Raw genomic sequence first — 343,105 nt, forward strand, 5'->3', positions numbered from 1 at the left:
CGCACCCGCCGTCAGGCCGCGCCATGGCCCTCAATCGCTCTGGTCGGCTACACGAACGCGGGCAAATCCACCCTGTTCAACCGGCTGACCGCGGCCGGCGTGCTGGCCAAGGACATGCCCTTTGCCACGCTGGACCCGACCGTACGCGGCGTGCGCCTGCCATCGGGCCGGCGCGTGCTCGTGTCGGATACGGTGGGCTTCATCACCGATCTGCCGACCGAGCTGATCGCGGCCTTCCGTGCGACTCTGGAAGAGGTGAGGGAGGCCGACATCCTCGTCCATGTGCGCGATCTGTCGGACCCCGACCATGAGGGGCGCAAGGCGGACGTTGAAAGCGTGCTGACCGCGCTCGATTGCGGCCCGGCCCATGGTCAGCCCCTGATCGAGGCCTGGAACAAGATTGACCGGCTGGACGCCGAGGCGCGCGATGACGCCGTCTGGGCGGCGCGCATGGCGGCCAGCAAGTCCCGCGCATCCGTACACCCGGTGTCGGCCGTGACGGGCGAGGGGGTGTCTGCGCTTCTGGAGGCGGTGGACGCCGCGTTGGGCCGTGATGATGAGCGTATCTCGCTCGACCTTGAGCCCGGACAGGCCGAAATCGCTGCCTGGCTTCATGAGCATGGCGAGGTCGTCAGTGACCGGCGTGACGCCAAGACCGGGCAGATCCGGATCGAAGCGCGGCTCGCCGGACCTGACGCAGGCCGGTTCCGGGCGAAGTTCGCAGCCCTGCTGAACGATCAGGCGGAGGCGTAACAGCTAGCGCGCGCAGCGTTCGTCCTCCTTCACCCGGCCCCATTCGGCTTCCATCTCGTCAAGGCTGGCTGACGCAACCGGATTTCCACCTGCGTCCATACGGGTCTCTACCGCGCGGAAGCGGCGTTCAAACTTCGCGTTAGCCGCGCGCAAAGCCTCTTCCGGGTCAACATCAAGTTTCCGCGCCAGATTGGCGCAGACAAACAATAAATCGCCAACTTCTTCCTTGATGTTCGCGGTGTCTCTGGCTGCGATGGCCTCGCGCAGCTCACGCGCTTCCTCCTCGAACTTGTCGAGCACGCGTTCCGCATCCGGCCAGTCAAACCCCACACGTGCCGCGCGTTTGGTGAGCTTCAGCGCCCGCAGCAGCGCGGGTAGGGCAAGCGGGATGTCTGCGAGGGCGGAGCTGTCCGGACTTCGCGCCGCGCGCTCTTCGGCCTTTTGCGCCTCCCAGGCGATTGTCTGGCCTTGCGCGTCGCGCGTATCGCCATCGCCGAATACGTGCGGGTGGCGGCGCTCCATCTTTTCCGCGATGGCTTCAGCGACATCGTCAAACGCGAAGTGCCCGGCCTCGGATGCCATCTGGCTGTGAAAGACCACCTGAAACAGCAAATCGCCCAGCTCGGACTTCAGATCCGCCATGTCGCCGCGCGCGATGGCGTCGGCAACTTCATACGCCTCTTCAATCGTGTACGGCGCGATGGAGGCAAAATCCTGCTCCACATCCCACGGACAGCCCGTTTGCGGGTCGCGCAGGCGCGCCATGATGGTAAGAAGGCGTTCCATTGCTGGTTCGGTGTCGTGGTGCTGGCCGGGGGCGGCATTCTGGGGCGTGTCGGGCATTTACTTCACCGTGCTGTCAGGGCTGCCTCGCAAGAGAATGAGGGCAACGACTCGCCGGCCATGCTGGGCCGTTTCACCTGCGCTGTGAACCGGGATCATGCGCTGCAATGGCGTTGATGATCGGGCAGTCTGGCCGGTCGTCGCCATCACACGCTCCGGCGAGCGTTTCCAGCGCCCCGATCATCGCGTTCATCTCCGCCACGTGGGCGCGCAATTGCCTAGTATGCCCGTCTGTCAGGCGTTTGACATCCGCGCTAGAGCGTGAGCTGTCCTGCCACAGGAAGAGCAGAGCCTTCACATCGGGTATAGGAAAACCCAGCCTCCGGGCCGCCCCGATAAAGCGCAGCGTGTGGATGTCCTGCCGTGCGTAGACGCGATAGCCATTGGCCGTGCGCCCCGGCTGGAGGAGGGCGATCTCCTCATAATAGCGGATCATCTTGCGCGAAATGCCCGAGGCTTTCGCCGCTTCGCCGATATTCATCTACATCACGCCATACATGCGCAGCGGCATCCAGATCGCCATGGCGATCATGATCAGGTTTTCGGTCAGCGAGATGAAGCCCAGTGGCACTCGGCTATCGCCGCCCATGCAGGCGCATTTGAGCTCGCGCCGGTCGATATAAACCGCCTTGAAGACCGAAACGGCCCCAATGGTACCGATGAAGAGCGCAACCGGCGAGGCAAGCCAGATCAGCGAGCCGGCCAGCATGAGAGCGCCCGCGCCAGCCTCGGCAAATGGATAGATGCGCCCATAGGGCACCCACCGCTTCGCCAGCAGGTCGTAGTTGAGGAACATCGTCGAGAAGGACTCGATATTGGTCAGCTTCTGCAGGCCCAGCAATACCATGGCGATGGCGATGAAGTACTCCACCGTGTTGAGATGGAGGAGGGGGCCACCCAACTGCCACGCTACCGCCAGCGCCAGCAGGGCTGCGACCGAGAACAGCGCGATGACGGGGGTGTAGCTGGTGCCTTTGCCAGTGGAGAGGCCGAAATGCTCGCGCAGCGCCTCGTACCCGCCAATGCGTTTTCCATCGATGAAGGTCTGCGGGGTGGTCTTCACGCCGTGCTCCGCCTTGAAGGCGTCGGTTTCCTCGCGGCTGGTGAGCAAATGGTCCTCTACCGTGAAGCCCTTGCTGCGCAGGAGGTGGCGGCTTTTTAGCCCGTAGGGGCAGGTATGGTCCGGCATATCCATGCGGTAGAGAACGGCCGTTTTTCCAGTCATCACAGTGTCCTTTCCGTGAAGGGGGATTGGCGCGCACCCTCGACCTTACCATCATGGGAAGGTCAACGCGAAAGGCGGGACAAGTTCAGATCCAGCGGCGCACACGGGCGCAATAGGCAGTGAACCCATCACCGAAAAGGGCCTGCAGGGCACGCTCCTCGGGCCGTATCTGGAAGTGGTTGATATAAGCAACGAAGAAAGCAATGCCCACCAGCCCGCTTGGATGACCCAGAATGATCGTCCAGCCGAGCAGCATGGCGGCCATGCCCAGATACATCGGATTGCGGGTATAATTGTAGATGCCCGTCACGACGAGAGTGCTGGCCGCGCGGGGATCGATCGGGCTGACTGTTGTGCGCGCTTTCTGAAAGGCTAGAATGCCGGCGGCGGCTATTGCCACGCCCAGTGCAGCTACCAGCAAGCCAAACGCGGCCTGACCGGGAAAGCCCATGCTCAGGCCCGGCGTCAGGGCCATGAGACCCCAGCCCAGCGCGCCGCTGACCAGTACGACGAGAGGGGGCGGAATTCGGGTTTCAAGCCATCTCATTGCGGATACGCCTTTTCGTGCGGTGAGCCGTGGGAGAGGGCAGCTCGGTACGCTCTCACCCGACGGCGCCAGTCTAGGCAAGGTTGAAACTTTAGCTAGAGTGCGAACACAATGGCATCGCTCGCTCACCATCCGTCGTCCCGACGGCCTGCCCGGCCGCGATGGTGGGCGCGCACGAAAATGGCGGCTGTGCTGGCTGCCTTGGCCCTGCACGTGGTTCTGGTGGCCGGGCTTGCTGGTGTGTGGCACAGCTCCACGCTGGAGACGATGCCTGCTCCGCAGATTGTCTTGTTGAGTCTGGTTTCGCCGCCTGTGGAGCCGGAATCCGTGTTCTTCCCGACCCCGGAAGCCATGCCTGAGCCGGTGCCCGAGGTCGAGGCGGACTCTGTCCAGGCGCGACCGGCCCCGGTTCCGGCTGCCCCAGCGGGGGCGGGGGATGTGGCGGAGGCGGCGGACATTCTCACGGCTGATGGGGGGCAGGCGGGGTTTGCGCCGGATGCGTCGCGCCAGGGGGCCGCCGCGCGCAGCGTGGCGTGCGCAGTGGCTTCGGGCCAGCTACGAGAGGCGATGGGGTGCGATGGCACCCGTGATGGTGCGTTTGAGAGTTTCACGGCGCACGCCGACGCCGATACCGTTGCCCGGATTGATCGGGCCTTTGTCATGGCGGAGGAGGAGCCGGCCATTCGGGTCCCCACAGCAAACCTCGCCCCGATGGCGTTACCGGGCCAGACATTCAGCCAGCATTCTCATTATGTGAGCGGCGCGCATTCCGCGTTTGGCCGGTTGCCGGTTTCGGATAGAACCCGCGATCCGGGGTTCGGGGACTAGGGGCGGCCGGAGACTGGCGGCCTTGCAAGCGCGTGATTCCCGCATGCATATTTGTCGCATAATAAATATTATGAGAAATATTATATGGTGTGACCTAGCGTTTGCGGCTAGACGGAGTCTGCGGCAAGAATCTCGCCCGTAATCTCGTTCAACACGAGTTTCAGCCCGTCATAGCCCGGACGGACACCATCGGGGCACCGTGAGAGCACGGTACGGTAATCCATGTCGATATGCATGTTGGTGAGCACGGTATTGCAAACGCCCACGCGCTTCACCCAGCCGAGCGTCTGGCCCAGATGCGAGTGTGACGGATGGGGCTTCTCGCGCAAAGCGTCAGCTATCCAGAGACTTATGCCGGAAATTGCATCAAAGGCATTGTCTGGCATTTCCTTTACATCTGGCGTGTATGCGACAGGACCGATGCGCACACCGCTGCATGGCACAGACCCGTGATCGACGGTAAACAAGCGCCCTTCTATGCGCCCGCCTGCCCCGTCTACCGAGAATGCGCCATCTCGCGGCAGAACCACGGGCTCCAACAGGGGTGGATAGCCGGAACCCGCTGGCGTCTCGAAGATATAGCCAAAGCGTGCAAACAGCGCTTCATATGTAAAATCAGCCATATAGGCCAAGAGCCTCGCGCGGCGCCGATAGACGATGGCGCGCAAATCATCAATACCATGGGACTGGTCAGCATGGTCGTGGGTGAAGGCCACGCCATCAAGATCAGACACGCGCTCGCGCAGCATCTGAAACCGGAAATCTGGCGATGTATCAATGACAAGCCGGGTAATCTGCGTGCTGTCGGCCAACGCAGACAGACTTGCCGCGCGTTCGACCAGCAAGGAGCAGCGTGTGCGGTGATTCTTCGGCTCCGCCGGATCGCAATCGCCCCAGTCGCCATCAACACGCGGCACACCGCCCGATGAGCCGCAGCCCAGCAATGTGATGCGCAGGAGACCGCTCATGGCGAGACCTTGATACGGTCAAACAGGGCGAGGCAATTCGCGGTCGTGCGCTGCGCGGTTTCTTCCACCGTCCAGCCCCGGATTTCTGCCAGTTTCTCAGCGACATGCGGGAGAAAGCTCGGCTCGTTTCTCTGCCCGCGATGCGGCACAGGTGCCAGATACGGGCAGTCGGTTTCGATGATAACGCGGTCGGCCGGGATGATATCGCGGAAGATCGCACGGACATCGTCGGCCTTCTTGAATGTGATGATGCCGGAAGCAGAGAACCACAGACCCAGAGCGCTTGCGCGACGCGCCAGCTCTTCGCCGCCCGTGTAGCAATGCAACAGGGCCTTGAAAGCCCCCTTCCCCATTTCCTCCTCCAGCAGGTCAGCCATCTGCTGATCGGCCTCACGGCAATGCAGGATGACGGGAAGCCCGGTACGCCGTGCCGCCTCGATATGGGCGCGCAGACTCGCCATCTGCTGGTCGAGCGGGCTGTAGTTGTAGTGCAGGTCGAGGCCCGTCTCGCCAAACGCCACGAGTTTTGGATGGCCACCAGCCATGGAGATCAGCTCGTCAGCGCTGATATCCGGCCGGTCCTTGGCGTGATGCGGGTGCGCGCCCAGCGTACACCAGACATCCGGCTGCGCTTCGGCAATAGCCTTGACCTGATCGAATTCGCCCAGACGGCAGCAGATCGCGATGATGGGCGATACCCCAGCCGCGCGCGCGCGCTCCAGCACCGCGTCCAGGTCATCGCTGTAGGTCTCGCCGTGCAGATTGGCGTGTGAATCGATGAGCATGGGTGAAAGTCCCGTCCTACGTCAGGCGGCAGACTGCCGGGCGGCATCTTCCAGCAATGAAAATGCGGCCAGCAGGCTTTGCCGCGGGTCGAGATAGAGCGTTTCAGCCTCCCGGGCGAGGCTGGTAATGCGCCGCGAGGCATCAGCCCACTGCCCGGCCTGCGCCGAATCGCCCTTGCTGGCCGCGTCTCTTGCCCGCCGTGCGGATTCCCCGGCCATCATGTCGAACAGGACAGCGCGGGCCTGATGGCTGTCCGTGCCGGTCGCTTTACTGATGAGCCGTTCGGCGCCGCTCTGGTCGATCCGGCCTGACGGACTGAAGGCCGCTGTCAGGTCGCGCTGCATGCCAGCCAGGCCGCTGACATGGAAGGCAAGCGCCCTGCCCGGCGCGCCTTTGGCAAGTCTTGCCAGCAAGGCGGCTTCCTCGCCGGGTACAGAATGCCGGTCTTCAAGCCAGTCGGCGCAGTGTGCTTCTGGTCCCGCGCGCAGATGCAGGCGGCGGCAGCGGGAGCGTACGGTGGTCGGCAGACGGCCGGGTGATGTGACCACCAGAAGAAGGATTCCCCGCTCAGGTGGCTCTTCAAGACTTTTCAGCAAGCCGTTGGCAGCATTGCGGTTCATCTCATCCGCGCTGTCGATGATGGCCACGCGCCAGCCGCCCTCTGCCGCACGGCGGGAGAAGAAGGCGGGAATCCGGCGGGCTTCCTCGATAGTGATCTCGCCCTTCAGCCGTTTGCGCTGTTCATCATACGGGCGGCGCACCAGCAACAGATCAGGATGGGACAGTGCCTCCATACGCTGGTTCACCGGATCTCCCGGCGCATGAGCCAGAGGCGCGGATGGGTCAGGTTTCACGCCCAGCAGCCGCCGCGCCATGCGCCAGGCCAGTGTTGCCTTCCCAACGCCCTTGGGGCCGGTGATCATCCAGGCATGATGCATCCGGCCAGAGCGGATGGCAGAGGCGGCGGCCTCCTCCGCGTGTTCATGCCCGAGAAGGCTGTGGACATGGCGTGGATGCGGCAGGCCGGGCTCTGCGTCAGCTTCCGGGAGGGCATCATCGCTCATTGCGGCCATCCCAGACGCTGCTGGATGATGGTCAGCGCCGCAGCGAGCACCTCTGCCGGCGGCTGGCCCGCATCGATAACGGCGCACCGCTCCGGTTCCGTCGATGCGATGTCCAGAAAGCCCTCCCGCAGCCGCTGGTGGAAGGCCAGCCCCTTGCCTTCAAAGCGCTGTTCGCTATCGCCTCGTGAACCGGCGCGGCGCAAACCGGCCTCCGGATCGAGATCGAGCACCAGCGTCAGGTCGGGCGCGAAATCGGCGAGCGTCAGGCGGCGCAGCGGGTCCAGCGTGGCGCGGTCAATGCCGCCCGCGGCGCCCTGATAGGCGGTTGTGGAGTCGAAAAAACGGTCAGATATGACCCATCTTCCGGCCGCCAGCGCGGGTTTGATACGGCGCTCCACATGATCATAGCGCGCGGCGTAAAGCAGCAGCGCCTCACTCATGGCATGCCATCGGTCAGACGCGCCTTCAACCAGTAGCCTGCGGATTTCCTCGGCCCCCGGCGTGCCACCCGGCTCGCGGGTGCGTTCTACACTGATACCGCGCAGGACGAGGGCCGCTTCCAGCCCGGCGGCGAGCGTGGATTTGCCCGTCCCCTCCCCGCCTTCGAGCGTGATGAACCGTCCCGGCTTCATGCCTCGCGTCAGCCGGCAACCAGATTGACCAGGGCGCTCATCGCGCGGGAGACCATGCCCTGCCGGCGCACTTCGCTGGCGGCTTCCAGCGGGTATTCGCGCGTGCGGCCATCGGGCATGGTGATGACAAGGCGCGCCACTTCATCGCCTTCAGAAACTGGCGCGGTCAGCGGGCCGTCATAGACGATCTCGGCGCGCATCCGGTCGCGCTCACGCCGGTGCATCGCCGCGCGAATGGGCGCAGTAGTGCGCAAGGAGACGTTGCGCGCCGTGCCCATATAAACGTCTGCCGCACCGATCTCTGCGCCCGCCTCAGCAAGGTCGACCATCACGAAGTCAGAGAAAGCAGCCCGCATCAGGCGTTCGGCCTCGTTGGCGCGATCACGCATGGACTGGGCCCCGTTGAACACGATGATGCGGCGCTCCCCGCTACGCTGTGCTGACGCAGTCAGGCCATAACCAGCCTGGCTGGTATGGCCTGTTTTCAGGCCGTCGGCCCCTTCAAAAACGCCCAGCAGCGGATTGCGGTTCGCCTGCCTTATACCATTATAGGTGAAGGTCGTTTCGCTATATAAAGCATAGTATTGTGGGTGGTTCCTGATTATGTGGGCCGCCAGACGGGCCAGGTCTTCTGCCGAGATGACGTGGCCGTCTGCCGGCAGGCCGGTCGAGTTGCGGAAGCTGGCCGTTTCCAGACCGATTTCGCGCGCACGGCGCGTCATCATGTCGGCAAAGGCCTCCTCGCTGCCGCCAATCGCTTCGGCGACCACGATGCAGGCATCATTGCCCGACTGGACGATGATGCCGCGCAGCAGGTCGTCCACGCGTGCTCGGCTATTGACCTCCAGAAACATGGTGGAGCCCCCCGACGCCGCCCCGCCCTCGCGCCAGGCGCGTACGCTGACAGGCAGTTCGTCGTCGAGCGAGAGCGTGCCGGCTTCGAGCGCCTCGAACACCATGAGCGCTGTCATCAGCTTGCTCATTGAGGAGGGCGGCATGGGTTCGCTGCCGTCTTTCGAGAACAGGACTTCTCCGGTCTCATAATCCATGATGACGGCGTGGCTGGCCGATGTCTGGAAGACAGGCTCCTGCGCGGCAGCAACACCGCCAAAAACGAGAAACAGACCGGCAAGTGCGGTAGCGAGACGGACCATCGCGGCTCTCCAGCATCAGCAGCTAAATAGGGGCAACCCATAAAACCGTGCGCCGGGCCTGCCGTCCAGACGGGCGCACAGGTTCAAGAGGCGGTTCAGTTGACGGCGCCGCGCGCGCTGGCGGTGTTGCGCCGGGGCAGAAAGCCTGAAACGGCGGCCCGGTCGCGCGGATCGGCGGGTCCGAACGCTTCCACCCTCACCTCCGCCAGACCATCTTCGATAAGGCCGAGTAGCCGGGCGGCGGCCCGGCTGAGATCCACGATCCGTCCCTCGACAAAGGGGCCGCGATCATTGATGCGGACCACCACGCTCTGGCCGGTATCAATGCGGGTTACGCGGGCAAGGCTGCGCAGGGGCAATTCTGGGTGCGCCGCCGTCAGCGCATGCATGTCATACACCTCGCCGCTGGCCGTCAGGCGCCCGTGAAAGCGTTCGCCATACCAGGACGCCAGCCCCGTTTCGCTGTGACGTGCCGGCTGGGTAAAGGGGTCAGGCGCAGGGCTGCCGGCAACCGCCACTACGTGGACCGGGCTGGCCGCAGGCAAGACGTTGGCTGACGCTCCGAGCGTGTCAGCGGTCTGCGAACACGCTGTCACCATCAGACCCGCAATAGCGGCCATTACGCCTGTGAAGAGATTGCGCGTTGACAAGATCATCGGCCATCCTTGCGCCCTGCCCGCCTGGAGGCACTGTCACTAGCAGGGACAGCGCAGCCCGGCAATCGGCCAGATGACCGGATCTGCCCCGGATGGCATCAGGCCGCAGTGCCCGCGGCCTGCTCCTTGGCCTGCCGCTTTTCTTGGCCAGAAAATTCGAGATCCTTGTGGCGGCGGCGGTCTGGTCCGGTGAAGCTCTTCGAGCGCACGAAGGGACGCGGCGCGTTGATGACTTCGGCGATCCGGTTCCAAAGGTCACGCGCCGTCACCGGCTTGACGCAAACCTCGGTCACGCCCGCATCACGCGCCGCGATGACACGCGAACGTTCGGTAAAGCCGGTAATCATGATGATAGGGATCATCTGCTGGTTATGGTCGCGCCCGGTGCGCACCAGGCGCGTGAACTCTATCCCGTCGAGAATGGGCATGTTGTAGTCCAGCAGCACGAAGTCATACGGACGCGTCCGGATAAGCTCCAGTGCCTCTACGGCGCCACGCACCTCGTCCACATGGCGTATGCCGAAACTGTTGAGGACGGTCCGCAGGATCGAGGCCATGTGCGTGTTGTCGTCCACAACAAGGACACGCAACACTTCCAGCCTTCTGCGCTCTCCCGCACTATTTTCCGGCAACGCCCCACACTCCGGTCGATCTTCAGCCAACCTAGGCGGGCATTGCTGAATAAACGGTTGCAGAACTGGCCAGCTCGCATTTGCGTCCGGAGGCTGAATGCGCCCATGATGGCGGCTAAACTTGGAAAGGACGCGACATGAGACGGTTTGCCTTGCTTGCGGGCGCTGGAATGACCCTGGGGCTGGCCGCTCCGGCAGCAGCTGGGGATGGGTTCTGGGACCGGCTGAACGCGCTGTGCGGACAGGCCTTTGAGGGCGAATTGGTGCGCGCGCCTGAGGGCGATACCAGCTTTGAGGCCCAGGCCCTGTTCATGCATGTGCGCGCCTGCGAGGAGAACCGTATCCGCATCCCGTTCGTAGTGGGTGATGATTTGTCGCGCACCTGGGTGCTGACGCGCCATGATGATGGCCGTATCGAGCTGCGCCACGATCATCGCCATGATGATGGCAGCGATGATGATGTGACCATGTATGGCGGCTTTTCGCCCAGCGAAGGCGGGCCGCACGGGCGCATCTTCCCGGCCGATGACCAGACCATTGGCGTCATCCCCGGCTCCTGGCCGAATGTGTGGATGATGGAGGTCCATCCCGGCGAGCGCTTTGTCTATTTCGTCCAGCGCCTCGGCACCGAGCGCGCCTTCCGGGTGGAGTTCGACCTGTCAGAAGCGGTGGATGCGCCCCCTGCGCCGTGGGGCTGGGAGGACTAGGCATCCGCCCCTGCCCTGCCGCCCGGCGGCGGGGCAGATGCGGCGGCAGGACCGCAGCGGGCAATTGCGCTTGCGGCACGGCGCGGTAAGCGGCTAAACGATGCGCGCCGCCGGAGGGGTGGCCGAGTGGTTTAAGGCACCGGTCTTGAAAACCGGCGTGCGGGAAACCGTACCGTGGGTTCGAATCCCACCCCCTCCGCCATTTTTGCGTTTTGAAAACGCAGGCTACTTCTCGGCACAATAGAAGAAGGCCGCGCCCCCGTAGGTACGCGGCCTCCTCATCAACCCGTGTTCATTAGTTTTCGTATTTAGGCATCGCCTTGAGCTGGTCTTCGGTGGCGTTCAGATAAACCCGCACATCCGAGCCATCCTTTTCGCGCAATACGACAAGGCTGCTGAACGGGACCGCAACGGGGTGCGTGCCCATGCCCAGAAAACCGCCGACATCAATAACGGCATGGGTCAGCTTGCCGTCCGGCCCGAGCTTCAGGGAGCTGATCGAGCCAACCGAATCGTCATCGCGGCCGTAGACTTTGGCACCGTCCACATCATCGGTGCTCAGATCATGAACATGCGCGGACAGATATCCCTGCCGGGAGAATGTGTGGGTGTCAGCGCCAGGCGTGTGGTGCGGCCGTTCGGAGGCGTGGGTCATTGTGATCTCCTTGATCCGGGTTAAGGGTGCTCCAGAACAGCGCCAGGCGCGCAATGTTCCCTTGAGCCCTTCCTTAATTACAGCGGGCGGGTGGATTGGGGCCCGAACCGAACCAAAAGCAGCTCCCGACCGCGACTTCATGGGCTTGCGGCGCGGTCATGCGCTATACACATGGGTGAAGGCCATTCTCCCTCGAACCAATGCAAGGAAAGACTGAATGCTCCACGTCGATCTCCCTACCCGCGCCGACATCGCCAGGCTCAATGGCGTTCGCAGTGATGCCTGCGTGTCGATCTATCTTGAGACCACACCGCTGACGCAGGACAGCGGCGCATCGCTCATCAAACTCGGCAATCTGGCGAAGAAGGCACGCGATCAGCTGGAGACAGCCGGGTTCGACAAGCGGCGTCTGGCGGCGCTGATGGAGCAGATCGAAGCGGTGGAAGCCGATGAGGAGTTCTGGCGCCTGCAGGCCAACAGCCTTGCCATTCTGGCCACGCCCGACCAGCTGCAGACCTTCCGGCTGGCAAGCCATCTGACCTCCATGGTGGAGGTATCTGACCGGTTTCATCTCAAGCCCTTGCTGCGCGCGGTCACCTTCCCCCATTCGGCATATATCCTGGCGTTGTCGGAGAATGCGGTGCGTCTGGTGGAGGTGCATGCCGACCTGCCGCCAGCAACGATCAAAATCGATAATTTGCCGAAGGACGCGGCGAGCTCTGCGGGCAAGTCCACGCTCAATGACCGCTCGGCCAGCGGACGCATTCACGGCTCAGAGGGGCAGAATGTCCGATTCCAGCAATACGCCCGCAAGGTAGACGCCGCGCTGCGCCCCTTCCTTTCGGGGCGTGAAACGCCGCTGATCCTGGCCGCGACCGGACGGCTGGCGTCTGTATTCCGCTCTGTGTGCAGCTATCCCCACCTGCTTCCCGACGGCATTGAGGACAGCCCCGACCGCATCACGGATGGCGAGCTTGCGCAGTCGGCACGCAGCGTCCTGGACGCCGAATATGCGCGGGAGATCAAGCAGATCAAAGCGCTCTATGACAAGCGCGCCGGGGATGGCCGGGCGACGGCAGATGTGTCGGATGCCGCCCGCGCGGCCACGTTTGGTGCAATTCACACGCTGCTGGTCGATATCGATTCCGTCATTGCCGGCACCGTTGATGACGAGACCGGCGCAGTGAGCTTTGCCAAAGAGGCAAGCACGCAGACCTACGGCGTTGTCGACGAGATTGCCGGACGGGCGCTGGCCAGCGGCGCACGGGTTCTGGGTGTCCGCAGGAGCGATCTGCCCGGTGGCGGCGACATGGCGGCGATATTGCGCTTCGCCGTGTAATCTGCTGCGGGCTGATCGCAACCCCAAAAAAAGGCCTGCACGGCGACGTGCAGGCCTTTTTCCGTTCTGCCTTGACCCGAAGGGGAACAGGTCAGTTCAGGAACAAGCCGTTTGAGAACCGGCGCTTTGGGTCCGTCGGGATGGGCGCCGGCCGCAAACGGCTTGTTGCCAGACGGCAGGACCAGCCTTGCAGCCAGCCCTGCCCCCTGATTACGCGCGCATTCTAGAAATCGTAGCTGAGGCCGAGATAGTAGTAGCCGCCACTGGTTCCGAATACGGAGTGGTTGTCATAGATCATGCCCATCATATCCAGGGCTGCCGAACGGCCGGGCGGGTAGGTGTTACCCAGATTGCGCCCGCCAAGCGTGACCGTGACGTTTTCAAAGCCGCGATAGCGCACTTCGGCGTCGTAGAGCACTTCAGCATCACGCGGCAGGAAGTTCGTCGCGCCATCCAGGCGGCGCCACGTGCCGTAATACACCGCACGGCCCATCAGCTCGAAGTCCGCCACGGTGTGGGTGAGCGTGATATTGGAGCGCCAGCGCGGCGTGCCACGTTCAAACTCCTGCACTTTCGCCGGTGAGAACACACCCGCCGGGTCTGAACGCAGGCTCTGCTCGTTATAGTTGGTCGCCAGGCTCAGATTGGTTGTCTGGCCGTTGTTCCAGTCGAACAGGTAGGACGCGACGAGGTCAAAGCCGCGCACCCGCGTGTCCAGACGGTTCTGGAAGTAGCGCACGGTCTGCACGCTGCCGCCATTGGGGTAACCCAGAGCGGCCAGCTGGGCACGCTGGGTTGCATTGGTGGTGATGGAGTCGTTCAGCAGGAGGCGGTCATCCACGTCGATCTGGTAGAAGTCGAGCGTGGCGGACAGCGCGCCGGCCGTCATGACAAAGCCGCCGGAAATGCTGGTGGAGGTTTCCGGAACCAGCGGGGTGGAGCCGAAGATCTGGGCTTCAGCCGAACCCGGCACCAGAACGGCGTCGAGTACGAAATCACCCATGTTCAGCTGCGAGGTCTGGCTCTGGCCGAAGAGCTGGCCGGCAGCCGGAGCCCGGAAGCCCGTGCTGACCGCGCCGCGAATGGCGAAATTGTCGGTCAGGTCGTAACGGGTCGCCAGTTTGTAGCTGAGATTGTCACCGAACGCTTCATAGTCTTCAAAGCGCAGTGCAGCCGCAAAGCTCCAGCGGTTCGTGATATCGGCTTCCACCTCCAGATAGGCGGCGATGGAGTCGGTCTCGAACTCACCGGCAGCGTCCGGGCTGAAGCCCTGGAAGCCGTTGGCGCCCACGGGAAGATCGCGAAGCGGCCCGATACGGTAGGACGCCGGATCGCCCACGCCGATCGTGTAGGCCTCGTTGCGGTAGCTCAGACCGCCAAAGAAGAACAGATCGCTGGCAAAGGCCGCAACGCCGAAGGATTTGTAGAAGTCCGCATTCAGCTGGTATTCGCGCTGACGCAGGCTGCCCGGACGGAAGCTGGTCGGCGAATCCACGCCCATGGAGGCGTTGATGGTGTTGGAGATGCGGTAATCGATCTCGTTCTGACCCCAGCGGGCCGAGACATCCCAGCCGAAGCTGTCAGACTCTTCACGGCGCACACCGATCACGGTCGAGAAATCGGTCTGCTCACCGCCGAACATCGGCACGTAGCCGCCCGGATAGATCGCGGCGAGGTCAAAAGCTTCCGGGTGGGCCGGCGTGCCCTGGAAGGCCGACGGCGCATAGGTGGCGTGACGGCCAAGGCCGCCCGCAGCCTGGGACTGGCGGTAAACGAAGCCGACTTCACTGTCCGTGAACGCCGCGTTGCCGAACAGATAGGCGTCCATGCCATTGCCCAGATCCAGACCGGCATTCCACGATGTCTTGATCGCGCTGTAGGCCGGGTCGCCCAGATTGATGGGGTGCAGCGGGACGTTCTGTACGCCCTGCGCGCGCAGCGCCTCGGCACCGGCGTGCGGACCGTGACGATAGGTGCCACTTTCCTCAGTCACCTGGAAGGACAGGTTGATGAAGCCATTGGCTGTCAGCGGCAGACCGATATTGCCCTGCAGGTCCAGCACGTCGCCGCCATCATAGAACCGGCCGGCATGGGCGCTGATCGTCGCGCCCTCATTGCTGTCACGCAGATTCATGTTGATGACGCCGGCGATGGCGTCCGAGCCATATTGTGCCGAGGCGCCGTCACGCAGCACCTCAATCGAGCCCAGCGCGATCGGCGGGATCATGTTGAAGTCCTGCCCTTGCGAGCCGGACGTGGTAGCGTGGCCGGTACCGATCTGTACCACCGACGAGCGGTGACGGCGCTGGCCGTTCAGCAGAAGCAGAACGTGGTCAGCCGGCGATGCACGCAGCGTGGCCGGACGTACGAAGGACGAACCATCGTTCAGCGGCAGGCGCTGGACGTTAAAGGCCGGAACGGACGTGCGCAGCGCGTCGTTGACGTCGACATAACCCGTCGAGACAAGCTCGTCCGGCGAGATGACGTCGATTGGCACAAGGCTCTGGGTGTCGGTGCGGCCCTGACGGCGGGTACCCGTCGTCACGGTGATGACTTCGACCTGTGAGCGTGCAGATGCGTCGTTGGGCGCCTGGGCCATGACGGCCGGAGCCAGCCCTGTAACGCTCGCGGTGGCCAGCGCCACCATCCCCGCCTGGGCGAGCAATGTTTTTTTCATGATATTCCCCGATTCATTCATCGACAGTGATGTCGGATGAGTTGTCAGCCGATCATCTAAAAAATTTCCTATCGTAAATATTTTAGATGATCAAGCCCGGTGTCATCAAATCGTCAATCAGCCGATGACATCGCGATAAAGGCGCAACAGATTTGCGCCCATGATCTTGTCGGCGTCGCCCTGGCTATAGCCTCGCGCCACCAGCCCGTCCCGGATCACATTCATGCGTGCCGGCCCGTTGAGCTGGTCGATGAATAGCGGCCAGTCGGCATCATTGAAGGCCGCGCCCATCTCCCGGCGCAGCGATTCGAGATACTCCTCGCTCATCTCGATAACGCGGTGATCGCGGTCGCTGCCAATGGCTACATGCTCGATGCCGCATACATTCACGGCATGGTCGATATGAGCGAAGTAGGCCTCTAGCGCGCCTTCGCGCCGGTCGGTGAGGAACGGGCGGATCTGGCAGATTCCCGTTACACCACCGCGCTCGGCCACGGCCCGCAGATTCTCGTCGGTTGTGCTACGGATATGCGGGTGAACAGACCGGCAAGACGCGTGAGAGTTGATGATCGGCACCGCTGAAGCCGCCACCGTTTCGGCCAGGGTCCGCATGCCCGCATGGGATACATCGATCAGCATGCCAACTTCGTTCATGCGCTCGACGAGCGCATGGCCAAACAGACTCAGGCCGCCATCATTAGGCTCCCAGCATCCTGAACCGGCCCAGTTCTGGTCGTTATAGGTCATCTGTGCAGAGCGGACGCCCCGCGCATAAAAGGCATTGACCCTGTCGAGGTCGCGGCCGAACTGCGTGGTGTTCTGGAACAGGTAGAACACCGCGATACGGCCGTCACGGTGGGCTTGCAGGGCGTCGTCCGCCCGTGTCGCCTTGATGAACCAGTGCGGATTCTCGGCGATGTGGGCATCGTATTCGTCCAACGCCTGAAGGGCGTCCTGATAGGCGTCCTCTTCGTATTTGCGTGGATCGCCCAGCGTGACCGTAATCGCCGAAAGGCCGCTTGAGCGCATCGCAGTGAGCAGGTCATCGCCATATTCCAGACGAAGCTCGCCCATCGCATCGAACGCAAATGGCGCACTGGCAGAACCAGAAGCGCTGACCGCACCCCAAGCGGCCGAGCCCGCCACCATTCCGGTCAGACCGGCGGGCAGCGTTGCAGCGAGGAAACCGCGTCGAGAAAATTCCATGATATTGCCCCATAATATTTTCGCATCGGAAATATTATGGGTTGGCGAATGGGGCGCTGGCAAGTCCCCTGCCCGCGATTCGGGCTACACTGCCGGACGTCGGAGCAATGGAAAGTGCCCTCGCGCGGGGGCAATTTGCGGCTTGTCAGGCCGTGTTTATCCACAGAACAACCGCATCCTGCTCGCTGATCGACACGCAGGCATGCCGCATATTGCTGTCGATATAGATGCTGTCGCCTGCGCGGAGGTGTTCGGGCGCATAATGCTCGGTGTGAAACAGCACCTCGCCTTCCAGAACGTAGAGAAACTCCTCGCCCTGGTGCCCCCGCCAATCGAGAAACTCATCGATGGCCCGCGCCTTGATAACGGAGCGGAACGGCAAAATCCGTTTGTTCATAAGATCTGAAGCCAGCAGCCGGTGGGCGTACACGGCCGTTTCCATCAGCTTGCCATCCCCGGCACGCGTGACCGAGCGGCGCCCCGACGCTTCCAGACTGGTTTCGGCATTGAACAGCCGCGTGATGTCAATCTCGAAGCCGTCGGCCAGCTTCTGTACCACATCGAATGTCGGCGACATGTGGTCGTTCTCGATCTTCGATAGCGTCGAGGCGGCAAGGCCGGTGCGCTGCGCTGCCTCTTCCAGCGTCCAGTTCTTGCTTTTGCGCAACTGGCGAACCTGCTTGCCAAGCGCCATGGCGCCTGCCCTGCGCCTTGCGGGTGGCTGAACGCGATTGGACTCGATGATGTTTTGATAGTCTTGCGTATTGCTCATGTTTGCCCCGTCGCGTGCCTGCGCCCTGTCCAGCCGTATTACCGATGTGTAGCGCGTCAAAACTATACCGCAAGGCCGATGCGCCAAGTCCATTCTCTTACGCATTTGACGCACAGAAAACTTTCCGATAGGAAAAGTTGTATGACACTGACGTTTGCGGCGGGCTCACGGGTCACGGCCCGGGCCACCAGCTGGCAAACGCAATGAACCACACTAGCCAGAATTGGGGCGGGCTGTATGCCTGATACACTAAGTCACTTTGCCGCTGATGATGCGGTGATTGCGCGCGGCCCTGCCGTGTTGGCGCGCGAGGCCTTCTCGGCCATGGGTCTGGACTTTCCGTTGACACGCAACGGGGAGCTGACTGTCCACACGCCGGTGGACGGCTCGCAAATTGGCACGATGAGCCCGGAAACGGCCGCATCAACCGATACGGCCATCGAGAATGCGGTGTCGGCGTTCCATCAGTGGCGCGCCGTGCCTGCGCCGCTCCGGGGCGAGCTGATTCGGCGATTCGGCAATCTCTGCCGCGAACACAAGGAAGCACTCTCCTGCCTCGTCACGCTCGACTGCGGCAAGACGCTGGATGAAGCACGCGGCGAGGTTCAGGAAGTCATCGACATTTGCGACTTTGCCGTTGGCCTGTCGCGCCAGCTGCATGGCCTGAGTATCGCCACCGAGCGCCCCAACCACCGCATGGCCGAAACCTGGCACCCGCTGGGTGTGTTCGCGCAGATCAGCGCATTCAACTTCCCGGTCGCCGTGTGGTCCTGGGGCACGATGATCGCCCTGACTTGCGGGAATGCAGCGATCTGGAAGCCATCAGAAAAGTCTCTTCTGTCGGCATCGGCCTGCGCCGGACTGCTGGCACGCGCCTGCGCAGATTTCCCCCAGGCGCCAAAGTATCTCCATCAGATGCTGGTCGGTGGCGGCGATGTCGGCGCGCAGCTCGCAGCCGATCCGCGCGTCTCGCTCATCAGCGCCACTGGTAGCACGAAGATGGGGCGCAGCGTGTCGAGCACGGTCGCCGCGCGCCTTGGCCGTTCGATCCTTGAGCTCGGCGGCAATAATGCCGCCATCATCACGCCGTCTGCCAATCGCGATCTCGTGCTTCGCGGCGTGACATTCTCGGCAGCGGGCACGTCCGGCCAGCGCTGTACCTCCATGCGCCGTCTGATCGTGCACGAAAGCGTGCATGACGAACTGGTGGCCCAGCTCAAGCGGGCCTTCGGCCAGCTGCGTGTCGGCAACCCTCTGGAACCTGGCGTGCATGCCGGTCCGCTGATCGATCTTCCGGCGATGGACATGTTCAACGCGGCGCTCGATCAGGCACGGGCCGAAGGCGGTGTGGTGCATGGCGGACAGCGCCTGCTGGCAGAGGAATACCCGGACGCGGCCTACATGGCTCCCGCCCTGGTCGAAATGCCGTCACAGACACCCATCGTACATACCGAAACCTTCGGTCCGATTCTCTATGTCATGCGCTATCGCGACATCGAGGAAGCCATCGCGATGAATAATGCCGTGCCGCAGGGCCTCTCGTCGGCGATCTTCACCGACAATATGCGCGAGGCGGAGCTGTTCACCTCCAGCCTCGGCAGTGATTGCGGTATCGCGAACGTCAATATCGGCACCAGTGGCGCAGAGATTGGCGGCGCGTTCGGCGGCGAGAAGGAAACCGGCGGTGGCCGCGCCTCCGGTTCGGACACGTGGAAGGCCTATATGCGCCGCGCCACCAACACCATCAACTACTCAACCGACCTTCCCCTGGCCCAGGGCGTGCGTTTCGACGCGGCCTGAGCTGACATTCGACTTACCAACCCGAAGAAAGGGCAGACCATGACTTTCAAGACCCTGCTTATCACCGGCGCGGCCGCCCTGGCCCTCGCCGGTACTGCAGCCAGCGCGCAGGAAATTCCGCAAGGTACCAGCTACCAGACGGAGTCGCTTCTGGGTGAACGCCTGTACACCCGTTCGGCCGAGACGATGAATCTGGCAGATCCCAGCGCATTTGAACGCGCCACGATTGAAGCCCATGCGGCCTATGTCGCCGACATGAACCCGGACACGGCCACCTGGTACGGCCGGATGCTGTCCTATCAGGGCTATTTCCGTGAAGCGATCGAAGTCTATGACGCGGCGATCGAGCGCTTCCCCGAAAACGCCAAGCTGCGCCGCCACCGCGCGCACCGCTATTTCACGCTACGCGATTTTGACGCTTCTATCGCGGAAGGCCTTCGCGCCGCTGAACTCTACGAGAACATGCCGCTTGAGCGCGAGCTGCTCGGCCCGGACTACTTCCCGTCCACGCCGGACGTGGTCCAGTTCTACCTGTATTACCATCTGGGCCAGGCCTATTTTGCGGCGAACCAGTACCGTGAAGCGGCGCGCTGGTTTAACCGCTCGCACGAGGTAGCCGTGGGCGTAGATGATGCCGTGAGCATCACTGCAGCGGTCTATTGGGAATACATCTCGCTGGCCCGTGCGGGCGACTTCTTCGCCGCCCGTGAGCTGCTGGACAGCTACACCTTCACCCTCGAAGACCTGAGCGAGAACATCGAAAGCAATTTCTATTTCGATGGCATCCAGCTCTTCAAGGGCGAGCGCGACTTCGACACCTTCTTCAGCGATGAAGATACTGGCATGGCGTTCTCCAACGCGTCGGCGGCGGCCTCGTCCACGGCCTTCACCCTTGCCAACTATCTGCTGCTGCAAGGCCATCGTGACGAGGCGAAGGAATGGTATCGCCGCTCGATCAATGTCGATGGCTGGTCGTTCTTCGCCCGCATCCAGGCGGAAGCCGACTGGGCGACGCTCTTCCCGGGCGAGACTCCCTAAACCCCTGCCCGGGGCCCTGTGCCGCCTTCCACGGCGGCGCAGGGCATTTCTTTGCCTGACTACTCACTGAAAGGTGCTGGCCATGCCGATCCGAATGTCTACTGCCGTCGCTGCTATGCTACTGCTGGCAGCAGGTCCCCTGGAAGCCCAGATTGCCGACCGCGACGCCGCCCTCGCCCCTGCAGGAGAAGCCCTGCGTGAGGGCCAGACGCTGATTGGCACCCCTTTGAGCGAGCCGGGCTTCAGCCCCGAACTGCGCGCCGAGCTGGAGCTTGATCTGGCGATTGCGCGGGCCACGCTGGAACTCGCGCCGCACCGTGAAGATTCCTACATCTGGCTTGGCCGCCGCCTCGGTTATCTCGGCCGCTTCGAGGATGCGGTAGATGCCTTCACGCAAGGTCTTGAGCTGTTTCCTGACAGCTACAAGCTTTTGCGCTTCCGCGGGCGCCATCTGGCGCGCAGCCGTCAGTTTGAGGCTGCGATAGCCGACTACACGCGTGCGCTGGAACTGATGGAAGGCGTGCAGGACAGTTTCGAGCCGGACGGTATCGCCAACGCCTATAACCTGCCGCTCGGCACCTTCCGCTCCAACCTTCACTATTACCGCGCCCAGACCAGCTTCGCCGTTGGCGATTTCGAGACGCTGGTGGCCGGCATGCAGGCTGCGCTGGATGAGCCTCTGCTGATCGATCCGACCGGCGATATGGGCGTTGCCATCGCCTACTGGCTCTATATCGGTCACAGCCTTCTGGGCGATGACGCGGCTGCGCGCGCGGCGCTTGTGCCGGTCCACGCTGACTTGCCGCTGATCGAGAACGCCAACTATCTGCGCGGCGCGCTCTTCTTCAAGGGCGAGATCGCCCGCGAGGAGATGGAAGCCTTCCCCGGGGCCATCGAGCAGTTCGCCATCGCCATGGCGGACCGTCTGGCGGGTGATAACGAGGCTGCCGAAGCGCGCATGGAAGCGATTGTCCGCGCTGGCGCGTCCGGCTTCTGGCCGGCCGAGACGGAAATCCTGCGGATCCGGGCGGAGCGCTAAACGCCAGGTGCCGGCGCGGTAAAAACCCCTCGCCGGCACTTATTCCTTGGCGTCTTCGGCCTTTTCCGGCGTTACTTCGGCGTCGGCTTTCTCGCGCTTTTTGCGGCGATCAAATACGTCACGCATGTGGCGCTCATCGTCCTTGGACAACAGCTTGGCAAATTCGGGAAAATGATCGTCTTCTTCTTCATCGATGTGGTGAAGATAATCATGTTCGAGCGTCTTGAATTTCTGAAGCCATGCGCCTGATGCCATGTCTGTCGCGGCCAGATCGTTCAGGGCCTCGTCAATGTCGTGATGTTCGGCAACCGAGTGGCGGGTTTCATCGGTTGCGGCGGGCTTGCGCATCATCGTTGAATAGAGCGCCTGCTCTTCCGCAGCGGCGTGCGCCTTCACCTCCCGGGTAAACTCTTCAAACAGAGCACGGCGCTCGCGCGTGTCACCGCTGGTTTTGCCGATTTTTTCCAGCAGGTCACGGTGACGGTCATGGTCGTCCTTGAGGCGCGCAAAAATGGCGGCACTATCAGCCATCGCAGAGTTCTCCCAATTCATGCCAAGGGTTTAGCAACCCTCTAGCTGAGAGAATGGTTCCCCGCGCGACAGCGTTCCTGCGCCGTTATTCCCTTACCGCAATAATCCGCCCCTCGCCAAGACTGAGCGTGCCGTCGGTATCAATGCTGGCAGGCAGCGAACCCTGGATAATGCCAAGGAAGGTCGTTTCCAGCGCCATCAGATCGCCTGCACAGGCCATGCGCGTGGACACGCCCTGCCCCAGCACGATGCCCTCACCAGTCATCTGGTAGCTGGCCGAATAGCGATTGCAGGGCGCCTGACCCGACAGGCGGCCCTGGCCATCGAACTCCATCGTAACGGCGCGCGGGCCGGGCACTTCCTCGCCTGCGATATGCGTAACGCGCCATACCTCTCCGGCCAGCAGGCTCTCTGCATCGCCGCCGCAGCCGGAATAGGTCTCCATATTCCCAAGCGTGATGGTTACGGTGTCGGGATAGGACAGACCGGCCATCGAATCCTGACAGATCGTGTGGGTAATCTGGATCGTAAACAGCTCACCGTCATCGCCAGAAACGGTGAGCACGTTCGTTTCCTCGTCCAGCGCACCCCGCCCGGTCACGCGCCCGGAAAGACGTGTTTCACCGTAATCGCCCAGATACTCCGCTTCACCGCCCGAGAGCCGCAAAATCCAGCCCGGCTCGTTGCCGCGTGCGGTGTAGACAGCCGGCGCAGGCTCCGGTTGTTCCACGTCAGATTCTGATTCTTCCGGCAGATAGGCACTCGACTGACACTGCACCCACTCGCCATCCGCCTCGAAGCGGACCAGTGCGCCTTCGCCCCTGCTCCAGAACGCCCGCGGCCCTTCATCGCTGCCAGCCTCGAAGCGGGCGCCCGACGCGGCAGGCACCGAGCTGAGTATATAGGCGGCGTCGCCCATGGTGAGCGTGATGTCCGGCGCGTGATAGCGGGCGCTGAACGACTGTCCGTCATCGCACATGTAGGCCGTGTCGTCCGAAGCGGAGTGATTGCTTCTGACCAGCATGATGACGCCGAGATCGGCCGCCGGGTTCCCCGCAGGGAATCGGGCGTCTTCGGGCGTAATCCAGACCTGGGCGCTGTCGGGATCGAGGATCCGGCCGCTCACCGCAAGCTCGCGATCAGTGGCCACGGCCTCGGGGTCGTAGGTGAGGGTCAGGTCGATGGGCACCTGACGTCCGTTGAACGGTTCGCGCGCCTCCGATACCAGCTCGGGGCGGTCGCTGCCGGGCTCGAACGCCAGCAATTGCGCTTCCACAATCGCGTTGTCTCCAAGGGCAATCCGCTCCCGGTACGCGACGGCAAAGGTCACGCTGGCCGTTCCGGCTGCAGAGCCAGTGCCGTCATCCTGCACCGCCTGCCCGTTTTGGCCACAGCCAGCGGTCAGCAGAAGGGCGGCAGTTGCGAACGGAAAAAACGCGTAGGCCGGTCTCACAAAGAGGCGCAAATGGGATACTCCCTGCTGTGTCAGTCCGCATGATTACACTTACCAGCCCAGTGCGGAAAGCAGAACCGCACTGCCTGCCGGCAGAACGCCTTGCCGCTGTCCCTGCCCGCCTGTAGACCGGACACATGAGCGAACATTTTCCCACTTCAGTGAACCTCGAAGGCGAAGACATTCACTGGTCTCCGGAAGGCGGGCTAAGCTATGGCCGCTATCTCGGCCTTGACCGGATTCTTGGCGCGCAATCCCCGCTGACCGAAGAGCATGACGAGATGATGTTCATCATCATCCATCAGGCCAGCGAGCTGTGGCTGAAACTGTGCCTGCACGAGCTGGAGGCGGCGATCGCCCATGTGCAGGCTGACGAGGTCCGCCCGGCCATGAAAATGCTGGCACGCATTGCCCGCATCCAGGAGCAGCTGACCCAGTCATGGGCGGTGCTCTCCACGATGACGCCGTCCGACTATCTGAAATTCCGCGACCAGCTGGGCCAAAGTTCAGGCTTCCAGTCAGCCCAGTACCGCACGCTGGAATACCGGCTCGGCAACAAGAATGCGGCGCTGGCCAAGGTGCATGCCTCCGATGAGGAGGCGCACAAGCTGGTCAGCAAAGCTCTTGAGCTGCCAAGCCTTTACGATGAAACGTTGAGGTTTGCTGCCAGATCCGGCCTGACTGTCCCCTCCAGCGCTATCGAGCGTGACTGGTCCCAGCCCTATCAGCCCGACGACGCCGTAGAGGCGATGTGGCGCGAGGTGTATCTCGACACCGCGAAGTGGTGGGAAGTGTATGAATTTGCCGAGAAACTTGTCGATCTGGAGCAGAAGTTCCAGCAATGGCGTTTCAACCACATGAAAACGGTGGAGCGTATTATCGGTTTCCGGCGCGGCACAGGCGGGTCCGGCGGGGTGTCCTATCTTGTCAAGGCGTTGAACTTGCGTCTGTTCCCCGAACTCTGGACCGTGCGCACCACACTCTAGTCAGGCAGGTACAATCCCGATGCGGCAGTTTTACATCTTCATCAAATGCGAGCTGGGCAAGACCTATGACGTCGCTTCGGCTCTGGTCGATACTCTGGAAGAGACCCGCCAGGTGCATTCGGTTTCGGGCGCTTTCGACCTTCTGGCCCAGTTCGCCGTGGACTCCGAAGCCGATATCGGCCGTTTCGTGAACCAGCGGGTGCAGACGATTACCGGGGTAAAGGATACGCAGACGATTATCTGCTTCAACGCCTTCACCCGTGACCGCGGCCTTGGTGACTGATGCATTTCGGCGTTTTCGACCTTTTCAAGATCGGTATCGGCCCGTCCAGCTCCCACACCGTGGGGCCGATGAAGGCTGCGCGTCTGTTTCTTGAGCGCGTCGATGCCGAGCACGGGCTGGGGGCCATCACCCGCGTCAAGGCTGAAGCCTATGGCTCGCTGGCTCTGACGGGTTCCGGCCACGCCACCGACAAGGCGCTGATCTGGGGGCTGGCGGGCGAACATCCCGAAACCGCCAATCCCGACGCCCTGCCCGGCATTATCGAAGAGGTGGAGAATTCCGGCACGATCCGTCTGCTGGGGCAGCACCAGATCGGCTTTGACCGCGATACCGACCTGCTCCTCGACGGCAAGGTACGCCTGCCCTTTCATTCCAACGCGATGAAATTCACCGCGTTTGATGCGAACGGGGAAACGCTGTCGGAACAGCTCTGGTACTCCATTGGCGGCGGCTTCGTGATTGACGAGGCCGAGGCCGGGCGCAATTCCGCCGCTGAAGCCCCTGAAGGCGAGCCCTACCCGTTCGATAATTGCAATACGCTGATCGAGATTGGCGACCGCGAAGGGCTTTCCATCCCCGAAGTGATGATGGCCAACGAGACGGCCTTCCGCGGCGAGGCAGAGGTCCGCGAGCGCATCGCCGTCATCTGGCAGGCCATGGAAGACTGCATAGACCGCGGCGTCGCGGGCGACGGCGTTCTGCCCGGAGGGCTGAAGGTAAAGCGCCGCGCACCGGCCATGCAGCGCCGCCTGGAGGAAGACCCGGAGCGCGCCACCCGCGATCCGCTATCGGCCATGGAGTGGGTCAATCTGTGGGCGATGGCGGTCAATGAGGAAAACGCCGCCGGTGGCCGGGTCGTCACCGCGCCGACCAATGGCGCGGCCGGGATTATCCCGGCTGTCGCGCGCTATTTCGACCGGCATTGCAAAAAGCCCGGCGACGAGGACGCGATGGTGCGCTTCTTCCTCACGGCTTCGGCCATTGGCGCGCTCTACAAGCTCAACGCCTCGATTTCGGGCGCAGAAGCCGGCTGTCAGGGCGAGGTGGGCGTTGCCTGCTCTATGGCCGCTGGCGGGCTGGCAGCCGCGCTTGGCGGCTCAAACCGGCAGATCGAGAACGCGGCCGAGATCGGCATGGAGCACAATCTGGGCCTGACCTGTGATCCGGTGGGCGGGCTTGTCCAGATCCCCTGCATCGAGCGCAACGCCATCGGCGCGATCAAGGCGATCAATGCCGCCCGCCTCGCCATGCTGGGCAATGCCGAATACAAGGTGCGCCTCGATCAGGTGATCGAGACCATGCGCCAGACCGGGCTCGACATGGCCGACAAGTACAAGGAAACCTCCGAAGGCGGCCTCGCGGTCAACGTGCCTGTGTGTTGAGGTAGCGCCCTCGCGCAGATAGTTGAAACCCCGGACGCGATGCGTTTTCCTCCCCCGTTTACGGGGGAGGTGTCAGCGAAGCTGACAGAGGGGGGAGCTTTTTGAGATAATCCCCCCTCGGTCCTTCGGACCACTCCCCCCGTAAACGGGGGGAGAAAAGGACCGGCGCTCCTGTATTCGGATATTCCAGTGCAAATCACCCCGCAGACACCAGCGCCTCGGCGACGGCGCATTCGGCGCGGGTCTCGTGGCGGCAGGTGGCAAGTGAGGTTTCCAGCTGCGCCTCAATAGCGCGAAGGTCCGCGATCTTGGCTCTCACCTCTTTCAGGTGCTGTTCGGCCAGCGCATCAATATCGCTGCAGGTGGCGTCACGGTCTTCGAGAAGGTCCAGAAGACCTGAGATCGCCGCCAGCGGAAAGCCAAGGCTGCGCCCGCGCTTGATGAAGTCCAGCCGACGCAGATGGGCGGGCGTGTAGGCGCGGTGACCACCGGCCGTGCGGGCCGGTTCGGGTAAGAGGCCCACCTGTTCGTAATAGCGGATGGTGACGACCTGACAGCCGGTGCGGCGGGCCAGTTCTCCGATTGCATATATTTCCTGCATGACGGGCTTGAACCTATAGCGACTATAGCTCGCAGCATGCATGCCGATGTGATTCCGGCAAGTCCGGGATCAGTCCGAAAAAGGATAAACGGCATGACAATCTTCTCCCCTCTCTCCCTCCCGCTGAAGCGTGCCTTCGGTCTTTCGGCCAGCCTCGCCGCACTGGCGCTGGGCGCAGGCATCAGCCCGCTCCCGCTCCTGGCCGCTGAGGCCCATGCCGATGAGCCGGAGACCATCATTGTCTCGGCGACGCGCACGCGCAGGCGCGTGCAGGACGAACCCATCCGCGTGGAGCTGATCGACCGCGAAGAGATAGAGGAAAAGATCATCATGTCGCCGGGCAATATCTCGATATTGCTGGCCGAGACGGGCGGGCTTTGGGTGCAGGCAAGCTCCGCCGCACTTGGCTCTGCCGGTATCCGCGTGCAGGGGATGAGCGAGCGCTACACCCTGCTGCTGGCTGACGGCTTGCCGCTCTACGGACAGACAGGCTCCATCGGCCTGTTGCAGATACCGCCGACCGATCTGGGGCGGGTGGAGGTGATCAAGGGCGCCGCGTCCTCGCTCTACGGCGCTTCGGCGCTGGGCGGCATGATCAATCTGGTCTCGCGTCGGCCCTCGGACGAATTTGAGGGCGAAGTCCTCACCAATATCACCAGCCAGCGCGGACAGGATGTGACGGGCTACGCATCCGGGCCGTTGTCAGAAGACTGGAGCTTCTCGCTGACCGGCGGCGGTCACTGGCAGGAGCGGCGCGATCTGGATGGTACTGGCTGGGCCGACATACCCGCCTATCAGCGCTATACGCTGCGCCCGCGCCTGTTCTGGCAGGGCGCCTCGGGCGCCGAGGCGCTGGTGACGTTCGGCGCGATGACCGAGCGCCGCCGGGGTGGCACGATGCCCGGCCGTACCGTGCCGGGCGGCAGCAGTTTCGTGCAGGGTCTGAATACGCAGCGCTTTGATGCCGGTCTCAATCTCGACCTGCCGCTGCATGACGGGCTGACGCTGGGCGTGCGCGCTTCGGCCATGGAAACGCAGCACACGCATCTGTTCGGCACGCAGATTGAAGACGACCGCCACCGCACGGGCTTTGCCGAAATCTCCCTCACCCGCAGCGCAGGCATCCACACGCTCGTCGGCGGGGCTGCCGTGGAGGTCAATGACTACGCGTCTGACGATTTTGCGGCGTTCAACTGTCGCTACACCGTGCCCGGCGTGTTCTTCCAGTACGATATCGAGCTGACGCCGGACCTCACACTATCCGCTAGCGTCCGTGCTGATCACCACAGCGAATATGGCGGTTTTGTCAGCCCGCGTATCGCCGCGCTCTACCGGCCGGGCGCGTGGACGGTCAGGGCGTCCGCGGCGCAGGGCTATTTCGCGCCGGCGCCATTTATCGGCGCGATAGAGGAAACCGGCCTTTCCCGGCTGGAACCGCTTGCCGGGCTTCAGGCCGAACGCGCTGACACGCTGTCGTTCGATGTGGGACGGCGTTTCGGTCCGGTGGAAGCCAATGTGATCCTCTTCCAGTCGCGTGTACGCCACGAGACGGCGCTGGTGCCTACGGGTGTCTCGCTGCCGGACGGCACCAGCCAGATGCAGATCATCAACACGCCGGGAACCTCGCAGACACAAGGCGCAGAATGGCTCCTTCGTTACCGCTATGACCACATTACGGTAACGGCGAGCTATATGTTCACCGATGCCGTGTCGTCTGATCCGGTGACCGGCATGCGGCGCACCACGCCGCTCACCCCGCGCCACTCGGCCGGATTCGTGGCGATGTGGGAGGACCATGATCGTGGGCGTGTCGGGTTCGAGGCCTACTATACCGGCTCGCAGGAACTGGACGATAATCCCTATCGCACCCGTTCAAAGCCGTTTGTGATGATGGGCATTCTCGGCGAGATCAATCTCGGCCGGGTCAGTCTGTTCCTCAATGCCGAAAACCTGCTGGACATCCGCCAGAGCCGGTATGATCCGCTGGTGCGCCCTTCCCGCGCGGGCGATGGCCGCTGGAGTGTCGATGCATGGAGCCATACGGACGGCTTTGTCGTCAATGGCGGGATGCGGATGCGCTTTGGCGGCGGGCATCATGGTCATTGAGTGTTAGATATTGGATCAAACAGGCCGACACCCCGGTCGCGTCAGCGATCCGGGGCAAACCTTTCTCCCCCTGCTTGCGGGGGGAGTGGCCCGAAGGGCCGAGGGGGGGATAACCAAACAAGCTCCCCCTCCGTCAGCTGCGCTGACACCTCCCCCCGCAACCGGGGAGGGAATCGCGTCGCGCTTCCGGGCTTTCAGGTCCTTGAAATTTAAGCCGCCAGCTTTGCCGCGACCCGGTACTTCGCCTCAGTCGACTTGGCGATGTCGTCCAGCGTGATGCCGTCTGCCAGCTCGATCAGCTCAAGCCCGTCTTCCACCACGTCGAACACGCCATAGGTGGTGATGACGCGGTCAACGCAACCCTTGCCGGTCAGCGGCAGGGCGCATTCCTTCAGGAGCTTGGGCGAGCCGTCCTTGGCGGTGTGCTCCATGATGACCACGACGCGCTGGACGCCGGCGACGAGATCCATCGCCCCGCCCATGCCCTTGACCATCTTGCCGGGGATCATCCAGTTGGCGATATCGCCCTTTTCAGAGACTTCCATCGCGCCGAGGATGGACAGGTTGATATGCCCGCCGCGGATCATGCCGAAGCTGTCGGCCGAGCTGAAATAGCTGGTGCGTTTCAGCTCGGTGATGGTCTGCTTGCCGGCATTGATGAGGTCAGGGTCCACCTGGTCCTCGGTCGGGAACGGGCCCATGCCCAGCATGCCATTTTCCGACTGCAGGGTAACGTCCATATCCTCGGGGATGTAGTTGGCCACGAGCGTCGGGATGCCGATGCCCAGATTGACGTAGAAGCCGTCCTCAAGTTCCTTGGCGGCGCGTTCGGCGAGCTGGTCGCGGGTCCATGCCATGATCTGTCTCTCCCTTAAGCCGCGCGCACGGTGCGCTGTTCGATGCGTTTCTCGTGGCTGCCCTTGATGATGCGCTGAACGAAAATGCCCGGCGTGTGGATATGGTCGGGATCGAGGCTGCCGACGGGGACGATCTCTTCCACTTCGGCAATCGTCACCTTCCCGGCCGTTGCCATCATCGGATTGAAGTTGCGGGCCGTCTTGCGGAAGACCAGATTGCCTTCGCTATCGCCCTTCCACGCCTTGATGATGGAGAGGTCCGCCTTCAGGCCGGTTTCCATCACATAGGTCTCGCCGTCGAAATCCTTGTGTTCCTTGCCTTCGGCGACCAGCGTGCCGACGCCCGTCTTGGTGTAGAAGGCGGGAATGCCTGCTCCCCCTGCCCGGATGCGTTCGGCCAGCGTGCCTTGCGGGTTGAATTCCAGCTCCAGCTCACCGGAGAGATACTGCTTCTCGAAGGTCTTGTTCTCGCCGACATAGGACGAAACCATCTTCTTGATCTGGCGGGTGTGCAGCAGCAGGCCCAGCCCGAAATCATCCACCCCGGCATTGTTGGAAATGACGGTCAGGTCCTTCGCGCCGCTATCGCGCAGGGCCAGGATCAGATTCTCCGGTATGCCGCACAGACCGAACCCGCCAGCCATCACGGTCATGCCGTCAAAGGTCAGGCCGTCGAGCGCAGATTTCGCATCAGCAAAGACTTTTTTCACCTTGGATGTCCTCCGGGCATAAATTCAACGTGCGTTGTATAATTGCCGGGCGCGCATCCGCCAAGCGGGAGTTGCGTCCATCAGCTGTGCCGGTGGGGATAGCGTATCACTGGGCCGGGGTCCATCGCCCGCGCGGGGCCGGACTGCAGCCGGAAAAGGAAACGCCGGACTGGAGGTTTGCCTCCAATCCGGCGCAGGTTGAGGAAACACTAGCCTCATGAAGCCCGGAACCGGCGAGGGACTGGGAACACATGGCCCAAGCTTCGGGGGATATAACGCCACAGCGCGCCTGAACCGGCGCTGAACGGCCGGCACCTGCATTCAGTCTGGGGACCGTCGGAAATACTGCCGGTCGGATTCGACGGCCACCGCCCCGCCCAGAAACAGTATGTAGGCCGCCCAATAGATCCACAGAAGGAAGATGATGACCGCCCCCAGAGACCCGTAGAGCGATATGCTCACCACCGTGGCCACATAGGTGTTGAACCCGGCTGACAGCGCCAGCCAGAGCGCGGTCGACACACCCGCGCCCAGGGCGCAGCCGGCCCAGGACGTCTCCCCTGCGCGCTGCATCACATAGCGATAAAGCAGCATCAGCGCCGCCATCATGGCCAGGACCGATACGGTCCACGGGTTGATGACCGCGCTGACGGCATCACCGCCCAGCCCGAGAGGCTCCAGCACGAAGCTGATAATCGAGGGCACGATCATCACGGTCAGATTGGCCGCGAACAGCAGGCCGATACCGGCAAGTACCGCCAGCATGGCGATCAGGTTGAACTTCACCAGCGAGCGGAGACCATCGCGCCCGGCGATATGGTTCAGTCCGGTAATGATCGCCTTGGTACCGCGCGAAGCCGCGAACAGGGCAATCGCCAGCGCAACGAAGCCCTGAAGTGTCAGCAGCGTGGGCGACGTTGTGGCCAGCCGTGTCAGCTGGCTCATCACCAAGTCTGCCACGTCGCCCGGCAGGACGCGAGCTATCCGGCTGACCTGCTGCACCGCATCGGCCTGATCCTGAACCAGACCGTAGATCGACGCGATGACTGCGATTGCGGGGAAAATTGACAGCAGTGCGAAGAACGATGCGCCGCCAGCATAAAGCATCACTTCACGCTGGAGGACACGGGTGATGGAGCGGACAATAATCGCAATCGGGCCGAAGCCGGCAACGGCCCGGATTCGCGTTCTGGCCGCTTCAATTCGCTGTTTCAAAACACTCCGCCTTCCAGGCCCGCTATTGCGCGCGCTGATATACCCAACGCGCCAGCGCCAAGGCCGTTCAGCCCTTGCTGCCAAAGGCGCCCGCGCTGCGCAGCGCTGCGATGGAATTTCTGTCAAAACCCCAGTCGGACAGAACGCTGTCGGTGTCTGCTCCGGGCGCTGGCGCAGGCCCCTGAATGGCGCCAGGCGTCTTTGAAAAGCGCGGAGCTGGCGCTGCCTGGCGCACACCAGCCACATCTGTGAACACGCCGCGCTCGACCATATGAGGGTGGCTGGCCGCCTCCTCGGTTGTGAGCACGGGAGCAAAGCAGGCATCGCTCCCCTCCAGCATCGCGCACCATTCATCGCGTGTCCTTGAGGCGAATGCCGCTTCCAGCTTGCCGCGCTGGGCGCCCCACTGACTGGCGTCATAGGGGTTGGCCATTACCGGGTCGTCTTTCAGCGACAGCTTGTCCAGAAGCAGCGCGTAAAATTCCGGCTCCAGCGGGCCGATGGAGACATGCTTGCCGTCGGAACATTTATAGGCGCCATAGAAGGCCGCCCCGCCATCCAGCAGGTTCTCGGCCCTGCCCCGGCTCCACATGCCCATGGCCTGCAACTGGTGGATGGCGCCCATCAGGGATGCTGCACCGTCGACAATGGCCGCATCGACCACCTGCCCCTCGCCGGTTGTCCGGGCGTGGGTCAGGGCCGCCAGCACACCGAAGGCCAGATAAAGCGAGCCGCCACCGAAATCACCGACGAGATTGAGCGGAATGGCCGGGCTCTCCGGTGTGCCCATCGCATCCAGCGCGCCGGTCAGCGAGATATAGTTGATGTCATGACCTGCCGCGTGCGCCAGCGGGCCATGCTGTCCCCAGCCTGTCATGCGCCCATAGACCAGTGCCGGATTGCGCTTGAGGGCAATATCGGGCCCCAGTCCCAGCCGCTCCATCACACCGGGGCGGTAGCCCTCCAGCAGGATGTCGGCGCGGCTGATCAGATCGAGGCACGCTTCGACGGCTGCCGGGTTCTTCAGGTCAAACGCGGCAGAACGCCGCCCGCGCGCCAGGATTTCCGCCGGGCCGCCGCCATGGGCGCCCGGCCGGTCGATGCGCACCACGTCCGCGCCCATGTCAGAAAGCAGCATCGCCGCAAAAGGTGCCGGCCCCAGCCCAACAAATTCAATCACTTTAACGCCACGCAAAGGGCCTTGTGCGTTCATGGAGGTGCTCCGGGTAGCGAAATAATGATGCGTTTGAAGGAATTCGGGTTGTGACACTGAAATTACATCGACACAATGCCAGCTCTGTCAGGCCCGGGGGACCGATGGGGCGTGCCGTCACATTACTCGTTTGCGGAAACGCAGAAGCGGCCGGAGAGCTCGCCGGAGAGCTTGGCGCTCTGGGCTTTTCAGCGCGGGCCGCAAGCGCCTGCAGCGCGGCGCCTGCCCTGCAGGCAGACCCGGCCGATGCGATCATAGCGCTGGAGCCGCTGGAGGGCGCGGCAAACCTGCAAGCACGCGCAATCATTTCGCTGGCCGGCATGTTTGATGGCGCAAGCGCTGTTGTCGTACCGCCCGCTCATCCCATCCAGATTGCCGCGCGGGTACGCTCACTCCTGCGCCTCGGCGTGCTGGAGGAGACAGCCAGCTTGCGATTGGCTGACCTCGGAGATGCAGGCCATCTGCTTCACAAGCCCGAACAGAAAGGCGGCCCCATCTCGGTTCTTTATGCCGGCCCGCCTGATCCGGCCTATCTGCGGCTGGAGCATGCGCTGGAACGCGCTGACGCCCAGGCCGTAGCAGCGTTTTCGACATTCAACGCATTCGACTATCTTCACGAACGCGCGTTTGACGCAGTGGTGCTGAATACGCGCCCGAAGCCGGACATTGCCCACACGGTGTGTTCGGCCATGCGGCGCAATACGCGCCTTTATCACACCCCGACAGTGCTCCTCAGCCATGATGAGGTGTATCGGGCGGCAGATGAAGCGTTTGCCCGCGGCGCATCAGACATTCTTCCGGCATCGCTGGATGCGGATGATCTGGCTGCGCGCATTCTGGCGCTGGCTCATGAACGTAGGCGCAGACGCCTGTCGAAAGGGCTACTGGAATCTTGCCGGGTGCCGGCTGTGCTTGATGGCGAGACAGATCTCTTCAACGAGACGTTTGGACGGCGCCACCTTTCCAGCCTGACGGACCTTGCACAGAAGCAGGGACTGCCGCTGGCCCTGATCGGCCTCAAGGCGTCAGTTCCCGGTGCTGCAGGACCGGCAGAAGGGCGCCATGCTTCGGGTGCGCTGAACCAGTTTGCCTCCATGCTGCGCCATTGCGTGCGGGCAGAGGATCTCGCCGTGCGTCTTTCAGCCGACACCTTCTATCTCGCTTTGCCCGGCACCAGCGCTGCTGACGCGCAAGTGGTCGCCGCACGCGTCGCCGCCATCGCCGAATGCACGGCCTACGAGGGCGAGGACCCGCAAACGCCGTTCCGCATCGTGTTGCGCCACGAGGTGACGGATGCCGGGGCTGGCGACAAGGCCCAGACCCTCGTCGCCCGCGCACTGGCCGGCCTGCAACAGGAGCGCGTCGCCGTCGCAGCCGTCTAGGCGGCTGCCTTCCCGCGGGATGCGGCATCAGCAATCGGAGCGATCAGACGTTGCACGCCCTTGAGGCGCTCGCCCACGTCCGGGAAGTCACCACGCAGCACCATCGAATTGTCGGGGCGCAGCTTGTAGTCGGCGGGCCGCTTGTTCATCAGCTCGATCAGCGCCATCGGGTCAGCAAAGGCATGATCGCGGAAGGTCGCGACCGCGCCCTTGGGCCCGGCATCGAGCTTGGCGATGCCAGCGCGCTTGCACAGGGCCTTGATGGCGACGACCTGTAAAAGGCTCTCCACCTCGTCCGGCAGAGGCCCGAAACGGTCGATCAGCTCGGCGGCGAAGGCTTCGCGCTCCTGCTTCGTGTCCAGCTTTGACAAACGCCGGTAAAGCCCCATGCGCACATCAAGATCAGGAACGTAGTAGTCCGGTATCAGCACGGCCGCGCCGGTATTGATCTGCGGTGACCAGTCGCCCTCGTCCAGCGCCGGACCGTCCGTTTTCAGCGAGGCAACCGCCTCCTCCAGCATGGCCTGATAGAGCTCAACGCCGACATCGCGGATATGCCCCGATTGCTCCTCGCCCAAGAGATTGCCGCCGCCGCGCAAATCCAGATCGTGGCTGGCGAGGGTAAAGCCCGCGCCAAGGCTATCGAGCGATTGCAGCACTTTCAGCCGCTTCTCCGCCCCTTCGGTGATCTTCTCACGCGCAGGGGTGGTGAGGTAGGCATAGGCGCGCGCCTTGGAGCGGCCCACCCGCCCGCGCAGCTGGTAAAGCTGGGCCAGCCCGAAACGGTCGGCGCGGTGAACCACCAGCGTATTCGCCGTCGGCACGTCAATGCCCGATTCCACGATCGTGGTGGATAGCAGAACATCGAACCGGCCCTCGTAGAAGGCGGTCATGATGTCTTCGAGCGCCGTGGCCGCCATCTGGCCGTGGGCTATCTCGAAGCTGACCTCCGGCACGGCTTCCCGCAGGAATTCGGCCGTGTCTTCCAGATCGGAAATACGCGGCACCACGAAGAAGCTCTGCCCGCCCCGGTATTTCTCGCGCAGCAGCGCCTCGCGCGCGGTTACCGGATCAAACGGCGCGACATAGGTGCGCACCGCCAGACGATCCACGGGCGGCGTCGCGATGATGGAGAGATCGCGGATGCCGCTCATCGCCAGTTGCAGGGTGCGGGGGATTGGTGTGGCGGTGAGGGTCAGCACGTGCACATCGGTGCGCAGCTCTTTCAGGCGCTCCTTGTGCTTCACGCCGAAATGCTGCTCCTCGTCGATCACCAGCAGGCCGAGATCGGAGAAAGTGATCGTCTTGGCCAGCAGGGCGTGGGTACCGACCACGATCTCGCAGCGCCCCTCCTCCAGCTCCTTGCGGGTCTCGGCGGCTTCCTTCGCACCGACCAGCCGGGAGAGCTGGCGCACCTTCACCGGCCAGCCCTTGAAGCGCTCCACGAAGGTATTGAAGTGCTGGCGGGCTAGCAGCGTAGTCGGCGCCACCACCGCCACCTGCTTGCCGCTCATCGCGGTGATGAAGGCCGCGCGCAAGGCCACTTCGGTCTTGCCAAAGCCAACATCGCCGCAGATCAGCCGGTCCATCGGCCGGCCACGGGCGAGATCCTCGAACACATCCTCGATGGCCGAAAGCTGGTCTTCGGTCTCGGCAAAGGGGAAGCGGGCGGCAAACTCGTCATAAATGCCCGCTGGCGGCTCGATGACCGTGCCTTCGCGGGCATTGCGCTCTGCGGCGATGCGTATCAGCTCGTCGGCCATATCGCGCAGGCGCTTCTTGGCCTTCGCCTTGCGCGCCTGCCAGGCGACACCGCCCAGCTTGTCCAGCTGCGCCGTCTCGCTGTCATTGCCGTAGCGCGATAGCAGCTCGATATTTTCTACGGGCAGGAAGAGCTTGGCCGCGCCGGCATATTCCAGCTCCAGACAATCGTGCGGCGCGTCCTGCACGGTCAGCGTTTTGAGGCCCAGATAGCGCCCCAGCCCGTGATCGGAATGGACCACCAGATCACCCGCCGAAAGGCTGCCCGCCTCGGTGATGAAGTCGGCATTCTTGCGCTTGCGCACCCGGCGGGCCAGCCGGTCGCCCAGAATGTCCTGCTCGGCGACGACCGCCAGCGTATCGGTCTCGAACCCCTGCTCCAGCGGCAGGACGACGCGGGCAATCGCGCTTTTGGGCAGGCCCTGCACCGCGTTCCAGTCGCGCGCGATGGCAATGGGAGCAAGCCCGTGTTCACCCAGCACGCTGGCCAGACGGTCAGACGCGCCCTCGGTCCAGCCTGCCACCATCACGCGCTTGCCGGACTGGCGAAGCTGGACGATGTGCTGGCGCGCGGCGTCAAACACGTTGTGTCCGGCCTGACGTTCGGCGGCGAAGCTGCGCCCGATCCGCCCCGGCAGGGTGACGACATGCTCGCCCGGCTCGTGCAGCGCGGTGAGGCGGCGCGTGGCGCGTGTGCTCAGCATCGCCTCCCACTCATCGCCGGTGAGATAGAGCGCCTCTGGCTCCAGCGCGCGGTAGACCGGCGCGGAGAACGCGCCCTTGCCGGTGCTCGCCTGCGCGGCGTCCTGGCGGGCCTGATAATAGTCGGTGATCTGTTCGAGGCGCTCGGTAACCGCATCGCTGCTCAGCGGATCCAGCGCGGTGATGCCACTCGTTCCGAGATAATCGAACACCGTCTCCATGCGCTCATGGAAGAGCGGCAGCCAGTGTTCGGCCCCTTGCGGGCGCGCGCCTGCGCTGACCGAATCGTAGACCGGATCACCAGAGACCGCGCCGCCAAAGCGTTTGAGGAAACCCGAACGGAAGCGCGAGATCGCCGCCTCATCGATCAGCACCTCGCTGACCGGCGTGAACTCCACGCCTTTCAGCTGGCGGGTGGTGCGCTGCGTCTCCACGTCAAAGGCCCGCACCGATTCCAGCGTATCGCCGAAGAAATCGAGCCGTACCGGCTCCTCCGCGCTCGCCGGGAACACATCGATCACCCCGCCGCGCACGGCAAAGTCACCGCGCTCCGACAAAGTGGCCGAGCGCGTATAGCCATTGGCGGCGAAATAGGCCGTCAGGCGTTCGACCTCGACCACACCGCCCTGCTTGGCGCTGATCCCCGCCGCCTGCATGACACTGCGCGGCGCGACGCGCTGCAGCACGCCGTTCACCGTGGCGATGACGATCAGCGTGCCGTCCTTGCTGGCATCCCAGTTGGCGAGGCGATGGAGCGCCCCTGCCCGGCGCGCCGCCGTGCGCGGGCTGGGGCTGATCCGGTCATAGGGCTGGCAGTCCCAGGCCGGCAGGCGCAGGCGGGCAATGTCCGGGCAGAAGAAGGCGCAAGCCTCAGCAAACGCCAGCGCGCGCGCCTCGTCCGACGCGATGAAGAGATTGATTCCGCCCCGAAGGCGCGCCGCATCGCAGAAAACCAGCGCGTCATAGCCTTCCGGCACACCGCTAATGGTGAGGGTTTCCGGCGCGGTGGCGATACGGTTCAGATCGGTCATCTCTTCACATCCATCAATGCGGTATCGCCCGCATGGGCGTTTTCGCGGCCCGTGCGGGTTTGGTTCTTCTACCTGCGTTTTCCCGGCGAACGCCGGTGAAACGCGTGTTAGTTGCCGCCCGGACCGTCGCTCACGATGGCCTCATGGCGGAAGCCTTTAAGCGCATCCAGCACCGGGCCGTCATAATTGGCCGGCGTCTCCGCCCGGCCCGTGATCCACGCATAGACCTCGGTGTCCGGCGCGTCGAGCAGGCGCTCAAACTCGTCCAGCTCGGCCGGGCTCAGACCCTCAAGGCGCGCCTCGGCAAACCGGCCCATGATCAGGTCGGCCTCCTTGAAGCCGCGCCGCCAGGCCCGGAAGGTCAGGCGCTTCTTGCGGTCGGTGTCGTTGATGGACGGGTTCGGATCGGAAAACGGATCATCACTCATGGCGCGGGATATAGCGGGCGACGGGGGAGAGGCAAAGGGTGGTTTCATCTCTCCGACGCGTTTCACCGGCGAAAGCCGGTGCCCAGTCCCTTTCTTAGTTCCGCAACGCATCCGCGTTGCGATGTTCCGCGAAAAGTCGCGGGCGCGCAGTCGCGCTTGCGGCGCTTCGCGCCGGGGAGCCAGTCCGGCCCCGTCAGGACGAGGGCTTTGTCTCACCTTCTCCTCGTCATGCCCGCGCATGCGGGCATCCAGAGATCGTAGAGCGAAGTCCATGCAAACGGCTCTGGGTTCCCGCCTGCGCGGGAACGACGAAAGAGAAGAGCAAAGGCGATGATGCGGCATCCACCCTTCCCTCAGCCCCCGCCCCGCGCGAAACTGCCCCCATGCGCCCTGAGTCCCTCTTTCCCCTGTTTGCTGATCTGACGAGCCTTTCCGGTGTCGGGCCGAAGCTGGCTGCGCTGCTGGAGAAGGTGTTTGGCGGCGGGCGGGTGAAGGACGCCGTCTTCACCCTGCCCACCGGGATTATTGACCGTTCGCGGCGGGTGACTATTGCCGAGTGCGGTCAGGGCGGCGCGTCCGGCCTTGTCACGCTGGACGTGATGATCGAGGCGCATGTGCCGGGCGCAACCCTGAGACAGCCCTACAAGGTGCGTGCGAGCGATGAGAGCGGCTTCCTCCATCTCGTTTTCTTCCACGCCCGCAAGGACTATCTGATGCGCACTTTGCCGCCCGGTGAGCGGCGCATCGTGTCGGGCAAGGCGGAGCGGTTCGGCTCTGAAATCCAGATCGTCCATCCGGACCTCGTGGCAAAGCCCGGCGAAATCAGCACGGATGACCTCATCCAGCCCGTCTACCCGCTTACCGCAGGGCTGACCGCCAACACCGCCAGAAAGGCCGTCAGGGCCGCGCTAGAGCGCGTTCCTGACCTGCCGGAGTGGTGCGGGGCCGAAATGCCCGAAGCCGCATCCTGGCCCCTCTGGAAGGCCGCTATCGAGGCCGTGCATGCGCCGCGCTCCGCCGCTGATCTGGAACCGGGCAGTATTGCCCGCACCCGCCTCGCGTTTGATGAGCTATTGGCCCATCAACTCGCCCTGAAGCTGGCCCGCGCCAGCCGCCGCGCCCGCAAGGGCCGCGCGCTCACCGGATCTGGTCAGAAGGTGCAGGGCGTCATCGCCGCTGCCCCCTTCACGCCGACGGGCGCGCAGATGCGGGCGTTCGAGGCCGCAAAGACCGACATGGAAGCGGCGACGCGCATGATGCGCCTCGTCCACGGTGATGTGGGCTCGGGCAAGACCTTCGTCGCGGCCCTGTGCGCCGCCCATGCGGCAGAGGCGGGCGTGCAGACAGCGCTGATGGCGCCCACCGAAATCCTCGCCCGCCAGCATGCCGCCGTGCTGACGCCCCTGCTGGCGGCGGCGGGCATTCGCACAGTCACGCTGACCGGCCGGGACAAGGGCCGCGCGCGGGCCGACATCGCCGGAGCAATCGCGGACGGGTCTGCTCATGTGGTGTGCGGCACCCATGCCCTCTTCCAGGAGGCGGTGGAGTTTCATGATCTGGGCCTCGTCGTGATTGACGAGCAGCACCGCTTTGGCGTGTCAGACCGTAAGCGCCTCGCCGAAAAGGGCCTCGCCCCCGACACGCTGGTGATGAGCGCGACGCCCATCCCGCGCACGCTGACCCTCGCCGTTTATGGCGATCTGGATGTCTCGCGCCTCGATGAGAAGCCCGCCGGGCGCATCCCGCCAACCACGCGCGTTATTCCCGGCGAACGGCTGGACGACGTGATCGAAGGTCTGGGCCGGGCGGTAGCCAAGGGCGAGCGCGCCTACTGGGTCTGCCCGCTGGTGGAGGAGAGCGATGTCTCCGACCTCGCAGCGGCAGAGGAGCGCTACCACCTGCTCTCCAACTCGCTTCGCGCCCGCATCGGCCTCCTGCATGGGCGGATGCCAGCGCGCGACAAGGAGCGCATCGCGAATGCCTTCCGGAATGGCGAGATCGATATACTGGTCGCTACCACGGTGATCGAGGTGGGCGTCGATGCGCCGGACGCCACCATCATGGTGATCGAGCATGCCGAGCGCTTCGGCCTTGCCCAGCTGCACCAGCTGCGCGGCCGCGTGGGGCGCGGCGACAAGCCCTCCTCCTGCCTCCTGATCTATCACGGCAAGCTTGGAGAGACCGCGCAGCGCCGCCTTGAGGTGATGCGCGAGAGCGATGACGGCTTCTTTATCGCCGAGGAGGACTGGAAGCTGCGCGGGTCTGGCGATCCGCTGGGCCTGCGCCAGTCCGGCCTGCCGGACTACCGCTTTGCCGACCTTGCCGCCCATGCGGGCCTGCTCCCCATGGCGAGCGATTACGCCAAGCTCATCGCCGCGCGCGAAAACCCGTTTGAGGGCGAGAAGGGCGAAGCGCTGCGCACCCTCCTGTACCTGTTTGAGCGCGATGAGGGCGTGAAGCTTATGCGGTCGGCCTGAGATAGCTTTCTCCCCCGCCTGCGGGCGGGGTGAGACGCGAAGCTTCGAACGCCCGAAGGACCGAGGGGGGATTTTGAAGGGAAAAGATTCCCCCCCTCCGTCAGCTGCGCTGCCGTTCGACGCTTCGCGTCTCACCCCGCCGTGAACGGGGGAGGAAAACGAGTGCCTAGTCGCTCTGGCGGGGCGGTTCGCCTGCCGCCTCGCGGGCTCTGGCTTCGGCCTCGGCCTGATCCAGCGTCTCGCCTGCCGGCATGGCGCCTTCAGGCAATCTGTCCGGCGTCACAAGCCCGAAAGAGATAATGAGCTTGGCGGCTTCCTCAATCGTGATGTCGAGCGAAATCGCCTTTGAGCGCGGGATGAACAGCAGGAAGCCGGAGGTGGGGTTGGGGGTCGTCGGCACGAACACCCCGATCACCTCCTCTTTGCCTTTGCCGACATGGTGGCGGATAGCACCCTTGCCGTGGGAGGCCACAAAGGCCACGGCATAGCTGCCCGACATGGGGTATTCGACCAGCACCACCTCCTTGAAGGCGTTGTTCTGGGCGCCCAGCACCGTCTCGACCAGCTGTTTCAGCGCGCCGTATATATTACGCACCAACGGCATCGTGTTGACGATGCGTTCGCCGATAGCCAGCAGGCTTCGCCCGAAAATATTGGCCGCAAGCGCACCCAGAAGCGTCAGTCCCAGAACGGCGATGATGAGCCCCATGCCCGGCAGCGCGAAGGGAAGGTAAGTCTCTGGATTATAGCGCTCCGGGATCAGCGGCTTGATCGTGGAATCGACAAAGCTGATGAAGATGTAGATCAGCCAGATGGTGACGGTCACGGGCGTTGCGACCACGATGCCCGTGAGAAAACTGTTGCGAAGCCAGCGCAGCACTAGATCCGTCTCCTGTCACAAAAAGGGGTTACCCCGCCCGGCGCGATGATGGCAAACTTGTAACGGGACTGCCAGCGCGCCTGGCGGTAAGCACAGGCAAAAAGGGTATGTACTGATCCATGCTGAACTTGCGCGCGCCTGCCCGTCCCCTCACATGGCTTCTGGCCCTTACGGGAACGGGGATGTTTTTGCTGCTACTCGCGGCCAGCTGGCTCATGCGCGATCAGATTTACCAGACCTTCCTTGATCCCGGCGTGCCCTTCCAGACTTATGAGCCGCCGCCCGCCCCAGATTACGCGCAAGGCGAAAGCTGGGCTGTGCGGCCGATGCTGGCGGCGATGGATGAGGATGAGCCAGCGGTGTTCTTCGTACACCCTACCCTGCATACGGGCGGCGATCACTGGAATGCGGCTCTCGACCGGCGCAGCCACCGGGAGCGGCTCGAGCGCTTCTACCTGCCAAACTATGCCGGTCCGTTTGCGGAAACAGGCGCGGTGTTCGCGCCGCGCTACCGGCATGCTGCCCTCTATGCCTACATGAATAACCGGGAGGATTCCCTGCAGGCCCGTCTTCTTGCCTATGAGGATGTGCGCGCCGCCTTCACGCAATTCCTCGCCGATGCAGGTGATGAGCGTCCCATCATCCTTGCGGGCGCCGGACAGGGCGCAGGTCATGTAACCGGCCTGCTGCTGGACATTGTGTCGCGCGACGAGGACCTCGTTGCACGGCTGGTGGCCGCCTACATCATTGAAGCCCCTGTTGCCGCCGATCTGTTTGACGGTCCGTTACGAGACATTCCGCTCTGCGCCGCACCGGACGCAGTCCGCTGTGTTATCACCTACTCTGCCGTCCGCGCTGATGAAGCGGCGCGCATAGACGCGATCACTGAGCGCAGCTCGCTATGGATTGACCGCGGGCGGCTGGGACAGACGCCGGGCCGGGAGCTCGCCTGCGTAAACCCGCTATTGTGGAACACCTCGGAGGACTATGCGCCTGCCCGCCTGCATCGCGGCGGCGCGGCAGCCGAGGGGCTGGAACTGGGCGAACGCCCCTCCCCGCTGGCCAGCCAGACCGGCGCGCAGTGCCAGAACGGGCTTTTGTTCGTGGATCAGCCACGGTCGCGGACGCTGCGCCGGCCATCGAGGCTGGCGGAAACGCGGCGCGTGCCGCCCTTCAACCTGTTTTATGCTGATCTGGAGGCTGATGTGACGCGCCGCGCGGCCATCCTGGCTGCGACGCTGGCAGAAGAACGCCGCTGGGCACCGGAACTACCAGAGGCCGAAGAAATCGGGTCCGTGCCGGTGCGCCCGATCGACTAGCGGGTCTTGCCGGCTTTCATCTTTTCGACGAGCGCGGTCGTGGAGAAACCCGCCTGCAGCGGGGCGATCACGACCTCGCCGCCGCGCGATCTGATGAAATCGGCTCCGGGCAGGTCGTCGGGTTTGTAGTCAGCTCCCTTCACCAGCACATCGGGCGCAATCGCGCGGATCAGTGCTTCGGGTGTGTCTTCCTCGAACACCACCACACGGTCTACGCTCTCCAGCGCTGCGAGCATCGCTGCGCGGTGAGCCGCCGGATTTACGGGCCGCCCTTCGCCCTTCAGACGCGTCACGGACGCGTCGCTGTTCAGCCCCACCACCAGCCGGTCACACACCGAGCGCGCATGACGCAGCGAGGCGAGATGACCGGGGTGGAGAATATCGAAACACCCATTGGTGAAGCCGACCTTCAGCCCGTCGCGATGCCAGGACTGAACGGTCGCAGCAGCCTGTGGCCGCGACAGCACCCGCCAATCGACATCCCCTGCGCCGGGTATCGCGCTGTCGAGCAATTCTTCGGGAGACACGGTCGCCGTACCTGTCTTGCCGACGGCTGTACCGGCCGCCAGGTCTGCCAGAGCGATCGTGTCCGCGAGCGGCAGACGCGCCGCTACGCCCAGCGAGAGGGCTGCCAGAGCGGTGTCGCCAGCGCCTGACACATCATAGACGGAGCGCGGGCGGGCGCGATGGTGATGGACCTCGCCGTTTTCGATAAAGCTCATGCCCTTGGCGCCGCGGGTCACGACAACCGCCGGGGTTGAGCCAAGCCGGGCCTTCAGTGCCGCAAGCGCCGCCTCAACTTCGGCATCCGAACCAACGGGCATGGCAACTTCGCCAGCGAGTTCCTGCGCGTTCGGCTTGATAAGGTAAGCGCCGTCATAGCGGGTATAGTCATCACCGCGCGGATCCACACAGACCGGCTTGCCAGCCGCTTTTGCCAGCCTGATGACTTCAGCGCACACCGCGCGCGTCAGCATCCCCCGGCCGTAATCAGACAGGATCACGACGTCTGCGCGGTCCAGAGCACCAGTGACGGCTGCGATGACAGCCTTGGCCGTATCGGCACTGATGGCCGCGCCGGGATCAAAATCCACGCAGAACATCTGCTGGCTGCCAGACACGTATCGGGTTTTGGTTGGTGTGCTCCGGCCGGGCTGGCGGATCAGGGTGCAGCCATGCGTTCCGCAATCGGTCAGAAGCCCTTCAACCGCGTCGCCCTGCGGATCATTTCCGGCGACGCTGATAACGCTTGCCTCACCGCCCAGACTGATGAGATTGCGCACAAGATTGCCCGCGCCGCCGAGCATCATTTCCCGGCGGGTTTCCGACAGGATAGGCACTGGGGCCTCGCGAGAAATGCGCTTCACCTCGCCATAGACGAAGGAATCCAGAAGCACGTCACCAATAACGAGCGCGCGTTTTTCGGCTATGGAGCCCAGAAGGAGTGAAGCGGCCTGACGCTGCATGACGCGCCCTAAAGTGCCATCACAGGGCTGGCTTTGGCCATGCGGTCAAACTCCAGCAAATCAGCTGCAATCGCCTCGAAATGCTTCAGCGGTATCATGTTGGGCCCATCAGACGGCGCATTGTCCGGATCGGGGTGGGTTTCCATGAACACGGCGGCAACGCCGATGGAAACGGCGGCACGCGCGAGATACGGCACGAACTCGCGCTGGCCGCCAGACGACGCGCCCTGCCCGCCGGGCTGTTGCACCGAATGCGTCGCATCGAAAACAACAGGGCAGCCTATTTGTGCCATGATCGGCAGAGCGCGCATGTCAGAGACCAGCGTGTTATAGCCAAAGCTCGCCCCGCGTTCGCAGGCCAGCACGTTCGGATTGCCTGCCCCGGTAATCTTGGCGACCACGTTCTTCATGTCCCAGGGAGCCAGAAACTGGCCCTTCTTTACATTGATCGCCTTGCCGGTCTGCGCGGCCGCGATCAGCAGATCGGTCTGTCGGCAGAGGAATGCCGGTATCTGCAGCACATCGACGGCCTGGGCCGCGATGGCGCATTGCTCTGCGGTGTGGATGTCGGTCAGGACAGGCAGGCCGGTGGTCTCGCGGATTTCCGCAAATATCGGCAGAGAGTCTTCAAGGCCGATCCCGCGCTGGGCGTTCGCGCTGGTGCGGTTGGCCTTGTCGAACGAGGTCTTGTAGATGATCTGGCAGCCCAGCCGCTCGCCGATTTCCTTCAGCATGGCCGACACTTCCAGCCCGTGCTGGCGGCTTTCCAGCTGGCACGGTCCGGCGATGAAGGTTAGCGGACGGGCATTGCCGATCTCGAAAGCCGGGAGGGTGCCGCGAGCGAGTGTGACAACGGCGTTGGGAGCAGTCATTAGCGGTCTGTCTTTCCTTGCAGGTGCAGCGCGACCGGATTTTCGCTGATCCGCGCGCCGGTTGCCTTCGTAATAGCTGACATAGGTATTCCCGTCATCCTTGCACTGCGGCTTTCATTATCGTGTCCACCTCAAGTCATTCTGCTGGTTCTCCCGTCATCTGCTGGTTCCGTCAGGATCTCAGACTTGCTGATAACCCCGCCCTGCTTGCCGCCACGCAGAGTAGCGCGCCGGTCATCTGTCTGTACGTGCTTGATGACAAGACACCCGGAAAATGGGCCAGAGGCGGCGCATCTCGCTGGTGGCTGCATCACAGCCTCGCCGCACTCTCTGCCAGCCTTGAAGAGCTTGGCGCACGCCTCGTGCTGCGCCGGGGCGACGCCTTTGATATTGTCACCGGCCTAGCCAGCGAGCTTGGCGCACAGAGAGTTTTCTGGAATCGCTGTTACGAGCCGTTCGCCCGTGAACGGGACGCCGGCATCAAGACCCAGCTCAAGCAGGCTGGCTGCGAAGTGGAGACTTTCAACGGCGCCCTCCTGATCGAGCCCTGGAATCTGAAGACGAAGGATGGCGGACCGTTCCGCGTCTACTCGCCCTATTTCCGGGCGCTGGCTCCGCATTGTGACGACATCGCCCCCCTGCCTGCACCGTCTTCAGTTACCGACGGGTCGCAGGGCGTGCACTCCGACGCGCTTTCAAGCTGGACTCTGCTGCCCTCATCGCCGGACTGGGCCACAGGGTTCGGCCCTGTCTGGACACCGGGCGAAGGCGGCGCGCGGGCGAGGCTCGAAACTTTCTGCGAAGATGCGGCGCGAGACTATGCCGATGCCCGCAATCTCCCCGGAACAGAAGGCACGTCGCGCCTCTCGCCTCATTTGCATTTTGGTGAAATCTCCCCCCGCCAGATATGGCATCATGCGGTCAGCCATGTGCCCGCAGGAAAAGGCCGCGAGACCTTTCTGAAAGAAATCGGCTGGCGCGAGTTTTCCTACAATCTTCTCTTTCACTTCGATGATCTGCCGGAATCGAATTATCAGCCCAAGTTCAACGGCTTTCCGTGGAACTTTGATGAAACGGTTTTCCAATACTGGGCCCGCGGACAGACAGGTTATCCGATTGTCGATGCGGGCATGCGCCAGCTATGGCAGACTGGCTGGATGCACAACCGCGTGCGCATGATCGTTGCCTCCTTCCTGACCAAGCATTTGCTGATCGACTGGCGCCGGGGCGAGGAATGGTTCTGGGACACGCTGGTGGACGCAGACCTCGCCAACAACGCCGCCAGCTGGCAGTGGGTCGCCGGATCGGGCGCCGACGCCGCGCCCTATTTCCGTATCTTCAATCCGGTGACCCAGGGCGAGAAGTTTGACGAAGCCGGCCACTATGTCCGCGAATGGGTGCCAGAACTGACGAACCTGCCGGACAAGTATATCCACGCGCCATGGACGGCTCCGTCAGAGGTCCTGGCGCGCGTCGGAATAGCGCTTGGCCGTGACTACCCCAAACCGATAGTCGATCATGCGCTGGCTCGCGAACGCGCACTGGCCGCTTTTTCCAGCCTCAAGGATGCCGCATGAGCTCGATTGACCCGATATTGATGCGTCCCTCCCGGATTGCCGTGATTGGCGCCGGTGTGGCTGGCCTCGGCGCGGCCTGGGCGCTGCGTGGCCTGCATCAGGTTGTGCTTTACGAGAAGGAAAACCGTCTTGGCGGCCATGCCAATACGGCTCATGTCGATCACGCCGGGCAGAAAACGGCCGTTGATACCGGTTTCATCGTCTTCAACCGGCTAAACTACCCCAACCTGACGGCGCTGTTCACGCATCTGGGCATTGAAACCCACCACACCGACATGAGCTTCGGGTTCAGCCTGGACGGTGCGCGCGAGTGGTCATCGAACGGGCTGGGCGGGCTGTTTGCGCAGCCCTCCAACCTGATGCGTCCGTCCTTCATCCGCATGCTGCGTGATGTGTTGCGCTTTAATGCGCGGGCAGTGGAAGATCTGGAGGGCGGAATTCTGACCGGCCTGTCTCTCGGCCAGTATCTCGACCTCTATGAGTTCAGCCCTGGCTTCCGGGAACAGTATCTCCTGCCCATGGGCGCCGCGATCTGGTCGGCCAGTGAAAGCGACATGGCCGCCTACCCGGCGGAGGCCTTTGTCCGCTTCTTCAGGAACCATCGCCTGGTCAACGCGAAACGCCCCAAATGGGAAACGGTGGCGGGCGGCAGCCAGACCTATGTCGACGCACTGTGGCGCGACATGGAAGCCTCTGGTGTGCAACGCCGGACTGGCGCAGTCAGTGTCACCCGGCTGCGCACGGGCGGGGTACGCATTGTTGATGCGGATGGCCATGCAGAGCGGTTCGACGAGGTGATCCTGGCCTGCCACACCAATGAAGCACTGGACCTGCTGAGCGACGCTGATGCGGACGAGCGCGAAATGCTCGGCGCCATACCCTATTCGTCCAACACGGCCGTACTGCACCGCGATGAAAGCTTCCTGCCCCGGCGCAAAGGCGCGCGCGCCGCATGGTGCTATATGCGCGATCTGGAAACGGGCAATGCTGCAGTGACTTATGACATGAACCGGCTGCAGCATATCAATCCGGCGCAGCCCATGCTGGTGACGCTGAACCCCGTGCGTGAGCCAGACCCGGCCAAGGTGCTGGGACGCTATAGCTACGACCATCCGCAATTCACACCCGCCGGCCTGGCCGCGCAGAGAATATTTAACCGCGTTCAGGGCGTGCGCCACACATGGTTCGCGGGCGCCTGGCTGGGATATGGCTTCCACGAGGACGGGCTGCGTTCCGGCCTGCGGGTGGCCTTGCGTCTGGGCGGTGCCATCCCGTGGGCATTTGCCGACGGGGACGTAAATGGCGGAGAATGGGGTGAGCGGCCGGGCATCGCCCTGCCCGATGTTCATGCCCTGCCCGCGGAGTGATGATGACGCCGCCTGCCCGGCTTTTCCTCGGACATACCGTACACGAGCGCACCCAGCCCTTCGTGCATCGCTTCCGCTATTCCATCGCCATGATGATGCTGGACCTAGACCAGCTGGAGGCAGCGGGGCGCCTTTCGCGCCTGTTTTCGGTTGAGCGCTTCAACCTGTTCAGCTTCCGCCAGCGTGACCATGGCCCGCGCGATGGGTCATCGCTTAAGGAGTGGGCCGTGTCACGGCTAGCCGCTGCGGGTGTGAACTGTGCCGTGTCGCGCGTGCGGCTTTTATGTTCACCGCGTGTGCTGGGCTACGTCTTCAACCCGATTTCGCTTTATCTGGCGGACGATGCGGACGGAAACACGCTCGCGGTGATCTACCAGGTGCATAATACGTTCGGTGATGCTCACGCTTATGTGGCACCGCTCACCGGCGGCATGCCCGAAAAGCACAGCGCACAGAAGCGGTTCCACGTTTCGCCCTTCTTCCCGGTGTCGGGACGCTATGACTTCACCTTGCGCGATGGCGACGATCAGCTCTCGCTTGTGGTCAGCAAGGTTGAGGCATCCGGCAAGGACTTCCTCGCCACCATGCAGCTAACGGCGCGCCCGATAACATCGGGAAATCTCCTCAAGCTCTTTGCGCTGCAGCCTTTTTCGACCTTGAAAACGATCTCCGCCATCCACTGGGAAGCGCTACGGCTTCTGGTGAAAGGCGCGCGCTATCACCGCCGCCCTCCGCCGCCTGCCGGCGATACAATTATCGACCGATCAGAGGCATCCAACCGGACAGTTTGAGCGTAAGCACAAATAGGCGTAGAATTGGACCGGCAGTCAGCCGGAAGGTATCTCCGAATGACCGATGCAGCTCTTTCCAGTTTCGACGCGTCACGCCCGCTTCAGGCGTGCCGGGACACGATTGCCCGGCTGCAGGGCGTACCGCGCCTGTTCAAGGCGGGCCTTGCCCTGCTTTTGAAGTTTGGCACCGGATCGTTGACCGTCGTGCTTCCAGATGGCCGCAGCCTGCGCTTTCAGGGCAAAGCGCCGGGCGCTGATGCGGTAATGGAGGTACGGGACTACGCCATGGTCCGCCGCGTGTTTGCAGGCGGCGATGTCGGCTTTGCCGAATCCTACATGGCGGGCCAATGGACAACGCCAGACCTTGCAGCAGTGCTGGAAGTGTTCTCCGCAAACCTCGATAAAATAAACAATATCGAGAAAGGCGGCCCCCTCACCCGCATGGCGCACTGGATCTGGCACCGCCTGCGCGCCAACACCAAGGCGCAGGCCCGCAAGAATATCGAGGCGCACTACGATCTCGGCAATGCCTTCTATGAGCTGTGGCTAGACCCGTCCATGACCTATTCGGCCGCGCGCTTTACCGCGCCGGATCTGGGGCTGGAGGCCGCGCAGAAGGAGAAGTATGCCAACCTTGCCCGCCTGATCGGGCTGGAGCCCGGCATGCATGTGCTGGAAATCGGCTGCGGCTGGGGCGGGTTTGCCGAGTATGCCGCTGGTGAGATCGGCGCGCGTGTGACCTGCCTCACCCTCTCGCCCTCCCAGCGCGACTACGCCCTTGAACGCATGGAACGCGCGGGCCTGTCAGACAGGGTGGAGATCAAGCTGCAGGACTATCGCGACGAGACCGGCCGCTATGACGCCGTAGCGTCCATCGAGATGTTCGAGGCGGTCGGCGAAGAATATTGGCCGTCCTACTTTGCCAAGGTGCGCGAGTGCCTCCAGCCCGGCGGCAAGGCGGGGCTGCAGATCATCACCATCCGCGACGACCTGTTTGACAGCTACCGCAAGCGGACGGACTTCATTCAGCGCTATATCTTTCCCGGCGGCATCTTGCCAAGCGTGGAGCGCCTGAATGGCGAGTTCGCCAAGGCAGAGCTGAACTCCGTTACGGCTGAGATGTTCGGCGTGGACTATGCCGATACGCTCGCCCACTGGATGGAGCGTTTCCAGGCTGCGTGGCCGCAGATCGAGCCGATGGGCTTTGATCTGCGCTTCCGGCGCATGTGGGAGTTTTATCTCGCCTATTGCGAGGCGGGCTTCCGCACCGGCCGCATTGATGTCGGCCAGTTCGTGCTGGAGCGCTAATCCACCGGCTTGTCCCAGCCGGTCTGCTTCCTCACCAGCCCCAGAGACCAGCTGTATGGCAGCGCGTAGATGGCTTTCAGCGCCCACGTAAAGCGGCGCGGGAAGGTGATCTCGAAACGCTTGCTTTTCAGGCCCGATGCGATGCGCTTTGCCGCCGCCTCCGCACTGACCATGAAGGGTTTGGGGAAGGCGTTGGCGTCCTGTGCGGGCGTCTCCACAAAGCCCGGCGTGATGACCTGACATAGCACGCCATAGCGGTGCAGCTCGATGCGCAGGCATGCGGCCATATTTACCAGCGCAGCCTTGCTGGCCCCGTAGGCGGATGAGGTCGGCATGCCGCCGAAGGACGTCGCCGAAGATACTATGGCGATCTGCCCTGCCCGCCGTTCCGTCATGCGCGGGGTCAGCGCGCACAGGCACGCCGCCGTGCCCGACAGATTCACATCAAACGTTTTCTTGTAGTCCTCAAAAGACGGGTTTTCGGCGTTGATGGAGAGGTAGATTCCCGCGTTCAGGACGGCCAGCGCGATTGGTCCGTGCGCCGCTTCAATGGCCTTCACCGCGTCTTCCACGCCTTCAGCGTCGGTCAGGTCGACCGCGTGAGCGATGATGCGGCCCTTGCCGGAATGCTCTGCGGCGATCGTCTCCAGCTTGTCGGCGCTTCTGGAAGAGATAATGACCGTCCAGCCCTGGCTGGCCAGGCGCTTCGCCAGCGCCGCGCCAATGCCTGAACTGCCGCCCGTTACCCAGGCGATGCCGTCTGACGGTTTCATGGCGCGCGGTGTCATGAGGCTTTCCTTTGTGTGCGGGCGATGCCGATGGATTCGAAGAAACGGACGGCGTCGCCGCGTATCTCCTCGCGGCGGGCGTCGCTGAACCGGTTGAGGTTTGAGAGGATGGGTCCGAGGCGGCGATTGCCCTTCAGCCTTGCCTCATTCTCCATCATGAAATTCCAGTATAGATAATTGAACGGACAGGCTTTTTCGCCGGTTTTGGCTTTCACCTCATAGCGGCACTTGCCGCAGTGATCGCTCATCCGGTCGATATAGGCGCCGCTCGCCGCATAGGGCTTTGTGGCCATGACACCGCCATCGGCGTAAAGCGCCATGCCGTGCGTGTTGGGTGCTTCCACCCACTCATAGGCATCGGCATAGACGGCCAGATACCATTCATTGACGGCCTTGGGATCAATACCGGCCAGAAGCGCGAAATTGCCGGTGACCATCAGGCGTTGGATATGGTGGGCGTAGGCGTGCTTGCGCGTGGTGTTCACCACATCGGCGATGCAGGCCATATCCGTTTCGGCGGTCCAGTAAAACGCCGGCAAGGGCCGGTGCGCGTTCAGCGCGTTGCGCTCCAGATATTCCGGCATGAAGTGCCAGTAGATGCCGCGCACATATTCGCGCCAACCAATTATCTGCCGGATGAAGCCCTCAACAGCGTTCAGCGGTGCCTTGCCGTCCTGCCACGCGCCTTCCGCCTTGCGGCACACCTCCAGAGGGTCCAGCAGGCCGCAATTGAGGTAGAGCGACAAGACGGAATGGTAGAGGAAGGCCTCTCCATCCTTCAACGCATCCTGATAATCACCGAAATCCGGCAAGGCATTCTCGATGAACCAGCCCAGCTGTTCCAGCGCACCTTCGCGCGTCACCGCATAGCCAAAGGGCTCGATATCGCCAAATCCGTCCGGGAAACGCTCTTCGACGAAAGTCATGACTTCCCGGGTGATCGCGTCGGGCTCGATCCATGGGCGGCGGGGCAGTTTGGTGTCCGCCGGCAGAGCCTTGCGGTTCTCCGCATCATAGTTCCACTGCCCGCCTTCAGGCTGCTCTCCATCCATCAGCAGGCCGGTCTCCCGGCGCATCTCCCGGTAGAAATACTCCATGGTCAGGCGCTGCTTGCCGCTGGCCCAGCGAGCGAAGCGCTCATGCGAGCAGATGAAACGGTCGTCGGCGCGCATTTCGACCGGGACATCGAACCTGTCCGGCCATTCGCGCATGATCTCCATGAGCCGGTACTCACCGGGCTCGGTATGGACAATACGCTGCAGACCCTTCTCGTCGGCCAGTGCGCGCGCCACCTCGCCTTCAAGGCTATGGGAGTTGTTGGGGTCATCAAGGCGCACATAGCGGACGCTCAGCCCCTCCTCTTGAAGGCTCTGCGCGAAATGGCGCATGGCCGAGAACAGGAAGGTGATCTTCTTGCGATGATGCGGGACGTATGACGCCTCGTCATTGACCTCGGCCATCAGGATCAGATCGTCAGGCTGAACGCCCCGCAAGGCAGACAAATCGCGCGTCAGCTGATCGCCGAGGACAAGCCGCAAGGTGCGCATCAGGCGACCGGATTGGCCTGCCGGACATAGCGGATGCGCTGGCCGCGCGCCTCGAACTCGCACCCCGCCCAGAAACCGTTCTCGTCATACCACAGGTCGACGGTGAGCGTGCCTTCCAGGCGGATGCGGCGGGCCTGAATGGTGCCGCCATCAGCTTCGATCTCTTCCATCCCCATATCAGTGATGGAGACCTCCATCGCGTCGCCATGTTCGGTGTTGAGAATCCGGCGCAAATCTTCCTCGTAGCCGCGCCAGTGCGAGGACGGGATGATGTCGCCCGGGAGTTCAGCGGTGTGCTGCTCCCCCTCCGGCAGGACACCCTCGCTCACAATGCCTGCGCCATTGCGCACGGCCTCGACAGGGAAGCGGCTGCCGTCTTTCAGCGTCTCGCCTTCCAGCGCTACCAGCTGCCCGTCGCGCCAGCGCTCTACCGAGTCGTGCTCATAGCGGAACACCGTCACCGGCCCGAAGCCCGCACGCAGCCGAACCGACACTTCTGCGATCAGCTCGTCGCCGTTGCGTTGAAAGCGGACCTCGTGCGTGCCGAAACTGGAATTGCCGCGATAGACATTGAACTGGATCGTCTCGCCGCCAGCCGGATCAGCGGGAATGGCCGCATAGGCAGCCGGCAACGAGAACGACAAGGCGATGGTCGAAACAAGGATCGCAAGCGGTTTCATCAGGCGGGCTCCCGGTTGTTGGGCAAACTTGGACAATACGGCAATCAGTTCCGGCGGCGCAGGGAGCGGTTCAGCCTGTTCAGCCAGCCATAAAGCGGGTTGGCCGGTTTCCACTCACCCAAGCTTACCGTCAGGCAGATGCAGGGCGTGGCCCCATGCACCTCCGGCCGGTGGCGCAAGCCCGGCGTAGCGCGGCACAGATCACCTGCCCGGTACAACGCGTGGCCATCATGAAAGGCTCCCGTCAGCACCAAAGTCAGCTCCTCACCTCCATGGTCGTGATGGGGAATGCCGCCACCGGGCATCAGCCGCACAAGATTGGCTTCCACATTCGCGTCGCTGGCATCGGCAAGATGAATTTCCTGAACGCCGCCAAGTTGCCGCGACCAGTCCAGCTCACCACCCGGCATCTCCAGAAATGGCGTCAGAGCGCGCGGCAGGCCGGTTTCCGTATCTATCGCTGAGGGCTGTTCAGATGATGTGATTGGGGTTCCTGCATGCTCCAGCACATGATCGAGGGCATTTTCGGACATGGCGGCGGGCGGCAACTGGCTGAGCAGGCAGCCAAATCCCGCTTCAGCGACACTCACGCGTATCGCCGCTTGCGGGTTCAGCGCCGCCTGACATTCCGCCAGAAGGCGGATGGCGGCAGGGCCTGTACCAGCGGCATAATCGAACAGATGCGCGTCTTCTCTGGCAGGCACGAGGCAAAGCTCCATCTGGTGTTTCGGAAATCTATACGCGGTGGCCCCTTGACCGGATCAGCCAGACCGCTAGCCAGAACATGAAAAGCCGCTGAAGGATGTTGGCCATGACGCAATATCGCCCTGCCCGCTCTGTGATCGACCTGATCGGCAACACGCCGCTGGTCCGCCTGAACGCTGCCAGTGAAGCGACGGGCTGCGAAATCCTTGGCAAGGCCGAGTTTCTCAATCCTGGCGGCTCGGTAAAGGACCGCGCGGCGCTCGGTATTGTGCGCGCAGCCGAAAAAAGCGGCGCGCTGAAACCCGGCGGCACGATTGTCGAAGGCACGGCCGGCAATACCGGCATCGGGCTTGCCATGGTGGCTTCGGCGCTGGGATACCGCACGGTGATCGTGTTTCCGCGTACCCAGTCGAAGGAAAAGCGCGACGCGATCCTGCTGGCGGGCGCCGAGCTGATCGAGGTGGATGCCGTCCCTTACGCCAATCCCAATCATTATGCGCGCTATTCCGGTACGCTGGCCGAAGAGTTGAACGCCAGCGAGCCCAACGGTGCCATCTGGGCCAACCAGTTCGACAATGTAGCTAACCGGCAAGCGCATTTCGACACAACAGGCCCCGAAATCTGGGAGCAGACCGGCGGCAAGGTCGACGGCTTTGTCGCTGCGGTGGGTTCCGGCGGCACGCTGGCCGGCGTCGGCATGTATCTCAAATCAAAGAGTGACAAGGTGCAGATCGCGCTGGCAGACCCCGGCGGCGCGGCGCTTTACGGCTATTACGCGCATGGAGAGCTGAAAGCCGAAGGCAATTCCATCACCGAAGGCATCGGCCAGAGCCGCATCACCGCCAATCTGGAAGGCGCGCCGGTCGATCATGCCTTCCGCATCCCGGACGAGGAAGCGCTGGAAATCCTCTACGCGCTGATCCAGCACGAGGGGCTATGCCTTGGCGGCTCTGCCGGAATCAATATCGCCGGTGCTATCCGCCTCGCCCGCAAGCTGGGGCCGGGCCACACCATCGTGACAATTCTGTGCGATCACGGCGCGCGCTATCAGTCCAAGCTCTACAACCCGGAATTTCTGAAAGAAAAAGGCCTGCCAGTGCCGCCCTGGGTGAAGAATTAGTCCGCCTTGGTAGCAAACCAGATAGTCGCCCCGCCGCAGCTCTGGTCATTCGCCACGCACTCGATACCGGCAAAGCCGTTGCTCTCCAGCAGGTCTTGATACTCCTCCGGGGCAAGGCTGGCATGATATAGCGGCTCGCCGCGCCATTCTCCTATCGAGACATCGCGAGCCGATCCGCTGGTAAACTTTAGCGGCGCACCTGGCGCGAGGTGCCGGGCGAACACCGGAAACATCGCCGCCTGATCGTCCGGGGGCAGATGAAACAGGCTGTGCCATGCCAAGATCGCATCGAAACGGCGGCCAAGGGCAAGCTGGCGCATGTCGGCCACGATCCACTCATGATCCGCAAAGCGCTCGATACAAAGCGCAATAAGCGCCGCCGACGCGTCTACGCCGGTCACCCGCAGTCCGCCAGCCACGAGGTCGCGCGCCACCGGCTCGCCGGAGCCGCACCCCAGATCAAGCACCTCTCCGCCGGGGCGGACGGCACTCACGAACCGGGCGATCCAGCCGGCTTCGCCCGGCGGGCGGGCGTGCCGCCGGTCCTGGTCCCAGCCCGGCGCGTGGCGCTCATAAAGCCCGATTACGCTTCTCGCAGCTTTCGAGGCGTCACCCAATATCACCACCTACCGGAACGGCGGGGCATACATCAGCCCGCCCTGATTCCACTGTGCGTTAAGGCCCCGGCGCAAATTCAGGCCGGACGCCGTGCCGAGATGACGCTCGAACAATTCGCCATAATTGCCGCCTGCCTCAATCGCGCGCAAAGCGAACTCCGCATCGAGGAACAGGCCCTCGGCGAGCGGACCTTCAGCGCCCAGAAGACGGCGTATTTCAGCATTGCTGCCATTATCGGCCATTTCGGCCGCATTGGCAGCCGTCACGCCATACTCCTCCGCCGCGATGAGGGCATGGAGCACCCAGCGAACGGCATCCGCGAACTTCTGGTCGCGTGAGGCGACGACGGCGCTCAGAGGCTCCTTGGAGATCACATCGGGCAGGATCAGGTGGGCGTCGGGTTCAGACAGCGTCATGCGCATGCCGGCAAGGCCGGACAGGTCATTACTGAGCGCATCGCACTGGCCGCGCCCATAGGCGGTTATCCCGGCGCGGACCGTCGCCACTTCCACCAGCTGGAAGGTCAGCTCATGGGTCTGCGCGTAATCAACGAGGTTCAGCGCCGTGGTGGTGTTGCGCAAAACGCAGATGCGCGCGCCGTCCAGCTCCCGCGCACTGGTGACACCAAGATCGCGCGGCACCAGAAAGCCCTGCCCGTCATAATAATAGACGCCTGCGAACGAGAAATTCTCCTGCGCATCGCGGCTCAGCGTCCAGGTCGTATTGCGCAGTAGGATATCGACATCCCCCGCCGACAGCGCGTCCAGCCTCTCCTGTGTGGTCAGCGGCACAAGCTGCATACGCTCCGGGCTGCCGAGGAAGGCGGCCGCATAGGCGCGGCACAGGTCGACCTCGAAACCGTTCCAGTTGCCCTCTTCATCCTGCCGGGCAAAACCCTGAAGCCCGGTATCGACCCCGCACCGCACGGTGCCGCGTTCACGCAGCTCGTACATCTGCGTGCCAAGCTCGGCGGTCTGGCTTTGCGATACGGTAAAGCCGAGCGCAAACGCGGTGGCAGCGCGCGCGAGGCGGCGCGGCATGAGAAAGTCGAAGAAAGCTGTTGGCGTCATGGTGCGGTCCGCCCTAAAGGCTGACAGACTATGGGTTTAGCGAAGAGGAGCGTCGGCGTCGATATGAAACGCGATACGCGCATCATCCATTCCGGGCGCAGCGATGAGGGTGACGGTCTCGTCAATCCGGCAATCAAGCGCGCCTCCACGGTCCTGGCTCCTTCAACGTCAGAGCTCTATGAACCCACAGGCACGCGGCGGCATTATGGCCGTGGCGGCATCGCTCCCAACAGAGAACTTCGTGACGCGATTCGCGGCCTTTATGATGCGGACCACTGCGCGCTGGCCCCGTCCGGTCTGGCGTCTGTCGTGTTGGCCATACGCACAGCTCTCAAAGGTCCGGGAGAGGCCCTGATAAGCGACGGTGCGTACGGGCCTGTGCGCCGGTTCTGCGACGAGGAGCTGCCCCGGCTGGGCGTGAAGCCGGTCTATTATGGTCCGCGCATCGGTGCAGGGATCGCGTCGCTCATTAGCGCAAATACCGTCCTTATCGCACTGGAATCACCGAGCTCCCTCACATTCGAGCTTCAGGACGTCCCAGCCATCACTCAAGCCGCGAAGGCAGCCGGTGTTCCCACGGTGATCGATGACACGTGGACGGCGGGCGTACTGATGAACCCGCTGGAATTGGGCATCGACTATGCCGCGCAAGCCCTGACCAAATATGTCGGCGGGCATTCCGATTTCCTGATGGGATCAGTTACGGCCAGAGGCGAGGCGGCGAAGACGCTTGCCGACCGCGAGAAGCTGTATGGCCTGCATGTCTCGCCCGATGATGCGTTTCTGGCACTGCGGGGGCTGCGCACCCTGCCCTTGCGGCTGGAACGCGCTGAATCTGCGTCGCTGGAGATTGCCCGGCGGCTGGAGGCGCACCCGAAGGTCAGCCGCGTCCTGCACCCCGCTTTGCCCTCACACCCGGATCACGCGCTGTTCGCACGGGATTTTTCCGGCGCAGCCGGATGCTTTTCCTTCGTGCTGAACGGGATCAGCGCGCGCGAGGGCGAAGCCATCGTCGACCGGCTCAAACTCTTCGGGATCGGGTTTTCCTGGGGCGGCTATGAAAGCCTCGCCCTGTCTTGCGACCGGCAGATAAAGCGCACCGCCGTACCGTGGAAGGCCGAAGGCGCGCTGCTGCGCCTGTCCATCGGACTGGAGGATATCGACGATCTCTGGGCCGATCTGGAGCAGGCGCTGGCGGGCATCTGACTAAATGGAAAAATGGTCGGAGCGGCGGGATTCGAACCCACGACCCCTTGTCCCCCAGACAAGTGCGCTACCGGGCTGCGCTACGCTCCGACTCTTCATCTTCCTTCGCAAGGGGTGTGGAGCGAAGGAGCGGTCTTATAGGCTGGTGGTTACGGCGTTGGCAACACGGCTTTCCAGCCTTGGCTAACCACGCGCAGCAAGCGCGGAATCGAGACGGGATTTAGCCCGTTCAACCTTCGCCAGAACGGCTTGCAGGGCCGGGAGCGATCCGGCGCCCGCTGAAGCACTGCTTCCTGCCGCCGCCGCTGGCATTGCTGTGCTTTCGCCAGCGCTGTCTGGCAACGGAACAGCAACTTCACCGCCCTCACCCAGAGCCGCAACCGCGGCCACGCCATTATCGCGCAGATATTTCTGCACGCCCTTGATCGTGTAGCCTTCGGCATAAAGCAGACGCCGCAGACCCTTGAGCAGGGTCACGTCCTGCGGCCGGTAGAGCCTGCGCCCGCCCTTGTGCTTGACGGGTTTCAACTGGGCGAACTTGGTCTCCCAGAAGCGCAATACGTGCGTGGGAAGGTCCACCTCGGCGGCGGCCTCCGAAATGGTCCGGTATGCATCAGCGGACTTGGTCATGCGGGCGCTGTCCTATTTCGACAGGGCAGTATCAATGCGTTCTTTCAGAACCTGTGAAGGCTTGAAAACAAGCACCCGGCGCGGGTCGATCGGCACTTCCTCGCCGGTCTTCGGATTGCGGCCGACCCGGCCATTCTTGTCGCGCAGCTGAAATGAGCCGAAGGAGGACAGCTTCACCGTCTCCCCCTTCACCAGCGTGTCGGAAATCATGTCGAGCACGGCCTCTACCAGCTGCGCCGATTCCTGGCGCGAGACGCCAATATCCCGGTGGATGGCATCAGCCAGATCCGCGCGGGTAAGTGTCTTGCCCGTCATTGCAAACTCCCCGGATTGAATTCGATAACAAACGTTATGCCCTAGCGGGCGCGGCGGTCAATGTTAACCATACGTTTACGGTCAATATCGCGCTAATGCCGCACCCCATGTAAACCCGCCGCCCAGTGCTTCCATCAGCACCAGGTCGCCGCGCTTGATCCGCCCGTCCTTTACCGCCGTGTCAAACGCCAGCGGTATCGAGGCTGCGGACGTGTTGCCATGCCGGCCGACGGTGGAGATGACTTTCTCCACCGGAATGGACAGGCGCTTCGCCACACCTTCCAGAATGCGCTGATTGGCCTGGTGAGGCACAAACCAGTCAATCTCGCTGATCGGAATGCCGGCCAGTTCTGACAGCTCCTCCATCGAACCGGCAATCTTGCCGACCGCGTGACGGAAAACCTGATTGCCCTGCATCCGCAGATGGCCAACGGTTTTGGTGCGGGACGGCCCGCCATCCACGTACAGCAGATCACAATACTGCCCGTCAGAGCGCAGATGGGTTTTTATCAGCCCTTCGCCCTCGCTGGCCGACGACAGCACCATCGCCCCTGCCCCGTCGCCGAAGAGCACGCATGTCGTCCGGTCGGTCCAGTCGAGGATGCGCGAGAAGGTTTCGGCGCCGATGACCAGCGCGTTCTTCGCCTGCCCGGCCTTGATGAAATTATCCGCCGTTGCCAGCGCATAGAGGAAGCCTGAACATACTGCCTGAATGTCAAAGGCAGCGCCCTGGCGGATACCCAGTTTTTCCTGGACCATGGTGGCCGTCGCAGGGAATGTCAGGTCCGGCGTGGCGGTTGCCAGCACGATCAGATCGATCTCGCCCGCATCCATCCCGGCATGAGCCAGGGCCGCGCGCGAAGCGTGGGTGGCGAGATCGGAGGTGAACTCGTCATCTGCCGCGATATGGCGCTGACTGATGCCGGTGCGTTCGCGGATCCATTCGTCACTTGTCTCGACAAAGCGCGCCATGTCCGCGTTCAACATGACGTGTTCTGGCAGGTAGGTGCCGATTCCGGCGATACGGGATCTGATTGCGGTCACGCGCTCTCCTGCTGCCCTTCGGGCGCTTGTTCCGTTGCGAGACGCGCCTCTGCCGCCTCCAGCAATGCCAGGTTCTTCTCGATTTCATTCAAGAAGGCACTGTCGGCCATTTCCAGTGCGATACGCAGCGCAGTGGCAAATCCGGCAGCGTTCGTGCCGCCATGGCTTTTGACCACCACACCATTAAGCCCAAGAAACACGCCGCCATTAACGTTATTCGGGTCCATTCTCGCCCGCAGCTGGTCAAGCGCGCCGAGCTGCAGGAGGCTGGCAGCGATTTTGGCGATGAAGGAGCTGGTCAGCGCCTCGCGCATCCAGCCGGCGACCAGGCGGGCCGTGCCTTCAGCGGTTTTCAGGGCGACATTGCCGGTAAATCCGTCCGTCACCACGACATCGGTTGTGCCAAGCGAGATGTCGTCGCCCTCGACATAGCCACGATAGTTCATGTCCAGGCCGGCGGCGCGGATCAGGGCGTCGGCATCGCGCACGACATCATTACCCTTCAGCTCTTCCTGCCCGACATTGAGCAGGCCTACGCTGGGACGGGCTTCACGGTGCACGGCGCGGTGGAAGGCCTCGCCCATGATCGCAAACTCCACCAGCTGGGCGGGCGTACACTCCACATTCGCGCCAACATCCAGAACGGTAGAGAAGCCTTTCGGCACGGGCCAGCTTGCCGCAATCGCCGGACGGTGCACGCCCGCCTTCATGCGCAGGCACACCTTCGAGATTGCCATCAGTGCGCCGGTATTGCCGGCCGAAACCGCCACTTGCGCTTCGCCGTCGCGGACAGACTGTACCGCATTCCACATCGAGGAGCCCCGCGAGCGCCGAACCGCCTCTGACGGCTTGGCCGACATATCCACCTGGCTGTCGGAGTGGCGTATCTCGCTTACCGCAGCCACGGCAGGGTGCGCGTCGATCAGCGGCCGCAACTGAGATTCGTCGCCGTGGAACAGCAGGCGCACTTTCCTGCGCCGTCCTTTCAGGAAGACTGCCGCGCCGTCAACGACGATGCCCGGCGCATGATCGCCGCCCATGGCATCGAGGGAAAGTACCAGCTCTGAATTCATAAAGGGATCCGGAAACGTAAATCCTGTCCCGCCCCGAGTCCAAAATCGGTCCCACCCGGGGCGAAGGCCCGCAACTTACCGATTGACCGCTCCGATGCAACATCGCCGCTCGGCTATCAGGCCACTGCCAGCGCTCCCAGACGCCCTTCAAGCAGCTGATCGGCCGGCATGGACCTGATCTGCTGGTCTGCCGCAATCGCATGCCGGGACAACGCTTCGGCCGCGCCCTCATGCTCTGGCGCGTCGTCGAACAGATTGCGCCACAGCACGGCTTTCAACTGTCCGGCGTCTCCGGCCTTGAGCGCGCCATCATAGGCCGCTGCCCGCCCATAGAACGCTTCTGCCATGGTCTTGATCTTCTTGCCGACGCTCATGTCGCCAATACCCATCTCCCGAAGCGCCGCATCCATATCGTCGAACAGCCGCCCGAAAAGTGCTTGGGCCAGCTTTTGCCCGCCCTCGCCCTCTTCGCGCAGCCGGCGCATCACCAGGGCTGCGTGCAGCACGATCATGTCAAATCGCCCGTCGACCGTGTCTGGCACGCCCAGCTCCGCGTAGAGGCGCGGGGCGCGGGCTTCGGCCAGAATGGCCTCGTACAGCTGGCTGGCGCGGGCCTTTACAGGATCGGCACGGAACAGATTCAGCGGAAATCGCATTTGGCACTCCCTGACGGCGGGACTAGACGCTAGGATGCGCGACAGGTAGGTCAAAAGGCTGACGCGCGCCAGTAGGCGCGTGGACGCACCTGCAGGTGAGGCGATGGAGGCCAGAACGCACATGAACCGCAAATCCATGCGAATGCTGACTGTGGCAGGCGTGGCGCTAGGCGCAATGGTCCTTACAGCCTGCAACCCCACCCTGCGCACGCACGGTTATCGCTATACCGATGGCGAAGTGCCGGAGATCCAGGTGGGCGAAGATACGGAAGCGACGCTTCTGGCAACGCTCGGCAGCCCGTCGGTGCGCGGCACGTTTGAAGAAAACACCTGGTACTACATAACCGATACACGCGAATATCTCGCCTATCTGCGCCCGAATACGCTCGCACGCCGGGTGATCGCCGTGCGCTTTGATGATGACGGTACGGTCGTCGAGGTGAACGAATACGACGCTTCTGACTCCCGCCAGGTAAACTATGTCGCGCGCACCACACCGACACGGGGCCGCGAACTGACACTGCTGGAGCAGGTACTGGGCAATGTCGGCCGCCTGCCGACCGACCAGATTTCCGGTCAGGACAACCTCCCCGGCGGCGCCGGCGGTCCGCGCCGGAACGACTAGCGGCCCCGCCCTGGCCTACGAAAAATATCTTCACGATCCTCTCGCACACAAAAAAGCCCCGGCATCGCTGCCGGGGCTTTTCCTTGTGCCCGTGAGGCCTGGCGTCAGGCCGCGCCTGCCAGAACAGCCAGCAGGAGCAAGGCCACGATATTGGTGATCTTGATCATCGGGTTCACGGCAGGCCCTGCCGTGTCCTTGTAGGGATCACCCACCGTATCGCCGGTCACGGCAGCCTTGTGAGCCTCAGAGCCCTTGCCGCCATGATTGCCGTCCTCGATGTACTTTTTGGCGTTGTCCCAGGCACCACCGCCCGAAGTCATCGAGATGGCCACAAACAGGCCGGTCACGATCACACCGAGAAGCATCGCACCCACAGCGGCCAGCGCATGAGCCTTGCCGGCTTCATTGAAGCCAAGCTCCGCCCCGCCAACGAACCAGATCACAAAGAACAGCACGATCGGCGAGAGCACCGGAAGCAGTGACGGCACGATCATCTCGCGGATCGCAGCTTTGGTAAGCATGTCGACCGCACGGCCGTAATCCGGCTTGGTCTCGAACGTCATGATGCCCGGGTTTTCGCGGAACTGGCGGCGCACCTCATGCACCACAGCTTCGGCTGCCCGGCCCACGGCCATCATCGACATACCGCCGAACAGGAAGGGCAGCAGACCGCCGAAGAACAGGCCCACGACCACGTAGGGGTTTGACAACGCGAAATCGACAGCCACACCGGCGAAGAACGGATACTCGGCGGGATTGGCAGCAAAGTAGCTCAGATCTTCGGTGAAAGCGGCAAACAGCACCAGCGCGCCAAGGCCCGCCGAACCGATGGCATAGCCCTTGGTGACGGCTTTGGTCGTGTTGCCGACTGCGTCGAGCGTATCGGTGGTTTCACGTACAGATGCGTCGAGATCGGCCATTTCCGCGATACCGCCCGCATTGTCGGTCACCGGACCGAACGCATCGAGCGCGACCACCATGCCGGCCAGAGCCAGCATCGTCGTCACCGCAATGGCGATACCGAACAAGCCCGCAAGATTGAAGGTGACCAGAATGCCGACAATGATCGTCAGCGCGGGCAGAGCGGTGGATTCCAGCGAAACCGCCAGACCCTGGATCACGTTCGTGCCGTGACCGGATTCAGAGGCCTTGGCCACCGACTTCACCGGGCGGAAGTCCACGCCGGTATAGTATTCGGTGATCCAGACGATCGCGCCGGTGACCAGAAGACCGGCAACGCCGCACAGGAACAGGTCGAGGCCATTGAAGCTCACACCGCCAGCAGTGGTGATCTCGGTATCAAAACCGATCATCGACCAGGTCACGACGCCCACACCGACAAGCGAAAGCACAGCCGAGGCAATGAAGCCCTTGTAGAGCGCACCCATCACATTGCGTGAGCCCTTGGAGAGGCGCACGAAATAGGTCGAGATGATGGAAGCGATGATGCACACGCCGCCAATGGCGAGCGGGTAGATCATCATCGTGTCGACGCCGATGCCGCCCGTCAGGCCGCGGAAGAAGATCGAGGCGAGCACCATGGTGGCGACAACGGTCACCGCATAGGTCTCGAACAGGTCAGCGGCCATGCCCGCACAGTCGCCGACATTGTCGCCGACATTGTCCGCGATGGTCGCGGCGTTGCGGGGATCATCCTCGGGGATGCCCGCTTCCACCTTGCCGACCATGTCGCCGCCGACATCCGCGCCCTTGGTGAAGATACCGCCACCAAGACGGGCGAAGATGGAGATGAGGGATGCACCAAAGCCCAGTGCGACGAGCGAGTCGATCACCGTGCGGCTGACCGGCTCAAAGCCCATCACCGTTGTCAGAAGGAAGTAGTAGACCACCACCGACAGCAGGGCGAGGCCAGCAACGAGCATGCCCGTCACCGCGCCAGACTTGAACGCCATGGAAAGCCCTGCAGCCAGGCCCGTCCGCGAAGCTTCGGTCGTGCGCACATTGGCACGCACCGAAACCAGCATGCCGATAAAACCGGCCACACCGGACAGGATCGCCCCGATCAGGAATCCGACAGCGACCTGCCAGCCCAGCAGGAAGAAGACGGCGACGAAAACCACCGCACCTACCATCGCAATGGTGGTGTACTGGCGCTTCAGATAGGCATTTGCGCCTTCCTGGATCGCCTTGGCGATTTCCTGCATGCGTTCATTGCCCGCGCTGGCGGACAGGATGGAGCGGACTGTTACCGCGCCATAGATCAGGGCCAGTATGCCGGCCCCGATGACCAGCCATAGCCACAGCTCAATGCTCATAATTGGTTTCCCCGTTTTACGTTCTTGTTTTTGAGGGGGAATGGCCGCGTGACCGGCAGGCGCAACGAATCGCGCTGCCTGCAGCCCCTCCCATTGACCGGCGGACTATGCCCAATGGGGTGGAGCGGCGCAATCAGTGTTAGGGTTCAAACCCTGATTGAGGCTGAAGGCCGGGGGTCAGCGATAGCGGCGCTGCAGGCGGATGCCGGATGCCAGCGGTTCAAGTTCGCTGACAACCCCTGCGCCCAGCCGGGCATCAATAGCGCGGTCCCAGCGCTCGTAGGTGTCGCCCGTTGAAAAGTCATCCCGCGACACAAGGGTGAAGGGGTGAGCGTGAGCCAGCGCAACGAGATCGTGCATCAGGAAGTGAAGCCGCTGGCGGATTTCGGGAATGCTCGCCTCATCGGCGAGGTGCAGCCTGACGTTCAGAAATGAATACCCTGCCAGGCGGCCGTTATCTACCAGCGGAACGGTGATGGCTGGCAGGTCGAAATGCGGTGTGTCAGGCGGCGCAAGCCGTTCACCAGCCTGCATAGCCAGATCGCGAAGATCGTTAGGCACCACCAGAGCGGGCGCCGCTGCTTGTTCAGGCGGTGGCGCAGCCATCGCCGGGGCATAGGCCGACACAGTCAGGACGAAGAGGGCAGCGAAGCGTTTCATGGCTTCATACTACCCGCGCACCCGTCAAAAATGCGTGAATCCACCGGCTCCATACTCGATGGACACACCGCCAGAAATGACCGTCACCGTGTCACCGGGGGCGAACGCACCAATAACTGTTGCCTGCAGACCCGCCTTGCGTAGCTCGGCGGTAAATGTGTCGACCCGCGCCTGCGGCACGGCGCACGCCAGCTCGTAATCATCGCCGAAGCTTGCCAGCGCCAGCCGCGCGGCCTGCGTGTCGTCCTGATTGTCCAGCCAGCGATGCGCCGCCTCCGATAGCGGCAACACATCAAGATCAATCTCCAGCGACAGCCCGCTTGCCGCAGCCAAATGGCGGCTGTCGGCGATCACGCCGTCGCTGACATCTATGGCCGCATGCACATGGGCATGCAGTGCATCTGCCAGCGCGAGGCGGGGCATCGGCAGCTGAAGGCGTTGCAGCAGGTACGCCCGGTCATCGGCCGATGGCTGGTACTCTTTGGTTTCGACCTTAAGGCCGAGGCAGGCATCACCAATCGTGCCCGTTACCACCAGATAATCCCCGGGCTTTGCGCCCGAACGGGTTATGGCCTTGCCAGCAGGCACCTCACCGAATGCTGTGACTGCAATGACCCAAGGACCATTCGCCGACGTGGTATCGCCGCCGATCAGGGTGATCGAGAATTCTTCCTGATCCATCGCCAGCCCGTCAGCAAATCCGCCCCGCAGCGCGTCAGGCGCGCCGGCTGGCCAGACGATATTGGTCATATACGCAACAGGCCGGGCGCCCATGGCAGCGAGATCAGACAGGTTCACCCGCAACGCCTTGCGGGCCACCAATGCCGGCTCGGTGCCTTCAGGGAAATGGCGCCCCTCCACCAGCGTGTCGGCAGTGATGACCAGTTCCCGCCCCGACCGCACCGAGAGCAGCGCAGCATCGTCTTTCAGCTCAAGTGCGCCCTTGAAGCCCGCGGCCAGTGGTGCAAGGCGGTCCTTTATATACCCGAACTCGCCGTTCTCACTCATCAGCTCTCCGGCGCGGCGTCAGCGGCGGGGCGGGCTGCCCGGGCGAACGCATCCAGCGACGCGTTGATGAAAGCCGGTTCCGGCCCCTCGAAAAAGGCATGCGCGATGTCGACATACTCGTTGATGACCACGCGGGTCGGGACGTCGGTCCGGCGCAGCAGCTCATACCCACCTGCCCGCAAGATCGCCCTTACAGTGGCGTCGAGGCGGGACAGCTTCCAGCCCTCTTTCAGGGTAGAGGCCGTCAGCTTGTCGACATCATCCTGCGCCCGCACAACGCCGGAGAGCAGGTCTTCAAAGAAGTCCTCATCGGCCTCGATGAACTCACCCGGTTCGCCATCATGGCCAAAGCGGTGGTCGCGGAACTGTTTGACGACGGCGCGCGCGCCCGTGCCCGACAGCTCCATCTGATACAGCGCCTGCACAGCGGAGAGACGCGCCGAACGGCGAAGGCGGGCACGCGTATCGGAAGGCGTTTCCGTCATCTAGCGGGACCCGAAACGCTGGGCATTGGCGATCATCGCAAGTGCCGCCTCGGCGGCGTCCTTGCCCTTGTTCTTTTCGCTGACATGCGCCCGCACGCGAGCCTGACGGATATTCTCGACGGTGAGGATGCCATAGCCCAGCGGAACACCCTTCAGGGACAGATCCATCAGCCCGCGCGCGGACTCGCCGCACACATAATCATAGTGGCTGGTTTCGCCGCGGATCACACACCCAAGCGCCACATAGCCGTCATAGGGCTGCTTGCCGGCCTCGGCCATGGCGATCACGCCGGGGATCTCGAACGCGCCGGGTACTTCGATGATCTCGAATTCAGCGCCCGCTTCGGTCAGCGCGGCCGTCGCGCCCTCCACCAGTTGTTCGGTGATATCCTCGTAGAACGGGGCCGCGATGATGAGAAGTTTCGGTCTAGCGGCCATCACGGCCTCCTTCTGGACAGGTCTGGTTCAACTAAGCTCGCGCTGGCTGGTGATTTCAAGGCCGTAGCCATCCAGCGCAACAATGGTCTGAGGCGTTGTCGTAAGTAGCTCCATGCGGCGAACGCCCAGATCAATCAGGATCTGCGCGCCCAGCCCGTATTCGCGCAGGCGCCGCGCCTCGCGTGTGTCGGGCGGGTCGGACGGGCTGGCGCCAAAACGTTCCGTGATGGCAGACGGGTTGGTCTCGCGGATGAATACCATCACAGCAGGCCCGTCATGTGCTGCCAGTTCGGCAACGGCGTGCTCGACCAGCCCTGCCCGCCCGCCAAGCGCGCCCAGCACATCATCAGCAAAGCTGACCTTGTGCATGCGCACCAGCGGAGCATTGCCGGGCCGGATATCACCCTTCACCAGAGCGACATGTTCCACCGCATCGACGAGTGAACGGTAGACGATCAGCTTGAATGGCCCGCCATGGCGTGTCTCAACACTGGTTTCCAGGCGGCGCTCGATAAAACGGTCATGCTGGCGCCGATAGGCGATCAGGTCTGCAATCGTGCCGATCTTCAGCTTGTGCGCGGCGGCAAACTCCACCAGCTCTGGCAAGCGGGCCATCGTCCCGTCCTCATTCATGATCTCGCAGATCACGCCGGACGGGTTGGCACCGGCCAGACGGGCGACATCCACCGCTGCTTCGGTATGGCCCGCCCGCACCAGCACGCCGCCATCGCGCGCCGTGATGGGAAATATGTGGCCGGGACTGACAATGTCTTCAGGCCCGGTCGCCGGATCGATGGCAACAGCAACCGTGCGCGCGCGGTCATGGGCCGAGATCCCTGTTGTGATCCCTTCGCGCGCTTCAATGGATACCGTGAAAGCGGTCGTGTGGCGCGAGCGGTTGCGCGGCGTCATGGGCTGCAGGTGCAGCGCTTCGGCACGTTCACGCGTCAGCGTCAGGCAGATCAGGCCCCGCCCGTGCTTGGTCATGAAGTTGATAGCGTCAGGCGTCGCAAACTGGGCCGGGATGACAAGATCGCCTTCATTCTCGCGATCTTCAGCGTCGACAAGAATGAACATCCGGCCGTTGCGGGCTTCTTCGATAATTTCCTCGGCAGAGGCGAGGTTGAACCCGTTTGCTGACATCACTTCACGTCCTTCGCGCCGGTCATTGCGGCAAGGCGCGCGGCGTAGCGCGCCATGATGTCCACCTCAAGGTTCACCCGCATGCACGGCTGCAGGCGCGAGAGCGTGGTAACAGCCGCCGTATGGGGAATAATCATCAGATCGAAGGCTGTCCCAGACACGCCATTGACGGTGAGCGAGACCCCGTCAACCGCAATCGAGCCCTTCTCGGCGATAAAGGGGGCCAGTTCAGCTGGCGCCTCAACCGTCAGCGCCATCCAGCCATCCGTGTCGGTCCGGGCCTTCACGGTGCCTACGCCATCAACATGGCCCTGGACAATGTGTCCGCCCAGCTCGTCACCCACTTTGAGCGGGCGTTCCAGATTCATGCGCGAACCGGGTTTCCATTCGCCGAGCGTCGTGCGGGCAAGCGTTTCGGGTGACACCTCAACCTGATAGAGCGCGCCAGACTTGTCCGGCTCGATAGCGGTCACGGTCAGGCATACGCCGTCATGGGCGATGGAGGCGCCCAGCACCAGCTCGGCGGCTGGCCACGGCCCGCGCACCGTAAAACGGCGCACCGGCCCGTCTTCGAGAGCGGTCAGCTCGCCGACGGCAGTGACTATTCCGGTGAACATGGGTTGGGGCCTGCCGTCAGTTGCCTTCGCGCTCATAGCTCTCATGCAGGTCGCGTCCGATAACGCGAACCGATGTGCGCCGGAATTGGGGTGCGCTGGCCAGATTGCCAAGCCCAAGCGCTGCAAACACGTCCATGCCGTCCCCGCCAATGATCATCGGCGCACGGAACCATTCAAGGCGGTGAACCAGGCCGGCTTTCAGCGCTGAGGCTGCCAGCTTGCCACCCGCCTCGATCAACACGCGCGAATGCCCTGCAGAGCCGAGATAACGCAAGGCAGCGCGCAGATCAGCGTGCCCGTCAGCGTCCTTCTCGACGCGCACCAGCCGCGCACCCTTCGCGCCGAGGGCCTTGGACCGGGCTTCATCATCAGACCCATGGAAAATTATGGCGGGCCCTTCCTCGAAAAGCTTCGCGCCAGGTAGAATGCGCAGGCGGGTGTCGAGAACCGCCCTCTCCGGCTGCTCGGCCGCTTTCACGCCGCCAGGACGCACCGTCAGGCGCGGATCGTCTGACAGCACCGTACCGATCCCTGTCATGATGACGTCGTAACGCGCGCGCAGAGCGTGAACCGCGTCGCGCGCTTCTGCGCCGGTGATCCATTGTGACTGGCCGGTCGACGTGGCGATCTTGCCGTCGAGCGAGGTCGCCAGTTTCAGCGTTACATGAACAAATCCAGCCATTATGCCTCGTCCTCGCCCTCACCTAGCTCGTCGCCAAGCTTTTCACCGCGGATGAACTCTGAAAAATCTGCCACTTCACGAAAATCGCGATACACTGACGCGTAGCGCACATAGGCAACCGGATCGAGATTGCGCAGCCCCTCCATGACGAGCTCGCCTATCCGCCGCGACGGAATATCGGGCTCGCCGCTGCTTTCCAGACGCCGGATAATGCCCGAAATCATCTGCTCGATACGCTCGCGGTCAATCGAGCTCTTGCGCGCAGCCAGCAGCACCGAGCGCATCAGCTTGTCGCGCTCAAAGGGCACGCGCTTGCCGTCCGACTTTATGACCTGAAGGTCACGCAACTGCACCCGCTCAAACGTGGTGAAACGCGCGCCGCAGGACGGGCATTGCCGCCGCCTGCGGATAGCCTGCCCGTCTTCCGAAGGACGGGAATCCTTTACCTGCGTATCAGGATGGGAACAGAACGGGCAGCGCACCGGCCTGGCTCCTAGCCCAGATCAGGATAGATCGGGAAGCGCCTGCACATGGCGATGACTTCCTCGCGTATGCGGCCCTCGACCTCTGCATTGCCTTCGCGATTCTCGGCGAGAGCATCGAGCACATCGGCCATCATCTCGCCGATCCGCCGGAACTCCGCAACGCCAAAGCCGCGCGTCGTTCCTGCCGGCGCGCCGATACGCAAGCCGGAGGTGACGGTGGGCTTTTCCGGGTCGAACGGCACGCCGTTCTTGTTGCAGGTCATGTGAGCGCGCTCAAGCGCCGCCTCGGAGATGTCCCCGGTCAGCTTTTTCGGACGCAGATCGATAAGAGCCAGATGGCTGTCCGTCCCGCCGGAAACCAGCGCGTAACCCGCATCTGACAAGGCACCAGCTATGGCGCGGCAATTCTCCACTACGCTGGCCGCGTACTGCTTGAATTCCGGGCGTAGCGCCTCACCAAAGGCAACCGCCTTGCCGGCAATCACATGCATCAGCGGACCGCCCTGCAGGCCGGGGAAGACAGCCGAATTGATCTTCTTGCCGATATCCGCATCGCGCGAAAGCACCATGCCGCCCCGCGGACCGCGCAGCGTCTTGTGCGTCGTGGTCGTCACCACATCGGCGTGCGGAACGGGGTTCGGATAGACGCCTGCTGCGGCCAGTCCGGCGAAATGCGCCATATCGACCAGAAGCAGGGCGCCGGCCTCGTCGGCGATGGAGCGGAACTTTTCAAAGTCTATCTCGCGCGGATACGCGGACCCGCCTGCGATCAGCAATTGCGGGCGCAGTTCCAGGGCCTGCTCGCGCAGCTTGTCATAGTCGATCAGGGCATCGCTCTCGCGCACGCCATAATGATGCGCCTCGAACCATTTGCCGGACATGTTCGGCCGGGCGCCGTGGGTCAGGTGCCCGCCAGCGGACAGGTCAAGGCCAAGAATGCGGTCGCCGGGCTTCAGCAGGGCCAGAAACACGGCCTGGTTGGCCTGACTTCCCGAGTTGGGCTGCACGTTGGCGTAGGCAGCGCCAAACAGCTTCTTGGCGCGTTCAATGGCAAGTTCCTCGGCAATGTCGACGAACTCGCAGCCGCCATAATAGCGCTTGCCCGGATAGCCTTCGGCATACTTGTTGGTGAGCGGTGAACCTTGCGCTTCGAGAACCGCGCGGCTGACAATGTTTTCCGACGCGATCAGCTCGATCTGATCCTGCTGGCGCCCGATCTCTTTTGCGATGGCGCTGGCAATCTCGGGATCGCGGCTGGCAAGCGTTTCGGTGAAAAAGCCATTGCTGGCGGTTTCCTGGGCTGCATCCGGCATCGGCGACTCCCTCATTGCGGCTGATCGAATGCCCTTGAAATACGCGCTGGCGAAGCGCTTCACAACCACACACCGCCGCACACGGTAAAAAGCCGCATCAGGCAAGTGGTGCGAAGCAGCATGGCCACGGCGGATACGACATCTGACACACAGATTTCTGATTTCTTTTACTGCACAAACTTATTGGTATTGGCAGAGCCTATACTTGTTTGGCCAACCAAAGCGGTTTACACAAATTACATACCGCGTCCCCTTAAACAGAAGCGAATGTCAGGTGATGAATATGACCGAAGACAACACTGCCCCGATAGATCAGGAAGAAGTATTGCGGATGACCACCGACATCGTGGCATCCTACGTCGCCAACAACACGATTGCCGCTGACGGGGTGCCGGAAATCATCCGTCAGGTGCATGGCGCGCTGCGTGAGCTGACCGGCGGAGAAGTGAAGCCTGAAGCCAAGGCGAAGCCGGCCGTGCCGGTGTCGCGGTCTGTAACTGACGACTACATCATCTGCCTTGAAGACGGCAAAAAGCTGAAAATGCTCAAGCGCTATCTGCGCTCGCAGTATGACATGTCGCCGGACGATTACCGCCGCAAATGGGGCCTGCCCTCGGACTATCCGATGGTTGCGCCGGCCTATTCGCGCCGCCGGTCCGATTTCGCCAAGGAAATCGGTCTTGGCCGTGGCGGCCGCAAGTCACGCAAATAGTCTCTGGCTTGATGGTCAGACGATGACGCCCCGGCCTTTTGGCCGGGGCGTTTTTTCTGTGCCGTCGGTGTTCAGGCCGAGACGCCGCGCCAGCTTGCGCAAGGCCACCCGCTCCAGATCATGGCGTGCTGACCGTGCCGGACCGAAGACAACCACTTCGGTTCCGGTAGCCGCATCTATAGCGGCAAGCCGAACCGAATCTGCGAGCCCCTGATACTCAAAGATGATTTCCCGGCCGGGCAGTCCGCCTCGGCCCGTCATTACGCGACCCGGGCGTTCGCATACCGCGCGTATACAGCCTGCAGCGCGGCAATCAGCTGATCGAACATCTCGTCGGTATGCAGCGGCGACGGCGTGAAGCGCATCCGCTCCGTGCCTTTCGGGACAGTGGGATAGTTAATCGGCTGAACATAAATCCCGTGCTCATCGAGCAGCGCATCCGTTATCCGCTTGCACAGTACCGGATCACCCACATGCACCGGCACGATATGCGTCGCGGACTCCATTACCGGCAGTCCAGCCGCCTTCATGCGGGCTTTCAGCGTCGCTGCCCGTTCCTGGTGCTGGTCGCGCAAATGGGAGGAGGATTTGAGATATTCCACGCTGGCGCGCGCGCCAGCAGCCAGCACAGGTGCAAGCGAGGTCGTGAAAATGAACCCCGGCGCCGCAGACCGCACCGCGTCGCATATCACCGCATCAGCAGCAATATACCCGCCCATGACGCCAAAGGCCTTGCCGAGCGTCCCTTCGATGATGTCGAAACGGTGCATCAGACCATCACGCTCGGCAATTCCGGCGCCACGCATGCCGTAAAGGCCGACCGCGTGTACCTCGTCGAGATAAGTCAGGGCGTTGTACTTGTCGGCGAGATCACAGACCGCCTCAAGCGGACCGATATCGCCGTCCATCGAATAGACCGACTCAAGGGCGATGAGCTTGGGCGCGTCCAGAGGCGCGGCTTTCAGCAGTTCTTCAAGGTGGGCGACGTCATTATGCCGCCAGACATGCTTCTCGCAGCCGGAATGGCGCACGCCTTCGATCATGGACGCATGGTTCAGCGCGTCCGAATAAATGATGAGGCCAGGCAGTATCTTGCCGAGCGTCGCCAGCGTGGCCTGATTGGCGATATAGCCGGACGTGAAGAGCAGCGCGGATTCCTTCTGGTGAAGGTCTGCCAGCGAGCGCTCCAGTTCCACATGGTAGTGCGTCGTGCCCGAGATATTGCGTGTACCGCCAGAGCCGGCCCCGACATCGTCAATCGCCTGCTTCATCGCGCCCGTCACGCACGCGCTCTGCCCCATGCCCAGATAATCGTTGGAACACCAGACGGTGACCTCGCGCATGCTGCCATCATCGGCGCGGTAGCGTGCTTTCGGAAACTCGCCCTTCTTGCGCAGCAGGTCGGCGAACACGCGGTAACGCCCTTCGGCACGCACCCGTGCGACCGACGCCTTGAATGCTGCTGCGTAATCCATGTCGTGTTCTCCTGACCGCTCTGATGGCGGACTATCGGGCCGGTCTTGTCTGAGCCGTATATGGACTGGTTTCATGCATACCGGAAGGCGGACCGATTGTCGCGCCTTCTAGTTGAAACTGTTTCGCAATTTCATTCCGTCCTGTTGGCGGCAATCATTTCAATGATCCCTGAGAAGTCTTTCTCATTCCCGCCGGATTCGGTGAACAGGGTGTAGAGCTTCTCGGCATGGGCGCCGAGCGGAATGGCGGCGTTCGCCGATTGCGCGGTTTCCAGTGCAAGGCGCAGATCCTTCAGCATCATGGGCGCCGCAAACCCCGGCTTGTAGCCGCGATTGGACGGGGCGGCCGGAACCGGCCCCGGCACCGGGCAATAGCTCGTCATCGACCAGTTCTGCCCCGACGCCTTGGACGAAATGTCGAAGAAGCGCTGCGGGTCGAGGCCCAGCTTCTGTGCCAGCGCAAACGCTTCGCACGTGCCGATCATGTGGATACCCAGCAGCATGTTGTTGCAGATCTTGGCGGCCTGCCCTGCCCCGGAATCACCGGCGCGGATCACCGCCTTCCCCATCTTCTCCAGATAAGGCCTTGCCGCTTCGAAAGCCTCTTCAGGCCCGCCGACCATGAAGGTCAGCGTGCCGCCTTCGGCCGCCGCCACGCCGCCAGATACCGGCGCATCGACGAACTTGATCCCGGCCTTCGCCGCCACGCCGCCAACGGCGCGCGCCGAATCCACATCAATCGTCGAGCAATCCATCAAAATGGCGTCGGGCTTCACATGGGCGATGATCCCCTCCTCGCCCTCATAAATGCCCCGCACATGCTTGCCGGCGGGCAGCATGGTCACAACCGCATCGGCGCCAGAGACCGCTTCGAGCACGCTTGATGCGGCCTTGCCGCCCTGCCCGGAAAACACCGCGACCGCATCCTGATTGAGGTCGAACCCGCGCACCTCATGGCCGGCCTTGACCAGATTCACGGCCATGCCCGAACCCATATTGCCCAGTCCGATAAAGGCGATGACGGCCATGATGTGTCCTCCGGAGATTATGGTTATTGTCTAGTCGAGAAAGCTCTGTTCGCGCTCCGCTTCCAGCGGAACGAACATCGCCTCCACGTCTTCAGGGCGCATTTGCGGCCCCCATTTGGGTGCATTGTCCTTGTCGAGGATGACAGCGCGCACGCCCTCGTAGAAGTCCGAACCCTCCACCAGCAGACGCATCGAAACGCGCAAATCCTGCTGCATCACAGCGCGCAAATCGAGATCTGCGCCCTTGCGCAGCGCGGCCAGCGTGACCGCGCAGGAGGTGGGCGATTTGGAGTTGAGGATGGAGAGCTGCTTGGCCGACCAGGCGTCGCCAGCCGCCTCGAGGCGCGCTTTCATCGCGGCCAGCTCATCACCGGCAAACGCCGCATCGATGAGCCCGCCCAGATGCGCCAGATCAGACTCGCCCGGATCACCGGCATGGGCTTCCAGAATGTCTTCCAGCGCCTCGCCATCAGCATCGAGCTCAGCGCTCTCCAGCGCGGCGATAAGGGCCTCCTGCCGGTCTGACGGCACATAGTGCGTGGCCACGCCAGCCGCGAGGCTGTCAGCGGCTTTCAGGCGCGCGCCCGTCAGCCCCATCCACATGCCCGTCTCGCCTTTCAGGCGCGGCAGGAAATACGCGCCGCCAACATCCGGGTGGAAGCCGATGCCGGTTTCCGGCATCGCAAACATCGTCCGGTCGCCCGCCACGCGGTGCGAGCCGTGAACCGAAATGCCGACCCCGCCCCCCATCGTGATGCCGTCGATCAGGGCGATATAGGGCTTGGGATATTCAAAGATCAGCGTGTTGAGCTGGTATTCGTCGCGCCAGAATTTCCAGGCTTCATCGCCGCCCGCCTTGCCGCTTTCCGCCAGCATGCGAATGTCGCCGCCCGCGCAGAAGCCCTTGCCCCCTGCCCCGTCAACGACAACCGCTTTAACCGCATCGTCATCGCGCCAGCCGAGCAGCGCCTTGATGAGACCGTCCACCATTTCCTGATTGAGGGCGTTCAGCGCCTCAGGCCGGTTCAGCGTGATACGGCCAACTGAGCCGGTTTTGCGGGCGTTTATGAGGGAGGTCATCGGGCCGGAAATCCTTATGTGCGTCTAGCGGAGGTCGATGAAAGGCGCACCAAGCGCCTCGCAGGCTGCTAACAGCCCGGCATCCCGGCTGGCAAGGGGCGCGTCCAGCGTCACCGCCAGCGAAAGATAGGCGAAATCGAACAGGGAAAGGCCTGCCGCCAGTGCGCCCTGGCCGCTTGCCAAGGTGTCGTCTATCGAAGCCGGAGCGAAATAGCGGATGCCCAAGGCGTCCAGACCGTCGAGAGCATCTTGGTAAATCAGGCCCCGCCGTGAAAACCGGACGAACTGATTGCCCACCTCCCAGCCGAAGATATAGGGCGCTGCCAGTTCGTACTCATCAGATTGCGCGAGCAGCTTTTGCGTTGCTGGCGTCGATTGCGAGGGCAGCACCCACGCAATCGCGACCGATGCATCAAGCACGAGCGCGCTCAAGTGCGGCCAAGCTCTTTAAGCTCTTCCCAGCTGAGCGCATCCTCTTCCGGGTCTGGCCGGATGGTGGCGCCAAGGGCGCGAAAGCGCTCTACCAGCTCACGGGCTGGTACTTTTTTCCGGGGCTGCCGTGATGGCACCAGATCCGCCAGCGGCTTGCCGTGGCGGGTGATGGTGATGGGCTCGCCCGTCTTCTCCAGCTCGTCGAGCAGGCGGGAGAGATGGGTTTTGGCCTCAAGCACGCCGACATATTTCATCATGGCACCCGTCAATTCTGACCAGAAGTCTGACCATAATAGCTCAAATTCTGGTCAGAATCCATGGTGGACGGCCTTTGCGCCCCCTATCGGGTCATGGCCCGGTTTATCCGGGCCACCCATGCCTGAGAGCTTGCTTTTCCCTGATCCTTCGAGCGCCACCGCGTCCGCAAGGATAAGGGAAAAGCCCCAGAGCCCTCATCCTAGCGGACGCGGTGGCGCTCGAAGGGCGAGGGCGTAGTTTCTTTGCAGGCATGGGGCCCCCGGACCGCTACGCGGGCGGAGGATGACAGCCCCCCTACCGCAAAACATCCTTCGCGATGATGACGCGCATGATCTCGTTGGTGCCTTCAAGAATCTGGTGGACGCGCAGATCGCGCACGATCCGCTCGATCGGGTAGTCCTTCAGATAGCCATACCCGCCATGCAGCTGCAGGGCGTCGTTTGCGATCTTGAAGCCGAGATCGGTCGCGAACCGCTTCGCCATCGCGCAGTATTTCGGCGCGGACGGGTCATTGGCATCCAGCGCGGCGGCCGCGCGGTAGAGCATGAGGCGCGAGGCTTCCAGCTCGGTTGCCATATCGGCCAGCTTGAATTCATTGGCCTGAAACGCGGAGACCGGCTTGCCGAACTGCTTGCGCTCTTTGGTGTAGGCCACGGCGAGATCAAAGGCTTCGGACGCACCGCCCAGCGAGCACGCGCCGATATTGATGCGCCCGCCATTGAGGCCCTTCATGGCCAGCGTAAAGCCCATGCCCTCGTCCGCGAGGCGGTTCTCCACCGGCACCCGGCAGTCTTCAAACGTCACGACAGCTGTGGGCTGCGAGTTCCAGCCCATCTTCTTCTCGTTCGCACCGAAGGAGAGGCCCGGCGTGCCCTTCTCCACCACGATTGTAGAGATGCCTTTCGGCCCGTCTTCGCCCGTGCGGCACATGACGACATACAGGTCAGACACCCCGCCGCCGGAGATGAAGGCTTTCGCGCCGTTCAGCACATAATGGTCGCCATCGCGCACAGCCTTGGTGCGCAGGCTGGCGGCATCGGAGCCCGCACCGGGTTCGGTCAGGCAGTAGGAGCCGATAATCTCCATGGCGGTCAGGCGCGGCAGCCAGCGCTGGCGCTGTTCCTCGCTGCCCCAGCTATCGATCATCCAGCTGACCATGTTGTGGATGGAGATGAAGGCGGCGGTCGAAACGCACCCGCGCGAGAGCTGCTCAAAGATCAGCGCCGCATCAAGCCGGCTCATGCCAGATCCGCCCACATCATCGCGTGTATAGATGCCCGCAAAGCCCATCTCGGCGGCTTCTTTGAGGACATCGACCGGGAAATGCTTTTCCTCGTCCCAGCGCGCGGCATTGGGCTTTAAACGGTCATCAGAGAATTTGCGTGCGGCGTCCTGAATCAGCGCCTGCTCTTCCGTCAGCTCGAAATTCACGGCAAACCTCCTGACAAGCTCTAATGGTCTTTGGCACGCGAGATAGACGAAATGGCCCTGTTTCCCAATACCCGCCTGCGGCGCACGCGCAGCCAGCCCTGGATCCGCAATCTGGTACGCGAGACCCATCTGACCCCGCACGACCTCATCTGGACGATTGTCGTATCAGACAGCGCAGACCCTATCGAGCCGGTCGAAGCCATGCCCGGCACGGTGCGCATGAGTGTCGCCGAAGCGGCGAAAGCCGCGAAGCGCGCGCGTGATCTTGGCATCCCGGCGATTGCCGTCTTCCCGCACATCGACCCTTCTCTGAAGGATGGTTCCGGCAAGGAAGCGCTCAATTCCGATGGCCTTGTCATGCGGGCGGTCAAAGCGATGAAAGATGCCGCGCCGGAGGTGGGGATTATCTGCGATGTCGCGCTCGACCCCTTCACCGATCATGGCCATGACGGCGTTATGGAGAACGGGGTGATCCTCAATGACGCGACCGTCGACCTCCTCATCGCGCAGAGCCTGGCCCAGGTTGAGGCGGGCTGCGATGTGCTGGCCCCTTCCGACATGATGGATGGCCGCATCGGCGCGATCCGGGGTGCGCTGGAGGAAGCGGGTCATACCGACACGCTGATCCTCTCCTATGCCGCGAAGTATGCATCGGGCTTTTATGGCCCGTACCGCTCCGCCATCGGCTCGGCGGCGCTGAAAGGCGACAAGAAGACCTATCAGATGGACCCGGCCAATACCGATGAAGCCCTGCGCGAAGTGGCCATGGACATTGAAGAAGGCGCCGACATGGTGATGGTGAAACCGGGCCTGCCCTATCTCGACATCGTCACCCGCGTGAAGGAGGCGTTCGGCGTGCCGACCTATGCCTTCCAGGTGTCCGGCGAGTACGCCATGATCATGGCGGCCGCGCAAAACGGCTGGATTGATGGCGAGCGGGTGATGATGGAAACCCTCACCTGCTTCAAGCGCGCAGGCGCAGACGGCATCCTCACCTATTTCGCGCCCATGGCGGCGGAGATACTGGGGGAGTAGCGGTCAAACTTTTCCCTCGTCCTTCGAGACGCTCACTGCGTTCGCCCTCAGGATGAGGGAAAAAGCTCAACCCAAGCCCTCATCCTGAGGGGCTTCGTCAGAAGCCGTCTCGAAGGACGAGGGCTTAGGTGTGCGCATTTCCTGCACGAGGTCCCGGATCGGCTACGCCGTCCGGGATTTCAGGTTCGGCAAACTAATCAACCCGCCCGATCGGTGGCAGGGACCAGCCAAAGAGGATGGCCGCGCCGCGTATCGTGAAAGCCAGCGCAGCGGCCCCGAGCGCGGCGACGCTGGTCATCACCCCCATCTGCACCGCGATGATATAGGCCGAAGCCCCTGCGAGCGCCGCGAGCGCATAGATTTCAGCACGCAGGATAAGCGGCACCTCGTTGACGATGATGTCGCGTAGCAGTCCGCCAAAGGCGGCGCTCATCACACCAGTCAACGCAGCGATGGACCAGTGCGCCCCGGCGGCGAGGCCAGCTTGTGCCCCGATCACACAGAATACGCTGAGGCCCGCCGCATCGGCCCAGACCAGAGCTTTGAGCCGTATGCCCTTGCCCGACGTGACCAGTGCCGAGGCGTAATAACCCGCGATACCGCCGATCAGCGCCAGCGCGAGATATTCCGGCGCATTGACCCAATAGACCGGAAGGCTTCCCAGGATCATGTCGCGCAGCGTACCGCCGCCCATGCCGGTCACGGCGCCCAGAATGGCTGCGCCAAACGGATCCAGCCGGTTGCGCGCGGCGATGATCCCGCCAGAGACGGCGAACAGGAACACGCCTGCATGGTCGAGAATGGAAAAGAGAAGCTCGACGCTCATTCGCGGTTCAGCCGCGCAATGAGGCTGGACGTATCCCAGCGCCTGCCGCCCATGGCCTCTACTTCCGCGTAGAACTGATCAACCAGCGCGGTGACGGGTAGCTTGGCGCCATTGGCGCGCGCCTCTTCAAGCGCAATACGAAGATCTTTCCGCATCCATTGAATAGCAAAGCCGAAATCGAACTTGCCCTGATCCATGGTCTGCCAGCGGTTCTCCATCTGCCAGCTCTGCGCCGCGCCCTTGGAGACCGCGCTGATGACGGTTTCCACGTCCAGCCCTGCGGCTTGCGCAAAGTGAATACCTTCGGACAGCCCCTGCACGAGGCCGGCTATGCATATCTGGTTGACCATCTTGGTCAGCTGACCGGCGCCCGCCGGGCCCGCATGGACGATGGCCTTGGCATAGGCCTGCATGACGGGTTCAGCCTTGGCGAAAGCATCTGCCTCCCCGCCGCACATGATGGAGAGCTGGCCGTTCTCCGCGCCCGCCTGCCCGCCTGAGACCGGCGCATCGACAAAGCCGATGCCGCGCGCAGCGGCCGCCGCATGAAGTTCACGCGCCAGCTGCGCCGACGCCGTGGTGTGATCCACCAGTACGCTGCCGGGCTTCATGTGCTCAAGCAGCGGAAGGGCAATCGCGCGGACATCGGGATCATCGCCCAGGCACATGAAGACGATGTCTGCTCCGTCAGCGGCCTCTTCAGGGCTGCTGGACGCGGTGCCCGCGTGCTGATCTGCCCAGGCCTTCGCCTTGGCTGCTGTCCGGTTCCAGACACGCACCTCATGGCCCGCAGCCTTGAGGTGGCCTGCCATCGGAAAGCCCATCACGCCGAGGCCGAGAAATGCTGCGCAGGCCATGTGTGTCGTTTCCTTCGTGTTTAGTGCGCCGCTGCGAATACCGAACGGTGGAATACCAGCGCGGGCGCGGTGCGCGGCTGGTCGAAAGCCGCTACCCGCCCGACAATGATGATGTGGTCTCCGCCCTCATGCACCGCATCAAGCGTGCATTCAAAACGCGCTATCGCGTCCCTGACCAGCGGCACGCCGGTCTGCCCTTCTGCCCATTGGCCGCCTGCACGCCCCAGATCATCATCGCGCGCGCAGGCCAGCGCCAGCGCTTCCTGATCGGCTCCCAGCACATTGATGGCAAAGCGCGGTGCGGACGAGAATTGGCCATATCGCAGGCTCGCCCGGTCAAGCGACCACAGCACCAGAGGCGGCTCCAGCGAGACTGACGCAAACGAGTTGATGGTCAGCGCGCGGACGCGGCCATCCTCCAGCACCGTGACCAGAGCCACGCCGGTGGGATAGCAGCCCAGAGCATCGCGGAATGCGCGCGCAGTTTCCAAAGTGTGCCTCCATCCGGTGCTTCAACCCGCCCTTAACCCTGTTCGTGTAGCTTGGCGATACAACAACAAGAATGCGGGTGGGATATGGCTTCCGGTCAACCAATCATCATCAAGAAAATCAAGAAGGCCGGACATGGTCATCATGGCGGCGCTTGGAAAGTGGCGTATGCAGATTTCGTCACAGCGATGATGGCGTTTTTCCTGCTGATGTGGCTGATCAACTCGGTCGATCAGGAGCAGTTGCGCGGCGTGGCCGACTATTTCTCTCCTTCCACCGTCAGCACCGACAATACCGGCTCGGCGCCACTGCGCCTGATGCCGCCGCGCGGCGATGAAGGCGTCTCCAGCCCGGACATGGCATTCCTGGAACGCAATCCGACCTCGCACGCCCCGGGTTCGGGAACTGACGAAACACCCGATAATGGCGAAGGCAGCCCGCGTGACATCGCGCAGGACGCGCTGACCAGCGCCCTGGCGCGCCGCGAACAGGCCGAGTTTGAAAGCGCGGAGATGTCTTTGCGTCAGTCGCTGGAAGAAATGCCCGAGCTTGCCGAGCTCTCCCGCCACCTGATCATCGACCAGACGCCTGAAGGCCTGCGCATCCAGCTGATTGATGAGGAAGGCCGTCCGATGTTCAACGCCGGAGCCACCCGCCCCAATGAGCGCGCCATCGTGCTTCTGCGCGCAGTAGCCAATGCGGTGGAGCGCCTGCCAAACCGGATCACCATCTCTGGTCACACCGATGCCTCGCCCGTTCCGGCCAATGCGCCGTCGAACTGGGAGTTGTCATCTGCCCGCGCCAATGCGGCGCTGCGCATATTGCAGGAGCGCGGCATCTCTGACGACCGGGTGTCTGATGTCCGCGGCAAGGGCTCTGCCGAACCGCTTTTCCCGGACGATCCCTACATGGCAGGCAATCGCCGCCTGTCGATCGTGCTGCTGCGTGAAGCGCCCGTGCTGCCACCGGGGGGCGCGCTGTAAGCGGCCGCCCCTTGCATGAAAACGGGCTGTTCCGGTGGAACTGCGCTGAGGCTACACTGATTTCAATCCTGACGCGGATTCGCCGCCAGTATTGAGGGATCAGAATTGCCGTGACGCACCCGTTCACCACGCGCCAGCTGCCGTTCTTCCTGACGGCACCGACGCCCTGCCCCTACCTGCCGGGGCAGCTTGAGCGCAAGGTGTTTACCAGGGTCGATCCGGCAGACGGTCCAGGGCTGAATGACGCGCTGACGCATGCAGGCTTCCGCCGTTCCCAGTCCATCCTCTACCGGCCCGCCTGCGAACGCTGCTCGGCGTGCAAATCGGTGCGGATCCCCGTCTCAGAGTTCACGTTCTCCCGGTCGCAGCGGCGTATCCTGAAACGCAATGACGACCTGATGGTCGACATCCGTCCGGCCGACGCCACGACCGAGCAATTTGCCCTGATGAGCCGCTATCTGGAATCGCGTCACGGCGACGGTGACATGGCTGGCATGCACTTCCTCGATTATGTCGGCATGGTCGAAGACGGAATGCAGCGCACCCATATCGCCGAATACCGCGATGCAGCGGGGCATCTGGCCGCCGCCGCCCTCGTTGACGAACTCCCCGACGGGCTATCACTGATCTACAGCTTTTTTGACCCCGACCGCGCGCCCTTCAGTCCCGGCAGCTTCATGATCCTTGACCATGTGCGGCGCGCGAAAGCCGCCAGCCTCGCCCACATCTATCTGGGCTATTGGGTCAAGGGCAGCGCAAAAATGGACTACAAGGCGCGCTTTTCGCCACTGGATGTCCTCGAGCCCGCAGGCTGGCGGCGGTTAGAGGCTGGCGAGTAGCCCAAAGCCTGCTATTGAAGGCGTAAAGGCCCGCTCTGGAATCGGGCCGTCAGCGCGCAAAGCGCGTCTACGGGGGAGACAGTCATGGATCGCAGGACATTCCTGAGCGGGGCGGCAATCACGGCCGCCGCAACGGCAACCGCCTGTTCGCAGGAAACACAAGGTGAGGTGGCCGCACCGGCCGTGAACCGGCGGCGCACCCGCAGGCTGCGCATGGTCACGACCTGGCCGGCAAACTTTCCAGGTCTAGGCACCGCCGCCGACACGACCGCCCGCCTGATCGGCGAAATGTCCGGCGGCGAGCTGGAAGTGCAGGTTTATGGCGCGGGCGAGATTGTCGGCGCGTTTGAGGTCTTTGACGCGGTCTCCAACGGCGTCGCCGACATGTATCACGCGGCAGAGTATTACTGGCAGGGCCGTTCACCGGCCTACAATTTCTTCTGCGCTGTTCCGATGGGCATGACAGCCATGGAAATCATGGCCTGGGTGGAATATGGCGGCGGACAGGAATTGTGGGACGAGCTCTCGGCCCAGTTCAATATCAAGCCTTTCCAGGCCGGCAATTCCGGCCACCAGATGGGCGGTTGGTTCAAGCGCGAGATCAACGCTCTCTCGGACTTCCGGGGTCTGCGCGTACGCATGCCTGGCCTAGGCGGCGATGTGATCCGCGCACTGGGCGGCGCGGCGGTCGCCTTGTCTGGCGGCGAGATCTACCAGGCCCTCCAGTCCGGCGCGATTGATGCCACCGAATGGGTTGGGCCGTGGAATGATCTGGCTTTCGGCTTCTACCGCGAAGCGCCGTTCTACTATGGCCCGGGCTTCCATGAACCCGGCTCCTCGCTCGCACTGGGCATGAATCTGGGCGTCTGGGAAAGCCTGCCTGCAAATCAGAAAGCCATCGTGAAAGCGGCAGCCCATGCCGCCAACAACCTCTCCATCGCCGAGTTTACCCACCATAACGGCATCGCGCTGCAAACCCTTATCGAGGATCACGGCGTGCAGCTTCGTAATTTCTCCGACGAGATTTGGCGCGAGCTGGGCCGGGTGAGTGAGGAAGTGGTGGCCAATGCCGCCAATGCGGACGCGATCTCCCGCCGGGTATACAACAGCTACGTCCAGTCGCGGCGGCGTTCGCGCGAATGGGCCAACGTGTCCGAGACGCCATACCTGCAAAAACGCGAACTGGTGCTGGGCGGCTAGACAATGCGGGCGGGCGACTGGCTGCTTCTCGCGCTCATTGCACTGACACTGACGCTGATCGCCGCTGATCAGATCAGCGGCGGCAGTGTTCAGACATGGATCGCATCCGACCTGCCGGCCACAGGCCGTGAGTTCGGCGCGCTTCTCGGCTGGGTAGGCTGGGCGCTGACGCCCGTCATCGCGCTGCCGCTGGTCGCCGCCCTGTGGATTGTGATCGCCGCGCCGCCCGCCCTGATGACCGCAGCACTGGTCCGCACCAGCGTCATCATCGATGCTGTCAACCGCGCCATTGGTGACGCGGCCCGCTGGTTTGCTCTCGCGCTGGTGCTGGTCACCAGCCTTGTTGTCATTCAGCGTTATGTTTTCGGGGTTTCGGTCACAAAGCTGCAGGAAAGCATTATCTACCTGCACGCTCTACTTTTCCTGCTGTCGAGCGCGGTGACGCTGCTGGCGGGCGGGCATGTCCGCGTCGATATTTTCTACTCGCGCCTGTCGTCCAGGGCGAAGGCGTGGACTGATCTTGCTGGCGTCTATCTGGCGCTGATCCCGATGTGCTGGCTGATCCTCGACACGTCGCGCACCTATGTGGGCGGCGCCTGGCGGATACTGGAACGCTCGCGCGAGAGCGACGGCCTGCCTCTGGTCTTTGCCCTTAAGACCGCCATTCCCGTCTTTGCCGTAATGATGATCGCGCAAGGGGTCTCGATGGCCGCGAGGGCGGCGCTGACACTGGCTGACAGGGACACCCCTGACGAAGGCCTGCGCGAGGACGCGCCGACGGGAGCCCTGTGATGGACCTCCTTCTGGTTGCCCTGCCCTTCCTGATGTTTGTCACGGCAGTGATCGCGCTGCTGCGTGGCTTCCCGGTGGCATTCACCCTGGCCGGTGTCGCCATCCTTTTTGCGCTGATCGGACTGGCGTTCGACGCGTTCGACCCGCTGCACATGCGCGCCTTTCCGCAGCGCATCTACGGCAACATCATGGAGATGGATAAATCCATCCTCGTGGCCGTGCCGCTTTTCGTCTTCATGGGCGTCATGCTGGAAAAATCGCGCGTTGCCGAGGAATTGCTCGAAGCCATGGGCGCGCTGTTCGGCTCGATGCGCGGCGGGCTTGGCATTTCGGTCGTGATCGTTGGCGCGTTGTTGGCAGCATCAACCGGCATCGTAGGCGCCACCGTGGTAACGATGGGCCTATTGTCGCTTCCGACCATGCTCCGGCGCGGATATGACCCGGCGCTCGCCAGCGGTTCAATCGCCGCGTCCGGCACGCTGGGGCAGATCATTCCACCGTCTATCGTATTGATCCTGCTCGGCGACCAGCTGGGTTCAGCCTATGCGCGCGCGCAGCGTGAACAGGGCATTTTCGCCCCCGACATCCTGACCGTGGGCGATCTGTTTGCAGGGGCACTCATTCCCGGCCTCCTGCTGGTGGGCGGGTATATCGTCTACCAGATCGTCATCGCGGTCACTCGGCCATCTGCCTCACCGGCTATTCCCAGGGAAGAACTGAACGCGGACATCTTCAAGGTGCTGCGCGCGCTGATACCGCCGCTGGCGCTGATCGTTGCGGTGCTGGGTTCGATCCTTGCCGGCCTTGCCACACCCACCGAAGCCGCCGGTGTCGGCGCTCTTGGCGCAACCCTGCTGGCGGGTTTCCGCAATGCGGGCGCATCGTCCAATCCGCGCGGTGGACGCTGGCTGGTAGCCATCGGAGCTATCAGCCTGCTGGCGTTGATCGCTGCTGCCATGGCGCTCAATCTGCGCGCCGGAGTGGACGGCAATGAGCGCCTTCTCACCCTGGGTCTCGGCGCAGTGGCCGCTGTGGGTACGCTATGGGCGCTCATCCGCCTGTTCCGCACACGCGTACTCGACGAGGTGATGACACAGACCGCGCGCATCTCCTCCATGGTGTTCGTGATCCTTATTGGCGCCTCGCTGTTTGCGCTGGTCTTCCGGGAGCTCGGCGGTGATGGCAGCGTGCGCGCCATGCTGGAGGCCGTGCCAGGCGGTGTATTCGGCGCGGTGCTGGTGGTGATGCTCATCATGTTCGTGCTGGGCTTCTTCCTCGATTTCATCGAGATCACCTTCGTGGTCGTGCCTATCGTCGCGCCGATCCTGTTCCTGATGGGCGTGGACCCGATCTGGCTGGGCGTGCTGATGGCGCTGAACCTGCAGACCAGCTTCCTGACCCCGCCCTTCGGCTTTGCGCTCTTCTACCTGCGCGGTGTGGCGCCGCCTTCGCTGCCGACAAGCGCCATCTATCGCGGCGCCATCCCCTTCGTTATCATTCAGCTTTTCGCAATAGCGCTGGTTGCCGCCCTGCCCTGGCTAGCCACCGCCCTGCCAAGAGCACTTTATGGCTGAACCACGCCCTGGCGACGCTCCCGGCGGTCCGACCCCAGCAGAACGCGCGGCGCTGCAGCGCTACGTAATTGTTGTTGCGGCACTGGCGCTGACCGGACTCTTCGTCTGGATGGTGAAGGACTTTCTGGGGGCGGTCTTCCTTGCCGCCGTGCTGGCCCTGATGCTGACACCCATTCAGGACGATATAGCCGACACGCTGGGCGGCCGGGCACGCGTATCGGCAAGCCTGCTGATCGTGTCGGTCATTCTGATAGGCATGGTGCCGCTTGGCATTCTGGTCGTGATTGTCGTGCGGGAAGCGTTGCAGGTAAGTGAGGCGCTCACCCCCTTCGTGCAGGAACAGGTGACGAACTGGCGGGCAGCCGGCGGCGGAGTGCCCGAATGGGTGCCGTGGCGCGAGGAAGTGATCCGCTATCAGGGCGAAATCGCCAGCCAGATCGGCAGCTTCGCCGCCACAGCCGGACGGGTTGCCATCAACACCATGACGTCGGCGGCAGGCTCGACCCTGATGGTCTTTCTGAACCTGATCGTTTTCCTCTACGCGCTTTACTTCTTTCTGGTGCACGGCCGCGCCATGACCGCCACGGCGCTGCAACTCCTGCCGCTGCGTCCGCGCGACCGCATTCTGCTGGCCGGGCGGGCCGTCTCCACCATCCGTGCGACGATAAAGGGCACGCTGATCATCGGCCTTGTGCAGGGCACCGTTACGGGACTGGCGCTCGCCATCGCCGGCGTGCCGGGCGCCCCGTTCTGGGGTGCTGTGGCGGGGCTTCTCTCCGTGATTCCGGGGATCGGCACCCCCCTGGTCTGGGGGCCGGCTGCCGCCTGGCTGATCTATCAGGACGAGATGACAGCCGGTATAGCGCTCGGCCTGTTCGGTTTTATCATCATCATGAATATCGACAATTTCCTGCGCCCGCGTCTGGTCGGCAGGGACGCCAGGATGAGCGATCTCATGGTGCTGATCTCAACGCTCGGAGGCCTGACCCTGTTCGGCGCCATCGGCATCATCATAGGCCCGATGATAGCGGCCCTGTTCAGCGCGGTCTGGCACGTCTATGCGCGCGCCTACGCGCCGCTACTGGGGGTAAAACCCTAAACCGCAGGCACAGCCCCGGCGCGCGGCGGAGGCCGGTTGCCGCCCGCATAGCGCTCCAGCGCGGCGATGCGCTTGTCCATGGGCGGATGGGTGGCGAACATGCCTGCAAACCCGCTGGAGCGGTCATGCAGGAACATCTGGCGCACTTCTGCCGGCGCGCCTTCTACATCCGGATTGCCCGACACCTTCATCAGGGCGGAGATCATCGCGTCGGGGTTCTTGGTCAGCTCCACCGCGCCCGCATCGGCCATGTATTCGCGCTTGCGCGACAGGGTGAAGCGGATGGCGATCGCCAGCATCCATGCCAGCGCGGCAAGAGCCATGGCCACCAGGATGAACACGCCCGCATTGCCGCCCGATCCGCGCCGTCCGCCCCCTGCCCGCCCTAGCGAGCCATGCAGCATGCCGCGCACCATGATCTCCACGGTGAAAGAGATGATGCCGACAAAGATGATGGAGATGACCAGGAGGCGCACATCGCGGTTGATGATATGGGTCAGCTCGTGTGCCAGCACCGCTTCCAGTTCATCGCGATTGAGCTTTTCCATCAGGCCGCGCGTCACCGTGACCGCTGCCTGTTTCTCGGTCAGGCCGGAGGCATAGGCGTTCAGCGCGGGCGTTTCGATGATCCGCAAGGCGGGCATGGTCAGCCCGCGCGAAATGCACAGATTTTCCAGCAGGTTGTAAAGTTCCGGCTCGTCATTGCGCGACACCTTCTTCGCGCCGGTGCTGGCATCGATGATCGCCTGATGTGACAGCCAGGCAATGGTGAACCAGATCACCACCCCGATCAGCACCCATGGGGTAATCATCGGCATGGCATAGGCCGCCTCTCCGGCAGCCCGGCCTACATCAGCCTGCTCGCCCGCCGTCCACGCCAGAAACAGCACCGTCATGGCGTAGACGAGGCCGAGGATCAGGAACGGGAATCCTGCCAGCAGCAGGATGGATTTGAGATTATTGTTCCAGATATGGCTGCGAAGGCCGGTCGCTGCGAGCATGACAGGCCTCCGCGTGCCGGTACCTTAGAACTTCACCGACGGCGCAGCGCGCTCGGTGGCCGCAATCTCGAAGAACTCGCGGCCCTTGAAGCCGAACGGGCCTGCCAGCACCACGGCCGGGAATTGCTCAATCGCCGTGTTGTATTCCGACACCGCATTGTTGAAGAAGCGGCGGGCGGCGGCGATCTTGTTTTCCAGATCGGCCAGCTCGCGCTGCAGCGACAGGAAGTTCTGGTTGGCTTTCAGATCCGGATAGGCTTCCGACAGCGCGAAGAGCTGGCGCAGCGCGCCGGTCAGCATGTTCTCGGCAGCGGCCAGATCCTTCATGCCGGTGGCATCTATGGCCTGCTGGCGCGCCCTGATGACGTTTTCCAGCGTTTCCTTCTCGTGTGTCGCGTAACCCTTCACGGTCTCAACCAGGTTCGGCACGAGATCGTAGCGCTGTTTCATCTGCACATCGATATCGCCCCAGGCCTGATTGGTCGTCTGACGCAGGGCCACGAGGCGGTTGTAGATGAGGATGATGGCCAGGCCGATAACGGCAAGGATGACGAGGATGATGACAAATTCCATGGAATTATCCTTCCCGTGAGGAGGTGGCGGGGCTTGTACCTTTGACAATTAAACCCAACCGTCCGGCGCGCCAAGCCTGTTGGGCGTCTGTGGCTTAAGGGGCGGTTTCCAGAAGGCGGGCGCGGTGCAAGTCCTTCTCACGTCCCATTAGTCTGAACATACGTATCAGCTCGCTGCGGCTGGCGACCTGAACGGGCATGTCACCCATGCCGAGGCTGATGCTCTCATGAACCTCCACAGGCCACCACTTACCCTCACGGCATACTTCCAGCCCGGCCATGATCTCGACCGGCACTTGGCCAAAGCTGGCGTTAAGGAACTGACGGGAGCGGAACAGTTGAGATGGCTCTGACTGTTTTCGCGTGACATCGGCGCGCTCCAGAAGCGCTAGTGCATCCCGGTCAGATACCAGCACATCGATATCAGCCAGCGGCCCGTCCTCGATGCCGTGGAGATGGAGTCCGGCGCCGCCATAAACAGCCCAAGGGTCGCGGCAGGTCTTCATGGCGTCCGCCAGAGCAGTTAGCGTCGCCTGCAACCCGGTCAATGCTAAACCTGCCCTCTCGGCGCAAAGCGTCCAGCGCGCGAAAAGCCCTTCGGTGCCAGACGTCCGGCCTGCGCGCGCTTGCCGAGGAAGAGCTTCCAGTCTTCCACCAGATGCTTGCGCCCGGCCCCGTCCGTCCAGGTCAGGCCCTCTTCGGCGGCAAACACCGTGACATCGCTCACCTCTCCGCCCTTGCCGCCCAGCAGGCGCACACCCTTGCCGCGCGTCATTTCAGGGATCTCATCAAGAGCGAAGACGAGCAGCTTGCGGTTCTCGCCGATCACGGCGGCAGAGTCGCCTTTCGCTTCGGTCACGACGATCACCTCGGCGCCCTCGACGAGATTCACCAGCTGGCGGCCCGCCCGCTTGATGGCGGGCAGTTCGGCTTCCGGCACGAGGAAGCCATGGCCGGAGCTAGACGCGATCAGCAGCTTGCGCGCCGGATCATGCTTCACCAGCGCCAGCGGAGCCGAGCTTTCATCAAGATCGATCTGCAGGCGCACCGGCTCGCCAAAGCCGCGCCCGCCCGGCAGCTTCGACGCATCCAGCGTGAAGACCCGCCCATCGGTGGCAAACAGGAGAAGCTTGTCGGTCGTCTCGCAGCGCACGGCAAACGCCGTCTCGTCGCCATCCTTGTGTTTCAGGCTTGAAAGGTCGTCCACATGGCCCTTGAGCGCGCGTATCCAGCCCTTTTCGGAGAGCACGACCGTCACCGGCTCGCGTACCACCAGCGCCTCTTCCACGCGGTCGGCCAGATCATCGGCCGGCGCATCGGCAAAATGGGTGCGGCGGCGGCCAATCGCGGTGCGCGGGCCGAAGCTCTCACGCACGGCAGCGATTTCACCGTCCACCTTCGCCCATTGCTGCTCATCACTCGCAAGGAGGGCTTTCAGCCCCGCACGCTCCTCGCCCAGCCGGTCAGATTCCGCGCGCAGCTCGATCTCCTCCAGCTTGCGCAACGAGCGCAGGCGCATATTGAGGATCGCTTCGGCCTGCCGCTCGGACAGCTGGAACTCGGCCATCAGATCGGGCTTGGGCTCATCGCTCTCGCGGATGATGGCGATGACCCGGTCGAGATTGAGAAAGCAGATGATATAGCCTGCCAGCACTTCCAGCCGGTCTTCCACCTGCGCCAGACGGCGCGTGGCCCGGCGCACCACCACTTCGCGGCGATGGTCCAGCCATATCTGCAAGACCTCTTTCAGGCTCATCACGCGCGGCGCGCCCTTGGGGTCCAGCACGTTGAGGTTCAAGGGAAAACGCACTTCCAGATCAGTCGCGCGGAACATGGATTCCATCAGCACGGCCGGATCGACCGTGCGCGCGCGCGGCTCCAGCACCAGGCGCACATCCTCCGCGCTTTCATCCATCACATCGGCCAGCAGAGGCAGCTTTTTGGCTTCCATCAGGCTCGCGATGCGCTCCACCAGCCGCGCCTTCTGGACCAGATAGGGAATCTCCGTGACGACGATGCGCCACGTACCACGCCCCTGATCCTCCACCTCCCACTTGGCGCGCAGGCGGAAGCCGCCCCGGCCCGTCTCATAGGCTTCAAGGATGGAATCGGCAGACTCCACGCAGATGCCGCCGGTGGGAAAGTCCGGCCCTTTGACGAATTTGGCCAGCGCGCGCACGTCTGCATCCGGCCTGGTGATCAGATGGCGCGCCGCATCGCAGATTTCAGCCGCGTTATGGGGCGGGATGCTGGTCGCCATACCGACCGCAATGCCCGTCGCGCCATTGGCCAGCAGGTTCGGGAACGCACCGGGCAGGACGACCGGCTCTTCCTCCGACCCGTCATAGGTCTTGCGGAAATCGACCGTGTCCTCGTCCATATCCGCCAGCAGCAGGCGGGCCGCTTCGGTCAGGCGCGCTTCGGTATAGCGCATGGCCGCCGCGCTATCGCCGTCCACATTGCCGAAATTGCCCTGCCCCTCGATCAGCGGATAGCGGGCGGCAAAATCCTGCGCCAGACGCACCAGCGCGTCATAGACGGACTGGTCGCCATGCGGGTGGTATTTACCGATCACATCGCCGACCACACGCGCGGACTTTTTGAACGCCGCATCGGGATCAAGCTTCAGAAGGCGCATGGCGTGCAGGAGCCGCCGGTGAACGGGCTTCAGACCGTCACGGGCATCGGGCAGCGCGCGCTGGGTGATGGTGGAGAGCGCATAGGCCAGATAGCGCGAGGACAGCGCATCCTCGAAGCGCTCAGGGAAAATGCGCCCTGCCTCACCAACCGGTTCGTGTCCCATGCCCTGCCTCTGTCACTGATTCTGCTTCAGGCCAGTATAGGGCGTTCAGCCTAAAGTCTGCCCGCCGATTCCAGCCGCTCGATCATGCGCGCGCGCGCTTCGGGCAATACCTTGTCAGTGGGCCACAGCACGCGCCGTTCGATGAAGTGGGCGGTGAGCTTAAGACCGGCGGCAATATCACCCGGCGAGACCTCTCCCGACCCTGCCATGAAGCCCGGCAGGGCCAGCAGGCGGTCAGCATATTCCGCGCCGGCCTCCGCGCCGACCGCACGCCCGGTGCGCGGGCTGACATATTTGAGATCATGGGTCTGGCCGGTGGCGGCACACTTCTTCAGATCCATGCCATAGCCGAGATCAGCCAGCAGGCCCGCCTCCCAGCGGATATAGAGCGCGGGCCAGATATCGATATCGTTCAAGGACGATACCAGCACCTCGAACGCGCCATGTACCGCCGGATGTGCCTCGCGCTCCGGCAGGGCCAGCACCGCCATCGCGCAGGCCGCATTGAGGCCAGACAGCGCCAGCGGATCATCCATCAGCGCACCGGCGTCCAGCGATTCTGCTTCCAGCGCGTAATTGCCCAGATGCTCGTCCAGCCGCGCCCGCCAGACCGCGCGCACCGCATTGCCCGGCTGCAGGATGGGCCGCATGGCCTTGGACCGCCCGCCGCGTACGAGCCCCGGATGGCGGCCATGCTCCGGGGTAAGCAGCTCCACAATGGCGCTGGTCTCACCATAATTGCGCACAGCGATGATGCGGCCGGTATCAGTCCATTCCATGGGGCACCCCTCGTCCTTCGAGACGGCCTTCGGCCTCCTCAGGATGAGGGGTTAGCCGCCCCTGCCCCTCATCCTGAGGGCGAGCGCAGCGAGCGTCTCGAAGGACGAGGGGCATAATCACGCATCAAACTCCAGGCCGAGCGCGGAATAGCGCGCGCGCTCCTCGCTCCAGCCGGGACGCACCTTCACGTGCAGGAAGAGGTGAACCTCGCGCTCCAGATCGGCAGAGAGCTCCTTGCGGGCCAGTTCGCCAATGGTTTTCAGCGTCTGGCCGCCCTTGCCGATGACCATCGGCTTGTGGCCTTCGCGCTCCACGTAGATCGTCTGCTCGATACGCACCGAGCCATCCTTGCGGTCCTGCCAGCTATCGGTCTCCACGGTGAGCCCATAGGGCAGCTCGTCATGGACGCGCAGGAACAGTTTTTCGCGCGTGATCTCAGCAGCCAGCAGACGCATGGGCAGATCGGCAATCTGGTCCTCGTCATAGAAGAACTCGCCTTCAGGCATCAGCCCGGCAAGACGCGCGGCCAGATCCTTCACGCCGCTGCCATTGCTCGCAGAGATCATGAAGACCTCGCTGTAAGCGCCTGTTTCATGGAGACTTTGTGCCAGTGCCAGCAGCTCGTCGCGCTTGATGAGATCAATCTTGTTGAGCGCCAGAATGGCCGTCCGATTGGCGTTTTTAAGCCCGTCAATCACGCGGCGCGTGTCTTCATCGGCGCGCGCATCCTGCCCGCCTGTACGGCCCTTCAGCACGCGCGACGCGGCAGCGGCATCGACCACGTGGACGATGGCATCGGCCTCGTCTGCCCCGGCCCAGGCCGCTTTCACCATCGCCCGGTCGAGGCGCCTGCGCGGCGCGAACACGCCGGGCGTATCGACCAGCACGACCTGCGTGCGATCCTTCATCATCACGCCGCGTATCTGGAAGCGCGTGGTCTGCACCTTGTGGGTGACGATGGAGACCTTCTGGCCGACCAGCGCATTCACAAGGCTGGATTTGCCCGCATTGGGCGCGCCCATCACGGCGACAAAGCCTGCGCGGGTGGTTTCCTTACTGGTCATGGGCGTGTTCCCGTTTGAGCATGGCTTCGGCGGCGGCGCGCTGCGCAGCCTGTTTGGTCGCGCCTTCACCCATAGCAGGTTCCAGCCCGTCTATCGTCACTTCCACCGTGAAATGCGGCCGATGGTCCGGCCCTTTGCGCGACACCAGCTGATAGGCTGGCGCTGGCAGGCTTTTGCGCGCCGCCCATTCCTGCAGATAGGATTTCGCGTCCTTGGTCTGGCGGGTGAGCTGGGCCAGCTCCTCCTCCCACGCGGAGTCGAAAAAGGCACGCGCAGCTGGCAGCCCGCCATCGAGATAGATAGCGCCGATCAGCGCCTCGCAGGCATCGCCAAGGATGGATTCCTTGTCCCGTCCCCCAAGGCGCTCCTCGCCCGGTGACAGAAGCAGCGCATCTCCCAGACCGATGGACCGAGCGACGCGCGCGCACGCACCCTTATTGACCAGCGCATTCAGACGATGCGCCAGCCCGCCTTCGCTAAGGCCCTCAAACATGGAATAGAGCTGTTCAGCCACCAGAAGGCCCAGCACGCGGTCGCCTAGAAACTCCATGCGTTCGTTGGAATCGGTGCGGCGGCGGCCATCGCCATGGCTGGCATGGGTCAGCGCGATTTCCAGCAGGCCGGGATCGGTAAATTTATAGCCGACGGCCTCTTCAAGCTGCTTGAGCCGGTTGGTCATGCGCCCGGCTCCGCCTTCGGGATCGCTTCCAGGATCGCGAAGGCCTGCGCCCAGGGGTAATCATCGGTCAGGGTCAGGTGAACAGTGAAATCCATGCCGTCCGGCGTGAGCGCGCGGGCACGCTCCAGCGCCTTGCCCGACAGATTCATCGTCGGCTTGCCGCCTTTGAGGTTGATGACTTCCAGATCACGCCAGATCACGCCCCGGTATATGCCGGTACCCAGCGCCTTGGCGGTCGCTTCCTTGGCGGCAAAGCGCTTGGCATAGGTGTCCACCTCGCGCATCCGGCTCTCTGCCTTGGCGCGCTCGCCTGCGCTGAACACCCTGTTCTTGAAGCGGTCGCCAAACCGCTCAATCGAGCGCTCTATGCGGCGGATATCGATAATATCGGTGCCGATGCCGATTATCACGCGACCTTCTCCGCGCGCGCTTCGTCCATCAGGGCGCGCATGCGCTTCACGGCCGTTTCCAGCCCGGTGAAGATCGCCTCGCCAATGAGGAAATGGCCGATATTGAGCTCGGCGAGCTCCGCGATTGCGGCCACGGGCTTCACATTGTCAAAGGTCAGGCCATGGCCTGCATGCGGTTCGATACCACGCCGGACGGCCTCTCTGGCCGCGTCCTGCAGGCGTGCCAGCTCGCGCGCCACGCCCGCTTCATCGCCCTCCAGCCAGAGCTCGGCATAGCGCCCGGTGTGCAGCTCCACGACCGGCGCGCCCAGAACCTCGGCTACCGCAATCTGCACCGGGTCCGGCTCAATGAAGAGCGAGACGCGGCATCCAGCGTCTTTCAGGCGGCGCACAATCGGCGCGATGGTGTTGTGCAGACCCGCCACATCCAGCCCGCCTTCGGTCGTGCGCTCCTCACGCTTTTCCGGCACCAGGCAGGCGGCATGGGGCTTAAAGCGTTCAGCGATTTCGGCCATCTCGTCGGTCGCGGCCATTTCAAGATTGATCGGCAGGCGCGTCGCCGAGCGGATAGCCTCCAGATCACCATCGCGGATATGACGCCGGTCTTCACGCAAATGGATGGTGATCCCGTCCGCGCCCGCGCTTTGCGCCACCGCCGCCGCCCGCACCGGATCGGGATGCGCGCCGCCGCGGGCATTCCTGATGGTCGCGACGTGATCGATATTGAGGCCCAGACGCAACATCGGCCTTACGCCTCCAGCCCCCGGCTGCCGGGCTTGATGGCCGGAATGCGCTCCAGCTCTGGCGGCAGGGCGTCTTCGGCATAAGCCGGGAAAGCCACCGTCGCGAGCGCGATCAGCGGCACGCCCACGTCAGCGCGCCCGCCGGAACGGTCCACAAGACAGCATTCAGCCACCACTTTGGCACCAGTCTTCTCTATCGCGGAGATGCACTCGCGCGAGGAGAGGCCCGTCGTCACGATGTCCTCGACAACCAGCACGCGGTCGGCCGCGGTCAGCTGGAAGCCGCGCCGAAGGCGGAACTCGCCATCCTCACGCTCGACAAACAGAAAAGGCAGGTCCAGCTGGCGAGCGGTTTCATAGCCCGGAATAATCCCGCCCAGCGCGGGCGAGACAATGGCGGTAATGTTGTCCTGAACCTTCGCGCGCACGGCCTCAGCCATCGCCTTGCACAGCTTTTCGGTGCGGGCAGGCTCGCGGAAAACCAGCGCCTTTTGCAGAAAGACCGGGCTGCGCAGGCCAGAGGACAGGATAAAATGTCCCTCCAGCAAGGCACCTGCCTCGCGGAACTCGTCCAGCACTTCGTCTGCGGTCATCATATCCGGCCTCCCGATAAAAAGCGGCGCTACTCGTAACGGGCGCGCTCGGCACTGACTACCCGGTCACACGTCTTCAGTGCAGCGACGATGTTGGACAGGTGGCGCACGTCCACTACCTCAATGTCGAACGCCATATCAAAGAAATCGCGCGAGCGGGAAAGCGTCTTGATATTGGTGATGTTGCCGCGTGCCTCACCGACAGCCCCGGCAATCTCGGCCAGCACGCCCGGCTCGTTGCGCACAGTTGCCAGCACCCGGCCCACCGAAACAGCGTTCGAGCGCGCTTCAGGCGTCCATTTCAGGTCGATCCAGTTATCGCCAGAGGCCGGGTCTTCCTCCTCCAGCTCGGCCAGACGCTCGCAGTCGATGACGTGGACTTCCACGCCCACGCCCTCGCGCAAAATGCCGACAATGCGGTCGCCTGGAAGCGGCGAGCAGCAGGGCGCGAAATGCAGCGACACGCCGGGCGTCAGACCGCTGCCATGCACGTAAAGCGCGCCCTTTTCATCGTCGATCAGCTCGCGCTGGCTCGGATCATTGGGGCTTTTCTCGCGCTGGCCGGGAAATACCGCGTCAAAGAGCTGGGTGGAGGTGATCTGCCCCCTGCCCAGTGCCTGATAGAGTTCCGGCGCGGATTTCAGGTCGAGCCGCGCCAGCGCCTCCGTCAGCATGTTTTCCTTGAAGGCCTTGCCCTCACGCTGGAAGGCGTGCTCGGCGATCACCTTGCCAAGGCGCTCAAACTCCTGCTGCTGGGTTTCGCGGATCAGCTTGCGGATCGCGGCCTTGGCGCGGCCGGTAACCACAAGGTCTTCCCACCCCGCAGGTGGCTGGCGCACCCCGCCCTTGATGATCTCTACCGTATCGCCATTGCGCAGCCGGGTACGTAATGGCCGCTCGCGTCCATTGATACGCACGCCAACCGCCCCTGCCCCCAGCTCGGTATGGACCGCGAAGGCAAAATCCAGCGGCGTTGCACCCTGCGGCAGGGCGATCAGCTCGCCCTTCGGCGTGAAGGCGTAGACCTGGTCGGTGAGCATCTCCAGCTTGGCATGCTCGAGAAACTCGTCCGGGTCACCGCCCTGCTCGAGAATTTCGACAAAAGCCCGCAACCGGCCGAGCGGGTCGCCGCCTGCCTCGCGCGCTGACTTGGCGTCATAACCGTAGCGGCCAGCCTTGTAGCGCCAGTGCGCGGCCACGCCGGTCTCTGCAACCGCCTCCATGGCCTCGGTACGTATCTGCAGCTCCATGCGCACATTGTGCGGACCCACAATGGTGGTGTGCAGCGAGCGGTAATTATTGGGCTTGGGGGTGGAGATGTAGTCGTGGAAGCGCTCCGGCACCGAGCGCCAGTTCTGATGGATCACCCCCAGCGTCCGGTAGCACTCGTCCGGCGTGTTCACGATCACTCGGAAGGCGTAGATGTCGGCAATGTCGTCAAACGAGGTGCCCTTGCGCTCCAGCTTGCGCCAGATCGAATAGGGCCGCTTCTCGCGTCCGAACACGCGGCAGTCTATGCCCGCCTCCTCAAGCCGCTGGGAGAGCAGCGAGGACATGGCGGCAATCGCGGAGGCCCGTGTGGCCCGCAGCGCGGCCAGCCGGCGGGTGATGGACTCATACGCGTCAGGATTGATGTTGCGGAAAGCCAGGTCTTCCAGCTCGACGCAGATACGGTTCACGCCGATGCGCCGGGCTAGCGGCGCGTAGATTTCCAGCGTCTCACGGGCGATCCGCTCACGCTTTTCCGGCTTGGGCATGAAATGCAGCGTGCGCATATTGTGCAGCCGGTCGCAGAGCTTCACCAGCAGCACGCGGACATCGTCCGTAATGGCCAGGACGAGTTTCTGGAAGTTCTCCGCCTGGCGGGTACGCTTGTTGATCAGCTCCATCTGGCTGAGCTTGGTCTCGCCATCAACGAGGCGGGCGACATCCTCACCAAAAAGCTCGGTTATCTCCTCAAGCGTGGCATCGGTGTCTTCAACCGTGTCGTGCAGGAGCCCGCTGCACACCGTTGCCACGTCGAGATGAAGGTCGGCGAGCAGCATCGCCACCGCCACGGTGTGCCCGTAATAGGGCTCACCGGAATGGCGCTTCTGATGGGCGTGCTTGTCGCGTGAATAGTCGTAGGCGCGGCGTAACAGCTCCACATCCGCATTGGGATGGTAGGTCAATACGCGCGCTATGAGGTCGTCGGCGCTTGGGATGGTTCCCGGCGCTTCGGCGGACGCGCTGAGCGCTACCCCGCCCAACGTTTACAAACGGCCGTCTGCCGGCCCGTCCCGATCGCTCTGCAGGGCGCGCAGCATGGCTGCCTCGTCCATTTCAGGTGCAGGCAGGGCGCGCGGGGCGTCAGCAGCGTCGTGACGCGCCTCGTCTTCATCGTCATCAGCCGGGATGACACGCTCCAGACCCGCAACCAGGCTTTCCGCCAGCGCATCAAGGTCCAGCTTTTCGTCGGCTACCTCGCGCAGCGCCACAACCGGGTTCTTGTCATTATCCCGGTCAATCTGAAGCTGGGACCCGGCCGCGATATTGCGGGCGCGGTGCGCAGACAGAAGGACCAGCCGGAAACGGTTGGGGATTTTTTCGATGCAATCTTCGACAGTAACGCGAGCCATGAGCGTGGACGCTCCCAAATGCAAACAGGGGGTCGGGGGTAATAGCGAACACTCCTGATACCTCAGTGTGCCTCCGGCTTCAAGCGCGCCGCTGCGCTGCACAAAGCATTACCCGCCCCTGACGAACGGTCCAAGCTGTGTGGTGGCGTGAATGTCTCCGGGGGGCAGCGCGTCAATCAGCCTGCTGATCGCATTGCCGGTTACCGGATGTTTCCAGCCTGGAGCAATCTCCTGCAAGGGCAGGAGCACAAAAGCACGCTGATGGGCGCGCGGGTGCGGCAGAACAGGCCCCTCACCGCCTTCGGCCACGAGCCCGCCAAAGTCGACAATATCGAGGTCCAGCGTACGGGGCGCATTGCGCTGCGACCGTACCCGCCCGAACTGCTCCTCCACCTCATGCAGGCACCAAAGCAACTGTGTTGGCGTCAGGTGCGTTTCAACCTGCGCAACGGCATTCACATAGGCCGGATCTGCAGGGTCCGGCCAGGCAGGCGATTGCCAGAGCGAAGACCGGGCGACAAGCCGGACACCGCGTGTTTCCAGCGTCCCGGCGGCCTCGCACAGCACCCTCCGGGACGTTCTGCGCCCCAGGGCTTGGTTTGAGCCGAAAGCGATGTAGATATCCAATTTAGTGCCTATTTTAGTTCGCCATTAGCCCCCATAAGGAGCACCATGACTTTTTATCCCAATGAGCGCATCGGCCTTTTTATCGACGGTGCCAACCTCTATTCCGCAGCCCGCGCACTCGATTTCGACATCGATTACCGCAAGCTTCTCGAAGAATTCAAAAAGCGTGGCCGCCTCGTCCGGGCGAACTACTACACCGCCTTGCTGGAAAATGACGATTACACGCCCATCCGCCCGCTCGTGGACTGGCTGGACTATAACGGGTTTGCAATCGTCACGAAGGCGGCGCGCGAATACACCGATGAGCATGGCCGCCGACGCATCAAGGGCGACATGGATGTCGAGATCGCCGTTGATGTGCTGGAGTCTGCCAGCTATCTCGATCATATCCTGCTATTCTCCGGTGATGGCGATTTTCGCAAAGTGGTGGAGGCCGTGCAAAGGCGCGGTGTCCGGGTCTCGGTCGTTTCCACGCTGAAATCCCAGCCGCCCATGATAGCCGACGATCTGCGCCGTCAGGCCGATAACTTCATTGAGTTGGCGGAGCTTGGCCGTCTGGTTGGCCGTGAACGCCGTGCCCGCGAGGACTTCGCACCGGCTGCGTCCGGCGATGATGATGACGCATAGCGTCCTGGCCGAGCCCCGCGCCGATTGCCCGCTCTGCCCGCGCCTTGTCGCCTACCGGCAGGAAAACGCCCGTCAGGAGCCGGACTGGTTCAATGGCGCAGTGCCGTCCTTCGGGGACGTAAACGCACGCCTGCTGATCGTGGGGCTGGCGCCGGGCCGTACCGGAGCCAACCGCACCGCCCGGCCCTTTACCGGCGACTGGGCGGGCGATCTGCTCTATGCGACGATTGAGCGGTATGGCTTCTCAAAAGGCACTTATAAGGCCGACCCGAATGACGGGCTGACCCTGCACGACGCCATGATCACCAACGCAGTGCGCTGCGCGCCTCCGCAGAACAAGCCGGTGGGCGAGGAGATGGCCAATTGCCGCCCCTTCCTGGCCGCGCGTATCGCGGCCCTGCCCAGGCTGAAAGTGATGATCGCTCTGGGGCGTATCGCGCATGAGAACACGCTGCGCGCGCTGGGCCGGCGACCAGCAGCGTTCACCTTCGCCCACGGGGCAGAGCATGAGGTTGATGGACCGCAAGGCCCCCTCACCCTCATCGATAGCTATCATTGCTCACGCTACAACACGAACACGGGCCGGCTGACCGAGCCCATGTTCCACGCCGTGTTCGAGAAGGCCAAGGCGCGGCTTTAGCCGAAATCCTTCATCAGGCGCGCCTTGGAACGGTTCCACTCACGCTCCTTGATGGTCTCGCGCTTGTCGACCGTCTTCTTGCCCTTGGCGAGGCCGATCAGGAGCTTGGCAAGCCCCCGGTCATTGAAATAGAGCCGCAAGGGGATGATGGTACGTCCCTCGCGCTGCACCGCGCCGGCCAGCTGGGCCATCTGCTTCTTGTGAAGCAGCAGCTTGCGATGACGGCGCGGCTCGTGATTGAAGCGGTTGCCGCCCTCGTAAGGGGGAAAATCGGCATTGATCAGGTAGAGCGCGCCATCGCGCTCCACGCTGACATAGGCTTCAGCAATATTGGCCCGGCCCTGACGCAGGGATTTCACCTCGGTGCCGACCAGCATCAGGCCAGCCTCCATCGTATCCTCGATCTCGTAATCGAAGCGCGCACGCCGGTTGACGGCAATCAGCCCGTTATCATCGCTTTTGCTCATATCTGCGACAACTCTTTGAGGACCGTTCTGATCCGGTCCTTCACTGCGTCGGGGCACTCTACCAGCGGCAGGCGCACCTCGGCAGAGCACAGGCCCAGAAGGCTCGCCGCGTATTTTGCAGGCGACGGGCTGGAATAGGCGAACAACACCTCATGGAGCGGTTGCAGGCGGTCATTGAGATCGCGCGCCTCCTCCCAGCGCCCGTCCAGTGTTGCATTCTGGAAAGCGGCGCACAGGGCGGGCGCCACATTCGACGACACCGAGATCACGCCCACGCCGCCATGCGCGTTATAACCCAGCGCGCTGGCATCTTCCCCGGAGAGCTGGATGAACTCAGCGCCAATGGCGCGGCGATGCTGCGTCACGCGGGCAATATCGCCCGTCGCGTCCTTGACCCCGATCACATTAGGATGTTTCGCGACGCGTGCCATGGTCTCTACCGAGACATCCACGATCGACCGGCCGGGCACATTGTAGACAAAGAGCGGAACTTCCACCGCATCGGCGATGGCGAGATAATGCGACGCCAGCCCTTCTTGCGAGGGCTTGTTGTAATAGGGCGCAGCGACCAGAACAGCGTCAGCGCCTGCACTCTTGGCAAAGCGCGCCAGCTCGATTGCGCGGGCGGTATTGTTTGACCCCGCGCCAGCGATAACCGGCACCCGGCCTGCCGCCGTGGCGATAACCGTCTCGACCACATGACGATGCTCGTCATCACTCAGCGTTACGCATTCGCCCGTGGTGCCGACCGGAACCAGGCCATGGGTGCCCGCCTTTATCTGGTGCTCCACCACACGTTTCAGCGCGGCGGTATCAACCTGGCCACTGCTGAAAGGGGTGATGAGTGCCGTAAAAGAGCCGCGGAACATGGTTTGCATAGCCTTGTGAGATTGGTGCGCGAACGCAAATGGGCGCGGACCATATCGATTGCAACGTCAAGCGCCAAGACGCTGCAATCGCTGTGGACAGTGCGCGCGCATTCGACGAGTCTGTAGATCTGCCTGCCGCCAGGAGTTTGCCCCCATGCTGTTGCGTGCCGCCCTGCTCGCCCTGTCAGTCTCAGCGCTGAGCGCCCCCGCCTTTGGCGATGTCCCGGTGCCGCGGCTGAAACCGCCCATGGCCAATCACTCCGCCATTCTGAACGATGCCGATTTTGATCTTCTGCGCCGGGCACTGCGGGCCGCCGATTCCGGTGACTGGACCTTCGTGCGCGAGGCCCGGTTCAATATCAGCCACCCGGTCGCCCAGAACCTCCTCCTGTGGCGGCTGGCGTCCTCGGACGCGCGCGCGATCTTCTCCGAGCTGCACATGGCGCTCGAGGCGCTGGACGGCTGGCCGCGTCAGGCGGCGATCCAGCGCGAGGCGGAATGGAAGCTGGCCGACGCCGGCCTTGGCCCGGACCTGACGGCCAGCTGGTTCGCGCAGCGTGAACCGCTCACCGGAGAGGGCCGCATCGCCTGGGGCGAAGCGCTGATCGCCCTTGGCCGCACTGATGAGGGCCGTGAGCAGATACGTGAAGCCTGGCGGACCCAGTCCCTGCGCCAGACCTATCAGAGCCAGGTCCTGCGCCGCCATGGCGATTTCCTGACGGCTGCAGACCATGCCGAACGGGTGGACTTCCTGCTCTGGGCCGGTCAGCGCAGCCTGGCCAGTGCCCTGCTGCCCCAGCTTGGCGCCGGCGAACGCCGCGTTGCTGATGCCCGCATAAGGCTCGCTGCCCGCGGCACTGGCGTTGACGGCGCCGTGAACGCTGTCCCGCCCAGCCTGCAGAACGATCCCGGGCTTGTATTCGAGCGGACGCGCTGGCGGCGGCGGGGAGGCAATGCCGATGGCGCCCTGCAGCTGGCACTCGAACTGCCGGACGCCCATACCAACACCACTGCGCTGGAATCGATGTGGAGCGAGCGCAAGCTGATCATTCTGGATCTGATGCGGTCAAACGACCACGATACCGCCTACCAGCTCGCCGCATCGAACGGGATGAGTGCCGGGGTCGCTTTCGCCGATGCCGAATTTCTGGCTGGCTGGCTGGCTCTGGTACATCTGAACCGGCCGGAGGACGCACTGGCCCACTTCAACCGGCTGGAGGCAGGCGTGACCACGCCGGTTTCGCTAGGCCGGGCCAAATACTGGCAAGGGCGCGCTGCGGAGGCCGCTGGCAATGCCGTGCTGGCTCGTGACCGCTTCATGGCGGCTGCCCAGCACGCCACCACCTATTACGGCCAGCTGGCCATTCTGGCGCTGGGTGGCGCCGCGGCGGAGCTGGACCTTCCGGCCGACCCGGTCATCACCGAGGCGGACCGCGCAGCCTTCAATAACCGTGACCAGGTGCTGGCCTTGCGCATGCTGGGCGAGCTGAACCAGACCTTCCTGTTCCGCACCTTTGCCGCCCATCTGGAAGGTCGCATGGAAACACCGGCCGAGCAGGCAATGCTGGCCGACATCGCGCTGGACTATCTGAGGCTCCGGGAATCGGTGCGGGCGGCAAAGGCTGGCCGCATGCAAGGCATGATCCTTGCCGAGCGGGCCTACCCGGTCATTGATGTGCCCGCAGACGCGCCCGTGAGGGCAGATCCGGCGCTTACCCTTTCGGTGATCCGGCAGGAAACCGAATTTGATGCCCGCGCCGTCAGCGGCGCAGGCGCGCGCGGCATGATGCAGATGATGCCGGCCACGGCCCGTCAGACTGCCCGTCAGCTCGGCCTGCCTTACGAGTTTGAATGGCTGACCGACGACCCTGACTACAATATGCGCCTTGGCATGGCCCATCTGCAGGAGGTCGTCGATGATTATGACGGTTCACTGGTGATGGCGCTGGCAGCCTATAATGCGGGCGGTGGGCGCGTGCGCCGCTGGGTGCAGGAATATGGCGATCCGCGCTTTGGCGCGATTGACCCGATTGACTGGGTGGAAAGCCTGCCGTTTGCCGAGACCCGCAATTATGTGCAGCGCGTGATCGAGAATTTGCAGGTCTATCGCGCCCGCCGGGCCGGACACACCGCCGTGCCACTGGCCATTGAACGCGACATGGTCGGGGCTGGCGCTGGCCTGCGCCGTATCTTGCCGCACCTCTCCGACGAACAGCTGGCCGAGATCGAGGCAGCAGACGCTGCTGCCCGTGAAGAGCTGGGCATGGCGCCGATGCCGGACGTCGACGGCGAGGATGGCGGTACTTAGGACGCTTTCTGCCGCAAGCTCGCCAGATCACTCCAATCGTCAACCCCGCGCAGGCGGGGATCCAGAGCTCGTAGGGCTATGTCGGTGCCGAGCGGCTCTGGGTTCCCGCCTGCGCGGGAACGAAGAAGAAAAGTGCCGCTACCGGTTGTTAGGAGTGTACGCCTATCGCACGTCCAAACACACCTGCATCCACATTGCCGCCGGTAGCGACCACCACGGTCGTCTTGCCCTTTGCGTCTATCCTGCCCGACAGCACGGCGGCCAGCGCACACGCCCCGCCCGGCTCCAGCACGATCTTGAGGTGCTGCCAGGCAAAAGCGATGGCAGCCATGGCCTCCTCATCGCTGACCACGCCAACGCCCTTCACGCGAGGCTGGTTGATCGGAAAGGTCATCTCGCCCGGCGCGTGCGAAAGGAGCGCGTCCTGCAATGATCCCGATGACCGCAGATTGCTCTCACGCTGACCGGAGATGAGCGAGCGGGCATGATCGTCAAAGCCTTCCGGCTCCGCGCCATAAACGTCGATGTCCGGCGCTTTCTCCGCTAGCGCCAGATTGATCCCGGCCAGCAAACCGCCCCCGCCCACGCAGCAGACGAGCTGATCTGCCGTCTCGCCACGCTCTTCAAGCTGGTGTGTGATCTCCAGCCCGCACGTGCCCTGCCCGGCAATGACACCGAAATGGTCGAAGGACGGTATCAGCGTGGCCCCGGTCTCATCGCACAGACGCCGGGAGATTGCCTCGCGGTCCTCGCTGGCGCGGTCATAGGTGACGACGTGTCCACCCCTCGCCCGCACGCCCTCGGCCTTAATCGACGGTGCATCGGCGGGCATCACGATAGTGGCCGGGATGCCAAACAGCTTTGCCGCGTCGGCAATGCCTTGCGCATGATTGCCGGACGAGAAGGCGACAACGCCCTTGGCCCGGTCGGCGTCAGGGATCAGCGAGATCGCATTATACGCGCCGCGAAACTTGAACGAGCCCGTGCGCTGCAGGCATTCGGCCTTCACCAGCACACGCCCGCCGGCAGCCTCGTCCAGCGCCGGCCCCCACAGCAAGGGCGTGCGCACCACCAGCCCTTCAAGGCGCGCCGCCGCCTGCAGGACATCACTGAAGCCGGGTAGATGCATGCTCTCTCCTCCGCGCACGGGCCGCTTGCTGCATCACGGCCATATCTGCTGCAAGCAAGTTGCGCAAAAGGTATTGCATCGCAGCGCGGGCGCGCCTTTGATACCGGCAACTTCAAACAACGGGCCAGGCAGGCGGGCAAATGCTCTGCCAGTGAATGGCCGGTAACATCCGAGCGGGAGGACAAGCGCCATGTTGCGTGGACAGATGATGAATCGCCAGCTGATGATTTCTGGCATTCTACAGCATGCAGCCGACAATCACGGGGGCCGCGAGATCGTGAGCCGGCTGCCCGACACGGGCGAGATTCACCGCTATGGCTGGAAAGACTGCCACGCTCGCGCCAAGCGCCTCGCCAACGTGCTGACCGGCCCGCTGAAAGTGAAATCTGGCGACCGGGTGTCCACCATTGCCTGGAATACGCACCGCCATCTGGAGCTGTATTACGCGGTATCGGGCGTCGGGGCGGTTGTCCACACGGTCAATCCGCGTCTTGCGCCCGACCAGATCGCCTGGATGCTCGACCACGCCAAGGCCAAGCATGTCTTCTTCGATGTATCGTTTGCGCCCATCATCGATGCCATCGCCAAAAAGTGCAAAACCGTCAAACGCTTCATCGTGATGACGGACAGCGCGCACGCGCCGAAAACGGCCACCAGATGCGATGCATACGAAGACCTGCTGAAAAGTGCCTCGCCAGACTATGACTGGCCGGAGTTTGATGAAAATCTCGCAGCTGGCCTGTGCTACACCTCCGGCACGACGGGCGATCCCAAGGGCGCGCTCTATTCTCACCGCTCTACCGTTCTGCATGCCATGGCGTGTCTGGGACAGGACGTGCTGGGCGTCGGCTCACGCGGCACGATCATGCCGGTCGTTCCCATGTTCCACGTCAATGCCTGGGGCGTACCGTATGCGGCGGCCATGGGCGGCGGCAAGCTGGTCATGCCGGGTGCGCAGCTGGACGGCAAATCCCTGCAAGAGCTGATTGAAAGCGAGCAGGTTACACAGGTACTCGGCGTCCCGACCGTCTGGCTCGGCCTGCTGCAGTATCTGCGCGAGAGCGGCAAGCGTATCGACAGCGTGGAGAACGTGCTGATGGGCGGCTCTGCCATGCCTGAAGCGCTGCTTCGCGCCTATCAGGACGAATATGGCGTGGACATGCAGCAGGGCTGGGGCATGACCGAGATGAGCCCGCTGGGCACGGTCGGCAAGCTCCTGCCCAAGCACGATGACCTCTCCGATGACGAGAAGATCAAGATCAAGCTGAAACAGGGACGGCTGATCTATGGCGTGGAAATGCGCGCCGTGGATGATGATGACAATGTGCTGCCGCGCGATGGCAAATCATCGGGCCATATCCAGGTGCGGGGGCCCTGGATCATCGACAGCTATTTCCGGGGCGCCGGCGCCGAGGCCTTCACCGATGATGGCTGGTTCCGCACCGGCGATGTCGGCTATCTCGATGACGATGGCTACATGACGATCACCGATCGCTCGAAGGACGTCATCAAGTCCGGCGGCGAGTGGATCAGCTCCATTGATCTGGAAAACGTGGCCATGGGCCACCCGGACGTGATGATGGCAGCCGCCGTCGGCATGCCGCACCCCAAATGGCAGGAGCGCCCGCTGCTGGTTATCCAGCCCAAGCCGCACACCACGCCCACAGCCGAGGCCATTCAGGAATTCCTCGCCGAACGCCTGCCCAAATGGTGGGTGCCGGACGGGATCGAGTTCATCGACGAAATGCCGATTGGCGCGACCGGCAAGATCCTGAAAACCCGCCTGCGGGAGATCTACAAGGACTATCAATTCCCCGACGCGGGTTAGGTCTGCCCTACTCTCGTCATTCGGGGCCAGTGTTTTCCTCCCCCGTTTACGGGGGAGGTGGTCCGAAGGACCGGAGGGGGGGAAATCTTTCTCAACAATCCCCCCCCTCGCCGCTTCGCGGCACTCCCCCCGTAAACGGGGGGAGAAAACTTGTGGTCCCACCAAACCGGCTCAGTAAAATTACCAACCTGTCACTTGCGGTCTCCGCGAAACGCACTACCTTTATCGAAAATCGATAAAAGGAGCCCGCAAATGGAAATCCTCGTTCTTCTTCTGGTTGGTCACTTCCTGCCCACGATCGTCGCACTCGCGCGCGGTCATCACAACGGCTTTGCCATCTTCCTGACGAACCTGCTGCTCGGCTGGACGGTGATTGGCTGGGTGGTGGCGCTGATCTGGTCGACAACCGCCGTCCAGCGGCGCGCCAATATCATCAACGCCTGATCACTCGGCGGGCTTGACCGGCACCCCGGCCCTTGCCGCCTGCGTCGGCGGCACAACGGGCCGGGCCTTGCTCTCAATCGCGGTCATCGGCGCATAGCGCAGCACCAGAAAAGCGGTAATGGCGCCCGCCAGCACATTCGCCAGCGCATAGCCGCTTATCATGCCTGCAGGTCCGAACTGCGCCGCTCCCAGCCAGACCAGCGGCACCAAGAGCACGAAACAGCGCATCAGATTGATCCCTACCCCCAGCAGCGGACGGCCCAGCCCGTTGAATCCGGCGGCAGCGGCCATGGCGATTCCATAGCCGCCCATGGTCACCGGCGCGATCCACCAGGTCAGCCGGGCCATGGCCTGCGCCTCCTCAGACGGCAGGAACAGCCAGGACAGCGGATAGGCCAGCACGGCAAGCACGGCCGCCATCGCCACACCCCAGCCTGCACAGAACAGGAAGGCGGAGCGGAAGGCCTCGCGCACGCGCTCGATATGACCGGCCCCGCCATTCTGGCCCGTAATGGGTCCAATCGAACCGGACAGCGCAAAAAGCGGGATCAGGGCCAGCGCTTCCAGCCGCCCGGCCACGCCAAACCCGGCCACCACCGGCTCGCCAAATTGTGCAGCGGCGGCGAATACAAACGTCATCGCCATCGGGTTGATCATGTTGGAGCCGGCTGCAGGCGCGCCAATGCGTGCGATCTCGCCCCAGTTCCATGCGATCTCGGAAAAGCCCGGCCAGGACAGATCCATGATCTTCTCGCGGAAAATCATGATGCCCATCGCCACCACGAAGACCACCAGGTTGGAAATCAGGGTGGCCAGCGCCGCACCCTGGACCTCCATGGCCGGTATCGGCCCCAGACCGAATATCAGGATCGGGTCGAGGATCATGTTCAGCACGGCGGCGATAATCATGATGATGCTTGGCAGGATCGCATCGCCCAGCGCACGCAGAATATTGCTGGCGATCATCGGGCCGACCATGAAGATGATGCCGGCAAACCAGATGACCATGTATTCGCGCACGAAGGGCATCATCGCCTCGCTCGCGCCCATCAGCCGGAAGAGCGGGTCAATCAGGGCGATGCCGATGGCCGAAGTGATGGCGGTTATGACCAGCGCCAGAAGCACGGCGTCGGTCGCTACACGTTTTGTGCGTTCGCCGTCACCGCGCCCGGCAGCGCGCGCCACCACGGATACCGCCCCTGCTCCCAGACCGATGGCGATACTCATCACCGCCATGGAAACGGGAAACACGAACTGCACGGCGGCCTGCTGCACCGTACCCAGGCGGCCCACCCAGTAGGCATCGACAATGCCGACCAGCATCATGGCGACAATGCCAAAGCTCATGGGGATGACCATCCGCATGAGATGGCCGAAGACCGGCCCTTGCGTCAGGTCGCGGGCATTGCGTTTCTGGGACATGCAGGAAGAACCGGCCTTTTAAGAATGGCTCTCACATTTAGGCGCGTCCGGCCTCCCCCGCCAGTGGCAGTTCGTGAAATCTTTGTCACGGCCTGTGGGTAAGGTCGAAACTCGCCATGCCGGCAAGGTTTACGATGTCGGATACCGGCGATCCCAGCCGCGCAATCTGCACCGATTTTTCCAGACCCACGAGCAGGCCCTCGATCACGGTTGCCCCGCCCGTGGCTTTCAACAGGCGGGTAGCGATCGAGGCGGAGTGGACGGCCGGCATGACCAATACGTTCGCGGCGCCCGACAGGCGCGAGAAGCTGTAGGCTTCGTGATGATCGGGGTTCAGGGCCACATCCGCCGCCATCTCTCCCTCATACTCGAAGTCCACGCCGCGCGCGTCCAGAACGCGTACCGCGCTCTGGATTTTTTCGGTACGGATGCCCGGCGGGTTCCCGAAGGTGGAGTAGGACAGGAACGCCACACGCGGGGTTAGGCCCAACTTGCGGGCAGCAGCAGCGGCGCCAACGGCGATGTCGGCCAGTTCGGGGGCTTCGGGAAATTCGGTAACGTTGGTGTCGGCTATAACCACGGTCCGGCCCCGGCTGATCGCCAGAGACAGGCCGATAAGCCGGCCTCCGGGCGCCTCGTCCAGAACGAGGCGTATATCGGACAGCGTGTTCATGAAGTGGCGGGTGACGCCGGTCACCATACCCTGCGCATCGCCAAAGCGCAGCATGCAGGCGGAGAAGACGTTGCGGTCATTATTGACGAGGCGCTGCACGTCCCGGCGCAGATAGCCCCGGCGCTGCAGGCGCTCATACAGGAAGTCCACATAGTCCGGATTTTGGTCAGACAGACGTGCGTTCCAGATCTCCAGCGAGCCGGGATCAATGCCCAGCTCCTTCATATTGGCTTCGGCGATTTTCTCGCGCGCAACCAGTACCGGCGTGCCTAGCCCCTGCGCCTGGAAAGCGGCGGCAGCACGGATCACGCTCGGCTCCTCGCCTTCGGCGAACACGATGCGCTTGGGCTCTGCCTTGATGACTTCGGTGATATGCTGTTGCAGGGCGGCGGTCGGATCGAGCCTGCGCGCCAGCCGCGCACGATAGCCTGAGCCCTCTTCGGGCATGGGCAGGCGGGCGACACCGCTATCCACCGCCGCCTTGGCGATATAGGGCGGTACAAACGAAATCAGGCGCGGATCAAAGGGTGACGGGATGATGTAATCACGTCCAAAGCTGAGGCGGGCGGAGCGATTGGCACGCGCCACCTCGTCGGGCACATCGGTGCGGGCAAGGTCAGCCAGCGCCCGCGCCGCAGCCAGCTTCATCTCCTCATTGATCGTCGTGGCACGCACGTCGAGCGCGCCACGGAAGATGTAAGGAAAGCCCAGCACATTATTGACCTGATTGGGAAAATCAGACCGGCCCGTAGCGATGATCGCATCCGAGCGCACCTGCTTGATGAGATCGGGCATGATCTCCGGTGTCGGATTGGCCATGGCGAAAATGATCGGGTCAGCCGCCATGGACTTGACCATTGCCTGGCTGACAATGCCGCCCGCCGACAGGCCCAGCATCACGTCGGCGTCGACCATTGCCTCATCGAGCGTGCGCATGTCCGTCTCACGGGCATGCGAGGCCAGACGGGGATGCAGATCGTTCCGGCCGGTATGGACCACACCGTTCACGTCGATAATGGTGACATGATCGTTCTGCACGCCGAGCGACTTGATGAGTTCGAGAACGGATAGACCCGCCGCCCCGGCCCCGATCAGCACCACCTTGATGTCTTCAAACTTCCGGTTGGTCAGGTGGCAGGCATTCATCAGTCCCGCAGCCGCGATAATGGCGGTGCCGTGCTGATCGTCGTGGAACACCGGAATTGCCAGCCGATCACGCAATTTCGCTTCGATTTCAAAGCATTCGGGAGACTTTATGTCTTCCAGGTTTATGCCGCCAAAACTGTCGCCAAACCCCGCCACACAGTCGATAAACTTCTCGGGATCCTCGTAGTCGATCTCGATATCGAAGGCGTCGATATCGGCAAAGCGCTTGAACAGGACAGCCTTGCCTTCCATCACCGGCTTGGAGGCGCGCGGCCCCAGATTGCCAAGGCCCAGAATCGCCGTGCCGTTGGACACAACAGCGACCATATTGCCCTTCGAAGTATAGTCGTAGACGGCGTCAGGATCGGCCGCGATCGCGCGCACGGGCGCGGCCACGCCGGGACTGTAAGCCAGAGCCAGATCACGCTGCGTCGCCATGGGCTTGGTCGGTGCCAGCGCCAGCTTGCCCGGCGGATCCTGACGGTGGAACGCCAGTGCATCCTCATCGGTACGCGAGCTGGACGTGTCTGGCGGGCTCATTTCGGGCATGGGATACACTTTCAGATCGGCAAATCAGGCTGACGGGCTTGGTTAAAGGCTATAGCCGGGCAGAACCGGCTCGGCTAGCGCTTCAGGCGAGCAAGCGCTGCAAGGCGCGCCTGCTCGCGCCCAAGGCTTTCCAGTGCTGCCGGAAGCACATCCAGCAGGTCTTCTGCCGTACCGCCCGGCGGCAGGTGATAGCCCGCCTCACCATGCAGGAAGGCGGCTGACCGCGCGGCCTCGAAAGGCGCTACCCCTTGCGCCATCAGAGCGCCGATAACTCCGGCCAGCACATCGCCGCTGCCTGCCGTCGCGAGGCGTCCGCTGGCGTGGACATTCACCGCTGCGCGGCCATCAGGGTGCGCGATCAGGGTCGCCGGGCCTTTGAGAAGCACGATGGCGCCCGCTCGCCGTGCGGCCTCCTGGACGGCCTCAATCGGACGACTCCGTGGCCGCCCGGCAATGTCCGGGAACAGCCGCGCAAATTCTCCCGCATGCGGTGTCAGCACGGCCCGCTCATGCAGGGCCGCGAACAGCGCTTTCGGGTCATTAGCGAACACGCTCAAGGCATCGGCATCGAGCACGGACTGAATCCCGGTGGCGAGCGCTGCCAGCACGCGCGCTTTCAGTGTCTCGTTCAGCCCCGCCCCCGGCCCGATCACCAGCGCGCTGGCGCGGTGAAGCCTCAAGGTATCGGCGAAATCCTCCTCGCGGATGGATTTCGTCATCACGGCGAGGCTGGCACTGGCCACTTCCATCAGCGAGGCGGGCGGGCAGAGCAGCGTGACCAGCCCTGCCCCGGCTTTCAGCCCCGCCATGGCAGAAAGCCGCGCAGCCCCCGTTGCCCCCGGCGGCCCTGCCAGCACGCACAGCCGGCCCTTGCCGTGCTTGTGCGCCCCGCTGTCATGCGCCGCATCCGGCAGAATGACGCGCTGCAGTTGCACGATTTCCGGCAGAGCGCCTGTATCCTCCCGCCAGGCATCCGGGATACCAATGTCGACAACGATGATCTCGCCGCAGGCAGCACGCGCCGGGTGGAAGAGATGGGCGGCTTTCAGCCGGTGAAACGTCACCGTCAGATCAGCCTCGACACACAGCCCCTCAACGGCGCCATAATCGCCGTGAGCGCCGCTGGGCACATCCACCGCAACAACCGCGCAATCGCTCTCAGCGAGGCTTCTGGAGGCCTCCAGGGGCACGCCCTCCAGCGGCCTTGAGAGACCCGAACCGAACAGAGCATCGACGACCAGAGCGAAGCGCTCCGCCTTGAATGAATCCAGTGGCTGGACCGCACCCGTCCAAAGGCGTGCCATATGCGCGGCATCGCCTTTCAACCCTGCGGTATCGCCCAGCGAAAATACGTCCACGGCCCAGCCCTGCTCCGCCAGCAGGCGCGCGACGACATACCCGTCGCCGCCATTATTTCCCGGACCGCACAGGATCGCCGCGGGGCGTGGCGCCCACCGCGCCATAATGGCTTGCGCCACACCTGCTCCAGCGCGCTCCATCAATGTCAGCGAAGCCACACCCTGGCGAACCGCAAACGCATCCGCCCGCGCCATCCCGGCGCAGTCGAGCACTTCAGGGCCCGGCAGGCCCATTGCTCCATCCTTGAACATTCGTGCCTCACCTCCGGGCAGCCACTCTGGACGTCATGCCACTTCGGTCAGATTGGCTTGAGACGCGTCATGGCTTGGCTATGCGTGTCCCCATCAAGGAGACCTGCTTCATGAAGAAGATCGAAGCGATCATAAAGCCTTTCAAGCTCGATGACGTGAAGGAAGCCCTTCAGGAAATCGGACTGCAAGGCCTTACAGTGACCGAAGCCAAGGGCTTCGGACGGCAGAAAGGCCATACCGAGCTCTATCGGGGCGCGGAATACGTGGTCGACTTCCTGCCGAAGATAAAGATCGAACTGGTGATTCCCGATAGCCGCGTGGATGCTGCCGTCGAAGCCATCCAGAACGCGGCTCAGACCGGACGCATCGGCGACGGCAAGATTTTCATCATGCCGGTCGAGACCGCCATTCGTATCCGCACCGGAGAAACCGGCGACGACGCGCTTTAGACGCTGCGCTCCGCCTTCCCTTCATTCCCGAGCGCCTGATGGCGCACAACACTGAAACGAGGACGACATGTCAGACGCGATCCTGAAGAAGATCAAGGACGAGAATATCGAATACGTGGACCTGCGCTTCACCGACACGAAGGGCAAGGTGCATCATGTGACCTTCGACAAGTCGATGGTCGATGCCGACTTCTTCGAGGACGGCCAGATGTTTGACGGCTCGTCCATCAATGGCTGGAAAGCGATCAACGAGTCCGACATGGTACTCAAGCCCGACGTCACGGGCGCGTTCATCGATCCGTTTTTCCAGGAGCCAACCCTCGCCGTATTCTGCGATGTCTATGATCCAGTCTCCGGCGAACCGTATAACCGTGACCCGCGCACGACAGCGAAGAAGGCGGAAACCTATATGGCCTCGGCCGGTGTAGGCGACACCGCCTATTTCGGCCCCGAAGCCGAGTTCTTTGTCTTTGACGATGTGCGCTGGAAAACCGCCCAGAACGAGACCGGTTACGTGCTGGACTCCGAGGAAGGCCCTTACAACTCTGGTACCATGATGGAAGGCGGCAATCTGGGCCACCGTCCCGGCCCGAAGGGCGGCTATTTCCCGTTGCCGCCGATCGATTCGGCGCAGGACATGCGCACCGAAATGCTCGCCGTCATGCGCGAGCTGGGCCTCGAGCCGGAAAAGCATCACCACGAGGTGGCGCCCAGCCAGCACGAGCTGGGAATGAAGTTCTCCACCCTGCTGCAGATGGCCGACCGGATGCAGCTCTACAAATACATCGTCCACAACGTGGCCGCGTCTTACGGCAAGACCGCGACCTTCATGCCCAAGCCTGTCTATGCCGATAACGGCTCGGGCATGCACGTCCACCAGTCGATCTGGAAGGATGGCAAGCCGCTCTTTGCCGGCGACAAATATGCCGATCTCTCGGACATGTGCCTTTATTATATCGGTGGCATCATCAAGCACGCGCGCGCCATCAACGCCTTTGCCAACCCGACGACCAATTCCTACAAGCGCCTGGTGCCGGGTTATGAAGCCCCGGTCCTGCTCGCCTACTCGGCGCGCAACCGCTCGGCCTCCATCCGCATCCCGTATGTCGGCTCACCCAAGGGCAAGCGTATCGAAGCGCGCTTCCCCGATCCGGCCGGCAACCCGTACCTGACCTTTACGGCCCTTCTGATGGCCGGCCTCGACGGCATCGCCAACAAAATCCATCCGGGCGAGGCCATGGACAAGGATCTCTACGATCTGCCGCCAGAAGAGCTCAAAGACATCCCGACTGTCAGCCGCAACCTGCGCGAGGCGCTGGAAAACCTCGATGCAGACCGCGCCTTCCTGAAAAAGGGCGGCGTGATGGATGACGACCAGATCGATGCTTACATCGACCTGAAAATGGAAGAAGTCAGCCGGATCGAGCATCACCCTCACCCGGTCGAGTTCGAACTCTACTACAAGGTCTGATCAGACCCGTCCTCTAGTGAAGCAGGCCCGCCGGTTCTCCGGCGGGCCTTTTTCGTGACTGTTATGGAAAGATTACAAGCGCGCCTGAGTGGTCGACGGGCGCATAAGCATCGTCTAAGACTCTTCGCGGCTTACTGCGCCTGGCTCTCGCCGGGCCAGAGGGGAATGTCCGCCGGAGGGTCTATATGCGCCGTCGTCTTCTTGCTGCTGCATCGCTTGTAGCGCTGTGTTCATCGCCAGTCTGGGCTGATGAGGAGATTAGCAACGAACGCACCAGCCCGGTGCGGACATCCAATGCCGGTGACATCGTCATCACCTCCAGCGGCCGGGTCACGCTGACGGGCAATAGCGGCCCTGCAGTCGTCATCGATTCTGACAACTCGGTGGAAACGCGGTCAGGCAGCGAAATCACCATCAATAATCGGGATGGAGCCGTCGGCATTTTCGCGGAGAGCGGCCGTACCGGTGATATCGTCCATAACGGGCGCATTTCGCTGGCGGACTCCGAGGTGAATGGGAACCAGCCCCTTGATGAGGCATTTGGCAACCTCACCGAAGAGCGCGACAAAACCGGAATACTGGTCGGCTCTCCGGGCGGTGCTGCCTTCGTAGGCAACGTAACCATCGGAACCGGCGGCGCGATCAACGTCACCGGCCAGGATTCTTACGGCGTTCGGATTGCATCAGACATCGACGGGGACATCACATTTGGCGGTAGCGTGAATGTCGTCGGCGAAAACTCGATCGGCGTCTCGGTCGAAGGCAATACTGATGGCAATGTGAGAGTTCTGCCTGGGGGTGCGATCAACACGCTTGGCGCCGGATCCAACGCAGTATCGGTGACCGGCGATGTGGAGGGTGGTGTCAGCATTGCTGGACAGGTGCGTTCAAACGGTTTTCGGATCAATGAGCGTGCACGCCAGGCAATATTTGAAGCGCTGGCTGACCGCGAAGCCGGCGATATCGCAGAGGACTCGCGTCTCGCCGGATCAGCCGTCATTATTGCGGGTTCCGTTCGGGACGGCGTCTTCATCGCGGGCCCCACTTCAACAAACACGGCCGGTGGTAGCATTCAGGTGACCGGCTCGGCGCCGGCACTGACAATTCGACCCGGCGAGAACGCCTCAGGACCGATCACGATCGGCGAAGTTGTCTACGATGAGCCTGACACCTCCGAGGGCGCGGAAGAAGACGACATCGTTACAGTTGAACGCGGCTTCGGTCTGGTGATCGACGGCAACGTCAATGCAGCAGGCGTGTTTGATGGAATTGATACTCGTGCGATTCTGATTTCGGGGCGGGATGTTAATGGCAATATCCAGGCGGTAATTCTCGCCGAAGGGGGAATGCAGATTACCGGCACAGCTACCGCGACATCGTTTGACGGGCATGCTCAGGCTGTCACCATCGGCGAAGGCGCCCAGATGGCCGGTATCAACAATTCCGGAACAATTTCGGCGCTGGTTTTCCGCGGTTACGAAGACGACGGATTTGCGGACCCGGCCTATGGCGAGGGAACGGCGATCGCCCTCAGTATTGAGTCTGGCAGTGACGTCGGCCGGATCGACAATTCGGGCCTCATCACGGCCACACTTAACGTTGGTGGATCTGCAGCGACGGGTATCGTTATTTCCTCTGACTCCGTCACCGACATCAGTAACACCGGGCGAATCAGGGCTATCACCACCAACTATGAGGCCACTAACTCGCCGACGCTGATCGCAGTCGACGCGCGCACGATGACATCCGGTCTGACTATCAGCCAGTCCGCTCCTGCAGATGAAGATGCTAATGCCCCTGCCATCATCGGAGACGTATATTTTGGCGCCGGGGATGACACACTATCGTTGACCGCCGGCCGCATGGATGGAAACGTTTACTTCGGTGCTGGCGCCGATCGGCTTATCGTTCATGGCGCGGAGTTCCATGGATCGCTTAATAGCGGTGACGGGCAACTGGAGATCGATGTTGAAGATGCCACGCTCGCACTCGGACTAACGGGTCAAACCCACATCACTTCAGCGCGCTTCGGCGACGGCGGCGTCCTCAACCTTGTCCTGGACCGTGACAGCACGTCGAGCGCTGCCCTGATCGCCACGGGCGAGATTGCCTTTGAAGACGGCTCCGAACTGTCGGTGTCGCTTTCCGAGCTGGTGGGGCAAAGCCGCGAATATCGAGTCCTGTCCGCCGGAACTCTCACCGTCGCCGACGAATCCGTTATTCTTGAGGCTGTCGATACACCCTTCCTTTATTCGGCAACCTTGGTGCGCGCGTCCGACGACCCGGATACGCTGGTGCTCAGCCTCGAGCGGAAAACGGCCGAACAGATCGGGTTCGACCCGAACCGCGCGGCGGTCTATGACGCAGCCCTCACGCTGTTTGAAGATGTCAGTTCGCTGGGCAACGCCATTGCGTCGATCCGTGACGCCGACGCGTTCTACAACGCGTATGACCAGTTGCTGCCTGAATACGCGGCTAGCGCGATCCAGTTTGCCCTGGCCTCCCACGACGCGGCAGCGGGAGCGCTATCGACCCGTCTGCGTAATGCCCGCCTGTCGCCGTCCGAACTTGCCGGCCTGTGGATCCAGGAGTTTGGCTATTACGCTGACCGTACAGGCTCCGCCCTGGGGCCGGGCTATCGCGGTTACGGGGTAGGCCTTGCCGTCGGTATCGACCGGCCGCTCGGGCCGTTCTATGCCGTGGGCGTGAGCTTCGCCGGGGCAGCAAGCGAGATCGAACAGATCGGCCTGAACCATGACCCCATGACCACGCTGATGGGTCAGGTGTCCGGCTATGCCGCCATCGACTTTGGCGGTATCGACGCTTCGTTCACCGCTTCGGCCGGCATCAACCGATTCGAAACGCAGCGTAATATTGGTATTGGCAACTATACCGGCTCCACGTCTGCTGACTGGGGCGGCTGGCATTACTCCCTCTCCGCCCAGGCGGGCCGGGACATTCCGCTGGGCAATTGGGTAGTCAGGCCGGAAGCTTCCCTGACCTGGCTTTCGATTTCGGAAGACGATTTCAATGAAATCGCGCTCGATAACACGGCTCCGGAACTTGCCCTGTTTGTCGACAGCCGCACGACCAGCGCACTGACAGGCGGGGCCACGGTAACCGTCGCGCGCATGTTCCAGCGCTCCGGCAGCTGGTGGATGCCCTATGCCCGCGTAGGATATCGCGGTGATTTCTCAGGCAACTCAGGCGAGACAACGGCCCGGTTTGGTCAGAATGGCACACCCTTCACGCTTCGCGCTGCAGAACTGCCATCGGCTGGCCTGCTGGCCGGTCTGGGCTTCTCTGCAGGTTCTAACTACACCACATTCACCTTTGCCTATGACGCGGACTATCGCGACGAGTATGTGAACCATGTGCTGCGCCTCGTCCTGCGGATGAATTTCTAGACTGGTTTAACGCCTTTTAACCATGGCGAGGGATACACTCTGGCCATGGTTATACGTCTGGCCCTTCTCTTTGCGCTTCTGACGGCGGCAACTCTCGTGGCCGCCTGCAGCCATCGCGCGCCCCCGACGCAGGTGCAGAACGCCTGTTCGATTTTCGCCCAGTATCCGGCTTGGCGCCGCGCGACCGAACGGGCCGAGCGCCGCTGGGGGCTGTCCCAGGGCACGCAGCTGGCCTTCGTGAACCGCGAATCCAGTTTTGTCGCCAATGCCCGCCCGCCCCGTACCCGCAGGCTGATCGTGCTTCCGGGCCCCCGTGCCTCATCGGCACATGGTTATGCCCAGGCGCTCGACGGCACATGGGACTGGTATCGCGAACAGACCGGCAACCGCTCTGCCCGCCGGACGAACTTCGCCGACGCGGTTGATTTCATCGGCTGGTACGCCTCAATGAGCCAGCGCCTGTCACGCATCTCGCTGGATGATCCGCGCAATCTCTACTTTGCCTACCATGAGGGTCATACCGGCTATAATCGCGGCACGCACCATTCCAAAGCCTGGCTGCAACGCGCCGCCAGCCAGGTGGAGGCCGATGCCCGCCGCTATGATAGCCAGCTGCGATCCTGCCAACGTAGCAGCCGCTGGTTCCGGTAGACGAATTCGCTGAGGCATTGAGCATCAGCCAGGGTGTTGGAGTTACCGGGCCATGCAAGATGAGATTTTCGTAGATAACGGATCGGTTAAAATCTGCGCACAGGGCTTTGGCGATCCTGAGGGTGAACCGCTCCTCCTAATCATGGGCGCAACCGCGTCGATGCTATGGTGGCCCCACGGGCTGATGGAAGCGTTTGCGAAAGCCGGGTTTTACGCCGTTCGGTTCGATCATCGCGATACCGGGCGCTCCACATGCGTGCCGCCCGGACAAGCGGCCTACAGCATCCACGACATGGCGGACGATGCGCTGGCCGTGATGGACCGTTTCGGCTGGGACAGCGCGCACATTGCCGGCATGTCGCTCGGCGGCCTGCTCAGCCAGCTGATAGCGCTGCGCAACCCGGACCGCGTGCGCACGCTCACACTCATTGCCTCGGAAATCTTTGGTGACCCCGGTGTGGAAACCCGGCCCATCTCGCCAGAAATACTGGACTGTTTCAATTCGCTCGGCGAGGTGGACTGGCAAGACCGGGACAGCGCCACAGATTTCCTTGCCCGGTTAAGCGTCGTAACCGGCTCCAGCATGCGTCCACCACGCCTGCAGGCTTATGCCGAGCTGGCGCGGGCGGAATTTGACCGCGCCGTCAATCTGCTAAGCCGTTTTAATCATGCAAACCTTGACGGCGCCTCGCCTTGGGCAGACCGAACGCATGATATCCGTACTCGGGTTCTGGTGATTCATGGTGACCATGACATCGTCATCGACCCGGCTCATGCGCAGGCTATTACGCGTGCCACCCCTCACTCCCGGCTGATCATGATGGAAGGCGCTGGCCATGAGCTGCACCCGGATGACTGGCCGGAAATTGTCGCCCAGATCACAGATCATGCAGCGCGCGGGACGGCCTGAACCTGCCCTCAGCCTGCGCCTGCTCCCTCCCCAATCGGTTTCGGCTAGGGCAAGTTGAGGGGTGATGACCCACGATTCGCAAAATGACCTGTTCGGCGGCGGCGCGCCTGCCCCGAAGCCCGCCTCGCCCGCTCCGCGTGCAGAGCCTGAGCCCGTGAAGGCGGCAGCAGAGCCCTCTGCGCCGCGTGCGCCAGTAGCCTCCCCTGCTCCGCCACCACCGCCGCAGCCGGGCTACAACGCCTCCTCCATTGAGGTGCTTGAAGGGCTGGAGCCGGTGCGCAAGCGGCCGGGCATGTATATCGGCGGCACCGATGAGCGCGCGCTGCATCACCTCTTCGCCGAAGTGCTGGACAACGCGATGGACGAGGCCGTGGCAGGGCACGCCGACCGGATCGAGGTGCGTCTTGATGAGGAAGGCTTCGTCACCGTTACCGATAATGGCCGGGGCATTCCCGTAGACGAGCACCCGAAATTTCCCGGCAAGTCGGCGCTGGAAATCGTGATGACCACGCTGCACTCAGGCGGCAAGTTCTCCGACAAGGCCTACCAGACCGCAGGCGGCCTGCACGGGGTGGGCATCTCCGTCGTCAACGCACTCTCGGAACGCGTCGAAGTGGAAGTGGCGCGCGACCGCACGCTCTGGGGCCTCAGTTTCTCGCGCGGCACGCCGCTCGGCAGTCTGGAAAAGCTTGGCGCAGCGCCCAACCGGCGCGGCACCAAAATCCGCTTCAAGCCTGATCACGAGATTTTCGGCAGCCGCGCCCATTTCAAGCCCGCGCGCCTGTTTGCCATGTCACGCTCCAAGGCATTCCTGCGCCGGGGTGTAGAGATACGCTGGTCGTGCGTGCCTGAGCTGGTCGAAGGCACGGCCACGCCCCCTGAGGCCGTGCTGTCCTTCCCCGGCGGGCTGGCCGATCACCTTGAAGAGCTGGTCAAAGGCGCAGCCCTCGTCACCGAAAGCTTCTCAGGCCGTGTCGAGCGCTCCGAAGGGCGCATGGGCGCGGTGGAATGGGCCGTAGGCTTCTCCGCCAACGGATTTGGCGAGCATGACAGTTTTTCCAACTCCTACTGCAACACCGTGCCGACCCCGCAAGGCGGTACGCACGAGGCGGGCCTGCGCGCCGCGCTCTCGAAGAGCCTCAAAGCACACGCCGAGTTGGCGGGCAATCGCAAGGCGGGCCTTATCACGCCCGACGATGTGATGGGCGGGGCGGGTGTGCTGGTTTCGATCTTCCTCAAAGACCCTGAATTTCAGGGCCAGACCAAGGACCGGCTTTCCACACCTGAGGCGCAGCGCCTTGTGGAGAATGCCATCCGGGACCGTTTCGACCACTGGCTCGCGGCCCGGCCGAAGGAAGCCGCACGCCTGATTGACTGGGCGGTAGAGCGCGCCGAAGACCGGCTGAAGAAGAAGAAGGAAAAGGAAGTCCAGCGCCAGAGCGCCACGCGCCGCCTGCGCCTTCCCGGCAAGCTGGCTGACTGTTCCACCTCCGGCGCCGACGGGACCGAAATCTTCCTCGTCGAGGGCGATTCCGCCGGCGGCTCGGCCAAGCAGGCGCGCGACCGCAAGACGCAAGCCATCCTGCCCTTGCGCGGCAAGATCCTGAACGTTGCCTCGGCAACCCCGGACAAGATCGCCGCCAATCAGGAAATCTCCGATCTGATGCTGGCGCTCGGCACGCGTCCGGGCTCGAAGTTCGATCTTGATGATCTGCGCTATGAGCGCGTCATCATCATGTGCGACGCGGACGTGGACGGCGCGCATATCGCAGCGCTTCTGGCCACCTTCTTCTACCGCTTCACGCCGGGCCTGATCGAGAGCGGACGCCTCTTCATGGCCCAGCCGCCCCTCTATCGCCTGACCGTCGGGGCGAAGACCCTCTACGCACAGGACGACGCAGAGAAGGACGCCATTATGAATGGCGAGTTCAAGGGCAAGCGCGTGGAGCTTGGCCGCTTCAAAGGCCTTGGCGAGATGACGCCGCCGCAACTGAAAGCCACCACGATGAACCCGCAGACGCGCTCACTCGCGCGCGTGACCATTGATGACGCCTTCCGCGAGGAGGCCGATGATCTGGTTGAAACCCTGATGGGCAAGAAGGCAGAGCTTCGCTTCCAGTACATCCAGGAACACGCGCCCTTCGTGGAAGCGATTGATTTGTAGTGTTTATCCGCTCAACTCCCTGCGATGTAACACAATAACCCCCTTCCCCCTGCGGCGGATTCCGGCGAACGTGCCCGCAACGCAATTATCCGGGGAGGGTTGAACGGTGGCGATACACGGTTCACGGGAAAAGGGCGCGCTATGGCCGATGATGGCGGGCGCACTAGCGGGGCTGGCGGCCCTCGGTCTTGCCGCCTGTAATGGCGATGCTGGCGAGACCACGAACGGCAACGGCGCCAGCACTGGCAATGGCGACGGGCTTGTCCGCTTCAACCCGGACCCCTACCCCTCCACTTACACGCCCTTCCCCTCTGAAGTGGTGCTCATTCAGGGCGCGACCGTGTTTGACGGGCTTGGCGGCGAGTTTGAAAACTACGACGTCCTCATGCAGGACGGGCGCATTGCCGGTATCGGAGAAGGCCTTGAGGCGCCAGAAGGCGCAACCATCATTGACGGGCGCGGGCGCTATGTGACCCCCGGCGTCATCGATATCCACTCCCATCTGGGCGTCTACCCCTCCCCCGGTGTCAGCGCTCACAATGACGGCAACGAGATCACCAGCCCGGTGACGGCAGAGGTCTGGGCCGAGCACGGCGTCTGGCCTCAGGATCCGGGCTTTGACGCGGCTCTGGCCGGCGGCGTGACCACGCTGCATGTCCTGCCGGGCTCGGCCAACCTCTTTGGCGGACGCGGCATCACCTTGCGCAATGTGCCTTCGCGTACCGTGCAGGGCATGAAGTTTCCTGATGCCCCCTACACGTTGAAAATGGCCTGCGGGGAGAACCCAAAACGCGTCTATGGCGGACAGGGCCGTGCGCCCGGTTCGCGCATGGGCAATATGGCCGGATACCGCGAGGCCTGGCAGCGCGCAGTGGAATACCGCCGCAGCTGGCAGCGTTACTGGGACGCCGGCGATGCCGACGCCACCCCGCCCACCCGCAATCTGGAGCTGGATACGCTGATGGGCGTTCTGGAAGGCGAAATCCTCATCCAGATGCACTGCTACCGCGCTGATGAAATGGCGCTGGTGCTCGATATGGCGCGGGAGTTCGACTACCGCATCACCACATTCCATCACGCGGTCGAGGCCTACAAGATCGGCGATCTGCTGGCCGAAGATGACGTCTGCGCGGCCGTGTGGGCCGACTGGGGCGGGTTCAAGATGGAAGCCTATGACTCAATCAACGAAAACCTCGCCCTCGTTCACGCCGCAGGCGCGTGCGCGATGATCCATTCCGACGACCAGCTGGGCATCCAGCGCCTCAATCAGGAGGTAGCCAAGGCGCTCGCCGCCGGACGGCGGCTCGGCATTGAGGTCACAGATGGCGAGGCCGTCGCCTGGTTCACCTCGAACCCCGCACGCGGGCTTGGCATTTTCGACGAGACGGGCTCGCTGGAAGCGGGCAAGCGCGCCGATGTCGTGCTCTGGTCGGCCCATCCCTTCTCCAGCTACGCCGTTGCCGACCACGTCTATATCGACGGCGCGCTGATGTTTGACCGCGAAGACCCGGCCCGGCGCACCGTACGCGATTTCACCCTCGGCCAGCCCGGCGAAGGAGTGCTGTAAGATGTTGAAATCCATGATCTCCGCAGCCGCCCTCGCCGCCATCAGTCTTGGCGCGGCCTCGGCCCAGACCATTGCCGTCACCAATGGCCGGGTCGTGACCAATAGCGATGCCGGCATTGTCGAAAACGGCTCAGTCCTCATCCGCGACGGCGTTATCGTGGCCGCTGGCGCGAATATCGCCATTCCCGCCGGCATCGACACCATCGACGCCAATGGCGGCTGGATCACGCCGGGCATCTTCCACCCGCACACCCAGCTTGGCCTGATTGAGGTGGGTCTTGAAAGCACCACCTCCGACGTGTCGGCGCCGGGGGCCAGCTTTACCGCCGCGATCGATGTGGCCGACGGATTCAACCCCTCCGGCGGACACATCCCGGACAGCCGCCGCCGGGGGATTACCCGCTTTGCGGTATTCCCCTCCACTGCACGCGGCGTGATTGGCGGGCGCGGCGCACTGGCCAACAGCTCCGGCAGGCCGGATTCGCTCTTTGACGACCGCACCTTCCTCTATATCGACCTGTCGCAATCGGGCGCACAGACCGCTGGCGGATCACGCAACGCGGCCTGGGCCTATCTGCGCGCAGCCTTTGAGGATGCCCGCTTCTACCCCGGACGCTTCATGTCCCACCATGAGGGCGATGCCATCAACCGTTTCGATGCGGCAGCCCTGGTGTCTGCCGTGCGCGGCGAAATCCCGATTGCCCTTCAGGTGGAACGCGCATCCGACATCCGCCGTGCCCTGCGCTTTGCCCAGCAGCATCCGTCAGCGCGCTTCATTCTGGTCGGCGCGGCGGAAAGCTGGATGGTCGCCGACGAAATCGCTGCAGCGGGCATTCCCGTCATCATCGACCCCTTGCGTAACCTGCCGGCCAGCTTTGACGTGCTTGCGGCACGCCTGGACGCCCCTGCCCGCCTGCATGCCGCAGGCGTGCAAACCGCCTACACCACAATCAGCGCAGACCTCTATTTCAACCCGCGCCTGATCACCCAGCACGCAGGCAATGCGGTTGCCAATGGCGCTAGCTGGGAGGATGCCTTCCGCGCCATCACAATCACCCCGGCCGAGATCCACGGCGTAGGCGACCGTTATGGGGCCCTCGCAGAGGGTTATGCCGGCGATGTGGTGGTCTGGGATGGTGACCCGCTGGAGGTGATGAGCGCTCCCGTGGCCGTCATCATTGACGGCGAGAACCAGTCCCTGGTCTCGCGCCAGTCACGTCTGGCAGAGCGCTATGCCGAGCAGGTGCCAAACGGCCAGTATGGCTATCGCCACTAGAGAGAATCGCTGCCGCAGGTATGGGCGTTAAGCCACAGTGCGGCACTGATACATCACGTCTGCGCTAGGACGCGTTGACACCCAATGGCGCGCGCCTATGTTGCGCGACGCAAGCGGCTTGCGATCCGCGTAATCCGCCCGAACGTACGATAGCGCGCCCCGTGCCATAATGGCGGGGCGGATATGAGGCGCATGACTTTTGATGATCTGGGCTTGAGCCCGAACCTGCTGGCAGCCATCAAGGACGCTGGCTATACCGCCCCTACCCCCATTCAGGCCGGTGCCATTCCGGTGGCATTGACCGGACGCGACGTTCTGGGCATTGCCCAGACGGGTACGGGCAAGACCGCCTCCTTCACCCTGCCGCTCATCGAACGCCTGTCGCGTGGCCGTGCCCGTGCACGCATGCCGCGCTCCCTTATTCTATGCCCGACGCGCGAACTCGCCGACCAGGTGGCACAGAATGTCCGCCTCTACGCGAAGAACCACAAGCTGACCATGGCGCTGCTGATTGGCGGGGTGGCCTTCCAGCCGCAAAAAGAGATTCTCGACAAGGGCGCAGACATTCTCATCGCGACGCCCGGCCGTCTGCTGGACCATTTTGAACGCGGTGGTCTGATGCTTATGGGCATCGAGATCATGATCGTCGACGAAGCCGACCGCATGCTGGACATGGGCTTCATCCCGGATATCGAGCGCATTTTCTCGCTGGTGCCGCCGCGCCGCCAGACGCTGTTCTTCTCCGCCACGATGCCCAACGAGATCGTGCGCATCGTGAACACCTTCCTGAAAGACCCGCAGCGTGTGGAAGTATCCCGCCCGGCGCAGACGGCAGAGACAATCAAGCAATACATCGTGCGCGTTTCTGACGGTTCCCCGAAAGGCAAACGCGCCGCATTACGCGCAGCGATCAATCGCGACGGCGTGAAGAACGGCATCGTGTTCTGCAACCGCAAGCGCGATGTGGATATCGTTGCCCGGTCCCTGCAGCGTCACGGCTTCTCTGCGGCGCCGATCCATGGGGATCTGGCGCAGGCGCAGCGCATGAAAACGCTGGAAGACTTCAAATCCGGCGCCGTACGTATACTCGTGGCCTCCGATGTGGCTGCGCGCGGCCTGGATATTCCGGCGGTAAGCCACGTCTTCAATTTCGATATCCCGCGCAATGCCGATGACTATGTGCACCGTATCGGGCGCACCGGCCGCGCCGGCCTGACGGGTGAATCCATCACGCTTGTCACAGGCGAAGACAAGAAGTCGCTGGCCAATGTGGTGAAGCTCATCGGGTCAGAGCCAGAGACGCTGGTGCTTGATGGCACTGCGGCGCCCTCTACCGCGCCCGCCGGGGCGGACGGTTCCGAAGGCGAGGTGAAGGCAGCCCGTTCACGCCGGGGCGGCCGTTCCCGGACGCGCCCCGCAGCTGACAAGCCCGATGACCAGGCCGCGGCCAAGGCTTCGGCCGACGCCCCTGCTCCTGCGCCGGCGAACGATGCACAAAAAGGCAAACGGGCAAAGCCCGCGAGCAAGAATGATGACGTTGAAGCGGCCGGCTTTGGCGATCACGTGCCCGAGTTCCTCTTGCGTTCGGCGTTCGGCTAGGCCCGAAAATAATACAAAATTCGGTGACCGCGTTTACCGCATCTTTCCAAAACGCCCCTAATCTCCCTTCTCAAGGGAGTCATTGGTCCGAAGAAGTCGGTCCGAGAAAATGGGGAAATTCACGTGAACGGTCGCTTGCAAACACATGAAGGTTTTGATCTGGCGCGCCGCGCGCTGGATCTGATGGTCGAGCACCAAGTTGCTCCCACCCCCCAAAACTATGCCGTCTGGGTCGCCTATGTCTCTGACTCCATCCCCGAGCTGTCGGAGGCACTCCAGAGCGCCGTGGACAAGGGCGGGCCGATCGACGACGAGCTCTGCGACGAGCTCTATGACCGCCATTTCACGTTCAAACGCATTCAGGACGCTGTTCTTGATACCGGCGGTGCGATGAGCCGGGAACTCGGGGCCGTGGTAAAAACCCTGGAAGCAGCCGAACGCGACACCGCCGCTTACGGCGAGGCGCTGGCCGGTGCCTCTGGCCAGCTGGGCGACGCCACAGACACGGTAACCTTCAAGCGCATGGTGGAGGGCCTGGTCTCTGCCACCGCCCGCATGCAGCGCCGTTCAAGGGAGCTGGAGCGCCGCCTGCAGGAAACCTCCGTCGAGGTGAACCAGCTGCGCGGCAATCTCGAAAAGGTCCGCGAAGAGGCGATGACCGATGCCCTGACGGGCCTGGCCAATCGCAAACGTTTTGACGAATCCATGCGCAAGGCTCGCCGCGATTCCGACCTGCAGGGTGACGATTTCTGTCTGGTGCTGTGCGATATCGACCACTTCAAACGCTTCAACGACACCTGGGGTCACCAGACCGGCGATCAGATCATCCGCTTTGTCGCGGCCTGCCTCTCCCGCTTTGCAAAAGACACACACATCGTCGCGCGCTATGGCGGCGAGGAATTTGCCATCGTCATGCCGAAGACACGTTTGGCGGACGCCGCCGAAGTCGCCGAGAAAGTCCGTGCGACGGTCGAGTCCAAACGGCTCCTGCGTAAGTCTACGAATGAGGACCTCGGCCACATAACTGTGTCCATGGGCGTGTCCCAACACCTGTCTGGCGAATCCGTGGAGAGCCTCATCGAACGGTCAGACAGTAATCTTTACAAGTCCAAGCAGACCGGCCGGAACCGCGTCACAGTGGATAATGTTCAAGACAATGCCGGGGTGGCGGCGGCGTAATCAGCCCCGGTAAATTGCTTCCCATAATTGCGGTTTCAAACGAGAATGCATCTTCGGTCCCCGGGGGTGCATTTTTGCTATGGTGCAGCAGCGTACAGGCGAAACACAATTCCGGTGGCGCGGCGAGAACGTCTCGCGGTTGGAGAACCTCTCCGACATAATTTTCGCACTGGTGCTGACCCTGGCGGCGCTGCAGTCCATCCCCTCCTCATTCGATGAGCTGGTAGGACTCTGGCGCGGAGCGATATCCATTGCCGTCTGCTTTGCGCTGGTGCTGCTGATATGGCGGACCCATCACGTCTTCTTCCGGCGTTACGGGCTGGACGACGCCACCGTGACCGCACTCAACGCCCTGCTCCTCTTCCTCGTGCTGATCTACATCTACCCATTGAAATTCATGACGGATTTCGTCGTGAATTATTTCACGGGCGGGTTTGGCAATGTCGAGGAGGTCACCGGCGTCCTGACCCTGACGCAGGTGCCGGTACTTTACGCTATCTATGGCGGGTTCTTCGGCGCGGTGTATGGCGTATTCGCCTTGCTTTACGCGCACGCCCTGCGGCACGCCGATGCGTTGGAGCTGACCACTCAGGAGAGAAGCTGGACGCGGTTCGAGATCGAGTTCAGCCTCGGCACCACAGGTTTGAGCCTTGCCGTTATCGCGCTGGCATTCCTGCTGCCGGATTCCATCGCGGCCTTTGCCGGAATATTGTTCTCGCTCATGGGCCTGATCGCGTGGCTATGCTCGGCACGAGCTGAGGCACGCATCCGCCAGCTGGGAGCCGCAGCGTTTTAGGCGCTGGTTGGAGGAGCGGTAAGCCTGATGCTGTCACGCTGCTCCCAGCGCTCCAGAAATGCGCCAAGTTCCGGATGAGCCGTACGCCAGTCTAGCTCTGCATATCTCAGATCAAGATAGGAAAGCGCCACGGCAATCGAGAGCGCACCGTGATCCACCGACCGCTCAAACTGGCCACGCTCACGATCCAGCTGCTCCAGCGTGCGGGCAATGCCCCGTTCCCAGCGCTCAACCCAGAGCGGGTATTGCAGCTTTGCGTCCCGGTTCTTCTCGATCCGCCGGCCGATCGTCAGGTCCATCAGCCCGTCTGCAACCGCTTGCTGACGCAGGACCAGAATGCGGCTCTCACCATTGGCGGGAATCCAGCGGTCATCATTGAGCGTGTCGATGAACTCGCAGATCAGCGGGGAGTTGATCAACGCCGGACCGCTCTTGCGGATCAGGGCCGGCACCTTGCCAAGCGGATTGGCCGCGTGCAACGCCGCCGGATCATCCAGCGGCGACACTTCGACCAGTTCGATCTTGCTTTCGAGGCTCTTCTCGATGATCAACGCCCGGCATTTACGGGCGTAAGGCGATGTCGGCGAATAGAAAAGTTGCATGCAAGCCCCCGAAATTCAGCCACCGGGTTTATAAACCCGCGACAGCGCACGCAAGTTGCCTAAACGGCGCTAGCCACAGGAATAATGGTGACGCTTTCGCCACACCCGCACGCATCGGTCTGGTTGGGATTACGGAACACGAATTTGGCGTGTAGCGGGGTCACTTCATAGTCAATCTGGCTTCCGAGCAGGAAGAGGATCGCCTTGGAATCGATGACGATCTCCACGCCCTGATCTTCCACCCGCTCGTCCAGCGGTGCAGGCGCCTCGACATAGTCCATCGTGTATTCCATGCCCGCGCAGCCGCCATTCTTTACGCCTACGCGCAGGAAGCCCTTGCCCTCACGCGCCATCAGCGCGCGCACGCGCTCCGCAGCGGTTTCGGTGAGAGTGACGGGTTTGGGGCGTTCACGAACCATGTCATTGGCTCCTAGAGCATATTCAGTTGCAGGCGGGCTTCGTCGGTCATCCGGTCCGGCGTCCACGGCGGGTCGAAGGTGAGGCTCACTTCCGTGCGCTCCACCCCGTCGACCGTATTGCAGGCATCCTGCACCCAGCCGGGCATCTCGCCAGCCACCGGGCAGCCAGGCGCGGTCAGCGTCATCTCCACCTTCAGCGTACGATCGTCTTCCAGATCGACCTTGTAGATCAGGCCCAGCTCATAGATGTCGACCGGGATTTCCGGGTCATGCACCTGCTTGAGCGCGGCGACCACATCATCGGTGATACGCGCGATTTCCTCTGCCGGGATCGCCCCCTCACCGTCCGCAGGGGTTTCCGGCGCGATAGGGCGCGCAGGCGCAGCGCCCAGATCGATGATATCGCGCTGGCGGCTGGCGGCGGGGCTGGCAGTGCTGGACATATCGTTCATTCCCATAAGCCCTAAATGAGGAACTCGCGCGCGCGGCGCAAGGCGTCGAGGAAGGCATCGACCTCCTCAGGCGTGTTGTAGACGGCGAAGCTGGCGCGCACGCTGGCGGTAACGCCAAAGCGCTTCATCAGCGGATGGGCGCAGTGATGGCCCGCCCGTACGGCGACGCCATAGCGGTCCATGAGCTGGGCGATGTCGTGCGCATGAGCATTCTCCACCACAAACGAGACCATCGGCCCCTTGCCGGGCGCCTCGCCCAGAATGCGGATACCGTCCATGGCTTTAAGCCCCGCCGTGGCGGCCTCTGCCAGCGCGTGTTCGTGCGCCAGCGCCTCTGGCGTGACGTGTGCGTGCATCCAGTCCAGCGCTGCGCCAAGCGCGATTACATCGGCGATGGCAGGCGTGCCGGCCTCGAACTTGTGCGGCGGCGCGGCATAGACGACGCCCTCTTCACTGACCTCGGCGATCATCTCGCCGCCGCCCATGAAGGCCGGCAGACGATCCAGCCAGTCACCCTTCGCATAGAGCGCGCCGGTGGCGTTCGGCCCGTAAAGCTTATGGCCGGTGATAACGTAGAAATCACACCCGATAGCCGAAACATCGACCGGGCCATGCACAGCCGCCTGCGAGCCGTCAAACAGGATCGGCACGCCGTGGCGGTGCGCGATCTCTGTCAGCGCCTTCGCGTCATTCTTCGTGCCGAGCACGTTGGACATATGGCTGAGCGCCACCATCTTCGTGCGAGAGGTGAAGATAGCTTCATAAGCCACTGTATCCAGGGCGCCTTCATCCGTCACCGGAACCCAGCGTATGACCACACCCTTGCGCTCGCGCAGGAAGTGCCACGGCACGATATTGGAGTGGTGCTCCATCTGGCTGAGGATGATTTCATCACCCTCTTTCAGGCTGTGGCCGATGCCGGCGGCCACCAGATTGATCGCCTCGGTCGCGCCGCGCGTCAGCACGATGTCTTCGGTCCGCGCAGCGCCCAGAAACGCGGCGAGCTTGCCGCGCGTCGCCTCGAACGCTTCGGTCGTCTCGTTGGCGAGCGTGTGCAGGCCCCGGTGTACGTTGGCGTAGGAGCCGCGCCAGACATCGCCCAGCGCATCGATCACCGCTTGCGGCTTCTGCGCGGAGGCGGCGCTGTCCAGATAAACCAGCGGCTTGCCATGAACCTCGCGCGACAGGATCGGAAACTGCGCGCGGATGGCGGTCACATCAAACCCGGAATCGGTGCGGGCGAGCGCGCTCACGATACCGCCTCCAAAGCTGCGTCGAGCCTGGACAGCAGGGCATCGCGTACGGCCTCGTCCTCGATGGCGTCCAGCGGCTCAGCCAGGAAGCTGCGCGTCAGCACGGCGCGCGCACGCGGCTCGGAAAGCCCGCGCTGGCGCATGTAGAACAGAGCCTCCTCATCCACCGCGCCGAGCGCATTGCCGTGCGCACAGACCACATCGTCAGCGTAAATCTCCAGCTCCGGCTTGGCGTAAATCTCCGCGCCATCAGCCAGCAGCAGCCCGCGATGGTTCATCTGCGCGTCGGTCTTCTGGGCGGCCTGCTCGACATGGATCTTGCCCTGGAAGACGCCGCGCCCGCGCTTGGCCGCTGCGCCCTTGAACAGCTCGCGCGTCGCGCCATTCGGGCCGGTGTGGCGCACAATGCCGGTCTGGTCGAGATGGAGGCCCGAGGCCACCAGATACGAGCCGCCAAGCTGAAGCTCCGCGCCCTCGCCCGCATGGCTGACATGGGTTTCCAGCCGGGCGAGCTTCGCGCCGAAGCCGAGCGTCGTCTGGTACATTTTTGCGCGCGGCGACAGATCAATGCCGCTGGTGACTACCAGCACGCCGTCAGGAGAGGCGTCCTGCTCGACAATCCGGGTCAGCGCCGCGCCCTCGCCCAGCACGATACGCAGGGCGATATTGGCAAATCCGCCCGCCGCCACTTGGTAGCGCTCATGCAGCGTCGCGCTGACGCCTGCAGGCACGTTCACCGCCGCGATATGGTGGGCCGCGCCCTCGCCGCCCTCAAATTCCAGCGACAGGCTTTCGCCGTCGTTCAGCTCATAGACCGGGCAGCCATCTGTCAGACCCGCCGCGAGGCGGGGCATGAGCAGGTCCGGCTGAGGGTCCAGTCTCGCAATCTCGTCCGCCTTGCGTGAAGCGTTGACAAAGAGCGTGCCGGCCCCGGCAGGTGCCTTGGCGAGCGCGGCGCGCAGATCAGACCATTTCCACGCCTCCACCCGCCGGTGCGGCAGGCCGCCCGTTTCCAGCGCAGCGCGCAGCTCGCCCGTGGGCAGGCTGGCCGCCAGCGCCGCTTCAAACGCGGAAAGTTGCGCGATTACGCCCATCAGGCTGCCGCTCCGGTGAATTTCTCATAGCCTTCGGCTTCAAGCTCCAGCGCGAGCTCCGGCCCGCCCGTCTCCACGATGCGGCCATTCGCCATCACGTGAACGACGTCGGGTTTGAGGTATTCCAGCAGGCGCTGATAGTGGGTGATGACCAGCATGGAGCGCTCCGGAGAGCGCAGCGCATTCACGCCATCGGCCACCACGCGCAGCGCGTCGATATCGAGCCCGGAATCGGTCTCATCCAGGATGAGGAATTTGGGCTCCAGCATCAGCGCCTGGAAAATCTCCATGCGCTTTTTCTCGCCGCCCGAGAAACCGACATTCACGGGGCGCTTGAGCATTTCACTGGAAATACCTAGTTTTGCGGCATTTTCCCGCGCGAGCTTCATGAAGTCAGGGGCCGAAATCTCGCCCTCGCCGCGCGCTTTAAGCTGCGCGTTCGCGGCTTCTTTGAGGAAAGTCAGGGTCGGCACGCCGGGGATTTCCACCGGGTACTGGAAGGACAGGAAGAGCCCCTTGGCGGCGCGCTCTTCGGGCTCCAGCTCGCCAATCTCTTCGCCCAGGAAGCTGACCGAGCCGTCCGTCACCTCATAGCCCTCATGGCCCGCCAGCACGTAGGAGAGCGTGGACTTACCGCACCCGTTCGGCCCCATGATGGCGTGCACCTCGCCTGCAGGCACGGTCAGGTCGACGCCTTTCAGGATGGCCTTGGCCTCACCCTCTTCCGGGTTCACGCGGGCATGGAGGTTTTTGATCTCAAGCATTTGTTTCTCCATGTGCTTCTTGCTTACCCCTAGCCGCTGCTTCGCGCGCTTCCCATAATTCATCCATAGCTTTCCGGTAGCGCTCATGGTCCACGCCACCCTCAATGGCCTTCGACAATGCCGCCGCCTGGAGGAGCAATTCACTCGAAGCCGCCTTCAACAGCCTCTCATGCTCAAAGTCAGCTGCCAGCTCATCGTGCAATCGCCAGACAAAAGCGCTGACGCCGACCCGGACCGCAGCCTCTAGAAGGTAAGGATCGGCAGCTGATTTGACGATCAACCGCGCATACGCACTGGCTGCTTCATGGATGGGCTTTGCGGCCTTATCCATCTCGAAGCCAAGCTGTGGCGAATCTTCCATCACCCCACGCTCCCTTCCAGTGAGACTTTGAGGAGCGCCTGCGCCTCGACGGCAAATTCCATCGGCAATTCCTGCAAGACCTCGCGGCAAAAGCCGTTGACGAGCAGGGCGACCGCCGTTTCCTCGTCCAGTCCGCGTGAGCGGGCATAGAAGAGCTGGTCGTCGGAGAGCTTGGAGGTCGTCGCCTCGTGCTCCAGCGTGGCTTTGGGCGTTTTCGCCTCGATATAGGGCACGGTATGCGCGCCGCATTGATCCCCGATCAGGAGCGAGTCGCACTGGGTGAAATTGCGCGCGCCTTCTGCCTTGGCGTGCACCGAGACGAGGCCCCGATAGGTCTGGTCGGAGCGCCCGGCCGAAATGCCCTTGGCGATGATGCGCGATTTCGTATTGCGGCCCAGATGGATCATCTTGGTGCCGGTATCGGCCTGCTGGCGGCCATTGGTGACGGCGATGGAATAGAACTCGCCCTGGCTGTTATCGCCGCGCAGCACGCAGGACGGATATTTCCAGGTGATGGCCGAGCCGGTCTCGACTTGAGTCCAGCTGACCTTGGAATTGCGCCCCCGGCAGTCAGCCCGCTTGGTGACGAAGTTATAGACCCCGCCCTTGCCTTCGGCGTCGCCCGGCCACCAGTTCTGCACGGTGGAATATTTGATCTCGGCATCATCAAGCGCGACCAGCTCCACGACCGCCGCGTGCAGCTGGTTCTCATCGCGCATGGGCGCGGTGCAACCCTCCAGATAGGACACGTACGCGCCCTTGTCGGCGATGATCAGCGTGCGCTCGAACTGGCCGGTGCCTTGCGCGTTCATGCGGAAGTAAGTGGACAGCTCCATCGGGCAGCGCACGCCCGGCGGCACGTAGACGAACGAGCCATCGGAGAAGACCGCGCTGTTGAGCGTCGCGAAATAATTGTCGGTGACGGGCACCACGCTGCCGAGATACTGGCGCACCAGATCAGGGTGCTTCTGCAGGGCTTCGGAGATCGGCATGAAGATCACGCCGGCCTTCTCCAGTTCCTTCTTGAAGGTGGTGGCGACGGACACGGAATCGAACACCGCATCGACAGCGACTTTTGGCATTTCGCGTGCTTCAGCCGCCGTGCGGTCCTCCGCCCCCTCAACGCCGAGCAGGACTTCGGCCTCGCGAAGCGGGATGCCGAGCTTTTTATAGGTTTCAAGCAGCTCGGCAGGAACTTCATCCAGAGACTTGTAATTGGCTACGTTTTTCGGCGCGGCATAGTAATACGCATCCTGATAGTCGATTTTCGGGTGGTGGACGTTCGCCCATGTGGGCTCCTCCATCTGCAGCCAGCGGCGATAGGCATCCAGCCGCCAGTCGAGCATCCATTGCGGCTCGCCCTTCTTCTCCGAAATGAAGCGGACAATGTCCTCGCTCAACCCCTTGGGCGCGAACTCCTGCTCGATCTCGGTCGTGAAGCCATACTTGTACTTGTCGGCTTCCAGCCGGCGTACGTCTTCAATCGTTTCCTTCACCGCAGGCATGAACAGGCCCTTCCTTTAGTCAGCCTCAAGCGCCGGCGCGCCCATCCGGGCGCTTGGCTACCGCGCCACGAGGCGCGACGGCCGTTCGGCCTTGCCATTCTTGCGTGCGCAAGAATGGTTTAGTCAGTCTCTACACCGCCGCCGCGAGACGCGGCCGGATGCGCGCGTATTCGCGCATCCAGGCGTCCGCGAAGCGGTCCACATCGTCTTGCGTACTCGTCCAGCCAAGGCTGATACGGATGGCGCTGGCGGCTTCGTCTACACTCGCGCCCATCGCTTCCAGCACACGGCTTTTCCTCACCTTGCCGGAGGAGCAGGCAGAGCCTGCGCTGATGGCAAAGCCCGCCAGATCCATGGCGATAACCTGTATTTCGCTCAGCCACCCGTCAGCAGACAGGCAGAGCGTATTGGGCAGGCGTGTTGCCCCTGCCCCCCATATGCGCACGCCCTCAACCGATTCCAGCCTCAACTGCAGCGCGTCACGCAGGGCGGCCATGCGCGCAGCCTCATCCACCTCTACAGCGGCTAGGGCGGCGGCAAAGCCAGCAATCCCGGCGACATTCTCGGTGCCGGAGCGGCGGCCCGTCTCCTGACCTCCGCCATGCATCTGGCGCGTCAGCGGCGCATCACACGCCAGCAGCAGCGCGCCAACGCCTTGTGGCCCGCCTGCCTTGTGGGCGGAGAGCGCGGCGTAATGGGCCAGGCTGCCGGCAAAGTCAAAAGCGAGCTTGCCTGCCATCTGCACGGCATCGACGTGGAACAGGCCCTCCGCCTCGCGCACCAGCCGTCCGGCAGCTTCTACAGGCTGAACAACGCCGGTCTCGTTATTGGCCGCCATCAGCGCCACGAAGGGCACGCCGTCCGCGTCCCGGTCCCAGCCGGAGAGACGCGCCTCCAGCCAGCCCAGATCAGCGACGCCTTCCGGTGTGACGGGCAGGATTTCGACCTGAAGACCGCTGGCGGACGCCGCATCGCGCACCGCATCATGCTCGATGGCGGAAATGATGAGGCGTTTCACGCCCGCCGCCTTGGCGGAGGCGATGACGAGATTATTCGCCTCGGTACCGCCGGAGGTGAACACAACGTCCTCCGCGCGTGTTACGAAATGGCGGGCGAGCGAGGCCCGCGCCGTCTCTACGATGGCCCTCGCAGCCCGCCCGGGGCCATGGACCGAGGACGGATTGCCGCCTGCATCATAAGCACGCGCCATCGCTTCGCGCGCTTGCGCGCGCAACGGGCTGGTTGCGTTATGATCCAGATAGACGCTCATAATTCCTGCTATTCTGCCGCTGCGGCTCTCAGGGCGGCGGCCATGCCGCGCGGACCGCTGGCAGACCCTGCCACCCGGCGGCTGACCACATCCTCAAGACTGACCGAGCTGAGATAGAGATGGATATGGCGCGACAGCTCATCCCACAGATCATGGGTGATGCAGCGCTGGCCGCTTTCCATGCAGCCTTTCATCTGGTGCTGGCAGCGCGTGATGTCGACCGGCTCGTCAACCGCCAGGATGATGTCGGAGATACGGATGTCCGCCGCAGTCCGCGCCAGCCGGTAGCCGCCGCCAGGGCCACGCACCGCCTTGACGATACCCGCCCGGCGCATGCGCGCGAACAGCTGCTCCAGATAGGATAGAGAGATTTCCTGCCGCGAGGCGATTTCAGCCAGAGGGACCGGGCTGCCATTCACATGGCTGGCAAGATCAGCCATGGCCATCACCGCATAGCGGCCTTTGGTACTCAGCTTCATGACTGCCTCTCCCAAACTGCCCGGCACGGTAAATTGTTTACCGCACTCGCATTTGCCCGGCGCTATATGCTAAGAGCGCGCACGCCGTGCTGGCATACATTCGTCCCTCCGGAAGTAGGTATCCCAGTCACAGAGTCAAGAATTATTGTCTGGCTCCTTGCAGCTTGCGCCAATTAGCCGCGCGCATATCTGACAAGGCCGCTGGATAAATCAGTTTCAGGGAAGACCAGATCACTCATGCCTGACGTCATTATTCCCGGCCCGGCCGGCCGCATCGAAGGCAAATACAGCCCCGGCAAAGCCGAAAACGCGCCCGTCGCGCTGATCCTGCATGCCCACCCGCGCGGTGGCGGACACATGGACACGCCCGTCTCGCTGATGATGTATGAAGTGTTCAAGCAGCGCGGATTTGCCGTGCTGCGCTTCAACTTCCGCGGCGTGGGCCGCAGCCAGGGTGTTTACGAACAGGGTCTGGGCGAACTGTCGGACGGCGCAACGGCGCTGGACTGGATGCAGGCCCACAACGCCAACGCGCCCTATTGCTGGGTGGCGGGCCACTCCTTCGGTGCGTGGATCGGCATGCAGCTTCTGATGCGCCGTCCGGAGATTGCCGGCTTCATCTCGGTCTCCCCGCCCACCAATATGTATGACTTCACCTTCCTGGCGCCCTGCCCGGCTTCCGGCCTCGTCGCGCACGGCGATGCGGACGTGATCGTGCCGCATGACGACATGGAAAAGGTGATGAGCAAGGTTCGCGCCCAGAAGGGTATCGACATCAAGCGCCAGATCATCCCCGGCGCAGGCCATCTGTTCTCCAACCATGTGGAGCCGCTGCAGACCGCGATTGATGACTATCTCGATCTGCGTCTGGTTGAGCTTGACAACCCCAAGCCCAAGATCACCAAGCGCTAGGCTCAACGGGTGAAATGCGAGCCTGCGGTATTCACGCGGGCCCGTCCACCCGGCCGCCAGCGCAGACACTGCTAGTAGTGCAGCGCGCGGCCATACGCATCCAGCACGCTCTCATGCATCATTTCAGAGAGCGTGGGGTGCGCGAAGACGGTGTGCATCAGCTCGGCCTCGGTGGTTTCGAGCTGGCGGGCGACGACATAGCCCTGAATGAGCTCAGTCACTTCCGCGCCGATCATGTGCGCGCCCAGAAGCTCGCCGGTCTTCTTGTCGAACACCGTCTTGATGAGGCCCTGATCTTCGCCGAGCGCAATCGCCTTGCCATTGCCCACGAAGGGGAAGCGGCCGACGCGCACCTCATGCCCGGCTGCCTTGGCCTTCGCTTCAGTGAGGCCCACCGAGGCGATCTGCGGATGGCAATAGGTGCAGCCCGGAATGTTGGACTTGTCCATCGGGTGGACATCCTGGCCTGCGATCTTCTCCACGCAGATCACGCCCTCATGGCTCGCCTTGTGGGCCAGCCAGGGCGCTCCGGTTACATCGCCGATAGCATAGAGCCCGGAGACGCCGGTCGCGCCATAGCCATCGGTGACGACATGGCCGCGCTCGATCTTCGCGCCCAACGCTTCAAGGCCGAGATTTTCGACATTGCCGGTAATGCCGATGGCGAGAATCACCTTCTCGACCTCGATCACTTCCGACTTGCCATCGACCTTTATGGTCGCCTTCGCGCCGGACTTGCCGGTCTCAAGTTTTTCCACCTGCGCCTTGGTGATGATCTTGAGGCCCTGCTTCTCGAAGCTCTTCTTCGCCAGCTGGCTGATCTCTTCGTCCTCGGCGGGCAGGATGCGGTCCACCATCTCCACCACGGTCACCTTGGAGCCGAGCGTGGAATAGAAGCTGGCAAACTCCATCCCGATGGCGCCGGAGCCGATGACGAGGATGGATGCGGGCAGCGCGTCCGGGACCATGGCTTCCTTGTAGGTCCAGATGGTCTTGCCGTCCGGCTCCAGGCCTGCAGCAGGAATGGTGCGCGCGCGGGCGCCTGTGGCGAGGATGACGTGCTTGGCTTCGTAGGGGGAGGATTTGCCGTCCTTGCCCTTCACGACGACTTTGGGGGCCTTGGAGCCCTTTTCCAGCTTCGCCTCGCCCTCGATCACCGTGACCTTGTTCTTCTTCAGGAGGTGGCCCACCCCGCCCGACAGCCGCCCGGCGACTTTGCGCGAGCGCTTGACGATGGCCTCGATATCAAAGCGCACATTGTCCGCCTTCAGGCCGAACTCCTCGGCGCGCTGGAAGAGATGGTAGATGTCGGAGGTGCGCAGAAGCGCCTTGGTGGGGATGCAGCCCCAGTTCAGGCAGATACCGCCCAGATGCTCGCGCTCGACAACGGCCGTTTTCATGCCCAGTTGCGCCGCGCGTATCGCCGCGACATAGCCGCCCGGCCCGCCGCCAATGACGATGAGATCAAAGTTTTCAGATGCCATGAGCGGCACTCCTGACTGGAATTGGCGGCATGCCGCCTAGAGCAACATCGTCACCGGATCTTCAACCAGCGGCTTGAGGGCGGCGAGGAATTTCGCGCCCGCCGCGCCATCGACCACGCGGTGATCGCAGGTCAGCGTAATCGTCATCACCGTCGCGATGGCGAGCGCATCATTCTTCACGACAGGGCGCTTCTCCCCTGCCCCCACGGACAGGATCATGCCCTGAGGCTCGTTGATGATGGAGGCGAACGACTTGATGCCCATCATGCCGAGATTGGAGATGGAGAAGGTGCCGCCCTGGAACTCTTCAGGCTTCAGCTTGCGCTCGCGGGCTCGGGCGGCAAGGTCTTTCATCTCCTCGGAGATTTTGGCCAGCCCCTTGGTCTCCGCCTTCTTGATCACCGGCGTGATGAGCCCGCCATCAATCGCCACGGCCACCGCCACATCGGCGTGCTTGTGCATGACCAGCCCCTCATCGGTATAGCTGGCATTGCTTTCGGGCACGCGGATGAGCGCCAGCGCGCAGGCGCGGATCAGCATGTCATTGACCGACACCTTCACACCTTCAGGTGCCTTGGCGTTCAGCTCGGAACGCAGCTTCAGCAGCGCATCCAGCTCGAGGTCAATGCTAAGCGGAAAGTGCGGCACATCGCGGAAGCTCGCCGTCATGCGGCGCGCAATCGTCTTGCGCATGCCGTCAAGCGGGACGACTTCGTAACTGCCCTCTTCCAGATTGAGGCTCGCGACGCTGATCTTGCCGGGCTCGGTCTTTGCGGGCGGAGCTTTGGTCTCGGACGCGGCGTCTGTCTTCGGCGCTTTGGAAACGCCTTGCGATAGCGCCGCCTCGACATCGCGCTTCACGATGCGGCCATTGGGGCCAGAGCCCTCCAGATCGCTCAAATCCAGCCCTTCCAGCTGCGCCATGCGCTTTGCCAACGGCGAGGCCTTGAGACGGGAGTCTTTGCCCTTCTGGGGTGAACTCCCGGACGCGCTTTTGGCGCGATCCAGGACCTCGTTCTTGTCCTGCTCCCGGCCCCGGCTCTCGCTGCGCTCGGCCGGGGTTTCAGACGATTTGGGTTCCTTGCCCTTGCCCTCATCCTTGGGCGCAGGTTTTTGCGAAGCGGAAGACTGCGCACTTTCAAGCGCACTTTCATCCTCGCCCTCTTCCAGCAGCACGGCGATGACGGCATTGACCTTCACGCCTTCACTGCCGCCTTCCACGAGGATCTTGCCGACCCGGCCTTCATCGACGGCCTCGACCTCCATGGTCGCCTTGTCGGTCTCGATCTCGGCGATAACATCGCCGGATTTCACCTCATCGCCCTCTTTGACGAGCCAGCGCGAGAGCGTGCCTTCCTCCATGGTCGGCGAGAGTGCGGGCATCAGGACTTCAATGGCCATGGCACTTACTCCGCGTAACAGACGGCTTTGACCGCCTTGATGATGTCATCGACACCCGGCAGTGCGAGCTTTTCAAGGTTCGCGGCATAGGGCAGCGGCACATCCTTCTGATGCACGCGCGCGGGCGGCGCATCGAGATAGTCAAACGCCTCAGCCGTCACGACGGCGGCGATTTCCGCGCCGACGCCCATGCGGCCCCAGCCCTCTTCGGCGCAGACGATCCGGTTGGTCTTCTTCACACTTTCCACAACCGTATCGGTGTCCAGCGGACGCAGGGTACGCAGATCGATAACCTCGCACTCAATGCCTTCTTCAGCCAGCTTCTCCGCTGCCTGCAGGGCAAAGCCGACCATGCGCGAATGCGCCGTAATGGTGCAGTCTGTGCCCTCGCGGCGGATTTTCGCCTTGCCGATGGGCAGCACCCAGTCGTCCACATCCGGCACATCGAAGCTCTCGCCATAGATGAGCTCGTGTTCAAGGAACACGACCGGGTTCGGATCACGGATCGCGGCTTTCAGGAGCCCCTTGGCGTCCGCCGCGTCATAGGGCGCGACGACTTTCAGGCCCGGCACATTGGCATACCAGGCCGAATAGTCCTGGCTGTGCTGTGCGCCAACGCGGCTCGCTGCGCTGTTCGGCCCGCGGAACACGATGGGACAGCCCATCTGCCCGCCGGACATATAAAGCGTTTTCGCGGCCGAGTTGATGATGTGGTCGATCGCCTGCATGGCGAAGTTGAAGGTCATGAACTCCACGACCGGTTTCAGGCCCGCAAACGCCGCGCCGACGCCAACACCGGCAAAGCCGTGCTCGGTGATCGGGGTATCCACGACGCGCTTGGCTCCGAACTCTTCCAGCAGGCCGCGCGTGACCTTGTAGGCGCCCTGATACTCGGCGACCTCCTCGCCCATGACGAAGACGCGCTCATCGCGGCGCATTTCCTCGGCCATCGCATCACGCAGCGCGTCGCGCACCGTGGTCGAGACCATCTTGGTGCCTTCGGGGATTTCCGGGTCCTTGAGGGAGGAAGATTTCGCCTTCTTCTCGCCACCCTCGTCCCTGGCTGAATTCCCGGACGCGCCCCTGGCGCGATCCGGGACCTCGTCATTATCCTGCTCCTGGCCCCGGCTCTCGCTGCGCTCGGCCGGGGTTTCAGACGATTTGGAGGCAGACTTTACCGCCTCATCGCTCTCGCCTTCCTCTTTCAGGATCGCGATGGGCGCATTGACCTTCACGCCTTCACTACCGGCCTCGACAAGCAGCTTGGCGACAATGCCTTCCTCGACGGCTTCCACCTCCATGGTCGCCTTGTCGGTCTCAATCTCGGCGATGACATCGCCGGATTTGACCTCATCGCCTTCCTTGACGAGCCAGCGGGCGAGCGTGCCTTCCTCCATCGTGGGAGAGAGAGCGGGCATGAGAACTTCAATGGGCATCAGGCGGCTCCGGAGAACGGAAGGACTTGGAACAGAATGATTGCGGTGCCAGCGACCGCGAGGAACCACGCCAGTGTGCGCAGCACCGGAACTCCAAACCAGTAAAGCGGTGCATAAATCGTCCGGCCCGCCACAAACAGCCACCCGCCTAGAGCGGTCAGGTCGTTGGCCGAGCCGGTCGAAATCGCCACCAAGGCGAGCGGCGCGTGCAAGAGCATCGCCTCAACCATGTTCTGGTTGGCCCTTTTGGCGCGTGAGGTCAGGAGGCTTGAATCGGTCAATCCGTCACGAGCGCCAAGCTGATCCTTCGGCGAGTGCTCCAGATTTGAAAAAATTACCTGAACAACGATCATCGCCGCATAGATCAGGACGGCAATCACCAGCAGGCTGGCGTCAATGGTCATCGATCAAGCCTCCACCAGCACGTCGGTGTAGAGCTCGGAAGGATCCGGCTCAGGGCTCGACTGGGAGAAGTCGGCCGATTCCTGGACGATCTTCTTGATCTCTTTTTCCATCTCTTTCAGCTGGTCCTCGGTAGCAAACTTGCCTTCGAGAATGCGCTTTTTCGCCAGATCGATCGGGTCCTTGTGCTCGCGATACTCGTTCACCTCGTCGCGGGTGCGGTACTTGGCCGGGTCGGACATGGAGTGGCCGCGATAGCGGTAGGTCTTCATCTCCAGAATGTACGGCCCCTTGCCGGAGCGGGCGTGCTCCACGGCCTTTTTTGCGGCTTCATAGACGGCATTCACATCCATCCCGTCGACTTCCTCGCCGGGAATGTTGAACGACACGCCGCGCTTGTAGAGATGAGTTTCGGATGAGGAGCGCTTCACGCTCGTGCCCATGGCGTACTGGTTGTTCTCGATGATGTAGATCACCGGAAGGTTCCAGATCTTGGCCATGTTGAAGCTCTCATAGACCTGGCCCTGATTGGCGGCACCGTCGCCGAAATAGGTGGCGCACACCTTGCCGTCGCCGCGATAGGCATTGGCGAAGGCAAGGCCGGTGCCGAGCGAGACCTGCGCGCCGACAATGCCGTGCCCGCCAAAGAACTGCTTCTCGCGGCTGAACATGTGCATGGAGCCGCCCTTGCCGCGCGAATAGCCCCCTTCCCGGCCCGTCAGCTCTGCCATCACGCCATTGGCCGTCATGCCAGCGGCCAGCATATGCCCGTGATCGCGATAGCCGGTGATCACCTGATCGCCCTCTCGCAGCGCGCTCTGCACGCCAACCACAACCGCTTCCTGACCAATATAGAGATGGCAGAAGCCGGCAATCAGCCCCATGCCGTAAAGCTGGCCGGCCTTCTCCTCGAAGCGGCGGATCAGCAGCATGTCGCGATACCACGCGATATACTCATCTGCGCCGGGCCCTGCGGGCTTCTTAGCGCGGGACGGAGATTTGGAGGAGGCAGATTGGCGAGCGGCCATACTTCACACGCGAAATAATATCGCGCTCCCTTGTCAAGAACTCATGCGGGAGTATCAGACGGACGCCTGCCGGGTAAAGCCTGAAACGGAAGTTTTGCGCATGCGAAGAAGCGTGCCGCAGCGCAGCAATGCTCAGTATGCGATGGGTTGCGGCTCGAGGCGCACAATGATCTCGTGGGGGTGCGCGAAGTTCAGCACTACCCGCGCCCGCTCTTCCACATAATCAAGATCAAGCTCGCCAGAGTTCGGCGACAGCCGGGCGGCGCGGTCTTCGAGCCGGATGCGCTCCGCGCGCACCTCTGCCAGCTCGGCCTCAGCCTGAGCAATGCGTGCAGCCACTGTTGCCTGCTGCACAAAGCCGCGCTCTGAGAAGAAGGCGTGATGGGCCACATAGCCCAGCACGCCAACCATCAAGCCTATCAGGATGAAGCGCTTCAGCGCGTTCATTCCCGCCTCCATCCACCGCCCGCCTTTTGCGGATCTGACAGATGGAAAGCTATCGCGACAACGTAAAGGAAACGTTAGGCGAATCGTTAACCGAAGCGATTCGCCTGCCTATTCCGCAGCAATGGCGCTGCGCCCCGCATAGACCGCCATATCGCCCAGCTCCGCCTCGATGCGCAGAAGCTGGTTGTATTTCGCCGTCCGGTCTGCGCGCGCCAGCGAGCCGGTTTTGATCTGCCCGCAATTGGTGGCTACGGCGAGATCGGCAATCGTGTTGTCTTCGGTTTCACCCGAACGATGGCTCATCACCGCGCCATAGCCGGCACGCAGGGCCATCTCGACGGCATCCAGCGTTTCAGAGAGCGTGCCGATCTGGTTGACCTTCACCAGAATAGCGTTGGCCGCGCCCTCCTGGATGCCACGGTGGAGACGCTGCGGATTAGTGACGAACAGATCATCGCCGACAAGCTGGCAATCGCCTTCCAGCGCGGCGGTGAGCAGGTTCCAGCCTTCCCAGTCATCCTCGGCCATGCCGTCCTCGATGGAGATGATGGGATAGGAGGCGACCAGACCCTGCAGATAGGCCGTGAAGCCGACGCTGTCATAGGTCTTGCCAGCGCCTTCGAGCACATATTTGCCATCACGGAAGAACTCGGTGGAGGCGATATCCAGCGCCAGCACCACATTCTCGCCCGGCTTGTACCCTGCGTTCTCTACAGCGGCCATGATGGCATCAAGCGCCTCTTCGGGACTGCGCAGATCAGGGGCAAAGCCACCCTCATCGCCGACATTGGTATTGTGGCCATCGGCTTTGAGACGCGCGCGCAGGGCGTGGAAAATCTCGGCCCCGCACTGCAGCGCGTCGGAAAAACGATCAAAGCCAGTCGGCATGATCATGAATTCCTGAAAATCGATGGGATTGTCCGCGTGTGCGCCGCCATTGATAATGTTCATCATCGGGGTCGGCAGGACGCGCGCATTCACCCCGCCCAGATAGCGGTAAAGCGGCATATTCGCTGACAGGGCCGATGCCTTGGCAGCTGCCAGCGAGACGCCCAGTATAGCGTTCGCGCCAAGGCGCACCTTGTTGGGTGTGCCATCCAGCGCAACCAGGGTCTGGTCGATGCGGCGCTGCTCCTCGGCATCAAAGCCGGCCAGCGCATCAAAAATCTCGCCCTCGACCGCCTCGATCGCCTTGCGCACGCCTTTGCCGCGATAGCGGTCCCCGCCATCGCGCAACTCGACCGCCTCGTGTGCGCCTGTGGAGGCCCCGCTGGGCACCGCTGCGCGGCCGATGGAGCCATCTTCCAATTCGACATCCACCTCAATCGTGGGGTTGCCCCGGCTGTCGAGAATCTCGCGCGCGATGATGTCGGTAATGGCGGTCATAAATGTCTGTCCTTGGCATTGAAGGCGCGGCAGCTGAATCCGCGCGAATGAGGGTTTCTGGCGCGCTTGATAGCCGAGGGCCGGTCAAGACAAAAGCCCCGCGCGGGGTTATCGCGCAGGGCTTTTGATAAGCTGTCAGACGGGCCCGCGCCGCAGCGCGAGAGGGCCTAGTCTTCTTTCGGCGTCAGGATCTGCTTGCCGCGATACATACCGGTCTTCAGATCGACATGGTGCGGACGGCGCAGCTCGCCGGTGTCCTTGTCCTCGACATAGGCCGTGGTGCCGATCGCGTCGTGGCCGCGGCGCATGCCACGCTTGGACGGGGAGGTTTTGCGCTTAGGGACCGCCATGGGTCTCTCCTGAACTGGTCGTTTTCAAAAATCGGTATGGCTCCGCGCGGGACACGCGAAGCAGTGAGCGGCGGGCTATACCTGTTTGCAAACATCAAGGCAACAGGCGTGGTGCGCCAGACAAGGCAGATGTGATCGGGATTCTCGTGATTCGCCGCTCGTTTTGCGCTATGATCCCTGTTGAGCAGTCCCGCCCGCAGGCCAGACGACATCAAGGCTCGGAACATTTTGTAGAGATGAGTCGGTAGGACCTCTGGCGCGGACTGCGGTTCTTTTATCCCCTAAACCAGCCGTGAATGCTCCATGGCCGCCGCGATGAAGCTGGCAAACAGCGGGTGCGGATCGAAGGGGCGCGATTTGTATTCCGGGTGGAACTGCACACCGACAAACCAGGGATGATCCTTGTGCTCGACAATCTCGGGTAGCAACCCGTCCGGTGACAGGCCGGAGAAGACGAGGCCATGGGCCTCCAGCTGCTCCCGGTAGGCGATATTCACCTCATAGCGGTGCCGGTGGCGCTCTGAGATCATCTCCGCGCCGTAAATCTCATGCACCTTCGTGCCTGGTGCCAGCTGGGCTGGATACGCACCAAGGCGCATCGTGCCGCCCAGATCGCCTGCTTTCGAGCGGCGTTCCAGCTCATTGCCCTTGGCCCATTCGGTCATCAGGCCAACCAGCGGCACTTTGGGCTCGCCAAATTCGCTGCTGCCCGCGCCCTCAATGCCCGCCAGATGGCGCGCGGCCTCGATGACCGCCATCTGCATGCCAAAGCAGATACCGAAATAGGGAATCTTGCGCTCGCGCGCGAACCGGGCTGCTGCGATCTTGCCTTCCGCGCCCCGCTCGCCAAACCCACCCGGCACCAGAATGCCATGCACGTCTTCCAGAGCGCTGAAGGCATCAGGCTGCTCGAACTGTTCAGAATCCAGCCAGCGCAGCTTGACCTTCACCGCATTGGCGATGCCGCCATGATTGAGCGCTTCCATGAGCGACTTATAGGCATCGATCAGCACGGTGTACTTGCCGACAATGGCAATCGTCACCTGCCCGTCGGGCTCGTTCACGGCTTTGGAGATTGCCTGCCAGCGCGTCAGATCGGGTTCTGGGGCATCGGACAGGCCAAACCGCTCCAGCACGACATTGTCAAAGCCCTGGGCGTGGTATTCCAGCGGCACGTCATAGAGCGAGGACGCGTCGCGCCCCTCAATCACCGCGTTTTCCGGCACATTACAGAACAGGGCGATCTTGCGCTTGTCGGAGGGCTCGATCGGAATCTCGCAACGGCACAGCAGAATATCCGGCTGGATGCCGATGGAGCGCAGCTCCTTGACCGAGTGCTGGGTCGGCTTGGTCTTCATCTCGCCGGCCGCCTTGATGAAAGGCAGCAAGGTGACGTGGATGAAGATGGCGCGGTCGCGGCCGAGCTCCTGACCGAGCTGGCGGATGGCTTCAAAGAAGGGCAGGCCTTCAATATCGCCCACCGTGCCCCCGATCTCGCACAGCACGAAATCGACATCGCCCGCGTCAGACAGGACGAATTGCTTGATGGTGTCGGTGACGTGCGGGATCACCTGCACGGTCGCGCCGAGATAATCGCCGCGGCGCTCGCGCTCGATAATGGTGGAATAGATCCGCCCCGTGGTGATGTTGTCGCCACGCGTGGCCGACACGCCGGTAAAGCGCTCGTAATGGCCAAGGTCGAGATCGGTCTCGGCCCCGTCCTCGGTGACATAGACCTCGCCGTGCTGATAAGGGCTCATCGTGCCCGGATCGACATTGAGATAGGGATCGAGCTTGCGCAGCCGGACGCGGTATCCGCGTGCCTGCAGGAGCGCACCAAGAGCGGCTGAAGCGAGGCCTTTTCCAAGAGAGGAGACCACGCCGCCGGTTATGAAAATGTATCGCGGCATGGAAGGACGGGTTAGCGCAGAATCACGCGGCGGGAAAGCCGCGCCCTGTCACCGCATGTGAGAAAAGCCGGGAAAACGCAGCCCTTCAGCCCAGTTGCTGCAACAGGAACAGCATCCATAGCCCTGCCAGCGCGAGAAAATTGACTGTGAACACCGCTCCGCGCAGAGGCACATTGCCGGTGAGCGTCTGAACGGCGGTGTGCAATACCCGCCCGGCCACGAAGAGCCAGGCTAGCCATACCATTGCGCTTGTGGCCGACTGTGTGGCCCAGAGCGCCAGCACCAGTGGGTAGAACAGCATGGGCGCTTCGAACTGGTTACGCAGATTGGCCGCGACGCGGGCGCCGCGATCCACATCACCGCCAGCAAACTGCAGATCGGAATATCGATGTTTGTGCGCCCTGACAGCCCGCAGGCGCTCGACGGTCAGCCATGTATAGAGAAACGCAACCAAGGCCAGGTGCGCGGCGGCAGGCAGCAGAATTAGACGGGCCTCGGCGTTTGCAAGAAGCCCGTCCATTTGGTCCCTACCGGCCCGGCTCGTCGTCAGCAGGCGCGCCTTCGGCATCGCCCTCGAACGGCGCAGGAGCCTCCGCCGGCTCTTCAGGCGTTTCGGTGGCAGACGTCTCGCCAGCCGGCACAGGCTCGCCCTCGTCGTCAAAGTCGAAGGGCAACGGTCCGCGCTCTTCCTGGGTGCCGACACGGTCGATGACCGACTGCCCGGAACGGTCGATGGTCGACAAGGCCGCCAGCGCGATGGAGTTTGCCATGAACACGGCGCCGAGAATCATTGTGGTGCGCGTCAGAAGATTGGCTGCGCTCCGGCCTGACATCATGCCGCCAGGGCCGCCGCCGCCAATACCAAGAGCACCGCCCTCGGAACGCTGCATCAGAACGACCGCCACCAGTGCAATCGCCACAAGGATCTGGATTATAAGCAGAATAGTGGTCATGGAGCCTTGAAACGCCTTGTTTGCCGCAAGGCGCGAACCCGGCGGCGGATCAACTTGCCGCGCGTTGTAGCTCAGCCTCTTTCGATTTGCCACTCTCCAACTGCCGCACGGGAGCAAGCCTGCGGCGGAGGGCTTCCACTGTCGCCTCGATTTCCTTCACCGAGGTCTCCACTGAATCACCGCCTGCAAAGGCCGTCAGCACGCCCATGGCCAGCTCCTTGATCAGGTTCAGATTAGCCATGGTGAAGCCGCCCTCGCCCAGAAGCTCCTCACAGACCTGATAGAGCGCGAATGCAATACGCGACGCTTCGCCGGCGCTCTGCCGGGCCAGACGCAGCCGAAGCTCCTTGGCCGTACGCGCCAGATCCTCCAGATCGAGTACCGCCACATTGCCTGAGCTGAGCTCGCGCAAGCCCACCTCTACGCCAACTGTCAGGCGCATGCACAGGCGACGGATGCGCTCGGTCTCGACGGTGCGCCGCGCCTCCGCAATCCAGCGATTGGCTTCGTCGATGGCGCTTTCATCACCTTCGGTAACAACCTGCAGCGTATTGGGCGCGTCAACGCGGTTGCCTGCCCCGATCCCCCGGTCAATATCCTTGCGGCGGTCCGGGCCGATATAATCGCTGGTCACGACGAAGGGCTTGCGGGCTTTGACAAGCGTGCGAATGCGCTCTTCGGCAAAGGCTGTGGAGAACGGGCGGATGATCACGTCATCCACGCCTGAATCGATGGCCTGCTTCATCACATGGCCGTCACGCACCCAGCTGGTGAAAGCGAACACCACAAACGGGTTGCGGCCCAGCTCGCCCGCGCGCACGGCACGTACGGCGCGCAGAAGCTCGTTCTCGTTATTGACCAGCTCGGCGATGATGAGGTCAGGCGAGGTGTCTTCCAGACGCCGCTTGAACTCATTGACCGAGCTCAGACAGCTGATCTCCCGGAATCCGATCTCGTGCAACGCATAGCGCGTGTTGCGCAGATTGACCCCGACCGGATCGAACAGCAGCACCGAAGCGCGCCGATAATCGATATTCCTCATCGCACCACCCATGGCAGGAGGTCTTGCTGCCTCCCCTGCTTGGGTAAACCTTGCCATTGAAGTCTGAAAATCGCCTTACGAAGATAGGTTAACGAGGCGTGCAAAGACATGCGCGTCAAGGCTGGCGCCGCCCACCAGCGCGCCATCAATATCCGGGCAGGCCATCAATGCCGCTACGTTCTCCGGTTTTACCGAGCCGCCGTAAAGAATGCGCAAGCGCTCCGCGCCGTCTCCGGGCCATGCCGCGCGGATGGCTGCGTGCATCTCCTGGGCCTCGTCCGGACCGGCACTGCGCCCCGTTCCGATCGCCCAGACGGGTTCATAAGCAATAATCACATCGTCCGCGCTCGCTTCAGGCAAACTGCCAGCCAGCTGCGCCAGAACCGTTTCAATGGCGAGGCCTGCCTCACGGTCTTTGAGTTGTTCGCCGATACAGATGATGGGCGTCAGCCCCTCGCGCAGCGCCGCCCCGGCCTTGCGGCGGACCAGATCATCGCCCTCGCCATGACCGTCGCGGCGTTCGGAGTGGCCCACAATCACGTGGCTGCATCCCAGATCCTTGAGCATCCCGGCAGAGATTTCCCCGGTATAGGCCCCATCCGGCTCCGGCGAACAATCCTGTGCGCCCAGTGCGACTGGTGAGCCCGCGAACAGGCCTTGAAACAGGTGCAGCAAGGTCGCAGGCGGACACACCAGAATGTCCACCCCGTTCGCCGTCAGCGAATCCCGGAAACGCTGCGCCCAGGTCCCGTCGGCCACCCGGCCGTTCATTTTCCAGTTACCCGCGATCAACGGGCGGCGAATAGACATGATGGCTCAGTCCCCTGCGTCAATGACGCGCGAGCGATACCAGCCAGTCCCGCGCGGGGCAAACCCTGTTCGTTTCGCGCAGGCAGTAGCCTTGCCCGCCGCGCGCGCCACGGCTAGGGTCCGCCGCCTTGGCCAGCCAAGCCTGTTGCAGCCCTTTTTCCGGTGTTATCGAAGCTCCATGCTCTCAACGATCCGAAATCTCGCCCGCTCTCCGATTGCCGTCCTGATCATCATTGTTCCGGTGGTGGCCGCTTTCGCCCTGTTCGGCATCAACGACATATTCACCGGCACGGGCAATGCCGTTGCCACGGTCGGCTCCGAACGCGTGACGCTGCAGGATGTCAGCCGGACCATGCAGCGCGAGGTGCGCCGTCTGCAGATGGAAAGCCCGCGCATGACGCAGCAGGAAGCGGACGCAGCGGGTCTTGGTGACAGCGTCATCAACCTGCTGGTTGCACAGGCCGCGATCAGCGCGCAGGCCCGCGAGCTTGGTATCGCGGCTACCGACGAGCAGGTAGCAGAGATCATCCAGTCAGCACCGGCCTTCCAGAGCGTGTTTTCCAATCGCTTCGACCCGGCCGCCTATAATGAATGGCTGCGCCAGGAAGGCTGGACGGCCAATACATTCGAGGCGCAGCTGCGCGCCGATCTGCGCCGCCAGCAATTTGTCGATGCCGCATTGTCAGGCGCAACGCCACCGGCGCTTTTCAGCCAGCTGCGCGCCCGCTACCAGGGCGAAACCCGCACTATCCGGGCCCTGCTGATCCCGCCCGCCCTGGCAGGCGAGGTTGAAGCGCCCGATGATGAAACCCTGCAGGCCTTCATCGCGGAGAACGAAGCGTTCTTCACCCTGCCCGAGCAGCGCCGGATCACGCTAGTGCGTCTCGACCCGCAGCTCGTGTCTGCCGATGTCGCTGTGGACGAAGCTGAACTGCGTGAGCTTTACGATATGCGCCGGGAAACGGGCGAGCTGTCCGAGGCGCCGCTGCGCACCTTCCTGCAATGGGTAACGCCCGACCAGCAGACTGCCGAGAACATTGTCGAGCGGCTTGAGGCCGGTGAAGATCCGTCAGCCATTTCCGCAGCGACAGGTCTGGGTGATCCGGTGCGGCTGGAGGACGTGGAACAGTTTGCTGTGCCCGACCAGGTAATCGGTCAGGCCGCGTTTGAAATGGCGCAGGGCGAAGCACGCGCCGTCCGGGGCCGTCTCGGCTGGCGCGCTGTTTATGTGCAGGCCGCCAACGACCCTGAAATTCCGGACTTCGAGTCTATGGCCGATGAACTGCGCACCGAGCTGGCCGGCGACGCTGCGGAATATCGTGTTCTCGATGCGCTTGCGGAATTCGAGGATCAGCGCGGACGCGGCGCGACGCTTGAGGAAGCTGCAGAAGCCGCCGGCATGCCGCTGGAACGCTTCGACTTCATGACGCCCGATGCATTTGAGATTTCTTCGGGTTCACCCCTGATGAGCCTCATCCGGGAGGAAGCCATCCTCCAAGCGGCGACCGCCACGCAGGAAGGCTTTGAATCCGACCTGACCGAATTTGGCGAAGGCGGCTATTTCATCCTGCGCGTCGACGCCGTTCGTCCCAGCGAGCTGGCACCGCTGGCCGATGTGCGTGAGCAGGCTGAAGCTTTCTGGCGCCTGCGCCAGATCGACGACCGGCTGCAGGAAACCGTCACGCAGGCGCTGTCGCGGGCCGAGGCCGGTGAAAGCCTTGACGCCATCGCGGCAAGCATTCCCGGTACCCGCGTCGAGGGAAGCACCCTGTCACGCGGACAGACAGCAGGTCCGTTCACGCAAGCCCTGGTAGGCGCAGCGTTCCGTGCCCGCGAGAACACCCCTTTCGAGGCACGCGCCGGCGATCAGCGCACGCGGGCAGTGGCAATAGTAACTGCCATCACGCCCGGGGCCTCCGAACTCGACAGCGCGACGCGCCGGGCCATCACCGAAGGCTATGAGAACGATATCGTTATCGCGCTGGAGCGGGCCCTGCTGGACAATTATGACGTACGGATCAACGCCCAGCTGCGCGACGCGGCGCTCGGCCGGTCCGACGCTGAGTAGGCAGCCCGCATGATGCCCGGTTCGCACGAAGTCGACGCAGCCATTGCCCGCTGCGAGGCAGAAGGCCATGTCCTGCTGACCGCGCAGCGCGTGGACGATCTGGAAAATCCGGTATCGGCCTATCTGAAACTGTCAGGGACGGCGCGTCATTCCTGCCTCCTGGAAAGCGTCGAAGGCGGCACTTATCGAGGCCGCTATTCGGCTATCGGCCTGGACCCTGACCTGATCTGGCAGAGCCGGAACGGCAAAGCTTATGTCGCGAAGGCCGAAGGCTTTGACGACGTGCCGGAACATTTTGCTGAAGACGGCCAGCCGCTGGAATCGCTCAAGCGCCTCATCGCAGAGTCTGCCCTGCATGTGCCCGGTGAGCTGGCACCGATAGCGGCAGGTCTTTTCGGTTATCTCGGCTATGACATGATCCGGGAAATCGAAAACCTGCCGGCAAATGCGCCGTCCGACCCACTTGGAACCCCGGACGGATTTCTGATCCGGCCACGGGTAGTGGTCGTTTTTGATGCGGTCCGCCAGGAAATTCTGGCCGCCGCGCCTGCCCGCCTCTCGCCAGGCATTTCCGCCCGTGAGGCAGTAGAGGCCGCCGCCTTGCGCATAGGCGCGGTTTTTGAGCGGCTGGACACCGCTTCTCCCGTCCAGCGCCGTCAAGCCGCTTGTGAGCCCGCCCCCGAACCGCAGAGCAATATGGCGCCCGGGGCGTTCCACGCGAATGTGGACAAGGCCCGCAACTATATCCGTGCTGGTGATGCCTTCCAGATCGTGGCCAGCCAGCGCTTTTCAACGCCTTTCACGGCGCCCCCTTTTGCGCTTTACCGCTCGCTTCGCCGGACCAACCCCTCGCCCTTCCTCTTCTTCTTCGATCTGGACGGTTTCGCGATTGCAGGTTCCAGCCCGGAAATCCTTGTCCGCCTGCGCGACGGCGTGGTCACCGTCCGCCCGATTGCAGGCACGCGGCCGCGCGGCGCGACGCCCGATGAGGATAACGCCAACGAAGCCGAGTTGCTGGCCGATCCCAAGGAGCGCGCCGAGCACCTCATGCTTCTGGACCTGGGGCGCAACGATGTCGGCCGGGTCGCCAGGCCGGGCAGTGTGCGCGTCACCGAGCGCGAAATCGTCGAACGCTATAGCCACGTCATGCATATCGTTTCCAATGTCGAAGGCGAGCTGAACGATGGCGAGGATGCCATATCGGCCCTGTTTGCCGGCTTCCCGGCAGGCACCGTCTCGGGCGCACCCAAAGTGCGCGCCATGGAGATCATTGACGAGCTGGAGCCGCACCGGCGGGGCATTTATGCCGGAGCTGTCGGCTATTTCGGTGCTGGCGGCGGCATGGATACCTGCATCGCGCTGAGAACAGCCATCATCAAGGATGGCGTCATGCATGTGCAGGCAGGCGCGGGCATCGTTCTGGATTCCGACCCCGAGGCCGAGCGCATGGAAACCGTGAACAAGGCCAAGGCCCTGTTCCGCGCGGCAGAAGAGGCATGGCGGTTTGCCTAGCTCGCCTGATGCCTGCCACGCGCTTCGGCAAGGCGCGAAACCGTGACGAGCTCCACCCCTGCCGCCTCGGCGCGCTCTGCGAGCCCCTCAAGGGCGGCCAGCGTCATGGCATGCGGATGACCGATGGCAATGGCAGACCCGGTTGCGACGGCCCGGTCAAGCGCCTCGCCAATCGCCGCATCAATCGCCTGAGGCGTGCGCACATGGTCCAGAAAGACATCCCGGCGCAGAGCCGTAAGTCCGGCCCGGGATGCGACCGCGGCAGCAACGCTGCGCTGATGGGTGAGGGAATCGACAAAGATCAGGCCAGAGCCTTCCAGCGCGGCAAACACGCGTGCCATGGCTGCCCGGTCCGTTGTCATGGCGCTGCCCATATGGTTGTTGAAGCCGGTAGCGCCCGGAACGCGCGACAACGCCCACCCTGTCCGGCGGGCGATCTCTGCAATGTCGTGCGCGCGGATCAGCGCATTGGGTCCGGGATCAGCAAGGCCGACAGGCTCCATCGGCAGATGCAAGAATACTTCCAGCCCTGCAGCAGAAGCTGCATGCGCAATGTCCGGCGCGGCCTCAGCAAAGGGCAGTATGGAGAGCGTCAGAGGCAGGCCAGACGCGATTAGGGCGTCGGCCACCGCCACGTCCGGCCCGATATCATCAATGATGACCGCCAGCATGGGCCGCACGCCGGACATGACGAAGGGTTCTTGAGGCAGAACAGGCGTGGCGGCATCGGCCACCACCGGGAGGCTTTCCAGAACTGGCGCGGCTTCTCCCGGTGAAACAGCCTGGAGCGCACCCTCCTCTGACGCCTCACGGCTGCCCAGCTGAAACGCCAGACCGGCAAGCAGCAGCATCGCCGCGGCGGCTGCGCTGGCCATATGGATGACGCTGGTTGCGGGCGAGGACATGAAAATGATGCATAAGGTGAGTCGCAAACATTGGCGGCTCCTCAATGCCCGACTAGATTGCCTCTGCCGCGCCGCAATATGGACCTATCGGGCATGCTGCTCATCATCGACAACTACGACAGCTTCACCTTCAACCTGGTCCATTATTTCCAGGAGCTCGGCGCGCAGACCCGCGTGATCCGCAACGATGCCATGAGCGCGGCTGAGGCGCTGGGCCTCGGCGCAGAAGCCATCGTCCTGTCACCCGGTCCGTGTGATCCGGACCGAGCAGGCATCTGTCTGGACGTGCTGCGACAGGCGCCTTCAGATCTGCCGATCCTGGGCGTCTGCCTCGGCCATCAGGCGATGGGACAGGTCTACGGCGGCAAGGTGGTTCAGGCACGCGAGATCATGCACGGCAAGACCAGCCCGATCACGCATGACGCTACGGGCGTGTTTGCCGGCCTGCCCTCACCGTTTGAGGCGACACGCTACCACTCGCTCGCCGTCGACCTGCCCGAGGGCAGCGAGCTGGTCGTCAACGCCCGCACCGCCGATGGCGAGATCATGGGCCTCCGGCACCGTTCCCGCCCTGTACATGGCGTCCAGTTCCACCCCGAATCGATTGCCTCCGAGCACGGCCATGCCCTTTTGAAGAATTTTCTGGCTGAAATCCCCCGCCAGTCCGGCAAGGCTGCCGCATGAGCCAGATGCGCCCGGCCATCTCCGCCCTTGCAGGCGGAAAGCTGCCTGCGCCCGAGGCGCTGGAGGCGGCTTTTGATGCGCTGATGGATGGCGAAGCGGATCTGGCCGAGATTGGCGGCTTTCTTATCGGACTGGCCGCGATTGGCGAGGATCCGGGCGTGCTGGCCACCGGAGCGCGCGCGATGCGCGCGCGGATGAACACGGTGAAAGCTCCCGCCAATGCCATTGATACATGCGGAACCGGCGGCGACGCCCGGGGCACATGGAACGTCTCCACCGCCGCCGCGCTGGTGGCTGCTGCTGCGGGCGCCGTGGTTGCCAAGCATGGCAACAAGGCCGCCTCATCAAAATCTGGCTCGGCAGAAGTGCTCGATTCATCGGGTGTGAACCTGATGGCAACGCCTGAACAGATAGAACGGGCGCTGGCCGAGGCCGGTGTCGCCTTCCTGTTCGCCCAGGCCCATCACGGCGCCGTGCGCCACGTGGCCCCTGCCCGCAAGACGCTGGGGGTGCGCACCGTGTTCAACCTGCTGGGTCCGCTATCGAATCCTGCGGGCACACGCCGCCAGCTTTTGGGCGTATTCGACCGGCGCTGGCTTGTGCCGATGGCCGAAGCCTTGCGCGATCTGGGCGCCGAGCGTGCGTGGATCGTCCACGGCGAAGATGGTCTGGATGAGATCACCACAACCGGCGCCACCCATATCGCCAGCCTGGAGGCCGATGGCAGCGTGCGCGAGTTCACCGTCACGCCTGAAGATGCCGGATTGCCCCGCGCGAGCCTTGATGATCTCAAGGGCGGGGAACCGGCCGAGAATGCCGCCGCCCTGCACCGCCTGCTGGACGGCGAGCATGGCGCATACCGCGACATTGTCCTGTTCAATGCCAGCGCGGCACTGGTGCTTGCGGGCAAGGCTGATGGCCTGAAAGACGGCGTGGCGCTGGCAGCAGCCGCCATTGATGACGGGCGGGCCGCCGGAACGCTCAATAAGCTTGTACATATTACAAACACCTGAGGAGCGCCCGCGATGAGCGACACGCTGGAGCGTATTGGCATCTACAAGCGCGCGGACACCGCGCGCCGCAAGGCAGCTCTCAGCTATGCCGACGTCTGCGCAAAGGCGCGCGCTGCCTCACCTGTGCGCGGTTTTTTCAGGCAGCTGCAAACCCGGCAAGCCGCCGACGGACTGGCCCTGATTGCGGAGATCAAGAAGGCAAGCCCCTCCAAAGGCCTGATCCGCGCCGACTTTGACCCTCCCGCGCTCGCCCGCGCCTATGAGGACGGGGGCGCAGCCTGCCTCTCCATCCTCACCGACACGGAAAGCTTTGAAGGAGCCGACAGCCATCTGGTCGAGGCGCGCGCCGCCGTCTCCCTGCCCGTATTGCGCAAGGACTTCCTCTATGACCCCTGGCAGGTCGTAGAGGCCCGCGCTCTGGGCGCAGACTGCATTCTGGTCATCATGGCAGCCGTGGACGACACCCTGGCCGCCGATCTGGTGGCGGAGGCTGCACACTGGAAAATGGATGCCCTTATCGAGGTGCATGACCGGGCGGAGCTGGACCGGGCCCTCGCCCTGCCCTCGCCCCTCATTGGTATCAATAACCGCAATCTGCGCACCTTCGATGTGACGCTCGATACGTTCGAGGCGCTCAGCGCGCATGTCCCCGAGGACCGCTTTCTCGTCGCAGAGAGCGGCATTTTCTCCTTCGATGACGCTGAGCGGGTGCGTAAGTCCGGCGCCAAAGCGCTTCTGGTCGGCGAAAGCCTCATGCGCCAGAATGATGTAACGTCAGCGGTGAAAGACCTGATGAAGTTCGCGTGAGACCCCGTATTCCGCTTGACCAGCCGCCGGAACAGGCATAGAACAAAACATGGCCTTTCTGGCTTTGTTCCCGCTGCGCCTGGAGATCAGACCCCTCATGCTGACCCGCAAACAACACGAGCTTCTGCTCTTCATTCACAAGCGCCTCTCTGAAGACGGCGTTTCCCCGTCCTTTGACGAGATGAAGGAAGCGCTTCAGCTGGCTTCAAAGTCCGGTGTTCACCGCCTCGTCAGCGCGCTGGAGGAGCGTGGCTTCATTCGGCGTCTGGCCCACCGGGCCCGGGCGCTCGAAGTGCTCAAGCTCCCGGATGCCTCCGCACCGCGCGCAAGCGCCGCAGATAATGTCGTCAGCGGCAATTTCGCCCGCCGGGAGGTGGAGACAGATTCGGTTGATGTGCCGCTTCTGGGCAAGATCGCGGCTGGCGTACCCATCGAAGCCATCCAGCACGAAACCGAGCGTTTCGGCGTGCCGTCCCAAATGGTCTCGTCGGGTGAACATTTCGCGCTCGAGGTCGAGGGCGACTCCATGATCGAGGCCGGTATTCTGGATGGCGATTATGTCATTATCCGGCGCGGAGACACGGCCAATAATGGCGAGATTGTCGTTGCGCTGGTGGATAATGAGGAAGCCACGCTCAAGCGCATCCGCCGCAAGGGCGGGTCGATTGCTCTTGAAGCGGCCAACCCGGCCTATGAGACCCGCATTTTCGGGCCCGACCGGGTGCAGGTTCAGGGTCGTCTGGTGGGGCTGATCCGCCGCTATCACTGATCCGGGGGGCCGGGCGGCGGCGGACAGTCAGTTGCCCCGCTCCCGCCCCCAGACACGGGCCGCACTGCCATCATTGGCGCCGCGCAGGCGGATTATGCGGCCATCTCTGACCCAGAACTCGGCACTGCCCAGCTCTGCCCGCGCCGCATCATCCAGAACTGGCACGGCGCAGCGGCGCTTCTGCCAGGCACTGACATTGCCGCGCGCGATCACGAGATCGGCGCGCACGCAGTCTTCCTCCAGCGAGGCGGGATGCTCGCTGACAGCCACGCGCAGACCCTCAGCCGTGACAACAAGGCAGCCCAGCGGATCGCACGCATAATCCCCGCGCGGCGCGGCGCTTAGCCCTGTTCCTGCGCGCTGCAGGAGAACGCCTGTCTCGAACCGGCCCCGGCGGCGGTCGCTGACCTGCCAGTCTCCGGGTTCACCGGACTCAGCTGAAAGGCTGCGCGAAACGAGTACGCCCGACGCGGTGATCATCATGTCGGGCGGCGATTGCAGTGCCCACAGGCCAAGTGCCCCGGCAGCAAAAGGGACACCCGCCACTCGCACCAGCCCGCGCCCCAGCGTCGCCAGGGCAAACCCGGTCGCATAGAGGCCAAGCACGATCCCGCCCGGTGCCAGCGCCGGCATGGCCGCGCCGGGCAGCGAGGATGTCCACGTGGCGATGGCAAGAACGATGTCCATGCCCGCCGCGCTCACCAGGAGCGGCAGCCCTTCCAGCCCGAAGGGAGCCAGCAATAGCCCCACGACACCCGCCGGCATGACCCAGAAGCTGAAGACCGGCATGGCCAGAAGGTTTGCGCCAAACCCGTAGGCTGCCATGCGCTGGAAGTGGAAGGCGGCAAAAAGCCCGGTCGCGCTGCCCGCCACCAGGCTGGTAACGGCAAGGCCTGTAAACGCGGCCTGTACCCGCGCGAACCAGCCGTAATCTGCCATATCGCGTGTCATCCGCCATCTCTGCCAGGCTTCATAGACGGCGATCAGCGCGGCGGTGGCGGCGAAGCTCATCTGGAAACCCGGCTCGATCACGCTTTGCGGGCTGAATGCGATGATGATGAGTGCGGCCAGAGCAAGCGACTGAAACGACACCGCTCTTCGCCCTATCAATATCGCTGTGAACATGACCGCAGCCATGACGAAGGCACGCTGGGTGGAAATCGCCCCGCCAGACAGCAGCAGGTAGCCAAGGGCGGCGAGCAGTGCGATCAGCGCGGCAGGCTTTCGCGGGTCATGCGCGCGGGCGAAGGGCTCAATCGAGGCGATGAGCCAGCGCGCCGCGAAATAGATGCCGCCCGCCAGCAATGCCATATGCATCCCCGATATGGCCAGCAGATGGCCGAGGCCCGACAGCCGCAAGGCCTCGGCATGATCCTCGGTCACACCGGACCGCTCGCCCGTCAGAAGGGCTGCAATGACCGGGCCTGAATTGGGTCCGGCTGCATCGGCGATGCGCTGCGCCAGCCGCCAGCGCCAACCCAGAAACGCGCGCAGCTCCTCCTGCCCGGCAATCTCTTCCGGCTGAGGCTGGGAAATGGAAAAGCCCGCGAGGGCCACCCGCTGATACCAGGCCGCCCGCGCGCCGTCATAGCCGCCTGCCGCCGCAGGCCCGCGCGGATGGGACAGGACAGCATTGACACGTATGCCGTCGCCGGGGGTCAGGGTTTCGGTGTTGATCCGCAAGCGCACCCGGAACGGCGCCACATCGGCGCGCTCCAGCGTCTGCACGCGCAATAGCACGCGCCCCGACCGGCCTCTGCGTTCGATGCGCTCCACCCATCCTGTAACGGTGCGGGCTCGGTCGCTGACCTCGATCACGGGCGGCGCAAGCGAGAGCGTCCTGCCCTGAACATGGGCATGCCCGGCCAGCGCACAGGCGCTCAGGACGATCGCTGCCATCAGGGACGGCTTGGCGGTGAGAAGCGGGACGGCCAGAACGCAGGCAAAAGCGGCAAGCCAGAAAACCGGGATCAGCACGCTGCCAGGCTCTGCCGGAACCGAAAGATAGACTGCTGCACCCAGCCCCGCGGCCAGCGGCGCCCACAAGATCAGATCGGACGACCGGACAGCTCTTGATGGCAATACAGGCTGCAAAAGACGGCTCAGTGCCGCGCGCTCGGCGCCCGAAACCGGGCTGCGCCCCCGCCGGATTGATGTCCAGACCGCCTGGATGTAGCGGTGCATGCAGCCACCCTGTGTTGTCACTTCAGCGGTGAGACTATCTCTTTACCGCGCTAACATGCTAATCATCCCGCTCCCTTCGCAGCGCAGCAACATCTCGCACGTGCAAAACAGACCTGACATCATCACGCGTTTCGCCCCTTCGCCCACCGGCTTCCTCCATATTGGCGGGGCGCGAACGGCCTTGTTCAACTATCTTTTTGCGCGCCAGGCAGGCGGCCAGTTCAAGCTTCGCATCGAAGATACCGACCGCGAGCGTTCCACGACCGAGGCCGTGGACGCGATTCTGGCCGGCATGAACTGGCTGGGGTTGGAATGGGACGGCGACGCCGTTTCCCAGCACGCGCGCGCAGACCGCCATCGTGAAATTGCTGAAGAGCTTGTCGCGCAAGGAAAGGCATTCCGCTGCTATTGCACGCCCGAGGAAGTGGAAAAGCTGCGCGAGGAAGCCTTCGCTGAAGGCCGCGCGCTGCGCTCTCCCTGGCGCGATGGCGGCACACCGCCCGGTGACATGCGGTTTACCGTGCGGTTTCGAGCGCCCGACAGCGATGTGACGCTGCATGACGCGGTTCAGGGCGACGTGCGCTGGGCGGCCAAGGAGTTCGACGACCTCATCCTGCTGCGTGCCGATGGCAACCCGACCTATAATCTTGCCGTTGTCGTCGATGACCATGATATGGGCGTGACCCACATCATCCGCGGCGACGATCATCTGGTAAATGGCGGGCGTCAGGCCCAGCTTTACGACGCGCTTGGCTGGGACCGGCCGGTCTTCGCTCATATCCCGCTGATCCACGGGCCTGATGGCAAGAAGCTCTCCAAACGCCACGGTGCGTTGGGGGCCGAGGCCTATCGCGAGATGGGCTACCTGCCTGAAGGGCTGCGCAATTATCTGGCGCGGCTTGGCTGGAGCCATGGCGACCAGGAATTGTTCACCGACGCAGAACTCATCGCCGCCTTCTCGCTTGAAGGTCTGAACAAGGCGCCTGCCCGGCTCGATTTCGACAAGATGGCGTTTGTAAACCACCACCATATCCGCCAAGCCGACAATACGCGGCTTCTGGCGCTGCTGATGGAGCGCCTGGAAGGTCAGGACGGGCTGGTCAGCAGCGCGGTGGCAAACGCACGGTTAACGCCTGCCATGGACATGCTGAAAGAGCGTTCAAAAACACTCGCCGAAATGGAAACGCAGGCCTATTTTCTCCTCCGCGAGCGCCCGTTCGCCATTGACGATGCGGCGCGCAAGCATTTGTCTCCCGACGCACTCGCGCTGCTCTCCCGCCTGCGCGCCGTGCTCGCCGCACACAATGACTGGAACAGCGAAGCTCTGGGCGACTTGCTCAAGGCATTTGCGCAAGACGAGGGCGTGGGTTTTGGCAAGATCGGCCAACCTTTGCGCGCCGTACTGACCGGAGGCGCCCCGGCGCCCGATATGAGCCTGGTTCTGGCATTGCTGGGCCGGGAAGAAGCGATTGCCAGGCTGGATGACCACACCCGCCCGGCCTGAACCGACCTGAATAATGTGAAGGGATTGGACCGATGAAGAACAAGACCGAAAAAACGGGCTCCGCCCAGCTTACCATTAACGGCAAGACGATTGACTTGCCGGTTCTGGGCGGCTCGGTTGGCCCCGATGTCATCGACATCCGCACGCTTTACCGCGACGCTGGCGTGTTTACGTACGACCCGGGATTTACCTCAACGGCCAGCTGTGAAAGCCAGATCACCTACATCGATGGTGATGAGGGCATTCTCCTGTACCGGGGCTACCCGATTGACCAGCTGGCGGAAAACTCCTCCTTCATCGAGGTATCCTATCTCCTGCTGCATGGTGAGCTGCCGTCTGCAAAAGAGCTGGAGGAGTTTGACTGGACGATCCGCCGTCACACCATGCTGCACGACCAGTTTGACCAGTTCTTCCGCGGCTATCGCCGTGATGCGCACCCGATGGCGGTGATGGTGGGAACGGTCGGTGCGCTCTCGGCCTTCTATCACGACTCCACCGACATCAATGACCCCAAGGCGCGCACCATCGCCAGCCACCGCATGATCGCCAAAATGCCAACCATCGCGGCACGCGCGTTCAAATACTCGGTTGGCCAGCCTTTCATCAGCCCGCGCAACGAGCTGGACTACGCCTCCAATTTCCTGCGCATGTGCTTTGCCGTACCGGCCGAAGACTACAAGGTCTCCCCGACGCTGGCCCGCGCCATGGACCGCATCTTCATCCTGCACGCCGACCACGAGCAGAATGCCTCCACCTCAACGGTTCGCCTCGCCGGCTCGTCTGGCGCCAATCCGTTTGCCTGTATTGCGGCCGGCATTGCCTCGCTCTGGGGCCCGGCCCATGGCGGCGCGAATGAAGCTGCGCTCAACATGCTGGAAGAGATCGGCTCGGTTGACCGGATTCCTGAATACATCAAGCGCGCCAAGGACAAGGATGATCCGTTCCGCCTGATGGGCTTCGGTCACCGCGTCTACAAAAACTACGATCCACGCGCCAAAGTGATGCGCACCACCTGCCACGAAGTGCTCGACGAGCTGGGCGTGAAGAACGATCCGCTTCTGCAAGTCGCCATGGAGCTGGAGCGCATCGCGCTGGAAGACCCGTATTTCGTCGAGAAAAAGCTCTACCCGAATATCGACTTCTATTCAGGCATCACCCTGCGGGCGATGGGCTTCCCCACCGAGATGTTCACGGTGCTCTTCGCACTGGCCCGCACCGTCGGCTGGATCGCTCAATGGTCTGAAATGATTGAAGATCCGACCCAGAAGATCGGCCGCCCACGCCAGGTCTTCACCGGCGCCACCGAACGCGCCTACCTGCCGGTCAGCAAGCGCTAGAAACTACAGCGGGCCGAGTTGAATGAGGGCGCGGGCGGCGTTGACGCTCGCGCCCTCTCCTTGTCCTGCCATCAGTTTGGTTGTTTCCACAAGGGCAGCAGAGATCGCCCTGCGATGGGTTGCATCATCCAGCAGCTTTGCCATATCCGGCACCAGATGCTCTGGCACGGCGCGCGTCTGCAGGCGCTCTGGCAGCAATTCACGCCCGGCAGCGATATTGACCAGGCTGACATAGGGCGCCTTCAGCATGAAGTTCCACGCAATCGTCCATGCGACCGGCCCGAGCCGGTAGCCGACGACGCTCGGCACGCCCATGCGGGACAATTCCAGCGTTACCGTGCCTGAACAGGCCAGCGCCACATCAGCGGCAGCGAACGCATCCAGCCGCTCTTCCGGCCCTACGATGACCATCCCGGACAGCGCATCGCGGCTGGCAAGGCGGCTGTGAACGACTTCGGCCACCGACGGTGCCACCACCGTCACCAGACGCAGGTCTGGGCGGTCTTTTGCCAGCGCTTCAGCCGTGCCAGCGAAATCGTCGAACAGGCGCTCCACCTCCGACTTGCGGCTGCCGAACAGGACCAGCATCACGCGCGCATCCGGCGTTATACCATGGCGTGAACGAAACCCCGCACCGTCGCCCGTCAGGTCGCGTTCCAGCGCCGGATTGCCAACAACGATGGTTGGCAGGCCGCAGGGTTCGAAATAGTCCGGGTCAAACGGGTGAATGGCGAGCAGATTGTCGACCGCGCGTGCCAGTACCTTGGCCCGGCCTGGCCGGGTCGCAAAGGCCTGCGGGCCAATGTATTTGACAATACGCGCGCCAGGACATGCTTCGCGCGCTTTCCACGCTACCCGCAGCATGAACCCCCAGGAATCGATCAGCACAACCTGATCGGCTCGAAACTCCGCCGCGGCGCGGGCGCACGCGCCCGCGCGCTCATGCACCAGCCGCCAGATGCGCAATCCATCGAAGAGGCCCAGAACAGATAGCGCCGAGAGATCAATATCGGTGGTCACGCCCTCAGCCGCCATCGCCTCACGGCCGACCCCAGCGATTTCAACATTGGCCCCCGAAGCGCGCAGCGCACGGATCAGTTCGGCACCGACTATGTCGCCAGACGGTTCAGCGGCAACGATGAAGACTCGCAAGGGCCGGTCTGCCGGGCTCATGAGATATGTCCCTTCAGCTGTGTGCAGAAACGCCGACGACGAAAATGCCGTGACGGCGCGCCGCCTCGTCAACCGCCTCGCGCCCCAGTATCAGCGCCGCACCGGCCTCAACGGCGATGCCGGCAAGCCCGGCGCCCGCCGCGCGCTCCACGGTGGCTACGCCCACCACGGGAAGGTCTATGCGGCGCTCCTGCTGCGGTTTGGGCCGTTTGGCGAGCACGCCGCGCCGCGTCTGCCGGGTGCCGCGAATAGTCTCCGGCAGGCTGGCAACGCGCTCCAGCATGGCGTCTGTGCCTTCCTGTGCCTCCAGCGCGAGCACCAGCCCCTGGCACACGACAGCCCCCTGCCCGGCATCGAGAACGCCTATCGCCGCCGCCATCTGCATGGCCTTGTCGATATCCTGCCGGTGCGCCTCCACATCCACATCGCCTCCAATGACACCCGAAGGAGCAAGCAAAGAGGATGAGAGCTCGTCGGCACCGACGACTTGCAGGCCTTGATCCTCAAACGCCTTCACCACGACACGCAGCAGCGCATCATCTCCGCGTACCGCAGCGGCCAGCAGCCGGGGCAGAAGCTTTGCGCCCTCCATATCCGGCACGAAGTTGCGGAAATCAGGCCGCGTTACTATCCCGGCGAAACAGACGGCATCGCATCCGGCAGCGTGCAGATCCTTCAAGACATGACCAAACTGGCCAATCGTTCTGACAACGGGATCGTCGAACCCGGCGGGGTCGGCAAACCCATGCAGGGCGATCACACAGCCCAACCGGCCGTCAGCGGCACACGCCTGTGCTACCAGGCGCGGCAAGGCGCCGCCACCTGCTATCAGGCCCAGGCGTGTCCAGCTGCCGCTCATGGCTGCTAGCCCTGTTCCGGGCCGCAAAGCGGGCGGGCAGCCGGTGCCTTCACGAAACTGATGATCTCCATCACCTCAGGGCGATGTTCAAACAGGCGGCTAGCGTCCTCCACTCGTTCTGAGAACGCGCCCTCAGCGGCAAAGACCAGCCTGTAGGCCGCGCGCAGGTCATGGATCAGGTCTCGCGAGAAACCCCGCCGCTTGAGACCGACAAGGTTCAGCCCCGCCAGATACCCGTGATTATCGACCATACCATAGGGGATGATGTCCCCTGTCACCGGGGCGCCGCCACCGACGAATGCGTAGCGCCCGACGCGGCATTTCTGATGGATCGCGGACAGGCCGCCCATGATCACGAAATCGCCGATGACCACCTCGCCGCCCAGCGTTGCATTATTGGCAAACACGACATTGTCGCCGACGATGCAGTCATGTCCGACATGGGCGCCCACCATGAAATAGCCGCCAGAACCCACACGCGTGGTCCCGCGGGCAGTCTCGGTGCCCAGATGCATGGTGACGTGTTCGCGCAGCGTGTTGCGCTCACCGATGACAAGGCTGACATCACCGCCCTTGTATTTGAAATCCTGGGGCGGCGAGCCTAGCGCCGCGAAGGGATGCACCACACAGTCGGCCCCGATCTCGGTCTGGTTCAGCACGCTGACATGAGAGATCAGACGGGTGCGGTCGCCGATCTTCACCTTCGGGCCGATCTGGCAAAAGGGACCGATCTCTACGCCCTCGCCCAGCTCGGCGCCCGGCTCGATAATGGCAGACGGGTGAATACGCGTGGTCAAGATGGCTCTCCTTGAGACTGGCGCTGCGCCGAAGTTGCCGAGAACTCCGCCTCGGCCACCTTCACGCCATTGACCCGGGCCTCGCCCTCGAAACGGAACAGCCCGCGGCGATTGGCCAGCACACGTACCGGCATGTCCAGCACGTCGCCCGGCCGGACCGGCTTGCGGAAGCGGGCACGGTCCACGCCAATGAACAGGATCAGCGTATTGGCTATGTCAGCGTCCAGCGTCTTGGACATCAGCAACGCGCCGGTCTGGGCCAGGGCTTCAATCATCAGCACGCCCGGCATGACGGGATTTTCAGGGAAATGCCCCTGGAAATAAGGCTCACCCGCCGACACGCACTTTATCCCGACGATGGATTCGCCTTCCACATAGCTATGGGCGCGATCGACCATCAGAAAGGGAAAGCGGTGCGGCAAGCGGGCGAGTATCTCGTCCGGGCCAATTATATTGCTTGCGTCTGTCATGGAGCCCCCATGTCATCCGCCGGGCTATCCACCCGGCTTGTCATCGTCTCTGTTGCCATCGCGTCCGCCAGAGCGTCCCTTGGGCGCAGCAAGACGTTTCAGGATAGCGAGCTCCCTGAGCCAGCCGCGGATGGGTTGAGCAGGCTGCCCCGCCCATGTTTCTCCCGGCGGCACATTTCCGGCAGGTGACGCGTTTGCAGCCAGCCGCACCCCGTCGCCTATCGTGACATGGTCGACAACCCCGACACGTCCGCCAAACTGCGCGCCCCGCCCGATCTTCACGCTACCGGAAACGCCTGCGAACGCTGCCATAAGCGTGTGCTCGCCTATATCCACATTATGCGCGATATGGCACAGATTATCGAGTTTGACGCCGTCGCGCAGGCGCGTGTCACCGAACATGCCCCGGTCGATCGTACAATTGGCGCCCACGCGCACATCGTCGCCTACTATCACCCGGCCGTAATGGGGCAGTTCCACCAGTCCGGCAGGGCCAGGTGCCAGCCCGAAACCGGCCTCGCCAATCACACTACCCGGACCGATCCGGCAATTACGCCCGATGACGGCAAATCCGACAACCGCACATGCAGACACGCGGGTCCCGTCACCGATCTCCACGCCGCTTCCGATAACGGCATTCGGACCAATATGGCAGTTCGCTCCGATATGGGCACCTTCACCGATAGAGGCACCAGCACAGATCACTGCATCGGGCGCGATGACAGCAGATGGATGAATTGCGTGACCGGACGCGCTTTCGCGTGGCGCAACGATCCTGCCGGCGATAGCAGCAAAGGCCGCTTTGGGGTGCCTGACGGCAATGAACGCCGCACGCGGGTGCAACACTGCATCTGTCAACGCGCCAGCATTGCCGATAATAACGCCCGCGTGCGCCGCGAGCGCGTCGGGCAGTTTCGCACCGTCTACAAATACCAGCGCTCCGGCCAATGGCTCGCTGGCCGATGCCACGTCAACGGCCTCACAAACGGGATTGCCGGTGAGCTCACCATTGAGCTCACCGGCAATGTCCTTCGCGTACAGCGTGCCGGCAGGCCGGTAGAACCGGGGGTCAACAGCCACCGGACTAACGTCTACTGACCGTTACCGCTGCCACCCTCTGGCGCGCGTACACGCGTCACCGGCGTGGTCTGGATACGCTGGTTCAGCCGCTCGATCACCGTAGCAGTAACGTCCACGCTGTCAGCCGCATAAACAACCTGCGAACGGTCGAGCAGGACGGTGGCGCTACGCTCGTTGACCAGTTCCTGGAGGACGGTCTGAAGCGTCTCGAGCACCGGACGAAGCGCCTGACGCTCCGTCAGCACCAGCTCCTGCTGGCGGACCCGGCGCAGACGCTCAAGCTGCTGGGCGTTCTGCTGCAGCTGCTGGATGCGCTGCATCAGGTCCGGGCGTTGCTGAATGGCATCCTGGCTCAGCGCCGAGGTTTCAGCCTGCAGGGCCTCGTTCTCCTGGTTGAGAGGCTGGGCAGCGGCTTCCAGTTCAGTCTGGATTTCGCGGCCGATAACCTCGAGCTGGCTGGCAATATGCCGGCCGACCTGGCTCTCGGTAAGGATGGTCTCTTCGTTAATGACCAGAATGTTCTGTGCGTGGGCAGCGCCAAGCGTGCCAAGGGCAAGAACAACACCGGCAAAGAACGCGCGAATGCGTTTGCTGGCAATCTGGCTGGGTTGGAAAGTCATTGTGTTAGAACCCTGTACTTGTGCTGAAACGGAAGAACTCACGGCGGTCATACTCTTGATGAACCACTGCTTCGGCGAAGTCAAAACGCACCGGACCAAATGGCGAGTCCCAGAAAATACTGACGCCCACCGACACACGCGGTGCCAGCTCATCAATCGTGAAGGGCGATGTTGTTCCGCCTACGTCAGCAATCTGGTCAACTGAAGGCAGGACACCCATCGTGCCAAACTCGGTGAACACGCTCCCGCGTACGCCGTACTGCTCGGGCAGTCCCAGCGGGAAGCCCAGTTCAAGCGCGCCGATAGCGTAGAAATTGCCACCCAGTGCGTCACCGCGGATCAACTGGCCCTCCGCGTTACGCTGCACGACGCGCGGGCCAATACCTGCCGTCTCGAACCCGCGGAAGGAATTGCCACCCTTGAAGAAGCGGTCGTTGATCCGCACGTCATCCCCGCCCCAGCCAAGTATCAGGCCCGTCTCACCGGTCAGGCTGAGGACAATGTCGGGACGGAAGACATTGCGGTAAATGGCGCCGCGCCCTTCCGTACGAACATAGCGCACATCACCGCCAAAGCCGGCAAGCTCCTGATTCAGGTTGAGCTGAAAACCATTCGTCGGACGGCGGAAATCGTCAATCCGGTTCCACGCTACGGAGTAGCCTACAAGGGATGTAAGCCGTGAGCCCGACGCGCGGGCAATGGCGCTGGATACGCCGGCAAAGGTGCGCACCTCGTCATTGCGCAGTGTAAAATTCAACCCGCCTTCAACCGAAGCGGTGAGCGGAAAGCCCGTACGCAGGCTGAAGCCGGTGGATTCAGTTTCAAAGGATGCTTCCCTTGAGAAGTTGGAGCGCACCTGGAACAGGTCGAAACCGGCCGCAAGATTGCGGTCGAGGAAGCGCGGTTCGGTGAAACGGATATCGATCTGGCGGCGGCGTGAACTTTCCGAAACACGAAGACGCAGGAACTGGCCGCGGCCACGCAGATTCCGCTCCGATACCGAGAAATCAACAAGGAAGGAGTCTGTCGAAGAGTAACCCACGCCGAAAGCAAGTTCGCCGGTAGGCTGCTCGGTTACGTTCACCTGCAGCCGCGCACGATCCGCGCTGCTTCCCTGTACTGGTGTAATTTCGACATTTTCAAAGAAGCCGAGGCGCCGCACCCGCTGACGCGACAGATTCACCAGCACCTGGTTGAACGCATCACCTTCTACCAGCTCCATTTCCCGCCGGATCACCCGGTCGAGGGTACGTGAATTGCCCAGAATATCGATCCGCTCGATATATACGCGCGGCGCCGGATTGATGACGTATTCAATATCGACCGTCTGCGTTTCCCGGTTCGTGCGCACGCGCGGACGAACATCCACGAACGCATACCCTGCGGCACCGGCGGCGAAGGTCAGCGTATCCACGGATTCTTCAATCCGGCTGCCCACATACAGGCTGCCCGGACGGGTAGAGACGATCGCCTCAAGATATTCGGAGCTGAGATCTTCAATCTCGGTCGTGACCGTGATCTCTCCGAAATTATACACTTGGCCTTCATCGACCGTGTAGGTGATGTAGAAACCGGACTGGTCAGGCACCAGTTCGGCAATGGCCGAACTCACGCGGAAGTCGGCATATCCACGATCGGCGTAGAATTCACGCAGCCTTTCACGGTCAAATTCGAGACGATCCGGATCATAGTTGTCATTGGAGTTGAAAAGACGCCACCAGCGCGCTTCGCTGGTTACGACTTCGCCGCGCAGGCGGCGGTCAGAAAAGGCGCGGTTACCCACGAAATTGATCCGCCGCACGCCAGTCGTCGGGCCTTCCGAAATCTCGAAAACGAGGTCGACCCGGTTCTGCGGCAGCTCGACAATCTGCGGGTTTACCTGCACGGCGAAACGGCCAGAGCGGCGATAGACCTCAAGGATACGCTGGACATCCGCCTGGACGCGGGCGCGCGTGAACAGGGCTCGCGGCTGGAGCTGGATCTCGTCGGTGATCCGGCTGTCACTGACCGCGCGGTTGCCTTCCAGCACGACCCGGTTGATGACCGGATTCTCGCGCACGAAGATGATGAGCGTAGAACCCTCAATGCCTACGCGGACATCAGCAAACAGATTGGTCGCGAACAGGGTCTGGATCGACAGGTTGATCAGCCGCGGGTCAGCCGCATCGCCCGGTCGCACCAGCATGTAGGACAGGATGGTGTCGGCTTCGACACGCTGATTACCCTCAACGAGAATCTGCATGACGCGCACAGGCCCCTGCTCTTCCTGCAGGCTTTGCGCATCCAGCTGGGGCGCTTGCTCCTGGGCCGGCTGGGCATAGGCCAGCGGTGAGCACAGAAACGCCAGGGCCGCTATCGTCCAGACGAAAAACTTCATTGACTGCACCACCCTGGTCCCGTTCTGCCAGCCATCATGAGAAGAGGCCAACCAGATAACTCAAATCATTCCAAGTGGCGACAACCATCAGCCCGAGGATCAGCGCGAGACCGGCCTTGAGGCCAATCGACTGAACCGAAGGGCTGGGTGGATGTTTCGCCACGGCTTCGTAGGCGTAATACACAAGGTGGCCACCGTCTAGAACCGGGATTGGCAGGAGGTTCATCAAACCGATCGCCACCGACAACAGCCCGGCCAGCAGGACAAGGCTCGTCAGAAGCCGTGCCAGTGCGGCCCCCAGATCATAGCTTGCGCCTTCCTGCGCGCCGGGATCACTGACAGCCGTATTGGCAATCTGCCCCGCCGTAGTGGCGATTCCCAGCGGCCCGTTTATGTGCTCGAACGACGCCCGGAACGTGACCAGGCGCGCCATGTAGTCAACAATTGTTACCGAAATATCGGCCGTACGCGTGACGCCATGGCCAAGCGCCTCAATAGGCCCGAACCGGCGCTGGACGATTTCGGCATCGCGGGAAAGGCCGACACCCAGATAGCCGAATGCCCGCGTACCGCCGAGCCCGTCATCACGCATCTGCCGACGCGGCGTGGCCTCCAGGGCCAGCTCCGCTCCGTCCCGCTCTACCGTGAAACGCATGGGCTGTCCTGCCCGCGTCATCACGGCTTGCGAGAGATCGGTAAAGGTGCGGGCGCGTTGCCCATCGATTGTGAGCAGCAAATCGCCGGCCTGGAAGCCCGCCGCTTCGGCGGGACTGTCTGCTTCCACCTGACCGATACGGGGCTCTATCGTTACATCGCCGCGCACCATGCCCAGTGCGGCAAACAGCACGATGGCGAGCAGGAAATTGGCCACCGGACCGGCCAGCACAATAATCGCACGCTGCCACACCGGTTTGAAATGAAACACTTTTCCGGAGTCGCTGCGCGCGGCGCGCAGGCGCTCAAGCGTTTCGGGGTCGCGCGCGCTTGCTGCATTGGCATCACCGAGAAAGCGGACATACCCACCGAGTGGCAACCCGGCCACCCGCCACAACGTGCCCTTGCGGTCGTGCCAGCTGAACAGGGTCGGACCGAAGCCGATCGAAAACACCTCGGCGTGAACCCCAAAAAAACGGCCGGCGAGATAATGTCCCAGTTCGTGGATGACCACGACAAAGGAAATCACGGCAACGAAGGCCGCGACGCTGAGCAGTCCCGATCCAAGCAAGTCCGTCACGCTGCCTTATGCTCCCTGTGCAAGGCTGGCGCTGCGCCGCGCGCGCGCCTTTACCAGCGATACTGCAAGCTCGCGCGCTGCAGCGTCCGCCGCGTATACCGTATCGAAGTCGGTCAAAGAACCTCTGGCTACCCCCTCACCCTGGTCCAGAGAGTCCGCAACGATTGCGGCGATGTCAAGGAAGCCGACATGACCATTCAGAAAGGCGTCCACCGCGATTTCATTGGCGGCGTTCAGGATGACAGGGCTCGCCCCGCCTTCCCGGAAAGCAGCGCGCGCGAGCTCCAGAGCCGGGAAACGCTGCGGATCGGGAGCCTCAAAAGTCAGCTTGCCCAGAGCCGGCAGGTCGAGGCGTGAAACGCTCGTTTCCATGCGGTCCGGCCAGCCCAGTGCATGGGCAATCGGAGTGCGCATATCGGGCGTGCCCATCTGGGCCAGCAGGCCGCCATCCTGATGCTCCACGAGCCCGTGCACGATGGATTCCGGGTGAACGATCACATCCACTCTCTCTGGCGGCAGGGCGAAGAGGTGGCAGGCCTCGATGACCTCCAGCCCCTTGTTCATCATCGTTGCCGAATCCACGGATATCTTGGCGCCCATCGACCATACAGGGTGGGCAACTGCATCACGGGCAGTGGCACGCGCCATGGTCTCAAGGCTGGAATTACGGAACGGCCCGCCGGATGCGGTCAGGATGATCCGGCGCACGCTGGCCGCATCGCTCCCCCCGAGGGCCTGAAAAATCGCGTTATGCTCGGAATCGACCGGCAGGATCGTCGCGCCGGATCGGCGCGCGCTTTCCATGAAAAGCGGCCCGGCGCAAACAAGCGCTTCCTTGTTGGCCAGCGCGACAACCTTGCCGCGTTTTACCGCCGCCAGTGTAGGCGCCAGGCCCGCAGCACCGACAATGGCGGCCATTGTCCAGTCCGCGTCCATCGAAGCGGCCTCGGCAACAGCTGACGCGCCAGCACCCCATTGCAGGCCCGAGCCTGCCAGAGCGGCCTCCAGCACATGGGCCTGGCGTGGATCAGAAAGCGCCGTGAAGCGCGGACGGAAGCGCAAGGCCAGCTCTGCGAGCTCTGCCGCGCGGGTATTGGCCGTCAGGGCCGTGACGGCGTACTGCCCGGCAGGTGCTGCCGCTATCAGGTCAAGCGTCGCCAGCCCGACCGAGCCCGTTGCCCCCAGAATGGAAACGCTGCGCGTCATCTAGAAGCTCCCGCCCGGCCATCCGGCAGGTGCCAGAAGGGAAAAAAGGCCGGCAAAAACAGTCGCGAGCATCAAGGCGTCCACCCTGTCCAGCACCCCGCCATGGCCGGGGATCAGCGTCCCTGCATCCTTCACGCCAAACCGGCGCTTGGCGAGTGACATTACCAGATCACCTGCAACAGCCATGCCCGCAGCCGGCAATGCCGCCGCCAGCGCATAGGCCGGGTCCAGCCCCCACATGCCCGCAACCAGGACACCGGCCGCCGCGCCGCATCCGACCCCGGCCACCAGCCCGGTCCACGTCTTGTTGGGGCTGGCGGCGGGCAGAAGTTTCGGTCCGCCCAGCCAGGTGCCCGCAAGATAGGCGAATGTGTCAGCCGCCCAGACCACAGCCAGCAGGAACAACAAGGCGCCGAGCCCGCCATCTGCCGCGCGCAGGCCAACAAGGATGCTGGCCGCGCTCGCGACATAGATGAGGCCCAGCGGCGCTTCCCACGCCCTGCCCCGCCTGCGGCGGTCCAGATAGGCGCCCGCCGAACCAGCCAGCACCCAGACGGCGCACCAGACCCATTCGCCATTGGCGGCCAGCAGAACCGCGCCAACGGCTGTGCCCGTAGCGATGGAGAAGGCGCGCGGCGGCGCATCCCGGTCCGACATGCGCACCCATTCCCACGCCATGGCGGCCGAGAAGGCAGCGACAAAGATGGCGAACGGGTAGCCGCCAAGCCAGACCAGCCCCAGAGCCAGCGGTGCGAGCACGAGAGCCGATGCCAGCCTGCGCAGGAATACCGGGTCTCTGGGTCCGGGAAGGCGCGCCAGCAGACTCACGGGCGGCCGCCGAAACGCCGGTTGCGCGCCTGGTAGATGGCGATCGCCTCCTTCATGTGGTCCACCGAAAAGTCGGGCCACAACACATCCATGAAAACCAGCTCCGAGTACGCACCCTGCCATAGCAGGAAGTTGGATATGCGCATCTCGCCGCTGGTGCGGATAATCATGTCGGGGTCAGGCAGGCCGCTGGTATCAAGGCGCGCGGCGAAAGCCTTTTCGTCAATCTCGCCTTGCAGGGCGCCGGCCTGAGCCTCTGCCAGCAGCGCCTTGGCTGTCCGGACGATTTCGTCGCGGCCACCATAGTTGAACGCCACATTGAGATTGAATCTTGAATTGGAGGCGGTCCGCGCCTCCGCACGGTCAATAATGTCCAGAATGTCTCGCGAAAGACCCTGGCGGCTGCCCAGGATACGCACCCGAACGCCATTGCGTGCCAGATCGTCCAGATCGGCGTCGACAAATTGCTTGAGCAGGTCAAACAGCGTGCTGACTTCCTCGGAAGAGCGCCGCCAGTTCTCGGTCGAAAAGCCAAAAAGGGTCAGATGGGTCACGCCCAGATCAGCCGAACCGCGCACCAGCGCGCGGACGGCCTCCACACCCTGCCGGTGTCCCATGGCTCTGGGCAGACCGCGCGCGGCCGCCCATCGCCCGTTTCCGTCCATAATCACGGCAACGTGGCGCGGCACCGGAATCTGGCCGCCGGGTTCAGCTGACATCGCAAACAGTCCTCCCCGGACCTGTCAGACAGCAAGCAGGCAATCAGACCTGCGTGATTTCTTCCTGCTTGGCCTTAAGCAGCTCGTCGATCGCGGCGATATTATGGTCGGTGGCCTTCTGGACCTGATCGGAAAAACGCTTGTGCTCGTCTTCGCTGATCAGATTGTCCTTCTCGGCGCGCTTGAGCGCTTCCATACCGTCCCGGCGCACATTGCGCACCGCCACGCGCGCCTGCTCGGCATAGGTGCCAGCCGTCTTGGCCAGCTCGGCGCGGCGCTCTTCATTGAGCGGCGGGATCGGGATGCGGATCAGCGTTCCTTCAACAACCGGATTAAGGCCCAGCGAAGAGTTGCGGATCGCCTTGTCCACAGCTGGCGCAAGATTCTTGTCCCAGACCTGAACCGACAGCATGCGCGATTCCGGAACAGACACGGTACCGACCTGGTTGATCGGGGTCAGGCTGCCATAGGCGTCGATCTTGATCGGATCGAGCAGCGCGATGCTGGCGCGTCCGGTGCGAAGCCCGCCAAACTCCTTCTTCAGCGCCTCAACAGCACCGTCCATGCGGCGCTCGATATCCTTCAGGCTAAAATCGCCAGCCTTGCTCATACTGTCCTCACCTCTTTTGTGCCGGTTTGGGCCCGACCACGGTGCAAACGCCCCGCCCGTCAAGCACATCGGCCAGACCATTCGTCTTCTGGATATCAAACACCACAATCGGTATCTGGTTGTCGCGCATCAGGGTCACCGCCGATGCGTCCATCACTTTCAGGTCGCGCGCGATAACATCAAGATAGTCCAGCTGGTCATAGCGTTCGGCGTTCGGATCCTTCTTGGGATCCGCCGAATAAACGCCATCGACCTGCGTGCCCTTGAACAGGGCATCACAGCCCATCTCAGCCGCGCGCAGCGCCGCCGCCGTATCGGTTGTGAAGAACGGATTGCCGGTTCCGGCCGCGAAAATCACCACCCGGCCCTTTTCCATGTGGCGCACGGCCCGGCGGCGGATATAGGGCTCGCACACCGTCGTCATCGGGATGGCCGACTGAACACGCGTCTGCACGCCCCGGCGTTCCAGCGCCGTCTGCATGGCCAGCGCATTCATCACGGTTGCCAGCATGCCCATATAGTCAGCCGCAGCCCGGTCCATGCCCTTGGCGGCTGCCTGCAGGCCACGGAAAATATTCCCGCCGCCAATTACAAGGCACATTTCATAACCGGCCTTCACCGCAGCGCCGACTTCCTCGGCAATGCGTTCGGCCGTGTTCATGTCGATCCCGTAGGACTGATCGCCCATCAGCGCCTCGCCGGAAACCTTCAAAAGGACCCTGCGATAGGGTCCGGAGGGAACCGGGCGGGCGTCGGCGGGTATCTCGCTCACGGGTATCGTTGCTCCGTCCTGTAAAGCTGTTCCGGCGGCTGGATAGTCCAGCCGCCGGAGATATTCAGATCACGATTTGCCGAGCGCGGCCACTTCGGCAGCGAAATCTTCTTCTTTCTTCTCCACGCCTTCACCCAGCACCATGCGGACAAAACCCGTCAGCTTGATGGGGGCGCCCGCATCCTTGGCTGCCGCCGCGATGGCGCCTTCAACCGTCAGATCCGGATCAAAGACGAAGACCTGCTTGAGAAGCACGACTTCCTCGTAGAACTTGCGCAGGCGGCCTTCGACCATCTTCTCGATGATGGCTTCGGGCTTGCCCGACTGGCGGGCCTGGTCAGCGAACACCGCTTTCTCACGCTCGATGACGTCAGCGGACAGCTCGTCCACATCAACCGCCAGCGCCACAGCCGGTGAACCGGCGGCAACGTGCATGGCGATCTTGCGGCCAAGCTCGGCCAGAACAGCCTTGTCACCCGTCGATTCAAGCGCGACCAGCACGCCGATTTTGCCAAGCCCGTCAGCGGCGGCGTTGTGGACATAGCTGGCCACCACACCGTTCTCGACCGAAAGCGCTGACACACGGCGCAGCGACATGTTCTCGCCAATCTTGGCAATCAGGCTGGTCAGGCTGTCCTCAACCGTCTCGCCAGACTTCGTCTTGGCCTGACGCAGCGCATCGGCATTGTCGGCATCGATGCCCAGTGCGGTGATTTCAGTGACGGCCGCCTGGAACAGCTCGTTACGGGCCACGAAGTCGGTCTCGGCATTCACCTCGACGGCAGCTGCCGCCATGCCATTGCCGCGAGCCGCAGAGGCAACGCCCACAAGGCCATCGGCCGCTACGCGGTCAGCTTTCTTGGCCGCCTTGGACAGGCCCTTCTTGCGAAGCCAGTCAATGGCTGCCTCGACGTCACCATTGGTTTCAGCGAGCGCCTTCTTGCAGTCCATCATGCCCGCGCCGGTGCGTTCGCGCAGGTCCTTGACGAGAGCGGCTGTGATCTCGGCCATGGGGAGTCTCCTGTTATTTTTGTGTCGTTCGACTTAGGCTTTGGCGTCTTCGCTGGCGGGTTCCGCAGCAGCCTCGGCTTGTGCCTCGGGGGCGTCTTCGGTCAGCGCCGGCTCGACCGCCGGGTTAACTGCAGCGCCCATATCGACGCCCAGCGACGCCTGGCTGTCGGAAATGCCGTCCAGCACCGCATCGGCGACGAGGTCGCAGTAGAGCGCGATGGCACGGGCCGCATCATCATTGCCGGGAATCGGGAAATCCACCGGATCGGGATCGCAATTGGTGTCCACCACGGCCACGACCGGGATGTTCAGACGCCGGGCTTCCTGAATGGCGATCGCTTCCTTGTTGGTGTCGATCACGAAGATAAGGTCCGGCGTGCCGCCCATTTCCTTGATGCCGCCGAGCGAACGCTCCAGCTTCTCGCGCTCGCGCGTGAGCATCAGGATCTCTTTCTTGGTGAGGCCTTGCGGGCCGCCATCCTGATCGAGAATGCCTTCCAGCTCGCGCAGGCGGGCGATCGAGATCGAGATCGTGCGCCAGTTGGTCAGCGTGCCGCCGAGCCAGCGATGGTTCATATAGTACTGCGCGCAGCGCTGCGCGGCCTGTGCGACCGGCTCGGACGCCTGACGCTTGGTGCCGACAAACAGGACGCGGCCACCGTTGGCCGCCACTTCGCGCACCTTCACCAGTGCCTGATGGAGCAGCGGAACCGTCTGCGACAGGTCGATAATGTGGATGTTGGAACGCTCACCGAAGATGAACGGACGCATCTTGGGGTTCCAGCGGTGGGTCTGGTGACCGAAGTGCGCACCAGCTTCAAGGAGCTGACGCATGGAGAAGTCAGGAAGGGCCATATCGATTTTCCTTTTCCGGTTGGCCTCCGCAGGGCGGAGCCGGTCTTCCTGCAAAACAGGAAAAGCCAGGCACCGGATCGACGGATTCGAACACCGAACCTGCCGTTGCCCCACGTGCGGGATTGCGGGCGCGCTTATAGGCGTGCTTTGCCCTGCAGACAAGCGCCTGTCTGCGGTGGACGGCCGGAATTTGGCCGGCCCGGCCGGTCAGACAGCCAGCGCCTCGACCGCGCTGACGCCCGGCACCTCTTTCAGGGCGCTGCGCAAGGCGGGATCCAGCCGGTATCCGCCCGGCAGCCGCACCCGCGCACGCGAGCGCCCCTCAACCGGCAAATCGAGCACCACGACCCCGCGCCCCTCGCTTCCGGCAGAGCCCAGGCGTGACAGCCGGGCATGGATGCCATCAAGCGCGGCCACATCCTCCACCTCAACACACAAGCCCGGCAGCTGCGCCTCGCGCAGCAGCCCTTCCAGGGGCTCACAGCCATCCATGATAAGCCGTATCTGCTCGTCCTGGTCCTCGACCTTGAACGTCGCCAGAACCCCCTGCCCGGCCTCCAGAAGGTCACGCACCTCATTGAACACGCGCGGCGGAACCAGCGCCTCGAACTCACCGCTAGGGTCAGACAGGGTGAGGAAGGCAAAGCGCTCATTGGAACGGCGGGAGATTTTCTCCTGCCGGCGGCGGACAATGCCCGCCATGCGCACCGCCTTTACAGACCCCTCCTGTACACGCTGGACCAGCTCCGACCAGCCGACCGCACCGCGCCGCGCCATCACTTCGCTAAACGCATCAAGCGGGTGACCGGACAGATAGAAGCCGATAGCGGCCAGTTCCTCGTCCAGACGCCGGGAGGCCTCCCACGGCTCGAAGGAAGGCAAAGGTGGACGCTCCAGCGCCACCGGATCACTCCCGCCCCCGCCAAACAGGGAAACTTGCGCAGAATCGCGTTCAGCCTGCGCGGCCTGCGCAATCGCGCATAATGTTTCTGCGGCAGCCATGACACGCGCGCGATCCGGCTCAATCCCGTCGAATGCCCCTGCCCGCGCCAGCGTCTCCAGCAGGCGCTTGTTGACATTGCGTGCATCCACGCGCGCAGCAAAATCATAAAGGTCCGCGAACGCGCCGCCGTTACTGCGCGCGCGCACGACCTCTTCCATCGCGCCCATGCCGGCACTGCGGACCGCGCCTAGCCCATAGCGCACGGCACCGTCCTCCACAGAAAAATCGGCCAGCGAACGGTTGATATCCGGCCCCAGCACAGAAACGCCCATATGGCGGCATTCCTGGAAGAACACGGCGAGCTTGTCGGTATTGGCGGCGTCAAGGCTCATCAGCGCGGCCATGAAGGCGACCGGGTGGTGCGCTTTGAGCCAGGCGGTCCGGTAGGCAATGAGCGCATAGGCAGCCGCGTGGGATTTGTTGAAGCCGTATCCGGCAAATTCGGCGACGAGGTCGAAAATGTAGGAGGCTTTCTCCTCCCCAACCCCACGCTCGGCCGCGCCCTTGAGGAAGCGCTCGCGCTGCTTGTCCATCTCCTCCTTCTTCTTCTTGCCCATGGCGCGGCGCAGGAGATCGGCCTCGCCGAGCGAGTAGCCCGACAATATCTGGGCGATCTGCATCACCTGTTCCTGATAGATGATGACCCCGTGGGTCTCTTTCAGGACGGGTTCGAGATCGGGATGGAGGAAATCAGGATCAGACCGGCCGAACTTGCGCTCGACATAGATGTCGATGTTTTTCATCGGGCCGGGACGATAGAGCGAGATCAGCGCGATAATGTCTTCAAACGTGTCCGGCTTCACCTTCTTGAGCGTATCGCGCATGCCGGAACTTTCCAGCTGGAACACACCGATCGTACTGCCTGCCGCCATCAGCGCGTAGGCCGCAGGATCGTCAAGAGGGACCGCATCCAGATCGATGTCTTCGCCCGTGGACGCCTTGATATACTCCACCGCACGCGCCATCACGGTCAGCGTTTTCAGGCCCAGAAAGTCGAACTTCACAAGGCCCGCAGGCTCCACCCATTTCATGTTGAACTGGGTGGCGGGGATGTCAGAGCGCGGATCACGGTAGAGCGGCACAAACTCGGTCAGCGGCCGGTCACCGATCACGATGCCGGCGGCGTGCGTGGACGCGTTCCGGTAGAGGCCTTCCAGCTGCAGCGCGACGGTCATCAGCCGGTCAACGGCTGCATCCTCGCGGCGCATGGCCTGCAGCTTGGGTTCGGTGTCGACCGCCTCGGCCAGCGTGACAGGCTGGGCCGGATTGTTCGGGACCAGCTTGGCGATCCGGTCCACGACCGGAAAGGGTATCTGCAGGACCCGGCCGACATCTCGCACGACAGCGCGCGCCTGTAGCGTACCAAAGGTGATGATCTGGGCCACGCGGTCAGAGCCATAGCGCTCCTGCACATAGCGGATCACCTCGCCCCGGCGCTCCTGACAGAAATCGATATCGAAGTCCGGCATGGACACGCGTTCGGGGTTCAAGAAGCGCTCGAACAGAAGACCAAATCGCAACGGATCGAGATCGGTGATCGTCAGCGCCCAGGCTACGACAGAACCGGCGCCCGATCCCCGTCCCGGCCCGACCGGAATGCCTTGCGCCTTCGACCATTGAATGAAGTCGGCAACAATCAGGAAATAGCCGGGAAAGCCCATGCGCTCGATGACGCCCAGCTCGAAGGCCAGCCGGTCCTCGTATTCTTTGAGGGACGCTGCCGGTTCCACGGCCGCCAGCCGCGCCTTGAGCCCGTCCCGCGCCCGCGCGGCCAGCTCCTCGGCCTCGGTGCGCCCTTCAAGCCCCGGAAAGCGCGGCAGCACCGGATCACCTGTGCGCGGCCGATAGGCGCAGCGGCGCGCAATGTCGAGCGTATTGGCGATAGCCTCCGGCAGGTCGGCGAACACGGCCGCCATTTCAGCACCGCTTTTGAAATAGTGCGCGGGCGTGACCTTGCGGCGGTCATCGACGATCACATAGGTCGACTGCGCGATGCACATCAGCGCGTCGTGGGCTTCATGGCGCTCAGCTGTCGCGAAGTATGGCTCGTTAGTCGCCACCAGCGGCAAATTACGGGCATAGGCCTCCGGGACCAGCCAGTCTTCGGCTGTCACATCATCGGCCCGCCCATGGCGTTGCAATTCAATATAGAGCCGCCCGGCGAACGCTTCACAAAGCCGGTCCAGCACGGCCTCGGCGCGCGGTGCCTTGCCGGAGACAACCAGGCGGTTGAGCACGCCGTCATATCCGCCCGTGAGGCAGATCAGCCCGTCACTGTGTTCGAGGATCGCGCTGAGCGGCACCGAAGGTTCATCAGCGGGTCCGACATCGAGATAGGCTGACGAGGAGAGCGAAACGAGATTGCGGTAGCCGGTCTCATTCTGGACCAGCAGAACGAGCGTGCCAGTGGGGACAATCCTCTCCCCGGGCCTCTCCGATTCCAGCTTCACAGACAGGGTGCAGCCGATGATCGGCTGCACGCCCGCACCGGACAGATATTCGGAAAACTCCAGCGCACCGAAGAGATTATTGCTGTCGGTCAGCGCCAGCGCAGGCATGTCCATCTCGCCGCAGAGCTTTGCCAGCTCCGGGATGCGCGTGGCCCCTTCCAGCAGGGAATAGGGCGAACGGCTGCGTAGATGGACGAATGCGCTATCGTTCATACCCGTCTCCTGTAGCCCCGCCCGTCAGGCAGGCTGCCAACTCTCGCCGGATTCGGACGGGCTACCGACCTGCCATGTCAGCCCTAGCCTATGAGCGCCGTGCTCCATGTCAGCACAACGGCCACGAACCCGAGCGTAACAAAGGCGGTGCTGGCCTCTTCGATCAAGCGCTTCATGTGAGAACTCCTGTTGAAAGGTGCGATATTCGCTGTTTGTTCCGCTTGAAATATTCGCCTTTTGTTCCGCCGTCAAGCAGAATCGCCCCGGCGGCAGAAACGATGTCCGCCCGCTATTGATTTCATAAGGAAAACGCGATGCCGTCAGGCCGCGACGACGCGGCCATTCTCCAGCGTGACGACCCTGTCCATCCGCGCGGCCAGCGCGAGATTGTGGGTGGCGACCAGCGCCGCCGCGCCCGCCTCGCGGCACGCCGCCGCCAGCGCGTCAAACACCTGATCGGAGGTCGCCGGATCGAGATTGCCGGTCGGCTCATCGGCCAGCAACACGCGGGGTTCCCCCACCAGCGCGCGTGCGATGGCGACACGCTGCTGCTCGCCGCCGGAAAGCTGGGCCGGCAGATGGGTCAGCCGGGCGCCAAGCCCCAGCTTTGTCAGCCAGTCACGCGCCTTGGCACGCGCCTTCGCCTTGCTTTCACCTGCGATCAGGCGCGGCAGGGCGACATTGTCCAGCGCATCAAGCTCAGGCAGCAAATGGTGGAATTGATAGACAAAACCGACTTCACGCCGGCGCAGAGCCGTCCGCCCGCGCTCATTCAGCGCCAGCCCGTCAATGCCCGCAATATGCACCGAACCGGCATTGGGCTTTTCCAAAAGCGCGGCCGCATGCAGGAGCGAGGATTTGCCTGAACCCGAAGGGCCAACAAGGCCGACCAGCTCGCCAGGCATCAGGTCGAGATCAGCGCCGCTGAGCACCTCGATCAGTTCGGCATCGGTCTGGTACTGGCGCACCAGCCCGCGAATGGAGAGGGCCGGATCACTCATAGCGCAGCGCCTCCACCGGATCGATCCGCCCTGCCCGCCAGGAGGGCGGCAGCGTGGCAATCAGCGCGGTCGCAAAACCCCACACGGCCACGAACGCCACTTCAGCCCAGTCCAGCCGCGCAGGCAGGCGGTAAAGCAGATAGACGGACGGGTCGAACACATCGACGCCCGTCACGAACGCCAGGAAATCCTGTATCGGGCCGATAAACACGGCGATCAGCACGCCCAGAATAATGCCCGCAATTGTGCCCAGCACGCCTATGGCGGCGCCGGAGATGAGGAACACGCGCATTACCGCGCCCTGCGTCGCGCCCATCGTGCGCAAAATGGCGATATCGCGGCTCTTGTTCTTCACCAGCATGACGAGGCCGGAAATGATGTTCATGGCGGCAATCAGTACGATGATGGAGAGGATCATGCGCATCGCCATGCGCTCCACCTGCAGCGCGGTCCAGAAGGACTGGTTCTGCCGGCGCCAGTCAAACACGGCGGAGCCGGGAGGCACGAGCTGGCGCACAGCCTCCACCACCGCCTCAGGCGCATCCGGATTGGTCACGCGTATATCGATATAGTCCGCGCCGCCCGATCGCCCGAAAAACAGCGCAGCCTGCTCCAGCGGCATGAAGACATAGATCCGGTCCAGATCGAGAACGCCCATCGAAACAATGCCTTCCACGACATAGTTCTTGCGGCGCGGCACGGTGCCCATCGGTGTCGACGCGCCCTGCGGTGCCAGCAGGGTCACCGTGTCGCCTGCACTGACGCCCAGCTGCGCGGCAATCCCGGAGCCGATGAGGATGCCGTCGCCGCCATTATGGCCGACACCGAAATTATCGGCAGACCCTTGCACGATGCCGCCGCCCGCCGCAGCCGCCTCGCCTTCACCGGCGATGAGATCGAACTGGCCAAGGTCTGACGGGCGCACGCCTATCACCTGCGCGCCGGACGCCGCGCGCTCGGAGCTGATCAGGGCCTGCGCCGCGATGATCGGCCCGGCCTGGCGCACGCCCGGCACCTGATTGATCCGGTCAACCAGATCACCCGTCAGCGCCGAGCTTTCAGCCGTATAGACATAGACATGCGGCTGCACGCCCAGCAGGCGCGACAGCAATTCGTGGCGGAAGCCGTTCATGATCGACATGACGGCGATCAAAGCGGTCACCGCCAGCGTGATACCGATAAAGGAAATCACTGATATGAGCGTCACACCGCCATGCTTGCGCCGGGTTCTGAGGTAACGGAAAGCCAGCAGGAATTCCCAGGCGCTGAATGCGCCTGCGCCTTTGCTCCCGCTCTTGGCTACCGCAGTGCTCATTGGCCCGCCTGCGTGGCCGTGAGCTGCGAGAGTGCGCTTTCAAGGCTGACTTCGAAGCGCTCGCCAGTGGCGCGCCGCTTGATCTCAACCTTGCCCTCTTTCAGGCCCCGCGGACCGATAATGAGCTGCCAGGGCACACCGATCAGGTCCATGGTGGCAAACTTGCCGCCCGGACGCTCATTGGTGTCGTCCAGCAGCGGGTCCTTTCCAGCCTTCACCAGCGCGTCATAGGCGCTCTGGCAGGCGGCATCGGTATCCGCGTCACCGGGTTTGAGATTGATGATACCAACGCCGAATGGCGCGACGCTTTCCGGCCAGATGCACCCGGCCTCGTCATGGTGCGCCTCGATGATCGCGCCCAGAAGCCGGGACACGCCTACCCCGTAGGAGCCCATATGGACCGGGCGGTCCTTGCCGTCGGGATGGGTGGCATTCGCGCCCAGGGGCGCCGAGTACTTGGTGCCGAAATAGAAGATATGGCCCACCTCAATACCGCGCGCGGACAGACGCCGCTCCTCGGGCACTTCTGATGCAAAGCGCTCCGTCTCGTGCATTTCTTCCGTCGCGGCATAAAGCGAGGTGCGCGCATCGACGAGGGGCTGCAGATCGCTCTCAAAGTCCACATCCAGGCCCGGCGCACCCATATCGACGAGGGCGGAATCGCAGAACACCTCGCTCTCGCCGGTCTCGGCCAGGATGATGAATTCGTGGCTGAGATCGCCGCCGATAGGGCCGGTATCGGCGCGCATCGGCACGGCTTTCAGGCCCAGCCGGTCAAACGTGTTCAGATAGGCCACGAACATGCGGTTATAGGCGCGGCGGGCCGATGCCTCGTCCAGATCGAACGAATAGCTGTCCTTCATCAGAAACTCGCGTCCGCGCATCACGCCAAAGCGGGGACGGATCTCGTCGCGGAACTTCCACTGGATGTGATAGAGAATCTTCGGCAAGTCCTTGTAGGACCGGCAGTATGAGCGGAAGATCGCAGTGATCATCTCCTCATTGGTCGGTCCGTAGAGCAGATCGCGCTCATGGCGGTCGACAATGCGCAGCATCTCCTTGCCGTAATCCTCATAGCGCCCGCTCTCGCGCCAGAGATCGGCCGGCTGCAGGGTCGGCATGAGCAGCTCGATCGCCCCTGCCCGGTCCTGCTCCTCGCGCACGATCTGTTCGATTTTCTTGAGCACTCGGAAGCCCAGCGGCAGCCAGGAATAGATGCCAGCCGCTTCCTGCCGGATCATCCCGGCGCGCAGCATCAGCCGGTGCGAGACGATCTGCGCATCGGCAGGCGTTTCCTTCAGGACGGGCAGGAAAAAGCGGCTAAGGCGCATGGAAACGGTCTCGCGTCAGGGCGGTTGAACAACTGGATCAACGATTAGACCGCACCGTCAACGCCCGCAAGGCACGCATTGCGGCTAAGGGGGTTGAAACCCCGGAACCGCGAAGCGGTATCCGGGGCCTGTCGCCGCTTCTCCTGCACGAGGTCCCGGCTCTGCGCTGCGCTTGGCCGGGATTTCAGGTGTTGGCGGCTACCGGAACTCAGGCCCCCAGAGCGTGTTGAGGTCGATCAGGCCCAACTCCATCACCGCAAAGAAAACCAGCCAGAGCACGCTGGTGATGACGGTGGTCAGCAGCGCCTTCTCCTTAAGGCGCGGATTGACCGGCGCGCCGGGCTCACTGCCATCGACAATGTCACCCGTCTCGTACTGTCCCTGTATGCGCAAGGGCAGCACGGTGAAGATCACGATCCACCAGGTGATGAGATAGACCACCAGCCCTTCAACGAAGCCCACCTCGCCGGAGGTGATAAATAACTGTGCGAACATGATCACCAGCGCCAGAACGCTGAGAAACAGGCCGAGATAGCGAAACGCGGGTTGAACCTGCACGCGCGGACGTTCAGCCATCAATGACCTCCCTCGCCCGGCGCCTGCATCAGCTCGATGAGCACGCCGCCCGTATCCTTGGGGTGAACGAAGATCACCGGCACGCCGTGCGCGCCCATATAGGGTTCGCCCGTGCCGAGCACTGTCGCGCCGCGTTCACGCATTGCATCACGCGCCGCCACGATGTCGCTGACTTCAAAGCACATATGGTGCTGGCCACCCTTCGGGTTCTTCTCCAGGAATTTGTGGATCGGGCTGTCAGCACCCAGCGGTTCGATCAGCTCGATCTGCATGTTCGGCACGGAGACGAACACGACGCGCACGCCCAGATGGGGGAAATCCTTCGCCTCGGTCGCGTCTGTCGCGCCATACAGATCGGCATAGGTTTTCGCCGCCGCCTTCACGTCCGGCGTGGCTACGCCAACATGGTTCAATCGTCCGATTTTCATGGACACGCCTTCCCTAGACCATCAACACCATGGCTTCGACGACGGGCTTCTTGCCCCATAACCGGTTGGCCTCGCGGCGCACGGCCTGCCTTACCACGTCCTCCACCTCGTCCTCGTCGCGGCGCGCCTTGCTGCCCAGCTTGGCGAAAGCCCGCTCGGCGGCATCGGCCAGCACATCGAGGAACTCATCCATATCATCACCGCCCGTATCGGGAACACCCAGCGCCCGCAGGTCCGGCCCCGATACGATCTCACCCTTGCCGGAGACCGCCATGGCCACGCTGATCACGCCGCCATAGGCCATTTTGCGCCGTTCACGCATGGAGCTCGCCTCGGCATCGACGATGAAATTGCCATCAAGATGCAGGCGGCCCGCCGGGGCTTCATCGATAATGCGCGCACCGTCCGCATTGATGGCAATCAGGCTGCCATTGCTCGGGATAACGGCGGAGGGCACACCAAGCTGTTTTGCATAGGCGGCGTGCTCGATCAGATGGCGCGCCTCGCCATGAACGGGGATCGCCACTTTCGGCTTGGCCCATTCATACATTTGCTTCAGCTCGTCGCGGCAGGGATGGCCGGACACGTGGATATGCCGGTCGCGCTCGGTGATGATCTTCACGCCGCGCATGGCCAGCCGGTTCATCAGATCATAGATGCTGCGCTCATTGCCGGGGATCACGCGCGAGGAGAAGATGACCGTATCACCCTCGGTGAGGGTCACATTGCGGTGCGAACGATCTGCGATACGCGAGAGCGCCGCACGCGGCTCGCCTTGTGATCCGGTGCAGACAAAGGCGATCTTGTGGCTGGGGAAATAGCCCGCCTCTTCCTCTTCAACGAAGGGCGCACACGATTGCAGAAGACCCACGGACTTCGCCGCACCCGCCATGCGGTGCATGGAGCGGCCAACCAGACACACGCGCCGCCCATTGGCCTCAGCCGCCAGGATCGCCGTTTCAAGGCGCGCCACGTTGGAGGCGAAGGCGGCAATCGCCACCTTGCCCTTCTGCTCGGCGATCACCTTGGTCAGGCTTTCGCGTACGCCTGCTTCAGAGCCCGCCTCGCCCGGCGTGAACACATTGGTGCTGTCACACACCATGGCCAGAATGCCCTCACGGCCCAGCGCCTTGATGGCTTCGGGGTCGGTTGGCGCGCCAATCAGGGGTTCGGGATCGATCTTCCAGTCGCCGGTATGCAGGATCAGGCCCGCAGGCGTACGGATGGCCAGCCCGTTCGGCTCCGGGATGGAGTGCGTCAGCGTGATAAGCTCGAGATCAAACGGTCCGATGTCGAACCGGCCGGTCAGCGAAATCTCGCGCACCTTGGCTTCGTTCGACAGGCCGCGCTCGGCCAGGCGGTCGCGCATCAGATAGGCGGTGAAGGGCGTGGCCCAGATGGGGCAGCGCAGCCGCTCCCAGAGATAGGCCACCGCGCCCATATGGTCTTCGTGGGCATGGGTCAGCACGATGCCCAGAAGCTGGTGCCTGCGCTCTTCGATGAAGCGCGGATCGGGCATTATGACATCAACACCGGGCGTGGAGAGATCACCGAATGTCACCCCGCAATCGACGATGATCCATTTGCGGTCCTCCTCCGGCCCGAAGCCGTAGAGGTTCAGATTCATGCCGATCTCGCCCGAACCGCCCAGCGGCAGGAAATAGACCGTGTTTTCACTCTCACTCACGCCTCAGGCTCCTTTGCGGACGCTATTGAGGCGCCAGACTTCCAACAAACCGCGAATGGTCACATCCGCGTCAAAATGATCGATGGCGCGCGAGGCACCCTCAAAGAGTGACGCCACGCCGCCCGTCGCGATGACCGTCATGGGCTGGCCGTACTCGGCGCGGATACGCCCGATCAGCCCGTCTATGAGGTCGATATAGCCCCAGAACACGCCAGACTGCATGGCGCCGACTGTATTCCTGCCGATCACGCGATCGGGCTTCTCGATGGCGATGCGCGGCAGTTGCGCGGCCGCAGTGTGCAAAGCCTGCATGGACAGGTTGATGCCCGGCGCGATGATGCCGCCCTCAAACACACCGTCGGCGGACACGATATCGAAAGTCGTCGCCGTGCCGGAATCCACGATGATGAGATGGCCGGGATATTTCACCCGGCAGCCGAGCGCATTGACCAGACGGTCCGCGCCTGCCTCCCCCGGCCGGTCCAGATTGACGCTGATGCCCAGATTGACGCCTGCATCACCAATCACCACCGGATCGGTCTTCAGATAGCGCTTTGAAAGATTGCGCAGATTGAACAGCGATTGCGGCACCACCGATGAAATGACGCAAGCCGACAGATCGTCAAAGCTCAGCCCCTGCAGGGTCATCAGCTGGGCCAGCCAGACCGCGTATTCGTCTGCCGTACGCGGGCTGTAGGTGGCGGTGCGCCATTGCGCGCGCCAGTCCTGCCCGTCATGGACGGCAAACAGCGTATTGGTATTGCCGCAATCAATCGCCAGCAGCATCGCGTTCAGCCTTGTGGGTTAGCCGGAAAGAAGACATCGCCTGCGGAGATAAGCCGTCTTGTGCCATCTGCCAAATCCAGCCGCAGTGCGCCATCGGGCATGAGATCGGCAAAAATGCCTTCCACCGTCTCGTTCTCCAGTCGCGCCACGACCCGCTCGCCAAGCCCGTGCGCGCGGGCGAGCCACGCATCGCGTATCGGGGCAAAGCCCGACACCTGCCAGCGCTGTAGCCAAATGTCGAAATGATGGGCCAGCCGCTCCCCGGCATGGGCCGGGTCCGCCTTTGCGCCATGGGCGGCAAGGCTGGTCGCAGGGCGCTCAGAATCCTCCGGGTGATGGGCGAGATTGACGCCAATGCCTGCCGCCAGCCACAGACCGCCGCCGGGCGCGGCGCCGGATTCCAGCAATATGCCACAGACCTTGCGGCCCTCGATCAGCACATCATTGGGCCATTTCAGGCGCGGATTGAGACCGGGAGCAAGTTCCTCGACGAGATCAGCGACGGCCAGGGCTGCGGCAAAGGACAGCCGCGCCGCATCGCTGGCCTGCGTATCAAGCACGTAAAGCCCGGTGATGAAGAGATTGCCGGGCTGGCTTACCCAGGTGCGGCCGCGCCGCCCGCGCCCTGCGCCCTGCCGGTCTGCGCGTATCCAGACCGGCCCGCGCTCTCCTGCGAGCGCCCGGCGGCGGGCCTCTTCATTGGTGGAATCCAGCTCGGCGTAGTGATCGATCCGCAGCACGCTCTAGCCGCCGATGGCCGAACCCGCCTCGATGACGCGGTTAAGCATGAACGGCACCAGCAGGAGCAGGCCCACGGTCGCAATGCCGGTCACGCGCGTGATGACGGCCACGCTGGCGGGCGGGTTGAGGAACTCGCCCCCTGTGGGCTCATCAAACCAGACGCGCTTCAGGATCATCAGATAGTAGGCAATCGAGACGGTGGAGAAGATACCGGCCAGTACCACCAGCCAGACAAGGCCCGCCTGCACGGCGGCATAGAACACGAACAGCTTGCCGAAGAAGCCGACGAGGAAGGGCATGCCGCCAATCGACAGCAGCAGGCCCGTAAAGGCGAGCGCGAGGCCGGGGCGGGACTTGGAGAGACCTGCCAGATCCTCGATGCGCTCCACCATGCCCTCAGCACGGCGCATGGAGAGGATGACGCCGAACGCGCCAGCCACACCGATCACATAGAGCGTCATGTAGAGCAGAACGGCCCACACCGCCGCCTCGCTGGCTGCAGACAGGCCAACCAGCGCATAGCCCATATTGCCGATGGAGGAATAGGCCATCAGGCGCTTGATATTGGTCTGCAGCAGCGCGCCCAGCGCGCCGATACCCATGGAGAGGATCGCGAGGATAATTGTGATCTGCTGCCACTGGTCGGACATGGCGCCAAACGGCTCCATCAGCACGCGGATGAGCAGGACCATGGCGGCGAGCTTCGGCGCGGTGGCAAAGAAGGCCGCAACCGGCGTCGGCGCGCCCTCATAGACGTCCGGCGTCCACATGTGGAAGGGCGCGGCGGATATCTTGAACGCAAGGCCGGAGACCACGAACACCAGGCCGAAGATGAGGCCGACAGACGGGTTTTCCGCCGCCAACGCAATCGCGCCAAATTCGGTGGAGCCAGCAAAGCCGTAAACCAGCGACGCGCCGTAAAGCAGCAGGCCGGAGGAGAGCGCGCCCAGCACGAAATATTTCAGGCCCGCTTCCGAAGCACGAAGGCTGTCACGGTTGAAGGCCGCGAGGATATAGAGGGCCAGCGATTGCAGCTCGAGGCCGAGATAGAGCGCGATGAGATCACCGGCCGAGACCATGACCGACATGCCAAGCGTCGCCAGCAGGATCAGTACCGGGAACTCGAAACGCGCGAGACGCTCGGTGCGCAGATAATGGCCGGCCAGAACCAGGGCGATAGCCGCCGCGAGATATACAACCGCCTTGGCGTAGAGCGAGAAGCTGTCCAGCACGAACGCGCCATAGAAGGCCGTGCCGCCACCTTGCGGGGCCAGAAACACCGCCACGCCCGCCGCGAGGATCAGGAGCGCCATCGCCGCCAGCGACACCAGACGCGCGGCCGTTTCCTCACCCTTGATGAAGACACCCGCCAGCAGGAGCGCCATGGCGCCAACGGCAAGGATCAGCTCAGGAACGATGAGGCTGAGATCGGCAAGAAGCATGGATCCGGTCATGGGCATCAAGCCTTGAAGCTTACGGGTTGGCGGAGGCGGCCAGCGCCCCCTGATATTGCGAGATCAGCGCTTCGACCGAAGCGGTGGTGATGTCGGTGATCGGGGTGGTGAAGAAGCCGAGCCAGATGGCAAGGAAGGCCAGCACACCCAGATTGATCCACTCACGCCAGTCGAGATCGGTGGCCGATTCCAGTTTCGGGTTCGTCATCTCGCCGAACACGACCTTCTTGTAGAGGGTCAGCATGTAGACGGCCGAGACAATCACGCCGAAGGCGGCACCAAAGGCGACGCGCGGGTCGTACTCGAACGCGCCCATCATGGTCATGATCTCGCCGACAAAGCCCGAAGTGCCCGGCAGGCCGACATTGGCCATGGTGAACAGGGCGAAGAAGGCGGCATAGACCGGCATTTTGTGAACCAGCCCGCCATAGAAGGCGATGTCACGCGTGTGGAAGCGGTCGTAGATCACGCCGACACACAGGAAAAGCGCGCCGGAGATGATCCCGTGCGAGATCATCTGGAAGATCGCGCCCTGCACGCCCAGCGCATTCATCGTGAAGATACCCATCGTCACGAAGCCCATGTGGGCGACGGACGAATAGGCGATCAGCTTCTTGATGTCGGTCTGCCGGAAGGCGACCAGCGAGGTGTAGATGATCGCGATGACCGACAGCACCATCACCATCGGCGCAAAGAAGGCGCTGGCATCCGGGAACATCGGGATGGAGAAGCGCAGGAAGCCATAGCCGCCGAGCTTCAGCAGGATACCCGCCAGAATGACCGAGCCGGCCGTCGGCGCTTCCACGTGCGCATCGGGCAGCCAGGTATGAACCGGCCACATCGGCATTTTCACCGCGAACGAGGCGAAGAAAGCCAGCCATAGCCATGTCTGCGCATCGCGCAGGAATTCATGCTCCAGCAGCACGGTGATGTCGGTCGTCCCGGAGACGACGAACATGTAGATCATCGCCACCAGCATCAGCACCGAGCCGAGGAAGGTGTAGAGGAAGAACTTGAACGCCGCATAGATGCGGTTGGCTCCGCCCCACACCCCGATGATGAGGAACATCGGGATCAGCGAGCCTTCAAAGAAGATGTAAAAGAGTACGAGGTCCAGCGCGCAGAAAATGCCGATGACCAGCGCTTCGAGCAGCAGGAAGGCGGCCATGTAGTCGGCCACGCGCTTTTCCAGCTTCCAGCTTGCCAGAATGCAGATCGGCATCAGGAAGGCGGTCAGCAGGACGAACAGCACCGACAGCCCGTCCACGCCCATGCGGTAATTGATGCCCATGGCAGTGAGCCAGTCGGCCGTCTCGACGAACTGGAAGCCGGGCTGGGCGGTATCAAACTCCAGCACCAGCAGGATCGACAGCGCGAACACGAACAGCGTCACGAACAGGGCGACGCCGCGCGCATTGCGGTCCAGCGCCGGACGGTCCTCCGAGCGCATCAGCGCGCGCAAAACCAGTATCGCCACCGCGCCCAGCGCAGGCAGGAAGGTCAGCGCAGTAAGGATGGGCAGTTGTCCCAGCATGCCTATTGTCCCCCGGCCCGCGCGACCAGCCAGACGGCAAGGCCCAGAACGCCGATCAGCATCACGAATGCGTAGTGATAGAGATAGCCCGACTGCAGGCGCACGATGCGGCGGCCTGCCTGCATGACGGTGCCGGCCACGCCATCCGGGCCGAGCCCGTCAATGATGCGCCGGTCGCCCACCTTCCAGAACAGATCACCAAGCCCGCGCGCGCCGCGCACGAAGATGAAGTCGTAGATCTCGTCGAAATACCACTTGTTGTAGAGGAAGCTGTGGAGCGGGCCGCCACGCGCAGCGATCTTCGCGGGCAGGCCTTCCTTCACAACATAGAACCAGTAGGCCAGCACAAAGCCGAGTACCGTCACCGCAATCGGGCTGAACAGCACCCAGTCCGGCGGATGATGGCCCGTGGCCCCTTCTCCGTAATTGCCTATCGCGTACGGACCGGCAGGCAGGCTGCCACCCCAGAATTCCAGCGCCCCGCGGCCAACAAAATCGCTGCGGAACAGGAAGCCGGCGAATATCGCACCAACGGCCAGCAGCAGAAGCGGGATCACCATGATCCACGGGCTTTCATGGGCGTGGTCAAGCGTGTGCTTGTCGCCGCGGAACTTGCCGTGGAAGGTCATGAATATGAGACGCCAGGAGTAGAAGGAGGTCAGGCCCGCCGCGATGATCGCCACCATGAAGGCGAAATAGCCGAAGGTCACGCCATCCGCGCCCGCCATGAAGGCTTCCTCGATGATCATGTCTTTCGAGTAGAAGCCGGCAAAGCCAAGGTTCAGAAGCGGAATGCCCACGCCCGTCAGCGCCAGCGTGCCGATAATCATCATGATCCAGGTGACGGGCAGCAGCTTGTAGATGCCGCCCATATTGCGCATGTCCTGCTCGTGATGGAGGCCGTGAATGACCGAACCGGCACCCAGGAACAGCAGCGCCTTGAAGAAGGCGTGCGTAAACAGGTGGAACATGGCCGCCGAGTAGAGGCCAAGCCCCGCCGCGAAGAACATGTAGCCGAGCTGCGAGCAGGTCGAGTACGCGATCACGCGCTTGATGTCGTTCTGCACAAGGCCGACCGTGGCGGCAAACAGCGCCGTCGTCGCACCGATGAAGGTGATGATGGCCGAAGTGTTCGGCGCCAGCTCGTAGATCGGGTAGCAGCGGCAGACCAGGAACACGCCCGCTGTCACCATGGTCGCGGCGTGGATCAGGGCGGAGACCGGCGTCGGGCCTTCCATGGCGTCGGGAAGCCAGACATGCAGGAAGAACTGCGCCGATTTGCCCATCGCCCCGATGAAGAGCAGGAAGGCAATCAGCTCCAGCGCCATGAATTCGAGGCCGAACAGGGTGAGCGTCTGGACAGTGCCGTCATCGACCTGACCGAACACGGCGTCGAAATCCAGCGTACCGAACACGGCAAACACCGCCATCACCCCGAGCGCCAGACCGAAATCGCCGACGCGGTTGGTGACGAACGCCTTGATGGCCGCGTCATTGGCCGACTTCTTCTTGTACCAGAAGCCGATCAGCAGATAGGAGGCGAGGCCCACGCCTTCCCAGCCGAAGAACATCTGCAGGAAGTTGTCAGCGGTCACCAGCGACAGCATGGCGAAGGTGAAGAGCGACAGATAGGCAAAGAATCGCGCGCGGTGCGGGTCGTCGGCCATATAGCCCCACGAGTACACGTGCACGAGCGCGGACACGCTGGTCACGACGACCAGCATTACCGCAGAGAGCGAATCCAGCCGGATGTCCCAGCTAATGTCGAAATTGCCAACGGCCATCCACTGCGCGAGCTCGTAAGTGCGCGCATTGCCAAGGATTGCCACGTCCACAAACAGCCAGGCCGATGCCAGTGCCGCGGCGATCGTGGCCCCGGTGGTGATGAACTGGCTGGCGCGCGTGCCGATCTGCTTGTGGAACAGGCCGGCAATGATGGCTGCCAGAAGGGGTCCGAAAACGACGATAAAAGCCATGATGCCGCTCTAGCCCTTCATCAGGTTGACGCCCTCAACCGCGATATCGCCGCGGTTGCGGAAGAAGACGACGAGGATGGCGAGGCCGACAGCCGCCTCAGCCGCTGCGACCGTGAGGATCAGCATCGCGAAGACCTGCCCGGTCATGTCGCCCAGATGGGAGGAGAACGCGACCATGTTCACGTTCACCGCCAGCAGGATCAGCTCGATCGACATCAAAAGGATGATGACGTTCTTGCGGTTCACGAAAATGCCGAACACGCCAATCGTGAACAGGATCGCGGCCAGCGTCAGATAGTGTCCCAGACCGATCTCGAACATTAGCCGATCCCCTCGCCCGATTTGACCTCGACCAGCTCTACGCCTTCCTCGCGGCGGCGCTGCACCTGGCGCGCGATGTTCTGGCGGCGCACGCCCTCGCGGTGACGCAAGGTGAGCACGATGGCACCAATCATCGCCACCAGCAGGACAAGGCCCGCCAGCTGGAAGAAGAAGACGTAACGGTCATAGAGGATGGAGCCGAGCGCCTCGGCATTGGTCATCTCCGGCGGTACGGGCGTCTGCAGCGCAGCGCCCGCCGTATCCGACACCACCCAGGTGATGCCCGTCAGGGACAGAATGCCCACCAGCGCGAGCGCAACCGCGCCGCCGAGTGGCAGATAGCTGAGAAAGCCCTCTTTGAGCGCGGCAAAGTCCACATCCAGCATCATCACGACGAAGAGGAAGAGCACCGCCACCGCGCCGACATAGACAATGACCAGCAGCATGGCGAGGAACTCGGCCCCCAGCATCACGAAGAGGCCCGCCGCCGAGAAGAAGGTCAGGATCAGGAACAGTACGGCGCGCACGGGATTACGTGCGGCCACTACCATGAAGGCGGAGATAACCGCCGTCCCTGCCAGAATGTAAAACGCCGCTGCCTGCAGCATGGTCCCCCCTTGGGCCCGAACGGGCTGTGGGCTGTCTGGTCGTTAACGGCACCGGAAAGGCTTTCCGGACCGGGCTAATATGAGTCGGGCGCCCTTCTAGCGTTACCGGTAGCGGGCGTCGAGTTCGAGGTTCCGGGCAATCTCACGTTCCCAGCGGTCCCCGTTCTCGAGAAGCTTGTCCTTGTCGTAGTAGAGTTCTTCGCGCGTTTCGGTCGCGTACTCGAAGTTCGGGCCTTCCACGATGGCATCGACCGGGCAGGCTTCCTGGCAGAAGCCGCAATAGATGCATTTGACCATGTCGATATCGTAGCGCGTGGTGCGGCGTGAGCCGTCCTCGCGCGGTTCGGCCTCGATGGTGATGGCCTGCGCCGGGCACACCGCTTCGCACAGCTTGCACGCGATGCAGCGCTCCTCGCCATTGGCGTAGCGGCGAAGCGCGTGCTGGCCGCGGAAGCGCGGACTGAGGCGGCCCTTCTCGAACGGATAGTTCACGGTCGGCTTCGGCGTGAAAAGCTGGCGCATGCCAAGGCCGAACGCGCCCCAGAAATCCATCAGGGCGGCTCCGCGCAGGGTTTGGGCGATACGGCTCATTGGATTGTCCTAGCTTGCATTCGAGTAGACAACGACAGCGCCCATCACCGCGACCGCGACGAGCGAGGTCGGCAGGAATATTTTCCAGCCCAGACGCATCAGCTGGTCATAGCGGTAGCGGGGTACGAGCGCCTTCACCATGGCGAACATGAAGAACAGGAACAGCACTTTCAGCGCGAACCAGAAGACCGGCGGTATCCAGGTGAAGGGCGCGACATCAAAGGGCGCATGCCAGCCACCGAGGAACAGCACCGTCATCAGCGAGCACATCAGCACGATGTTGAGATATTCGCCGATCATGAAGAGCAGGTACGGCGTGGAGGAGTATTCCACCTGATAGCCCGCCACCAGTTCGGATTCCGCTTCCGGCAGGTCAAATGGCGGCCGGTTGGTCTCTGCCAGCGCCGAGATGAAGAAGATCACGAACATCGGAATGGTGATGACAAAGACCGGCCAGGGTAAGAGGTCAAACGACAATACATGCCAGTTCCAGAAGCCGCCGGCCTGCGCCATCACGATCTCGGATAGGTTCATCGTGCCGGCCATCAGGAGGATGGTGACGATCACGAAACCGATGGAAACCTCGTAGGAGACCATCTGCGCGGCAGAGCGCAGCGCGCCCAGGAAGGGATATTTCGAGTTCGACGCCCAGCCGCCAATGATGATGCCGTAAACGCCCAGCGAGGAGATCGCGAACAGGAAGAGAATGCCGACATTGATGTCGGAGATCACCCAGCCCGGCGCGACCGGGATCACCGCCCAGGCGATGAAGGCGAGCGTGAAGGTGATCAGCGGTGCCAGAATGAAGAGCGGACGGTCCGCGCCTGCCGGAATGACGATTTCCTTCAGCACGAACTTCAAGAAGTCAGCGAAGGACTGCAGCAGGCCGAACGCGCCGACCACGTTGGGGCCTTTGCGCATCTGCACCGCCGCCCAGACCTTGCGGTCCATCAGCAGCAGAAAGGCCAGCGACAGCAGCAGCACGACCATGAAGGCCAGGATCTGGCCAACCGCCAGCGCCGTGCCCCAGACCGGACCGAATTCGGTGACGAAATCGTTCATCAGCCCCTACTCCGCTGCCTGCAGCGTGGCGCGCGCGGCCTTCGCCGCAGCCGAGCACTCCGCCATGGTTTTCGACGCCCGCGCGATGGGGTTCGTCAGGTAGAAATCCTTCACCGGGCTGACGAAGGGCTCAGCGGAAACCTCGCCCGCCTCGCCCAGCGTGGACGGATCAAAGCTGCCCGCGCCTTCAGCGCCCGGCGCATGATCGATTTGGCCGAAGCTCTCGATCTCCTCGATCAACTTTGCCCGCAGCGCATTCAGGCTGTCATAGGGCAGCGTCTTGTTCAGACGCGCTGACAGCGCGCGGAAGATCGCCCAGTCCTCTTTGGCTTCGCCTTTGGGGAACACGGCCCGCTCGGCCAGCTGAGCGCGGCCCTCGGTGTTCACGTACAGCCCCGGCTTTTCGGTATAAGCGGCTGACGGCAATATCAGATCGGCGCGCATGGCACCGGCATCACCGTGATGACCGACATAGATCACGAAGGCCTTGCCGAGCTTGCCCGTGTCGATCTCGTCAGCGCCGAGCAGCACGACCGTATCCAGCTGGCCCTTGCCCGCAGCGGCGAGGATCGCATCCGTGTCGCGTCCGCCCTCGCCGGGCAGGAAGCCCATATCGAGACCGGCAACACGGCTGGCGGCCGTGTGCAGGACGCTAAAGCCATTCCAGCCCTCTCGCACCACACCGGCGGCCTTGGCCAGCTCGCCTGCGGCGCGCAGCACCTGCGCCCCATCGGCGCGGGCGGTGGCGGCATTGCCGAGGATGATGATCGGGTTCTTCGCGTCTTTGAGCGTCTTGATGAAGCCGGAACGCTTCTTGGCAAGCGCGCCAATCGCGTCCGGTCCGCTGCCCAGATGCTCATACGGATAGGTCAGGTCCACCGCCTCGCCGATCATCGCCACATCGAGCTGGCCATTGAGCCAGCGCTGGCGGATGCGGGCATTGAGCACCGGCGCATCGACGCGCGGATTGGCACCGATAAAGAGGATGGCGTCGGCCTTGTCGATACCGGCAATCGTCGCGTTGAAGAGATAACCTTCGCGCACGCCGCCGCCGAGTTTCGAGCCATCCTGACGGCAATCGAGCGAGGTCACGCCCAGCGCATCAAAGAGGTCTTTTGCGGCTTTGAGGCCTTCGGCATCATTGAGATCACCTGCGATCACGCCGATCTTCGATGCATCGCCAGAGAGTTTTTCCGCCGCGACGGTCAGCGCCTCATCCCAGCCAATGGCGGTGAGTTTGCCGTTCTTGCGCACATAGGGCTTGTCGAGGCGCTGGCGGGCGAGGCCGTCCCATACGAAGCGGGTCTTGTCGGAAATCCATTCCTCGTTCACGCCCTCATGGATGCGCGGCATGATACGAAGCACCGCGCCGGAGCGGCTATCCACACGGATGTTGGAGCCAATAGCGTCGTTGACGTCGATGGTCTCGGTCTTGGTCAGCTCCCAGGGACGCGCATTGAAGGCGTAGGGACGCGAGGTGAGCGCGCCGACCGGGCATAGATCGATGACATTGCCGGACAGCTCCGAGGTCATGGACTGTTCCAGATAGGTCGTGATCTCCATGTCCTCGCCGCGCCCGATGGCGCCGATTTCCGGCACACCGGCAATCTCGGTGGCAAAGCGCACGCAGCGCGTACACTGGATGCAGCGCGTCATCACCGTCTTGATGAGCGGGCCCATATACTTGTCTTCAACCGCGCGCTTGTTCTCGCCATAGCGCGAGCCTGCGCGGCCATACATGAGCGACTGGTCCTGCAGATCGCACTCCCCGCCCTGGTCACAGATCGGGCAGTCCAGCGGGTGGTTGATGAGCAGGAACTCCATCACCCCTTCGCGGGCCTTCTTCACCAGCGGGGAGAGCGTACGCATGGCAGGCGGCTCGCCATTGGGGCCGCCGCGCATGTCGCGCACCAGGAAGGCGCAGGACGCCACGGGCTTGGGCGCACCGACCAGCTCTACAAGGCACATCCGGCAATTACCGGCCACCGACAGGCGCTCATGGTAGCAGAAGCGCGGAATCTCGCGCCCCGCCGCCTCGGCAGCCTGCAGCAGGTTATAGTCCTGCGGAACGGTGACCTCGTCGCCGTCAATGATGATGGTGCGCGTATTCTCGCTCATCAAACCTGCTCCACGGCCCCTTCGGGCATCAAACTTTCGTCAGGGCGCCTTCGCCCACCACAGTCGTCCATTCACGCACCCGCCAGCTCGCGATCAGCCCGTTCTTCACGTACGGGTCTTCGTTCGCAAACCGCTCGGCCACGCTTTTGTCTTCACCCTTGAACACCAGCACCGCGCCATCGGCGGGGTCGGCCAGCGCGCCGGCCAATACCAGCTCGCCGCGCGCTTCAAACTCGCGCGCGAGATTGAGGTGCACCGAGCGGAACTCACCCCGGCGCTCCATGTAGTCCAGCGCGGTCTCGTAGAAGAGGATGAAGTGTTTCATCGCGCCCTACTCCGCCACCGCGGCCGGTTTGGACGGTTGCGTCCGCCCCGCCAGCTTGAAGATCGCGCCCCACGCAGCTCCGCCCAGCACCCAGCTTGCGAATACCGCTGTGACCATGAAGGGCGACATATAGGTCCAGAGGTGCAGATCCCTTCGCCCCGTCGATAGTAGGCCCACCCAAACTGCACCGAGCAGTCCAACCAAAACCGCCCCGGCGAGGATAGGTCTACGATGCACTAAGCCGCGAAGAACCGTATCCCAGGGGCCTCTCATCAGCACCCAGAGCGGCGCAACGAAAACCAATAGCACCACCCCTCTCCAGAGAGTCGCGTAGACCACAACCAGCCACATGGGAGTCATGTTGTAGATCGAAATTACCGTCTGCCCCTGTATCTGGGTCGCGCCGTGACGCACGATCGTAACGACGATCGTGGCGACAAGCGCTGCAACCAGATATGGGGCGATCTTTCTCACGATACTCCAACCTACTCCGCTGCCACCGGCACAAACACCGGCTTGCCGGCGCGGTAATTATTGATCCGGTCCTCGATCTCGTGGCGGAAATGGCGGATCAGACCCTGCACCGGCCAGGCCGCCGCATCGCCGAGCGCACAGATCGTGTGGCCTTCCACCTGGCCCGCCACGTCGAGCAGACCGTCGATCTCGCCGATCTCGGCTTCACCGCGCGCCATGCGCTCCAGCACGCGCCACATCCAGCCCGTACCCTCACGGCACGGCGTACACTGGCCACAGCTTTCGTGCTTGTAGAAATAGCTGATGCGGGCAATCGCCTTTACCACGTCGGTGGAGTTGTCCATGACGATGACGGCGGCGGTGCCCAGACCGGATTTCACATCGCGCAGCGCATCGAAATCCATCAGCACGTCGTCGCAGATCTCTTTGGGGATCAGCGGCACGGACGAGCCGCCCGGGATCACGGCCTTGAGATTATCCCAGCCGCCGCGCACGCCGCCGGCATAGGTCTCGATCAGCTTCTTCAGCGGGATCGACATCGCCTCTTCCACATTGCACGGCGCGTTTACATGGCCGGAAATGGAGAAGATTTTGGTGCCGGAATTGTTCGGACGGCCAAACTGGAGGAACCACTCCTTGCCCCGGCGCAGGATTGTCGGCGCAACGGCGATGGATTCCACATTGTTCACGGTGGTCGGGCAGCCATAGAGGCCCGCGCCTGCCGGGAATGGCGGCTTCATGCGCGGCTGGCCCTTCTTGCCCTCAAGGCTTTCTAGAAGCGCCGTTTCCTCACCGCAGATATACGCGCCTGCGCCGTGATGGATGTAGACGTCAAAGTCCCAGCCGTTCACATTGTCCTTGCCGATGAGTTTGGCCTCATAGGCTTCGGCGACAGCGGCTTCCATGCGCTCGCGCTCATGCACGTACTCGCCGCGCAGATAGATGTAACAGGCATGGGCCTGCATCGCGAAGCTGGCGATAAGGCAGCCTTCAATCAGATGGTGGGGATCATTGCGCATGATCTCCCGGTCCTTGCAGGTGCCCGGCTCTGACTCGTCCGCATTGACCACCAGATAGTGCGGGCGCGCGCCCACTTCCTTGGGCATGAACGACCATTTGAGACCCGTCGGGAAGCCCGCCCCGCCGCGTCCGCGCAGGCCCGAACCCTTCATCTCGTCGATGATCCAGTCACGCCCTTGCTGCAGGATTTCGGCCGTGCCGTTCCAGCATCCGCGCTTCTTTGCACCCTCAAGGCGCCAGTCATGGCGGCCATAGAGATTGGTGAAAATCCGGTCTTTATCGTGAAGAAGCATTATTCAGCATCCTTCTTCGGAGCGGGTTTCTTCGCAGCCGGCTTCTTTGCTGGCGTCTTCTTGGCCGCAGGCTTTTTCGCGGCGGTCTTGGCGGCAGGCGCCTTTTTCGCGCCGGTCTTTTTCTCGACGGCTTTCGCCGTCACCTTCTTCGGACCGGAGGTTCCAGTCTTGGCGGCATCAGCAGCCTTTGCCGTCTTGCGCGGGGCGCTCTTCACCGCACCGCCCGCTTCGTCAGCGTCGGGCGCCTTTTGGGCCGGGCGGCCCTTCTTGACAGGATCAGGGTCTTCACCCTTTTCCGCCGCCGCTTTGGCTTCCGGCGTATTGGGCATGTAAGGCATCGGCTTTGCCCGGCTGCCATCATAGAGGGATGCGTCTGCCAGAACGGCGACGTCCGCCTCGGTCGGCTCGGAACACTTGCGCCCCGTCACCGGCCCCATCTCGACAGGCTTGCCTGCAGTCAGATCATCGAGAATCTGTTCCAGCGCGGCGCCTGTCAGGTCTTCGTAATAATAGTCGCCATCCTTGTTGGCGATCTGGACCATGGGCGCGTTGGAGCAGGCCCCAAGGCACTCCACCTCTTCCCAGGAGAATTTGCCATCGGCGCTGACATTGCCGCGGCCCTTCTTGCCGATGCGCTTCTCGCACACGGCTTTCAGGTCGTCCGCCCCGCGCAGCCAGCACGGCGTCGTGCCGCATACCTGGATCAGGTGCTCGCCCACAGGCTCCAGGTTGAACATGGTGTAGAAGGTCGCGACCTCGTAGACGCGGATATAGGGCATCTCGCAGCGCGCCGCGATCTCGCGCAGGGCAGGCTCGGATACCCAGCCCTCCTGCTTCTGGGCAAGCCAGAGAAGCGGAATGACGGCAGAGGCCTTCCGGTCTTCCGGATATTTGTTCATCCAGAACGCAATTTTCTTCTCGCTTTCCTTTGAAAACGTGAAGCTTTCCGGTTGCACTTCGGCGGCTGCAAGACGGCGCACGCTCATCCCGGCTACCCTTCCCTTATAAAGTCGACGCGCGCGATAAACCCATCGCGCACGGTGTAAATCACAACAAGATCGATGGGCGCGGACTTGCCCTCGCCTTCCAGCCAGACGCGCTCATGGTCGATCACGCGAGAGCCGATCACCGCGCGGTGGACAGCGATGGCGTGAAGGCCTTCGCTCTTGAACCGCTCGACATAGCGCGCGCGGAAGGCATCGCGGCCTTTCAGGCTCAGCACGCCGGGGAAATCATAGACTTCCACATCGTCTGCAAAGCAGGCCGCGAACGCGTCCAGATCGCGCGCATTATACGCGGCCAGCTGGGCCTCAGCGAGGCGCTCAGGACTGGCAGCGTCTGCTATGGCGTGCGCGGCGAGCATTAGCGGTCCACCTCTCCGAACACGATGTCGAGAGAGCCCAGAATCGCCGATACGTCAGCGAGCATGTGGCCCCGGTTCAGATGATCCATGGCCGCAAGGTGCGCAAAGCCCGGCGCGCGGATTTTCACCCGGTACGGCTTGTTGGAGCCGTCAGCGACCAGATACACGCCAAACTCGCCCTTGGGCGCTTCCACGGCGGCGTAGCAATGACCCTCAGGCACGTGGACGCCTTCGGTGTAGAGCTTGAAGTGGTGGATCAGCGCTTCCATCGAGCGCTTCATCTCGGCCCGGCGCGGCGGCGCAAACTTGGTGTCGGTTGGCAGCACTTCGCCCTGATTTTCAGGTTTGGACAGCCATTCGCAGCATTGCTGCATGATCTTGCAGGACTCGCGCATCTCCTCCATGCGGACGAGATAGCGGTCATAGCAATCGCCGTTCTTGCCGATCGCGATCTTGAAGTCGAGCTCGTCATAGACCTCGTAGGGCTGCGCACGGCGCAAATCCCAGGCCATGCCCGAACCGCGTACCATCACGCCGGAGAAACCCCAGGCGAGCGCATCTTCCTTCGACACAACACCGATATCGGCATTGCGCTGCTTGAAGATGCGGTTATCGGTCAGAAGCGCGTCAATGTCGTTGAGCGCCTTGGGGAAAGCCTCGCACCATTTGGCGATGTCATCGACCAGTTCCTGCGGCAGGTCCTGATGGACGCCGCCGGGGCGGAAATAGTGCGCGTGCAGGCGCGCACCCGAAGCGCGCTCGTAGAAGATCATCAGCTTTTCGCGCTCTTCAAAGCCCCAGAGCGGCGGGGTCAGCGCGCCAACGTCCATCGCCTGCGTGGTGACGTTCAGCAAATGATTGAGGATGCGGCCGATCTCGCAATAGAGCACACGTACATACTGGCCGCGCTTCGGGACAGGGATGCCGGCAAGCCGCTCCACCGCCAGGCAGAAGGCATGCTCCTGGTTCATCGGCGCGACATAGTCGAGACGGTCGAAATAGCCGATGCCCTGCAGATAGGTCTTGTGCTCCAGCAGCTTCTCGGTGCCGCGGTGCAACAAGCCAATATGCGGATCAACGCGCTCGACTACCTCGCCATCCAGCTCCAGCACCATGCGCAGAACGCCGTGGGCGGCCGGGTGAACGGGGCCGAAATTGATCGTGAAGTTGCGGATATCCTGCTCAGCCATGGCTCAAGCCTTCCCTTCCGCCTTCTCGTCGCCGGGAATGACGAGCTTGGCGCCTTCCCACGGCGAGAGGAAATCGAAATCGCGGTATTCCTGGATCAGGTTCACCGGCTCGTAGACGACGCGCCTTTGCGCTGCGTCATAGCGCACTTCGACAAAGCCGGTCAGCGGGAAGTCCTTGCGTAGCGGGAAGCCCTCAAATCCGTAATCGGTGAGGATGCGGCGCAGATCCGGATGGCCATCAAAGACCACGCCATACATGTCGAACGCCTCGCGCTCGAACCAGTTGGCGGCCGGGTAGATGTCCACCACGCTCTCAACGCTGGCGTCCTCTGCAACGGTCAGCAGCACGCGGATACGCGTATTATGATGCATGGACAGCAAGTGATAGACGACGTCGAAACGGTCCGAGCGCGACGGCCAGTCTACCCCGCAAATATCAATCAGCGTCGTGAACCGGCAGGCCGGGTCATCACGCAGGAAGCGAAGCACCTTCTTCACCCGGTCACGATGAATGGTCAGCGTCAGCTCACCATGGGCAATCGCGTGCTCGCGCACATCCTCATCGAGCGCATCGGCAAGATGCGCGGCCAGTTCTGAGAGGGTATCGGGCTTGCTCAAGGGAGGGGCTCGCTTGCTCTGATGGTTCTTACTAGCGCTCTATCGTGCCTTCGCGGCGGATCTTCTTCTGTAGCTGGAGAATGCCGTAAACCAGCGCTTCGGCTGTCGGCGGGCAGCCCGGCACATAGATGTCCACCGGCACGATCCGGTCACAGCCACGCACCACCGAATAGGAATAATGGTAATAGCCGCCGCCATTGGCGCAGCTGCCCATCGAGATCACATAACGCGGCTCCGGCATCTGGTCGTAGACCTTGCGCAGGGCCGGAGCCATCTTGTTGGTGAGCGTGCCGGCCACGATCATCACGTCGGACTGGCGGGGCGAACCGCGCGGCGCCGCACCGAAGCGCTCAAGATCATAGCGCGGCATGGCCGCCTGCATCATCTCGACTGCGCAGCATGCCAGACCGAACGTCATCCACATCAGCGAGCCGGTACGGGCCCAGGTGATCAGATCATCGGCGCGCGCGACCAGAAAGCCCTTGTCGGCCAGCTGGTCTGACAGGCCATCAAAGAACGGGTCGTGTTTTTTCGGGTCGTATGCCGGAACGCCAGTGCGCGCCGCAGACATTGCCGGAACAGTGGGGGCCGGAACAGTGGGGTTCGCCATGATCGTCTACTCCCAGTCCAGGGCGCCCTTGCGCCACTCATAGAGGAACCCGACGGTCAGCACGCCGAGAAACACCATCATCGACCAGAAGGCGAAGATATTCCCCTCGAAGATCGGGAAAATCCACGGGAACAGGAATGCCACTTCCAGATCGAAAATGATAAAGAGGATTGCCACCAGGTAGAAGCGGACGTCGAACTTCATCCGCGCGTCCTCGAAGGCGTTGAAGCCGCACTCGTAGGTCGAGACCTTTTCCGGGTCCGGATCCGACGGCGCCAGCACGGCAGCCGCCACGATGAAGCCGATCCCCATTGCCAGTGCGATGGCAAAGAAGATCAGAACGGGAAGGTATTCCAGAAGTACCGCGTCCATTGTCCGCCCTGGCGTAGCTGATCAGCCCCGGATAGCCGGAACGCAGCCCTGCCGCGCCCAGCCGTTGCACAAGCCCCTGACAGAAGAACAGCCCTCCTGTCAATTTCGGCGGAAGCTAGTGCGCACCGCCCCCGCCCGCAAGCCATATGCAACACCAATTGAAGCGCATATTGCCGCTGCAAGCACCTGTTTTTGCGAGCCATTCTCATCTAGTGGGCCCAAACTCAGTCCCGGTTCATCTAAGCGACGGAAAATAGGCTGTCATTGCGTTGGACCTTATGAACCTGTTCCGGCTAGAGCGGAGCCCACACCATTGGCGCGAGCAAAAGCAGATATGAAAAAATTCCTCCTCCCCGGCATCGCCGTCATCATTGCCGCGCTGGCGGCGTACTGGGCATGGCAGTCGTTTTCATCACCCGGCGAAGGCAGCCTGCAGGTCGAGACGGACCGGATCGCCCCGCGCGACCTGTCACGTCAGGTTGCCTCTACTGGCTCAATCGCGCCGCTGATCACGGTGGAGGTTGGCTCCCAGCTTTCCGGCCAGATCCTCGAACTGATGGCAGACTTTAATGATGAGGTAGCCGCCGGACAGATCATCGCCCGTCTGGATCCGCAGACCTTCGAGACCCGCGTGCGCGAGGCGCAGGCCAGCGTGGAGGTGGCGCAGTCACAGGTTTCGGTCAGTCAGGCCAATCTGACCCGTGCGCGCGCCGAGGCGCGTGAAGCGCAGCGCGCCTTCGAGCGGGCGAGCGAGTTGGTTGAACGCGGAACCTTCTCACGCGTCCAGTTCGATACTGCCGAGACCGCGCGCGATTCTGCGGCAGCCAACGTTCAGGTAGCCGAAGCCAATCTCAGGAATGCCCGGGCCACGCTCGACCAGCGCGAGGCCAGCCTGGAAAGTGCGCAGGTTGATCTCGACCGCGCCACCATCCGATCGCCCATTGACGGCGTGGTTATCGACCGGCAGGTCGATGTCGGCCAGACGGTGGCCGCCAGCCTGAATGCGCCGGTTCTCTTCATCATCGCGCGCGATCTTTCACGCATCCAGATCGAGGCGCGGGTGGACGAATCCGATATCGGCCAGATCGCCGTGGGCCAGCCTGTCACCTTCGAGGTTGATGCTTTCCGGGAACGTGAATTCTCTGGTGAAGTGCGTCAGGTCCGGCTTGCCGCCATCGCCGAGCAGAACGTGGTCACCTACACGGTCGTCATCGAAGCCGACAATCCCGGCCAGCGCCTGCTGCCGGGCATGACGGCCAATGTGAACATCATCACCGGCGATGTTGCGGGCGCGCTCACCGTTCCGGCGACAGCCCTGCGCTTCCAGCCTCGCGGCGCAGCCGAAAGCCTTGTTGCGCCGGACGCCGCAGCCAGCACTCCTGCCCAGAGAGGTGGCGGCAATGCCATGATGGCCCGCCTGCTGGATCCGCTGGAGCTGCCTGATGACCGGCGGGCGCGGGCCGAGCAGGCCCTGCAATCGGCGTTTGAAAACATGCGCCGCAGCGGCCCTCCGGGCATGGGCGGCGGTGGTGGCGGTGGCAACATGCAGGCCATGTTGCAGCGCGCGCTCGGCGATGTCCTGACACCGGAGGAAATGACGCGTCTGAACGCGATGATGGCCGATGGTGCCCGGCGCAGTGGCGGGCGTCAGGGTGCGCGCGAGGAAGTTCAGCGCGGCACGATCTGGATACAGCGTGCTGACGGCCGGCTAGAGCCGCGCCCGGTGCGGGTCGGCCTGTCAGATGGCCAGTACACACAAGTCATGGGCGAAAATATCAGCGAAGGTGAGCGTGTCGTGGTGCGCGTGCGTGAGGTCCGCTGATGACGGATAGCGCTACGCTGATCAGGGCGCGCCAGCTATCGCGCGTTTACCAGCTGGGCGGCGGCGACGTTCATGCCCTGCGCGGGGTGGACTGCGACATTGCCGAAGGCGGCTATGTCGCCGTGATGGGCGCGTCCGGCTCGGGCAAATCCACCTTCATGAACATGCTCGGCGCACTCGACACGCCTACCAGCGGCGAGCTGACCATTGCCGGTCAGTCCCTCCTGAACCGCACAGCCGATGAACTGGCGGCGTTCCGCAACCAGACCGTCGGCTTCGTGTTCCAGCAGTTCAACCTGCTGCCGCGCACTACGGCGCTGGATAATGTCGCCCTGCCCCTGCTCTATCGCGGCATGCCAGCCTCAGAGCGGCGTCAACGCGCGGCGGCATGTCTGGAGATGGTGGGGCTGGGTGACCGTATGGATCACCACCCGTCCCAGCTGTCGGGCGGCCAGCAGCAGCGCGTAGCCATCGCCCGCGCCCTCTCCAATGAGCCGCGCATCCTGCTTGCCGACGAGCCTACGGGCGCCCTCGATTCAAAGACGTCCGACGATGTGATGGACATTTTCGACCAGCTGAATGCATCCGGCATCACCCTCATCCTCGTGACGCACGAGCCTGATGTGGGCGCGCGCGCGCGCCGCCGCATCGTTTTCCGGGACGGCAGAATCGTGGAGGACACACAATGAACTTCACCGCAGCGATAACCGTCGCGCTGACCGCACTGAGAGTAAACGCTCTGCGCAGCTTCCTGGCCATGCTTGGCGTTATCATCGGCGTCGGCTCGGTCATTGTGATGATCTCGATTTCCCAGGGCGCCAAAGCCGCCGTCGATGCGCAGATCAGCGCACTGGGCGCAAACTCGCTGCAGGTCCGCCCTGGCTCCTCCTTCCGGGGCGGGGTGCGCGGCGGTTCGGGGTCCGGCACGCCGTTGAGCGATGAGGATGTCGAGGCTCTGCGCGAGAACGTGCCTTATGTGATTGCAGCAGCCGGCATCATCCAGCAACGCGGTCTGACCGCCGTGGTCGACGGCGTGAACTGGTCCACCGAAGTGGCCGGCACGCACCCGGACTATTTCATCGTTCGTGAGTGGGCCGTCGTGGAAGGACGCGCCTTCACCGTGCCCGAGCTTGATGGCGCCGCCCGTGTTGCCGTGATCGGGCGCACCGTAGCCAACGAACTGTTTCCAGCTGGCGGCGCCACCGGCGCTGCCGTACGCATCAATGGCGTCCCGCTCGAAGTGGTCGGCGTACTCGCCGAGCGCGGCCAGTCCAGCTGGGGTCAGGACCAGGATGACGTGATTTTTGTTCCGGCAACGACCATGCGCGGCCGCCTGGGCGGGCTTTCCGCAGCCGGGGTACGCAATCCCGTCCAGTCTATCTGGCTGGGCATTGACCGCGCGCGCAACATGGACGCCGCCACCGAAGAGATCACCGACCTGATGCGCGTGCGCCGCAATATCCGCGTCGGCGGTACGGACGATTTTGCGGTCGTGAACTTCGCGGAATTTCTGCGCGCCCGCAACGAGACCGAAAGCCAGCTGGGTCTGCTACTCGCCGCGACCGCTGTGATCTCGCTCGTCGTTGGCGGGATTGGCATCATGAACATCATGCTGGTTTCCGTGACCGAGCGCACCCGCGAGATTGGCCTGCGCCTGGCCATCGGCGCCAAGCAGGCCGATATTCGCAACCAGTTCCTCATCGAGGCAGTCGTGCTGTGCGTGGCTGGCGGGCTCGTCGGCATGGCAGGCGGCGCTATCGGCGCGCTTGTCGTGGAATCGATGGGACAATTCCCCGTCTCGATTGAGCCCACGATCGCCTTTGTCGCCATCGGCGCCGCTGCCGGGGTGGGCATATTGTTCGGCTTCTATCCGGCACACCGGGCCAGCCAGCTAAACCCGATCGAGGCGCTGAGATACGAATAAGGGATATCCGGCGCGCGGCCTCAGATGACCGTCTCGTCCTTTTCGCCTGCAGGGTGTCCCCTTGTAGGCATGGACAGCAATTCGGGCAGAACATCGTCGCGGAACACGTCATGCAGGCGGCGCAGCTCTCCGGCCGGATCCTCATGCTCGTCAACGCGGATATCCCATAGCGGGTATTCCTCGGTAGAAACGATCAGAAGATTGGCCGAGCGTTCACCCTTGCGATCGCCCCCGGCTGCCTCGCCCGCCTCCACCGCGCGGATCAGGCGCTCATCAAATGGTGCATCGCAACTGCCTTGATACGCCTCTGCCATGGCCTCCAGCACGTGCGGACCCGCCAGCCGGTTGCCCTGCACCGAAAAGTCCACCCGCTCCAGCGCCCCTGCGTAGGCGATGCAGTCTGCGCCAGTCCATGTCACTGCAGGTCCGGTGGCCCCAATTACCGCCAGCTGCCGCTCGTCCGCGCGCGGATCAGCGCAAATCAGACGCTGCAACGCTTCAGCGGCATCAACCCCCTTCCGCAGCAATTCCATGGCATCGATCCCCAGATACGGATTGACCTTGGCTTGCGTCGCAGCCGCGCCGGCACCCGGCCAGGCATGGCTAAGCAGCTTGCCGACGGCTGGCATTTCCGTCAGTGCCGCCACGCCAAACAATTGGCCGCATGAAGAACGCGCAACGATGGAAAATGTCATGACAGCTCCGGGCAGCGCAGATCAATGATAATGGCGGAGTCGGGGTTCCGCCTTGCTTAGCCCCCACAACGTTATGTCAGGGCGGACGTTCCGCTTCGAGGTGGGGATCATTCTGTCCGTAGACGCATGGGTCACAAAACAACGGGCGGTTTCATAAAACCATCAAGACCGGCTGCTACCCCTCCTTGCACTCCAGTGACGAGAAAGGAGCGCCCAGATGCGTTTTGTCGCCGCCACGGCCATGGCTCTCGGCCTTGCCATCTCCGCAAGCGCGGACGAACCACGCGCGCTACCCAACCCGCCAGCCCCCCATGCGCCGGGTGCTCCTTACGCTCCGGCGGGCGTTCCCGACCGCATCATTCTGACTGTGGGCGCCGATCCGGCCCGGTCCGTCGGCATTACCTATCGCACTGACACACGCCAGAGCCTTGGCCGGCTGGAACTGGTTCGTGCGGTGCCCGGCCCGGCACAGAACCCGCAGCGTCAGATACTCGAGGCTGAGACCCAGGCGCTGGAAACCGGGAACGGCATCGCCCACCATCATCGCTTCGCGCTCGACGGTCTGGAACCCGGCACCGCCTACAGCTACCGCGTTGAAGGTGCCTATGGCTGGACCGGATGGATCGATTTTCGCACCGCTGCAGACAGCGACGAGCCCTTCCAGCTCGTCTATCTGGGCGATGTGCAAAACTATATCGGCGAAGTTGGCCATCGCGTGATTACGCAGGCTATCCGGCACGCCTCCAACCCGGCTGTCATCACCACGGCTGGCGATTTCGTATCCCAGCGCGCTGACATGGTCCACGACGATGAGTGGGGCCAGTGGTGGGACACTGGCACACTGCACTACGCCTCGATCCCTCACATCCCCGCCGCCGGCAATCACGAATACATTCCCGGCGAGATGCCAGATGGCAGCTCTGTTCGTGTGCTGGGACCGCACTGGCCGCTCCAGTTCGTCCTGCCGGAAAACGGTGTGCCGAGCGCGCAGGCAACCTCCTTCTATTCGGACTATCAGGGCGTGCGCTTCATCGTGCCGGATGTCACCGCCGTCCTGAGCCTTGGCCAGATGGAGGCCACTACTGACTGGATACGTGAAGTGGCCAGCGCCAGCGAAGCCAACTGGAACGTAGTGGTGATGCACCAGCCGCTCATCACCTGTGCGCGGCCCGAAAACACCGACCTGATCCACGAGTCCTGGCTGCCCATGTTTGAGGAGGTGGGCATCCATCTCGTCCTGCAGGGCCATGACCATTGCTATGGCCGCTGGAGCAATGCCGATAATCCGCGCCGTCCGGGCGCCGAACCTGCCCCGCAGACGGGCCCGGTCAGTATCGTGACCGTTGTCGGCGGCAAGATGTACGCGCTCAACGACCGTGTCGCCAATGAGGCGGATCGCTGGGGCGAAGGCACCCAGCTCTATCACCTGATCGACTTCTCGCGTGATGAGCTGGCCTACACCGCCTACACCGCTCAAGGCACGCTCTATGACGCCTTCACGCTCACGCGCAGGGACGACGGCGCGGTATGGATCGCCGACGATCTGGCCAGCCTGCCGCCCGTGCGTGAATGCGTGGATGACGATACCGGCCCGGACGGCTTTGCCTGCACCTCACGGGAGAAGTAACCCCCGGCAATATGCAGCCCTTAACGCAAAAAGGCCGCTCCTGAGGGAGCGGCCTTTTTGGGTATCTCTCTTGTGAAGAAGTGGCGCGAGTGACGGGGCTCGAACCCGCGACCTCCGGCGTGACAGGCCGGCACTCTAACCAACTGAGCTACACCCGCTTGGCACTTCTTCTCCGGGGCTGGCCCCGAACGAGATGGGTTACTTAATCGGCGTGTTCTGGCCGGTCAAGCCGGTTCGATCAGGCCGTAGTGAGGAAATACACAGCCATCCGCCCCTAGCCGGAATAATAGCTGCGATAGTTCTTGTAGTAGTAGGACGAACCTTCATACCCGTAGCGGGCCTGCGCGTTCATATCGACCTGCGCAAGCGCCACGCCCAGGACATTCGCCTTCACGTCGCGCAGCGTATCAAGAGCGCTGGCGGCCGCCTCGCGCGGCGTCGTCTTCCATTTGACGTTCATCACAACGGCATCCGCCTTGGCCGCGATGGCACGCGTGTCGGTAACGGCCAGTACCGGCGCAGTGTCTATCAGCACGAGATCATAACGTTCGCGCAGCACAGTCATGAGCGATTTGAAGGCATCGGAGTTGAACACGTCACGCGGTGTGAACTGCGATTCGACCACTGGCAGGATCTGCAATCCCTGTTCGGCATCGTCGACCAGCACTTCTTCAAGCGTGCAATCGCCGGACAATACTTCCAGCAGCCCCTTGCTGGCCTGAGGCGCGGCGGCCTTGGTCAGCAGGCGGCGGCGCAGATCGCAGTCCATTATCAGCGTGCGTGAGCCCGACATCGCCGATATCCGCCCGAGGGAATAGGTGGTCGTTGTCTTGCCCTCACCCGGCAGGGCGGACGTTATCGCGACAATCTTGTGAACGGTATCGATGTTGGAAAGCAGAATGGCTGAACGGATCACACGGAAGGATTCCGCAATTCCCGAGAGCGGATTTTCGCGGACATAGTCGTAAGGCTGATCGTCTTTGCCGGATCGCTTCTGGCCGAACCGCCCCTGAGTGAGCATCGGCACGGACGCAATATGTGCCGCGCCCAGCTCGCGTTCGACATCGGCCTCGGTGCGCACGCCATTATCAAACACTTCCAGCAGCACGATCGCCCCGGCGCCGGCCATGCCGGCCAGTATGAGGCCCAGAGCGAGATTGAGCAGCCAGCTGGGCGCACTTGGCTGCAGCGGAACCGGCGCACGTGCCACGATGCGCGCATCCGCTGTGGCAAGATCGTCCTGCTCGCTCGTCTGGCGGAAGCGGTTCAGAAAGGATTCGAATAAAGTGCGTGAGGCTTCCGCCTCCCGCTCAAGCTCGCGCAGCCGCACCAGAGCCCGGTTATTCGTTACCAGCTCATCGCGGAAACCCGACAGTGTGTTCTGAAGGGAGGCCACCCGTTGCCGGGCCACATTCACTTCTGTTTCCAGCCCGGCGACGATACGTTGGATTTCGCGGCTGATCTGCTCTTCCAGATCGGCAACCTCGCGCTCCACAGCCAGGAATTCCGGGTGACGCGGACCATAGCGCGAGGCCAGATCGCTGCGGCGGCGGCTGGTCTCGGTCTGCTGCGCACGCAAAGCGCGGATGGTTTCAGAGCGCAGCACCTCACCAATCGTATCAAGCGATGCACCACGCTGGAGCTGTGTCTGGACACTGCGAAGGGACGATTCAGCGGCCGACAGCTCGGCGCGCTGAATGGCCAGCTGCGCATTAAGGTCCGAAATCTGCTGCTCGGTCAGATTACTGCCGCCAGCATCCAGCAAGCCGTGCTCTGCGCGGTAAAGCTCTACAGCCTGCTCGGCCGTACGAACCTCTTCCCGCAGAACATCCAGCCGGTCATTCAGCCAGGTATTGGCCCGCTCCGTCGCGTCAAACTTTGCTTCCAGCTGCGACAGGAGATAGAGATCAGCGAACGCATTGGCGATGCGCGCCGCCTTGGCCGGATTCTCCGAGCGAAATCCGATCGATATGACATAGGTCATGCCCGAGCGGCGCGCGGTGAGCCGGTCGAGGACCGCCGAGGTCACCGCCTCCAGCGTACGCTGGTCGTCATCAATGCCGGCATGCGCCACCTGGGATGGTACGAGCGCCGACAGAAAGCCGCGAAGCCCCGCCACAATGGCGCCCAGTCCGGACGGTTCACGCAGGCTGCTATTGAGCTCAGGGTCCGCCGTCAGATCGAGGCTGTTGATCACCGCAAGCGCCAGTGAACGGCTCTGAATGAGCTGAACCTCGGTGTCGAGCGCCTGCGCATCCGACCCCACCCCGGTCAGCACGGCCTCGATATCGATCACCTGGGACTGCCGCGGATCAATGATCACGCTGGCCGTCGCGGTATATTGCGGCGTCATCTGCATCGTCACGATGACGGTCAGGGCGAACACAGCAAACGCGACAGCGGCGAAAACCGGGAGCCGCCGGCGGAATATCCGCCACAGCTGGCGCAGATCGACCAGTTCGTCTTCAGCGGGCTGTTCGGCATACACCTGCGGCTCGCTTCGATTATACGCCATGATTACCCCGGATTTTCTTTACGCGGCCATGCGGACACGCCCTCACCAGCGAAGTGCCGTCAGCTGCCAGAACTGTCAACTGGAAAGCAAATTCAGGGCCAGCGCGGGCCGCATCCGGTGTTGGCCTCAGTACTGCAGCACAACACCCAGCATGAAGCGGTTCGTGCTGAAATCGCGTGGCCCGGCTGTGCCTGACGAGCTCTGGTCGAGATGGCTATAGCTGGCCGTCAGGCCCACATTGCGGTTCATCAGATAGGTGGCCTGAACGGTCGCACCCCAGCGCTCATCCTCGCGGTCAATGCCCTGATACTCGTCGTTGGCGTAATCGACCCGCGCCGTCAGGATGACATTGCGCAGCAACTCATGGTCTGCCTGAGCGGACACGGACGTGCCGATATAACCAGCCGACGCCGCAATCCCGGAATCTTCAATGCCACGGCGGGCGGTGAAGGTGAACGTGGTCAGCTGGGTCGGGAACCATTCAAGCAGGCCGTCAATGCTGACACCGTCCACGCTGCCAAAGGCAGGACTGTCATACTCCTGCTTCATATAGCCGACGCCGATCTCGCCGCGCGCGAGGCCGCCAAGATCAAACTCCACGCCCACATCAAAGGTGTAACCGTCGGAATCGCGGTTGGTGGCAACAGCCGGCGGCGCGAGCCGGAAATCGCGCTGGTTATGCCGATAGCGGGCAAAAACCGCCGTATCCGGGCTGATCGCCCAGTCACCACGAAGGGTGAAGCGGTGCATGTCCTGATCGCGGAAATCCTGGCTCGCAACACCGCCACCGATCAGCAGCGCATCATCATAGTCCGATTTGGCAAAGTCATAACCGCCACGGATGCGCAGCCGGTTGAAGGTGTGCTCCGCACCGATGGCGAAGGTCGTTGTATCAAAGCGGATAGGCTCGGCAGCGAAGCCGGCAGCGCCGGCCGAGGTGCGCGGTTCGGTGCCCCGGCTGTGGGACGCAGACGCACCCACCGACGTGCCGCGATGGATGTCGAGCCGGCCACCCGCGCCGAGCGAATAGTCAGTCGTGCTCTCGGAGCCAAAATCGGCGTATTCGTTGCGGCGTACATCGGCGAAGGCGTTGAAGGCATGGCGCGACCAGGTGGTATCGACCGTGACGGAAGGATTGACCACGAAGATCGTGTCGGATTCTTCATTCGTCGCCGTTGCGAAAATGTTGTCGTTGAACTCGACACCGAGGTTCAGCGCCGGGCGCCAGATGAATGCACCTGCCCTGACTCCGAGCGCATCATATTCCGGACGCGGGCGCTGCGTGACACTGACATTACGGTCGCGATCCCAAAGCCATTGCGCGTCGGCATCTCCGGCAGCTGCAACGTTCGCTGCGCCGCCAGCCGTCAACGTCAGTGCAACCGTCCCTACGCCCGAAAACAGCTTGTTCTTAAGGCCAACCATCTCGTCCCCACCTTATGATACGTCACGCACCCTATACCCGGCTGGACGGCGCAATGTCTGTCTGACAATCCGCCGCCGGGTCCGCCAGCTTTAGTAGTCAGAGCCGCCACGGCCGCCCGGGGGCGGAGGCGGAGGCGGGGTGGGCGAGCTGCCAGCAGGGCCGCCAGGCACACCGGCAACACCGGAGCTGGAGAGCTGGGCAGCAGCGCTTTGTGTTGCTGCCTGCGCGGCTGGGGTTTGCATGACAGGGCTGGCCGACGCGATGGCAAGAGCAGCAGCAGCCGTCTGGCTGTCAGCGCCGGAAGCAACGATCGCCGCGACGATGGCAGCCTCAATCTCCTCGGCGGTGGCATCCGGACCGAGAGCGGCAACGGCAGCTACGATGGCGTCGGCGACTTCCTGCGCGGTCGGCGCCTGTTGCACGGCGGCCGTGGCATAAGCCGGAACGCTCACGGCACCAGCCGGAACCAGACCAAATACCGCGGCGCCCAAAACAGCTTTAGAAAACTTGATAACGGATTTCATAGTAAACCCCTGTAAATTTACCTTCGGTTTACTACTAACAAAACCATCCGGGGGAAACCAGCGGGATTCCGTGAGAATCCCGAATTTTGGCAATGGATGCGGCGATCTTTGTTGCCAGATGCAAAAATGCCACGCCGCGCCATGAGTCCAGAGCCGCGAGTGCGGGCTGCATGCGTGCAGGTCACGGCTTACAGTTCGATTATACATTCTTTAAGTGCTGGAATCGTAGTATTTGGCGATCTGCAAAAGAAATGAGGCCAATGCGATGGCTATCAATGCACGGTCTGAAAATGCGGAAAGCACAGTTTCCGGCGCACTGTCCGATGACATAGCTATTCCTGCCATGAGCAATCCGGCAGCTTTTCTGCTGGACGCGGGCACAAATAGCTTCCCCCCTGCCCCTTCGCCTGCCCGCACTCTCCAGCACCAGCTTGATGCACAGCTGACCGGATTTAGCGTTCACATTACCGAGTCAGCTATTCCCAGCGGAAAGCCCCAATGGTCCGCGCGGCGCACGCTCGCCCTCATACTGGTCAGCAACGGCGTGGCCTGGGCAGCGCTGGCTTGCGCAATATTCGCGCTGACGCGCTAGACGGCCCGAAACACCCGGAAATTCACACCAAGGCGCCGGGCGCAGTTCGCCATCAGCGCGATCAGTGATGTTCATCTTGTGGGAATGAGCGTCGCGATGGCAGGCCCTAGGGGAATCGAACCCCTCTTTCCAGGTTGAAAACCTGGCGTCCTAACCGATAGACGAAGGGCCCGCATCAGCGCGAGAGCGGTTCTATATCCAAGCAGAATCCCTCACGCAAGCCCTGCGGGTAGCTTCTTGTGCAAGATTGCGCAGTGCAGCTGCGTTCAACCTGCTGCTGCCATGTCTTCCAGATGCAGCTCTGCCTTGCGCCCGAAACGGTTGTCTTCCGCCTTGATGCGCCCGGCCGCATGCCATCGGCGGTCGTGTCCACTGCCCAGCGCCTCGCCGAGCGGCTTTCCCAGTGCCCGGAACGCTATCCCGGACACCTGCGCGCCGGTATCCGCCTCGAAGGTGAAGCGCAGATGGCCGGTTCCGACCTCCTTCACAAAGCGTATGCGCAGGTCAGACAAGGCAAAGCGCGGCTCGGGATTACCCATGCCGAACGGAGCGGCCAGTTTCAGAGATTCCCCGAAATCGAAATCGACCGCTGCGGGATGAACAATCCCGTCCAGCCGCAAGGTCCGGGCCTCATCGGCTGCTGCCCATTCCGGCGCGAGCCTTTCGGCGAGAAAGTCGCGAAACGCGCCGATCCGCGCCGCCTCTATGGTCAGCCCCGCCGCCATGGCGTGTCCGCCGCCCTTCTCCAGCAGGCCCGCCTCACGCGCGGCCAGAATCGCATTGCCCAGATGCACGCCGGGACAGGACCGCCCCGATCCTTTCCCGATGCCGTTCTCCACGCCAATCACGATGGTGGGCCGGTTGAACTGGTCCTTGATGCGCCCCGCCGCGATGCCGATCACGCCGGGATGCCAGCCCTCCCCGGCCAGCACGATCACCGGACCACCGGCGTCAATGCGCCCGGACTCAATCTCGTCTAAAGCAGCCGTCAGCACGGCGTCCTCGATGGCCTTGCGTTCGGCATTGAGCCGGTCGAGCTCCAGCGCGATTTCGCGTACGCGGGCGGGATCCTCTGAGCCCAGCAGCTCCAGACCCAGCCCGGCCACGCCTACGCGGCCGCCCGCATTGATGCGGGGGCCCAGCAGGAAGCCTGCATGATAGGGACTGGCCGGTCCTGTCAGGCCAGACACCTCCGCCAGCGCCGCCAGCCCGGCCTTCTGCCATCCGCTCATCACTTTGAGGCCTTGCGTGACGATGGCGCGGTTGGGCCCGGTCAGCGGCACGACATCGCAAACCGTCCCCAGCGCCGCCAGATCGGTCATAGCGAGAATATCGGGCTCTGGCCCCTTGAAAGCGCCCCGCGCCCGCCCTTCGCGGTTGAGCGCTGCCAGAAAGACCAGCGTGACGCCAGCCGCCGCCATATGCCCGCAGCCCGATGTGTCACCGGGCTGGTTGGGATTGACCAGCGCCAGCGCGGGCGGCGGCGGTCCGTCCATCAGATGATGATCGATCACCACCACCGGCAGGCCCATGCCGGCAGCACTTTCCAGCGCGCCATGCGCCGCCGCGCCGCAATCGACCGTCACGACCAGCCCTGCCCCGGCCGCCTTCAGGCTGGCGAAGGCTTCGGCGGAGGGGCCATACCCCTCCTCGATGCGGTCAGGCACATAGGTCAGCGCCTCCTGCCCCACCGCCCGCAGCCAGCGCACCAGCTGCGCGCCGGAGCTGGCTCCGTCGACATCATAGTCGGCAAAGATGGCGATGCGCGTGCCAGCCTCCACGGCGTCCCAGACGGCGCGGGCGGCGGCATCCATGCCCTTGAAGCTGGACGGATCGGGAAAGCTGTCACGCAGGCGCGGGGACAGGAAGGCGGACGCGTCACCGGCGCCAATCCCGCGCGCGGCCATCAGCCGTGCCAGCGCATCATTGCAGCCGGTGGCGCGCACAATCGCTGCCACCGCTTCATCTGACGCTTCACTGAGCGCCCATGCCCGGCCGGTCACCGATGCGGTTACGCCAAAGAGCGGTTCGCGGCCAGCCATTGGCGGTCAGCTGCCCTCCACAAAGCGCTGGGTGGTGATGATGCGGCGTGAACGCGGCGCGGAAGACAGGAGCAGGGTCTGCGTCGTCACCGTGCCCGGACCGTTCGTCACCGCCTCCAGCAACTGCCCGCCCGTGACGCCGCTGGCGACAAACAGGCAGTCCATGGACGCCAGTTCAGCGCCCGAATACTTCCGGTCGAGATCCTTGATTCCCGTCTTCGCGGCGCGCGCGCGTTCGTCATCATTGCGGAAGAACAGACGGCATTCGATCTGACCGCCAAGACAGCGCAGGGCCGCCGCTGACAGCACGCCTTCTGGCGCGCCGCCCTGTCCGACATACATATCCACCGGCCTCGCGGGATCGGCTGCAGCAATGACCGCGGCCACGTCACCATCCGGGATCAGCACCACGCGCGCCCCGGCCGCACGTACACCGTCAATGATGGACTGGTGGCGCTCGCGCTCCAGCACGCAAACGGTAATGTCAGAGACCGGCACGCCTTTGGCCTTGGCGACGGCGGCCACGTTCTCGCCAACCGGCCTGTCCAGGTTGATAACGCCTGCAGGCAGGCCAGGGCCCACCGCAATCTTGTCCATATAGGTGTCTGGCGCATGCAGCAGGCCGCCGCGCGGCGCGAGTGCCAGCAGGGTCAGGGCTTCGGGCTTGCCGTCAGCGGTTAGCGAGGTGCCTTCCAGCGGATCAAGCGCAATATCGATTTCCGGGCCTTCGCCGGTGCCGACCTCTTCGCCGATATACAGCATCGGCGCTTCGTCGCGCTCGCCTTCCCCGATCACGATACGTCCGCGCATGGGCATGTCGTTGAACGCCTTGCGCATGGCATCGACCGCCGCCTGATCGGCAGCAATCTTGTCACCGTGTCCGGCAAGGCGGGCGGCGGCGATGGCTGCGCGCTCGGCAGCCTCAACAGCACCAAGGGCGAGATGGGATAGAGACGACGAGGTCATTTAACAGACATTCCTTGTGTGAAAGGCAGAGTTGGCGAGCAGTAGCGCTCAGTCCCGGCGGGCAGGCGGAGGCGGAGGCGTGGCCCGCTCACGCGCCTGCTGGCCGTACACCAGAGGATCAATGGGAGGAAGCTGGATCAGCTGAGCCTGCGAAACCACCAGATCGCGCGTATCGGCCAGCTCACGTGCCGCAGTGGCCATTCGCCAGCTTTCCATCGCCGGGCGCGGTATTTCCGGCACGAAGGCGGGCGCCTCCCGGCCGGGGTCCTCGGCCATGCGCGCCTGTGTCCATGCGGACTCCCCTTCCGGCACTGTCACCAGTGCGCAAGCTGAAAGGAGCGGCCCGGCAAGCGCCGCACTCATGAGCAAGGCAGTCAGGGTGCGCAAGACAGTTATCCTCCCGAAGGGATTGGACGGATCACACGCTTTCTATACGCTTCGCTTCATCAGTGTCACGCCCTACCGGAAGTGCTGTCTGCCATGGCCGAGAAGAAAACGCCCCCCAAACGCAAGAAACCCGCACCATCCGGCAAGAAACCGGCGGCAAAAGCAGCAGCGGCCAAGCGCGCGTCCAAGCCTAGACAGGACGCGGCAAAGCCGGCGCCAACTGGCGCAGCGCCTGCATCCGAGTCACCCTTCCCGGCCCTGCCCGCAGCCGATCTGGAAACGCTGGAGAGCATCTCGCGCAATGTCATGCAGTCTGCGCTGAAGAGCCAGAAGCTGATGGCGGACATGATGCGGCGCTCTCTGGAGGGTGATCCGGCCCTGACACCGCAGGCGGATCCGCTGCATGCCTCGCCGGAACTGGCACAGACGTGGGAGAATGTGCTCGGCGACCCTGAATTGCTGCTGCAGGCCCAGTCAGACCTCTACCGCGGCTATCTGGATTTGTGGGCCGGTGCCACGAAGAAGATGTTGGGGGAGGACGCCCCGCCGGTCATCGAACCGGAAAAAGGCGACAAGCGCTGGCGTGCACCTGAATGGACCGAACATCCCATGTTCGACGCCATGCGCCAGTCCTACCTGCTAAATCAGCGCTTCCTTTTGAGCCTCGTCAACAATGCCAAAGGCATAGACGAGGAGACGCGGCGCAAGGTGAATTTCGTCACCCGCCAGATGATAGACGCCATGTCGCCGACCAATTTTGCCCTGACCAATCCGGACGTGCTTAAAGCCACGTTCGAGACCAAGGGCGAAAACCTGTCACGCGGGCTGATGAATCTCGTCAACGACCTGGAACGTGGCAATGGCCGCCTCGCCCTCACCCAGACAGACATGGAAGGCTTCGAGGTCGGCAAGGATCTCGCCGCCACGCCCGGCGATGTCATCTACCGCAATGCGGTGATGGAGCTGATCCAGTATGCGCCGGCGACCGATACCGTGCGCCAGCGCCCGATTCTGATCGCGCCGCCCTGGATCAACAAATTCTACATCATGGACATGCGCCCGCAGGGTTCGCTGATCCGCTGGCTGACTGAACAAGGCTTCACCGTCTTCCTGATCTCGTGGGTCAATCCCGATCAGTCCATGAAGGACGCGACGTTCGAGGATTATATCCGCCAGGGCCTGTTTCAGGCGCTGGAATGCGTGGAGCAAGCCACCGGCGAGCGGCAGGTGGACGCGATCGGCTATTGCATTGGCGGCACCATGCTGGGCAGTGCGCTCGCCCTGATGGCAGCCGAGAACGATGACCGAATAGCCTCTGCCACCTTCTTTGCCGCGCAGCTGGATTTCGAGCTGGCAGGCGAGCTTCTGGTCTTCATCGATGATGAATGGTTCAAGGAGATCGGCCGGCTGATGGACGTACAGGGCGGCGTGCTGGACGGGCGCACCATGGCCGACACGTTCAACATGCTGCGCGCGAACGATCTGGTCTGGTCCTTCGTCATCAACAACTATCTGCTCGGCAAGACGCCGCAGGCTTTCGACCTGCTCTACTGGAATGCCGACCAGACGCGCATGCCCAAGACCCTGCACCTCTACTATCTGGAGAAGTTCTACAAGAACAACGCATTGTCCAAAGGCGAGCTGGAGCTGGGCGGGCACAGGCTGGACCTGAAGAAGGTCAAAATCCCCGTCTTCATGCAGGCCAGCAAGGAAGACCATATCGCCCCGGCGGACTCGGTTTACCGCTCCGCGCGCCTGTTCGGCGGCAAGACGCAATACATGATGGCGGGGTCGGGCCATATCGCGGGCGTGGTCAATCACCCCGATGCGAACAAATACCAGCACTGGATCAATGAGGCCCTGCCAGAAACCCGCGAGGATTGGCTAAAGGGCGCAAACGAGCACCCCGGCTCCTGGTGGCCGCACTGGAAGGCGTGGCTATTGTCGATGAACGATACCCAGGTGCCTGCCCGCAAACCCGGCGGGGGCAAGCTGAAACCCTTGTGCCCGGCGCCGGGGGAGTATGTGAAGGTGCGGAGTTGAGTCCCGACTTTTTAGACCTCGATGGCTTGATAGTACTTCTTGCTATGGCAGGAGTAGTAGTGGTCGCCATCGGCACCCACATCATCCGACGCCACAAGCGAACTTACGTAAGTGTCACGGCAACGGCTCTCGTTTGCGGCGACAAGCGAACGATCACCATTCCGCTCGAATCCATTGTCGGCATCCACGCCATTTCAATTGACAAGATCACTTATGAAATCTGGGGTCTGGAACTGCAGACGCGCTCGGCGACACATCATCTGGATGAGGAGCTGAAAGGGTTTGAAATGGCTGTCACGCGGCTTGGAAACTACTTCGGATTCGATGCCAAGTCGGTCATTGCTTCTGCCAACGCTGCCTTAATCAAAAAACCGTTCGACAGGTTTCGGTGCACTGTGTGGACAGCTAGCGCCAACTGATAATGCAGCTCGGCCCGAAAGTACGCAGTTAGGAAGCGGGCCAACGTCACTCCGTCCGCTGAGAGGATTGTATGCCCAAGATAGATTTGAACAGGGCACCGGAGCGCACAGGGTCCGGTTACCCGCCGCCATTTGATGCGCCGTGCGCGGCTCGCGTCCGGCAACGGCTCGGTGACGCTGGCGGAATAACCGATTTTGGCGTCAATCTCATGCGCCTGCCCCCGGGCGGCTGGTCGAGCCAGCGTCACTGGCACACGCACGAGGACGAATTTGTCTACGTACTCGAAGGTGAGCTGGTCCTAGTCGAAGATGACGGTGAAACGCTGCTACGCGCAGGCGATTGCGCCGCCTTTCCAAAAAATACCGGCAATGGCCATCATCTGGTCAACAGGTCCAACGCCACCGCCCTATATCTGGAGGTGGGCTCGCGCCAGCCAGCCGATATCACCACCTGTTCCGACATCGACATGATGAGTGCCAATTCCGACGGCCGTTTCGTGCGGAAGGACGGGACACCGTTACCCTGAGGGCACAACACCCCTACGCCGGGGCAAACGCGTGGCCGGAGCTAGAGCCAGCCCTACTCCCCCGCCCGTACCTGCGACCCCTCCGTCACCAGCAGGGTCAGTTCCAGCGCATCGCCTTTGACGAGGTTATAGCCTGACACGCTGGCGAGTGGGCGTACCCTGATCCCGCGCACGGCGAGCGCGGCGTCAAAGCCCTCTCGCTCGGCAGCGTCCACGATAGCGAGCCCGCAGGCCGGGTCATTCGCCAGCACATCGGCAGCGGCGTCGGCATTGTCCGCCAGCAAAGCTTCTGTCCCGAGATAGAAGGCGTTGGACGGCTCACGATAGCCGAGTGTGGCTATGGAGAGCGTCTCGCACCCTTCCAATCGGTCCACCACACGCCCTACCCGCTCAGAGGGCCACATGGCGTCGATATTGGGGATGACCACGCCGAACATCGCGCCATAAACCGCAATCGCGCCGACACCGGCCAGGCCCAGCGTGCGTAATGATGGCGCGAAGGCCAGCACACCAACAGTTATCAGGCCCACCACGCCCGCAACCGCCGCGACCCAGGCATCGATACCTATTTCTCCATTGAACTCGATATGAGCCGCAATCGGCAGCGCGATCAGCACGCCGGAGACGGCCAGCGCCGCTGCCGCCACTGCCCAGTGGAAAATGCGCTGCTTCAGGCCCGTCAGCACCCCCGGCACGTCTTTCAGCGCCAGCCCCATCAGGATGGCAATGGCCGGGAAGGTCGGCACGACATAGTGCGGCAGCTTGGTGGTGACCAGCTCGAACACGATCCAGGTCGGCACGATCCACGCCACCAGAAACAGGATCGTCCGGTCTGTCCGGTTCTTCCACGCCGCCAGCACCGCCAGCGCCAGCAGCGCGGCCGCCGGCCAGAGCGTGACGGGCGACAGCATGAGGTGGAAGCCCAGCGGCCCGGTATGGTTCTCAGCCGCTTCAGAGACCTTGCGTAGCATCGACCAGCCGACAGCTTCGGCCAGGAACGCCCCGTCGGTCACGATTGTGACGGCGACCAGCCAGGGCGCGGCAATAGCGATGACGACCAACAGGCCAAGGCCGGGCCGTATCCGCCGCAACAGGTCAAAATCGCGCGTCAGCGCAATAAAGCCCACCAGCGTCAGACCCGTCACCATGGTGAAGATCGGCCCCTTGATGAGGATGCAAACGCCCGTCGCCGCCCACAGCGCCAGCGGCCAGCCGATAAAGGTCGGTCGCTTTTCGGTAATCTTCAAGGCGAGCATGGCCAGCGAAATCTGTGCCAGCATGCCAAACCCCAGCAGCAGCGCGTCGGTCTTCGCGGTGCGCGCCTCCACCTGCAGGGACAGGGCAATGGCGAGCACCAGACCGGCGGCGATCCCCACTTGCGGCGAGAACAAACGGCTGCCCAGCCAGCCTGTCATGATGATCGCGGCCAGGACGCCCAGCAGGCTGGTCAGACGGTGCGCCCAGACCGGAGCCTCCGCGCCGCCGAACGGCGTCGTGGTGATCACCTGCGCCCAATAAGTGCCGACGGGCTGCTTGTGGCGCGCCTCGTCCTGAAAGCGGATGTCGATGAAATCTCCGGTTTCCATCATCTGCCGGCTGGCCTGCATATAGCGGGACTCGTCGCGGTCCATGGCCGGAATGGAGAAAAAGCCCGGCAACATCGCCGCCAGGGCCACCAGGATCAGCAGGAGATAGGCATAGCGGTTCAGCCCGCCGCGCGCGCCCGGTGTCTGGAGCGTTTCAAGCCACCCGTTCATGCTGCACGACATCCCCGTTCTGGCGGCCCAGCAATAATTCCGGCGCCGGCACATGGGTACGCCGCATCAGCCAGACCACGCCCATCAGATCAAACAGGCCTGCCGCCGCACGCCCGATATTGGTGTATTTGGATTCGCCCGCCGCACGCGCACGGTTGACCACCGGCACGCTGACATAGCTGAACCCCAGATGGACACTGAAGGCCGGGATATAGCGGTGCAGCGCGTCAAAGAACGGCATGGCCAGAAACAGGTCGCGTACCACCAGCTTCAGTCCGCAGGCCGTATCCGGGCAGGAATCATTGAGCAGGCTGGATCGCAGGCCGTTGGCAAAGCGCGAGGCGAACTTGCGGCTGTTGCCGTCGGTGCGGTTCTGGCGCCAGCCCGCGACAAGGGCGCGTTCGCCCGCCACATCCAGATCAATCTCGGCCACCATGTCGAGGATCGAGCGCGGATCGTCCTGGCCGTCCCCGTCCATCGTGGCGACCCAGATCGAGCGCGCGGCGATCATGCCGGTGCGCAGGGCCGCGCTCTTGCCCGAACGCTTTGGATGCCGGATCAGGCGGATGCGGCTCTCCTGCGCCATCAGTCCCGACAGCGCCTCGGCGGTTCCGTCGGTACTGCCATCATCAATGACAAGAAACTCTGTTTCGGGAATCGCGGCGGTAATGACATCGCGCGCTTCGCGTACCACCGAGTCGATGCTCTGCGCCTCGTTCAGCGCCGGAATGAGAACAGTCAGCCGCGGTACGCGAACAGATGACGCCATTGTGGACAGGCTTCCAGATTTATGCGCAGAGCGGGATCGCCCGGCACAGCTATTGTGCATAGCATGCACAATCAGCCATTGGAAACTGCCATGCACTGCACGGTAAAGGCACCCTCCAAACGCAAACGGGCGGCGCCATCTGGCACCGCCCGTTCCGCATTCCACAATGGGAAAGATCGCTTAGCGCTTCGAGAACTGGAAGCTGCGGCGGGCTTTCTTCTTGCCGTATTTCTTACGCTCGACCACGCGGCTGTCACGGGTCAGGAAGCCACCGGCTTTCAGGACGCCGCGCAGGGCCGGCTCGTAATAGGTCAGCGCCTTGGAGATGCCGTGACGCACCGCACCGGCCTGGCCGGAGAGGCCGCCGCCAGTGACCGTGGCGTACACGTCGTACTGGTCGACGCGCTCAGCCGTCTCGAACGGCTGGGCCAGCATCATGCGCAGCACCGGGCGGGCGAAATAGACTTCCTGCTCGCGGCCGTTGACGACGATCTTGCCGGCACCCGGCTTGATCCAGACGCGGGCGATGGCGTTCTTGCGCTTGCCGGTGGCATAGGCGCGGCCATGCTCGTCGATCTTCGGTTCAGCAACGACCTTGTCTTCGGTTGCGGTGACAACCGGAGCATCGGCCTGCTTCATCGCCGATTTCAGGTCTTCAAGAGAGCGTGCTTGTTCGGCCATTATGCGCTCCGCACGTTTTTGGTATTGAGGGACTTGAAGTCGACGACTTCCGGCTGCTGGGCCTCATGCTTGTGCTCGGAGCCAGCATAGACGCGCAGTTTTCCAAACTGGGTGCGCGCCAGCGGGCTTTCTTTCGGCAGCATGCGCTTGACGGCGTTCTCCAGAACGCGCTCGGGGAACTTGCCCTCAATCAGCTTGCGCGGGCTGGTTTCCTTGATACCACCCGGGTGGCCGGTATGGCGGTAGTAGCGCTTGTCTTCGTACTTCTTGCCCGTGAACACCACCTTGTCGGCATTGATGACCACAACGTGGTCGCCACAATCGGTGTGCGGGGTAAAGTCGGGACGGTGCTTGCCGCGCAGACGGGTCGCGATATAGGCCGCGAGACGGCCGACAACGGCCCCTTCGGCATCAATCACAACCCATTTGTGTTCAACGTCTGCGGGCTTGGCGGAGAAGGTCTTCATCGCGTGGGCCTTGAAACTGGACAGCGAAGCCGGAACCGCCCGGCCTCTCATGGGATGCGGGCTGTTACGCCCACCAGCGATTGGTGTCAACACTGTCCATGAAAAACGCTGTAATTCAGCATGATAACAATGCGGTATATAATTACCGCATATTTTGAGCGGATGCAGCACACGCTCCGCACGCACTGTCATGCGCCTGCCAAATCACCTATAGATTATCGACACCCCGCTATCACCCCGGCCCTTTTTTCCTGGAGATATGAGATGCCACTTTCCCGCCGCCGGTTTCTGGGCACCGCCGCTGCCACGGCAACGGCCTTTGCCGGGCTGGCGGCACTGACGGGCTGCAACGGGGCTGCGCCGCGCAATTATCTCAATCAGGTGCGCGGCTACGGTCCGCTCCGCCGCGACGGGCGCGGACTGTTCGATCTGCCTGCCGGCTTCTCCTACACAAGCTTTTCCGAAACCGGACAGGAGATGAGCGACGGCCTTCTGGTGCCCGGTGATCATGATGGCATGGCCTGCTTTCCCGGCGCCTCCGCCGATCAGGTCATTCTGGTCCGCAATCACGAACTCAATCCGGGCGAAACGGAGAAATCCCCGTTCGGGCAGGATCATGGCCTGCTTGACCGTATCGATCCCTCCTACCTCTACGACACCCTGCCCGGCGGCGAGCCGCATCTGGGTGGCACCACGACCGTCCATTACAATCTTCGCACCCGGCGCGTGGAGCGCGAGTTCCTGTCGCTCGCCGGGACGGTCAACAACTGCGCAGGCGGGCCAACGCCGTGGGGCAGCTGGATCAGCTGCGAGGAAACCCTGATGCAGCAAGGCAGCGTGGCGCGGCTGGACCATGGCTGGAACTTTGAAGTTCCGGCGTCAGCTACCGGCCTTGTCGAGCCTATTGCGCTGCGCGGGATGGGCCGCTTCCGCCATGAAGCCGTCGCCGTCGATCCGGACACTGGGATTGCCTACCAGACTGAAGATGCCGAGCCGGGCCTCTTCACCCGCTTCATTCCCGACCGCCGGGGCGAATTCTGGCGCGGAGGAAAGCTGCAGGCTCTGGCCATTCGCGGCCGGCCCGGCGCCGATACCCGCAACTGGGAGGACAGCGCCGATCCCATTCCCGTCGGCGAGACGCTGGATGTGGTCTGGGTGGATCTGGAAGCCATCCACAACCCGGAGAATGACCTTGCACCGCGCTCCATAGCAGCGGGAGCGGCCAACTTCACGCGCGGCGAAGGCGCCTGGTTCGGCGAAGGCGAGCTCTATTTCTGCTGTACCGATGGCGGTCCGGCCCAGATCGGCCAGATCTGGCGCTACCGCCCCAGCCCCTATGAAGGGACGCCGCGCGAGCGCGAGGCACCGGGCCAGCTGACCCTCTTTGTGGAATCGACCAATGCGCGCCTGCTCGAGAAGTGCGACAACATCACAATTGCGCCTTGGGGCTACCTTATAGTTGTCGAGGATGGCGACGGGGAACAATTCATCCGGGGGGTCACACCCGCCGGACAACTCTACACGATCGGCCGCAACGCGGCTCCTGATGCAGATGGCGAATACAGCGAGATAACAGGCCCATGTTTTTCACCGGACGGAACGACGCTTTTCTTCAACGTGCAGAAGGGGCCAGGGCGCACCTTCGCCGTACGCGGACCCTGGGAGCGGCGCTCGCTGGCATCTGCCTAGCCGCCGCGCTGACGGCCTGCGAGGAGCCACCGGCAACCGAAGACCGCGAGCGCACCGAGACCACAGCCAATATCCGCACCGTCCCCGTAACGGGCATGACGCAGGAAACCAGCGCGGCCGATCACATCGCGCTCCTGCCCAATGGCGAGGCACGCGATGCCGGTCTGGTCATCACCTCGATCCGCGGCGGCGGGTTTGACGCGTTCAACGATTTTGGCGAGCGCATCTTCCAGACGGCTGGTCCTGCCCTGACCAGCCTGGTGGCCGTGCCTGCGTTCGACATGCGCGGCACCACGCTCCCACTTCTTTTCGGCAGCGATGCCGACCGGCTGGTACGCGGCTTCATCGTATTGCCGGGCATGCAGGCCATCGAGCCTCTGCCTCTGGACGTCGCCAGCGTCAGCGACCCGGTGGAGGGTGTGTGCCTTTATCGTCAGGGCACTGGCTTCATTGAGCTGGCCCTGCTGCATGCCAACCGGCGCGCGACCGTCTGGCGGATGATGGACACAGGCGGGGAACGCCTGTCGCTCAACCGCACCGCCGAGATCGCCCTGCCCTTCACCGCAGAGCGCTGCGCGGGCGTGGACGGCGATATCGTGATCGGCAGCGCCACAGGCGGGCTTGCCCGGGTTGAGGCCAGCGGCTCGGTCCGCGCCGATGCCGACGGCATATCAGTGGCGCACTTTGCCTATACCGAGCTTTATGGCCGCCCGGTCGTGCTGGTGCCGCTGGCGGCAGAAGGCGTCATCGGCGTGTTTGACGCGCGCACGCTGGAGGAGATTTCCGCCATTGAAGTGCGCAGCGAAATGTCGATTGCGGGGCTGCGGCGCCCCGGCGCAATCACGGTCACCGACCTGCCCTTCAGCGGTATGGGCTTCTCCACCGGCCTTGCCGCCATTCACGATGGCGAAGATGGCCGGATCAAGCTGGTGACGCGCGACGTGCTGGGCCGGGCTGTTACCGCGCCGGAATAGTTCGCGCCAAAGCGGCGGCTTCATTCTGCTTGCGGAAGACGCGCGCCCGCGCCATCGTTCTCGTCAGGGTCCGGCTAATCGCTGGCATCTGTTCAGGGGGCGGCGATGTATGTTCCAAAATGGCTTATTGGCGTAGTAGCCGTGATCTTTATCGGGTTTGCCGTCTGGACGAGCTTGCTGCTCACCGGACGCAATCCCCTGCCCTTTCCTGATTTCGGCTCGCGCATCTATTCGGCCTCATCGCCGGAGGCCAAGGAAGTGGTGGTGGAAATTCTGCGCCGCCACGGCGTCTATGAGCGGTTTCAGGTCAATACCGATGGCGTACTCCGTTCCATCATGATGGACGGCACCATCATCAACCACCCGACCCCGGAAGTTTTCGAACGCGTCGGGTCAGCGGCTGCCTGCATCGGGCTTGTCAGCAATGATCCTGAAACCAGCGCGGCTGAAGCTGCCGCCCTGCTGCGCGATGCGGGCTTTTCCGGCGAGGTTCTGCTGGATGCCGAGCCCGGCCTGCCAATCGCCTTCGTGCTTACGGATGCGTTGAACGGCTCCTGCCTGAACTTCAGGCCTCACATCACACGGATGCCGTCGCCTTAGCGGGTGTTACGCCCTGTGTCCGCGCCGTCAGCCAGGCGGTAAAACCCGCCATCAGGAAGAGCGCAATCGCGCCGCCCTGATGGGCGAGCGACAAATTCAGCGGCGAGGCCGAAACCAGCGTCCAGATGCCCAACGCCACCTGCCCGGCGATCAGGACCGGCAGGACGGTTCCTGCCCGGCGTAGATCCTCCGCGCCGGTGCGCCATAGCCGGAAGGCCAGCACGCCCCCCAGAATGGCCAGCGCATATCCCACCCAGCGATGCTGGAACTGCACCGCTGGCAGGCTTTCAAACACGGCGCGCCAGATGGGCAGGCCTGAGAGATACCCCTCCGGCACCAGCTGCCCCTCAAAGCCCGGCCAGGTGGTGAAGATGCGCCCTGCCCCGGTACCCGCCACCAGCGCGCCGAGCGCAATCTGGAACAGCACCGCGCCCCAGAACGCGCTGGCGAGCGTAAACAGCTTTCCGCGCTGAAGGATGGGCGTCTTGCCGTAGCGCAGCTCCAGCGCCGTCCACAGCGTCAGGCCGAGAATGGCGAACGCCATGATGAGGTGGGTGGCAAGCCGGTACTGGCTGACCGAGACGCGCTCTGTCAGCCCGGAGGCGACCATCCACCAGCCAATCGCGCCCTGCAGCCCGCCCAGTGCAAACAGCACCCATAGCCGCGTCTGCAGACGCTGCGGCACACGCCGGGTGAACAGGAAGAAGGCGAAGGGCAGCGCAAACGCAAAACCGAGGAAGCGGCCAAGCTGGCGATGGCCCCACTCCCACCAGTAGATGAACTGGAATTCCTCCATGCTCATCCCGCGATTCTGCAGCTGGTATTGGGGAATCTGGCGGTATTTCTCCAGCTCCTCCTGCCAGCCTGCATCCGTCATCGGCGGAATGGCCCCGGTCACGGGCCGCCATTCGGTGATGGAGAGGCCCGATCCGGTCAGCCGCGTCGCCCCGCCCACCACGATCATCGCGATGACCAGCACGGCTATCACCACCAGCCACCAGAACATGGCGCGGCTGGTGCCTTCCTGGGAAAACGGACGCGGCAGAGCTGTATGGGCGGACATGGGCGGCCTCTGGTCAACAAGTGCTGGCCCGCTACTTATCGCGTTGGCGGCATCCTGCAAGCGATGCGCGCGCTTTCGCCGCGCTGCCTGCTCACAACCAAGCGCAAATCGGGGCTGGCGTCACGCGCAGCCTCAGCCTAACCTTGACGTAAACGTAAACGGGAGGAGACCTCGAATGTCCCTTGAAACATTCCGCAAAGAGACCCGCGACTGGCTGGAGGCAAACTGCCCGCCGGGCATGCGCGTGCCCGCCAAGGGTGAGGCCGATATCTGCTGGGGCGGGCGCAACTGGACCTTTGCCAGCGACGACCAGCGCATCTGGCTGGAGCGCATGGCGGAGCGCGGCTGGACCGTGCCGACCTGGCCCAAGGAATATGGCGGCGGCGGTCTCACGAAAGAAGAAGGCTTCGTCCTGAAGGAAGAGATGAAGGCCATGAAGGCCCGCTCTCCGCTGGACAGCTTCGGCATCTGGATGCTTGGCCCGGCCCTTCTCAAATACGGCAGCGAGGAGCAGAAGCGCGAGCACCTGCCCAAGATCGCCCGCGGCGAAATCCGCTGGTGTCAGGGGTATTCAGAGCCGGGCGCGGGCTCCGACCTGGCCAGCCTTCGCACCAAGGGCGTGCTGGACGGCGATGAATACGTCATCAACGGCCAGAAGGTGTGGACCTCCTACGCCGACAAGTCCGACTGGATTTTCGCGCTGGTGCGCACCGAGGCCGATGCGCCCAAGCATCTGGGCATCTCCTTCATCCTGATCGACATGGATACGCCGGGCGTCTCCACCAAGCCGATCAAGCTGATCTCCGGCAAATCGCCCTTCTGCGAGACCTTCTTTGATGATGCGCGTGCGCCGGTGTCGAACGTCGTCGGCAAGCCGGGTCAGGGCTGGGACATCGCCAAATACCTGTTGAGCCACGAACGTGCGGGTATCGTGTCTGACGCCGTCTCCGGCGGTCTCAATCCGGTGGGCGCGGCCCATCTGGCAGGCGAAGTGGACGAAAACGGCCAGATCGCCGATCCGATCCTGCGCGGCGATGTCGCGCGCCTGACGATCGATGCGCTGGCCTTTGAAGCCACGCTGCGCCGCGTGAAGGACGAGGCCGACAAGGGCGAAGGCGTGGGCGCCAAGGCCTCGATCCTGAAATATGTCGGTACCGAGCTGAACAAGCGCCGCCATGAGCTGAACATGTCCGCGCTCGGCTCTGATGGCCTCCTGTGGGAAGGCGAGAAGGAAGAGGATGGCGATGCCGCCCGCTCCTGGCTGCGCAGCCGCGCCAATTCCATCGAGGGCGGCACCAGCGAGATCCAGCTCAATATCGTCGCCAAGCGCGTGCTTGAGCTCCCCGGCACCTGATTTTCATAAGGCATTGAACCCATGAGCTTTGTACTGAACGACGAAGAGCAGATGCTGCGTGACAGCGCGCGCAGCTTCCTGTCCGAAACCGCGCCCGTCACCGCCTTCCGCAAGCTTCGCGACGAAAACAACCCTGACGGCTTCTCGCGCGACCTGTGGTCATCCATGGCGGAGATGGGCTGGACCGGCATTCTGGTCGAGGAAGACCATGGCGGGGCCGATTTCGGCGTGTTCGCCGCCGGTCTCCTCCTGCAGGAGATGGGGCGCACGCTCACCCCCTCCCCCTTCCTCTCCACCGCCGTGCTGGCCGCGACGGCCTTGCGGGTAGCAGGTAGCGACGCACAGAAAGCCAAATGGCTCCCGAAAATCGTCTCCGGTGAAACCGTGATCGGCTTCGCCGTGGACGAGCGCGCCCGTCACAATCCCGATTCCATCAACACGACCGCGAAAAAGCAGGGCAACGGGCTGGTGCTGAACGGCACCAAGCGCTTTGTCGCCAATGGCGCTGCGGCTGATGCCGTCATCGTCGTGGCCCGCAATGAGGATGGCGCGCCCTGCCTGGTACTGGTGGACTGCAATCAGAAGGGCGTGACCCGCAAGGCCCGCCGCACGGTCGACAGTCATCTGCCCGCAGACTTCACTTTCGAGAACGTAGCGCTCGACGGTGATGCCCTTCTGGACGGCGCGGACAACACCGAAGGCGCGCTGAAACACATTCTCGATGTGGGCCGGGCCTGCGTGGCCGCCGAAAGCCTCGGCGTTGCCGAACAGGCCTTCGACGCGACCATCGACTACATCAAGGAACGCGAGCAGTTCGGCGTGCCGATCGCGAGCTTCCAGGGGCTGCAGCACCGCGCCGCGCACTTGCTGTCTGAGATCGAGATGGCCCGTTCCATCGTGATGAAGGCGCTGCGCACGCTCGATGAAACGCCCTCTCAGGCACCGATCTGGGCGGCAGCGGCCAAGGCCAAAGCGACCGCCGTGTCGCGCCTGGCCACCTCCGAAGGCATCCAGATGTTCGGCGGTGTCGGCATGACCGACGAGTACGATATCGGCCTCTACTACAAGCGCGCGCAGGCCGCCGGTGAATTCCTCGGCGACGATGCCTGGGGCGCAGGCCAGGTGGCGAAACTGTCGGGGTATTAGATAGTCAGGGGTATTAGATCGACGGCCCCTCCTCCCTTCGTCATTCCAGAAAGCGCGTCAGCGCTTATCTGGAACCCAGTTCTTCTTAAAAATAAGGCTGGGTTCCGGCTTTCGCCGGAATGACGAGGGATGGGATCGGCGCGCGCGATCCCAGCACCTGAAGGCGCGCCACCCCGGCACGCAACGCCGCAAGGGCATCCCGCCCCCGTTCCGCCACAATCGCCCCGGACGGTGTTAACCATGGACGGGCGGGAGCAAGCTGACACCAAAGACAACCCGCATGGCACGGGCGGGGCGATGGCCCGCGCGCTGCTGATCCTGGGCATTATCCTGTTTCCGCCGGGCATCATGCTGCCCCTCTTTGAGGCGCAGAGCCTCATCGTCTTCAAGGTCAGCTATTCCATCCTTGATACAATCGCCGCCCTCATCGGCGCGCGCGAGCCAGTGCTGGCCCTGCTGATCGCGACCTTCTCGCTCGGCACGCCGCTTTTGAAGGTGTCCATGCTGATCGCCATCCACCGTCTGCCGCCCTCGCGCGTCAGCCCGGTGGCCATGCGCTGGATTGAGCTGCTCGGCAAATGGTCCTTCACCGATGTGGTGGTCGTGGCGCTGGCCATCGTGATCTGGTCGAACGAGGCACTCTCCACCGCTGCCAGCCAGCCGGGCCTGTGGTTCTTCGCCGCCAGCGCGCTCAGCCTGATGCTGGCGTCGGGCGTGATGGCGCGGGACTTACGGGAGCGGGGCGTGGGGCAAGCGGCGGGCTGAAAAATGGCGACCCCGGCAGGATTCGAACCTGCGACCATTCGCTTAGAAGGCGAGCGCTCTATCCAGCTGAGCTACGGGGTCAATCACGCCTGCCGGGCCGCCAGCAAAGCCAGGGTCAGTGCGACCAGGGCTCTTTACGGTCGGCAGCAAAGTTGGACGCGTAGGATTTGATGCGCCGCGTGGTCTCGCGCGCCTCGCGGATCTGGAAAGGTATGCCATAGCGCTTGGCATAGGCCACCGCCTCGTCGCGCGTATCAAAGGAGAGATGCACCTGACGGCGGGTATCGCCCGAGCCGGCCCAGCCCATCAGCGGATCAGGGCGCTTGGCCTGCGCGGGTTCAAACTCCAGCACCCAGGCCTTGGTCCGGGCGCGGCCGGACTGCATGGCATTTCGCGAAGGCTGATAGATACGTGCGAACATCCCTGCCTCTTTCCTCGCTCGTCCGGGGTGGGACCCGGCCGTCAACAATGCTGGTCGGGGCGGCAAGATTCGAACTTGCGACCCTCTGCTCCCAAAGCAGATGCGCTACCAGGCTGCGCTACGCCCCGAATTTCGTGTGCATCGTTTAGGCAAAGCCGTGCGCACGCGCAAGGCCGGGACGCGCCCTACTCCTCAGCGGCCTCTTCCGTGCCGTCGTCAGCGTCCTCTGCGGCGTCTTCGCCAGCATCCGTCTCTTCGGCGTCCACCATCGGCTCATCGGCCACATCAGTGCCGAAAAGGGCGTGACGCACCAGATCGCCCGGGGCAATGCCGGTCTCGGCAGAGCGCCCGCCAGCAATCTCCAGCACGGCCAGAACCGGGAAGTCCGACGGCAAGGAGCGGCGCGAGAGCGGCTGCGCATTGGCGACGATCTTGGCAATCGTGCCGTCCTCGCGGATGAAGATAATGTCCAGCGGGATCAGCGTGTTGGCCATCCAGATGGAAACCGGCCGCACGACTTCAAAGTCAAACAGCATCGCCTCGTTCGGCTCCATGGATTCGCGGTACATCATGCCGCGCGCCCGTGATGCCTCGGTGGCCGCGATCTCCGCGATGAACTCGACCGGGCCTTCGGCCGTTTCAACGATAACCGGGTCCGGCCCGCCATATTCCACAACCGCGTCCGGCGCGGTGGGATCGGTCTGGGCATAAGCCGCAGCGAACAGGACAAGCGCCAGAAACGGCGCGGCGAAAAGGATGAAGCGTTGTATTGTCATGCCCGCACGCTAGCCAAGCGGCGCGCCCCGCGCAATCGCTCATGCAGGCAGGCCTGAGCTTATTGTGCAGTGCAAAATGCGTCTTGCCTCGCGCGCTCAAGCCGCTATCACACCGGCAAAACCAGCCCGCCCCGCACGGGCGACACGAAAACCGGAAGGCCCTCATCATGCGTATCGACAAGATTTCCCCTGGCGCCAATCCTCCTGAGGACATCAATGTCATCATCGAGGTGCCGGTAGGCGGCGAGCCGGTAAAGTACGAGATGGACAAGGCCTCCGGCACCGTCTTCGTCGACCGCTTCCTGCACACGCCCATGCGCTATCCGTGCAATTACGGCTTCATGCCGCACACCCTGTCCGAAGATGGCGACCCGATCGACGTCATGGTGCTGGGCCAGACGACGCTGGTGCCGGGCTGTGTGGTACGCGCGCGCCCCATCGGCGTGCTGATGATGGAAGACGAGAGCGGCATGGACGAGAAAATCCTCGCCTGCCCGCACCCCAAGCTGACCCCGCTCTATGACGACATCGTCGAATACACCGATGTAACCAAGGCGCAGATCATGCGCATCACCCACTTCTTCGAGCACTACAAGGATCTCGAACCCAATAAATGGGTGAAGATCATTGGCTGGGCGGATTCAAAGCGCGCGCAGGAACTCATCATGGCATCGCTCGAGCGGGTAAAGGGCTGACAAAGCGGTTTGCGGCCCTCGCGGCCTGTGCTGGTATCTCACTCCATAAGAAGTGAGACAGCGATGAAAAAGACCGAATTTGTCAGTGAAACCCAGCCCGGTGACCCGGTAGAGGCGTATGTGAACCCCGATTTCATGGGGTCCCCCGATGCGCGTCCCTTGCGCATTCTGGCGGAATATCTCTATCCGAAGAAACAGTTCGAAACCCACAAGGTCGACGACACGATCCTCTTCTTCGGCTCTGCGCGCATCCCGGCGCCCGATGACGCCGAGGCGGGCCTTGAAAAGGCCCGCGCGGCAGGGGCCGACACGAAAGCCGCCGAACGTGCCGTGTTCATGTCGCAATATTATGAGGCCACACGGGAGCTGGCGCGCCGCCTCACCGAATGGTCACTCAATCTTGATGACTGCCAGCAGCGCCGCTTCGTCATCTGCACGGGCGCTGGCCCCGGCATCATGGAAGCGGCCAATCGCGGCGCGAGCGAAGCGGGCGGTGAAACCATCGGGCTCGGCATCACCCTGCCCAAGGAAGAAAACAACAACCCCTACGTCACGCCGGACCTCAATTTCGAGTTCCACTACTTTTTCACGCGCAAATTCTGGTTCCTCTACCCGGCCAAGGCGCTGGTGCTGATGCCCGGCGGGTTCGGCACGCTGGACGAGCTGTTCGAGACGCTCACCCTCCTGCAGACCCGCAAGATGAAGAAGCGCCTGCCCGTGGTGCTGTTCGGTTCTGAATACTGGGACAAGGTGCTCAATCTGCAGGCGCTCGCCGATTTCGGCGCGATCAATCAGGAAGACCTGGATCTCGTCTACCGCACCGACAGTGTGGACGACGCCTTCACCTATATCGTCGATCAGCTGTGCAAATACGCCCTGCCTAATCCCGGCAAGGGAATGTAGGGCTGCGCACGCAATGGCTGACAACGAGGCCCAGACTGCATCTGCACCCGGAGAGGCCTGCCGCAATTGCGGCGCGCCCCTCTCGGCGCGGTACTGCGGTGTGTGCGGGCAACGCGCGCTCGACCCTGATGAACGGCGCTTCGGGCATCTCCTGCGTGATGCATTTGGAGTTCTGACCAATCTGGACGGACGAGCGTGGCGGACCTTCATCGCGCTGGTGTTCAGGCCGGGCGCGCTCAGCAAGGACTATGTGGAAGGGCGCCGGGTGTACTGGCTTTCCCCGATAGCTCTGTTCCTGATCGCAAATCTTCTCTTTTTCCTGTCACCGCCGATTACGGATTTCTCACTCAGCTTCGAGGACCAGGTCACGGGCGAGACCGTGTTGGCCGCCAACGAGGGTGAGCCAGTCTCGGCCGAGTTCGAAGCATTTCTGCGCGGCTGGCGCGGACAGCTTCACAGCCCCCTCGCCTCGCAATTGGTGGAACTCAGGGTAGAGGCGCGCAATGCCCGGCAGCAGGCTCAAGACCCGCAGGCCGGCCGTTACTCCGTTGCCGACTATCGCGATGCCTATAACGCGGTGAATAGCGAAGTGAGCAAGCTGCTGATCGGCTTGCACATTCCTTTTATGGCGCTGGCTCTGGCAGCCCTGTTTCCCTCCCGCCGCCTCTTTTATGCAGACCAGTTCATCGTGGCCCTGCACATCTTCAGCTTCTTCATCATCTTGCAGCAGCTATTGATGCTGCCGGCGCGGATCGCGAGCGGGTTCACCGATGCCGGCTGGGTATCGGCGAGTTTCGGCTACCTGCTCCTGACAGGATTGCTTGCTCTGGCGGTGCACATGGCTTTCGCCTTCCGGACGGTTTACGCCGCAGCCTGGTGGCGCGCCGCCCTCTCCTCGCTGGCACTGATCGCGGCGCTGCTGGCGGTCCACCTCGTGATCTACCGGCCGGTCCAGTTCCTCGTCATTCATGCGTTGATCTGATCGACAAAAAGCCCGGCGGTTTCCCGCCGGGCTTTTCCGCGTTCTGGGATGTCAGCTGCTTACTGGCTGTACAGCTCGGAAATGTGGAGCTGGGCGTTGGCGTTGCCTCCACCATAGCTGCCAATCCAGATGTCATACTGGCCGGACATCGGGCTGTTCCAGCGCAGTGACGGGTTCAGCCCCTGACCGCCATCATCATTGCAGTACCAGCGGCCATCCGGACCGTTGATGACCAGCGTGGTGTCCGAACTGGAATCGACCGAGATAATCAGCGGCAGGCTGCCGGCCTGAAAGTGCAGGCGGAAGTCCGGCGCGTTGGCGACATACCCTACGCAGCTGCCACCCAGCGTCTGGGCCGCGTTGATGTTACCGCCAGACTGAAGGTTGATGACATACGGATCCGGCGCGAAGCCGCCGCGAAGCGACACGGTGCCATAGATCGGGTTCAGGCGGTAATCCTGCGCCATCCCGGCGGCAGCCAGCATGGCCACGCCGATGGCGGCGGTTGCGACAGTACGAAGCATGGTCGTGATCTCCAGATGCGACCGGCTCGGCTCCCCGCCCCGGCCAATATGCGTCCCTCTTGCGAAGCAGACGCTATAACGCAGCCATGACAGGGTAAAGGACAATTACGCCGGTACTTCGGCTTTTCGCAAAACTGACAGCAAAGATCAGGCAGATACTGCCCGCGTGATCACGAAGTCAGTTCAGCCATATGCCGCCAGGAAAGCAGATCACCGGGCATTTGCCGCGCAGTCCAGCGATAGGGCGTTTGCGTCCAAGGCAGGATGTAGGGCGTCATATTGTCCAGCACATAATCGCCCTGATCGGTACTCACGACCAGTACTGCGTGACGCCCGGTAGCCAGCGAATAGCCGACCGCCAGGAACAGCGCACGCTCTGGTATGCCTGCCGCAATGAGCGCCTGGCGCTTCTCCAGCGCATAGTCTTCGCAATCGCCTTCGGCAGTACCTTCGAGCGTCAGCGGCAGGGTCCAGTATTCACTCACGCCATAGACATCCTGATCATCGCGGGGGCGTATCCGCATATTGATGGACTGGTTGACCCGGTTCAGCAGTGCAAACAGTTCCGGCGCCGCGACCAGACGGTCATCGCCATCCAGAACGGCGCCCTCTCCTTCAGCAGCCCCGGCGACCTGCTCTGCCTGCTTCTGGGTCCCAGCCCCAGCATCAGGCTGGTCTGCCCTTGCCTCGCCGCGTTCCTCGCCACGCGCATCGCTAGTGCCTTCCAGCAAACCCGCATCGGGCGCCAGACGGTGTGCCTTCGCTCCGTCCGCGCTCTCACGCAAAACTGGCAATGTGGCGCCGGTGGCTTCCGCCAGAGGAATGTCTGCACTGGCCAGCACAACCGCCACTCCGGCATCGGCTTGTGCGCCCGCAACCGAACCGCAGATCTCAGGCGCACGCCGGCACATGTCGATCAGGCCCGCCGGCGGCATGGCCACACCGGCAACCGGCATATGTGATGAGGCGGGTGGCGTTGTCGCACACGCCGTTACCGCCAGACCCGCAAGGCATGAAAGAGCGAGGCCGCGCATCATGCGCGCCAGCGCCTCGGGACCGAACCCATTCATGACCACCCCTCCGTCTTGTTATCGGAGAGTGATCTTGAATAATGGGATTTAAGGTCACGCTATTTATTATAGTTAAGATTGCGTTTATTGTAGTATTTTTTATAGTTAAATGAAATTAACCATAACATTTTACTTAAGAGAGGGAAAGCTGTTTCATTTTTGTTTACTATAACCCCGGCACGCTTCGACCCTAAGTCGTCCGCGCCAGCGCAGCCTCGATCTCCTCGCGGACACCTTCGGGCGCGTCACTGGCAAAACGATGCAGCCAGCGCCGGTCCCTGACAGCCTGGCCACCAAGTTGCAAGCGGACACTGGTACGGTTGAGATCATCAAGCTGTTCCCACGCCACGGCCGCAATCTTCAAACGCCAGCGGAGAATTTCGCGGTCACCGTACAGGTTCAGATAGAAGCTCTGGGCGAGCGCCGCCTGCCCTGCCGCCGTCAATCGGCCATTACGCGCCATATCGATATAGACAAGGCGGTTCCACGCCGTCACCAGCCGGGGCTCGCGTTCAACGGCCGCCAGCGTCGCACGATGGGCAAAATCCAGATCGCCGATATCCGCCTCGATGGCCCGCGCTGCGTAGGCATCGATCAGGTAGGCTGAAGGCGGCAGACCGGGCTCCCCGGCAATGGCCTCCAGCGCCTGCGGTGTCAGCTGATGAGCCAGATTGGCACTGACGCGCATCTGGCCTTGCCAGCCTGCCAATATGCCCGCCGCCAGTGCCAACGCTACGAAGCCGGCGCGCGATGCCAGCGCCAGCCTGCCTCCCCCCTTGCCCTGCTCGCGCTGGCGTTTCTGACCGTTGCGCCCTGCGGCTGCGATGCCCGCGCCCAGCCCCAGTATCCACGCCCACCACCACATCACGCCAGGCACTTCGAGGGCGAAGTCCGTCAGGCCATGCAGGACAACGAACGCGCTGATGCACAGCACGGCCCGCAAATAGCCCCGATGGCGCCGGCGCACCTTCAGCCCCTGCATCACCTGCCATATCAGCAGCCCGGTAACGGCCCACATGGCCAGTGCGCCCGTCCACCCGGCCTGCAGCAGCCATTGCAGGAAGACATTATGGGCGGCATTTGTGCTGCCCAGAGAGCGGACCGTCTGGCTGGTGGTGATAAGATCGTTGGTAAACACAAAGCTGCCAAGCCCGTGGCCCGTCACTGGCGCGAGCGCCACCGCGTTCCAGTAAGCGGCGAACATCTCCCCGCGCAGATTTTCCCGCAGCCCGCTCTCATAGCGGGTTGCCGCCATCTCACCTGATACCGTCCAGACAAGTCCACCGATCACGAAGACGCCAACAAAGCCGGCAATGCCAAGGCCGAGACTGCGCTGGCTGACCCCGCCATCGCGCGTCCACGCCAGCACCTGCCAGCCTGAGAGCGCTGCGGCGGCCAGTCCCGCAAAGGCTATGCCTGCGCGTGACGCCGTCAGCATCAGGCAGGTCGCTGAGATCAGCACGCAGATCAAGGCAAGCGCCAGCGGCAGCGCCCTCTCCGCAAATGCCCGGCCGCCGCGCAGCCCCTTGCGGATCTGTCCCAGCAGCTCGGCAAGCCCCATCAGGGCAATAATGCCAAAAAACGTGGCGGCGGTGTTGGCTGACAGAAAGCCTGCATTCAACCGCACAGCCGAAGGCGTGCGTGGTGTGATGGTGAAATCGATAAACGCCCAGAGCGCGATAAGCGTGCCGACCGTCAGCGTGGCGCGCCAAAGCACGCTTGCAGTATCGCGCTGGCGCGCACTGCCATAGCCCATCAGCCAGACCGCGCCGCCCGCCGCCAGCGCCGCAAACTCCGGGGCGGCGGTGTCCATCCACCCCATCATCACATGGTGAACGCCAAACGCGGCCAGCAGGAGCACCACGCCCCACACCGCAGGCATGGGCCGGTAGACCGCGCCAAACGCCACCGATACCGCAGCGATCAGGATGAGGACGCAGGAAAAAATCGCTTTCGCCGCCGGTATGTCGGCCCCGAAATAGAACGAGGCCGCGCCAAGTATCAGCAGGCAGAATCCGGCAGGAAACGCCAGCCGCGTGTATTGGCTCAGCTGTTCCGGCATCATGGCTTCCCGGTCCGGCGCGGACCGGCCTTAGAAGAACCGTTCGCCGATGCGTATCGTGTCGCCCGGCTGGACCGGCGTGTTCACCGTCAGCGGATACTGGACTTCGCGGTCAGACCCTGCGCGCTTGATGAAGACCACGCGGGTATTGGCCCGGTAGGAAAAGCCACCCGCCGTGGCAACCGCATTGACGACCGTCAGGCCGGACGTGAAGGGGTATTCGCCCGGCTCGCGGACTTCGCCCATGATGTAGAACGGGCGGAAGTTCATCACTTCGGCACTGACGCGCGGATCGTTCAGATAGCCCTCACGCAAGGAGGCTTCCACCGCGCGCTGAAACTCGCGCAAGGACAGGCCGCCCGCGCGCACCTCCCCGATCAGGGGCAGCGAGACAGCGCCGCTGCCATCCACCGTGTACTCACCGGACAGGGTATCCTCACCAAAGACGATCACGCGGAGCCGGTCGCCCGAACCGAGGCGGTACTCGACGAGTTCGCGCTGCTCCTGGGAGGGGTCGGCCAGCATGACATCCGAACCGGCAATGGCCGCCGATCCGGTGGACACGCCCGAGGTCGCGCACGCCACATTGGAAAACGCAAGAACGAGCACAAGCAACAGGCGGTACATCAGGCATCCCCTCGATATGTCGGCGCTTACAGCATGACCGTTTTGCGCGCCATGCCAACGTCCGGCCTGCTGATTTAGCGTTCCCCGCGGCGTGATTGCAAGAAAGTTACGTCATCGCCTTCCAGCCGGACGGCGGTCAGCACCCCTGTCAGATAGGCGCCGGTATCGATGCCGATGCGCCGCTCATCATGATGATAGTCCTGTTCAGGCGTATGGCCGTGGACCACGACATACTCGAACCGGCGCGTCGAATGCAGGAATTTCTCCCGTATCCAGTAAAAGTCGCGCTCGCTCTGCTCTGCCAGCGATTTTGCCGGGTCCACCCCGGCATGGACGAACATGTAGGGACCCTCCACCACGAACGGCTCAAGCCCCTCCAGAAAGGCGCGGTGATGGGCCGGCAGCGCCCCGGTCAGCGCCGCGTGCGCGTCCTGCCAGGCCTGCGGGCCGGCCTGCGCGGCGGGCGGCTTCACGCCATAGCCCGCCAGCGTCTCACCCCCGCCATACTGCACCCAGACCGGCCCCGCCGCCGGATCGGCCAGAAAGTCCAGCATGGCCTCCTCGTGATTGCCCTTCAGGAAGCGCACGTCAAACGGCAAGCCTGACAGGGTGGAGAGCCGCTCGATGACCCGCGCAGAGCCCAGCCCACGGTCTATATAGTCGCCCAGCATGATGAGGGTGCAGCGCGTCCCCGCCGGCGCCGCCAGCGCATCATCGCGCAGACGCGCCAGCATCAGGCCCAGAAGATCGTCCTGCCCGTGCACATCGCCGACGGCATAGAGCCGCACACCCGGCGCCAGATCGGGCCGGGCGGCAGCGCGCGCACGCGGCGCGAAGAGGGATTTCAGCCGTTCAAACATGGTGCGATGTATAGGCTGCACACCCTGCCACCGCAACGCACCGGCCCGGACCGCAGGGGCGCGCATCAAAATCGCCGCACCGGGGCCGGAAAATCGCGATGAGCTGGCCGCCAATGCCTTGACATGGCGCGTTTTCCGGCAAACGGTCCGCCCCGGTGGGGGCTGGCACAGGGCATGCATCCCGGCCAGCTGGCGGACAGTGCGGCCGCGCGGGGAATGATGGACGATACTGGCAACATACCCGGCCCCCACGCCCCGCCCCGGCGCGGTGAAAGTTGCCGGCCTGACGGCCCTGCGCATCCTCGCCGCCATCGGCACGCTGCTCTCGGTCACGGTTATTGTGCGCGTCTTCCCGGTGGAGGCCGCAGGGCAGTTCTTCGTCTTCCTGGCCGCAGCCCAGTTCGTGGCGGGCGCGGCGCTCGGCCCCCTTCTCACGCTGGCGATACGCTTTGGCTCGGTCCACAAGGCCGATGGCGACCGCGAAGCGCTGGGCCGGCTGATCGTGTTTGGTGGCGGCGCGATTGTATCCGTGACCGGCCTGGTACTCCTGGCCCAGCCGCTGGTTACCCAGCGCGCGCCCCTTGTTCCGGGTGAGGCATGGGCCTTTGCCGCCGTGGCGGCCCTGAGCGGCGCGATGTTCTTCCTTGGCGGACTGGCGCGCGTGAATGGCAAGGTTATCGCCGCCATCGTACCGGAGAACGTGCTGCGCCCCGCCGGCCTTGCTCTCGCCGCGATCACGCTATGGCTGGCAGGCGCGGCGGCCTTTCCCGCGCTCAGCGCCGCTTACGCCGTTGTCCTCGTCGCGGTCTGCGCAGTTCTGGCCTTCATGGCGCCCTGGCGCGCGGCGCGCTTCGCTCCGGCGCCCCTGTCTGCCTGGCGGCCCTATTTCAAGGCTTACGGGCCGCTGCTCGCGTACAGTTTTGGAAACACGGCGCTTGCAACCGTTCATATCCTGATCGTCGCCTCCGTGGTGTCAGTTGAGGCGGTGCCCGCCTTCAAGGCAGCTGTGCAATACGCGCTCCTATTATCAACGGGCGTGCAATTTGCTGAACTAATGTACGGGCCGCAGATTGCGATAGCCTACCAAAAAGGAGACCGGCCCGCTCTGCAGAGTCTCGCCCGATCCTCCTCGCGCCTGGCACTCGGATTTTACGCGCTGGCTTTCGCGCCACTGCTGACCGGCCCCTTCCTGTTCGAGCTTGCTTTTGGAGAAATCGGCAGGGAAGCCTGGGGCCTGGCACTGATCCTCTGCGCCGGTAGGCTTGTTAGCGCATGGTTCGGCACCGTCGCAAATATTGCCAACCTCTCTGGCCGAACGTCACAATTCGCACTTACGCAAGGTGCTGGCGTCTGCCTATTGATCATCATCGGCCCCCTTTTCGGCGAGTACATGGGCAACACCGGGGTGGCGTTAGCTTCAGCGTTAGCTATGACCAGCTGGGTACTCGTCAGCGTCGTACTCTTGCAAAGGAGCCTCAAAATACAAATGGGACCTTTGGGCAGTCGGACATACACATGACTTCGGTAAAATTTCGCCAAATAACTCCCAGACAAATCACAGCGACAGTGTTATTTTTGGCTGTCATGTTTCCGTATATTGGACCGATACCTGGAATTGACACTCAACCATTTGCAGCGCTGATTGCTGCATGCATCGGGTTATATGCATTACAGCTAAAAGACCCAGTTTTACAATCAGCAGTTTTTGCTACAATAATTGTAGCACTTCACACCATTTTTTTTGCGGACGAGACCACAATAACGTACGTGATAAGAAGCTTTTTCCCAATTTTCACTGCACTATTCATATACATATGCTGCCGACGAAACTGGATAATCATAAATACGACCAACATAATGCTTGTTAGTGCGATATATATCGCGGTCGGATTAGTGCAGAAGTTATTCGAGCCGAGCTTTCTTACTGATCTGGTATCCCGCCCCACGGAGCACATCGCCCTCCTGATTCAAAGTGGCCGGGGCGTGCGTTCGCTTGCCCCTGAGCCCGCTCAACTTGGACACATGCTCACAATATTAAACATGATCATATTTTTGCTCTATGCAAGCAAGAGGGCTAAAATAACATTTAACTCATTTGCCCTCATATCCCTGATATTATTTTCCGCAAATATATATATTTCCTCATCTCTTTACTCGTTTGCGGTTCACTGCATTCTGATATCAATCGTATTTTTTCTATATAGACCTACAGTTTTAATTTTTGGATTAATTGCACTAACTTTTTATGGTGCATTTGAACTGATTGGTACAATTACCGGACAAGACAGCAGATTATTCCTGCTGCTTAATGACGCGCGCTCAAACCCAGAAAGTCTTTTTCGGTACGGCGCGATATATCGAGTTTTCAACATTCCGATTTCAATAATATCATCTATTCAGTATGGCATTTTTGGCTTTGGTCCTAGCGACGAAAAAGTTACAGTTTACCTTAACGTTTTTGGATCTGAATTTTCATTTCTGACGGGGGGCAGGAACTTGGGCGGCCTCGTTGAATTTTTCCTCCAGTTTGGCATCCTGTCCGCAGCGCATTACATTTTAGTTTTCCTCATATTTATAGGCAGCCTAAAAAGAATAACGCGCGCGTTAAACAAATATGATAGAATTAGATTGTCGATAGTTTATATTTTATCGCTGATTTTTCTTGGTTTTCAATATGGATCGACTTCCAATCCGCTGCTTTGGCTCTTATTGGCCGTGGGGTGGTGTGCACCGACACTTTTCCCACGACAAGGGGTTCTCCCCTACCGCCAGGCCTCAAGGCCAGGGATAACGCCGTAATAGCGTTCTGGCGCTATTGCCAGATGGCCGGGCGTAACGGTCAGGACCGCTATCCAGAACACCGTGCCGGGCGTTGTGAACAGCTGGATGGCGATATTGTCGTATCCCACATACTGGCGCGGATTGAACAAGAGCCTGCGCGTCACCTGCCGCCAGCCATCATCCGGGGTGAGTATCTGTGCGGAGCCGTGGCGCACGCCGTCGATGAACAGCGCGTTGAAGGACCCAGGTATCGTGCACGCCAGGCTGCCCGACTTTACCAGCACATGCATATTGATGGTCAGCTCTGGCGGCTGCGGCAGCTGGGGCGTCTGCAGCGGCAGGTAATGGGGCGTGCCATTGATCGTACGCACAGTCGCGGTGCCGCTGCCCGCCGTCACCTGCAGGACAAAGAACTCCACCCCGTAACGGCGATAGGCCGGATCTTTCAGACGGGTGAGGAGAGCATCGATATCCGGGTCGAGCGCCGCGCCCGTCCCTCCATAGGTGCTGTTATTGTAGATATATTTCGGGCCGGCCACGAACGCTGCCCCGTTAACCGGGATCAGATAGCCGGGCGCCTCGAAAGCGCTAACAACGGCGCTTTGCGGCTCGGGACTGCCGCCGAACCGGCCGGCGTCTTTCAGCAGATTGAAACTGTTGGCCACGGGCGGGGTGTGCGGCATCGAGACGGCGCCGCTGGCCGCATCGACAACCAGCGCGTCGCGCCAGTCGGCCCCGTTGGCGCTGACCTTGATGTGGAAATCATCATCGCCCGTGGTGCCAAACTCGGCCCGGCCCGACCAGCCCGTCTGGTAGAGCAGGCTCGCAGTGCCGCCGGGCGCCGCCTTGTTCAGCTTCATCTGGATGCCGCCATTGCCCGGCGTCACATCATCATGGCTGAGCAGTACCGCATCGGACTTTACCGCCAGCCGGTTGGTTTCATCCGCCTCCGTATTCACCCCCACCATCGCTGCCGGGTTGAGGCCGGCGCCTGTAAACGCGCTCCAGTCTTCGCCGTCAAAGACCAGCGCCTCGCCCTCATCGGCGATCCACGCCGTCCAGCCTGGTTGCGGCGCGAAGAACCGCCATGCTCCGTCCTGAAACGCGGCGAGATGACCGGCCGGCACGCCGGCCCACGGCCCGCTTGCCGCGTCTGCCACGATATGGCGCTCCCCGGCTTCCGGCTCTTCGGGGGGCGCGGACAGCTGGCGGCTGGCGACGCTCAGCTGCACCAGCGCATCCAGCATGAGGAGCGCGTCATTGTGCGTGACGTGCTTTTGCGCCTGGGCGGGCATGATGAAGGGCAGGTTCAGATTGGAGGTGGCGGTCACGGGCTGGCGGTCCCTGTCTGTGGTTCGACAAGCGGGCATTTTGGCCCGGAACGCGCCCCGGCCGGATTGATTTGGAGGGTTTTTTGCCCCTGCAGGCGATTTTCGCCCTCCGGGCACTGGACAGGCGCCACATCTGTCCGCAAGAAGCGGCGAAGGGACGGCGGCTCCGCCGCGCGGGGGGTATGAATGGCCACAGCAAATATTCCAAACGGGCATCGGCGTACCCGCAATCACCCTGTTTCGTACCCGTAATCACCCTCGATGAGGGTATGCATTTGTCTCCCCGTACGCCGTCATAGCCCAGTTCAGGACATCCGCCGTGAAGCAGCTCCTCCAGTCTCTCAAAACCGGCGCCACTGACGTTGCCGACGTGCCCGCACCGCGCGCCGGCAAGGGTCAGGTGCTGGTGGCGACATCGTGCACGCTTGTCTCTGCAGGCACCGAGCGCATGCTGGTCGAGTTCGGCAAGAGCAATCTGATCGACAAGGCCCGCCAGCAACCTGACAAGGTGAAGATGGTGCTGGAGAAGGTGCGCACCGATGGCATCGCCGCCACGCTGGACGCCGTCCGCTCCAAGCTCGATCAGCCGCTGGCGCTGGGATATTGCAATGTTGGCAAGGTGATAGAGAGCCACGCCGCCGGCTTTGCCGCCGGTGACCGGGTGGTCTCCAACGGGCCCCATGCCGGCATCGTCGCCGTGCCGCAAAACCTGTGCGCGCGCATTCCTGATGGCGTCAGTGACGACAGCGCCGCCTTCACCGTCCTGTCCGCCATCGGCCTGCAGGGCATACGTCTTGCCGCGCCGACGCTGGGCGAGTGCGTTGTGGTGACAGGGTTGGGGCTGATCGGCCTTCTCACCGTGCAGATGCTGCGGGCGCAGGGCTGCCGTGTCATGGGCATTGATTTCGACCCTGAGCGCCTCGCCCTCGCCCGCCAGTTCGGCGCCGAGACCGTCAACCCCGGCGCGGGCGAAGATGTGCTGGCACGCGCAGCCGCTTTCTCGCGCGGGCGGGGCGTTGATGCGGTGCTCATCACGGCGTCCACGAAGAGCAATGAGCCGGTCTCGCAGGCCGCCCGGATGTGCCGCAAGCGCGGGCGCATCGTGCTGGTTGGCGTGACGGGGCTGGAGCTCAGCCGGGCTGATTTCTACGAGAAGGAGCTGAGCTTCCAGGTCTCTTGCTCTTACGGCCCCGGCCGTTACGATCCCGCATACGAGGAAGGCGGTCAGGATTACCCGGTAGGCTTTGTGCGCTGGACCGAGCAGCGCAATTTCGAGGCCGTGCTGGACATGATGGCTGCTGGCAGCATCGACACCGCCCCGCTCGTTTCGCACCGCTTTGACATTGATGACGGCGCCAGGGCGATGAACCTTCTCACCTCTGGTGAGCCGTCATTGGGCATACTGCTCAACTACCCTGCCCCGGCAGATCAGGCGAACGCGGCAGTGGCACGCCGCGTGGCGTTGCCAGAAGCTGCATCGGTCAGCCGGCCTGCTACCTCGCCGGGACGCATTGGCGTTCTGGGGGCCGGCAATTATGCCAGCCGTGTGCTGATCCCGGCCTTCAAGGCGGCAGGAGCAGAGCTTCATACGCTCGCCAGCGCCGGCGGCGTCAGCGCCGTGCATTTCGGGCGCAAGTTCGGCTTCCGCAACGCCGTAACTGACAGCGAAGAGATTTTCACCGATCCGCAGATCGACACGGTGGTGATCGCCACCCGCCATGACGCGCACGCCCGGCAGGTACTGGCCGCCTTGCGGGCGGGAAAGCACGTCTTCTGCGAGAAACCGCTCTGCCTGACACCGGAAGAGCTGGCGGAGATCGAGGCCGAGGCCACTGCCCGCCCCGGCCAGCATCTCATGGTCGGCTTCAATCGCCGGTTTGCGCCCCACATCGTGAAAATGAAAGCGCTGCTGGACACGGTCGCCGAGCCGAAAAGTTTCATCATCACCGTCAATGCAGGCGATATCCCCGCTGACCACTGGACACAGGATCCTGATGTCGGCGGCGGCCGTATCATCGGCGAGGCCTGCCATTTCATTGATCTGGCAAGGCATCTGGCCGGACACAAGATTGTGTCGGCCAGCGCCATCAGCCTCGGCGCTCATCCCGGCCAGCCAATCCGCAGTGACAAGACCAGCATGACGCTGGAATTTGCCGACGGCTCCGTCGCTTCGATCCACTATCTGGCCAATGGCCACAAGAGCTTCCCGAAGGAACGTATCGAGGCTTTCGCCGCCGGGCGCGTCTTGCAGCTGGACAATTTCCGCACCCTTAAAGGCTGGGGCTGGAAAGGCTTTTCCCGGCTTGGCAGTACAAAGCAGGACAAGGGCCAGCAAGCCTTCGCTGCGGCATTTATCAAGGCCATTCGCGATGGCGCGCCGCCGCCCATCAGCCGGGAAGAGATCGTCGAGGTCAGCCGCGTGACGATCGATTGTGCGGCGAAAGCCTTACAGTAGGCCCGGAGCAGGCATCATTTTTCGCGGACATCTGATGTGCAGGACGCTTGAGGCAGTGACCAGGTAAACAAAATGGCCTCTTCATCACTGCACACCCTGATGCGCTATTTCGAGACACTGCGGCACCTCAAGCCCCAGCAGATTTATCACCGCATCTGGTTCCGGCTGGCGCGTCCCAAACCGGACCTGCGTGCAGCACCCTCCCGCCGTCCCGCCGCCGCCCGGTGGAGCGCGCCTGCCCGGCGCCATCCTTCGATGACCGGCGCCACCGGCTTTTGTTTCCTCTCAGAGCCCGCATCGCTGGATGAAGCAGGCTGGGACGATCCCGCGCGCGACAAGCTGTGGCGCTATAATCTCCACTATTTCGACGATCTGAACGCGGCAGATGCCAGCGCCCGCGCCCACTGGCACGGTGCGCTCATCCGGCGCTGGATAGCGGAAAACCCGCCGGGCAAGGGCACAGGCTGGGAGCCCTACCCCGTTTCCCTTCGCATCGTGAACTGGATCAAGTGGCTGCTGGCGGGCAACACGCCGCCGCCGGGCATGGTGGACAGCCTTGCCGTTCAGGCGCGCTGGCTGATGGGGCGGCTGGAATACCATCTGCTCGGCAATCATCTGTTTGCCAATGCCAAGGCGCTGGTCTTCGCCGGATCATGGTTTGACGGACGCGAAGCAGATAGCTGGCGCCAGATGGGCTTTTCCATTCTGGCGCGGGAATTCGACGAGCAGATCCTCCCCGATGGCGGCCAGTTCGAGCTGAGCCCCATGTATCACGCTCTGGCCGTCGAGGACGTGCTTGACCTTGTCAACATCACGGCCGTCTTCGCTGACGCGCTGGAGCCCGGGCAGGCCGCGCAGGCAGATCACTGGCGTCATTGCGCGCCGCTTATGCTGCGCTGGCTTGCGGTACTGTCCCATCCCGACGGAAAGATCAGCTTTTTCAACGATGCGGCCTTTGGCATCGCGCCCGATAATCGCGAGCTTGCGGCCTACGCCGGGCGCCTCGACCTCGCCCCCTCGCCTGCTTCTCCTGGGCCGGTCTTCCTTGAAGACAGCGGCTATGCCCGGCTGGAGCTTGACGAGGCCGTCCTCATCGCTGACCTCGCCGCGATCGGCCCGGACTATCTGCCCGGCCATGCTCATGCTGATACGCTCAGTTTCGAACTATCCCTGTTCGGCCAGCGCGTGATCGTGAATTCGGGCACTTCTGTTTACGGCACCGGGGCTGAGCGCCAGCGCCAGCGCGGCACACCGGCCCATTCCACGGTGAATATCGCGGGCGAGAACTCCTCCGATGTCTGGAGCGGGTTCCGGGTGGGGCGGCGCGCAAAGATCTCCCACCGCCATGTGGAGTTCTTGCCGGAACGTCAGACCGCCACGGCCGGCCATGACGGCTATCGCCATCGCCCCGGCAGGCCGGCCCATACGCGCACCATCGCCCTGGACGGGCAACGCCTCACCATCGAGGACACGATTTCAGCGCCGGCCGGCAATCCGGCAGAGGCGGTCTTCCACCTCCACCCCGATGTCAGCGTGCAGCAGGACAGCGAAGCGCACGGCACGCTGACCCTGCCCGGTGGCAAACGCGTGATCTGGCAGGCGGAGGGCGGGCGTGCGCGCATCGCGCCATCCAGCTGGCACCCGGAGTTCGGGATGAGTTTACCGGCAAACCGTCTGACCGTGCCTTTGCACGCCGGCAGAGCCCAGCTAACCGTCAGCTGGGGTGAGTAGGAAATGATGCACATCCTGTTTCTGACCGACAACTTCCCGCCCGAGGTCAACGCGCCCGCCAGCCGCACCTTTGAACACGCGCGCGAATGGGTACGGCTGGGCGCGAAGGTAACCGTCATCACCTGCGCCCCGAACTTCCCGGCCGGAAAGGTCTTTCCCGGCTATCGCAACCGCCTGTATGGCCGTGAGGAAATGGATGGCATCACCGTCATCCGTGCGTGGACCTACATCACCGCCAATGAGGGCTTCTACCGCCGCACGCTCGACTATGTGAGCTTCATGCTATCGGCCTTTATCGCCTCATTTGGCGTGCGCAAGGTGGACGTTATCATCGGTACTTCGCCGCAATTTTTTACGGCGATTTCGGCCTTCATGGTCAGCCTCTTTCGCCGCCGCCCATGGATATTTGAGCTGCGCGACATCTGGCCAGCTTCGATCAAGGCAGTGGGGGCGGTACGGGAAGGTCCATTACTAGTCACGCTCGAAACTATCGAAATGTTCCTTTACCGGCGGGCAAGCCAGATTGTTGCCGTCACGCACTCTTTCAAGGACGAGCTGGTCTCCCGCGGCATCAAGGCGGACAAAATCCACGTTGTGACCAATGGCGCCAACCTCGCCCATTTCCTGCCTCTGCCCAAGCCAGCGGCGCTGGCGCACAAGTTGGGGCTGGACGGGCGCTTTATGGCCGGCTACGTGGGCACGCATGGACTGGCCCACGGCCTTGAAACGGTTCTTGATGCTGCAGGGTTGCTACAGTCTGCGCCAGAAACGGCTGATGTGAGGATTGTCCTTCTCGGCGACGGCGCCCGGAAAGCCGCCCTGAAAGCAGATGCCGCCAAACGCGGCCTGGCCAACGTCTTGTTTCTCGATAGCGTGCCGAAAGCCCAGGTGCCGGAATACTGGTCTCTTCTGGACGTTTCCATAATCCACCTCCGGCCCGATCCCCTCTTCCGGTCCGTTATTCCGTCCAAACTGTTTGAGTGCATGGCGATGGGAATACCGGTTCTCCACGCCGTAGAAGGTGAATCTGCGGAAATCGTAAAACGCGAAGGCGTCGGGATCACGGTCACGCCCGGGGACGGAGCTGAACTTGCAAAAGCGATCACGCAGCTCGCCAACGCCCCTGCCCGTCTCAATGCTTTTCGCGAGCGGTGCCTTAGCGCAGCACCACGCTACGACCGCAAGACGCTGGCCAGCGCAATGCTGGACGCCATCTCCCGCACCGCCCGCGCTCGATAGCACCTTCTTCGGGAGGAAAGACCCCCGCATGCTTAACGAGCCGTTACGCAAATGCAACATCCGTGCGGTAAAGTGCCGGAATTGGGGGCGCTGCCCTGTAGCCGGAGTGATTCACATTGCGGAGAAGGGTGCGCAAGTGTCACGGTCCGCGCGGGTCGCTGGCAGGAATGATGGCAGCAATGGACAATCGCGGCACTCTTCTGGGGAGGGATGCAGACGGCCTGCTGGCACTCCGGCAGAGCGTCCAGATGCGCACGTCCGGTCAGCCCGGCCCCTCACCGCGCGGTGACGCTGGCCGCGCCTCGCCGGGGCGCGAAACGGGCGGAGCAGGCAAGCGCCTTTTTGACATTGCAGTTGCCGGAGCTGCCCTGACCTTCATGCTGCCACTGCTGCTGGCAACGGCTCTGCTTGTCAGGCTGACCAGCAAGGGGCCGGTTCTCTTCTGGTCGGCACGCGATAACGGCAATGGCGCCACATTCCCCATGCCGAAATTCCGCACCATGCAAGCCGGATCGCCGCTGCAACCGCGCGAACAGTTCACCACTGCGCCTCCCAGCATGACCCCGCCGGGCCAGTTCCTCCGCCGCACCAGCCTGGACGAGCTGCCCCAGCTGATCCCGGTGCTCACAGGCAGGATGAGCCTGATAGGCCCGCGCCCGCTATTACCCAGCGATCCGGGGATTTACGAGCGCAGGCTGCTTGCCAACGGCAAACTCTCCCGGCCAGGCCTGACCGGGCTGGCGCAGGTCAGGGGACGCAACAACCTGACCGCGCGCAAGAAGGCGCGCTATGACCAGTTCTACACCGATCACTGGTCCTGGCGCCTCGATATGTGGATCCTCTGGCAGACCGTAAAGGTCGTCATCTCGCGCGCAGGCGTGCTTTAGCGGGTGATGCTGCCAGCGCCTTACTGCGTATGGAGCGCCGCAGGGACACGAGCGACATCAAGGCTGTGCACCGTCACCACGCCCGTAGCCTCTCGCGAATTTCCACCCCCTGCCCGCCGTGTGGCTGCGGGGAAAATTCGTACTTGAAAACTGCCAGCGGTATGGACCGGCGGGATCAATGCCTCGAAGGATATCCTGCCATCATCGGCCATGCTGGACCGGAGTGCGGAGAACGCCTCACCGCGCGCCCGGACCGCTCCTGTCTTCGGGTCAACATAGATATTGTACTGCTTACGATCTCCCGCCTCGCCTATCTCGACACGGATGAGTATCTCGGCGCGCTGCTCGCGCGAACTGACAATCTCGCTGCGTAATGCCAGCCCTTCATGCTCCGCCAGAAAAAGTCCGGCACGATTGGGCATTGTGGTAATACGCCGAGAAACATAGTCGCCACTTGAATCGTCCCTGAGGACCCGTGCTTGCGAACCGACCGCACCGAGGACTGCAGCAAGGTCAAAGGGTTGAAGTTCGCTCCAGGCAATAGTGGAGCTGCGCGGGGTGAATTGTGCCAAGGGCGCAAAGACCGCCTCAGCCAGCGGATCATCGCGGAGAGCCTCGCCCAACAACACCGATCCATGAGCGCTCACGTGCCCATCATCGTAATATACGAGTTGCCTGTCGAGAAAGGCCGAACACTGCCCGTCGCGGCAAAGCACATCGTTAAAGTCAAAATAGGTTGCCCCCGCGCGGCGGGCTGACAGCGCGACTTGCTCATTGATCGCATCAATCACCTCACGCGGCGCCCCCCAGCGGGCCCCGCAATCGAGAAACGGCAGGCGCAGCCGCTTCCAGAGGCAGTTCCGGTCGAAATTGCCAATGCGTGAGACCTGGCCGAGAACTATCACATACGTACCGGCCCCGGTCAGGCCACGGACCGTGGCCTCCAACTCGTCCAGCATCAACGGCGTATCCCGTAGGGCGTAGGTGTCCCAGCTGGCGGAGATAATGACTGCCCTATACTGGCGGGCAATCTCGGTCATCATATGCGCAGAACTGACACATTCATCCAGCCTTGCCCGTCGCGCAAAGACTCTCGCTTCATTCGCGAAGGGCGGGCACGCGCTATGAGCGGCGTTGCGGAACGCAAAGCCATAGCGCTCAGCAAGCACACCCAGAGCCGGAACGTAGTGGCCAGCGTGGCTGTCACCCCATACGAGTACGTTAGGTTCATCCTGGGTATTGACCGCACATGCCGGGTTCAGGAGATCATTGGCGTTCAACCGCGCCCTCTGACACACATAAGCCATGCGCGAGGCGGGCTCCGCCGCTGCCGCATAACTTTCAATGCTCGCCCGATACCCGGCATCGTAATAGCGCCACGCATACCCGCCCGTCATTACGACCCCGCCGACCACCAGTGCAATCATCAGGGAGGGCGCCGCAAAGTGAACGGTAAACAGCCGGGAAAAACTGGCCCTGCTGTGCCGGACCGGCGTCTCGATAAGATAGTAGGACGCCGCTGACAGTCCAAACGTCAAACCAATGGCGATAAGCTGATGAGCCAGCAACAAATCGCCGAACATATAGCGGGAGTACGCCAGAATCGGCCAGTGCCACAGATAGAGCGAGTATGATAGCAGCCCGATCCAGACGACCGGGCGCCAGGCCAGCAGCCTTCCCAGCGTAGTGGTCCGCGAGGCACCTGCCACAATGATGGCCGCTGTACCGGCGGTTGCCGGCAGGGCGGCAAATCCCGGAAACAGGCTTTCAGCATTGAGCGCTATCAGACTCCAGCCGATAGCGAGAACGCCCGTCCATGACAAGATCTCGCGCCCTGCCCGACCAAGTTTGTCCGCTACGCCTCGCTCGGTCAGCGCATACGCAAGTGCGCCAAGCAATAGCTCACCGGCGCGCGCAGGCAGCATGTAGTAGGCAAACATTGGATGCTCACCCAGGAGCGCCTGGGCCAGCGTGAACGACGCCATCGCCGCGATGATGATTGCCACAATGCCAACACGGCGAGTCAGCCATGCGGCTCCGGCAATCCCCAGAATGGCAGGCCAGACGATGTAGAACTGCTCCTCCACGCCGAGCGACCAGAGGTGAAGCAAGGGTTCCAGAGCAGCACTGTCGGCAAAATAGTCCGTATCAAGCCCGAAGGTGAAGAACACGTTGGCGGCAAAGAAAATGCTCGCCAGCGCCGATAGCGCCATGCGCTGATTGTCAGGCTCGTTGAGGATGAACTGACCGGCGAGAAGCGTCGCGCCTATGACCGTGAAAAGGACAGGGAATAACCGCTTGATGCGCCGGCGATAGAACTCGGCATAGCTGAAACTGCCGGTTTGATGGGCCTTGGCGATAACGCCGGTGATCAGAAATCCGGATATGACGAAGAAAATGTCGACGCCAATAAAGCCACCGGGCATCCAGCTGGCATTGGCATGAAACAGAATGACTGACAGCACAGCAACAGCGCGCAGTCCGTCAATGTCGGCCCGATAGGCCATCTCTGACGCATGTCCACTGAACGACACGGTTTTTTCAACTCCCCCGGAGAAGCTCATTCAGAGCCATGAGGGGTCTAGCCGGTAGCGGCACGATGATCAACGAACAAGCATGGCCTGAGCTGGCAGGCAGCGGACAGGCGCAGCTTGTCAATCAAACGAACAAACACCGCAGCCATCAAAGGAGAATCTGGTGGGTGGTGACGGGGTCGAACCGCCGACCTACTCGGTGTAAACGAGTTGCTCTACCAGCTGAGCTAACCACCCTTCCAGAGGCCGCTGTTTAGCGCCGCGCGCGCGCGCGGGCAATCACCGCGCTGCCATCAGTTGCACCGAAGCGGCGGCCTATGCCCCGCCCCGCCTGGCCGGCTCCAGCCTGTCCGACCCGTAAGACCCGAACGAATGGACTGACACCGCATGGCCTTGCAGGGTTTCGAGCGCACGGGCCACGTTCGGGTGCTCCTCATGACCATCAAGGTCGAGGAAGAACATTTGCTGCCACGGCTTGCCCGCAATCGGCCGGCTCTCCAGCTTGGTCAGGCTCACCCCTTCCTTGCGGAAGCCATCCAGCGCGCTGACCAGCGAGCCGGCGGCGTCCGACGTCACGATTACCAGCGATGTCTTGCAAGGCAGCAGCGGCGATGCCGGTTCGGGGTCAATCGCCAGCGCGACGAAGCGCGTGTAATTCTCCGGGTGATCGGAGGCATGTGAATCGATCACATTCAGGCCGAACAGGCGCGCTGCGTCGCGCCCGGCCACGGCGGCGATATCCGGCTTGCCTGTCAGCGCCTCGTTCAGCGCCTCGGTGGAGGAACTGACCGCGCGGGTTTTCAGCTCGGGATGGCGGGCAAAGAAGCGCTGGGACTGACGCAGCGCCTGGGGGTGGCCCAGCACGGTGCGCACGGTGCCCAGATCGTGCGCCTTGCCGACTATGCAGTGCTCAACCTTGTAATGATGCTCGCCAGCAATCTTCAGCTTCGTATCGCGCAACAGGTCGTAGACCTCGACAATGCCGCCGGTTGTGGTGTTCTCGATGGGCGCAAACCCGTAATCGGCCTCGCCTTTCTCGACCGCTTCAAAAATGCCGGCAAACTCGCGCTGGATCACGGGCATGACGGCGGAGTAGCGCCCAGCGAAATGCGCGTCGGCTGCAAACTGGCTGTAGCTGCCCGGCCCGCCAAGATAGGCCACCTTGGCCTCGTTCAGCGTGGCGGTGCGCACGCGGGCATCAAGCCCGGCGCGCTGACGGCGCAAGGAGTCGTCGATAACCAGCTGGAAGAGCTTTTCAACGAAGGCCTCGTCCAGCCCCTCCTCCCGGCCCAGCGCAATGGCCCGGTCCAGCACCGCCCGTTCCCGATCCATATCGCGCACCAGTGCGCCGTCACCGGCTTTCAGCGCACCCAGCGCCTCGGCAAGCCGGCGCCGCTCCACCAGCGTGCGCACAAGATTGGCATCTGTCTGGTCAATTGCATTGCGAAGGCTTGCGCGCTCTTCGGTCCGGCTGTCGCTGTGTGTGGTCATGGCACCCTGCCCTCTTGTCCCTGAAATGAAAAACGGCCCCGTCCGGTTTGGTGGAGGGGGCCGTGAAATCCGTCTGGCTGCTAGTTTGCGCGCAGATTTCACCCGCCCCCGGTAAAGAGGCTGAAATAATAGCGGGTGGCAAAAATGCTGCGAGTGCTCATGGGGTTACTGTGAGCGCGAAATCAGGTGCGGTCAACGCCCTATGGCAACAGGCTTGGCAATGCATCGCCCGCGTGAAACGCTATGACCCGCGCATAGAAGGACATAACCGCCATGAAGCACTTCGCCCTTGGGCTAGCCGCAATCGCTCTTGCCGCCTGCACGCCGCCAGACGGCCAGGAGAGCTATGGCACCCCGCAATCACGGGTGATCGACGCCCGGATCGTCACTTCGCTTAGGGTGATCGACCTGGAGCTTTATCCCGATGCCGCGCCGGTATCGGTCGCCAACTTCATCGAACATGCGCAAGCCGGGCATTACGATGGCGGCTCTTTCTACCGCGCTGTACGCCCCGACAATGACCGCCCCGGCATTGAGCCCATGCATCTCATACAGGGCGGTTACGGGTTCGACGGCTTGCCGGGCGCTGAGGGCATTACCCACGAACCGACTGGAGAAACCGGCCTGTCGCATGTTTATGGCGCCATATCCATGGCACGCAATGAACCCGGCACGGCGACAACCGAGTTCTTCATCATGGTCGAAGACTATCCGGGGCTGGATTCCGGACCGGGCAGGCGCAATCCCGATGAGGCGGGCTATGCCGTGTTCGGCCGCGTCTTCTGGGGCATCGAAATCGTTGAGGCCATCGCGGCGCAGGAAACCAGCCTTGATGGCGCGCCAGAGGCCTTCCAGTACCCGCAATTCATCGTGGAGCCGGTGCGGATAGAGAGCGTGCGGATTTGGGAAAGAGAGTAAATCTCGCAAGTCGCCCGCCAAGAAAAAGCCCCGGCGAATGGCCGGGGCTTTTCCATTTTCTAACGGTGCAAACCCTAATGCGCCCTTGCCTCGCCCGCCTCGCCGGATGATGGCATGGCGGCGAGAGCCGCCTCGTCGGCCTCGGTCCACTCCACCGGCTCAACCGGATTGACCAGAGCGATGGAGAGCACTTCATCGACGGCTTCCACCGGAATGATGGTGAGGCCGGCCTTCACATTGTCCGGCACCTCGGTGAGGTCCTTCTCGTTCTCCTTGGGAATGAGAACGGTCTTGACCCCGCCGCGCAGCGCCGCGAGCAGCTTTTCTTTCAAGCCGCCGATTGGCAGGACGCGGCCACGCAGCGTGACCTCGCCGGTCATGGCGACATCCTTGCGCACCGGATTGCCGGTCAGTGCCGAGACGATGGCCGTCACCATGGCGATACCCGCTGACGGACCATCCTTGGGTGTCGCGCCTTCAGGCACGTGGACGTGAATGTCGGTGCGGCGGAAAATGGTCGGCTTGATGCCCACGGACGGCGCACGCGACTGCACGAAGGAGTTCGCCGCCGAGATGGATTCCTTCATCACATCGCGCAAATTGCCGGTGACTTTCATCTGGCCACGGCCCGGCATGGTGACGGCCTCGATGGTCAGCAGGTCACCGCCGACTTCCGTCCAGGCCAGCCCGGTGACGAGGCCAACGCGGTCGGCCTCCTCGGTCTCGCCAAAGCGGTATTTCTTCACGCCCAGGAAGCCTTCCAGGCTTTCCGGCGTAATCACCACCTTGTCGGTCTCGCCCTTCTCCAGCTTCACCACGCTCTTGCGGGCAAGGCGCGCCATTTCACGCTCCAGATTACGCACACCGGACTCGCGGGTGTAGTAGCGGATGACCTCACGCAGCGCGTCATCAGTCACCGACCATTCGTCCTCTTTCAGCGCGTGGTTCTTCAGCTGGCGAGGAATGAGGTGACGCCGGGCGATCTCCAGCTTTTCATCCTCGGTGTAGCCCGCGATACGGATGATCTCCATCCGGTCGAGAAGCGGCTGAGGCATGTTCAGCGTGTTCGCCGTGGTGATGAACATCACGTCGGAGAGATCGTAATCCACTTCCAGATAGTGGTCGTTGAACGTCGCGTTCTGTTCCGGGTCGAGCACCTCCAGCAGGGCCGAGGCCGGATCGCCGCGATAGTCGGCGCCCAGCTTGTCGATCTCGTCCAGCAGGAAGAGCGGATTGGAATGCTTGGCCTTTTTCATCGACTGGATGACCCGGCCCGGCATGGAGCCGATATAGGTGCGCCTGTGGCCGCGGATCTCCGCCTCGTCACGCACGCCGCCCAGCGACACGCGCACGAAGTCACGCCCCGTGGCTTCGGCGATCGAGCGGCCAAGCGAGGTCTTGCCGACGCCCGGAGGGCCAACAAGGCACAGGATAGGCCCGCGGATTTTCTTCGTACGTGATTGCACGGCCAGATGCTCGACAATGCGCTCCTTGACCTTCTCAAGACCGTAATGGTCGTTATCGAGCGTGGTCTGCGCCTTCGTCAGGTCGATCTTGGAGCGCTTGCGCTTGTTCCACGGAATGGAGAGCAGCCAGTCGAGATAATTGCGCACGACGGTGGACTCCGCCGACATCGGGCTCATCTGGCGCAGCTTCTTGAACTCGGCATCAGCCTTGGTGCGCGCTTCCTTGGTGAGCTTCGTCTTGGCGATACGCTCTTCAAGTTCGGCCAGCTCCTCGCGGCCATCATCGCCCTCGCCCAGCTCTCGCTGGATCGCCTTCATCTGCTCGTTAAGGTAATATTCGCGCTGGGTTTTTTCCATCTGCCGCTTGACGCGGGAGCGGATTTTCTTCTCCACCTGAAGGACGGAAATCTCGCCCTCCATCAGGCCCAGAACGGTCTCCAGACGGGCCACGACATTCGGGTTCGACAAAAGACCCTGCTTCTCGGTCAGCTTCACTGCCAAGTGCGCCGAGATGGTGTCAGCCATCTTGGCCGCGTCAGAGATTTCGCTGACGACCGAGAGGGCTTCGGGCGGCACCTTCTTGTTGAGCTTGGCGTATTCATCGAACTTGTCAGCAGCCGCGCGCATCAGCGCTTCAACCTCGGACTGCGGCCCGGTGTCTTCGTCCACAAGCTCGGCCTCAGCCTCGAAATAGGCCTGATTATCGCTGAACGCCTTGATGGTGATGCGCTGCGAACCTTCCACCAGCACCTTCACCGTACCGTCGGGAAGCTTCAGGAGCTGCAATACCGACGCCAGAACACCGGACTCGTAAATGGCGTCCGGCTTGGGGTCGTCATCGCCTGCGCTCTTTTGCGTGGCGAGCAATATCTGCTTGCCGCCTCGCATCACTTCTTCCAGCGCGCGCACGGATTTGTCGCGGCCGACAAATAGCGGCACGATCATGTGGGGAAACACCACGATGTCGCGCAAGGGCAGCAACGGAAGGGTTTTGGTCTCGCTCATACTCATGTCTCCGTGGGCCGCAGCCGGCCCGATAACCGGCTGTCACGGCCTGAACCCGTAGGGAAGGGTCCGCCAAAGGGTTTAACGGCGCGCTATGCATTCAGCCTCGCGCGCTTCGCTTCGCACAACAAGTGGAAGCTGAAGCGGACGCGTTCAAGGCACACCGCTGTCACAGCGGAAATCTGGCGGCAGGTGGAAGTCCGGCCGAAAGCCCGCTGGCAGACCTTCCAGTCAATATATACGTAATTTCCGGGACATCAGCAGGCTGCGGAGCAGGCTGATCTGGCTCATTGCGGCACGGCCCCCTGCCGCCGGAAGACCAGAGTGCAGCCTGCCTCGGCGGAAGATGCGCTGGAGGGAGGCGCACCCTGCTCGCGCGTGCCGAAATGAACACCCGACAGGGCAAGGTGCCGGTCGCCTTCCAGCGCCATTTCGCCGTTCACGCTGATATCTGAAGGTATCTGATTGCCGCCAGTTGCTTCAAAGCTGAAGGCGCCGGTCTCAGGCGACCATTCATACCGGCCCCAATAGTCCCAATAGCGCCCGAACGGCGTCCATGTGACCGACAGGCCATTATTCACCTCGAAGCGTATCTCCAGCGGCGGATCAATTTCAGCCTCGTCGCAGCCACGCACCGCGTCAAAAGACCAGGTGGCGATCAGCTGGCGGGCGGTGTCATCAATGATAACGATCCGCAACGTTTCAGACCCTTCGCCGCGTCGGCTGCCGCGCAGGGTTCCGGTCAGCATGATATCGGAACCGGGCCGGGCATCCTCGCCGATCTCGATGGACAGGCCGTCCTGCGATATCCGTGCGCCGTCTGACGGCGATATCTCGAAGTCCATGCACTGCACAGGCACAGGCTCGATGCCACGGCGCGGATCAAAACGGCCCACACTGATTGGGATGCTCACACCCGCCCCCGTCACAATGCGCGATGCAGGCAGCGAAGGCGGAATGTTCGCATCCATGGCGTGAAAAACCAGAGCCGCATCGCTTCTAGGATAGCTGGCACAGTCAATGGCCGCGGCGCCCGCGCCCGCCTCCTGTGCTGACCCGTCCGCCCGTGTGGTCGCGCAGGATGCGAGCAGAAGCGCCAACCCTGCAGAAGTCAGTCTGAAAGACGTCATGGTGTTCCTCACATTTGCCGTCTGAAGACCAGAGTGCAGCCTGCGTCCGCCGCCGATACGAGGGCGGTCTGCCTGTCAGGCTCGCGGGTACCGAAATGGAGGCCGGAGATGGCAAGCTGGCGTTCCTCCTCCACCACAAGGCGGCCGGTCGCGCTTACATCGGGCGGGAGGCGGTTTCCGCCTGTGGGCTCAAGACCGAACGCCCCGGTTTCCGGATCCCACGTATAGTGCCCCCAATAGTCCCAGTACCGTTCAAAAACCGTCCATGCGACACGCGCAAAATTCTCGGCGTCAAAGCGCACCTCGCGCGGCGGATCAATCGACATCCGGCTACAGCCACGCACGTCCTCGAAACTCCATGTCCCGATCAGCTGGCGTGACGCCTCGTCGACAATGGATATCCGCAAGGCACCAGTCCGCGTGGGCTCGCCCTCCTGGGCTATCACTGCCCGGAGTTCAACGACCGAGCCCACCGGGAGATCATCGGCTATTGTCAGGCGCTCGCCTTCCTCGGAAAGCGACGCATGGCCTGGCGGCTCTATCTGCCATTCAATGCATTGACCCGGAACAGGGCGCACCCCGCTGGGCCCGTAATACTCTCCGATACGGAAGGGGAAGCTGGCTCCCGCCACGACTGCAACGCTCGACATGGTTTCGGAGGGCGAATAGCGCCGGTCCATGCCGTAAAACCCTATGGGCGCGTTACTTCGCGTAACAGCCGAGCACTCCTCCAGCGGCGCGCGAACAGCTGTCATCTGCGTATCGTCTTCGACTGCCGCCGAGACACATGCGCCCGCTGCCAGCGCCGTCAGGCCTGCGGCAGCCCAGACGCTCCCCCTGATCCCGCTCACAATGGAACTCCCCCATCTTGTTCTTCAGGCGAGTTGATACGAAAAACGCCCCGGCGAACAGCCGGGGCGTCGATCTTTCCGCCATTGTCAGAGAGGGTGCTCAAGCGCCCTGACGCGGCGCCTCTTCCAGCTTGGAGCGGGCTTTGGAATAGATGTAGAGCGGCTTGGCATCGCCATTGACCACTTCGGCGTTCACCACGACCTCTTCCACGCCCTCAAGGCTGGGAAGGTCGAACATGGTGTCGAGCAGAATGCCCTCCATGATCGAGCGCAGGCCGCGCGCGCCGGTCTTGCGCAGAATGGCTTTCTGGGCGATGGCGATCAGCGCATCCTCGGTGAAGGACAGGCCCACGCCTTCCATCTCGAACAGGCGCTGATACTGCTTCACCAGCGCGTTTTTCGGCTCGGTCAGGATCTGCATGAGCGCGGCTTCGTCGAGGTCTTCCAGCGTCGCGATGACGGGCAGACGGCCGACAAATTCCGGGATCAGGCCGAAACGTTGCAGATCGTCCGGCTCCACCTCGCGCAGAACCTCGCCCTGACGGCGCGCATCGGGATCACGCACATCGGCGCCAAAACCGACAGCAGAGCCCTTGCCACGCAGCGAGATGATCTTCTCAAGGCCGGCAAATGCGCCGCCTACGATGAAGAGGATATTGGTCGTATCGACCTGCAAAAATTCCTGCTGCGGATGCTTGCGCCCGCCCTGCGGCGGCACGGAGGCAACCGTGCCTTCCATGATCTTCAGGAGCGCCTGCTGCACGCCCTCACCCGACACATCGCGGGTGATGGACGGGTTATCGGACTTGCGGCTGATCTTGTCGATCTCGTCGATATAGACGATGCCGCGCTGGGCCCGCTCGACATTATAATCGGCCGCCTGCAGCAGTTTCAGAACGATATTTTCCACGTCTTCGCCCACATAGCCGGCTTCGGTCAGCGTGGTGGCGTCGGCCATGGTGAAGGGCACATCCAGGATGCGCGCCAGCGTCTGGGCCAGCAGCGTCTTGCCGCAGCCCGTGGGGCCGATCAGCAATATGTTGGATTTGGACAACTCCACATCGGCATTCTGGGCCGCGTGGTTCAGGCGCTTGTAATGGTTATGGACCGCGACCGAGAGCACGCGCTTTGCGTGCGCCTGACCGATCACATAGTCCTCGAGCACCTGGTAGATTTCCTGGGGGCTGGGCACGCCCTCGCGGGACTTCACCAGCGAGGTCTTGTTCTCCTCGCGGATAATGTCCATGCACAGCTCCACGCATTCATCGCAGATGAATACGGTCGGCCCTGCGATGAGCTTGCGCACCTCATGCTGGCTCTTGCCGCAGAAGGAGCAGTACAGGGTGCTCTTCCCGTCGCCTGTGGTCGCCTTGGTCATACTCGCTCCAATCGGCAGCGCCCGTGTGTCTTAACATAGGGACCCGATCCGCCGTCTTCACCCGTCCGCCACCGGAATCAGTCCGATAGGCTACCCTGCAAGATCAGGGCCGGAGCTTGACGAAACGTTTCCCTTCAAACGCCATTCGATCACCAGCGCGCATGTCAATCAAGCGCGAGGTGCTGCCCGCAGCGTAAACTGCGGTTTCAAAACAACAGATGAACAGCGGCAGAACTTTGTCAGGCGCCAGCTTCAGCCCGGCGCTCGTAGACGCGGTCAATAAGCCCGAAATCCTTGGCTTCATGCGCATCCATGTAGGAATCACGATCAAGCGTTTTCTCAACAACCGCCATGTCCTGACCGCTATGACGTACGTAGATGTCATACAGCCGCCGCTTCATTTTCACCAGATCCTCACCATGGCGCTCAATGTCGGCTGTCGTGCCGCGAAAGCCGCCATAGGGCTGGTGCATCATGATGCGCGCATTGGGCGTGGCGAAACGCATGCCCTTTTCACCGCCCGCCAGAAGCAGCGATCCCATGGACGCCGCCATGCCGATACAGGCGGTGGCCACCGGCGAGGAGATGTATTGCATCGTGTCATAGATCGCGAGACCGGCCGTCACCACGCCGCCGGGCGAGTTGATGTACATGGCGATCTCTTTTTTCGGGTTTTCCGACTCAAGGAAGAGCAGCTGGGCCACCATAAGGCTCGCCATGTGGTCTTCGATCGGCCCGGTCACGAAGATGATGCGCTCTTTGAGCAGGCGCGAATAGATGTCGAACGCGCGCTCGCCCCGGCTGGTCTGTTCCACGACCATGGGAACGAGGTTCATCATCACGTCCTGGGGATCTCTCATCACCGGCTCCGTTCGGAATGTGCATTGATACTGGCGCGGACACCCGGACGGGCAACGCCTCAAGGTGCAAGCTGGTAGGCTTCGCTCAATTTGGCAAGCGAACACCGGACCCGCAAGCGGACCCGGTGTTTATCAGGCTATCAAAGGCAGTAAGGAGTAGTGCGCCTCGGCGCACTACTCTTTTTTGGCTGCTGCTTTCTTGGCAGGTGCCTTTTTCGCAGCAGGCTTGTCGCCATCAGCCTTCTTGGCCGGAGCCTTCTTGGCTGCAGGCTTGTCGTCCGCCTTGGCCGCAGACTTCTTCGCCGCAGGCTTTTTGGCCGGCTTTTTGGCCGGGGCTTCGTCCTCATCAGCAAAGAGCGTGTCGCGATCGACGCTGACTTCCTTCACCTCTGCCAGCTCGATAATGTAATCGACGACCTTCTCTTCATAGATCGGGGCGCGCAGTGCCTGGACGGCGCCCGGATTGTTCTGGAAGTACTCGACGACCTGACGCTCCTGGCCAGGATACTTCATCGCTTCCTGGTTGACGGCGCGGGCCAGCTCTTCCTGTGTCACGTCGACCTTGGCGTTGCGGCCGATCTCGGCCAGCACCAGACCCAGACGCACACGGCGCTCTGCAATGGCCCGGTAATCGGACTTGAGCTCGTCGTCGGACTTGTCCTTGTCCTCGTCTTCCAGTTCGCCAGCTTCCTTGGCCGCCAGAACTTCACGCCAGATATTCTCGAACTCGGCTTCGACCATGCGGCCCGGCAGATCAATATCGCCGTGCGCTTCGTCCAGCTGGTCGAGAAGCTGACGCTTCAATTTCATGCGCGAAGCCTGATTGTGCTCCTGTTCGAAGCGCTTGGTCAGCGCATCTTTCAGGGCTTCGAGATCGGACAGGCCGAGGCGCTCGGCCAGGCTGTCATCGATCTTGCTGTCCTGAGGCGCCTGGACCGACTTCACCTTGGTCTCGAACACGGCATCCTTGCCCGCGAGATGTTCCGCGCCGTAATCCTTCGGGAAAGTGACCTTGATTTCCACATCATCACCGGCCTTGGCACCGACGAGCTGGTCTTCAAAGCCGGGGATGAACGCGCCATCACCCAGCGCCACGCGCGAGTCGGTTGCCGAGCCGCCCGGGAAGACTTCGCCGTCAATCTTGCCGACGAAATCGATCACAACGACATCGCCGGTCGCTGCCTTGGCGGTTTTCGGCTTGTCTTCGTACGAGCGGCTATCCTTGGCGAGGCGCTCCAGCGCTTCATTGACCTGGTCGTCGCCGACCTTGGCCACCGGACGCTCCAGCTTGAGCTTTTTCGGATCAGTGGTCTCGAACTCCGGCATCACTTCGACATTGATCTCGAAGGTGAAGTCCTTGCCGTTCTTCAGAACGTCATCCGCGTCCGATTTCACTTCCACGTTCGGCTGGCTAGCCGGGCGCAGCTTGCGCTCGTCCAGCGTGGACTGGGTAGCCTCAGGCACGATCTCCTGAAGAATATCGCTCATGATCGAAGCGCCAAACATCTTGCGGATGTGGGCAGCAGGCACCTTGCCGGGGCGGAAGCCCTTCAGGCGCACTTGCGGGCGGATTTCCTCGATCTTGGCAGAGAGGCGCGATTGCAGGTCAGACGCAGGCACAACCACTTCAAACGTGCGCGAGAGACCTTCGGCGGATTTTTCCAGGACGTTCATGCGTATTCAGGCCTTGTCTTGACGGGGCCGATAGGGGCCATGCCGGGGATAGTACGGCGCGGACAATGCGCGCAACAGCGCGCCATGGCCCCATACCGAAACGAGCGCGGGTTATGTCACGCGCCGCAAGAGCGCGCAACGGTCCCTGCATGCGAATTTCCACATGGGGGTTGTGGCCCTGCCATTTTACTGTCTGGGTTCCGGCTCTCCGCTTCGCTGCGGCCGGAATGACGAAGTGGAGGAGGCAACTATGGTTCCCGTTCGGGCGTGCGGCGCGAAGCGCCGAAAAGGGCGACCGCCCGCCGGGCACTTTTGCCCGCACCGACTGAACGGAGTGAAGGAGGACAGGAAAAATGGTGCGGGTGAGAGGACTCGAACCTCCACGGATTGCTCCACTGGAACCTAAATCCAGCGCGTCTACCAGTTCCGCCACACCCGCAATGGGCCTATCTCTATCCAAACTCTCGCAAACGGGAAACCGGATATGACAACAACTGACCGTGCTGAAGGCAGCGCCCCTCCGCTCGACTGGGATGCGCGCTTCCGCGCCGATGATACGCCGTGGGAGAGAAAGCGCCTGCACCCGGCCTTTACCCACTGGCAGGCGCTGGGCCTGCTTGAGGCTGGCAAATCCATCTATGTGCCGGGCTGCGGGCGCGGCGAGGAGCCGCTGGCGCTGGCAAGGGCTGGCCTCCACGTCACCGCCATCGACCTCTCCCGCACCGCGATTGACTGGCAGAAGGCACGCTTTGCGCAAAGCGGCCTGACGGCGCATCTGGAAGCGGGAGACGCCCTTGCCTACCGGCCCGAAACGCCGTTCGATCTCTATTGGGAACAGACCTTCCTCTGCGCCATTCCGCCGAAACTGCGCAAAACTTACGAGGCGGGCGCCTACGCGCAGATTCGCCCCGGCGGGGTGCTGCTCGCGCTCTTCATGCAGAAAGAGGAGATGGGTGGCCCGCCCTATGGCTGCGGATTGCCCGCCATGCACGCCCTTTTCCCTGATACGCGCTGGCAATGGCCCGACACCGAGCCAACGGCCTTCCCGCATCCACGCCTGTCAGACAAGGCGGAACTCGCCGTGCCGCTGGTGCGGCGGTAGCCCGGTCAGTCAGAGACATTGACCAAACCACTAATCCGCACCACCTTGGTGTTATGAAAACCGGCTGCCCACATACTGCACACTGCTTCTTTGCAGGTACGCTTCTCGCAAGCTAGCCGCCCGGGCTGGAACGCCTGAGGGCGTGTCTGGTTCGGGGCATTTCATTTCTCAGCACCATCATTCTGGCACCGGCCTGTCCGGTCATACCTGTCCGCAATGCGCCGGGCCTTGGAAAATCAGTCATGCAAACTCTCACACAACCGGCCATCTATCTGGATGAAGACACCGCCGACACCCTGTACGACATCGCCAGCGCTGCCCCGGAGGGTAGCCGCGCCACCGCCACGCGCCTGCTGGGCGAGCTCGAACGCGCGATAATCGTTCCGTCCGGCGAGTTGCCAGACAAGGTCGTCCGGCTGGGGGTGAATATCGCTTACAGGGATACCGATACCGGGCGGGTGCGTACGGGTTCAATCGTGCTGCCTCAGCAAGCGGACATCAGCGCCGGACGCATCTCTGTGCTGTCGCCGGCTGGCGCGGGTCTGATCGGTCTTGAGGAAGGCAGCGCTATCAGCTGGCGGATCGGCGGCCGGGAAACCTCCCTTCTGGTCCTGAAGGTCGGGTAAGCCGCCGCCGCGGCGCCAGCTATTCAACAGGCCCGTCGAGCGGGAGACGGTGGGGTGCCCCCACTAGGCCGCGTCCCGCCAGTCGAGGATGACCTTGCCGGATTTGCCAGAGCGCATCGCGTCAAAGCCGGTCTGGAATTCCTTCGCCGGCAGGCGGTGCGTGATCAGCCTTGAGACATCGAGGCCGGACTGCAGCATCGCCAGCATTTTGTGCCAGGTCTCGAACATCTCGCGGCCATAAATGCCCTTGAAGGTGATCGCGCGCATGATGAGCGAGCCCATGTCGAGGCTGAACGGCTTTGCGGGCAGGCCCAGCATGGCGATATTGCCGCCCATCACCATGTGATCGACCATCTGCTTGAAGGCGGGCTCCGCACCGCTCATCTCCAGGCCCACATCAAAGCCTTCGGTCATTTTCAGCTCCGCCATCACGTCGCGGAGTTCCTCGTTCATGGTGTTGACCGGGCGCACGCTCGGCACCACGCGGGTGGCGAGCTCCAGCCGGTCCGGATTGATGTCGGTCAGCACGATATGGCGCGCGCCGCAATGGCGCGCGACGGCAGCCGCCATGATGCCGATAGGGCCAGCGCCGGTGATCAGCACGTCTTCGCCCACCAGATCAAAGGCCGTCGCGGTGTGCACGGCATTGCCCAGCGGATCGAGGAAAGCGGCGATCTCCATCGGCACGTTATCGGGCAGCGGCACCACGTTGAAGGCGGGGATGCGCAGATACTCGGCAAACGCGCCCGGCATGTTCACGCCAATGCCGCGCGTTTCGGGGTCAAGATGGAAGCGCCCGGCGCGTACCGCGCGGCTCTTCTCGCCCACCACATGGCCTTCGCCAGAAACGCGCATGCCGGGCTTTACCCGCGTCACATCGCTGCCCACCGCCTCGATGACGCCGCCAAACTCGTGGCCAACCACCATGGGCACCGGCACGTTCTTCTGCGCCCAGTCGTCGTAATTATAGATATGGATGTCGGTGCCGCAGATCGCCGTCATATGGACGCGGATCAGCACATCGTCCGGGCCGATTTCGGGCTTTGCCACATCCTGCATCCAGAGGCCTTCACGCGGCTCAGCCTTCACAAGCGCTTTCATCGGGTTTCCTCCGGTGCAGATGTTTTTATCTGCCCGCTATCTAGCGCATTGTGGAGGCCCGGCGAAGGGGAGGTTTGCACTCAATCCAGTATTGTAACCGGCGGAAACAGGCGCGCCATGAAGCCCGTCTTCGGGAAGGGCAGGAGCAGCAGGCGCCTCACCGGCACCCAGGCCGCCCCTAGCACGACCACGATCACGCCGAGGCTGACCAGTGTGAACGTAATCACGACCGGCACGCCAAGACCGGACTCGTTCACCAGCAGGCCGATAGCGGTGCCCGTGGTGAGCAGTCCGGCCACAATCAGCGCACGCCGGTTGATAAGCAGGGATACCAGCGCGAAAGCGCCCATCACGATCAGCGTCACGATGGCCGACCGGGTGACGTCAAATTCTTCACCAATGGCTTGCGCGGTAGCCTGATCGAAGTATTCGGTCAGCGTCCAGCCCGAATTGGCGATCATCACCGAGTAGGTCAGCAGCGCGGGCGCGGCGAACAGGTTCAGCCAGAAGCCGGTGCCCGAAAGCCGCGTGGTCCGCCCGGGATCACGCATATCGAAGGCCAGCCCCGCAAAAAACAGGAACGCCCCGAAAGCCAGCCCCAGCACGGGCAGATACACCAGTGCAATCTCCGGAAAGAGCGCACCGAGCGCCGCAATGACGGAGAGCCCCACCCCGACACCGGCAAGGCCGCCGGCAAACGGCAGGCGGAACAGCCGGTAATAGAGCAGAGCGGGTGCGAAGAAGCTGAGCGCCATCACCAGCGGGTAGAAGCGGACATAGAAAGGAAGATTTGCCAGGTACGCACTCATATCTTCAGCCGAGAACGGCTGAATGTCCTCATCCGTGCCCGTGCTGGCCTCGCCCGCTGCCTGGATCGCATCCATGGTCGAGCTGCCGGTAACCATTCCGACGATCAGTTCGAAACCGATCACAAGGAGGATCGCGATGTTGTACACAAAGATCAGGCTGAGCACGATGCCCGGCAGAATGCGGCGCTGCGCGCCCACCAGAAGCGCCGACAAAGCCAGCGCTATCACCGCCAGCATGAACCCGGCCCCCATCATGCTCAGGAACCCGCCCGTCTCGCCAAGAATGCCAGCATATGCCGCAATGGCCTGGGCCGCACCTACGCTAAGACCGACAAACAGGATGATGACGCCCAGCGAGGTGAATATGTCGTGGAAATTATTGATGAAGGGCAGGAGCTCGTCCTGCGGCCCTTGCGGGCCCTGACCGTCCGGTTGCCTCACCCGCTCCCGGCTGGCGTCTGCAGCCGGCTCCGGGGCCGCCTGACCCTGCGCATCATCGTCAGCAGGCGCACTCTCCCCGGCCCCCGCCGGATCGATACGGTCATCATTCATGGTGCTTGTCCCCCACCCAAAGTTGAGGGACAGACTGGCATGTCACCGGATTGCCGCCAAGGCTTTACCGAGTCCGGTCACACAACCCCCAGCTTCTTGCCCACCTTGGTGAAGGCCTCCACCGCGCGGTCGATTTGTTCAGGCGTGTGGGCAGCGCTCATCTGCGTGCGGATGCGGGCCTTGCCCTTGGGGACCACCGGATAGAAGAAGCCGATCACATAGACGCCTTCGTCCATCAGCGCGGATGCCATGTCTTGGCTGAGTTTGGCGTCGCCCAGCATCACAGGGATGATCGGATGTTCGCCGGGCAGAAGCTCGAACCCGGCCTCGCTCATGCCCGCGCGGAAGCGCTTGGCGTTGTCGAACAGCCGCGCGCGTAAGTCATCGCCGTTCGCGACCATGTCCAGCGCCTTCAGGCTGGCGCCCGCAATCGCCGGAGCCAGCGAGTTGGAGAAGAGATAGGGCCGCGAGCGCTGGCGCAGAATGTCGATCACGGGTCGGCTGGCGCAGGTGAACCCGCCCATCGCCCCACCCAGCGCCTTGCCGAGCGTGCCGGTGACGATATCGACCCGGCCCAGCACGCCGCAATGCTCCACGCTGCCCCTGCCCTTCGCGCCCATGAAGCCGTGCGCGTGGCAGTCATCGACCATGGTGATGGCGTCATACTTGTCGGCCAGATCGCAGATCTCTTTCAGCCTGGCGATATAGCCATCCATGGAGAACACGCCGTCCGTGGCGATGAGGATGTAGCGGGCACCGCTCGCGCGCGCTTCCTTCAGCTTGGCCTCCAGATCGTCCATGTCCGAATTGGCGTAGCGATAGCGTTTCGCCTTGCACAGGCGGATTCCATCAATGATGGAGGCGTGGTTGAGCGCATCGGAGATGATGGCGTCATTCTCGTCCAGCAATGGCTCAAAGAGCCCGCCATTGGCGTCAAACGCCGCAGCGTAAAGGATCGCGTCCTCATGGCCGGTGAAAGCGGCCAGCGCCTTTTCCAGCTCGCGGTGAACGCTTTGCGTGCCACAGATGAAGCGCACCGAAGCCACGCCATAGCCATAGCGGTCCAGCGCGTCCTTGGCGGCGCTGATCAGCTCAGGCCGGTTGGCGAGGCCCAGATAATTATTGGCGCAGAAATTGATGACATGGCTTTCGCCGCCATTCTTCGCGACATCGATCTCGGAGAATTGTTGAGAGGTGATGACCCGCTCGCGCTTGTAGAGCCCCTCGGCCTCGATCTCCTGCAAGGTGCTGGCAAGGTGGGCGTAAAAGCTGTTGGCCATGGCGGGTGTCTCCGGTGTTTGCGTGCAAGCAACCGGGATAGGCCAAGCGGCTTTGCAGGGCAATGCGGCGGGCCTCCCTCGTGCTTCGAGACGCAGCTAGCGCTGCTCCTCAGCATGAGGGAGCCAGATGGTTTTTGCCCTCATCCTTGCGGACGCAGTGGCGCTCGAAGGACGAGGGCAAAGTCTGCCGTGGGTCCCGGCTCTCCCTGCGGTCGGCCGGGAGTTCAGGCAGTGGGGCCTACCGCACCGGCTCCGGTTTACGCTTTGCGCCGGACTTGCCCTTGCCCTGCGGCTTGATGCGGTCGCCGGGGATGATCTCGAAATCGAGCCGGTCCTCGTCGGCGGCATCAACATCGACCTTCACCACACCGCCCTTGCGCAGCTGGCCAAAGAGAATCTCGTCTGCCAGAGGCTTCTTGATGTGCTCCTGGATCACGCGCCCCAGCGGACGCGCACCGAACTTCTCGTCATAGCCACGCACCGCCAGCCAGGCTTTCGCAGGCTCGGTCAGCTCGAAGGTGACGCCCCGGTCGGACAGCTGGGCTTCCAGCTCCAGAACGAACTTCTCCACCACGCGGGCAACGACATCCTGCTTCAGGCCGGCAAAGCCGATCACGGCATCGAGCCGGTTGCGGAATTCGGGCGTGAACAGCTTTTCAATCGCCGCCGTATCCTCGCCCTCGCGCTTGCCGCGGCCAAAGCCGATGGCTTCCTTGGCGGCGTCAGACGCGCCCGCATTCGTGGTCATTATCAGGACCACATTGCGGAAATCGATCTTCTTGCCGTTGGCGTCGGTCAGCTCGCCATTATCCATGACCTGCAGGAGGATGTTGAAGATATCCGGGTGCGCCTTCTCGATCTCGTCCATCAGGAGGACCGAGTGCGGATGCTGGTCGACCGCATCGGAAAGCTGGCCGCCCTGATCATAGCCAACATAGCCTGGAGGCGCGCCAAGCAGGCGGCTCACCGTATGGCGCTCCATGTATTCGCTCATGTCAAAGCGCAGAAGCTCCACGCCCAGCACGGAAGCCAGCTGACGGGCAACTTCGGTCTTGCCGACGCCGGTGGGGCCGGAGAAGAGATAGCAGCCAATCGGCTTTCTCGGCTCGCGCAGGCCCGCACGGGCGAGCTTGATCGCGCTGGAGAGTTTCGAGATAGCCTCGTCCTGGCCGAACACCACTCGTTTGAGCGAGACATCGAGATCTTTCAGCACCCGCTCGTCGGACTTCGATACCGATTTCGGGGGGATGCGAGCCATCTTGGCGACGACCGTCTCCACTTCCTTCACACCAATGGTTTTCTTGCGCTTGGACGCAGGCACAAGACGCATGGAGGCACCAGCCTCGTCGATCACGTCGATGGCCTTGTCCGGCAGTTTGCGGTCGCCGATATAGCGGTCGGCCAGCTCCACCGCGCTTTTCAGCGCTTCATTGGTGAAGCGCACATCGTGGAAGTCCTCGAAATAGGGTTTGAGCCCCTGCAGGATCTTGATGGAGTCCGGCACGGACGGCTCGACCACATCGATCTTCTGGAAGCGGCGGGCAAGCGCCCGGTCCTTCTCGAAGTGCTGGCGGTATTCCTTGTAGGTCGTTGAACCCATGCAGCGCAGCGAACCCGACTGCAGGGCGGGCTTTAGCAGGTTGGAGGCATCCATCGCCCCGCCGGACGTGGCGCCCGCACCAATGACGGTGTGAATTTCGTCGATGAACAGCACGGCGTTGGGCCGGGCTTCCAGCGCCTTGACCACCTGCTTGACGCGCTCCTCGAAATCGCCGCGATAGCGCGTGCCAGCCAGCAGCGCGCCCATATCAAGCGAGTAGATCGTCGCCTCTTCAAGCACTTCGGGCACATTGCCTTCCACGATCAGGCGGGCAAGGCCTTCGGCGATGGCCGTCTTGCCGACGCCCGGATCACCCACCAGAAGCGGGTTATTCTTGCGGCGGCGGCAGAGAATCTGCACGCAGCGCTCCACCTCTGCCGCGCGCCCGATCAGCGGATCAACACTGCCCGCCTTGGCCTTGGCGTTCAGATCAACGCAATAGGCGGCCAGCGCATCATCCTTGTCCTCGGCCGCGTCCTCATCGGCCTCGTCAGCGCCCATGGGGCGGCGGCTCTCGTCCGCGCCCGGCTTCTTGGCGATGCCGTGGGAGATGAAATTGACCGCGTCATAGCGGGTCATGTCGCGCTCAGCCAGGAAGTAGGCCGCGTGGCTCTCGCGCTCGGCAAAGAGCGCGACCAGCACGTTCGCGCCGGTCACTTCCTCGCGCCCTGAATTCTGGACGTGAATCACCGCACGCTGGATGACGCGCTGGAAACCGGCCGTGGGCTTTGCATCATCGTCATTATCGACGATCAGGCTCGCCAGCTCGTTATCGACATAATCGCCGAGCGTGGCGCGCAGCTCTTCCACATCGACGTCGCAGGCGCGCATTACCGCAGCAGCGTCCTCGTCATCGCAGAGGGCCAGCAGCAGATGCTCCAGCGTCGCGAACTCATGCCGGCGCTCATTGGCCGCCGTCAGCGCGATATGCAGGCTTTGCTCAAGGGCAGGCGAAAATGATGGCACGGGACTAGTCCTTTTCCATGGTGCACTGGAGAGGATGCTGTGCCCGGCGTGCCGCGTCCATAACCTGCGCCACCTTGGTCTCAGCTACCTCGTAGGTAAAAACGCCGCAAACCCCCACCCCATTCTGGTGAACATGCAGCATGATGCGAGTCGCGTCTTCCTGGTCCTTGTGAAATATGACCATCAGAACCTGAATGACGAATTCCATGGGCGTAAAGTCGTCATTGAGCAGCAAGACCTTGTACATGGACGGGCGCTCGGTACGCGGGCGCGTTTTCACGGTAATGCCCGTCTGGCGCTCCGTGTCGCCGGGTCCAGGTGCCGATGGCCCCTTTGGTCCCGATGGTTTGCGCGGGTCCGTCATGCCCATTCGCTGGTCCGCCTCGCTTCGCATGCGTCTCCGGGCGAATTGCCGCCCGTCCGGAGAATTAAATAGGCATGCGGGGGCCAGTGAGAAGCCCCCCAGAGCGGCTTGTTAACAGTCCGCGCTGGCAGCGGGCGGCTGGAAACACGTTTTTGAAGGGGCTTGGTGAGCCGGCCGGGGCTCGAACCCGGGACCTACTGATTAAAAGTCAGTTGCTCTACCAGCTGAGCTACCGGCTCTCATCAAGAGTGCGCGTATCTATAGAGGCCCGCCGCGCCGGTCAAGGCGCTCAAGTGCGTCACGATTGCGCGTTTCACCATCATGTTTGCCATGGCTTTGCCATCATGGACAGACACTCTGCTCCGGCAGGAGGACGGGCTTGATGAATTTTGCGCGTATGGCGGTGATATGTAGCGTGTCGGCGCTGGCGGTTTCCGCCTGCACGACATCGCGCGAAACCTTTGACGAAGCAGCCGGGCGCACCATGCCGGCCGCCTATGATGCGCTGGGCGCGCCGCGCGAGCGTCCGGGCGCCGTGATGGTGGAGGAAGGCGAGCGCACCGTCCCCACACCCTATGGCGGCTCTGGCGCGCGCCGGGTCTGCTCCACTGTGGCGACCGACATTGCGCGCCTGACAGCCGTGCTCGGCCCCGATCGCGAGCAGCCCCCTGCCCGTGACGAAACAGCCGAGGAGGCCCGCGAGCGCTCCATCTGGGATAGCGGGCAGGACTTGCTGTCACGCGCGCCGGATGCCGCTCAGGACGCAGCCGTGGACGCCTATTATTCGGCCATTGTGGGCCTGAACCCTGTCAGGCCCGTTGCCCGCTTTGTGCAGAATTCGGCGCGTATCGAGGCAGAGGCCCGCGCCCAGCGCGAAATGGCCGACCGCCGGCGCGCCTATTTGCGCGGCCTGTTTGACGGGTATGGCTGCAACCGGCGCATCCTGGAGCAGACCTTCATCCGCTATGGCCTTGCTGATGATGCATCATCAGCGCAATAGTGCCGCCGCTCTGCAATCAGGGTGCGTGGGGCGCATTGCGCCTGCGGGTCTCGCACGTTATCAGCATGGTTAACGCGGCAGCGCACGAGTCCTTGCTGCCCGGCGATCCAGACATTTTCGATTGAAAGCAGGCCAGACTGATGGGTGACGATATTGCCTTCGAGCTCTCACACGAGCGCAGGCTGATAATCGTTACCTACCCTGAGCACGCCGGTGCCAGCGCCATCCGCAAGCTGATATCGGTCGCAGGTGAAGGCGTCATGCCCAGCGGTTTCAACGCCCTGCTGGATTTCTCCGCCACACTCTCACTCGACTTTCCCGTCGAAGCGATGATCGAGCTGTCCATGGTACGGCGACGTCACCTGCCTTACCGGCCAAGTGAAGTCCGAAAGACCGCCTATCTGCGCGCGCGGCCCGCGCTACGCGATGTGCTCGATGCGTGGGAGAGCTTCTTCTACGAAGATCCGCCCGCCCTCATCTTCCGCCATTTCGATGATCGCGAGGCGGCGCTTGAGTGGCTGACCGAGCCCTAACCACCCTCGATGTCGGGAACCTGCGCGCAGAGTTAACCGTTTCTCTCATGTTGAGCTGCCCGGAGACCCCGTGGCGGATCAGAAGGGAGAGGCAACGATGAAACGCATTCTTGTGACGACAGTCGTCATCGCGTCCTTCGCGGGCGCTGCCCACGCCCAGCTGCCTGATCTGACCGGTCAGGTAACCGGCACGGTCAACCAGACCACCGATGCCCGGCTGGGCCTGCTCGGCAGCGAAGCAATGATCGACCAGCGTACAGGTCTGGGGATCGATACCCGCCTGACCGGCCAGCTGGACCGCGCCTTGCCACGCCATGACCGCATGGCAGCCAACGCGGCTTTGCGCACCCAGCTGGAAACCGAGTCGCACGCCTACGTGCGCGCCAGTGCGCCGCCCCCGCGCGCAAGAGCCAGCGCCCGTGTCGAATATGCTCCGGTTCGGGTCTATACCCGCGACGGCTATTATGTCGGCCACGTGCACCGCACGCGCCGGTCCTCGGGCCAGTACTATGTGGTGATCCGCCCGCAGGGTGCCTCGCGCACACACGCGGTGCTGGCCAGCCACGCGGCCTTTGATGCCAGCGCCAATGCGGTCGTACTGGCAGCCACGCAGGCCGAGCTGAACTCACAGCTGAACATCCACCGCTAGGCTCGCAGCCAGTGGCAGAACCTTATGCGGCCTTCCTTTAGCGGAGGCCGCTTTTTATGCGCGCTTGCCCGTGCCCTCTTCCCAGCGGGCAAGGAACTCGTTGCGGAACGCCTCGAACCTGCCTGCAGCAATGCTCGCGCGCATACGCGCCATCAGATCCTCGTAATAGGCGACATTGTGCCAGGAGAGGATCATGGAGCCGAGATACTCGCCCGCGCGCACCAGATGATGCAGATAGGCCTTCGAGTAGTCGCGGCTCGCCGGGCAGTTCACCGCCTCGTTGAGCGGGCTTTCATCCTCGGCATATTGCGCGTTCTTCAAATTGAACGGGCCATAATCCGACCAGGCCTGCCCATGGCGCCCCGAACGGGTCGGCATCACGCAGTCGAACATATCGATCCCGCGCGCCACCGCCTCCACAAGGTCAATCGGGCGGCCGACACCCATCAGATAACGCGGGCGATCCTGCGGCAGGTGCGGCGTTGTCACGTCCAGCACGTTGCACATCATCTCGAACCCCTCACCGACCGCGAGCCCGCCGACCGCATAGCCATCAAAGCCTGTCTCGATCAGGGCTTCAGCCGATTGCTGGCGCAAATCCGGATAGACCGAGCCCTGCACGATGCCAAAGAGGTTCTGGGTCGCACGATCCCCGAATGCCTCTTTCGAGCGCCGCCCCCAGCGGATGGAAAGTTCCATGGATTTCGCCGCCGCATCGCGCTCGCAAGGGAAAGGCGTGCATTCATCGAGCTGCATGGAGATATCGGCGCCCAGAAGGTCTGCCTGAATCTCGATAGAGCGCTCCGGGGTGAGCATGTGCTTGGAGCCATCGATATGGCTTTTGAAGGCGACGCCCTCCTCGCTCATCTTGCGAAGGCCCGCCAGCGACCAGACCTGAAACCCGCCGGAATCGGTCAGGATCGGGCCGTCCCAGCGCATGAAATGGTGCAGGCCGCCGAGGCGCTTCACCCGCTCCGCACCGGGGCGCAGCATGAGGTGGTAGGTATTGCCCAGAAGAATGTCCGCGCCTGCCTGCCTTACCTGATCGGGATAGAGCGCTTTCACCGTCGCTGCCGTCCCCACCGGCATGAAGGCAGGCGTGCGGATATCCCCGCGTGATGTTTTCAGCGTGCCGGTGCGCGCCTGGCCATCGACGGCGGCGATCTCAAAGGGAAAACTGGCCATGTGAGTCGGATGTCCTGATGCGGCGGGGAAAGTGGAACGGATGAGCTGGAAAGACGAAATTGACGAGTTGCGCAAGCGTCAGGCGCTGACACGCGCCATGGGCGGGCCGGAAAAACTGGAGCGCCAGCGCGCCGCAGGACGGCTGAATGTGCGCGAGCGCATCGCCCTTCTATCCGATGAGGGCAGTTTTCGCGAGATCGGCTCCATCGCAGGCACAGCGAGCTATGATGAGAATGGAAACCTTACCGGCCTGATGCCGGCCAATTGCGTCTTTGGCCGAGCGAAACTGCGCGGCCGCGACGTGGTGCTGGTGGCTGATGATTTCACCGTGCGCGGCGGGGCGGCAGACGCCGCCATCGTGGAGAAACAGATTCAGGCCGAAGCCATGGCGCGGGACTTGCGCCTTCCTATCGTGCGCCTGATCGAAGGAACGGGCGGCGGCGGCTCGGTCAAATCCATCCTCGACATGGGCGCGACCTACGTCCCCTTCAATCCGGCCTGGGATCTGGTGGTGGAGAACCTCGAGACCGTGCCTGTGGTCTCGCTGCTGCTGGGCCCCGTGGCGGGCCTCGGTGCCGCCCGCGCTGTCTCCAGCCATTATTCGGTGATGGTGCACGGCCAGGCGCAGATGTTCGTCGCCGGGCCGCCCGTGGTCGCTGGCATTGGCGAGCACGTCACCAAGGAGGAGCTCGGCGGCGCGGACATCCAGCTTGCCGCCGGCGCGGTCGACGATGCCTTTGCTAGCGAGGCCGAAGCGATGGAGGCGGCACGCTGGTTCCTCTCCTATCTGCCAAACTCCATCCACGAACTGCCTGCGCGCACCGCGCCTAAGGACGATCCGGCCCGCACCGATCCCGCGCTCTCGTCAATCGTGCCGCGCGACAAGCGCTACGCCTATGACATGCATGCCATTCTCGCCTCGACGATGGATAAGGGCAGCGTGTTCGAGATGGGCCGCAATTTCGGCCAGTCCGTCATCACCGCCTTTGCGCGCCTTGATGGATGGCCGGTGGCGGTGATCGCCTCCAACCCCAAAGTCTATGGCGGCGGGTGGACGGCAGAAGCCGCGCAGAAGGTGACGCGCTTTATTGATCTGGCCGAAACCTTCCGCCTGCCGATTGTCCATTTCGTCGATATTCCGGGCTTCGTCATCGGCACGCGCGCCGAACGCGCCGGCACGATCCGCCATGGCGCGCGGGCGCTCGCCGCACTCTATCAGGCCAGCGTTCCCATGTGCGCGATCATCGTTCGCAAAGCCTTTGGCGTCGCCGGTGCGGCGATGATGAACCATACCGGTTTCCGCTATCGCTATGCCTGGCCGTCGGGCGACTGGGGCTCCTTGCCACTCGAAGGCGGGGTGGAGGCGGCGTTCAAGGCGGCGCTCGAAACGGCAGAAGACCCGGCCGCGATGAAGGCGGAGCTCTCCCGCCAGATGCGCGCCTTCTCCTCCCCCTTCAAGACAGCCGAACGCTTCTGGGTGGAGGAGATCATCGATCCGGCCGAGACACGGCTCCTGCTGACCGAATTTGCGAGGCTTTCTGCGCCTTTACGCGAACGAGGCGATAAAAAGCCGCGTTATCGGCCTTAGGAGGCGCACCGCTTCTCCAAACTCCCAACACTGTCATCCTCGGGCCGAGCGCAAGCGAGGTCCCGGGGACCTATGCCTGCAACGAACCCGCTAGCTCCAAGCTCTCAGGCATGGATCACCCGCATGCGCGGGTGATGACAGCTTTTGGGATGGCCATTGACCTGTCCACCGGGGTCCCCCGCCTCGACGGGGGACCCAGATATCAACGCTGGGTTCCCGCCTGCGCGGGAACGACGAAGGAGATAAGCAGGCCGCCGGAGATTGATGCCTCCTCACGTGCGTTTCACCGGCAAAAGCCGGTGCCAAAAAAATGGATCCCGGGTCAAGCCCGGGAACCCGGTTGAGATTATAAAGCAAACCGGCAACCTCAATAATCCGAAAAAAAAAACCAAAACCTTACGAACCTTACCAGCTTCGTCAGATGCAACACGGCACGCTTTGAGGGACGGTCCCTTCCGTTAGCTCCTTTGGGGGAGTGAGAAGGAGACCTGAGATGAAACGCATCCTGTTTGCCGGGCTGGCGATGGCCGCCCTTTCCACGCCCGCCATTGCCCAGCAAGGTCAGGTGATCCGCATGGGCGACAGTGCGCTGTCCTGCCGCGAGATCGTGCTGGAAGCCAATGCCGCGTCCGAAGTCCTCGGCGGCGCGCCCGAAGGCGGCATTTTCGACAGCACCTACGCCACCGAAGCCGCAACCGGCATCGCCCAGCACGCCGCCCTTATGAGCGGCGCGGGCCGGGCCATTCCCGGCATCGGCGCGGTTGGCGGCATGATGCGCCAGCGGGCGCAACAGCGCGAAGCCGAACTGGCCGCCCAGCGCGCGATCGCCGAGAAGCGCTGGTACTGGCTGTCGGGCCTCTATGAAGGCGGGCAGTGCGACAGCGTGCTGCGGGCCGAAGCGCAAGCGGCTGCAGCGGCAGCAGCTCAACCGCAGTCAGATGAGCCGGTCTATCAAATGGGCGATCCGGCAGACGCAAGCGGCGGACAGTAAGTCCCTCCTGTTCCCGCCAAGCAGGCGCGCTGCTATTCAGCCCGGACCTCCCCGGTTGCGGCGATAAGCGGCGCGCAGCGCGTTCATGGCCTCGCGTGACAGGGTGACATTCATGCCCGTCTCGCGGCTCTCATAGGCGTCCCAGCCGCTGGGCCAGCGCCACGCCGCCCAGTTCGCGCCAGCGCTTTCCAGCGCGGCGATGCGGGTCTGGAAATACCGGCCCAGATCCGGCGCGTGCAGCGCCGCACCAAACTCCAGACAGGCCCAGCGCGGATAGCCCGCCATCGCCTGTGCCAGGTGATTGCCATCATCATTGAGGCGCACACCGGCCCGCGCGCCCTGATGGGTATATTCCCACGGGGCATAGTCATGCACATTGATGACTGTGTGCGCAGATGCGCTCTGCATGGCGCCCAGCGCCTCTGCCCGCGCCCAGCGGTCGGGGCTTAGGATCAGCGGCACGCCAGGGGCTTGCGGCCAGTTGCGGTCAATCGCGGCAGCGATTGCCGGCCAGACAGAAGGGTGGCCCAGATCACTGCCATTGGGTTCGACCATCGCCAGAATGCCCGCCAGAGCCGGATGCGAACCAAATCTGCGCGCCGCATGCAGGCACATGGCCACCCAGGCGGCCTGTGCCTCCTCATCGTGCCACAGCGAGTTGTTCAGGAGGCGGCGCGGATACCAGTCATCATCGGGATGGAAGGCAAAGGCGCTGCGCCCCGGCCCGGTGCGAAAGCCGATGACGGTGTAGAGGCCGGCGCGCTGACACATATCCAGCCAGCGCCCGATATGGTCCTCAATCGCCGGATCAACGCCAAAGTTGCCCGTTTCGGCGAACATGCCAGCGCCAGACCAGACGGCCAGATTAGCCCCTGCCTCGGCCAGCGAATCCAGCGCCGCCTGGGAGACAGGCGCGCCCAGCGGTCCCGGCCCCAGAAACGTTGTGCCATCTAGCTCAGGATAGACGCGCCGCTGGGCAAAGACGGCCCCGCGCAAGTGCGGGCCGGTGCCATTGTCCCACAAGGCCATCCGGCCAGACGGCGATGGATCGTAGGACGCAAGCCGCAGCCCCGGCGGGGCGAAGGCAGAACTGGCCAGAGCCCCGCCAGCGGCCAGCAGATTGCGCCGGGTTGTCATGCGGCCCGGAAGGCAGCGTAGCGGTCGATACGCCGGAAGGCCCGGCCCGGAAGGGTGGAGACCGGCCCCAGCGGCAGGCTCTCGGCGACATTTTCGATCCGGTCGGCGATTCTCCGCGCTGCACCAGCCAGCGATGGCGCGGTTGCATAGCCCGATGCTAGCGGAAACTGCCAGCTGGCCAATTCCCGCTTGAAGTCATACTCACCCGGGCCGAGATGGATTTCGCGCAGACCCTCAGCCGATAGTTCACGCGCAATCTGCATGAGCAGGTTCAGCCCCGGTCCCAGCTTTGAAAATTCCGGGTCATACACCGGGAACCAGTAGTGCAGGACGGTGTCCGAACGCATGCCCACATGAGCGGCGGCAAGCTGGCCGTTGATTTCAAGGCTCGAGACCAGCCCTGACGCATTGTCGAGCCCGCTGCCAAGCAGCACGTCGATCAGCTTGCGCGTCCAGCCCACCGAGAACACGTCGAAATGGCCCGTTCGCCGGTACTGGGCCGACTTCCATTCCAGCGCTTTTGCCAGCACTTCCGGGCGATTATCGTCTACACGGAACTGGAATCTGGAGGTCTCTTCCTCCAGCTTGCGCCGCCGGGCGCGCAGATTGCGGAAGGCCTTCGGCTCGACACCGCTGCGCGTGTCGAGCCACGTCTCATAACCACCCGACAGGTCAATCACCCAGGAGCCGTCCACCTCCTGCGCGTGCTCACGGAATGCCGCCTGCGTACCCAGCGCGCCGAAGAAGTCGAAAACCTTGAGCCCCGCCTTGCGCAGGACCGTGTGAAGATCGAAGACAGCGCCGGGGGCAGCGATAAAGCCATGGTGATCGCTCAAAGGCCCGCCCAGCGGCCGCGCATAGCCCATCGCGCCCCTGTGAAAGGGAAGAAAGCCCCTGATCGCTCCCGCCTCGCGGATCACCAGCACACGCGTATCGCGCCGCACGGCGGCCATTGCATCGAGAAATCCGAGCGAGAAATAGGGACTCGCCAGCGCAGGGTCAGCGTTCTGAAAACTGCGCCATGCATCACGTTCCGCCTGGCCAAGCGACGGGGCGCGGCATGTCTCGACTTCAATCATTCGCACGGCCCCGCTTTCCCGCTTCCGCTGCACCTGCCCCATACCGGGACGGTTTTTATCCGTCCGGTGCGGTTAAGGCGGTTCTTAAGGCTTGTTATGCATGCTGCGTTCCGCTGCGGCTCCGGCATCGGGCTTGCTAGCAGACAGACGATGTAGCGCACCGGAACGCCTGATAATGCTGAACCGCCATCTGCTGACCTATCTGCCGGTCTATGCCGCGCAAATCCTTGTCGGATTTGGCAGCGTGGTGGTGTTCACGCGAGTCCTGTCACCCGAAGACTATGGGCGCTACACACTGGTACTCGCCGGCGCCCTGCTCACGCAGACACTGGTATTTACCTGGCTGGACGCCGCCGTCGCGCGCCATCACGCGCGCGCCACTGCCAGAGGACGCCTTGGCGGGCACCTCGCTACAGCGTTTTCCCTCTACGGCGCGCTGGCCGTTCTGAGTCTCGTGGTCTTTGGCGGCGCCATCGCGCTGGCGCCCATCAGCACCGAGCTAAAAACCGTCTGCGCCTTCGCACTGGTGTCTCAAGTCTTGCGCTCGGCCATCATGATCGCGCTCGAAACCCGCCGGGCGGAGGGCGAGGCAGTGCGCTTCGCGCTGCTGGAAAGCTTCATCCTTGGCTCCGGCTTTGGCCTGGGCGTCGTCTTCATCATGGCAGGCGGAATGGGGCCCGCTGGTCCGTTTGCGGGCATGGCGCTGGCCTGTCTGGTGGCCATCCTCATCGACATTCCGGTCCTGCTGTCCAAAGCCAAGCGTGACCGCGCCGGGCCGCGCCGGGCTTTGCGCTTCTTTGCCTATGGTGCGCCGGTGGCGGTATCGTTGGTGTTTGAGCACCTGCTCTCCACCGGAGACCGCTTCGTCATTGCGGCCCTGATGGGCGAGGCTGCGACGGGTGCCTATGCCGCCGGGTACGGCATTACGGACCGCTCGCTGAACATCATCTTCATCTGGCTGGGCATGACGGCCGGCCCGCTGGCCATCAAGGCGTTCGAGCATGAAGGGGCCGAGGCCGCGCGCGCCGTGCTGCGCCAGGCCGCCGGCCTGATGGGTCTGATCGCCATCCCCGCCGCGACCGGCATCGCATTGCTCTCCGAACCCTTTGCCCGGCTTCTCATCGCCGAAAGCCTGGCCGGTGCAGCAGCGCCCATCATGCCGCTGATCGCGCTGGGCGCGATGCTGAACGGCTTCATGACCTATGTCTTCCATGAGAGCTTCGTGATCGGGCGCAGGCCGAAAGTCATGGCCGGGCTGATGGCGGGCAGTGCGGCCCTGAACCTGGCGCTGAATCTTGCCCTGATCCCGATGCTGGGCCTGATCGGCGCGGCGCTGGCCACCGTCCTCTCCTACGCCATCGCACTCGTCGCGTGCGTGGTCATGGGCCGGGGTATTTTCCGGCTCTCTTTGCCTCTGGATGACTGGGTGAAGGCCGCGACCGCCAGCGTCATCATGGCGGCTGCGCTGATGGCGTTGCCGGTGCCGGAAGCGGCCTTCGCGCATCTGGCATTCCACGTGCCGGTGGGCGTGCTGGTCTACGCGGTTGTGGCCCTTACGCTGGACGTTGCCGGGTGCCGCAGCGTGTTCGTCATGCCCGCCATGCGCCGCCTGCAATGGAGGGGCGCATGAGCGCGCCCTCCCTCTCCGTCCTGATCCCGTTTCACGGCGATGACCCGTCTGCCCTGCTGGACGCTCTGCTGGCTCAGGCCGGAGCGGACATGGAAATCGTCCTCTTCGACGACGGATCACCCGCCGCAGATGTCTTCGAGCGCCTCTCCGCGCATCCCGATGTCCTGGACGGGGCGGTGCGTATCCTGCGCTCCGATACCAATATCCAGCGCTCCGGCGCGCGCAATGCGCTGGCCAGTGCGGCCAGTGGCGAATGGCTGCTCTTTCTGGACGCAGACATGGAACTGCCTGAGGGCTTTCTTGCCCGCTGGAAAGAGTTGCTCGAAAGCGCGGAGTTTGACGCCGCCTATGGCGGCTATCTCGTGCCAGAGACCAAGGCAGGCCAGTTCGCCGTTCATGCCGCCCTCGCCCGCGCCGGTGACGTAAACAATGCCGAGGCCCGCGCCAAACGCGGGGCATCGGCCTTTGCAGGCTCCAACATGGCGGTCAGATCGTCACTGATGGCCAACACACCGTTTGACGAATCCTATCGCGGCTGGGGCTGGGAGGATGTGGACTGGGCCGTACGCGCCGCCAAGGCCGGACGCCTCGCCCATGTCGACAATCCGGCAGGCCATGGCGGGCTGCAGAGCGTTGACCGGCTGATCACAAAATTCGCCGAAGGCGGCATCAATTATGCCCGCTTCCTCGCCCGCCATCCCGACCAGGCAAGCCTTCCCGGCGCGCGTCTTGCACGCCTGCTTGCACAGTGGCGGCTGTCTGGCCCTGTGCAGGCGCTGGCACCGGCATTGTCGCGCACGCAGGCTCTGCCGACCCGCGCGCGCGTACTGGCGCTGAAAGCCTACAAGGCCGCGTGCGCGGCAGCAGCCCTGAAGGAGGTGACGCCATGAGCGATATCTACCAGCCCGCAGGCGGTCTGTTTGGCAAGGTGCGCCGTGTGGCTGCGCGCGCGGGCGTAAGGCGGCCGATCGATGTGGCCATCACCGAGCCCATCGTCTCCTTCACCTTTGATGATTTCCCACGTTCGGCTGCGCTGATTGGCGCGCCCATGCTGGAAAGGCGTGGCTGGCGCGGCACCTACTACACCGCGATGGGTTTCCTCGGCACAACGACGCATCTGGGCGAGATGATGCAGCGCGCCGACATCGAGGCGCTGCATGCGCGCGGCCACGAGATTGCCTGTCATACCTACGCCCATCTCGACGCCAGTCATTGCGAGGCGGACGTTTTCGCAGACGATTGCGAACGCAATTGCGCCGAGCTGATGGAACTGGGCATTTTGCGCCCGCGCACCAGCTTTGCCTTTCCCTATGGAGAGGCCAGCCCTGCCATCAAACGCGCCCTGCAGCCGCGCTATGGCGCGCTGCGCGGGGTGCGTCATGGCATCAACCGCAAGGGCGATGATCTGAACCTGCTAAAAGCCGTCGCGCTGGATGGCGGAAAAGCCGGTCTGGACAAGGCCTTGCGGGCTATCCATGAGGTGAAGCGCGAACCGGGCTGGCTGATCTTCTATGGCCATGATGTCCGCGAAAACCCGTCCGAATGGGGCTGCACACCGGACTTTCTGGCGACCATCTGCGCGGAAGTGAACGCGCAGGACCTGCCCGTGCTGACGGTCGGCGAGACCCTGTCCATGCTGTCAGGCGCACCTGCCCGGATACCGGCATGAGCGAAGACGCCTCTGTCAGCGTGCTGATCCCCACTTTCCGCAGGGCCGAAGGGCTCTCGCGGGCCGTGGCGAGCGTACTGGCGCAGACCCGCCTGCCTGATGAAATCGTGATCGTGGACAATGATCCGGCAGCAAGCGCGCGCGATATGGCGAGCCAGCTGACCAAGAGTTCGCCGGTTGCTATCCGCTACGTTCATGAGCCGCGCCCCGGCGTCGCGAATGCGCGCAATACCGGGTTTGCCACGGCCACGGGACGCTTCATCGCTCAGCTCGACGATGACGAGGCGGCCAGGCCGCAATGGCTGGAAAGCCTGCTGGCTACACGCGAAGCCATGGACTGTCCCATCGTGTTCGGTCCGGTCACACCGCTGGCATTGGACGCGAGCCCGACCGCGCGGGCCTTTCTGGAACGCCTCTATGCGCGCACCGGCCCGCAAGAAGACGCATTGCGTAGCCGGGATTGGGGCTGCGGCAATTCCCTGATCGACCGGGCCGCGGTGTCCCTGCCCGATCCGCCATTTGATGTGCGCACCAATGAAATGGGTGGGGAGGATGATCTTCTGTTCGTAGGGCTACAAAGCGCGGGCGTGCGTTTTGCCTGGTCAGCGAAAGCCGAAGTGATCGAGCATGTGGAGGGAAAGCGCGCGCGCTGGCCGCACATGCTGGCGCGCAGCTTCGCCTATGGTCAGGGTGCCAGCCAGAACTGCATTCATGGCTCGAAAGTCGATTATCCCGGCCTGCTGGGCTGGATGGTGGTCGGTCTGGGGCAGGCAATGGTGTTTGGACTGATCGCCTTGCCTGCGCGCCTGGCTGCCGGGCCTGAGGCTGGCGCAGCCTGCCTGGACAAGGCCGTGCAAGGCTTTGGCAAGCTGTTCTGGATGGAACGTCTTGCGCCGCGCTTTTACGGCGCTGCCTCGCGCGGCTGAGCCAGCTTGGCCGCCGTTGCGGTGAACATCACCCACATGAGCGAGTTCTGCTCGGCCAGATTACTCTCCGAAAAACTGATAAGCCCCCACATGACGAGGAAGGGCAGCGCCCAGTACGTCTCATTGCCCCGGAACAGGCGCATGGCCGCGCTGCCGAGCGCGCCCGCATAGGCGATCAGGGCAATGCCTACCCCGACCAACCCGGTGGCGAGCGCGGTCTCTATCCAGCCATTATGCGCGGTCGGCACAGGCCAGCTTGTTTCCAGCCGCACCCAGTGCGCCGGCCCCAGCTCCACCTGCCAGAACACACCATAGCCAAAGCCCAGCAGCGGGCGCTCACGGATCTGGCGAAACAGCGCCTCCCATATGTCTGTCCGGCCGGTGAAGGTCGCATCGCGGCCCAGCGCTTCGAGCAGCACGCCGGGGCCGATTACGAGCACCAGAATGCCTAGCGACACCCCCACCACGCCGGCCATGACGGCGATTGCGGACGAGGCCGCATCCCGGCGCGCCATCGCGATCATGCCCGGCCCGGCAATGGCGATGAAGCTTGCCAGCAGCGCCGTGCGCGAGGTGGAGAGCAGGACCAGAGCCAGCGCCGGGATCACGAGGGCCAGCCAGAGCATGCGGCGCTTTGCATCGAACGCCGCCGCGCCCACAAAGGCCAGCACAGCCCAGCCCATCATCGCGCCCAGCGTGTTCTTCTCCCACCACAGGCCGCGCCATGCGCCGGGGTGGATTTGCTGCATCACGCCAAAACCCGGCACCAATGCCCCGGCAATCGCGCTGCCCATCATCAAAATGGCAAAGCTGACAGCCAGAATGGTCAGGAGAGATTTCCAGTCGAAGCGCGATGCCAGCCACAGGCCGAACAGGGTCGTCATGGCCAGTGCCAGCGCGCGGCGCGAGGTGATGTCAGGATCGATCGACCAGAAGGTGGACAATCCGGCCAGCACCGCCAGCAGCACAAGCGGCCAGGCCCTGAACGCCGTCTCCAGGAAGGCCAGAGGCCGCATGGCAATCAGGATCAGCGTCACGCCATAGACCGGCAGCCAGACCAGACGCAGCGCTTCGGCCGCATCCGGCTTTAGCGGATCGACCAGTAAGGGCCCCAGCAAGGCCTGCGAGAACAACAAGATGGCCAGAACAGCCAGCGCCGCTTCCAGCAAGGGCAGGAAGGTCAGGCGGGGAAACGCCGAGCGCCAGATATCCGCCCGGTGGAGCGCGTTCATTGCGCGGCTCCCCTCGCCTCACCCTGCCAGTCATGGGCGCGGTTCACGATCACGCCCAGCACTTTTGCGCCCAGCTTTTCGATATGAGCGGCAAGGCGTTCGGCATCGGCGCGCTTGTCGCGCCGTGCATTGGCCACAAGGATCACGCCGTCAAGATCAGGCGCGACCGCGGCTATGGCCGGTGAGCCATGCGGCACATCTACCACGCTAAGCGGTGCCATGGCGCGCAATTGCTGCCAGTAGCCCGGCGCGCGCTTGTAGACGAGGCGCTCCATCTCACCCGGCTTGTGCTGGAAACGCGTGACCAGCACATAGGCCGCTTCCAGCTTGCGCAGTACCAGACGCCCCGTTCCGGCCGGTTCCGCCGTCCAGAACGGTTCGGCTCCGATTTCGGTGGAATAGGCCGAGCCATTGAGCCGCGCGCGGCTGGCTTGCGGATTATTGGCAAAATCGAGATCCACGAGCCAGACCGGCCCGCCGGTTTCTACCGCAGCGGCGCGCGCCAGCCCGGCGGCGACGCTGGACGTACCGGCCTTGGCGGTGATGCCAAGCATCATGACAACTTTGCCCGGCGCACCGGGAGGCGCCAGCCGGCGTGCCAGATCGGCAAGTTCTGTGGCGAACGGATTCACGCCGTCTGTCTCCGCTAGCGGCTGCGCGGGCAGCTCATGCCGGGGCCCGGTCATGCGTGCCCTGACCCGTGCATGGCGCCCGGATCAAAATCCCGCACGCGGGCCAGCACCGCAAGGGGTCTTGCAGCAGGTTCAACATGCGCGGCGCGCTGACCGCCTTGCGTGCGCGGCGCCGGGGCTGTGCTGGCCGCCTGCCGGTAGGGCGCTGGCGCCGGCTCGACATGGGCATCGGCCAGATCATCCTGCTCACGCCGCGATACCGGACGAAGGGCGCGCGGGTCGCGCGTGGCAACGAAATAGCCTTTCAGCAGCCCCAGCAGAACGGCCGCACCGAGCGCCAGTATGCCCGCTGCCCCGATGGCCGCAGTGCGCAAGGAGCGCGCCTGCGCCGGCGGGGTCGCCCGTTCGACGATACGCACCGAGTCAGCAATGCCGGAGGCACCGCCCCGGCGCGATGAAGCCGCGGCAAACTGGAGGGCGAGACGCCCCGCCGCCTCTCCGCGTGAGGATGCCTCGCGGCTCAGCCGGTCATACTGGCTTGCCAGCCCCGCAAGCCGGTCAGCCTGGGACCGCGCCGCATCAAGCTGGGCACGCAATGTGGCCGCAAGGCGCGCCTGCGCAGCAGCCTCCGCCTCCCGTTGCAGCCGGGCCGTATCCAGTTCCTGATAGACCGGATTGGCGCCCGTGCGCCGCTGCCCGGCCCCATCGGCTCCGCCAGACTGCACGAGCTCACGCAAGGCCCGTATCTCGCGGTCCAGCGCCTGCACGGGCGGAGCGTCATCCTGATAACGTGAGCTCAGCTCACGGCGGCGTACGTCCAACGCCAGAAGCTGCCCGGTGACGTCATTTTCAACATAAAGTTCAATGGACTGCGGCATGTCCTGCAGGCGCTGCGAAAGGGCTGCAGCGCCCCCACGGGCAGACTGCGTGGCCGCCTCCGCAGCCAGAAGAGAGTTTTCCAGCTCCGTCATGCGGGTAACCAGCGCCAGTCGCTCGGCTTGGAAATCGACAATGGCGTTTTCGGTCAGGAACGTGCGCAGATTGGTCTCGGCTATGGCGGCGGCAATCTCGGCAGCGGCCAGACGTTGGCCCAGCGCATCAGCGCCGTCTTCGACCAGCACTTCACGGCGATAGGCCAGATAGGCATCCACGATGGCATTGAGCACATTGGCTGCCGATTGCGGTGTCTCCCCGCCATAGCTGGCATGCAGCACGCTGGCATGCGGAGCCCGCTCGACCTTGAAGCTGGTACGCATTTCCCGCAGCACCGAAGGCTGCGGCGAACCGCCCTGACGCTCGATGGCGAGGCGGCGAACCGTCTCGGAGTTGAGAATTTCAGCCTCAGACTGAAGCACCTGATCAAGTGTGAACGCGCCGCCGGATCCTGCCGCGCCCGGTGCCTGATCTTCCTGATCTAGCAGCACGAGCAGCCGTGACTGGGCAACGTATTCGGGCTTCAGCACAAACCAGGCTGCAGCCGCCATCGGCACGAAAAGAAGAACGAAAACGATGACGATCAGCAGTTTCTGCGACCATGCCAGAGCCAGCAGGTCAAACAGGTCCAGCTCCCGGCGGGCATGTCCCGCCGGGCCAGAATTTCCTGTGCCCGATCCACGTGTTGATTCCATGACGCACATCTGGCGGGGGTGCGCTTAATTTTTTCTTAGCCCGGCTCGCAGAAGGCTACACTTTATCAAGTACAAGCGACTCGAAGGTGGCAGCCCATGGCCGAATTTGACTGGACCCGGCGCAACGCGCTCGCAGCCCTGCTGGCTGGCAGTGCAGCAATCGGCCTTTCCGCCTGCGGCGGGCGGGCACGCCAGACCGCCAGCTTCGAGCCCTCGCGCTTCCAGACCTGGAGCGGCGGCGATCCGGTTTACCGGCTCTATCCCGGCGATGCGATCGAGGTAACGGTCCACACGGCGCCGGAATTGTCGCGCGAAGTGGAAATCGGCCCGGACGGGCGCGCCAGCCTGCCGCTGGTTGGCGGCGTGATGGTGTCGCAGAAGACGGCGCCAGAGGCCGCACGGGCCATCGCAGACGGCTATGCGCGCGTGCTGCGTGATCCGATTATCGAAGTCCGCCCGCTGAGCTTTGGCTCTCAGCGCATTCTGGTGGGCGGCGAAGTAAACGCACCCGGCCCCTACCCGCTGCCGGATGGCCGGACAGGCGTGCTGGAAGCCATCATGTTTGCGGGCGGCTTTCAGACCACCGCTCGGCGTAATTCCGTGGTCGTGCTGCGGCGCGCGCCTGATGGCGGCGCGATGATGCGCACGGTCGATGTCAGGGCCGCACTGCGCGGCCAGCCCGCCGACATGATCCCTCTTGCCCGCCACGATGTCGTATTCGTGCCGCGCTCAGGCATCGCCGAGGTCAATGTCTTCGTCGACCAGTATATCCGCGGCATCCTGCCCCTGGATTCCGGGTTCAATTACCTGCTGTTCGAGGCCACCCGGAACTGATCGGACAGATCGGCCTAGTGACGGGTGGAAAGCCACTCGCGCGCAGCACGCTGTGCCGCCGCAATGTCTTCGGTGCCCATCTCGCTCGACACTTCCTTGCGGTAGTGCTTGGCAGGCTCAGAGCCCATCAGCGCGGCCAGATTGAACCATTTGTGCGCCTCGACATAGTCGATGACACCGCCCTGGCCCGTCGAGTAGAGCAGGCCGAGCTTGCAAAGGTCCTCGCCGGTCGGATCGGTATTGATCGCGTCGTGAACCTGACGGGTTTCCACATCAGTGAAAGCCATTTGTCTTCCCCATTCCATTTGGGTTCTGCGGGGCTTTGCCCTCGTCTCGAACCCGTGATTGACACCCCACCACCCACGCAATGTTTCGCGTTTGTGTGAGAGCATAATCGCGGGGAATGGTATCCACAGGGTTAAGGCAAACTAAGAATAATGCATTTTAAGCATTTATTTTCGTTAGGTTTTCCTACCAAGAAGTAACTCACGCATTGCAATATCGATGCGCTGGCCGAGGCCCGCCCGCCCGGTGACGCGCACACTGAACGCGGACACTAGCGCAGCCAGCACAATGCCAAAGGCCAGCGCCGCAAACACGCCCGCGAGCACAAATCGCTCCCATGCCTCAGCGGTGATGCGCGAACCGGCCTGCTCGCCACGGTCCAGCGCCAGCGCATCGCGTCCATGGAAATGCGCCAGTGCCAGCGTACGCGGTCCCGCCTCCAGCGACAGGCGGCGCAGGCGCGCAGCGTCCTGGGGCGTTTCCAGCAGGGCAGTCAGCCGGATGGCATCAATGTTCGACGTGTAGCGCGCCACCGCGCCCAGCTCACTGGCCATGGCGCGAAGCGTGTCCCCGTCCAGGGCCCGAAGGCTGGCAGCAAACGCCTCACCGGCATGCCCTGTCAGCAGGGCCGCGCGCAGAATACGCGCGCCCTGTCCTGCGCCGGTATCGCGGCCGACACGCGCCAAGGCACACGCCAGCGCCTGTTCGCCGGAACAATCTGCCTGAAGCACGGCGCCGTCAGACGCGAGCCACATTTCACCTGCCCCGGACGACAGCCCCGGCAGCAGGGCAAGATTGAGGGCGCCCTCCTCGTGGCCTGCAAAAAACGCGGCCTGTGACAGCTCCAGAGCGTCGTACAGGCGCGAGGCACGGTCGATGCGGGCTCTTACCGCCGCGGGCGCCATCACACTGGCGATCTGAGTGTCCAGCTGCGGCGCCCGGCTGGCCCAGGCCGTCTCCAGTTCGCGGGTCCTGACCCAGACCGGCAAGGCCCGAAGAACGGCTTCGGCCTCGCGCGGTGGCCGGGCATGCAGTTCGGCCCACAACATGCTGGAGAACCGTTCACGGCCAGCAATGGGCTCAAATGCGGCCAGGAGGCTCGCTGCCAGCGCATTGTCAGGCGGCAGACCGGCACGCGGCTGCATGGCCACCTCCAGCTCACGGCTCCAGAGACTGGCCGCTGCGGCCGCATCGGGCGCCAGCGATACAAAGGCATCATTCACCCGTCCGGCGCGGGTTGTGGCATCTGCGGCAGGATTTAAATGGCGCAGCCCATCGAAAACCCAGAAACCGGCAAGGGACACGAGCAAGACGAAAACCGCTGGCCTGACGCTGGACGCCGCCAGCTGCCAGCTCCGCCACAGGACACGGCGTCCCAGCCCTGCTTCACGCAGGGTTCGTACGCGCCGCGCGCGCGCCTCAATCCTGCGAAGACTGTATTTCGATCCCCGTGCCACGCTTTCCCCCTTGCGCACGCCCTATCCAAGCATGACGGGCGGGATGGGGGAAGGTCAGATCGCCCTCGTCCTTCGAGACGGCCTTTGGCCTCCTCAGGATGAGGGCTTCGGGTTTGCTTTTCCCCTCATCCTGAGGGTGAGCGAAGCGAACGTCTCGAAGGACGAGGGAAAAGCAATCAAAGCGCCTTCTGGCCGAAGAGGATCGCGCGGGCCTTTTTGGCTTCCTCTGAATCCTCGGCGAGGTTGGAGCGCAGCTCCTTGCCCGCATCGCGGCCCCGGCGCAGGGCCGGGCGCTGCTTCAGCCGCTCCACCCAGGCTTTCAGATTGGGGAAGTCGTCAAGGTTCTGCCCCTGCCCCTCGGGCAATATCCACGGCCAGGCGGCCATGTCGGCGATGGAATAGGCGCCCGCCAGATACTCCCTGTCCGCCAGCCGCCGGTCCATCACGCCGTAGAGCCGGTTCACCTCATTGGTGTAGCGGTTCGCGCCGTATTCAAGCTTCGTCTCATCCGGCTCGATTTTCTTGGCGTAGGAGCGGAAATGGTGCGCCTGGCCTGCCATCGGCCCCAGCCCGCCCATCTGCCAGTGCAGCCACTGGTCCACTTCGGCCTGCTCGCGCGCGTTCGCGCCATAGAATTTGCCGGTCTTGCGGGCGAGATATTGCAGGATCGCGCCGCTTTCGAAGACGGAGATCGGCTTGCCGTCCGGGCCTTGCGGGTCGGTGATGGCGGGCATGCGGTTATTCGGGCTGATGGCGAGAAACTCCGGCCTGAACTGCTCTCCGGTGCCGATATTCACCGGCCGGATCACGTAAGGCAGCCCCATCTCCTCCAGCGCGATCGATATCTTCCACCCGTTCGGCGTGGGCCAGTAGAACAGCTCGATGGGGGCTTGCGCCATGATGGGCTCCTTTGGAAGCGAGGGTGCGGCAATGCTCGCGCTAGCAAGTCGGCCTCGCCTGCTGCATCGTCAAGGGCGAGCACACTTCATCTCTGCCAATAGACGCGCTAAATCCCCTGCCCCGCTATTCAGCTTTCCAAGGCCCCGCCATGACCGCCATCCTGCAAGACCTGATAAAGCCCGTCTCCTTCGCTCAGGCTGCGCGCGACCCGCAGGGCTTTGCCGATGCGCTGTGCGGCTCATTCCGCGAGTTCGGCTTTGCAGTGGTGTCCGACCACATCATCGATCAGGGCGTGATCGACCGGGCGGTTGCCGAGACCAAGGCCTTCTTCGCCCTGCCCGATGCGACCAAGCGGCAATATCACCAGCCCGGCGGCGGCGGCCAGCGCGGCTACACCCCGTTCGGTGTGGAAGCGGCCAAGGGCGCTGCGGCTGTGGACCTGAAGGAGTTCTGGCACCGGGGCCGCGACCTGCCGCAAGGCCATCGCTTCTCTGACGTGATGCCCGCCAATGTATCGGTGGACGCGGTCGCCGGGTTTGATGAAGCCACCAGAGACCTGTTCGATGCACTGGACGCGATGGGACGCGTGCTCCTCAAAGCCATCGCGCGCCATCTGGACCTGCCGGAAAACTGGTTCGAGGCGCGCGTCGCCGAAGGCAACTCCATCCTGCGCCTCCTGCACTACCCGCCAATAAAGGGCGAGCCCGACGGCGTGCGCGCCGGTGCGCATGAGGACATCAATGTCATCACGCTGCTTCTGGGCGCGGAGGAAGCGGGTCTGCAGGTGAAAACCCGCTCTGGCGAGTGGCTGGCCATCAACCCGCCGCCGGGAGCTCTGGTGGTCAATGTGGGCGACATGCTGCAGCGCCTGACCAACCATGTCCTGCCCTCCACCACCCACCGCGTGGTGAACCCCAGCGCGGAGCGCATGGCCTTCTCGCGCTACTCCACGCCCTACTTCCTGCACTTTGCGCCGGACGTGGAGATCAAGACCCTGCCGCAATGCGTCAGCGTGGATAATCCGGACCGCTATTTGCAGCCCATCACCGCTCATGAGTATCTTATGGAGCGGCTGCGCGAGATTCGGCTCGCCTAGAGCATTTCGCGCCCTGCCACCGCCGACGGGGAGGAAGGGCATGTCAGGGCAAAAAAGTCCCGAAGACAGCGTACAGACCATCCGTCTGATGACGCGCCTTAACGGCATTGCCGTTATCGCCTGGCAAGGCGGCGAAGCGCTCACCCTGATTGGCGGCGCCGGCCTGGGTGCCGGTTATCTTGCCTCCGGCATCGGCTTTGGCGTCTGGCTGGTTACCTTGATCTTGTGGGTCTGGATCGTCATCTTCGCCCGCCAGCGCTGGAAACTGGACGTTCTGGGCGATGCAACGGCTCGTCAGGTTTTCATCCGTACCGGGCGGACCACCCTGCCGGTTCTGGTCGTCTGCATCGTCATCGGCGGCAGCGTGACGATGCTCACCGCTGTCTCGGGTGAGATCATTCTGCGCATTTCCATTGCCGCCATCGCCGGAACAGCCCTGTTGAGCGCTGCAGCCAGTGACCGGGCCCTACGGCCTGCAACTGCCGCGCAATAGACGCAGGCAATCGGCGCCAGCAAAATTATTTATTTTGTTGATTGCCTGCTGGCGCGTATTGTGATGTCAGGCTCAGTTCCTGACTGACCAACCTGTAACTCTTCCAGCGCTCCTGTTCCCCGGCAGGAGCGCTTTCTTATTGGGTCATACCCGCCTCTTCTCACTAGTTTGTCACACGAATTCCTGCGGTACGGCGTTGTATCGCCGGGATCGAGTCCCTAGCTTACACGTTACCCATATATATCTGTTCACAAGCAGGCTTGCGCGAGGGCGCGCGGGCCCAGGAGGATTCATGACCCCATCAAAACGTCCTTACCGTCACAATCGCGAACCGCGTCTCGATATTGCCCGTGTGGGCGAGGCTGGCACCATTCTGGCGCTTGCTGCTCCGGGCTTCTCCGTGCCTGACCTGAATGCTGCGGCCAGCGCTGCCGAGCGCTCCGGCTACAAGCTCAAAGTCGCATCCAGCGCCCGCGCGCTGGTGTCCGGGCGCACGGAAACCGGCGAGGAGATGAACTTCGTCGTCGATACGGGCTTTGAGGATGTCTCGGCTGATGAGGGCGCGGGGCTGGTACTTCCCGGTGGCCGGCGCGCGGTCGACGCGTTGAACGATTCCAATGCTGCGCTGCGCCTTCTCCAGGACATGTTTGCCAGCGGCCGCCCGATCTTCGCTGCGGGCGAGTCACTCGCCATGCTGGCCGAAGTCTCCGGCAAGGAAGTCGGTGACGCAGATGCCGCCCTTGCCCTGAACGGCGAAGTGTTTGCCGCCAGCGGCGAAACCGCCCGTGATGATGTCGCCAAGGTGTTTGCCGAGTCGCTGCAGACCCAGGCGTCTGAAGCCGCCTAGCGCACGCACGCCGCAACATGAAAAAGCCCCGGAGCGCGCTGCTCCGGGGCTTTTTCTTGACGCGAACGGCAGGGACTATCCCTCCCAGTTCCTCGGCAGCCAGCGCGCCGCAAGGAACATGAAGCCTGCGGCCACCAGATAGAGGCATGAACCGATCAGGATGGAGTAGCGCAGCGATTCATCGCCAAAAGTTGGCATCAGCATGGTCGACAACTCGCCCAGCACGTAGATGCCGACGCCGATCCCCAGCAGATTGTTGATCAGCAGGAAGATGGAGGAGGCCACGGTGCGCATCGACGCAGGCACAAGGTTCTGGAAGGCAGACAGCACCGGACCCAGCCAGGCCAGCGCCAGCGCATTGGGGATGATGAAGACGAAGAAGGCGATGGTGGCATTCGGCGCCAGCACGCCCACTGCATAGAAGGGCATGGTGAACAGGAAGGCGATGCCCGGAACCAGCGCATACCAGGCCTTGGACTTCTTGCCGACCCAGTCGGAGATGAAACCGCCAAGGATGATCCCGGCTGCGCCGCCGATAATGAGGAGACCGCCAAACATCCAGCCCGTGGTGACCAGGTCCAGCCCGTAGGAACGCGCCAGGAAGCTTGGCACCCAGAAGAACACGCCGTACCCCATCATGGATGAGCACGCCGCCCCGAAGGTGAGGAACCAGAAGGCGGGCTTTTTCAGCAGGACCCGGATAACGGCAAAGAAGCTGGGCTTGGCCGCCTTGGCATCCATCTTCACCGTATCAAGCTGTCCGCGCGCTGGCTCGCGCACCGTCAGGCGGAAAATCGGCGCCAAAGCAATGCCCGCAACGCCTACGATGATGAACGCCCAGCGCCAGTCCAGCCCCTCGCCGATATTGCCGCTGGCGATCTGTGCGCCTGCGATGACGCCAAACGCGCTGCCCAGCGGAATCCCAAGCGAATAGAAGGCCAGCGCGCGTGCGCGCGCCTGCGGCGGGAAATAGTCCGCGATGAGGGAGTAGGACGGGGCAACACCGCCCGCCTCACCAACGCCTACGCCGACACGGGCACCGAAGAGTTGCCAGAAATTCTGTGCCATGCCGCAAAGGGCTGTGAAGCCGCTCCAGACCCCCAGCGAGATGGTGATGATCCAGACCCGGTTGGTGCGGTCGGCCAGCCACGCGATCGGCACGCCCAGCACCGAATAGAGCAGCGCAAACGCGATACCGCCCAGAAGGCCAAGCTGGCGGTCATCCAGCCCCAGCTCCTCACGGATCGGGATGGCGAGGATGGAAATGATCTGCCGGTCGAGGAAGTTGAACGCATAGACCAGAAACAGCATGACCATCACATACCCGCGATACAGGTTGGATGGCGGTTTTGGCACGGTGGTGGCAGCGGCCACACCCGGCGCGCCCGGCAGCGTCTCACTCATGGATATCTCCCCTTGCAGTCAGGTTTGCCCGTGCTGGTCTCGCCAACATCTCTTTGGTGTATTTTGACGGGCTGATGGCAGGGCGCAAAAGAAAAACGCCGCCGGAGCTGCAAAGCATCCGGCGGCGTCATTCCAGCCGTCCCCCGGCCTGTATTCCGTCCTAGTAGCGTGCGGTGAAAACCAGACGCCAGGTACGCGGCGCACCATAGTAGACGGTGCGGATATTGCCCACTGAGGAGAAGTCCTGGCCGTCAGTGCGATAGACTTCATCGGCGAGGTTGCGGCCATAAAGACCGACAGAGTAATTGCCGTTCCGGTTAGTCCAGACCGCATTGGCGTCATAGAGCCAGTAGGCATCCTGGAACAGGCCCTCGATCTCGACATTCGAGTTTACCGGGGTGTTGTCCACCGCCAGCGCCATGCGCGAGCGATAGCGAGCCGAACCGGCAAGGCGCAGCGTGCCATGCTCGGCAAGGTCGAAATCGTAGGCCGCACCCAGGCGCGTCGTCCATTCCGGCGAGAAGGCCGGGGTCTGGAAAGCGCGGCTGCCACCGAAATTGGTGAAGCGGGCGTCTTCGAATTCACCGTACTCCGCATTCAGATAGCCGATCTGGGCGTCCAGCATCAGTTCAGGCACCGGGCTCCAGGCCAGCTCTACTTCAAAGCCGGAAATCTCGAGGCTACCGGCATTGAGCACCGTCAGCTGCGGCACCGGCAGGCCGGTCCCCGGATCGGTCACGAGGCCCGACACACGCGCCTGGAAGTCTTCATAATCGTTGTAGAAGACGGTGAAGTTGGCGCGCAGCGTGTTGTCGAGCCAGTCGGTTTTGACGCCCAGCTCATAGGAGGTGACGGTTTCCGGATTATACGGAGCCTGTTCGCCCGGATTGTTCGCACGGCCATTGAAACCGCCGGACTTGAAGCCCTGGGACACGCGGCCATAGAGCAGCACATTGTCGGACGCGCGATAGTCCAGCGACACCATCGGCGAGGTGTTGGTCCAGCTATCGCGGATCGTGAAGGCCAGAGCCGGGTCGACCGTGAGACCCGGGAAATTCGAGAAGGTCGAAGTGGTGCGGAAATAATCCTTCTGCTCGTCGGTATAACGCACACCGGCGGTCACGGAGAGACGGTCCGTCAGCGCATAGGTGGCATTCACGTAGAACGCCCAGCTGCGGGTCTCCAGATCATCGTCGATGGTGCGCAGGAAGGTAAAGCCGCCCGGCCCGGTCAGCAGGTCATCGGCAAACGCTTCCTGGTGCGAGGTGATGTTTTCCAGCATGTAGAACAGGCCGCTGACCACCGTCAGGCGCTCTGTTTCGTAGTTCAGCTGGAATTCCTGGCTGACCTGGTCCTGGTCTACCGCAACAAGCACATCGCCGGTTTCGAGCGCGGTCGCGTCGATGTCGATGTAATCTTCGTACTCCAGCTCACGGTAAGCCGTGATCGAGCGAAGCGTCAGATTGTCCGACAACTCCCAGTTCATGGTGAGCGCGGTACCCCAATGGGTCATTTCCGTGGAGTTCGGCAGGCCCGGCGTAGCCACACCCGTAAAGTCATACGCGGGAACCTGGGCCGGCACCGGGAAGATCGGCACGCCGAACAGTGTCGTCAGCGTATTGATCGGCTGGCCCATAACCAGCGCGTTGTTCTCGCGCGACCAGTCGGCATTCCAGTCGACGGTGAAGTTCGGGGCCGCATCCCAGGCCAGCGCCACACGTGCCGCCGAGGCGTTGCGGTCATTATACTCTTCGCCAGTGACGGGATTGGTGACGAAACCGTCACGGCCCGTACCAAACAGGGCGACGCTGCCGGCCAGGTTTTCGGCAAGGCCGCCGGAGACCGAAGCGCGTGCTTCCCAGAGCGAGTAATTACCAAGACCAACCTGGAACTGGCCGCGCGTCTCCTGGCTGGGACGGCGGGTGATGACGCGAAGGGCACCACCAATGGTGTTCTTGCCATAGAGCGTGCCCTGCGGGCCGCGCAGAACCTCGATGCGTTCAATGTCGAACAGGTCCAGCTGCGTGCCACGGATACGCGAGAAGTAAACATCATCGACGTAGAAGCCGACCGCCGGATCAAAGGTCTGCAGCGCATCAGGCTGGCCTACGCCGCGGATATAGATGTTAGTGGCGTTCGACGAGCCGCGCCCCTGAACGATGTTCAGGTTCGGGACCGCGCCTTGCAGGCCACTGGGGTCCGTAACGTCGATACGCTCCAGCGCGGCTTCAGAGAACGCAGACACCGCACCGGGAACGTCCTGGAGGCTTTCCTCGGTCCGGCGCGCCGTGACCACGATCACTTCGCGGTTGGCGCTGGCGCCTTGCTCCTGGGCAAAAGCCGCAGGCGTCATGAAAGCAAGCGGTGACACGCTGGCCAGTACGGCCGCAGCACCGAATGTGCGCAGTTTCGTTTTCATGGTGATCCTCCCAATCGAATCATCTGGCGCCTGATCCCTGCCAAGCGTCTCACGGCGAATTACTTTCAACGTTGAATGAAATGTCAATTGGTATCACACTCGGCGCAATCCATCTGCTGAGGAGTGAGGCTATGCGGCAACAGATTGCCATCGACGCGCGCGGCGAACCGGCTAAAAGTCGGGCCATGGCAACCCGTACCAGAACCCGCCCGCAGAACCGCCGCGGCGAAAAGACCCGCGCGGCCCTGCTGGACGCCGCAGAATCGCTCTTCGCCGAGACCGGCTTTCACGCCGTGACCGTGCGCGAAATTGCGCGCAAGGCAGGCGCCGATCCCGCGCTGGTGACGTATTATTTCGGCGGCAAGCGCGAGCTGTTCGACGAGGTGCTGCTGCGGCGCGCCACCGAGCTGAACGCCATCCGCCTGAAAGAACTCGAAGAGCTGGAGGCCAAGGCAGGCCCTGATGGCCCGACGGTGGAGGAGATCATCAACGCGTTCACTCATCCCCTGCTGGACCGCACCGCCAATGGCGGGCCAGGCTGGAAGAGCTATTTTGCGCTGATCGGCCAGATCACCAACACGCCCGAATGGGGCGCGGCGGTGATGAACAAGTATTTCGATCCCATCGTGATCCGGTTTCTCGAAGCGCTGCGTCCGAAAATCCCGGACTGCACGGAGGAAGACCTGTTCTGGAGCTATCATTTCCTGTCGGGCGTGCTGGTGCTCACCTTCGCGCAGACGGGCCGGATAGATGTGCTGTCGAAGGGCCTTTGCAAGTCATCGGACATCGCCAGCGTGCACGAGCGCATGCCCGGCTTCATCGCCGCTGGCATCTTGTACCTGCAGGAGCGCTCACGGGCGCAAAAGAATGGCGGAACTGACAACACATGAGCGGGTTTACGCAGCACTTCCATACGGCGCCTGATGGCATCAAGACCGCCTTTCGTCACTATGAGCCTGACCAGCCCAGCGGCGCCCTGCCGGTGGTCTGCCTGCACGGCCTGACCCGCAACAGCAAGGACTTCGAGGATGTCGCGCCGCGCATAGCGGCATCAGGACGCCGCGTCATTGCCATAGACGTGCGCGGGCGTGGTCTGTCAGACCGGGGCACGCCACCCGAAAGCTATAGCCCGCAGGTCTATGTCGAGGATCTGTTTGGCCTGCTCGATCAGGAAGGCATTGAGCGCTTCGTTGCCGTCGGCACCTCAATGGGCGGCATCATGACCATGATTGCGGCAGCCATGCGCCCGGACATGCTGGCAGGTGCGGTACTGAACGATATCGGGCCTGAGCTGGACCCGGCAGGCCTCAACCGCATTGCCGGTTATGTCGGGCGGGCCAAGGGGCCGATGGATAGCTGGCAGGAAGCTGCCGCAGCCGTGCGCGCCGTCAATGGCGAGGCCTTCCCCGACGAAACAGGCGAGGAATTCTGGCTGGCCTTCGCCCGGCGCACGTGCCGAGAGCTGCCGAACGGGCGCGTGGAACTCGATTACGATCCGCAAATCGCCGCACCGTTCCGCGAACCGGAAGGCGCCGCGCCGCCGGACATGTGGCCTCTGTTCGACGCTCTGTCGCTGGTGCCGGTATTGGGGATACGCGGCGAAATCAGCGATTTGCTGTCACGCGAGGTCCTGACCCGGATGGCGGATCGTCATCCGCGTTTTACCGCCGTCGAGGTGCCGCGCGTCGGTCACGCGCCGCTGCTCACCGAAGCCCCCGCCCGCGACGCGATTGACGCGTTTTTGAGAGATATCGACTGATGCGCAACGCTCTTCTCACCATTCTCGGCATACTCCTCCTGCTTGGCGTTGCCGCCATCGCGCTCTTCGCGTGGCTGACCCGCACGCCCGAACCGGCCGAGCCCCCTGCCCCATCTGCCGGCGAACGCACGGTGGAGGCCGCAGGCATGAGCTGGCGGGTACGCGAGGACGGCCCTGCAGCCGCGCCTGCCATCGTCCTGATCCACGGCTTTTCGCACTCTCTGGAAAGCTTTGACGGCTGGGCCGAGGCGCTGTCCGATGACTACCGGATCATACGTTTCGACCTGCCGGGCCACGGCGTCACCGGCCCGCATCCTGATGGCGCCTATTCCAACGGGGACACGGCTGCGCAGGTCGCCGAGCTTCTGGACGCGCTGGAGCTGGACCGCTTTGTCATTGGCGGCAGCTCGCTCGGCGGCCTCGTCTCATGGCGCTACGCGGCGGCCCACCCTGAGCGCGTGGCAGGCCTCGTTCTGGTTAGCCCCGGTGGCTATTCGATCAATAATGTCGGCGACGAGCCGGTAGAGGTACCTGTCCCGGTTCAGCTGTATCTGCGCCTCGCCCCGGATGCCGGTATCCGCATGGCCACGCAGACATTATACGGCGATCCGTCACGTCTGACCGAGGACCGTATCGCCCAGATCGGCCAGATGATGCGCCAGCCCGGCATCGGTGAAGCCCTCATCGCCCGGCTGCAGCAATTCACCCTGCCAGACCCGGAACCCCTGCTGGCCAGCATTGAGGCCCCTGCCCTCATATTATGGGGCACTGCTGACACCGTTGTTCCGGTGAGCCATGCCCCGCGCTTTGAAAGCGTCATGCCCCATGCCCGCCTTGTCACCTATGACGGCGCTGGCCACGCGCTGATGGAGGAATACCCGGTCGAGACGTCAGCCGATGTGCGGGCGTTTCTTGAGGATATTGGCTGGCAGTAAGCCTTCAGTCCTCGAACACGATCTCTGGCGCCGGGCGGTTCGCCGTCCGCGCCGTCTCCAGCATGGCGCTGGCGGCGCGCTCGAACGCTCCGGCCAGCGGCCCGTCTTCCAGCGCCACCAGCCGGCCTTCATCGCTGGCAACCCGCAAGGACGGGTGAAGCGGTATCTCGCCCAGAAACGGAACGCCCATCATCTCCGCCTCTGCGCGCACGCCGCCGCGCCCGAAAATCTCGCTTCCCTCTCCGCAATGCGGACACAGGAAGAAGCTCATATTCTCGATCATGCCGAGCACCGGGATCTCGGTACGCTCAAACAGCGCCATCGCCTTGCGCGCATCGTCCAGCGCCACGGTCTGCGGCGTGGAGACGATCACGGCGCCGCTGATTGGCACGCCTTGCGCGATGGCAAGCTGGGCATCGCCAGTGCCGGGCGGCATGTCGACGATGAGAACGTCCAGAGGGCCGTCACCGCCATCCCAGTCCACTTCGGTCAGGAACTGACGGATTGCGCCCGTCACCATCGGGCCGCGCCAGACGACCGGCTCGCGGCTCCCCACCAGAAACCCCGTCGAGACCAGCTTCACGCCGTGGGCCTGCAGAGGCTCGATACCGGCATCTGTCTTACGCAGGCCTGGCGCATCAGTGAGGCCGAAAAGGCGCGGCGCGCTGGGTCCGAACACATCGGCGTCCACCAGCCCGGTGCGCAGTCCCAGCCTGACGCATGCACCGGCCAGATTGGCCGCCACGGTGGACTTGCCGACCCCGCCCTTGCCCGAGCCAACGGCGATAATCAGCCCGGCGGGCGCTTTCGCAGGAGCAGGAGCACTGCGTTTGGTAGCAGCCGCAGGCTGGCGTTCGGTTTCCACGATGATCCTCACGCGCTCAATGCCATCCAGTGCCAGCAGAGCCGTCTCGACACGGCTGCGTACACCCGCATCATCGTCGCCGTCAGCATGCACGGGCGGAGAAAGGATGATGGTGGCTATGCCTGAGCGCACATCGAGCGCGGAAACGCGTGCGTTCACCTCGGGAAACTGCGTTTCGAGGGTCTGGCGGAGAATACGGGCTGAATCGTCCTGCATGGCCTGCTCATAAACCAGCCAGGCTCACGCTTCCACCGGAAGTGGCCGCTGTCATTAAGGTTAATTTTTCGGGATCAATTGCAACGCTCGTGCGTTTCCCCTTTCGGACCGCTGCCCGCACAGGTATGGTTAACAGCTAGTTACCGTGTGCGGGCTGAGGGGAAACGCCAGCTACGGTGTTCGGGAGGGGAGTGCGAATCAACATGTCGAGGGAGGGTGAATCCCGATATTCGCGGCGGCAGGACGACCCGGTCAGTCCTATGGTCGTGCTGTTGTCGGTCATCGTCCTGCTCGTCATCATCCTGATCGCGGGCTATGTGATGTGGCCCTGCAGCGACCGGCCGGGCAGTTTCAAGCCGTGCCAGATCGACCGTTTCCTGCTGCGCACGGCAGTCGCTGACGCGTGTTTGCGCGAGGGCCAGAGCCGCTTTGTGGACACCTCGCCGATCCGTGTCCCTTCACGCTACCGCGACCGCCGGGGCAACGCGGCGGCATTTTCCTCCCTGGGCCCAGGCACGCTGGACCGCCTCCCCCCTCACGCCGCAACGATTGTGAATGGCCGTGCGCTGCGCCAGCGCGAGATCGGCGACATTAACTGCCCCGCCGTCACTGACACCCTTATTCCAGTGGGCGCTGACAGGTTCTCCACCGCGCGCGGCATGCTTCAACCCGAAGCCGAGCTGGTGCTCTACAGGCTTCTGGTTGTGGAACGCCGCCCGATGAGCCTGCGCGACACCTACCCCTTCCTGCCTCAGCGCGACACAGCGACGATCGAGCGCATCATCCAGCTGAACACTACGTTCGGCTCGTCGCGCGGCGGCACCTACCCGCCCCGGCCCTGGTATGTGCGCTGGGATTTATGCGGCTATGACGACAATGATGATCGCCGCCCCCGCGCGGCACTGTTCATCGATCCCGAGCGGGATTCCTTCGAGTGCATGTCACGCGAGAACGCCGCACGGCTGTATGCCGAAGGCGCGCGCTACTGGCTCCTTCTGGGCGATGCAGAACTGGCCCGCAGCGATGTCCAGTGCGTCTGGGACGCCGAATTTGACGGGTTCTGCCCGGGCGGCTACCGCGACGGCTATACCTATCTGCGCCATGGGAGTTTCGAGCCGGCGCCTACCGCGCTCGATCTTGCAATGCAGAACTGGCGCCGCGCTTCTGACTGGGGCCGTATCTTCGGGGCGCAGGCCTCCCTGATGGCCCAGCGGCGGCTGCAGGCGCACACCGTGCAGTGCCAGAGTTCGCTGGACGGATCGAGCCTGCGCCGCATTTCACGCTTCGGACCGGACGGTATTGGCGAGGTTATCCGCCTGTCCTTGCGCCAGCGCGCGCTGGCTTCGCTCGGCTACCATTCAGGCGCGGTTGACGGCTATTATGGCCCGGAAACGCGCGAGGCGGTTCGCGGCTTCCAGCGCGAGCTGGGCTTTGACGAGACCGGCGCGCTCACCCCGCGCCAGACCACGCTTCTGATCTGCCATGCTGCCCAGACTGCAAGGGAAGCCAGCGTGCAGAACACGCTTGGCATCATGTATGCGACGGGTCTGGGCGTAGAGCAGAACACCGATCTGGCGCTGGAATGGCTCGAGACCGCGGCCCGGCGCAATGACCCGGATGCGTATTTCAACCTCGCCATCATCTATGGGACGGGCGCCGTACTCGGCAGCTACAATCTGTGCGGCATTATCGAGAATTTCGAGCGCGCCGAGTCCTACCTGGCCGAGGCGGCCCGGCTGGGCCATCCGGTTGCGCGCCGCTGGCGGGCGAGCCCGGAATACAACCGCCTGCCCTCCCCCCGCGCGCGCTGGCAAACCATCTCCGAGCGCATCCGCTCGGCCGCCATCGAGGGCGGAGGGTTTTTCTATCTCGAATGGGAAGACCGCAATGTACGTCTTCCCGACATTGATCTTCTACCGCCCGGCTGCCTTGAGGCCGAGCGCTTCCAGGGGGGCTGACGATGGCTTCGCAATCACTGCCGGGGCCTTTGCGCCAAACACAAGTTGAAGGATGTACGCCATGAGCCTGGTCCGGATTTCAGCCTCTCTCGTGAGCTTGTCACTGCTGGCCGCCTGCGCTGCGCCTCAGCAATCGGTCCCGGCGCGCGATATTCATGCGCTCGAAACCGCGGAGCGCATCTGCAATATCGGCAGCCTGACGCAGGAGTATAACCGCCTGCGCAACGAGGCGCGCACCGTGGTGACGCCCTCGCACTGGACGTCGAACTGGATACTCGCCCCCTGGCCGGGAAGCTATGTCGACAGCCACTCCAGCCAGTCCTCAAGCCGCACCGAGGACGTGAGTATCCGACCGCCTTTCGGCCCCTCTACGCCGACCATTGATCTGGTACGCACGTTCGAGGTCGATCTGGACGCGTCCTACCGGGCGTCCACCTCCTCCTGCCAGGCCTATGCCGCCTGCATGTATCAGAACCGCTATAATGAAGGTTATTGCCAGCGCTCGGCCGCCGACTGGCAGATCGCGCAGGAACGGTTCCAGAGCCTCTCCTACCGCCTCGCTGACGTGCGTGTGCAGATGGCCCAGATCTGCCCGGACTGCCCGCCCGCCATCATCATTCCCCGCCATCGCCATTACGGGTATGGACATGGCTATCCGCCCCGTCACTACGCGCCCTACAGGCGCGCCCGTGATTGCGAGGATTATATCGGCGGGGTGTTTACCACCAGCTCCTGCAGGCGCTACTAGCCGCCCTGCCGGGCCGTAAGGGTTGAGGGTCAGGCAGGGTACTGCACAGGTCTTGCCGGCGCTTTGACAGCCACGGCAGATATATAGGCTTGATCGCGCTTTGCCTTAGCGGCTAAACCGGCCAGTGGAGAGGTGGCCGAGTGGTCGAAGGCGCTCCCCTGCTAAGGGAGTATACGCCAAAAGCGTATCGAGGGTTCGAATCCCTTCCTCTCCGCCAGATTTCCGGACGCGCCGCACCTACAAATCGTTGATTATAATCATAATTTACAGAGATTAACTTTTCTGCTCGATCTCTGACGCCTCGATGTGCTACACATTTTGCTGCACATTTAGCGGGGCACAGCGATGAATATCACCCGGCGTGGGAGCACGTTTTATCTCGTCCGGCGGGTGCCGAGACGCTATCAGCGGGTGGAAAAGCGCGCCACGATCTGGATCAGCCTGCACACCGATTCCGAAAGCGAGGCGCAGCGCAAGGCTCCGGCCGCCTGGAGCCTGATGGAAGCGGCATGGGAAGCGCGGCTCGCCGGGGATAGCGACGATGCCGAGCGCCGCTATGAGGCAGCCCGCGATCTCGCAGCCATGCGCGGCTTTCAGTATCTGCCAGCGCAGAAGGTGGCAGCCCTGCCCCGTGAGGAACGCCTGCAGCGTATGGAAGCAGTCCTGCGCGATGGCGAGCCGGACCGGGTTGAAGCATCGGCCCTGCTTGGCGGCGTTGAACAGCCTGCCATCACGGTCAGCCGGGCGCTGGAGATGTTCTGGACGCTCGCAAGGGACCGCACCCTTGGAAAGAGCGAGGATCAGCTGCGCCGCTGGAAGAACCCGCGCATCAAGGCGGTCCGCAATTTTCTTCACGTGGTGGGCGACAAGGCGATCAGCGAGATCACGCCTGATGACGTGCTGGAATTCCGGCAATGGTGGATCGACCGGGTGGAGGCCGAAGGGCTGACCGCCAACAGCGCCAACAAGGATTTCACGCATCTGGCTGATATGCTGAAAACCGTGAACCGGATGAAGCGGCTGGGTCTGGTGCTGCCCTTTACCGATGTCGCCCTGAAAGAGGGCGAGAAGCGCACGCGCCCGCCCTTCTCGGTGGACTGGATCAGAACGCGGCTAATGGCTCCCGGCGCGCTGGACGGGCTCAACACGCAGGCGCGTTGCCTCGTGCTGGGCATGATCAACACCGGCTACCGGCCAAGCGAGGCCGCCGGGCTCTTACCTGAGCATATCCGGCTCGATACCGATATTCCCCATATCTCGATCGAGCCGGCCGGGCGTCAGCTGAAGAACGCCACCAGCAAGCGCGTCATTCCGCTGGCCGGGATTTCGCTGGAGGCATTCCGGGCCTGCCCTGACGGATTTCCGGCCTATCGCGGCAAGGACAAGATCAGCGCAACCGTGAACAAATATCTGCGCGAGAATGGCCTTCTGGAAACGCCCGCGCACAGTCTTTACGGCCTGCGTCACAGTTTCGAGGACCGGATGATCGCCGCGCACGTGGATGAGCGCGTGCGGCGTGACCTTTTCGGGCATGCCTATAACCGCGAACGCTATGGCAAGGGGGCTGATCTGAAGCATCTTCACGATGTCGTTTCCAGCGTCGCCCTATAGGCGCGCTCAAGTGCCTCCAGCTCCTCAATATCCCGCTCAAAGGCGCGGAATATCGGCAGATAGACCGGATCCTCGTGCACCAGCTTTGCTGCCGCGATATGGGCGCGTTTCACACGGGCAAGCTCGCTCAAACCCTGCGCCGGTAAAGCTCCTCGTCCACTACTAGCCTGGCCGGAGTGTTGCGGCGCCGAACAGACAGGCTTGGCCCCTGGCGGGGCGCAAGTGCGGTTCATATCCCGCCCTCCGGCCAGACCCTTTTTCCCGCGAGGCGCGCTCGCAATTCGAGAGGGTTTTGAGGGCCGGAGCCGATGCGTTCAGCGGGCATGCGCACACGGGTTCTGTCAGGGCGGACGAGGGCACATTCGCGGGTTGAGCCGAGCGCAGTATTCACCCGCGCCATGCTGACGGCGATCCAGTTGTGCGGGTCCATCGGATCAGCGCGCTGGGTGATCAGACAGAAGACTGTGCCCATGGCCGTGACGGCGCAGAGCACGGCCATGGGGCGGAGAATCTGGCGCGGCATGCGCGCTGTGCGGCTGAAAACCTGGCCGCCGCGAAGCCCTGAAAAATGGCCAGAAGAGATGTCGTGACGGCTCATTATGCGCCCTCCCCGTCGATCCATTTTTCAGGATTGAGGGCGCTGATCGCGGTACACAATTCGAGCGGCGTGAGGACGTTATCGGCGCCCATTCTCACGGCCGCCTGAACCACATCTTTCTTGTGAGAATAGGGCCAGTTTTCGACTTGGGCGACGATAAGTGCGAAGCTCAGCCAGCGCAAGGTTTTGAGCATTTCCCGGCGTTCGGACGCGCCATTTAGATGCTCTCGAATAGCGGTTCGGATCAGCTCTGGCCGGGAAGTGGCCAGCCCTGACAGAACCCCATAATCAAGCTGCTGAAGAAGATCGGGATCGATACGAAAGCGCACTCTGGGCGCGCTATCAAGGTCGGGGAGATAAGTCATATTGCCACCCTTACTGGTTATGTAAGGACAGCGGGACTTGAGACGACTTCATTCAAGCATAGGGATTGCCGGGGCGCAACTCATGGAGAAGTGAGGCTTTGACCAAGAGACGGGGGCCGCAAGCGGCCCTAGGGGTGGCCGGGACCGGCCCAAGGGTGGGCGATAAGCGGCCCACCATAACTCATTGATATAAAAGACGTTCAGACAATCGGCCAATTCGGGCCAAATGGCGTTGTCGCTTGGGCCCAGATGTCCCACCGCGTCTATGCCATTGTAATTGCGAGTATAATTCGTCTTGCGCAGCCAGACGGCACGGTGTGCATACTGTGTGATAAAAAACCAATGCGCTGATGCGCGGGCGGCAAAGCCGCCCGTACCGGCTAACAGTCGCAAAGGGGAAACAGGGCCAATTCGTCTGAACCGTTGTCACGATACTGCCAGTCGCGAAGAGTGGATCGGTACGCATAGCGACCAACCTCTCCGCCTGGACGGGCAGCTCGAAATGACTGGACGTGGCGGGAAAGTGATCGAGAGCCGGAAGAGGCTGCGTTGTCGCGCTCGACAAACCGAAAACCCGTGACAGAAAAAATGGGCCGGAACAGGCACCAGAAAGCCCCACGCTTCGCGCGAGAAACGTAGAGGCGAAAGCGCTCGGTCATATCGCAAAAAATAGCCCGGCATGGCCGGGTTTGCAGGATAAATGGATAGAGGAAACGGGGACGGAGAAGACCGCGAAAGTGGGTGCGAGCGGCGCGAAAAGGATCGTCACCCGCATGGGCCAAGACCCGGCAGGGCCGCGGCTTGGTGGAGCGTAGCGGAATAGGGCCTGGCCGGTCGTCAGGCCGGTTCGCCCAATTCCTAATTCATCTGTAAATCACACCAGTTTCCAGCAAGCTCGACGGCTCAATCGGCTATCGGATCGTGCTCACAATCGGTGGGTAAGAGATCCATCATGCTTGCCGGATTCCGACACCGTAAGCCGCAAGCGACCGGCGATAATCTGCGCACACAAGCTCCGATGGCGCTGCACCGGCATACGAGATCAATGCGGACAAGCGAGGAGGCAAGCGGACTTACAGGGGCATCATACGGCCCTGCCCTTCCCTTGACGACGACACGGAATACAGTCAGCCGGAATTACGCGGGTTGCCACCCAAAAGCGGGAACCGGGAGCATGGCCACAGGCGGCGGTCACGCATGATGCGCGATGGTAGGCCACCAAATGGAACGGATCGGGATTTCGGGGCGGTCTCGAACGGGCGTAGCCATTGCGAGAATGACCATCCCGGCCCGAAACCCAGAAAAGAGATACATTTTCGAAGTGCATGGAGGCGTCGTGCGTTGTCACGCTCAGCCAGAGCGGCCGAGAGCGAGACAGGTATCCATCCAGTCGGGTTTGAGAGAGAGGGCGTTGTCGTCCCAGCTGCAGCATTCCAGCAGGAACCAGGGACAGAACTCCCAGTCGAACGAGTCATCATAGCCATTGCCGCCCTTATGGGCAGCGATCCAGCCGATATGGCAAGCGCGGGCAATCGCGCCTACCCGATCGCGAACATAGGCCGTGCCATTTATGGAGCGGACAGAATCGGCATGGACCGCGAGACGGGAGGCAGGTTCGGCTGTGCAGATCGCTTCCCAGAGGCTCATGGCAGAGTCGGTCAGGAGCTCTTCGGAGATCTCACCACAGGCGCGGGCGATATCTTCATCGGCCACGTTGTCGATATGGACGGCATGGCCATCAGAGCTAAGCATATAGATGCCCCAGAAATGGGGCGGGATGCCGTCAGGTGGCAGGCCGATACGGCCTCTGGTTTCGCCTGCGGCCGGCGCGTATTCAAAGCGCGGGCCATATTCGAGCGTGATGTGATCGCGAGACGATACGGGAATGGTGACGGACTAATCCATGACGGGAATCCTTGTTGCTGGAGAAGCATCGCCACGGGTGCGCGCATGGCGGCGCGCCCGTGCGAGCGGGTTCACAAAAGGCTGGGGATGGGATAGATTGAGGGAGTGGGGATCGAGCTTTCGCCCGACCCCCTAGTCTCTAGAACGTAATGAGAGAGACCCGGATCCGAACTCGCCAGCTCGTCCGGGTCTTTTTCACGTCCAGAGAGAAGCTAAACGGTAAAAGCCACATCAGCTTCACTCCCTTCAGCAGGGAAGGCGTATCGCCGACTGCCTTTCGATCATCAGGTTCAACTTTATCCCGTCATTTCTCGGCGCTGAGGTCGGAATGGGCCGTCAGTACGGAATGCGGATCCGGGTTGGCATCTGACGCGATGGAGACTCGATAATTCGAATTGGGGTTTACGGTTTTGAGGCAGAGGTTTTGGTGGGTGCGGCTTTAATGTCTCCGTTTGGGTTTTCAGCTTTGCTGAAAGCACGGCAGGTGCCTCTCCCTCGCACTTAGTGCGAGGGAGAAGGGGCTGGTGCAGATATGGCAGGGGAATTAGGCCAGTTGGCCGACTTGCTTAGCTCGGTGTCATAAGAACAATCCGATTTTTCTTGGATATCATTCCAACTGATCTGATGAGCCACGACATTTGCTTGTTCTACATCACGCTGGAGAACCGCAGGCATCGCCCCTTGCCGTGCATCGGCATCGGGTTTGATCTTGATCGACACTGGCTCCTACAAGAAACGCAGTGCTGAAATTTCGAACTGAGACCCTACCCCTGATCTGTGTTGCCTGCCTGAAATCGGAAGGTAGGGTAGACGGGACTACAGGGGGTAGCGGATGGGCGACGTACTTCATCCGAGGTTGATCGGACAGATTGCCTCAATTCTTGGCACGATCAGAACGCACGGGCTGTTGAGCGAGCGATGGCTGGAGGCGCAGCTCCATGAGGCTATAACCATAAGACGGGCGCGCTTGCCCAACGAGGACCGGGAGGTCGGCGCCCGGCGCAACTGGCTATCGCGCCTGGTGAGAAAACCCCTTAATGATCGTGGCCATGCGAAGCGCTGTGCCGAAGTCCTCCTGCTCAAGGGTGACGTTTCGTCCGATCAGATACGCCGCCACCTGACCGGAAAGCTGGAAAGCAGGACCGCGATCTACGCTATCCGGGACTATCTGATGCGCCACGGCCTCGCATCGCTCGCAGCGCCACTCGACGCGCTTGGCGATGAAGCCTTCGCCAATCTCATTGATGCCAGCGTTTACCGGTTTGCCTATGGCCGGTTTGGCGAGGTGGAGTTTGATCAGCAGCTGATATTCGGACAGACGAGCGGCGCGTATGTGATCTACCTTAAAGCGTCGGGCTCAGGTGTTCTGGAGCGTCGGCTGTTGGCCTTCCGCAGTGACCCGCTCGTCAGCGGTGTTCGGGCCGTCGAGCTTTACAGGGAGAACGGGAAGCTGCGGATGAGGACAGGGCTCATTGCTCCGCGGATCGGCGTTCATTCCGTTCTCCTGTCAGACGAAATCAGTCCGGCGCTCACCAGAGACCTGCTCAATTCGTTTTCTTCCGATGCCGCCGACAGCTCCATGATCGACGGCGTCCTCGCAGAGGCCATGCAGAGCCAGGACGGCCGGTCATGGCTGGAAATGCACAGTCTCGCCTTCTACAGTCTGCGCAGCGATAGCTCGAACCGGATCAGTGGGGCTTTTCTCGATGGAGACAAGTTTGGCGCGATGGTCGGGCGGCGTGTCGAAGGAGACAGGATCACTGGCGGAGAAATCGAAAAGCTGGCCCCTTTGGGGCGAAGCAGCGAAGCGGATCTGGACCGGGCCGACCGCATACTGATCGACGAGATGCCACGCCTGTCGGTGGATGAGCTGATGCGTGAAGTGGCCACCAGGATAGAAGCTAGTTGATGTTGAAGGACACGGAGGCCCCATCATACCGTCCAGTTCTGAAGCACTCATTTTGAGCGTTTGCTGCCTGCAAGCGGCCGTCGGCAACCGAACAGAGGAGAGAAACGATGCGTGCAGTTCGGTGGTTAGCTACGACGCTCGTTGCTCTTGTCGGTTTATGTGCTGGCGCAATTCAGTTGATCGATTTTGCGTGCCCAAGGTTCGGGGTGGCGTGTTCTCTGTCGAGTAATCCTCCCAGTGTCGAGCGTGTGATCGGCCCGAACGCTCGAAGTGTTGACATACGCCTGACGCGGGAGCCCGAAACCTTTGCCGGGCTACGTTACCGGATCGCGTCCGGCCTGTTTGGTGGTGAACGCGTTGAGGTGCTTGCCGTATTCGATGACGCCGAATTCATCGTTCATTCTGACTCTTTGGACGAACGCCGGTTTGTGCCGGGAGATTCCGACAGTCTTCGAGCCGTAAGCGGAGCGCTTGTGGCAGAACGGGAGGCAGATCGCTCGTCGGTAGGCATTCCCGCCCGAATTTTGCTCGTTCTTGCAGATGAGCTGATTGTTCGCCGGCATTTCCTCGTTGAGTTCGCACCCGGCTTACCTTCGCAGGAAAGTTTCGACATCACCAATGTCAGCTTCTCGGTGGCCGGCCGGCGCCTTTCATTCGACTTGTCGGCCACTGCGCCATCGGTGTTCATTCAGGGGCGAGAGGTGAGCTTGCAACAGAGCTCCCGAGTCAGTTCAGGCGCGCGATGGGCCGATCGGGTCCAGATCACCCTTACCGACGGGTTCGAGGTCGAAAGTGTTCAGACAGCGGCGGGCCTCGATCTAATCGCCGAAATTGAGAGCCGTAGCCAACAGTACACAACGTGCCGGGAGGAGAAGCCCGAGCTGTTCCGTGCCAGCTTCCCAGATTTTGATCGGGGTTTCGTGACATGCTGGAGCTGGGAGCGGTTCTTTCGGACTGATGTCGAGTCTGGTTTTACTGCTCCGGGAACTATTGTTTACAGTGTTCTCGACGTCCGCCCGGTCCGGGCGGACGTCATGGTTCACCGGGATCACGGCGTTGGTCTAGAGCACACCGGGATATGTTTGGCGAACATGGATAGTGACGTGGTGATTGCCACGGGCGCCTCAGGGCAATGGGTAGTCCATGGTTGCCGTTTCGAACGGCAGGCCCGTGCCTCTGAGCGTCAGCCGTATACGACGTCAGGCTACAATGTGCATTTCTACTTCCAGAGAGCCGAGTGGGCCGACCCCGTACGACACACCATAACATGTGACTGCAGCACCCTCTGGCTCAGAGAATTTGTGTTCGACGAAGAGCGGCATGAGCTGCGGTTTTTGGCAGATACAAATGGGACAGAACTGGAAATTGACGGGACGTTGCAAACTACTGGCGTCACGCCTGCCATGGACGGCAGCAGCGTCGAGGCCCGGATCGAGATCGTCCTGCGCTACGACGGCGCTGGTGTGCGCGATCGGGCCATGATCCGGGCAGGCGGTTGAGGTCTGCAGTGAGGCCGACTTTCGTCCGATGATCTGCCAGCCGCCGTAATAACAGTGCTGAGCTGAGCCTGTCGTACCCCTCATCCATTTTAGGATGGCTTTGCCTTTTCACGGGGCCTGCGGCAAGCGCCAAAGAGCGCCTACCCTATCGTCCAGTAATTCTAGTATTTTTAGATTTGCGTTCATGTTCAACGTCAAACCGCTAGTGCCAAACATTTCAGATAATTGGTTTCTATCTCGAAAATTTCTAGTACAGATTGCGAATTCGGGGTATACTTATATGAATTGGGGAGGGCAAAATGAACATACAAATAATTTCAAGCATTTCCTTGGCCCTGGCTCTGTCTCTAACAGGCTGTGCGCAAAGGGCAGGCGATCTGGACGATCAGCGGCAGCGAGATGCGGACCTCGCATCGCCTAGCTCTACCGCAAGGGCGTCACTTTCATCTGATCTTGTTGGGTCATTTTCCCGCGGCCCCCATGAACTCCATTTCAGCGGATTGACGTGCGACGATCATCTGCCCTACGGCGCGCCAGGGGAAGTCTCCGCCCCCGAAGGGGACCGGGTAACGGTGTGCCAGTGGTCCGGTGACGGCCAACAGGCCTTTTTCGTCTCGCGCTATGACCGCAGCCGCGTCTCGGCAGACTGGACCGCTTACACCCTGACACGGGACATGATGCTGGCGGTTGCCCGGAGCGAAATTGTCCGCCGGGAACATGGCGTGGATTTCCAGCCAGACCCGCAGATCGAGACCGAAGCCTTCCGCTCACCCGGGCATCGGAGCTTTACCGGGATCGGCAATCTCACGCCAGCCCATGACCGTGGTCATCTGGCTGCGGCCGAGCCGTTCAAATGGAGCCTTGAGGGTTATCAGCGCACTTTCATGGTTTCGAACATCGCAATCCAAGCAGGCTGGTTCAATCAGCAGCTCTGGCAGGATGTCGAGGCGCAGGTGCAGGGCTGGGCCTGCGATCTCGGGACCGTTCATGTCGTAACCGGGGTGGTGCATGGCCAGGAGCCGCAAACCTTCCCGCTCCGCCAGCGCAATGATGCGAGCCACATACCGGAATATTTCTACATGGCCGTATACACACCGCACGAAGGTGGTCATGCCGTCGGCATACACTTCCCCAATGCCGTTCCGCCAGCTGATGAACGCGATATCCGTCCGGAAGCGGGGGCGATCACCATCGTTGAACTTGAGGCGTTAACTGGTCTGAACTTCCACCCCCATATGGATCCAGAGCATCAGTTGGCCGTAGAAGCCCTCCCCGTAGCGGAGTCCATTTGGAGATTTGACTATCCGCGCAACTTCCAGTGCCGCGAATGAGGTGAGAGCCGCGACATTTCAGCGGCGAGGCGGCAATAGCCGCCACCGGATGCGTCCTCACAGAATCCACCGGATCACCGCCACTAGCAACAGAACGATGGCCGCGCCTCCATAGAGCAGGGCGCCGGGCAACCATGAGGGCATCTCCCTGCCGGTTGGCTTGGGCTGCTGATGGTTGCCTTCACCCCAGTAATTCACTGCGTCTTCCCCTCATTTCATGACGCTGGAAGCGGGGCCCGCCCCTGCCAGCTCAGGTGACGTCACGGGCGACGCGACTGTCTGAAGCGCTGCACTTCCGCGTCACTGACGTCCGAGGCAAAGCACTTCGGAGATGCGCCGCCCGGTCTCGAATAGGCGCTCCGCCCCCCGCACCGCCGGCCAGCCCTGTCAGGGTTGTACGGACAGGGGCAGTTGCCAGAGTAACTTGCGATGCTTTGCCGGATTATCGCCTGACGGATCTGCTCGTCCGTCATGTTCGCAGGACTGGGTGGTGACGATGGCTGCTGGTTGCCGAATGAAGGCGCCGCAGACACCAGCAGAAGGCTGGTGAAAAGCAGTATCACAAAGCGCATGAGGCAATCCCCGCTGCAAACCCTCTCCATCAGGTCATCGGAGAAGCGGGGAGTCCATCGAAATCTGGTCGCCGCCCGGTCGGCTTATCGCCCCGGGCCAATCAGCTAGAGCCAATCTGGAGCTGGCTGTGCTGGCTGCGAGGGCCTAGCCTGGCCACCGGACGTCCACCGCAATCGGACAATGATCCGACGGGTGGCGCTCGCGGGGGCCAGAAAAAGTCGTTTCGAAGAACGAGCCATCGACCTTGAAACGGGCAGCCTCTTCGTTGAGCACCAGAAAATCGATGAACTCGGCATAGCGCGGATTGCATCGAGGGCTGATCCCGGCGCCGGCAAGGCGCAGCGGTGCGGGGTCGCCGTCATTGAGATCGAGCCAGACGCTATCTCCTTCGACCTCCAGGCGCCTGTTGAAGTCACCGCCCACGATAACGCCACGGCCAGCGGCGCTGCGTTCATCAATCCAGCTTTCGAGAACCGGGACTTGATCGAAGAAGACCGGGCAGGCAGATGCGGCATCGCCGCTGAAGCAGCCTGATTTGAGGTGCACGCTCATCAGGTCGAGCGGCGCTTCTCCCGTCAGCGTGATGGCAACACCCCAGCGTAGCCGGTCCTGACCTTCGACATCGAGTTCGGTAAGGGCTGGGAGGACAACATGGTCGATCCCGCGGCGCACTGCGATAGCGGTGGACTGCATGGTCAGGCGCGTGCCGTCGTCGCGGCCCCGGCACAGCGGGTAGTCATCCTGTTCGCCAGCCGGGCGGGCTTCGACGTGAAAAGTCCACTGGGAAGGATCGAAGACACGCGCGAGTGCCGCCTCGTTCTCGATCTCCTGCAGGAGCCATATATCAGCGCCGACCTCATCGATAATGGCCGTCACGCGCTGATACCCGGCATCGTCGCGCGGCGCACACCCCATGCCGTTTTCAGCAGCAAGGTGCTCGATATTCCATGCCGCGATGCGTAGCCCGCCGGGTACAGGGGCCGGCGCAGACGACCTCTCGCACGCGGTTACCAGAGCAAGCGCACCCAGCGCCGGAATCATCCATTTCATCGCGGGGACCTCCATTGATAGTGCAAGTATCGCGTGATCACGTCAGGCCCGCTAGGCGCCATCAGCGATAATATGACGTTGCTATCCAGGTTACGGGGGCCTGTTCGCCGGATCTGTTCAATAGGCGTTCTAAACAGGGGGAGTATGGTCTTGGCCGCTCGCTCCCCCATGAGCGCTAATGTGTTGCCCGCGGACGATGGCGAACTCGGGTGCCGGATGGCGCAGCGCCCACTTACGTATCGATCAGAGTGGTGATCGGTCCCAATATTCGCGGTTGCTGCGTGACTACTGCCCTCTGCCTGTTCGAGGACACTGGCTAGTATTTCCTGACACCGACCGGGACCAAAGCCTTGAGCAGGCCCGCCGTAGCATCAAGATGGCGGCGCATGGCGCTGACCAATTTGACATCAGCGGTATATTCGGTGGCAGCCATTTCCGCCACTTGCACGAACATCGACAACTGAGAAGCCACAGGCTGAACGGGCGGGCGGCGGACTTTTAGAAAAACGATCTTGGTCATGATCTTGTGCAGGACCGCCTCGGCATCATCCGCGATCGCCAGATAGGCCGCCTTCTCGAGCGGCGTGGCCCCCTTGGACACATCCTGATGCGCCAAGACCCTTAGCTCGACGAGCCGGTCACGTTCTTCCTCGAGCAGACGGATAGCATCATCTACATCCATAACCGGTTCCTTGGCTTAACGAGCATGATAACTGCGATCAATTGGCCGCCGGGTTCTACAAAGGCTGCCTATAACCGAGGGTCGGATGAGTGCCAACAGATTTGCTAGAACTGCGGGGAAGAGATCCGCGATATGCACACCAGCGAAAGGCGCCGCCGCGTAAACCTGACGGCCTCCCGTCCGGCATCACCTTCCCGGCCTATTTTCCTTTTGCCGGCGCCTCACCCAGAGAGCCAGCCAGTTGCAACAGGTGGCGGCGGATTTTGCGGTCTTCGATACGATTGAAGGCTTGGGCGAGTTGCACCCCTTCCCGGCTTCCGACGAAGTTTGAGATTGCCGCTGCTTCATCCTCGTTGCGCTTCAGGGTATCTACCGCCTGGTCAACGTCCTCGTAAAAATAGCCAACGGGCACCTCCAAGGCACGAGCCAGCTCATAAAGCCGACCTGCGCCGATCCGGTTGACCCCGTTCTCGTATTTCTGAAGCTGCTGGAAGGTAATCCCAACCTTGGCCGCGAGCGCCTGCTGGGAGATCTGCATGACTCGGCGGCGCAGGCGGATGCGGATCCCGACATGCCGGTCGATAAGGTTAGGCGTTCGTGGACTGTCTTTAGACGCCATGGCTTTTGTATCCGGTTTCTAGACCCGCTCCCGGTCACCGTTTTCGATGGCTGGATCACAGGCCGCCAGCTCACCGGTCTGCCGGTGCCTGACGATTATCTGATAGCGGTATGACTTCATGATCTCGCACGCATCTTCAAGTACGACACTTCTGCGTTCTGGATCACCGAAGCTTACCTCGAAATCATCCGATTGCGGAAATATGGCGATTCCAGGCCAGATTTTCCCGTCCAGCTCGAACTCGTGGAACTCCCACTCCTCAGCCGCCAGTGCGAAAATGAGCCGTGTCGGATAGGTGATCTGGAAGTCGCCGGAACTGGCTCCGACATAGACTTTATGGGCGGTCTGTGCGGCGCCGCCGGCTACTTCCTGATAGGGATAGACCCTTACCAGGATGTGCAGGACGTTGGGGCCTTCATGACCAGCGCCGGTAAAGATATCGGTATCGTTCCTAGCCTTCATTGTCTGTCCCTTCGGTATTTAGGTTCGACGCGGTCTCTGGAGCCTCGGGACGCGCCCAGAAACTCAGATAGTCGGGGCGCGCATAGCCCGCTTCTTCAAGCTCTGAGCGGATCGTCATCGCCTGATCACGCTCGCCTGCGAGCCAGTAAACGCGCGATGCCAGATCATTCATGCGCAGGTCGCCAATCAGATCGACATCGCCGATCAGCGCCATGGCTTCACGCAATACACGCTGCGTCTCAGGCCTTCCCAGCGCGATGAAGGCATCATGGCGTAGAAGCTGAGCCCTCAGGGCAAGCAGGCGCGCATTGGCGCGGCCCGCTTCCAGCTCGGATGTCAGACCGGCAAGTGCATTGGCCGCGCTGACAGCCGCCTCATCATAAGCACCGGCCGCAAGCGCGACCTGACCGGAGAGAATGTCGAAACTGGCATTCTCCAGCACACGGCCGTCATAGCTGCCTTGCGGATCACGGCTTGCCCGCAGCCGCCGCGCCCGGTCGATCAGCAGCTGGGCGCGGATCAGCGCCGTATCGAATAGCGCCAGTTCGGCCCGGTCACGCTGCACAACCAGTAGCAGGCGCAGATAGCGCGCATTCTCAGGATCGCGTGCGGTGAGATCTTCCAGAAGCGATGCGGCCTGCTCCAGCGCCGCCGCGGCGCTGGCGGTGTCACCGGTGTCCACCCTTAGCGCGGCTTCGCCATGCACGGCGCTGGCCAGCCTGAATGCGGTGAGAAGATTGGCCGGTTCCTCGGCCAGCTGTCTGGCAAAAATTTCCCCCTCATCCCGGCGCGCATCGGCAGCTTCTGCCAGCTGGCCAGCGGCCCTGTAGGCGTCCGCTGTCCAGCCCAGCGCATTTGCCAGCTCGCCTGCATACTCACCGAACTCACCTTGCAGCGCCTCATAGCCAGCTCTCGCTACGCGAAGATCGTCGAGCGCCAGACCGGCCTCGCCACTCTCCAAGGCCATGACCGCCGCGTTCAGATGGGCGCTGGCTGCGCGCTGGCGTGCATCACGATTGTCCGGGGTGAGCGCCAGGAGCGCATCGGCATATTCCCGGCTTGTATCGAGCATTGCACGCGCTCTTGCCATATCGCCGGCGCGATAGGCAGACACACCGGCTGATGATGTCAGTTCGGCAAAAGCCAGCAGGCTGCCAGCATCTGCCCGCAGGCCGGGCCCGCCCTCGCCTAGCGCCAGTGCCATTGAAAAGGCCTGCGCAGCACCTGACCGATCACCGGCAAGATCACGCGCCTCGGCAAGCCAGGTCAGCAGCCGCATTCGTCTGGCCACGTCATCGGGCGTTGGCGCAGGCGGCATGCCGCGTTCAAGGACGGCCTCTCCGGCTGCAATCATCACGCTCTGGCGGGCACTCGCCTGCAAGGGGGAAGCGATCTCGATCAGCTGGCTGTCCGCAAAGCGGATGGCTTCGGCCTCGGCAGCACGGCTGAGTTGCAGCTCGTTGCCCAGGTGGACGTTGAAAATTCCAAGCGCCAGGCAGATCGCCACGGCAGCCGTCAGTGCGATAAAAGAGCTGCGCAGATAAAGCCCGCGCCGTGTCCGGGGCACATTTGTGCCAGCCAAATCCAGAATCTTTTTGCCCACCGCATTGATATCGGCCGGCTCCCGGTCAGGGTAGATGGACCCCGCAAGAAATGGCGGCGGCAGAGACACGAGAAGCCCGTCCGGTCCGCGGTCGCAGGCGAGAACTGGCGGCAAGGCCGGCTCTTCGCTGCTGCCGCCAAGCTCTACGCGTACCAGGCGTTCGCGCGGCGCGCTCCGGAGAAATCCGGCAACAGCGCGGCTGACCGCAAGGTCTTCGACAGTCGCTTCCGAATAGCATACGACGAGCCAGCCGGGCACAGGATCGGTCTCCGCTTTCCAGCCAACGACGACCGGACTGCCCTGGCGCATCAGCCAGGCTGCAAGCCCCCACACGCGGGCACGGTCGCCGTCCGAACAGATCAGCGCGATGACAGCGGCGTTATTCATGGCCACCCCCTCCGTTGAGAGGGGCTGGTTGCAAGACCGGTTCAGCAGTTACAGCTTTCAACCCGCCTGTGAGCAATTCCCCGGCCAGATCCGTCAGATGAGAGGCCAGGGCCGATCGTTGCCCGGCTGAAAGCGGCGCTGCAGCGTACAGCAACTCAGCATAAGCAATATCGAGCTCACGAATGGAGCCAGGGTCAACCGGCACAAATGAGGTGATCGGCACACTCAAAATGCGCGCAATCTCCACCGCTTCAGGAAAGCTCGGATCGGCGCCATCATAAATCTGCATGAGGCGGGCAAGTCCCAGAAACTCAATCAGCTCCTGCTCCGCAGCGAGACCGCGATGGGATGCAATAAGCTGAATGCTCGCCCCGAAACTGGGTAACGAGAATTTTCTGGTCGCCTCGTCGCCCCCTCCGGCCAAATCCCCAACCCGGTCAGCTGCCCCTAGAGAATCAATCATTTGTAGTAATTCACTTTTTACGCAACCCCCTACTGCCGCAATGCTACTTATACGTATAATTTCTGCGCTTACAACTACCGCGTAAATCGCATTACGGCGTCGATTGCAAACTCCTGCCAACACCACTGCTCGGGGCTCACGGATAGCAGCCAAAGTGGCGCACTCGATGACAACCATTGAGGTCGGCCAGCGATAATTGCGTGATAACATCAGCACTCCGACAGTGGATGACCATTAAATCACTGCGCGCCTTACAGTATTTTATATCAATTTACTAAAAGGACCGAAAATATAACCGCCACTAAATTTGACCCGAAGTGCATAATGCTTAAACAAAAAATACTTTCTAAAAAATTATATTGAACCCGGTAATGCAAATAACACAAGGCGTACAAACCAAATGCCATGGCCGCTGATGTTGAGTGCACGAACCCATCGTGCATCAGGAACGCCACACACGGAACAACTATAATCGCAGCAAAAATGCGAAGGGCCTTATTAAATCTAAAAATTTCAATAATTAGTATTATAGCAGCCGACTCAACAATTGGGGCAAAAACCAATACAACAAATAGGCCGCCGCCGCCCCAAAGAAACGCCGAAAAATTAAATTGTATCAAAAACTGTATTGCTGGTGCGAACAAAAACAACGATATAGCTGTTGTTAAAAGCTTTATTGCCGCGCCCAGAGAAATTATCTTCACCACAAAAAGTAGAAAACTTTTTTCTCTACGCAGAATAGAAGATGCCACTAACGTGGCATCTTCTGAACGGTCAAACCTAAGCACTTCGAAGAGCCCTATCCTCAGACACGGACAGCTGTGGCCCTGCGTCCACTTGCCTGTTCATCCAATCGATAATTTCTCCGAGTTTCGAAGTGAAAGGAAGGTTCGCTTCATTACCAAAATCTTGCCAATTTTCGAACCATGGGAATGCTCCACCGGAAACCAGAGCGACTTCATCAGCTTGAAGGGTTTTCATTACCTACTTCTCCAAAAATTGCTACTTGTTTGATCGCATTTGCAACCTCATGCACCCTACACACAACCGAAACGAGAGCAACTTTTTCAATTTTTGTTTCTTGTTTTAGTTGTGGAGAGATGTCTTTCTATCTTTTAGTGCAGCATGTTAAATGGAGCTTCGTCACGCACGCACCGCCATCACTGGATCGATAAACCATCGCCATAACGGGCGCCGGTCCACGATCACGTCGGCCATCACGGTCATACCGGCTTGCAAAGGGCGCTCGTCGCCATAGGCCGCCAATGCCTGTTGCCCAAGCTCCACCCGGAGCCGATATACCGGCTGGCTTACCGGAATAGGGCCGGCAACTTCGATTGGTGACAAGGCCGATGTCGAAATCTCGATCACATGCCCGCTCAGCGTACCAAAGCGCTGATAGTTGAAGGCATCGACGCGCAAGCGCACGTCCTGGCCGTTGGCGATGAAGCCCGCAGCACTCGTCGGCACCAGAAGATAGCCCTGGAGGACCTGGCCTTCGGGGAGTATGGCGGCTAGGGGTTGGTCCGGGCGCACCGTAGCACCCAGTTGGGCCTGTATGGCTGTGATCTGCCCGCTCACCGGAGCGCTGAGCACATAGCCGGCGGCGCGGTCCAACTCCTGGCGAGCCTGTGAGAGGGCAGCCGCTTCACTACGCAGCCGCGACAGAGCGATATCATGGTCCAAAGGAAGTTGTTCGAGGGCATGCTGGACTTCGCGCCGTTCGCTGCGCCGCTGGATGGTCAGCGCGTCGATATCCTCTTTCGATGTAAGCGCCGCCAAATAGCCCTGCCTGCGTTGATCGACATCAGCGCGCGGAGCAAAGCCGCGATCAGCGAGATCTCGCCAGCGGGCAAGCTGCGCCTCGGCGACTTCAACACTCTCGCTTGCAAGGGCGGCGCGGACCGTAAGACGGTCCAGTTCCGAGGCGAGTGAAATCAGACGCGCTTGCAGCCTTTCTTGCTGCTGGCTGAATTGTTGTGTCTGGGCTTCACGCTGCAACCGCAGTTCGCTGATCCGGCTTTCAATCTCAGCGCGCTGAGACGACGCTGAGCCACCCTCGGCCCCGAAAAGCTCGGTGCTCAGCCGGATGACCGGATCACCCGCCGAAACCGTTTGGCCTTCCTCGACGAATAGCTCTGCCACCACACCGCCGCCAACAGGGGTGATCGTAGCAATACCGCCCTCGGGCGCCAGATAGCCAACAACCGTTTCCTTGCGGGAGAACTCTGCAAAAATCACAAAGATTGCCACGCCGAACGTGATGGCGCTAAAGGCTAGCGTCATCACAGCCAGTATCCGTGGCTGCACAATCACCGCCTCGCCCATGCCTGTGTCGGATCTGGCTTCAAGAACTTCCCGCCGAAAAAGCATGCGGCCCGGCTCCCCTGTATTGACCCTGCACCTTCAGGATGTAGCAATCCAATAACCGGGGCAACGGCGGAAACCAATTATCCATGATTGAAGAACTGTTCCATCGCGGACGGATACCAACGATTCTCCAGTCGGAAGCCTCTGAATGCGGGCTGGCCTGCCTGGCCATGGTGGCATCCCGGCATGGGCGCAGGACTAATCTTGCAGAACTGCGGGCAAAACTATCGCTGTCGTTAAAGGGCATGACGCTGCAGGGGCTCATGCAGGCAGCAGACGGTATGGGGTTCTCCTGCAGGGCCGTGCGGTGCGAGCTGGAGGAACTCGGTCAGCTCCGTCTGCCAGCGATCCTTCACTGGGATATGAACCATTTTGTGGTGCTGGCCTCGGTAAAGCGCGGACAGGCGGTTATCCATGACCCGGCACGGGGCCAGCGCGAGCTCTCTCTTGCTGAAGTGTCAAAGAGCTTTACCGGCGTTGCCCTGGAGCTGACCCCAACGCCGTTTTTCGAAACCAAGCGTACCGTTGCCACGCTCAAGCTGGGCGATTTCTGGTCACGCATCCGCGGGCTTTCGGGCAGTCTCTGGCAGCTCTTTTTCCTGTCACTCTTGCTTCAGCTCTTCGTGATCGTGGGGCCGCTGGTCAATCAGATCGTCGTCGATGAAGCGATTACCAAAGCCGATCTTGATCTTCTCAATACCGTGATCATCGGCTTCCTGATCCTAACACTCCTGCAGGTAGCCATAACGGCCATACGCGGCTTTGTTGCCATGTATCTGGGCAATCTTATGACCTTCCAGATGCAGGCCAATCTGCTGCGGCATCTCATGCGCCTGCCGGCTGACTTTTTCGAAAAGCGCCATGTGGGCGCCATCGTTACACGCTTCCGCTCCATCGAGCCGATCCAGAACCTGATCACATCGGGAGTCATCGGGGCGGCGCTCGACGGGTTGATGGCCATTGGCACGCTCATCTTCATGTTCTTCTATGCGCCAACGCTCACCCTAGTCGTGCTGGGTTTTCTCGCGCTGTACTTCATCGCGCGCTTTGCAAGCTTTCCCTATGTGCGACGTATGACTGAGGAACAGATCCAGACCTCGGCAGACGTTCAGTCGCATTTTCTGGAAACAATCCGCTCGATCCGCCCGGTCAAACTCTTCGGCCGGGAAGAGCAACGCCATAATCGATGGCAGAACCTGTTTGCCACCAACCTGAACATCGGCATCCGGCTGGAACGGTTTGGAATCTGGTCCGGCTCCGGTCATGCGTTGTTATCAGGTGCGCAGACACTTATCGTTCTTTATCTCGGAGCACGCGCGGTCATCGCCGGAGACATGACACTCGGCATGCTGTTCGCATTCCAGTCCTACAGATCGTCGTTTACTGGCGCTGCGATCGGACTGGTGAACACGCTCTTTTCATGGCGGCTTGTCGGCCTCCATCTTGAACGCCTGGCCGACATTGCGCAGACCGAACCCGAAGAGCCGCAGGAAAAGCTTCCCTCCCTGCCCCAGAAGCTTCAAGGAGCAATCAGCGTACAAAATCTGCGTTTCCGGTATGGCGACCATGAGCCGTGGGTTATCGACGGTATCAACCTTGATATTGCGCCAGGTGAGAAGGTCGCCATCGTGGGCCGGTCGGGTGGGGGCAAGTCCACTCTGATGAAACTGCTTCTTGGTCTATATACCGCGCAAGAGGGCAGCATCGGCTACGATGGCCGCAATCTTGTTCATCTGGGACGGCGTGCGGTGCGCGCACAAATTGGTGTGGTGATGCAGGATGACCGCCTGCTCTCGGGTACGTTAGCGGAGAACATTTCCTTTTTCGACACAGCATTGGATATGCGCCATGTAGAGTGGTGCGCAAAGGCTGCAGCCATTCACGATGAGATCACCGCCATGCCCATGGGCTATCTCAGCCTTGTAGGCGATATGGGCTCGGCGCTGTCAGGCGGGCAGATACAGCGTATCCTCCTAGCCCGCGCGCTCTATAACAGGCCTTCGATCCTCATGCTGGATGAAGGCACGGCCAATCTCGACAAGCAGAGCGAGGAACGGATTACACAGGCCCTTGCGCGAATCCCCGTCACGCAAATCATCATTGCCCATCGGCCACAGGCGATAGCGTATGTCGATCGGGTAATGGAGATGTCTGATGGACAACTTCGAGCGTCGGGCTCAGAGCAAACGGCCCAATAATTGAGGACCCGGAGGGTTCCAGACCATAGGCAGAAAGCCGGAAGTTAGAGTTTTCCGGCGGTGATCAGGGGGGCGAGCTAATTATACAAAGTTGCCAAGAGGTTGCACCCAATCGCGCTGTGGCATCTGCTCTAGTTGTAGTCTATACGCCAAGTCTCCAGCTTTTCGCAGGCGCCGGTAAGGCTCATGAACCAATTTGCGGGCACGCGGATTAAGTTCGCTGCCACGAACCGTACTCCGATTCAGCGATCTCCTCATTGTCACCGACCTCCGCTCTCAGCATCCAGGTATTCGCGTATGCGGACGACAGAGGCGATATCGCCCTGCTTCATTATCTCGACAGGTGTGAAGCCACCCAAAACCTGATTTGGCTTTTTGACCCAAGCATATCCGCGCCAGGGATCCGTAAAGAGGTGGCGAAGCCGTTTTTGGATGCCCAAGAGCAAAGAGAGCCGCATAGCTAGTCCATAATCGATATGTTCAAGCTTGCCCTGTTTCCAGCGCGCGAAGGTGCTTGATGACAGACCGCCGAGTATTGCACAGGCCTCATCGTCGGTAAGCGTCCATTTTTCAAACAACCGGACGGCAGTGCGTGCCAATGCAGCCGCTTCGGCTTCGGTTATGAGAGGCTCATCGGGTGCCGCCTTGGTGCGTGAGCTGTCTTCGCCCATGCCCAGGTCCTCCTCAATGCGTCAGTTCAATATCCGCCAGTTGGCAAGATGATCGTTGATGGTGCCAGATCATCGTTCGACCCGACGCGCCCCACCGCGCCATAGAGCGCTCAGACTGGTTCTCCGGGCGTGTTTTCCGGCACTCAAGCACCTCTAGCCGGAATAATAGCTGCGGTAATTCTTGTAGTAGTAGGACGAGCCTTCGTAGCCATAACGGGCCTGCGCATCCATATCGACCTGCGCGAGTGTGACCCCCAGGACATTAGCTCTCACATCGCCCAGAATATCGAGCGCGCTCCTGGCAGCTTCACGCGGGGTGGTCTTCCATTTGACGTTCATGATGACCGCATCGGCGCGCGCGGCGATGACGCGGGTATCGGTCACGGCCAGAACAGGCGCTGTATCGATTAGCACCAGATCATAACGCTTCCGCAGACTGGCGAGGAGCGATCTGAAGGCATCGGAGCTGAAAACATCGCGCGGTGTGTACTGCGACTCCACGACGGGGAGAATATGCAGACCACGCTCGGCGTCCTCGGTCAGGACGTCCTCCAGCGAACACTCCCCGGCAAGCACCTCCAGCAGGCCTCTGGATGCGCCTGGCACGGCCGCCTTGGTCAGCAGGCGCCGGCGCAAATCACAATCGAGGATGATCGTAGTGGAGCCTGCCATGGCCGATATCCGGCCCAGCGAATAGGTCGTGGTCGTTTTGCCCTCGCCGGGCAGAGCCGAGGTGATGGCCACCACTTTATGGACCTCATCGATATTGGACAGGAGTATGGCCGAGCGGATGACACGGAACGCTTCAGCGATCCCTGACAACGGGTTCTCGCGAATATAGTCGAAAGGCTGGCTGCCGGCCGGCAATTTGCCTTGTCCGAAGCGCCCGCGTGCGAGCATCGGGACAGAGGCGATATGCCCGGTGCCCAGTTCGCGTTCGACATCGGCTTCAGTACGCACGCCGTTATCAAAGGTCTCGAGCAGGAAGACGGCCCCTACCCCCATCATGCCGCCCAGGACCAGGCCAAGGGCCAGATTGAGCAGCCAGTTGGGCGAACTGGCTTCCAGGGGTATGGCGGCGCGCGCGACGATGCGGGCATCGGCCGTTGCCAGCTCGTCCTGCTCGCTGGTCTGACGGAAGCGGTTGAGGAAGGACTCAAAGAGTGTGCGTGAGGCCTGGGCCTCACGCTCCAGTTCACGCAGGCGCACCAGAGCCCGGTTATTGGTAATCAGCTCGGTCCTGAACCCGGAGAGCGTGTTCTGCAAGGACGCCACGCGCTGGCGCGCGACATTCACCTCGGTTTCCAGCCCTGCGATAATGCGCTGTATCTCCCGGTCAATCTGCTCTTCCAGATCAGCCACTTCACGTTCGACGGCCAGGAATTCGGGGTGGCGCGGGCCATAGCGCGAGGAAAGATCGCTCCGGCGCCGGCTGGTCTCGGTCTGCTGGGCGCGCAAGGCCCGGATCGTTTGCGAGCGCAGCACCTCCCCGATCGTATCAAGCGATGCGCCGCGCTGGAGCTGGGTCTGGACACTGCGCAGGGAGGATTCCGCTGCCGACAGCTCGGCGCGCTGAATGGCCAGCTGGGCATTGAGATCCGCGATCTGCTGCTCGGTCAGATTACTCCCGCCCGCATCGAGAAGGCCCTGTTCGGCGCGATACATTTCCACGGCCTGCTCGGCGGTACGGACCTCTTCGCGCAGGACTTCCAGGCGCTGATTGAGCCAGGTATTGGCCCGCTCGGTCGCATCGAACCTGGCTTCAAGCTGGGAGAGCAGATAGAGGTCAGCAAAGGCATTGGCGATGCGCGCTGCCTTCGCCGGATCTTCAGAGGCAAAACTGATACCAATGACGTAAGTCAGCCCCGACCGGCGCGCCGTCAGCCGGCCAATGACCGTATCGGTTACCCGTTCAAGAGCCGGGTCTTCATCACTGCCATCGCCGGCGGGGACGATCTGAGAGGGCAAAAGTGCCGTGACAAAGCCTCGCACACCCGCGATCACACCGCCCAGGCCAGAGGGCTCACGAAGCGCGCTATTGAACTCAGGATCGGAGACAAGATCGAGGGAACGCACAACACTCTGGGTCAGGGACCGGCTCTGAATGAGCTGAACCTCGGTATCGATGGCCGCCGCGTCCGATCCCACCCCGCTCAGGACCGCTTCCATATCGATAATCTGTGAACGGCGCTGATCGATGATGACGCTCGCGGTGGCGGTATATTGCGGCGTCATCTGCATGGTGACGATGATGACCAGCGCAAAGACGGCAAAGGCCACTGCGATGAGCACCGGCAATCGCCGGCGGAAAATGCGGGCCAGATGACGCAGATCGATCAGATCGTCACTGCCTGCCGCTTTACCCCTGCCAGGATCTGCCTGCACCATATCCGTCTCTACCTCTTAAAATACCTGACGCGCCCGGCTGGCACCCGCCCATGATAAACCGCTACAGGCTCCTATTATAAAAAGGAGCCTGTCCGCGATAGCCAGAGCTTGCAAAAGGGGACCCAGAGCCATTCAGCGCCTAGTATTGCAGCACCAGGCCCAGCGTGAAGCGATTGACGGTGAAATCCCGGTTGGCCGCTGCGCCTGACGAGGTCTGCTCGAAATGGCTGTAGGATGCGCGCAAGCCCATATTGCGGTTCATCAGATAGGTCGCCTGGGCGGTCGCGCCCCAGCGCTCATCTTCCCGGTCAATGCCCTGATAATCATCACTGCCATAATCGAGGCGGCCGGTGAGGATGACATTGCGGCGAAGCTCATGATCAAGCTGCGCCGAGGCCGCAGTACCGACATAGCCTGCTGCGGCGGCAATGCCGGAATCTTCGATACTGCGCTGGGCCGTGAAGGTCAGCGTGGTAAGCTGGGTGGGGAACCACTCGATCAGGCCGTCAATGCTGAAACCGTTAACATTGGCAAAGCCCGGACTGTCATAGTCCTGCTTCATATAGCCAAGGCCGAGCTCGCCGCGGGCAAGTCCGCCCAGATCAAACTCGACGCCCGCATCGACGGTGTATCCGTTTGAATCGCGGTTGAGCGGCACGGCGGGCGGCGAGAGGCGATGGTCGCGTTCATTATGGCGATAGCGCACAAACAGCGCGGTATCCGGGCTGATCGCATAGTCTGCGCGCAGCGTGTAACGGTGCAGATCACGATCCCGGAACCCTTGCGAGGCGACACCCCCGCCAATCAGGGCAGCATCGTCATAATCGCTGCGCGAGAAGTCATAGCCGCCGCGCAGGCGCAGACGGTTGAACACATGATCGCCGCCAAGGGCAAAGCTCGTCGTGTCAAACCGGATCGGCTCGGCCGCAGAGCCTGCTGCGCCAGCAGAGGTGCGCGGTTCAGTGGCACGGCTGTGGGAGGCAGAGAGGTTCACAGCTGTGCCGCGCGCGACATCAAGCCGGCCCGCTGCCCCGAATGTGTAGTCGGTCGTGCTCTCCGACCCGAAATCGGCATACTCCCGGGCCACGACATTGGCAAAGGCATTGAAGGCGTGATTGGACCAGGTTGTATCCATGGTGATCGAGGGGTTGATCACGAAAATGGTGTCGGACTGTTCTGCTGTAGCCGTGGCAAAGATGTTGTCGTTGAACTCGACACCCAGATCAGCGCGGGGCCGGAAGATGAAGGCGCCAGCGCGCACGCCCAGCGCGTCATATTCAGGCCGTGGGCGCTGCATGACCGAGATATTCCGGTCGCGGTCCCACAACCATTGGGCGGAGGCTTCGCCGCTGATGATCACGCCTGACCCGGCAGCAGAGATCAGCATTATCGCCGTCAGACCTGCGCCCGTTACCCGCTTGTCATTCCTGCCCGCCATTGCGGCCCCCAATTGTGATGCAGACCCATGCCCCGCCCGATACGGAGCACGTCATTCGGTGTCAGCCCTGGCGCGCTTTGGGCGCTACCCGGCCAATCGGTGCTCTTAGTAGTCAGAACCACCGCGCCCGCCGGGAGGAGGCGGAGGAGGGGGCACAGGCGCACCGCTAGCCGGACCGCCCGGAACACCGGCCACACTGGATGTGCTCAGCTGCCCGGAAACGCTCTGACTGGCCGCCTGAGCGGCAGGGCTTGCCATCACCGGATTTGACGCTGCGATCGCGAGGGCCGCGGCTGCCGTAGCGCTGTCAGCACCCGAAGCAACAATCGCTGCGATGATTGCCGCTTCAATTTCGTCAGCGCTAGCATCGGGGCCAACGGCCGCGACTGCCGCGACAATAGCGTCAGCGACTTCCTGCGCCCTTGGCGCTTCCTGGAGGAATGCAATGGCGTGCGCCGAAACACCCAGGCCCAAAGCCGGCAAAGACCCCAGCGCTACCGCGCTCAGCGCGGCTTTCGGCAGTTTCCAATCGAGTTTCATGGCGGAATCCCTCATCCTAAAGTTTAATTATCATACCAGATACACCGGCCCCTCGCTAGCGCCGCAAAGGTGTTTTCGAGACGAAACGGCCCCAACACCCCGCCAACCACCATGTTTTGATGCGGTGCAGCGTAAATGTCACATGCGAAGCCACTGGCCGGTGAGTGTCGCACAGAGGGCACGGGTGATCATATCAAGGCGAATCGTGATCTGTTGTCCAAGTATTGGCGTTAACCAACAAAAGTTCGCGCCGGTTATGAGATCGTTAGGCTTCGATAGGGCAGAGTTTCGGCGTCTTTAGTCTTGCAGGAGCAAGAATGATGCGTGCAGAAAAGCGCAAATTGCCTGATCAGGAGACTCGTACGCCGTGTCCGGTCTCTGAGAAACCGGTAAGCCTTGCCGCCGCCACAGAGGCCACGCTGGATGTCGGCCCTTCGCCGGCACGTGCGCTCCAGCAGCAGCTTGCCGCTGGCTTGGCACTCGGCAGCGATATCGGTTTGGACATCGGGGAACGCTGGTCCAGGCGCCGCTCACTGGCCGTCCTGCTTGTCAGCAATGGCCTGTTCTGGGTTTGCGCGGCATGGGGCCTTTCACAACTGCTCTAGCCAGTGCGCAATTGCAAGGCAGGCCGGACGCCAACGCCGCTTCCACCTTCAATCCGGTACACCACCCAAATCTATCACAACGATCCGCCCAGCAGCTCTTCCAATGCCGCACGCATGTCGGCAGGCGCATCTTCGCCAAAGTTCTGGAGCCAACGCCGGTCGGCGCGGCGCCCGACGAGCACCAAAGCCTGGGACAGAGCTTGGCGGCGTATACCCTCATCAAGCTCAGCCCAGGCCAAAGCCGTAATCTGAAGACGCCAGCGCATGATGTCGCGTGCGCCATAAGGGCTGAGGTAAAAACTTTGCGCGAGCGCCTCCTGGCCATCTGGCGTCAACCGCCCGTGCCGTGCCATGTCGATATAGACGAGCCGGTTCCAGGCCGTGACGAGGCGGGGCTCGCGTTCAAGTGCCCCGCGGGTGGCACGTTCAGCAAAATCCAGATCATGAATATCCGCCTCAATGGCACGCGAAGCGATAGCTTCGCGCCAATAGGCGGACGGGGCAAGCGCGTCTCTTGCTGCAATCTGGGCGATGGCCTCCGGACCAAGACGGTAGGCGGCATTAGCCTCAAGGCGCAGCTGGCCCTGCCATCCCAATGCGCCTGCCAATCCTAATGCCAGAACCGACAGCCCGGCCCTTGGCGCCCACCGGGCAAGCAAGCCGAGCTGCGCGCGCCGCCTGACATCCCCCTGGCGGGCTGCCCGCCCCCCTGCCCCGACCGCGCAGCCAAGACCCAACACCCAGGCCCACCACCACATAAAGCCCGGCACTTCGAGAGCGTAGTCGGTAAGCGCATGCAGCAGGACAAGGATGGAGATACAGATCACGGCGCGCAGATATACCTGCTCTTTGCGGCGGCGGCGCAGACCGCGCATAACGGCCATGACGAGCGCGGCAATGACCGCTGCCATGGCAAGAGTGCCGGCCCAGCCCATCTGCAAGAGCCATTGCAGGTAAACATTATGCGCCGCGCCCTGGTTACCGAGTATCGCGGCATTGCGGCTGGTGGCGATGAGGTCGTTGACGAAGCCAAAACTGCCAAGGCCGTGGCCCCATAAGGGCGCAAGCGGCACGGCTTGCCAGTACGCAGCAAAAAGCGTCTGGCGGGAGGTATCATCAAAGACCCGGTCAAACCGGCTGGCGGCGAGCTCGCCTGATACGGTCCAGACAAGGCCAGCCAGTACCAGGAACGCCGCGCCGCTGCCCACGGCGAGGCCAAGGCTGCGGTGCGCTGCATTGCTCTGGCGCGACCAGGCGTAGATCTGCCAACCAGTCAGCAATAGTGCAGCAAACCCTGTGAACGCGATGCCGGCGCGCGAGGCGGTCAGGACAAGGCAGGTGGCAGGCAGGAGGGTGGCGACAAGGGCAAGGGAAAGCGCAATAGCGTGCCGGGACACGCCCTGGTCTCTGGTACTGGCCCGCCGGATCCAGGCAAGCAGCTCGGTCAGGCCCATCAGGCTGATCAGGCCAAAATAAGTTGCAGCGGTATTCGCAGAGAGAAATCCGCCCGACAGCCTGTCGCGGTGGTAAGGCCGTTCGACCCCCCACAGATGGTCCGGCGACAGGGTGAAGTCTAGAAACGACCAGATCGCGATGATGACACCGGCGGCCAGGCTGGCGCGCCAGACCCATACTGCGCCGCCTGAGATGCGCGCACTATTACGGGCGACAAGCCAAAGTGCGCCAGCCGCAGCAATTGCTCCGAAATCGGGACCGCCTGTATCAACATGTCCGCGCGCTACGAGCAAAATGGCGAGCGCCCCCAGTCCGGCCACGCCAATCCAGATACCAGGCGTCGGCCGCTGGGTGTCCAGACACAGAACACCAAGAGCCGCGACCAATAAGATCGCGCTCGAAAAATAGGCTTTGGCTGCCGGTATGTCGGCGCCAAAAAACACCGCCGCTGCCCCAATCAGCGCAAGAAGCAATCCCGCAGGAAACAGGAGCTGCAATCCTGTGTGGGTATCCTGGTGCATGTCGATAACCGATCCGACGCGGTGAATATTTTTTGGTGGCTGTCCGGAACCGAGCCCAAACCTAGAAGAAGCGCTCGCCAATTCGGATCGTATCACCAGGCTGGACGGGCGTGCTCACCGTCAGGGGAAACTCTTCCTCCTGCGCCGCGCCGGCGCGCTTGATGAAAACGCGCCGTGTGTTCGCCCGGTAAGAAAACCCGCCAGCGGTGGCCACGGCATTCACAACCGTAAGGCCGGAGGTAAAGGGATATTCTCCGGGCTCACGCACTTCGCCCATTATATAATAGGGCCTGAAATTCATGACCTCGGCGCTGACACGCGGATCATTGAGATAGCCTTCGCTGAGGGAGGATTCTGCCGCTCTTTGAAACTCGCGAAGGGTTAGCCCGCCAGCTCGCACCTCGCCGATGAGCGGCAAGGACACAGCCCCGCTGCCATCAACAGTATACTCGCCTGACAAGGCGTCCTCACCAAAGACGATCACGCGAAGCCGGTCACCGGAGCCGAGGCGATACTCGCTGACTTCACGCAGTTCCTGGGACGCCGGCGCAAGATCTACGCTTACCTCGCTGGTCGTACCTGTGCTGACGCAACCGATTATGAAGAGCCCAGCAGCCAAAGCGGCAATCATGCGCACCATATAATATCCCCTCATCTTTCTGACTTCCGCAAAACCAGCGCCTGCAGGTTCGTTTAAGGTCAGCTTCATGGATCGTCAGCCGATCTGCAAGCAGTAGGCCCGAGCCTTGGCACGCAGTTTTACCGCTCAAACCAGATCACCAGGACGAAGGCGAGGCGCCAGGCCGGTTATTGAGAGGCCACGCCCCATCTGGACGCATGAAACCGCCAGGCATCGGCGACGATCTGTTCAGCGCTCGAAAGGGTTGGCGTGAACCCGAGGAGGCTGTGCGCTCTTGCCGTATCGGCCACCAACCGGACTGCATCGCCCGGCCGGCGCGGCGCAATAGTGTGTGGCACGGCCTTTCCGGTGACGTCTTTGACCGCGTCCAGTATCTCACGGACCGAAAGCCCCTGCCCTGTGCCGATATTGCAGGCAAATGCCTCATGGCCGCCAATGAGAAGTTCCAGCGCCTTCAGGTGCGCATCGGCCAGATCCATCACATGTATATAGTCGCGTATACAGGTGCCGTCCGGAGTGGGATAATCATCGCCAAAGAGCTGCATGGCGGGCCCGAGGCCTGCAGCCGCTTTGAGCGCGTTGGGAATGAGGTGGGTCTCTGGATCATGTTCCTCGCCAATATCCCCGTCAGGGCTGGCACCGCAGGCGTTGAAATAGCGCAGACTCGCGAACCGCAGACGGCCGGTTTTGGCTGTATCGATCAGCAGGTCCTCAACGGCCTTTTTGGTGCGCCCGTAAACGCTGACCGGCGTCCTCGGCTCGTCCTCACTAATGGGCACACTCTCAGGTTCGCCATAGACCGCGCAGGTGGACGAAAACACCAGCGGCGCTATGCCTGCCTTGTCCATGGCCTTGAGAAGGCTGACCACGCCTGCGACGTTATTATCCCAGAATGCAAGCGGTGCCCGTTCCCCTTCGCCTACTTCGATGTGAGCGGCAAAATGCATGACGGCGACCGGCTCGTGCTCAGCAAAAGCCCGATCCAGCGCCTGCCCGTCCCTGATATCGCCAATAACGAGAGGTCCCCACCTCACTGCCTCACGATGGCCAGCTGAGAGATTATCGAAGACGACCGGCACGTCTCCGCGGGCGGCAAGCGCCTTGCAGACATGCGAACCAATATAGCCAGCTCCGCCAACCACCAAAACTGTTGCCATCTACTCCCCCGCAGATCATGCAAGAAAAACTACAACCTGGATGAACGCCTAGCATCGCCGCACCTAACGTGAAACCGGAAAACAACCCGAAACCGACGATGATCCCGAACGTCTGCCATACTGCTATCACGCGCCACGAAAAATTGGGTCCGCAAACCTCAATGGCGTGGTGACCGGTCTTGAATTGCCATAAGTGTCATCGGTGCGTGTAGGCATTGACACGGAAGCGGCGCCGCCACGCCTCCGACGCTCGCTACCCACTGGCTTCACCCAGCTGTTCCTCCGGCCATCGGACTATATAATAATAATACTGAAACCGGCTGACCCTTTGGGAGATAAATTCGCTTCTGACTGGCTAGCAGGTCCGGAGGTGCGGTGTTGTGTGTACGCACCACCCTGCCCCATTTGTGGGCACCCAAGCAGATTTACCGGCGCTAACCTTAAATTGCCCCTACTCACGCAGACACTCGCAGTGTAGCCTTTTAGGTACAAGCCTTTGGCATAAGGGCTGCATGCTTTCCAATAAAGGATGCAGCCAAACTTGGATAATGCTATTGCACTGCACAATGCTGGGAAGATTTCGGGGGCGGCGCCGTGGACGGGAACGGACATACACTCAACTTGCAAGCCTCGAGTGGGCTTCAATCACACTCGGCGATGCAGCGCGCCGCGAAGCGGATGATTGACGTTTCAATAGCTTCGATGGCTCTTGTTTTTCTGTCACCGGTCATGCTCGCGTTGGCGATTGCCATCCGGCTCCAGGATGGACGGCCAGCCATCTTTTCACAGAGCCGTATCGGCAAAGACGGCCGTACGTTCCAGTGTCTCAAGTTCCGCTCAATGGTGATCGACGCTCAAGCCCGCCTAGAGGCGTTGCTCGCCACTGATGCAGAGGCTGCAACCGAATGGGCACGAGACCAGAAACTGCGCAAGGACCCACGCATAACGCCCCTTGGCCGGTTCATACGCAAGGCCAGTTTTGATGAACTACCACAGCTTTTCAATGTATTACGCGGCGAAATGTCGATCGTCGGTCCCCGGCCCATCATCAAAGATGAAGTAGCCCGATATGGAACAAATTTTGGCGACTACGCCTCCGTGAAACCTGGGATTACTGGGCTTTGGCAGGTAAGTGGCCGCAATAGCGTGTCTTACGACGACCGCGTGGCCATGGACGCCTCATATGCTGCGAACTGGTCCGTTCTGGGCGATATTTGGATAATCCTATTGACCGTTCCAGCCGTCCTGTTCAGTCGCGGAGCCTCATGATCCTAATTTGGAATGATAATCAAGATTTTAGGGCCTTCAATTGAAAATCCTTTTGTGCCTTGAGACCTCAGGGGGCGGATCTGGACGCCACGTCCTCGACTTGGCCGGCGGACTGCTACAGTTGGGTCACGAGGTGGCGATAGTCTACTCGCCCCTGCGGGCAGAACCGGAGTTTGTCTCCACGCTGTCCAATCTCAGCGGATGCAAGGCCATTCCCTGCAATATGCATCGGTCAGTTGGGATTCATGATATAGAAAGCAGGAAGGAGCTGGCAGCATTGATCAGGGTCCATGGACCGTTCGACATCCTGCATGCCCATTCCTCGAAAGCCGGGGCGCTAGTAAGACTATTGCCGGGCTCCATACCCGGCGCTCGAATCTATACGCCCCACGCCTTTCGCACTATGGACCCGGACATCTCGGCGTTGAGCAAGCTTGCTTACTCCAACGCGGAACGTCTTCTGGCGCTCGCAACAGACGCACTGATAGCCGTTAGCGCGGATGAAGCGAGCCACGCGCGGTCACTTGGTATTTCTGACCGAAAAATCGAAACGATCATCAACGGCGTGGACCAGGTAGAGACAGAAACCCGCGAAGGTGTTCGTCAGCGCCTTGGTATACCTCAATCAGCGTGGGTGGCCGGTTTTGTCGGGCGGTTTTCTCCTCAGAAAGATCCGCTGCGCTTTGTTAGGGCAGTCAATCTCGCTCGGCGCCATTTGCCTCAACTCATTGGCCTCATGGTGGGAGATGGCGAATTAAAAGCCGCCGCCGAGGCTGCGGCGGAGCAGGACGCCATCGTATTTACGGGATGGACCAACGCCCGCAAGCTCATGCCCGCAATGGACGTTCTGGTCATGACAAGCCGCTACGAAGCCATGCCGTACACGCTGCTGGAGGCGCTCAGCGCTAGCCTGCCCCTGATTTCCACTGAGGTCGGCGGGGTTTTGGAAACTATCCGCGACGGCGAGAACGGTCGCATTCTCAGCCATGATGTGGGTGCTGAAGCGATTGCGGACGCTCTCGCAGACGCCTTTCACTATCCCCAGCGCTTGACCCAATGGAGCCATGCATCCCGTGAACGGGCAAAAAGCTACACAATCCAGGAAATGGTGTCTCACACTGTGGGTGTTTACCTGCAAGCCAGGAAAATTCAACGAAGCGTGGCCAATAACAACTGTAACTAACAATACATATGTCTCCGCTTCATGCAACAAATTAGGTAAAACCACCAATGAGCAACGCGAATTCTAGAATTACAGTCCCGGTATTGAATAGAGAACCTATCCAGATCGGAAACGGGCTGCCGCTGACCTTGATTGCCGGCCCGTGCCAGTTGGAAAGCAGGCAACACGGCCTTGAAGTCTCTTCGGCGCTCAAAGAGATTTCAGCTCGGATGGGTGTGCCGATTATCTATAAGACGTCATTCGACAAGGCAAATCGTACAAGCGCGTCTGGAACGCGGGGCATGGGCTTGGAGGCGTCCCTGCCGGTATTTGCCGAAATCAGAGAAACCATCGGCCTTCCCGTCCTGACCGATGTTCACACAGCTGAGCAATGTGCAATTGCCGCGATGGCAGTAGACGTTCTTCAGATTCCTGCATTTTTGTGCCGCCAGACCGATCTGCTTGTTGCCGCTGCCCGAACGGGTAAACCCATCAACGTAAAAAAGGGCCAGTTTCTAGCGCCTTGGGACATGAAAAACGTTATCGAAAAGGTCGTAAGCGCCGGGAATCCGAATGTTATGGCATGTGAACGCGGCGTCAGTTTCGGTTATAATACCCTTGTCGTAGACATGCGATCGATCCCCATAATGAAAGATATTGGCTGCCCAATCGTTTTCGACGCCACTCACTCGGTTCAGCAACCGGGAGGGCAAGGCACTTCATCGGGTGGACAACGCAAATTTGCCCCGCATCTGGCAAGAGCAGCTGTCGCCATAGGGGTAGCTGCGGTATTTATGGAAACTCATCCGGACCCGGATAGCGCACCCAGTGACGGCTCGAATATGATCCCATTGTCTACATTTTCAGAAATCATTAATGACCTCAAGGAATTTGATAAACTTGCAAAACATAATCAGGTTGTGGATCTCCTGTAATGCCGAACTTCTATAAATTTGGAGATTCCGACCGTCTAACCGACGTTTTTGCACCGGATCTATTGAATGATTTAAAGGAATTGAATCTGTACGACCTATTTAAATTATCTCCCAATGACGTTATTATATCCTCTTTGCCTTGGTCACCATTTTTAGATTTGATTCAGGCATTTAATGCCAATCTAAGGCCATATATTATTAGAACAGCAGATGGTCTTATTACTCCAATAAACTCCAGAAAGCCAATCAACTATCACGATGGCGGTCTCTACGCTCGAAACAATGGTGATTTATTTATTATTAAACAAAATTTAGTCGATATTCAACATATTCAAGTAGAGCCATACCCTGCAATATCAGTAAGAACTATTGATCTTGAATCAATAGTTCTTAATATTCAAACTTTTAGCTCAATAACATTGATGTTCGGAAACGACCCATATCTTGGCGTTTCTGAGTCATTGATATTAAATGAAGCAAATAAATTGGTATCCAGATGTCGCGACTTTGGTATAACAAATATATCTGCAGCATGCCCGAACAAAAAATTCCGGGATCAACTTAGTAGAACATTTCCCGATATAGTAATAAAATCATATAGTTCCCAAATACCGCTAAATAAAGATAACTCATTGATATTTTCTTCACCGTCCACGGTGGCAATTGATTATTTAATTGGGGGATTTAAGGTATTAGGATTTTCATGCTATAACGATGCTGTTTATGATAGTTATTTTTGCAATTCATCTCAATTTCTGGAATCTCGCCCATGTGATTCAATAAACCTCACCCAAGTGAATAATCTTTATTATAGACCATTATGTTCAGCAGAGATTCGTTTGATCCTTAACGAGAATCCGAAGCGTCCTATCTACTGGAAAACTATTTTTAGGAGCCCATTTTCAGCTGCAATTCGAGATTGCTTGTTGATTTTTCGTGCTAATAGACTGAAAAATTGGATTAAAAGGCTAACCTCATGAGCTCTATCGCACACCTCGGCGAACTAGTTTCTCGCTCCCCGCAATCAACAAGGCAACATAGCAGAAAAATAAAAAGCGTTGATGTTCTCGCCATCCTCTGGGCATGCATTACCGTTTTGATGGCTACGAGCACCGAATACCGATTTGTAGCCATACTTATATTTTGCGTTGTCTGCATAATTTCATTTTTACAATTTAAGAATATGCGCTCTCGTGCTTATGTAAACGCTTTCTATGCACTATTTGCATTGAAATTAATTTTTTTATTTTCATCTATTATAAAGTTGATTATTTATAATTTGGAAATATCAGCGGTAATATATTTCTTTCTAGCGCCCATAGTGATTGCTTCGCTTGCTATAACTTTGTCAAAAGATACGTATTTAGTTTTTTTACAGCGATATTGCCATGCCATTCTGTGCCTTGCTATAATTATAGCCATATTGCATTTTATTGGTGTTCGTTTTTTAGTTTCAGACAATTACATTGCAGCGCTATTTGCGATAGCAATGATCTATCACGCTATAAAACGCAATATTCAGTTCACAGGCATTTTACTATCTTAATGCGCGCCTTGCCATGATTATGCCAACTGTCCTTTTTCTGACGACCATCAACCGATGGCCCTCTATTCTAAAATTTTTATCTCCAATACTAATTATTGGTGTGGCGGCAGCGTCGCTCTACGCCGCCTTTAATGACTACAATCATACCCTGAACAATATCCTGAGCAATAGGCCAATTATATGGAATACGTACGGAGATATGATTGAACGACGGCCGTTGTTCGGCCACGCTGGCATCGACCGCTCAATTGGCGCGAGTGTTGCTGAAGAGGTAACAGTAATTGTGCGTCGTGGCATGAATGTAGGATACGGGACTCAAAACCTATTCATTCGATACGCATATGAAGATGGGCTTTGGGCTCCATTCGCGATTGCCTTCATCCTCGCACTTTTGGCTTGGCGAAATCCGGTGTACCGGCCCTCAATAATCGCGTTCTTACCCGTCTGCGCATCAGAAAGCCTCAAAATCGGCATGCTTTCCATTTGGGGGGTGCCCTTGCTAATTATCATACTGCTGGCTAGCAAAGCGCGGGCATCAACACGAGCCTGAGCGTCCAGGTTATGTGCAGCTATTGTTAGGTCACGGTGCATGCGTGCCTTTATCGCAGTGTTGGCAGCAATCGGGCAAAGATGGTTGGGTCAATTCCCAAGCGGGCTCGGCTCCAAATCCAAACTATCGTATTCCACATTATGACCGCGAGGGCTGCGGCAGCCCCCGCACCCATCAAACCGAAAGCCAATGCACCGATCGCAATAAGCCCCAATCCGGCTGATTGGGTTAGCATAAGTATGATGACGAACTGGCGTTCTCGTTCCGTCATTAACATCAAGATCGCTGTGGGGCCGCAAGCTGCGTTGACCAGCGCTCCGGCGCAAAAGATCAGCAAGAGCGGTTTGTGAGCAGCGTAACTAGGATCGAACAAGCTCAGTAGTTGCCCTCCAAAAAATGCCAACACCACAATCCCACAAAGGGTGGGCAGTGACGCTCCAAGAGACATAAGGATGCAAATACGCTGCACTTCAGCCCGATTGCCCGCAGCCCAAGCCTTCGCAATTACTGAGGCGCCGATCATATCAGCGGCGAGCAACGGAAGGCCCAGCAAGCCAGATGTGCGATGTGCCGCGAAAAATACGCCTGCATCGAGGGGGCTTAAGAGCACACCGACAATCACCACGCTCAGCTGGGGCAGAAGTGTACCCGCCAGCGCCGCCGCCCAGAGCCACCGCGCCTCTATGAAGCGGGCCATCGGAGCGGCGCGTACCGCGAGTGCGCCCTGAAATCCACCTGCCGGAGCACGGCGAAGCCCGAACACGAACTGGGTGGCCACCAGCGCCAACAGAATGCCGGCCGTCCAGCCAAAGGCGTCAAGGGCTGTGACACTGAGCCCTGTTGCCGCGGCGAGGCCAATAGCCGCTAGCACGCCGATGCGCCACAGTATATCGCGAGGCCACAGGGCGAGGTTGACCGAACCCCAGCCGCGTAAGACATGGCTTTGGTACTCGGCCAATGCAAACGGCATGGCCAGGAAGCATGCGATCAATGGCGCGTAGAAAGGTTGCCCTATCACGTCGGCTGCTAGCCCGGCTGCCAGCAGGATAGCCACGAGCACTGCCGTGATAGCCAGTACCCCCAAATATCCATCGCGCACGAGGGCGACAGCATCGCTCGGGACGTCGGCGTGTTCAATTGCGGGCAAGCGCCTCAGCACCAAGGTGTGAAGCCCACCTACGCAAACAAAACCCAGAAACGTGCCCAGCGCGAACAGCATCGCGTAGCGCCCGTATTCAACCGGCCCCAGCCAACGCGCTAGGAAGACAAACATCCCAAACGATAAGCCCGCTGTCGTAACCTTGATAAAAAGGGCTGGGAGACCTTTGCTGGCCAGCTTTCGTAACAGAACGTCGCCGGTGATCTTGTTAACTAGCGACTTTGATCGCACAGGCTCACCCTCTGGAAAAAAGCTCACCCCCGCCCCACCCGCAAAAAAAATCGCCGCTGCTCAGCTTGGCAAGCTAATATACGGGCGTCGACGCGTCGAGCGCTCGTAGCCAAATGCTGAAACAATGATTTAGTTGCGCCACAGTTGCGGCAGCCCGCCCCCTACCCTTTCAGCAGCGCTTCCAGGATGCGGCGCACTTCCGCGCCATGTTCGGGATCGCCAAGGCCGAAAGCGGCGGCGGCGCGCAGATATCCGGTCTTGGAGCCGGTATCGAAGGTCTCGCCGGTAAACGGCA

Annotated in this window: 318 protein-coding genes and 10 tRNA genes; 112 read left to right on the plus strand and 216 right to left on the minus strand. The window is 62.5% G+C overall.

All coding sequences use genetic code 11. From position 1 onward, the window contains the following. The coding region (locus ACTIGC_RS06605; protein ID WP_439633659.1) for an HflX GTPase family protein at positions 1 to 753 on the plus strand (753 nt) is incomplete at its 5' end. 3 nt (positions 754 to 756) lie between these two features. On the opposite strand, the gene mazG is transcribed toward ACTIGC_RS06605, so the two are convergent. From mazG to ACTIGC_RS06625, 4 genes are all read right to left on the minus strand, one after another. Next, positions 757 to 1,596, minus strand: coding sequence for a nucleoside triphosphate pyrophosphohydrolase (gene mazG, locus ACTIGC_RS06610; RefSeq protein WP_439633660.1), 840 nt, complete (start codon positions 1,594 to 1,596; stop codon positions 757 to 759). A 73-nt stretch (positions 1,597 to 1,669) separates the two neighbouring features. Then, positions 1,670 to 2,077: a MerR family transcriptional regulator gene (locus ACTIGC_RS06615; protein WP_439633661.1), complete on the minus strand. Its 408-nt coding sequence runs from the start codon at positions 2,075 to 2,077 to the stop codon at positions 1,670 to 1,672. Then, positions 2,078 to 2,821 carry a MauE/DoxX family redox-associated membrane protein gene (locus ACTIGC_RS06620; RefSeq protein WP_439633662.1) on the minus strand — a complete coding sequence of 248 codons (744 nt, stop codon included), beginning with the start codon at positions 2,819 to 2,821 and terminating at the stop codon, positions 2,078 to 2,080. It abuts the gene before it with no gap. Positions 2,822 to 2,906: 85 nt separating this feature from the next. Further along, entirely contained in the window at positions 2,907 to 3,368 is a 462-nt protein-coding gene (locus tag ACTIGC_RS06625; RefSeq protein ID WP_439633663.1) for a methyltransferase family protein, read from the minus strand. Positions 3,369 to 3,548: 180 nt separating this feature from the next. Between ACTIGC_RS06625 and ACTIGC_RS06630 the strand changes: the two genes are divergently transcribed. Beyond that, positions 3,549 to 4,196, plus strand: coding sequence for a hypothetical protein (locus ACTIGC_RS06630; RefSeq protein WP_439633664.1), 648 nt, complete (start codon positions 3,549 to 3,551; stop codon positions 4,194 to 4,196). Between the two features lie 107 nt (positions 4,197 to 4,303). Here the strand turns inward: ACTIGC_RS06630 and ACTIGC_RS06635 are convergent, their stop codons facing one another. The 7 genes from ACTIGC_RS06635 to ACTIGC_RS06665 form a co-directional block, all read right to left on the minus strand. Next, positions 4,304 to 5,164 carry an MBL fold metallo-hydrolase gene (locus ACTIGC_RS06635; protein ID WP_439633665.1) on the minus strand — a complete coding sequence of 287 codons (861 nt, stop codon included), beginning with the start codon at positions 5,162 to 5,164 and terminating at the stop codon, positions 4,304 to 4,306. Then, the gene (locus ACTIGC_RS06640) at positions 5,161 to 5,949 is read right to left on the minus strand and encodes a TatD family hydrolase (protein ID WP_439633666.1); all 789 of its coding nucleotides are present in this window, start codon (positions 5,947 to 5,949) and stop codon (positions 5,161 to 5,163) included. Before ACTIGC_RS06640 ends, ACTIGC_RS06635 begins: the two co-directional genes overlap by 4 nt. Positions 5,950 to 5,970: 21 nt before the next feature. Next, a complete protein-coding gene (locus tag ACTIGC_RS06645; RefSeq protein WP_439633667.1) occupies positions 5,971 to 7,014 on the minus strand; it encodes a DNA polymerase III subunit delta' in 1,044 nt (347 codons plus the stop codon). Then, positions 7,011 to 7,646, minus strand: coding sequence for a dTMP kinase (tmk, locus tag ACTIGC_RS06650; RefSeq protein ID WP_439633668.1), 636 nt, complete (start codon positions 7,644 to 7,646; stop codon positions 7,011 to 7,013). Before tmk ends, ACTIGC_RS06645 begins: the two co-directional genes overlap by 4 nt. Before the next feature lie 8 nt (positions 7,647 to 7,654). Then, the gene (locus ACTIGC_RS06655) at positions 7,655 to 8,800 is read right to left on the minus strand and encodes a D-alanyl-D-alanine carboxypeptidase family protein (protein ID WP_439633669.1); all 1,146 of its coding nucleotides are present in this window, start codon (positions 8,798 to 8,800) and stop codon (positions 7,655 to 7,657) included. 95 nt (positions 8,801 to 8,895) lie between these two features. Continuing rightward, positions 8,896 to 9,456, minus strand: a complete 561-nt coding sequence (locus tag ACTIGC_RS06660; RefSeq protein ID WP_439633670.1) for a septal ring lytic transglycosylase RlpA family protein — start codon at positions 9,454 to 9,456, stop codon at positions 8,896 to 8,898. A gap of 98 nt (positions 9,457 to 9,554) precedes the next feature. Beyond that, positions 9,555 to 10,049, minus strand: a complete 495-nt coding sequence (locus ACTIGC_RS06665; protein ID WP_439633937.1) for a response regulator — start codon at positions 10,047 to 10,049, stop codon at positions 9,555 to 9,557. 176 nt (positions 10,050 to 10,225) lie between these two features. On the opposite strand from ACTIGC_RS06665, the gene ACTIGC_RS06670 reads away from it, so the two are divergent. After that, positions 10,226 to 10,795, plus strand: coding sequence for a hypothetical protein (locus tag ACTIGC_RS06670; RefSeq protein ID WP_439633671.1), 570 nt, complete (start codon positions 10,226 to 10,228; stop codon positions 10,793 to 10,795). Between the two features lie 112 nt (positions 10,796 to 10,907). Continuing rightward, positions 10,908 to 10,997 (plus strand) — tRNA-Ser (locus ACTIGC_RS06675). A gap of 93 nt (positions 10,998 to 11,090) precedes the next feature. On the opposite strand, the gene ACTIGC_RS06680 is transcribed toward ACTIGC_RS06675, so the two are convergent. Next, positions 11,091 to 11,450, minus strand: coding sequence for a PRC-barrel domain-containing protein (locus ACTIGC_RS06680; RefSeq protein ID WP_439633672.1), 360 nt, complete (start codon positions 11,448 to 11,450; stop codon positions 11,091 to 11,093). 217 nt (positions 11,451 to 11,667) lie between these two features. Between ACTIGC_RS06680 and ACTIGC_RS06685 the strand changes: the two genes are divergently transcribed. Further along, a complete protein-coding gene (locus ACTIGC_RS06685) occupies positions 11,668 to 12,789 on the plus strand; it encodes a baeRF11 domain-containing protein (RefSeq protein WP_439633673.1) in 1,122 nt (373 codons plus the stop codon). Positions 12,790 to 13,012: 223 nt separating this feature from the next. On the opposite strand, the gene ACTIGC_RS06690 is transcribed toward ACTIGC_RS06685, so the two are convergent. From ACTIGC_RS06690 to ACTIGC_RS06700, 3 genes are all read right to left on the minus strand, one after another. Continuing rightward, the gene (locus tag ACTIGC_RS06690) at positions 13,013 to 15,466 is read right to left on the minus strand and encodes a TonB-dependent receptor plug domain-containing protein (protein WP_439633674.1); all 2,454 of its coding nucleotides are present in this window, start codon (positions 15,464 to 15,466) and stop codon (positions 13,013 to 13,015) included. 117 nt (positions 15,467 to 15,583) lie between these two features. Continuing rightward, positions 15,584 to 16,672, minus strand: coding sequence for a dipeptidase (locus tag ACTIGC_RS06695; RefSeq protein ID WP_439633675.1), 1,089 nt, complete (start codon positions 16,670 to 16,672; stop codon positions 15,584 to 15,586). A gap of 145 nt (positions 16,673 to 16,817) precedes the next feature. Continuing rightward, on the minus strand, positions 16,818 to 17,366 hold the full coding sequence (locus ACTIGC_RS06700) for a helix-turn-helix domain-containing protein (RefSeq protein WP_439633676.1): 549 nt from the start codon (positions 17,364 to 17,366) through the stop codon (positions 16,818 to 16,820). A gap of 378 nt (positions 17,367 to 17,744) precedes the next feature. Between ACTIGC_RS06700 and amaB the strand changes: the two genes are divergently transcribed. The 3 genes from amaB (at position 17,745) to ACTIGC_RS06715 (ending at position 21,321) form a co-directional block, all read left to right on the plus strand. Next, positions 17,745 to 19,244 (plus strand): L-piperidine-6-carboxylate dehydrogenase, encoded by a 1,500-nt coding sequence (amaB, locus tag ACTIGC_RS06705; protein WP_439633938.1) that lies wholly within the window; start codon positions 17,745 to 17,747, stop codon positions 19,242 to 19,244. 39 nt (positions 19,245 to 19,283) lie between these two features. Further along, the gene (locus ACTIGC_RS06710; protein WP_439633677.1) at positions 19,284 to 20,282 is read left to right on the plus strand and encodes a hypothetical protein; all 999 of its coding nucleotides are present in this window, start codon (positions 19,284 to 19,286) and stop codon (positions 20,280 to 20,282) included. A 115-nt stretch (positions 20,283 to 20,397) separates the two neighbouring features. Continuing rightward, entirely contained in the window at positions 20,398 to 21,321 is a 924-nt protein-coding gene (locus tag ACTIGC_RS06715) for a tetratricopeptide repeat protein (protein ID WP_439633678.1), read from the plus strand. A gap of 39 nt (positions 21,322 to 21,360) precedes the next feature. On the opposite strand, the gene ACTIGC_RS06720 is transcribed toward ACTIGC_RS06715, so the two are convergent. After that, positions 21,361 to 21,852, minus strand: coding sequence for a hemerythrin domain-containing protein (locus tag ACTIGC_RS06720; protein WP_439633679.1), 492 nt, complete (start codon positions 21,850 to 21,852; stop codon positions 21,361 to 21,363). Positions 21,853 to 21,937: 85 nt separating this feature from the next. After that, on the minus strand, positions 21,938 to 23,305 hold the full coding sequence (locus ACTIGC_RS06725) for an META domain-containing protein (RefSeq protein ID WP_439633680.1): 1,368 nt from the start codon (positions 23,303 to 23,305) through the stop codon (positions 21,938 to 21,940). Between the two features lie 137 nt (positions 23,306 to 23,442). On the opposite strand from ACTIGC_RS06725, the gene kynA reads away from it, so the two are divergent. From kynA to ACTIGC_RS06740, 3 genes are read left to right on the plus strand one after another with little or no spacing between them, the layout of a single operon-like run. Next, positions 23,443 to 24,291 (plus strand): tryptophan 2,3-dioxygenase, encoded by an 849-nt coding sequence (gene kynA, locus ACTIGC_RS06730; RefSeq protein WP_439633681.1) that lies wholly within the window; start codon positions 23,443 to 23,445, stop codon positions 24,289 to 24,291. Between the two features lie 19 nt (positions 24,292 to 24,310). Further along, positions 24,311 to 24,574, plus strand: coding sequence for an Lrp/AsnC ligand binding domain-containing protein (locus ACTIGC_RS06735; protein ID WP_439633682.1), 264 nt, complete (start codon positions 24,311 to 24,313; stop codon positions 24,572 to 24,574). Next, a complete protein-coding gene (locus ACTIGC_RS06740; RefSeq protein WP_439633683.1) occupies positions 24,574 to 25,956 on the plus strand; it encodes an L-serine ammonia-lyase in 1,383 nt (460 codons plus the stop codon). Before ACTIGC_RS06735 ends, ACTIGC_RS06740 begins: the two co-directional genes overlap by 1 nt. A gap of 196 nt (positions 25,957 to 26,152) precedes the next feature. Here ACTIGC_RS06740 and ACTIGC_RS06745 read toward each other — a convergent pair whose 3' ends face one another. Next, positions 26,153 to 26,557: a MerR family transcriptional regulator gene (locus ACTIGC_RS06745; protein WP_439633684.1), complete on the minus strand. Its 405-nt coding sequence runs from the start codon at positions 26,555 to 26,557 to the stop codon at positions 26,153 to 26,155. Between the two features lie 93 nt (positions 26,558 to 26,650). Here ACTIGC_RS06745 and ACTIGC_RS06750 point away from each other — a divergent pair, with 93 nt between their 5' ends. Further along, entirely contained in the window at positions 26,651 to 28,663 is a 2,013-nt protein-coding gene (locus ACTIGC_RS06750) for a TonB-dependent receptor plug domain-containing protein (RefSeq protein WP_439633685.1), read from the plus strand. A 209-nt stretch (positions 28,664 to 28,872) separates the two neighbouring features. Here ACTIGC_RS06750 and ACTIGC_RS06755 read toward each other — a convergent pair whose 3' ends face one another. From ACTIGC_RS06755 to ACTIGC_RS06770, 4 genes are all read right to left on the minus strand, one after another. After that, positions 28,873 to 29,520: a CoA transferase subunit B gene (locus tag ACTIGC_RS06755; protein WP_439633686.1), complete on the minus strand. Its 648-nt coding sequence runs from the start codon at positions 29,518 to 29,520 to the stop codon at positions 28,873 to 28,875. A gap of 14 nt (positions 29,521 to 29,534) precedes the next feature. After that, complete coding sequence (locus ACTIGC_RS06760) at positions 29,535 to 30,173, minus strand: CoA transferase subunit A (protein WP_439633939.1); 639 nt, start codon at positions 30,171 to 30,173, stop codon at positions 29,535 to 29,537. Between the two features lie 378 nt (positions 30,174 to 30,551). Beyond that, the gene (locus ACTIGC_RS06765; RefSeq protein ID WP_439633687.1) at positions 30,552 to 31,445 is read right to left on the minus strand and encodes a YihY/virulence factor BrkB family protein; all 894 of its coding nucleotides are present in this window, start codon (positions 31,443 to 31,445) and stop codon (positions 30,552 to 30,554) included. 67 nt (positions 31,446 to 31,512) lie between these two features. After that, entirely contained in the window at positions 31,513 to 32,658 is a 1,146-nt protein-coding gene (locus ACTIGC_RS06770; RefSeq protein ID WP_439633688.1) for a CaiB/BaiF CoA transferase family protein, read from the minus strand. A 104-nt stretch (positions 32,659 to 32,762) separates the two neighbouring features. On the opposite strand from ACTIGC_RS06770, the gene ACTIGC_RS06775 reads away from it, so the two are divergent. Beyond that, positions 32,763 to 34,040, plus strand: a complete 1,278-nt coding sequence (locus ACTIGC_RS06775) for a diguanylate cyclase domain-containing protein (RefSeq protein ID WP_439633689.1) — start codon at positions 32,763 to 32,765, stop codon at positions 34,038 to 34,040. On the opposite strand, the gene mfd is transcribed toward ACTIGC_RS06775, so the two are convergent. Then, positions 34,037 to 37,534 (minus strand): transcription-repair coupling factor, encoded by a 3,498-nt coding sequence (gene mfd / locus ACTIGC_RS06780; protein WP_439633690.1) that lies wholly within the window; start codon positions 37,532 to 37,534, stop codon positions 34,037 to 34,039. The two genes, ACTIGC_RS06775 and mfd, sit on opposite strands and share 4 nt — an antisense overlap. 107 nt (positions 37,535 to 37,641) lie before the next feature. Continuing rightward, positions 37,642 to 37,962 carry a succinate dehydrogenase assembly factor 2 gene (locus ACTIGC_RS06785; RefSeq protein ID WP_429911362.1) on the minus strand — a complete coding sequence of 107 codons (321 nt, stop codon included), beginning with the start codon at positions 37,960 to 37,962 and terminating at the stop codon, positions 37,642 to 37,644. A 383-nt stretch (positions 37,963 to 38,345) separates the two neighbouring features. Between ACTIGC_RS06785 and recG the strand changes: the two genes are divergently transcribed. Next, the gene (gene recG / locus ACTIGC_RS06790; RefSeq protein ID WP_439633691.1) at positions 38,346 to 40,439 is read left to right on the plus strand and encodes an ATP-dependent DNA helicase RecG; all 2,094 of its coding nucleotides are present in this window, start codon (positions 38,346 to 38,348) and stop codon (positions 40,437 to 40,439) included. Between the two features lie 166 nt (positions 40,440 to 40,605). Here the strand turns inward: recG and ACTIGC_RS06795 are convergent, their stop codons facing one another. After that, a complete protein-coding gene (locus ACTIGC_RS06795; protein WP_439633692.1) occupies positions 40,606 to 41,319 on the minus strand; it encodes a DUF502 domain-containing protein in 714 nt (237 codons plus the stop codon). A gap of 215 nt (positions 41,320 to 41,534) precedes the next feature. Between ACTIGC_RS06795 and ACTIGC_RS06800 the strand changes: the two genes are divergently transcribed. After that, positions 41,535 to 42,638, plus strand: a complete 1,104-nt coding sequence (locus tag ACTIGC_RS06800; protein ID WP_439633693.1) for a DUF3089 domain-containing protein — start codon at positions 41,535 to 41,537, stop codon at positions 42,636 to 42,638. On the opposite strand, the gene rfaE2 is transcribed toward ACTIGC_RS06800, so the two are convergent. Together rfaE2 and kdsA (ACTIGC_RS06810) are read right to left on the minus strand one after the other, a co-directional pair. Then, the gene (gene rfaE2 / locus ACTIGC_RS06805; RefSeq protein WP_439633694.1) at positions 42,635 to 44,104 is read right to left on the minus strand and encodes a D-glycero-beta-D-manno-heptose 1-phosphate adenylyltransferase; all 1,470 of its coding nucleotides are present in this window, start codon (positions 44,102 to 44,104) and stop codon (positions 42,635 to 42,637) included. The genes ACTIGC_RS06800 and rfaE2 overlap by 4 nt on opposite strands. A gap of 8 nt (positions 44,105 to 44,112) precedes the next feature. Next, positions 44,113 to 44,976: a 3-deoxy-8-phosphooctulonate synthase gene (kdsA, locus tag ACTIGC_RS06810; RefSeq protein WP_439633695.1), complete on the minus strand. Its 864-nt coding sequence runs from the start codon at positions 44,974 to 44,976 to the stop codon at positions 44,113 to 44,115. A 122-nt stretch (positions 44,977 to 45,098) separates the two neighbouring features. Between kdsA (ACTIGC_RS06810) and ACTIGC_RS06815 the strand changes: the two genes are divergently transcribed. Genes ACTIGC_RS06815 through ACTIGC_RS06830 form a run of 4 tightly spaced genes read left to right on the plus strand, consistent with a single transcriptional unit; the run spans position 45,099 to position 50,019 of the window. Continuing rightward, a complete protein-coding gene (locus tag ACTIGC_RS06815; protein ID WP_439633696.1) occupies positions 45,099 to 46,553 on the plus strand; it encodes a cryptochrome/photolyase family protein in 1,455 nt (484 codons plus the stop codon). Next, complete coding sequence (locus tag ACTIGC_RS06820; protein WP_439633697.1) at positions 46,550 to 47,920, plus strand: NAD(P)/FAD-dependent oxidoreductase; 1,371 nt, start codon at positions 46,550 to 46,552, stop codon at positions 47,918 to 47,920. The genes ACTIGC_RS06815 and ACTIGC_RS06820 overlap by 4 nt, the downstream gene beginning before the upstream one ends. Continuing rightward, the gene (locus ACTIGC_RS06825; RefSeq protein WP_439633698.1) at positions 47,920 to 48,711 is read left to right on the plus strand and encodes a DUF1365 domain-containing protein; all 792 of its coding nucleotides are present in this window, start codon (positions 47,920 to 47,922) and stop codon (positions 48,709 to 48,711) included. Before ACTIGC_RS06820 ends, ACTIGC_RS06825 begins: the two co-directional genes overlap by 1 nt. A gap of 57 nt (positions 48,712 to 48,768) precedes the next feature. Next, positions 48,769 to 50,019 carry a class I SAM-dependent methyltransferase gene (locus ACTIGC_RS06830; RefSeq protein WP_439633699.1) on the plus strand — a complete coding sequence of 417 codons (1,251 nt, stop codon included), beginning with the start codon at positions 48,769 to 48,771 and terminating at the stop codon, positions 50,017 to 50,019. Here the strand turns inward: ACTIGC_RS06830 and ACTIGC_RS06835 are convergent. From ACTIGC_RS06835 to ACTIGC_RS06850, 4 genes are read right to left on the minus strand one after another with little or no spacing between them, the layout of a single operon-like run. Beyond that, positions 50,016 to 50,807, minus strand: coding sequence for an SDR family NAD(P)-dependent oxidoreductase (locus tag ACTIGC_RS06835; protein ID WP_439633700.1), 792 nt, complete (start codon positions 50,805 to 50,807; stop codon positions 50,016 to 50,018). The genes ACTIGC_RS06830 and ACTIGC_RS06835 overlap by 4 nt on opposite strands. Then, complete coding sequence (locus ACTIGC_RS06840) at positions 50,804 to 52,354, minus strand: cryptochrome/photolyase family protein (protein WP_439633701.1); 1,551 nt, start codon at positions 52,352 to 52,354, stop codon at positions 50,804 to 50,806. Before ACTIGC_RS06840 ends, ACTIGC_RS06835 begins: the two co-directional genes overlap by 4 nt. Beyond that, on the minus strand, positions 52,354 to 53,034 hold the full coding sequence (locus ACTIGC_RS06845; protein ID WP_439633702.1) for a DUF6134 family protein: 681 nt from the start codon (positions 53,032 to 53,034) through the stop codon (positions 52,354 to 52,356). The genes ACTIGC_RS06840 and ACTIGC_RS06845 overlap by 1 nt, the downstream gene beginning before the upstream one ends. 44 nt (positions 53,035 to 53,078) lie before the next feature. Further along, the gene (locus ACTIGC_RS06850) at positions 53,079 to 53,753 is read right to left on the minus strand and encodes a cupin domain-containing protein (RefSeq protein ID WP_439633703.1); all 675 of its coding nucleotides are present in this window, start codon (positions 53,751 to 53,753) and stop codon (positions 53,079 to 53,081) included. 92 nt (positions 53,754 to 53,845) lie between these two features. Between ACTIGC_RS06850 and ACTIGC_RS06855 the strand changes: the two genes are divergently transcribed. After that, positions 53,846 to 54,859, plus strand: a complete 1,014-nt coding sequence (locus ACTIGC_RS06855; RefSeq protein WP_439633704.1) for a cysteine synthase A — start codon at positions 53,846 to 53,848, stop codon at positions 54,857 to 54,859. Here the strand turns inward: ACTIGC_RS06855 and ACTIGC_RS06860 are convergent. Together ACTIGC_RS06860 and ACTIGC_RS06865 are read right to left on the minus strand one after the other, a co-directional pair. After that, positions 54,856 to 55,485 carry a class I SAM-dependent methyltransferase gene (locus ACTIGC_RS06860; RefSeq protein ID WP_439633705.1) on the minus strand — a complete coding sequence of 210 codons (630 nt, stop codon included), beginning with the start codon at positions 55,483 to 55,485 and terminating at the stop codon, positions 54,856 to 54,858. The genes ACTIGC_RS06855 and ACTIGC_RS06860 overlap by 4 nt on opposite strands. Beyond that, entirely contained in the window at positions 55,486 to 56,547 is a 1,062-nt protein-coding gene (locus tag ACTIGC_RS06865; RefSeq protein ID WP_439633706.1) for an amino acid ABC transporter substrate-binding protein, read from the minus strand. 63 nt (positions 56,548 to 56,610) lie between these two features. Here ACTIGC_RS06865 and metC point away from each other — a divergent pair, with 63 nt between their 5' ends. Continuing rightward, positions 56,611 to 57,753: a cystathionine beta-lyase gene (metC, locus tag ACTIGC_RS06870; RefSeq protein ID WP_439633707.1), complete on the plus strand. Its 1,143-nt coding sequence runs from the start codon at positions 56,611 to 56,613 to the stop codon at positions 57,751 to 57,753. A 13-nt stretch (positions 57,754 to 57,766) separates the two neighbouring features. On the opposite strand, the gene ACTIGC_RS06875 is transcribed toward metC, so the two are convergent. The 6 genes from ACTIGC_RS06875 to ACTIGC_RS06900 form a co-directional block, all read right to left on the minus strand. Then, positions 57,767 to 57,843 (minus strand) — tRNA-Pro (locus ACTIGC_RS06875). A gap of 93 nt (positions 57,844 to 57,936) precedes the next feature. Next, positions 57,937 to 58,383 carry a MerR family transcriptional regulator gene (locus tag ACTIGC_RS06880; protein ID WP_439633708.1) on the minus strand — a complete coding sequence of 149 codons (447 nt, stop codon included), beginning with the start codon at positions 58,381 to 58,383 and terminating at the stop codon, positions 57,937 to 57,939. Between the two features lie 12 nt (positions 58,384 to 58,395). Beyond that, a complete protein-coding gene (locus tag ACTIGC_RS06885; protein ID WP_127566928.1) occupies positions 58,396 to 58,698 on the minus strand; it encodes an integration host factor subunit alpha in 303 nt (100 codons plus the stop codon). An 81-nt stretch (positions 58,699 to 58,779) separates the two neighbouring features. Beyond that, on the minus strand, positions 58,780 to 59,742 hold the full coding sequence (locus ACTIGC_RS06890) for a beta-ketoacyl-ACP synthase III (protein WP_127566930.1): 963 nt from the start codon (positions 59,740 to 59,742) through the stop codon (positions 58,780 to 58,782). After that, positions 59,739 to 60,815 carry a phosphate acyltransferase PlsX gene (gene plsX, locus ACTIGC_RS06895; RefSeq protein WP_439633709.1) on the minus strand — a complete coding sequence of 359 codons (1,077 nt, stop codon included), beginning with the start codon at positions 60,813 to 60,815 and terminating at the stop codon, positions 59,739 to 59,741. The genes ACTIGC_RS06890 and plsX overlap by 4 nt, the downstream gene beginning before the upstream one ends. A gap of 116 nt (positions 60,816 to 60,931) precedes the next feature. Further along, positions 60,932 to 61,471 carry a ubiquinol-cytochrome C chaperone family protein gene (locus ACTIGC_RS06900; RefSeq protein ID WP_439633710.1) on the minus strand — a complete coding sequence of 180 codons (540 nt, stop codon included), beginning with the start codon at positions 61,469 to 61,471 and terminating at the stop codon, positions 60,932 to 60,934. A 79-nt stretch (positions 61,472 to 61,550) separates the two neighbouring features. On the opposite strand from ACTIGC_RS06900, the gene ACTIGC_RS06905 reads away from it, so the two are divergent. Next, positions 61,551 to 62,096, plus strand: coding sequence for an outer membrane protein assembly factor BamE (locus ACTIGC_RS06905; RefSeq protein WP_439633711.1), 546 nt, complete (start codon positions 61,551 to 61,553; stop codon positions 62,094 to 62,096). A gap of 104 nt (positions 62,097 to 62,200) precedes the next feature. On the opposite strand, the gene ACTIGC_RS06910 is transcribed toward ACTIGC_RS06905, so the two are convergent. The 10 genes from ACTIGC_RS06910 to glyA all read right to left on the minus strand — a co-directional run bounded on the left by ACTIGC_RS06910 (position 62,201) and on the right by glyA (position 71,203). Then, complete coding sequence (locus ACTIGC_RS06910) at positions 62,201 to 64,372, minus strand: sodium-translocating pyrophosphatase (RefSeq protein ID WP_439633712.1); 2,172 nt, start codon at positions 64,370 to 64,372, stop codon at positions 62,201 to 62,203. 177 nt (positions 64,373 to 64,549) lie between these two features. Then, positions 64,550 to 65,032, minus strand: a complete 483-nt coding sequence (locus ACTIGC_RS06915) for a hypothetical protein (protein WP_439633713.1) — start codon at positions 65,030 to 65,032, stop codon at positions 64,550 to 64,552. Between the two features lie 24 nt (positions 65,033 to 65,056). Further along, positions 65,057 to 66,040: a thiamine-phosphate kinase gene (gene thiL, locus ACTIGC_RS06920; RefSeq protein WP_439633714.1), complete on the minus strand. Its 984-nt coding sequence runs from the start codon at positions 66,038 to 66,040 to the stop codon at positions 65,057 to 65,059. Continuing rightward, positions 66,040 to 66,525, minus strand: coding sequence for a transcription antitermination factor NusB (gene nusB / locus ACTIGC_RS06925; protein WP_127566944.1), 486 nt, complete (start codon positions 66,523 to 66,525; stop codon positions 66,040 to 66,042). Before nusB ends, thiL begins: the two co-directional genes overlap by 1 nt. After that, complete coding sequence (locus ACTIGC_RS06930; RefSeq protein ID WP_127566946.1) at positions 66,526 to 66,963, minus strand: 6,7-dimethyl-8-ribityllumazine synthase; 438 nt, start codon at positions 66,961 to 66,963, stop codon at positions 66,526 to 66,528. A 27-nt stretch (positions 66,964 to 66,990) separates the two neighbouring features. Continuing rightward, positions 66,991 to 68,106, minus strand: a complete 1,116-nt coding sequence (ribB, locus tag ACTIGC_RS06935; protein WP_439633715.1) for a 3,4-dihydroxy-2-butanone-4-phosphate synthase — start codon at positions 68,104 to 68,106, stop codon at positions 66,991 to 66,993. Then, positions 68,106 to 68,723, minus strand: coding sequence for a riboflavin synthase (locus ACTIGC_RS06940; protein ID WP_439633716.1), 618 nt, complete (start codon positions 68,721 to 68,723; stop codon positions 68,106 to 68,108). The genes ribB and ACTIGC_RS06940 overlap by 1 nt, the downstream gene beginning before the upstream one ends. Before the next feature lie 16 nt (positions 68,724 to 68,739). Then, the gene (locus ACTIGC_RS06945) at positions 68,740 to 69,405 is read right to left on the minus strand and encodes a RibD family protein (RefSeq protein WP_439633717.1); all 666 of its coding nucleotides are present in this window, start codon (positions 69,403 to 69,405) and stop codon (positions 68,740 to 68,742) included. Continuing rightward, the gene (gene nrdR, locus ACTIGC_RS06950; protein WP_127566954.1) at positions 69,405 to 69,887 is read right to left on the minus strand and encodes a transcriptional regulator NrdR; all 483 of its coding nucleotides are present in this window, start codon (positions 69,885 to 69,887) and stop codon (positions 69,405 to 69,407) included. The genes ACTIGC_RS06945 and nrdR overlap by 1 nt, the downstream gene beginning before the upstream one ends. 11 nt (positions 69,888 to 69,898) lie before the next feature. Then, complete coding sequence (gene glyA / locus ACTIGC_RS06955; RefSeq protein ID WP_439633718.1) at positions 69,899 to 71,203, minus strand: serine hydroxymethyltransferase; 1,305 nt, start codon at positions 71,201 to 71,203, stop codon at positions 69,899 to 69,901. 283 nt (positions 71,204 to 71,486) lie between these two features. Here glyA and ACTIGC_RS06960 point away from each other — a divergent pair, with 283 nt between their 5' ends. Next, a complete protein-coding gene (locus tag ACTIGC_RS06960; RefSeq protein WP_127566958.1) occupies positions 71,487 to 71,915 on the plus strand; it encodes a MucR family transcriptional regulator in 429 nt (142 codons plus the stop codon). Positions 71,916 to 71,930: 15 nt separating this feature from the next. On the opposite strand, the gene ACTIGC_RS06965 is transcribed toward ACTIGC_RS06960, so the two are convergent. The 7 genes from ACTIGC_RS06965 to ACTIGC_RS06995 form a co-directional block, all read right to left on the minus strand. Continuing rightward, a complete protein-coding gene (locus ACTIGC_RS06965; protein WP_439633719.1) occupies positions 71,931 to 72,176 on the minus strand; it encodes a DUF6898 family protein in 246 nt (81 codons plus the stop codon). Further along, on the minus strand, positions 72,176 to 73,390 hold the full coding sequence (gene hemA / locus ACTIGC_RS06970; RefSeq protein WP_439633720.1) for a 5-aminolevulinate synthase: 1,215 nt from the start codon (positions 73,388 to 73,390) through the stop codon (positions 72,176 to 72,178). The genes ACTIGC_RS06965 and hemA overlap by 1 nt, the downstream gene beginning before the upstream one ends. Before the next feature lie 131 nt (positions 73,391 to 73,521). Then, entirely contained in the window at positions 73,522 to 74,418 is an 897-nt protein-coding gene (mmsB, locus tag ACTIGC_RS06975) for a 3-hydroxyisobutyrate dehydrogenase (protein WP_439633721.1), read from the minus strand. Between the two features lie 30 nt (positions 74,419 to 74,448). Continuing rightward, the gene (locus ACTIGC_RS06980; protein ID WP_439633722.1) at positions 74,449 to 75,498 is read right to left on the minus strand and encodes an enoyl-CoA hydratase/isomerase family protein; all 1,050 of its coding nucleotides are present in this window, start codon (positions 75,496 to 75,498) and stop codon (positions 74,449 to 74,451) included. Between the two features lie 24 nt (positions 75,499 to 75,522). Next, positions 75,523 to 75,930: a type II toxin-antitoxin system VapC family toxin gene (locus tag ACTIGC_RS06985; protein WP_439633723.1), complete on the minus strand. Its 408-nt coding sequence runs from the start codon at positions 75,928 to 75,930 to the stop codon at positions 75,523 to 75,525. Further along, positions 75,927 to 76,187: a type II toxin-antitoxin system Phd/YefM family antitoxin gene (locus ACTIGC_RS06990; RefSeq protein ID WP_233352252.1), complete on the minus strand. Its 261-nt coding sequence runs from the start codon at positions 76,185 to 76,187 to the stop codon at positions 75,927 to 75,929. Before ACTIGC_RS06990 ends, ACTIGC_RS06985 begins: the two co-directional genes overlap by 4 nt. A gap of 295 nt (positions 76,188 to 76,482) precedes the next feature. After that, positions 76,483 to 77,619 (minus strand): isobutyryl-CoA dehydrogenase, encoded by a 1,137-nt coding sequence (locus tag ACTIGC_RS06995; RefSeq protein WP_439633724.1) that lies wholly within the window; start codon positions 77,617 to 77,619, stop codon positions 76,483 to 76,485. Positions 77,620 to 77,670: 51 nt separating this feature from the next. Here ACTIGC_RS06995 and hemB point away from each other — a divergent pair, with 51 nt between their 5' ends. Next, positions 77,671 to 78,654, plus strand: coding sequence for a porphobilinogen synthase (gene hemB, locus ACTIGC_RS07000; RefSeq protein WP_439633725.1), 984 nt, complete (start codon positions 77,671 to 77,673; stop codon positions 78,652 to 78,654). Positions 78,655 to 78,847: 193 nt separating this feature from the next. On the opposite strand, the gene ACTIGC_RS07005 is transcribed toward hemB, so the two are convergent. The 3 genes from ACTIGC_RS07005 to ACTIGC_RS07015 are packed head-to-tail and all read right to left on the minus strand — an operon-like array spanning position 78,848 to position 80,828. Further along, positions 78,848 to 79,480: a trimeric intracellular cation channel family protein gene (locus tag ACTIGC_RS07005; RefSeq protein WP_439633726.1), complete on the minus strand. Its 633-nt coding sequence runs from the start codon at positions 79,478 to 79,480 to the stop codon at positions 78,848 to 78,850. Then, positions 79,477 to 80,337, minus strand: a complete 861-nt coding sequence (locus tag ACTIGC_RS07010) for an NAD(P)-dependent oxidoreductase (protein ID WP_439633727.1) — start codon at positions 80,335 to 80,337, stop codon at positions 79,477 to 79,479. Before ACTIGC_RS07010 ends, ACTIGC_RS07005 begins: the two co-directional genes overlap by 4 nt. A 20-nt stretch (positions 80,338 to 80,357) precedes the next feature. Then, a complete protein-coding gene (locus ACTIGC_RS07015; RefSeq protein WP_439633728.1) occupies positions 80,358 to 80,828 on the minus strand; it encodes a flavin reductase family protein in 471 nt (156 codons plus the stop codon). An 84-nt stretch (positions 80,829 to 80,912) separates the two neighbouring features. Between ACTIGC_RS07015 and ACTIGC_RS07020 the strand changes: the two genes are divergently transcribed. From ACTIGC_RS07020 to ACTIGC_RS07045, 6 genes are all read left to right on the plus strand, one after another. Next, positions 80,913 to 81,809 (plus strand): flagellar motor protein MotB, encoded by an 897-nt coding sequence (locus ACTIGC_RS07020; protein ID WP_127566978.1) that lies wholly within the window; start codon positions 80,913 to 80,915, stop codon positions 81,807 to 81,809. A 110-nt stretch (positions 81,810 to 81,919) separates the two neighbouring features. Continuing rightward, positions 81,920 to 82,648, plus strand: coding sequence for an arginyltransferase (locus tag ACTIGC_RS07025; RefSeq protein WP_127566980.1), 729 nt, complete (start codon positions 81,920 to 81,922; stop codon positions 82,646 to 82,648). 84 nt (positions 82,649 to 82,732) lie between these two features. Beyond that, positions 82,733 to 83,848: a TRAP transporter substrate-binding protein gene (locus tag ACTIGC_RS07030; protein ID WP_127566982.1), complete on the plus strand. Its 1,116-nt coding sequence runs from the start codon at positions 82,733 to 82,735 to the stop codon at positions 83,846 to 83,848. A gap of 3 nt (positions 83,849 to 83,851) precedes the next feature. Then, positions 83,852 to 84,640 (plus strand): TRAP transporter small permease subunit, encoded by a 789-nt coding sequence (locus ACTIGC_RS07035; RefSeq protein WP_439633729.1) that lies wholly within the window; start codon positions 83,852 to 83,854, stop codon positions 84,638 to 84,640. Then, on the plus strand, positions 84,640 to 86,214 hold the full coding sequence (locus ACTIGC_RS07040; protein ID WP_439633730.1) for a TRAP transporter large permease: 1,575 nt from the start codon (positions 84,640 to 84,642) through the stop codon (positions 86,212 to 86,214). The genes ACTIGC_RS07035 and ACTIGC_RS07040 overlap by 1 nt, the downstream gene beginning before the upstream one ends. Beyond that, the gene (locus tag ACTIGC_RS07045; protein WP_439633731.1) at positions 86,207 to 87,313 is read left to right on the plus strand and encodes an AI-2E family transporter; all 1,107 of its coding nucleotides are present in this window, start codon (positions 86,207 to 86,209) and stop codon (positions 87,311 to 87,313) included. Before ACTIGC_RS07040 ends, ACTIGC_RS07045 begins: the two co-directional genes overlap by 8 nt. Here the strand turns inward: ACTIGC_RS07045 and ACTIGC_RS07050 are convergent. The 13 genes from ACTIGC_RS07050 to folK form a co-directional block, all read right to left on the minus strand. After that, positions 87,310 to 88,314, minus strand: coding sequence for a M48 family metallopeptidase (locus ACTIGC_RS07050; protein ID WP_439633732.1), 1,005 nt, complete (start codon positions 88,312 to 88,314; stop codon positions 87,310 to 87,312). The genes ACTIGC_RS07045 and ACTIGC_RS07050 overlap by 4 nt on opposite strands. Positions 88,315 to 88,338: 24 nt before the next feature. Beyond that, a complete protein-coding gene (locus ACTIGC_RS07055; protein WP_439633733.1) occupies positions 88,339 to 88,887 on the minus strand; it encodes a LemA family protein in 549 nt (182 codons plus the stop codon). Between the two features lie 94 nt (positions 88,888 to 88,981). Then, entirely contained in the window at positions 88,982 to 89,392 is a 411-nt protein-coding gene (locus tag ACTIGC_RS07060; RefSeq protein ID WP_439633734.1) for a hypothetical protein, read from the minus strand. A 44-nt stretch (positions 89,393 to 89,436) separates the two neighbouring features. Beyond that, a complete protein-coding gene (parC, locus tag ACTIGC_RS07065; RefSeq protein ID WP_439633735.1) occupies positions 89,437 to 91,689 on the minus strand; it encodes a DNA topoisomerase IV subunit A in 2,253 nt (750 codons plus the stop codon). A gap of 50 nt (positions 91,690 to 91,739) precedes the next feature. After that, positions 91,740 to 92,468 (minus strand): DNA repair protein RecO, encoded by a 729-nt coding sequence (gene recO / locus ACTIGC_RS07070; RefSeq protein WP_439633736.1) that lies wholly within the window; start codon positions 92,466 to 92,468, stop codon positions 91,740 to 91,742. Between the two features lie 117 nt (positions 92,469 to 92,585). Further along, positions 92,586 to 93,533 carry a GTPase Era gene (gene era / locus ACTIGC_RS07075; protein ID WP_439633737.1) on the minus strand — a complete coding sequence of 316 codons (948 nt, stop codon included), beginning with the start codon at positions 93,531 to 93,533 and terminating at the stop codon, positions 92,586 to 92,588. Beyond that, positions 93,523 to 94,212, minus strand: coding sequence for a ribonuclease III (gene rnc, locus ACTIGC_RS07080; protein WP_439633738.1), 690 nt, complete (start codon positions 94,210 to 94,212; stop codon positions 93,523 to 93,525). The genes era and rnc overlap by 11 nt, the downstream gene beginning before the upstream one ends. Continuing rightward, a complete protein-coding gene (gene acpS, locus ACTIGC_RS07085) occupies positions 94,209 to 94,622 on the minus strand; it encodes a holo-ACP synthase (protein WP_439633739.1) in 414 nt (137 codons plus the stop codon). The genes rnc and acpS overlap by 4 nt, the downstream gene beginning before the upstream one ends. Continuing rightward, on the minus strand, positions 94,619 to 95,365 hold the full coding sequence (locus ACTIGC_RS07090) for a pyridoxine 5'-phosphate synthase (RefSeq protein ID WP_439633740.1): 747 nt from the start codon (positions 95,363 to 95,365) through the stop codon (positions 94,619 to 94,621). Before ACTIGC_RS07090 ends, acpS begins: the two co-directional genes overlap by 4 nt. 5 nt (positions 95,366 to 95,370) lie before the next feature. Continuing rightward, positions 95,371 to 95,958: an orotate phosphoribosyltransferase gene (pyrE, locus tag ACTIGC_RS07095; RefSeq protein WP_127569408.1), complete on the minus strand. Its 588-nt coding sequence runs from the start codon at positions 95,956 to 95,958 to the stop codon at positions 95,371 to 95,373. A 29-nt stretch (positions 95,959 to 95,987) separates the two neighbouring features. Then, positions 95,988 to 98,207, minus strand: a complete 2,220-nt coding sequence (locus ACTIGC_RS07100; RefSeq protein ID WP_439633741.1) for a RelA/SpoT family protein — start codon at positions 98,205 to 98,207, stop codon at positions 95,988 to 95,990. Positions 98,208 to 98,210: 3 nt separating this feature from the next. After that, positions 98,211 to 98,576 (minus strand): DNA-directed RNA polymerase subunit omega, encoded by a 366-nt coding sequence (gene rpoZ, locus ACTIGC_RS07105; RefSeq protein ID WP_127567010.1) that lies wholly within the window; start codon positions 98,574 to 98,576, stop codon positions 98,211 to 98,213. Positions 98,577 to 98,684: 108 nt separating this feature from the next. Next, on the minus strand, positions 98,685 to 99,203 hold the full coding sequence (folK, locus tag ACTIGC_RS07110) for a 2-amino-4-hydroxy-6-hydroxymethyldihydropteridine diphosphokinase (protein ID WP_439633742.1): 519 nt from the start codon (positions 99,201 to 99,203) through the stop codon (positions 98,685 to 98,687). Positions 99,204 to 99,248: 45 nt separating this feature from the next. Between folK and ACTIGC_RS07115 the strand changes: the two genes are divergently transcribed. Both ACTIGC_RS07115 and ACTIGC_RS07120 read left to right on the plus strand, forming a co-directional pair. Continuing rightward, on the plus strand, positions 99,249 to 99,830 hold the full coding sequence (locus tag ACTIGC_RS07115) for a LabA-like NYN domain-containing protein (protein WP_439633743.1): 582 nt from the start codon (positions 99,249 to 99,251) through the stop codon (positions 99,828 to 99,830). Next, complete coding sequence (locus ACTIGC_RS07120; RefSeq protein ID WP_439633744.1) at positions 99,820 to 100,470, plus strand: uracil-DNA glycosylase; 651 nt, start codon at positions 99,820 to 99,822, stop codon at positions 100,468 to 100,470. The genes ACTIGC_RS07115 and ACTIGC_RS07120 overlap by 11 nt, the downstream gene beginning before the upstream one ends. Here ACTIGC_RS07120 and smpB read toward each other — a convergent pair. Next, the gene (gene smpB / locus ACTIGC_RS07125; RefSeq protein ID WP_127567016.1) at positions 100,467 to 100,937 is read right to left on the minus strand and encodes an SsrA-binding protein SmpB; all 471 of its coding nucleotides are present in this window, start codon (positions 100,935 to 100,937) and stop codon (positions 100,467 to 100,469) included. The two genes, ACTIGC_RS07120 and smpB, sit on opposite strands and share 4 nt — an antisense overlap. Then, positions 100,934 to 101,806, minus strand: coding sequence for a 4-hydroxy-tetrahydrodipicolinate synthase (gene dapA / locus ACTIGC_RS07130; RefSeq protein WP_439633745.1), 873 nt, complete (start codon positions 101,804 to 101,806; stop codon positions 100,934 to 100,936). Before dapA ends, smpB begins: the two co-directional genes overlap by 4 nt. 154 nt (positions 101,807 to 101,960) lie before the next feature. Here dapA and ACTIGC_RS07135 point away from each other — a divergent pair, with 154 nt between their 5' ends. After that, positions 101,961 to 104,114: a lytic transglycosylase domain-containing protein gene (locus ACTIGC_RS07135; protein WP_439633746.1), complete on the plus strand. Its 2,154-nt coding sequence runs from the start codon at positions 101,961 to 101,963 to the stop codon at positions 104,112 to 104,114. A 148-nt stretch (positions 104,115 to 104,262) separates the two neighbouring features. Here the strand turns inward: ACTIGC_RS07135 and ACTIGC_RS07140 are convergent, their stop codons facing one another. Beyond that, a complete protein-coding gene (locus tag ACTIGC_RS07140) occupies positions 104,263 to 105,243 on the minus strand; it encodes a threonine ammonia-lyase (RefSeq protein ID WP_439633747.1) in 981 nt (326 codons plus the stop codon). Between the two features lie 190 nt (positions 105,244 to 105,433). On the opposite strand from ACTIGC_RS07140, the gene ACTIGC_RS07145 reads away from it, so the two are divergent. Together ACTIGC_RS07145 and ACTIGC_RS07150 are read left to right on the plus strand one after the other, a co-directional pair. Further along, positions 105,434 to 107,071, plus strand: coding sequence for a long-chain-fatty-acid--CoA ligase (locus ACTIGC_RS07145; RefSeq protein ID WP_439633748.1), 1,638 nt, complete (start codon positions 105,434 to 105,436; stop codon positions 107,069 to 107,071). Between the two features lie 252 nt (positions 107,072 to 107,323). After that, on the plus strand, positions 107,324 to 107,515 hold the full coding sequence (locus tag ACTIGC_RS07150; protein WP_439633749.1) for a superinfection immunity protein: 192 nt from the start codon (positions 107,324 to 107,326) through the stop codon (positions 107,513 to 107,515). Here ACTIGC_RS07150 and ACTIGC_RS07155 read toward each other — a convergent pair whose 3' ends face one another. From ACTIGC_RS07155 to ACTIGC_RS07165, 3 genes are all read right to left on the minus strand, one after another. Continuing rightward, entirely contained in the window at positions 107,516 to 108,937 is a 1,422-nt protein-coding gene (locus ACTIGC_RS07155) for an MATE family efflux transporter (protein WP_439633750.1), read from the minus strand. Positions 108,938 to 109,022: 85 nt separating this feature from the next. Next, positions 109,023 to 111,305, minus strand: a complete 2,283-nt coding sequence (locus ACTIGC_RS07160) for an NADP-dependent malic enzyme (RefSeq protein ID WP_439633751.1) — start codon at positions 111,303 to 111,305, stop codon at positions 109,023 to 109,025. A 74-nt stretch (positions 111,306 to 111,379) separates the two neighbouring features. Then, a complete protein-coding gene (locus ACTIGC_RS07165) occupies positions 111,380 to 112,915 on the minus strand; it encodes an NAD(P)H-hydrate dehydratase (RefSeq protein ID WP_439633752.1) in 1,536 nt (511 codons plus the stop codon). 110 nt (positions 112,916 to 113,025) lie between these two features. Here ACTIGC_RS07165 and ACTIGC_RS07170 point away from each other — a divergent pair, with 110 nt between their 5' ends. The 11 genes from ACTIGC_RS07170 to ACTIGC_RS07220 all read left to right on the plus strand — a co-directional run bounded on the left by ACTIGC_RS07170 (position 113,026) and on the right by ACTIGC_RS07220 (position 128,384). Continuing rightward, complete coding sequence (locus ACTIGC_RS07170) at positions 113,026 to 113,364, plus strand: P-II family nitrogen regulator (RefSeq protein WP_127567030.1); 339 nt, start codon at positions 113,026 to 113,028, stop codon at positions 113,362 to 113,364. A gap of 67 nt (positions 113,365 to 113,431) precedes the next feature. After that, positions 113,432 to 114,835: a type I glutamate--ammonia ligase gene (gene glnA, locus ACTIGC_RS07175; protein ID WP_439633753.1), complete on the plus strand. Its 1,404-nt coding sequence runs from the start codon at positions 113,432 to 113,434 to the stop codon at positions 114,833 to 114,835. 185 nt (positions 114,836 to 115,020) lie between these two features. Continuing rightward, complete coding sequence (locus ACTIGC_RS07180; RefSeq protein WP_439633754.1) at positions 115,021 to 118,242, plus strand: autotransporter outer membrane beta-barrel domain-containing protein; 3,222 nt, start codon at positions 115,021 to 115,023, stop codon at positions 118,240 to 118,242. Positions 118,243 to 118,287: 45 nt separating this feature from the next. Continuing rightward, positions 118,288 to 118,893 carry a hypothetical protein gene (locus ACTIGC_RS07185; protein ID WP_439633755.1) on the plus strand — a complete coding sequence of 202 codons (606 nt, stop codon included), beginning with the start codon at positions 118,288 to 118,290 and terminating at the stop codon, positions 118,891 to 118,893. 52 nt (positions 118,894 to 118,945) lie between these two features. Then, a complete protein-coding gene (locus ACTIGC_RS07190) occupies positions 118,946 to 119,803 on the plus strand; it encodes an alpha/beta fold hydrolase (protein ID WP_439633756.1) in 858 nt (285 codons plus the stop codon). A 61-nt stretch (positions 119,804 to 119,864) separates the two neighbouring features. Beyond that, positions 119,865 to 121,967: a DNA topoisomerase IV subunit B gene (gene parE / locus ACTIGC_RS07195; RefSeq protein ID WP_439633757.1), complete on the plus strand. Its 2,103-nt coding sequence runs from the start codon at positions 119,865 to 119,867 to the stop codon at positions 121,965 to 121,967. A 148-nt stretch (positions 121,968 to 122,115) separates the two neighbouring features. Next, the gene (locus ACTIGC_RS07200; protein ID WP_439633940.1) at positions 122,116 to 123,534 is read left to right on the plus strand and encodes an amidohydrolase family protein; all 1,419 of its coding nucleotides are present in this window, start codon (positions 122,116 to 122,118) and stop codon (positions 123,532 to 123,534) included. A 1-nt stretch (position 123,535) separates the two neighbouring features. Beyond that, positions 123,536 to 124,810, plus strand: coding sequence for an amidohydrolase family protein (locus tag ACTIGC_RS07205; protein ID WP_439633758.1), 1,275 nt, complete (start codon positions 123,536 to 123,538; stop codon positions 124,808 to 124,810). Between the two features lie 192 nt (positions 124,811 to 125,002). Beyond that, positions 125,003 to 126,409 carry a DEAD/DEAH box helicase gene (locus tag ACTIGC_RS07210; RefSeq protein WP_439633941.1) on the plus strand — a complete coding sequence of 469 codons (1,407 nt, stop codon included), beginning with the start codon at positions 125,003 to 125,005 and terminating at the stop codon, positions 126,407 to 126,409. Positions 126,410 to 126,544: 135 nt separating this feature from the next. Then, a complete protein-coding gene (locus ACTIGC_RS07215) occupies positions 126,545 to 127,588 on the plus strand; it encodes a GGDEF domain-containing protein (protein ID WP_439633759.1) in 1,044 nt (347 codons plus the stop codon). Positions 127,589 to 127,667: 79 nt separating this feature from the next. After that, on the plus strand, positions 127,668 to 128,384 hold the full coding sequence (locus ACTIGC_RS07220) for a TMEM175 family protein (RefSeq protein WP_439633760.1): 717 nt from the start codon (positions 127,668 to 127,670) through the stop codon (positions 128,382 to 128,384). Here the strand turns inward: ACTIGC_RS07220 and ACTIGC_RS07225 are convergent. The 10 genes from ACTIGC_RS07225 to ACTIGC_RS07270 form a co-directional block, all read right to left on the minus strand. Next, on the minus strand, positions 128,381 to 128,986 hold the full coding sequence (locus ACTIGC_RS07225) for a glutathione S-transferase (RefSeq protein ID WP_439633761.1): 606 nt from the start codon (positions 128,984 to 128,986) through the stop codon (positions 128,381 to 128,383). The genes ACTIGC_RS07220 and ACTIGC_RS07225 overlap by 4 nt on opposite strands. A 59-nt stretch (positions 128,987 to 129,045) precedes the next feature. Further along, a complete protein-coding gene (locus tag ACTIGC_RS07230; protein WP_439633762.1) occupies positions 129,046 to 129,405 on the minus strand; it encodes a HesB/IscA family protein in 360 nt (119 codons plus the stop codon). Positions 129,406 to 129,416: 11 nt separating this feature from the next. Continuing rightward, on the minus strand, positions 129,417 to 129,857 hold the full coding sequence (locus ACTIGC_RS07235; protein ID WP_439633942.1) for an SUF system Fe-S cluster assembly protein: 441 nt from the start codon (positions 129,855 to 129,857) through the stop codon (positions 129,417 to 129,419). A gap of 11 nt (positions 129,858 to 129,868) precedes the next feature. Continuing rightward, the gene (locus ACTIGC_RS07240; RefSeq protein ID WP_439633763.1) at positions 129,869 to 131,110 is read right to left on the minus strand and encodes a SufS family cysteine desulfurase; all 1,242 of its coding nucleotides are present in this window, start codon (positions 131,108 to 131,110) and stop codon (positions 129,869 to 129,871) included. Continuing rightward, the gene (locus ACTIGC_RS07245; RefSeq protein WP_439633764.1) at positions 131,107 to 132,204 is read right to left on the minus strand and encodes a SufB/SufD family protein; all 1,098 of its coding nucleotides are present in this window, start codon (positions 132,202 to 132,204) and stop codon (positions 131,107 to 131,109) included. Before ACTIGC_RS07245 ends, ACTIGC_RS07240 begins: the two co-directional genes overlap by 4 nt. After that, positions 132,204 to 132,968, minus strand: a complete 765-nt coding sequence (sufC, locus tag ACTIGC_RS07250; RefSeq protein ID WP_439633765.1) for a Fe-S cluster assembly ATPase SufC — start codon at positions 132,966 to 132,968, stop codon at positions 132,204 to 132,206. Before sufC ends, ACTIGC_RS07245 begins: the two co-directional genes overlap by 1 nt. Next, positions 132,961 to 133,329: a hypothetical protein gene (locus tag ACTIGC_RS07255; protein WP_439633766.1), complete on the minus strand. Its 369-nt coding sequence runs from the start codon at positions 133,327 to 133,329 to the stop codon at positions 132,961 to 132,963. Before ACTIGC_RS07255 ends, sufC begins: the two co-directional genes overlap by 8 nt. Then, on the minus strand, positions 133,329 to 134,834 hold the full coding sequence (gene sufB / locus ACTIGC_RS07260; protein ID WP_439633767.1) for a Fe-S cluster assembly protein SufB: 1,506 nt from the start codon (positions 134,832 to 134,834) through the stop codon (positions 133,329 to 133,331). The genes ACTIGC_RS07255 and sufB overlap by 1 nt, the downstream gene beginning before the upstream one ends. Positions 134,835 to 134,964: 130 nt before the next feature. Beyond that, the gene (locus ACTIGC_RS07265) at positions 134,965 to 136,104 is read right to left on the minus strand and encodes a cysteine desulfurase family protein (protein ID WP_439633768.1); all 1,140 of its coding nucleotides are present in this window, start codon (positions 136,102 to 136,104) and stop codon (positions 134,965 to 134,967) included. Between the two features lie 8 nt (positions 136,105 to 136,112). Then, a complete protein-coding gene (locus tag ACTIGC_RS07270; RefSeq protein WP_439633769.1) occupies positions 136,113 to 136,583 on the minus strand; it encodes an Rrf2 family transcriptional regulator in 471 nt (156 codons plus the stop codon). A 237-nt stretch (positions 136,584 to 136,820) separates the two neighbouring features. Here ACTIGC_RS07270 and ACTIGC_RS07275 point away from each other — a divergent pair, with 237 nt between their 5' ends. Next, positions 136,821 to 137,495, plus strand: a complete 675-nt coding sequence (locus tag ACTIGC_RS07275) for an alpha/beta hydrolase (RefSeq protein WP_439633770.1) — start codon at positions 136,821 to 136,823, stop codon at positions 137,493 to 137,495. Positions 137,496 to 137,566: 71 nt separating this feature from the next. On the opposite strand, the gene lpdA is transcribed toward ACTIGC_RS07275, so the two are convergent. The 13 genes from lpdA to tpiA form a co-directional block, all read right to left on the minus strand. Continuing rightward, the gene (gene lpdA, locus ACTIGC_RS07280) at positions 137,567 to 138,979 is read right to left on the minus strand and encodes a dihydrolipoyl dehydrogenase (RefSeq protein ID WP_439633771.1); all 1,413 of its coding nucleotides are present in this window, start codon (positions 138,977 to 138,979) and stop codon (positions 137,567 to 137,569) included. A gap of 36 nt (positions 138,980 to 139,015) precedes the next feature. Continuing rightward, on the minus strand, positions 139,016 to 140,380 hold the full coding sequence (locus tag ACTIGC_RS07285; RefSeq protein WP_439633772.1) for a pyruvate dehydrogenase complex dihydrolipoamide acetyltransferase: 1,365 nt from the start codon (positions 140,378 to 140,380) through the stop codon (positions 139,016 to 139,018). A 5-nt stretch (positions 140,381 to 140,385) separates the two neighbouring features. Then, positions 140,386 to 141,816: a pyruvate dehydrogenase complex E1 component subunit beta gene (locus tag ACTIGC_RS07290; protein WP_439633773.1), complete on the minus strand. Its 1,431-nt coding sequence runs from the start codon at positions 141,814 to 141,816 to the stop codon at positions 140,386 to 140,388. Continuing rightward, a complete protein-coding gene (locus ACTIGC_RS07295; RefSeq protein ID WP_439633774.1) occupies positions 141,816 to 142,220 on the minus strand; it encodes an MAPEG family protein in 405 nt (134 codons plus the stop codon). Before ACTIGC_RS07295 ends, ACTIGC_RS07290 begins: the two co-directional genes overlap by 1 nt. Positions 142,221 to 142,223: 3 nt before the next feature. Then, positions 142,224 to 143,246, minus strand: coding sequence for a pyruvate dehydrogenase (acetyl-transferring) E1 component subunit alpha (pdhA, locus tag ACTIGC_RS07300; RefSeq protein ID WP_439633775.1), 1,023 nt, complete (start codon positions 143,244 to 143,246; stop codon positions 142,224 to 142,226). Between the two features lie 132 nt (positions 143,247 to 143,378). Next, the gene (locus ACTIGC_RS07305) at positions 143,379 to 143,693 is read right to left on the minus strand and encodes an FtsB family cell division protein (RefSeq protein ID WP_127567086.1); all 315 of its coding nucleotides are present in this window, start codon (positions 143,691 to 143,693) and stop codon (positions 143,379 to 143,381) included. A 108-nt stretch (positions 143,694 to 143,801) separates the two neighbouring features. Further along, entirely contained in the window at positions 143,802 to 145,079 is a 1,278-nt protein-coding gene (gene eno / locus ACTIGC_RS07310) for a phosphopyruvate hydratase (protein ID WP_439633776.1), read from the minus strand. A 167-nt stretch (positions 145,080 to 145,246) separates the two neighbouring features. Then, a complete protein-coding gene (gene rpmF, locus ACTIGC_RS07315; protein WP_036513502.1) occupies positions 145,247 to 145,429 on the minus strand; it encodes a 50S ribosomal protein L32 in 183 nt (60 codons plus the stop codon). A gap of 281 nt (positions 145,430 to 145,710) precedes the next feature. Beyond that, the gene (locus ACTIGC_RS07320; protein WP_439633777.1) at positions 145,711 to 147,339 is read right to left on the minus strand and encodes a CTP synthase; all 1,629 of its coding nucleotides are present in this window, start codon (positions 147,337 to 147,339) and stop codon (positions 145,711 to 145,713) included. 85 nt (positions 147,340 to 147,424) lie between these two features. Beyond that, entirely contained in the window at positions 147,425 to 147,859 is a 435-nt protein-coding gene (locus ACTIGC_RS07325; RefSeq protein WP_439633778.1) for an MAPEG family protein, read from the minus strand. A 7-nt stretch (positions 147,860 to 147,866) separates the two neighbouring features. Further along, positions 147,867 to 148,292, minus strand: coding sequence for a preprotein translocase subunit SecG (secG, locus tag ACTIGC_RS07330; protein ID WP_439633779.1), 426 nt, complete (start codon positions 148,290 to 148,292; stop codon positions 147,867 to 147,869). 49 nt (positions 148,293 to 148,341) lie between these two features. After that, positions 148,342 to 149,346 carry a response regulator receiver protein gene (locus ACTIGC_RS07335; RefSeq protein WP_439633780.1) on the minus strand — a complete coding sequence of 335 codons (1,005 nt, stop codon included), beginning with the start codon at positions 149,344 to 149,346 and terminating at the stop codon, positions 148,342 to 148,344. 63 nt (positions 149,347 to 149,409) lie between these two features. Continuing rightward, a complete protein-coding gene (gene tpiA, locus ACTIGC_RS07340) occupies positions 149,410 to 150,144 on the minus strand; it encodes a triose-phosphate isomerase (protein WP_439633781.1) in 735 nt (244 codons plus the stop codon). A gap of 178 nt (positions 150,145 to 150,322) precedes the next feature. Between tpiA and ACTIGC_RS07345 the strand changes: the two genes are divergently transcribed. Both ACTIGC_RS07345 and trpE read left to right on the plus strand, forming a co-directional pair. Further along, complete coding sequence (locus ACTIGC_RS07345) at positions 150,323 to 152,212, plus strand: SurA N-terminal domain-containing protein (RefSeq protein WP_439633782.1); 1,890 nt, start codon at positions 150,323 to 150,325, stop codon at positions 152,210 to 152,212. A 9-nt stretch (positions 152,213 to 152,221) separates the two neighbouring features. After that, positions 152,222 to 153,724, plus strand: coding sequence for an anthranilate synthase component I (gene trpE / locus ACTIGC_RS07350; RefSeq protein ID WP_439633783.1), 1,503 nt, complete (start codon positions 152,222 to 152,224; stop codon positions 153,722 to 153,724). Here trpE and ACTIGC_RS07355 read toward each other — a convergent pair. After that, complete coding sequence (locus ACTIGC_RS07355) at positions 153,721 to 154,629, minus strand: divergent polysaccharide deacetylase family protein (RefSeq protein WP_439633784.1); 909 nt, start codon at positions 154,627 to 154,629, stop codon at positions 153,721 to 153,723. The two genes, trpE and ACTIGC_RS07355, sit on opposite strands and share 4 nt — an antisense overlap. Positions 154,630 to 154,722: 93 nt before the next feature. Between ACTIGC_RS07355 and ACTIGC_RS07360 the strand changes: the two genes are divergently transcribed. The 4 genes from ACTIGC_RS07360 (at position 154,723) to lexA (ending at position 157,902) form a co-directional block, all read left to right on the plus strand. Next, positions 154,723 to 155,313 (plus strand): anthranilate synthase component II, encoded by a 591-nt coding sequence (locus ACTIGC_RS07360; RefSeq protein WP_439633943.1) that lies wholly within the window; start codon positions 154,723 to 154,725, stop codon positions 155,311 to 155,313. Then, positions 155,310 to 156,326 carry an anthranilate phosphoribosyltransferase gene (gene trpD / locus ACTIGC_RS07365; protein ID WP_439633785.1) on the plus strand — a complete coding sequence of 339 codons (1,017 nt, stop codon included), beginning with the start codon at positions 155,310 to 155,312 and terminating at the stop codon, positions 156,324 to 156,326. The genes ACTIGC_RS07360 and trpD overlap by 4 nt, the downstream gene beginning before the upstream one ends. A gap of 12 nt (positions 156,327 to 156,338) precedes the next feature. Beyond that, entirely contained in the window at positions 156,339 to 157,133 is a 795-nt protein-coding gene (gene trpC, locus ACTIGC_RS07370) for an indole-3-glycerol phosphate synthase TrpC (protein WP_439633786.1), read from the plus strand. Positions 157,134 to 157,230: 97 nt separating this feature from the next. Continuing rightward, on the plus strand, positions 157,231 to 157,902 hold the full coding sequence (gene lexA / locus ACTIGC_RS07375) for a transcriptional repressor LexA (protein WP_127567110.1): 672 nt from the start codon (positions 157,231 to 157,233) through the stop codon (positions 157,900 to 157,902). A gap of 27 nt (positions 157,903 to 157,929) precedes the next feature. Here the strand turns inward: lexA and ACTIGC_RS07380 are convergent, their stop codons facing one another. Next, complete coding sequence (locus ACTIGC_RS07380; RefSeq protein ID WP_439633787.1) at positions 157,930 to 160,086, minus strand: ComEC/Rec2 family competence protein; 2,157 nt, start codon at positions 160,084 to 160,086, stop codon at positions 157,930 to 157,932. 100 nt (positions 160,087 to 160,186) lie between these two features. Between ACTIGC_RS07380 and gltX the strand changes: the two genes are divergently transcribed. Together gltX and gltA are read left to right on the plus strand one after the other, a co-directional pair. After that, positions 160,187 to 161,590, plus strand: a complete 1,404-nt coding sequence (gene gltX / locus ACTIGC_RS07385; RefSeq protein ID WP_439633788.1) for a glutamate--tRNA ligase — start codon at positions 160,187 to 160,189, stop codon at positions 161,588 to 161,590. Positions 161,591 to 161,622: 32 nt separating this feature from the next. Further along, entirely contained in the window at positions 161,623 to 162,927 is a 1,305-nt protein-coding gene (gene gltA / locus ACTIGC_RS07390; protein ID WP_439633789.1) for a citrate synthase, read from the plus strand. Between the two features lie 3 nt (positions 162,928 to 162,930). On the opposite strand, the gene lpxB is transcribed toward gltA, so the two are convergent. The 41 genes from lpxB to ACTIGC_RS07595 all read right to left on the minus strand — a co-directional run bounded on the left by lpxB (position 162,931) and on the right by ACTIGC_RS07595 (position 204,998). After that, positions 162,931 to 164,100: a lipid-A-disaccharide synthase gene (gene lpxB, locus ACTIGC_RS07395; RefSeq protein ID WP_439633790.1), complete on the minus strand. Its 1,170-nt coding sequence runs from the start codon at positions 164,098 to 164,100 to the stop codon at positions 162,931 to 162,933. Positions 164,101 to 164,113: 13 nt separating this feature from the next. Beyond that, entirely contained in the window at positions 164,114 to 164,959 is an 846-nt protein-coding gene (locus ACTIGC_RS07400) for an LpxI family protein (protein ID WP_439633791.1), read from the minus strand. 5 nt (positions 164,960 to 164,964) lie between these two features. Next, complete coding sequence (lpxA, locus tag ACTIGC_RS07405) at positions 164,965 to 165,756, minus strand: acyl-ACP--UDP-N-acetylglucosamine O-acyltransferase (RefSeq protein WP_439633792.1); 792 nt, start codon at positions 165,754 to 165,756, stop codon at positions 164,965 to 164,967. Continuing rightward, complete coding sequence (fabZ, locus tag ACTIGC_RS07410) at positions 165,753 to 166,226, minus strand: 3-hydroxyacyl-ACP dehydratase FabZ (RefSeq protein ID WP_439633793.1); 474 nt, start codon at positions 166,224 to 166,226, stop codon at positions 165,753 to 165,755. The genes lpxA and fabZ overlap by 4 nt, the downstream gene beginning before the upstream one ends. 24 nt (positions 166,227 to 166,250) lie before the next feature. Continuing rightward, complete coding sequence (gene lpxD, locus ACTIGC_RS07415) at positions 166,251 to 167,306, minus strand: UDP-3-O-(3-hydroxymyristoyl)glucosamine N-acyltransferase (protein ID WP_439633794.1); 1,056 nt, start codon at positions 167,304 to 167,306, stop codon at positions 166,251 to 166,253. A gap of 11 nt (positions 167,307 to 167,317) precedes the next feature. Continuing rightward, a complete protein-coding gene (locus ACTIGC_RS07420; RefSeq protein WP_439633795.1) occupies positions 167,318 to 167,926 on the minus strand; it encodes an OmpH family outer membrane protein in 609 nt (202 codons plus the stop codon). Between the two features lie 4 nt (positions 167,927 to 167,930). Continuing rightward, positions 167,931 to 170,303 (minus strand): outer membrane protein assembly factor BamA, encoded by a 2,373-nt coding sequence (gene bamA / locus ACTIGC_RS07425; protein ID WP_439633796.1) that lies wholly within the window; start codon positions 170,301 to 170,303, stop codon positions 167,931 to 167,933. Positions 170,304 to 170,337: 34 nt separating this feature from the next. After that, a complete protein-coding gene (locus ACTIGC_RS07430; RefSeq protein ID WP_439633797.1) occupies positions 170,338 to 171,537 on the minus strand; it encodes a M50 family metallopeptidase in 1,200 nt (399 codons plus the stop codon). 6 nt (positions 171,538 to 171,543) lie between these two features. After that, the gene (gene dxr, locus ACTIGC_RS07435) at positions 171,544 to 172,743 is read right to left on the minus strand and encodes a 1-deoxy-D-xylulose-5-phosphate reductoisomerase (protein ID WP_439633798.1); all 1,200 of its coding nucleotides are present in this window, start codon (positions 172,741 to 172,743) and stop codon (positions 171,544 to 171,546) included. Beyond that, positions 172,744 to 173,571 carry a phosphatidate cytidylyltransferase gene (locus ACTIGC_RS07440; protein WP_439633799.1) on the minus strand — a complete coding sequence of 276 codons (828 nt, stop codon included), beginning with the start codon at positions 173,569 to 173,571 and terminating at the stop codon, positions 172,744 to 172,746. Then, positions 173,568 to 174,290 (minus strand): polyprenyl diphosphate synthase, encoded by a 723-nt coding sequence (gene uppS, locus ACTIGC_RS07445; protein WP_439633800.1) that lies wholly within the window; start codon positions 174,288 to 174,290, stop codon positions 173,568 to 173,570. Before uppS ends, ACTIGC_RS07440 begins: the two co-directional genes overlap by 4 nt. Before the next feature lie 43 nt (positions 174,291 to 174,333). Continuing rightward, positions 174,334 to 174,900, minus strand: a complete 567-nt coding sequence (gene frr, locus ACTIGC_RS07450) for a ribosome recycling factor (protein WP_127567138.1) — start codon at positions 174,898 to 174,900, stop codon at positions 174,334 to 174,336. Positions 174,901 to 174,907: 7 nt separating this feature from the next. Next, positions 174,908 to 175,663: a UMP kinase gene (gene pyrH, locus ACTIGC_RS07455; RefSeq protein WP_373870270.1), complete on the minus strand. Its 756-nt coding sequence runs from the start codon at positions 175,661 to 175,663 to the stop codon at positions 174,908 to 174,910. A gap of 78 nt (positions 175,664 to 175,741) precedes the next feature. Then, positions 175,742 to 176,683 (minus strand): translation elongation factor Ts, encoded by a 942-nt coding sequence (tsf, locus tag ACTIGC_RS07460; RefSeq protein WP_439633801.1) that lies wholly within the window; start codon positions 176,681 to 176,683, stop codon positions 175,742 to 175,744. Between the two features lie 33 nt (positions 176,684 to 176,716). After that, entirely contained in the window at positions 176,717 to 177,538 is an 822-nt protein-coding gene (rpsB, locus tag ACTIGC_RS07465) for a 30S ribosomal protein S2 (protein WP_127567141.1), read from the minus strand. Positions 177,539 to 177,745: 207 nt separating this feature from the next. Next, positions 177,746 to 181,204 carry a DNA polymerase III subunit alpha gene (dnaE, locus tag ACTIGC_RS07470; RefSeq protein WP_439633802.1) on the minus strand — a complete coding sequence of 1,153 codons (3,459 nt, stop codon included), beginning with the start codon at positions 181,202 to 181,204 and terminating at the stop codon, positions 177,746 to 177,748. 320 nt (positions 181,205 to 181,524) lie between these two features. Further along, complete coding sequence (locus ACTIGC_RS07475; protein WP_439633803.1) at positions 181,525 to 182,205, minus strand: ABC transporter ATP-binding protein; 681 nt, start codon at positions 182,203 to 182,205, stop codon at positions 181,525 to 181,527. Beyond that, the gene (locus ACTIGC_RS07480; protein WP_439633804.1) at positions 182,198 to 183,520 is read right to left on the minus strand and encodes a lipoprotein-releasing ABC transporter permease subunit; all 1,323 of its coding nucleotides are present in this window, start codon (positions 183,518 to 183,520) and stop codon (positions 182,198 to 182,200) included. The genes ACTIGC_RS07475 and ACTIGC_RS07480 overlap by 8 nt, the downstream gene beginning before the upstream one ends. Next, complete coding sequence (proS, locus tag ACTIGC_RS07485; protein WP_439633805.1) at positions 183,517 to 184,851, minus strand: proline--tRNA ligase; 1,335 nt, start codon at positions 184,849 to 184,851, stop codon at positions 183,517 to 183,519. The genes ACTIGC_RS07480 and proS overlap by 4 nt, the downstream gene beginning before the upstream one ends. Positions 184,852 to 185,049: 198 nt before the next feature. Further along, a complete protein-coding gene (locus ACTIGC_RS07490) occupies positions 185,050 to 185,427 on the minus strand; it encodes a DUF1467 family protein (RefSeq protein ID WP_439633806.1) in 378 nt (125 codons plus the stop codon). Further along, positions 185,427 to 185,855 carry a methylmalonyl-CoA epimerase gene (gene mce / locus ACTIGC_RS07495; protein ID WP_439633807.1) on the minus strand — a complete coding sequence of 143 codons (429 nt, stop codon included), beginning with the start codon at positions 185,853 to 185,855 and terminating at the stop codon, positions 185,427 to 185,429. Before mce ends, ACTIGC_RS07490 begins: the two co-directional genes overlap by 1 nt. 13 nt (positions 185,856 to 185,868) lie before the next feature. Next, entirely contained in the window at positions 185,869 to 187,542 is a 1,674-nt protein-coding gene (locus ACTIGC_RS07500; RefSeq protein ID WP_439633808.1) for a ribonuclease J, read from the minus strand. A 3-nt stretch (positions 187,543 to 187,545) separates the two neighbouring features. Continuing rightward, a complete protein-coding gene (locus ACTIGC_RS07505; protein WP_439633809.1) occupies positions 187,546 to 188,328 on the minus strand; it encodes a type III pantothenate kinase in 783 nt (260 codons plus the stop codon). A gap of 5 nt (positions 188,329 to 188,333) precedes the next feature. Continuing rightward, positions 188,334 to 189,068: a biotin--[acetyl-CoA-carboxylase] ligase gene (locus ACTIGC_RS07510; protein WP_439633810.1), complete on the minus strand. Its 735-nt coding sequence runs from the start codon at positions 189,066 to 189,068 to the stop codon at positions 188,334 to 188,336. Positions 189,069 to 189,071: 3 nt separating this feature from the next. Further along, positions 189,072 to 190,523, minus strand: coding sequence for an NADH-quinone oxidoreductase subunit NuoN (gene nuoN / locus ACTIGC_RS07515; protein WP_439633811.1), 1,452 nt, complete (start codon positions 190,521 to 190,523; stop codon positions 189,072 to 189,074). A gap of 19 nt (positions 190,524 to 190,542) precedes the next feature. After that, positions 190,543 to 192,057: an NADH-quinone oxidoreductase subunit M gene (locus ACTIGC_RS07520; RefSeq protein WP_439633812.1), complete on the minus strand. Its 1,515-nt coding sequence runs from the start codon at positions 192,055 to 192,057 to the stop codon at positions 190,543 to 190,545. A 2-nt stretch (positions 192,058 to 192,059) separates the two neighbouring features. Next, positions 192,060 to 194,033 carry an NADH-quinone oxidoreductase subunit L gene (gene nuoL / locus ACTIGC_RS07525; RefSeq protein WP_439633813.1) on the minus strand — a complete coding sequence of 658 codons (1,974 nt, stop codon included), beginning with the start codon at positions 194,031 to 194,033 and terminating at the stop codon, positions 192,060 to 192,062. A 9-nt stretch (positions 194,034 to 194,042) separates the two neighbouring features. Next, a complete protein-coding gene (gene nuoK / locus ACTIGC_RS07530; protein WP_188451137.1) occupies positions 194,043 to 194,354 on the minus strand; it encodes an NADH-quinone oxidoreductase subunit NuoK in 312 nt (103 codons plus the stop codon). Then, positions 194,354 to 194,962, minus strand: coding sequence for an NADH-quinone oxidoreductase subunit J (locus tag ACTIGC_RS07535; RefSeq protein ID WP_127567166.1), 609 nt, complete (start codon positions 194,960 to 194,962; stop codon positions 194,354 to 194,356). The genes nuoK and ACTIGC_RS07535 overlap by 1 nt, the downstream gene beginning before the upstream one ends. 102 nt (positions 194,963 to 195,064) lie before the next feature. Next, a complete protein-coding gene (nuoI, locus tag ACTIGC_RS07540; RefSeq protein WP_127567168.1) occupies positions 195,065 to 195,553 on the minus strand; it encodes an NADH-quinone oxidoreductase subunit NuoI in 489 nt (162 codons plus the stop codon). A gap of 9 nt (positions 195,554 to 195,562) precedes the next feature. Beyond that, positions 195,563 to 196,615: an NADH-quinone oxidoreductase subunit NuoH gene (gene nuoH / locus ACTIGC_RS07545; protein WP_127567170.1), complete on the minus strand. Its 1,053-nt coding sequence runs from the start codon at positions 196,613 to 196,615 to the stop codon at positions 195,563 to 195,565. 6 nt (positions 196,616 to 196,621) lie between these two features. Next, complete coding sequence (gene nuoG / locus ACTIGC_RS07550) at positions 196,622 to 198,733, minus strand: NADH-quinone oxidoreductase subunit NuoG (protein WP_439633814.1); 2,112 nt, start codon at positions 198,731 to 198,733, stop codon at positions 196,622 to 196,624. Positions 198,734 to 198,761: 28 nt separating this feature from the next. Then, on the minus strand, positions 198,762 to 199,058 hold the full coding sequence (locus ACTIGC_RS07555; protein ID WP_439633815.1) for a YciI-like protein: 297 nt from the start codon (positions 199,056 to 199,058) through the stop codon (positions 198,762 to 198,764). A 6-nt stretch (positions 199,059 to 199,064) separates the two neighbouring features. Continuing rightward, positions 199,065 to 199,532, minus strand: a complete 468-nt coding sequence (locus tag ACTIGC_RS07560) for a hypothetical protein (RefSeq protein WP_439633816.1) — start codon at positions 199,530 to 199,532, stop codon at positions 199,065 to 199,067. Positions 199,533 to 199,543: 11 nt separating this feature from the next. Next, positions 199,544 to 200,845 (minus strand): NADH-quinone oxidoreductase subunit NuoF, encoded by a 1,302-nt coding sequence (gene nuoF / locus ACTIGC_RS07565; RefSeq protein ID WP_439633817.1) that lies wholly within the window; start codon positions 200,843 to 200,845, stop codon positions 199,544 to 199,546. Then, positions 200,845 to 201,831 carry an NADH-quinone oxidoreductase subunit NuoE gene (gene nuoE, locus ACTIGC_RS07570; RefSeq protein WP_439633818.1) on the minus strand — a complete coding sequence of 329 codons (987 nt, stop codon included), beginning with the start codon at positions 201,829 to 201,831 and terminating at the stop codon, positions 200,845 to 200,847. Before nuoE ends, nuoF begins: the two co-directional genes overlap by 1 nt. 5 nt (positions 201,832 to 201,836) lie before the next feature. Continuing rightward, positions 201,837 to 202,208 (minus strand): nuclear transport factor 2 family protein, encoded by a 372-nt coding sequence (locus ACTIGC_RS07575; protein WP_429911221.1) that lies wholly within the window; start codon positions 202,206 to 202,208, stop codon positions 201,837 to 201,839. Beyond that, on the minus strand, positions 202,208 to 203,398 hold the full coding sequence (locus ACTIGC_RS07580; RefSeq protein ID WP_439633819.1) for an NADH-quinone oxidoreductase subunit D: 1,191 nt from the start codon (positions 203,396 to 203,398) through the stop codon (positions 202,208 to 202,210). Before ACTIGC_RS07580 ends, ACTIGC_RS07575 begins: the two co-directional genes overlap by 1 nt. A 3-nt stretch (positions 203,399 to 203,401) precedes the next feature. After that, complete coding sequence (locus ACTIGC_RS07585) at positions 203,402 to 204,016, minus strand: NADH-quinone oxidoreductase subunit C (protein WP_439633820.1); 615 nt, start codon at positions 204,014 to 204,016, stop codon at positions 203,402 to 203,404. A 31-nt stretch (positions 204,017 to 204,047) separates the two neighbouring features. Continuing rightward, positions 204,048 to 204,626, minus strand: coding sequence for a NuoB/complex I 20 kDa subunit family protein (locus ACTIGC_RS07590; protein WP_127567190.1), 579 nt, complete (start codon positions 204,624 to 204,626; stop codon positions 204,048 to 204,050). A 6-nt stretch (positions 204,627 to 204,632) separates the two neighbouring features. Next, positions 204,633 to 204,998 carry an NADH-quinone oxidoreductase subunit A gene (locus ACTIGC_RS07595; RefSeq protein ID WP_127567192.1) on the minus strand — a complete coding sequence of 122 codons (366 nt, stop codon included), beginning with the start codon at positions 204,996 to 204,998 and terminating at the stop codon, positions 204,633 to 204,635. A 334-nt stretch (positions 204,999 to 205,332) separates the two neighbouring features. Here ACTIGC_RS07595 and ACTIGC_RS07600 point away from each other — a divergent pair, with 334 nt between their 5' ends. Genes ACTIGC_RS07600 through ACTIGC_RS07610 form a run of 3 tightly spaced genes read left to right on the plus strand, consistent with a single transcriptional unit; the run spans position 205,333 to position 208,744 of the window. Then, positions 205,333 to 206,820, plus strand: coding sequence for an efflux RND transporter periplasmic adaptor subunit (locus ACTIGC_RS07600; protein WP_439633821.1), 1,488 nt, complete (start codon positions 205,333 to 205,335; stop codon positions 206,818 to 206,820). Continuing rightward, positions 206,820 to 207,509, plus strand: coding sequence for an ABC transporter ATP-binding protein (locus tag ACTIGC_RS07605; protein WP_439633822.1), 690 nt, complete (start codon positions 206,820 to 206,822; stop codon positions 207,507 to 207,509). The genes ACTIGC_RS07600 and ACTIGC_RS07605 overlap by 1 nt, the downstream gene beginning before the upstream one ends. Then, positions 207,506 to 208,744 carry an ABC transporter permease gene (locus ACTIGC_RS07610; protein WP_439633823.1) on the plus strand — a complete coding sequence of 413 codons (1,239 nt, stop codon included), beginning with the start codon at positions 207,506 to 207,508 and terminating at the stop codon, positions 208,742 to 208,744. Before ACTIGC_RS07605 ends, ACTIGC_RS07610 begins: the two co-directional genes overlap by 4 nt. Positions 208,745 to 208,764: 20 nt before the next feature. On the opposite strand, the gene ACTIGC_RS07615 is transcribed toward ACTIGC_RS07610, so the two are convergent. Beyond that, the gene (locus ACTIGC_RS07615) at positions 208,765 to 209,439 is read right to left on the minus strand and encodes a DUF1028 domain-containing protein (protein ID WP_439633824.1); all 675 of its coding nucleotides are present in this window, start codon (positions 209,437 to 209,439) and stop codon (positions 208,765 to 208,767) included. Positions 209,440 to 209,656: 217 nt separating this feature from the next. Here ACTIGC_RS07615 and ACTIGC_RS07620 point away from each other — a divergent pair, with 217 nt between their 5' ends. Continuing rightward, a complete protein-coding gene (locus ACTIGC_RS07620; RefSeq protein ID WP_439633825.1) occupies positions 209,657 to 211,066 on the plus strand; it encodes a fibronectin type III domain-containing protein in 1,410 nt (469 codons plus the stop codon). A gap of 81 nt (positions 211,067 to 211,147) precedes the next feature. On the opposite strand, the gene ACTIGC_RS07625 is transcribed toward ACTIGC_RS07620, so the two are convergent. The 4 genes from ACTIGC_RS07625 to ACTIGC_RS07640 all read right to left on the minus strand — a co-directional run bounded on the left by ACTIGC_RS07625 (position 211,148) and on the right by ACTIGC_RS07640 (position 215,459). Continuing rightward, positions 211,148 to 211,224: transfer RNA gene (locus tag ACTIGC_RS07625), tRNA-Asp, on the minus strand. A 116-nt stretch (positions 211,225 to 211,340) separates the two neighbouring features. Then, entirely contained in the window at positions 211,341 to 213,581 is a 2,241-nt protein-coding gene (locus ACTIGC_RS07630; RefSeq protein WP_439633826.1) for a GumC family protein, read from the minus strand. 126 nt (positions 213,582 to 213,707) lie between these two features. Continuing rightward, a complete protein-coding gene (locus tag ACTIGC_RS07635; protein ID WP_439633827.1) occupies positions 213,708 to 215,006 on the minus strand; it encodes an outer membrane beta-barrel protein in 1,299 nt (432 codons plus the stop codon). Between the two features lie 90 nt (positions 215,007 to 215,096). After that, on the minus strand, positions 215,097 to 215,459 hold the full coding sequence (locus tag ACTIGC_RS07640; protein WP_439633828.1) for a hypothetical protein: 363 nt from the start codon (positions 215,457 to 215,459) through the stop codon (positions 215,097 to 215,099). Positions 215,460 to 215,796: 337 nt separating this feature from the next. Between ACTIGC_RS07640 and ACTIGC_RS07645 the strand changes: the two genes are divergently transcribed. Further along, the gene (locus tag ACTIGC_RS07645) at positions 215,797 to 216,123 is read left to right on the plus strand and encodes a hypothetical protein (RefSeq protein WP_439633829.1); all 327 of its coding nucleotides are present in this window, start codon (positions 215,797 to 215,799) and stop codon (positions 216,121 to 216,123) included. A gap of 97 nt (positions 216,124 to 216,220) precedes the next feature. Here the strand turns inward: ACTIGC_RS07645 and ACTIGC_RS07650 are convergent. From ACTIGC_RS07650 to ACTIGC_RS07665, 4 genes are all read right to left on the minus strand, one after another. After that, positions 216,221 to 216,295 (minus strand) — tRNA-Glu (locus ACTIGC_RS07650). Positions 216,296 to 216,389: 94 nt separating this feature from the next. After that, complete coding sequence (gene recJ / locus ACTIGC_RS07655) at positions 216,390 to 218,165, minus strand: single-stranded-DNA-specific exonuclease RecJ (protein ID WP_439633830.1); 1,776 nt, start codon at positions 218,163 to 218,165, stop codon at positions 216,390 to 216,392. Between the two features lie 6 nt (positions 218,166 to 218,171). After that, positions 218,172 to 219,131 (minus strand): class II fructose-bisphosphatase, encoded by a 960-nt coding sequence (gene glpX, locus ACTIGC_RS07660; protein WP_439633831.1) that lies wholly within the window; start codon positions 219,129 to 219,131, stop codon positions 218,172 to 218,174. 48 nt (positions 219,132 to 219,179) lie between these two features. After that, positions 219,180 to 219,494, minus strand: coding sequence for a hypothetical protein (locus ACTIGC_RS07665; protein ID WP_439633832.1), 315 nt, complete (start codon positions 219,492 to 219,494; stop codon positions 219,180 to 219,182). 117 nt (positions 219,495 to 219,611) lie between these two features. On the opposite strand from ACTIGC_RS07665, the gene phaC reads away from it, so the two are divergent. From phaC to ACTIGC_RS07680, 3 genes are all read left to right on the plus strand, one after another. Beyond that, positions 219,612 to 221,561 (plus strand): class I poly(R)-hydroxyalkanoic acid synthase, encoded by a 1,950-nt coding sequence (phaC, locus tag ACTIGC_RS07670; protein WP_439633833.1) that lies wholly within the window; start codon positions 219,612 to 219,614, stop codon positions 221,559 to 221,561. A gap of 59 nt (positions 221,562 to 221,620) precedes the next feature. Further along, positions 221,621 to 221,980 (plus strand): hypothetical protein, encoded by a 360-nt coding sequence (locus ACTIGC_RS07675; protein WP_439633834.1) that lies wholly within the window; start codon positions 221,621 to 221,623, stop codon positions 221,978 to 221,980. Between the two features lie 71 nt (positions 221,981 to 222,051). Further along, on the plus strand, positions 222,052 to 222,507 hold the full coding sequence (locus ACTIGC_RS07680; RefSeq protein ID WP_439633835.1) for a cupin domain-containing protein: 456 nt from the start codon (positions 222,052 to 222,054) through the stop codon (positions 222,505 to 222,507). Between the two features lie 53 nt (positions 222,508 to 222,560). On the opposite strand, the gene ACTIGC_RS07685 is transcribed toward ACTIGC_RS07680, so the two are convergent. The 4 genes from ACTIGC_RS07685 to rplM all read right to left on the minus strand — a co-directional run bounded on the left by ACTIGC_RS07685 (position 222,561) and on the right by rplM (position 226,181). Next, complete coding sequence (locus tag ACTIGC_RS07685) at positions 222,561 to 224,264, minus strand: ArnT family glycosyltransferase (protein ID WP_439633836.1); 1,704 nt, start codon at positions 224,262 to 224,264, stop codon at positions 222,561 to 222,563. Beyond that, the gene (locus tag ACTIGC_RS07690; protein ID WP_439633837.1) at positions 224,248 to 225,033 is read right to left on the minus strand and encodes a glycosyltransferase family 2 protein; all 786 of its coding nucleotides are present in this window, start codon (positions 225,031 to 225,033) and stop codon (positions 224,248 to 224,250) included. Before ACTIGC_RS07690 ends, ACTIGC_RS07685 begins: the two co-directional genes overlap by 17 nt. 180 nt (positions 225,034 to 225,213) lie before the next feature. After that, positions 225,214 to 225,714 carry a 30S ribosomal protein S9 gene (gene rpsI, locus ACTIGC_RS07695; RefSeq protein WP_439633838.1) on the minus strand — a complete coding sequence of 167 codons (501 nt, stop codon included), beginning with the start codon at positions 225,712 to 225,714 and terminating at the stop codon, positions 225,214 to 225,216. Next, positions 225,714 to 226,181, minus strand: a complete 468-nt coding sequence (gene rplM / locus ACTIGC_RS07700; RefSeq protein ID WP_439633839.1) for a 50S ribosomal protein L13 — start codon at positions 226,179 to 226,181, stop codon at positions 225,714 to 225,716. The genes rpsI and rplM overlap by 1 nt, the downstream gene beginning before the upstream one ends. A gap of 264 nt (positions 226,182 to 226,445) precedes the next feature. On the opposite strand from rplM, the gene ACTIGC_RS07705 reads away from it, so the two are divergent. From ACTIGC_RS07705 to ACTIGC_RS07715, 3 genes are all read left to right on the plus strand, one after another. Beyond that, positions 226,446 to 227,870 (plus strand): alkaline phosphatase PhoX, encoded by a 1,425-nt coding sequence (locus tag ACTIGC_RS07705; RefSeq protein ID WP_439633840.1) that lies wholly within the window; start codon positions 226,446 to 226,448, stop codon positions 227,868 to 227,870. A gap of 95 nt (positions 227,871 to 227,965) precedes the next feature. Next, on the plus strand, positions 227,966 to 228,844 hold the full coding sequence (locus ACTIGC_RS07710; RefSeq protein ID WP_439633841.1) for a hypothetical protein: 879 nt from the start codon (positions 227,966 to 227,968) through the stop codon (positions 228,842 to 228,844). 105 nt (positions 228,845 to 228,949) lie between these two features. Then, positions 228,950 to 229,444, plus strand: a complete 495-nt coding sequence (locus ACTIGC_RS07715; protein WP_439633842.1) for a hypothetical protein — start codon at positions 228,950 to 228,952, stop codon at positions 229,442 to 229,444. Here the strand turns inward: ACTIGC_RS07715 and ACTIGC_RS07720 are convergent. Further along, on the minus strand, positions 229,422 to 230,507 hold the full coding sequence (locus tag ACTIGC_RS07720) for a COX15/CtaA family protein (protein ID WP_439633843.1): 1,086 nt from the start codon (positions 230,505 to 230,507) through the stop codon (positions 229,422 to 229,424). The genes ACTIGC_RS07715 and ACTIGC_RS07720 overlap by 23 nt on opposite strands. A 175-nt stretch (positions 230,508 to 230,682) precedes the next feature. Here ACTIGC_RS07720 and ACTIGC_RS07725 point away from each other — a divergent pair, with 175 nt between their 5' ends. The 3 genes from ACTIGC_RS07725 to ACTIGC_RS07735 all read left to right on the plus strand — a co-directional run bounded on the left by ACTIGC_RS07725 (position 230,683) and on the right by ACTIGC_RS07735 (position 233,772). After that, positions 230,683 to 231,861: an acyl-CoA dehydrogenase family protein gene (locus tag ACTIGC_RS07725; RefSeq protein ID WP_439633844.1), complete on the plus strand. Its 1,179-nt coding sequence runs from the start codon at positions 230,683 to 230,685 to the stop codon at positions 231,859 to 231,861. Positions 231,862 to 231,882: 21 nt separating this feature from the next. After that, complete coding sequence (locus ACTIGC_RS07730; RefSeq protein WP_439633845.1) at positions 231,883 to 233,007, plus strand: acyl-CoA dehydrogenase family protein; 1,125 nt, start codon at positions 231,883 to 231,885, stop codon at positions 233,005 to 233,007. Between the two features lie 240 nt (positions 233,008 to 233,247). Then, complete coding sequence (locus ACTIGC_RS07735) at positions 233,248 to 233,772, plus strand: paraquat-inducible protein A (RefSeq protein ID WP_439633846.1); 525 nt, start codon at positions 233,248 to 233,250, stop codon at positions 233,770 to 233,772. 4 nt (positions 233,773 to 233,776) lie between these two features. On the opposite strand, the gene ACTIGC_RS07740 is transcribed toward ACTIGC_RS07735, so the two are convergent. The 4 genes from ACTIGC_RS07740 to ACTIGC_RS07755 form a co-directional block, all read right to left on the minus strand. Next, positions 233,777 to 233,853, minus strand: a tRNA-Arg gene (locus ACTIGC_RS07740). Between the two features lie 34 nt (positions 233,854 to 233,887). Beyond that, positions 233,888 to 234,193, minus strand: a complete 306-nt coding sequence (locus ACTIGC_RS07745; protein ID WP_188451171.1) for an ETC complex I subunit — start codon at positions 234,191 to 234,193, stop codon at positions 233,888 to 233,890. Positions 234,194 to 234,244: 51 nt separating this feature from the next. Beyond that, positions 234,245 to 234,321: transfer RNA gene (locus ACTIGC_RS07750), tRNA-Pro, on the minus strand. A gap of 57 nt (positions 234,322 to 234,378) precedes the next feature. After that, positions 234,379 to 234,969: a DUF192 domain-containing protein gene (locus tag ACTIGC_RS07755; protein ID WP_439633847.1), complete on the minus strand. Its 591-nt coding sequence runs from the start codon at positions 234,967 to 234,969 to the stop codon at positions 234,379 to 234,381. Positions 234,970 to 235,136: 167 nt separating this feature from the next. On the opposite strand from ACTIGC_RS07755, the gene ppa reads away from it, so the two are divergent. The 3 genes from ppa (at position 235,137) to ACTIGC_RS07770 (ending at position 237,549) form a co-directional block, all read left to right on the plus strand. Continuing rightward, the gene (gene ppa / locus ACTIGC_RS07760; RefSeq protein WP_439633848.1) at positions 235,137 to 235,664 is read left to right on the plus strand and encodes an inorganic diphosphatase; all 528 of its coding nucleotides are present in this window, start codon (positions 235,137 to 235,139) and stop codon (positions 235,662 to 235,664) included. 63 nt (positions 235,665 to 235,727) lie between these two features. Beyond that, positions 235,728 to 236,567, plus strand: coding sequence for an LOG family protein (locus ACTIGC_RS07765; RefSeq protein ID WP_439633849.1), 840 nt, complete (start codon positions 235,728 to 235,730; stop codon positions 236,565 to 236,567). A gap of 13 nt (positions 236,568 to 236,580) precedes the next feature. Beyond that, on the plus strand, positions 236,581 to 237,549 hold the full coding sequence (locus ACTIGC_RS07770) for a DUF3667 domain-containing protein (protein WP_439633850.1): 969 nt from the start codon (positions 236,581 to 236,583) through the stop codon (positions 237,547 to 237,549). Between the two features lie 59 nt (positions 237,550 to 237,608). On the opposite strand, the gene ACTIGC_RS07775 is transcribed toward ACTIGC_RS07770, so the two are convergent. From ACTIGC_RS07775 to ACTIGC_RS07795, 5 genes are all read right to left on the minus strand, one after another. Beyond that, positions 237,609 to 238,073 carry a peptidase S1 gene (locus ACTIGC_RS07775; RefSeq protein ID WP_439633851.1) on the minus strand — a complete coding sequence of 155 codons (465 nt, stop codon included), beginning with the start codon at positions 238,071 to 238,073 and terminating at the stop codon, positions 237,609 to 237,611. Positions 238,074 to 238,243: 170 nt separating this feature from the next. Next, complete coding sequence (locus tag ACTIGC_RS07780; protein WP_439633852.1) at positions 238,244 to 239,143, minus strand: transglutaminase-like cysteine peptidase; 900 nt, start codon at positions 239,141 to 239,143, stop codon at positions 238,244 to 238,246. Positions 239,144 to 239,333: 190 nt separating this feature from the next. Next, positions 239,334 to 241,208 carry an O-antigen ligase family protein gene (locus ACTIGC_RS07785; RefSeq protein WP_439633853.1) on the minus strand — a complete coding sequence of 625 codons (1,875 nt, stop codon included), beginning with the start codon at positions 241,206 to 241,208 and terminating at the stop codon, positions 239,334 to 239,336. 27 nt (positions 241,209 to 241,235) lie between these two features. Next, a complete protein-coding gene (locus ACTIGC_RS07790; RefSeq protein WP_439633854.1) occupies positions 241,236 to 241,832 on the minus strand; it encodes a polysaccharide biosynthesis/export family protein in 597 nt (198 codons plus the stop codon). A gap of 74 nt (positions 241,833 to 241,906) precedes the next feature. After that, the gene (locus tag ACTIGC_RS07795; RefSeq protein ID WP_439633855.1) at positions 241,907 to 242,758 is read right to left on the minus strand and encodes a metallophosphoesterase; all 852 of its coding nucleotides are present in this window, start codon (positions 242,756 to 242,758) and stop codon (positions 241,907 to 241,909) included. A 202-nt stretch (positions 242,759 to 242,960) separates the two neighbouring features. Here ACTIGC_RS07795 and ACTIGC_RS07800 point away from each other — a divergent pair, with 202 nt between their 5' ends. Beyond that, a complete protein-coding gene (locus tag ACTIGC_RS07800; RefSeq protein ID WP_439633856.1) occupies positions 242,961 to 244,211 on the plus strand; it encodes a lipopolysaccharide biosynthesis protein in 1,251 nt (416 codons plus the stop codon). 65 nt (positions 244,212 to 244,276) lie between these two features. Next, on the plus strand, positions 244,277 to 245,491 hold the full coding sequence (locus ACTIGC_RS07805; protein ID WP_439633857.1) for a hypothetical protein: 1,215 nt from the start codon (positions 244,277 to 244,279) through the stop codon (positions 245,489 to 245,491). On the opposite strand, the gene ACTIGC_RS07810 is transcribed toward ACTIGC_RS07805, so the two are convergent. Further along, positions 245,455 to 246,804, minus strand: coding sequence for a DUF2793 domain-containing protein (locus ACTIGC_RS07810; protein ID WP_439633858.1), 1,350 nt, complete (start codon positions 246,802 to 246,804; stop codon positions 245,455 to 245,457). The genes ACTIGC_RS07805 and ACTIGC_RS07810 overlap by 37 nt on opposite strands. A gap of 319 nt (positions 246,805 to 247,123) precedes the next feature. Between ACTIGC_RS07810 and ACTIGC_RS07815 the strand changes: the two genes are divergently transcribed. From ACTIGC_RS07815 to ACTIGC_RS07830, 4 genes are all read left to right on the plus strand, one after another. Continuing rightward, complete coding sequence (locus ACTIGC_RS07815) at positions 247,124 to 249,259, plus strand: bi-domain-containing oxidoreductase (protein ID WP_439633859.1); 2,136 nt, start codon at positions 247,124 to 247,126, stop codon at positions 249,257 to 249,259. 72 nt (positions 249,260 to 249,331) lie between these two features. After that, on the plus strand, positions 249,332 to 250,990 hold the full coding sequence (locus tag ACTIGC_RS07820; protein WP_439633860.1) for a heparinase II/III family protein: 1,659 nt from the start codon (positions 249,332 to 249,334) through the stop codon (positions 250,988 to 250,990). A 3-nt stretch (positions 250,991 to 250,993) separates the two neighbouring features. Next, positions 250,994 to 252,229: a glycosyltransferase family 4 protein gene (locus tag ACTIGC_RS07825; RefSeq protein ID WP_439633861.1), complete on the plus strand. Its 1,236-nt coding sequence runs from the start codon at positions 250,994 to 250,996 to the stop codon at positions 252,227 to 252,229. A 170-nt stretch (positions 252,230 to 252,399) separates the two neighbouring features. After that, positions 252,400 to 253,116: a sugar transferase gene (locus ACTIGC_RS07830; RefSeq protein WP_439633862.1), complete on the plus strand. Its 717-nt coding sequence runs from the start codon at positions 252,400 to 252,402 to the stop codon at positions 253,114 to 253,116. 20 nt (positions 253,117 to 253,136) lie between these two features. Here ACTIGC_RS07830 and ACTIGC_RS07835 read toward each other — a convergent pair whose 3' ends face one another. From ACTIGC_RS07835 to ACTIGC_RS07845, 3 genes are all read right to left on the minus strand, one after another. Then, positions 253,137 to 255,650 (minus strand): acyltransferase family protein, encoded by a 2,514-nt coding sequence (locus ACTIGC_RS07835; protein WP_439633863.1) that lies wholly within the window; start codon positions 255,648 to 255,650, stop codon positions 253,137 to 253,139. 161 nt (positions 255,651 to 255,811) lie between these two features. Then, positions 255,812 to 255,887, minus strand: a tRNA-Val gene (locus ACTIGC_RS07840). Between the two features lie 78 nt (positions 255,888 to 255,965). Further along, positions 255,966 to 257,141 (minus strand): bifunctional chorismate mutase/prephenate dehydratase, encoded by a 1,176-nt coding sequence (locus ACTIGC_RS07845; RefSeq protein ID WP_439633864.1) that lies wholly within the window; start codon positions 257,139 to 257,141, stop codon positions 255,966 to 255,968. A gap of 273 nt (positions 257,142 to 257,414) precedes the next feature. Here ACTIGC_RS07845 and ACTIGC_RS07850 point away from each other — a divergent pair, with 273 nt between their 5' ends. Next, the gene (locus ACTIGC_RS07850; protein WP_439633865.1) at positions 257,415 to 258,059 is read left to right on the plus strand and encodes a peptidylprolyl isomerase; all 645 of its coding nucleotides are present in this window, start codon (positions 257,415 to 257,417) and stop codon (positions 258,057 to 258,059) included. 74 nt (positions 258,060 to 258,133) lie between these two features. Here the strand turns inward: ACTIGC_RS07850 and lon are convergent, their stop codons facing one another. From lon to ACTIGC_RS07885, 7 genes are all read right to left on the minus strand, one after another. Beyond that, on the minus strand, positions 258,134 to 260,530 hold the full coding sequence (gene lon, locus ACTIGC_RS07855) for an endopeptidase La (RefSeq protein ID WP_439633866.1): 2,397 nt from the start codon (positions 260,528 to 260,530) through the stop codon (positions 258,134 to 258,136). A gap of 287 nt (positions 260,531 to 260,817) precedes the next feature. Next, positions 260,818 to 261,501: a hypothetical protein gene (locus ACTIGC_RS07860; protein WP_439633867.1), complete on the minus strand. Its 684-nt coding sequence runs from the start codon at positions 261,499 to 261,501 to the stop codon at positions 260,818 to 260,820. Between the two features lie 167 nt (positions 261,502 to 261,668). Further along, entirely contained in the window at positions 261,669 to 262,511 is an 843-nt protein-coding gene (locus tag ACTIGC_RS07865) for a hypothetical protein (RefSeq protein ID WP_439633868.1), read from the minus strand. A 100-nt stretch (positions 262,512 to 262,611) separates the two neighbouring features. Then, positions 262,612 to 263,889: an ATP-dependent Clp protease ATP-binding subunit ClpX gene (gene clpX / locus ACTIGC_RS07870; RefSeq protein WP_439633869.1), complete on the minus strand. Its 1,278-nt coding sequence runs from the start codon at positions 263,887 to 263,889 to the stop codon at positions 262,612 to 262,614. Positions 263,890 to 264,128: 239 nt separating this feature from the next. Then, entirely contained in the window at positions 264,129 to 264,749 is a 621-nt protein-coding gene (locus tag ACTIGC_RS07875; protein WP_439633870.1) for an ATP-dependent Clp protease proteolytic subunit, read from the minus strand. Between the two features lie 174 nt (positions 264,750 to 264,923). Then, the gene (gene tig, locus ACTIGC_RS07880; protein ID WP_439633871.1) at positions 264,924 to 266,423 is read right to left on the minus strand and encodes a trigger factor; all 1,500 of its coding nucleotides are present in this window, start codon (positions 266,421 to 266,423) and stop codon (positions 264,924 to 264,926) included. 354 nt (positions 266,424 to 266,777) lie between these two features. Then, positions 266,778 to 266,862: transfer RNA gene (locus tag ACTIGC_RS07885), tRNA-Leu, on the minus strand. 45 nt (positions 266,863 to 266,907) lie between these two features. On the opposite strand from ACTIGC_RS07885, the gene ACTIGC_RS07890 reads away from it, so the two are divergent. Together ACTIGC_RS07890 and ACTIGC_RS07895 are read left to right on the plus strand one after the other, a co-directional pair. Next, positions 266,908 to 267,525, plus strand: coding sequence for a methyltransferase domain-containing protein (locus ACTIGC_RS07890; RefSeq protein WP_439633872.1), 618 nt, complete (start codon positions 266,908 to 266,910; stop codon positions 267,523 to 267,525). A gap of 242 nt (positions 267,526 to 267,767) precedes the next feature. Then, positions 267,768 to 268,151: a GreA/GreB family elongation factor gene (locus tag ACTIGC_RS07895; protein WP_439633873.1), complete on the plus strand. Its 384-nt coding sequence runs from the start codon at positions 267,768 to 267,770 to the stop codon at positions 268,149 to 268,151. A 63-nt stretch (positions 268,152 to 268,214) separates the two neighbouring features. On the opposite strand, the gene tdh is transcribed toward ACTIGC_RS07895, so the two are convergent. The 6 genes from tdh to ACTIGC_RS07925 form a co-directional block, all read right to left on the minus strand. After that, the gene (tdh, locus tag ACTIGC_RS07900; RefSeq protein WP_439633874.1) at positions 268,215 to 269,252 is read right to left on the minus strand and encodes an L-threonine 3-dehydrogenase; all 1,038 of its coding nucleotides are present in this window, start codon (positions 269,250 to 269,252) and stop codon (positions 268,215 to 268,217) included. 80 nt (positions 269,253 to 269,332) lie between these two features. Beyond that, complete coding sequence (locus tag ACTIGC_RS07905; RefSeq protein ID WP_439633875.1) at positions 269,333 to 270,613, minus strand: hypothetical protein; 1,281 nt, start codon at positions 270,611 to 270,613, stop codon at positions 269,333 to 269,335. A 77-nt stretch (positions 270,614 to 270,690) separates the two neighbouring features. Then, positions 270,691 to 271,893, minus strand: coding sequence for a glycine C-acetyltransferase (locus ACTIGC_RS07910; RefSeq protein ID WP_439633876.1), 1,203 nt, complete (start codon positions 271,891 to 271,893; stop codon positions 270,691 to 270,693). 238 nt (positions 271,894 to 272,131) lie between these two features. Then, a complete protein-coding gene (gene clpA / locus ACTIGC_RS07915) occupies positions 272,132 to 274,459 on the minus strand; it encodes an ATP-dependent Clp protease ATP-binding subunit ClpA (RefSeq protein WP_439633877.1) in 2,328 nt (775 codons plus the stop codon). 4 nt (positions 274,460 to 274,463) lie between these two features. Beyond that, entirely contained in the window at positions 274,464 to 274,823 is a 360-nt protein-coding gene (gene clpS / locus ACTIGC_RS07920; protein ID WP_371395063.1) for an ATP-dependent Clp protease adapter ClpS, read from the minus strand. A 163-nt stretch (positions 274,824 to 274,986) separates the two neighbouring features. After that, positions 274,987 to 275,062: transfer RNA gene (locus ACTIGC_RS07925), tRNA-Lys, on the minus strand. Between the two features lie 143 nt (positions 275,063 to 275,205). Between ACTIGC_RS07925 and ACTIGC_RS07930 the strand changes: the two genes are divergently transcribed. From ACTIGC_RS07930 to ACTIGC_RS07940, 3 genes are all read left to right on the plus strand, one after another. Next, positions 275,206 to 275,823 (plus strand): hypothetical protein, encoded by a 618-nt coding sequence (locus ACTIGC_RS07930; protein ID WP_439633878.1) that lies wholly within the window; start codon positions 275,206 to 275,208, stop codon positions 275,821 to 275,823. 140 nt (positions 275,824 to 275,963) lie between these two features. Beyond that, on the plus strand, positions 275,964 to 276,356 hold the full coding sequence (locus ACTIGC_RS07935) for a hypothetical protein (RefSeq protein ID WP_439633879.1): 393 nt from the start codon (positions 275,964 to 275,966) through the stop codon (positions 276,354 to 276,356). Between the two features lie 97 nt (positions 276,357 to 276,453). Beyond that, positions 276,454 to 277,005 carry a hypothetical protein gene (locus ACTIGC_RS07940; RefSeq protein WP_439633880.1) on the plus strand — a complete coding sequence of 184 codons (552 nt, stop codon included), beginning with the start codon at positions 276,454 to 276,456 and terminating at the stop codon, positions 277,003 to 277,005. Positions 277,006 to 277,059: 54 nt separating this feature from the next. Here the strand turns inward: ACTIGC_RS07940 and tgt are convergent, their stop codons facing one another. Beyond that, positions 277,060 to 278,190, minus strand: a complete 1,131-nt coding sequence (tgt, locus tag ACTIGC_RS07945; RefSeq protein WP_439633881.1) for a tRNA guanosine(34) transglycosylase Tgt — start codon at positions 278,188 to 278,190, stop codon at positions 277,060 to 277,062. A gap of 40 nt (positions 278,191 to 278,230) precedes the next feature. Between tgt and ACTIGC_RS07950 the strand changes: the two genes are divergently transcribed. Together ACTIGC_RS07950 and ACTIGC_RS07955 are read left to right on the plus strand one after the other, a co-directional pair. Next, positions 278,231 to 279,778: an acyl-CoA carboxylase subunit beta gene (locus ACTIGC_RS07950; protein WP_439633882.1), complete on the plus strand. Its 1,548-nt coding sequence runs from the start codon at positions 278,231 to 278,233 to the stop codon at positions 279,776 to 279,778. 493 nt (positions 279,779 to 280,271) lie between these two features. Beyond that, positions 280,272 to 280,769 carry a hypothetical protein gene (locus ACTIGC_RS07955; protein ID WP_439633883.1) on the plus strand — a complete coding sequence of 166 codons (498 nt, stop codon included), beginning with the start codon at positions 280,272 to 280,274 and terminating at the stop codon, positions 280,767 to 280,769. 36 nt (positions 280,770 to 280,805) lie between these two features. Here ACTIGC_RS07955 and ACTIGC_RS07960 read toward each other — a convergent pair whose 3' ends face one another. Continuing rightward, complete coding sequence (locus tag ACTIGC_RS07960; protein ID WP_439633884.1) at positions 280,806 to 281,906, minus strand: glycoside hydrolase family 5 protein; 1,101 nt, start codon at positions 281,904 to 281,906, stop codon at positions 280,806 to 280,808. Beyond that, a complete protein-coding gene (locus ACTIGC_RS07965; protein ID WP_439633885.1) occupies positions 281,903 to 282,985 on the minus strand; it encodes a GNAT family N-acetyltransferase in 1,083 nt (360 codons plus the stop codon). The genes ACTIGC_RS07960 and ACTIGC_RS07965 overlap by 4 nt, the downstream gene beginning before the upstream one ends. Positions 282,986 to 283,160: 175 nt before the next feature. Between ACTIGC_RS07965 and ACTIGC_RS07970 the strand changes: the two genes are divergently transcribed. Genes ACTIGC_RS07970 through ACTIGC_RS07985 form a run of 4 tightly spaced genes read left to right on the plus strand, consistent with a single transcriptional unit; the run spans position 283,161 to position 287,210 of the window. Further along, positions 283,161 to 284,615, plus strand: a complete 1,455-nt coding sequence (locus ACTIGC_RS07970; protein ID WP_439633886.1) for an oligosaccharide flippase family protein — start codon at positions 283,161 to 283,163, stop codon at positions 284,613 to 284,615. Continuing rightward, positions 284,612 to 285,505 carry a glycosyltransferase family 2 protein gene (locus tag ACTIGC_RS07975; RefSeq protein WP_439633887.1) on the plus strand — a complete coding sequence of 298 codons (894 nt, stop codon included), beginning with the start codon at positions 284,612 to 284,614 and terminating at the stop codon, positions 285,503 to 285,505. The genes ACTIGC_RS07970 and ACTIGC_RS07975 overlap by 4 nt, the downstream gene beginning before the upstream one ends. After that, on the plus strand, positions 285,502 to 286,284 hold the full coding sequence (locus ACTIGC_RS07980) for a polysaccharide deacetylase family protein (protein ID WP_439633888.1): 783 nt from the start codon (positions 285,502 to 285,504) through the stop codon (positions 286,282 to 286,284). Before ACTIGC_RS07975 ends, ACTIGC_RS07980 begins: the two co-directional genes overlap by 4 nt. Then, complete coding sequence (locus tag ACTIGC_RS07985) at positions 286,281 to 287,210, plus strand: glycosyltransferase family 2 protein (protein WP_439633889.1); 930 nt, start codon at positions 286,281 to 286,283, stop codon at positions 287,208 to 287,210. The genes ACTIGC_RS07980 and ACTIGC_RS07985 overlap by 4 nt, the downstream gene beginning before the upstream one ends. Here ACTIGC_RS07985 and ACTIGC_RS07990 read toward each other — a convergent pair. The 3 genes from ACTIGC_RS07990 to ACTIGC_RS08000 are packed head-to-tail and all read right to left on the minus strand — an operon-like array spanning position 287,186 to position 290,702. Then, positions 287,186 to 288,442: an O-antigen ligase family protein gene (locus tag ACTIGC_RS07990; protein WP_439633890.1), complete on the minus strand. Its 1,257-nt coding sequence runs from the start codon at positions 288,440 to 288,442 to the stop codon at positions 287,186 to 287,188. The genes ACTIGC_RS07985 and ACTIGC_RS07990 overlap by 25 nt on opposite strands. After that, on the minus strand, positions 288,439 to 289,128 hold the full coding sequence (locus ACTIGC_RS07995) for a hypothetical protein (protein WP_127567324.1): 690 nt from the start codon (positions 289,126 to 289,128) through the stop codon (positions 288,439 to 288,441). The genes ACTIGC_RS07990 and ACTIGC_RS07995 overlap by 4 nt, the downstream gene beginning before the upstream one ends. Continuing rightward, entirely contained in the window at positions 289,125 to 290,702 is a 1,578-nt protein-coding gene (locus ACTIGC_RS08000; RefSeq protein WP_439633891.1) for a GumC family protein, read from the minus strand. The genes ACTIGC_RS07995 and ACTIGC_RS08000 overlap by 4 nt, the downstream gene beginning before the upstream one ends. 96 nt (positions 290,703 to 290,798) lie before the next feature. Here ACTIGC_RS08000 and ACTIGC_RS08005 point away from each other — a divergent pair, with 96 nt between their 5' ends. Next, positions 290,799 to 291,536 carry a polysaccharide biosynthesis/export family protein gene (locus ACTIGC_RS08005; RefSeq protein ID WP_439633892.1) on the plus strand — a complete coding sequence of 246 codons (738 nt, stop codon included), beginning with the start codon at positions 290,799 to 290,801 and terminating at the stop codon, positions 291,534 to 291,536. A gap of 14 nt (positions 291,537 to 291,550) precedes the next feature. Here ACTIGC_RS08005 and ACTIGC_RS08010 read toward each other — a convergent pair whose 3' ends face one another. The 3 genes from ACTIGC_RS08010 to ACTIGC_RS08020 form a co-directional block, all read right to left on the minus strand. After that, positions 291,551 to 291,823, minus strand: coding sequence for a sel1 repeat family protein (locus ACTIGC_RS08010; RefSeq protein ID WP_127567330.1), 273 nt, complete (start codon positions 291,821 to 291,823; stop codon positions 291,551 to 291,553). A gap of 174 nt (positions 291,824 to 291,997) precedes the next feature. After that, complete coding sequence (locus ACTIGC_RS08015; protein WP_439633893.1) at positions 291,998 to 293,131, minus strand: hypothetical protein; 1,134 nt, start codon at positions 293,129 to 293,131, stop codon at positions 291,998 to 292,000. Positions 293,132 to 293,454: 323 nt separating this feature from the next. Continuing rightward, positions 293,455 to 294,177 carry a glutathione S-transferase family protein gene (locus ACTIGC_RS08020; RefSeq protein WP_439633894.1) on the minus strand — a complete coding sequence of 241 codons (723 nt, stop codon included), beginning with the start codon at positions 294,175 to 294,177 and terminating at the stop codon, positions 293,455 to 293,457. A gap of 149 nt (positions 294,178 to 294,326) precedes the next feature. Here ACTIGC_RS08020 and ACTIGC_RS08025 point away from each other — a divergent pair, with 149 nt between their 5' ends. The 3 genes from ACTIGC_RS08025 to ACTIGC_RS08035 all read left to right on the plus strand — a co-directional run bounded on the left by ACTIGC_RS08025 (position 294,327) and on the right by ACTIGC_RS08035 (position 296,614). Next, complete coding sequence (locus tag ACTIGC_RS08025) at positions 294,327 to 295,274, plus strand: isopenicillin N synthase family dioxygenase (RefSeq protein ID WP_439633895.1); 948 nt, start codon at positions 294,327 to 294,329, stop codon at positions 295,272 to 295,274. Between the two features lie 40 nt (positions 295,275 to 295,314). Further along, the gene (locus tag ACTIGC_RS08030; RefSeq protein ID WP_439633896.1) at positions 295,315 to 295,767 is read left to right on the plus strand and encodes a hypothetical protein; all 453 of its coding nucleotides are present in this window, start codon (positions 295,315 to 295,317) and stop codon (positions 295,765 to 295,767) included. 292 nt (positions 295,768 to 296,059) lie between these two features. Next, positions 296,060 to 296,614 (plus strand): DJ-1/PfpI family protein, encoded by a 555-nt coding sequence (locus ACTIGC_RS08035; protein ID WP_439633897.1) that lies wholly within the window; start codon positions 296,060 to 296,062, stop codon positions 296,612 to 296,614. A 75-nt stretch (positions 296,615 to 296,689) separates the two neighbouring features. Here the strand turns inward: ACTIGC_RS08035 and ACTIGC_RS08040 are convergent, their stop codons facing one another. Further along, positions 296,690 to 298,018 carry a spinster family MFS transporter gene (locus ACTIGC_RS08040; protein ID WP_439633898.1) on the minus strand — a complete coding sequence of 443 codons (1,329 nt, stop codon included), beginning with the start codon at positions 298,016 to 298,018 and terminating at the stop codon, positions 296,690 to 296,692. Positions 298,019 to 298,178: 160 nt separating this feature from the next. After that, on the minus strand, positions 298,179 to 300,437 hold the full coding sequence (locus ACTIGC_RS08045) for a TonB-dependent receptor (RefSeq protein WP_439633899.1): 2,259 nt from the start codon (positions 300,435 to 300,437) through the stop codon (positions 298,179 to 298,181). Positions 300,438 to 300,568: 131 nt separating this feature from the next. Between ACTIGC_RS08045 and ACTIGC_RS08050 the strand changes: the two genes are divergently transcribed. From ACTIGC_RS08050 to ACTIGC_RS08060, 3 genes are read left to right on the plus strand one after another with little or no spacing between them, the layout of a single operon-like run. Next, on the plus strand, positions 300,569 to 301,327 hold the full coding sequence (locus ACTIGC_RS08050; protein WP_439633900.1) for a TetR/AcrR family transcriptional regulator: 759 nt from the start codon (positions 300,569 to 300,571) through the stop codon (positions 301,325 to 301,327). After that, entirely contained in the window at positions 301,324 to 302,196 is an 873-nt protein-coding gene (locus ACTIGC_RS08055; protein WP_439633901.1) for an alpha/beta fold hydrolase, read from the plus strand. The genes ACTIGC_RS08050 and ACTIGC_RS08055 overlap by 4 nt, the downstream gene beginning before the upstream one ends. Continuing rightward, positions 302,196 to 303,131 carry an alpha/beta fold hydrolase gene (locus tag ACTIGC_RS08060; RefSeq protein ID WP_439633902.1) on the plus strand — a complete coding sequence of 312 codons (936 nt, stop codon included), beginning with the start codon at positions 302,196 to 302,198 and terminating at the stop codon, positions 303,129 to 303,131. The genes ACTIGC_RS08055 and ACTIGC_RS08060 overlap by 1 nt, the downstream gene beginning before the upstream one ends. A 4-nt stretch (positions 303,132 to 303,135) precedes the next feature. Here the strand turns inward: ACTIGC_RS08060 and ACTIGC_RS08065 are convergent, their stop codons facing one another. Next, positions 303,136 to 304,212: an Mrp/NBP35 family ATP-binding protein gene (locus ACTIGC_RS08065; RefSeq protein WP_439633903.1), complete on the minus strand. Its 1,077-nt coding sequence runs from the start codon at positions 304,210 to 304,212 to the stop codon at positions 303,136 to 303,138. A 260-nt stretch (positions 304,213 to 304,472) separates the two neighbouring features. On the opposite strand from ACTIGC_RS08065, the gene ACTIGC_RS08070 reads away from it, so the two are divergent. The 4 genes from ACTIGC_RS08070 (at position 304,473) to ACTIGC_RS08085 (ending at position 308,529) form a co-directional block, all read left to right on the plus strand. Beyond that, entirely contained in the window at positions 304,473 to 306,170 is a 1,698-nt protein-coding gene (locus tag ACTIGC_RS08070; protein WP_439633904.1) for a tetratricopeptide repeat protein, read from the plus strand. 61 nt (positions 306,171 to 306,231) lie between these two features. Next, positions 306,232 to 306,918, plus strand: a complete 687-nt coding sequence (locus ACTIGC_RS08075; protein ID WP_439633905.1) for a hypothetical protein — start codon at positions 306,232 to 306,234, stop codon at positions 306,916 to 306,918. Between the two features lie 126 nt (positions 306,919 to 307,044). Further along, a tRNA-Ser gene (locus ACTIGC_RS08080) sits at positions 307,045 to 307,135 on the plus strand. Positions 307,136 to 307,263: 128 nt separating this feature from the next. Next, a complete protein-coding gene (locus ACTIGC_RS08085; RefSeq protein WP_439633906.1) occupies positions 307,264 to 308,529 on the plus strand; it encodes a DUF6538 domain-containing protein in 1,266 nt (421 codons plus the stop codon). Here the strand turns inward: ACTIGC_RS08085 and ACTIGC_RS08090 are convergent. The 4 genes from ACTIGC_RS08090 to ACTIGC_RS08105 form a co-directional block, all read right to left on the minus strand. After that, positions 308,499 to 308,660 carry a hypothetical protein gene (locus ACTIGC_RS08090; RefSeq protein WP_439633907.1) on the minus strand — a complete coding sequence of 54 codons (162 nt, stop codon included), beginning with the start codon at positions 308,658 to 308,660 and terminating at the stop codon, positions 308,499 to 308,501. The genes ACTIGC_RS08085 and ACTIGC_RS08090 overlap by 31 nt on opposite strands. A gap of 98 nt (positions 308,661 to 308,758) precedes the next feature. Further along, positions 308,759 to 309,127, minus strand: coding sequence for a hypothetical protein (locus tag ACTIGC_RS08095; protein ID WP_439633908.1), 369 nt, complete (start codon positions 309,125 to 309,127; stop codon positions 308,759 to 308,761). Then, positions 309,127 to 309,492 carry a ribbon-helix-helix domain-containing protein gene (locus ACTIGC_RS08100; RefSeq protein WP_439633909.1) on the minus strand — a complete coding sequence of 122 codons (366 nt, stop codon included), beginning with the start codon at positions 309,490 to 309,492 and terminating at the stop codon, positions 309,127 to 309,129. Before ACTIGC_RS08100 ends, ACTIGC_RS08095 begins: the two co-directional genes overlap by 1 nt. Positions 309,493 to 310,842: 1,350 nt before the next feature. After that, the gene (locus ACTIGC_RS08105) at positions 310,843 to 311,244 is read right to left on the minus strand and encodes a hypothetical protein (protein ID WP_439633910.1); all 402 of its coding nucleotides are present in this window, start codon (positions 311,242 to 311,244) and stop codon (positions 310,843 to 310,845) included. Positions 311,245 to 312,229: 985 nt separating this feature from the next. Here ACTIGC_RS08105 and ACTIGC_RS08110 point away from each other — a divergent pair. The 3 genes from ACTIGC_RS08110 to ACTIGC_RS08120 all read left to right on the plus strand — a co-directional run bounded on the left by ACTIGC_RS08110 (position 312,230) and on the right by ACTIGC_RS08120 (position 316,136). Next, a complete protein-coding gene (locus tag ACTIGC_RS08110) occupies positions 312,230 to 313,306 on the plus strand; it encodes a hypothetical protein (RefSeq protein ID WP_439633911.1) in 1,077 nt (358 codons plus the stop codon). A 107-nt stretch (positions 313,307 to 313,413) separates the two neighbouring features. After that, positions 313,414 to 314,805: a hypothetical protein gene (locus ACTIGC_RS08115; protein ID WP_439633912.1), complete on the plus strand. Its 1,392-nt coding sequence runs from the start codon at positions 313,414 to 313,416 to the stop codon at positions 314,803 to 314,805. Between the two features lie 500 nt (positions 314,806 to 315,305). After that, positions 315,306 to 316,136 (plus strand): DNA/RNA non-specific endonuclease, encoded by an 831-nt coding sequence (locus ACTIGC_RS08120; RefSeq protein WP_439633913.1) that lies wholly within the window; start codon positions 315,306 to 315,308, stop codon positions 316,134 to 316,136. Positions 316,137 to 316,853: 717 nt separating this feature from the next. Here the strand turns inward: ACTIGC_RS08120 and ACTIGC_RS08125 are convergent. From ACTIGC_RS08125 to ACTIGC_RS08160, 8 genes are all read right to left on the minus strand, one after another. After that, on the minus strand, positions 316,854 to 317,759 hold the full coding sequence (locus tag ACTIGC_RS08125) for an endonuclease/exonuclease/phosphatase family protein (RefSeq protein ID WP_439633914.1): 906 nt from the start codon (positions 317,757 to 317,759) through the stop codon (positions 316,854 to 316,856). Between the two features lie 316 nt (positions 317,760 to 318,075). Further along, complete coding sequence (locus ACTIGC_RS08130) at positions 318,076 to 318,441, minus strand: hypothetical protein (RefSeq protein WP_439633915.1); 366 nt, start codon at positions 318,439 to 318,441, stop codon at positions 318,076 to 318,078. 199 nt (positions 318,442 to 318,640) lie between these two features. Then, entirely contained in the window at positions 318,641 to 319,060 is a 420-nt protein-coding gene (locus ACTIGC_RS08135; protein ID WP_439633916.1) for a helix-turn-helix domain-containing protein, read from the minus strand. Between the two features lie 18 nt (positions 319,061 to 319,078). Beyond that, positions 319,079 to 319,522, minus strand: a complete 444-nt coding sequence (locus ACTIGC_RS08140) for a hypothetical protein (RefSeq protein ID WP_439633917.1) — start codon at positions 319,520 to 319,522, stop codon at positions 319,079 to 319,081. After that, the gene (locus ACTIGC_RS08145; RefSeq protein ID WP_439633918.1) at positions 319,512 to 321,512 is read right to left on the minus strand and encodes a hypothetical protein; all 2,001 of its coding nucleotides are present in this window, start codon (positions 321,510 to 321,512) and stop codon (positions 319,512 to 319,514) included. Before ACTIGC_RS08145 ends, ACTIGC_RS08140 begins: the two co-directional genes overlap by 11 nt. Then, on the minus strand, positions 321,505 to 322,152 hold the full coding sequence (locus ACTIGC_RS08150) for a hypothetical protein (protein ID WP_439633919.1): 648 nt from the start codon (positions 322,150 to 322,152) through the stop codon (positions 321,505 to 321,507). Before ACTIGC_RS08150 ends, ACTIGC_RS08145 begins: the two co-directional genes overlap by 8 nt. A gap of 89 nt (positions 322,153 to 322,241) precedes the next feature. After that, positions 322,242 to 322,763 (minus strand): hypothetical protein, encoded by a 522-nt coding sequence (locus tag ACTIGC_RS08155; protein WP_439633920.1) that lies wholly within the window; start codon positions 322,761 to 322,763, stop codon positions 322,242 to 322,244. A gap of 355 nt (positions 322,764 to 323,118) precedes the next feature. Then, positions 323,119 to 324,348, minus strand: a complete 1,230-nt coding sequence (locus ACTIGC_RS08160) for an HlyD family efflux transporter periplasmic adaptor subunit (protein WP_439633921.1) — start codon at positions 324,346 to 324,348, stop codon at positions 323,119 to 323,121. Positions 324,349 to 324,431: 83 nt separating this feature from the next. Between ACTIGC_RS08160 and ACTIGC_RS08165 the strand changes: the two genes are divergently transcribed. Next, entirely contained in the window at positions 324,432 to 326,543 is a 2,112-nt protein-coding gene (locus tag ACTIGC_RS08165; protein ID WP_439633922.1) for a peptidase domain-containing ABC transporter, read from the plus strand. Between the two features lie 260 nt (positions 326,544 to 326,803). Here ACTIGC_RS08165 and ACTIGC_RS08170 read toward each other — a convergent pair whose 3' ends face one another. The 4 genes from ACTIGC_RS08170 to ACTIGC_RS08185 form a co-directional block, all read right to left on the minus strand. After that, on the minus strand, positions 326,804 to 327,214 hold the full coding sequence (locus ACTIGC_RS08170) for an MbcA/ParS/Xre antitoxin family protein (RefSeq protein ID WP_439633923.1): 411 nt from the start codon (positions 327,212 to 327,214) through the stop codon (positions 326,804 to 326,806). Positions 327,215 to 327,367: 153 nt separating this feature from the next. Next, positions 327,368 to 329,602 carry a GumC family protein gene (locus tag ACTIGC_RS08175; protein WP_439633924.1) on the minus strand — a complete coding sequence of 745 codons (2,235 nt, stop codon included), beginning with the start codon at positions 329,600 to 329,602 and terminating at the stop codon, positions 327,368 to 327,370. A 139-nt stretch (positions 329,603 to 329,741) separates the two neighbouring features. After that, positions 329,742 to 331,040 carry an outer membrane beta-barrel protein gene (locus ACTIGC_RS08180; RefSeq protein WP_439633925.1) on the minus strand — a complete coding sequence of 433 codons (1,299 nt, stop codon included), beginning with the start codon at positions 331,038 to 331,040 and terminating at the stop codon, positions 329,742 to 329,744. 105 nt (positions 331,041 to 331,145) lie between these two features. Continuing rightward, a complete protein-coding gene (locus ACTIGC_RS08185) occupies positions 331,146 to 331,580 on the minus strand; it encodes a hypothetical protein (protein ID WP_439633926.1) in 435 nt (144 codons plus the stop codon). A 317-nt stretch (positions 331,581 to 331,897) separates the two neighbouring features. Here ACTIGC_RS08185 and ACTIGC_RS08190 point away from each other — a divergent pair, with 317 nt between their 5' ends. Then, the gene (locus ACTIGC_RS08190) at positions 331,898 to 332,185 is read left to right on the plus strand and encodes a hypothetical protein (protein ID WP_439633927.1); all 288 of its coding nucleotides are present in this window, start codon (positions 331,898 to 331,900) and stop codon (positions 332,183 to 332,185) included. A 74-nt stretch (positions 332,186 to 332,259) separates the two neighbouring features. Here the strand turns inward: ACTIGC_RS08190 and ACTIGC_RS08195 are convergent, their stop codons facing one another. From ACTIGC_RS08195 to galE, 3 genes are all read right to left on the minus strand, one after another. Beyond that, positions 332,260 to 334,161, minus strand: coding sequence for an O-antigen ligase family protein (locus ACTIGC_RS08195; RefSeq protein WP_439633928.1), 1,902 nt, complete (start codon positions 334,159 to 334,161; stop codon positions 332,260 to 332,262). 61 nt (positions 334,162 to 334,222) lie between these two features. Continuing rightward, positions 334,223 to 334,816 carry a polysaccharide biosynthesis/export family protein gene (locus tag ACTIGC_RS08200; protein ID WP_439633929.1) on the minus strand — a complete coding sequence of 198 codons (594 nt, stop codon included), beginning with the start codon at positions 334,814 to 334,816 and terminating at the stop codon, positions 334,223 to 334,225. 152 nt (positions 334,817 to 334,968) lie between these two features. Continuing rightward, on the minus strand, positions 334,969 to 335,958 hold the full coding sequence (galE, locus tag ACTIGC_RS08205) for a UDP-glucose 4-epimerase GalE (RefSeq protein WP_439633930.1): 990 nt from the start codon (positions 335,956 to 335,958) through the stop codon (positions 334,969 to 334,971). A gap of 657 nt (positions 335,959 to 336,615) precedes the next feature. Between galE and ACTIGC_RS08210 the strand changes: the two genes are divergently transcribed. Genes ACTIGC_RS08210 through ACTIGC_RS08235 form a run of 6 tightly spaced genes read left to right on the plus strand, consistent with a single transcriptional unit; the run spans position 336,616 to position 341,420 of the window. Beyond that, entirely contained in the window at positions 336,616 to 337,227 is a 612-nt protein-coding gene (locus ACTIGC_RS08210; protein ID WP_439633931.1) for a sugar transferase, read from the plus strand. Positions 337,228 to 337,279: 52 nt separating this feature from the next. Beyond that, a complete protein-coding gene (locus ACTIGC_RS08215) occupies positions 337,280 to 338,410 on the plus strand; it encodes a glycosyltransferase (RefSeq protein WP_439633944.1) in 1,131 nt (376 codons plus the stop codon). A gap of 47 nt (positions 338,411 to 338,457) precedes the next feature. Further along, a complete protein-coding gene (gene kdsA / locus ACTIGC_RS08220) occupies positions 338,458 to 339,324 on the plus strand; it encodes a 3-deoxy-8-phosphooctulonate synthase (protein ID WP_439633932.1) in 867 nt (288 codons plus the stop codon). After that, complete coding sequence (locus ACTIGC_RS08225; protein WP_439633933.1) at positions 339,324 to 340,304, plus strand: hypothetical protein; 981 nt, start codon at positions 339,324 to 339,326, stop codon at positions 340,302 to 340,304. The genes kdsA (ACTIGC_RS08220) and ACTIGC_RS08225 overlap by 1 nt, the downstream gene beginning before the upstream one ends. Further along, on the plus strand, positions 340,301 to 340,870 hold the full coding sequence (locus ACTIGC_RS08230; protein WP_439633934.1) for a hypothetical protein: 570 nt from the start codon (positions 340,301 to 340,303) through the stop codon (positions 340,868 to 340,870). Before ACTIGC_RS08225 ends, ACTIGC_RS08230 begins: the two co-directional genes overlap by 4 nt. Positions 340,871 to 340,883: 13 nt before the next feature. Further along, positions 340,884 to 341,420, plus strand: a complete 537-nt coding sequence (locus ACTIGC_RS08235; RefSeq protein ID WP_439633935.1) for a hypothetical protein — start codon at positions 340,884 to 340,886, stop codon at positions 341,418 to 341,420. A 49-nt stretch (positions 341,421 to 341,469) separates the two neighbouring features. Here ACTIGC_RS08235 and ACTIGC_RS08240 read toward each other — a convergent pair whose 3' ends face one another. After that, positions 341,470 to 342,837, minus strand: coding sequence for a lipopolysaccharide biosynthesis protein (locus ACTIGC_RS08240; protein WP_439633936.1), 1,368 nt, complete (start codon positions 342,835 to 342,837; stop codon positions 341,470 to 341,472). Positions 342,838 to 343,105: the final 268 nt, after the last annotated feature.

Source organism: Glycocaulis sp. (assembly GCF_051859565.1).
Classification (GTDB): Bacteria; Pseudomonadota; Alphaproteobacteria; order Caulobacterales; family Maricaulaceae; genus Glycocaulis.

Excerpts from the sequence above, each read along its gene's own strand:
- mazG (WP_439633660.1), bottom strand. The coding sequence starts at position 1,596 with ATGCCCGACACGCCCCAGAATGCCGCCCCCGGCCAGCACCACGACACC.
- ACTIGC_RS06615 (WP_439633661.1), bottom strand. The coding sequence starts at position 2,077 with ATGAATATCGGCGAAGCGGCGAAAGCCTCGGGCATTTCGCGCAAGATG.
- ACTIGC_RS06620 (WP_439633662.1), bottom strand. The coding sequence starts at position 2,821 with ATGACTGGAAAAACGGCCGTTCTCTACCGCATGGATATGCCGGACCAT.
- ACTIGC_RS06625 (WP_439633663.1), bottom strand. The coding sequence starts at position 3,368 with ATGAGATGGCTTGAAACCCGAATTCCGCCCCCTCTCGTCGTACTGGTC.
- ACTIGC_RS06630 (WP_439633664.1), top strand. The coding sequence starts at position 3,549 with ATGGCGGCTGTGCTGGCTGCCTTGGCCCTGCACGTGGTTCTGGTGGCC.
- ACTIGC_RS06635 (WP_439633665.1), bottom strand. The coding sequence starts at position 5,164 with ATGAGCGGTCTCCTGCGCATCACATTGCTGGGCTGCGGCTCATCGGGC.
- ACTIGC_RS06640 (WP_439633666.1), bottom strand. The coding sequence starts at position 5,949 with ATGCTCATCGATTCACACGCCAATCTGCACGGCGAGACCTACAGCGAT.
- ACTIGC_RS06645 (WP_439633667.1), bottom strand. The coding sequence starts at position 7,014 with ATGAGCGATGATGCCCTCCCGGAAGCTGACGCAGAGCCCGGCCTGCCG.
- tmk (WP_439633668.1), bottom strand. The coding sequence starts at position 7,646 with ATGAAGCCGGGACGGTTCATCACGCTCGAAGGCGGGGAGGGGACGGGC.
- ACTIGC_RS06655 (WP_439633669.1), bottom strand. The coding sequence starts at position 8,800 with ATGGTCCGTCTCGCTACCGCACTTGCCGGTCTGTTTCTCGTTTTTGGC.
- ACTIGC_RS06660 (WP_439633670.1), bottom strand. The coding sequence starts at position 9,456 with ATGATCTTGTCAACGCGCAATCTCTTCACAGGCGTAATGGCCGCTATT.
- ACTIGC_RS06670 (WP_439633671.1), top strand. The coding sequence starts at position 10,226 with ATGAGACGGTTTGCCTTGCTTGCGGGCGCTGGAATGACCCTGGGGCTG.
- ACTIGC_RS06680 (WP_439633672.1), bottom strand. The coding sequence starts at position 11,450 with ATGACCCACGCCTCCGAACGGCCGCACCACACGCCTGGCGCTGACACC.
- ACTIGC_RS06685 (WP_439633673.1), top strand. The coding sequence starts at position 11,668 with ATGCTCCACGTCGATCTCCCTACCCGCGCCGACATCGCCAGGCTCAAT.
- ACTIGC_RS06690 (WP_439633674.1), bottom strand. The coding sequence starts at position 15,466 with ATGAAAAAAACATTGCTCGCCCAGGCGGGGATGGTGGCGCTGGCCACC.
- ACTIGC_RS06695 (WP_439633675.1), bottom strand. The coding sequence starts at position 16,672 with ATGGAATTTTCTCGACGCGGTTTCCTCGCTGCAACGCTGCCCGCCGGT.
- ACTIGC_RS06700 (WP_439633676.1), bottom strand. The coding sequence starts at position 17,366 with ATGGCGCTTGGCAAGCAGGTTCGCCAGTTGCGCAAAAGCAAGAACTGG.
- ACTIGC_RS06710 (WP_439633677.1), top strand. The coding sequence starts at position 19,284 with ATGACTTTCAAGACCCTGCTTATCACCGGCGCGGCCGCCCTGGCCCTC.
- ACTIGC_RS06715 (WP_439633678.1), top strand. The coding sequence starts at position 20,398 with ATGCTACTGCTGGCAGCAGGTCCCCTGGAAGCCCAGATTGCCGACCGC.
- ACTIGC_RS06720 (WP_439633679.1), bottom strand. The coding sequence starts at position 21,852 with ATGGCTGATAGTGCCGCCATTTTTGCGCGCCTCAAGGACGACCATGAC.
- kynA (WP_439633681.1), top strand. The coding sequence starts at position 23,443 with ATGAGCGAACATTTTCCCACTTCAGTGAACCTCGAAGGCGAAGACATT.
- ACTIGC_RS06735 (WP_439633682.1), top strand. The coding sequence starts at position 24,311 with ATGCGGCAGTTTTACATCTTCATCAAATGCGAGCTGGGCAAGACCTAT.
- ACTIGC_RS06740 (WP_439633683.1), top strand. The coding sequence starts at position 24,574 with ATGCATTTCGGCGTTTTCGACCTTTTCAAGATCGGTATCGGCCCGTCC.
- ACTIGC_RS06745 (WP_439633684.1), bottom strand. The coding sequence starts at position 26,557 with ATGCAGGAAATATATGCAATCGGAGAACTGGCCCGCCGCACCGGCTGT.
- ACTIGC_RS06750 (WP_439633685.1), top strand. The coding sequence starts at position 26,651 with ATGACAATCTTCTCCCCTCTCTCCCTCCCGCTGAAGCGTGCCTTCGGT.
- ACTIGC_RS06755 (WP_439633686.1), bottom strand. The coding sequence starts at position 29,520 with ATGGCATGGACCCGCGACCAGCTCGCCGAACGCGCCGCCAAGGAACTT.
- ACTIGC_RS06760 (WP_439633939.1), bottom strand. The coding sequence starts at position 30,173 with ATGACCGTGATGGCTGGCGGGTTCGGTCTGTGCGGCATACCGGAGAAT.
- ACTIGC_RS06770 (WP_439633688.1), bottom strand. The coding sequence starts at position 32,658 with ATGAACGCACAAGGCCCTTTGCGTGGCGTTAAAGTGATTGAATTTGTT.
- ACTIGC_RS06775 (WP_439633689.1), top strand. The coding sequence starts at position 32,763 with ATGGGGCGTGCCGTCACATTACTCGTTTGCGGAAACGCAGAAGCGGCC.
- mfd (WP_439633690.1), bottom strand. The coding sequence starts at position 37,534 with ATGACCGATCTGAACCGTATCGCCACCGCGCCGGAAACCCTCACCATT.
- ACTIGC_RS06785 (WP_429911362.1), bottom strand. The coding sequence starts at position 37,962 with ATGAGTGATGATCCGTTTTCCGATCCGAACCCGTCCATCAACGACACC.
- recG (WP_439633691.1), top strand. The coding sequence starts at position 38,346 with ATGCGCCCTGAGTCCCTCTTTCCCCTGTTTGCTGATCTGACGAGCCTT.
- ACTIGC_RS06800 (WP_439633693.1), top strand. The coding sequence starts at position 41,535 with ATGCGCGATCAGATTTACCAGACCTTCCTTGATCCCGGCGTGCCCTTC.
- rfaE2 (WP_439633694.1), bottom strand. The coding sequence starts at position 44,104 with ATGCAGCGTCAGGCCGCTTCACTCCTTCTGGGCTCCATAGCCGAAAAA.
- kdsA (WP_439633695.1), bottom strand. The coding sequence starts at position 44,976 with ATGACTGCTCCCAACGCCGTTGTCACACTCGCTCGCGGCACCCTCCCG.
- ACTIGC_RS06820 (WP_439633697.1), top strand. The coding sequence starts at position 46,550 with ATGAGCTCGATTGACCCGATATTGATGCGTCCCTCCCGGATTGCCGTG.
- ACTIGC_RS06825 (WP_439633698.1), top strand. The coding sequence starts at position 47,920 with ATGATGACGCCGCCTGCCCGGCTTTTCCTCGGACATACCGTACACGAG.
- ACTIGC_RS06830 (WP_439633699.1), top strand. The coding sequence starts at position 48,769 with ATGACCGATGCAGCTCTTTCCAGTTTCGACGCGTCACGCCCGCTTCAG.
- ACTIGC_RS06835 (WP_439633700.1), bottom strand. The coding sequence starts at position 50,807 with ATGACACCGCGCGCCATGAAACCGTCAGACGGCATCGCCTGGGTAACG.
- ACTIGC_RS06840 (WP_439633701.1), bottom strand. The coding sequence starts at position 52,354 with ATGCGCACCTTGCGGCTTGTCCTCGGCGATCAGCTGACGCGCGATTTG.
- ACTIGC_RS06845 (WP_439633702.1), bottom strand. The coding sequence starts at position 53,034 with ATGAAACCGCTTGCGATCCTTGTTTCGACCATCGCCTTGTCGTTCTCG.
- ACTIGC_RS06850 (WP_439633703.1), bottom strand. The coding sequence starts at position 53,753 with ATGGAGCTTTGCCTCGTGCCTGCCAGAGAAGACGCGCATCTGTTCGAT.
- ACTIGC_RS06855 (WP_439633704.1), top strand. The coding sequence starts at position 53,846 with ATGACGCAATATCGCCCTGCCCGCTCTGTGATCGACCTGATCGGCAAC.
- ACTIGC_RS06865 (WP_439633706.1), bottom strand. The coding sequence starts at position 56,547 with ATGACGCCAACAGCTTTCTTCGACTTTCTCATGCCGCGCCGCCTCGCG.
- metC (WP_439633707.1), top strand. The coding sequence starts at position 56,611 with ATGAAACGCGATACGCGCATCATCCATTCCGGGCGCAGCGATGAGGGT.
- ACTIGC_RS06880 (WP_439633708.1), bottom strand. The coding sequence starts at position 58,383 with ATGACCAAGTCCGCTGATGCATACCGGACCATTTCGGAGGCCGCCGCC.
- ACTIGC_RS06885 (WP_127566928.1), bottom strand. The coding sequence starts at position 58,698 with ATGACGGGCAAGACACTTACCCGCGCGGATCTGGCTGATGCCATCCAC.
- plsX (WP_439633709.1), bottom strand. The coding sequence starts at position 60,815 with ATGAATTCAGAGCTGGTACTTTCCCTCGATGCCATGGGCGGCGATCAT.
- ACTIGC_RS06900 (WP_439633710.1), bottom strand. The coding sequence starts at position 61,471 with ATGCGATTTCCGCTGAATCTGTTCCGTGCCGATCCTGTAAAGGCCCGC.
- ACTIGC_RS06910 (WP_439633712.1), bottom strand. The coding sequence starts at position 64,372 with ATGAGCATTGAGCTGTGGCTATGGCTGGTCATCGGGGCCGGCATACTG.
- ACTIGC_RS06915 (WP_439633713.1), bottom strand. The coding sequence starts at position 65,032 with ATGAAACGCTTCGCTGCCCTCTTCGTCCTGACTGTGTCGGCCTATGCC.
- thiL (WP_439633714.1), bottom strand. The coding sequence starts at position 66,040 with ATGAGTGAGAACGGCGAGTTCGGGTATATAAAGGACCGCCTTGCACCA.
- nusB (WP_127566944.1), bottom strand. The coding sequence starts at position 66,525 with ATGACGGAAACGCCTTCCGATACGCGTGCCCGCCTTCGCCGTTCGGCG.
- ACTIGC_RS06930 (WP_127566946.1), bottom strand. The coding sequence starts at position 66,963 with ATGGCCGCTAGACCGAAACTTCTCATCATCGCGGCCCCGTTCTACGAG.
- ribB (WP_439633715.1), bottom strand. The coding sequence starts at position 68,106 with ATGTCAGCAAACGGGTTCAACCTCGCCTCTGCCGAGGAAATTATCGAA.
- ACTIGC_RS06940 (WP_439633716.1), bottom strand. The coding sequence starts at position 68,723 with ATGTTCACCGGAATAGTCACTGCCGTCGGCGAGCTGACCGCTCTCGAA.
- ACTIGC_RS06945 (WP_439633717.1), bottom strand. The coding sequence starts at position 69,405 with ATGGCTGGATTTGTTCATGTAACGCTGAAACTGGCGACCTCGCTCGAC.
- glyA (WP_439633718.1), bottom strand. The coding sequence starts at position 71,203 with ATGCCGGATGCAGCCCAGGAAACCGCCAGCAATGGCTTTTTCACCGAA.
- ACTIGC_RS06960 (WP_127566958.1), top strand. The coding sequence starts at position 71,487 with ATGACCGAAGACAACACTGCCCCGATAGATCAGGAAGAAGTATTGCGG.
- ACTIGC_RS06965 (WP_439633719.1), bottom strand. The coding sequence starts at position 72,176 with ATGACGGGCCGAGGCGGACTGCCCGGCCGGGAAATCATCTTTGAGTAT.
- hemA (WP_439633720.1), bottom strand. The coding sequence starts at position 73,390 with ATGGATTACGCAGCAGCATTCAAGGCGTCGGTCGCACGGGTGCGTGCC.
- mmsB (WP_439633721.1), bottom strand. The coding sequence starts at position 74,418 with ATGGCCGTCATCGCCTTTATCGGACTGGGCAATATGGGTTCGGGCATG.
- ACTIGC_RS06980 (WP_439633722.1), bottom strand. The coding sequence starts at position 75,498 with ATGACCTCCCTCATAAACGCCCGCAAAACCGGCTCAGTTGGCCGTATC.
- ACTIGC_RS06990 (WP_233352252.1), bottom strand. The coding sequence starts at position 76,187 with ATGATGAAATATGTCGGCGTGCTTGAGGCCAAAACCCATCTCTCCCGC.
- hemB (WP_439633725.1), top strand. The coding sequence starts at position 77,671 with ATGGCCCTGTTTCCCAATACCCGCCTGCGGCGCACGCGCAGCCAGCCC.
- ACTIGC_RS07005 (WP_439633726.1), bottom strand. The coding sequence starts at position 79,480 with ATGAGCGTCGAGCTTCTCTTTTCCATTCTCGACCATGCAGGCGTGTTC.
- ACTIGC_RS07010 (WP_439633727.1), bottom strand. The coding sequence starts at position 80,337 with ATGGCCTGCGCAGCATTTCTCGGCCTCGGCGTGATGGGCTTTCCGATG.
- ACTIGC_RS07020 (WP_127566978.1), top strand. The coding sequence starts at position 80,913 with ATGGCTTCCGGTCAACCAATCATCATCAAGAAAATCAAGAAGGCCGGA.
- ACTIGC_RS07030 (WP_127566982.1), top strand. The coding sequence starts at position 82,733 with ATGGATCGCAGGACATTCCTGAGCGGGGCGGCAATCACGGCCGCCGCA.
- ACTIGC_RS07035 (WP_439633729.1), top strand. The coding sequence starts at position 83,852 with ATGCGGGCGGGCGACTGGCTGCTTCTCGCGCTCATTGCACTGACACTG.
- ACTIGC_RS07040 (WP_439633730.1), top strand. The coding sequence starts at position 84,640 with ATGGACCTCCTTCTGGTTGCCCTGCCCTTCCTGATGTTTGTCACGGCA.
- ACTIGC_RS07045 (WP_439633731.1), top strand. The coding sequence starts at position 86,207 with ATGGCTGAACCACGCCCTGGCGACGCTCCCGGCGGTCCGACCCCAGCA.
- ACTIGC_RS07050 (WP_439633732.1), bottom strand. The coding sequence starts at position 88,314 with ATGCTCGCAGCGACCGGCCTTCGCAGCCATATCTGGAACAATAATCTC.
- ACTIGC_RS07055 (WP_439633733.1), bottom strand. The coding sequence starts at position 88,887 with ATGGAATTTGTCATCATCCTCGTCATCCTTGCCGTTATCGGCCTGGCC.
- ACTIGC_RS07060 (WP_439633734.1), bottom strand. The coding sequence starts at position 89,392 with ATGAAGACCTGCCGCGACCCTTGGGCTGTTTATGGCGGCGCCGGACTC.
- parC (WP_439633735.1), bottom strand. The coding sequence starts at position 91,689 with ATGGGACACGAACCGGTTGGTGAGGCAGGGCGCATTTTCCCTGAGCGC.
- recO (WP_439633736.1), bottom strand. The coding sequence starts at position 92,468 with ATGGAATGGACTGATACCGGCCGCATCATCGCTGTGCGCAATTATGGT.
- era (WP_439633737.1), bottom strand. The coding sequence starts at position 93,533 with ATGACCAGTAAGGAAACCACCCGCGCAGGCTTTGTCGCCGTGATGGGC.
- rnc (WP_439633738.1), bottom strand. The coding sequence starts at position 94,212 with ATGACCAACCGGCTCAAGCAGCTTGAAGAGGCCGTCGGCTATAAATTT.
- ACTIGC_RS07090 (WP_439633740.1), bottom strand. The coding sequence starts at position 95,365 with ATGTTGCGTCTGGGCCTCAATATCGATCACGTCGCGACCATCAGGAAT.
- pyrE (WP_127569408.1), bottom strand. The coding sequence starts at position 95,958 with ATGACCGCAGACGAAGTGCTGGACGAGTTCCGCGAGGCAGGTGCCTTG.
- rpoZ (WP_127567010.1), bottom strand. The coding sequence starts at position 98,576 with ATGGCTCGCGTTACTGTCGAAGATTGCATCGAAAAAATCCCCAACCGT.
- ACTIGC_RS07115 (WP_439633743.1), top strand. The coding sequence starts at position 99,249 with ATGACTTTTTATCCCAATGAGCGCATCGGCCTTTTTATCGACGGTGCC.
- ACTIGC_RS07120 (WP_439633744.1), top strand. The coding sequence starts at position 99,820 with ATGACGCATAGCGTCCTGGCCGAGCCCCGCGCCGATTGCCCGCTCTGC.
- smpB (WP_127567016.1), bottom strand. The coding sequence starts at position 100,937 with ATGAGCAAAAGCGATGATAACGGGCTGATTGCCGTCAACCGGCGTGCG.
- dapA (WP_439633745.1), bottom strand. The coding sequence starts at position 101,806 with ATGTTCCGCGGCTCTTTTACGGCACTCATCACCCCTTTCAGCAGTGGC.
- ACTIGC_RS07135 (WP_439633746.1), top strand. The coding sequence starts at position 101,961 with ATGCTGTTGCGTGCCGCCCTGCTCGCCCTGTCAGTCTCAGCGCTGAGC.
- ACTIGC_RS07140 (WP_439633747.1), bottom strand. The coding sequence starts at position 105,243 with ATGCATCTACCCGGCTTCAGTGATGTCCTGCAGGCGGCGGCGCGCCTT.
- ACTIGC_RS07145 (WP_439633748.1), top strand. The coding sequence starts at position 105,434 with ATGTTGCGTGGACAGATGATGAATCGCCAGCTGATGATTTCTGGCATT.
- ACTIGC_RS07150 (WP_439633749.1), top strand. The coding sequence starts at position 107,324 with ATGGAAATCCTCGTTCTTCTTCTGGTTGGTCACTTCCTGCCCACGATC.
- ACTIGC_RS07155 (WP_439633750.1), bottom strand. The coding sequence starts at position 108,937 with ATGTCCCAGAAACGCAATGCCCGCGACCTGACGCAAGGGCCGGTCTTC.
- ACTIGC_RS07160 (WP_439633751.1), bottom strand. The coding sequence starts at position 111,305 with ATGCCCGAAATGAGCCCGCCAGACACGTCCAGCTCGCGTACCGATGAG.
- ACTIGC_RS07165 (WP_439633752.1), bottom strand. The coding sequence starts at position 112,915 with ATGTTCAAGGATGGAGCAATGGGCCTGCCGGGCCCTGAAGTGCTCGAC.
- ACTIGC_RS07170 (WP_127567030.1), top strand. The coding sequence starts at position 113,026 with ATGAAGAAGATCGAAGCGATCATAAAGCCTTTCAAGCTCGATGACGTG.
- glnA (WP_439633753.1), top strand. The coding sequence starts at position 113,432 with ATGTCAGACGCGATCCTGAAGAAGATCAAGGACGAGAATATCGAATAC.
- ACTIGC_RS07180 (WP_439633754.1), top strand. The coding sequence starts at position 115,021 with ATGCGCCGTCGTCTTCTTGCTGCTGCATCGCTTGTAGCGCTGTGTTCA.
- ACTIGC_RS07185 (WP_439633755.1), top strand. The coding sequence starts at position 118,288 with ATGGTTATACGTCTGGCCCTTCTCTTTGCGCTTCTGACGGCGGCAACT.
- ACTIGC_RS07190 (WP_439633756.1), top strand. The coding sequence starts at position 118,946 with ATGCAAGATGAGATTTTCGTAGATAACGGATCGGTTAAAATCTGCGCA.
- ACTIGC_RS07200 (WP_439633940.1), top strand. The coding sequence starts at position 122,116 with ATGATGGCGGGCGCACTAGCGGGGCTGGCGGCCCTCGGTCTTGCCGCC.
- ACTIGC_RS07205 (WP_439633758.1), top strand. The coding sequence starts at position 123,536 with ATGTTGAAATCCATGATCTCCGCAGCCGCCCTCGCCGCCATCAGTCTT.
- ACTIGC_RS07210 (WP_439633941.1), top strand. The coding sequence starts at position 125,003 with ATGACTTTTGATGATCTGGGCTTGAGCCCGAACCTGCTGGCAGCCATC.
- ACTIGC_RS07220 (WP_439633760.1), top strand. The coding sequence starts at position 127,668 with ATGGTGCAGCAGCGTACAGGCGAAACACAATTCCGGTGGCGCGGCGAG.
- ACTIGC_RS07225 (WP_439633761.1), bottom strand. The coding sequence starts at position 128,986 with ATGCAACTTTTCTATTCGCCGACATCGCCTTACGCCCGTAAATGCCGG.
- ACTIGC_RS07230 (WP_439633762.1), bottom strand. The coding sequence starts at position 129,405 with ATGGTTCGTGAACGCCCCAAACCCGTCACTCTCACCGAAACCGCTGCG.
- ACTIGC_RS07235 (WP_439633942.1), bottom strand. The coding sequence starts at position 129,857 with ATGAACGATATGTCCAGCACTGCCAGCCCCGCCGCCAGCCGCCAGCGC.
- ACTIGC_RS07245 (WP_439633764.1), bottom strand. The coding sequence starts at position 132,204 with ATGGGCGTAATCGCGCAACTTTCCGCGTTTGAAGCGGCGCTGGCGGCC.
- sufC (WP_439633765.1), bottom strand. The coding sequence starts at position 132,968 with ATGCTTGAGATCAAAAACCTCCATGCCCGCGTGAACCCGGAAGAGGGT.
- ACTIGC_RS07255 (WP_439633766.1), bottom strand. The coding sequence starts at position 133,329 with ATGGAAGATTCGCCACAGCTTGGCTTCGAGATGGATAAGGCCGCAAAG.
- sufB (WP_439633767.1), bottom strand. The coding sequence starts at position 134,834 with ATGCCTGCGGTGAAGGAAACGATTGAAGACGTACGCCGGCTGGAAGCC.
- ACTIGC_RS07265 (WP_439633768.1), bottom strand. The coding sequence starts at position 136,104 with ATGAGCGTCTATCTGGATCATAACGCAACCAGCCCGTTGCGCGCGCAA.
- ACTIGC_RS07270 (WP_439633769.1), bottom strand. The coding sequence starts at position 136,583 with ATGAAGCTGAGTACCAAAGGCCGCTATGCGGTGATGGCCATGGCTGAT.
- ACTIGC_RS07275 (WP_439633770.1), top strand. The coding sequence starts at position 136,821 with ATGCCTGACGTCATTATTCCCGGCCCGGCCGGCCGCATCGAAGGCAAA.
- lpdA (WP_439633771.1), bottom strand. The coding sequence starts at position 138,979 with ATGGCATCTGAAAACTTTGATCTCATCGTCATTGGCGGCGGGCCGGGC.
- ACTIGC_RS07285 (WP_439633772.1), bottom strand. The coding sequence starts at position 140,380 with ATGGCCATTGAAGTCCTGATGCCCGCACTCTCGCCGACCATGGAGGAA.
- ACTIGC_RS07290 (WP_439633773.1), bottom strand. The coding sequence starts at position 141,816 with ATGCCCATTGAAGTTCTCATGCCCGCTCTCTCTCCCACGATGGAGGAA.
- ACTIGC_RS07295 (WP_439633774.1), bottom strand. The coding sequence starts at position 142,220 with ATGACCATTGACGCCAGCCTGCTGGTGATTGCCGTCCTGATCTATGCG.
- pdhA (WP_439633775.1), bottom strand. The coding sequence starts at position 143,246 with ATGGCCGCTCGCCAATCTGCCTCCTCCAAATCTCCGTCCCGCGCTAAG.
- ACTIGC_RS07305 (WP_127567086.1), bottom strand. The coding sequence starts at position 143,693 with ATGAACGCGCTGAAGCGCTTCATCCTGATAGGCTTGATGGTTGGCGTG.
- eno (WP_439633776.1), bottom strand. The coding sequence starts at position 145,079 with ATGACCGCCATTACCGACATCATCGCGCGCGAGATTCTCGACAGCCGG.
- rpmF (WP_036513502.1), bottom strand. The coding sequence starts at position 145,429 with ATGGCGGTCCCTAAGCGCAAAACCTCCCCGTCCAAGCGTGGCATGCGC.
- ACTIGC_RS07320 (WP_439633777.1), bottom strand. The coding sequence starts at position 147,339 with ATGCCGCGATACATTTTCATAACCGGCGGCGTGGTCTCCTCTCTTGGA.
- ACTIGC_RS07325 (WP_439633778.1), bottom strand. The coding sequence starts at position 147,859 with ATGGACGGGCTTCTTGCAAACGCCGAGGCCCGTCTAATTCTGCTGCCT.
- secG (WP_439633779.1), bottom strand. The coding sequence starts at position 148,292 with ATGACCACTATTCTGCTTATAATCCAGATCCTTGTGGCGATTGCACTG.
- ACTIGC_RS07335 (WP_439633780.1), bottom strand. The coding sequence starts at position 149,346 with ATGGGTGGTGCGATGAGGAATATCGATTATCGGCGCGCTTCGGTGCTG.
- tpiA (WP_439633781.1), bottom strand. The coding sequence starts at position 150,144 with ATGTCTATTCGCCGCCCGTTGATCGCGGGTAACTGGAAAATGAACGGC.
- ACTIGC_RS07345 (WP_439633782.1), top strand. The coding sequence starts at position 150,323 with ATGCTCTCAACGATCCGAAATCTCGCCCGCTCTCCGATTGCCGTCCTG.
- trpE (WP_439633783.1), top strand. The coding sequence starts at position 152,222 with ATGATGCCCGGTTCGCACGAAGTCGACGCAGCCATTGCCCGCTGCGAG.
- ACTIGC_RS07355 (WP_439633784.1), bottom strand. The coding sequence starts at position 154,629 with ATGTCCTCGCCCGCAACCAGCGTCATCCATATGGCCAGCGCAGCCGCC.
- ACTIGC_RS07360 (WP_439633943.1), top strand. The coding sequence starts at position 154,723 with ATGCTGCTCATCATCGACAACTACGACAGCTTCACCTTCAACCTGGTC.
- trpD (WP_439633785.1), top strand. The coding sequence starts at position 155,310 with ATGAGCCAGATGCGCCCGGCCATCTCCGCCCTTGCAGGCGGAAAGCTG.
- trpC (WP_439633786.1), top strand. The coding sequence starts at position 156,339 with ATGAGCGACACGCTGGAGCGTATTGGCATCTACAAGCGCGCGGACACC.
- lexA (WP_127567110.1), top strand. The coding sequence starts at position 157,231 with ATGCTGACCCGCAAACAACACGAGCTTCTGCTCTTCATTCACAAGCGC.
- ACTIGC_RS07380 (WP_439633787.1), bottom strand. The coding sequence starts at position 160,086 with ATGCACCGCTACATCCAGGCGGTCTGGACATCAATCCGGCGGGGGCGC.
- gltA (WP_439633789.1), top strand. The coding sequence starts at position 161,623 with ATGAAGAACAAGACCGAAAAAACGGGCTCCGCCCAGCTTACCATTAAC.
- lpxB (WP_439633790.1), bottom strand. The coding sequence starts at position 164,100 with ATGAGCCCGGCAGACCGGCCCTTGCGAGTCTTCATCGTTGCCGCTGAA.
- ACTIGC_RS07400 (WP_439633791.1), bottom strand. The coding sequence starts at position 164,959 with ATGAGCGGCAGCTGGACACGCCTGGGCCTGATAGCAGGTGGCGGCGCC.
- fabZ (WP_439633793.1), bottom strand. The coding sequence starts at position 166,226 with ATGACAGACGCAAGCAATATAATTGGCCCGGACGAGATACTCGCCCGC.
- ACTIGC_RS07420 (WP_439633795.1), bottom strand. The coding sequence starts at position 167,926 with ATGACTTTCCAACCCAGCCAGATTGCCAGCAAACGCATTCGCGCGTTC.
- bamA (WP_439633796.1), bottom strand. The coding sequence starts at position 170,303 with ATGAAGTTTTTCGTCTGGACGATAGCGGCCCTGGCGTTTCTGTGCTCA.
- dxr (WP_439633798.1), bottom strand. The coding sequence starts at position 172,743 with ATGACGCGCAGCGTTTCCATTCTGGGGGCAACGGGCTCGGTCGGGCTG.
- uppS (WP_439633800.1), bottom strand. The coding sequence starts at position 174,290 with ATGTCAGCTGAACCCGGCGGCCAGATTCCGGTGCCGCGCCACGTTGCC.
- frr (WP_127567138.1), bottom strand. The coding sequence starts at position 174,900 with ATGAGCAAGGCTGGCGATTTTAGCCTGAAGGATATCGAGCGCCGCATG.
- tsf (WP_439633801.1), bottom strand. The coding sequence starts at position 176,683 with ATGGCCGAGATCACAGCCGCTCTCGTCAAGGACCTGCGCGAACGCACC.
- rpsB (WP_127567141.1), bottom strand. The coding sequence starts at position 177,538 with ATGGCCCTTCCTGACTTCTCCATGCGTCAGCTCCTTGAAGCTGGTGCG.
- dnaE (WP_439633802.1), bottom strand. The coding sequence starts at position 181,204 with ATGAACGATAGCGCATTCGTCCATCTACGCAGCCGTTCGCCCTATTCC.
- ACTIGC_RS07475 (WP_439633803.1), bottom strand. The coding sequence starts at position 182,205 with ATGAGTGATCCGGCCCTCTCCATTCGCGGGCTGGTGCGCCAGTACCAG.
- ACTIGC_RS07480 (WP_439633804.1), bottom strand. The coding sequence starts at position 183,520 with ATGAGCACTGCGGTAGCCAAGAGCGGGAGCAAAGGCGCAGGCGCATTC.
- proS (WP_439633805.1), bottom strand. The coding sequence starts at position 184,851 with ATGCGCCTTAGCCGCTTTTTCCTGCCCGTCCTGAAGGAAACGCCTGCC.
- ACTIGC_RS07490 (WP_439633806.1), bottom strand. The coding sequence starts at position 185,427 with ATGGCTGAACGTCCGCGCGTGCAGGTTCAACCCGCGTTTCGCTATCTC.
- mce (WP_439633807.1), bottom strand. The coding sequence starts at position 185,855 with ATGAAAATCGGACGATTGAACCATGTTGGCGTAGCCACGCCGGACGTG.
- ACTIGC_RS07505 (WP_439633809.1), bottom strand. The coding sequence starts at position 188,328 with ATGCTGCTGGCGATTGATTGCGGCAATACCAATACGCTGTTTGCCGTC.
- nuoN (WP_439633811.1), bottom strand. The coding sequence starts at position 190,523 with ATGACCGGATCCATGCTTCTTGCCGATCTCAGCCTCATCGTTCCTGAG.
- ACTIGC_RS07520 (WP_439633812.1), bottom strand. The coding sequence starts at position 192,057 with ATGCTGGGACAACTGCCCATCCTTACTGCGCTGACCTTCCTGCCTGCG.
- nuoL (WP_439633813.1), bottom strand. The coding sequence starts at position 194,033 with ATGGCTTTTATCGTCGTTTTCGGACCCCTTCTGGCAGCCATCATTGCC.
- nuoK (WP_188451137.1), bottom strand. The coding sequence starts at position 194,354 with ATGTTCGAGATCGGTCTGGGACACTATCTGACGCTGGCCGCGATCCTG.
- ACTIGC_RS07535 (WP_127567166.1), bottom strand. The coding sequence starts at position 194,962 with ATGCTGCAGGCAGCGGCGTTTTACATTCTGGCAGGGACGGCGGTTATC.
- nuoI (WP_127567168.1), bottom strand. The coding sequence starts at position 195,553 with ATGAGCCGTATCGCCCAAACCCTGCGCGGAGCCGCCCTGATGGATTTC.
- nuoH (WP_127567170.1), bottom strand. The coding sequence starts at position 196,615 with ATGAACGATTTCGTCACCGAATTCGGTCCGGTCTGGGGCACGGCGCTG.
- nuoG (WP_439633814.1), bottom strand. The coding sequence starts at position 198,733 with ATGAGCGAGAATACGCGCACCATCATCATTGACGGCGACGAGGTCACC.
- ACTIGC_RS07555 (WP_439633815.1), bottom strand. The coding sequence starts at position 199,058 with ATGAAACACTTCATCCTCTTCTACGAGACCGCGCTGGACTACATGGAG.
- nuoF (WP_439633817.1), bottom strand. The coding sequence starts at position 200,845 with ATGCTTCTTCACGATAAAGACCGGATTTTCACCAATCTCTATGGCCGC.
- nuoE (WP_439633818.1), bottom strand. The coding sequence starts at position 201,831 with ATGAGCGTGCGCCGTCTTGCAGCCGCCGAAGTGCAACCGGAAAGCTTC.
- ACTIGC_RS07575 (WP_429911221.1), bottom strand. The coding sequence starts at position 202,208 with ATGCTCGCCGCGCACGCCATAGCAGACGCTGCCAGTCCTGAGCGCCTC.
- ACTIGC_RS07580 (WP_439633819.1), bottom strand. The coding sequence starts at position 203,398 with ATGGCTGAGCAGGATATCCGCAACTTCACGATCAATTTCGGCCCCGTT.
- ACTIGC_RS07590 (WP_127567190.1), bottom strand. The coding sequence starts at position 204,626 with ATGGCGAACCCCACTGTTCCGGCCCCCACTGTTCCGGCAATGTCTGCG.
- ACTIGC_RS07595 (WP_127567192.1), bottom strand. The coding sequence starts at position 204,998 with ATGGACGCGGTACTTCTGGAATACCTTCCCGTTCTGATCTTCTTTGCC.
- ACTIGC_RS07600 (WP_439633821.1), top strand. The coding sequence starts at position 205,333 with ATGAAAAAATTCCTCCTCCCCGGCATCGCCGTCATCATTGCCGCGCTG.
- ACTIGC_RS07605 (WP_439633822.1), top strand. The coding sequence starts at position 206,820 with ATGACGGATAGCGCTACGCTGATCAGGGCGCGCCAGCTATCGCGCGTT.
- ACTIGC_RS07610 (WP_439633823.1), top strand. The coding sequence starts at position 207,506 with ATGAACTTCACCGCAGCGATAACCGTCGCGCTGACCGCACTGAGAGTA.
- ACTIGC_RS07615 (WP_439633824.1), bottom strand. The coding sequence starts at position 209,439 with ATGACATTTTCCATCGTTGCGCGTTCTTCATGCGGCCAATTGTTTGGC.
- ACTIGC_RS07620 (WP_439633825.1), top strand. The coding sequence starts at position 209,657 with ATGCGTTTTGTCGCCGCCACGGCCATGGCTCTCGGCCTTGCCATCTCC.
- ACTIGC_RS07630 (WP_439633826.1), bottom strand. The coding sequence starts at position 213,581 with ATGGCGTATAATCGAAGCGAGCCGCAGGTGTATGCCGAACAGCCCGCT.
- ACTIGC_RS07635 (WP_439633827.1), bottom strand. The coding sequence starts at position 215,006 with ATGGTTGGCCTTAAGAACAAGCTGTTTTCGGGCGTAGGGACGGTTGCA.
- ACTIGC_RS07645 (WP_439633829.1), top strand. The coding sequence starts at position 215,797 with ATGGCTATCAATGCACGGTCTGAAAATGCGGAAAGCACAGTTTCCGGC.
- recJ (WP_439633830.1), bottom strand. The coding sequence starts at position 218,165 with ATGGCTGGCCGCGAACCGCTCTTTGGCGTAACCGCATCGGTGACCGGC.
- glpX (WP_439633831.1), bottom strand. The coding sequence starts at position 219,131 with ATGACCTCGTCGTCTCTATCCCATCTCGCCCTTGGTGCTGTTGAGGCT.
- ACTIGC_RS07665 (WP_439633832.1), bottom strand. The coding sequence starts at position 219,494 with ATGAGTGCGGCGCTTGCCGGGCCGCTCCTTTCAGCTTGCGCACTGGTG.
- phaC (WP_439633833.1), top strand. The coding sequence starts at position 219,612 with ATGGCCGAGAAGAAAACGCCCCCCAAACGCAAGAAACCCGCACCATCC.
- ACTIGC_RS07680 (WP_439633835.1), top strand. The coding sequence starts at position 222,052 with ATGCCCAAGATAGATTTGAACAGGGCACCGGAGCGCACAGGGTCCGGT.
- ACTIGC_RS07685 (WP_439633836.1), bottom strand. The coding sequence starts at position 224,264 with ATGAACGGGTGGCTTGAAACGCTCCAGACACCGGGCGCGCGCGGCGGG.
- ACTIGC_RS07690 (WP_439633837.1), bottom strand. The coding sequence starts at position 225,033 with ATGGCGTCATCTGTTCGCGTACCGCGGCTGACTGTTCTCATTCCGGCG.
- rpsI (WP_439633838.1), bottom strand. The coding sequence starts at position 225,714 with ATGGCCGAACAAGCACGCTCTCTTGAAGACCTGAAATCGGCGATGAAG.
- rplM (WP_439633839.1), bottom strand. The coding sequence starts at position 226,181 with ATGAAGACCTTCTCCGCCAAGCCCGCAGACGTTGAACACAAATGGGTT.
- ACTIGC_RS07705 (WP_439633840.1), top strand. The coding sequence starts at position 226,446 with ATGCCACTTTCCCGCCGCCGGTTTCTGGGCACCGCCGCTGCCACGGCA.
- ACTIGC_RS07710 (WP_439633841.1), top strand. The coding sequence starts at position 227,966 with ATGACGCAGGAAACCAGCGCGGCCGATCACATCGCGCTCCTGCCCAAT.
- ACTIGC_RS07715 (WP_439633842.1), top strand. The coding sequence starts at position 228,950 with ATGTATGTTCCAAAATGGCTTATTGGCGTAGTAGCCGTGATCTTTATC.
- ACTIGC_RS07720 (WP_439633843.1), bottom strand. The coding sequence starts at position 230,507 with ATGTCCGCCCATACAGCTCTGCCGCGTCCGTTTTCCCAGGAAGGCACC.
- ACTIGC_RS07725 (WP_439633844.1), top strand. The coding sequence starts at position 230,683 with ATGTCCCTTGAAACATTCCGCAAAGAGACCCGCGACTGGCTGGAGGCA.
- ACTIGC_RS07730 (WP_439633845.1), top strand. The coding sequence starts at position 231,883 with ATGAGCTTTGTACTGAACGACGAAGAGCAGATGCTGCGTGACAGCGCG.
- ACTIGC_RS07735 (WP_439633846.1), top strand. The coding sequence starts at position 233,248 with ATGGACGGGCGGGAGCAAGCTGACACCAAAGACAACCCGCATGGCACG.
- ACTIGC_RS07745 (WP_188451171.1), bottom strand. The coding sequence starts at position 234,193 with ATGTTCGCACGTATCTATCAGCCTTCGCGAAATGCCATGCAGTCCGGC.
- ACTIGC_RS07755 (WP_439633847.1), bottom strand. The coding sequence starts at position 234,969 with ATGACAATACAACGCTTCATCCTTTTCGCCGCGCCGTTTCTGGCGCTT.
- ppa (WP_439633848.1), top strand. The coding sequence starts at position 235,137 with ATGCGTATCGACAAGATTTCCCCTGGCGCCAATCCTCCTGAGGACATC.
- ACTIGC_RS07765 (WP_439633849.1), top strand. The coding sequence starts at position 235,728 with ATGAAAAAGACCGAATTTGTCAGTGAAACCCAGCCCGGTGACCCGGTA.
- ACTIGC_RS07770 (WP_439633850.1), top strand. The coding sequence starts at position 236,581 with ATGGCTGACAACGAGGCCCAGACTGCATCTGCACCCGGAGAGGCCTGC.
- ACTIGC_RS07775 (WP_439633851.1), bottom strand. The coding sequence starts at position 238,073 with ATGCTTCGTACTGTCGCAACCGCCGCCATCGGCGTGGCCATGCTGGCT.
- ACTIGC_RS07780 (WP_439633852.1), bottom strand. The coding sequence starts at position 239,143 with ATGAATGGGTTCGGTCCCGAGGCGCTGGCGCGCATGATGCGCGGCCTC.
- ACTIGC_RS07785 (WP_439633853.1), bottom strand. The coding sequence starts at position 241,208 with ATGATGCCGGAACAGCTGAGCCAATACACGCGGCTGGCGTTTCCTGCC.
- ACTIGC_RS07790 (WP_439633854.1), bottom strand. The coding sequence starts at position 241,832 with ATGTACCGCCTGTTGCTTGTGCTCGTTCTTGCGTTTTCCAATGTGGCG.
- ACTIGC_RS07795 (WP_439633855.1), bottom strand. The coding sequence starts at position 242,758 with ATGCGCGCCCCTGCGGTCCGGGCCGGTGCGTTGCGGTGGCAGGGTGTG.
- ACTIGC_RS07805 (WP_439633857.1), top strand. The coding sequence starts at position 244,277 with ATGTTTCCGTATATTGGACCGATACCTGGAATTGACACTCAACCATTT.
- ACTIGC_RS07820 (WP_439633860.1), top strand. The coding sequence starts at position 249,332 with ATGGCCTCTTCATCACTGCACACCCTGATGCGCTATTTCGAGACACTG.
- ACTIGC_RS07825 (WP_439633861.1), top strand. The coding sequence starts at position 250,994 with ATGATGCACATCCTGTTTCTGACCGACAACTTCCCGCCCGAGGTCAAC.
- ACTIGC_RS07830 (WP_439633862.1), top strand. The coding sequence starts at position 252,400 with ATGGCAGCAATGGACAATCGCGGCACTCTTCTGGGGAGGGATGCAGAC.
- ACTIGC_RS07845 (WP_439633864.1), bottom strand. The coding sequence starts at position 257,141 with ATGACCACACACAGCGACAGCCGGACCGAAGAGCGCGCAAGCCTTCGC.
- ACTIGC_RS07850 (WP_439633865.1), top strand. The coding sequence starts at position 257,415 with ATGAAGCACTTCGCCCTTGGGCTAGCCGCAATCGCTCTTGCCGCCTGC.
- lon (WP_439633866.1), bottom strand. The coding sequence starts at position 260,530 with ATGAGCGAGACCAAAACCCTTCCGTTGCTGCCCTTGCGCGACATCGTG.
- ACTIGC_RS07860 (WP_439633867.1), bottom strand. The coding sequence starts at position 261,501 with ATGGATGCGAACATTCCGCCTTCGCTGCCTGCATCGCGCATTGTGACG.
- clpX (WP_439633869.1), bottom strand. The coding sequence starts at position 263,889 with ATGACCAAGGCGACCACAGGCGACGGGAAGAGCACCCTGTACTGCTCC.
- ACTIGC_RS07875 (WP_439633870.1), bottom strand. The coding sequence starts at position 264,749 with ATGAGAGATCCCCAGGACGTGATGATGAACCTCGTTCCCATGGTCGTG.
- tig (WP_439633871.1), bottom strand. The coding sequence starts at position 266,423 with ATGAACGTCCTGGAAAAATCCGCCGAAGGTCTCTCGCGCACGTTTGAA.
- ACTIGC_RS07890 (WP_439633872.1), top strand. The coding sequence starts at position 266,908 with ATGACAACAACTGACCGTGCTGAAGGCAGCGCCCCTCCGCTCGACTGG.
- ACTIGC_RS07895 (WP_439633873.1), top strand. The coding sequence starts at position 267,768 with ATGCAAACTCTCACACAACCGGCCATCTATCTGGATGAAGACACCGCC.
- tdh (WP_439633874.1), bottom strand. The coding sequence starts at position 269,252 with ATGAAAGCGCTTGTGAAGGCTGAGCCGCGTGAAGGCCTCTGGATGCAG.
- ACTIGC_RS07905 (WP_439633875.1), bottom strand. The coding sequence starts at position 270,613 with ATGAATGATGACCGTATCGATCCGGCGGGGGCCGGGGAGAGTGCGCCT.
- ACTIGC_RS07910 (WP_439633876.1), bottom strand. The coding sequence starts at position 271,893 with ATGGCCAACAGCTTTTACGCCCACCTTGCCAGCACCTTGCAGGAGATC.
- clpS (WP_371395063.1), bottom strand. The coding sequence starts at position 274,823 with ATGACGGACCCGCGCAAACCATCGGGACCAAAGGGGCCATCGGCACCT.
- ACTIGC_RS07930 (WP_439633878.1), top strand. The coding sequence starts at position 275,206 with ATGAATTTTGCGCGTATGGCGGTGATATGTAGCGTGTCGGCGCTGGCG.
- ACTIGC_RS07935 (WP_439633879.1), top strand. The coding sequence starts at position 275,964 with ATGGGTGACGATATTGCCTTCGAGCTCTCACACGAGCGCAGGCTGATA.
- ACTIGC_RS07940 (WP_439633880.1), top strand. The coding sequence starts at position 276,454 with ATGAAACGCATTCTTGTGACGACAGTCGTCATCGCGTCCTTCGCGGGC.
- tgt (WP_439633881.1), bottom strand. The coding sequence starts at position 278,190 with ATGGCCAGTTTTCCCTTTGAGATCGCCGCCGTCGATGGCCAGGCGCGC.
- ACTIGC_RS07950 (WP_439633882.1), top strand. The coding sequence starts at position 278,231 with ATGAGCTGGAAAGACGAAATTGACGAGTTGCGCAAGCGTCAGGCGCTG.
- ACTIGC_RS07955 (WP_439633883.1), top strand. The coding sequence starts at position 280,272 with ATGAAACGCATCCTGTTTGCCGGGCTGGCGATGGCCGCCCTTTCCACG.
- ACTIGC_RS07960 (WP_439633884.1), bottom strand. The coding sequence starts at position 281,906 with ATGACAACCCGGCGCAATCTGCTGGCCGCTGGCGGGGCTCTGGCCAGT.
- ACTIGC_RS07965 (WP_439633885.1), bottom strand. The coding sequence starts at position 282,985 with ATGATTGAAGTCGAGACATGCCGCGCCCCGTCGCTTGGCCAGGCGGAA.
- ACTIGC_RS07970 (WP_439633886.1), top strand. The coding sequence starts at position 283,161 with ATGCTGAACCGCCATCTGCTGACCTATCTGCCGGTCTATGCCGCGCAA.
- ACTIGC_RS07975 (WP_439633887.1), top strand. The coding sequence starts at position 284,612 with ATGAGCGCGCCCTCCCTCTCCGTCCTGATCCCGTTTCACGGCGATGAC.
- ACTIGC_RS07980 (WP_439633888.1), top strand. The coding sequence starts at position 285,502 with ATGAGCGATATCTACCAGCCCGCAGGCGGTCTGTTTGGCAAGGTGCGC.
- ACTIGC_RS07985 (WP_439633889.1), top strand. The coding sequence starts at position 286,281 with ATGAGCGAAGACGCCTCTGTCAGCGTGCTGATCCCCACTTTCCGCAGG.
- ACTIGC_RS07990 (WP_439633890.1), bottom strand. The coding sequence starts at position 288,442 with ATGAACGCGCTCCACCGGGCGGATATCTGGCGCTCGGCGTTTCCCCGC.
- ACTIGC_RS07995 (WP_127567324.1), bottom strand. The coding sequence starts at position 289,128 with ATGACCGGGCCCCGGCATGAGCTGCCCGCGCAGCCGCTAGCGGAGACA.
- ACTIGC_RS08000 (WP_439633891.1), bottom strand. The coding sequence starts at position 290,702 with ATGGAATCAACACGTGGATCGGGCACAGGAAATTCTGGCCCGGCGGGA.
- ACTIGC_RS08005 (WP_439633892.1), top strand. The coding sequence starts at position 290,799 with ATGGCCGAATTTGACTGGACCCGGCGCAACGCGCTCGCAGCCCTGCTG.
- ACTIGC_RS08010 (WP_127567330.1), bottom strand. The coding sequence starts at position 291,823 with ATGGCTTTCACTGATGTGGAAACCCGTCAGGTTCACGACGCGATCAAT.
- ACTIGC_RS08020 (WP_439633894.1), bottom strand. The coding sequence starts at position 294,177 with ATGGCGCAAGCCCCCATCGAGCTGTTCTACTGGCCCACGCCGAACGGG.
- ACTIGC_RS08025 (WP_439633895.1), top strand. The coding sequence starts at position 294,327 with ATGACCGCCATCCTGCAAGACCTGATAAAGCCCGTCTCCTTCGCTCAG.
- ACTIGC_RS08030 (WP_439633896.1), top strand. The coding sequence starts at position 295,315 with ATGTCAGGGCAAAAAAGTCCCGAAGACAGCGTACAGACCATCCGTCTG.
- ACTIGC_RS08035 (WP_439633897.1), top strand. The coding sequence starts at position 296,060 with ATGACCCCATCAAAACGTCCTTACCGTCACAATCGCGAACCGCGTCTC.
- ACTIGC_RS08040 (WP_439633898.1), bottom strand. The coding sequence starts at position 298,018 with ATGAGTGAGACGCTGCCGGGCGCGCCGGGTGTGGCCGCTGCCACCACC.
- ACTIGC_RS08045 (WP_439633899.1), bottom strand. The coding sequence starts at position 300,437 with ATGAAAACGAAACTGCGCACATTCGGTGCTGCGGCCGTACTGGCCAGC.
- ACTIGC_RS08050 (WP_439633900.1), top strand. The coding sequence starts at position 300,569 with ATGCGGCAACAGATTGCCATCGACGCGCGCGGCGAACCGGCTAAAAGT.
- ACTIGC_RS08055 (WP_439633901.1), top strand. The coding sequence starts at position 301,324 with ATGAGCGGGTTTACGCAGCACTTCCATACGGCGCCTGATGGCATCAAG.
- ACTIGC_RS08060 (WP_439633902.1), top strand. The coding sequence starts at position 302,196 with ATGCGCAACGCTCTTCTCACCATTCTCGGCATACTCCTCCTGCTTGGC.
- ACTIGC_RS08065 (WP_439633903.1), bottom strand. The coding sequence starts at position 304,212 with ATGCAGGACGATTCAGCCCGTATTCTCCGCCAGACCCTCGAAACGCAG.
- ACTIGC_RS08070 (WP_439633904.1), top strand. The coding sequence starts at position 304,473 with ATGGTCGTGCTGTTGTCGGTCATCGTCCTGCTCGTCATCATCCTGATC.
- ACTIGC_RS08075 (WP_439633905.1), top strand. The coding sequence starts at position 306,232 with ATGAGCCTGGTCCGGATTTCAGCCTCTCTCGTGAGCTTGTCACTGCTG.
- ACTIGC_RS08085 (WP_439633906.1), top strand. The coding sequence starts at position 307,264 with ATGAATATCACCCGGCGTGGGAGCACGTTTTATCTCGTCCGGCGGGTG.
- ACTIGC_RS08095 (WP_439633908.1), bottom strand. The coding sequence starts at position 309,127 with ATGAGCCGTCACGACATCTCTTCTGGCCATTTTTCAGGGCTTCGCGGC.
- ACTIGC_RS08100 (WP_439633909.1), bottom strand. The coding sequence starts at position 309,492 with ATGACTTATCTCCCCGACCTTGATAGCGCGCCCAGAGTGCGCTTTCGT.
- ACTIGC_RS08105 (WP_439633910.1), bottom strand. The coding sequence starts at position 311,244 with ATGCTTAGCTCTGATGGCCATGCCGTCCATATCGACAACGTGGCCGAT.
- ACTIGC_RS08110 (WP_439633911.1), top strand. The coding sequence starts at position 312,230 with ATGGGCGACGTACTTCATCCGAGGTTGATCGGACAGATTGCCTCAATT.
- ACTIGC_RS08115 (WP_439633912.1), top strand. The coding sequence starts at position 313,414 with ATGCGTGCAGTTCGGTGGTTAGCTACGACGCTCGTTGCTCTTGTCGGT.
- ACTIGC_RS08125 (WP_439633914.1), bottom strand. The coding sequence starts at position 317,759 with ATGAAATGGATGATTCCGGCGCTGGGTGCGCTTGCTCTGGTAACCGCG.
- ACTIGC_RS08130 (WP_439633915.1), bottom strand. The coding sequence starts at position 318,441 with ATGGATGTAGATGATGCTATCCGTCTGCTCGAGGAAGAACGTGACCGG.
- ACTIGC_RS08135 (WP_439633916.1), bottom strand. The coding sequence starts at position 319,060 with ATGGCGTCTAAAGACAGTCCACGAACGCCTAACCTTATCGACCGGCAT.
- ACTIGC_RS08140 (WP_439633917.1), bottom strand. The coding sequence starts at position 319,522 with ATGAAGGCTAGGAACGATACCGATATCTTTACCGGCGCTGGTCATGAA.
- ACTIGC_RS08145 (WP_439633918.1), bottom strand. The coding sequence starts at position 321,512 with ATGAATAACGCCGCTGTCATCGCGCTGATCTGTTCGGACGGCGACCGT.
- ACTIGC_RS08150 (WP_439633919.1), bottom strand. The coding sequence starts at position 322,152 with ATGGTTGTCATCGAGTGCGCCACTTTGGCTGCTATCCGTGAGCCCCGA.
- ACTIGC_RS08160 (WP_439633921.1), bottom strand. The coding sequence starts at position 324,348 with ATGCTTTTTCGGCGGGAAGTTCTTGAAGCCAGATCCGACACAGGCATG.
- ACTIGC_RS08165 (WP_439633922.1), top strand. The coding sequence starts at position 324,432 with ATGATTGAAGAACTGTTCCATCGCGGACGGATACCAACGATTCTCCAG.
- ACTIGC_RS08170 (WP_439633923.1), bottom strand. The coding sequence starts at position 327,214 with ATGGGCGAAGACAGCTCACGCACCAAGGCGGCACCCGATGAGCCTCTC.
- ACTIGC_RS08175 (WP_439633924.1), bottom strand. The coding sequence starts at position 329,602 with ATGGTGCAGGCAGATCCTGGCAGGGGTAAAGCGGCAGGCAGTGACGAT.
- ACTIGC_RS08180 (WP_439633925.1), bottom strand. The coding sequence starts at position 331,040 with ATGGCGGGCAGGAATGACAAGCGGGTAACGGGCGCAGGTCTGACGGCG.
- ACTIGC_RS08185 (WP_439633926.1), bottom strand. The coding sequence starts at position 331,580 with ATGAAACTCGATTGGAAACTGCCGAAAGCCGCGCTGAGCGCGGTAGCG.
- ACTIGC_RS08190 (WP_439633927.1), top strand. The coding sequence starts at position 331,898 with ATGATGCGTGCAGAAAAGCGCAAATTGCCTGATCAGGAGACTCGTACG.
- ACTIGC_RS08195 (WP_439633928.1), bottom strand. The coding sequence starts at position 334,161 with ATGCACCAGGATACCCACACAGGATTGCAGCTCCTGTTTCCTGCGGGA.
- ACTIGC_RS08200 (WP_439633929.1), bottom strand. The coding sequence starts at position 334,816 with ATGAGGGGATATTATATGGTGCGCATGATTGCCGCTTTGGCTGCTGGG.
- galE (WP_439633930.1), bottom strand. The coding sequence starts at position 335,958 with ATGGCAACAGTTTTGGTGGTTGGCGGAGCTGGCTATATTGGTTCGCAT.
- ACTIGC_RS08210 (WP_439633931.1), top strand. The coding sequence starts at position 336,616 with ATGCAGCGCGCCGCGAAGCGGATGATTGACGTTTCAATAGCTTCGATG.
- kdsA (WP_439633932.1), top strand. The coding sequence starts at position 338,458 with ATGAGCAACGCGAATTCTAGAATTACAGTCCCGGTATTGAATAGAGAA.
- ACTIGC_RS08225 (WP_439633933.1), top strand. The coding sequence starts at position 339,324 with ATGCCGAACTTCTATAAATTTGGAGATTCCGACCGTCTAACCGACGTT.
- ACTIGC_RS08230 (WP_439633934.1), top strand. The coding sequence starts at position 340,301 with ATGAGCTCTATCGCACACCTCGGCGAACTAGTTTCTCGCTCCCCGCAA.
- ACTIGC_RS08235 (WP_439633935.1), top strand. The coding sequence starts at position 340,884 with ATGATTATGCCAACTGTCCTTTTTCTGACGACCATCAACCGATGGCCC.